The organism is Lentzea albidocapillata subsp. violacea (assembly GCF_900100275.1).
Classification (GTDB): domain Bacteria; phylum Actinomycetota; class Actinomycetes; order Mycobacteriales; family Pseudonocardiaceae; genus Lentzea; species Lentzea violacea.
Map to the genome: position 1 here is coordinate 1 of NZ_FNET01000002.1, position 461373 is coordinate 461373.

Genomic DNA, 461373 nt, shown 5'->3' on the forward strand with positions numbered 1-461373 from the left:
CGGCAACGGCCGCCGGGTCTGGTAGTCGCCGCACATCCGCACACTCAGCTTCTCCAGCAGCGACTGGACGAAGTGGACGACACGGTGCTGGCTGCCGACGTGGTCGAGCAACAACAGCTTCCCACCAGGCCGCAGCACGCGGTGCATCTCGGCGATCGCCGCACGCTCGTCCGGAACACCGCACAGGCCCAGCGTGCAGACCACGGTGTCGAACGACTCGTCCGGGAACGGCAACGCCTGCGCGTCTCCCTCACACAACTCGACCGCACGCCCGAGCTCGGCCGCGCGAGTGCGGGCGATGCCGAGCATGGCCGGGCTGAGGTCCAGGCCGACCAGCCTGACGTCCGCCGGGTAATGCGGGAGGTTGAGGCCGGTGCCGATCGCCACCTCCAGCACGTCACCGGTCGCCTGCGGGCACACCCACTCGCGACCGCCGCCGAACTGGACACGTTCGAAGAACCCGATGTCACGGTCGTAGCGCGGCGCGTAGCGATCCCACACCTCACGGAGACCTTCAGTGGTGAGCTTCTTGCTCATGTCGATGACCCTTCCGGCAGCAGTCCACGCGTGAGCAGGCCTGCCAGCGTGGATGGAACGGCAGCGGTGTCCTGGGGCTCTGGCCGGGCGGGATCCCAGTGCAGGTGCACCGCCCACAACACGCAGGTCTCCAGGATCGTGCGGGCGACCAGCGGCGCCGGTCCGGGCAGCCGCAACGCCCTGCGCCGCTGGAGATACTCGGTCAGCACCACAACAAGACCCGAGCGGCCCTGGCCGAACCAGACGTCGGCCAGCTCCGGCAGCTCGGGGGCGCAGCGGTCGACCAGCTTGATGCTGACCCGGTGCCGCGACAGCGTGTCGTACAGGTTCGTGATGATCTCGCCCAGCTCCACGGCGAGCGGGCCATGTCGTCGTGTCGACAACGCCTCGACCAGCCGCAGCTGCTCGACCTCGCCCCGCAGCCGCTCGGCCACCATCGCGGCCAGCTCGCCTTCCGCGGGCGCACGGACCGGCAGGTCGGCCACCTCGGGCAGCGGCTCCACCCCGTCGGCGAACCGCAGCGCGGCCCCGAGCAGCGCGTCCTTGTTCTCGACGTAGCCGTAGACGGTGCCCTTCGCCACCCCCAGCGCGTCGGCGACGTCCTGCATCTGGGTCCGCTGAAAGCCCTGCGCGATGAACGTCTCGGCCGCGGCCGAGACGAGCTTCGGGAACATGTCCGCTGAACGAGTGCGTGGCACCCGCCCATCATAAATGACCGACTGAGTCAGTCAAGAGCGGTCAGACGGATCAAACCCAGGGGGTGGTGGCCTGGAGCACCGCCTCTGTCAACGCCTCCGTGCGCAGCCGCGTCACCTCCTGATAGCCGGGATCGGCCACCATGCGGCTGAACGCGGCGCGGTCCGGGTAGCGCACGACGATCACCGCGTCCCAGCTCTGCCCGTCCTCGGCGACCAGCACGGTGGATCCGCTGCCGGCGTAGAGGATCTCGCCGCCGTAGCGGGGCAGGAACGTCTCGCGCAGATGACGCGCGTACTCCTGGTAGGACTCGGCACCGGCCTCGGCGAACCGCAGCAGGTTCAGCATCACCACCGGCCCGCCCGTGTCCTCGGCGAGCAGTCGTTTCAGGTCAGCACCACGTGGATCGACGGCCATGAGCCCAGCATGCCTCCCGGCTCCGCGACCCGCATCAGTCGAACCACCCGTCCGGCCGGCCTGCGTCACGAATGTGGTGCGGACGAGCGGTGACGGCGTGCGACCGACCGACTCGACGGACTGGCCGGCCACGCGCGGTTGACGTTCAGAGAATGTCCAGTGCCGCGACCGGGATAACGACCGCCACCTCTGATCACCCCTACCGTCGCGACCATGGGCGAACGTCGGATCGGGCCGGTGGAGGTGCTGGCCGTACTCCTGGTGGGGGGCGTTCTGCTGCGCGGCCACGAGATCTTCCAGACACCGATCGTGCAGACCTGGGCGGCCGTGTTCGTCTCGATCGTGCTGCAGGCGTTGCCGTTCCTCACCCTCGGCGTCGCTCTCTCGTCCGCCATCGCGGTGTACGTGTCGAGTGACGTGCTCACGAAGGTCCTGCCGCGTCGGCCCGTGCTCGCCGTGCCCGCCGCCGCGGCCGCGGGAGTGGTGCTCCCTGGCTGTGAGTGCGGGTCGGTGCCGGTGGCGGGAGCGTTGCTGCGCAAGGGGATCGCACCCGCGGTGGCGTTGACGTTCCTGCTGGCCGCCCCCGCCGTCAACCCCATCGTGCTGGTGGCGACGGCGGTCGCGTTTCCCGGTCAGCCCGGCATGGTGCTGGGACGTGCCGCCGCGAGCCTGCTCGCCGCGACGGTCATGGGCTGGTTGTGGCTGCGGAAAGGCAGGACTGATTGGATCAAGATGCCCGAACACAGCCACCAGCACGGGTTTCTGAGCCAGGCACGGCACGACTTCCTGCACGCGGGCGGGTTTCTGGTGATCGGCGCGCTCCTCGCCGCGACGATCAACGTGTTCGTGCCCGGCCGCTGGCTGCAGTTCGTCGCCGACGAGCCGTGGCTAGCGGTGCTCGCCATGGCCGGGCTCGCGGTGCTGTTGTCGATCTGCTCGGAGGCCGACGCGTTCGTGGCGGCGAGCTTCACGCAGTTCTCGACGACGGCGAAGCTCACCTTCCTGGTCGTCGGGCCGATGGTCGACCTGAAGCTCTTCGCCATGCAGACCGGGATGTTCGGCCGCCGGTTCGCGATCAGGTTCGCCCCGGCCACGTTGGTCGTCGCCACGGCGTCGGCCGTCGCGATCGGCGCGCTGCTGTGAACCGGGCCGCGGCGATCGTGATCCTCCTGCTGCTGGCCGGTGCCACGACGAGAACGCTGGTGACGGGTCAGTACGTCAGCTACGTCAAGGCCGGGCTGTGGCCGTTGCTGGTCATCTCGGTCGTGCTCCTCGCGCTGTTCGCCACCGCGAAAGGACACCAGCCCAAGGTCGCCTGGCTGCTCGTCCTCCCCGTGCTGGCACTGCTCGTCGTCGCACCGAAGTCGCTCGGCAGCTACGCGGCGGTCAACGCGGGCACCGTGCTCACGGAGTCCGACGAGTACCCGCCGCTGCCGGACGGCGATCCGGTGGAGGTCAAGATCTTCGACTACGCGAGCCGTGCGGTGTTCGACGAGGGCCGCACGCTGCGGGACCGCCGGGTCAGGCTGGTCGGCTTCACCTCGACCGGTCCGAACGGCGAACGCCTGCTGGTGCGGATGATCCTGACCTGCTGCGCCGCCGACGGCAGGCCGGTGAAGATCGGGATGAGGAACGCGGAACCGCTGCCGGACGACACCTGGATCGAGGTCGTGGGCTCCTATGTGGACGAGACAGCCGAGGACGGCGTGAACGGCGGGAAGATCCCGTTCGTCGACGTGGAGGACGCGATCCGGGTGGCGCAGCCGGAACGGCCCTACGAGTAGTTCCACTGGATGCCGTACTGGCCGGGCATCGGGTCCAGGGTGATGAACTGGTACGTCGTCGTCTCCTCGTCGAACGTGACAGGCGCCTGGTGCTCGCGGGGCACCCCACTGCGCGGCTGGAAGTACCCGGAGCAGCTGGTGGGCAGCATCGCCGGGTCGAACGCGATGTGCAGCACCATCTCCCTGCCCGGCCGGTAGATCGCGATCTGCGTGTGCCGCGACGTCTGCCCCGGCGGGAACCGCAGCGCGAACTCGACGGCGGCGAGCTCTCCCGCCTGCAACGGCCGGTCCAGCAGGAACTCGAACACGCACGTCGAGCTCGGCACGTCCGCACGGAACCGGGCGACCCGGCAGCCCTCGGTGAACGTCACCACCGGCGGCTGTGGCAGCGCACCGCACCGCGCGACGAACAGGAACCGGGTGGTGTCGTCGTGGTCGGCCCGGACGACGCGGCGCACCCGCATGGAGTCCTCGAAGCCCTGCGCGTTGATGCGGTAGGAGATGAACTGCGAGAGCCGGTGCGGCGTGTCCAGGTCGTCCGGTGTCGCGCCGACCTTCGCCAGCGCCTTCGCCACGTTGTCCGGCCGCCGCCAGATCTGGTCGTACGGGAGCGCGAGGCCGGGCCGGTTGGTCCACCGGCCACGGGGCCGGCGCGGGCCGAGCAACGCCGTCAGCGTCGACGGGGCCTGGCCGAGAATGGTCTCCAGCACCGCCACGGCCGCCAGCGAGCTCGCCCGCTCCGGCCGGTTCTCGCCGTTCTGCCAGTAGCTGAGCGCGCTCACGCTCACCGGGGCGTCCTGGTCACGCAGCCGCTGGCTGATCTCGCTGAGGCTGAGACCGCTGCGCTCGATCGCGCAGCGCAGCGCGGCACCGAACTCGGCCCCCGCGCGAATGGTCACGTCGGCGGTCACAGGGCGACTCCCTTCTCGGGCGGCTCGCCGGATGATACGCGCGGAAAATACCGCTGTGATCGCGTCCAGAGTATTTCCAGAGTGCCCGGCCTGGTTTCTTGACCTCTCCACCAGGCGTTTCGCAGTCGAACATGATCGGTCCGAATAGGTGTCCAGAGTTATCCAGCAAGGGGAAAGCCGGTTCGTTGACGGACGTTGACCGCTCGTTATGGTCAGCTCGAACCGGTTCTCGTTCCTGAATTCTCTTCCCTGCTGAAGGAACACAACCATGAAATCTCCCCTGCGCAGGCGATGGCGCACAACGACGATTTACGCGGCGGCGGCCATGGTCGCCGGTGCGGTGGCCGTGGCGGCCATGCCGTCCGGCGGTGACATCAAACCTGTCGCCACCGCGGTGCCCGACGTGCCGCAGGTGCCCCAGATCGCGGAGCCCGGCACCCAGTCCGCCGGGGTGGCGTTCGCGAACTCGGCCGACGGCGGCCGGGTCTGTCAGGACGGTGCGCGGTGGCTGCGGTTGCGCTTCACCGATCTGACCCTGCGCGGCAACGACTCCGTGACGGTCAGCGGGGCAAAGTCGGGCTCCTACACGTTCACCGCCCAGCACTGGCCAGGGAAAGCCTTCCACACCAAGGCTTTCGAGGGTGACTGCGTACGCGTGACGCCCAGCTTCGCCGACAGCGGCAGCCGGTACGTGGTCGACGCCTACCAGTTCGGCACGCAGGCGCTCGCCGCGGCGACGGCGACCGTGGCGGCGGTCGGCGACGTCTGCGGCTCGTCCTGCAACCAGACCGCGCCGGTGGTCAAGACCATGAACCCGCAGGCGCTGATCCTGGCCGGTGACAACGCCTACAACTCCGGCACCCTGACGGAGTACCGCAACAACTACGACCCGCACTACGGCCAGTTCAAGTCGATCACCTACCCGACGCCGGGCAACCACGAGTACGGCACGTCCGGCGCCCAGGGCTACTTCGACTACTTCGGCGCGCGGGCCGGCGAGCGGGGCAAGGGTTACTACAGCTTCGACGTGGGCGACTGGCACTTCGTCGCGCTGAACTCCAACATCTCCCGCGACGCGAGCTCGGCGCAGGTGACGTGGCTGAAGAACGACCTGGCGGCGAACACCAAACCGTGCACCGCGGCGTTCTTCCACCACCCGCGGTTCAACAAGGGCAACCACGGCGACAACTCGACGATCACGCCGTTCTGGAACGCGCTGTACAACGCCAAGGCGGACCTCATCGTCGCCGGGCACGACCACAACTACCAGCGGTACGCGCTCGCGAGGTCCGACGGCACGCGCGACCCGAACGGCGTCCGGCAGGTGCTGATCGGCACCGGCGGTCGCGGGTTCTACCGGTTCGGCAGCAGCACCGCGGGACCGGTGGAAGCAGGCAACGACAACACCTTCGGCGTCGGCAAGCTCACGCTCACCGCGACCGGGTACCGCAGCGACTTCGTGCCGGTGGCCGGGCGCGACTACACCGACACGGTGTCCGGTGGCTGCCACAAGGCCGCGAGTTCGCCGAGCTTCTCCGTCGCCGCCACGCCGTCGTCGGTCTCCCTGCCCGCGGGCGGGTCCACGACCGCGACCGTGGACGTCGGTGCCACCGGCGGGTTCACCGGCAGCGTCGCGCTCTCGGTGTCCGGCCTGCCCTCCGGCGTGACCGGCTCGTTCTCGCCGGCCGCGGTGAGCGCGCCCGGCCGTTCGACGCTGACGCTCACCGCGTCGTCGAGCGCGTCCGGTTCGGCGACCGCGACGATCACCGGCACGTCGGGAGGGGCCACGAAGACGGCCCAGCTCAGCGTGACCGTAGGCACCACACCGGCCGGATTCAGCGACGACTTCGAGTCCGGCCAGGGCTGGGTCGTCAACGCCTCCGGCTCCGACACCGCGACCACCGGCAGGTGGGAACGCGGTGACCCGGAGGAGACCAGGGAGTCCGACGGGGTCAAGCAGCTCGGCACCACCACGAGCGGCACGAACTGCCTGGTGACAGGACGACTCACCGGCGCCAGTGTCGGCGTCCACGACGTGGACGGAGGCCTGACGTCGATGACCTCGCCGCAGATCCCCGTGCCGTCCGGCGGCAGGCTCACGTTCTCCTACACCTTCGCGCACGGTGACAACTCGTCCACATCGGACTTCCTGCGGGTCCATGTGCTGGACGGGACGAACAAGGTGAAGGTGTTCGAGAAGCTCGGCACCTCGAGCACCAGGGTCGTGGGCAAATGGCAGAGCGCCACCGTCGACCTCGCGCAGTTCGGCGGGCGCACCGTGAAGCTCGTCGTCGAGGCCGCGGACGCGAGTACGGCCTCCCTCTGGGAGTCCGCGGTGGACGACGTCCGCGTCACTGGCTGAGGTAGGACGCGCGCACGGTCTCGGCGACGTGCGCGCGTCCTTCACCGGAAGGGCTTCCCGATGTACGTCTCCTCTGTCCGAGCCGGCCTGCCCGCTGAGCCGGGCCGGTCGCACCACAAGATCTCCGCGACCGTCATCGGCCTCGGCGTGGTGAGTCTGATCACCGACCTGTCGGCCGAGATGGTCACCGCCGTGCTGCCGCTGTACCTCGTCTACGGTCTCGGCGTCGGCTACCTGCAACTCGGCGCGATCGACGGCCTCTACACCGGTGCCACGGCGGTGCTGCGGCTCGCCGGCGGGCACCTCGCCGACCGCTGGCAGCGCCCGAAAGCCGTGGCACTGTTCGGTTACGGCCTCTCCGCGGTGACCAGACTCGGCTTTCCGCTGGTCGGTTCGTCGGTCGCCGGTCTGGGGCTGCTGATCGGCGTCGACCGCGCGGGCAAGGGGATTCGCACCGGGCCGCGCGACGCGATGATCACGCTGGCCTCGCCGCCGGACGGGCTGGGGCGGGCGTTCGGGGTGCACCGCGCGTTGGACACGGCGGGTGCGCTGCTCGGGCCGCTGGTGGCGTTCGGGCTGCTGAGCCTGCTGTTCATGGACTACACGTCCGTGTTCGCGGTGAGTTTCTGCTTCGCCGTGGTCGCGGTGGTGGTGCTGGCCGTGTTCGTGCGGCAGCCGGCCGGGGTCGCGGCCCGGCTGCCGGGACTGTCGTGGAACGTGCTGAAGGACCGCCAGGTCCGGCGGGTCGTGCTGATCACCGCACTGCTCGGCGTGTGCACGGTCGGCGACATGTTCCTGTTCGTCGGTGTGCAGAAGTCGGCGGGCCTGCCGGTCGCGGTGCTTCCGTTGCTGCCGTTGGTGACCGCGTTGACGTTCATGGTGGCGGCGGCGCCGGTCGGGAAGCTCGCTGACCGGGTCGGGCGGTGGAAGGTGTTCCTCGCCGGGCACGTCGTGCTGTTGCTTGCTTACGCGCTGGTCGCCGTGTCGTGGGGAGGCTGGCTCGCGGCGGCGCTGGTGTTGCCGGCGCACGGCGTTTTCTACGCGTGCACGGACGGGGTGCTGATGGCGCATGTCGGTCCCCTGGTGCCGGAACCGGTGCGGGCCACCGGACTGGCGTTCGTCCAAACAGGACAGGCGCTGGGCCGCGCGGCCGGCGCGGTGTTGTTCGGGGTGGCGGCGACCGGGTTGTCGCTGGCGCCCGCGTTCGGGTTGTTCGCCGCGGTCCTCGCGGTCGCGGTCGTGGTGGGAGCGCGCTGGTGAAGCGAACCGTGCTGGGTGTGGTGCTGGTGGCGGCCGTGCTGGCGGCGGGTGGGGTGTTCGTCGGCCTGCGGGCGACGGGCGCGCGGCCCGCGGAGGAGACGCTGGATCTGCGCGGCGGCGAGTTGCTGTACGTCGACCCGGCGGGCCGGGTGCGTCAGGGAGGTCGTACCGGACCCGCGTGCCAGCGGGTCGACGTCGCGGCGGGCACCCTGATCTGCCTGCGCGCCACGGCGGTGCCCGCGCAGTCCGAGATCGTGGTGTACGACGGGGCCGGCGAACGGTTGCGGCTGCCCGAGTGGGGCAGCCCGAGCCGGGCGCGGGTGTCGCCGTCGGGCAACGTCGTGATGTGGACGGTCTTCCGCGCCGGTGACTCGTACCTCGGTGGCGTGGGCACGTTCTCGACGACCGCCGGGCTGTACGACCTGAAGAGCGGCGAGCACCACGGTTCGCTGGAGGACTTCACGCTGATGGTGGACGGCGTCGAGCACACCGCCGACGACGTGAACTACTGGGGAATCACGTTCACGCGCGACGACCGCACGTTCTACGCCACCGCCACCTCGAGCGGGAAGACGTGGCTGGTGCGGGGCTCGCTCGACACAAAGGTGCTGACCTCCGTGCGGGAGAACGTGGAGTGCCCGTCGCTGTCCCCGGACGGCAGCCGCATCGCCTACAAGTTCCGCACCGGCGACCAGTGGCGGCTGCACGTGCTGGACCTGGCTTCCGGTAGGGACACCCCGCTGGCGGAGCCGCGGCACGTGGACGACCAGCCACAGTGGCTGGACGACTCGTACGTCGCGTACGGGCGGGACAAGGGCATCTGGAAGGTCCCCGCGTCCGGTGGCGGCAGCCCCGAGCTCGTCCAGACGGACGCGGCTTCGCCGGCGGTGGCCCGATGATCCACCGGGTCGCCCTGGTCGTCCCCGCGTCCGGTGGCGGCAGCCCCGAGCTCGTCCAGATGGACGCGGCTTCACCGGCGGTGGCCCGATGATCCACCGGGTCGCCCTGGTCGTCCCCGCGTCCGGTGGCGGCAGCCCGGAGCTCGTCCAGCCGGACGCGGCTTCACCGGCGGTGGCCCGGTGATCCACCGGGCCGCCCTGGTCGTCCCCGCGTCCGGTGGCGGCAGCCCCGAGCTCGTCCAGACGGACGCGGCTTCTCCTGCGGTGGCCCGATGATCCACCGGGTCGCCCTGGTCGTCGCCGCCCTGGCAGCGGCCGTGCTGGTCGTGGCGCCGGGGCCGGTCCGCGCACCCGGCCGGACCGTGCCCGCGCCGGTCGTCACCGACGCCTGGCCGGGTGCGCGGATCGTCACCACTCCGGGAAACCTGCCCGGCGGCGCGGTGTTCGCACCGCTGTCGCCGGACCTGCGCGCGGGAGAGTCCGGTGGGCGGCTGGTGGTCGACGGCTCGGTCATCCGGACGGGCGCCTCGCGGTACGTGCTGGACGACGCCATGCTGGTGTGGCTCGAGCCCGGCACCGGCCTGTTCGCGATGGCGGACTCGGTCGCGGAACTGGTCACCACGGACATCGGCAACGTCGTCGTGCTCGACTCGCAGTACGACCTGGCCGTGCACGACGGCCTGGTCAGCTGGGCCGCGACCGGGCCGGAGGGCACCACCGAGATCCGCACGGTCCCGTTGGCCGGCGGAGCGGTGCAGAAGGTCGTCCTGGCGGGAAAGCTCGCGCTCACCGAATGGCCGTTCGCGACCAGCTCCGAGGTCGAGCAGGGCGGTCCGTCCGTTCTGGTGGACGTACGCACCTCGGCGCGCACGGTGGTGAACGGGCAGGGCTACGAGCTGATCGACTGCACGCCCTCGTGGTGCCGGGTCGAGGTGCTGCGGCAGGGCGGCAGGGCGCGGCTGGACCTGATGCGGCCGGACGGCACCGAGCGCCGCCGGCTCGGCGGTTCCGGCCTGCGGCCCGCGGTGCCGGACGTCCTGCTGCTGGACCGGTTCGCCGTGCTGGTGGACGACTCCCGTGGCGCTCTCTGCCTGTACGACGTCGATCGCGGCCGGCTCGCGGACCTCGCGTCGTCGTTCGGCACGGTCGTCGCGCGTGGCAACGCCGTGTGGTGGTCGACCGGTGACAACACCGCGCTGACCTGGAACAGCATCGACCTCGGAGAACTGTGACGTCTCAGGCGGTGGTGTCGATGTCGGTGACACCGAGACCGAGGTGCTCGATGTGGTAGACGGCCTCGTCGAGCAGCATCGCCACATGGGTGTCGTACAGGCTGTAGACGACGCTGCGTCCCTGACGCGTACCGGTCACCAGCCCCAGCGCCCGCAACAGCCGAAGCTGGTGTGAGACCGCGGACTGCTCCATCTCCACGGCCTCCGCGAGCTCGTTGACCGGGCAGGCGCCGTGGCGGAGCCGGGTCAGGATCCGCAGGCGGCTCGGTGTCGCGAGCGCCTGGAGGGTGGCCGCCACCGTCGCCGCCGACTCGGCGTCCAGCTGCGCCGGCGGTGTGGTCCTGCCCTCGACTCCATGACCCATGGCAGTATCCTACTCAGTGAACACATGAAGAGGTCTTCAGATATTCCTGTATGGTGCCTGGCGTGACTTCGACGCTCCTCATCGACAGCCCGCACCGGACACCAGCTACCAAGCGCTCCCCGTTCGCGATCACCGAAGTGCGCTGGGCCATCGCGGCCACCGCCCTGTTCCTGCTCGGCGTCGGCGTGAAGCTCGCGGACTCGGCGCCGTGGACGTGGTGGACGCTGCTGCTCGCCTGCTACGTCGCCGGAGGCTGGGAACCCGCCCTCGCCGGACTCAAGGCGCTGCGTGAACGCACGCTCGACGTCGACCTGCTGATGATCGTCGCGGCGATCGGCGCCGCCTCCATCGGACAGGTCGTCGACGGCGGCCTGCTGATCGTCATCTTCGCGACGTCCGGCGCGCTCGAAGCCGTGCTCACCCAGCGGACCGCGGATTCGGTGCGCGGTCTGCTCGATCTCGCACCACAGCGGGCGTGCCTGCTCCTGCCGGACAGTCGTGAGCGGGAGGTGGACGCGGAGACGCTGCGGATCGGCGACGAGATCCTCGTGCGGCCCGGCGAGCGGATCGGCGCGGACGGCGAGGTGGCCGGCGGGAGCAGCGAGGTCGACGAGGCCTCCATCACCGGTGAACCGCTGCCGGTCCCGAAGCGACGCGGGCAAGAAGTCTTCGCGGGCTCGCTCAACGGCACCGGCGTCCTGCGGGTGCGGGTCACTCGCGAGCCGAAGGACTCCGTGATCGCCCGGATCGTCGCGATGGTCGAGCAGGCCTCGGCCACGAAGGCGAAGACGCAGCTGTTCATCGAGAAGGCGGAACAGCGCTACTCGGTCGGCGTGGTGGTCGCGACGCTGGCGTTGTTCGCGGTGCCGCTGCTTCTCGGCGCCGCACTCGAACCCACGCTGCTGCGAGCGATGACGTTCATGATCGTGGCCTCGCCGTGCGCGCTGGTGCTGGCGACCATGCCTCCGTTGCTGGCGGCGATCGCGAACGCGGGCAAGCGCGGTGTGCTGGTGAAGTCCGCCGTGGCGATGGAGCAGCTCGGCACGGTGAGCGTGGTGGCGTTCGACAAGACCGGCACGCTCACCGAGGGCACACCGCAGGTCGTCGGCGCCGTCACCGACGAGGTGCTCGCACTGGCCGCGGCAGCCGAGCAGTTCAGCGAGCACCCGATCGGCCGGGCCATCGTGTCCGAGGCTCGGCGGCGGGAACTTCGGCTTCCCGCGGCCGACGACTTCCAGTCGACTCCGGGCGTGGGTGTGACCGCGCGGGTGTCCGGACAGTCGGTTGTCGTGCGGCGGCACGATTCCCGGCACAACACCGCGGTCGAGGTCGTCGTGGACGGTCGCCATGTCGCCGTCATCGACCTCGCGGACCAGATCCGGCCGTCGAGCCACGCCGCGGTGCTGGAGCTCACCGCCCTCACCGGACAGAGCCCGGTCCTGCTGACGGGTGACAACCATGCTGCGGCACAACGGGTTGCGACCGCCGTGGGCATCCGCGAGGTACACGCAGGTTTGTTGCCGCAGGACAAGGTCCGGGCGGTGCGGGAGATGACCGGCAACGTGCTGTTCGTCGGCGACGGCGTGAACGACGCCCCTGCGCTCGCGACCGCGCACGCCGGAGTCGCGTTGGGGCGCAAGGGTTCCGCACTGACCGTGGACACCGCCGACGCCGTGGTGGTCGGCGACGACCTCACCGTGATCCCGGCGGTGGTGGCGTTGGCCCGTCGCGCACGGCGAATCGTGATCGCCAACCTCGCGATCGCGGGGACGTTCATCGTGGTGCTGTCGGCGTGGGACCTGTTCGGCACTCTGCCACTCCCCCTTGGCGTCGCGGGCCACGAAGGATCCACGGTCCTCGTAGCGCTCAACGGAATGCGACTGCTGGCATCCAGCCGAAATCAGGCCGGCTGCCTGCGCTGAGAACGGAACACGAGCGTCCAGGAGGCCAGAGCGGACAACGACATCGCGAGGACGGCTACCAGCAGCAGCATCACCGCAGGGCTCAGCGCCGCCAAGGGTGCCCGTTCGAGGTAGGGCAACGACTCCGCGAGCATCAGGCCCCACTCCGGGGCGGGCGGCTGGGCTCCGAGGCCGAGGAAACCCAGTGAGGCCAACGCCAGTGCGATGCCGGGCAGCCGCAGGACGGCGTTGCGGGCGACGGGACCGGCGACGGCGGGGAGCACGTGGCGGAGCTCGATCCGGGACGGTGACGCGCCGAGCGCGCGATGGGCGTTCACATAGGTGGCCGCGCGCGTTTGTTCCACCAGTGCGGCGGCGTGTGCGGCGAGGGCGGGCCACGAGACCAGTGCGACGGCCAGCGAGGCGCCGAACGTGCCGGGGCCCAGCACCGCGGCGACGAGGATGCCGGCGATCACGGGCGGCACCGCGTTCGCCGCCTCCGCCATGCCGCGCGCGATGTCCGGCAGGAAGCCGATGGCCAGGGCGACCACGTACGAACTCGCGCAGACCGCGGCGGCCACGCCGATCGTCGCCGGTGCGCCGTGTGCGACCCGCGCCAGGACGTCCCGGCCGAGTCCGTCCGTGCCCAGCGGATGTGCCCAGGTCGGCGACGCCAGCCTGGCCACGGCATCGATCCGCAGAGGGTCCCGCAGCAGACCCCAGCCGATCACCACCGCCATCAGCGCGGCGGCCCCCAGGGGAATGGCGGCGTGCAGCCTGTTCGGCACCCGCCGCGGATGCGGGGGCAACGACAGCGCGGCATCCCGCAGCGCGGGACCCAGCATGCGCCGGCGGATCACACCGACGACCGCGCCGGCCAGCAGTCCGAGCAGAAGCAGTGCGAGCACGCATCCCTGCAGCATCGGCACGTCCTGGGCGCGGGCCGCGCCCAACGCCGCGCGCCCGATGCCAGGCACCGCGAAGACCGCTTCCACCGCCACGGCACCGCCGGTCAGACCGACCACCGCCAGGCCTGCCTGTGGCAGCAACGGCGGCAGAGCACGCCGAAGGACTCCTCGGACGAGAACCGAGCGGTTGCACCCCCACGACCTCCACACCGCCACCCAGGGTTCCCCGAAGACCGCCGGAAGCGCGTCGTTGAGCAGCGTGCCCAGCACGGCGCCCCCGGGAATGCCGAGGGCGAGCGCGGGCAGCACGAGGTGAAGTGGACCGTCCCAGCCGTACGGCGGAAACCAGCCCAGCCACACCGACAGGGACACCAGCAGCACCGCCGCCAGCAGGAACTCGGGCAGCGCGGCCAGTGCCGCACCCGCACCTCCGGTCGTCGCGGCCGCATCGCCACGGGCGCCTCGCAGCAGGGCCGGCAGGCACAGGGCCGAGGACACCACGAGGACGACGACCAGTGCCGCGCTCATCAGCGTCAGGGAGACGCCGAGACCGGACAGGACGCTCGGCAGCACCTCGGCGCCGTTGATCCACGAACGGCCGAGGTCGCCTCGCAGCAGCCCGAGCACCCAGCGCGTGAGCATGGCGACAGGACCGGCGTCGAGGCCGAGCTGCCCGCGGACCGCGTCCAGGGCCTCCCGCGTCGGCTCCTGTTCCGCCGACAGCGCCCGCAGGACCGACAACGCCGGGTCACGCCCGGACAGCCACGGCAACAGCCCCACCACGGCGGTGATCAGCGCGAGCGCACCGCATCGGGAAGCCAGGACTCGCAACGACTCCGACATCACTTCAGGTGCGTGGCGGAGGTGATGAGCGCGCGTTCGCGCGGGTCCTTCACCGAGTCGGCGACCGACGTGGCGTCGCCCTGGATCACCCGCTCGTGCAGCATCGGGATGGCGGCGTCGGTCCGCAGCACGGCCGCCTCGGCCTCGAGGATCGCCGCACGGCGCTGGTCGCCGGCTTCGGCGCCCTCGGCCTTGCGCACGGCCTGCTCGACGTTCTCGTCGCACAGCCGCGCGATGTTGAACGATCCGCCGCAGGTGAAGTCCGACTTCAGATAGGCGACGGGGTCACCGGAGTCGAGCACGGTCGCCCTGGACAGGATGAACGCGTCGAACTTGCCGGCCAGCATGTCCTGCTCGATGTGGGCGTACTCGCGCACGACCTGGTTCACCTTGAACCCGGCGTCCTGGAGTTGTTGCTGCACCAGAGAAGCGACCTCGGGCAGTTCGGCGCGGTCGGTGAAGGTCGCCAGCGTGATCGTGGCGCCGTTCGCCCGGCCGGCGGCGATGCGGCCGGTGACCTCCTTCCGGGCCTGGACGGTCCACGGCAGCGCCGGCCCGAGCAGTCCCTTGGCGACGTCGGCGCGGTTCTCGTACACGGTGCTGACGATCTGGCCGCGGTTGATCGTCTCCCGGACCGCGGCACGCATCGCTGCATCGGCGAACGGCCCGGACTTCGTGTTGAGGTACAGCGTGTTGGTGCGCGGCATCGGCACCTCGCTGATGGTCTGCGCGTCGAGCAGCGCGGCCTGCGACACCGGGACCGCTTCGGCGATGTGCGCCTCACCGCTGCGGATCGCCGCCGCGCGCGCGGTGCCGTCCGGCACGAACGACACGTCGATGCCCGCGGCCTTCGCCTTGTCACCCCAGTAGCCGTCGTAACGGTCGAGGGTGGCGCTGGTGGTGCCGTTGACCTGCACGAGCCGGAACGGCCCGCTGCCGGTGCCCACCGGAGTGACCTTGCCGTCCGCCGCGTACGCGCTTTCAGCCAGAATGGACAGTTGAGGTGACGACAAACGCTGCGGCAGCAAGGGATCCGGCGTGCCCGTCGTCACGACCAGCTTGTCGCCCTGCACGGCCGCGGTCAGCGCGACGCCATCGAGGATCCGCGGCTTCGGCACCGCCTTCGCCGACCTGGTGAGGGTGTTCACGGCGACCGCGGCCGTCAGGACGCTGCCGTCGTGAAAGCTCACCCCTGGCCGGACGGTGAACTCCCAGGCGGTGTCCGAGGTGCGCCGCCACTCGGTGGCGAGCCCGGGGCGGGCGTCCCCGTTGCCGTCCAGCGTCACCAGCGTCTCCGCGGTGGACCAGCGGGACAGCTTGAACGCGTCGTCGCTGAACGGCGTCAGGCCGGAACGCGGCGGTTGCATCATGGCCAGCTTGATCCGGTGGTCTCCGGACGAACCGGCCGTCTGCCCGGCCCCGGCGGCGAAGCACCCGGCCAGGAGGACCGAGACGGCGGACAGTCCGACGGCGGCCAGCGGCGCGCGGAGGTGCATGTGAGCTTCCTGTCGTCATGAGAGCGTTAACACGCCGACGTTAGCTCATGACAATCATTTGCATCTAGCTCACGAGTTGCACGTCACGTGGCGCGGCGCCCACTGCCGATCAGGGTGGTGGCGTCGAGTTCGGTCACGCCGTCGTCCCGCAGCGACGTCAGGTAGAGCTCACGCACGGTGTCCCACCTGTCGGCGGGCACCTTCTCCAGCGCACCGCGGAACCCGGACCCGGTGATCACCAGCCAGGCCACCTCGGGAGTCATCGTCAACGCCATCTCGTTGACGGTCACGTCGACGTCGGCGAGACCGCGGTCAGCCAGCCAGGCCGCGTAGCTGCCGGCCTGGTTGACCTGGTCGACGAGATGCGGCGGACGTGGCGCGGGAGGCGGCGTGTTCGTGACCTCGGCGATGGCGCGGCCGAGATGCCGGCCGGCCGCGGCCATCGACTCACCGCGCCAGATGGTGAACACCGCCCGGCCACCGGGCCGGGCCCGGCTGATCAGGTGGTCGGTTCCGGCCGTCATGTCCGGGAAGAAGAAGATGCCCAGGGCCGACTGCACCACGTCGTAGCTCTCCGCGGTCCACGCGGTGACGTCCGCCTGGTGTGCGCGCAGCTGCGGCAGATCGGCCGACAGCCGCCGGAGCTGGTCGATCATGGGACCGGACATGTCGACGGCGTCGACATGTCCGTCGTGGCCGACGAGCCCGGCGGACGGTATCGCCGAGGCGCCGGTGCCGCAGCACGCGTCGAGCACGCGCTCACCCGGCCTCGGATCGGCGATCGTGACCGCCGCCGTGCCGATCGGCTCCCACAGATACCGCCCCAGTGCGGTGAAATCGGCCGCCGCGGCGTCGAACGCGCCGCGGATCTCGGTCTGCCGGTCCTCAGCCATGAGCTCCTCGCTTCGATCCTGTGTGGACGGTCATCGCCGTGCTCCGCCTGACGGGCCGCCACGAGAGGTCCGACGTTAGTCCAACCGGCCGCACCACGCGGCCCAGGCGCACCTTCCCCGGAGGGCGGTATCGACTCGACATCGATAATGATTACCATGTTCCGTAGTTCCGCCGCGCGGCTCGCGGCTGATGAGGAGGACTTGTGGGTCACCTGTTGATGATCGAGAGCTGGGTCGGTGCCATGAGCTCGTTGCTGCCCAGGGCGGTCAACGAGTCAGGGCATCGCTTCACCTTCCTGACCCGCGATCTGCACCACTACCTGCGCGCCGCCCCCTCGCAGCCGCACCCGTTGCTGGCCGCGGACAACGTGCTGACGGCGGAGACCAACGACGTGCCCGCCCTGCTCGACCACGTCGAACGGCTGCACGCGGTGCTGCGCTTCGACGGCGTGATTTCCTCCTGCGACTACTACCTGCCGACCGTCGCACGGGTCGCCGCACACCTGGGCCTGCCCGGCCCCGATCCACTCGCCGTGGAACGCGCCTGCCGCAAGGACCTCACCCGCACCGCCCTGCGCGAGGCGGGTGTGCCCGGCCCTCGCTTCGCACTCGCCGACGACTGGCCCGCGCTCGCCAAGGCCGCCGCGGAACTGGGTTATCCGCTGGTGGTCAAGCCGGTCGACCTGTGCGCCGGGATGCACGTGCGCAAGGTGGCCGACGAGTCGGAGCTGCGTGAGGCGTTCGCCGCGATGGAGGCGTTCCCGGTCAACGCCCGCAACCAGCCCAGGGTCCGGACCGTGCTGGTGGAGGAGCTGCTGACCGGGCCGGAGGTGAGCGTGGAGACCGTCACGGTGGACGGCGCGACGCACGTCGTCGGCGTCACCGACAAGAGCATCGCGGGCGAACCGTGGTTCGTGGAGAGCGGGCACATGTTCCCCGCCGATCTGCCCACCGCCGCGGCCGAGGCCGTCGCCGTCGCCGCGATCGACGCTCTTGGCCTGGACCTCGGCGTCGCGCACACCGAGGTCAAACTGACCCCCGACGGCCCGAAGCTCGTCGAGGTCAACCCGCGCCCCGCAGGCAACCAGATCACCGAGCTGGTCCGGCGCGTCACCGGCATCGACCTGCCCGCCGCGTACGCGCAGCTGGCCGTCGGTGAACGACCGGAGCTGAGCCCGGCGGACACCGGTGTGCGCAGCGCCGCGATCTCCTTCGTCCTGCCTGCGCGTTCCGGGCTGGTCGCCGCTGTCCGCGGCGCCGAGGCGCTCGGCGCGGCACCGGACGTGGTGGACTGGTCGATCAAGCAGCCCGGCCACCGGGCGGGCGACCCGACCAGCAACAACAGCTACCTCGGCCACGTCGTGGTGACCGATCCGGCCGGCCTCGGCGCACGTGCGCGGGCCGAGCAGCTCGTGGGCGGCCTGTCCGTCGACTACGCCGAGGTGCCCGCGTGACGCTCACCGACCTCGTCGAGCTCGTCCGGAGCGGTGGGCTGGGTGCCGACCCGGCGACGTGCACCGTGTCCGTCGGGTTCACCACCCGGCAGGGCGCCCGGCACGCCACGCGCGGGCAGTCGTACCGCAACACCGTGGTCAGCCTGCGCGTGGAGGAGGCGGTCGGCTCCTGCGCGGTGGAGGACATCGCCGACGACGACGTGCACGCCTGCGTCGGGGCGACGGTCCTCGACCTGCTCGGCCACCCGAACCTCGCCATCCGCACCGCGGTCCTCGACGCCTATCTGGCGCACGTCCGCCCGCACCACCTGTCCGCCACGAAGTCGCTCACCATCGGTCCCGGCAGTTCACTGGCCAAGTCCATGGCACGGGCGGAGGCCGTCGTAGACCTGCTGGATCCCGCGCCGGGTGATCGGGTGCTGGTGGTCGGGGTAGTCAACTCGCTGTTGCACCACCTGCGAGAGCGAGGCGCGACGTACGTGCCGTGCGATCTCAAGGGCGGCCACACCGAGTGGGACGAGCCGATCGCCACGGACGCGGAGAGCGCGCTCGACGGGTGCGATCTCGTGCTGGCCTCGGGGATGACCGTCGGCAACGGCACGTTCGAACCGCTGCTGCGCCGCGCTTTTGGTGCGGGCAAGCCGGTGGTCCTGTTCGCGCAGACGGCCAGCGCGATCCTCCCGTGGTTCATCGGATCGGGAGTACGCGCCGTGTCGGCCGAGCCGTACCCGTTCTTCTGGCTCGACGGCGGCCCCACCACGATCCACCACTACACGGAGCGCCCGTCGTGACGGTCCCCCGCCAGAACCGGCACCTGCTCGGTCTTCTCGGACAGAGCCCGGTCGCCCGCATCGACGCACCACTGCCCCACCGGCACGGCGGGTTCTGGGCCAAGCTGGAGTGCCTGAGCGCCGGCGGCATGAAAGCGCGCGGGGCCGTGTCGATGCTGCGTGCCGCTCGCGAGCGCGGCGAGCTGCGTCCCGGCGCGGTGGTCGTGGAGTCGACCAGCGGCACGCTGGGGGTCGGCCTCGCGTTCGCCTGTCAGGCGTTCGGTCACCCGGTGGTCCTGGTGGTGGACAGCGAACTGGAGCCGTCGATGCGCGCCCTGTTGCGCGCGCACGGTGCCCGGCTGGAGGTGGTGGATCGGCCTCACCCGGTCGGTGGATGGCAGCAGGCGCGATTGGACCGGCTCCAAGCCGTGCTGCGCGAATACCCCGACGTCTACTGGCCTGATCAGTACAACAACCCGGACAACCCCGGTGGCTATGCGGAGCTGGCCAGGGAACTGGTGGAGCAACTCGATCCCGTCGACGTACTGGTGTGCAGTGTCGGCACCGGCGGGCACAGCGCGGGCGTCGTCCGGGAGCTGCGCCGCTACTGGCCCGGTGTGCGGCTGATCGGCGTGGACGCCGTCGGCTCCACGATCTTCGGCCAGCCCGCCCGGCCCAGGGTGATGCGCGGGCTGGGCAGCAGCATCCACCCCCGCAACGTCGCCTACGCCGAGTTCGACGAGGTCCACTGGCTCGGCCCGGTCGAGGTGGTGGACGCCTGCCGCAGGCTCGCCAGGGACGCCTTCGTCACCGGCGGCTGGAGCAGCGGCGCCGTCGCGCTGGTCGCCGCCTGGGCGGCCAGGATCGAGCCAGGCGCGGTGGTGGCGACCGTCTTCCCCGACGGCCCGCACCGCTACCTCGGCACGATCTTCGACGACGACTTCTGCCATGCCAGAGGCCTGCTCGGACCGGCAGCCGACCGGCCGGTGGAGATCGGCGACCCGCATCGCGTCGAGGCGACGGGCTGGACGCGGTCCCGCGCGGTCGTCGCACCACGGGCGGCGGTGCTCGCATGAAGATCGACTGGGAGGTCTACGGCCTCGACCTGGCCACGCCGCTGCGCATCTCCAGGTCGGTCATGTCCCGCCGGGACGCCGTGCGGGTCGTCGTGGAGCACGACGGGCAGCGCGGCCACGGCGAGGTCGTGACCAGCACCTACTACCGCCTCGACGTGCAGACGATCACCTCGCTGCTGAACCGGCCGCTCCTCGCCGGCGCGGACTCGCCGGAGATCGCACTCGACGCACTGCACGCGGACACCACGATCCCGGAAGGCGTGCGGGCCGCGGTCGACGCCGCATTGCACGATCTGCTCGGCCTGCGCGGTGACGTGCCCGTACACGCCCTAGTCGGCCTTCCGCAATGGCGCGACACCCCGACCGCGTACACCATCGGCATCACCACACCGGACGACGCCGCGGTCCAGGCCGCCGCACTGGCCGGCCGCGGGTTCTCCGTGCTCAAGGTCAAGGCCGGAGCCGATCCGGAACGCGACGTCGCCGCCGTCACCGCGATCGCGGCCGCCGCGCCGGACGCCCGGCTGATACTGGACCCCAACGGTGGCTGGAGTCCGGACGAGACGGTGCGGGTGGTGGAACGGATCACCGCCGCCGGTGTCGCGCTCGACGCGGTAGAGCAGCCGATCCCGCCCGGCGACCCGGACGCGCTGGCATGGATCCGCGAGCGGTGCCCGGCGCCGCTGGTCGCCGACGAGGACGCCGCCACGGTCGCCGACGTGCGGCAGCTGGCGGGCGCGGTGGACGGCGTCAACATCAAACTCGCCAAGTGCGGTGGTCTGCGGCCCGCGCTGGAGATCGTTGCCGCCGCCCGCGAGGGTGGGCTGGACGTGATGCTCGGCTGCCTGGTGGCCAGTTCGCTCGGCATCGCGCCCGCGGTCCATCTCGCCGGGCACGCCCGCTGGGTGGACCTGGATGGGCACCTGCTGCTGGCCCACGACCCGTGGTCGGGCATCGGCGGTGAGGACGGCACTCTGCGGCTGTCCGGCGGGCCTGGGCTGGGCGTGGTGCGGCGATGACGGCACCCCTGCGGTCTCCCCGGCCCGCCAAGTCTGGGCCTGGTGCCGCGATGACAGCACCCCTGCGGCTGTCCGGCGTGCCAGGGCTGGGCGTGGTGCGGCGATGACGGCACCCCTGTGGTCTCCCCGGCCTGCCCAGCCTGGGCGTGGAGCGGTCACAACGACACCCCTGCGGTCTCCCCGGCCTGCCCAATCTGGGCCTGGTGCGGCGACGGCGGCACCCCTGCGGCTGTCCGGGCCGGGCGTGGTGCCGCGATGACCCGATTCGCGCGGCCGCTGCCGCGGGCCAGGTCTGGGCGTGGTACCCGGTTCGCGCTGCCGGTGCGGCTGCTGCTGGTCAACCAGTTCGCCGTGAACACCGGCTTCTACCTGCTGATCCCCTACCTCGCCGTGCACCTGGGCGGCCTGGGCATGTCCGCCGCGGTGATCGGCGTGGTGCTCGGCGTGCGGACGTTGAGCCAGCAGGGCCTGTTCCTCCTTGGTGGCACCGCGTCGGACCGGCTGGGACCGCGGACCGTCATCCTCGCCGGCTGCGCGCTGCGCGCGGTGGGGTTCGGGCTGTTCGCGATCGGTGACTCGCTCGCGGTGGTGCTGGCCGCGTCGGTGCTCAGCGGGCTCGCGGGTGCGCTGTTCAACCCGGCGGTGCGGGCCTACATCGCGTTGGAGGCGGGTGAGGCACGGACCGAGGCCTTCGCCCGGTTCAACGTCTACGCCCAGGCGGGCGCGTTGTTCGGGCCGGTGCTCGGCAGTGTGCTGCTGCTGTGGGACTTCCGGATCGCCGCGGTGGTGGCGGCCGGGATCTTCGCGGTGCTGACCGTCGCCCAGGCCGTCGTGCTGCCCGCGCGGCCGGCCACCCGCCGGGGCGGATCCGTGCTCGGCGACTGGCGGGAGTGCCTGGCGAACCGCCGGTTCGTGGCGTTCACCTGTGCGCTGAGCGGGATGTTCGTCCTGCAGAACCAGCTCTACCTGCTGCTGCCGATCCAGGCGCAGGAGGCCACCGGATCAGCGGGCATCGTCGCCGCGCTGTTCGTCGTGTCCACGGTCGCCACGCTGCTGTTCCAGGTCCGCATCACGCGCTTGCTGAAAGACCGGGCACGAGGGCCGGTGATCGCGGCGGGCCTCGCCGTCATGGGCGCGGGCTTCGCCGTTCCCGCGCTGTGGTCCGGGCTCGTGCCGGTGCTGGTGGCCACGCTCGCGCTGGCGGTCGGCGTGATGATCGCGAACCCCCTCGTCTACGACCTGATCCCCTCGTTCGGCCCGGACAGCCTGGCGGGCACCCAGTTCGGCGTGTTCTACCTCGGGTCCGGACTGGCCGCCGCGCTGGGCAACACCGCGATCGGGTGGGTCAGCGGGTTCGGTGACCGGCTCGCGGCCCTGCTGTGCGTGGCGATCGGGCTCATCAGCGCCGCGGGGGTCGCGTGGCTGCACCGCCGCGGCGCGCTCACGCCACGACAGCCGGAGGTCGCCCGATGAACCTGCTCACCGACAACCCCGAGCTGTACGAGCACCAGTTCCCCGACCCCGGGCACGTCGCGGCCCGGTTCGTGCACGACGTGGTGACCCGGTTCGGCGGCGGACGGGACCTGCTCGACATCGGCTGCGGCACCGGCCGGGACGCGGGCTGGTTGTCCCGCAACGGTTACCGCGTCGCCGGAGTGGACAGCTCGGAGAACATGCTCGCGTACGTGCGTGAGCACCACCCGGCGGTCGACGTGGCGTTGGCCGACATGCGCTCCTTCGACCTCGGCCGTCGTTTCGACGTCGTGACCTGTTTGGACAGCGCGATGTTGTACTGCCACACCAACTCCGACCTCGACGCCTTCCTGCACCGCTGCCGGGCACACCTGTCGCCCGGCGGCCTGTTCGTCGCGGAGATGCGCAACGGCGCGTTCTTCCTCGGCAACACCGAACTCCTCGACGGCGTGCGCACTCGCTCGGTGACATGGCGAGACACCGAGTACACGTCGCACACCGAGCTGTGGATCGACCACGCCGCCCAGTTGCTGCGCCGCCGTCGCGCGTGGGAATGGGCCGGGCGCGCCGAACCTCTCGTGCAGCGATCGGCCTGGCGGCTGCTGTTCCCCCAGGAACTGCGCCATCTGCTCGACCTCGCCGGGTTCGACGTCCTCGCCCTGTTCGACTCGCCCGGCCCCCGCACCGACCAGCCCTGGACCGCCGACGCCCCGCTGAGCGGCGCGCTGTCCGGCGACCGCCTCCACGTCGTGGCCCGCCTCCGCCGAAGCGGGTGCCAGTGAAAGGAACCAGCATGTCCCTGAACCGCCGCGGTTTCCTCGGCCTCACCTCCGGTCTGGCGGTCGTCACCCTCGCGGGGTGCGGCAGCGCCACGTCGGCCTCCTCCACGCCGCGCACCGGTGGCAGGCTCCGCGCCGCGTTCGCCGGTGGTGGTGCCAAGGAGGTTCTCGATCCGCACCTGGCCAACCTGTTCGTCGAGGCCGCGCGGTCGAAGGCGATGTTCGACAAGCTCGCGGACCTCGGCGGGGACGTGTCGCCCCAGCCTCGTCTCGCGGAGAAGTGGGAGCCGAACGCCGACCTGACCCGCTGGCGGATCACCTTGCGCAAGGCGGTGTTCCACGACGGCAGACCGGTTCGAGCCCAGGACGTGCTCGCCAGTTATGCGCGCATCCTCGACCCGAACCGCGCGTTCCGCGCCAAGTCGAGCCTCGCGCTGATCGACCTGCCGAACAGCCGTGTCGTGGACGACCTCACCGTGGAGTTCGCGCTGAAGCGGCCCTTCGGCGAGTTCCCCAACGCTCTTGCGGCATTCGGCGCCTACATCGTTCCCGAGGGCGCCGAGGACTTCACCAAGCCGGTCGGGTCCGGGGCGTTCAGCTTCGTGTCGTTCGAACCGGGCAGGTCCGTGCTGCTCAAGCGCAACCCCGAGTACTGGGAGGGCGCGCCGCTGCTGGACGAGCTGGAGTTCGTGATCGCCAACGAGGAGTCGGCGCGCACCAACGCCCTGCTGGGCGGGCAGGTCGAGTACGCGCACGACCTGACCCCGACCACCGCGCGCAGTCACGCCTCCGGTGACCGGATGACGATCCACCGCTCCCCCAACAGCGCCGTGCAGGCGTTCGCCATGAAGGTGGACCGGCCGCCGTTCGACAACCGCGACCTGCGGGAGGCGTTGTTCCTGCTCGCCGACCGGCCGCAGCTCGTGGAGTCGGTGCTCGCGGGCAGCGGGCAGGTCGGCAACGACCTGTTCGGCAAGGGCTACCAGCACTACGCCGACCTCCCGCAGCGGGAACGCGACCTGGACAAGGCGAAGTTCCTGATCCGCAAGGCGGGCGCCGAGGGCCTGGTGGTCAAGCTCGACACCTCCACGGCCGCGGCCGGCATGGTCGAGGCCGCCACCGTGTTCGCCGACCAGGCCAAGGGATCCGGGCTGACCATCGAGGTCGCGCAGGGCAACAAGGACAGCTACTGGGCGGACACGCTCAAGAACGGCTCGCTGTCGAGCTTCCGCTCCGGTGCCATGCCCATCGAGACCCACGTCGCGCAGCGCCTGCTCAGCGGATCGGGCACCAACGTGACCAAGTGGGCGCGGCCGGAGTTCGACGCGCTGCACGAGAAGGCGGTGTCCACTTCGGACGCAACCGCACGCACCGAGGCGTACCGGGAGATGCAGCGCGTGCTGCACACCGAGGGCGGCTACCTGATGTGGGGCTTCGCGGACTGGATCGTGGGCGCCAAGCCGAACGTCGGCGGCATCTCCACCGCACCGGCCAACACGCTCGACTGGGCCCGGTTCGACAAGGTGTGGCTGGGTTGAGTCTCACGTCCTACGCGGCTCGCCGGGCCGCGCTCGGGCTGATGCAGGTGCTGGCCGTGGTCACCCTCGTGTTCTTCCTGGTCGAGGCTCTGCCAGGAGACGCGGCGGTGGCCCTGGCGGGTGACAACCCCGACCCCGCGCGGATCGCCCAGATCCGCGCGGCCATGGGACTGGACCGGCCCGCGCCCGAGCGGTTCGCCCAGTGGCTGGTCGGGTTGCCACAGCTGGACTTCGGCGAGTCCCTGGTGTCGGGACGGCCGGTCGCCCAGTTCCTGTCCGCCGGCATCGGCCCGACCGTCGTGCTCGCGGTGCTGACCCTGGTGCTGCTGGTGCCGATCTCAGTGCTGGTCGGTGTGCTGGCCGCGCTGCGCGAGGGCAGCCTGCTGGACCGGGCGCTGACGTCGGTCAGCGTGGCACTGCACTCGATTCCCGAGTTCGCGCTCGCCGTGGTGCTGATCGCGGTGTTCGGCGTGCAGCTGGGCTGGCTGCCGCCGACCGCCGTCGGCGCGGACGTGCTCACCGAGCCCGCGGTGCTGGTGCTGCCGTTGGTGGTGCTGCTGGCGCGGCCGATCTGCTCGATCAGCCGCCTGGTGCGCGCGGGCATGGTCGACGCGCTGGCGTCGGACTACGTGCGCCACGCCCGCCATCTGGGGATCGGCGAGACGCGGGTCCGGTTCGCCCACGCCCTGCCGAACGCTCTTTCGCCGGCGGTGCAACAGGTCGCGCGCACCACGGACTGGTTGCTGGGCGGCGTGATCGTCGTCGAGGCGGTGTTCGTGATCCCCGGCCTCGGGACCGTCCTGGTGGACGCCGTGGCCGCGCGGGACCTGCCCGTGGTGCAGGGCCTGGCGGTGGTCTTCGCGGTCACCACGGTGGCCGTCAACCTGGTGGCCGACCTGGTGGGCTTCCGCCTGGCCCCGCGCGCCGAGGTGGTCGCGTGAAGCGGGCAGGCATCGGCGGACTGCTGATCGTGGTGCCGCTGGCGCTGGCGCTGCTGGGACCGCTGTTCGTGCCGGAGCAGACGGCCCGCAGCGCCCCGTTCATGCCGCTGGGCCTGCTGGGCACCGACTTCGTGGGCCGGGACACCTGGTACCAGGTGCTCGCCGGCGGCCAGACGGTCGTGCTGGTGGCGTTGCTCGCCACCGCCTTCTCCTACCTGGTCGGGGTTCCCTACGGCGTGGTGGCCGCCACCGCTCGGCTGCGGCTGGTCGACGAGGTGCTGATGCGGCCGCTCGACGTGCTGCTGGCCGTGCCGTCACTGCTGGTGCTGATCCTCGTGGCCGCCATCACCGGACAAGGGCTCGTGGTGCTCATCGGCATCGTCACGCTCGTCAACTTCCCCGACGTCGCCCGCCTTTCGCGCGCAGCGGCACTGGAGATCGCGGGGCGGCCGGCGTTGGAGGCGATGCGCATGCAGGGCGAGTCGTGGTGGCAGACCTCGATCGTCTACACCGGACGGTCGATGCTGCGCACGCTCGCCGCCGATCTGGGCGTGCGGCTCACCGGCGCGCTGTACCTGGTGGCGTCGGCCAGTTTCCTCGGTGTCGGCGTGCCACCCGACGCGGCGGACTGGGCCGTGATGGTGGACCGCAACCGCGGCGGGTTGTTCCTGCAGCCGTGGGCCGTGGTGGTACCGGCGTTGCTGATCATCTCCCTGTCCATCGGGTTGAACCTGGTGTTCGACCGCGCACTGCGGAAGGTGCGGACATGACCCCAGAGGACATGACCCGAGAGGCGATGACCCCGGTCGTGCACGTGGAAGACCTGCGCGCCGAGGCCGGCGGGCACGTGCTGCTCGACAGCGTCAGCTTCGCCCTGTCCGCGGGCCGGGTCCTGGCCCTGGTCGGCGCCTCGGGCAGCGGCAAGACCACCACCGGTCTCGCCCTGCTCGGCGAACACTCCCCCGGCGTGTCGGTCAGCGGACAGGTCGAGGTGCACGGACGCGTCGGATTCGTGCCCCAGCAGCCAACCTCCGCGCTCAACCCGGTGCGCCGGCTAGGTGCCGTGTTCCGCGAGATCGCCGCAGTGCACGACGGTGACCCGGAGGAGCTCATCAGCACGGCACTGCGCCGGGCGCGGGTGCCGGCCGACCTGCTGCGCCGCTACCCGCACCAGCTGTCCGGCGGCCAGCAGCAACGGGTCGTGCTCGCCCAGGCGCTGGTCGGCGACCCGGCGGTGCTGGTCGCCGACGAACCCACCACCGGGCAGGACGCCCTGACCCGCGCCGAGGTCGTCGACGAACTCGCCGCCGTCGTCGCCCAGGGAGTGGCGCTGGTGTTGCTGACCCACGACGTGGAGGTGGTGCGGGCACTCGCCGACGAGATCGTGGTGCTGCGCGCGGGGCGCGTCGTCGAAGCCGGACCCGCACACGAACTGCTGACCAATCCGCGTGAGGACTACACCCGCGCGCTTCTGGACGCTCTGCCGTCGATCCCCGCCGAGGTCCCCGAACGGGCGCCACGCATGCGGGTGCGCGGCCTGACCGCCCGGTACCGCAACGCCACCGTCCTGCACGACGTGGACCTGGAGGTCGGCGAACGACTGGCGGTCGTCGGCCGTTCCGGCAGCGGCAAGACCACCCTCGGCCGTTGCCTGGCGGGTCTGCACCAGCAGGTCACCGGCGAGGTGCTGCTGCACGACCGGCCACTGGCACGGTCACTGCGCCGACGGCCACGAGCCGCGCTGGCCGCCGTGCAGTACGTCTTCCAGGACGCGCGGGGGTCGTTCGACGAGCACCGCACGGTGCTGGACCAGGTCGCCCGGACAGCGGTGCGGCTGCGCGGTGTGCGCCCCGCCGAGGCCCGTGCCGCGGCGCTCGCCGCCTTGGCGCGCGTCGGTCTCCGCGAGGACACGGTGCTGCGCCTGCCGCGTGGACTGTCCGGCGGCGAACTCCAGCGGGCAGCCCTCGTGCGCGCCCTGCTCGCCGAACCGGAGGTGCTCGTGTGCGACGAGATCACCTCGGGCCTGGACGCGGTGACCCGCGCCGGGCTGCTCGACCTGCTCGCGAGCGTGCCGTGCGCGCTCGTGCTGATCAGCCACGACCTCGACGTCGTGGCCCGGCTGGCCGACCGGGTAGCCGTGCTCCACGAAGGACGCGTCGTCGTCCACGGTCCGGTCGCGACCACTTTGGACGGCGCGAAAGAGAGGATGCAGTGAACAAGCACCACCCCTACGAAGTGCGGTTGGCGACTCACGCCGACCTGCCCGGTGCCCGCAGCGTCATGCTGGACACCTTCTACCGCGAGTTCGGCCACGGCTACCGCCCCCAGTGGCACACCGACGTGATCGACCTGGCGGGGGCCTACCTGGACACGCCCAGGCACGCGCTGTTCGTCGCGGTCGACTGCGACGAGGTCGTGGGTACCACCGCCGTGCGGGCACAGGGACCGGCCAGTCCGCCCCACCCGGCGTGGATCGCCGAGCGCTACTCCGGCGACCGGACGGCTCAGCTGTTCCGGGTGTACGTCCGGGCGGAGCACCGGCGCCGCGGCCTCGCGCGGGAACTGGTCGACGCCGCGGTCCGGTTCATCGCCGAAACCCCCGGCTACGAACAGATCTACCTGCACACCGACACCCGCGTGGCCGGTGCGGAAGCGTTCTGGCGCTCGGTCGCGGTCGAGGTCTGCGACGCCCGCGACGGTGACCCGGACCGCCACCAGACCGTGCACTTCGAGATCCCCGTGCCGGTCCTCGCCGGCGCGGGCGAGGCGAGATGATGTGATGCGGTTACCCGTATCCAGGCCGGCGGAAGGGTAGCTCCCGCCGGCCTGGATGGGCCGTGTCCGGCACGTTCGTGCATTTCCTCGTCGGCGAAATCAACGAGTACCGACCACCTCGTCCAGGAAACCGCCGGACTGGTGGCGCCACAGCTTCGCGTACGTCCCGTCGACGTCGAGCAGTTGCGCGTGGGTGCCCTGTTCGACGATCCGGCCGCGGTCGAGCACGATCAGCCGATCCATCCGCACGACCGTGCTCAGCCGGTGTGCCACGACGATCGCGGTGCGGCCCTCCATGAGCCGCCACAGTGCCTCCTGCACCAGCACCTCGCTCTCCGAGTCCAGCGCGCTGGTCGCCTCGTCCAGCAGCAGGATCGGCGCGTCCCGCAGGATGGCGCGGGCCAGCGCGACCCGTTGCCGCTGCCCGCCGGACAGTTTGACGCCGCGTTCGCCGACCATCGTGTCGAACCCGTCGGGCAGCGCGTCCGCGAACTCGGTCACGTGCGCGGCCTGCGCGGCGCGGTGGATCTCGGCGTCGGTCGCGTCTGGCCGTGCGAACGCGATGTTCTCGCGCAGCGTCCGGTGGAACATGGCCGGGTCCTGGGGCACGTACCCGATCAGGCCGCGCAGGTCGGCCTGGCTCAGGCGGGCGATGTCCTGGCCGCCGATGAGGACGCGGCCCCGATCGACGTCCATCAGCCGCAGGAGCAGCCGGGTGAGCGTGGTCTTGCCGCCGCCGGAGCGGCCGACGAGCCCGATCCGCGTGCCCGCCGGGATGTCCAGGTCGAGCCCGTCGAACAGCGGCTCGCCGCCGCCGTGCGTGAACACGACGTTCTCGAACCGAACCCGGGAGTCCTTCACGCGCAACGGTTCCGGCTGCTTCGGGTCGAGCACGGTCGGCGGGTCGAGCAGCAGTTCGGTGAACTGAGCCGCCTCGGTGAGCGCGCTCTCCACCTGCCGGTAGATCTGGTTGAACTCGAACATGATCCGCGTCGCGTTCCCGAAGTAGGCGAACGTCACCACGATCGCCTCCACGCCGAGCCCGTCACTGACCCCGATCGCGACCACGAGGCCGAGCACGTTGGTGAGCACGGACAGCGGCGCGATCACGGTGTCGATGCGCAGGTTGCTGTAGTCCCACGACCGCAGTGCCAGCCTTCGCTGCTTGGCGGCACGGGTCCGGTGCTCCGCGCCCTCGAGCCGCTCGGCGGCGAACGCCCGCACCGTGTCCATGTTCATGAGCGTGTCCGAGACGTGGCCGGACACCTGGGCGATGGCGGCCTCGCGCTGGACGACCAGCCTCTGGCGGTGGCGGATGAGCGGCGCGACCACAAATCCCGTGACCAGGATCAGGCCGACCAGCACCGCGACGAGCACCGGGTTGTAGCTCCACAGCACGACGCAGGCGAAACCCAGCGGGATGATGTTGGCGAAGACCTTGAACGCCAGCGTGTCCACGAAGTCCTCGAAGCGGAACGCGAAGCTCAGCACCCGTTTGGTGAGCGAGCCGGCGAAGTTGTCGTGGAAGAACGCCGCGTCCTTCTCCAGCAGCTCGTCCATCGCGAGGGCGGACAGGTTCTCGATCCCGCGGCCGTCCACGCGGTTGAGGCAGTGCAGGCCGATGCGCCACAACAGTTCCGAGAGCAACATGAAACCGCCGAAGGCCAGCACGTACGGCAGGACGGTGCCGAGGCTTGTGCCGCCACCACCCGCAAGCATTCCGACGAGCCCGCCCACCGCCAACGGCGCGAGGTAGAGCTGACACGTGACGCCCAGCGCGGGCAGCACGAGTCCGCCCACGGAGAGGAATCCGTGGCGCCGCAACTCCTTTCCGTACAGGCGCAGAGCGAGCGGCACCGCGTTCTTCCGGACAGGTCTTTCTGATTCTGGCACGACCATCCGACCCCCTTCCCCCAGCAACTGAGCGTCCTCATGCTCCCGCAGAGGGTCGGGTGGCAGCGATCGAATATCGCCGCGTGGACACGGCTGGCGGAGTGCCTGTCTGTCATGTCACCGTGCACACTGACGGATTCCCGTTCGGCCCGAAGGACTGAGCCGTGCCCGACCGACCTGAGATCGTCTGCATCTGCGGCTCTGCCCGGTTCGCGGACGAGATGCGTGCGGCGAACCGTGATCTGACCTTCGCGGGTGTCATCGTCGTCGCGCCGGGCGAGACAGACGAGTTGGTCACCGACGAGCGGAAGACCGCGCTGGACGCCCTGCACCTGCGCAAGATCGACCTGGCTGACCGGGTTCTGGTCGTCAACCCCGGCGGGTATGTCGGCGAGTCGACGAGCCGGGAGATCGCGTATGCCCACGCCGCCGGCAAGCCGGTCTCGTTCACCGATCCCGTCTGACCAGCCCATGGAGGCCGCCGGCCTCTCCCCACCTGGGGTGCGATTTCGGATCAGAGGATCAGAGGTTCCGGTACGGCCTGCTGAAGAATCCGACCGAGAAGGCCGCCGACACGCCCAGTCCGGCGACGATGATCACGACCTCCGGGTCGACCGTGCCCAGAACAGCACCGGCGAGCAGCGCGGAGGCAGGGTAGGCGAGACCGGCACAGGTGGCCAGCAGGCTCATGACCCTGCCCAGCGCCCGGGCAGGCACTGTCCGCTGGAGCATCGTCATGTAGAAGACGTTCACCGTGGCCTGCAAGGACGCGGCGGTGAACATCGCCGCGGTTGCCATCACCAGCGAGGACCCCACCGGGATACCCGTCAGGGCAAGTCCCTCGGCGACACCGAGGCAGAGCGCGACCATCCCGCGACGGCGCAGGCGAAGGAGTGCCGGGCCCAGCAGCGCTCCGATGACCGAGCCGGCGCCGAGGCCGGTCATCATGACCCCGAACCCGAAAGCTCCCCGGCCCAGCGAGTCCTGGGCGAAGATCGGCAGTGCGATCTCGATCAGGCCGACAGCGGCGAGGTTGAACACGAGCGTGGTCAGCAGGGTCATCCTCACCAGGGGAGAACCGGCGGCATACCGCAGCACCGATCGCCAGGTCCTCAGCCGGTCGCTGTCGTTGGCGTGCTTCGTTTCAACGGCTGTTTCGACCGCAGGGCTGGACGGCCGGATCGCCATCAGGGTCAGGCTGGACACCAGGAAGGTGATCGCGTCGATCAGCAGCCCCACACCGCTCCTGAACGACGCCACGAGCATTCCGCCCAGCGCGGGCCCGGCGATCCTCGACGTGCTCTGCATGATCTGGATCAGGGAGTTGCCCGCGGCGAGCGACTCGGGACCTACGATCTGCGGTAGTACGGCGAACGAGGCCGGCATGAAGATCCCGCCGAGGATGCCGAACGGGACCGCGACCGCGATCATGGCCCAGAGGGGAATGTGACCATGGGCGGCGAGCGCGGCGAAACCGAGCACGACGACGGCACGGAGTGCATCCGCGGCAAGCATCACCGGCCGGGCGCCCAGGCGGTCGGCAAGCGCTCCGCCGACCGGGAGGAAAGCCAGCCTGGCCCCTCCGTAGCAGGCCAGCACCACGCCGAGGTTCGCGGGACCGCCACCCTGGTTGAGCATGACGAACGGCAGTGTGACGAGATAGATGCCGTCGCCGATCTGGGAGAGCAGCTGGCCGATGAGGTACAGCGCGAAGCGTCGTTCCCGCAGCGGAGCCGGCAAGCGCTGCGGCCACACGCTCATGGGCTTCACGAAATGTCCTGATGGTGGCGGCATCTTCTCACCAGGTGGCGGGTGATGTGTGCATACCGTAGAGGAGCGCGCCATCCTTGAAGGACAGTTCCCGAGCAACAGCACGGTGCCGAGTGAGATCACGTTGGCCGTGGTCCCGTGTCGGCGTGTTCAAAAGCCACGCTTGCGACGCATCGCGACAAAGGAAGCGAGCAAGGCTCAACGGTGTCGTGGTGACGTGAAGCGGTCGCCGAGGAACTCCGGGGGCCGGAACCCGACGAAGGCGGCTGGGCCGAGCCCGAGCGAACCGGCAAGATCCTGCAGCCGGCGCGGCTCGGCCAGTCCGTCCCAACGCCCGGTCTCGACGCGCTTGTCCATGGTCATCACCGCCGCGACCAGTTCAGCGGTCGTGAAGGCGCAGTGCCCCGCGTGGTCGGTGTATGCCTGTCGAAGCAGCGCGGCGGAACCGCTGTCGCGAACGTCTTCGGCGTACTCCTCCACGTGCTGTACCGGGACAAGGGCGTCATCGGTGGTGTGCATCGCGAGAACCGGCATGTCCAGCCGTCCGGTCAGGGTGGAGGTCTCGCGCATCCAGCGGTACGCCACCGGGTCGGCGGTCACGTCCGCCGTGCGCGTCAACAGGTTCAGATCGGTGTGCAGATCGGCACCGGCCTGCCCGTACAACCGCGCGACCTGAGCAAGGAGTCCCGACTCGGCGAGTTGCCGCCAGTAGTTCACGCCCTTGTTCCAGGTGGGGTTGCCGCCGGCACTCTGCTCCATGTCGTAACGGCCGAACAGGATGAACGGCAGGATCGCACGCAGGTTCTGATACCGGCCGGCCTGCTGCGCCTCGGCGTCGCCCGGCGCGGGCTTCGGCTGCCCGGCAACCCACGCCGGCTCCTGGAACAAGGCCGTGATCAAGGCATTCCGAGCGCGGCCCGCGGCGCTGGCCTGCGCCTGATCCAGAGCGGTCAGCATCCGGCTCGAGGTGGCGGCGGCCTCGGCAGGGCCGGTGAAGCCGACGAGTTTGACCTGCTGCCCCGCGAGGAGCAGTTGCGCGATCGCGTGCGACCCGTCCAGCTGGTAGTTGTGCAGGTCGATCCCGCCACCCATCAGCCCGCAGGTGGCGATGGCGCCGTCGAGCCGTCGTCCGCCGAGTTCGGCGAGCCGGCCGGTGATCATGCCGCCGAACGACGTCCCGAGCGCGATGGCACGGCGAGGCCTGCCGATGATCCCGGTGACCGCCTCCAGCGTGTCGAGCCCGTCCTGAGCCGCGGTGTCCGTGACCCACCCAGGACGGGAGAACGACGAGCCGGCCAGCGCGTAGCCGCGAGCCAGCAGGGCCTCCGCGACGGCGGGACCGGGGCTGTTGACCGGCGGATTGGCGGGAGCCGGGTTGTAGCCGTGGCTGTAGAGCAGCAGCGTGCCGTTCCAGTTGGCCGGCACGTCGGCGATCCAGGTCGCGCCGTTCGGCAGGGCCCCGTCGTACCTGGTCGCGGGTGCCGCCTGCGCCGTGGCGGGCACCAGGCCCAGTACGGCCAGCGAGGCGACCACCATGGCGGTGAACAGTCGTCGAACGGTCTTCATAGTGCTCCGCCCCTTCGTGGTGGGGATGGCGAGCGACCTCGACCGAGGATGTCGACTGAGAAGTTAGGCATTCTGCTGGCGATCGTCAAGAGAATGACCAACCCGAAGGCCGCAGAGCCTTGTGGTCACCGCGCGTTCGACGAAGTCACACGTCACACGTCAGCTCGCCACCCCAGGCGCGGCGCCCCTGGTTGATGGCGAAGAGCGCGATGACCAGTCCGGCCACCGCGTCCAGCCAGGTCCAGCCGAGCACGGCGTAAGCCACCAAGCCGAGGAACGTGGTCACGCTCAGCCAGACGCAGAGGCGCGTTTCCGCCGCGTCGGCAACGATGAGCCGCGAGTTCATCGCCAGTCCGTTCCGGCGTTTCGCGGCGGCGACAAAGGACATGGTCACGACAGAGATCCCGGTCAGAACGATGCCGACCAGCGATTTCTCCGGCTTGGCCTGGACGACGACCTCGCGGACGCTCTCGAAGAGGATGAAAGCGCCCAGGGCGAAGAAGGTGAGTGCCACGAAGCGCAGAGCCCGGAACTCCTTGCGTTCGTCGACGGCACCCGTGCGGATCGCGGTCCGCAGCCGGACCGCGATCAGGAGCGCGGCGACGAGTTCGATCCCCGAGTCGACCCCGAAGCCGACCAGTGCCACCGACGCCGCGGCGAGACCGGCGCCGACCGCGATGACGCCTTCGACCACGTTGTAGCCGATCGTGACGTACTGCAGCACCAAGGCCTTTCGCGCGGCATCGCCGCTCACGTCCGGCAGCGCCTTGGGCTGTTTCACGGTTGCTCCTCGAGGACCGATCCCTGGATCGGGGCGGCATCGGCCGGACAATCGCCTGATCAGCGGCGGCGTGATCATAGCCGCGGTCGGCAGTTCGCTCTGCGGAGGCGCTCAGCCGCCTGCTCCCGAACAGCGACGGGCCGTGACCTTCCTCAGGCGGGCACGATCCGCAGCACCAGCGCGGCTCCGCAAGCAGCAGGCCGGCGGGCCGCTCGAAGAGATCAGCAGGTGACGTTGACGGTCGCGTTCGCCTGGAACGACACGTGCACGTGGTCCATGTGGTTGGCCGTGGGACTCCCCCGGTCCTCCATCGCCGACCAGCCGCTGCCGTCGTTGTAGCGCTGGCGCCAGATCACGTAGGTGACGCCGAACGCCCGGCGGTTGGCCAGCACGTGGTCGGCCAGGGCGTTGCCGGTGGCGGTATCGACCATGAAGTCCAGGGCCAGGCCGCTGGGATGGTCGCCGGAGCCGCCCCGGCCGGCGGCGCCGCCGATGTCGTCTACGCCGAACTTGCCCGCGAGGTGGTGGCCTACCTGCGCCACGTGCGGTTTGACTCCGTCCAGGGTGGTCGGGCAGGGCGGCGGGGGCGGTGGTGCGGGAGGCGGCGTGGTGGTCGTGGGTGCTGTCGTGGTCACCGGAGGTGGCGTAGTGGTCGCCGGAGGTTCCGAGGATGGCGGCGCGGTGGTCGTGACAGGCCGCGGGTCCTGGCTGACAGGGATCGACGGGGCGGCCAGCTGGGCGGCCGCGCCGGTTGGATCGATCGGCTGGTCGCGGACGGCCCAGAAGGTCACGACCAGGCCCGCGGTGAGGGTGGCGGCGACTGCGATGGGCAGCTTCCGGCTGGCTGTCTGCTTCGTTCTATGTCGGCCCGGCATTCGGGAACACCTTGCGTTGGGGACAGGGCATGCTCACACGGCGGGCCATGTTACGAAATGAACACGAGAACATCACAGGCGAGTGTTCATGCTCACATCTCTGCTGGTGAGCGCCCTGCTACAGAAAGTGACTCCCTTCGAGTCGTGGACACTGCCGGGCAGGTCACCGGCCTCGGCATCGCCAAGGCCGGTGAGGAACGGATCTTCGAACGGTTCGTGCGCGCGATGGGCCAGGTCAGTTCGCCCCACCCCGGTGGTAGACCTTCACCTCGGTCAGCGCGGTCTTGAAACCCGAGGCGTGGGTCATCTGCACGCGTATCCGCTGAGTGCCCACCGGAGTGAAGCGGACGACGTTGTAGTTGGCCTTCGGCATGCCGGGTTTTCTCGACTGGGCGGCGGCGTCGGCCCACGTGCTGCCGTTCCAGTACTGGACGTTGTACGAGGCGGGCGCCCGGTAGCGGTTGCCCGCGCGGTCGTCGCGGAAGTACAACCGCACCTCGTCCACCGTGCGGGACTGCCGGAGGTCGAGCTCGTACGAGTCCGTGCCGTTGGGTGAGCCGGAACTACCCCAGACCGGGTCGTTGATCGGGAACCCGTCCACCGCCGCCCCGGTCGAGGTGCCCGGGCCCGTGTACGACGCGGTCACGGCCGCGCCCTGGGCCAGGTTGGGGGTGGTCGACGTCAGGTCGGCGCCCGCCTTGGCGAACACGTCGACGATGCGGCTGCTGTTCTGCACGACGTTCCGCGGCGCCTGCGCCCCGGAGATCGCCGTGCTGTAGTTGACCACCCCGGCTCCGGACGGGAACGTGACCGAGCCGGTGGCGGGGTGGTAGAGCACCTTGGTGAGGCGGTCGACGGTGAAGGCCCGCGTTCCGTTGAGGTAGACCGAATATCCCTGCGGGACGCCCGGGTAGCGGGTGACGCCGTCTGCGGGGTCGTCCCACACCACGCTGAGGTCCATGTTGCGCCAGCGCAGGTTGTTCACCGCGAACTGCGACCAGCCGATGGTGATCGGCGACAGCTCCACCTGGGCGTCGTTGCGCGGACGCAGACCGGCGACGTCCTCGATGACGGTCCAGTTGCTGCTGCCGAGGATGTTGTGGTGGATCCACGACCGGTAGTCGATGGTGCGCGAGCCGGCGTTCCAGTTCGCCCAGAACTCGTTGGCGTCGGGCCACCGCGTGTTGCCGCCGACGTACTGGGACCAGGCGTTCCAGTAGAGCAGCTTCTTGTAGTGCTCGTTCGACATCCACCGGTTGGGGTAGTTGCGCAGCACCGAGGAGTACAACCGGAACTGCACCGTGGAGTTGATCCTCCATCCCGATCCTGCTCGGCGCGGAGAACGCGCTGGCGAACGAGCAGATGTCGGTGCTGCTCTGCGACGCCCGCGGCGACGCCATCCGCCGCCGGCACTACATCCGCACCCTGCTCGCCCGTCAGGTCGACGGGTTCATCATCCTCGGCGACCGCAACGACCTCCGCCCCTCGCTCACCCGTGACATCCCGGTGCCGGTCGTCTACGTCTACTGCGAGTCCACCGACCCCGGCGACCTCTCCGTGCTCGCCGACGACGAGGGCGGCGCACGACTGGCCGCCGCACACCTGGTGTCGTTGCGGCGCAAGCACATCACCCACATCACCGGACCCGAGTCCTACCGGGCCGCACGCGACCGGGTCACCGGGCTCACCGACGTGCTGACCGAACACGGCCTCACCCTCGCGGGCAGCGCGCCGCTGTACGGCGAGTGGTCCCAGCGCTGGGGCAGGCAGGCCACCCGGATGCTCCTGGCCGGCAGCCCGGAGGTCGACGCGATCTTCTGCGGCAACGACCAGATCGCGACCGGTGTCGCCGACATGCTCTCCGACCTCGGCCGGAACATCCCCGACGACGTCGCCGTCGTCGGCTACGACAACTGGGAGATCTTCGCCGCGGACTGCAGGCCCCCGCTGACCACGGTCGACCTCAACCTGGAGCAGTTGGGCACGACGGCGGCCACCCACCTGTTCGCCGCGCTGGACGGGCAAACCCGTTCCGGCGTGATCCGCCAGCCGTGCCGGCTCGTCGTCCGCGAGTCCACCGCACCGCCCTCCCGGTGAGGCCATGACGACGACCTCAGTTCAGGACGAACGTCCTGATGCTGCGGGCGGGCAACTGAGCGTTGAACGATCCGTTCGACACGGTGAAGTCGTTGTAGTGCGCGAGGGTCGCACTTGCGTTCGTCAGCCAGGTCGAGACCCTCGCGGAACCGGTGTTCCGGATGGTGAACACGTGGTCCACCGGCGACGTGTTCTTGTTGATGGCGACGATCACGATCCTGGACCCGCTCCTGAACGCCGAGACGTAGACGTTCGCCTGCGGGTTCGCGGTCGCGGTGATCCGCGAGTAGCCGGGCCGGACCCACTTCGAGAAGTGCGCCATGTTGGCTCCGCGCTTGCTGATCCGCCCGTCCTCGCGCATCGGGCCGTAGCTGCGGCGGATGTACCACCACACGTAGGTCTGGAACCGGCCGTCCACCAACGAGCGGTGGATGTGCTCGCCCACGTCGAGCGCCTGCGGCCACAGGTCGGCCGAGTCGCTGCTGTTGGGGTGGTAGACCTCGGTCATCCACAGCTCTTTGCCGGCGCCCTTCTCCCGGAAGAGCGGGTAGGGAAGGTCCGCGGGCCGGGTGCCGTAGAGGTGCGCGCCGATGATGTCCACGTTCGCCAGCGCGGCGGCGTCGTTGAGAACGGGGTCGGAGAGATTCTTGCGGTACTGGAACGACTCGGGAGCGATGACCCGGCAGTTGATCCTGCCTGCGTTCTCCCGCAGGAACCTGACTATCTCAGCGGCGGTCCATGCGGTCCATTCCTGCGCATAGTCCGGCTCGTTCTGGATCGAGATGCCGTACAGATTCACGCCATTGTTCGCCATGAACGCCACGAAGTCGTTCAGGTGTTGCGCGTACGCGCCGTAGGAGGCGTAACGCAGCCGCTTGCCTCCGGAGAAGGTCTCGGTCATCGAGGCAGGCGGGTTCCACGGTGAGGCGATGACCTTGGCCCCGAGTTCGATCGCACGCCTCGCCGTGGCGACCTCGCGACGCCAGTTCGCCCGGTCCTCGTGCACGGGAATGCGCAGCACGGTGAAACCGAGCTGACCCGCACCATTGCCGAACGCCGTGTCGCGCTGGGAGGCGGTGAGATCGCTGATCCAGACAGCGTGGTTCATGCCGCCGAAGCCCAGGATCGTCTGCTGCACGTTCGACGGCTCGACGACCACCGAGGTGGCCGCCGCGGCCGGTGTCGCTGCCGTCAGCACCGGTAGCGCAACGCCTGCCGCCAGTAATGCCCGCCGACTCACGGGTTGCGATCCGGCGCTCTCCGAGTGGTCCTGACCTGCTGCCATGGCAACTCCACAGGTTGATTCGGGCATGGAGGCGGACATACGGGGAGCGCTCCCAGGAACAATTCGTAACGTGTCCGGGCCTTGCGGTCAAGGCAACTGACAATCGAATGTGTCGAATGATTGTCGATCGGGATGAACATCCACAGCAGCTGCCCTCTTTCGGGTGGTTGTGGTGCTGCCGGCGAAGATCCGGCTCCCTACCGGCTATCCGTCGTGGATGGAAAACGACCGTGTGCGTGATCGAGTGGCGGCGCGGAAGCTCCGGCACCTCGCCGTCGTGATGGCCGTTCTGGCGACAGGCTGCACGTCCCAGGGGACGGCCGGTGCGATGACGGCCGAAGTGACCGCACCAGCCGAGAAGATCACCGTGCTCAACGCGGAACCCGGTGCGGGATCGGCGATCGCCGTGAGTTCGGCCCTCTTCCGCAGTGCCCCTGTCGTGGTGGTGGCCGCAGAGGCGGATCGTGCGGCCTCGGCCGGAGCGGGCACCCTCGCCGAGCGGCTGGGGGTGCCGGTGCTCCAGGTTCCAGCCTCGAACGCGACGGAACCGGGCATCGCGGCCGTGCGTGACGAGGTGGGAAGGTTGTCACCGCAGGTGGTGCTCACCGTTGGCGCGGACGCGCGCCGTGAGGTCGAGGCATGGCAAGGCACAGCCAAGGTGGTCGGGATCGACAGACCACAGGACGGTGTCACGGCGACGGATCTGCCGGCCGTCCAGCCCGCCGAGCCGGTGAACGTGACAGTGCTGGCGGACGCCGGCCGTGACGACGTCGCCGCGATCGCCACCGCACGGGCGGCGGGGGCGCGGATCGTCGCGGTGCACGGCGTCGATCCGAGGAGCGACCCGGCCGCGATCGACGCGCTGCGCGCGGAGCCGCCGGACGTCTTGCTGGCGCTGGGCAAGGGTTTCGGTTCGCCGGAGCGGCTGCGCGGGCGGGTCGACACGGCGGTCCGCGGTGCTCTGCTGCCTGGCGGTGGGCAGGTGCTCTTCCCCGGCAGGCTGCTGGTCTGCCTCTACGGCCATCCGGACGGGCCCGCGCTCGGCGCGCTGGGTGAACAGGACCTCGAAGGTTCGATCGCGCGTGCCAAGAAACTTGCCGCCGAATACGAGCCGCTCAGCGAGGTTCCCGTCGTGCCGGCCCTGGAGATCATCGCCACCGTCGCTCACGGCTTTCCCGGACCGGACGGCGACTACTCGGGCGAGACCGCTGTCGAGGCGTTGCGCCCGTGGGTGGAGAGGGCCGGTCAGGAAGGCGTGCACGTGATCCTGGACCTGCAGCCGGGCAGGGCTCGGTTGGTGGATCAGGCCAAGCGGTACGAGCGGCTGCTGGAGATGCCGCACGTCGGCCTGGCCGTCGACCCGGAGTGGAAGCTCGGACCGGATCAGGTGCCGCTGCAGCAGATCGGCGGGGTCGACGCCTCCGAGATCAACGAGGTCTCGGCGTGGCTCGCCGAACTGACCGCCGCGAGGTTCCTGCCGCAGAAGTTGCTCGTGGCGCACCAGTTCCAGCTGTCGATGATCCGGAACGAGCACGCGCTCGACACCACCCGGGACGAGGTGCAGCTGCTGATCCACATGGACGGGCAGGGCACGACCGGCCAGAAGGAGTCCACTTGGGACTCCGTGGTAGAAGCTCGACCGGGTGACCTCCCGATGGGCTGGAAGAACTTCTACGACGAAGACAAGCCGATGCTCACGCCGGAGCAGACCATGGCCCATGAACCGAAACCGTCGATGGTCTCCTATCAGTGACGCGCGTTGTCCTTCAGCCGCCGGGGCGTTCTGCCGCTGACCGCCGCAGTTCGTCCAGGTGCACCAGGCTGTTCAGCACCGCCTCCGTGTCACCGACGAAGTCGATCAGGCACGCGACCTCGTCGACGCCGATCTCGGCGAGCGTGTCCAACGTCCGCAGCCCGTCCTCCACCGTGCCGAAGAGGCCACCGGTGTCGAAGTAGCGGTCGAACGAGCGCGCGACCAGGAAGTCGACGTCCTCGGGGTCCATGTCCTCGGGGTTCACCCCCGGCATCAGGTCGCCGGAGGCACGCGCGATCAGGCTGATCGAGCTGCGCAGGTAGTCGCTGAACGGCTTGCGCACGATCTCGCGCACCTCGTCGCGGTCGGTGCCGAGGAACGTGTGCAGCATCAACGACACCTGACCGTTGCCGGCGACGCCGTGCGAGCCCGCCTGGAACGCCTCCCGGTAAAGGGTGATCTTCTTCGCCAGGTCGTCGAGGTCCTGGCCGAGCAGGTGGGTCAGCACGCCGGCACCGAGCTCGCCGGCCTGCCGGAACGTCTCCGGCGTGCCCGCACTGGTCAGCCACACCGGCAGCTCCTTCTGCACGGGGGCCGGGAAGATGCCCACCTGCTTCCGGTCGCCGGCGCCGTCCACGACGTCGATCTTCGAGCCGCGCCACAGCTCGCGCACCGTCTGCATGGTCTCGACGAGAACCTCCTTGCGGCGCGGGTAGTTCTCCGGCCGCAACGCGAAGTCCACGGCGTGCCAGCCGGAGGCGAACGACAGGCCGACACGGCCGCGCGAGAGGTTGTCCACAACGGACCACTCCTCGGCGATCCGCAGCGGGTGGTGCAGCGGGCCGACGACACTGCCCGCCCTGACCGCCACCCGCTCCGTCACGGCGGCCACCGCGGCGCCCGTGACCGCCGGGTTCGGGTACTGCCCGCCGAACTGGTGGAAGTGCCGTTCCGGCGTCCACACGGCCGTGAACCCGTGCGTGTCGGCGAACCGGGCGCCTTCGATCAGCAGCCGGTACCGGTCACCGGAGCCGGCGCCGTCGTCGGCGAAGTAGAACAGTCCGAAGTCCATGCCAATCCCCTCGAGAAGAGGGCGGGTGGCCGCGAGGGCCACCCGCGGCCTCGTTAACAGACGACCTTCACCTGGAACACGTCCAGGTCGGTCAGGATGCTGACCTTCACGTTGCGCAGGCGGTCCGACCAGCCGACCGCCGACCACTCCTGCCACAGCGGCACGACCGGCATGTCCTGTACCAGCAGGCGTTCCGCCTCCCGGTACAGCTCCAGCGCCGCCTCCTTGCCCGGTGCGCGGTCCGCGCGGTCCATCGCGGCGTCGAACGCCGGGTTGGAGTAGCCGTAGTCGTTCGAGGACGCACCTGTCCGGTACAGCGGGGACAGGAAGTTCTCGATCGACGGGTAGTCGGCCCGCCAGTCCGAGCGGTACGCGCCGGTGATCGTCCGGCCGACGACCGCCTGCCGGAACTCGCGGAACGACATCGTCTCCTTGGTCTCGCAGGCGATGCCGAGCGTGGCCGTGATGCTCTGGCACACCGGGCCCATCCACGTGCGCGCGCCGGACTCGATGTTGGTGTGCAGCTGCAGCGGTCCCTGGAAACCGGACTTCGCCAGGTGTTCCCGCGCCTTCACCGGGTTGTACGTGCACAGCTCACCGCACTGCCCCGGCTGGTAGCCCTCGAGGCCCGGAATGGTGAACCCGTCGGCCGGCTTCTGCCCGCCGCCGACGAGCTTGATCAGCTCGGTGCGGTCGATCGCCATCGACACGGCCTTGCGCAGGTCCGGGCTGTCGTAGCCGGGCAGGTAGCTCGGGAACGCCAGGTTCTGCATCAGCAGGAAGTTTCGGTCGGTGTACCGGCCGGGAAGGTCCTTTTTGTACTGACCGCTGGTGATCTTGTCGTACGGCATGGCCTCCATGAAGTCCATCTCGCCGCGCACGAGCGCGTCGTAGGCCTTGGAGGTGTCCGGGTACACGGTGTAGAGCAGTTCCTTGATCCGCGGCTGCTCCACTCCCTTGTAGTGGCGGTTCGCGGTCAGCAGCTGGTGGCCGTTGGGCACCGCCTCCTTGAACTTGTACGGCCCGTTGCCGACCGGGTGCTTCAGCCACGCGGCCGGGTCGCGGAAGAACGAGTCCGGCAGCGGGTAGAACGCCCAGTAGCCCACCATCGTCGGGAAGATCGAGAGCGGCGCGGACAGCGTCACCTGGAACTCGTGGTCGTTGATGACCCTGAGCCCGGACATCTTCTTCGCCAACGGTTCCCCGGTCGCCGGGTTGAGGTCCCGGTAGCCCTCGATCTTGTCCATGAAGGTGTTGTTGCGCAGCTTGTTCGGCCCGTACGCCACGTGGTTCCAGGCGTCGACGAAGTTGCGCGCCCTGACCTGCGTGCCGTCGTGGAACCGCCACCCTCGGTGGATCTTGATCCGGAACACCTTCGAGTCGGTCGTGGAGATCGACTTCGCCATCGCGTTGTACGGCGCGGCGTCCTCCAGCCGGTAGCCGACCAGGCCGGTGAACATCATGCTGATCAGCCGGCCGCCTCCCCATTCGTTGGTGTCACCCGGTAGTAGTGGCCGGAACGGTTCCGTGTTGAACATCCGGATGCGGGTGTTCTGAATTCCCCCGTGCTGTTGTTCCGCCACCGCCGAGGACGGCGTGACGACCGCGGACGCGACCAGCAGTGCACCGGCCAGCGCCAGCAGTTTTCCCCTGACTCTCATCTACTCCCCCTTGACTCCAACCGCGACGCGCCGCACACCAAGGGTGAGCAGCACCCCCGCCGCGAGAGCCGCGACGGGAAGCAAGTAGGAGAACCGCAACGCGTCGGCGAAACCTTCGCGGAACTCCAGCGGCACCACGTTCTGCAACAGCCCGGCGTCGAGCCCCTCCACCGACAGCCGGGCCTGCAGCAGCGCCCCCACGGCCGCGCTGCCGAGCAGGCTGCCGCACAACCTCGTGGTGTTGAACAACCCCGACGCGGCACCGGACACGTCCTGGCCGATGTCCCGCATCGCGATGATCGCCGCGGGCGAGCCGCCGACCCCCATGCCGAGCCCGAGCAGGACCAGTCCGGGCACCAGGTGCCACCACACGCCGTCGGCCCGCACCGCGAACGCGATCCCGGCGATCCCGGCGGCGAACAACGCGAGTCCGGCCAGCAGCACGGGTTTGCCGCCGTACCGGTCGATCGCGCTGCCCGACTTCGGCGCGACGACGGCGGAGAGCAACGGGGCCAGTGCCACGGTGAGCCCGGCGTCCCGCGCGCTCATCCCCGCCACCGACTGCAGGTGCAGCAGCGTGAGGAACAGCATCGCGCCCAGCCCCAGCGGCAGCGCGGCGACGACCACCGCCATCAGTGTGAAGTTCCGGTCGCGCAGGATCACGAAGGGCAGCAACGGTTCCCGGTCCTGCCGGCCGCGTTCGACGAGCGCGAACAGGCCGAGCACGAGCACGCCGCCGAGCAGCACGACCGGGATCAGCCCGCCCCACGCGTGCCGCTCCCCCTCGATCAACCCGTAGGTCAGCAGGAACAGGCCGGTGGTGAGCAGCACGGTGCCGAGCAGGTCGAGCCTGCGCCGCCGGCCGCCGTCGTGGCCGGGCAGCCAGGCCGCCCCGAGTACGGCGGCGGTGATCCCGAGCGGGATGTTGAGGAAGAAGATCCACCGCCAGCCCAGCGAGTCGACCAGCAGCCCGCCCACGGTCGGCCCGATCGCGGCACCGAGACCGCCGACCGCGCCCCAGACGCCGAACGCCGCGCCGCGCTTGTCCTCCGGGAACACCCTGGTGAGCAACGACAGCGTCTGCGGCACGAGCAGCGCGGCCCCGATGCCCTGTGCCACCCGTGCCCAGATCAGCTGGTCCGCCGTCTGCGCGAGGCCGCACAGCAGCGACGCGGCGGTGAAGAGGCTGACACCGGACACGAACATCCGGCGCTGCCCGAACAGGTCCCCGAGACGGCCGCCGGTCACCAGCAGCACCGCGAACGCGAGCACGTAGGAGTTGATCACCCACAGCACCGAGTCGAGCGAGGCGTCGAGGTCACGCGCGAGGGTGGGGATGGCGACGTTGACGACGGTGGTGTCCAGCAGCGTCATCACCTGGCCGAGGACCAGGGCCACCAGTACCAGCCACGGGTTGCGGCTCACTGCTGCCCCATCTGCTCGACCAGGCTCCGCGGCCGCATGTCGACCCAGTTCTCGTCGATGTGGTCGACGCACGCGGACCGGCTGTCCGGCCCGAACGTCACCGTCCACCCCTCGGGCACGGCGATGTGCTCGGGCCACAGCGAGTACTGGCCCTCGTCGTTGATCAGCACGAGGTAGGTGCCGTCGGCGTTCTCGAACGGGTTGCTCATCAGATGCTCCGTGCGGTTCTGGCGCCGAGGACCTGGGCGATCTCGGCGATGGGTGCGGGCTGGGTCATGGCGCCGTGGGCGCAGTCGAGCGAATGCACGTCGATCAGGCCGGTCACGTGCGGCGCCCACAGGCCGGGCGACGGGCTTCCGGTGGCGGCGAAGAAGAGGACGTCGCCGCGGAACACCCGCGGAGTGGCGGCGTTCATCAGCCGGGCGTTGGTGGCGAACGTCGCGGCCATCGCGTCGACCTGCTCCGCGGTGAACCCGGTGAGCTCACCGCGGTCTCCATGGCCCAGCGACGCGAGCATCGCGTCCGGACCCGGATCGTCCGCGCGCACCGGGTAGGCGTCGAGCAACGTCAGCAGTGCCACCTCAGCGCCCTGCTCCTGCAGCAGCACCGCCATCTCGTGGGCCACCACACCGCCGAACGACCAGCCGAGCAGGTGGTACGGGCCTTCCGGCTGGACCTCCCGGACGCGGGCGACGTAGTCCGCCGCCATCTCGGCGACCGACCCCGGTGCCTGGGCCGTGAGGCTTCTGGCCTGCAACGCGTACACCGGCCGGTCCACGCCGCGCAGCAGTCCGGAGTAGACCCAGCCGATACCGGCCGCCGGGTGCACGCAGAACAACGGTGTCCCGGCGCCGTCCGTCCGCAGCGGCAGCAGCACGTCGAACGAGTCGCGCTCGTCGTCGTGACCGAGCCGGTGCGCCAGCCCCGCGACGGTGGGCTCCTCGAACAACGTCCGGATGCCCAGTCGCACCCCGAAGGCGGTCTGGATCCGGCCGAGCAGCCTGGCCGCCAGGATGGAGTGCCCACCGAGGTCGAAGAACCCGTCGTCGATGCCGACCGCGGGCACGTCCAGCTCCTCGGCGAAGAGCTCGGCCAGGATCTGTTCGGCCGGGTTGCGCGGCTCTCGCCGCACGCCGGCGGTGAAGTCCGGCGCGGGCAACGCCTTCCGGTCGAGCTTGCCGTTCGGGGTCAGCGGCAGAGCGGGGACCGGCACGACGAACGGCACCATGTGCGACGGCAACGTCCGCGCCAGCGCCTCCCGCGACACGTCCACTGTGGACACCACGTATGCCACGAGACGATCGGAGACGGCGAGCACGGCGGCCTGGGCGACGCCGGGCTGGGCCAGCAGCACGGCCTCGACCTCACCCGGCTCGATCCGGAAACCGCGGACCTTCACCTGCTGGTCCGACCGGCCGACGAACTCGAGGTTGCCGTCCGCACGCCAGCGCACCACGTCACCGGTCCGGTACATGCGTCCGCCGAAGGGACACGCCACGAACCGTTGCGCGGTCAGCCCCGGCCGGCCGAGGTACCCGCGCGCCACGCCGTCGCCCGCGAGGTACAGCTCGCCCGCGACACCGACCGGCACCGGCCGCAACGCGTCGTCCAGCACGTACCCGCGGGTGCCGGGCATCGGCCTGCCCAGCGGCGGGTGGTCGGTACCGGTGAGCCGATCACTCATCGCCGACACGACCGTGGTCTCGGTGAGCCCGTAGACCTGCATCATCGTGCGGCCGGGCGACCAGCGGGCGACGAGGTCCGCGCTGCACGGCTCGCCACCGACCACGAACCCCTGCAGGCTCGGCAGTTCCCGGCCCGGCGGCACCGACGCGAGCATCGACGCCACCAGGTCGGTGTGCGTGACGGCGTTCTCCTCGACCAGGTTCGCGAGGTCGTCACCCGCCGGTTGGCGGTCAGGACCCGGCACGACCAGCGCGGCACCGGCGAGCAGGGTCAGCGCGATGTCGGCAAGCGACACGTCGAAGCTGATCGACACGGCGAGCAGGAACCGGCTGTCCGGTCCCATCGCGAGCCGGTCGACGTGCGTCAGCGCCATCGTGACGATCCCGGCGTGCGTGACCTGGACGCCCTTGGGAGTGCCGGTCGACCCCGAGGTGTAGATGACGTACGCGGTGTTCGCCGGGTCGATCCGCACCTCCGGGTCCGTACCCGGCTGGTCGCCGTCGACGGACGCGCTGGTCAGCACGATCGCGGGCCGCGCGTCGGCGAGCATCGACTCGATCCGCTCCGCCGGGTAGCCGGGGTCGATCGGCAGGTAGGCGGCACCGGTCTTGAGGACGGCGAGCCACGCCACGATCAGGTCTGCCGACCGCGGCAACCGCAGCGCCACCAGGCGTTCCGGCCCCGCGCCCTGGCCGATCAGCCGGTGCGCCAGCCGGTTCGCCCGCTCGTTGAGCTCCGCGTAGGTCAACGACGTGCCCTCGAACATCACCGCGATCGCGTCCGGTGCCCGGCGCACCTGCTCCTCGATCATCCTCGGCAGCACCCGCGCCGGCCCGTCCACTGTGGAGCCGTTCCACTCCACCAGAAGCCGCGTGCGGTCCTCCGCCGAGAGCACGTCGATCGACGAGATCGCCTGCTCCGGCGCGTCGGCGACGGTCTCCAGCAGGCGGTGCAGGGCGCCGGTCAGCCGCAGCACGGTCGGCCGGTCGAAGAGGTCGGTGCTGAACGTGACCTCCGCGAGCAGCCCGTCGGACTGCTCGGCGAAGCTGAGCTCGAGGTCGAACCGCGACGGGTGCACGCCGGGCTCCAGCGCCTCCGCCCGTACGTCCGGCAGGTCCAGCACCGGCGCGGCACCGTCCTGCAGTGCCAGGACGACCTGGAACAGCGGTGGCCGGGAGGCGGTCCGCACCGGCTTCAGCTCCTCCACCAGCCGCTCGAACGGCACGTCGGCGTGGGCGTAGGCGGCCAGGTCGATCTCCCGGATCCTGGCGAGCAGGTCGGTGAACGTCGGGTCGCCGGAGGTGTCCGCCCGCAGCACGAGCGTGTTCACGAAGAACCCGACCACGTCGTCCAGCGCGGCGTCGGTGCGCGCGGCGACCGGGCTGCCGATCGGCACGTCCGTGCCCGCGCCGAACTTCGTGAGCACCGTCGCCAATGCCGCGTGCAGCACCATGAACAACGTCGTGTCGTGCTGGCGTGCCAACGTCTTCAACCGGTCACGCAACGAGGCGTCCAGCAACGTCGACACCAGGTCGCCGCGCCCGCTCGGCACGGCGGGCCGCGGCCGGTCGAACGGCAGCTCCAGCTCGTCGGGCAACCCGGCCAGCGCGTCCCGCCAGTAGCCGAGCCGTCCGTCCACATCGGACGTCTCGCGCTGCCACAACGTGTAGTCCACGTACTGCACCGGCAACGGCGCGAACTCCGGCACCCTGCCCTCCGCCCTCGCCCGGTAGGCCAGTTCGAGGTCGCGGATCAGCGGGGCCATCGACGCGCCGTCGAACGCGATGTGGTGCAGCGTGATCAACAGCACCTGCTCGGCACCGGTGAACAGGGTGGCCCGCACCGGCAGGTCCGTCGTCAGGTCGAAGCCCCGTGCCGCGGCAGCGAGGTCGGCCGGTCCGTCCACAACGGACAACCGCGCGCCGGCGGGCAGCACGACCTGGACCGGCCCCTCGCCGGTCTGCGGGAACACCGTCCGCAACGACTCGTGCCGGTCCACCACGTCGTCGAACGCCGCGACGAGCGCGGCCTGGTCCACCGCGCCGGTCAGCCGCCACGCGACCGCCACGTTGTAGGCCGCGTCGGCGTCCAGGGCCTGTATCGAGGTCTCGTTCGATGAGAGTCGAGCCTGAGGTGGTTCCTGGCGGTGCGGGCGACAAGCCCGCATACCGCTGTTGTATGTGGGCTTGTCGCCCGTGCCCCCAGGAACCACCTCAGGCTCGGCTATCGCGAACACGGACCTCGATACAGGCCCTAGCATCTGGTTGAGGATCCATAGCCGGTGCTGGGCGAACGACAGTGGAATCCGCTCCGGACGCGGCATCGGCACGAGCGGGTGCACGGAGCGGCCCGCGGTCCGGACGCGCTCGGCGAGCCCGGCCACCGTGGGGTGCTCGAACACCGCGCGCACCGGCAGCTCGGCGCGCAGCGCCGTGCGGACCCGGTTCACCAGCCGCGTCGCGAGCAGCGAATGCCCGCCGAGGTCGAAGAAGTTGTCGTCCACGCCGATGCTGTCGAGCCCGAGCGTGGCGGCGAAGAGGCCGGCCAGGATCTCTTCCTGCGGTGTGCGCGGCCCCCGGCCGGAGGTACCGCTGAACGACGGCGCGGGCAGCGCGGCCCGGTCGAGCTTCCCGTTGGGCGTCAACGGCAGCACGGCAAGCGGCACGATCGCGGCCGGCACCAGGTAGTCCGGCACCGTGCGGGCCAGCTCGCCACGCAACGCCGCCGGGTCGGCCGCGCCGGTCACGTAGCCCACCAGCACCCGGACACCGGGCGTGTCCTCGCGGACGATCACCGCGGACCCGGTCACGCCAGGCTGCGCCAGCAGCACCGCCTCGATCTCGCCCAGTTCCACCCGGAACCCGCGGATCTTGACCTGCTGGTCCGCGCGGCCGAGGAACTCGAGGTTGCCGTCCGCGCGCCACCGCACCAGGTCGCCGGTGCGGTACATGCGCCCGCCGAACGGGCTGGCGACGAACCGTTCCGCCGTCAGCGCCGGCCGGTCCAGGTACCCGCGGGCGAGGCCGTCACCGGACAGGTACAGCTCCCCCGGCACGCCGACGGGAACCGGTCGCAGGCAGGAGTCCAGCACCAGCGTCCTGGTGTTCCACACCGGGCGGCCCATCGGCGGGGTCTCGGTCCCGGACAACGGGTCGCTCATCACCGCGACCACGGTCGACTCGGTCGGCCCGTAGACCTGCATCATCGTGCGGCCCGGTGAGAAGCGTTCCACCAGGTCGGCCGTGCACGCCTCGCCACCGACCACGAACCCGCGCAGCGTCGGGAAGTCCCGCTCCGGCATCGACGCGAGCATCGCGGCGACCAGGTCGGTGTGCGTGATCGCGTACGTGTCGATCAGGTCCGCCAGCTCGTCGCCCGCGAGCTTCACCTCCGGCGGCGGCACCACCAGGGTGGCACCGGACGTCAGCACCATCGCGATGTCCGCGAGCGAGACGTCGAAGCTGACCGACACCGCGAGCAGGAACCGAGCGCCCGGCCCGAGGCCGAGCCTGTCGACGTGCACCCCGGCCACCCCGGCGATGCCGGAGTGCGTCACCACGACGCCCTTCGGCGTACCGGTCGAGCCGGACGTGTAGATCACGTACGCGGCGCTCGTCAGTGGCACTTCGACGCCGGGGTCGGTGTCAGGCTGACCTTCAGCCTGCACTGAAGTAACTGTGATAACCGGCTGAGCGTCCTCGATCATGAACGCGATGCGCTCAGCCGGGTAGTCCGCGTCGATCGGCACGTAGGCGGCACCGGTCTTGAGGATCGCGAGCCACGCGACGATCAGGTCCGCCGAGCGCGGCATGGACAGCGCCACCCGCCGCTCCGGACCTGCTCCGGCCTCGATCAACCGATGCGCCAACCGGTTCGCGCGGGCGTCCAGCTCGGCGTAGGTCAGCTCCGTGTCACCGAACACCACCGCGACGGCGTCCGGCGTCCTGGCCACCTGCTCGCGCACCAGCACGGGCAACGGCGCCCGGCGCAGATCACGCGCCGTGGCGTTGAACCCGGTGACGAGCTGTGCGGTCTCGGCGGCCGACAGGAAGTCGAGCGCACCGATCCGGACACCGGCGTCCCGCACCGCGGACACGAGCACACCGTGCAGCCAGGAGGCGATCCGCTCCACGGTGGACCTGTCGAACAACTCGGCGCTGTACTCGAGCCCGCCGGTGATGCCGTTGGGTTCCTCCACCAGGTCGAACGCGAGGTCGAACTTCGCGACGTCGGTGTCGCGCACCTCGACCCGGCCGGTGGCCGCACCGAACGTGATCTCCTGCGCCAGCGTGTCCTGGAACGCGAGCAGCACCTGGAACAGCGGGTGCCGCGACAGCGACCTGGCCGGCTGCAGCTGTTCCACCAGCCGTTCGAACGGCAGGTCGGGATGCGCGTACGCGGCCAGACCCGTCTCCCGGACCTTCGCCAGCAGCTCGGCGAACGTCGGGTCGCCGGAGGTGTCGGTACGCAGCACCACGGTGTTGACGAAGAACCCGACGACGTCGTCCAGCACGTCGTCCGAACGGGCCGCGACGGGGCTGCCGATCGGGATGTCGGTGCCCGCGCCGAGCCTGGTCAGCAGCGTCGCGATCGCGGCCTGCAGCACCATGAACACGGTCACGCCGTGCTCGTCGGCCAGAGCCCGGATCCGGCGGTACAGCTCGGGTTCGATCGTCAGATCGACTCGGCCGCCACGGAACTCCGACACGACCGGGCGAGGCCGGTCGACCGGCAGCGGCAGTTCCTCCGGCAACCCGGCCAGCGCACCGGACCAGAAGTCCAGCTGCTGGCGGAACAACGACTTCGGGTCCGACTCGGATCCGAGCATCTCGCGTTGCCACACGGCGTAGTCCGCGTACTGCACGGGCAGCGGCGTCCAGTCCGGCGCATGCCCGGCAAGCCGCGCCTCGTAGGCCTGCATCAGGTCGCGGACCATCGGCGCGGTCGACCGGCCATCACCCGCGATGTGGTGGTGCAGCAACAACAGTTCGTGCTCGTCCGGACCGAGTTCGACCAGCCGGCACCGCAACGGCGGCTCGGTCGTGAGGTCGAAGTCCTCCTCGTGACTGCCCGGTCCCAGCAGCTCCGGCGTCCACGACGGCAGGATCTGCTGGCGCGGGCCGGTGTCGCCCTCGGGGTAGACGGTCCGCAGCACCTCGTGGCGGCTGACCAGGTCACCGAGCGCGGCGGTCAGCGCGACCCGGTCGAGCGGACCGGTCAGCACCAGCGTGAGCGGGATGTTGTAGATCCCCTCGGCTTCCTCGATCCGGTTGAGCAGCCACATCCGTTGCTGCGCGTACGAGAGCGGGATCTCGTCCGGCCGGGGCCCGGCGACCAGCGGAGGTCGCGCCGCGTCCGCGCTGCCGAGCAACGCGGCGAGTCCGGCGACGGTCGGCGACTCGAACAGATGCCGGATCTTCAGCTCCGCGCCGAACACCGCGCGGGCACGGCTGATCAGCCGGATCGCGGCCAGCGAGTGGCCGCCGAGCCGGAAGAAGTCCTCGTCGACACCGACGGCGGGCACACCGAGCACCTCGGCGAACAGCGAGCAGAGCAGTTCCTCGACGGGGTTGCGCGCGGTCCGCACGACCCGTGCCTGTGCGGTCCAGTCCGGCTCCGGCAGCGCCTTGCGGTCGAGCTTTCCGTTGGGGGTCAACGGCAACGCGTCCAGCACGACGATCGCCGACGGCACCATGTACTCGGGCAGTGACGCGGCGGCATGCTCCCGCAGCCCGTCCGCGCCGCCGGTCACGTAGCCGACCAGGCCGTTGTCCCGGACGACGACCACGGCCTGGCGCACGGCCGGATGCGCGGTGAGGACGGCCTCGATCTCGCCCAGCTCGATGCGGTGACCACGCACCTTGACCTGGAAGTCCACCCTGCCCAGGTACTCGAGCTCGCCGTCGGCGCCCCAGCGCGCGAGGTCGCCCGTGCGGTACATCCGGCCTGCCCCGAACGGGTTGGCGACGAACCGGTCGGCGGTGAGCGACGGCCTGCGGTGATAGCCCCTGGCCAGCCCGAGCCCGGCGATGTACAGCTCGCCCGGCACACCGGGCGGCACGGGCTGCAACGCGGCGTCGAGCACGTAGACGTCGGTGTTCCAGATCGGCCTGCCGATGGCCGGCGCGCCCGAACGGCCCGCGAGCGCGTGCGTGGTGGACCAGATCGTGGTCTCGGTCGGCCCGTACATGTTCGTCACACCCGACGCCAGCGCCCGCATCGAGTCGGCGAGTGCGGGCGGCAACGCCTCGCCGCCGACCAGCATCCGCAGGCCGCGCACCCCCTCGGGTTCCGCGGCGACGAGTGCCTGCCACAACGACGGCGTGGCTTGCAGGACCGTGCCGCCGGTACGCGCGATCAACTGCACGAGCGCGGCCGGGTCGGTGACCGTCTCCTTCTCCGCCACCACGACCGCGGCACCGCTGAGCAACGGCAGGAACATCTCCAGCGCGGCGATGTCGAACGCGATCGTGGTGACGGCGATCCACCGGTCGTGCGCGGCGAGCGGCACGGTCTCGGCCATCGACGCGAGGAAGTTCAGCAGCGTCGCCCTCGGGACGACCACACCCTTGGGCTTGCCGGTCGAGCCGGACGTGTAGATCACGTACGCGGGACTGTCCTCCGCGACCACGACCCCCGGATTGGTGTCCACATCGGACAACGGCAGGTCGTGCAACGTCAGCAGGGGTTCGGCGTCGGCGAGCATGTAGCCGACCCGCTCGGCCGGGTAGTCGGGGTCGAGCGGCAGGTAGGCGGCGCCGGACTTCAGCACGCCGAGCAACGCGACGACGAGGTCCGCCGAACGCGGCATCGCCAGCGCGACATAGCGTTCCGGCCCGGCGCCGAGACCGATCAGGTGGTGGGCGAGGCGATTGGCGCGGGCGTTGAGCTCGTCGTAGGTCAGGACCACATCACCGCAGGACACCGCGACCACGTCCGGGGTCCGCGCGACCTGGTCCTCGAACAGCTCCACCACGGACCGGGCGGGCACCTCCCGTGCGGTGTCGTTCCACTGCCGCAACACCAGGTCGCGTTCGGCCGGGTCGAGCACGTCGAGCGTCCCGACAGGACGATCAGGAGCCTCGGCCGCCGCGGTCAGCAGCCGGATCACGCGGCCGGCCAGCTGCGCGGCAGTGCCGTGGTCGAACAGATCGGTGGCGTACTCCAGCCTCCCGTCGATGCCGGCGGCGTTCTCCGTGAGGTAGCAGAGCAGGTCGAACTTCGCGACGCCCAGCTCGTCGGCCTCGCGGCGCACCTCCAGCCCCGGCAGGTCGAACTCGACCGGCGGCGTGTTCTGCAGCACCAGCATCGTCTGGAACAACGGGTGCCGGGCCAGCGAACGGCTCGGGTTGAGCAGCTCGACCAGCCGCTCGAACGGCACGTCCGCGTTGGCGTAGGCGGTGAGGTTGGTCTGCCGCACCCGTGCGAGCAGCTCGGCGAACGTCGGGTCGCCCGAGGTGTCCGTGCGCAGCACCAGCGTGTTGAGGAAGCAGCCGACCAGGTCGTCGAGCGCGTCGTCGGTGCGCCCGGCGACCGGCGTGCCGATCGGGATGTCCGTGCCCGCGCCGAGCCGGGTGAAGGTCGCGGCGAACGCCGCCTGCAGCACCATGAAGACACTGACCTGGTGGCGGCGCGCGAGTTCGCGGACCTGCGAGTGCAGCGCCGCGTCGAGGGAGAACTCGACCACTCCGCCGACGTAGCTGGCCGAGGCGGGGCGAGGCCGGTCGGCAGGCAGCGCGAGTTCCTCCGGCAGCCCGGCCAGCGCCTGCCGCCAGTGCTCCACCTGCGCGGCGATCGGGCTCGCCGGGTCGGACTCGGTGCCGAGCACCTCCCGCTGCCACAGCGTGTAGTCCGCGTACTGCACGGGCAGCGGCGCCCAGTCCGGCGCGGTGCCGGCGAGCCGGGCAGCGTAGGCCGTGGAGAGGTCGCGGCCGAGCGGGGCGAGTGACCATCCGTCCCCCGCGATGTGGTGCAGGACGATCATCAGCACGTGCTCGTCGTCGGCGAGGCGATGCAGATGAGCCCGGATCGGCGGTTCGGCGGTCAGGTCGAAGCCGGCTCGCGCGTCCGGCGGACCGAGGTGCAGCGGCACGTCGACCGCCGGCAGCACCACCTGGTAGGGCAGGCCATCGCGTTCGGACAGGATCGTGCGCAACGACTCGTGCCGGTCCGCCAGGTCGATCAGCGCGGCCCGCAGCGCGGGCACGTCCAGCTCACCGGACAGCCGCAGCACCAACGGCAGGTTGTAGGTGCCGCTCGGGCCCTCCAGCCGGTCCATGAACCACAGTCGTTGCTGGGTATAGGAGACCGGCAGGTGCTCGGGGCGTTCGGCGACCGTCACCCGCCGCCGTGCACCGCCCGCGGTGGCGATTCGTTCCGCCAGCGCGGCGGGCGTCGGCGCGTCGAAGAGGCTGCGGATGTCGAGCTCCACGCCGAAGACCGTGCGCAGCCTGCCGATCAGCCGCATGGCGACCAGCGAATGCCCGCCGAGGTCGAAGAACCGGTCCTGCACACCGACTTCCGGAAGGTCCAGCAGGTCCGCGAACAGACCGACGAGCAGTTCCTCGGTCGGTGTGCGGGCCGCGCGGCTTTCCACGACCACGGCCTCGGGTGCGGGCAACGCCTTGCGGTCGACCTTTCCGCTGGGGGTCAACGGGAACACGGGCAGCACGACGAACGCACCGGGCACCATGTACTCGGGCAACGACTCGGCGAGGTGCGCCCGCAGGTCAGCCACGGAGGCATCCCCGGCGACGTAACCGATCAGGCGATCGTCCACGACCACCACGAGTGCCTGCCGCACGGCCGGGTGCTGGGCCAGCCGGGCCTCGACCTCACCCAGCTCGATCCGGAACCCGCGCACCTTGACCTGCGTGTCGGTGCGGCCGAGGTAGGTGACCGTGCCGTCCTCGTCCCACCGGGCCAGGTCGCCGGAGCGGTAGATCCGGCCAGGGCCGAACGGGTTGGCGACGAACCGTTCCGCGGTCAGCGCCGCCTGGTTCAGGTAGCCACGCGCCAGCTGGTCGCCCGCGAGGTACAGCTCGCCCGCGACACCGGGCGGCACCGGGTTGAGGTCCCGGTCGAGGACGTAGAGCCGGGTGTTCCACACCGGTCGCCCGATCGGCACCGAGCTTGCCGGAAACCCTGGCGGCACCTCGAAGTAGCTGACCTCGACCGCTGCCTCGGTCGGCCCGTACAGGTTGTGCAGCGGAACGTCCAGAACGGACTGGAACCGCTCGACCAGGTCACCGGGCAACGCCTCACCGGCCGCCAGCACCCGCCGCAGGCCCGTGCACCTGGCAGCGGTGGGCTCCTCCAGGAACGCCCGCAGCATCGACGGCACGAAGTTGACCTCGGTGATGCCCTGCTGCTGGATCAGCTCGGCGAGGTAGGCCGGATCCCGGTGGCCACCGGGACGAGCGAGCACGACGGTCGCGCCGGCGATCAACGGCCCGAAGAACTCCGGCACCGACACGTCGAAACTCGACGGCGTCTTCTGCAACACCCGCTCACTGGCATCCAGCCCGTAGTGGGCCTGCGACCACAGCAACCGGTTCACGATCGCGCGATGGGACACCACCACGCCCTTCGGCCGCCCGGTCGAACCGGACGTGTAGATCACGTACGCGGCGTTGTCCGGCGTCGCGGTGAGCGCGGGTGCCTGCGCGGGTTGCCAGGACACGTCCGGAAGTTCGTGCAACGCCAGCACCACGCCGGCGTCGGCGAGCATGAAGTCGATCCGGTCGGTCGGGTGGTCGTGGTCGATCGGCAGGTACGCCGCCCCGGCCTTCAGCACCGCGACCAGCGCGACCACCAGCTCCAGTGAGCGAGGCAGCAGCACGGCGACGAACCGCTCGGGGCCGGCGCCGTGCGCCAGCAGGTGATGCGCGACCCGGTTGGCCCACGTGTCCAGTTCCGCGTAGGTCAGCGAGGTGCCTTCGAACACGACGGCGGTCGCGTCGGGCGTCCGGGCGGTCTGCTCGGCGAGCAGCGCGGTCAGGGTGACGTCGGGAACCTCGGCCGCGGTGTCGTTCCACCGCGTCAGCACGCGGTCACGGTCGGCCGGATCGAGCTGGTCGACGTTGTGGATCGGCTGGTCCGGGCCGGCGAACGCGGCCAGCACCCGCAGCAGCCGGTCCTCCACCTGTCCCGCCAACGAGGTGCGGTGGCTGATCCGCAACGTGAGCCGCTCCCCCGGCACCGCGATCAGGCCGAGCGGGTAGTGCACGGGATAGCGCATCTCGGTGCCGGCGATCGTGAGGTCGCCGTGCGGCCGCACCTCGTCCGGGTAGTTCTCGAAGACGGTGAGCGTGTCGAAGAGTTCGGTGGTGCCGGTGAGCCGGTGCAGGTCGGCCAGTCCGAGGGTGGCGTTCTCGCTCGTTCTCAGCTGCTGCCGATGCAGGTCCGCGCACAGCTCGGCCACGGTCATGCCGGGCCGGAAGGTGGCGCGCACCGGGATGGTGTTGATGAACAACCCGACCATCGTCTCGACGCCGGGCAGGTCGGCCGGTCGTCCGGACACGGTGGTGCCGAACACGACGTCGCGGCGACCGGTGATCCCGCCGAGCACGAGCGCCCAGGCCGCCTGCACCACGGTGTTCAGCGTGTAGCCGCCATCGAGGGCGCGCTGGGTCAGCGCGGTGGTGAGCTCCTCGGACAGCTCGACGACGCGAACGTCGCGCTCCTCGGTGCCACCGACCAGCGTCGGCTCGTCGACACCGTCGAGCACGTCGAGCCAGACCCGTTCCGCCGCGGCACGGTCCTGTGCGCCCAGCCAGTTCAGGTAGTCCTGGTAGGGCGGCGGATCGGCGAGCTGCTCGCCCGCGTAGTGCGCGAGCAGCTCGTCCAGCAGCACCGGTGTCGACCAGCCGTCGAGCAGGATGTGGTGGCAGGTGAGGACGAGCTTGTTGCCGTGCAACAGGAACCGGAGCAACGGCGGGGCGGCCATGTCGAACGGGCGCCGTTCCTCGGCCCGCAGCTCGTCGAGGTCACCCTCGGCCACGCGCCACGGAACGTCCACTTCGGACGTGTCGAACCGGCCGTCGGCGCGGAAGCCCCACCGCAGGTTGGGATGCCTGCGCACGAGCCACCGGGCGGACTCGCGCAGGCGGTCGGCATCGATCGGGCCGGCAAGATCCACGGTGAGCTGCGAGACGTACACGTCGACGTCGTCGTAGAGCGCGTGGAACAGCAGGCCTTCTGCCAGCGGCGCCAGCGACACCCCGGCGTCCGGCAGCGCCAGCTCGACCACGGGGGTGGCGACCGCCGCGAGCGCCTGGACCGTGCGGTGTGTGAAGACCAGTTCCGGCGTGAGCCGGAACCCGGCCTGCCGCGCCCGGCTGACCAGCCGGATCGCGCCGATGCTGTCGCCGCCCAGTGCGAAGAAGTCGTCCTCCGTGCCGACCGCCGGGAGACCGAGGATCGCCGCGAACGGGGCGAGAAGCGCTTCCTCGGCCGGCGTGCTCGCCGCGGAGCCGGTGACCAACGCGCTGAGGTCCGGCTCCGGCAAGGCGGCCCGGTCGAGCTTTCCGGCCGGGGACAACGGGAACTCGTCCAGCGTCACGAACAACGCCGGCACCATGTATTCGGGCAGCGTCACCGCGAGGTGCGCCCGCAGGTCGTCCAGATCCACTTCACCGACGAGATAGCCGACCAGGCGTTCGTCGCGGACCAGCACGGCGGCCTGCCGCACCGCGGGATGGCGTTCGAGGCTCGTCTCGACCTCGCCGAGCTCGATCCGGAAGCCGCGCACCTTGACCTGCGTGTCGGTGCGGCCGAGGTAGACCACGGCGCCGTCCTCGCGCACCCTGGCCAGGTCGCCGGTGCGGTACAGGCGGGCGCCCGGCGCGCCGTGCGGGTCGGCGACGAACCGCTCGGCGGTCAGCCCCGGCCGGTTCAGGTAGCCGCGGGCCAGCTGGTCGCCCGCGAGGTAGAGCTCGCCGGTCTCCGCCGGGTTCAGGTCGGCGTCCAGGACTCGCAGCCGCGTGTTCCACACCGCGTGACCGATCGGCACGGCGCTGCCCTGGAAACCCGCAGGCACCTCGAAGTAACTGACCTCGACCGCTGCCTCGGTCGGCCCGTACAGGTTGTGCAGCGGAACGTCCAGAGTGGACTGAAACTGCTCGACCAGGTCACCGGTCAGTGCTTCACCGGCCGCCAGCACCCGCCGCAACCCGGTACACCCGGCAGCGGCGGGCTCCTCCAGGAACGCCCGCAGCATCGACGGCACGAAGTTGACCTCGGTGATGCCCTGCTGCTGGATCAGCTCGGCCAGGTAGGCCGGATCCCGATGACCACCGGGACGAGCGAGCACGAGCGTCGCGCCGGCGATCAAGGGGCCGAAGAACTCCGGCACCGACACGTCGAAACTCGACGGCGTCTTCTGCAACACCCGCTCACTCGCGTCCAGCCCGTAGTGGGCCTGCGACCACAGCAACCGGTTCACGATCGCGCGATGGGACACCACCACGCCCTTCGGCCGCCCGGTCGAACCGGACGTGTAGATGACGTAGGCGGGGTCCCGCGGGTCGATCGGCCGGGCCCGGTCGGCGTCGCTGATCGGCGCCGGCGAGTAGCCGGACAGCACAGCGGTCGTGGCGGAATCGTCCAGCACCAGTCCACTCACCGGAACCGTACTGTGCGACAGCACCTGCACGGGCCGCGCGTCCTCGACCATGAAGGCGATCCGGTCGGCCGGGTACTCGGGGTCCACCGGCAGGTACGCCGCGCCGGTCTTCACCACGGCCAGCAGCGCGACCACGAGCTCGACCGAACGGGGCAGCGCCACCGCGACGACCTGGTCCGGACCCGCGCCCTGCTCGAGCAGGAACCGGGCCAATCGGTTCGCGTCCGCGTGCAGCGCGCCGTAGGTGACCTCAACACCCTCGAACACCACGGCTGTTGAGTCCGGAGTGGACAGTTCGCTCAAGTCAAGCAGCGCAACAAGGTCACGCTTCGCGCCCACGATCATGAATCCCCACCCCGTTGAACCCGAGTCCGGCGAAGAGCCCCCGCAGTGCCGGTGTGATGAGCTAGCTTGGCCCGGACCGTTTCCAGTCCACCAGTGCCAATGGAGCGCCAAATGGACCGTTTCCAGGACCCGGCCGAGCTCGTCGAGGTGCTCGGCGACTGGGCGTCGGCCCGCGGCCCGCTCTACCGCAAGCTCTCCGGCGCGATGGCCCGGGCCATGCGTGCCGGCGACCTGCCGCACGGCGAACGACTGCCGTCGGAACGGGATCTGGCCAGGATGCTCCAGGTGAGCCGGGCGACCGTGGTCGCGGCGTACGACGAGCTGCGCGACAGCGGCATGGTCGGCAGCAGGCGGGGCAGCGGCACCAGGGTGACGTCCGAGCCGGTGAAACGCCGGGCCGGTGCGGACGGCCGGGTACCCGGCGGCCGGGCGACGTCGATCTTCCAGCGGCTCGTGGACGGGCCGGGCGAGGTGATCTCGCTGGCGTTCGCCGTCGAGCCGGCCGCACCCGAGCTCGCGGACGCGCTGCGGGAGCTGGTCGACGAGGACATGACCAGCCTGCTCGGCGACGTCGGCTACCACCCGCGCGGGTTCCCGCCGTTCCGCGAGGCGATCGCTGCCTATTACCAGAACCTATGTGTGCCAACGGTGCCGGACCAGGTGCTGGTGACCACCGGCGCGCAGCAGGCACTCGGACTGGTGGCGCAGATGTACCTGCGGCTGGGCTCGACGGTGGTCGTGGAGGCGCCGAGCTGGCCCGGTTGCCTCGACGTCTTCCGCGCGGCCGGGGCCAAGATGATCTCGGTGCCGCTGGACGCCGAGGGCATCTCCGCCGACGGCCTCACACGGGCGTTCGCCGAGCACCAGCCCGCGCTGCTCTACGTGATGCCGACCTACCACAACCCGACCGGCGCCCTGATGTCCGCGTCCCGCCGCCGGCGCGTCGCCGAGATCGCCGCCCGGTTCGAGGTGCCGGTGCTGGAGGACAACGCGTACACGTCCTTCGACGCCACCTCGGCCGGCGGGGACTCCGGTCCGCTGCCGCCGATCGCGGGCTACGCACCGGACGGCGCCGAGGTCATCACGGTCGGGTCGCTCGCCAAGGCGGTGTGGGGCGGGCTGCGAATGGGCTGGGTGCGCGCCCCCGGCGGGATCATCGAACGGCTCGCGCGCTACAAGGTGCTCGCCGATCTCGCGAGTCCCGTGCTGGACCAGGCCCTCGCCGCCAGGATCCTGCCGCGGCTCGACACCATCGCGGCCGGCCGTGCGCGGGTGCTGCAGGCCCGGCTGGACCAGCTGTGCGAGTTGCTCACCGAGGCGCTGCCCGAGTGGAGCTGGCGGGTGCCCGACGGCGGGTCCGCGCTGTGGGTCGAGCTGCCGGGCACCGACGCGCGGGTCTTCGCCCAGATCGCTCTCCGTCACGGCGTCGAGGTCGTGCCCGGCGCGGCGGCCGATCCGACCGGCGGCCACGACAACTTCCTCAGACTGCCCTTCACCTTCCCGGAGGAGACGTTGACCGTACTCGTCCGGCGGCTGCAGCGGGCGTGGCTCGAACTACGTCGGCACGGACCGGAAACCAGCTCACTCAGTCCTTCCGTGTAATCGCCCGACTACCGTTCGTCAACGCGTGACAAAAGCGCTGTGTAGTCGTCCGATCACCACGAAGAACCGGCAGTTTGTTCATTTGTTCACCCGATTAAAAGCGATCCATTTTTCGGCACGAACCCAGTCCAAGCTCCGCCGAAAAGACTAGTGGATCACCACCAATGTCCATATTGCCCCCGCGACATGGAGCAACATATGGTTGCTCGGACCAGTGAGCGCGGGGAGGCGCCACTCGACCCGAACCACCGGACACAAAGAGACTTCGGGACAATTCTTTTGTATCCAGCTTCCGCGTGCTAACACTTGAACAGTGTCGCCGCAGCCCGAGGGGGGACTCGGTCGCGAACGACCAGTAGTTGAAAACTTTATTTCGTCGGCACGGCAGCTGCATTCCCGATCACCGGGTATGGGCCTGGTCAGGCTGCGCAAAAAACAGGGGTGTTATTCTCTTGCAGTCGTTGGCAGACAATTTCGTGAACATCGCGCACGAGCAGCCGGACACACCGGCGCTCGTCTGGCGTGACCGCACCGTCAGTTACCGCGAGCTGTACCTCGGCGCGCGGCAGGCTCAGGCCAGGATCGCGTGCCTGCCGGACGACGGCGCACCACTCGGCCTGCGGGCACCGAAGAGCCCGGAGTCGGTCGCACTCGTGCTCGGCTGCCTGCTGGCGGGGCGCCGGTTCCTCCTGCCCTCGGCGACCCTCGCCGAACAGACTCTCGCCGAGCTGTTCACCGCGAGCGGCTGCACGACCGTCCTGTCCGAAGTGGACGCTCAGTGGCCGGGTCAGGGAGGCGTCAACACCTTCACGCCCGACCCGGCCCGCGGCACGTTCATGCTGACCACGTCCGGCTCGACCGGCAGGCCCAAGGTCGTGCCGCTCACCGAGGGCGCGGTGGACCGGTTCACCGACTGGGCGGCGGCGCACTTCGGGCTCACCGGGGTGGTGCTGAACTACAGCCCCCTGAACTTCGACCTCTGCCTGCTCGACGTCTGGGCGACGCTCAAGCACGGCGGCACGGTCGTGCTGGTCGACCCCGCCCGCGGCACCGACGCGGCACATCTCGCCGACCTGCTGCGGGACAACGAGGTCGAGGTCGTGCAGGCCGTGCCGATGCTGTTCGAACTGCTGGCCGGCGGACCGCCGCTGCCGCACGTCCGCCAGGTGATCATCACCGGCGACACGATCGCGGCGCGCACCCTGGCCCGGTTGCCCGCCCTGTTCCCGAACGCCCGCATCCACAACCTCTACGGCTGCACCGAGACCAACGACAGCCTCGTGCACGAGCTCGACCCGGCCCGGCTGCCCGCCGGTCAGATCCCGCTCGGCACACCGCTGCCGGACGTGGAGATCAGGGTCGTCGCCGAGGACGGGCCGCTGCACGGACCGGGCACCGGCGAGCTGGAGGTGCGGACACCCTTCCAGACCACCGGGTACCTCGACCCCGCGCTCGACGCGGACCGGTTCACCGCCGACGGCTTCTACCGCACCGGGGACATCGTCAGCGTCGGCGCCGACGGCGCGCTGACCCTGCTGGGCCGCAACGACTTCCAGGTGAAGGTGCGGGGAGTGCGCACCAACGTCCAGGAGATCGAACTGGTCCTCCAGGAACACCCGGAGATCGTCGAGGCCGCTGTGGTCGCCGTGCCGGACCCGCTCGCCGGGCACCTGCTGCACGCCGAGCTGCGCCGGGCACCGTCCTCCGGGCTGAACACCCTGGTGCTGCGCCAGTTCTGCGCCGAACGGCTGGCGGCCACCTCCATTCCGTCCACCATCCGCATCACCGCCGAACCGTTGCCGAGGACGTCGACGGGCAAGCCGGACCGGCAGCTGCTCGTCCGCAGGAACACCAAGGGGAACAGGGACATGGACCACACCCGAGAGATCACGAAGTTCATCGTCGAGGAGTTCGTGCCCGACATCTCGACCGAGGACCTCGCGGCCGACTACGACCTGCTCGCCGGTGGTGTCATCGACAGCCTCGGCCTGCTGAAGGTCATCGCCTGGCTGGAGGACCGCTTCGAGCTCGCGGTGGACGACATCGACCTCGAGCCCGACAGCTTCCGCACGATCGCCGCGATCAACGCGTTCGTCAACCAGGTCCAGCAGCCGGCCGGAGCACAGCAGGCAGCCGGCAGATGACCCACGACCTGCTCGACGCGCTGGTCAACCGCCGCCGCCCGGTCGAGCTCCCGATGTGCCGGTCGTTCTGGGACCGGCTGCACGACCGGCGGGTCGACCGCGCGGAGGCGGCCGCGGTGCTTGCCGCGTTGTCCACCACCATGCCGGACCCCGCCGCCGTGACCACGGTCGTCCAGTCGCTGCACGAACGCAGACCGGCACACGGCCACGACTTTCCCGGGGCGGTCAACATCGTCGGCACCGGTGGCGGACCCCGCACCGCGAACATCTCGACCGCCGCCGCGTTCGTCGCCGCCGCGATGGACGTGCGGGTGGTGAAGACCGGCTCCCGCGCCAGTTCCGGCGGGGTCGGGTCGATCGACCTCCTGGACCGGCTCGGCATCGGACTCACCCGGTCCTACGAGGAGACCGGCCACCTGCTGGACCGGTTCGGCATCGCGTTCGCCGGCTACTTCGTCTACCCCACCGAACTGACCAGGCTCGCGCGCACCGTGCTGCCGCTCGACCTGCGCACGATCGGGCGCTGGATCAACACGGTCGGCCCGTTCCTGGCCGACCTCCCGGTGTCCGCCCAGCTCACCGGCGTGTCCGACGCGACGCACCTGCCGGCGCTGCGGGCACTGGCCAAGGCGCAGCCTGAGAAGCGGATCTGGTTGTGCGCCAACGACCTCGGCGCCGACGAGCTGATCAGCTTCACGGCGAACTCGGTGCACGGAGCCCTGGACCTCCAGGTCGGGCCGGTCGGCGACGGCGACCTGACCCAGCTCGCCGCATCGGCGCAGGACGACGTCGTCCCCCACTTCCTGGACCTGCTGACCGGCCGGGCACCGGTGGCCGCGGTGGACACGGTGTGCCTGAACGCGGCCGCGCTCGCCGTCGCCGCGGGGCACGAACCCGATCTCCCGGCCGGGTTCCGGACCGCCCGCGCCGCCGTCGCCGACGGTGCCCCGCGGGCCCTGGCCGAGCGCATGCGACGAGTGGTGGCCCATGGCTGAGTTCTTCCGCGGCGCACCAGGTTTGGCGCTGTTCCTCAACGCGGGCGACCCGCCACTGCCCGTCCTGCGCGACGTCGTCACGATGCTCGACGAGCACCGGGTGGACTGCCTGGAGCTCGCGGTGCCGTTCCCGAACTCGTTCACCGACGGCCCGACGGTGCGCCGATCCGCGGATCGCGCCCTCGCCAGGGGCGTGGACCTGCCCGCCGTGCTCGACTTCCTCGCCGAGGTGGTGCCCGGCCTGCGGCACACCAGGATCGCGTTGCTGGCCGACTGGAGCCACACCGTCAAGCCCGCGCCCATCGCGGACTTCGTCGCCAGGATCGCGGACTCGGCGGCGGACGCCCTGTTGTTGCACGGCCTCCCGCCACGGCTGCGCGACGACTACCACGCGGCCGCGGCCCGGCGGGAACTCCCGCTGGTCACCACCTGCTACCCGAACTCCCCCGACGACACGCGGCGGCACTCCGCCACGCACGCGTCGGCCTACCTCTACCTGGTCGCGCACTACGGCCGCAGCGGCGCCCGCCCGCCCGGCGGTTTCGCCGCGCTCGCCGACCCGATCAGCCGGCTGCGGACCGAGACGTCCGCGCCGATCGCGGTCGGGTTCGGTGCCCGCACGCGGGCCGACGTCGTCGCCCTGCACACCGCGGGTGCCGACGCCGTCGTGATCGGCAGCGCGACCGTCGAGCAGGTCGAGAACGGCGATCCCGTCGAGAACCTCGCGGGCTTCGTCCGCGCACTCACCCTCCCTCCAGGGCCGGTATCGAGGTCCGTGTTCGCGACAGCCGGGCCTGAGGCGGCCCCTGGAGGCACGGCCGAAAGGCCCACATACAACAGCGGATCGAACGAGATCTCGATACAGGCCCTGATCCCCGTCACCAGCGGAAGCACTGAAGACAAGGAGCGGAAATGATCATCCGGAAGATCGACGACGTCCCGTCGGTGGATTGGGGCAACGGGCTGAGCAGGCGGTTCCTGCTGAACTCCGACAACATGGGCTACACCGTGACGGACACGATCGTCCGCGCCGGCACGAAGTCCCGCCTGGAGTACCGCAACCACCTGGAAGCCTGCTACTGCATCTCGGGACGGGGCGAGGTCATCGACCTCGACGGGGTCGCGCATCCGATCGAGCCGGGCACGCTCTACGCGCTCGACCACAACGACCCGCACTTCCTCGTGGCGGCGCCGGACACGGATCTCAGGCTGGTGTGCGTCTTCTCCCCCGCGTTGCGCGGGAACGAGCGGCACAGCCTCGACTCCGCCGAGTTCTCCCACTACTGACCGGAGCGGGTTCGTGATCAACTGGAACTCCGACCAGCTCGCGCTGCGCAACGGCCTCGCGGCGTGGTCCGCGCGGCTCAGCGAGAACCACGTCGAGCGGGACGCCGAAGGTGGCTTCTCGCACGAGAAGTGGGACCTCGTGCGGGAATGCGGCATTCTGCGGTTGCCCTTCGGCGAGCAGTGGGGCGGGCTCGGGCAGGACCTGCTCACCACCATGTACCTGCTGGAGGCCCTCGGGCACGGCTGCCGGGACGGCGGACTCAACTTCGCCATCTCCACGCACCTGGTCAGCACCGGCATTCCATTGCAGCGCTTCGGTTCGGCGTCTCTCAAAGACCGCTACCTGCCCGCGGTGTGCGACGGGAGCAGGATCGGCGCCCACGCGATCACGGAACCCGGCAGCGGCTCGGACGCTCTCGCCATGAGCACCCGAGCCGTTCGCGACGGCGACGACTTCGTGCTGACGGGCAGCAAAACGTTCGTCAGCAACGGGCCGGTGGCCGACCTCTTCGTGGTGTACGCCCGCACGCACCCCGACGGCGGACCGCTCGGCACGACCGCGTTCCTCGTCGAACGGGGCACGCCGGGGTTCGCCGTCGGCAATCCGATTCCCAAGATGGGACTGCGGACGGCGCCGTTGGCCGAGCTGTACTTCGACGAGTGCCGGATTCCCGCGACCAATGTGGTCGGCCGCGCCGGTGGTGGCTTCCTGGTGCTCGACTTCGTGATGAAGTGGGAGATCCTGTGCTCGTTCGTGATCAACCTCGGTGAGATGGAACACCGGCTCGAAAGGTGCGTCGGCTACGCGGGCGAACGCACCGCGTTCGGCTCACCGATCGGCTCGTACCAGGCCGTCTCGCATCGCATCGCGGACATGAAGATCGGCGTCGAGACGACCAGGAAATGGTTGTACGACACGGCGGTCAAGGTCACCCGTGGCGAGAGCGTGACCACCGACATGGCGATCACGAAGCTCATCGCGAGCGAGCAGAACGTCGCGTCCGCCATGGCCGCGGTGCAGATCTTCGGCGGCAACGGCTACATGGCGGAGTACGGCCTGGAGAAAGACCTCCGTAACGCCGTCGCCGGAACGATCTACTCGGGCACCTCCGAGATCCAACGCAACCGCATCGCCGCGATGCTCGGCCTGAAATAGGAGCACCGTGGAGTTCATCGATCACGACTCGGACGAGGTGCGGGCCTTCGTGGCACGCACCGTGTCCACTGCGGATTCGCCCATGGCGCAGGCCGTCGCCCTCTACTACGCGGTCCGGGACAAGATCCGGTACGAGGTGTACGGCGCCGACCTGTCCCGCGAGGGCCTGCGCGCGAGCGCGGTGCTGCGTGGCGGATCAGGCATGTGCATCCACAAGTCGATCGTGTACGCCGCCGCGCTGCGGTCGATCGGCGTACCGGCCCGGCTCGTGCTCACCGACGTCCGCAACCACCTGGCCTCGCCACGGCTGCGGGAGCTCGTCGGCGGCGACGTGTTCCGGTTCCACTGCCTCACGTCTGTCTACAACGGACAGAAATGGGTGCGCGCCACCCCGGTGTTCAACAAGATGCTGTGCCGGCTCTACGGCATCACGCCGCTGGATTTCGACGGCACGGCCGACAGCCTGTACCACCCGTTCGACTCGCGTGGCCGTGAGCACATGGAGTTCCTGCACGAGCACGGCGAGTTCGACGACCTGCCCCACGACCTCGTGCTGGACGGCCTGCGCGCCGCACACCCGCGGCTGTTCGCCGCCGGCGACCGGTTCGCCGCGGGATCCCTGCTCGCCGACGCACAACCTGGAGACATGCGATGACCGACCAGATCAAGTACCTGCTCGACGAGAAGGACATCCCCACCACCTGGTACAACCTGGCCGCCGATCTGCCCGGCCTGCAGCCGTTGCTGCATCCGGGAACCGGTGCGCCGATCACCGTCGACGACCTCACGCCGATCATGCCGGCGACGGTGGCCGAGCAGGAGCTGAGCCGCGAGCGGGAGATCGAGATCCCGGAGCCGGTGCGGCAGATCTACGCGCAGTGGCGGCCGGCGCCGTTGTTCCGCGCTCGCCGGTTGGAGCGCGCTCTGGACACGCCCGCGCGGATCTACTACAAGTACGAGGGCGGCAGCCCGGCGGGCAGCCACAAGCCGAACACCGCGATCGCGCAGGCGTTCTACAACCGCGAGGCGGGTATCCGCAAGCTCGCCACCGAGACCGGCGCCGGTCAGTGGGGCTCGTCGTTGTCACTGGCGGGCGCGCTCTTCGACCTGCAGGTGCAGGTCTACATGGTCAAGGTCAGCTTCCACCAGAAGCCCTACCGCAGGCTGCTGATGGAGACCTACGGCGCACGGTGCGTGGCGTCGCCGAGCACCGAGACCGAGGCCGGCCGGAAGATCCTCGCCGACGATCCGGACTGCCCGGGCAGCCTCGGCATCGCCACGTCCGAGGCGCTCGAGGTCGCGATGAACGACCCCGAGACGAACTACGCGGGCGGCAGTGTGCTCAACCATGTGCTGCTGCACCAGAGCGTGATCGGCCAGGAGGCGCTGGCGCAGTTCAGGCTGGCCGACGACTACCCCGACGTGGTGATCGGCTGCGCGGGCGGCGGCAGCAACCTCGGCGGCCTCACCTTCCCGTTCATCGGTGAGCGACTGCGGGGCGGCCCGTCGGTGCGGGTGGTGGCGGCCGAGCCCGCGGCGTGCCCCACGCTGACCCGCGGCAAGCTCGCCTACGACTTCGGCGACACCGCGGGCCTGACCCCGTTGCTGCAGATGCACACGCTGGGCCACACGTTCGTGCCGCCGTCGTTCCACGCGGGAGGCCTGCGCTACCACGGCATGGCGCCGCTGGTGAGCGCGGCTCTGGAAGCGGACCTGCTGGAGGCCGTCGCGGTCGAGCAGACGAAGTGCTTCGCCGCGGGCATCCAGTTCGCGCGGACCGAGGGCATCGTGCCCGCGCCGGAGTCGACGCACGCGATCTCGGTCGCGATCGCGGAGGCGTTGCGCTGCAAGGAGGAGGGCCGTTCCGAGGCGATCCTGTTCGGGTTGTCGGGACACGGCCACTTCGACCTGTCGGCCTACGAGGCGCACCTGACCGGCGCGCTGCGGGACGAGGCGTACTCGCAGGCCGGGCTCGACGCGGCACTCGCCGCGCTGCCCACCGTGCCCACGCTTGCCGATGCCTGAGCTGAAGGTCTGCGGCGCGACCAGCACGGCGGACCTCGGGTTGCTCGCCGCGGCGGGTGCCGACCTGGTGGGGCTGTGGCACGGGGTTCCCGGTGGCCACGCCGACCTCACCGTCGGCAGGCTCACGTCGCTCGCCGCGGCGGCACACCTGATCACGCCGGTGCTGGTGACACTGGCCGCGGACGTGCGGGACGTGCTGGCGGTGTCCGGCATCCGGGTCGTGCAGCTGCACGGTTACCAGCCGCCGGGCACCGTGCGGGCGTTGAAGGAGCTCGACGTGCACGTGATCAAGGTGCTGCACGTGAGCGGGTCGTCCTGCCCGGAGCGGCCGTTGATCCGGGCGTACGAACGGGCCGGGGTCGACTCGTTCCTCGTCGACGCGGTCGGCGCGGACGGGCGGATCGGCAGCACCGCCCGGTCGCTCCCGCCCGCGACGGTGCTGGACCTGGTGGACGCGGTGAGCGTGCCGTTCCTGCTGGCCGGCGGGATCACCTCGGCCAACGCGGACGCGTTCGCCGAGGTCGCCGCCCATCCGCTGTTCCGCGGGGTGGACGTGGACACCGGTGCCCGCGATGCCTCCGGGGCGTTCGACGCGGCGGCGGTGTCCGCGCTGCGGCGCAACTGGACGGAACGAGTGGCCGCGTGAGCACAGGACAGGACACATGAGTGCATTTGTGGACGCGATCACCGGAGCACGGGTGCCGGTGATCGCGGAGGTGAAACTGCGGGACGCGGCCGGCACGGACCTGCTCGGCGGGCGTTCGGTGGCCGAGGTCGTCGGCGCCTACCGCGAGGCGGGCGCGGCCTGCGTGTCCGTGGTGACCGGCCGGTGGTTCGGCGGCAACGCCGAGTTGCTCCGCGAGGTGGCGTCGCTGATCGACGTGCCGTTGCTGCAGAAGGACTTCATCACCTCGCAGGCACAGCTGCGGCAGGCCAGGCAGCTCGGCGCGTCCGCCGTCCTGCTCACCGCGGCGTTGCTCCCGGCGACCACCCTGCCCAGGGTGGTCGACCGGGCACTGGCGCTCGGCCTGACCCCGTTCGTCGAGGTGACCGGCGCCGGTGAGCTCCCGGCCGATGCCTCGGAGTGCGTGATCGCGGTGAACAACAAGGACATCAAGGACCGCGAACGCGGCTCCGCCGACCTCGGCCGCGGGCTCGGCCTGCTGCCCGCGGTGCTCGCTTCCGGCACGCCCTGCGCGGTCAGCGCGAGCGGCATCGACACGCCCGAGACCGGCGCCCGGCTGATCGACGCCGGGTTCGCCGCCCTGCTGGTCGGGACCGGGCTGCTGCGGGCGAGCAGCCCGCGCGCCTGGTTCGACCGGTTCGCGCACGCCAGGACGGCGGCATGAAAGCGCTCTCGCTGCGTGACGCGGTGGGTGAGTCCGTGCTCACCCACGACGTCGCGCTCCCGGCGGACCGGATCGCCGCCGACTTCGCGGCCCGGTACGCGGGAGTACCCGCGACGTCGGTGTCACGCTCCGAACCGACCGTCCGCTACACGGCGACCGGCCACCGGATTCCGGTACTGCTGGGCATGTACGGCGACGAGGACAGGGTGCGTTCGTGGCTGCCCGGCCTACCCGAACGATCCACAGTGGACGCGGTGGCCAAATTGACGTCCGGCCGGATCGCACCGGAACACGTGACCTCGGTTCCGTGTCAGCAGAAGGTCTCGGCGCTGGCGAAGCTGCCGGTGCTGCGCGCCACGCCGCGCGACGCCGGGCCGTTCCTGACGATGGGCCTGGTGCACGCGGGCGAGGCGCTGTCCGTGCACCGGATGCTCGTGCTCGACGACTCCCGGCTCGCCATCTGGATGGTGCCCGGCCGTCAGCTCCTGGCGTTGTACCAGCAGTCCGGACGACTGCCGGTGTCGATCAACATCGGTGTTCCCCCGGCCGCGCTGGTGGCCTCGGCGTTGTCGAGTGCCGTACTTCCGGCCGGTGCGACCAAACTGGAGCTGGCGGGCGCGCTGGCCGGTGCCCCGATCAGGGTCGCCGACGGCGTCACCCAGCCGGTGCGGGTGCTCGCGGACTCGGAGATCGTGCTGGAGGGCTACCTCGACGGCACGCTCGCCGACGAGCCGCCACCGGTGTCACTGCCCGAGTTCCTCGGCTACGACGGTGACTCGCGGGCCGGTCTGCCGGTGATCACCGTGACCGCCGTGACCACCCGCCGCGCCCCGGCCTACCAGGCGGTGATCGGGCCCGGCCGCGAGCAGTCGGTGATCCTCGGTCTCGCCGGCGCGCTGTCGGTCGCGCTGTCGGGCACCGACGACGACTGGCGGCTGATCGACGACCTGCACTTCACCCCGGCGGGCGGCGGCATGCTCACGCTCGCCGTCGCGATCCGCAAGACGTCGTCCACTTCGGACGAACGGCTCGCGCACATCGCCCGGCGGATCTTCACCCAGCACCGGTTCGTGAAGCTGATCGTGTTCACCGATCCCGACGTGAACCTGCGCAACCCCGAGGACGTGTGGTGGGCCGTGACGACCCGCTCGAACCTCGGCACGGACTGCACGACGTCCGACGGCTTCCGCCCGTTGTCGATGGATCCGTCGCAGGCCGCGGACTGGCGCGGCGGACGCGGCGGCACGACCCGCACGTTCATCGACGCCACCACGCCGTTCGCACTGTCCGCCACGACCTGCCGGAGCTTCCGTTGAGACTCGTCGTCGGGATCACCGGCGCGACCGGCACGATCATCGGAGTGCGGTTGCTCGAGGCGTTGCGGGAACTGGAGGTCGAGAGCCACCTGGTGCTCAGCCGCTGGGGCCGCGCGACGCTGGAGATGGAAACCGACTTCACGGCCGCCGACGTCCGTGCGCTCGCCACGGTCTCGTACGGCCCTGGCGACGCGTCCGCGGCGATCGCGAGCGGCTCGTTCCGCACCGACGGCATGATCGTCGTACCGTGCAGCATGAAGACGCTCGCGGCGGTGCGCACCGGCTACGGCGACGGGCTGATCCCGCGCGCCGCCGACGTCACCCTGAAGGAACGCCGCAAACTCGTGCTGGTGCCGCGCGAACTGCCGCTCTCCGAGATCCACCTGGAGAACATGCTGGCACTGACCAGGATGGGCGCCGTGATCGCGCCGCCCATGCCCGCGTTCTACACTCGCCCGACCTCGATCGACGAGATCATCACGCACATCGTCGCGCGGGTGCTCGACCAGTTCGGCCTCGACCTGCCGGGAGTGCCCCGGTGGACGGGTCCGCCGGACTGACTCCCAGGCCGATCCGGCGGCGGGCCGGGTCATCGCCGTGATCACGGCAACGCAGGCCGGCCTCGTGTCATGGTGGCGCAAGGCCGGCGGACCCGGCGCAAACTCGCGGCGTGCGGTCGGCAAGACTGATCTCCCGCACACTCGAGAACTGGAGCGCTCCGTCATGAAGTACACCGTTTCGCTGGAGATCGCCCTGCCTCGGGAGAGGGTGGTCCAGCTGCTCGCCGACCCGGAACACATGCCGAAGTGGCTGCGGGGCCTGGTGCTGCATGAGCCGGTGAGCGGGGTGCACGGACATGTCGGCACCAGGTCGCGAGTGGTGATGCGGACGGGGCAGCAGGAGTTCGAGGGCACCGAGACCATCACCCGCCGGGAACCGGTGGACCTGCACGGGATCGCGAGGGAAGTGGTCGTCCACTACGAACGCGAGATCGTCGGCAAGGGCATGTGGAACGCCGCGCGCGAACGTTTCACCGAAACCGGCCCGGAGACGACGCTCTGGGTGAGCGAGAACGAGTACCGGTTCAGCGGCTTGCTGATGCGGGTGGTGGGGCTCTTGATGCCCGGCGCCTTCCGCAAGCAGTCGCTCCAGCACATGCAGGACTTCAAGGCGTTCGCCGAGCACGGAACGGACGTCCGCGACGCCAAGGACTGAACCTGTGCCTTCAAGCCAGCGGGGCCCTGATTGAGGAGTTGTCCCGTCCGCTCGATGCAGCGCATCCGGGCGGGAGAAGGCGCTGCCTCGGCTAGGTGTACCGACCTGTGACGGTTAGTCGCTGTTAGTGGACGGTTAGCGCGGTTCCCCAGTCTGGTTGACGGAGGCGAGATCGCCTCTTCCTGAGAAGGGGGAGTTCTCTTGATTCGCAAAACCCTGACGGTTCTGGCCGGGGCCGCGTTCGCGGCGTCGCTGGTGTCGATGCCCGCGAACGCGTCCTCCGTCCCGGAGATCACCGAGCCGAGCGGTGACATGTCGGTCGCTGCCTACAGTGACTGCCCTGCGGAACGGTTGTGCATCTGGACGGGTCTCAACGGCACGGGTGGGATCGGCATCTTCCGCGTCGGTGACGCCAACCTCGGTGCCGCTCCCGGCCCCAGCGGGCTCAACAACAACGCCGAGAGCATGCGGAACCGCACCAGCCAGCGGTGGTGCCACTACGACGGCGCCAACTACACGGCCCTGATGGCGGCCGGTGGGCCTGGTGGCGGGGCGAACATCCTGCCCGAGTTCCGCAACCGGATCACCTCGTTGCGGGTGTGCCCCTGACCGGAGGTGAGTCGTGCCGGCCAGCAGAGCAGCAGCGCTCGTGGCCGGCGCGGTGATGGCGGGGTCGCTGTTCGCAGCGGCCCCTGCCGTCGCCGGGCCGGTGTCGTCCGCCGCGTGGAATGACTGTCCCGCGAACCGGTTCTGCATGTGGACCGGTGTCAGCGGCACGGCGCGGATCATCATCCTCCGCGTCGGTGACCCCGACCTGGGCGTCCCAGGCCCCCGGCCTGAGGTCAGGAGTGCGTACAACCGCACCGCCGCGCCATGGTGCCTGTATGGGCGGAACAACTACGTGGACCTCATCGCCGTCGTGGACCCTGGCGGTCGGGGGAACCTCCCGCCGGGCGCCCGCGTGGCATCGGTGCGGCCCTGCCCTTAGGCACCGGAATCAGCCGTCGTTGTGTCCGCGGTGGTCGAAATACCGCTGGCACAACGAGTCCAGTTCCCAGGCGTGTTCGGCCATGCCGCGTACCGTCGCTGTCTCGACCACGGCCTGCAGTGTCGGCAGTTCGGTGTCGAACCACGCGACCGGGTCGCAGGCATCAGGCACCGTGCCGGAAGCGGATTTCAGCCCGTCCGCGGGCAGCCGGGCGGCCATCGACTCCGCCATCGCGAGACAGGCGCCGACCGCGCGGGTGAGCACGGCGCCCTGCTCGGGTTCGGCCTGTTCGGCGGCGAAGCAGCGCAACAGGTCGTGCATGCCGTAACGAATCGTGGTGCCGTCGCCGGCGGTGCTCACCAGGTGCCAGCTGACGAGGTCTTCCAGCACCCGTTCCGCACCGGTCTGCTCGATGTCCAGCAGTGCGGCCGCGAGCCAGCCGGGCACCGTGGTGGCGGGCAGCAGACCCAGGCGGCGGAACAACATCTGGTGCGACTGCGACAGCTGCCGGTAGCTCGCGTCGAAGCTCGCCCGCACGCCGAGGTCGCCCGCCTCCAGCCAGTCGAGCCTGGTGCGTTCGTCGGCGAGGCGGGCGGCCAGGTCGTCGACCGTCCAGTGTGGATGGTCGAGCAGCAGCGCGCCCGCGATTCGCAACGCCAGCGGCAACCCGCCGCAGTGCGCCACCAGCGCGTCGCCCGGTGGCACTCCGACGATGTTGGTCAGCAGCTCGGCTGACTCGGCGGCGTCGAGCAGGCCCAGCCGCACCAGTCGCGCGCCCTCCAGCTCGCCGAGCGTGCGCCTGCTCGTCACCAGCACCGCACAGCCGGGTTCGGCCGGCACGAACGGCCGCACCTGGCGCGCGTCGGCCGCGTTGTCGACGACCAGCAGCACCTCCCGTCCGGCCAGCAGGTCCCGCAGCAGTGCCGAGCATTCGTCCTCTGCGGCGGGCACGAGGTCGGCGGGTACCCCGAGCGCGCGCAGGAACTGCTGCAGCACCGCCATCGTGTCGTCGCCGCGCAACGTCGCGAAGAGCTGACCGTCCGGAAAACGCTCGCGCACCCGGTGCGCCAGCTGCACGACGAGCGCCGTCTTGCCGAGCCCCGCGGCGCCCGAGACGACGACGAGCGGTCCGTGTTCCCGGCGCGGCGCGGTGAGCACGTCCGCCAGCTCGGTGAGCAACTCCTCGCGACTGACGAAGTCGGGCAGCGCCGGTGGCAGCTGGCGCGGTTGATGTGCCTTGCGCGGCAACGGCAACGCGGGCCGCGCGACCGGTTCGCCGCGCAGGATGCGGGCGTGCAGCGCGCGTAGTTGCTCCGACGGTTCGACGCCCAGCTCGTCCACCATGGTGCGGCGGAACGCGAGGAACACGTCGAGCGCCTCCGGCACCCGGCCGCGCCGTGCCAGCGCGGTCATCAGCTGGGCGCGTACCCGTTCGCGCAGCGGATGCGCGGCCGCGGCGGCGGTGAGCTCGCCGATCAGGTCGGCGGTGCCGCCGAGCATGAGGTCGGCGTCGACGCGCTCCTCCAGCACCGTCATCCGCAGCTCTTCGAGCTGCGCGGCGACCGGCTCGGTGAGGTGCACGTCGGCGGGACCGCGCCAGCGGCCGAGCGCCTCGCGCAACCTCGTAGCCCCCAACGCCACGTCACCGCCCGCGATCAACCCGCGCGCGGCGGCCAGGTCCTGCCGTACCAGCTCGACATCGAGCTCCGCCGCAGCGGCACGCAACACGTACCCCGTGGCCGCGGTCGCGATCCGCTCCTTGCCGAGCACCCGCCGCAGCCGGGAGATGATGCCCTGCAACTGCACCTTCGCCGACGGCGGCGGCACCTCACCCCACAGCTCGTCGAACATCCGGCCGACCGGCACGACCTCGTTCGCGTGCCATACGAGCAACGCGAGCACCGTGCGCATCTGCGGTGTGCCCACAGCGACCTCGGCACCGTCGCATTCCACCCGAAACGCTCCGAGCAGTCCGAAAGACCACATCCCCAGTACCTCCCCCGCCGTCAGGGTGACACAGGGGCCGATACCGCCGCGAGAGATTCGATCGGATCCAAAGTCTCGCACGCGAGCGCTCGCACAGAATGGTCGTGGGCAATTCAGCCGCGTTTCGCTTGACATGGCAATTGTACTGAGTTTTGTTGGAGGCAGCCGACTTCACGTCTGGCGGAGTGAGTGCAGGCGCAATCACATCACACACCCGCGTGAAGTATTACCACCAAATTCAATTGAACCTTTTACCATCTTGACGACCGGTTTGTTAGCGATAACACTGCCCTGGCGGCGACACGCACCCGCACTGCCAGGCGAAACGCCGAAGACGTGACCTCGGTGAAGGTTGACGTGGGCCGCCTGCGCGACAGCCACGTCCGACCCTCACCAAGGCGGGATCGCCATTGCCCAGCTCACCATCGATGATCTGTCCAGGGTTCGTCCGCCGCTCCTGGTGGCGCTCCAGCCAGGGCGCTCGGCTCGCGCTGGCCGGCCTGGGCGTCGTCACCACGGTCGCCACCACGGGAGCGATCGCCTTCAACGGTGTTGTGGTGCCGGGACGGCACGGAAGCCCCGGCCTGGAAGCGAACCTGCGCAGAGGTGACTCCGTCGAGGTGACTGTCCACAAGGTGTCCGAAGTGGACTCTTTCGAGGGTGTGGAGCCCGGTACCGGCCTCTTCGTCCGGGCCCGCGTCGCCGGAGTGCGCCCGGTCGGCGACTGCTGGCGGGCGGAGTCCCGTGCTGCCGCCCAGAACCTGTTGCTCGGCAAGGACGTGCGGCTCGTCATGAGGAGGGACGACGGTTCCGGCGGTGATCAGATCATGGTCGACGTCCTGCTGCCCGACGGCGAGGACTACGCACGGACCATCGTGCACGACGGCGCGGCGCCCGCGGATCCGGCGGCCCGCGAAGACCTCGCGACGGTCGAGTCCGACGCTCGCCACGACCGCCGTGGTGTGTGGGCGACCAGCTGTGATCCCGGCGGAACGAACGTGACGGCGACCAGCGCGCCTTCGTCGTCCGCGCAGACCACAACCACGACCACCACCGCGACAACCGTTCCAGCGCCGGCGGCGTCTCCCCCGCCGCGGTCATCGTCGGCGCCGGCGTCTACCGCGCCGCCTGACGATCTGTGGGACGACATCCTGAGAGGCGGACGGTGTACCACCGAAGGTGAGCGGCGGACATCCTTCACGGGCAGGGAGATGGTGTGCGTCCGCAACCAGAAGGACGAACTGAGGTGGCGGCGTGAGAAGTGAGGATCGGGTCGATCTGTTCGCCGAGCCGATCGACGTCGAGCCGGCACCACGTCTGGAGGACGGCAGGCCGCCGCGCGGGCTGACGGCGCAGGGCTGGGTCCGCACGACCGGCTGGCTCCAGGTCGGCGACCGGCCGGTGAGTTCCGCCTGCGTCGCCGCGGCGGTCGGGTTCCTGTGGGCGCCGATCGTCGCGGTCACGCTGATGGCCGCGTTCCCGGTCGCGGCCGGGATTCTGGTGGTCACCGCTCCGGCGGTGTCCGGTGCGGCGTGGTGGTTCTTCACCACCTGGGTGAGGCCTGCGTCGTCCGCACGGAACATCGGGCTGAAGCGCGCGAGCGATCTGTTCGCAGGGGACGTCGTCCGGCTGTACGGCTCGATCGGGCCGGTCGGCAGGGTGACCGCGGTGGTGCGCGACAACAACGTCCGGGTGGACTTCCACGGCGGAGGGCGTCAGACCTGGGCTCCCTCGCGCGTTGTGCACGTCGCGGAGCTGCTCAGCTGACCTACAGGGCACCGCCGGCCGGTTTTGACGGCACGACCGGCAACGATCACGATGTCGGCGTGACACGTCGATCTTCCACCACGCCGAGCATCCGTGATGTCGCGGCGACCGCCGGGGTTTCGTACCAGACCGTGTCACGGGTGCTCAACGACTCGCCGCGGGTGAACGCCGACACGCGCAGCCACGTGCTCGAGGTCATCGCACGGCTGGGTTACCGCCCCAACCGGGCCGCTCGCGCGCTGGGGTCGGGGCGGTCGAACTCGGTGACGGTGGTGACTGCCAACACCACCCTCTACGGGTACGCCGCGACGTTGCAGGGGATCGAGGAGGCCGCGCGGTCGGAGGGGTTCGCCGTCGGTGTCCGGGTCGTGGAGTCGGACGGTCCGGCAGACGTCCGGCACGCGGTCGAGCACGTGAGCGATCCCGACGCGGGTGGCGTCGTGGTGATCGCGTTCGACACCGCGGGCGCGGAGGTGCTGCGCGCGTTGCCGGCGAAGGTTCCCGCCGTGGCCGCCACCGAGGCCGGTGGGCTCACCGGTGTCTCGCGTTCGATGATCTTCCTCGACGAACGGCAGGCGGCCGCGGACGCGACAAGACACCTGCTGAACCTGGGGCACCACACGGTGCACCACGTCGCGATCCCGTCGGAGAGCGGCACGAGTGCCCGCCGGGCGGGGTGGCGTACCGCGCTGGAGGACGCGGGGGCGCTCGTTCCCGAGGTGCTCACGGCCGGCTGGGACGTCCGGTCGGCCTACGAGGCTGGTGTGCGGCTGGCGGCCGAACGGGCGGTCACGGCGGTGTTGTGCGGCAACGACGACACGGCGCTGGCGGTGCGTCGCGCGCTCTACGAAGCGGGCAGGGACGTGCCGGGAGACGTCAGCATCATCGGTTTCGACGACGTGCCCGGCGCCGCGTACTGGACACCGGCCCTGACGACCGTGCGGATGGACTTCGTCGCGCTCGGACGAGCCTGCCTGACGGCCATCGCCGCCGAGCTGGCAGGCGAACCACAGCCGCCGGTCGCGCTCTCGCCGCCTTCGCTCGTGGTTCGCGAGTCCACTGCACCCAGGCGTAACAACTAGGTAACGCGCTCTTTCCACGTCGGCATGTTAACGCTCACACTGTGCCGACGATGTGACCGGTCACACAAAGTTGACCAGCGGAAATGAGGGCCCACTGTGATTTCGATGGAGTCCGCGACCAGCGTGGTCTGGGGCCATTGCGCGCTGGAACTGGTGGTGGACGTGTCGTCCGGCGGCCCGGTCGGCGTCCGTTCGCTCACCGCCGGAGGCGACCGCGCTGATCGTCCCCGGGCCGTGCAGCCGCTGGTCGAGCTGCTGGTGGCGGGCCAGGGACGGGCCCGGGTCTCGCACCGGTTCTCCGAGACCGCGGTGGGCACGCGGATGGTCTTCGCCGGTTCCTCCAGCGGCACCGACGGCAAGTGGCGCGAGCTGCACATCGACCTGAGGGACGAGCTGACCGGCCTGGTGGCGCGCACGACGTTCCGCTCGGTGGACGGGATCGCCGCCTGCCAGATCACCACCACCGTGACCAACCAGGGCCAGGAGCCGGTGCTGCTGCAGGGGTTGAGCTCCTTCGCCGCCGGCTTCGGCCACGCGCGGGCCGAGGACGTCGACCTGCTCAGAGCGGACAGCGAGTGGCTGGGAGAAGGACGGTGGGTCCGCCACCCGTTGCGCGACGGTGCCCTGCCCGACCTCGGCCTCGGGCTGCACGGGCAGGACGGCCGGGGCCGGGTCGCCGTCGTCAGCACCGGCACGTGGTCGACGGGAACGGTCCTGCCGACCGGCGGGCTCGTCGACCGGCGCACCCATCAGGCGTGGCTGTGGCAGGTCGAGCACAACGGAGCCTGGCGCTGGGAGGTGGCCGAGCGGATGAACGGCGTCTACGTCGCGCTGCTCGGGCCGACCGACATCGACCACCAGTGGCAGCAGCGCCTGCTGCCGGGTGAGTCGTTCACCTCCGTCCCGGTGTCGGTGGCGGTGTCGGCGTCCGGTGTGGACGGTGCGATCGCCGCGCTGACCCGGCATCGGCGCGAGATCGTGCGCCCGCACCGCGACCGCACCGCGTTGCCGGTGGTGTTCAACGACTACATGAACACGCTGATGGGCGATCCCACGACGGAGAAGCTGCTGCCGTTGATCGACGCGGCCGCCGGCGCGGGTGCGGAGGTGTTCTGCGTCGACGCGGGCTGGTACGACAACGGCTCGAGCTGGTGGGACGGTGTCGGCGCGTGGGAGCCGTCGTCGACCAGGTTCCCCGCCGGCATCGAGGAGGTGATCGGGCACATCCGCGCGCGCGGCATGGTGCCCGGCCTGTGGCTGGAGCCGGAGGTGATCGGCGTGCGCAGCCCGATGGCCGGCCGGCTGCCCGAGTCGGCGTTCCTGCAACGGGGCGGTTTCCGGCTGGTCGAGCACGGCCGCTACCACCTGGACCTGCGCGACCCGCGAGCCGTCGCGCACCTCGACGCGGTGGTCGACCGGCTGGTCGGCGAGCTGGGCGTGGGGTACTTCAAGCTCGACTACAACATCGACGGTGGTGCGGGCACGGACCTGGCCGCGGACAGCGTCGGTGCCGGCCTGCTCGCCTGCAACCGGGCGCACCTCGCGTGGCTCGACGCGGTCCTGGACCGGCATCCCGGACTGGTCCTGGAGAACTGCGCGTCCGGCGCGATGCGGATGGACTACGCGATGCTGGCGCGGATGCAGCTGCAGTCCACCAGCGACCAGCAGGACCACCTGCGTTACCCGCCGATCGCCGTGGCCGCGCCGATGTCGGTGCTGCCGGAGCAGTCGGCCAGCTGGGCCTACCCGCAGCCGGGCATGTCCGCCGAGGAGATGGCCTTCACGCTGTGCACCGGGATGCTTGGCCGCCTGTACCTGTCCGGTCGTCTCGACGCCATGACCGCGGCACAGCTGGATGCCGTGCGGGCGGCGGTGCGGGTGCACCAGGAGATCCGCGCCGACCTCGCCACCGCGGTTCCGTTGTGGCCCTTGGGTCTTCCCGCGTGGGACGACCGATGGCTGAGCCTCGCCCTGAAGTCCGGTGACCTCACCTACCTGGCGGTCTGGCGCCGCGGTGGTGACCGGACGGACGTCACCCTGCCGTTGCCGCACCTGCGCGGCGCGGACATCGAGCTCGACGTGCTCCACCCGTCCGATCTGCCCGAGTGGACCTGCGACTGGGACGCGGACGCGGGAGTGCTGAACCTGACCGCCCACCGCGTCCCCGCGTCGGCCCGCCTGTTCCGGATCACCCAGGTCACCTCCCCCACCGAAGGGTTCGCACGATGAAGAGACTGATCGGCGTTGCCACCGTCCTTTTGGCACTCACGGCGTGCAGCGATCCCGGTGCGGACACCGCGACCGTGGGAGCGGTCTCCTGGGCCGATCCCACCGCGTCACTCAGCGGCGTCAAGCTGACCATGTGGGCCGCGCAGAACAGCAACACGGTGCCGGAGCAGGTGGTGGCGGCGTTCGAGAAGGCGACCGGTGCCGACGTCGACGTCGTGACGATCCCGGATCCGTACGAACAGGGCGTGCAGACCAAGGTGGCGACCGGTGACAAGCCGGACCTCGCCTTCTGGCAGCCCACCGCGTCCATGCTCACCGCGATCAACGCCAAGGCGAACCTCCAGCCGCTCACCGGCGCGCCGTGGTTGCCGAAGCTGGCGCCGGAGCTCAAGGACATCACCGGCCTTCTCGACGGCACGCGCTATGCGGCACTGGTCACCAGCCCGGCTGTGGAAGGCGTGTACTACAACAAGGACGTGTTCGCGGCCAACGGGATCACGGAACTGCCGAAGAACTTCGACGACATGATCACCAAGGCCAGGGCGCTCAAGGCCAACGGCGTCACGCCGTTCTTCGAGATGGCCGGTGACCGCTGGGCCACCCAGTGGTGGGTGCAGGTGCTGCTCGCCGACGCCGCCAGGAACGGTCTCTGGGAGAGGATCAACACCGGCAAGGAGACCTTCACCAGTCCGGTCGTGGTCGACGCGATCAAGAAGTACAAGGCCCTCATCGACGAAGGCCTGTTCAACGCCGACATCAAGACCGCGAAGTTCGAGGACCAGGGCGCCGCGCTGCTCGACGGCAGGGCCGCGATGGTCGTGCAGGTCAACTCGTTCTTCGGGCAGCTGCAGGCAAAGTCCGACACTGCGGCGCTCGATCGGAGGATCGGGTTCTTCCCGATCTCGCCGTCCGGCAACGTCGGCACGTTCATCCCGGACCAGTCCAACGCGCTCGTCGCGTTCCGTACCGGGGACGCCCGGCGCGAGGCGGCGGCCCGGCAGCTGCTCGCGTACTGGATGGGGCCCGGCTACCAGGAGTTCGTCACCGCCCGCAGGACCGTCTCGCTGCAGCCCGCCGTCGCGAACCCCGCCGGTGTGCCGAAAGCGCTGCTCGACGTGCACGCGTCACTGGGCACCGCGGTCGGTTCCCTGCAGGTGCTGGCGGTCGCGAACCCGGACCTGTACATCAACCTCGCGGACATGATCGTCGGGACGATGACGCCGGAGCAGGTCGCGAAGGCGACGCAGGACCAGTTCGCCCAGCTGGCCAAGGCGGCCGGGGCGCCGGGGTTCTGATGCCGGTCTCCCCCACCGCTGTGCGGGAGCGGCCACGAACCCGGCCGCTGCCCGCGCCGGCCCCGCCCCGTCGCGGCGCCGTCCGGCGGCAGACACATCCGATGTGGTTCATGGCACCGGCGTTCGCCATCCTGCTCGTGTTCTTCTTCGTCCCGACGCTGTTCAACTTCGTCTACGCGTTCACCGACTGGTCGGGCTTCAAGAGCGCGATCAACCCGGTGGGGCTGGACAACTTCACCCAGCTCGCGTCGGACGGCACGCTGCTGCGGGCGGTGCGGATCACCCTCGTCTACGCCGTGCTGGTCGCCCTGTTCCAGAACCTCTTCGGTTTCGGGCTCGCGGTCCTGCTCGAACGGGACACCACGCTCAACCGGGTGGCGCGGATCTTCTTCCTGGTGCCCGTGCTGATGTCCGCGCTCGCCGTCGGCTACATCTTCCAGGCGTTGCTGAAACCACAGGGCAGCCTCAACAGCCTGCTGGGCATCGACTACGCCTGGCTCGGTGACACCACGTGGACGATCGTGGTGGTCGCGATGATCCACGCGTGGAAGTGGATGGGCCTGTCCATGCTCATCTACCTGGCGGGCCTGAAGACCATCCCCGAGGACCTGCTGGAGGCGGCGCACATCGACGGTGCCTCCCGCGCCAGGGCGTTCTGGTCGATCAGGTTCCCGCTGCTGGCACCCGCGGTCACGTTCAACGTGGCCACCGCGTTGCTGGGGTCGATGAACGGGTTCGACATCGTCCAGGCCACGACCGGCGGAGGGCCGGCGCGCACCACCGAGATCCTCAACATCTTCATCTACCGCACCTTCGGGCAGGGCCTGTTCGCCCAGGCCACCGCGATGAGCCTGGTGCTGTTCCTGCTCGTCGCCCTGCTGGCGTTCCCCGTGATCCGCATGCTGCGCAGGCGGGAGGAGGTTCTGTGACCAGGTTCTGGACCAGGGCGCAGCCGGTCGCGGCGATCGCGCTCGTGCTCGTCGTGATCGGTGTCCCGCTGTGGCTGGTGGTGGTGACGGCGGCGAAGTCCCAGGGCGAGGCGCTCGACCCGGACCTGTCCCTGCCGCGGGACTGGCGGTTGCTGGAGAACCTGCGGCAGGTGTGGGACGAGGGCGAGGTGCCCACCGCGTTCCTCGGCAGTCTGCTGGTCGTCGTGCCGGCCGTCGCGTTGCTGCTGACGTTCGGGTCGATGGCGGCCTGGATCCTGGCCCGCCGCGCGACCCGGCTGAACGCCGTGCTGTACGCGCTGGGCATCAGCGGCATCGTGCTGCCGCCGGCCGTCGTCACGGTGGTGCTGTTGCTGCGCCAGCTCGGGCTCGCGGGCAGCGCGGCCGGCATGATCGGCGTGTACACGGGCATCTACCTGTCCACGGTGATCTTCTTCGTCACCGGCTTCGTGCGGACCATCCCGCCGGCGCTGGAGGAGGCCGCCCAGATCGACGGCGCGGGCCCGTTCACGGTGTTCTGGCGGGTCGTGCTGCCGCTGCTGCGGCCGGTGCTCGCCACCGCCACGATCCTGATCTGCCTCTACGTGTGGAACGACGTGTTCTACGCCTTCTTCGTCATCGGCGGCCGGCTCGACACCCTGCCGCTGAACCTGTTCCGCGTGGCGAGTGCCGGTCTGTACCTCAACAACTGGCATCTGATCTTCGCCTACGTCGTGCTGATGAGCCTGCCACTCGTCGTCGTGCTCGCCGTCGCCCAGCGCAGGATCATCGCGGGCATCACGGGCGGCGCCGTCAAATGATCCCGAATGGAGCTGCCATGCGTATCCCTGCCTGCGCGGTCGTCGCCGCGTTAGCGCTCACCACCCTGTCGCCACCGATCGCGGTCGCCGCGACCGAAACAGTGCGCGTGGACCTCGCTTCGCCGACGGGCAAGTTCCGCGGCGGTGCCACGGGCATGCTGTACGGCCTGGGCGATGCCGGTGTCCCGTCCCAGGACCTGGTCGCCGGCATGCGGCTGCGCAGCATCTCGCAGAAGGCGCCGGACGGGGACCAGCACCCGAACGGCGACGCGCTGAAGCTCGCCGACGGGTTCTTCGCCACGGGCGGCAGCGAGATGCACATCTACTCGCAGGACGCGTACAGCAAGTGGCCCTACGAGGACCTCGGCATCGACGACTACGTCGCCAAACTGCGGCCGCAGCTGGAGAAGGTCGCCCAGCGCCCTGACCGCGACCGGTTCGTGTGGACGATCTTCAACGAGCCGGACGGCATCTGGTACTCGGACTGGGCGAACAAGAAGCAGAAGTTCTTCGCCGACTGGACCAGGGTCTACCGGCTGGTGAAGTCCGTGCTGCCCAACGCGCGCATCACCGGCATCGGCGAGACCCGGTACCGCGCGGACCACCTGCGTGAGTTCCTCACCTACGCCAAGGCGAACAACGTGCTGCCGGAGATCACCAGCTGGCACGAGCTCGGCCCCGACTCGCTGGCGCTCTACCGCGGCCACCACGCGGAGTACCGCGAGATGGAACGGCAGCTCGGCATCTCGCCGAGGGAGATCGTGATCAACGAGTACTCCAACCGGCGGGACACCTCGGTGCCCGGCCAGATGGTCCAGTGGATCACCATGCTGGAAGACACCAAAGTGGACGGTCACATGGCGTTCTGGTCCATGGCCGGCAACCTCAGCGACCACGCCGTGCGGGCCGGCCGTGCCAACGGCGGCTGGTGGCTCACCAAGTGGTACGGCGACCTGTCCGGCGACACCGTCAGGGTGACGCCGCCGCAGCCGAACACCAGGGACACGGTGCAGGGACTGGCCACCCGTGATGGCGACCGGGCAACCGTGCTGCTCGGTGGCACGGCGAACGCGGTGAACGTCGCTCTCACGGGCATCGACCGCAGGGTCTTCGGCGACCAGGTAGACGTGCGCGTCTCCAAGATCGGCTGGACCGGTTACGAGGGTGACGCCGGCCAGCCGCCGGTCGTCGCGGCCTCCAGGGTCCGCGTGGCGGACGGCAAGGCCACCATCGCCGTGCCGGGAGGCGACCGGCTCGCCGCCTACCAGGTGATCGTCACGCCGGCCGGCTCCGGCGCGCCACCGGTCGCGAACGCGCCGTGGCAGGCGAGCTACGAAGCCGAGAACGGCCTGGTGGAGAACGCTCAGGTGTACACCCAGGACGACGGCTCGGGTTCCTGGGACATGGCCATGCGCTACACCACGTCGGGCCGCAAGGACGTCGGTTCCATGAACAGGCCGGACTCCCGCGTCACCGTCGACGTGACCGTGCCACGGACCGGCACCTACAAACTCGGCACCTTCTACGGCACCAACGCGTTCGTCGGTCAGACGGCCCTCTACGTCGACGACGCCCACGTGCGGAACCTCGTCCTGCCCGCGACCCTCAACTGGACCTATCGCGGCAGGCACGACACCACCGTCGCGCTCACCGCGGGCACGCACCGGATCTCGTTGCGCACCAGCGGTCCCGGTGGCCATCTCGGTGGCTCGGCGGACATCACGCTCGACCGCCTGGACCTGACCGAGGTCACCGGCCCGGAACGGACCACGTACCCGCTGTCCGACGCGCGCGGTTCCAGCCGCGGCGGAGTCCTGCGGGCCGGAGAGTCCGCCACCACCTACGTGTCCGCGGCGGAGGACGGCTACTACCGCCTGGACACCGCCTGGACGGCGACCGGGCGCGGCACCCTGGGCCTTACCCTCTCCGGCCGCCACGTCGCCGGTGCCGGCCAGACCGCCACCCGCGCGGGTTCCTGGAACGGCAGCACGACGGTGCACCTGAAGGCGGGCATCACCGAGGTCAAGCTGTCCAACGAGGGCCGCACCCCGCTCGTCGCCGGCACTCTCACCGTGACCCGTGACGCCGCGGCCGACCGGAACGCGGTCCGCGTCGAGGCCGAGACTGGACAGCTCGCGGGCGGCGCGGCGATCGCGTCGAGCCCCTGGGCGTCCGGTGGCTCCTACGTCGGCTACGTCGGCAACAACGGCACGCTCACGGTTCCGCGTACCGGAGCGGCCGGGCAGTACAACCTGACCGTCGCCTATGCCCAGGCGGACAAGAACACCGGGCACGCCTACAACACCGACATCATCAACCGGTCACTCGTCGCCACCGAGGCGGGCGGCAAGGCGACGGCCGCGCGGTACCGCCACAACTACACGTGGGACGGCTTCTGGCTGGAGACCTCTCCGCTCGAGCTGGCCACCCCAGGTAGCGCGGTGACCTTCGGCAATCCGGCGGCGTGGGGGCCGAACGTCGACTGGGTCCAGTTCGCACCGCTGGTCGTGGCGAACAACGTGACGCGGCGGCGCTGAGGGGTTCGAATCGCGAGGGCGGGTACCGGCCGCCGATCCTGTCGGCCGGTACCCGGATCTCCCCGTGGCGATTGGTGCGGACGCTCGCCCCGACCGGTGGCGTCCGCATCGCACAGTCTGCCGGAAAACCGCACTGCGCAACCTTGCGAGGCCCTTTCGATGGGATCTCGGTGTCGTCTACTCGTTGCCGACGCAGGTGGTGCAGTAATGGGGCCCCAGCGGGCGGTCCGAACCGGCCCAGCCCGCGACGTCCGCCTGCAACCAGAGCAGGTCCCACGCGATGGGGCCGGTGCTGCTGGTGCGGCGCGACCGCCCGCAGCCGTCACACACGAGGATCGTTCCCGCGGTGCCCTCGTCGGCGGTTGGCATGCCCGTCACGCTGATACGGCCTTTCTTCGTGCAGCAGGCACCGGCCGCAACTTGGCGGCCGGTGCCTGGCCTTCCCCGGAACCCGCAGGCACACGCGCCCCCGACGGGCGTGAACCCGCGGCGCCCAGCATGCCCGATACATGCACTGTGCAACCTTACGAACTCCTTCCGAAGGCACGCAGGCCTTCGCGGATGCGTCCACCATGACAACGTGGTAGAAGCAGCAGCACTGAAAATCCCCGACGAAAAGCAGGACATGGACTTCTCCGTGCTGCTCGTGGACGACGACGAGCGAATCCGCCAGGCTCTCGGTCTCGCACTGGCGGACGAGGGCTTCGCGGTCGAGGAGGCTGTGTCCGGCGAGGACGCTCTGCGCCGCCTCGGCACCGACCTCTTCGACGTCGTCCTGCTAGATCTCATGCTGCCCGGTGTGGACGGTCTGCAGGTGTGCCGGACGCTGCGCGACCAGGGAGACCTGCCGATCATCATCGTCACGGCGCGCACCGACACCCCCGACGTCATCGCGGGTCTGGAGGCCGGCGCCGACGACTACGTCACCAAGCCGCTGGTCGCCAGTGAGCTCGCGGCCCGCATCCGGGCCCTCCTGCGACGACGCGGCGGCCCGGCGCAGAACGTCTCGCACCGGATCGAGGACCTGGAGATCTGGCCCGACGAAGGGGTCGTCCACCGTGGCGGTGAGGAGATCCGGCTGACCCGCACCGAGTTCCGCCTGCTCGCGGAACTGGCCGCGGCGGGCGGGAAGATCGTGACGAGGGAACAGCTGCTGCACCGGGTGTGGGGCTACGACTACTACGGCGACACGCGTCTGCTCCACGTGCACATCCGCAGGCTCCGGACCAAGATCGAGCACAACGCGGACGACCCGGTGTTCGTCCTGACCGTGCGCGGTTCCGGCTACAAGATCGGCCCGCCACGATGACGGTGCGCCGTCCCTCGTTGCGCTGGAGGGTCGCCGCCGCGCTCGGCCTGGGCTCGTTCCTGGTCACCAGCCTGCTGGCCGTCGCCACCTGGAACCTCGCGTCCGACTACATGCTGCGGCAACGCCTGCAGGCCACGACGCGCCAGGCCGAGGTCAACCTCCGGCTGGTCGAGGCAGCCGTGCGCACGGAGTCGGACGGTCTGACCGAACTGCTCACCGGCCTGACCACCGATCCCGACTCGACCATCATGCTGTTCCGCTCGGGTGAGGTGCTGACGAGCGGGCGGCAGGTCGATCCCGGCGTGGTGCCGGACGACCTTCTGTCGCTGGCCCGCAGCGGTGTGCCGGCACGGCAGCGGCTGCACGCCGACGGCATCCCGGTGCTCGTGGTGGCCCAGCCCCTCACCACCACCAGAGGCCTTTACGTGGAGCTCTTCCCGCTCGTCCAGCTCGACCGCACGTTCCGGTTCCTCAGCGGCCTGCTGATCGCCGGCACGGTGCTGAGCGGCCTGATCGGGATGGCGCTCGGCTCCTGGGCGAGCAGACGCGCGTTGCGGCCGTTGAGCCAGCTGACCGTCGCCGCGTCCCGCATCGCGGGTGGTGATCTGAAGGCGCGGCTGCCCGACCAGGCCGATCCCGATCTCGCTCCGCTCGCCACCACGTTCAACTCCACCGCCGACGCGCTGGAGCAACGGGTGCTGCGTGACGCCCGGTTCGCCGGCGACGTCAGCCACGAACTCCGATCACCGCTCACGACGATGGTGAACGCGGCCGCCGTGCTGCGCCGCAGACAGGCCGAACTGCCCGGCACGGCGGGCAAGGCACTCGGCCTGCTCACGTCCGAAGTGGACAGGTTCGCGCGCATGGTGGTCGACCTCATGGAGATCAGCCGCGCCGACCAGGACGGTGACCTCGACGCGTTCGAACCGCTCGACGTCGGCGGCCTCGTTCACGGCGTCGCGGGCATCCGCCTGGGCGAGGACGTCGAGATCGTCGTCGACCCGCCTTCACCGCTGGTGCTCGGCGACCGCCGCAGACTGGACCGGGTCGTCGGCAACCTCATCGAGAACGCCGAATGCCATGCGGGAGGCGCGGTCCGGCTCGCCGTGCTCCGCCACGAGGGCAACGTCCGGCTCGAGGTCGACGACGCGGGTCCCGGTGTGCCGGGCGAGATGCGCGTGCAGGTGTTCGAGCGCTTCACCCGTGGTAGCAGGGCAGGCAGCCGGGGCACGGGCGCCGGCAGCGGACTCGGCCTCGCACTCGTCGCCGAGCACGTCCGCCGTCACGATGGGAAGGTGTGGGTGGAGGACCGGCCAGGCGGCGGAGCGAGGTTCGTCGTGGAGATCCCGGAAGCCGCCTCATGAGAGCCGTCATCGTCGCGACCACGTTCCTGCTGTGCACCGCATGCGGTGTGTCCACACAGGACGAGCCGGAACCGATCGGCACCTCGACGACAGGTGAGGCGCCCACTCCCGTGGTGACGCAACGACCCCACTCACCGCCTGAGCTCACGTCGGCCACACCGGGCACGCCGACCACTCCCCTGGTGAGCGATCGTTAGCCATTCGTAGGTTCACATCGGCAGCGATTCGGACAGGATGGGAGAAATCTGCCGGGAGGACACGTTTTGACTCGAAGCCGTTCCATGCCCGCCGACGCGGAGGCCGTCTTCGGCATCCTTTCCGACCTCGAACACATGACCAGCTGGCTGCCCGGATCCGTCGAGATCGAGCTGTCCGGGCCCGGCCTCATCCGGGTCTGGCTGCCCGGCCGCCATGCCGACCTCGATCTGCAGCGTCAGGTCACCATCGACTGGGACCTGCTGCGCATCTCCTGGGGCACCGAGCCACTGACCAGCTGCACCGGCACCCTTCAGGTGCTCCGGCTCGCCCACGACCGCAGTGCGGTGACCGTGCGGCTGACCGGTGCGCCAGGGGCGTCGGCGAGCAGCGTCGACGACTGGGTCGAGGCCGCGCTCACCGCACTCGAAACGGTCATCGCGACCGAATGCGCCATCCCGCGGCAGATGCGCCTGGCGGCACGGTGATCACCGTCCGGGACTGCGGTAGAACTGTGGCATGTCCCGGCCCAAGGTCGACGCCAGCGATGTCGACGCGCTCACGGACGCGGTGCTGACCGCGTCACGTCTGTTGGTCGCGGTGTCGGCGCGATCGCTCGCCGCGGTCGAGGAGACGATCACGCTGCCGCAGTTCCGGCTGCTCGTCATCCTGGACAGCAGAGGGATGATGAGACTCACCTCGCTCGCCGAACTGCTGGACGTCAACCCGTCCACCGTGACGCGCATGGTCGACCGTCTGGTCACGACGGGCATGATCGCGCGGCAGGCCAACCCGGCGACCCGCCGGGAGGTGGTGGTGGACCTGACCGCCGAGGGCCGCCGTGTCGTGCGCGGAGTGACGCGCCGGAGGCGATCGGCGATCAGCCGGATCGTGGCGAGGATGTCCGAGGACGAGCGGCGCGGGCTCGTCGGCGCACTGGCCGCGTTCACGGAGGCGGGCGGCGAGCCCGCGGTGACCGCGGGCGATCAAGCCTGGATCTGACCAGAGCTCTGCGTCCTGGCCCCCTGAGCACCTGGCCAGAAGTCTCGTCCGAAACCTCACGGCCTCGTTGGTGCCATGGGCGACCGCGACGTACGGGCGGGGTGAACGTCACAGCGTCCACCCCGCACCGCTCGTCACAGCATGGCGTTCAGCAGAACAGTGAGCAGGACCGACAACACCACGGAGATCACCAGCATCGTCAGGCATCCCGCGCGGCCACCCAGGAACTCGACCTGGGTGTTACCGAAGCGCATGGCCGACTTTCGCGCCTACCACCTCCGCTCGCATCACCGGCCCACGGTGCGGTCGGTGACCTGGTTCCGTTTCCGTCCCGCCAGGCCTGCCAAGCCCAGCAGACCGAGGAGGCCAAGCCAGCCCCAGTTGCCGCTGTTGTTGTCGTTGTCGTCCTGAGCCGTCACCACCGCCGTGGTGTGCGGCACGGCCGCGTCGGCGAGCGCCGACGCTGCCGGAACTCCGGCGAGCGCCGCGCCGAGAACGAGTACAGCCATGAGCCGCTTCGCGGTGTCCATGTCGTCTCCTCCGGGCGATCGTTGTTTCGGGACGCTGGATACCGCCGGGGAAATCATCCATGCGACGATCGGCGAGGATCACACGTTCGAGTGGCGCTCTGGCACCGCGTACCTGCTCGGGGCCATCGGGTGCGGGCAGCACGACGTGGCACCACCGGCAGCAAGGGTTCGATCCGCGCCCACGACTCGTCGGACACGATCCAGGGAGTGCGGCGCTAGAGACCGAGGCGCTGCTGCTCGGCCTGCACCACTCGCTGCTCCACCGACACCGCTGAGTCCAACGCGCTCTCGTGTGAGTGCTTCGCGTCGCTTTCGCGCGCGTAGTGGTCGAACAGCAAAGTCTTGTGGTCGCGGATCTCCTGCACCCGCGCGTCCACGCTGTCCTTGACCAGCAACCGGTGCACGTGCACCTTGCGGACCTGGCCCATCCGGTGACAACGGGCGATCGCCTGGTCCTCCGTGCTCGGCTTCCACTGCGGTTCGGCGATGATCACCACGGACGCGGCCTGGATGTTGAGACCCACGCCGCCCGCCTCGATCTGGGCCACCAGCACCGCGTGGTCCTCGCACGCCGTGAACTCGTCCACCAGCTGCTGGCGGCCCTGCGCCGACGTCGCGCCGGTCAGGGGACCGAAGACCTCGACGTGGTCCGCGACCGCGTCCAGCACGTCGTGGAAGTACGAGAACACCACGACCTTCCAGCCGTTGTCCCTCGACTCCTCGATGATCTCCAAAAGCCGCTCCAGCTTCGCCGAGCCGCGGGGCGTGCCCGGCGCGTAGGCGGCGCGGCGCATCGCCATCAGGTTCCCCTTGCGCACCGCGTCCAGGTACGCGCCCCGGTCCTGCCTGCCGAACTCGACCCAGTCCTCCATCTCCAGCAGCTCCGGCAACTCCCCCAGCACGTCCTCCTGGTTGCGCCGCAGGTACACCGGTGCGACGACGCGGCGGAAGGCCTTTGCTCCCACCACGGCGTCGGTCGCGCCGGTGCGGGCCGCGACGCTCGGCTGGAGATAGGCGACCAGGTTGCGGAACTCCTCGACGCGGTTCTCCATCGGCGTGCCGGTGAGGAGCACCGCCCGCTCCGCGCGCTGCACGATCGTGTTGACCGCCTGGGAGCGCTGCGTGTCCGGGTTCTTCACGTAGTGCGCCTCGTCGACCACGACCAGCGCCGGGCGGAACCTCTTCGGCAGCACCAGTTTCGGCAACGTGCCGAACGTCGTCACGCCGACGCCGCCCTGCGCCAGCCACTCGCCGACCGCGCCGTCGCGGCCCGCGCCGTGCAGGCGGTGCGGCACGAGGTCGCTGTGCCTGGCGATCTCGTTGACCCAGTTGACGACGACGCTCGCCGGGCAGACCACCAGGAACCCACGCCGTCCATCGGCGGCGAGGCTGGCCATCACCGCGATGGCCTCGATCGTCTTGCCCAGTCCCATCTCGTCGCCGATGATGACGCGTTTGCGGGCCAGCACGAACTTGGCTCCGAACACCTGGTAGCCACGCAGCGACACCTTCAGCAGGCTGGTGTCCAGTGTGGTCGCGTCGACCTCGTGCTCGATGTCGGCCGGGACGAAACCCTTGGCGGCACTGCGATCCGGCACCGCGTCCGCACCGGCGAGGTCGGCGAGGAGCGTGTTGTAGGCGGCCGCGTCGAGCTCGTAGTCACGCCACAGCGCGCGGTGGTCCATGTCCGGCACGCGCAGCTGCGTGCCGATCGCACGCAACGCCGCCACGTCACGACTGGCCAGCAGCGCCTCGAGCCGGCCGAGCGAGTCGATGGCGGCCTGCCGGTTCTTCCGCAACGAGAAGAACATCCGCACCCGGCTCCACGCACGGGACGCGGCGCGTACATCGGCGTCGACCCTGCCCAGCACGTCTCCGAGCGGCTCGCGCAGCGGACCGACGAGCTGGTTCGCCCTGCGCAACTTGGACATCAGCTGCAGCAGCTCGGTCTGGGCGCGGTCAGCGCGGTCGGGGTTCAGCCGCACAGTCGTATCGCGCGCGACACCGTCGACGACGGCGCGGGCGGCGCGCACGATCTGTTCGGCGGACTGCCTGCCGACTCCGGGCACGCCGTCGAGCTGTTCCGGGCGCGCCCCGGCGATGTCGGCGACGGTCCGGTACCCGGCGGCCTTCAGCTTGCTCAGCCGCAGGTTCGCTTTCGTGTCCCGTAGCTTGTCCACCGGCATGGCACGGAGTCGGTCGGCCACCAGCGAGTCCCGGAGGGCCTGGTACCGCGCGGCGGCGAGCGCGTGCAGCCGATCCGGTTCCGCGCGCACCCCTGCTGCCTCGGCGCGGAACGCCTTCGCGGCGGCCAGCACCGCGCGGGCATGCCTACCGACCTTCGACGAGTCGTCCACCCGTGTCCTTCCGTCAGGCGGGTCCGAGACTACCGAAACGACCTCAGCCGTAGCGCTCGACGAGCACGGTGCCGATCGAGGCCAGGTGGCCGCGCACACCCGGAGGGCCGGTCACCTCGATCCAGTCGGCCAGTCCGGCAAGCTCGCCGGCGAGCACGTACTCGTCCTGGCCGCGGATCACGACCGCGACGCGGCCGTCGGTCGTGGAACCTCCCACCTCGAGCCGGCCGCCGAACGCGATCCGGAGCACGCCCACCCCGTGGGGCACGCACACCGCCTGGACCTCGAAAGGCGTTCGCTTGACGTCGACCTCGTCGGCGATCGCCCGCCAGCTCTCAGCGAGATCGAAGTCCTCGGGCCGGTGCACGCGATCGCCGGTCGGAACGGCGGACGACACGCGGTCGATCCGGAAGGTCCGCCGGCCCGCCTCGGTGTTGGTGACGAGATACCACGACGCACCTTTGGCGACGATGCCCAGCGGGTGGACGGTTCTCTCGGTCACGGCGTTCTCGCGGTCGACGTAGCCGAGCCGCACCTGGACGCCGCGGATCACCGCGTCCTGGAGTTCGTCGAGGAAGCGGGGCGGCCGGTGCTCGGCCCGGCTCGCCCCCCATCGTCGCGGGTCCACCACCAACGACGACGCCGCTGCCTCGGCCTGCCCCCGGAAGGGTTCCGGCAGGGCGTGGACGAGCTTGCGCAGAGCCGCTTTCACGGTCGGCGTCGCGACCGAGGCCGGCCCGGCGACCAGGAACAGGGCGCGGGCCTCGCTCTCGGTCAGCCCGGACAGGTCGGTGCGGGCGCCGCCCACGAGGCGCCAGCCGCCACCTCGGCCCTGCAGGGAGTACACGGGCACCCCGGCCATGGCCAGGGCGTCGAGATCGCGGCGAGCGGTGCGCTCGGAGACCTCCAGCTCCCGGGCGACCTCCGCCGCTGTCACCTGCTCGCGCCGTTGCAGCAGGAGGAGGACGGCCACCAGCCGATCGGTTCGCACGCCGCCAAGATTTTCACAGAAACCGGTCATGGGTTGACCGGTTTCGGTCGGCAGGATCACGACATGGTCGATCCAACCGATTTTCCCGAGCCCATACTTGTGCCAGTCAACGGCGTGGAACTCGAAGTCTTCGAAGCAGGCCGGCACAACGCGGGAAGTCCCGTCGTGCTCTGTCACGGCTGGCCGGAGCACGCCTTTTCCTGGCGCTATCAGGTGCCTGCCCTGGTCGCGGCGGGCTACCACGTCGTCGTCCCGAACCAGCGGGGTTACGGCAACTCGTCGCGGCCGGCCGAAGTGACGGACTACGACATCGAACACCTGTCGGGTGATCTCGTCGCGCTTCTCGACCACTACGGGTACGAGGACGCCACCTTCGTCGGTCATGACTGGGGTGCGATCGTCGTCTGGGGACTCACCCTGCTGCACCCGAACCGGGTGAACAAGGTGATCAGCCTGAGCATGCCCTACCTAGAACGCGGAGAAAAACCGTGGGTCGAGTTCCTGGAGGACCTGCTCGGCAGTGACTCCTACCTCGTCCACTTCAACCGGCGACCAGGTGTCGCCGACGCCGTGTTCGACGAGAACACCTTCCAGTTCCTCCGCAACCTGTTCCGGAAGAACGAACCCTCCCGAGAGCCACAGCCAGGAATGGCGTTGATCGATCTCGCCACAGCGGAAACACCGCTCGGCGAGCCTCTGATGAGCGACGGCGAACTGGCCGTTTTCGTCTCCGCCTTCGAGTCGTCGGGGTTCACGGGCAGCGTGAACTGGTACCGGAACCTCGACCGCAACTGGCACCTGCTGGCGGACGTCGACCCCATCATCCGCCAGCCCGCCCTGATGATCTACGGCGACCGGGACACGGTCGCGAAGTCCGAGACACTGGCGAACTTCGTGCCCGATGTGGAGGTGGTCAATCTGGATACCGGCCACTGGATCCAGCAGGAAAGGCCGGAAGAGACCAACCAGGCCATCTTGAAGTGGCTGGAACGCCAGGATTCCGCCTAGCGGCCAGTGATCCGGAGCCGGTCGAAGTCCTCGTCGGGTAGGTCGACGTTCACCGCGGCGACGTTCTCCTCGAGGTGGCGCGCGGAGGACGTGCCTGGGATGGGGAGCATGACCTTCGACCGGCGCAACAGCCACGCCAGTGCGACCTGCGCCGCAGTGGCACCGAGCCGGCGGGCCACCTCGGTCACCGGCGAGTCCGATCGGACGCTCGGCGCGATCGGCAGCCACGGCAGAAAAGCGATGCCGTGCCGTTCGCAGTGCGCCAGCACGTCCTCCGAGCGCCGGTCGGCGAGGTTGTACCGGTTCTGCACGCTCACGATCGGCGTGATCCGCCCGGCTTCGACGATCTGGTCGACGGAGACCTCGGACAGCCCGGCATGCCGCACCTTTCCCTCGTCCTGCAACTGCCGCAACGCGCCGATCTGGTCCGCCAGCGGGATGGCAGGGTCGATCCGGTGCAGCTGGAACAGGTCGATGCGCTCGACCCGCAGCCGGCGCAGGCTCAGCTCGGCCTGCTGGCGCAGGTACTCCGGACGACCGAGCGGGATCCACTCGTCGCCGGGGTGGCACTGGCCGGCCTTCGTGGCCACCACAACGCCGTCGGGGTACGGGTGCAGGGCCTCGGCCAGCAGCTCCTCGTTGCGGCCGAGATCGTAGGAGTCGGCGGTGTCGATGAAGGTGACGCCGAGCTCGACCGCGCGGCGGGCCAGGGCGTGCGCGGCGGCTGGGTCGTCCGCGGGCAGCCGCATGGCGCCGAAACCCAGCCGGTGGACCGGAAGGTCGCCGCCGAGGACGAGGTGGTGATGCACGGAGTTCTCCTTGCGGTGTCGGTTCATGCGGCACCGACACTGCCGCCCCACCATTGCCAAGACAATCGAAACATTCTTGGGTCGATTGCGTAGCATCGCTGATGTGTTGAACCTGGAACGCCTGCGGACGCTTCTCGCCGTGTCCACGACGGGATCGGTCCGCGGCGCCGCCGAGGCACTGCACGTGACCACCTCGGCGGTGTCGCAGCAACTGTCCACATTGGAGCGCGAGGTCGGTCAGCGCTTACTGGAGAAGGAGGGGCGCGGTATCCGGCTCACCGACGCCGGCAACCTGCTCGCCGAACACGCCGGCAGGCTGCTGCAGCAGGTCGAACTCGTCGAGACCGACCTCGCGGGCCACCGCGGCACGGTGGCCGGTTCGCTCACCGTGGCCGCGTTCGCCACGGCCGCGCGCGGCCTGTTGCCGACGGTGCTGCACACGCTGCGCCAGCGGCACCCGGCCCTGTCGGCGCGGCTCGCGGAGCTGGAGCCCACCGAGTCGATCGCACAGCTACGCCACGCCGACATCGACATCGCGGTGGTGCAGGACTGGCCGGAAGAGCCACTCACCGTGCCCGAAGGGATCTCCTCCGCCCCGCTGCTGGAGGACGTCCTCGACGTGGCGCTGCCCGCCCGGCATCCCTTCGCCGGCCGGGCCACCGTCACCCTGGACGAGCTGCACGCCGAGGACTGGGTGGGCTGGCCCAGTGACGAGATCTGCCACGGCTGGCTCGAGAACACCCTGCGCCGCAACGGAATCGAGCGCCGAGTCAGGCACACCGCCTCGGAACACTCCACTCAGCTCGCATTGGTGGCCGCAGGACTCGGCGCCGCGATCATTCCCCGGCTGGGGCGCGGTCCCACACCGGTCGGTGTCCGGTTCGTGCCGCTGCAGCCGGCACCCCGGCGACGGGTGTTCGCGTTGTGGCGCAACAGCACCACGAACCGTCCCGCGTGCCGGGCGGCGCTGCGCGCCCTGCAGGACGCCGCCCGGGAGTGCGACCTCACCAGCGTGTCCTAGCGGAGCCGCACGGGAGTGCGACGTCACCAGCGTGTCCTAGCGGAGCCGCACGGCAGTACGACCTCACCAGCGTGGCCTAGCGGAGCCGCACGGCAACGCAGCCGCTTCGGCGGGTCGAGCTCAGGACTTAGCGGTCAGCGGGAAGGTCACCCCGGTGAGCCGCTCCGACGCCTCCCACAACCGCCGCGCCAGCACCGGGTCGGTGGCCGCCGCCGACCGGCCGACCAGCGTGGGATGGCCGTGCAGCTCGAACCGTCCGTCCGGGCCGACGTAACTGGCGCCCGGCAGGTCCTGGGTCGCCGCGTACAACGACGGCAGCGCGCCCTGCGCCTCGGTCTGCGCCAGGTAACGCCCGGCCAGGTGCACGATCTTGACCAGGTGCCGGTTGCGTCCCTTGGTACCCAGGTTGGTCGCCGAGTAGCCGGGGTGCGAGGACAGCGCGCGCACGGACGACCCGGCCTCGCGGCAGCGCCGCTCCAGTTCCAGGGTGAACAGCAGGTTTGCCAGCTTCGACCTGCCGTAGCCCTTCACCGGGGTGTAGCCGGAGCGGGCGAAGTCGAGGTCGTCGAGATCGAGCACGCCCGCCTTGTGCGCGCCGGAGGCCACGGTCACCACGCGGCCCGTGATCGAGGGCAGCAGCAGGTTGGTGAGCGCGAAGTGGCCGAGGTGGTTGGTGCCGAACTGCAGCTCGAACCCGTCCGCCGTGCGCCCGTACGGGGTCATCGCCACCCCGGCGTTGTTGACCAGGATGTCGAGCCCACCCTGCCAGCCCTCGGCGAACGCGCGCACCGACGCCAGGTTCGCCAGGTCCAGTTCCCGCACCTCGGTGGTGCCGGACATGGCGGCCGCGGCCCGCTCACCGGCCGCGACGTCGCGCACCGCGAGCACCGTGCGCGCCCCTGCCGCGGCGAAGGCGGTCGCCGTGCCACGACCCACCCCGCTGGCCGCGCCGGTCACCACGACGGTGCGGCCGGTCAGGTCGGGAAGGTCGCCGGCGGCCCACCTGTGCTTCGTCATGATCGCCAGCTTATGCGGCGTTATCCGGTGGGGCTGTCCACCAGGTACGCCAGGGCCTCCGGGTCGTCGACGACCTCCGGCAACACGTCCGGCGTCGCCCGTCGCAGCTGCATCCAGCCGACGTAGGCGGAGTAGGCGACGACGGCCTGCTGCCGGGCTCGCGCCGCGGGCAGTCCGAGTTCGGCGTAGGCCTCGGTCAGGAACGCGACCCTGCGTTCGGTGACACGCCGCAGGATCGGCGCGACCACCGGGTCGTCGGCGTGCGCCACCAGCGCGGTGCCGGGCCCCGGCTGGCTGGCGACCGCGGGCACGGCCGGGGTAGCCGCGGTACTCCTGCTGCGCAGCGGGCCTGGTGGTGTCATCCCGGCAGGACACCGAGTTCGCCCGGCTCGACCAGCGGATCTACTCGCCACTGTGCCTCGGCCTGGCAGCAGGCTGCGCGGCAGTCGCGCTGGGATGAACTACTGCCAGCCACCGGCCGAGGCGACCTTGGCGGTGATGGCGGCCACCGTCAGCGCGAGCGTCCCGGCCGTCACCCGCACCGCGACCCTGCCCGGCCGTGACCGCGGCGCGCAGAAGGTCAGCCAGGACACGGCGGTCAGCACGGCGGTGAAACCGCCGGGCAGGTCGGCCGGTACGCGGAGCAGGCCGGTCACGGTGGCGGCGGCCACGAGCCACGGCGCGAGCGACGCCGTCCGCACGAGGAGGTGCGGCGCCCGCCACCAGATGACGAACGGCACGATGCCCGCGACGAGCAGGAGCACGGTCGCCTGCGGCGGCAGCCCGAACGCGGGGACGACCATCATGGCCACCAGGAACGCGGTGGTGGACGCTCCGGTCACCAGCAGCGCGTCCGCCCGGCGCGGCGGTGGCGTGGTGATCCGCATCAGCGCGAAGCCCGCCACCACCGGAACCGAGAAGTAGAGCATCAGGTAGAGCAGCACCGGCCCGGCGAGCGCGGGCACCGTCGAGCCGTGGCCGTGCATCTCAGGCCGCGCACGTGCAACGCATCTCAGCCCGGTCCGCCGGCGAGGGACGCAGGTGGAAGTAGACCGCGACCATCATCGGGACGAACACGACCAGGTTGTAGAACAGGTGCAGCTCGACGCGCGGCAGCACCAGCTGCAGGATGCTCACCGGCTGCGGATAGCCGAGCAGGTTACGGCCGGTGATGGCCTGCAGGAGCAGGAGCAGGTGCTCGAAGTGGTGCCAGAACTGGATCCACAGCGCGATTTTCCACCATTTCTTCGCACGCCCGGCGAAACCGGGTGCCAGTGCGAAGAAACCCACGAGCATGATGACGGCGTAGCCGTAGTGCATCCATTCCGACGTCACCAGCCACGGGATCCAGAGACCGAGCACACCACCGGCCGCCGGGCGTGGCCATCCGAGCAGGAATACCTGCACCGCCTGCACGATGTGTTCCGCCCAGTGCGCGAGCACCACGAACATGAAGAGGTTGAGCGCGAACTTGTGCCAGCGCTCGTTGAGTGAGCCAGGCGCGGACCACGCCCCGGCATGAGTAGTCATGAATCAGCTCCGTCCGGGAAGCCAGGAGTGGCCCGGACGTTACCGACGGGGCGGAACAGGCCCCTTCTCCCAGATTGCGCGGATCAGTTCAGCCCGAGCATGAGAATGCAGCGGCGGACCGATTCCGCTTTGCCTTTGATGCGCACGTCTCCGGTCGCGATCGCCTCGAACGGCGACAACATCCGCGCACCGACCCGGACGAACGTGTCGGCGTCGCACTCGATCGTCAGGTCGGGCCGCTCGGCATGACCGCGGCCGAACGCGACGGCGCCGTCCCTCACCTCGATCACGAACGGCTCGTCGCCGACCTGGAACTCGTAGACCTCGTCGACGTCCGGGATCGCGGACTCGACGACCATCGACTGGACCGCGAGGAAGCCCCACTCCGCCCTGACCGCACCGGAACGGTCCTCCTCGCGCAGGAACCCCAGCCCCCAGTTCGCCAACGCCAGCACCGGCCCGCGCAGCTCCTCGCCGAGGTCCGTCAGGTGGTACTGCCGCGCCCGCCCGTCGCCTGCCACGGACGACTGCTCGACCACGCCGTGCTCCACCAGCATGCGCAGGCGGTCCGACAGGAGGTTCGGCCCGGCGCCGGGAAGGTTCCCGGCCAGCTCGGTGAAGCGGGCCGGGCCGATCAGGAGCTCGCGCACCACCAGCAGCGTCCAGCGCTCGCCGATGACGTTCAGCGCCGCAGCAAGCCCGCAGAACTGGCCGTAGTCACGTTTCGCCGAAGCCATCCCACCGCCCAAACTCGCTATCAATTCTAACACCGAGTCGAACGGTCCACAGCGGACCCGCCGTTCAGGTCATCATGCCGCGCAGCACGAACGGCAGCGCCTCCGTCTGGAAGTCGACGTCCGCGCACACCTCCCTCAACGTGCCCTCCAGCACGACGAGCGACAGGATCGGGAACACGAACGCCGGATCCGCGGCGAGGCCGTGCTCGCGCTGGAGCGCGAAGAGCCGGACGGTGAACGGCACGAGGTCGAAGTCCGCGATCGAGTCGCGCGTCGCCGACTCGACGAGCCGGATCATCTCGGTGCGGAAGCCCTCGGGGTCCGACCGCTCGGTGACACCGGCCGTGGCGAGCACGACGTCCGCGCACGCGGCGCCGTCGCCGCGGGTCATCCGGTAGAAGAACTCGGCGAACGCCCGCCGGCCCGAGTCGGTCATCCGGCGGCAGAAGCCCGCGTCCACGATCACCGCCGAGCCGTCCGGCAGCGCGTACAGGTTGCCGGGATGCAGGTCGCAGTGCACCAGACCATCGAGGAAGATCATCTGATAGACGGCGCGCAGTGCGGTGATCGTCGCGTCGCGCTTCGCTTCTGGGAACACACTTCCGTCGCGCAGCCCCGGCACGTGTTCCATGACGAGCACGCCCGGCCCGCAGTACTCGCCGATCACGGCCGGCACCCGGACACCGGGCACGGCAACGAGGTTCGCGCCCAGCTGCCGTAGCGCCGCGGCCTCGGCGTCGAAGTCGAGCTGCTGGCGTACCGCGTCCGCTATCTCGCCGACGATGTTCACCACGGGCATCCCGCCGAGCAGGCGCAACGACTCCGCGAGCCGCGCCAGCCGGCCGAGCAGCGCGAGATCGCGCGCGACGACCCGGCCGATGCCCGGCCGGCGGACCTTGATCGCGACGTGGCGGCCGTCCCGCAGCTCGCCCCGGTAGACGCACGCGATGCTGCCGGCCGCGGCCGGGGTCACTCCGACGAGGTCGGCGCGTAACCGGGCCGGAAACCGCTGCTGCGCCGCGGAAACCGGCACCGCGGGCAGGTCGTCGTACACGCGGGCGAGCGCGCGGCACACCTCCAGCGGCACGACGTCGACCCGTGTGCCGAGCAGTTGCGCCACCTTGAGGAACGTCGGCCCGAGGCGCACGACGGCGTCCGTCAGCAGGTCCGCCCGCCTGCGCGAGAACACCGCCCGGACACCCGTGGCCGCCAGCACCACCAGGACTTCGAAGGCTCTCAGGACGACCGCCGCGCGCACCCGTCAGTCCGTCGGGACGTCGATCTCGTGCGTGACGTGGCTGCCGCACACGCTCGTCGACGCCAGCGCGAGTCGCGGCTTCGCGGAGCCGGGCTCGGTGGCGTGCAGGCCGCCCTCCAGTTCCGTCACGTCGTAGAACGTCGTCGGCGTGCGGGACAGGAAGGTGGTGCCGACAGGCGGGAACGTGGTGATCGCCTTGGCCTCCATCAGCAGCGGGTCGAGGTTGAGGTACAGGCGCCCGCGCAGGCTGATGATCAGGTACTGCTCGAAGACGACGTCCGCCGGCAGCAGCGCCTCGGCTCCCCCGGACTGCAGGCCGGTGAGGATCCCGAGGTTGGGGCGGGCGGGGTTCTGCTGGATCAGCAGGCCCGTCTCGTTGGAGTGGAAGTGCGTCATCAGCCGGGTGACGGCGATCTGCGGCCTGCCGTCGGGCAGGGTGGTGAAGTCCTGCGCGCTGCGCACCGCGCTCAGGCCCTTGACGTCCGCGCAGTCCAGCGTCTCGCCGTCGGAGAAGAGCACGGTGAGCTGGCCGCGGATGCTGAGTCCCACGTGGTGCTGGCTGTTCGGCACGACCAGCGGATCGGAGCGGTCGAGCGCGGCGTCGACGGTCATGGTGTGCTCCTGGAGTTCTGCGCCGTGAAGGCGATCGGGAGCGTCAGCACGCCGCGGAACATCGTGCTGCGCTGGTACTGGAGTTCGCCGGGGTTCTTCGTCAGGGCCCAGTCGGGCAGCCGCACCAGGGCGCGGAACACAGCGGCGAGCTCGAGCCGTGCGAGCACCGCGCCCACGCAGTGCCGCATCCCGCTGCCGAACGACAGCGGGTGCACGCCGGTCCTGGTGACGTCGAACCGGTCCGGGTCGGCGAACCGCTCCGGATCCCGGTTCGCGGCGCCCATGAGCGCGACCACGAGCTCACCGCGCCGCAACGTTCTCCCCCGCAGTTCGAGGTCGTCCACGAGCTGCCTGCTGTTGGACTGGACCGACGAGTCGAAGCGCAGCATCTCCTCCACCGCGTCCGGGATCAGGTCCGGCAGGGCACGCAACAGGCTGAGCTGGGCGGGATGCCGTGCCAGCGCCAGCACTCCGTTGCCGATCTGGTTGGTCACGGTCTCGTGTCCCGCGAAGATCAGCGTGACCACCATGGCGATGACCTCCTCGCGGCTGGCGGAGCCGTCCGCGCACAGGGTGCCGAGCAGGTCACCGGAACCTCGGCGCCCCTGGATCAGGTCCGTCAGGTAGTCGGTCAGCTCGGCCATCGCCGCCTGGCCGTCGGCGATCTCGCCCGGCCCGGCCGCGAGGTCGAGGGTGGGTCCGATGCGCAACGACCACGCCCGGATCAGGTCCCTGTCCTTCACGGGAAGGCCGAGCACGGCCGAGATCACGCCCAGCGCCAACGGGTACGCGACGTCGTTGATGACGTCGAGCTCCCCCGCCGACGGGTCGACCAGTTCGTCGACGAGCCGGTCGATCTCGGGCACCAGCGACCGGAGCGCACGGGGCGCGAAGGCGGGCATGACGAGCGCCCGCAACCGGCTGTGGTCCGGTTCGTCCTGGAACAGCAGGGTCCTGCTGAGGATGCCGCTGAGCGGTCCGGGCCCGACGAGCTGCGACCAGAAGTCCCGGATGCCTTGCCGTACAAGGCGATCTTCGGCGAGAACAGCTCGCACGTCGTCGTAGCGGGACACGAACCAGATGCCGTTCACGCCGCGGTGAACGGGGTCGTTGCGCAGCAGCCAGTGGTAGTAGGGGTACGGATCGCGCTGGACCTCGGGAGCCGAGGGATCGAAGCACGCGACCGGGATCGGATGTCCGGCGAGCTGGGTCATCGCGAACTCCTCTGTCCGGAGGAGGCAAGGTTACTTATTTTTCCTATACTGAGTCAACGAGCTGGAGTTCTCACCGCTAGCTCTTTCGTTGTCTCACTTCACTTCGTAGTAGTGATCTTGCGGAACGGAGACCCCGATGTCCCTTCACCGCGGCGCGCTGGCGTGGTTCGAGATCCACGTCCGTGACGTCACCAGAGCAGCGGAGTTCTACGGCACGGTGTTCGGCTGGACGTTCGACCCGCTCGGCGACGCCGACGAGAGCCTCGACGGCTACCTCGTCATCCGGACGGCGGACGGTGAGAGCGGCAACGGCGGCATCGCCCGCACGGCGACGCCGGACGAGGCCGTCGGCCGCGAGTCGAGCGTGTTGTACCTGCACGTGGACGACATCCCGAAGACCGTCGAGGTGGCGCTGGCGGCCGGCGCCACGCTGCACCGCCCACTCATGAACATCGGTGGCGCCCACGGGTTGTGCGCCGTCATCTGCGATCCGGACGGCAACCACGTGGGTCTCTGGTCGGCGTGACCAGCACGAGAACGAGGGGGTTCCCCGCCGGGTGACCACACCGGCGGAGAACCCCCATCTGGCGCGGCGGTCGCGGCCAGGCCCTGGGCGAGGGGGGAACGAGCCGCCCGGGCCGGCGTCAGCCGCCGGTGGTGTTGAGCAGCACCGAGACCGTGTCCGCGAGCGAGTCCGCGGTCGCGAAGTCGGCCTTGCCGTCGCCGTTGAAGTCGGTGACCACGATCGCGGGCGCGCCGGCGCCGACCTTGATGCTGACCGGGGCGGCGAACCCGCCCTTGCCGTCACCGTGCAGCAGGCTCACGTCGTCGGAGTCGAAGTTGGGCGCCACGATGTCCGCGAACCCGTCGCCGTTGAAGTCGCCGACCCCCGTGTCGGACGGGTGCGCACCCGAGCCGAGCACGACCGGGCCGCCGAAGCCGCCCTTGCCGTCACCGAACAGCACGGCGATCTGGTCCACCTCGTAGAGGGCGCTGACGACGTCGAGCGCGCCGTCGCTGTTGAAGTCGGCGAGCGCGGCACCGGCCGAGGTGTCGCCCGCCGGGAAGGCCGCGGGCGGACCGAACCGGCCGCCGCCGTCACCCTTGAGCACGGTGACGTCGCCGGAGTTGTAGTTCGACACCGCGAGGTCGAGCTTCCCGTCGCCGTCGAGGTCCGCGACCGACAGCCGCAGCGCGCCGTCGCCCGCCGGGTGGTGGGCGGGTGCGGCGAACGCGCCCTTGCCGTCCCCGAGCATCACGGTCACGTCGTCGCCGTTGAGGTTGGGCGTCACGATGTCGAGGAAGCTGTCGCCGTTGAGATCACGCGCCACGGCGCGGGCCGGTCCGTCGCCCGCCGGGAACGTGACCGGCTCACCGAACTTGCCGGTGCCGTCGCCCACATAGAGCGACAGGTCGTCGGACCCGAGGTTCGCGGCGACGAGGTCCTCGTGGCCGTCGGAGTTGAAGTCGCCGGCCGCGAGGCCGTTCGGGGTGCGGCCGGCGGGCAGGATCAGCGGTGGCGCGTAACCGCCGTTGCCGTCGGCGATCAGCACGGCCACGTCGTTGGAGTTGTAGTTGGGCGTCGCCAGGTCCAGTGCGCCGTCGTCGTTGAGGTCGGCCGCCAGGATGTCGGCCGAGGCGTCGCCTGCCTTGAACGCGCCGGCCGCCGCGAACGACGCCTGCTGGGCGGGCATCGGCACCGGTGCCGGGGTGCCGGCGGGCGGCACGTTCGCCGTCGGCCGCGCGCCGGACGAGGTGCCCGGCGGGGGATCCGGTTCGGACTTCGTGGTGCAGCCGGCGACCAGCAGCACCGCCACCAGAGATCCGGCCACTTTTCGGGAAACGCGCATTGCGGCGCCCATGTGCTTCTCCTCGCACTCGATCGGCTGCGCTTTCCAGTGTCAGCCGCAGGGCTTCCACCAGGCTTTTCATCGCTTGCCCAATCACGAGGTGCGTGAAGTTCACATTCAGCACTCTGGAAGAAGAAAGAGCTGGCGACGCGCCGTAGAACGGGTCCTACAGCTGCCTGGAAACGGGGAGAGATGAGCGACATCGAATCATTCGGACGAAAGCTCGGCGATTTTGCGCACGGCCTGCTCGCGGGCCAGGACGGAGAAGGCGGCGTGACGAACGAACTGCGCAACGAAGAGACGCTGCGCGCGCTCTACCAGAAGTTCAACGACAACGACCTCGACGCGGCGAGCGCGCTGCTCACCGACGACTACGAGGGCATCGACGTGCCGTCGGGCGAGGTGGTGCGCGGCCCCGCGGGCTGGAAGCAGCGGCAGGCGGCGAACCGGATCCCGCTGCCCGACGCGCGGACGACGATCCAGTCCCTGGTGATCAAGGGCGACTTCGCGGTCGCGGAGGTGGTCAACGAGGGCACGCACACGGCGCCGTTCCCGTTGCCCGGCGGCGGAGAGCACCCGCCCACGGGCAACCGGATCCGCGGGCTGAGCTGCGAGCTCTACGAGTTCCGCGACGGCAGGATCGCCAAGGGCACGCTCTACTACGACTTCCTGACGGTGGCGACCCAGCTCGGCCTGAAGTTCTGACCACAGCACACCGCGCGCACGGAAACGAGTCCGTGCGCGCGGAGGGCTGGAACCGTCAGCGGGCGACGGCCTTGCGGTAACGACTCGTCGCGAACGGCACGAACACCACGAGCATCACCACGATCCACAGGAACGACGCCAGGATCGCGTTCTGCAACGGCCACGCGTCACCGGGCGGGAAGGCCGGGTTGGTGTTGCCGAACAGCTCCCGCACCGCCTGGGTGACCGCGGACACGGGGTTCCACTCGGCGATCACCCGCAGCACGGCGGGGAAGCCCTCCGGGCTGACGTAGGTGTTGGCGATGAAGCACAGCGGCATGATGATCATGAAGCTGGCGTTCGTCACCACCTCCGGCGCCCGCACCGACAGGCCGACGACGGCCAGGACCCACGACAGCGCGTACGCGAATGCCAGCAGCAGTACGAAACCCGCCGCCGCCTCGCCCGCCGAGCTGTCGATGCGCCAGCCGACGAGCAGTCCCGTCACGACCATCACGACGATCGACAGCACGTTGTTCGCGAGATCGCTGATCGTCCGTCCGATGAGGACGGAGTACGGCGAGATCGGCAGCGACCGGAACCGGTCGACGATGCCCTTCTGGATGTCCTCGGCCAACCCCGAGCCGGTGATCACCGAGTTGAACACCACGGTCTGCACGAACACGCCGACGAGCAGGAACTCGGTGTACGACACGCCCGGCACCTGGATGGCGCTGCCGAAGATGTAGGCGAACAGCAACGTCGACATGATCGGCATGATCAGCGACGACATCATCAGGTCCGGCACGCGCAACGTCCTGGTGAGGTTGCGCTTCGCCAGCACCACGCCGTCACCGACGGCGAGTCCCACCGCACTCATCGAACAGGCTCCTCGTTCTTCGTCTCCTCGGCCTTCACGCCCTCACCGTTCTGCTCGGCCTTGTCCGCCCGATGCCCCGTGAGGGCGAGGAAGACGTCGTCCAGCGTGGGCCTGCGCACCGAGGCGTCGACCACCTCGATGCCTGCCATGTCGAGCCTGCGCACACCTTCGACCAGCACTCCCCCGGCGGCCGCGATCGGCACGACCACCCGGCGGTCCTCCTGCGTGGCAACGGGTTCGCCGTGCCCGATCGGCGCCAGCACGGCGCGGGCGTGGTCGAGGTCGGCCGCGTCGCGCAGCGTCACCTCGAGCCGGTGGCCACCGACCTGGTCCTTGAGCTCGTCGGCCGTGCCGTTCGCGATCAGCTTGCCGTGGTCGATCACCGCGATGCGGTGGGCCAGCCGGTCGGCCTCCTCCAGGTACTGCGTCGTGAGCAGCAACGTGCTGCCGGACGCGACCAGTTCGCCGATGGCTTCCCACGTGGCCTCACGGCTGCGGATGTCGAGGCCTGTCGTCGGTTCGTCGAGGATGAGGACCTTCGGTTTGCGCACCAGCGCGCCCGCGAGGTCAAGACGCCGCCGCATGCCGCCGGAGTACTCCTTGAGCCGCCTGCCCGCGGCCTCGGTCAGGTCGAACTGCTCCAGCAGCTCCTCGGCGCGCGCCTTCGCACCCTTCTTGCCCAGGTGGTAGAGCCGGCCGATCAGCTCCAGGTTCTCGTAGCCGGTCAGCAGCTCGTCGACCGCGGCGTACTGCCCCGACAGGCCGATCACCTCACGCACCGCCCGCGGGTTCGCCACCACGTCGATCCCGGCGACCTCGGCGTGGCCGCTGTCGGGCTGGATGAGTGTGGCGAAGACCCTGACCGCCGTGGTCTTGCCCGCTCCGTTCGGGCCGAGCAGGCCCATCACCGTTCCCTCGGCGACCTCCAGATCGAAGCCGTCCAGCGCCGTCACCGACGCGTACTTCTTCACGACTTCCCGAGCCACGATCGCTGCGGTCATCATCGCCTCTCCGCCGGGCTCGAAGGCCGGCTCACCCCTCCGGAAACCGCGCGCCACACTGGGCGGCATATGACTAAACATCATACAATCGATATGACTGTTTGTCACACAAACGGCACTCTTCGGACACGACGGGCAACGGTGGAGACGACATGGACCTCGTCCAAGGCATCGGCGGTGTCTTCTTTCGCGCGAAGGACCCACGGGCCCAGGCCCGGTGGTACCGCGACAACCTCGGCATCCCGATCAGCCCCGGTGACGGCGAGCAGACCGGTGAGGAGCGGATGTGGGACCAGCAGGCCGGGCCGACGGTGTGGGGCCCGTTCCCCCGGGACACCGAGTACTTCCACAACCCCGCCCAGCAGGTGATGGTCAACTTCCGGGTCGCCGACCTGGACGCCGTGCTCGCCCGGCTGCGGTCCACCGGCACGCCGGTCAGGGACGAGATCGAGGAGTACGACTACGGGCGGTTCGCCTGGGCGTGCGACCCGGAGGGGAACTGGTTCGAGCTGTGGGAACCGCGGAACTAGTGCCGTGGCCGGCGGCCTTTGCCGCATATTTCGGTGGTCGGACGGCCACGGCACCGGTGGCGCGACCGACGTCCCGTTCGACGGGAGTCGCGCCTGAGGTGGTTCCCGGTGGTGCGGCCGCGCGGGCGGTGTCCCGGACTCCGACGCGGGTGGCGTCCCGGACTCCGACGCGGACGGCGTCCCGGACTTCGATGCGGGCGGCGTCCCGGACTCCGACGCGGGCTCTAGCCGCCGGTGGTGTTCCGGAGCACCACGACGTTGTCGGCGTGGGAGTTCGCCACCGCCAGGTCCGCCTTGCCGTCACCGTCCAGGTCACCCGCGACGATCTTGATCGGGCCGTCCGCGGCGGGCACCGTCAGCGCGGCGGAGAACCCGCCTCGCCCGTCGCCCGCGAAGACCGAGACGTTGTCGGACTCGAAGTTCGCGGACGCCAGGTCGATATCGCCGTCACCGTCGAGGTCGGCGGCCGCGATCCCGGTCGGACCGTCACCCGCCGGCATCACGAGCGGCTCCGCGAACCCGCCCCCGCCGTCGCCGAGGAGCACCGAGACCGTGTCGCCCTCGTAGTCGGGGGTGGCGAGGTCGGCGTGGCCGTCGGCGTTGAAGTCGGCCGTGACGATTCCGTGCGGACCGTTGCCCGCCTTGGCGGAGACCACGGGGGCGAACGTGCCGTCGCCGTTGCCGAGGAGGATTCCGGCGTCGTCCGAATGATGGTTGCCGGAAGCCAGGTCCGTTCGCCCGTCGCCGTTGAAGTCGGCCGCGGTGATGTCGGCGGGGCCGTTCCCGGCGGGCAGGTGCACCGGTGCGGCGAACCCGCCGCCGCCGTCGGCGAGCATGACGCTCACGTTGTCGCCGTCGTAGTTGGCGGTGGCGAGGTCGAGGCTCCCGTTGCCGTCGAGGTCGGCGGCGGCCACACCGGACGGACCGTCTCCCGCGGCGTGGACGGTCGGCGCGCCGAACCCGCCCTTGCCGTCACCGCGCTGCACGGTGACGGTCTCGTCGCTGACGTTGATCGTGACCACGTCGGCGTTGCCGTCGGCGTCGACGTCGGCGGTGGCGTTGCGCAGGGCCGCCGGTCCGGCCGGGATCGTCACGACCTCGCGGAACCCGGCCCTGCCATCACCGAAGAGCACCGACGCGTCGCCCGGTCCGAGGTTCGCCGTGACGAGGTCCAGAACACCGTCGCGGTCGAAGTCCGCGGCCGAGATCGCCCGCGGGTTGTCACCGACCGGGCTGCCCGCCGAGGTCGCGAACGACAGCGCGGGTCCCGCCGGGACGGTGGAGGGCGGCGGGGTGCCCGGAGGCGGCTCGCCCGGTTTGTCGCTTCCGCCCGTACAGGCAACGGTGAGAGCCGCCGTGAACACGATCACAGCCGCGGAGCTGCTCCTGGCGTGCCGGGCCGTGGTGGGTTGTGTCATCGCGATTCTCCTTGCGGTGGCGTGCCTTTTCGCTCACCTCGATTGATAGCCCGCGACCGGCCGGACCCGCTTATCCCGTCTTGCCAAACCCCCGCGGCACCGAGGGTCCGCTTTGGACACAACGGGGTGGCAGACTGTCGCCGAGCCGTTCACCGCACGTCAGGACGCAGGAGACACCGTGGCGCAGGAAGAAGTGCCCAGCCAGGACCCGGCGCTGCCCGCGACGGCGTACGCAGTGCTCGGCTTGCTGTCATTCGGTCAGGAGCTGACCGGGTACGACCTGCGCAAGTGGGCGATGAACCTGCGCTACTTCTACTGGAGTCCCGCGCAGAGCCAGATCTACCTGGAGTTGCGCAGGTTGCTGCAGCACGGGCTCGTCGAGGTGCACCTGGAAGAGCAGAAGAGCCGCCCGGACAAGCGGTTGTACCGGATCACCGACGCCGGTCTGAAGGTCTTCCGCGAATGGCTGGACCACGCCCCCGTCGGGCCTCCGCTGCTCAAGCACTCCGTCGCGCTGCGCCTGTTCTTCGGCCACCAGACCAACCACGGCAGGCTGCGCGAGGTTCTCACCGAGTACCGGGACTGGGCCGTGGAGCAGACGAGCGGGCTCACCCAGCTCAGGACCGAGCTGGACCAGGCGCTGCCCTACCCGGCGCTGGTCGCCACCTGGGGCTCCGCCTACTTCGCCGCGGAGATCACCGCGATCGACACCGTGCTGGCCGATCTCGACCGCATGGAAGCCGGGCCGCGGGAGCAGGACTGACGGGGCTGCGGCACTAGCGTTTCTGCTCGATGCTCCGGCGCTCGTCGCTGTCGTCGAGCCGTTCGGCGAACTGGGCACGCAGGTGAGTGACGATGGCCGCCGACTCGCGACGCACCCGGTCCACCTCCCAGCGCGCCTGCTGACGCACGCGTTCGATCTCCACGCGGTGGTCCTCGACGAGGCGCCGGCGCTCCTCCAGGGCCTCGTCGAGGGTCTGCTGCCAGCGGCCCAGCAACTGGTCCCGCTCGGCCGCCACCGCCGCCCTCGCCTGGTCCACCAGGTTGTCGGCGGCCCGCTGCCTGACCAGTTCCTCCGCGCGTTGCTGCTCGGCGTGCCGCAGCTCTTCCTTGGCTCGTTCGTGCCTGATCATCCGTCGTGCCCCGACGAAGCTCAGAAACGCGGTGACGACCGCCGCTATGGGTCCGCCCAGCTGCAGAAAGTCCATTGCACGCCATTCTCCGCCGTGAAGAAAACATTGCTGTTCCTCAGTATCGTGATTCGGCGGAGGAGCGTCTCTTCCCGGTTGCGAGATCCGCGGGCGAGCCCCAGCGGCCGGAGAACACGATGTCGGACAACGACATTCGCGCGGCCGGACGGACTCGGTCAGGCCGCGCCCACCGCAGCCCGACCACCGTGACGAGGTCGTGCGTGTCCGGTACGGCGAGCGCGGCGCGTACCGTCGCGCGGTCGAACCCTCCGTACTGCCGCACCTGCAGGCCCTCGGCGCGCGCCCTGGCGGTGAGTCCTCCGACCGCCAGGCCGAGCTCGTACTCGGTGCCGCGCATCCTCTTGCCGGCGTCGTCAGTGGTCCGGACGGTCGCCAGGATCAACGCGACGGCGGTGCGCGCCTTGACGCGGTTGTCCTCGGCAAGGGCCGAGGACAACGTCCGGAAGGTCGGGTCCGCGCACCTGCCCAGGACGAACCGCCACGGCTGCCGGTTCCAGGCCGACTCCGCCGAACGGGCCGCCTCGAACAGCCGCACGCACGTCTCGACCGGGATCGCGGGGCCGGACGCGCCGGACATCAGGTCGCCTCGGCGCGCGACGCCCGGTGCCACTCCAGGCACCCGGCGAGTACGAGGAACGCGATGCCGTGGTGCGCCCATCCGGACTCCGCGAGCCACGGCAACACCACGCCGAGCAGTCCTCGCGCGTGCGGCTCGGGTATGTGGAACAGGTAGGTCTGTGCGAGTCGCAGCAGGAGTTCGGCCCAGTACCCGAGCACGACCACCGTGACGACCGTCAGCACCGGGCGGGTGTTCGGCCGCGTCGACATCCCGCCCTCACCAGCCGACGGCCGGGTACCAGATGAGCCCGGCCCGCCCGAGGGACCGCAGGTCCCAGTACAGCAGCGTGAACGTGCCGAAGACGAGGAACGCGACCGCGGTGATCCGCTCGGTGCGGCCCGGCCTGGCCGCCAGCCAGCGCTGCACGCGGCCGCCGGTGCCGTGTGCCAGCACCAGGAACACGACGGCGGCGATCACCAGGTTTCCCAGTGACTGCAGGACGAACGCGGACATCCCGTAGAACACGTTCCCGCTCTCCGCCGCGTGCCGGAACATGATCCGGAACAACGGGAACGGCCGGCCGATGAGCAGCGCGCCGATCAGCACGCCCATCACGACGAGCGGCACGGCCGGGTGGCGCCGGCGGATACGGGCGAACGGGTCGGGCACCAGGCGCAGCGCGGCGAGGCCGAGGTAGACGAACGCGACGCCGATGAGACCGAACACGATCATCGACTGGACCTGTCGCGGGCTGAGCACACCGGCCACGCTCGCGGTGGTCGCGAACTGCGGCATGGAGGTGCCCACGATCGCGACCAGCGCGCCGTAGACGGCCGAGATGCCCACCGCTCCCACGCAGATCCACCACAGCGGGCGCAGCGAGTCCAGCCAGCGCGGTCTGGCCGCACCCCGGTCGCCGACGAGTGGCGTCACGACTCCGAACACCGCAATGTTGCACGCGGTGAACGAGCCGGCCAGCCCGGTCACGAACGCGAAGGCGATGCCCGCCGGCACACCGTCCAGAGGCGTGGCCTTCGCGTCGTGGCCGAGCATCGAGTTCGCGACGGTGTCGCCGATGACCCGGTCGACGAACGGCGCCGACCAGATCACCGTGAGCACGAACCCGGCGAGCGCGCTGAGCACCACCAGCCGTCCGCGTTTCGGGATCGCCGGAGGTTGTGCGTGCAGGAAGGTCGGTTGCATGCTCGCTCCTGTCGAGGAGGGGAAGGGGCCGTCAGGCCTGCTTCCGGGAACCGGTCTTGAGCAGGCCTGACATGACCGCCCTGGTGAGCACGGGGATCGACTCGGCCTGGAAGTCGACCTCTTCGTCGAGCTCGTTGATCCGGCCCTCCAGCACGAGCAGGGCCAGCAACGGGAAGATGAACTCGGGCGCCGCGAACAGCCCGTTGACGCGCTGCAGGTCGAACAGGCGCGTGGCGAACCGGACCAGGCTGAAGTCACGGGCCGCGCGGCCGCTCGACTCCTCGATCAGCGCGACGGTCCCCCGGCGGAACGCGGCGACGTCGGCCCACTCGGCGACGCCCTCCGCGCTCTCCTGGAGGATCTCCGCGCAGTGCCGGCCGTCGCCGCGGGCCATGTGCATGAAGAACTCGGCGAAGAGCCTGCGCACCCTGGGTTCCAGCCGGACCACGAACCCCGCGTCCAGCAGGACGATCCGGCCGTCGCGCCCCAGGTAGAGGTTGCCGGGGTGCATGTCGCAGTGGACCAGGCCGTCGAGGAAGAGCATGCGGTAGACGCAGAACAGCACCCGCCGGGCGAGCTGGGCGCGTTGCGCGGCGGGGGTGGTCTCGGTGGCGAGCGGGGCGAGGCCGTCGACGAACTCCATCACCAGCACGCCTTCCGCGCCGCGCGAGGGCAGCGGACGGGGGATGTGCAGGTACTCCACGTCGGCCAGCACCGTGCGCAGCTCGGCGAGGGCGCGGGCCTCCGCGTCGAAGTCCGCCTGCGCCGCCACCGCGGCACCGATCTGACGCAGTACCGCGACCGCGGGCAGGCCCCGGAACCACGGCAGCCGCGCCATCACCGCGGCACCCGCGCGCATGATCGCGAAGTCCTGCTCGATCAGCCTGCGCACACGGGGTCTGCGCACCTTGAGCGCCACAGGTTGCCCGTCCAGCTCGGCCCGGTAGACGCACGCGATGCTGCCGCTGCGCACGGAGTTCCAGTCGACCGCGAAGGGCAGGGCACCGCCGTACGCCGAGCGCAGCACTTTCCTGGCCGTGCGGACCGGCATGGGCGGCACCCGGTCGTGCAGGTCCGCCAGCACCTCGCACCACCTGACCGGGAGCACGTCGCGCCGCGTGCTCAGCAACTGCGCGCCCTTCACGAAGGCGGGCCCCAGCGCGACCACCAGCCGGCGGGTGCGGCGCCGCACCACCGCGCCCGCCTCCGCACGGCTCACGCACGCGCGCACCACGATCACCGGGCAGGCCAAGGCCAGGTGCCACAGGGAGATCGAGACCACGGTGATCGCTCGCAGGACGAGCTGAACGCTCTGGACCATGCCTACGGTTATAGGACCCCAGGACAGGACAACACTTGTCCCAGCTTGCGCGGATCGCGATTACGTTAGCCTGCAAGGAGAATCATCGACCGGAGGTGCGCCCCGTGGACGTGACCACCCTCGCCGTGACCGTCGAGCTCGAAGTCGACGCCCCCGCCACGGAGGTGTTCGACGCGGTGGCAGATCCGACCCGCGTGCCCGAGTGGAGTCCGGAGTGCGTCCACGTCGCGTGGATCGGCGGCGCCAGGGGTGCCGAACCGGGCGCCCGGTTCCACGCGCGCAACCGGGCCGGCGAGTGGGAGTGGGACGTGACCTGCGAGGTGGTCGAGGTCAGCAGGCCGGAGAGCTTCTCGTGGATCGTCGTCGGGTTCGCGGGAGATCCGTCGCTGCCCTCCTCCACCTGGCGCTACCGGCTCACCGAACGTCCGGGTGGCGGAACGCTGATCACCCAGACGTTCCGCCACGGCCCCGGCGGCAGCCACCTCGTGCACGCGATGGAGGCACAGCCGGAGCACGCGGGCGCGCTCTACGAGTTCCGGCGCACCGTGTTGCTGAACAACGTGACCACCACGATGCGGACGATGGCCACCTCGCTCGGCTGGCTGCCCGCGGACTGAGTCAGCGGTGCCGCCACTGCGGCGCCTCCCAGCGTTCGCCGATCTCCACCATGCGCTGCAGGTTGATCAGCAGGTTCTGCCAGCCGAGCTGGTAGCCGTCGGACGGGCGTCCGTCGACGAAACCGCTGTGGCGCAGGCTGATCCTCGTCCCTTCCCCTGGTTCCTCGTCCAGCTGCCAGCTCACCAGGGTGTCCGGCCAGCCGTCGTTGTGCCAGGTGTAGGCGAGCCGGTGTGGTGCCTCGATGTCGACCACCGTCATCGGGCCGTGGTCCCAGCCGAACTCGTAACGCCCGCCCTCCCACGGTTCCACCACCGACTGTGACGGCAGCCACTTGTCGATCATGGCCGGATCGAGCAATACGGAGAACACGTCATCGGGGCTCGTGCCGACGACGATCGTCGCGAGAGCCGTCTCCTCGCAGGGAACCGTGTAGTCGGGACGCGGCGCGAGAGTCCGTCCCTCGGTGAAGTTGGCGAGGTTGCCGACCGCGATCCCCCAGAAGTCGTTCATGCTCGCCCGGTCGAATCCCCAGAACGGAACCGGCTCGTGCCGCACCGACACCGTCGTGTCACCGCTGACGGTCCCGCGCACCGACAGCTCCACCGCCGTGCTCATCCCCTCCATCTCCCAGTCGAAGCGCAGCTTCCCGCCCGGCTCGGCCGACACGTTCGTCTGCCGGGGTACGTCGCCGAACGGCGTGTGCCTTCCCCAGAACTCGAATCTGCCGTCGTCCAGCCGGACGTCGACGTGCTCGGCGAACCACGTGCGCAGGGACAGCTCGGTCGTCATCGCCCGGTACACCGCGGGCGCGGGCGCGAACACCATCGCCTTCACGAACACCTTGTCTGCCATCGCTGGCACCTCCCGTTGTCAGCTCCATGCTGCGTCGGCCGGCGGTGTCTTCTCGACCGCCGGGGAAGATGCGGCAACCTGCGAGAAGGACCGCGCGCGTCCCCGCCGGTAGACCAGAAGGGGAACACCGCGCGGCAGACGGGAATCCCGCCATGACAACACCTCAGGCCAACGCGCACCTCGCGCGGACGATGTACCGGCACTTCACCGAGAACGACGTGGAGGGCGTGGTCCGGCTCCTCGCCGACGACTACGAGCTCACCGACATGGCGACCGGTGAGTCGATCCGCGGGCACGACGGGTTCCGCGACTGGATGCGCCGCAGCCGCGCCGGGCTGCCGGACGCGGTGGCCGAGGTCATGGCGCTGCACCAGGACGGCGACGTGGTGGTCGCGGAGGTCCGCAACCACGGCACGCACACGGGCACGCTCACCATGCCGGACGGCACGGTGTACCCCGCCACCGGACGCCGCCTCGACGTCCGCGGCTGCGAGGTGCTGCGGTTCCGCGCCGGCCGGATCGTCAGCTGCACGGTGTACTACGACGCCCTGAGCATGGCGCACCAGCTCGGCATCTGACACAGCCGTTGCGGGACAACGGGTCTCATGGGACAAAAAGTTTTGTATTGACAGCTCGATTCGTTCGTGCGACCTTGGGTGCACCGCCGGACACCGCCCCAGGGGGAGCGCCATGAGCATCGCGATCACCACACATTCCTTGCGCGTCACCACTCACGTCACCGAAGCCGCCTCTCGCTGGCTCTCGCGGCACAGCGTCGGGTTGCTGCGCCTGAGCCTGGGCCTCGTGTTCCTCGGCTTCGGCGCGCTGAAGTTCTTCCCCGGGATCAGCCCGGCGGAGCACATCGCGGGGACGACGGTGGAGATGCTGACGCTGGGCCTGGTGCCCGGTCGCGGCGCGGTGGTGCTCGTGGCGCTGATGGAGACCTTCATCGGGCTGTCGCTCATCACCGGCAGGCTGCGCAGGACCGGGCTCGCCGTGCTCGGCGTGGCGTTGACGGGCATCCTCTCGCCGCTGATCCTGATGCCCGCCCAGCTCTTCGAGCACGACACGTTCACGCCCAACCTGACCGGCCAGTACGTGTTGAAGGACATCGTGCTGGTGGCCGCCGCGCTCGTCGTGGCCGGCAAGGCGCTCACCCCTCGCAGCGCCGGCTGAGCCCGACCGAGGGGAGCCGCCGTCATCCCCCCGACGGCGGCTCCCGTGTTTCCACAGCCCGGTTCGTATATAAAGGCGAAGTTGTCCGATCACCCGGTGGGGAGCCGCACGTGCACGAGATCGAAGTCATCCGCGACGCGGGCACGGCACGCATCGCCCTCGACCCGATCCGCCTGCGGCTGCTGGCGGAGCTGGCCACACCGAAGTCGGCCACCACCCTCGAACCCCTGCTCGGCATCCCGCGCCAGAAGATCAACTACCACCTGCGGACGCTCGAGGAGCACGGTCTGATCCAGCTGGTCTCCGAACGCCGGGTCCGCAACACCACCGAGCGCTTCCTGCAGGCGTCCAGCTCGTACGTGATCTCTCCGGACGTGTTCGAGCAGGTCCAGCCCGATCCCCGGCACAGCCACGACCACCGCTCGATCGGGTGGCTGCTGGCCGTGACCGCCCAGCTGATGCGCGACCTGGGCGAGTTGCTGATCGGTTCGCGCCGGGCCGGCCGGAAGGTGGCGACCTTCGCCCTGGACGGCGAGATCCGCTTCGCCTCCGCCGCCGCGCGCACACAGTTCGCCACCGAGCTCTCGGCGGCGGTGACGGCGCTGGCGGCCAAGTACCACGACGAGAACGCGCCCGGCGGTCGTCCGCACCGCATGGTCGTGGCCGTGCACCCGAGCGTCCGCCCGGTGCGGCGCCGCACCCTGCCGTCCGACTGACCGTTGCGGGTCAGGCGAACCGGTCGTCCAGCCACCGTTGCCAGCACGCGGACACGTCCGCGCGCAGTGGCGGATTCCCGTACCGGTACTGGTACACGCTGACGCCGCACAGCTCGACGCCCTCGGCGCTGAACCGGTGCAACCCGCGATCCGACCGCACGCCGAGGTGCCTGCCGGGGTTGAGGAAGTCGACGACGCCCTCGACCGGCTCGCCCCGCGGCGCCGCGACCACGACCCGATCCCCCACGACGACACCCGCGGGCACGCGCAGGGCGGCGAGCAGCCGGTGCCACTCCCCGCCGGACGCCGACCTCGTCATGGCCATCGCAAGCGACGCGGGCAGGCCCGCGAAACACCGCTGGGACACGATCAGGTTGTGCAGGAAGAGGTCCCAGCCCGCGTCCAGCGCGTCGTACTCCTGGTCCCACACCTCGTCGTCGAGAAAACCGTTCTGCACCAACCGGAACACGGTGTGACCGCCCTCGGCGGCCGCGAGCACGAACTCGTAGCAGTACACCGGGTCCTCCGGCGCGCCGAACCCCCCGTACACGAGCCGCTGGGGCGGTTCGGCGTCCAGCACGACCCCCTGCCGCACGCCGGCGGGCCCGAAGTCCGTGCGCACCAGGCCACCCGGCGTCGGATCGATCGCGTGCGGCACGTACCAGGTGGCGAAGCCCGGACCGCTCGAGATCGCCTGCCACACCTGCTCCAGCGGCGCCTCGACCTCGACCTCCTTGACGATTCGCCGAGCCATGCAGCCTCCCACTAGTATGACTAATAGTCATACTAGCCTGAGTAGGCAGCCAGAGCGGAGGCCAGCTCGGCGGGCACCTCGACGGGTGCCACGCCGTCCGCCGTCCGCCGCATGCACGCGACGGTCTGCCCGCCCCGCGCGACCACGGCCCCGCCCCGCCGGAACTCGAAGTCCATCACGATCCTGCTGCCCGCGGCGGCGGACAGGGACATCAGGACGTCGATCTCCTCCAGTGCGAAGCACTCCGCGAAGTAGTCCATCCGGCAGGACACGGTGACCATGGCCAGCTCTCCCGCCGTGAGCCGCCGCAGCACACCGGGCGCGTGGTCGGCCAGGAAGTGCTCGCGGCAATGTCCCTGCCAGCGCAGGTAGTGCGCGAAGTAGACGTTGCCCACAAGGTTCGTCTCGTCCAGCGTCACCACGTGGCGGTGGACGTAGTGCTCAGGCATCGTCGTGCTCCTCACCGAACGCCAGCGCGACCGTCACGTGCCCGACGTCCGTTTCCCTCCTGGCCACGACGACCCGGATCCCGCGCACGACCCCGGACATCAGGCCGTCCTCGGTGACCTCGTCGAACACCACGGGACCGGACGCGCCCAGCCGGGCGAGCGCCTGCCCCGCCGCGGTTGCGGGATCCTCGTCCCCCAGCGACCAGTGCAGACCGGCCGCACGATCGGCGACGAGCGAGTCGCCGGCGCACCACAACCCGATCCGGTGCGCCCAGCCGCATTCGACCATCCGGCGGCTGAGCCAGGGTCCGAGTTGGTCCCACGGCAGCGGACCGGTGAGGTCGTGCTCCCCCACCACCTTCAGCCGCAACCCGGTCCACCGCGCGACCGGCAGGCCGTCCGGCTGCACGAGGTCGACGTCGAACAGAAACTCGTCCGCCGAATGCCACGTCTCGACCGCGTGCACCAGGAGCATGCCCGCCGGCCTGCGCCAGACGTTGAGCTCCTCCACCTCCACCGGCAGCGCGCGCTTGTGCGGCACGCACGGCAGCAACGCGTGGATGGTCGCGTCGTGCGCGGCGGGATCACCAAGCAGCAAACGGGAACCGTGGTACGACGCGAACCACGTGTCCTCGCGCGCGTGCACCCAGGCCGTGACGGCGAACGCGGAAAGCTGGTCGTACCGCACCACCCGCTCGAACCGTCCACTGTGGAACAGGACGGACCCGTAGGCGTGGTGGGGAGGACCGGCGGGCACGGCGTCGACCGCTGCGCGGCGGGCCGGCGGTGGCGCCGACGGCACGAGGCTCGCGCTGAGGTGGTCGGCGCCGAAGCGGTCACCGTCCTGGCGCACGGACAGGTCGACCTGCCGGTCGCGGCACACCAGTGCCGCCACGCGGATGACCCGGTCGGACCGCTCGCCCACGGTCACCGGCCGGTGCAGCCGGAGATCGCGGAACGTCCACGAGCCGCGTGGCCCGGTCGTGAGCGCGGCGGTCTGCGCCATCGCCTCGGCACCGATCACCGCGGGCAGCACCGGCACCCCGGACACCCGGTGCTCGGAGAGGTACGGATCGGTTCCCGTGTTGAGCGTCGCCTCGGCGATCGTCTCCACGCCGGGCACCCAGCTCCGCAACTCCTCCGCGAACCGCAGCCCCGCGGGCGACGGATGGTGTTCCGGCTCGACCCGCAACGTCGCCGTCGGCGGGAAGCGTCCGGTGACGAGCAGGGTGACCGGCGCGCTCGGGTCGGTGAGCGCGTCGAGCATCGCCGTCACGCCCCGTTCCGGTTCGATGAGCGCGAGTCCGAGCCTGCTCAGCTGCGTGGTGACGCGCATCCGGTCGGCCATGCCGACGCCGGACCACGCCGACCACTCGAGCACGTGTGTGCGGCAACGGGGATTGCGCCGCGCCCAGTGCTCCAGTTCGACACGCATCCAGTCGTTCGCCACGCAGTACTCGGACTGCCCGGCGAGGCCCTGCCGGCCGATGATCGACCCGAAGGCGACCACCAGCCGCAACTCCTCCTCCGGCACCACCTCTTCGACCGCCGAGAGCAGTGCCCGCAGGCCGCGCACCTTCGGCGCGACCGTGGCGGCAAGGCCTTCCGCGCCCACCTCGGCGAGCCGGCGCGGCTGGTTGACGCCCGCACCGTGCAGCAGGCCGCGCACCGGGCCGAACCGGGCGGCCTCGCGCACCGCCGCCCGCACGGCCGCCGAGTCGGTCAGGTCGCAGCTGAGGTAGTCGGCGCCGAGCGCCGCCACCTCCGCGGCCACGTCCGGGTCGTCGGCGGGCCGCCTGCCCAGCACGACGAGCTGCGCTCCGGTCTCCGCGGCGAGCGCGGCGGCACAGCGGGCGGTGATCCCGGTGGCGCCGCCGCTCACCAGGCACACATCGCCTGGCCCGAGCGGCAACGCCACCGATCCGGGCGCACCGCTGTGCGGCCGGGTCACCAGGCGTTCGACGACTCCCTCGCGCACGCGGAGTTCCGCGTACCCGGAGGGCGGCGTGACGGAGGCAGCGGCGGCCACGGCTGGCGTGACGGAGGCTGGCGCGGTCGGGGCCGGCGTAACGGAGGCCGGCGTGACGGGGTCAGCGGCGGCCACGACCGGCGTGACCGAAGCCGGCGTGACGGAAGCCGACGTGACAGAGACCGGCGTGACAGAGACCGGCGTGACGGAGGCTGGCGCGGTCGGGGCCGGCGTAACGGAGACCGGCGTGACCGAGGCACCGGCGGCCACAGCCGACGCGCTCTCGCCGGCCGGCCCGTCCAGCACCGTCACGGCGCAGCCGGGCAGCTCGGCCGAGACCGCCCTGCCCACCGCCGCCGCGGCCGGGTGCCCGCTGTGCGTCAGAAGCAACCGCCGCGGCGCGCTCCCGGCGATCTCGCGCAGCAGCCGCGCGATCTCCGCGGTGCCGGCGGTGCCGGGCAGCTCCACCACCATCTCCGCCGGGTCGTAGGCGGCGGAACGCTCCGGCGGGGGCCCGAGCGGCACCCAGTGGTGGCTGAACAGCCCGACCCACGGGCGCACGCCGCTGAGCTCGGCCTGGCCGTCCTGGGCGTCCTCCGGCAGCTCCTCCAGCCGCCGCGCCAGCCCGCCCACGGTGACGCCGTCGAGCGACTCGTCCAGCACGAGCCGCCTGCCGTGCCGCGCGGCGATCTCGCTGACCAGGCGCACCACCTGCAGCGAGTTGACGTGCAGGTCGGACAGCAACATCGTGTCGCCGGTGATCGCCGAGACCGGCAGCTCCAGCTCATCGGCCAGGTACTCGCGCACGGCCGTGAGCAGGTCCGTGCCCGGCGGGGCCGCCACCACCTCGGGAACCTCGACCGGTGCGGCCACCGACGGCCGCAGGCCGTTCTTGGGCAACGACTCGCACGGGTTGGCCAGGAACTCGAGCGGGGTGTCCAGGTCGACCAGCCGATGCGCGCGGTCACCGAACCACGCCTGCGGCCTGGCGGTCCCGGAGGCGAAGAGGGTCGCCGAGGCGAACGCGATGCGCCGTGCGGAACCGCCGCAGTCGAGGCTCACGGTGGGAACTCCCACAGGTGCCGCGAGCGTGGCGAGCATCGTGCCGGGACCGGCCTCCACCAGCAGGTCGCACCGGGTGGCGAGCTCGCGGACGGCTTCCAGGAACCGCACCGGTTCGGTCAGCTGCTCGACTAGCAACGCCGCGATGTCGTCGAACGGGCCGAGCCGCGTGCCGGTCACCGTGGAGAAGACCGGTTTGTCCGGCGCGACCATCGGCACCTCAAGCAGGTGCTCGCGCCACGGCCGGGTCACGGCCGCCATGGCCGAGCTGTGGAAGCCATGCGACACCGGCAGCTTCGCCACGTGGACGCCTGCCGCCGCCGCTCGTACGGCCACGACGTCGAGTGCCGCGACGGGGCCCGCGAGCACCACGGTCTGAGGTCCGTTCTCGGCCGCCAGCACGGCTTCCGTGCTCTCCGCGAGGTCGAGCGCCACCTCCGCCGGTGCCGCCACCGAGATCATCCCGGTGCCGCGGGCACCGTGCTCCGCCATCAACCGGCCACGGCGCGCGGCCAGGTCGAGGACCTGCTCTTCGGTCAGCGCGCCGGCCCAGGCCAGCGCGGTCAGCTCACCGAGGCTGTGCCCGAGCGCCGCGACCGGGTGACACCCGAGGTGCCGCAGCCACGCCAGGCCGGCGAGGGACTGCCACACCACGGCCGGCTGGGCGATCGCGGTGTCCGCGGCCCCGTCCACCAGACCGTCCGGAGTGGACGGTGGGTGCGGCAGCAGGCGGCCCGGCAGGCCGAGCGTGGCCCGCACGGGTGCGGCCTGCCCCGGCAGCAGGAGGCCGACCCGGACGCCCGGACCGCGGCCGATCACCACTCCGGCGGGTTCGTCGAGCAGCAGGTTCGAGTCCCATCCCGGCAACTGCTTGCGCGCGGCCGTGGCGGCGGCGGCGAGTCCGGCGGGGTCGGCGGCCACGAGGACGCAGCGCACGGCGGCACGCGGGTCGTGCCGCGCGGTCAGCGTCGCCGCGAGGTCGTGCAGTTCGGCCTCGCTCATGGCCCCGCACCGTTCGCTCAGCGTGCCGAGCCGGCCGTCGAGATCGGCGAGGTCGTTCGCCGTGATGAGGAACGGTTCCCAGCCGGGCAGCGGCGCCGACCAGTGGCGTGCCGAGTCCGGCAGGGTCGCGACGGGCTCCGGTACCACGAGCCGGCGCGGCACCCGCCTGGTCATCGCGGTGCGTACCCCCGCGTCGAGCACCACGTGGGTGTTGATGCCGCCGAACCCCGCCGAGGACACACCCGCGACCGGGTTGCGGTGCGTCCACGGCTCCGGCTCGTCCGGCAAGCGCAGACCGGCCGCCGGTGCGGCGAGCAGGGGGTGGAGTTCGCGCACCCCGGTCATCGGCGGGATCACGCGGTGCGACACGGCGAGTGCCGCCTTGATCAGCCCCGCGACGCCGGCCGCCGCCTTGGTGTGGCCGATGTTGGCCTTGACGCTGCCGAGCGCGGCGACGGGCGAACTGAAGCCCCGCACCGCCAGCAACGCTTCGAGCTCGACCTGGTCCCCCACCGCCGTGCCCGTGCCGTGGCCCTCGATCAGCCCGGCCGCCGCGGGCAGCAGTCCTGCTCGCGCGTAGGCCCGGCGCAACGCCCTCGTCTGCCCGCCGACGGCCGGCCGGGTGACGCCACCGGCACCGTCGGAGGACATGCCCCAGCCGACGAGGTGCGCGTAGATCCGCAGTCCCTGCGCCTCGGCGTCCTCGGCGCGCATCAGCGCCACGATCCCGCAGCCCTCACCCGGCAGGAACCCGGTGGGCTGCGCGTCGTAGACCCGCATCTCACCGGCGGACAGGGCGCCCACGCGCGCGAACCCGATCAGCTCGAACGGGTCCAGCGAGAGGTCCACACCGCCCGCGAGTGCGAACGACAGCTCGCCGCGGGCCAGTGCCTCGCTCGCCGTGATCACCGCGAGCAGGCTCGACGAGCACGCGCCGTCGACGGTGTAGCCGGCCCCGTGGAAGTCGAAGTGGTTGCACACCCGGCCGGCGATCGTGTTGCTGAGCCCGCCCGCGAGCATCTCGTCGTCGGGCACGGGGAACGGTTCCTTCAGCACGCGTTCGGCGGTGGCGAGGACCCTGGCGGCGGTGTCGCCCGCGATCCCGGACTCCTCCAGCGCGGCGCCGACGACGTGCCGCAGCGACGGCCAGCGCAGCCGCAGCAACGACGCGCGGCTGAACTCGCCCGCCAGCGAGTTGCCGATGAACACCCCGGTGCGGTCGCGGTCGACGCCCACGCCACCGGGAACACCGGCGTCCTCGAGCGCCGCGCGTGCGGTGTCGAGGGCGAGCCAGTGCGTCGGGTCCACCGCGCGGTACAGCGCGCCGGGGACGCGGAACCCCGCCCGGTCGAACGACCAGTTGCGCAGCACGGCCGCCCGGCGCGCGACGGTCTTGTCCACTTCGGACGGTCCACCGCCGTAGTCGGCCAGGTCCAGCCTCTCCGGTGGGATGGCACGGAACGCGCGCCTGCGGCCGAGGACGGTCTGCCACAGCTCCTCGGGGGTCGAGGCGTCCGGGTACCGGCAGGCCATGCCGACGATGGCGATCCTGGGGGTGCTCACCGCCCATCAACGCCCGCGAGCGAGGCCCTTCCCGTCGCGCGTTCGGCCGATGCCGCACGCAGCTCCGCCGTCAGCAGCACGGCGCCACGCAGGATGCAGACGATCACCAGCGCGAAGAAGAAGCCGAACACCACTCCGCCGAGCACGAGCACGCCGTAGGTGAACGCGGTGGCCAGGCCGAACAGCACCTGGTTGCGCTTGCCCTGAGGAGTGCTGCCGGGGTCGGTGATCATGTAGTTGGTGAAGATCACGAAGGCCAGCCCGGTCATCGGCAGCAACGCGGCGAGCAGCGCGTGGTCGAAGATCGCCCACCGCAGCACGGCCTGCGCGGCGAACCCGCCGACCCAGCCCAGGATCAGGGGCAGCTTGCCGGTCAGCTTGGCGTTGATCATCGTGCCCGCGCCGAGGATGGCCAGCGGCAGGATCCAGTCGATGGCACCGGTGGGCTCGTTGGTGAAGTGGTAGGGCGGTGCGATGCCGACCCACGGGAACAGCACCAGCGTGAGCGCGATGCCCGCGTTGGAGGGGTTGAGGAAATGCCGTTTCCGGCCGCGCACGCGCAGCCGCAGCACGTATTTGGTGCTGATGCCGGCGGTCACCGCGAAGATGTAGGGCCACAGCGACGTGTTGCCGTACAACAGCATCGCCACGGCGAGTCCGCCGATGTGGCTCGGCAGCAGGAAGTTGAGCATCTTGAGCCAGCCACCCGCGTAGCCGGGCGTGCGGCCGTGGGCGCGCGCGTCCAGCGTCTCGAGCAGCAGGTCGACGGCGTAGGCCACGAGCACCGTGACGATCGGCGTGATCGGTGACTGCTCGAAACCGAGGACCAGGTGGCCGATGACGTTGAACGCCGTGATCGACATGGCGAAGCGGCGCAACGCCATGAGCCGCCTGTCCGGCGGCCGGGCCGCGAGCCGGTGGCTCGGCGACGGTCGGGTGGTGTCAGCGGGCGTCGTGGTCATCGGGAGGTCACCGTCCGGGGAGTGGGGCTGCAGGGTGGGAAGTGAAGGGCGGCGGCAGGCGCGGCGCGGACGGAAAGTCGCGCCGCGCCTGCCGCCGGGTGGGGCGTCGCGGGGTCAGATGGTCACCGTGGTGCCATCGAACCGGGTGACCGAGAAGCGGTGCCTCTCGTTGAACCACGACTTCTGTTCACGAAGCAGCTCGATCGCCAGACTCTCGCCCAGCTTCGCCGACTGGGCGAAGTCGGACCGCCAGTGAACCCCCGCCATGTTGCGGCCGACTCCGATGTTGGCGGCGAGCTTGTTCAGCTCTCCGCCGACGGTCAGCCGGTCCGCGTCCACGCCGGTGTACGGCACCAGTTCCGTGCCGTTGTCGTTGGCCTGCACCGGATCGGGCAGGATCGCCGTCTCGTCGTGCCAGGCCTTCAGGATCGTCGCGCACGCCCCCGCCGCGGTGGCGTGCCCGGCCGCGTAGGACGGGTGCGTCGGCGAACCCTCGGGGAACGCCTGGGGCAGCAGGTAGGAACCGAACTTGCTGTACACCCGGTCCACCGCGTCCGAGTCGAGCACCTCGGAGTCGAGGAACTCGTACTCCCGCCTGCCCGTGATCCGGTTGTGCACCCTGGCGCAGAACGCCTCGGGACGCAGCCGCCGGTGCACGTACCACTTCTGGAACCAGGCCGCGCGCAGCGCCCGGTTCGCCACCTCGGTCACCAGCGACAGCAGGTGCGGGATGCCGAAGGTGCTGAACCCGAGCTGCGTCTTCGAGTCGACGTACGGGTTTCCCGCGTCCGTCGGCGTGCCCGCGTAGTGCATGATCAGCGCTGCGTTGATGAACGCCTGCGCCGGCGTGGGGCCCGCGTCGTAGTGCACCCAGTGCGTCAGGTCCCTCGGCGTGGCGAGGTACCGGCGGTGGACCTGGTCGCGTTCGGACACCGCCAGTGACCGGTTCCACCCGTTCTGCAGCCGCAGGTACGTCTCGAACGTGGTGGCGTAGTCATGGTTGGGCCGCACCGTGTCCTGGCGCTGCTCGGTCCGGTAGGTGCCGAACTGGACGGGCTGGTACAAGAACTGGGAGAGGAACGGACCCGCGTGGTCCCCCGGCGTGTCGCCGCGGAACACGAAGTCCGGCTCCACCCGGCCGTCGCGCTTGGCCGCGCGGTAGTCCGACAACCTGCTCAGGTCGCCGGCCGCCGCCGCGACCAGGCCGTCGTCCGCGAACCTGGTGAACGGAACGTCCCTGCACAGCGCCATCCAGTACAGCTCGGCCGCTTCCGCGGACAGCTCGGCCGAGTCCATCCTCGGCGCGGGCGGAATCGTCATCGCGTGACTCGGCGGGCCGACGGCGTCGACCGCGAGCCCAGCCTGCGGGTTCGTCAGCGGCCGCCCCTCGGCGAGGGGGATGCGGTCTATCTCGTCGGGGTTCTCGCTGAGGAGAGCCCGGAGGTACTGCCGGTAGACGACCGGGTCGACCTCACCGAACTCGTTGTGCGACAACCCCTTGCTGTAGCTGCCGAGGTAGTCCGGGTAGAGGTTCTCCTCGCCGTTGCTCACGTGCATGACCGGCAGCGCGTCCGCATCGGACTTGGTCGGCCGATCGACAGGTGGGCTCATGTTCTCGTCCTATCTGGCCGCTCGCGCGAACGGTCCTAGTCGCGCGGAGCAGTGCCACCGTCGGTCTGACCGTCGACGACGACGCGGCCCAGACCGTTCTCGACCACGACGCGGGCACCGGGGATGACCCGGCCGTTGTCGTCGATCGGCTGGCCGCCCAGGTTCACGCGGAAGCGCGGGCCGGCCTCGGACATGTGCCAGTGGCGCCACTTCCAGCCGTCGGCCGTCTTCACCGCGAGCGCGCTGGAGTACAGCGGCTGGTGCTCCTTGTGGTCGGCGCGCGTGATGACGACGTCGCCCTCCTCGTTGACCAGGCCGAGCGTCGGCGTCGCGATCGCCTGCGTCGCGAAGATCGTCTTGATCTGGCTGTCGGTGCTCGTGGGGAACAGCGTCGACAGGTACGTCCGCATGTTCTCCCGGCCCGTGATCTTCAGCGGGCGACCGTTCACCGCCACCAGTTCGTACGTCGTGAACTCGTCGGCGATGGTGTTGAGAATGTAGTCGATGTCGCCTCGCGAATAGGCCACCTGCAAGTCGGCCAGGAATCCGCGAATCTCGAGCTCGGCGTTGGCGTCCGACTCGAAAACTTCACCCTCGCCCGAACCACCGGAGGAACCGAGGAGGCCTCGCGCGAATTCGCTCAGCTGCCTGCCGAAATCCTGGATCTCAGTCACAATCAACTCTCCGATCAATAGCGTCGCCAGCCGACCGACCGTAGCGACGGACTGCTCTTCCTCGGTGTCCGTTGTAGTCAACCGCGGACCGCGGTGACTTCTCCTCTGTTGCTCTGAACTCATTCCAGCAGCCTTGCCGGACAAGTCCATCTTCTGCCTTGCTGGATTTCGCCGAGTTTCCCCGCAAGGGATGAGAAGGACTCCGAGCTGATCAAACTTACTGTCCCAGTAGTCGGTCTGCGCGCATTCGACAATCGGGGAGAGACGATGGCAGAACACGTGAGCGGATACCTCCCACCCATGCGTTCTCACGGACCCGAGTTCCGGTTGCGCCGACTGACCCAGGACCCGGCGGGCGCGGGTGACGGCGCGATCTCCCCCGACGGCGCGCGTTTCGTGGCCTCGTCGCGGCGCGCGGGATCGCTGAACCTGTGGTTCTACGAGCTCGCGACCGACCAGTGGCACCAGGGCACGCGCGGCGCCGGCGACGACATCGAGGCGCAGTGGTCACCGGACTCCAGCTGCCTCGCCTTCACCTCGTCGCGGGGCGGCCACAAGGCGATCTGGCTGTACCGGGCCCGCGACGGCCGGATCAGCCAGCTCACCTACGCCGACCACGAGGAGGAGTACCCGCAGTGGTCCCCCGACGGCACGCAGATCGCGTACGCCGGCGGTCCGTGGGGACACCGGCACTTCTACGTCGTCCCCGCGAAGGGAGGCAGGCCCCGCGCGGTCACCAGGACTCCCGGCCGTGCGGGCGCCTGCTCCTACCTGCCGGAGGGCAACGCGCTCGTCTGCCACTCCTACGACACCGGCGCCGGGGCCATCTCCGTGTTGCCGCTCAACGGATCCGCGCCGATCGAGGTCACCGACGGCAGCGCGTGGGACTACAAGCCGTCGGTGTCGAGCGCTCATCCCGTGGTGGCGTTCTCGCGCAGCTTCGAAGGTCGTTCGGTGATCTGGGTGCAACGGCTCGACGGCACCGGCACCGGCCGCGCGCTCGTCACGGAGGCCGCCGACGACCGGTGGCCCAACTGGACCGCCGACGGCCAGAACCTCTTCTTCCACCGCCTCGTCGACCGCGGCGTCGGCGTCTGGGTGCTGGACCGCCGCACCGGTGGCGTGCACCAGCTCGTCGGTGCCGACGAGCAGCCCCGGTACGGATCGCTGAGCCCGGACGGCACCCGGCTCGTGTACGCGGCCGAGGACTCCGGGCGGTCGGTGGTGAAGATCCGCGACCTCGCCGGTGGACCGCCCCGGCTCCTCCCGCTCGGCGAGGCGGCCTTCCCCGCCTGGTCCCCGGACGGCCGCTCGATCGCCTATCTGTCCCGGCACGCCGCGCGACCGCGGTGGGAGATCGCGACCTACGACTTCGCCGAGGGCGTCAGTCGCGTGTGGACACGGGGAATGGACTGGCTCAAGGGGATGCACGGTCCGCTCGACTGGTCTCCGGACAGCACGAGGCTCGTCTTCAAGTCCGACACCGAGCCGTTCGAGGCCGACCTGTGCGTGCTGGACGTGCGCACGGGCGAGGTGCACAAGCTGACCGAGGACCCGTGGTGGGACGAGGCTCCGTCGTGGACGCCGGACGGGCGCGGCGTGGTGTTCATGTCGACCCGGGGCGGTGACTGGACGTGGGGCTTCTACCGCAAGGACCTGGCCACCGGCGAGATCACGAATCTCGCGGGGCCCGACTACGTGGAGCGCAACAACCCGCACCTGCTGCCCGACGGCAACCTGCTGTGTTCGCTGGTGGCCTCGGGGGCCGAGGAGCTGCACGAGCAACAGCCCGACGGCCTGGGCCGTGTGCTCTCCGCCGCCGGTCCCTCAGTGCGCTACCCGGTGCCGTCACGGGACGGATCGCTGGTGGTGTTCACCCGCACGTACCGCACCGTCGAGTACTGGCTCGCCGAGAACGTGTGGGCTCCCGGCTCACCGATCGCCGACCTGGCAGGCGACTTCGACCGTCCACTTGAGACCGATGCCGGGCCTGCCCCCTGGAGCATGGGACCGGTGCGCAGCCCGGTCGACACCCGGCGCAGATGACGCATGTGAAGCCCACCCGGTCGGGTGGCCCGCACCCTGTCCCGCTCACACGCACGAGGAGATCTCGCATGCACGGCAACTCCACCGACCCCGGCAGGCTCTCCGCCTCCCTGCCGGCCCAGAACAAGATCTACGACACCGCCGCGGGCGCGCTGTGGCACCTCGCGGTGTACGAACCGGTGCACGAGGGCCGGGAGTTCACCAACATGGCGGGCGCCGCGCTGCTCGACAGCATCGGCACCGAGTTCGGTCTCGGTGCCGGGCACAGCGTGCTGGAGCTCTGTTCCGGCACCGGTGAGGTGTGCCGCTACCTGGCCGGCCGCTTCGACTGCCAGATCACCGGGATCGAGCTGAACCCGTCCCAGTTGGACCACGCGAGGCTCAAGCACCGGCAGCTGCCGACCAGCGTGCAGAAGCGGGTCCGCTTCCTGCGCGGTGACGTCAACACCTGGATGCCCGACCGGGCCTACGACCTCGTCGTGGCCGTCGACTCGCTGGCGTTGATGAACGACCCTGGCGACGCGCTCGCGGTCGCGCACGCGGCGTTGCGTCCCGGCGGCCACCTGGTCTTCGCCGACATCCTCACCGGTCGAGAACTGAGTGACCGGGTGCGTGGCACGGCCTGGGAGTACGACGGCATCCGCCCGCTGCCGCAGCCCGCCGACACCGCGGAGTTGCTGAGCCACCTGGGTTTCGTCGACATCGTGCACACCGACATCTCGGCGGCGGCCGTCGACTGCTTCCGGATCATCTCCGGCGCGCTGACGGTGCGGCAGCGCGCCATCCAGGACGTCTGCACGGCCGAGGAGTACCAGCACTGGTGCGAGTCGACGGAGTTCTACCTCGACAGCTTCGTCCGCCGGGAACTGTCCTACGGGCGGTTCACGGCACGGCGCCCGGCACAGGACGACTCGTGATCGCGTTCCTGCGCCGCGAACCCGTGCTGCTGCAGGCCGCGTTCCTGGCGCTCGTCAACCTCGTGGTCGCGTTCGGGCTCGTCGAGCTCACCGCCGAACAGACCGGCGCGCTGGTCGGGATGCTCGCCGCCGTGCTCGGGCTGTGGGCGCGGCGGCTGGTCACGCCGGTCTCGAAGCTCGAGGAGAAGCCGTGAGCACGCGGGTGCTGCCCCCGTTGCCGGCCGGGCTGGTCGACTTCGAGAGCCGCGGCTTCCGCACCGCCAACGCGGCGGCGAGAGCGTTGCTGGAACGCCGCGCCGGCGCGTTCCTCACCGGCTACAACACCCTGCGGCGGCACGGCGTCGGTGAGCTCGCGTTCCACCTCGACCCGATGCCGCTCGACGACCAGGGGTTCGCCTACGAGGGCGCCGCGTTCGCCGCCGCGGCACACGACATCCTGCTGGGACGCAAGCGGAACTCGACGCTGGACGACCTGTTCGCCCTGGCCGGCGAGCGCTATCCGCACCTGATGCACGTCGGCGCCGGGTGGGTCGGTCTGGTCGCCCCGCCGTCGACGGTGCTCCGCCGCGCGAAGCTCGATCCGTTGCTGCGCTGGCTCACCCTGGACGGCGCCGGGTTCTCCAGGGCGTTCCTGCGGGGCAGGAGGTGGAACGAGCGGTTCCGCCGTGCCGCGTGGTCCTCCGCGCCCTCGCACACCGTGCTGCACCAGGGGGTCGGCCGGGCCATGTGGTTCATGGAGTGCGCCGACCCCGCCGCGATCCGGCGGCGGATCGCGGCGTTCCCACCGCAGGCGCACGCCGAGCTCTGGTCGGGTGTCGGCCTGGCCGTCTGCTACGCGGGCGGGGCCGACCACGCCGCGCTGGACGACCTCACGTCGCTGACCGGACCGGACCGGGTGGCCCTCGCCCAGGGAGCGGCCTTCGCGGCGGGGGCCAGGGCCGCCGCGGGCCACGTGCCCGAGCACACCGCCACGGGGGTGCGCGAGCTGGCCGGGGTGCCGGTCGACGAGGCCGTCGAGTGGACGGCGGCCGCGGCGCACGTCGCGTCCGCCGGCGAGCTCGACATCGCGGCGTACCGCCACTGGCAGCACCTCATCCGCGACCGAGCGGCCCGGCACGTCTGACCACCTCACCTCGGAGACAACGCCCATGACTTCACCCACGGTCCCCCAATCACGAGCCGCCGGTCTGCTGCCGGCGGTGGTCGCGGTCGTGCTGGTCGCCGCCACCGGTTTCGCCACGGCCCGGCCGGTGCTCCCGGACGCCGAGGCGGCGAGCCTCGCCTCCCGGTACGGGTTCACCGTCAAGGCCCTGAACCAGGCCCCGCCGGGGGCACGCGCCCTGCGCGAGGTCGGCCCGGACGTCGAGCACATCCGGTCGTGGATCTCCGCCGTCGGCGCCGCGGTCGCGGTGACGGACCACGACGGCAACGGCCGGTCCGACGACGTCTGCCTGGTCGACCCGCGCGACGACTCGGTGCGGCTCTTCCCCGCGCCGGGCACCGGTGCGCGGTTCCAGCCGAAGGTCCTCGTCCCCGACCGCGACTATGACGCCACGATGGCCCCCATGGGCTGCGTGCCGCTCGACTTGGACGTGGACGGGGACACCGACTACGTCGTCCACTACTGGGGCCGCTCCCCCGTGCAGTTCCTCAACACCGGCAGCGGGTTCCGCGTCGTGGAGCTGGTCGAGCCGCGGCAGGTGTGGAACTCCACGACGCTCAATGCCGGCGACATCGACGGTGACGGGAACCTGGACCTGCTGGTGGCGAACTACTTCCCGGACAACGCCAAGGTGCTCGACCCGAAGGCGGGCCCGGACGAGCGCATGCGGATGCAGGACGGCATGGCGCGTGCGTTCAACGGCGGCACGAACCGGCTGCTGCTGTCCCGGCCGAGAGGGGCCGACCAGGCACCCGGGTGGACGGACGCGAGCGCGGCCCTGCCACCGGAGGCCGCGCAGGCGTGGACGCTGGCGATCGGCCTGCAGGACCTCACCGGCGATCACCTGCCGGAGATCTACCAGGCCGAGGACTTCGGCCCCGACCACCTGATGGTCAACCTGTCGACACCGGGGAACGTGCGACTACGCACAGTGAAGGGCACGCGCGATCTCACCTCTCCCAAGTCGACGGTTCTCGGGCACGACTCGTTCAAGGGCATGGGCGTCACCTTCACCTACCCGGACGGCGCCGAGATGCCGACGATGGTGGTCAGCAACATCACCGCGGAATGGGGTCTGCAGGAGAGCAACTTCGCGTTCACGCCGACCGGCCCCGGCTCGGACCTGCTTTCCGGTGACGTTCCGTTCATCGACCGCAGCGAAGAGCTCGGACTCGCGCGCAGCGGCTGGGGATGGGACATCAAGGCCGCCGACTTCGACGGTGACGGAACCGACGAGATAATGCAGGCGACCGGATTCCTGAAAGGCGAGAAATGGCACTGGGCATTGTTGCAGGAACTGGCTCTCGGAAACGACCAGCTGCTCCAGTACCCGGCCGCATGGCCACGTTTCGGTCCCGAGTCGAATCTCTCCGGAGACGACCGCAACCCGTTTTGGGCCCGAACGGCGTCCGGACGTTACGCCGACATGGCGAAACATCTTCACCTTGACGAGTCCGGCAACTCCCGCGGGATAGCGATCGGCGACGTGAACGCGGACGGCAGGCCGGACGCCCTCGTCGCCAATCAGTGGCAGGACTCCAAGCTGCTGCTCAACACGTCCACCTCACAACCCCGCCAGACCGTACTGAGCCTGCGCCGGCCCGGCACGGGGACTTCGGCCACCGCGGCGATTGGCGCACAGGTCATCGCACAGACCGACAACCGGCCCGCACAACGCGCGCAGCTTTATCCCGCGAATGGACACACGGGTGTCTCGTCGACCGAGCTGTTCTTCGCAACGGGTTCGAACGAACACGCCGAATACACGATCCGCTGGCGGACTCCGTCAGGGCCGCGAACCGAGCGGATCGTGCTTCCTCCCGGCAGCCATTCCCTATTGCTCGGCGATGACGGAAAGATCACCGCAGTGTAGTCAATTCAAGTGGCAACACCCAAAGGAACCAGCGAAACTGCCCAGTGCGTCACTCCGACGGCGCAGCTGGGCTTTTTCGTTGCTACGTTGCGTCAGATCGATCATTCCACACTCGCCCAGAAAGACCAGAACGATCGTGCGTGACATACCATTCCAAGTGAGAGCGAACGACAGTCGCGCAATTGATCAAGCATGAAGCCGTACCGACCGAATGGGCGAGCAGCCCTTACTTCTCGATCACCACAATCCCGACAAATAGCAAGATCGCGACTACCGTCCGTGCGGTCACAGACGGTTAGCTCAGGTTGACAAACAAAGAAGAGGGCCAACCGTTGTCCGGTATCTGATCCGTCCCGTTCACATAGCCGAGACTCTCGCTCCGCTGCCGGTGCTCGTGAGCCAGCAGCCCCAGGCGTAGGACAGGTACCGCACATTCGCCGCGGGTGGGGCCATCCGCGTCGGGGGTTTTTGTTCGGGGCTCTGACCGAGGGGTAGGAGACTCACCGTGAAAGGCCATTCATCAATCCAATGGCGAACAGAGGCAAACTGCCTCAAGTGCGACAAGATCGGGCTGTGCTCCACGGTCGGCCGATGTCTGGCCGAGAGCACCGGAGCGGCCCGGATAACATCGGTCGCCAAGGCAGTCGACTACATGATCGAGCATCTGCCGGAACCAATCCAGCTCAGCGACGTCGCACGAGCGGGCACGTTGAGCCCATTTCATTTCCACCGCGTTTTCCGGGACGTCACCACCACGACGCCGGCCCGGTTCCTGACCTCGCTCAGAATGGCGGAGGCCCGGCGCCTGCTGCTGGTCACACCGAAGACCGTGACCGACGTGTGCACCTCGATCGGCTATTCCAGCCTGGGGACCTTCATCAGCCAGTTCGGCAAGCTGACCGGGTTGTCACCGCGCCGGTTCCGGTGCGTCGTCGAGCAGATCGGGCACATTCCTGTCGAGGAGCTCGTCGAGTCGGGTCCGGAGCTGGCGGCGGCCTCCGGACCGATCGGCGCCGTGACCGGCCTGCACGGTGAGCCCTGCAACGCGTTGCTCGGGCTCTTCCGGCTGAACCGGCCGCAGGAGCTGCCGACGATGTTCCACGCCATCGCGACCAACCGGCTGGTCGCCCTTCCCCCGGTCGCGGACGGTGACTACGAGCCGATCGCCGTCGCGGTCGGCCCGAGCGCGACGGTGCGTGACGTGCTGGCCACCCCCATCGGGGTGCTCGGCCGGATCGGGTTCGGCTACTCACCCGTGACCGTCACCGGCGGCCGGTGCCGCCACCCGTTCCAGGTCGCGTTGCGCAGGCAGCGCCGCTTCGACCCACCCGTCGAGTTCACCCGGCCGCTGCTGTCCCTCGCACGCCGGCGCGTTCTGCGCATCTCCCACTCCACCCCCGCCATCGGGTGACCTGACCCCGCGACGGGCCCGCACGCAAAAAAGCGGGGTGAGCGGCCGAAACCGCTCACCCCGCTTCGCCGTGCTGGGTCAGGAGTGCATCCAGCCGGTGCGGGTGCAGAACTGCACACCCGGCTCGTCCGCGATGTTGTCCTGGTTGGTGTCCACCTCGGCCTCGTGCGTCGAGTAGATGTCGAGGGAGTTGACGTCGATCTTGCCGTCGCCGTCCCAGTCGACCAGCTTGCCCTTGAACGTGCCCGTGATGTAGGCGTTGGCCAGCGGGCCGGTCGGGGTGTCGAGCGTGCCCAGGATGCTGTTGCCCGGGAACAGGATCTCCTCGAGCGAACTGCCGCGCATCGTCTCGAAGTTGATGTAGCCCCACGTCTGGACCGCGCCGCGGACGTAGCGGATCGCGGGCTTGCCCTTGATCTCCATCAGCGGGTCGGTGGTCCACTCGCCGGAACGCTTGGCGGAGACCATCTCGTTGCGGTGGCCGAGCGAGTCGTTGTCCGCCTGGCCGGACATGAAGATCGGCCGCAGGCCACGCGACTCGAAGAAGAAGCTGCCCCGGCCCGCGCTGGCGTGGTTGGTCACGCCGCGGAACAGGAAGTTCTCCACGTGCGGCGTGCCGTCGTCGTGCAGGCCCGCCAGGTTCTTGCTGATCACCAGCTGGTGGTCGCGCGTCGCGGAGTTCGGGCAGGCGTGCGCCTGGCCGTAGCTGCGCGCGAGCCCCTGGGGCGCCAGGGAGATCTTGCCCCAGTGGCGGCCGGTGTCGTCGAGCCGCACGTAGACGTCGACGTCGATGTTGAGCAGGATCGTCTCGTCGAACGTGCGGTCCGGGTCCTGCTTCCACGAACGGCTGTCGAACGCGGGCAGGCCGGTGGTGAGCTCCGACGCGAACAGCCGGGCCCACTCGCCGACGTCGGCGTCGTCGTCGTTGACGAAGCCCTGCAGCGCCTTGAGCGCCCTGGGGCCGCCGATCTTCTCCAGCGCCCACAGCGCGTTCCAGCGCACCTCCCGCACGCTGTCGGTCTTCACCGCTTCGGTGAGCAGGTCGACCGCGCCCGGCAGCCCGCGATCCACGTACTGGAACAGCGACTGCTCCCGGATCATCGGGTCACGGTGGTTCAGCGCCTCCTGCGCGACCTGCTCGTCCGTGCGGACGTCGAGCCGGATCGCGGTCCGCTTGAGGAACTCCCCGAAATCACTGTTGAGACGTGCGGGGTCACCCTGGAGGTAGTGATCCCAGACAGGAGCCTGTGCTTCTACACCGCTTACCTGTCCCAGATCGACAGACTCAAGTGCCATGCCGGTCATCCTTTCCGAACCGATCAGCAACATTGGTTCTAACCGTGGACGCGAGTAAGCCCTGACCAGCTAGAGGAGCGTGCTGGCCAGCTACTCGACGATCCATTTCCGCTGCGGAGAACCACGTTGAGGACATTAATCCCGGGTGAGCGGATGAATTCCGGGCTGCTCTTCAACGCTGTCTCCACTAAAGCCGGGTTCACGGCCCCAGTCAACGCAGTGCGCTAATCGAGCAATCGAGCGTAAAAACGTCGAAAAATGCCTACGAGAGCTCTCTCGCGCCGTCCGGCCGCCGTCGTGTGACACCCGCTCGGTCCAGCAGCTCGAGCAGCGGCACGGCGGTGCGGCGGGTCGTGTCCCAGGCCTGGCGCGCCTGGCTGACGGTGAACGGTTCTCGGATTGCCCGCAACACCTCGGCGGCCAGCCGCTCCGCGCCCGGCAGCACCACCACACCGGGCGCGAGCAGGAGCAGCCGGCCCGCTCGGACCGCACTGCCCAGTTCCGCCGCTCCGAGGCCCGCCTGCGCGAGCTGACGCGCCTCGGGAGCACGGAAGGGGTTCCGCCGCAACGACTCCGTGATCGTCGCGAGTCCCTTCTCGACAGCGTCCGGTAGCGCGGCACGTCCCGCCACCACACCGTCCTGCGCGGACAGACCGGCGGCGCGCACGAGTTCGCGGGTGACCCCGGCCGACGGCACCGAGAGCCGATCGGCGAGCACCGGCAACGGCATCCCCCGCACCAACGGCCGTTCCGCGCACCAGCCGGCCACCTGGTCCCGCGCCTGGCCGGCGAGCGACTCCCACGTGGCCGGGTCCGCGTGCCATCCTCCGGCGACCGGCCGTCCGGTGACGGGCAGGCCGGCGGACCGGAAGTCGTCCTCGCGCAGGAACCGCCTGCGGTGCAACAGATCCGCCGCCAGCGCGGGCAGGTCGACCTCCCGGCCGGCCAGTGCTACCAGTTCCGCGCCCCTGCGCACCCCCGCACCCCGGCGCGTCAGCTCCGCGGGCCACACGTCCACGACCACCGCACCCACCGGCGACCCGGCACCTCCCGGATCGCGGAGCAACATCCAGTCACCGGGCCGCACCGGCACAGCGCACGCGGTCCGCAGCCTCGCCGCTCCCGGCCCCAACGCGCGCACCCGCACAGACACGGCCGCCGTGCCGAAGTGCACCATCAGCGACTGAGCGCGCGGCGGACCGCCACACCACAGGACGTCGAACTCGTCCACCGGACGCCACGCCTCCGGCGGCGCGAGCAGCGCGTCGCCGCGCCGCACGTCCACCCGGCCGCCCGCCACGTTCACGGCCACCCTGCGGACCGGCCGCACGACGGCCACCGGGCGCTCACACACCTGTAGGCCCCGCACGCGGAGCAGCAGGCCCGTGCGCGCGCACCGGAGCCGGTCACCGAGGCGCACCGAACCACCCGCCAAGGTCGCGGTGACGACAGTGCCCGCGCCGGTCACGGTGAACGAGCGGTCCACCCAGAGCCGCACGTCCGCGCTGTCGTCCGCCGCCTCGTCCTGGCCCGCCACCGCCGCGTCCAGGCCCGCACGCAACTCCGGCAGACCCGCGCCGGTCAACGCGCTCACCGCGAACACGGGGATGCCGGCGAGCGAGGTGCCCGCGAGTGCGCGGCGGGCCTCGGCGGCGGCTGGCCGCGGGTCCGCGCGATCGGACTTGGTGACCACCAGCACGCCCCGGCCGGTGCCCAGCGCGTCCAGCGCCGCGAGGTGCTCGGCCGACTGGGCGGACCAGCCCTCGTCCGCGGCCACGACGAACAGCACCGCCGGCGCGGGTGCGGCTCCGGCGAGCATCGTGGCCACCAGCCTGCGGTGCCCCGGAACGTCCACGAAGGACACTTCGGCACCGCTGGGCAGCCGGGTCCACACGAAGCCGAGGCCGATGCTCATCCCGCGGGCCCGCTCCTGCGCCCAGCGGTCCGGTTCTCGCCCCGTCAACGCCCTGACCAGCGCGGACTTGCCGTGGTCGACGTGGCCGGCCGTCACGATCACCGGCACGGCGGGTCGCCTGCCGCGAGAACCGCAGGCCCCAGCCCGTCAGCGTCGGCAGGCGGAGCGCCAGCCGCGAGGACCGCACGCCCCAGCCCGTCAGCGCCGGCAGGCGGAGCGCCAGCCGCGAGAACCGCACGCACCAGCGCGTCGTCGTCGGCCGGATCGACCGTACGCAGGTCGAGCAGGCACCGCCCGCCCTCGACCCGACCCACGACCCGCTCCGCGCGCAGCGCCGCGCCGAACCGTTCCGGCAGGGCGACGGCGAAACTGGGCAGCCGCACGCCCGGCGCCGCCCCGCCACCCACCACCGAGGTGGTCGCGACCACCTCGGCGCGGCCCACGGCCGAAGCGAGCGCGTGAGCCCTGCGCTCCAGCGAAGCGACGTCCGCCGACAACATCACCGCGACCGGGGACGCCGGACCGCGCAGCGTCGCCTCCAGCGCGGCGAGCACCAGCTTCCCCGCCCGCAACGCCCGTGCGGCCGGATGCCTGCGCAACGCGGTCACGAGGTCCCGGTCGCCCAGCAACAGCCCCGCCTGGGGTCCGCCCAGCAGTTTGTCCGCGCTCGCGGTCACCAGCGCCGCGCCGCACCGCAGTGCCGTCGTCGCGTCCGGCTCGTCGGGCAGCCGGGGATCGGGCGCGAGCAGCCCGGAGCCGATGTCGACGACCACCGGGACCCCGCAGCCCGCCAGCTCCGCCACGCTCGCGGCCGACGTGAAGCCCTCGACGCGGAAGTTCGACGGGTGCACCTTCAGCACGAACCCGGTGTCCGGTCCGATCGCGGCGGTGTAGTCACGCGCGGTCGTCCGGTTGGTGGTGCCGACCTCGCGCAGCCGCGCTCCCCCGGCGGTCAGCAGGTCGGGGATGCGGAAGCCGTCGCCGATCTCGACCAGCTCGCCCCTGCTGATCACGATCTCGCGTCCCGGCGCCAGCGCCAAGGCGCACAACAGCAACGCGGCGGCGTTGTTGTTCACGACGTGTGCCGCCCCGGCGTCCGGCACGGACTCGCACAGGGCCGCGAGGGCTCCCCTGCCACGTGCGGCACGGCGTCCGGTGGTGAGGTCGAACTCTACGTCCGTCCATCCCGCGGCGGCGGCCAGCGCCGCACGGGCGGCGGCCGACAGCGGCGCGCGTCCCAGGTTGGTGTGGATCAGCACTCCCGTGGCGTTCAGCACCGGGCGCGCGGCGTGACGGGCGAGCGCGGCCATCGCGGCCTCCGGCACCTCGGCGGGACTCAGCCGGCCTTCCCGTGCCGCCTCCTGTGCCGCGTGGATCGCCGATTTGACCGCCGCACGGCCGTGCACCGCCACCGCCTCGCGCAACGGCGAGGAGGCGAGCAGCGCACCCGTGCTCGGGATGGTCCGCCGCGACATGCAGCCTCCACCGTCGTCTGTGGCGGAGGCGGACGGGAATCGAACCCGCCGGCGGCAGGTCCTGCCGCCCGTCGGTGTTGAAGACCGCGCCGGTCACCAGACCGGATACGCCTCCCCGGCGCTGTCCAGGATCGGCAAGCCAGCGGAACATCGACTTCTCCTGGCTTGCCAAGGTCAGGTCATGACCACTCCCAGACTGACCGAGACCGCCGCCGGTGGCGGTTGCGCGTGCAAGATCCCTCCCGGCGAACTGGAGGACCTCCTCGCCAAGGCCATCCCCGCGTTCCCCGGCCTGCTGGTGGGCACCGGGGACGACGCGGCGGCGATCCGGATCGACGGCGAACGCGCCGTGTTGTCCACAGTGGACTTCTTCCCGCCGGTGGTGGACGACGCCCGTGACTGGGGCCGCATCGCCGCCGCCAACGCCCTGTCGGACGTCTACGCCATGGGCGGTGAGCCGGTGCTCGCGGTGAACCTCCTGTGCTGGCCGCGCGCGACGCTGCCGATGGAACTCGCCGCCGAGGTCCTGGGCGGCGGGGCGGAGATCGCGGCGCAGGCGCGGTGCCCGGTCGCGGGAGGCCACAGCATCGACGACGCCGAACCCAAGTACGGCATGGCCGTCACGGGCATCGCCCACCCGGATCGCTTGCTGCGCAACAGTTCCGGCCTACCGGGCACACCGCTGTCGCTGACCAAGCCATTGGGGATCGGTGTCCTCAACACCCGCCACAAAGCGACCGGCGAGGTGTTCGCCAACGCCGTGGCCACGATGGTGACCCTGAACGCCATCGCGGCACGGGCCGCGGTGGCCGCCGGAATCCGGTGCGGCACCGACATAACCGGCTTCGGGCTGCTCGGCCACACCCTCGAACTGGCCAGGGCCAGCGGCCTGACCGCGGTGATCGACAGCTCGGCGGTGCCGGTGCTCGACGGCGCGTTCGAGGCGGTGCGCGACGGCTTCGTCAGCGGTGGTACCCGGCGCAACCTGGAGTGGGTCCGCCCGCACAGCGACCTGGGCGGCGTGGACGAGACCACCGCGGTGCTGCTCGCCGACGCGCAGACGTCCGGGGGCCTGCTGCTGGCCGGCGAGATCCCCGGCGCACCGGTGATCGGCGAGCTGGTCCCCCGCCGCGAGCACCTCGTCGTCGTGCGCTGACCTGTCCGTTTCGCCCGTTCCCCCAATCGTGTGACCTCATTTGACAAATGAAATTGTCAAATGAACGATGGGTCCATGGGCAGTGGCATGAACTACCTCGGCGACCCGGACGCGGTGGCGGCCGTGCTGGCCCCACTGCGCCGGAAACTGCTGGCCAGGCTGCGTGAGCCCGCGTCGGCGACCCAGCTCGCCGCGGCGCTCGACCTGCCACGGCAGAAGGTCAACTACCACCTGCGCGCGCTGGAGACGGCGGGCCTGGTCGAGCTGGTCGAGGAGCGGCAGCGCCGTGGGTGCGTGGAGCGCATCATGCGGGCCCGGCCGGGCGCGTTCGTCGTGGATCCGACGGTGGTGAGCCACGACGACGACTCCCCGGCCCAGCTCAGCCTGATCCAGGACCAGTACGCGGCCGAGCACCTCGTCGACGTCGCCGCCGCGACCGTCCGGGACGTCGCGCGGATGCAGGTCAAGGCCGACGAGACGGGCAAGCGCCTGCTCACCTTCACCGCCGAGACCGACGTGCGGTTCGCGAGTCCCGCGGCCGTGCACGGCTTCACCGACGAGCTGACCGCGGCGCTGCGCGAGATCGCGGCCCGCTACGACACGCCGGACGGCCGCCAGTACCGGGTCGTGATCGGCGGTCACCCGACCCCCAAACCGAACGAACAGGGAGAGAACCGATGAGTGACGTCCAGGCCACCGACACCCCGCGGCTGGAGATCCGGGTGACGACCACGGTCGACGCCGCCTGGCGGGCACTGCGCGACAAGGACGTGATCAGGCAGTGGCACGCGTGGCAGTCCGGTGAGCTCGAGGCCGAGCTCGACTCGATCTACTTCACCGACGTCGTCGAGGACGCCGAGAACCACACGCTCGTCCCGAACGGTGGTGACCGGTTCGAGATCCGCGAGGACGGCGACGCCGTGCGCATCACGCTGGTCCGCGCACCGCTGAGCGGCGACGCCGAGTGGGACGCGTACTACGACGACGTCACCGAGGGCTGGACCTCGTTCCTGCAGCAGCTGCGGTTCGCCCTGGAGCGCAAGCCGGGCGAGCAGCGGCGCACGCTGTTCTTCGGCAACCGCCAGACGTACTCGGGCACCGTGATCGAGCGCCTGGAACTGGACTCCGCGGGCGAGCCGGGCAGCCGTTACACCGCCACCCTCGCCGGTGAGGCGATCGAGGGCGAGGTGTGGTTCCGCTCGGAGCACCAGCTCGGCGTCACCGTCGACTCCTGGGGCGAGGGCCTGCTGATCATCGCCGGCACCGGGCCGTCCGCGACCGACCCGGCCGGGACGTCGATGGCGTTGCTGAGCACCTATGGCCTGGCCGACGACGTGTACTCCCTGCTCGACAAGCGGTGGTCCCAGTGGTGGGCCGACAACACGGGCAAGTGAGCGAGGAGAATTCTCATGGCGGACAAGCGAAACCGGGCCGGCACGATCGTGGGCCTCGACCTGACCATCACCGACGCCCCCGGCCTGCGGGACTTCTACGCCGAGGTCGTCGGCTGGAAACCTGAGCCGCTGAGCATGGGCACGCACGACGACTACATGATGCTGGCGCCGGACGGCACTCCCGTCGCGGGCATCTGCCGCAAGGCGGGTGGCAACGCCGACCTGCCTCCCCAGTGGCTCACCTACGTCGCGGTCGACGACCTGCCGGCCAGCCTCGAGAAGGTGACCGCGCAGGGCGGCGAAGTGGTGCGCGCACCGGCGGGCGCGGGGCCGGGTGCCTTCGCGCTGATCAAGGACCCGGCCGGGGCGACGCTCGCGCTCATGCAGAACCCGTACCCCGACGGGGACGACGGCCGGTAGGGGCCGGCGGGTGGTGGCGGGCACCGTCACCACCCGCCCCGTTCGGCGATCCCGCGCACCAGCGTCGCGCTGAGCGAGTCGTCGGTGTCGAGGTTGGCGGCGATCACCTCGCACAGCATCTCGTCGGTGCCGCCGCCGATCCGGGTGAGCCGGACGTCGCGGTACATCCGCGCCAGCGGGAAGTCCTCCGTGTAGCCGCGGCCGCCGAACGCCTGCAGGGCCGCGTCGACCGCGTCGGCGCAGTCCCTGGCGGCGACCAGTTTCGCGGCCGCCACAGCGGAATGCGACACCTCGTCCCCGTGTACCGGCGTCATCGCGACGTCGAGCAGCGCGGCGACGGCCGACACGCGGGCCCAGTGCCACGCCATGCGGTGCCGCAATACCTGGTGGTCGAACAGACGTGCCGAGAAAGCGGTGCGGTCACGCATGTGCGCCAGGGCCAGCGCCATGGCCGCCCGTGCGGTGGCGATCAGGCCGGCCGCGGCCGCCAGCCGTTCGAAGTCGAGCACGCGCAGCAGTTGCACCAGTCCCGCACGGGGGTTGCCGACCACGGCGGTGCTGGGCACGGTCACGTCCAGGTCGAGCACGGCGGTGTCCGCGGACCGCACTCCCAGCGTCGGCACGAACCGGGTGGGCGTCACGCCGGACAGCGGCACCACGAACAGTCCGAACGACCGCGCGTCGCCTGTTCTGGCCAGCACCAGCACATGCGTCGCCCGGCCGGCGTTGGTGATGAGGCACTTGGTGCCGGTCAACCGCCACCGATCGCCCTCGCGCCGGGCGGACGTCGTCACCGCGGGTACGTCGGACCCGGCACCGGGCTCCGTGACCGCGGCGCACCCGATGACCGACCCGTCGAGCGCGCCTTCGAGGATCTCCGCCTGACCGCCGGCACGGTGCAGGGCGTGCAGGAAGACCTCGCTGTGCAACGACACGGCGAGCGCCGCGCCTGCGTTGTGCACGGCCAGTTCCTCCACCAGCACCCGCGCCAGGGGTAGGCCACCCACCGGGCCGAGCGCCCACCGTTCACGGAAGGCACCGGCCGCCGCGAGAGCGCGGAACAGCTCACGCGGCAGGTGCCCGTCCTCCTCCCAGGACGGCATGCAGGGCACCAACCCGGCGATCACCCGGCGGATCTCCGCGCGGTAGTCGTCCACGTTCATCCCGCCTCCCGCAGCGCTTCCAGGTCGGCGCACACCTCGGCCGCGATGCCGTCCACGTCCCGCAACGCGGTGCGCACGACGTGCCAGCGGCCAGCTACCGCCATCGACAGCAGGTGCCCGCGCACCGCGCTCTGGTACGTGACGAAGGCCGCTTCGGGGGTGGAGGTCTGGGCGTGCTGCGGCCCCAGCTCGCCGGGGTTCACGTCGGCCATCCGGCGCGCGGCGGCGGTCGTCACCGGGGTGTCGAGCAGGAACACGCGGTCCGGCCGCCGCACCGGAGCGAACAGCGGCAGGATCTGCTCCGGCCGGTCGAAGTCCCCGCGCGCCCGCACACCACCCGCGGCGATGCGGGCGACGAACTTGTGGAACCAGCCGTCCGCGACGACGACGTGTCCCCGCTCCAGCGCCGGGGTGATCACGCACCGGTCGACGAGCGCGTAGTAGCTCGCCCTGATCAGCACCCAGTGCGGGTCGCCGAGCCGGAAGTACGGGCCGCGCAACGACATCTGCTGCAACGCGCGCAGCCCGTCCAGGTACTCGGCGACGAACGGGTCGTCCGGTGCGGCGGCGTTGTGCCGGACGAGCCGGACCGTCCGGCCCCGCCCGCGGAGCCGGTCGGCCACGGCGGTGGCGGTGCTGGACTTCCCGGCCCCGTCGATTCCCTCCAGCGCGACGAACACCCGCTCACCCGCCGCCACGCCGGTGCGGCTGGGCCCCACCGGACGTGAGGAGGTCGCGGGCCTCCTCGATCGGGAAGTCGGCGTCGAGGTACGCGCCGAGCCGGATCCAGTCGTGCCCGATCCGCAGCGTGGCCTCCCAGGCGGCGGCCGAGTCGAACGAGGCCGGGAACACCTCGGCCCGCACGAGGTCGCGCACCCCGGCGACGAGCTTGTCCAGGCGTTCCGCCCACAACTCCCACTCGTCCCCGGCGAGTTCGCGTTCGACGGCGGCGGCCTGCGCGGTCAGTTCCGCCGGCACGGCGGTCAGCGCGCCCAGCCGGGCGACGATCGCGGCGTCGGGAGGCAGCGGACTCATCCCGCACGCGCTCAGCAACGCCCGGCAGGCGTGGTGCAGCAACCGCAGCCCGCTCGTCCGCGCCACCTCCCGCTGCCCGCCGTCCAGTGCCCCGGACAGGTCCTCCCGCGCGTTCTCGATCATGATGTGGGACCACACCTGCGCCATCCCCGCCGCCGCGAACCGCTTGGCGGGCAACGGAACCAGCGCGACGTGCCCGTCGGCGGCGGCCCCGGCGAGGCCCAGCACCGGCATCCGGGTGGACGGCGGCGGTGTGACCGGTTCGGCCGGTGCCCACGGTTGCGCGGAGGCGATCGGCCCGCCGTCGCGCCAGAGCAGCTCGACCAGCCCGATCCGGTGGAACTCGGCCAGCGCGCTCGCGGCCGGTCCGGGAGCCCTCCTGAGCACCTCGCCGACCGGACGTCCTGGTGCGATCGAGCGCCATGCCCTTCCTGCGGGCGCGTCCAGGACGAAGACGTCGGCCCGGTCGCGCACCACGTGCAGCCGGTCGCCGATCGGCCAGGTGGTGACACCCGCCCGCAGGCCGAGCAGCACCTGTTCGGGGTCGGCGGCGCATCCGTCGACACCGAAGTCCGCCACCAGCGCGGCGTGCTCGTCCAGCGGCTGTGCGGATTCCGCCTCACCAAGGCCCGTGCCGGCCCACCCGCCGTCGTACGGCCTCACCGGCTCGTCAGGCGGTCGTGCGGATTCCGCGTCACCGGCTTGTCCGCCACGCAACCCCGCCAGCCGTTCACGCAGCCGGATGGCCTCCGCGTCGCCCCCGGCGGCCAGCCGGTCGAACTGCTGGTCGAGCCACTTGGGCTCCAGATAGGTCTCCCCGCGCGCGGCCACCCACGACTTCGCCGCGTGCCGCGCCGCGATTCCGGCCCACGCCAACGCTTCGTGCTCCTCCCCCAGCACGTGCGACGCGACCGCGTGCCGCATGGCCTGCCTGCTGTGGTGCGCGTACCAGCCCGCCACGACCTCGGGCAACGACAAGGGCCACTCTCGCGCCCGCCGCACGACGTCCTCCCCGCGCAGCACCACGGCACCGCGCAGCCGCTGGCACCGGTCGAGCAACGCCGCGGGCAGCGCGCCGAACCCGGCGGCCACATGGGCACAGACCGCGTCGGCCTGCGCGCGGACCTGGCGCAACGAGCGGGTGCGTACCTCGACGCGGCGGCCCCGCACGAACACGATCGTGGGCATCGTCGGGTGGTCGTGGTCGTCGTCGGCCAGCAGCAGGAAGTCGACGTCCGAGGCGGAGTTGCCGAACCCCTCGGCGATCGAGCCCTCCAGCACCGCGCCGCACCCCGGTGGCGCGTCCACCAGATCCAGCGTCTCGGTGAGCAGCGAGGTCAGCTCCGCGCGATCGATGATCACGACTCCTCCGGCCCGGCCAGCACCCGGATGGTCCCGGTCGCGCCGTCGACGTCGAGGCGCATGCCGTCGCGCACGCGGGTCGTCAGGCCGGGGACCTGCACCACGGTGGGCACGCCCAGCTCACGGGCGACGATGGCGACGTGGGTCAGCGGGCTGCCGCGCTCGACGAGTAGGCCCGACGCCGACGGCAGCCATGCCACCCAGCCGGGATCGGTGCGGTAGGTGACGAGGATGTCGCCCTGAGCCTCCGACGGCAGGTCGACCACCTTCGCGCGGCCCTGCACCCTGCCCGGTCCGGCGGGCACACCGGTGAGCTCCGCCCCAGTCGCCGCCGCGGCTCCTCCGGGAACGGCACGGGCCCACGCCACCCGGTTCGCCGTGGTGCCGACGGCGCCGCGGGTGGTGAAGCGGGACGGCGCGGTCAGCAGGCGGTCCGACTCGGCGATCGCCTTGCGCGAACTGACGAGCGCGCGCAGGTCGACGTCCACAGTGGACGCGTCGAAGCACCCGCCGATCTCCTCCAGGTAGAGCCAGAAGATGTCCTCCGGCGAGTCGAGCAGACCCAGCGAGGCGAACCGGCGGCCGATCGCGCGCACCATCACCTTCGCCGTCCCGAACGCGCGAGTGCGGCAGAAGCGGATGCGCTCGCGCAGTTCCAGCGCCCTGCGCACCTTGCCGCGGACCCGTTCGTACACCTGGCGTTTCGCAGGAGACAAGGCCTTGAGGACAGCGTCCACATCGGCCCGTCCCGTCATGCTCTCCACCGACGCCACGGCCGCGCGCAGCATCGGGAAGAACGTCGACGGGTCGTCACGCAGGCTCGGCGCCTCGAGTTTCAGCTCGTCCAGGCTGCGGTCGCCGTAGCGCGCCACGTAGTCGTCCACTTCGGACACGAACGCGGTGTGCCCGCCCTCCAGCAACGCCGCTCTGGCCTGCCGGGGCTCGCATTCGGTGACGATGCGGCGCAGTTCGTCGTCGGCCCGCACCACACCCGCGAGCTCGGCGATGCGGTGCGCGGGCCCCGCCGACTCGACCGAGTTCGCCGGGCCCGCCACCGCCCAGCTGAACCAGAGCGGGGCGTCGGGCAGCCACCGCCGGTTGAGCAGCTGCAGCGTCCCGAAGGAAAGCCCGATGACGGCGTCGAGCACGGCGACCCTGCCCCAGCGCGCCACCAGGGTGCGTTCGAGCGCCTGGTAGCGGCGGTAGACCTGGTCGGCGGTCAGCGCGTCGTAGTCCGTGGCGCCGAACTCCTCGTAGGTGCGGTAGAAGTCCTCGACGAACCGCTCGCCGGTGCGTTCGACCAGGGCGAACCTCGTCGCGAACCGCAGTCGTGACCGCGCGGTCACGAGGATCTCCTCCGCCCGCGAACCGAACGTGAACGGGTACAGCCCGTCGGCCAGCTCGGGGTCGAGCGACTCCTCCACCCCGAGGGTGAGCTCGAGGCTGCGGCGGCCCAGCCGGTACAGCGGCGCGAGGCGCACCAGCCGGTACCAGTTCAGCAGGTTGTAGTAGACGCGCCCGTGGAAGTAGCCGAGCAGCGCGGGCAGCCACTCCCGCGCCTGGCTCAACTGCGCGTCAGGCACCTTCAGCTCGCGGCAGTACTCCTCGTAGACGCGTTGGTACACCCGGCGCGCGAAGCTGTACGTGAGCGGCGAGGTCATGCCGCGAAAGCTCTCGATGATGTTGGAGTTGTCCCAGACGTGCAGCTCGCCGGGCTCGTCCAGACCAGGGGTGATCGGCCGGCTCTGCAACACCCACAGGGTGCCTTCGGCCAACGCCCACTCGACGTCCTGCGGGGCGCCGCGGGCGTTCTCGATCCGCCCGGCCAGCTCACCGAGCGCGCGCAGCTCGGCGTCGGTGACCGCGAGCGCTTCCCTTGCCGCGACAGCGGTTTCGGTCACCCGGCACCCGCCGGCGGCGTCCGGGTCGTACCGCTCCCGCTTCTCCCCCACCGTGACCCGCAGGACGCGGCCGGCCGCGTCGAGCACGACGGTGTCGGCGTCCACCGCGCCGCCGACCAGTCCTTCGCCGAGCCCGAACACCGCGCTGACGACGCGTTCGGTCCGCTCGCCCGACATCGGGTTGGCGGTGAACAGCACGCCGCTCTTCTCCGCGGCCACCAGCCGCTGGACGATCACCGCCATTCCGGAGCCGCCCGGCGGGAGACCGTGCGCGAGCCGGTACGCGAGCGCGCGTGCCGAGTACGCGCCCGCCCAGCAGCGCCGCACGTGCTCGGCGATCGCGTCGATCCCCTCGACGTTGAGGAACGTGTCGAACTGACCGGCGAAGGAGAACCGCGGGCCGTCCTCGTCCAGTCCGGACGACCGCACAGCGACCGGACCGTTCCCGACCTCTTGCGCGGCGGCCGTGATCTCGGCCAGCACGTCAGGTGCCAGCGGCATCCGAAGGATCGCACTCGCCACGGCCTCGGCAGCGGCTTCCGCGCGGTCCGCGGTGAGGTCGCGCAGTTCGGCGGCGATCCGTTCGGCCAGGCCGGTCTCGGCCAGGTGGCGGCGCAGGACGTCCGCGCCGATCACGCGCCACGGCGGCACCACGAACCCGGCGTCGGCCAGTTCGCGCAGCCCGCGTGCCTTGGCCCCGTCCACCTCGCTCGTCACGGCCGTCATCCCCACACTCCCCACGTCGCACACAGGATCAGGACCGCCAGGTCGACGGCGAGCACGTAGGTCAGCCCGGACCACCACGCCCGCCCGCGGCGACCGGCCCTCCACCACGAGGTCATCCCGGCCGCGAAGGCGACGGCGATCAGCCCCACGGCCACCGCGACCACCCACGGTGCCGCGATGACCGCCGCGACGACCCCAGCGGCCGACAGCGCCACCGCCGCGACGAGCCGGGCACCGAGTCCCAGACCGAACGGCCGGTAGTCCGGCTCGTCGAGCTTCCTGGTGAACTTCCAGTACTCGTAAGCACTCCAGAGCACCACCGCCGCCCCCACGGCCACCATCGGGGGTACTCCCGCCGTCACGCCGCCGTACCCGAGCACCAGGAGCGGTGCCACCTCATAGGCGACGAAGAGCACCACGGGCTGTGTGATCCCGTGACGCGGCAGGAACGGGGCCGCGAGGGCGGCGGCGCATGCCCCACCCGCGAGGGCGAGGGCCAGGAGGTCGTGGAGGTTGAGCAGCACCACGGCGGCGGCCACGGCGACCAGGCCGGCCCGCAGTCCCGCCGGGTCCGCCGCCCCGTCGTCGAGGTCGTCGACCAGGCGCAGGAAGAGGAACAGCGACACGAACGTCAGGCCGCCGAGCAACAGCGGGACCATGCCGGGCCAGGCGCGAGCGCTCAGTGCCACGACGGTGGCGTAGGTCAGCACCGCGGCGAGCCCGTGCGTCTGCGGCGGGAACCGCAGCCGCACGTACCGGGTCGCGGCGATCACCGCGGCCTCCCGGCGAGACGCAGCACGTCGCCGATGCCGGGTTCCGGGCGGCCGAGGTAGCCCACCCGCACGCAGTGGTCCAGCAACGTGCGCAGGTAGTCCACCCCGGTCGCCGCCGGCCGCCACGGTGCCAGCCGCGCCGCGTTCGTGTCGTCGAACCTGGCGCGCCGGCGGAAGAAGCTCTCGTACATCGCGATGATCCGCCGGTAGTAGACGCGTTCGTCCGGCGGGAGCGCGCCGGCGTCGAACGCGGACGGCGAGACGTAGTGCGGTACCTCGAACATCGGGTACTCCGCCAGCGCGTTGCTCACGTCGAGCAACGTGTGCGGCGCGGCCCCGACGGCGTGGAACGTACGCCCGCGGGCCTCGTCGAACCGGTTCACCACCTGGCAGATCAACGCCGCGACGTAGTCCACCGGCACCAGGTCGAGCAGGGCGTCGTAGTAGCCCGGCACCGACCTGACCCGCCCCTGTGTGAAGAGCTTGAGCACCACGTACATGTTCTTGAAGTCCCGGATGACCCCGGACTCCTGGGTGCCCACGATCATGCTCGGCCGCACCACCACCGCGGGTACGGCGGCGGCCCGGACCTCCTGTTCGGCGAGGAACTTGCTGCGTTCGTACCCGGTGCCGAACCGTTGTCCCACATCGAGTTCGTCTTCGAGGACCCGGCCCGTGCGCTCCCCGCAGACGTACGCCGTGCTCACGTGCACAAGGGGCACCGCGCGTTCCGCCGCGAGCCGGACGACGTTGCGCGTGCCGTCCACGTTGAGCGACTCGTAGGTCTCCCACCGTCGGCCGAAATCCGTGGTGGCGGCGGCGTGGACGATGCGGTCGAGGCCGGTGGCGAGGTCCTCGTAGCGCTCGGTGGCCAGGCCGAGCATCGGCTTGGTGACGTCACCGGCCACACAGGACACCAGTCCCGGCCCGGACCGTCCGATCGGGACCGTGCGCACGACTCGCCCGTCGTTGCGCACGATCTCCGGCCGCGTGTGCACCAGCGCGAGGACCGTGTGCCCCTCGTTCGCCAGCCTTGCCGTGACCTCGGCACCGACCAGCCCGGCCGCACCGGTCACGAGGACGCGCAGCCCGCTCACGCCGCCGTCCCCCTGACGCGTTCGGTGACCAGGTCGACGAGCTCCCGCACCGTGGACACGTTGAGCGCCTCGTCGACGTCGACGGCGGCGAGTTCGAACCGTTCCTCGATGACGATGGCCAGTTCGAGCAGCCGCAACGAGTCGAACCCGAGATCCGTGGCGATGCGCGCCTCGTCGGACAGCTCCTCCGCGTCACCGTAAGACATGTGCCGCAGGATCCCGTGCACGGTCTCGCGCACTGCCTCGTTGTTCATCGCTTCCTCCGGGCGCACGTCAGCTCAGCGCTTGAGCTCGGCCCGCATGCTCCACTTCCCGGTCATCAGCGTGTTCTTCGACGTGAGCGTGATCGGGAACCCGTACTTGTGGACGAGGTCGGTGTCGCGGCCGGAGACGAGGATCGAGTTCGCCGCCTGCTCCCTCGCGCGGAACTGCATGTCGTAGACGAACTGGATCTCGCCCTTCGTGCCGGTGTAGTACCCGACCGGCGTGTGGAAGTTCTGCACCGGCTCGGACGAGATGTCCTCGACGACGGCGAAGCGCTCGTGGTCCACATTGGACCCGGTGTACCTGTTGTGCACTAACCGCATTCCGTTGGCCATGGGTGTGATGCTTCTTGTCGCCTGGACGTGCCGGGCGGGCGCGCCGAGCCGCTGGACGGCGTTCGTCAGCGCGGGCTGGTTGGTGCCCCACCACAGCGGCTGCGTCGTGCCCCACGGCTGCTCGACGCCGTCGCGGTGGGAGATCTCCACGGTCGCCATGGTGATCATGGTCGGCTTCGCGCGGCCGCCGTTGACCGAGATGCCCGAGCACGAGTAGTCGCCCATGTAGACGTTCACCTTGCCCGGTGTGCCCTCGGCTTCGCGGACCTTGTACCGCGATGCCACGAGCTCACGGGCCTGGTCGACGGTGATCTGGGTGATCTCGCCGAACTCCAGGCAGTCGCCCTCGGAGGTCACGACGACGGACGGGTGCCCGGCGTGCGCGGACGCCGGCACCAGCGTTGCCGCCAGTGCCAGCAGGACGGACGAGACGGCGAGCGATGACTTCTTCATGACCTTCTCCTTGTCGGGGGAGGAAAAACGCGTGCGGCATCGACGCACGACCGGACGGTCGTGCGGAAGTGGTCGCCGTGCTGCGGGGTCAGCTGTCGGCGGAGCGCCGGGCGACGAAGAGCATGTAGCGGGGCACGAGCGATTCGGCGCAGCCCTTGAACGCCTTCACGAACCCGTCGAAGACGGCGTCACCGTGGTCGGCACGCAGCTCCTTCTCGGTGTCGTACAGCGACTGCAGCAGCAACGCGTACGTGCGGTGGGTGTTCTCGGTGATGTCGAGGAACTCGACCAGCTCGAACCCGGTCGATCGCAGCAGCGCGGGGTAGTCGTCGAGGCGCGGGATCGGGCCGAGGCTGGCGACGCCCAGGAACGCGTCCACGGCCTCCTTGCGGGCACCGTCCAAGGGCACGTTCTCGAAGAAGTCGGTGGCCACGAGCGTGGCGCCGGGCTTGAGGACCGCGGCGATGTTGCGGAACGCCTTCTCCCGGTCCGGCATGTGCACGAGCGACTCGATCGCCCAGGCGGCGTCGAACTCCGCGGCGCCGAACGGCAGGGGCTCCATCGCGTCCGCGTGCAGGAACTTCACCTGCTCGGCCGCACCTGCCGCCTCCGCGGCCTCGTTGGCGCGCTTGACCTGGGCGGGGTCGTCGGAGATGCCGGCGACACCGCAGCCGGTCCGTTCGGCGGCACGGCGCGCCGGCTTGCCGAGCCCGCACCCCACGTCGAGCAGCCGCTGTCCCGCCGCGATCCGCGTCCGTTCGATCACGAAGTCGGTGAGCTGGTCCGTCGCCACCTCGACCGCGCTGGTGTCCTCCGGCCCCGACCAGTATCCGACGTGGAGATTCTCGTCCCACACGTCCGTGCGCATGTCCTCGTCGGCCTTGTAGTCGTACTTGGCCTCGGCGGCCTGGTCGTCGGTAGTCGACATCGGCGCTGCTCGCTTTCCTCGTGAGGTCCGTCAGCGGTGGAAGGTGACCGGAAGGCTTCGCAGGCAGAAGATTCCGGGGGCGTCGTAGAACTTCAGCTCGTCGGACACCGGGGTGATCTCCCTGGTGCGCCGGGCGAGCACCCGCAGCGCGGCGGTCGTCTCGACCCGCGCCAGCCCGGCACCGAGGCAGTAGTGGATCCCCATGCCGAAACCGAGGTGCCTGCCGGTCGTGCGGCCGAGCCGGAACTCGTCAGGGTCGGCGAACTGGCGTTCGTCGCGGTTGCCGGAGACGAGCCACACGCGCACGAGCTGGTCGGCGGGGATGACCGCGCCGCCGATCTCCACGTCCGTCGTGGTGAAGCGGTAGACCTCGGTGAACGGGCTGCGATGGCGCAGCACCTCCTCCATCACCGGGGCGGGGTCCACGGTGCCCGCCCGCCAGGCCGCCATCACGCCGGGGTTCTCCCCCAGCGCCAGCACCGTGTTGCCCAGCAACGCGGTCGTCGTGATGTGCCCCGCCGTCAGCAGCAGCACGGCGAAGTTGCGGATCTCCCTGTCGCTGAGCCGTTCGCCCTCGATCTCGGCCAGCGCGAGCGCCGTCATCAGGTCGTCGGCGGGCTCGCGCCGGCGCAGCTGCGCGTGGTCGAGCATGTACGAGTTCAGTTCGTCCAAAGTGGACTGCATGGACTCCATGTACTCGCCGTTGAACGGGTCGTCGTGCTCGACCGCGTAGAACTCGTCCGCGCACCGCACGAGGAAGTCGCGATCGGACGCGGGCAGCCCCAGCAACTCGCCGATGACGATCACCGGCAGTTCGTAGGCGAGGTCGCCCACCAGGTCGAACCGCCCGCTCCGGTCAGCCAGGGCCCGGTCGAGCAGGTCGTCGACGATCCCCTCGATCCGCGGGGCGAGCTGTTCCACCAGCCGCGGCGTGAACACGTGGGACACGAGTCCGCGCAACCTGCCGTGCCGCGGCGGGTCGATCGAGACCATGCTCCCCTCGGCGTTCTCCGCCACCTCCGGCGGCAGCGAGCGGGACGGGTCGGAGCAGAACGTGTCCGTGTCCCGCAGTGCTCGGACGATGTCGTTGTAGCGGAACAGACTCCACGTGCCGTTCGACTCGTCGTACCAGGCCGGCTGGTCGTCGCGCATCCCTTTGAGCCAGGCGAGAACCGCGGTCCCGCCGTCGGCGAAGGTCAGTCGCGGGATGCCGCTGTCCCGCGATGCCTGCCGCGCCGAAACGTCCGACAACTCCGTCATGCTCGCCCCTCACCTCGAGCAACACACCCGCAGGTGTATGACTAATCGTCATACTAAGCACGCGGGTCAAAGCAAGGCAAGGACGCCGAAGGGGCGATCGGCACCAGCGTCCGGACGTCCGTTCCTGCGGGACGACGGCACGCGGCCAGGCTGACTCGCGCATCAGACTTCGCGGCCGGCGTGACCGCGAAACTCACCACCGGCGCGGACGACCCGCCCGGCAGCAGGGTGTGCGGCCGCCCGGCAGAGCGGACAGCAGCAGGGTGTGCGGCCGCCCGGCAGAGCGGACGGCCGCACACCAACTCACCGCATCGAGTACTCGGCGATCACCGCCTGCAGGAGCAGCGGGCTCGTACCGGGCAGGTCCGCGTAACCGACGGCGATCAACCGGTTCGTGCCGGGCACGGCGGCGATGGCGTTGTAGTTCGTGCCGGACGAGCCTGCCGGAGCGGGCGCCGGGGTGGTGGTCCAGCCGGCCGGGCCGTGGGAGCTGAAGGACGCCTGCGGGAACCGGCCGATGACCCACGGAACGCCGTTCGTCCCCACCGCGACGCCGGGCGTGGCCGGGGTGTTCAGTCCGCTGACGGTCTGCCAGGTGGTGCCGTCTCCTCGCACGACCACGTTGGCCGATCCCATGCCACCGCCGTCACCCACCGCCCAGATGTCACTGGAGGACGTGCCGTCCAGCGACTGCAGGGTGACCTGCTGCTGGTTCAGTCCTATCTGGACCGCCCGCCAGGCCGTGCCGTTCCAGTGGAACAGCAGCGGGCCCGAGTAGCCGTTCCACATGCCGTGTCCCGCCGCCCACACGTCGTCGGGCGCGAAGGCCTTGACGGCGTTGATGGCGCAGAAGTTCAGGAATCCGCCGCCCGTCACGCATTCGGCGGGTGGCTGGTGTTCCTGCCAGGAGCTTCCGGTCCACTCGTGGAACACCGGCGTGTTGCCGTTGTGGCCGACCAGCCAGGCATGTCCGTCCACAACGGACAGATCGCGGATCGAGAGCGTGCCAGGGGTGGCACCCGGCGGGTACGGCACCTCGGTCCACGTCCTGCCGTTGTAGCGCCACACCAGCGTGACGTTGCCGTCCGGTGACCACGGCGCGCCCGTGACCCAGACGTCCCTGGCGGACGACGCGGCGACGCGCTGGAACGACACCCGCCCCTGCACGGCCGGAAGCGACGTCCGGGACCACCTGAACCCGTTCCACCGCAGCATCATCGGATCACCGGTCGTGTACTGCTGGTCCGGGTGGTAGCCCTCGAAGCCGACCGCCCAGGCGTTCCTGGCGTCGACCGCGGCGACGTCCCAGAGATTGCTCGTCGCCTTGTTCTGCGGGATCGAGGCCAGGCGCCACGACGGCGCCGCGGCCGCGGCGGGCACGGCGGCGCCGGTGACCAATGCGGCCGAGAAGGCTAAGGCCAGGCATCTGCGAACTCTCATAAGTCCCCCAAGCTCTTGGACCTGAACAGGATTGGTGCGCGATCGATCATTCACGACGACCGGCCCCGCGCCAGGGGTTCGCGCCGCCTTGACCTGGTTGAGCGGCGATCGTGACCCAGCCGCCGCGGCCGGGTAACCCGAATGGGATTCAGGTATGCACTTGTGATCTAGCTCACGGACCAGGTAGAACTGAACGCACGGTTACCGGTAATCACCCTCACGCAACACCCTCCCTGCCAACCGAATACTTGTGAGGACCTGTGCGAACCGCAGTCGTCGCCGCCCTGCTCGGACTCGGTGCCTTCGCAGTAGCGGCAGGATTGGTGCTGCAACTGCACTCCTATCCCCTGCTCGCCAAGCTGCAGCACGACATCGACACCGTCTCGGTCTCCGAAGGAGAAGGAGTCACCGCCGTCGTGTACCCGCCCGGCGGAATGCCGGAGGTACGCCACAACCTCCGCCTCACGGCGACAACGCACGTCGAGGGTGATCTCGCCGCGCCCGAGATCAAGGAGAACGGCGACGTCACCGTGTGGAAGCGGGCGACGATCGTCAAGGAGGACGCCGGCAAGCTCGTGCTCAGCGCCGAGGTGCGCAAGATCTGCCTCGACCGCCGCACCGGCGAGGCGGTCGCACCGTGCCGAGGCGAGTTCTACGAGACCGAACGGGGTAAGCGGGTCACCGCCGAAGGACGGCAACTGCTGCAGCCCGGCCTCAACTTCGTGTTCCCGTTCGACACCGAGCAGCGTGATCACCGTTGGTACGACACCGTTCTCAAACGCCCGGTCGACATCCACTTCGCCGGAGAGCAGCTGTTGCAGGGACTCGACGTGTACCGGTTCACGCACACGATCCCGCAGACCGCGCTCGACCGGTTCGCGGTCCCCGGTTCGCTGGTCGGCAGGCCGGAGCCGTCCGTGGACGTCACCCAGTACTACGGCGTCACCCGCACGTTGCTGGTCGAGCCCACGACCGGCGCGGTGCTCTCGGTCCGGGAGGACATCCGGCAGGAGCTGCGCACCGACACGCAGGACGAGGGTGAGGGAACCCCTGTGTTCGCCGGAGAACTGCGGCTGACGAACGCCTCGGTCGCCGCGAACGCGGACCAGGTCAAGGCGAACCTGCCGAAGCTGTTCGTGATCACCACTCTTCCCGCCGTCCTCTGGGTCTCCGGCGCCGTGCTGGTCGCGATCGGGCTGGTCCTGCTGCTCGTGTGGCGGCGCGGTCTCGTCGCCGGGCCGCTGGCGCTGGTGATCGGTGCGTGCCTCGCGGGCACGATCACCTACGGCGTCACCAACGCCAGCGACCCGGACGACTCGCTCGACCTCAAGAACGTCGTGTCGTCCTCGAACGTCGACTACGGCCTGCGATGAGCACCGCTCTCCTCCTCGATGATCCCGGCGACCCGGAGCAGTTCGCCCTCCGCCTTCGGCACCGCGATCAGGGTCACCGGCAACGGGTTCCCGTCGGCGTCCGAGCCCGCGCGCACGGACACGGCCGGGTAGCCGCTGACCCTCCAGAGCGGCGAGAACGGAGACGTGGCGCCGTTGCGCACCAGCACCCCGCCGGGCAACGACATCGTCTCGGCCGGCCCGGTGTGTCCTGGTGTCACCAGCACGTCGACGCCGGTGAACATGTGGTCCAGCATCACCCTCTCCGCCGCGCGCATCGACCGGCAGATGCCGCGCAACGGCCAGGGCACGAACCGGTCGAGCAGGTCCAGCTCACGCGGACCGGCGGCCAGGTGCGGCGCCAGCAGGAGCCTGGACTCGCTGGCGAGGTGCGGGTCGTGGTCGACCACCTCGTCGACGTGCAACGACAACAGGGCGGCGACGTCCTCGACGACCCGGCGCATCGACGGGCGGGTGCGGGTGGTCATCGAGAGGCCGCGCAACGACACACCGATCCTAAGTGGACGGTTCGCGGGCTCGGCCGCCCAGCCGATCCCCCGCACGACGTGCGCCACGTCGGCGACGGTTCTCGCTACCACGCCGCGTCCACCGGAGGTCTCGAAGCCCACGACGCCCGCGCCTCCCGCGGGCACGCCTCCGGCACCGGGCGCGCGGCGTGCCAGCACCGCGGCCACCACACCGGTGGCGACGGCGACGGCCGTGCCCGACACCTTGGGATCCAGCGTCGTGGCGGGCATGCCGGGCGTGGGGTTGCGATGGAGCTCGGCTCCCGACGTTCTCCCGATCACAACGGCTCCGGACGCCACCAGTGCGTCGAAAGCCGAACGTGGCAGGGAATCCTCGACAGCCAGGGGCAGTCCGAGCAGGCCGCCGCTCTCCCCGCCCACCATCCGCCGATCGGCCTCCGCCGCACTGCGCCGGGCGGCGGCCAAATCGACATCTGTGAAAACGTGCTGCGACGAGTTCAGCCGATGTTCCGCCGTCGCAAGGAGTTCTGCTGCGGTCGTCGCACCGCGGGCGAGCAGCCGGGCCTGCTCAACTGCTCCGGGATAGCACACAGGGGTTTCTTCCACGTGTCTCTTCCTCCGGCATCGTCGCCGATGAGTAAGGAGCTGCTTCGTTCAGTCGCTACCCGTTGGACAGCAGGGGTTCCGCCGAACGGCTCTGCGATTCGGCGGCCGAGTAGCTTCTTTCTCCACGCGGACCGATCAAGATGACCTGGGTCACCCCGGTCGAGGGGTTGCGCAGAGGTTACTGTCCGGTAGGTTCCACGCCACTGTGACGTCCCTCTCATACCCCCAACACCCCCAGAAGGAGGACGAGTGCGACGTGTTGCGAGCCTCGTGCTGGTAGGACTGGGCATCTTCTCGCTGGCGCTCGGAGCAGTCCTGCGCTTCTACGTGTACCCCGAGCTCGCAGTCGTGCCGCTCGACCAGAAGACGGAATCCGTCGCGGAAGGCGCGGCGAAGGTCTTCTACCCCAAGGACCTCGTCGTCAAGGACGCGCGGCTGACCGCCACCCGCAAGGTCGAGAGCAACCTGACCGTGCCGGAGGCCAAGGTCGACGGTGACGTGATGGTGTGGGACCAGGGCCTGGTCGTCACCGACTCCGAGAACCAGCTCATCTCCGCGCTGAAGCACCGGGTGTGCCTCGACCGGCGGACGAACATGGCTCTCCAGCAGTGCACCCAGCAGTACGTGACCGACGCCGAGGGCGACCCCACCGCAGCCGACAAGGCGGTGCACCAGGAGGGCCTGAACTACAAGTTCCCGTTCGACACCCAGCCCCAGGACTACGAGTACTTCGACACCACCCTGCGCAAGGCGACGACCGCGCGGTACGAGGGCACGGACGAGGTCGGCGGGCTCGAGGTCTACAAGTTCGTCCAGAAGATCCCGTCGACCAAGTTCCGCGACCAGGAGGTGCCGGGCCAGCTGGTGAACAGCACCGAGGCCTCGGTCAAGGCGGAGCGCCGCTACCAGAACACCCGCACCATGTGGGTCGAGCCGGTCAGCGGCATCATCGTCAAGGGTTCGGAACAGCAGCGGCAAGCACTGTTCGGGCCGGACGGAAAAGAAGGAACGGTACTGCTCGACGCCACCCTGACCTTCAACGAGCAAACCGTCAGAGAATCGGTTGCACGAGCCTCAGAGGCACGCGGAAAATTGACTCTGATCAGCAGTACCGGACCGATCGTCCTGCTTTCCGTCGGCCTGGTGTTGCTGCTCGCCGGAATTCTTGTCGGTGTGCTCGGACGACGGCCTAGGCACGTCGCCTGAGCACGATCACGAAGTTCCACGAGGCGATCTCCCGGACCCCCGGGACACGGGTGATCCACTTCGCCCACCACGGGTGGTACCGGGGGAACGTCTCGACCACGTCGGCGACGGTCTGGCGGTGAGCCCACCGCTGGACCGCCCCGACGCTCACCGGGAACAGTGAAGTGCCGAACGAGTTCTTCGGCGGCTTGCCGTTGCGGCGCTCGTAACGGCGGCGCGCGTAGTGGCCGCCGAGGAAGTGCCACGGCGCGGTCTCGTGGCCGCCCCACGGCGAGTACCACGGCGTGTAGGACATGAAGACAGTGCCTCCGAGCCTGGTCACACGCACCATCTCGGCCAGCATCAGCCACGGGTCGTCGACGTGCTCCAGGACGTTGGACGAGTAGCAGACGTCCACCGAGGCGTCGCGGAACGGCAGTGCCGTACCGCTCGCGCGGATCATGCCGGGATCGGGTTCACCGCGCGCGGACAGCTCGCCGACGTCCGGGTCCAGGCCCACGTACCGGGCGCCGGCGCCGCGGAACGCCTCGGCGAAGTAGCCGGGACCACCACCGACGTCGAGGACGACCGAGCCGCTCAGGGACACGTACGACGACACCTGGGCGACCGAGTCGTCCGCCAGGATCCGGTAGAAGTGGTCGGGGTCGGACTGTTCTTTCAGAAATGCGCGAAAAAGCCGAACAGAACGGCGAAAAGTTGGCTTTCGCAACTTTTCCCGGGCCGAAACTGAACCGATCTCGACCATTGCCATCTCCCGCATTCCGTCTACCATGGCTACCTGGCAGTAACCTAGCATCGGGAGAGGCAGATGTCGCGTGGTCCTGATTACCGGCCGAGCATTCTGCTGGTGAATTGGCGCGACACCAGACACCCTGAGGGCGGCGGTTCCGAACGGTACGTCGAGCGCATCGCGGAGGGCCTCGCCCGGCTCGGCCACCGGGTCTCGATCCAGTGCGCCGGCCACGACCGCGCCCCTTCCGGCGACTGGGTGGCGGGCGTCCGCTTCCGCAGGCGCGGCAACAAGTTCACGGTCTACCTGTTCGCCCTGCTGGCGATCCTGCGCTCCGACGCGGACGTCATCGTGGACGTGCAGAACGGCATGCCCTTCTTCAGCCGCCTGGTCGCGCGCTGTCCCGTCCTCGTGCTGGTGCACCACGTGCACCGCGAGCAGTGGCACAGCGCGCTGGGCCCGGTCTTCGGCCGGATCGGCTGGTGGATCGAGTCGTGGCTCGCGCCGAGGCTGTACCGCAAATGCCGCTACATCACGGTCTCCAACGTGACGCGGGACGAACTGGGCCTGCTCGGTGTCGAGCCGCGCCGCACGGTGGTCGTGCCGAACGGGCTGGACGCGCCTCCCGCCGTCAGCGCGCGGCGCACCGAGGCGCCCGTGCTCGTCGCGGTGTCCCGGCTGGTCCCGCACAAGCGGCTGGAGCACGCGATCGACCTCGTCGCGCGGCTCCGTCCACAGTGGCCGGACCTGCGACTGGAACTCGTCGGCGAGGGCCCGTGGAAGGACGTGCTGCGGCAGCACGCCGTCGACCGCGGAGTCCAGGACAGCGTCGTCATCCACGGCTGGGTCGACGAGCAGGCCAAGCACGAGATCCTCGCCGGGGCGTGGGTGCACGTGTGCCCGTCGGTCAAGGAGGGCTGGGGCATCGTGATCATGGAGGCCGCGAGCCACGGCGTGCCCACGGTCGCCTACCGCTCGGCGGGTGGTGTGGCCGAGGCGATCGTGGAGCACCGGACGGGTCTGCTCGCCGAGGACTTCGACGACTTCGTCCGGCACACGGAGACGCTGCTGCGGGACCATCCGCTGCGCAAGGCGATGGGCGCCGCGGGCAGGGCACGTGCCCAGCAGTTCAGCTGGGAGGAGAGCCTCGACGCGTTCGAGAGCGCCGTGCACAGCGCCCTGCGGCTACCTCCGCGCCTGGTGGCCGGTGAGCACCGCGTCGCACAGCAGGTCGAGTAGCACCCCGGCGGCGGCCGCGTCGAAGTCCCTGCGCCGCGCGCGCACCGTGGCCGTGGTGGCCTCCCCTGTCGTCACCACGCCGAACGCGACGCCCGACCGGCCGCTCGCCGCGGGGAAGAAGCGCAGGGCGCTGACGTTCCCCTTGACGACACCGAGGTTCGACACGAGGAAGGTGCTGCCGAGCCGGGACGCCAGCAGCCGCATCCCCCACTGCGCCAACGGGTTGTGCGCGTTGGGGAAGCCCGCCTCCGGCGTCGCGGCCGTCAGCAGCGCACGCACGTCGTCCTCGGTCGCCCCGGCCGGCAGGCGCAGTCTCAGCAGCGCGCTGTCGGCCTCGGGACGCGGATCCGCTCCACCGCGCCAGGAGGCGCCGATCGCGGCGACGACGCGGCCGTGCGCGGCACCATGGGTGGCGTTCCACTTCCGTGTCGCGGCCAGCGCGGCGGAGGTGAGCCTGGCGCTGCCCAGCTTGACGACGGGCAGCGCACGGGACACCAGATGGTCCCCGTACTCGTTGCCCCGTATCGTTGGCTCGATGCGCGCGGGAGGCGTCCACACGGCTTCGCGCACGCGGTCGAGCGCGTTCAGCAGGTAAGGCCGATTGGGTCTGCGCAGTGCCACGCCGGTCGCGGAGCTGCCCACGGACTCATCGAGTGCGATGCCCAGCAACGCCAGCAGGCCGAGGCCGTCGACCGCACCGTGGTGGGCGGCGATCATCAGCGAGCCGCCGGCGAGCGCGACCCTGACCAGCGGATCGCCCACGCGGTAGTGACCGTCGGCGAACTCGGTCCGCGCACCGTCCCAATCGGACGGACGGAGCACGACCGCGGCCGGGCCGAGGTTCGGGAACTCCGCGCTGGCACGGGACATCCGCGCGGCCACCACCGAGGGATCCGGCGCCTCCCGCAGGCTCGCCTCGAGCAGGATGCTCCAGGAGGCCGCCGGGTCCCCGGGAAAGACCACGGTCACTCCGGTCAGCGCGAGCCGTAGTCGAGAACCTCGGGCTCCACGGCCTTCTGGCCTTGCTCGATCCGCTGCTCGACGACCTTGTCGGGGTTGTTCTGCGCGACGACGACCACGCCGACCCCTCCGGCGAGCGCGGCTCCGGCGACGATCGCGACCAGCACCGAAACCAGTTCCACGTCTTACTCCTCAGGTCGGGGTGCCGCGAATCTACCGACCGGTAACCGTCTCCACAACAGGCTAGTACCGATCAGTGACCCAGCCGCGACCCAGGCCAGCACAACGGGTGCGGCGGGTGGGCCGTTCGGTTCATCCGGCACTGCTCCAGGTACCCGATAGAGCGCCAGTTCGGGGCCGTCGTGGACCTTCTCCAGCCGTGCCAGCAGGTTCTCGTCCACCCGGCCCGGCGTCCCGCGCTCGACCAGCACCCAGCCGATGCCGCTCAGGTCACCGTCGCGCAGCCGTGCCGCCCGCGGGTCCTCCCCCGCCACGACCTTCCCGCCGACCGACAGCGAGTCGTCCACGACGGTCGTGCCGGGCAGGTAGCGCGGCGCGGGGTCGAGCTGGGTGCGCCGGTCGTTCCAGTCGAACCTGCGGAACGCCGACAGCGGGTACACCGCCACGTCGCCGGGCCGGTCGGCGAGCTTCTCCCGCACCGCGGCCCAGTCCGCCGGGTAGTGGACCGGTTCGAGCCGCCCGAACCCGCCCCACGCGAGGTCCGGCAGCAACCCGAGCAGCAGCACGGCCACGAGCAGCCGCGCGCGCAGCCGTTCCACCGCGACCGCGAGCCCGATCGCGAACGGCAGCGCGAGCCACGCCACCCACTTCTGGCTGTCGCGCAACAACCCGGCGCCCGGCACGTGCTCGATCAACGTCTCCAGCACCGCCACGCCGCCCGGCAGCACCGCGAGCAGGGCCAGCACCGCACCGAGCACGCCCAGTCCCGCCAGCGGCCACACGGGCAGGCGTTTCGACAGCTCCCGCAGACCGAAGACCGCCGCACCCAGGAGCAGCACGGTGAGCACCGGAAGCATCGGATTGGCCCGGCTCACCGGAACGACCTCGGCGTTCCAGATCCCGCCCAGCCCCAGCACGCTGAGCACCGGCCCGCCCCAGTTCTCGCCGCGCGCGCTGAACGCCTCGACGCCGGCCGGGTCGGACAGTCCGTCGTGCAGCAGCGAGGGCACCCACCACGGCGAGTTCAGGACGACACCGATCGCGATGACCTGCCACGCTTTGCGGCGTCCGGCGGTGGCCAGCGCCGTGCCGAGCGCGAGGATGCCGCCCGGTGCCGAGAGCACGGCGGGCAGGCACGCGAGCACGAGCCGGGTCCACGCGTGCGGTTCGCCGTCGCGCATCCGCAGCCCGGCCATCGCGACCCACGGCAGCGCCGCGTAGCCCAGCAGCAGCGTCCAGTGGCCGATGAAGAGCCGCTCGGCGACGTAGGCGTTCCACGAGTACGCCACGGCGGCGACGATCCGCACACCGGTCCTGTCCGTCGGCACCAGCAGCCCGGCACCCAGGGCACCGGCGAAGACGATCGCGAGCAGAGCGAGCTTCTGCACCAGTTGACCGGGAACCACCTGGGTCATCAGCGCCACCACGGCGTCGACCGGCACCGCCCGCGGCAACGCGTCCCCGAGCCCGAACGCGGCCGCGTTCAGCGGCTGCTCCGGCGTGAACACCATGTCGTAGACGAGGACGTAACCCGGCCACAGCACGGGAGCGAGGGCGGCCAGCGCCAGCAGCGCGCACGTGGCGTAGAGCGTCAGTCCGTTCGGCCGCACTTGCTCCCTCTCCGGTCGCGCCGGGGCTACAGTCGCCGAAACTACCGGCCAGTAGTACTCGCGGGTAGGGCCTGTGTCGAAGTCTGGTGCGATGAGAGTCGCGCTTGAGGGGGTCCTGGTGGTGCGGCGGTCCGGCCGTGCCGCCAGGGGCCGCCTCGGGCCCGGCTATCGCGGACCAGACTTCGACACAGGCCCTGCCGCGGCAGACCGGAAGGATCCCGCGTGTCCGCTCCGGCGACGACCACCACCCGCCTGGACGCCCTGCTGATCACGGGCGCGCTGCTGGGCGCCAACGCCGCGAGCTACGTGCTGACCATCGCGGCCGCACGTGCTCTCGCACCCGCGATCTTCGGCGAGCTCAGCGCGCTGCTCGCGCTCGTGGTCATCGGTGTGGTGCCGGCGATGAGCCTGCAGACCGTCGCCGCCCTGCGGGTGACGAACCTCGGCCCGCGCCCCCTGTTCGGACTGGGCCTGAGCGTGAGCGCGGGCATGACCGTGCTGACGCTGGCCCTCGTGCCGTTGCTCGCCCACCTGCTGCATCTCGACGGTCCGTGGCCGGTCGTGTGGCTGGCCCTGTCCCTGGCCCCGCTCACGGTTCTCGGTGTCCTGCACGGTCTCCTGCAGGGAACGCACCGGTTCCGCGCGCTGGCTTTGCTGGTGTCGCTCGAAGGGCTCGGCAAGGTCGGCGGCGGGGTGATCGGGCTGTGGCTGTCCCCCTCGTCGACCTCGGTGCTGGCGGGTACGGCCATCGGTTCGTTCCTGGTCGTGCTGACCGGGTGGCGCCTGTGCGGCAGTCCTGCACCGGCACGGCCCGCCGGTGGGGCCGAGGTGATGCACGCGTCCCAGGCCATGCTGGCGCTGGTGCTGCTGGTGAACCTCGACCTCGTGCTCGCCCGGCACCAGCTCGCCGGCCAGGCGGGCGGCTACGCCGTGGGAGCCGTCGTCACGAAGATCGCGTACTGGCTGCCGCAGGCGGTGGGCGTGCTCGTGCTGCCCCGCCTGGCCGACGCGGACGACCGCCGCCGCATGCTGCCCAAGGCACTGGCGGTGTGCGCGGGCCTCGACGTGTTCGTGATCGCGGGCTGCGCGCTGTTCGGGCCGCTGGGCGTGTCGCTGATCGGTGGCGCGAACTACCGCGGCGACGCGATTCCGTTGTGGCAGTTCGCTCTCATGGGTTCCTGCCTGGCGCTGGTGCAGCTGCTGCTGTTCTCCCGGATCGCGAGCGGCGACCGGCGCTCGACCGTCGCGGTGTGGATCGCGGTCGCCGCGGAGATCGCGCTGATCACCCTGTGGCTCAACGGCTCCGTCGGTCAGGTCGTGACCGGTGCGCTGCTCGCGACGGCGGGACTGGTGGTCGCCGGCACCCTCATCGAGGCCCTGTACAGGCCTGATCACGGCGCGGCGGGGTCCCGGCGCTGTCCGAACGCGCCGAACGCGGCCGCGACCAGCGCCGAGACCGCCACCAGGAACGCGGCCTGGACCAGCGGCACGTAGGCCCATTCCTGGCCGTGGCCGAGGATCCGGCCGAGCACCGCGACACCCGATCCCAGCGCGACCCCGCTCACCGCGATCACCTTCGGCGCCGCCGCCCAGAACTCCCGCGCCAGCAGGCACGCGATCACCGCCACGATCGGCAGCATGCCGCCGAGCACGGCCAGCAGCACGAGCATCGCGACCACCAGCCACCGGCTCCGCGACGGCGCCACGAACGTCACGCGCCGCCGCACGGGGATCGCGGCGAGCAGGAGCACCGCCAGCACTCCCAGCGCGCCCGCCAGCAGGCCCGTCCGGTACCGCGCGTCCGGGCCGAACTCCAGCGCGACCACGCCGCCGTCGCCCTCAGGCAGGACGTACGCCTGCTGCCAGCCGTCGACCCGGACCTTCTCCAGCACCTGCCCGTTCAGGGTCGCCGTCCAGCCGTCGTTGACGTTCTCGGACACCACGAGCAGTGCCCGGGCGCCCGGCGCGACGGTGACCTCCCGTTCGGTGGCGTCCCAGCTGCCGATGGTGACTTCCCGGTGCGCCGCAACGGGTTTCGGCAGTTCGACGTGGGTCACCGAGACGTCCTGCACCACGAACGAGTCGGACCGCGACGTGGTGAGCACGTGGTCACCGGCGGGCAGCTCCAGGGCGGTCGCCAGGTCGTCGTCGCACAGCACCGCCCGCAACGGGCGGTTGGCCATGACGTCGCCGAGCACACCGGACACCGAGCTGTTGATCTTCTTGCCGTCGACGTCGATGACCGGGCCCTTGCCGCACGGCACGGTGAACGGGGTCGTCGCGGGCACCGGCTTCAGCACGCCGTCGAGCGCGGGCACCCGGAGCTCACCGATCTCGGCGGGCCCCACACCGCCCGACTCGCGCACGACGAGTTCGAGCTTCTCGGTGTCCGCCGGTCTGATCGTGACGAGGCCGTCCGCGCCGACGCGCACGACCTCGGTGCCCGCGTCGGTGCGCACCTCCAGCTCGACGGGTGTCCTGGCTCCTCGCACGCCCTCGATGCCGAACTCCGAAAGGGTGCGTTTTCCCTTCCACGCCAACGTCAGCGTCGGCCGCAGGTCCGTCACGTCCGGCACCCAGGACGTGCCCGGATCACCGTCCACAGCGGACAGCGGACCCGCCGCGACGTCGCCCGCGAGCGAGGTCGAGCCCGTGATCGTCAGGCCCTCCGGCGTCACCGGGTTCTTCGCGCCGGCGGAGGGCACGACGGTGGCGTTCACCGCGAACTTCCCGTCGGCCGAGGTGCGGAACAGCCGCGTGAGTCCGTTGACCTCCTCGCCGAACCGGGACAGCGACGAGTCGCACCGCACCACGCCTTCGGTCCGGTAGCAGGCCGGACGCGACTGGCTGCCGCGGGTGAACGAGAAACCCGGCCTGGCCGCGTCCTGGTCGCGCGGCACGCGCAGCGCTCTCTGCGCCGTCACGCCCGGCACACTCAGTTCCTTGATGCCGACGTTGCCGTCCTGCCTGTCGGCGGCGACCCCGAGGACCGTGACGCGCACGCTGCCGGTGAGACCGGGCTGGACGGGGTAGGCGTGCCGGCCGCCGCCGGACGGGACGTCGTGCTCGCTCTCCCCCGCGTCGGTGGTGAGCCTGATCCGCGTGACCGCCCAGCCCACCCGCAGGTCGTCGACCAGGTCGAGCGTCACCTCACCGACCGAGCGCGGGGTGTCGAGATCGATCTCCAGCCACTGCCCGACGGGCCCGGTGAAGCTCGACGAGTGCCACGCGGAACCGCCGTCGCCGTCCACCGCCGCGAACGGCGAGTTCGCCGGGTCGATCGCCCCTGCCGCGTCGGCGTACGCGGTCGACGTGGACGCCCGCACGGCCCGGATGCCGCGGTACTCGGCGACGGTCTGGTGCCTGGCGTCCTGGAACGGAGACACGTCCAGCGCCACGCGTCCCTGTCTGGACGCCTCGTCCGCGGACATCGTCTGGCTGAGGTTGTCGGACACCCTGCCGACGTTGCGTTCCTTGCGCCTGAGGCCGTCGGTGACGAGCAGTGGCCCGGTCCGTCCTTCGGCGTCGCCCGCGAGGACGACGGGCTGGTCCGCCTGGACGAGTCCCTGGGACAGCAACGGCAGCAACGACTCCGGTCCACCGCTCACCGTCGGGACGTCCGCCTCGGCGACAGCGGTGACGATCCGGACCGGCCGCTTCACCTCGAAGATCTCCAGCGCGTTGCCGGCGGCGGCGGCGTCGACCGAACTGACGAGCCGCTGGTCGCTCATCCGCACCTCGGGCCCGAACTGGGCCACGCGCTCGATGCCGGGTGATCCCTGGAGCGCCTGCCGCAGCACGGTGAGCGGCGGTGCACCCGTCTGTTCACGCGCGATGTCGTTGCGCAGCAACAGGAACCGGTATCCGCCTCGTGCGAGGAAGTCCGCCAGCCCGGCCGAGCCGCGCCCGTCCGCGAGCGCGTCGTAGACGGCGTCCATGTACCGGGTGTTGCCCTCGGACCCGAGCGGTACCTGGTTGCGCACCGCCCACGGGGCCTCCGCGAGCGACTGCATCGGCTCGTCCACGGTCCTGCCCCAGGTGTACTGGCCGAAACCGGTGGCGGGCAACAACAACGTCCTCGCTCTGCCGTCCTGTTCCGCGAGCCATCCCGCCGCCTCGCGCCAGTGGCCCGGCACGTCGGACCACCCCTGGCCGGGCCGCAGGGTCAGCAGCCACGCGGGTGCCGCGACGACCGCGATCAGCACCAGGGCCACACCGGTGCGGGCCCGCCGCCGCCAGTGCTCGGGAGCGGCCCGCAGCCCGGCCGGCCGGGACAGGTGCAGGCCGTGGATGAACCCGAGAACCAGGCACAACCGCAGCACCGGCTCGAACTTGTGCACGTTGCGCAGCGGTGCGAGCGGCCCGTCCAGGAGTCCGCGTACCACCTCGGCGAGCGGTGAGTCGAGCGACCCGACGTACCCGACGGTCAGCAGCGTCAGCCCGACCAGCGTGCCCAGCACCAGGAAACGACGTTCCGGCAGTCCGAGCCGGGCCAGTCCGACGACGCCGACCAGCGCCACCAGCGCGGTGCCGGCCATCAGCACCGGGTTGTCGACCAGGAGGAAACCGTTGGGCCACCACGGTTCTCCTTGCAGCACGTACGCGACCCACTGGTTCGTCCCGCGCAGCACCTGGAACAACGACATGGGCGCGGTGGTGTTCGCCGCCGACTCGATGTAGTCGAGGAACGGCAGGCTGTACCGCCCGAGCAGGAGCAGCGGGAAGATCCACCACAGCGCGACCGCGATGACACAGCCGCACCACCACAGCACCAGCTTCACGTGCGCGCGGTTCCACGTGCGCGTCAACAGCCAGATCCCCGGGAGGACCAGCGCCATCACGACCATCGCGCCGTTGACGCCGCCCATCCCCAGCACCGCGAGCGCCGACAGGGCCGCGGCCCGGCGTGGTGACCCGATCCGATCCGCCAGCACCAGGGGCAGCAGCACCCACGGCAACATGACGGCGGGCAGCATCTCCGATGACAGCGGCCCGATCTCGGTCAGCACCCGAGGGGCCAGCGCGTAGGCCAGCGCACCGGCGTACCTCGTCGGCTCGTGGCCGATGCCGAGCGCGCGGGCCAGCCGCAGCACCCCGTAGAACGCGAGGCAGAGCAGCAGCGCGCACCAGAGCCGTTGGGTGACCCACGCGGGTATGCCCAGGAGCTGACCGGCCGCGAAGAACGGCCCCATCGGGAAGAAGTAGCCGTACGCCTGGTTCTGCAACTCACCGGCCGTGGCGGCGGGATTCCACAGGTGCAGTGCTCTGGCCAGGAACCCGGCCGGGTTGACGGTCAGGTCGAGCTTGGTGTCGAACGTGGCCGTGCCGAAGCGTTGCGCGAACGACAGCACCGTGAGTGCGATGAGCACCCACGTCGTCGGGTTCCGGTGTGCGATCTTCAGGCTGCTGATGGCGCAGGAAGTTACCACCGGGTAGTGCTCGCGGGCGACTGTCGCTATCTTGGGCCACCACGACGGTTCTGGGGCCGGTGCTCAGGCAGGTGGCGATGACTTCTCCGACGACGTTCGAGCAGGCGTGGGAACTGGGCGACCAGGTCCCCGGATGGTTGACAGTTGACCAGGCCACCATGTTGTGGAAAGCCGCCCTGCGGCTCGGCCCCGGCGCGCGGATCGTGGAGATCGGCAGCCACCAGGGACGATCCACCACCGTACTGGGGATCGCGGCGCGCTCCGTCGGGGCCACGGTGGTCGCCGTCGACCCGTTCGTCGAGGGCAGGCTGTTCGGTGGCACCCCCACCCGCGCCCGGTTCGAGAAGAACGTCGCCCGCGCGGGCCTGACCGACGTCGTACAGCTCGAAGCGTCGTACAGCACGAAGTTGCGCCAGGAGTGGGACGAACGCATCGACCTGCTGTACATCGACGGCAAACACGACTACTGGACCTACACCGACGACATGCTGTGGTCGGAGAACCTTGTTCCCCATGGCGAGATCCTGGTCCACGACGCGTTCTCGTCCATCGGGGTCACCTGCGGCATCCTCGCGAAGGTGCTGTGCGGCAACCGATACGTGTACGTGGACCGGGCGGGCTCCCTCGCGCGCTTCCGTTTGACGCAGCCGGGCTGGGCTGATCGCAGGAGGGTTCTGGCCGAGATGCCCTGGTTCCTGCGCAACGTGTGGATCAAGGTTCTGCTCCGCCTGCGGCTGCGGCCGGTCGCGCGGCTGTTCGGACACGACGGCCCGTACGACCCGTACTGAGCGCTTACTGAGGACGGCAGGCGGGCGGCTGGCAGAGCATCGTGCTCAGCGCCTGCGCGAAGATGTCGCTGATGCCGGCGGGATCGACGGTGGTGAAAGCCCGGCCGCCGGTCGCGTCGGCGATCCTCTTCAGTTCGTCGACGTCGACGTCCGGGCCCATGCCGATCGCGATGACGGGCAACGGCCTGCGCTTGTCCTGCAGCTTGGCCAGTTCGTCCAGCAGCTCCCGCTGGCCGATCGAGTCGGGGTCCTCGTTGCGGCCGTCGGTCATGATGGCGACGATGTTGATGCGGCCGAGCTCCCAGTTCTTCCTCGCCTCCCGGTAGGCGGCCAGGGTGGTGTCGTAGAGGCCCGTGGCCCCGTTCGCGGTCGCTCTGGTCGCCCGGACCGCGGCGACGGCCCGGCCGCTCGCGAGGTGCTCCTTGACGGACGCGAAGGGGATGATCTCCCGGTAGTCCCTGTCGCCGTCCAGCCTGGTGGAGAACTTCCACAGGCCGAGCCGCGTGCCGGGTTTGAACATGCCCAGGCCGCGTTCGGCCGCGCCGACGGCCAGCGCCATCCGCGTGGTTCCCGTTCTGGGCACGACCTGGTTCATCGAGCCCGACACGTCCAGGACGCCCAGCACCCGCGCGGTCAGCGTGAGTCCGCTCCAGAGGCGCAGCGTCTCGTCCACGAAACCCTGGTCCAGGCCGGCTGCCTGGTCGTCGGGCGCGCGCAGGCCGAACCTGCCGTGGTCGGTCCCGGACCGCAGGCGCGTCAGGAACTTCTCCGCCCCCGCCCGCTGCGCCTCGTTCGCATCGGGCAGCACGACGTACGGGAAGTCCAGCGGTGGCAACGGGTCCTCCGAGGCGACCGCCGTCAGCCGGGTCGCGCCGGGCGTGGAGTTGTGCCGCTCGAGGGCCTGTTCGGACGTGGGGAACACGTCCAGCGGCCGGGTGAACAGGTCCTCGGCCCGCTCGGCGTAGTCATCGGACACGGGCCTGATGGCGGCGACCGTCGCCGCCGCGGGATCCTTCTCCGCCGACGCGAACCCGCGCAGCGCCAGCAACGCCGACAGGCTGGCCGGGTCTCTGGCCGGATCGGCGATGCCGGCGACCGCGGTGGCACCGGGTCCGATCAGCTCCCGCCAGTTCCTGCCCTGCACGGACTCCCTGACGGCGAGCACGATCGGCGACAGCGCCACGGAGATGCCCGACTCGGGCACCCGCCACGCACCGGAGTCCCGCGCCTGCCGCAACCACGTCGTCGACTCGGGTACCCAGACCGAGGGCGACACCTCCCCGGCGACCAGCCCGGTCATCGTCTCGCGCGCCGGCTCCGCCGTGACCTCGACGCGGTAGCAGTCGTCGGCCGCGCTCAGCTCGTCCGCGACCTCGCTCAGGGCCGGCGCGACCGCGGGGGCCGCGGTGACGAGAACCGTCGCCGGATCCGTGCAGCGGGTCGCGTTGAGCCGGTCGAGGACGACGTCACCGCCGATCCAGGCGACGACCGACAACACGAGCAGTACCGAAAGCCCGACGACAGGCGCCGTCACCCGCCGTGATCGCACCATGGCGGACACCTTAGACAACCAGTCCGGGCACCACCAGAACTCACCGGTTCCGATTCCTGCCCTGTGTTCATGGCCCAGGAGGCGGAGGATCGGAGAAGCAAGCCCCTTCGATCGAGCGGAGATGGCGGCCGATGGCAGACGACTGGATGTTCGGCTTCGGGTCCCGCTCGTTCGAGGACCTCGTCGGGAAGCTGCTGGGCGGGTTGGTGGAGCCGCAGTCCGCGACGCGGCGCACCGACCGCTACGGACGTGACCTCACCGCCGCGGCGCGGGACGGCCTGCTCGACCCGGTGGTCGGCCGGGACGACGTGATCGACGAGGTGCTCGAGGTGTTGTCGCGGCGCACCAAGAACAACCCCGTCCTGATCGGGGATCCCGGCGTGGGCAAGACCGCCGTCGTCGAAGGCATCGCGGCACGGATCGCGAGCGGCGACGTGCCCGCGACGCTGAGCGGCAGGCGGCTGATCTCGCTGGACCTGGCGGGGATGGTCGCCGGAGCGAAGTACCGGGGCGAGTTCGAGGAACGGCTTGAAGGGGTCATCGGCGAGGTCGCCGCCGCCGACCGGATGGTGGTCCTGTTCATCGACGAGCTGCACGTCGTGGTGGGCGCGGGCAGTGCGGAAGGCGCGCCGATGGACGCCGCGACCATGCTCAAACCCGTGCTCACGACCGGACGGGTGCAGGTCATCGGGGCCACCACGGCCGAGGACTACCGGCGGTACATCGCGAGGGACGCCGCGCTGGAGCGGCGGTTCCAGCCGATCATGGTCGCCGAACCGTCGGCCGGCGAGGCGATCGCGATCCTGCGCGGGCTGCGCGGCCGTTACGAGATGCACCACGGCGTGCGGATCACCGACGAGGCGATCGTGTCCGCCGTGGAACTGTCGGCCCGCTACGTCACCGACCGGTTCCTGCCGGACAAGGCCGTGGACCTGGTGGACCGTGCCTGCGCGCGGGTCCGGTTGCGGGAGAAGTCCGCGCTGCCGCCGGATCCGGTGCGGCTCGAGCAGCGGGTGCGGCGGCTGGAGCGGGAGAAGGACGCCGCACCGGGCGAGGAGGACGCGGTGTTCCTGGCCGGCGAGCTCGACCGGGCGGTCGCCGAACTGGAAGCCGCGCGCGCCGCGCTGGCCGACGCGCCCCAGGTCTCGGCGAACGACGTCGCCGAGGTCGTGTCCCGCAGCACGGGCATCCCGGTCGCGCAGCTCACCGAGGCGGAACGGCACCGGCTGCTGCACCTGGAGGACCACCTGCACCAGCGGATCGTCGGGCAGGACGAGGCGGTGGAGGCGGTCGCCGACGCGGTCCGCCAGGGTCGCGCGGGCCTCAAGCACCCGCACCGGCCGGTCGGCTCCTTCCTGTTCCTCGGCCCGACCGGCGTGGGCAAGACCGAGGTCGCCCGGGCGCTGGCCGAAGCGCTGTTCGGCTCGGAGGACCGGCTGATCCGGTTCGACATGAGCGAGTTCTCGCAACAGCACGCGATCGCCCGGCTGATCGGCGTGCCACCGGGATACGCGGGCTACGAGGAGGCCGGCCAGCTCACCGGCGCGGTCCGGCGCGCCCCGTACTCGGTCCTGCTGCTGGACGAGATCGAGAAGGCGCACAGCGACGTCTTCAACACCCTGCTGCAGGTGCTCGACGCGGGCAGGCTCACCGACGCGGGGGGACGTACCGCCGACTTCGCCAACACCGTGATCATCATGACCAGCAACATCGGCGCCGGCCAGCTCCTCGCCGCGGCCACCTCGGGCATTCCGGTCGAGCAGCTGAGGGAACCGCTGATGGCGGCGGTGCGCCGCAGCTTCCGCCCGGAGTTCCTCAACCGCCTCGACGAGATCATCCTGTTCCGCGGGCTGGACGCCGGCCAGCTGCGGCAGATCACCTCGCTGCTGCTCGAACGCACCCGCGAGCGGCTGCGCGAACAGAACATCACGCTGGAGGTGGACGAACAGGCCGTCGACTGGCTCGCCGCCCGCGGCTACGTGCCCGAGTACGGCGCACGGCCGTTGCGCCGGACCATCAGCAGGGAACTGGACCGGCGGTTGTCCCGTGCACTGCTCGCGGGCGACCTGCGCGGCGGCCAGCACGCCGTCGTGACGGTCACCGGCTCGGAGCTGACCCTGACCGTCGGCGACACCCCGGACTGACCCGCTCTCAGGGGTTCCAGTCCACGAGAACCTGATCCCCGCCGTCCGGAAAGGACGAAGGATCCAGCTCGCGTTCCCCGACAGCCGCGCCTTCCGCGCTGGTGGGACGGGCGGGGTCCCGGTCCGGTCGGCGCCGACCGCCGGATCCGGGCTCCGCTGAGGTGGCGCGGTGAGCGCGATCACACACCGCACCCCGTGACCTTGAGACCGGACCCGTGCTCGAAATCGCGGCGGAACCGAATGTCACAATGGACGAATGGCCCTGGGATACGCACTCGCTGTGCTGGCGACCCTGGCGTCAGGCAGTGGCTCGGTCCTAGCGTCCACGGGTGTCCGGCGTGCGGGTGCGTACGGCGGCACGTCGCTGGATCTCATCGCACTGCGGCGTCAGTGGCTCTACTTCCTCGGCCTCGGCGTGGACCTGCTGGGGTTCGCGTTCGCGGCCGCGGCACTGCACCGGCTGCCGCTGTTCCTCGTCCAGTCGATGCTCGCGTTCAGCGTCGGCGTGACGGCCACGATCTCCGTCTTCCTGGGCTCCCGCCTCGGCACACCGGGATGGGGCGCGCTGGGGGTCGGCGCGGCCGGCCTGATCCTGCTGGGCGTGTCCGCCGACCCTGGCCCGGCACAGACCCTGCCACCGCAGTGGCGCTGGGTCCTCGTGTTCATGGCGGTGCCGGTGGCGGCGATCGCGCTGTACGCCAGGCACCACCACCACGTCTGGGCGACGGTGGCGCTGGCCTTCGGCGCCGGTGTCTCCTACAGCATCGTGGGCATCTCGGCGCGGACACTCGACTTCCCGGACGCGGTGTGGCGGCTCGTCCTGGAACCGGCGGCCTGGGCCATCGCCCTCAACGGTCTCGCCGCGGCGGTGTTGTTCGCGATGGCGCTGCAGAAGGGCGGTCCGACCACGGTGACCGCGATCATGTTCACCACCAACACGGCGCTGTCGTCGGCCGTCGGACTGATCTACCTCGACGATCGCGTCCGCGCCGGGTACACGACCGCGGCCGCCGCCGGATTCGTCCTGGCGATCACCGGAGCGATCGCGGTCGCCCATTACACCGCCGACACCCGGCAGCAGGGCCGATCGACGACACCGGCCGGCATGCTGTCGTGAGCCGTCTGCCCCGGGCTGGGACTCAGGCCGTCCCGGCGGTGTTCTGCGGCGTGTCGGCCGGTTCACGGAACAGGCCGGTGTAGGACCGCTGGTCCTCGGCGGGCGACGAACCGGGTGTCGTGTCCGGGAGGTCGACGTCCGGGTGGCTGAAGAGCCCGTCTTCTGGCTGCATGATTTCCGACTTTCTTCGCGTCGTGTGCGTGCTCACGGCAAGCAGTGCTGGAGCTGTCGCACGGCGCCTGGGGTCCGGGGCAACTGACGAATCCAGTCCCGGTCTCCCCGAGGGTACACCTCGTACCCCGGCGCGCGTCGCGGATCACCCGCTGTCCCGCCGGGAAAGTCCCTTGTGGACTTCCGGCGTCAGAGGCGCCGGCGCAGCGCTTCCGCGACGCCGTGCCCGTCCCCGGGATCGAGCGCGGCGAGGATGAGCGCCTGCACCGACGCCACGAAGAGATCCCGGTTCTCCCTCGTGTCGTCGCCGGCACCGGCGACCTGCTGGGCGAAACCCGACGTCTGCGCGGACACCATCAGGCTGAGCCTCCGCGCTGTGATGCCGGGGCGGAACCGCACGTCCAGCAGCCGCAGGCCCTCCTCGTACACCGGCACCCAGCGCGTCGAGTACGCCTCCAGCATCTCGCGGTAGGCATTCGTGGCAACGGACTGCCATTTGGCGTCGATCGTCAGCGAGAGCTGGAACAGCCAGTACCTGGCGAGCCTGCTGCGCATCCGCAGGTCGTGGGTGGCGATCTTCGCGATGAGGTCGGTCAGGTCCAGCTCGCCCGCACGCACCCTGGGCAGTTCGGCGAGTGCGCGGCGCGGACCGTAGTCGAGGAAGTTGCTCCAGCGCGGTGCGGTGCACGTGTACTTGACGAGGCACATGAAGAAGTTCGCCATGCCACCGGACCCTGGCCACCGATCGCGGAACGCGCCCTCGCCGACACGGACGACGTCGGGCGGCTCAGCGGCGATTCCGCCGGCGCGGCGTACCACGATCTTCCGCGTCAGCCGTGCGCCCGCCAGTTCGTCGCGGCTGCGCGAGTTGCGGCCGGACAGCTGGTCGTCGATCTCCTTGAGCCCGCCCTCGAGCAACATCATCGTCTTGACGTAGGCCGACCGGCGCGGGTTGCGGGGATCGGCGAGGCTGGGGCGGGAGATGTACTCCCCGAACACTTCCGGCCAGTCGACTTCGTCGTTGAAGCGCACAGGACCTCCTGGTGACCACCTCATCTCAGCACGGGGCCCTGCCACGGGCAACGTCCCGGGGTGCTCCTGAACAGGAGGATGACGCGCGCGACCTCACGGCCCATCGTGAGACCACGAGGAACGGGCGAAAGGAACCTCGATGGAGATCACGGTGGAAACCTCGTTGCTGTCGGTTCGGGTGATCGAGATGCTGCTGGTCGTACTGGCGGCCGCGCTGTACGGCGGGCGGCGGCGCCCTCCCCCTCCACGGTAAGGGGCAGGACGCGCTCGCAGATCCCCTTTCCGCCACCGGCTTTCCTCGCTCATAGGCCGATCGGCCGTCGCCACGCGACTGGTAAGGGATCTAGGTTTGCGGGTGTGACCGGACAGGGGGAACCTCACCCACACCGCTGGTTCTCGCCCGGCGTCGCCGTGCTGGCCGGCTTCGTCCTGCTCGTCGGCAACCCGTGGGTGAACACGGAACTCGCCGTCGCGCTGTCCAGTTCCGGTTCGGCGGCTCGCGTCGTCGACGTGGTGTTGTCCTATCCGAGCTGGCACGTGGACGTCGATCGCGCCGGCCCGTTCCTGTTCTGGTTCGCGAACCTGCGGACGGTGTTGTTCGTGCTGCTGGCCGTCGCGGGCCTGTCCAGGGTGTCGCGCTGGGTCAGTGAGACCGCGGGCCTGTTCGTCGCCACCGTGGGACTGACGGCCCTCAGCGCGGTGGTCGCCGGGCTGGCTTCCGGGGTGGTGATGGTGGCTCTGCTCGATCCGGGGGCGTCTCTTCCCTACCTCATCCCCGGCCAGTTCGAGGATTTCTTCCTGAGCCGGCTCAGCTCGTCGGCGATGTTCGGCGTCCTGTTCGGCTCGGTGCTCGGTGCCGTCGTGGCCTTGCAGCGCCGCGGACCGGTGAACCGTGAACGCCGTGCCGAAGCACCGAAGTCGTTGTGGTGAAGGAGAATCGATGAGCCGGCCGACCGCGTTCTCCCCCGACGACACGACTCGTTACCTGTGTGTCGCGGCCAGGACCGACGAGGGCTTCGCCGAGCGGATGACCAAGGCTCTGGTGACCGAGGACCTGCACGCGGTGGCGCCCTCGGTCGGGTTCTCGCTGCGCCCGGTGCTGCTGCACGCGCTGGCCGGAATCCGGCAACGCCGGGTGCGGGACTGGTGTCTGCTCGGGGCGACGGCACTCGCGCTCGTGCTCTCTCCACTGTGGACGGTTCTGGCGTTGCTGATGGTCCTGCCCGTCGCCGGTGGCCTCGCCCGGCGCGCCGGGGAGTCCCGCAGGCTGCGCGACGCCGTGTTCGCGCTCATCTCGCTGGCCGTCCTGGTGTTCGTGAGCGTGTCCATCGTGTCCGCGCTCGGCACCGCCCCGGCACCGACGCGGAGCCGTCCGCGACCGGAGCCTCCGGTCGACGACTGGCTGGTCGGCCTGCCCTGGCTCGCGGTGCTGACCGGCCTGGTGATGTACGCGCTGGTGGTGTGGAGCGAGTGGCAGACCCGCCGGACGCTGCTGAGCGAACTCACCCGCGCCGCGTTCCGCCCGGAGGACGCGCCTGCTCTGCCGGCCGGGCAGGCCTGGTTGTCGGACCGGCTCGAGGCGATCGACGAGGCCGAACGCGGCAACGTGACGGTCTACGACGGTTTCGCCCCGTTCGCCGGCCACGGCCCGCTCGTGTCGACGTGGTCGTTCGCCCTGCCGTCGCTACGACCCGATTCCGATGCCGGCACCGAGAACGTGGTGCCGCTCGACGCGGTCGAACTGGTCGCCCACGTGCGGGACCGGCTGGCGGGCATCGGTGTGGAGCCCGACGAACTGCCCGGACTGCTGCTCACCGAGCGGGCCTTCGTCAGCGGCAACGCGCTCACCATGCACCCGGCTCTCCTGCCCGAGCGCGACCAGGCGCCACAGCAACAACTGCCGGGCGAGGACCTGGCCCGGCTCGCCGCGCGCCCCCACGGCTCGGCGAGGCACTACCTGTGCGCGCAGGTCCCGTCGTGGGGCAGCGAGGTGGTCGCGAGCACGTTCCTGCACTTCTCCACCGACGGGCGGCTCCTCTACCTGCAGTGCGACCGGACCGTGCTGGGCCCGCTGTGGCAGCAGTACCACGACGTGGACCGGATCAGCCCGGTGCTCACCGCGGGCGCGATCGGACGCATGCTGACCAGGGCGGCGAGCGGGTTGGCCAGCGCGGTGCCGCGCGCTCCTCTCCGCGTGGTGCGCGACGTGACCTTCCCCTGGCGCTGGCAACGACACCGCACCGTGGAACGGGCGATCGCCCTGCAGGACCTCGGCTACAGCTACGGCGCCCGCTTCAGCGTCCGGGAGGAGGCCACGGATGCCAACTACCACAACTACTTCCAGAAGACCGACGCCGCGAAGCACCTCAAGCTGATCGAACGCCACGTGCTGGCCGCGCTGCTGGACTTCCTCGACGAGCGCGGCGTGGACACCACCGAGTTCCGCAACCGCCAGATGACGATCCTCAACCAGGGCGTCATCCAGACCGGCGGCATCAGCAACGTGGGCAACCAGGCGGTCGGCAGTGAGGCCACCGCGACCGCGCACTTCGCCACCCCCGAACCCGCCACCGGGAAACCGACGTGACAGAAGGAAGTCCCATGCCGGAAAGCTCACCGAACTACGGCATCCAGCAGTCCGGCGGGGTCAGCAACGTCGGCAACCAGGCGGTCGGCCCGCACGCCCGCGCGATCAGCCACGGCCTTCGGTTCACCGCCTCACCGGCGACCGGCGAGCTGGTGACCGAGCTGAGGACGTTGCTGGAACGTCACCGCGCGGAGCTCCCCGACGCGGTCGGCGAGGCCGCTGAGGAACTGCGGGACGAACTGGATTCGGCCGAGCCCGATCGAGGTGTGGTCGCGCGGGCCCTCGAACGGATCACCATCATGGTCCGGCCCGTCGCACCGCTGGTCGAGACCGTCGGTGAGTTGACCAAGGCGGTCGACTCGGCGTTCGGCCGGTGACTTCGGACCCGAGCGGCTGACCAGCCAGTTGCCGTTTTGCGACAACCTGTCGTAATGTTCACGACAGGTTGTCGCAAAACCTGGAGGGCTCATGACCACGCTCGACGATCGCGCCGAACTCATCGAACTGCTCAGCCACTACGCCGACATCGCGGACCTGAAGGAGTTCACGACCCTGCCCGGCCGGGTCTTCACCGACGCGCTCACGCTGGACTTCGGGTCCGTGACGGGCATGCCGGAGATGACGATCCCGCTGACCCACTACGTCGAGGTCCTCCGCGCGAGCTTCGCGCCGTTCAAGGCGACCCACCACGCCATCACCGGTCACGTCGTCGAGATCGACGGCGACACCGCGAAGATCCACGCTCACGTCCGCGCGGAACACTGGCTGCCGGACGCCGACCGCTGGCTGGTCGTCGGCTTCTACGACAACGAGGCGGTCCGCACGCCGGACGGCTGGCGCCTCACCCGGGTCAAGCTGACCGCGATCCACCAGGAGAACCAGCCCGACCTCGCCACCGCCGCGAACTGAGGAGAACCGCACGATGCCGCGGATCCGAGCCGCCACCATCGAGGAACACCACGAGATGGTGTGGGCCGACCTCACCGAGGCGATGCGGCGGCTGCTGCTCGAACGCGACTACGACTCGATCACCATGGGCCACATCGCGACCGAGGCCGGTCTCGCACGCAACACCCTCTACAACTACGCCGCCGACAAGAAGACGCTGGTGCTGGAACTCGCCCGCCGGGCGAGCCGTCCGCTGGCCGAGCGGGTGGCCGCGATCGCGCGGTCGCCGGAGCCGGCGGCGGCGAGGGTGCGGGAGATCGTCGAGGTGATCCTGACCGGGTCGACGAACCACGCGATGCGGCTGATGTTCCTCCCGAACTCCAGCTCGCTGGTCACCGACCTGCCGGACGGACAGGACAACCCGTTCACCTCGCTCGTCGCCGAGGTGGAGAAGGTCGTGCGGGACGGCGTCGCCGGGGACGAGTTCCGCGGTGTCGACGACGTGCGGCTCACCGTCGAACTGCTGTCCGGTGCCATGCGCGCGGGATGCGAGCGCATCAGCCGGGATCCGGCCGCTCTCCCCGCCACCGTCCGCGCGGCGCGGCGGATCACGCTCGCGACGCTCACCTCGGGGAACACGGACGCCGAACTCATTTGACGGAGTGAGCACTCACTCCGCACCACGGGCGCATGACACCGGCATCCGAAGCCCGGCGAAGAGCGCCGAGCATGAGCGCCGAGGACCGGCGCGCCATGATCGTGCACGCGGTGCTGCCGCTCCTGATGGAGCACGGCGCGAATGTGACGAGCAGCCAGATCGCCCGCGCGGCCGGCATCGGCGAGGGCACCATCTTCCGCGCGTTCAAGGACAAGGACGAGCTGTTCGACGCCTGCACGGCCGAGGCGCTCAGGCCCGACCACGTGCTCGACGCGATCGCCGAGATCCCCGTCGACCAGCCCCTGGAGAACCGGCTCGTCGAAGCGGCCGAAGCGCTCGGCGCGCACCTCGAGCGGATGGGCGCGCTGATGAGCGCGTTGCACGCGTCCAGCCAAATCAAGCACCGCGACATCAAGCGGCGCGACCCCGAACAGCGGCTCAAGGGTCAGAGCGGCACCTGGAAGGGCGGGCGCCGCGAGTCGATGGCCGCCATCCGAGGGGCGATGGTCGAGCTGTTCACCCCTGAAAAGGACCGGTTGCGGCTGCCTCCCGAGCAGCTCGCCGCCCTCTTCCTGACCCTGCTGTTCGGCGGCCGCCGGCTGGCGACGGACGTCGACGCGCCCACCACGCGCCAGGTGGTCGACTTCTTCCTGCATGGCGCCGTGGAGGCTGGATGATCCCGGGCGTCGGTGGCGGCATGGAGTTCGCGCTGGGCCGGCGCGGCCGGCGGCGGCGCGCCACGACGGTGCCGGACAGCGGGCTCACCGGACCGGTCGACATTCCCGAACCGAAGCAGGAGGACGAACCGAAGGACCTGCGCTCCCGGCTGCAGCGCACGAGGACGTCCGTGGTGGGCACGGTCCGCGGTCTGCCGAAGGTCGCGAGGCTGACGTGGCAGGCCAGCCCGGTCCTGACCGTCCTGCTGGTGCTGATCACGATCCTGTCGGGGCTCCTGCCGACCGCGACCGCGTACATCGCGAAGCTGCTGCTGGACTCCGTCGTCGCGGCGATCCAGCACACCGGCACCACGGGTGACATCGCGAAGGTCGCGTTGCTCCAGTTCGGCGTGCTCGCCGCGGCCGCGATCAGCAGCGCGCTGACGTCGATCGCGCAGTCGCTGCTGCAGGAACGCATGACGCTGACCATCCGCCACCGGGTGATGGCGCACGCCAGCGACCTGCACCTCGCGTACTTCGAGGGCTCGACGTCCTACGACATGCTGCGTCAGGCCGCGCAGGAAGCGCCGACGCGGCCGCTGTCGATGATGAACTCCGCGCTGGGGCTCCTGCGGACGCTGATCACGTTCGGCAGCATGGTCGCGCTGCTCGTCTCGATCAGCCCCCTGCTGGCCCTGGTCGCGCTGGTGGCGCCGATCCCGGCGTTCATCTCGCAGTCGAAGTACGGCTCGCGCGCGTTCTGGCTGACCTTCGTGATGTCGCCGATCAAGCGGCGGATGGACTATCTGTCCTCTTTGGTCACGACGGACACCTACGCCAAGGAGACGAAGCTGTTCGGGCTCGGCCCGTACTTCGTCGACCGGTTCCGCCGGCTCGGCGGCGTCTCCTACGAACGCCAGCGGAAGCTGACGATCAACCGCAACGTCAGCTCGACGTCCTGGGGGTTGCTGAGCACGCTCGCGGGTTCGGCGATCACGTTGTACATCGCACTGGAAGCGGTCGGCGGCCGGCTCACGCTGGGAGACCTGGCGCTGTACACGGCCGCGGCGGCGTCCGTGCAGACGTCGGTGTCCGGGTTGTTCACGGCGTTCTCGGGAATGTACGAGAACAACCTCTACCTCGACACGCTGTACCGGTTCCTGGACACGAAGCCGGAGATCACGGCACCCGCGTCGCCACGACCGATGCCGTCCACAGTGGAGGGTCACATCGAGTTCGACTCGGTGACCTTCAGCTACCCCGGCGCCGACGAGCCCGCGCTGGACGAGGTCAGCTTCGAGATCCGTCCCGGCGAGACGGTGGCGGTGGTGGGCCGCAACGGCGCGGGCAGGTCGACGTTGTTCAAGCTGCTCTGCCGGCTCTACGACCCGACCGGCGGCGCCGTCCTGCTCGACGGCGTCGACATCCGCGAGTACGACCCCGTCGAGCTGCGCACGCGGATCAGCGCGATGTTCCAGGACTATGTGACGTACCAGGGCACGGCCGCGGAGAACATCGGCCTCGGCGACCTGACGCGACTCGAGGACCGGCCGCACATCGAGGGCTCGGCCCGCCGCGCCGGCGCGGACGAGCGGATCGAGCGCCTCCCGCGCGGTTACGACAGCCCGCTCGGCCGCTGGTTCGACCAGGGTGTCAGCCTGTCCGGCGGCGAGTGGCAGAAGATCGCGCTGGCCAGGGCGTTCCAGCGGGAGGCGCCGATCCTGGTGCTCGACGAGCCGACCTCCGCGCTCGACGCGCGGGCCGAGCACGACCTGTTCTCGCGACTGCGGGAGCTGTCGGAGGGCCGGACGACGCTGTACATCTCGCACCGGTTCTCGACCGTGCGGCAGGCGGAGCGGATCCTGTTGCTGGAGCACGGAAAGGTCGCCGAGTACGGGACGCACGAGGAGCTGATGGCGGCCAGGGCCGGGTATGCCGAGCTGTTCACGTTGCAGGCCAGGGCGTACCTGGACGAGGTGCCCGGCTGAGCTCCCCCGGCCGGGTCAGGACCGGTCGAACTCCGGGATCAGCTCCCCGATCAGCCTGATGCTCGTCATCACCTCGTCCGCCCCGATCGGCCCGATCTGCTGCAGGCACATCAACCGGTCGATCCCGAGGTCCGCGTAGGCGCGCAGCTTCTTGCGGCACGTGTCCGGGCTGCCGACGATCAGCGACTGCTGCGCCGACAGCACCTCGAACACCTCGTCCTCGGGCACGTCCTCGCCCTGGATGATCCGGCCGATCACGAGCTGCGCCTCGGTGGGGGCGGCGTCCACCTCGGCGCGCAGGAACTCGCCGGTGAGGCCGCTGCCACCGGCCGCGAGGATGTCCTGGTGGCGTTGCATGGTCGCGGCGAACTCGGCGGCGGCGTTGAAGAAGCGCAACGCCGTCACCGTGTACCAGGCCGCGGCGGCCGCTGCCCCGTTGCGCATGGCCTGTTCGTCGGTTTCGGCGCAGTGCACGAAGGTGAAGTAGGCGACCTGGTTGTTGACGAAGGAGCCGACCGGCGAGGTGCACTGCGCGGCGGCCGCGCGGTAGAGGTCGATCATGCGGGCGACCCGGTCGATGGACTCCCAGATCGTGGTGCCGAGCACGCCGACGCCACGGCGGCCGGCCTCCTCGAAGGACGTCGGGGAGGCGGCGGCCTGCCACAGCGGCGGGTGCGGGGTCTGCAGCGGCTTGGGGATGATCGAGACGTCGGAGACGTCGTAGTGCTCGCCGCTGTGGGAGAAGCGGTCGGTGGTCCACATCTTCGGCACCATCTCGAACGCCTCGGCCGTCTGGGCGCGTGCGTCGGCGGGCTCGATGCCGAAGAGGTTCCACTCGGGGATGGTGGAGCGGGTGAGACCGAGCTCGACGCGGCCGCCGCTGAGGTGGTCGAGGGTGGCGGCGCGTTCGGCGACGCGGATCGGGTGGTTGAACCGGCCGGGTGCGAGCACGGCGGCGTGGCCGAGGCGGATGCGGGAGGTCTGCTGGGACAGGGCGGCGAGCATCAGCTCGGGCGCGGACGACAGGCTGAACTCGCCCGCGCCGTGGTGCTCGACCTGCCACCAGCAGCCGTAGCCGAGCTCGTCGGCGAGGCGGGCCTGGTCGAGGGCCTGGCGGAAGCGGAACTGCTCGGGAGCAGGGCCGGGGTTCTGGATCTCGTTGAACAGATCGATCTTCATCTGCACACACCCTCACCTCGCGCGGACACCAAGGCTGATGTCTCCGTGAGCGACCGGGTCGTTACGCAGGCGGTAGGGACTTCTCGAACGGAGCAGTCATCAGGTCGACGTCCTCCAGCGCCCGTTCGAGCTCCCGGCGGTTCTTCGCTCCGAGCTTGTTGCGGATGCGGGTGACGTGGTGTTCGACGGTCTTGGCCGAGATGAACAGCGCGTCGCCGACCTCGCGGTAGGTGAGCCCGTCCCGCACCAGCGCGGCCACCTCCTGCTCGCGGTCGCTCAGGACCTCGGCACCGGTGCCGCCCTGCCCGCTGGTCGAGCCGTGGAACTGGCGGGCGATGTCGAGCAGCTGGGTCATCGCCTTGCGGTCGGTGGTGTGCATGGCGGCGTGCCCGGCAAGCCTTGCCGCGTCCACGCGCATGCCGTGGGCGTACAGTTCCTGCGCGGCCGACTCGACCCGCCCGTGGTCCACGTCGCCGCGGCCGGCCAGGCTCCAGCACTGCGCGGCGGCGGCCAGAGCACGGGCGAACGGCAGCGCGTCCGCCGCTTCTTCCAACGCTGCCAGGTGTTCGTCCGCCGCGGTGTGGTCGCCGATGAGCAGTGCGGCGTGGAAGGTGTGCCAGCGCGGCAGGACTGACCACAGTGGAGGGTTGCCGAGGTCGTCGAGCAGCGCCCAGGCCTCGTCCAGGTGCGTCTCGATGCGGTGGAACTGGCCGATCCTGGCCGCGGCGACGGCGATCTCGGTCAACGGGATCAGGGTGTAGAGATCGACGGGATGCACGACGAGGGCCTGCTGGGCCGGTTCCCATGCCGACCGCAGGGCGTGCAGATCACCGGCACGGCGGGTGGTCCCGAGGCCCAGCGCCGCCGCGAACAAGGCCTCCCGCGGCTCCCTGGGCGCATCCGGGCGCACCAGCCGCCGGGCTGCTTCGACGTCGCCGCCGAAGAGTTCCGCGCAGGCGAGCAGCAACTGGTGCCTGTCCGCGTGCAGTCCCCTGCCGCCATCGCCCCGCACGGCCTTGCCGAGCAACGACCTCGCCACGGTCAGCTCGCCCGCGTGGAGGCAGATCAGCGCGGCGAGCGCGGTGGGGCTGTCCGGCTGCACGGAGGTGCGGGAGCCGGCCTGGTTGACCCCGGCCGTGGCCACGGCGGCGGCGACGGCGGCCATCGGCGTCCCGGTGACCGTCTCGAGGAGCACGTCGGCCAGGCGGTGCCCGAGGGTGTCGGTCAGCGATCTGGCGGGCTGCGAACGCGCGCCGAGCTGGACCGTGCGGGCTTCACCGAGCCGACCGGCGCCGAGGAGGCCGGTGACGGCGAAGCCGAGCGCGAGTCCGTTGTCCGAGCGCTGGAGCAGCTCCGCCCCACGCCCGACCTGCCCGCGCAGCGTCAGCACGGTCGCGGTGACCAGCAACGCGTCCGCGTCGGCGTGTTCGAGGTCCACCACGTCCACCGCGCCGTCGAGGTCACCGCTCAGAGCGCGGGCCCGCGCCAGGTGCGCGGAAGGCCCGGTATCGGCGGCGGTGAACAACCGTGCCGCCAGGGCCGGGTCGTCGGTGATCACCTCATGGCCCGCGGAGGTGAACACGTCCACGAGGTCGGGATCCAGCACACCGAGCTCCAGCAACGACCGCGCGTAGGCCGACACCGGTCGCGCACGTTCGAACTGGGTGAGGGCGAGTTTGCGAAGCAGGGCGGCGCGTTGTTCCACCGGCGCGAGCACCTCGATCGCGTCGGCGGCGGCGGGCAGCGGCGCTCCGTCCATCTGCAGCAGGCCCGCCGATCGGAGCGCCTCGATGGACTCCGACACCGTGTGCAGGTCCAGTGCCAGCACCGTCGCGAGCAGGCCGGCGTCGAAGGGGGCGCCGAGAGCGCGGGCCAGCAGCAGATCGGCCGCGGCGACGGACAGGCCGTCGAAGTGGCGGGCGAACGCGGTACGCGGATCCGCGGAGAGCTCGTCCAGCACGAACTCGGGCGTGCCGCCGGTGCGCTCGTGCAGGCGGTCCGCGCGCTCCTCGCTCACCTCGGCGCCCAGGACGTCCGCCGCGAGGGACCGGACGTGCTCACGGGACAGGGGCCTGAGTCGCACGCGGACCACGGAGCCGGGCAGTGCGTTGACGAGGCCCGTGAGCGCGCGGTTCTCGGGCCACAGGCGGTGGGCCACGACGAGCCGGCCGCCGGCGTTGACCTCGTCGAGCAGGCGGCCGGCCTCGTCATCGCCGAGCGCGTGCCCGTCGTCGACGACGATCGCCTGGTCGAAGGTGCGCAGCAGCGTGGACTTGCCGCAACCGGCCGGTCCGGTCAGCACGACGTGGTCGGCGGTGCGCGCGCGTTCGAGCGTTCGGGTGGTCCCGCTGTCGAGCAACAAGGGCGTGTCCGACATCGAGGACATGAGCGCGTGAACCTCCTGGTGACCGACTGCTACCTCTGTCGTTCGGTGCATCACCCGTTCAGGTTTGGTCACGACACAAAGATCGGGAGAGACCCCTATTCCCCTACTCGCGGTATCGCCAACCCCCGACCAGTCCCCACCGAACAGAACCATGGACGTCACCCGATGCGGTGAACCAGGGATCCTTCGTAACGTTCCGTGGCACCAGCACAACGACGCACCTGGAGTTCGACGTGGACCTGCCGCAGACGCTGCACGACTTCACCCTCAACCTGCTCAGCGACCCCGACGCCCGGTCGGCCTTCCAGCTCGACCCGCAGGGCTCGCTCGACGCGGCCGGGCTCGGTGACGTGCAGCCGTCCGACATCCAGGAGCTGCTGCCGCTGGTGCTCGACTTCGCCCCGGCCACCGGCGTGGGCGACTTCGGGTCGACGATCTCCGGCCTGGACCTGGACCAGCAGCTCGACCTGATGAGCACGCTGCAGAACACCGCCGGCCAGCAGCTGGACGACAACACGGTCCTCGGCGCCGTCTCGGGCCTGACCGCCGCCGTGCATGGGGTCGACAACGGCTTCGACGTGCTCAGCGACCCGTCCAGCGCCCTGGACGTCGTCGGGACCACCGAGATCACCGACGTCACCAAGACCGTCACCGACCTTGAGGTGACCGACACCGTCGGGGACATCAGCAACGGCACCGACGTGCTCGGCACCACGCACGTCTCCGACGTCGTCGGCGACCTCACCAGCACCGCGCACACCGGCGACCTGGGCGTGAACGACGTGCTCAGCGGCGACGTCACCTCCGCCATCGGCAACGTGACCGGCAACGACCTGTCGCTGCACGAGGTCGGCAACGTCGGCGACGTCGTGTCCCACGTGGGCAACGTCGGTGACGTGACCGGTGTCGGCCACGTCGGCGACATCGGCAAGATCGGGGACATCTCCGGCGAGCTCGGCGACGTCAACGTCGGCGGCGTGCTGAACGACCTCGACCTGAGCCTCTGACCTGATGTTCGGCAGGCCGCCCCGACCGCGCTCCGGGGCGGCCTTTCCGCGTCCGTCAGGCCTGCGCCACGACAAGCGGATCACCGCCGCACAGGTGGACGCTGCCGAAGCCGGCGAGGTGAGCAAGGACTTCGTGAACACCACGATCGACCATCGGCTGGTGCAGCTGGGACTGCTGCGGATCAACGCGGAGCAGCGGCGCCGCGGTCGTGGAGACCCACCTGCGTGGCAGGTCGTATCGCGATGTGGCCACCGAACCGGACGTGCCCCAGGCGACGCTGCGCAGCAGAGTCCACTTCGGACTCAAGGCGCTGCGCTCGGCCATGGAGGACATGGGAGTGCAACCCGCGGCCTGAGGCAGTCCGGTCACCGGCCGGCTTCGACGCGCGGCGGCCCATCGGCTGACCTGGCCGGCAGACGTGGAAACTCCGGGAACCGCCTACACAGCGCGGTTCCCGGAGTCGCGGTACTGCTGCCCTGGAGATGTCAGGCAGGCAGCAGAACCGAGTCGATGAGGTACACGGTGGCGTTGGCGGTCTTCACGCCACCACAGATGACGTTGGCGTCGTTGACCTTGATCGCGTTGCCCGAACCGGTGACCTTCACGGTGCCGGTCTGCACGGTCTTCTGGTCACCGGCGATCTTGTCGGGCGAGATCTGGCCGGGCACGACGTGGTACGTGAGGATCTTGGTCAGCAGCGCGTCGTCGGTCTTGAGCTTCTCGATCGTCGCCGCGTCGATCTTCGCGAACGCCGAGTCGACCGGCGCGAACACCGTGAACTCGGCGCCGTTCAGCGTCGAGACCAGGTTCACCTTCGGGTTCAGCTTGCCCGACACCGCACTCACCAGCGTCGTGAGCAGCGGGTTGTTGCTCGCCGCCACGGCGACCGGGTCGGCGGCCATGCCCGACACCGAGCCGGCACCGGACGGAACCTGCTTCGCGTAGTCGGCACAGCCGGGGCCGACGAGGTCCTTGGCCGGGTCGGCCATCGCAGCCGAGGACTGGGTGGTGGTCGTGGTGGGCGCGGCGGCGGAAGTGCCGCTGCCGGCCATGTCGCCCGAGCCGCAAGCAGCTCCGAACAGGGCGAGCGAGATGGCGCCGGCGGCCAGAGCGGTGCTGCGGACGGTCTTCTTCATGACGGATTTCTCCAAGGGGTGAACGGGGAGGTTGCATCGGTGATTCGCCACCCCTCGGGGAACGGATGGGTCTGGTTATCGACCTGTTACCAACGGGACCGCGGATCGGGCGTGACCAGGACAAATGATCCACCGGCAGGCCGCGGTCCACAGTCGACGATCAACTCGGCGCACTCCCCCGCACGCCAGGCACTTCTGGCGCACGGGCAATCCGCGGTGCGGTCAGCCGCGATCCCCTTTGGTGATCGGGAACGTGGTCATCCGCCAAGAGGCTCTTCGGCACCGCTGACCCACAGGACGTTCTGGTCGTCACAGCGCCAGTCGGTCCACCGGCCCATCAGAATTCCCGCGGCGCCCACGGCTTCGCACAGCATCATGTTGCTGAAACGGCGATAGCGCTTCCAAGCACCCTCGTCGGCACCACAGTCCGACTCGGCGACAACCGCGGATCCGGTCGTTGGCCGGGCGTCTGCCGGTGCGGCGGCCACGAGCACGGACGGAACGGCGATGGCGGTGGCGGCGAGTACGGACAGCAAGCGGTTCATGACGATCTCCCTCAGGTCGGTGTCGTTCACAGTTCGTCCCACCACCAGGTGATGGCGGGAATGGGCAGCGGTTCTTCCGTGATGTCGCACGGATCGGATGTCCAGGCGGCTTCGGCGCGGGGCAGGGGAACGGCCGGCCGCGAGCCGTCCGCGGCGGTGTAGCGGGGAACGTTCAACGCCCAGTCGATGTTGCCGCGGATGGCGTGCCCCAGGCAGGCGAGGTACTCCCGCAGCGCGGGGCTGCACGGGCGGGTGAGGACGGTGTCGCGCAGCCGCAGGAATCGAGCCATGACGCGGTCCCGCAGTGCGCGGGCCTGGTCGACCGCCGTGCTCTCGCCGACCCCGTACTGGTGCATCAGCACGTTGACGATGTTCTGCTCCGCCTCGCTCTCCCGCCTCTCCTTGACGTGGGAGTGCAGATCGTTGTCCCAGGAGGCGATCAGGATCGTCATCTCGGTCAGGGCGCGGATCGGTGGCGAGTCCATCTCCGCGCCGGGGATCTCGGCGCCGTTGGCGATCTCCAGCAGCGCTATCGTCGGTTCTCCTCCCGCTGCGTTGCTGCGCATGATGGTGTACTCGTCGAGCCCGGGCATACGGCCCTGCGCGCGGTTGGCGGTCTGCCAGGCGACCGCGTAGAGCCACGACCGGTGCGCGCGCACGAACCTCTGTGCCTGTACCGGTGTGGCGCGTTCGCGCATGCTGCGGGCGATGTCCTGGAACGCCAGGACGAGCGGGTCGCCGACCACCGCGTGCCACGGCGTCTCCAGCGCGCGCTGGGTTTCGCCCGCCATGCGCAGGAACTCGTGGGGCCTGGTGCTGAACTCGCCGGCGTCGCAGCGCAGGTCGTCGAAGAGGAAACCCCAGTAGACCCATCTCACGGCGACCTGCAGACCGTCGTCGTCCGCGTTTGGAGCGAAGCGGGAGAAGAACTCGGCGCTGTTGGTACCGATGAGCCGCCGGCGTTGCCTGTCGTCCGCCCACAGTCCTATGTGGTCCATCCACGCTATGGCGTCACGTTCCGCTTCCGCGGCGTGCGGATGGATGGCCGAGGCCTGGGGGCAGAAGAAGAGCCGGTGCTCGACGGGGTGGTCGAGGGAGGTCATCCTGGGTCTCCTTGAAGAATGGTGCCCAGCGAAAAGAATCATGATTCACGGCGTTCTGTTTCACCGGATGCGAGCGAAGTTGCCGCAGTTCGCAGATCGATTCAAGTGGTGTTCGCGGTTTCATGCCAAAGAGGGGACGGATATGCACTCGATGGAGGTGTGATTTTCGCGCACAGCAGGGTAAGTCGGCTGCGGATAGTCCGATCCCCACACATCCGAGTGTTCAGCGCGGCACGAGCGGTACCGCGCACACGGGTTTGAACTGGTGTCGACACCGGAAAGAGTGATCTCGCGGTCTCTTCCCGACTCCGGCTCGCCATTCACCGGCATCCGGTGTTAATTTCGGAAAGCCGCGACGGTAGAGCGATTCCCGTCCCACTTCCTGCGGCGTCCTCCGCACTCGGCTCACGCTCCAGCACCCACGGAGAAATGATGACCAGTGATCTCCTTGCCCTGTCCGCGCTTTCCGCGGCGGACTCAGGGCGTCCGAGCACGGCTCGAGTGCGTGAACAGGTGGACTCGGCCCTGACCGCTTTCCTGGCCGGCAAGCGCGGCTCCGCTCCGGACGCGTGCCTGCCGCCTCTGGTGGCGGTGCTGGGCGAGTTCCTGGAGGGCGGCAAGCGCCTCCGGCCGTTGTTCTGCCACTTCGGCTGGCTGGCCGGTGGGGGCGACCCCGACGGCGACCAGCCCGTTGTCGTGGGAGCGGCGCTGGAGTTGTTCCACACCTTCGCCTTGGTGCACGACGACATCATGGACGCGTCCGGCCTGCGGCGGGGCAAACCGACGGTGCACCGGTCGCTGGCCGCGGGTTTCCACGGCCCTGGCGGCCGGCAGGCCGCCGAGCGGTTCGGGACCAGCGCGGCGATCCTCCTCGGAGACCTGGCTCTGGTGTGGTCGGAGGAGCTGCTGTCCGTGCTCGACACCGAGACCGGACGCAGGAGAGCCGTGCGTGAGCTCGTCGGCACCATGCACGTCGAGCTGATCGCCGGCCAGTATCTCGACCTGCTCGGTGCGGCCGAGTCCGCCGTCGATCCCCTGCGGCGGGCATGGCGGGTGATCCGCCTGAAAACCGCCCGCTACACCGTGGAGTTACCACTGCGCATCGGCGCGGTGCTGGCGGGCGCCGATGCACACGTCCTCACCGCGTGCGGCGCTTATGGACGCCCGGTCGGTGAAGCGTTCCAGCTGCGAGACGACCTGCTGGGCGTGTTCGGTGACCCGGCCGTGACGGGAAAACCGGACCTGGACGACCTGCGTGAGGGAAAGCAGACCGTCCTGATGATTCTCGCGTGGAGGCAGGCCACCGAAGCGCAACGCGAGGTCATCGCCGCCCTGCACGGCAAACCGGACCTGGACCAGCAGGAGGCGGACCGGCTGCGCGAGGTCGTCCGCGACACGGGCGCCGTCACCCGCGTGGAGAAGCTGATCGCTGATCGCGCACAGCGAGCCCTGTCGGTGCTGAAGCCGGCTTCCTTCGCCGCACCGGCGAAGCAGGGCCTGGCCGAGCTCGCGGTGTTCGCCACCTCCCGTACGCGTTGAGCCGACTTCGAAGGGAGCGCGGTGTCCTCTGAGGACTTCACCCTGCAAGCCATGGGCCTGCACAAGGCGTTCGGCTCGCACCAGGTGCTACGAGGTGTCGACTTCTCCCTGCGACCAGGAGAGATCATGGGGATCATCGGCGAGAACGGCGCCGGCAAGACGACGCTGCTGCGGGTGTTGTCCGGTGAGCTCAGAGCCGACCGCGGCAGCGTCGTGCACAGGGGTCGCCTCGGCTACTGCCCGCAGCGCATCGTCGTCAACAACGAGCTGACCGTGCAACAACACCTGCGCTACTTCCAGAGCGCGTACCAGCTCACCACCCTCACCCGTGCCCACGAACTGGTGGAGCGCCTGGACCTGACCCGCTACCTGAGCCGCAAGGCCGGCCTGCTCAGCGGCGGCACCAAGCAGAAGCTCAACCTCGTCCTCGCGCTCATGCACGATCCCGGCGTGGTCCTCATGGACGAGCCCTACCAGGGTTTCGACTGGGACAACTACCTCGCGTTCTGGGCAATCACCCGGGAACTGTGCGACCGGGGCCAGTCCGTGCTGGTGATCTCCCACATCGCCCACGACATCAAGCGGTTCGACCGGCTGCACCGGCTGCGGGAGGGGCAGGTCTTCGCCGAGAAGGCCACCGCCGGCCGGAAGGTGGCGCCGTGAAGCCGGCCACCGCCGTGCTGGCAGACCTGCGCGCGGCGAAGCGGTCCCTGGACGGACGCACCACCTGGTGGGCCAAACTGCTCAAGGCCATCGGCTTCGAGGTCACCCAGCACGCCCGCAACCACCTCGCACTCGGGCTGGTGGTGTGCTTCATCCCGATCTGGCTCGGTGTGGTCCACACCGTCATCCCCAACAACACCATCGAGTTCCACTCCCGCGTGCTCGGCCACGCGATGCGCGTCGACGCCAACGAACTGGCCATGATCTCGGCGGTGATCAACGCCGTCACCCTGATCATCGGCTTCCTGCAGTTCGCGTCCGTGCGGCGTTCCAGCGACTTCGACCAGCGGCTGGTGCTCGCGGGACACCCGCGCCTGAGCATGCTGGCGGCCAAGTTCGTCGCCCTCGTCCTCGCCTCGGTGCCGGCCGCCGTCTACGCGGCGGTCGTCATGGACCTGTTCTGGGAACCGCGTCAGCCCGCGCTCGTCGGGTTCAGCCTGTTCACCAGCGCGTTGACGTACGGCGGTCTGGGCATGGTCCTGGGCCTGGCGCTGTCGAGCGAACTGGCGGGCATGTTCGTCATCATCATGGTCAGCCTGATCGACGTCATGGTGCAGAACCCCATCATCAACCCCTCCACCGACCTCGGCCCGGTACGGCTGCTGCCCACCTACGGATCGATGCAGTCCGCGGCCGTCGCCGGGTTCACCGACGACGGCGCGATCGGCCACGCGCTGCTCGGCCTGTTGTGGCTCCTGCTGTTCGGCCTCGTGAGCGTGACCGTGTTCCATTGGCGCACCAAGGACCACGCCGGCCACATCACGTCACCCGCCACGCAGACCGCGTCGGTCATCGTGACGTCCCGCGCCGACGGGACGCTGGCGATCGAGTCGACGGCGGGCCCGATCCTGCTGTGCTCCGAACTGCCCGGCTGTCCGGCGTCCTGCGAGAGAACCGTTCCACAGCCGCGTGTGCGCAAGGCCCGTGCGGTGCGGATCACGGCACCCGGCGCGTCCTGACCATTCCACGTTCGACCCTCCACTCAGGAACGGTGATCAGATGTCAGCGGATCGGTTCGAAGGGCAGCCGTGGGACGTGGTGGTCGTGGGGGCGGGCCCCGCCGGAGCCACCGCCGCCAGAGTGGCGGCGGAAGCGGGATGCCGTGTGCTGCTGCTCGAACGCGCTGCCGTACCGCGGTACAAGACCTGCGGGGGCGGGTTGATCGGGTGTTCGCAGGCGTTTCTGCCCGCCGGGCTCGCGGTCGCGGTCCGCGACGAGATCGACGCGGTGACGTTCGGCTGGAACGGACGTCGGGAACGCACCGTCGCCTCCACCGAGGGAGCGCGGTGCAAGATGGTGTTCCGCGACGAACTGGACGCCGCGCTCACCGAGGCGGCCGGCCGTGCCGGTGCGGTGGTGCGCGACCAGACCTCCGTGTCGGCGCTGGAGGACGGGAACGGCGAGGTCGTCGTCCGCATCGGTGGCGGCGAACGGATCCGCGCGCGGGCGGTCGTGGGCGCTGACGGCAGCGCCGGACGGGTGGGCCGCCAAGTCGGTGTCCGCTGCGAACAGGTGGACCTGGCGCTGGAGGTCGAGGTCCCGGTCGGCCCCGGCGACGCGGCGAGGTGGCGCGGCCGCATGTTGATGGAGTGGGGGCCGCTGCCAGGCTCGTTCGGGTGGGTCTTCCCCAAGGGCGGCATCTGCACGGCCGGCGTCGTCGCCACGCGCGGGCGGGGCGAGGCCACGAAGGCCTACCTGCGGGAGTTCCTGCAGCGCCACGGTTTGGCACACCTGACGCCGTTGCACGACACGGGGCATCTGACCAGGTGCCGCCGTCCTGACTCACCGCTGGGGCGGGGCCGCACGCTCGTGGCGGGCGACGCCGCGGGGCTGTGCGATCCGTGGTCCAGGGAAGGGATCTCCTTCGCGTTGCGGTCGGGCACGTGGGCGGGGAAGGCCGCCACCGAGATCGCACGGGCGGAGCGCCCGGCGGACGCGGAGCGGGCGCTCGGTACCTACACCAGCGCGGTGCGCTCCACCCTGGAGGTCGAGATGCGCGCCTCCCGCGAGGTCATGAACGTCTTCACCAAGCGTCCCGGTGTGGTCCACACCGCGTTGACCGCGTTCCCGCCGGTGTGGCGACGGGTCGACTCGTACCTCGGCGGTGACACCACGATCCCGGCGCTGCTCGGCACGCCCCTCGCCCGCACGGCTCTCAAGGTGGCGGGCCTCTTCGCCTGACCGCGGGGAGTCCTCCTCCGAAGTTCTCCGACCGGGGACCGAGACACCAGAAGGATTCACCATGCACGAGGACGACGCAGGCAACGACCGGCAGACGCCGGTGGCGATCATCGGAACGGCGTGCCGGACCCCCGGCGGGGTCACGTCGGCGGAAGAGCTGTGGCAGCTGCTGCTGGACCAGCGCGATGTCGTGGCCGGGTCCGGCCCCGGCCGGCGGTGGTCCGACGACGAACGCGTGGTCCCCGCCGACCTCGCGGGCTCGGGAGCGCTGGGCAGCGGCTCCTTCCTCGACGACGTCGACCTGTTCGACCCCGGCTTCTTCGGCGTGCCCGCCCGCGAGGCGGCCAGCGTCGACCCGCAGCACCGCTTGCTGATGGAGGCGACCTGGGAGGCGTTGGAGGACGCCGGTGTGCCGCCGCGCTCGCTGGCGGGGTCGCGCACCGGCATGTTCATCGGCATCTCCGGCGCCGATTACGCCAAGCGGTTCACGATGGCGGACTTCAACGTCTACCACGGCATCTCGGCGATCCCCTCGGGCGCGCCCGGCCGGATCTCCTACATCCTCGACGTCAACGGGCCGTCCCTCGCCGTGGACGGGGCGTGCGCCTCGTCCCTGATCGCCGTGCACCTGGCCTGCCGCTCGCTGCACAACGGGGAGGCCGACCTCGCGCTGGCGGGCGGTGTGACCGTGCAGCTCGAATGGGGCGGGCTCGTCGGTTTCGCCCGCGCGGGCGCCCTGTCCTCACGCGGGCGGTGCGCGGCGTTCGACGCGAGTGCGGACGGCTTCGTGCGCGGTGAGGGCTGCGGGATGGTGGCGTTGAAGCGGCTGGCCGACGCGCAACGCGACGGGGACCGCGTGCTCGCGGTGATCGCGGGGACGGCGATCAACCACGCCGGGCGGGTGCAGGGCATCACCCAGCCGTCACGCGGCGCCCAGCACGCCGTCATCCGGGCGGCGATGCGCTCGGCGGGCGTCACCGCGGACGACATCGGCTACGTGGAGGCGCACGGCACCGGCACGCCGGTCGGCGACCCGATCGAGTTCGCCGCGCTGACCGACGCCTACGGCACCTCCGGCCGCCCCTGCGCGCTGGGCTCGCTGAAGACCAACATCGGCCACCCGGAGAGCGCGGCAGGGGTGCTCGGGCTCATCAAGGCCGCGCTGGCGGTGCGGCGGGGCACCATCCCGGCGAACCTCCACTTCACGCGATGGAACCCCTCGATCGACGCGGACGGCACCCGTTTCGTCGTGCCCACCGCCACCACCGCCTGGGACAGCCCCGGCCGTCCTCGCCGCGCGGGGGTATCGGCGTTCGGCGTCACCGGCACGAACGCGCACGCCATCGTCGAGCAGGCGCCGCCCGCACCCGAGCCGCCCTCGCGAGGCCGGCCGGACAGGATCGTGGTCCACGCGCTCTCGGCCGCCTCACCGGGAGGGCTGGCGGCCACGGCCGGTCGCCTGGCCGACCACGTGGAGGCCTCCCACGACTCCCCCGCCGACGTCGCGCACACCCTGGCCGCGCACCGCAGCCATCTGTCCACCCGCGCCTGCGTGGTGGCGACCGGCCGCGACGGTCTGGTGGACGCCCTGCGCGCGGTAGCCGCCGGGCAGGACCACCCCGGTGTCCTTTCCGGACCGACGACCGATCCCGGCATGCCGGTGTGGGTGTTCTCCGGGCACGGCTCGCAGTGGCCCGGCATGGCCCGCGACCTGCTGGACACCGATCCCGCCTTCACCCGCACGATCGACCTCCTTGACGCCGTCGCCGCGCCCGCGGGCGTACCCGTGCGGCGGCTGCTGGCCGCCGGCGAACCGCTGGAACGGATGGACGTGGTCCAGCCGGTGCTCTTCGCCGTCCAGACGGCGCTGGCGGAGATGTGGCGGGCCAGGGGCCTGCGCCCGGCCGCCGTGGTCGGCCACTCGATGGGGGAAGCCGCCGCCGCGGTGGCGGCGGGCATGCTGACCCCCGAGGAGGGCATGCGCGTCACGATCGCGCGGTCGTCACTGCTCCAGCGCGTCGCCGGTGGCTGCATGGCCGTGGTCTCGCTGCCCGTCGACCGCGTCGAGGCCGAGATCGCCGGCACCCCCGGTGTGTCGGTCGCGGTGGTGACCGCCCCGGCGTCCACCGTCATCGCGGGCGACGGCCCTGCCGTGGCCGGGCTGATGCGCCGCTGGCAGGACGGCGGTGTGTTCTGCAGGCAGGTCGCCGTCGTGGTGGCCGCGCACTCCCCGCAGGTCGAGCCGATCCTGACCGAGATCGCCGAGCGGACGTCGTGGTTGCCGGGAACACCGGCGGCGGTCCCGTTCTACTCCACGGCGGGAGATCCGCGGGAGCCGGTGGTCTTCGACAGCGCGTACTGGGCGCGGAACCTGCGCGCCCCGGTGCGCTTCGACCTGGCCTGCAAGGCATTGGTCGAGGACGGGCACCGGGTGTTCCTGGAACTCTCGCCGCACCCGCTGCTGACCCAGGCCGTGGAGGAGAACGCCGCGGCGCTGGGAGCACCGGTGGTGGCGGTGGGCTCGCTCGACCGGGATCGCGGCGGCCACGAGTCGATGGTCCGCGCCGCCGCCGCGCTGCACGTGGCGGGTGTGCCGGTAGATCTCGTCGGCGTCAACGGCGGTGGCGCGCGGATCCCGTTGCCGCCCACCGCTTTCGACCGCTCCCGGTACTGGCAGGAACCCGTGCGCGGGTCACGCGGTGCGGCGTCGCACATGTGGCTGGGCGAGCGGTCGGCCGTACCCGATCCCGAGGCCGAGGACGGCACCCGGCACGTGTGGGACGCGGACCTCGGCACGGATCGCGCCGAGTGGCTGGCGCAGCACACCCTGCGCGGCACCCCGCTCGTGCCCGGCGCCGCCCACGTCGAACTCGCCCTGGCCGCGGCCACCGGCCTGCTGGGCTGCGGCACCGACGAGATCCGCCTGACCGGCGTGCGGTTCGAGCGCGCGCTGCCGCTGACCGCCTCCGTGCCCCTGCAGGTCGCGGCCACCAGGACCGGGCACCGCGTGGATGTCGAGGTCGTCCAGCACACCGGCGGCGGATGGGACCGGATCGCCGCCGCGACGGCCACCCGCGGCGACGGGGCGGCCGCTCTCCGCCCCGCGCTGCCCCTTCCCGATGCCCCGGCTGACCTGGACCACCTCTACGCGGCGTTCCGCCGGATCGGACTGGACACCGGTCCGGCCTTCCACTCGATCACCGCCACGACGGATGACGGAGTGGTCCGTCTGCAGGTGCCCACCGACGCGGAGATCCGCACCGGCGCCCCGTGCGTCCATCCCGTGCTGATGGACGGGTGTGTGCTGGCGGTGGCGGCGTGCCTGGTTCGCGGGGAGGAAGCCGACGACGGCGACGGCCCCTGGTTGCCCACGGGCATCGGCGAGGTCGTGCTGCCCGCCCAGCCCGGCCGCATCGCCTGGGCACGCGCCGAGGTGCGGCGAGACAACACCACCGCGACCGGCCGCGCCGACCTCTACGACGAAGCGGGCGAGTGGGTGGGCGCGCTCGAGGACGTCGGCTTCGTCCGCAACACCCGAGCCGCGGCCGACAGCGCACGGCTCAACGCCAGGCTGTTCGAGATCGCTTGGCGCCCTGTCCCCCTGCCGGAACGACATCCGGCGCACTCGGACGGCGTGTGGGCGGTGATCGGAGAACCCGGCGACCACGACGGCGTCGCCGAGCGGATGGTCACCGCGCTGACGGCGGCAGGGCTGCACGCTGCGGTCCACCACGACACGTCCGCGGTTCCCGAAGCCGCCGCGGTCGTGTGGTGCGCCACGGGTGCCCTCGACGATCTGGAGCGCGTGACGAAGGTGACCGCCCTCGTCCGTGAGCACGGACGGCACGACTCGCCACCCCGGCTGTGGCTGGTGAGCCGCAACGCGCGACCGGTCCTCGACGGCGACCCGGCCGACCCCGGTGTGTGCGCGCTGCGCGGACTGCTGCGCGTGGCCGCCGTGGAACAGCCCGAGTCGGAGGTGAGCTGGGTCGACGGCGACACCGGCACGGCGGAGGACCTGGCCGACGTCGTGGCCGAACTGGTGGCCGGAACGGCCGAGACCGAGGTCGCCTGGCGAGCCGGGCAGCGCTCCGTGGCGAGGTTGACGCGCGCACCGCTGGCCGGGCGGCCACCGCGGACCGGTCGTGAGATCGACGCGGTCGCGGGTGAGGACGAGTTCGTCCTGTGCCCGCACCAGGACGGGGGCCTGGACAGGCTGAGCCTGGTCGCGACCGGCGAGCCGCTGCCGGCGCCGGGGCCCGGACAGGTGCTGCTGCGACCGGTCGCGTGCACCGTGCACTTCCGCGACGTGCTGATCGCGCTGGGCATCTACCCGACCGACGACGGCAGCCTGCCCGCACTGGGCTCGGACGCCGCCGGGGTGGTGCTGGCGGTCGGTGACGGCGTCGAGGACCTCGAGCCCGGTGACCGGGTCACCACCGTGATCACGGACGGCAGCGGCTCGATGGCGTCCTACTGCCTGGCCAGTGCCGCGCTGACCGCGCGCATCCCCGAGGGCCTCGACCCCGTCGGCATCGTCCCGTCGGTGCTGACCTACCTCACCGCCTGGCATTCGCTGCACGACCTCGCACGACTGCGTGCAGGCGAGACCGTGCTGGTGCACTCGGCCGCGGGAGGCACCGGGCTCGCCGCGATCGAGGTCGCCCGGCTGCTCGGCGCCACGGTCATCGCCACCGCCGGTACCGAGTCCAAGCGCCGCTACCTGCGGGAGCACGGCGTGGAGCACGTGTTCGACTCACGAACCCTGGACTTCGCCGGGCAGGTGCGGGAAGCCACCGGTGGACGCGGTGCCGACGTCGTCCTCAACTCGCTGACCGGACCCGCCATGCGCGCCTCGCTGGACCTGCTCGCCCCGGCCGGGCGCTTCGTCGAGATCGGCAAGCGCGACCTGTACGACGGCGCGCGCGTGGACCTCGGCAAGTTCCGGCACGGCAACACCTACATCGCCCTGGATCTGGTGCTCACCGCGAACGAGCAACCGGCCGTGTTCCGCGCGGCGATGCTGCGGGTGCTCGACGAGATCACGGCCGGCCGGCTGCCCCTGCTGCCCACCGCGGTCGTCCCCCTGACCGAGGCCGCGGAGGCGTTCAGGCAACTGGCCTCCGGCGACCTCATCGGCCGCGTCACCCTCACCTTCCCCCAGGCCGGGCAACGGCTGCGCGTGCATGCACCCGCCCTCAGGAACGTGGTGCGCGACGGGGCGTCGTACGTCATCACGGGCGGTACGCGGGGCCTGGGGCTGGAGGCGGCCCGGTGGCTGGCGGAGTCCGGTGCCGGCCGGGTCGTTCTCGGTGGACGCGGCGGCCTCGCCCCCGATGCCGCCGCCGTGCTGGACACGGTCGCGGCCACCGGGTGCGAGGTGGAGGTCGTGCGTGGCGACATCGCCGATCCGGAGACGGCCCGGCGCCTGGTCGCGGCGGCGGGGCCGGACCTGCGCGGCGTGCTGCACACCGCCGTGGTGCTCGACGACGCCCCGCTGGAGGCCATGACCGCGGACCACCTGGCGCGCGCGTGGCATCCCAAGGTCACCGGCCTGCTGAACCTGCACGACGCGACCGAAGGCCTGGCCTTGGACTGGCTCGTGATCTTCTCGTCCATGTCGGCGCTGCTGGGCAATCCCGGTCAGACCAACTACGCGGTGGCGGGCTCGTGGGTGGACGCGTTCGCCCGATGGCGGCACGACCTGGGGCTGCCCACCCTGTCGGTGAACTGGGGAGCCTGGGGTGAGGCCGGCCGGGCGACGGGCTTCGCCGCACGCGGCTTCGACACCCTCTCCACCGCGGCCGGGTTCACCGCGCTGACCGCGTTGCTGCGCCACCAGCGGGTCAACACCGGGGTGCTCGACTACCAGCCCGAACTGCTGTTCCGCGCCTTCCCCCACGCACTGGACAACCCGCTGCTGGCCGACCTGCGCACGAGCGACACCTCCCACCGCGAAGTGACGCGGACCCTCGACCTGCGCGCCGTGCCGCCAGGTCCGGCGCGGGCCCGCATGGCGCAGGACGCCGTGGTGCACGTCCTCGCCGCGCTGCTCGGCACACAACCCTCCGCAGTGGCGACACATGCGAAGTTCACCGACCTCGGCCTGGACTCGTTGCTCGCCGTGGCCTTCACCCGCAGGCTGCGCAACGACCTCGACGTCCCTGTCAGCCCTGCCGAGGTGTGGGCGCACCCGTCACCCGCCGAACTGGCGGGCCACATCGACTCGTCGCTGGAGGCGCTCGCCGGCAGCGGATGAGACGGATCCTTCGCTGGGCACGGAGGTGCACGACCGCCGGACCGGGCATCGGTTCCCTGCGGTCGTGCGCCTCTCTGTGCCTGGGCGACGGCGCCGGTTTCGGCGTGCGCTCTGCCTGACGGAGCAGCGGCACGTGAGTCGTCGAATCGTGGTCGAACGACGCCCGGTGGAGTTTCGACGACGGTCGCCGGACCTCGTTGTTATCGCTAACTACGCCTCGGTACAGGCAAGCACCATTGCCAGGAACAGCAGCCTTGCCACATAGTGTTAACGCTCACTGTCCGAGCCTCCTCTCAATGGTGCAAGGAGCCGGTCCATGCGTATCCCCCTGCCGCGTGCCGTCCGCTCGTTCCGACGGCGCGCGTTGATCGCTCTCACGGTCGCGTTCGCCGCCGGGGCGGGTGTCGTCGCCACCGGTCCGGTGGCGACGGCCGCCGGCCCTGTGCCGCACTACCTGATGACCGCGTTCACGAACAGCAGCGAGTCGAACATGTACGTCTTCGACTCGCCGAACGCGACCAGCTTCACCCAGGTCAGGGCCAACGCCTACACGCCGCCGTCCGGACTGATCCGAGATCCCAGCGTCCTGCGGCACACCGACGGTTACTACTACCTCGTCTACACGACGAACTGGACGGGCGACACCATCGGTTTCGCCCGCAGCACGGACTACGTGAACTGGACGTTCCTGCGCAACGTCCGGGTAGGACTCAACGGCGCCACCGGCAGCACGTGGGCACCGGAGTGGTTCAAGGACTCCGACGGCAGCGTGCACGTGGTCTTCTCCGCGTCCACGGGCGGGACGGCGGGACAGTTCCGCCCGTACCGGATCACCGCGACGAACGCGGACCTCTCGGCGTGGAGCAGCCCGGTCGCGCTCGGCATCCCGGCCAACTTCATCGACAGCTTCCTGGTCAAGGTCGGCGGCACGTACCACAACTTCCTCAAGAACGAGACCACGAAGTACATCGAGCACGCCACCGCCACGTCGCTGAACGGGCCGTGGACCTTCGTCGGCACGGGCAACTGGGCGGGCTGGGGTGCCGGGCTCGAAGGGCCCGCACTCGTGCGGCTGCCCGACGGCCGGTGGCGGATCTACTTCGACCAGTACGGCCAGCGGCGGTACTTCCACGCCGACAGCACGAATCTCGCGAGCTTCGGCGCCAAGGTCGAACTCGCCGGGCTGTCCGGCGTCGCGCGGCACTTCACCGTGCTGCGGGAGGACTCCGGCGACGGCACGGCGGTCGCCACGGGCGCCCGGTCGCTGCGCTCGGCCAACCTCCCCGACCGGTACGTCCGCCACCGCGACAACCTCGGGTACGTCGAGCCCGTGAACTCGTCCAGCGCCCTGACGGCGCGCCGGGACGCGACGTTCACCGTCGTGGCCGGCCTGGCGAACGCGGGTTGTTATTCGCTGCGCTCGGTGAACTTCCCGGACCGCTACCTGCGGCACTACGACTTCCGCGTCCGGCTGGACACCAACAGCGGTGACGCGGTGTTCGCCCGCGACGCCACCTTCTGCGGCCGGGCCGGTCTGGCGGGCGGCGGCAGCACGTCGTTCGAGTCCTACTCCCATCCCGGCCGGTACCTGCGCCACGTGAACTACGAGCTGCGCGTCGACTGGCGGACCTCCGGCTCGGTGTTCGCCGGTGACGCTTCCTTCACCGTCGCCGCGCCACTGGCCTGAAAGGACAGTCAAATGAGGACGGTTCTACTCCGCCTGGCCGTGCTGGCGCTCGCCGCCGTCACCTGCGTGGCCGGAATGCCCGTGCCGCAGGCGGGTGCGACGCCCGCCGTGCGGTACACCAACCCGATCGCGGAACGGCGTGCCGATCCGCACATCTTCAAGCACACCGACGGCTTCTACTACTTCACCGCGACCGTCCCGGAGTACGACCGGATCGTCCTGCGCCGCGCCACCACGATCCAGGGACTGGCCACGGCGCCGGAGACGGTGATCTGGCGCAAGCACTCCAGCGGCGAGATGGCCGCCCACATCTGGGCACCGGAGATCCACTTCATCAACGGGAAGTGGTACGTCTACTTCGCGGCGGGCCGCAGTGACGACATCTGGCGCATCCGGATGTACGTGCTGGAGAGCTCGAGCGCCAACCCGCTGACTGGTGCGTGGACCGAGCGTGGCCGCATCACGACCCCGTGGGACACCTTCGCCCTGGACGCCTCCACGTTCGTGCACAACGGCGTGCGCTACCTGACGTGGGCGCAGCAGGAACCCGGCATCGCCACGAACTCCAACCTCTACCTCGCGCGGATGGGCGCGAACCCGTGGACGATCACCGGCGCGGTGACCCGGCTGACGGTACCGACGCTCGCCTGGGAGACCCGCGGGTACAAGGTGGCGGAGGGACCGGCGGTGTTGCAGCGCAACGGAAAGGTCTTCCTGACCTACTCGGCCAGCGCCACCGACGCGAACTACTGCCTCGGCCTGCTGACCGCGCCGGCGTCGGCGGACCTGCTCAACCCTGCCTCGTGGACCAAGAGTCCGAACCCCGTGTTCGCCAGCAACGCCGCGACCGGTCAGTACGGACCCGGCCACAACTCGTTCACGGTGTCCGAGGACGGCAGCAGCGACGTCATGGTCTACCACGACCGCAACTACCGCGACATCAACGGCGACCCGCTCAACGACCCGAACCGCCGCACCCGCGTGCAGAAGGTCTACTACAGGGCCGACGGCACACCGGACTTCGGCATCCCGGTCGCCGACGGACCGACCCCGGTCCGGCTGAGGTCCTATGCCGCCACCGACCGCTTCGTGCGCCACTGGGAGTACCGTGCGCGCCTGGAGGCAGGCGTGGCCCCGCTGGCCGACTCCCAGTTCAGGCTCGTCCCGGGGCTGGCCGGCTCCGGCACGGTGTCGCTCGAGTCGACCAACTTCCCCGGCTACTTCCTGCGGCACCGCAACCACGAGCTGTGGGTCGACCGCAGCGACGGCAGCGCCCTGTTCCGCAACGACGCCAGCTTCACGCAGCGCGCAGGGCTCGCCGCGAGTTCGGCCGTGTCGTTCGAGTCGGTGAACTTCCCCGGCCGCCACATCCGCGTCAGCAACGGACTGCTCTACCTGCAGGCCGTCACCGACGCGCAGGGACGGGCGGACGCGACGTTCGTCCTGGAGTGACACGACTATCCCGCCGCGACGACTCCGTCCAAGAGATCGAGGTGTCTCAAGGCCGCTCTGAGGAAGTACGCACTGGCAAACGCAGTCCTGGTCGCGGCGGTGGTGCTGACCACCACCGTCGCGACGGCACCACACGCTTCGGCCTATCCCCTGCCGGGCCATGTCACCGGTGACGTCGGCGTGCACGACCCGAGCGCGGTGAAACGCCCTGACGGCAGCTATCTCGTGGCGCACACCGGCAGAGACGTCGCACTCAGGACCTCCACCGACCGGATCGCTCTCCGCAACGCGGGCTCGGTGTTCCCCGGCGGCGCGTGGTGGACGACCTCCTACACCAACGGTGACCGCAACCTCTGGGCGCCGGATCTGTCCTATCGCGACGGACGGTACTGGCTGTACTACTCGGCTTCGACGTTCGGCTCGAACCGGTCGGCGATCTTCGTGGCGACCAGTCCCAGCGGTGGCTCCGGCACGTGGACCCACCGCGGGCTGGTCGTCGAGTCGCGGACGCCGGACGACTTCAACGCCATCGACATTGTCGCGGACGAGCAGGGCCGCTGGTGGCTGAGCTTCGGCTCGTTCTGGTCGGGCATCAGGATGATCGCGCTCAACCCTTGGAACGCTCCGCCCGCCCGCAGAAGTTCACCTGGAACGCCGACGGCACCCCGAACTTCGGCACCCCGGTCCCGCTCGGCGCCCAGCTCCCCGCGCCGTCGGGCGGCCCGGCCGGATGAGCCGACCGTCCTGATCGGACCGTCACGAGGCCGACTGCCGCGGGAGCGAATCGGCGGCAGTCGATTCGACGTCGAACGCAACAGATCTCCGCACTTCCTCGCATTTTCCGGCCTGTGGGCGCCATACTCCGATCTGGGAAAGCGCTTACCGAGGTGGTCTCGAAGGGAACTCCATGCTCCTGAAACGCACGCCCGCGGTCATCGGCATCGCCATCTCGCTCCTCTCCACAGCGGGAACCGGCACGGCGGCGGCCCCCGTCACCGTCCACGTCGCGGGAGACTCCACCGCCTCCACCTACACCTCGGCGCTGGCTCCCCGCGCCGGGTGGGGCCAGGCGCTCCCGGCGTTCTTCTCCCACCGCGTCGTCACGGCGAACGAAGCGCTGTCCGGAGCCAGCTCGAAGAGCTTCGTGGACCTGGGCCGCCTCGACCGCGTCCTGTCCAAGGTGAAACGGGGCGACCACCTGCTCATCTCCTTCGGGCACAACGACCAGAAGAAGGAGGACCCGGCGCGCTACACCGAGCCGTCGACGACGTACAAGGCCTACCTCTCCCAGTACATCGACAGGAGCCGGGCCAAAGGCGCGAAGCCGGTGCTGGTCACGTCCGTCGAACGACGCCGCTTCACCAGCACCGGCGCCGCCGCGCCCTCCCACGGCGCGTATCCGGCGGCGATGCGCGAGCTCGCGGCGGCCAAGGGCGTGCCCCTGATCGACCTCACCGCGTCCAGCACGGCGTTGTGGAACCGCGCGGGCGTCGAGGGAACGAAGAAGTACTTCCTGCACCTGCCGGCCGGGCCGTGGCCCCACTACCCGGACGGGGTCGAGGACAACACGCACTTCCAGGCCGCTGGGGCGATCGAGGTCGCCCGGCTCGTCGCCACCGCCCTGCGCGACCAGCGCCTCCTGCCGCCCGCCTCGTTCCGCCGGCTCACCGCCCAGGTTCCGGCGAGCGCGATCGTCTGGCCGAAGGCCTGACCAAGTCCACATCAGACAACCCCCTGCCTGTCTGGAGAACCCTGTGAGGAAACGCGTTCTGGCTTTGGCCGCGCTCGTCGTACTTCCACTTCTCACCGCCGCCGGTCCCGCGTCGGCCGCCGAACCCGAGTGCGCCCTCGCCGGCGCGCCGTCGACCAGCGCGGCGGCCGTGAAGGTCTGGCTCGCCGGCGACTCGACGATGGCGGACCCGCGGACCAGTTGCCCGGTGGGCTGGGGCAACCGGTTCGACCCGCTGTTCACCGGCGACGTCACCGTGGTGAACAGCGCCGTGGCCGGGCGGAGCATCCAGACCTGGCTCTACGAGTCCAACGTGCAGAACACCAAGGACGCGGCGGGCGAGTGCGTGGTGAGCCCGAGGACGTTCCACCAGCGCTGGCGGACGATGCTGGACCCGGCCGCCGGTATGAAGGCCGGTGACTACCTGATGATCCAGTTCGGCATCAACGACGGCAGTCGCGACTGCCCGCGGCACGTCGGAAGCGCGCGCTACAAAGAACTTCTCGGGCTGATGGCCAAGGCGGCCAAGGACCGCGGCGTCACGCCGATCTTCCTCACGCCGGTCTCCGCGATCAGGTGCAGCGGCACCACGGCCGTCGGCACCCGCGGCTTCCTCACCGAGACGGCCGACGCGGCCAGGGCCGCCGGCGTGGCCGTCATCGACCTGCACAGGCTGAGCTACACGCTCTACAACCAGCTCAGGCTGTGCCCCAACGACGGCGACTACACCAAGGGCCCCGTCGGCGCCTTCTTCTGCAACGACCACACGCACTTCGAGGCAGCGGGAGCCGCCCGGATCGCCGGTGTCGTGGCCAAGGCCCTGCGCGACCAACGCATCCCGCTGTCGAACCATCTCAGGTAAAACCCGCCGCACACACCGAAAGGAGAACTCGCATGCTCTCGACCAGGTGGCGCATCGGCGCGGCCGTGGCGGTGGCGGCCGTGCTCGGAGGTCACGCGCCGGCCACCGCGACGCCGCGGATCATGGCCTGCGGTGACCGGACGTTCAACGCCCAGGCGGTGCTGAACGGCAGCACGTGGACCTCCCGCAACGGCAGCCGGACCGTCTACACCGGCACCGACATGCGATCGGCCGTCCAGTCCGCTCTCAACAGCCTCACCGCCGGACGCACCTCGAAGCAGTGGGTCCTGGTGCGCGGCAGCGGATCGGTCAGCGCGGGCTCGCGGATCTCGTTGCCCAGCTACACCGGCATCGACGTCTGCGGCACGATCAACGTGACCGGCACCGGTTCCGGCGACCAGGCCCCGATCTACTCCAGGGGCACCCGTGACGTCGAGGTGCGCCACCTCAGCGTGACGGGCCGCCCGCTGTACGGGATCTTCCTGCGCAACGTCGACAACGTCGTGCTCGGCCAGATCGACCTGCGGCTGTCGAGCGGGCTCGGCGTGCGCATCGACAACCGCGGCAACACCAGCGTGCGCAGCCGCAACATCAGGATCGACAACGTCTTCGCGTCCGGCGCGAGCAGTCACGCCGTCGAGACCTACGGCGTGGACGGCCTCACGATCGGCACGGTGACCGCTCGCAACGTCGGCCACTCCGGGCTGCTGCTCAACGACACCATCAACGCCACCGTCGGCACGGTCGACGCGGAGAACGCGGGCGCGGGCACCGGGTACGCGGCGTTCCGCACCGCCAACCGCAACGGCCGCATCGGCACCGGCTACCCCACGAACATCCGGGTCGGCACGGTCCGCGCCCGCGGTGGCGGCCGCGGCGTGTTCTGCGTGTCCGAGAGCGGCGGGCTGACCATCGACCGGATCGACCTCGCGAACACCGGCAACAACGCGGTCCTGATCGAGAACTGCACCAACGTGACCCTCGCGGCGCAGAGCGGCACGGTCACCGGTGGCGGCGAGATCCGGCTGGCCGCCCGCTCGGAGTTCCCGAACAACCGCGACATCACCGTCCAGAACCTGACGGTGACGAACTCGTCGGTGCGCGAGAGTCCCTGCGGGACGAACACGACGTTCCGCAACCTCACGCTGAACAACAGCACGTCGAACGTCTGCTCCTGACGGCGACCGCGAAGTCGTGCCGCCGGACCGGCGGCACGACTTCGGTATTGACAGGGCCCGCATCTGCGCCAACCATGGAAGCGCTCTCATAACCGGTCTGGACCAGTTCTCGGAACGGAGGCCCGCCGACCGCCCTGAAGCCGGTCGGCAGACCTGCAGACAGAGCATCCCTGCACGAGGAGTCAGATGCGCACTCGAACGAAGTGGTTGAGCGCGCTCGCCGCACTGGCGGCGACCGCGTCGGTAGCTGTAGCGATCGCCCCGGCCCAGGCGATCGGCCCTGACCTGCTGCCGATGAACGTCACCAACAACAGCGGCCGGTCCGAGGCCGTGCACCTGTACGTCCTGGGCACCGACATCCGCAACGGGCGCCTCGGGTACGTCAACCAGGCGGGCGCGTTCACGCCGTGGTCGCCGGGCGGCAATCCGCCCACACCCGCACCGGACGTGTCCATCGGCGGCCCCGGCCCCGGCGGCACCACCACGCTGCGCGTACCCCGGTTCATTTCAGGCCGCGTGTACATGTCGTTCGGCGAGAAACTCAAGTTCTTCCTGACCCCCGACGGCCTGGTGCAGCCCGCGCCGTGGGCGTCCGGGGACCCGAACAGCGGCATCCTGTTCGACTGGAGCGAGTTCACCTACAACGACGCCGGCCTGTGGCTCAACAGCTCGCAGGTGGACATGTTCGCGGTACCGCACGCGGTGACCGTGACGGGCGCGAGCGGCGCCACGAAGAAGACCGGCGAGCTGAAGCCCGGCGGGCGGGACGCCGTCATCAACGGCATCCGCAACCAGGCGGGCTGGGGCGGATTGATCATGTCCCGCCCGGACGGCACGGTGCTGCGCGTGCTCGCGCCGGGCAAGGCGGCCGACGCCGGCAACTTCGACCGCAACTACCTGGACTCGTACATCACCCAGGCGTGGAACGCGTACACGGGCAAGACGCTGACCGTGCAACCGTTCGGTGACCGGCCGGACGTGAAGTACTTCGGCCGCACGTCCGGCACCACGATGAACTTCACGAACCCCGCCGGTCAGCAGGTGGCGTCGTTCGCGAAGCCGTCCACGGCGAACGTGTGGGGCTGCGACGGCGCGCTGCACGCACCCAACGACCAGGTGGTCGGCCCGATCGCACGCACCCTGTGCGCCGCGCTGCACCGCTCCACCCTCGGCCGCATCGACGTGCAGCCCGGCGGCGGCCCGGCCGACTTCTACCAGGGCACGATCACCAACCACTACTCCCGGCTGGTGCACCAGAACATGGTGGACGGCAAGGCGTACGGGTTCGCGTTCGACGACGTGCAGGCGCAGGAGTCGCTGGTGCACGACGGCGACCCGCGCTCGGCCGGGATCATCCTCACCCCGTTCGGCGGCTCCGCTCCCCCACCAGCGGTCAGCAGCATCGTCAGCGACTGGCACGGCAAGTGCATCGACGTGCCGAACTGGAACTTCGCCGACGGCCAGCGCCTGATCGTGTGGAACTGCACGGGCGGCACGAACCAGAAGTTCGAGTTCGTGGGCGGCACGCTGCGCACCGAGAACAACAAGTGCATGGACGTGGCGTGGGGTTCGACGGCCAACGGCGCGGCCGTGCAGCTCGCGACCTGCTCCGGCAACCCGGCCCAGCAGTTCGTGCTGACCGGCGCGCATGACCTGGTGAACCCGCAGGCGAACAAGTGCGTGGACATCGCGGAGTGGAATCCCAACAACGACGCGGTCCTGCACATGTGGGACTGCGTCGGCGGCGCCAACCAGAAGTGGCACCGCCGCTGACCTCCGACGCTCGACCGACGCCGGGGCGCCTGTGCGCCCCGGCGTCTCCTCATTCACCAGCCGCGTGGTGCGCTCTTCCGTAGGGCACCGCGTTCAGCAGGGTGACGCGGACCGCGGTGCCGCTGGGCGTCCGGTAGGTGTGCTGCTCACCTTGGCGGGCACCGTTCACGGCGGCTCCCAGCGGCGAGTCCGGCGAGTAGACCTCGATCGTGCCGTGTTCCGCGCCGCGTACCCCGAGCAGGAACGTCTCGGTCTCCCCGGTGTCGTCGAAGCGGACGGTGAGCACCATGCCGGGTTCGGCGACGCCGTCGTCCGGAGGGTCCTCGCCCACGATCGCGTTGGTGAGGAGGGCGTTGATCTGGCGGATGCGCGCCTCCCGATCCCTCCGGGAGGCGAAATCCGGGACAACGCTCTCGTCGTCGCCCCGTGCCGGTGCGAGCAGGGTCGTCAGTTCGTTGCGGAGCCGGTGGTGCGCCTGCGGTGACAGCCACACGCGTGGGGTGGTGCTCGTCATGATGCCTCCGTGACAGGAGTAAGTGCCGTCAGGGCGGCCTGGGGGAGGTACCGCCCTGACGGCGGGGCGTCCGTGTGAACCGGGTTTTGGCGGCCACGGCTCGCACGGACAGGAGAGAGGTCAGTGGTGGTCGCGGCGCAGCACCGCTTCGAAGTCATGGGCGTAGCCGGTGGCCACGTTCATGAGGATGTCGCGCTGCACGCGGAGGAAGTCGTTCTCCTTGCGCAGCCACGCCAGTTCGGCTCGCTCGCCGGCGGTCAGTGGCGGTTCGATGTCTTCGGCTTCCACGGGGCGGTCACCTGAGCGGGTCGAACTCGCGCAGGGCGGCGGGTTGCTTGCCGGTGGTGATCTGCTCCGCCAGCAACCGTCCGGTGACCGGCCCCTGCGCCAGGCCCCACATGCCGTGCCCGCCGGCGACGTACACACCCGGAGTCCGGGTCGCGCCGATGAGCGCGCGACCGTCCGGGGTGACCGGGCGGCCACCCACCCAGACGTCGGTGCGGTCCTCCCACCACACCCCGTCCAGCAACGGCCGGACGGAGGCGATGATCGCGTCCACCCGCGCCTCGTCCAACGGCGCGTCCGGGTCGCGGAACTCCATGGTGCCGGCCACTCGAAGCCCACCCTGGTAAGGCGTACACGCCACGCGCACCTCCGGCAGGTAGATCGGACCGTGCACCGGCTTCCGCACCGGCACGGTGAACGAGTACCCGCGCCCGGCCCGGACCGGAGTGCGCACACCCGCTCGTGCCGCGAGGCCCGGCAGCCAGGCGCCGGTGGCCACCACCGCCGCGTCGGCGGAGATCGCGTCGCCGTCCAACGTCTGCACGATCACTCCGGCATTGTCCGCGCGGACGTCGACGACCTCGGCAGTGCGGATCGTGGCGCCACGGGCGGCCACGGCGCGGCCCAGCGCCTGGACGAACTCACCGGGGGCGACGAAACGCTGCCCGTCGATGCGCACACCTGCCGCGAGAACGGACGACGCCAGCGGAACCTGATCACGCAGGTCCGCTGTGGACAGTTCCACGTGTTCGACCGGTTGTCCCGCCACCGCAAGACGTTCCAGCTCTCGCAGGAGCGTCCGCGCCTGTCCGGCCGAGGTGAAGGCGGCGGTGAACGGGGCGTCGACGGTGGGAGCTTCGACGCCGTTGGCGGTCAGCACGTCGTAGGCCTCGATGCTCTCCTCGTTGAGGGGCAGGTTCGCCTTCGCCACCCTGCTCCACGACGACCACCGGCAGTGGGCGGCGAAGCGCGTCAGGAACGACCAGAGCTTCGGGTCGGCGGTCAGCGGGATGTGCAGGGGCGCGGCCGGGTCGAACAGGGACCGCAGTCCGTAGCGCAGCACCGCCGGTTCGTTCAGCGGGATGGCGAGCCCCGGCGCGATCCACCCGGCGTTGCCCCAGGACGCGCCCGCCGCGACCCCGGTCCGGTCGACCACCGTGACGTCGACACCGCGCTCCTGGAGGAACCACGCCGTCGACAGGCCCACGACCCCCGCACCGACCACCACCGCTGACCGCGGACCGCCGTCAAGGCGTTCGACGCCGTCCATCCCTGCCTCCTGTCATCGCTCGTTCCGATTCCAGGATGCTTCGGACACCGTCCGAACCGGTTGTTCATTCCCTACAATCGACGGTCAGCGATTGTCGGTTTCCGACACCGTCGCCGCGAGGTCGATCGTCATCGCGACCCGCTTGGCGGCGTCGTCCAGGCCGAGGGTGGTCACGTCGGACATCTTCCGCAGCCGGTTGCGCACGGTGTTGCCGTGCACCCCGAGGCGCTCACCGGCGGCGGCCAGATCGCCCTGCGCCTCGAGCCAGGCCCGCAACGTCGCGACGTAGTCGGTGCCGTGGTCACCGTCGTGTTTGCGCAGGTCGGCCACCGGCCCGCGGGCGGACGCCCGGCCGACCCGCGCGGCGGAGCGCAGCCGCTGCAGCAGGATCTCGTCCCACGACTCGTCGTACGCGGGCGCCGCCGTCTCTCCGGCCCGCATCTCGTGCAACGCCAGGCACTCGTCCGCCTCCTGCCGGCCCGCCGGCAGGTCCGCGGGCGTCGCGACCGCGCTGATCCCCGCAGACAGGGTGACGTTCGCCGGCAGCGCCGCCCTCAGGGCGGCCAGCCAGTCCCGCGCCGCACCGACCGGCTCGCCCGGCAGGATCGTGTAGATGCTGTTGGCCGCCAGCGCACTGCGTCCGGGCCGCGACCAGCCGAACCCGCTGGTCGCCTGCTCGAACGCCAGCAACACGGCCGTGTGCCGCTCGACTCCGACGTGTGCGCGCACCGCGACCACCCTGACCGGCCCGGGCGGCAACCCGAGCTGGCTGATCACCGTCGCGGCGTCCGCCGTGCCCTCCAGCAGCCGGATCACCCACTCCGACTCCACCTGGCGCTCCAGATCGGCACTGGCCCGCAACCGCAGCAGGTGCAGCGCCACGATCCGGGCACCATCGGTCAGCGCGGTACGCCGGGCACCCTCCAGCGGCGCCGGGCACGCCACCCAGACGGCCCCCAGCAACTCCCGGCCGACCCGGATCGCGACCACCATCCGCCCGGTCAGGCCACGCTCGGGTGCACCGGAGACGAAGAGCGGCTCGTCGGACGCCACCAGGTGCGCCCGCACGCCCGCCGCGTCGAACAGCTCCCGCACCCACGCGGGCACCTGCCGGCCCATGATGGTCTCCAGCCTCGCCGCGTCGACCTCCTGCTGCGGGCCTGAGTAGGCCAGCACGCGCGACAGCTGGTCCTCGATGGTCACGGCACCACCGGTCGCCGCGGCCAGACTGTCGGCCAGCGCGAACAGGTCGGTGGGACCGCGCCCCGACTCGGTCTCCCGGCCTTCGAGCACCAGGCCGTAGACGACCCCCGCCAGCTGGCTCCACGACAGTGCCGGATCCGCCAGCACCACCGCGACGCCCTCCGCCTCCCCCACCGCGACAGCGTCCGCCAGGAGCTCCTCACCGCCGCGGACGAGCACGACGACAGCACGCGCCGACACCGCCGCACGGACCGCCTCGACCACCGATCCGGCGCCGACGGCGAGGTACACGTCGCCCACCTCGGCCCGGTCGTCCGTGGCATCCCGCAGCACCACACCGCGCAACTCCGCCGACCTCGGCACCGGGCAGCAGCACAACCGGACGCCGTACCCACCCAGCACGTTGACCAGCCGGTCCAGCCTCACCATCTGCGAACTCCCTGTCCCAGCGCTGAGGCCACCGTAGATGCCCAGGCCGCCGGGAGCATTTCCGGCCGGTGGTTCAGGCGATCCGGTCGGCGCAGCTCATCGAGGCTGCCGGAGAGGCCTCCGCCGGTGAGCGCCGAAGGTGAGCCTCACCCCACACCCTCACCCCTTCGACGACGGGCAGAACCGTTGCCCCGTAAGGCGTGAGCCGGTACACGACGGGCGCGGGGACCGGTCCGGTCTCGACGCGTTCGACGAGTCCGTCGGCCTCCAGCTCACGCAGTTGCTCGGTCAGCACCTTGGGCGTGATCGGGGCGGCGCGGCGGCGCAGGCCCGCGAAGTGGGTCTCGTCGTGGGCGAGCCAGTAGAGCAGGGTCAGCTTCCACTTGCCGCCGATCGCGGCGAACGCGGCGGCCATCGGGCAGCCGGGCAACGGGTTGGCGCGCGAGGGGTTACCCGAAGGTGCCTTCTTGTCCATGGCCGCACTCCGCTCCGATAGTCAGGCCATGACCTTGCCACACAAGCGAATCCTCGTCGCGATCCTCTCCGTTCTCCTGGTGGCCGCGACCGCCTCCTCCGGGAACGCCTCGCAGACCACCGACGGCCAACGCGACTTCGACTGGGAGATCGGCAGCTGGCGCACCACCGTGCGCGTGCTCGCCGAGCCGTTGTCGGAGTCCGCCGACGAATGGCTCCACTTCAGCGGCACCAGCGTCGTGCGTCCGTTGATGGACCGGCGCGCGAACGTCGTCGAGCTGAAGGTCGCCGGCCCGAGCGGGCGCATCGAAGGCCTGAACCTGCGGCTGTACGAACCCCAGGCCAAGCGGTGGAGCCTGAACTTCGCGAGCATGCGCGACGGCGTGCTCACGCCGGCGGTGTTCGGCGGGTTCCGTGACGGTGTGGGCGAGTTCCTCGGCGACGACCAGCTGGGCGGCCGTCCGATCAAGGTGCGTTTCCTCGTCTTCCGCCAGGGGCCCGACCAGGCCAGGTTCGAGCAGGCGTTCTCCGGTGACGGCGGAGCGACGTGGGAGACCAACTGGATCGCCGTCGACCGCCGCAGCCGATGAACGACGGCCGTCCGCACGTGAGCCGCAACTCCCGCGTCTCCGGCATCACCCTGGACCTCGCGAAACGTGAGACAGTGGACAGGTACGCCCGCCGCGGGGCCACACCCGCAGGCGCGCCTTCACCCCGGAGCGGACGCCGCCTCATCCAGGCGCGTTTCACCGCTCCCGGTCAGTTCGCACCACTCCACGCCCAGGACCGGGTACAAGCACCACCCCACGAGGGAGATCTCCCATCACCGCTTCCGCGCTCACGCCGACCCCGGCCGCCCCCCGGACCCTCACCGACATCTACGGCCCCGACATCGCCGTCTGCGCACGCCCGGCCCAGGAACCGGCGGTGCCGTCGAGCAGGCACCGCAACACCCGCGACGTCCTGTCCGCCCGCCCCCTCGCCATCGCCGCCGACACCCCCGTCATCACCAGCGCGGGCGGTACCGAACCCAACCTGATCGCCGCCATGCGTGACGGCGGCCTGCCCGTGGGCACCGACCCGCGCGAGTTCGGCAGCGAGGCCGAGTTCGCCCTCCGCGTCACCGAAGCGCTCAGCGACGGCCTGCTGCTGTCCATGGAATATCCGCAGCCCACGAGCCTGTACCCGGACGAACGCTCCGTGAAGAGCGCCGAGCTCGTCGGCTACCTCAACAACAAGGCCAGCATCAGCACGTTCGTCGACCCGCGCTTCCAAGCCCGCCGCCAGATCGTCGCCACCGACGAGCTCGCCGAGGCCGCCCCGGCCGAGAAGTCCTGGGTGCTCAAGGCCGCCACCAACGCGGCCCACGGTGCCAGCCTCGACGTCTACCTGCACCGGGCCGGGGAGCTGGTGAACCTGCCCGCGTTCACCGACATCCTCAGCGAGGTGGTCGTCGAGGAGTACCTGAACATCCACCGCAACTGGGGCGTGCAGCTCTACGTCGCCGCCGACGGCCAGGCCCGCCTGCTCGCCGTGACCGACCAGCGCATCGACGCCGAGGGCGTCTACACCGGTGGCCGTTTCGGGCTCGTCGTCCCGCTCCCCGCCGACCTGCTCACCGAATGCCTGGCGATCGCCCAGCGTGCCGCCGACGTCGGCTACCGCGGCATGTGCAGCCTCGACTGCGCCCAGACCCACGACGGCAGGCTCGTCATGCTCGACCTCAACTTCCGCATCACCAGCGGGTCCATTCCCCTGCTGGCGCTGCACACCATCCGCCCCGACGACCTGGACCGCCCGTCGGAGTCCACGAAACTCACGACCTCCGCACCCATTTCCGCGCTGCTGGCCGCGCTGAGGCCCGCACTGGTGCGCGGAGGGCTGCTCGTCACCGGCGGCCACGACACCCGCCGCACCGACAACCCGATCAACCAGACCACCCTGCACCTGATCGTCTTCGGCGACGATCCCCACGACGTCGCTACCCGCCGCACCGCGCTGGAAGCCATGTACAACCACTGACGCGGACGGGGTTCAGGTGCTGTGGTCCACCTGGTCGGCCCTGTCGTGGAGGTAGCGCCGTTCGAGCTGGTTGTCCGTGAGGGCGGCTGCTTCGCGGTAGAGAGCGGCGGCGCCGCCGGTGTCGCCGGTCATCTCCAGCAGGTGCGCCCGGACCGCGCGCTCCCGTTGGTGCGTCAGGGGATTCCGGCCGAGGTGGTGGCGCCGGTCGAGGTCGTCGAGCAGGGCCAGCCCTCGGGTCGGGCCGTAGGCGTGCGCCACCGCTACGACCCGGCTGAGCTGGACCGGTGCGGTGGGGGTGAGCCGCTCCAGCCAGAGGTAGAGCGCGGCGATCTGCGGCCAGTCCGTCCGCTCGGGTGACTCCGCCGCGGCGTGCACGGCCGCGATCGCGGCCTGCAGCTGGTAGGGACCGGCCTCCTGCCGGTTCCAGACGCTGTCGATCAGCGCGGTGCCTTCCCCGACGAGTTCGGCGTTCCAGCGCGTCCGGTCCTGCTGCTCCAGGGGAACCAGGTGGCCGTCGGCGCTGGTGCGGGCCAGTCGCCGCGACTCGGTGAGCAGCATCAGCGCGAGCAGGCCGGTCACCTCGGCGGTCGGCAGGGTGCCGTGCAGCAGGCGGGTGAGCCGGATCGCCTCCTGGGTCAGGTCGACGCGGGTGAGCTCGTCGCCGGAGGAGGTCGTGTAGCCCTCGTTGAAGATCAGGTACAGCACCTGCGTCACGGCCGCCGTGCGGTCCGACCAGTCGTTGTCGGCGGGCGGCGTGAACCGGGCGCCGGCGCGGGCCAGTTGTTGTTTGGCACGGCTGATCCGCGTGCCCATGGTGTTCTCGGTGGTGCCGTAGGCGTGGGCGATCTCGGCCGTGGTCAGACCGCCCACCGCGCGCAGCGTGAGCGCCACCTGCGAAGTGGCCGGCAGTGAGGGATGACAGCACAGCAGCAGCAACGTGAGGCTGTCGTCGACGTCCGCCGGCGGTCCCGCGTCGCCGGACGGTTCGTACAGGGCCAGACCGGCTTCCTGCTCGCGCCGGCGCCGGGCCTGGTCGGAGCGCAGCAGGTCGACCATCCTGCGGTAGGCGATGCGGATCAGCCAGCTGCGCGGGTTGTCCGGGACGCCGTCGGCAGGCCACGTCCGGCTCGCGGCGAGCAGAGCCTCCTGCACCGCGTCCTCAGCGGAGTCGAACTGGCCGAACCGCCGCACGAGCGCGCCGAGCACCTGCGGCGCCTCGGTGCGCAGCAGGTGCTCGACCTGCCCGGTCACGCGCCGAAGTCCTCACCCATGATCGGGCGGATCTCGATCGGCTCGCCCAGCGCGGCGACGATGCGCGCGACGATCTCGACCGCACGCTCGTGGCTCGCGACGTCGATCACGGCGAAGCTCGCGAGGACCTCCTTGAGTTCCGCGAACGGCCCGTCGGTCGCCACCACACCCCCCGCGGTCCTGCGGACCGTGGTGCTGACAGCGGGGTGACCGAGGCCCTCGCTGGTGACGAACTCGCCGCTCGCGACCAGTTCTCGTTCGAACTCCTGGTAGACGGCGAACGCGGCCAGCGCCTCCTCGGACGGGACGTCCGCGGTGGCGGCGTCCCACGCGGCGGCCGGGGTGTAGCTGAGCAGCAGGTACTTCACGGCGATTCCTCTCGATCAAGCCCAGGCAACGGTACGACGCTCAGGCGGCGGCACGCAGCGACCTTCGACGTGCTCGCGCAACCACGTCGCCGGCTCCCCCGTCTCGACACGATCCGAATGTGACCTGAGTCATAGCCGCGTGGTGTCGAGGCCCGTGCGGCGGCTCCGAGGTACCGGCACACACGACAACCGACCTCAAGGAGAACGAGATGTCCGAAACGACTGTGCAGCCGAGCGCCGACCTGCGAGCGCTGGACCGGCTGGTGGGCGCGTGGACCGTGACCGGCGGCGTCGAGGGCACCGTGCGGTACGAGTGGATGACCGGCCGGTTCTTCCTGCTCCAGCACGTCGAGCTCACCCAGTTCGGCCAGCCGGTCACCGGCATGGAGGTGATCGGCAACCTGCGCCCGTTCGGCGAACCCGCCGGCGCGGACGTGGTGTCCCGGTTCTACGACTCGACCGGCAACACCCTCGACTACGTCTACGAACTGGACGGCGACACGCTGACCATCTGGGGCGGCGTGAAAGGCAGCCCCGCGTACTACCGGGGCACGTTCAACGCCGACGGCACGGTGGTGACCGGGGAATGGGTCTACCCCGGCGGGGGCGGCTACCGGTCCACCATGACCCGGATCTGAGCAGGCCAGCCGGTTGTCGACGGAACTCACCTCACCGTGACACTGATCAGCGTTGCGGCGTCAGCAGTCCCGGCCAGACGTTGATCGCCACGGCGCGCAACTTGAAGACCGCGAGCATGGCTTCGACGAGATCGAGGTGAGGGGGATCGCGAACGGGCGGTCAAGAAAAGTCGAATGTGTTCGACCAGGAAGGCGGCGCATTGTTCGTCGCTGAAAAGACGAATTCTTCGAGCGCATTCGAGTAGTCCAGGACCGGTAGGGTCGTCGGGTGGATCTGGAGCGCACCGCCACCCTGCTCGGAGTTCCCGTCGAGGAAGTCGACCGCGTGCACCGGCTCGCCGGCGACCGGCCGTCCGCCCCGCTGCCCGCCAGGGCCGAGGCGCCCGCGATCCTCGAGCGGCTCGCGGTGCGGCCCGACGACGCCGCCGAGGTCATGGCGGGCTGGCCCGACGCCGGCTCTCCACTGTGGACACCGGAGCTGCGCTGGCTGCTGGACCGCTCGACCGCCCTGGTCCTGGCCGATCTCGGCGGCCACCAGTGGCTGTCCCCCGGCCCTGAGCTGCCGCGCGAACGAGGCCCGGCCTGGCGGCACCTCTACGTGTACGCGTACCTCGCCCTGGTCGGCGTCGTCACGAGGTACCACCGCGAGCACGGCATCGCCGACACCGTGTCGTGGGCGACGCTCGCGGACCTGGGCCGCAACCTCGCGGTCGACAGGCGGATGCACCGGGAGGGCTGGCCGGTCATGCAGAGCTGGCTGACGCTGCACGCGCGCGGCGGCGTCTACGAGCTCGGCCGGCTGCAGCACCAGCGCGGCGACGCCGCCATTTCGCTGCACATCCCCGATTCGGGGCCGATGACCCCGGAAGCGGTGACGGCGTCACTCGGCGAGGCCCGCGCGTTCTTCCCCCGGCACTTCCCCGACGAGCACTACACGGCGTTCTCCTGCGGCTCGTGGTTGCTCGACCCGCAACTGCAGGAGTACCTGCCGGCGGAGTCCAACATCGTCCGGTTCCAGCGGAGGTTCGAGCTGGAGCCCTACGAGGAGCAGGAAGGGCTGGACGCCGACGTCGAGGTGCGGCGGTTCGTGTTCCGCAGCCTGACCACCCCGCTCGACCGGTTGCCGCGCGGCACGCTGCTCCAGCGCGCCGTCGTCGACCACCTGCGGGCAGGCCGTCACTGGTACTGGCGCAGCGGTCACTTCCCGATCTGATAGCGAGTTCATCCGTTCTGGTCCGCGCGCACGAACAGTCACGTAGTGTGACGGGCTCGTGACGAGAGGGGCCAGCCGGATGTTCGGACGGGGAACGCGGAAGGTCACTGTGAGCGGCTTCGCGGACGCGGTGACGAAGGGCATCAGCCCGGACATGACGCACCTCTACCTGATGTACCAGGTGGGCGGCACCGTGATCGTCAAGTGGGAAGCGCGCCGGGGAGACCGGAAGAAGCCGTTCCGGATCGTGGCGGACGCGGACGGCAACGCCTGCCCGCACTGCGCCGTCCTGCTCGCGATCACGAGGATCGGTGACGTGCTCCCGCTCGGCGACCACAGGGTCGAACGGGTGCGCGACGAGTACCTGTCGGTGGTGCTGAGGGAAGGGATGCTGCCGTGTCCCGCGATCGGCCGATCCCCGTCGCTGAGCACCCCGATGGGAGACATACCGCTGATGCTCGGCGTCGGCTCGTGGATGGCCGAATGCCATGTGGGACATGGCGACCCGAGCACGGCGGCGGACTGCGCACGGCATCGTCGCTCATGATCTGGCGGGACGGCGGCGACTACGAGCGTGCCTGCGAACACTTCCAAGCCTTCGAACGGACGGGACAGCGGTCCCAGCTCGAGGCGGCGATCGACGGTTTCCGCGCATTGGCGTCGTCACGAATGGATGGAGCCGTCGCGAACGGTCTCGCCATCGCGCTGTGGTCGCGCTACGAGGTGCTCGGCGGCCGAGGGGATCTGGACGAGGCCGTCGCACTGCTGCGCGACGCGGTCGCCTGGCATCCCGGCGACACCGAGCGCCTGCCTTCGTACCTGGCCAACCTCGCGGGAACGTTGCGGCTGCGGTGGAGGGTGACGGGGTCGCGCGCCGACCTGATGGAGGCGGTCGCGGCCAGCCGTCACGCGGTGGAGGTGACGGGTGCGCGGCACCGCCGGTGTTCCGCACGTCTGAACAACCAGGCCGACGGCCTGCTCGCCCTGCACCTGCACTTCGGTGACAGCTCCGCGCTGGACAGCGCGATCGTGCTGTTCCGCCAGGCGGTCGAGGCCGCCGACGCGGGCAGCGACGACCTGGTCAACGCCAAGTCCAACCTCGCGGAAGCCCTGCGGCTGCGGTTCCAGTCCACAAGGGACATAGGTCTGCTCGACGAAGCCGCGGTGCTGGCGGGCGCGGTGGTGCCGCGGGCACGGACGCGCTCACTCAGGGCCCGGTTCCAGTCCAACCTCGCGCTCGTCCTGCTCGCCCGCCACAGCGCGACCGGACGGCAGAAGGACCTGCGCGCCGCGACGGACCTCGTTCGCCAGGCACTGAAGGAGAGCCCGGCCGGCCACCCCAACCGCGCGGAACGCTCTGCCGTGCTGGCGGAGTGCCGGCGGCTGGCACTGGTGTCGTCGCACGGCAGCGGCAGGGCGCCACACCGGCTCGCGCCCGGCACCGGCCGGCCTCCCTTTCGGTTGCGGCGCACGGCACGTCGGCTGGTCCGAGCCACCGAGGACGCGGTCCGGTCCACGCCGCACGGGCATCCCACCCGCGCCGACGCGATGCTCAAACACGGTCTCGCTCTCGCCATCCGCGGCGACGGTGCCGCGGCGCTCGCGCTGTACCGGCAGGTCGCCGGGGAAGGCGACTTCCCGCCTCGTATGCGCGTGGAGGCGGCAAGGCTGTGGGCGTACGAGATGACGCGGATCCAGGACTGGCAGGCGGCGCTCGAAGCGTTCCGGCTGGCCGTCGAACTGTTGCCGCGCACCGCACCCAGGCACGTCACGCAGGCCGACCGCGAACGGGCGCTCGCCGCGTTCGCCGGGCTCGCGTCCGACGCCGCGGCCTGCGCGATCCAGGCCGGTGATCCGCGGCTCGCGGTGGCACTGCTGGAGCAGGGCCGGGGCGTGATGCTCGGGCACGCGCTCGACGCGAGGACCGAGATCACCGATCTCGAGGAACAGCACCCGGATCTCGCGCGGCGGTTCGACGAGCTGCGGACCGTGCTGGACAGTTCCTTCCACGACGGGGCGGGGCTGAGCGGGGAACGCAGGCACGCACTGACCGAGGAGTGGAACCACCTGGTCGACTCCATCCGGTCGCTACCGGGTTTCGCGCGGTTCCTGCGTCCTCCCGCGGTGGAGGAGCTCGTGAACGCCGTCGGGCGCGGCCCGGTGGTCATCGTGAACGTGAGCGCGTTGCGGTGCGACGCGCTGGTGATCGCCGAAGGGGACGTCGTGCCCGTCGCCCTGCCGGAAGTGAGGCTCGACGACCTCGCGGACCGCGCGGAGCGGTTCCGCCGCGACCCCGCGGACGAGATCGACTCCACCCTGTCCTGGCTGGGGCGGGCGGTTGCCGACCGCCTGACGCTTCCCACCGGTCCTGGCCAGACCCGGCTGTGGTGGATACCGACGGGCCCGATGTCCGCGCTGCCGCTGCACGCCGCCGGTGACGTGATGGACAGGTTCGTCTCGTCCTACGCGCCGACCCTCCGCAGCCTCGTGTCGGTGTGGAAGGCGTCCGCGATCACCCGGCCGGACGACCCGCTGGTCGTGGCCGTGCCGTCGGCGCCGGGGGTGCCGGACCTCCCGGCCGCGCAGGACGAGGCGGACGACATCGCGACGCGCTTCCCGCGCCCGCACGTCCTCACCGCGCACCGCGCCCTGCGGCGACCGGTCCTGGAAGCCCTGTCGCGTCACCGCTGGGCGCATTTCGCGTGTCACGCCATGAGCGCCGGCGGCGAAGGTCGTCTGGTCTTGTGGGACCACATCGAGGAACCGTTGAGCGTCAACGACATCGCGCGCCTGCGCCTGGCCGGCGCGGAGATCGCGTTCCTGTCGGCGTGCGAGACCAGCGCGGCACCACCGGAGCTGACCGACGAGTCGCTGCACATCACCGGCGCCTTCCACATGGCGGGCTTCCGCCACGTCATCGGAACGCTCTGGCCGGTCGGCGACCGCACGGCCCAGCTCGTCGCAAGCCACTACTACGACGCGCTGGCCGTGACCCCGTCACCCGCGATCGCGCTCCACACGGCCGTCCAGCAGGTCCGCGGAACCCGTGCCACCGCACAGTGGGCTCCGTTCGTGCACGTCGGAGGTTGATCTCCGGCATCATGGTCGACATGACCGATGACGAGTCCGATCGCGGAGTGCTCGACGTCCTGATGGGAGCGGCCGCGGGCTCGGCGCTGCTGCCGTTCGTCCAGGCGATCGTCACCAAGGGCGGCGAGGACGTCTACGCCAAGATCAAGGAGCTGCTGTCCAGGCCGGACCGCAAGCGGACCAAGGACGAGATCAAGGACTCGGGCACGGTCACCCTGTTCTCCGACGACACCCGGGTCGTGCTCCGGATGCCGTCCCGGATGACCCCTCAGATGACCGAACGACTGAAGCTGGTCCGGCTTCCTCCTCGTGGCGACGAGTGGCTGCGGGTCTCCTGGGACAACGCGAAGAACCAGTGGGTCGTGCGGGAATGCGATCCGCCGGACGAACTCACCTCCGGCCGCTGACGCCCGTTGACACGGGCTGGCTAATGAGCTTAGCTCCTAGCTAAGAACGTTAGCTTTTGCAGCGGAGGACGGCATGACCGAGTACCTGAACATCGACGGCGGCACGATCGCGTACGACGTGACCGGGCAGGGGCCTCTCGTCGTGCTGGCGCACGGCATCGGCGACAGCCGCCACTCCTACCGCTTCCTCGCCCCGGCGCTGGCGGCGAGGGGGTACCGGGTCGCGAACGTCGACATCCGCGGCTGCGGTGACTCGAGCGTGGAGTGGAACGGCTACAGCCGCACCGACATCGCGGGCGACCTGGTCGCCGTCGCCCGCCACCTCGGCGGCCCCGCCGTGATCATCGGTCAGTCGATCAGCGGCGGCGCCGCGACCATCGCGGCCGCCACCGCGCCCGACGTGATCACCGGCGTCGTCGAGCTCGCGCCGTTCACCCGCGCGCAGTCCCTCGACCTCGCAGGCCTGGTGCGCGTCAAGCGTTTCCGCGCGGGCTACACGCAGCTCGCGAAGGTCCTGGTCGGCGGAAGCCTGGAGAGCTGGAAGAGGTACCTCGACCTGGCGACGCCGGCCAAGCCCGCCGACTGGGACGCCGAGCTCGCCCGCATCGAATCCAAGCTGCGCGAACCCGGCCGGATGAAGGCCCTGCAGGCCATGGGCAAGAGCAGCCCGGCCGACGCCGGCGCGCAGCTGGCCAACGTCACCTGTCCGGTCCTGGTCGTCATGGGCAGCGCCGATCCCGACTGGGCCGACCCGCGCGCCGAGGGCGAGAAGGTCGTCGCCGACCTGCCTCGGGGACGCGGTGAGCTGGCGATCATCGAGGGTGCCGGGCACTACCCGCACGTGCAGACGCCCGACGAGGTCCTCGCGCTCTCCTTGCCGTTCCTGGCCGAGACGCTGACGCGCGCCTAGTCGGCTTCCGGCCACACGAGCACGGCGGATCCCCAGGTGAGACCGCCGCCGAACGCGGTCAGCAGCACCCGCTCCCCGGCGTGGATCTCCTGGCGTGCCACGGCATCCGCGAGCGCGAGCGGGATGGACGCGGCACCGGTGTTGCCGACCCTCTCGATGTTGCCGAGGATCTTCTCGTCCGGAATGGACAGTCGGCTGCCGACCGACGAGAGGATCCGCGCGTTGGCCTGATGCGCGACAACGCGATCGACGTCCGTCGTCGTCCATCCCGCGCTTTTCAGCACGGCGAGCGAGGACTCGGTCATCCGGGCGACGGCGTGCTGGTAGACCTCGCGCCCGCTCATCCGGAAGTGCCGGTCCTGCTCTCCGAACCGGCCCGGCTCCGCCCGGTCGCGCGCACCGCCGCCCGGCACGGTGATGAGGTCGTGGCCCGCACCGTCACTGCCCAGGTCGAAGCCGAGGATCTCCCCCGGCTCGCCGCGCTCACCCGCGCGCAGGACCACCGCACCGGCTCCGTCGCCGAACACCACGCCGGCGCTGCGGTCGTCCGGGCCGATCAACGTCGAGTAGACGTCGGCCGCGACCAGCAGCACCCGCCGGGCGATTCCCGACGCGATCATCCCGCTCGCCGTGGCCAGCCCGTACACGAACCCCGTGCACACCGCGGAGACGTCGAACGCCGCGACCCCGGCCAGACCCAGCTTCGCGGCCAGCGCGGGCGCCATCGCGGGGATCGGGTGGTCGGGCGTGGACGTCGTCACGAGCACCAGGTCCACCGACCTGGTCGCGCACTTGGCCAGCACGGCTTCCGCGGCGGTCAGCGCGAGGTCCCCTGTGGACGTGCCCTCCCCCGCCCAGTGCCGGGTGCCGATGCCGGTACGCCTGCGCACCCAGGCGTCGCTGGTCTCCCAGTGCTGCGGCAGGTCCTCGTTCGACACCACCCTGGGCGGCACGCAGCCCGCTACGGCTTCCAGGACGGGAATCGGGCGCGGGGCGTGCTCGGTCAACGGGTCGTCTCTTCTCAGCATGTGGATGAACCAAGGCCGAAAGTACCCGAGCCGGACAGGGTGGGGGCACGCCCGGTGCGGTTCGTCACGTGGCGCCGATGGTTACTCGCCGGTAGCGAGATCCGTTGGCGCACAAGGATTGCTGACATGAAAGCCACTCAGGTTCGCGCTGTCCACAGTGCATCCCAGGGCCCTACTCACCGGTACAACTCCCTGACGTGCGCGCCTTGCACAGCCGTCACGCCTCCGCGTCGGTCCGGGCGAGTGCCAGGCAGCACCGGACGAAGTCGGTGACGGCCTCGTCCGCGTCCGGTTGCCACGCCACGCCCACCTCGCTGGGGCTGACACCGGTTACCGGGCGGTACACCACACCGGGCCGCGCGTAGAAACGGGCGGTGGACGCCGGAACCAGCGCGATGCCGTACCCGTGGGCGATCGCGCTCAGGAACTCGTCGGGCTGTTCCGTCACGGCGCCGACGCGCACCTCCCGACCATCCCTTTCGGACACCGCGAGCCAGTGGTCGCGCCAGACCCCGGTGCCTCCGGGCGCGGCGACGACCGGCTCGTCCACCAGCTCGGCGAAGGCGATCTCGTCGCGTCCCGCCAACGGATGCGTGGAAGGCAGGGCCACCCAACGAGGTTCGCGGAACAACGACCGCACGCCGAACGACTCCTGCCCGGGAAACGGCAGGCGCAGCAGCGCGACCGGCACCTCCGCGGTGGCGAGACCCGCGGTCGGGTCGGACCACGGCGCCTGCCGCATGTCGACCCGCCAGCCCTGCCGGCGCTCGCGGAAGGCCGCCACGATGTCCTGCGTCGCCTCGTTCGCCGCGCTGGACAGGAACCCGACGCGCAGCACGAGGGAGGCCGCCTTCGTCTCGGCCACCGCCTCGTCCCAGGCCACGAGCACCGGCGGCACCCGCGCCGCGAGCGCGTGGCCCGCGCTGGTCAGCGTCATGCCCGTGCTGGACCTCGTGAAGAGCCGCACGCCCAGGTGGGACTCCAGGTGCTTGAGCTGCTTGGTCAGCGCTGGTTGCGACACGAACAGGCGTTGCGCCGCGCGCGTGAGGTTGCCCTCCTCGGCGATGGCGGCGAAGTAGCGCAGCAGCCTCGTGTCCACGTCCATTCCGCCAGGTTATGGCGACAGGTATTGGACCGGCACGTGTTCCCCGCCGACAGTGGGTACATGATCTTCGAACTGGTCACCATCGCACTCAACGCGGCCGCGGCCACCGCGGACTTCGCCGGCGCCGAGTTCGTGCGGAACAACGCGAGGAAGCTCGATCTGCCGCCCGAATGGATCCTGCCGCTCGGCGTGCTCAAGGCCGCCGGCGCCCTGGGCCTGGCCGCCGGGCTCGCCGGGGTGCCTCACGTCGGTGTCGCCGCGGCGGGCGGGCTGACGTTGTTCTTCGTCGGGGCGGTGGCGCTGCACGTGCGGCGGAAAGCGCTGCGCGACATCGCGTACCCCGCCGTGTTTCTGGGGCTTGCCGCCGCCTCGCTCGTCAGTCAGTGGTGACGCCGAACTGGCCGGCCTGAACCCCTACTCCTCGCGCTCGCGCCAGGCCCGGACCGCGAACCCGCCGAACACCCCGAGGATCAGGCAGGCGCCGAGCGCGACCAGCACCACGGAGGACGAGGTCACCCCGGCCACCACGACGAGCAGGCCGAGGACGTGCAGCGACAGCATTCCGGCGACGACCGCGGTCCGGCGCGGCACCCTGGGTGCCGGGCGGTTGAGCTTGGCGGCCAGTTTCGGGTCGTCCTCGGCGAGGTGGCGCTCGATCTCGTCGAGTTCCTGCTGCTCGTGGTCCGGCAGTTTCACGTCCGGTCCTCCCGCTGGGTGGCTCAGGGCTTCACCAGAGTCAACGCACGGGACCAGTGAAGGTTCCCGATCACACGCGGGTGCCACACTGTAGATCCCTTCGTCCTCGGAAGAGCCTCATGATCGATGTTCTGCCCACGGTCCTGACCGTGCTCTCACTCGTCGGCGCCGCGTGGTCTGCCCTGCTGATCGCGCTCAACAGACCTTTGCTGCCGTTGACGAAGCTGTCCTGGACTCTGGTGGGCGGCCTCGCGGTGCTCGAACTGGGCCTGCTCGTCCAGGCCGTCGCCGGCATCGCGTCGCTGCTCGGCACCGACCGCGACATCGAGCGCTGGTCGTTCGCCGGTTACCTGCTCGGCCCGGTGGTGATCCTGCCCGTCGCGGTCCTCTGGTCGGCCGCCGAACGCACCCGGTGGAGCGCCGGCGTGCTGGTGGTGGCGTGCCTCAGCGTTCCGGTGATGATCGTGCGCCTCGGCCAGATCTGGGCAGGCCATGGCTGACACGCACCAAGGGCCCGGCCGGATGCTGGTCGCCGTCTACGGCATCTTCGCCATCGCCGCCACGTCCCGTTCGGCCGTGCAGATCGGGACCCGCTTCTCCGACGCACCGGTCGCGTACGTGCTGTCGGCGTTCGCCGCCGTCGTCTACGTGCTGGCCACCATCGCCCTCGCGCGGGACAGCCGCCGGATCGCGTACCTCGCGTGCTCCGTCGAACTCGCCGGCGTGCTGCTGGTCGGTGCGGCCAGCCTCGTGGTCCCGCAGGCGTTTCCGGACGCGACCGTGTGGTCGTCCTTCGGCATCGGCTACGGGTTCGTCCCGCTCGTGCTGCCGGTCCTCGGCCTGTGGTGGCTGCGGAAGACGGCTGAACCCCGGAGCCAGGTGGATCAGGGTTGACCCTCACACGGTGTGAGGGTCGAGAGTGACCAGCCAGCCGCCACCAGCCCTCCAGGAAGCACATGATCCTCGCCAACGTCTCGTTCCCCGACGGCCGGCACTGCGAAACCACCGCTCTCGGTGCCTTGCTGCACCACGCGGGCGTCGAAATCTCCGAACCCATGCTGTTCGGCCTCGGCGAGGGCCTGGGCTTCGTCTACTGGGACGCCAAGTACCTGGACTTCCCGTTCCTCGGCGGTCGCGTCAAACCGATGGCGATCACCCGGACCGCGGCCGACCGGCTGGGCCTGACGCTGCACGTCCAGCAGACGGCCTCGCCGCGCAAGGCGTGGCAGCACGTCGCCACCGCGCTCGCCGAGGGAAGACCCGTCGGCCTGCAACTGGATTCGTACCACCTGGACCACTTCACCGAGAAAGTCCACTTCGGAGGGCACTTCGTCGCCCTGTACGGCTACGACGACGACCACGCCCTCCTGGTCGACACCGCGCAGCAGGGCGGCGCCGTACGGACCACGCTGGCGAGCCTGGAACGCGCTCGCAACGAACGCGGGCCGATGACCGCCCGCAACCTCTCCTACACCGTCACCAAGCCCAGTGGCCGGCCTGATCTGGGCGCGGCTGTCCGGACCTCGATCGTCAACAACGCGCAGGCGTTCCTGAACCCGCCCATCGCGAACCTCGGTCACCGCGGCATCGGCAAGGCCGCCCGGCAGGTGACGCGGTGGCTCGACCGCTCCGGCGACCCTGCTCGCGACCTGCCGCTGGCAGGCACGCTGATGGAACGCGGCGGCACCGGCGGTGCCCTGTTCCGCGCCATGTACCGCGACTTCCTCGCCGAGTGCACCGAGGTCGTGGACGACGACAACCTCCGTCTGGGGCATCAGCTGTACGCCGAGACCGTTCCACTGTGGACCGAAGTGTCACGCCTCATCACGGACGCCGGCCGTACAGGAGACCAGGAACCCCTGACCCAGGCCTCGGCGATCCTCTTCGACCTCGCGGACCGGGAACGCCGTGCCATGCAGATCCTGGCCGGGAGTCTTTCGCGATAAACCACGAAGAAGTCCCGAAGATTCACGCTCATGAACCTCCCGCTGTTCACAAGTATGACCATTCCGAATTCGTCGAACAGACCGGTGATCCATTCGAAGCACACTGACCTGTCCATTCGATTCATTCGATTCGAGTGGCCGCTGACCTTGCGGAATTTCATCGTTGACCGGTCCTCGGAGAGCCTCCTAACATCCGACGAGAAATGGCCTCACATCCGGCCGGACCTCTTTCTCGTTCAGTGTTGGAAGCGGAGTCTCCATGGGAATTTCAGAACAGCCTGCCCGCCTGGCGAGAAAACGTCGCGTGCGCGCTGGACTGGTGTCCGGAGGCGCGGTCGTCGCGCTGGTCACCATGCTCGCGGCCTGGCCCGGCACCGCCGCGCTCGCCAACGCGGCGGGCACGTACGTGCTGAAGAACGCCGGCAGCGGGCAGTGTCTCGACGCGGGGGCGAGCCCGTCGAGCGGCACGCAGCTCCGGCAGCAGGCGTGCGCCGGCCAGACGTGGGTGCTGACCGAGGTCAGCGGCGGGTTCCGGATCACCGCGGGCGACCTGTGCGTCGGCGTGCGCGACGCGTCGACCAGCGCGGGCAAGCCGATCCAGCTGGAGGCGTGCAACGGTGCCCGGAGCCAGGTCTGGGCGCTGACCGCGAGCGGGAGCAACCACCGCCTGGTCAACGCCAACGGCGGCAAGTGCATGAACGTCAAGGACAACGCCACGACCGCAGGAGCCTTGGTGCAGACCAACTCCTGCGATGGCGTGGCCACCAAGCAGTGGACTCTCGCACCGGCCGGTGGCGGGCCGACCAGCACCACAACCACAACCACCACGACAACAACAACGACCACCACAGGCGTGCCCCCGGCCGACGCGCTGTACGCGTCGCCGACCGGTCGTGACGGCGCTTCCGGCACGCTCTCGGATCCGACGACGCTCACGTCCGCCCTCACGCGGGTGGCGGCGGGTGGCACGATCTTCCTGCGCGGCGGCACGTACAGCTTCTCGCAGACCGTGACGATCCCGCCGACCAACAACGGCACGGCGAGCGCGCGCAAGAAGCTGACGGCCTACCAGGGCGAGAAGCCGGTGCTGAACTTCTCGGCGCAGGCCGAGGCCCCGGCGAACCGCGGTCTGGCCGTGAACGGCTCGTACTGGCACGTCCAGGGCGTCATCGTCGAACGGGCCGGCGACAACGGAATCTTCGTGGGTGGCAGCAACAACATCTTCGAACGCACGATCACCCGCTTCAACCGCGACACCGGCCTGCAGCTCTCCCGGATGCTGTCGAGCACGCCGAAGGAGCAGTGGCCCGCCAACAACCTCATCCTCGGCGCGGAGTCGCACGACAACGCCGACTCCGACGGGGAGGACGCCGACGGGTTCGCCGCCAAGCTGACCTCCGGCCCCGGCAACGTGTTCCGCTACTCGGTGGCGCACAACAACATCGACGACGGCTGGGACCTCTACACCAAGTCCGACACCGGCCCGATCGGCGCCGTCACCATCGAGGACTCCCTGGCGTACGAGAACGGCACGCTGAGCAACGGCGGCCAGGCGGGCAACGGTGACCGCAACGGCTTCAAGCTCGGCGGCGAGGACATCGGCGTCAACCACGTCATCCGCCGCACCATCGCCTTCGACAACGGCAAGCACGGCTTCACCTACAACCGCAACCCCGGCACCATGACCGTGTCGAACAACCTCAGCATCGACAACGCCGAGCGCAACTTCTCCTTCGACGCGGGCAGTTCGGTCTTCCGCACCAACACGTCCTGCCGCAGCGGCAGTGGCAGCAACGACAAGACCGTCGGGAACGCCGACACCTCCAACCAGTTCTGGTTGGGCACCAACGGCTCCCGGTGCGGCTCCTACACCGGGGCGCTCGGCTGGTCATTCGCCTCCGACGGCAAGCTCGTCGTCACCCTCGGAGGCAGGCCCGTCGCCCTCTGACCCACCCCGAACGAGGCCGGGTCCGCACGTCAGCCGTGCGGGCCCGGCCTGCGTTGGTCCGCCGCCGCGAGCCAGCCTCCCGCCGCGGCGAGCCAGCGGGCAGGCTCCCGCCGTGCCAGGCGGCCATCCCCCGCGAGTTCGGTGAGAGACGCGCACGCGACGCCGTCGGGCACCTCCGTGGCGCACGACCCGACGACCAACGCCACGTTGTCGAAACACGTCATGGCGTGGCCCACCACCTTGCCCGACCAGCTCTGCTCGTCGAGCCTGCCCTCCCCGGTGATCAGCAGATCGGCCCAGCGGAGTGCCGCGGGCAGTCCGGCGAGGTCCGCGACGAACCGCGCACCAGGCGTGAGACGTGCGCCCCAGGCCGTGGCCAGTCCGAACGCCGTCCCTCCCGCCGCACCGGTGCCGGGGGCGTCGCGGTCGCCGCCGAGCACAGCGGCGAACCTGGCCAGGCCTGCTTCCAGCAGGACGACGTCGTCGGCGTCCGCGCCCTTTTGGGGAGCGAACCTGCGTGCGGCGCCGGTAGGGCCGAGCAACGGAGTGTCCACGTCCACCAGGCACACGACGTCGCCCGGCGGGACCAACGCGGACAGGTCCGCCGAGGCGATCGTGTTCAGGCCACCGCCGCCGGAGGCGATCGGGGTGCCCTCGGCGGTGCGGAACACCGCGCCGAGGGCGGTCAGCGCGCCTGCGCCGCCGTCGGTGGTGGCCGAACCTCCCAGCGCGGCGACGATCCGCCGGGTGCCGGGGTGTTCGGCCGCGGCGCGCAGCAACTGCCCGAAGCCGAAGGTGCTCGCGGTCAGCGGAGCGCGTTGCGCGAGCAAGGGCAAGCCTGCCGCGGCCGCCGGCGGAGCGGGATGCGCGAGCAGGGGCAGGCCTGCCGCGGCGGCCAGTTCCACCACGGCCGTCCCGTCCCGTTTCAACGCCCAGTGGGCGTCGATCGCGCGGCCCACCGGATCGAGCACGCGGACCGGAACCAGTTCCGCGCCGGCGGTGGTGAGGGCGGCGAGCGTGCCCTCACCACCGTCCGCGAGCGGGAGGCACCGGAGTTCGTCGTGAGGCCGGACCGCACGCCAGCCGGCGGCGATGGCTTCAGCGGCTCCGGCGGCGTCGATGGTGCCCTTGAACGAGTCCGGGGCGATCAGGACGCGCATGTCGCCGCGAAGCGTTCGGCGATCAGCGGCACCACCACGCCGGCCGGTCGCGCCCACAGGTCGGCGTTGAAGATCTCCACCTCGACGTCGCCGGTGTAACCGGCTTTCGCCACGAGATCGGCGATGCGGCGGAAGTCGATGTGGCCGTCGCCCATCACACCGCGGGCGAGCAGCGTGTCGGCGGGCAGCGGGGTGATCCAGTCGCACACCTGGAACGACGCGATGCGCCCGGCCGCGCGGTCGATCTGGCGTTCCAGGTCCGGGTCCCACCACACGTGGAACGTGTCCACGACGACGCCGACGACCTCGGGATCGAACCGCTCCGCCAGGTCGAGCGCCTGCCCGAGCGTCGACAGCACGCCCCGGTCCGCGCAGTAGATCGGGTGCATCGGCTCCAACGCGAGCCGCACGGAGCGTTCCGCCGCGTAGGGCGCGAGTTCCCCCAGCACCTCGGCGACGACAGCCCGTGCTCCCGGCAGGTCACGCGACCCGTCCGGCAGGCCACCGACCACGAGCACCAGGCAGTCCGCGCCGAGTGCGGCGGTCTCGTCGATGGCACTCCGGTTGTCGGCGAGCACGGCCGCGCGGTCGGGCCCGGTGAAGAAACCACCGCGGCACAACGAGGACACCCGCAGCCCGGACTGCGCGATCAGCTCGGCGCCGCGTTCGACGCCCACCGCGGCAAGCGGCTCGCGCCATACCCCGATCGACTCGATGCCCGCGGCGACACACGCGTCGATCGCCTCGGGCAGGGTGCTGGAGTTGATGGTCTTCTGGTTGAGCGACAGGCGGTTCATCTCGCGACTCCGTGGACGTCGAGCAGCAGGTTCATCCGGTGCTCCGCGAGCGGCGGGTCTGGCAGCAACCCGGCGGCGTCGGCCAGCCGGAACGTCTCCACCAGGTGGGGCAGCGACCGTGCGCTCTGCAGGCCGCCGACCATCGAGAACCCCGGCTGCAGCCCGGAAAGCCAGGCGAGGAAGGCGATCCCGGTCTTGTAGTAGTACGTCGGGGCGCCGAACACGTGCCGCGCCAGGGGTACGGTCGGTTCGAACGCCTCGTCGTACGCGCTCAGGTCACCGGCGTCGAGCGCCCGCAGGGCCGCTGACGCCGCCGGCGCGATCGCCGCGAAGATGCCGAGCAGCGCGTCACTCGCCGCCTCGCCGTCACCCTTGATCAGCTCGGGGTAGTTGAAGTCGTCCCCGGTGTACAGCCGCACACCTTCGGGCAGACGCGCTCGCAACGCCTTTTCATGCTCGGCGTCGAGCAGCGACACCTTCACCCCGTCGACCCGCGACGCGTGCTCGTGCACCAGGTCCAGGAACGCCTCGGTCGCGACGGACAGGTCGGTGCTGCCCCAGTACCCCGTGAGCGCCGGGTCGAACATCGAGCCGAGCCAGTGCAGGACCACCGGGCGCTCCGCCTGGGGCAGGAGCTTGTCGTACACGCGCCGGTAGTCGGCAGGCCCGGACGCCACGCGGGCCAGCTGCCTGCTGGCCATCACGATCACCTGCGCGCCGGCCTCCTGCACGACCTCGAGCTGCTCGGAGTAGCCGCGCAGGATGGAGTCCACATCGGACACGTCGGCGGTGAGGTGGTCGGTACCGGCACCGGCGGCGATCCGGCCGCCCGCCGCCACCGCCTCGGCCGAACTCCGGCGGATCAGCTGCTGTGTCGTGGCCCAGTCCAGGCCCATGCCGCGCTGCGCGGTGTCCATCGCCTCCGCGACCCCGAGGCCGTAGGACCACAGGTGCCTGCGGAACGCGAGCGTGCTGTCCCAGTCGACGACCGCCGGTTCGCCGGGGGCGTTGTTCCCCGACGGGTCCGCGACGACGTGCGCCGCCGCGAACGCCACGCGTGACCTGATGGGCGCCGAGGGCTTGCCCCACGGAGTCGGTTCACGCAGTACGTACGGCTCCTGCGAGCCGGGCAGGAGGATGCTCATACCGCCACGTCTCCCAGCACGATCCGCTTGCCCTCGTCCGACGACTTCAGACCGGCCTCGGCGAGCCTGATGCCGCGCACGCCCGCGAGGAAGTCGTACGGGTGCGGGGTGTCCGCGACGACGTGACGCACGAACTGCTCCCACTGCGCCTTGAAGCCGTTGTCGAACTCGCCGTTGTCCGGCACCTCCTGCCACTGGTCGCGGAACGACTGCGTCTCGCGCAGGTCGGGGTTCCACACCGGCCGGGGCGTCACCTCACGCGGCTGGATCCGGCAGCCGTGCAGGCCCGCGACCGCGCTGCCGTGCGTGCCGTCGACCTGGAACTCCACCAGTTCGTCGCGGTGCACCCGGACGCACCACGACGAGTTCAGCTGGGCGATCACTCCCCCGGTGAGCTCGAAGATCGCGTACGCCGCGTCGTCTGCCGTGGCCTGGTACTCGGCGCCCTTTTCGTCCCAGCGCGCCGGGATGTGCGTCGCGGTCCGCGCCGTCACCGCCTGCACGGCACCGAAGAGGTTCTCCAGCACGTAGTTCCAGTGGCAGAACATGTCCACGGTGATGCCGCCGCCGTCCTCGGCGCGGTAGTTCCAGCTCGGCCGCTGCGCGGGCTGCCAGTCGCCCTCGAACACCCAGTAGCCGAACTCGCCGCGCACGCTCAGGATCCGGCCGAAGAAGCCGCTGTCGACCAGCCTCTTCAGCTTCAGCAGACCCGGCAGGTAGAGCTTGTCGTGCACCACGCCGTTCTTCACCCCGGCCGCCGCCGCCCGGCGGGCCAGGTCCAGCGCGCCCTCGACCGACTCGGCGACCGGCTTCTCGGTGTAGATGTGCCGGCCGGCGTCGATCGCCTTGATGATCGACTTCTCGCGCACGGCGGTGAGCTGGGCGTCGAAGTACAGCGGGTACGCGTCGTCACCGAGCGCGGCGTCGAGGTCGGTCGTCCACTTCGTCAGGCCGTGGAGCTTCGCCATCTCGGCGAGCTTGTCCTCGTTGCGGCCGACGAGCAACGGATCGAGCTGCACGCGCGACCCGTCCGGCAGGAGCACTCCTCCCTGCTCACGGATCGCGAGCACCGACCGCAGCAGGTGCTGCCGGTAGCCCATCCTGCCGGTGACCCCGTTCATCACGACGCCGAGCGTGCGCACTGCCATCCTACCTCCTTGGAAAGCGTTTTCCGCGTTACCGTACACGGCTCGCTCCGACTGCCAACTATGATGGTAAGCGCTTTCCCGCTACAGTCCGCAACGCCGGGGGCACGCGGGTCTGGACTCCTACCGTGCCCCTGGCCCTCGATCAGGTGCCGTCGATCAGCCGGATGGCGAGATCGGGGTTGAACGTCCCGGCGGGCGTGTTCGGCGCGATGCCGCAGGGACCGTCCGAGACGCCGGGCGTCTTCACCCACAGCAGCATGTCGGCGCCACCGCCCCGCTGGGCGGTCACCCCGAGCTGGGCACCCGCCGGGTTGCACCAGCCGTCCGGGTCGGAGTTGCGCCCGTTGGCGTTGCGGCTGGTGTCGACCACGAACGGCTTCGCGGCGGGCAGGAAGCTGTTCACCGAGCCGGCGTAGGTGATCGACTGACTGGTCGTGTAGTAGTTCGACACGTTGACGGAGAACCCGCGGATGTTCGCCACGCCGGCCTCGTTCAGCCGGTACGCGATGGTCGACGGGGTGCCCCATCCGGCATTGCCCGCGTCGAGGTACGCGTAGGTGTTGGGCGCCTTGGCTTTGAACTGCTCGGTGGCGTACCTGAGCAGCCCGGCCATCTCGGTGCGCTGCGCCGCCGTCAGGCAGTTGTAGGCGGCGAGCGCGTCCGGTTCGATGATCACGACCGCCGGCTTGGTCCCGATCCCGGCCGCGAAGCCCGAGATCCAGGTCCGGTACGCGGACGCGCTGCCGGCGCCACCGCCGGAGTGGCCGCCGCAGGCGTCCCTGTTGGGGATGTTGTACGCGACGAGCACGGGGAGCCTGTCCTGCCCGTCCGCCGCGCCCGCGTAGTTGGCGACGGTGGAACCGATGCTGGCGTCGTTGCCGAACCAGCGCGCGATCGGCTTGGAGCCGATCGAGGACTGGATCCGCGCGGACCTGGAGTCGTTCGGGTTGTTCCGGGCCCAGGTGGCGGGCGCGGAGTTGGGGTTGACGTAGAAACCACTGGTCAGGTCGAGCGGGTTGGCTGCTGTGGCAGGGGGTGTCGGAGACAGCAGCATGACCGCGCAGACCGCGACCGTCGAACGGGCAATCCACCGCACTGTGGATCTCCTCTCGATGGGACTGTTCGTACTTCCTTCCGCCCACCGCGGGCCCGCCCGCACGGCACTGTGCGAGCGGGGGCGGTGGGAGTTCTCGGGTGTTGGGGCAGGCGAGGTCAGCGGGTGTCGGCGAACGCCGCGACCCAGGCGAGAGCCGAGTTCCAGTTGACGGCGACCTCGTTGGTCGACCACGAGCCCAGCTCGTCGATGTAGCACTTGGCGGGGGCGCAGCCGGGCAGGTTCTGCTGGGCGACCGGGTCCTGCAGGCCCGAGTTCGGGCCGCCCGCGAGCGAACCGGCGGGCGGGTTCGGCAGCCTGGCGTCGACCTGGTTCGCCCAGTGCCGGTGGTGCTGGTTCCTGCTGGCCTTCTCGCCGTAGCCGCTGATGAACGACTGGTTGAGGCCGTTGCGGCCGAGCAGGTAGTCCATCGACTCCAGCACCGCGTCGCTGTACCTGCGGTCACGCGTGGTGTCGTAGGCCATCGCCATGATCATCGACGCGGTGAGCGTGGCGCTGGTCGAACCCCAGGCGTAGAGGCCGTCGGCCGGCTTGTACGGGTTCGGGTAGCCCTGCGACCCCAGGTCGCGCACGTGGCCGTCGGCGACGCTGATGACCCGTGACCGGGCGGCGAGCACGCGGTCGAGCGGGAACCTCAGCGGCAGGCGCATGATCGTCAGGTCGGCCAGCCCGCCGGTGTCCTTCCAGGAGAACCCGGCCGAGGTCAGCTTCGTGGTGATCTTGCCCAGATACTCGCGCTTGCCCGTCGTGGCGTACAACTCCGCCGCGGCCCACGAGAACTCGTCGGTGACGTTGGTGTCGTCGTAGGGGCCGCCACCGACGCTGTCCTCCCTCGGGGCGTACTTGGCGGGGTTAACCAGCGCGGCCTTCCAGGCGGTCTCGGCCGCGGCGAGGCACTTGCCGGAGAAGGTGCGGTCCCAGATCCGGTAGACGCGGGCGCACTGGGCACCGGCGGCGGCGAGGTTCAGCGTGGCGGCCGTCGACGGGGCGTGCAGGTACCGCGGCTGCGGGTCGTTGTGCGGCAGCATCGGATGCGCGGTCCAGGCCAGGTCGTGGATCTTGTGGTGGACCATGCCCGCGAGCGGCTGGCCGGCCGGGACCTGCATCTTCAGCAGGAACTCGACCTGCCAGCGTGCCTCGTCCAGCACGTCGGGCCGCTGGTTGTCCTGCTCGGGAATGGACAGCAGGCCGTCGCGGAAGCCCTCGATGTCGAACGTGTACAGCGACCGCTCGTAGGTGTCCATCAGCTGCCACGCCGCCAGCGCGCCGTTCACGACGTACTTGCCGTGGTCGCCCGCGTCGTACCAGCCGCCGCTCACGTCCAGCGAGTAGTCGCACTCCCCCGGCAGGCAGGGCACCTGGATGTCGCCCTTGTTGGGCGCGACGCCGACATGGCCCGCGGGCCGGGCATAGGCCTCACCGACGTACTTCGCCTCGATCGGGAGGCCGCTGCGGTTGTGGTAGAAGTACTCGAGCGAGTCCCGTCGCAGCTGGTCGTAGGGCTTGTCGGTGATGTCGAACGGGTAGCTGCTGTCGGTTCCGACGGTCAGGCTGTAACCGCTTCCAGCCTTCTTGTAGGCCGAGAAGTCGGCGATGTGCACGTCGTCGCGCGTCATCGCGTCCTTGCCCTTGACCTGCGTCTTCCCCTTCCTGACGACGGTGCCCGCGGCGTCGCGCAGCTGCCAGTCGAGCGGCGTCGCGGAGCTGTTGACGATCGAGGCGCGCTTGGTGCCTGTCCTGGGATAGGCGTACTGGTTCGTACGCACCGGTGAGCCGTAGTCCCAGCCGCCGCCGGGCGGGATGATGCCGCCGGTCAGCGACACGTCGTCGATGCACAGCGTGTACGGCTCGGCCGACACACCACCGGCCTGGATCGCGACCTGGCCGCCGGTCCGGGTGGCCACAGTGGACGTGCCGGTGAACTCGAACGTCTGGGGCGTGCCGGTCAGCGCGGCCGGCTTGTTCAGCACCGTGGTGTGCGGTGCCACGCCGAGCGCGACCGCAGCCCGCACCGTGACGTTCTTCGTCGCGGTCGCGGTGAAGCGCAGGGTGTAGGGCTGCCCCGCCTCCAGCGGGATGTCGTTCTGGCCGATCATCGCCGTCCACGGGTTGGCCGTACCGCCGGGGATCTGCGCGCACAACCTGCCGCCGGCCACAGTGGACGGAGCGATTCCACTGCTCCACCACGGGGTCTTCACACTGTCGAACGTGCCGTTGAGCACCCGCTCGTAGGCCTCGGCCGCGTTCACCTGAGGCGCGATCGTGACGAGCAGGACCAGCGGCAAACCGGCTGACAGCAGCCTGGTCTTCACGGACATACCGGAGCCCTCTCGGGTCGAAGGTCTTCCGGCACCACCGCAGCGTCGGACCGAATGTTCACCCACCGGCCTCCGCGTGTCAACGATCCCGCGTCATCAAAATGTGACCGGGGCTACCTCTTCACATCCGGATGGCGTCGTGGTTACAGTCCTGTAAGCGCTCACAGTCTCCCCCGATCCCGATGGGCGCACACCGGCCGAAGCCGCAGCGTCGCAGCAGGTGAACGGTGTTTCCAATGGTCGCTGAGCGCTCCAAATCACTTGTTAGCGCTTGCGGACCATCCGCCAACTGGAGGTTCTTCGATGGGCGTTCGACCGAGGCGCGCTCTGCTCGCCACAACCCTGCTCAGCTCGCTGGTGGCCGCGTCCGCGTGCGGCGGCGGCACCGCCGACTCCGCGTCGGGGGACGTCACGCTGATCGTCAAGACGTTCAGCCAGTTCGGCTACGACGAGCTGTACAAGGAATACGAGGCGAGCCACCCCGGCATCAAGATCAAGGAAGAGAACATCGGCAAGCTCGGCGACTACACGCCGAAGCTGCAGCAGTGGCTCGCCACCGGCAAGGGAGCGGGCGACGTCGTCGCGATCGAGGAGGGCATCCTCTCGCAGTTCATGGCGAAGCCCGACCAGTTCGTGAACCTGCTCGACCACGGCGCCAAGGAACTCTCCGGCAACTTCCTGCCGTGGAAGTGGCAGCAGGCGTCCACATCGGACGGCAGCAAGGTCATCGGCCTCGGCACGGACGTCGGCGCGCAGGGCATGTGCTACCGCAGGGACCTCTTCGAGGCGGCCGGCCTCCCGACCGACCGTGACGCGGTCGGCAAGCTCTGGCCGACGTGGGACGCCTACATCGCGACGGGCAGGCAGTTCAAGGCGAAGTCCCCGGACGTCGGGTTCTACGACTCGACCGGCGGCCTCTACCTGAACATGCTGATGCAGTCGGGCGACCACACCTACTACGACGCCACGAACAAGCTCGTGATCGACTCGAACGCGGCCGTGAGGTCGACGTGGGACAAGTCGATCGAGATGGTGCAGGCCGGTCTCTCGGCCGACATCGAGCAGTGGAGTCCACAGTGGAACGCGGGCTTCAAGAACGGCACCTTCGCCACGATCCCCTGCCCGTCCTGGATGCTCGGCACGATCGAGAAGCAGGCCGGTCCGGAGAACAAGGGCAAGTGGGACGTCACGAAGGTGCCCGGCAACGGCGCGGTGCGCGGTGGCTCGTTCCTCGCGGTCCCCACGCAGAGCACGCACCAGAAGGAAGCCGCCGAGCTGGCCAAGTTCCTGACCAGCGCCAAGGGCCAGACCTCCGCGTTCAAGGCCAAGAACAACTTCCCGTCCTCGCCGCAGGCCATCGACGACCCGGCGGTGCAGGACTTCAGGAACCCGTACTTCAACGACGCGCCCGTCGGCAAGATCTTCGGCGACAGCGTCAAGGCGCTCAAGCCCGTCTACCTCGGCCCGGACAACAACGCCATCGGTGACCGCGTCGGCAACGCGCTGCTCGCCGTGGAGCAGGGCAAGCTCCAGCCCGGCGAGGCCTGGGCCAAGGCCGTCGACGACGCCAAGCGCCTGGCCAAGTAACGACCTGGCGGCCGGGCAGGGCCCTGTCCTGTAAGTCTCGTCCGCGACAGTCGCGGCCGAGGGCCGTGACTCTCATCGAACGGACTTACAGGACAGGGCCCAGGCGGCACGTCCGTCCCGGCTGCCATTCCCACCTCGTGAGGACACACGTTGGCGACTGATCTGCGGCCGAGGACGGCCACGAGCACCCCGCCCGGGAGCGCGCCTCCCGAGCGACCACGCACCGGGCTGAAGGACCGGATCTCGCGCGTCGAGGTCAGGTGGTCGCCCTACCTGTTCGTCGCGCCGTTCTTCGTGATCTTCGCGGTGTTCGGCCTGTTCCCGCTGGTGTACACGGCCTGGGTCTCGTTGCACGACTGGGACATCACCGGTGCCGGCGCGTTCGTCGGGCTCGACAACTACGTCACGCTCTTCGCCGACCCCGACTTCTGGAACTCGGTCCACAACACCCTCGGCATGCTCGTGCTCGCCACCGTGCCCCAGCTGCTGATGGCACTGGTGCTGGCCAGCCTGCTCAACCAGAAGCTGCGCGGCGTGACGTTCCTGCGGATGGGCGTGCTGCTGCCGATCGTCACCTCCGTGGCCGCCGTCGGCATCGTGTTCAGCCAGATCTTCGACCGCGACGCCGGCATGGTGAACGGCCTGCTGGGCCTCGTGAACGTCGACGCGGTCGACTGGCGCGCCGACAAGTGGTCGTCCTGGACCGCGATCGCCACCATGGTCAACTGGCGGTGGACCGGCTACAACGCGTTGATCTACCTCGCCGCCATGCAGGCCATCCCGAAGGACCTGTACGAAGCGGCCACAGTGGACGGTGCGGGCAGGATCAGGCAGTTCTGGAGCATCACCGTCCCGAACATCCGGCCCGCCATCGTCTTCACCGTCATCATGTCCACCATCGCGGGCATGCAGCTCTTCACCGAACCGCTGATCTTCGGCCAGGGCAGCTTCGCCATCTCCGGCGGCAGCCTGCGCCAGTTCCAGACCGTGTCGATGTACATGTTCGAGAAGGCGTTCCGGGACTTCGACTACGGCTACGGTTCCGCCGTGGCGTGGATGATCTTCCTGCTGATCACCGTGCTCGGCGTCGTCAACTTCCTGATCACGCGGAGGTCGAAGTAGCCATGCGCAAGACCCAGCCCCTTCTCTACGCCACGCTCCTCGTCGGCATCGCGCTCTCGGCGTTCCCGCTGTACTGGCTGTTCGTCGTCGCGACGCGTTCCAACGACGTGGTCGGCGACTGGCCGCCACCGCTCGCGCCCGGCCCGAACCTGTGGGACAACCTCGGCAGGCTGTTCGGCGCCGAGGACGCGAACTTCCTGCTGGGCATGTGGAACTCGCTGCTGACGTCGGCGGTCGTCACCGTGTCGGTGGTGTTCTTCTCCTCACTGGCCGGTTTCGCGTTCGCCAAGCTGAAGTTCCGCGGCCGCAACGCATTGCTGCTCGTCATCCTCGCCACCATGATGATTCCCGTGCAGATGGGCATCATCCCGCTGTACATGATCATGGTCGAGCTCGGCTGGCAGAACCGGATGGAAGCCATCGTCGTGCCGGCGCTGGTGTCCGCGTTCGGCGTCTTCCTCATGCGCCAGTACGCCGAGCAGGCCGTGCCCGACGAGCTCATCGAGGCCGCGCGCATCGACGGCTGCAGCACGTTCCGCATCTTCTGGACGATCGTGCTGCCCGCGTTGCGCCCCGGCGCCGCGGTGCTCGCGCTGACCACGTTCATGGGCACCTGGAACGAGTTCCTGTGGCCGCTCGCCGTGCTCGAGGCGGACAACCCGACCGTCCAGTTCTCCCTGTCTCAGCTCTCGACCACCTACTACACCGACTACACGCTCATGTTCACCGGAGCGCTGGTCGCCACCGTTCCGCTGCTGCTCGTGTTCATCGCGTTCGGTCGCCAGATCATCGGCGGCATCATGGAAGGGGCCGTCAAGGCATGACCACGTTCGAACCCGGCTTCCTCTGGGGCGCGGCCACGTCCAGCTACCAGATCGAGGGCGCCGTCGCCGAGGACGGCCGTCTTCCGTCCATCTGGGACACCTTCTGCGCGACCCCCGGCAAGGTGGACAACGGTGACAGCGGCGCGGTCGCCGCCGACCACTACCACCGCTACCCCGAGGACGTCGCGATCATGCGCGAACTCGGCCTGGGCGCCTACCGGTTCTCCGTCGCCTGGCCGCGGGTGCAGCCGCTCGGCTCCGGTGCCGCCGACCAGCGCGGCCTCGACTTCTACCGGCGGCTCGTGGACACATTGCTGGACAACGACATCCAGCCGTGGCCGACCCTCTACCACTGGGACCTCCCCCAGCCGCTGGAGGACGCCGGCGGCTGGCCCGAGCGGGACACCGCGCTGCGGTTCGCCGAGTACGCGCAGATCGTGCACGAGGCACTGGGTGACCGAGTCGCGCACTGGACGACGCTCAACGAACCCTGGTGCTCCGCGTTCCTCGGCTACGCCACCGGCCGGCACGCACCCGGACGGCAAGAGCCCGCCGCGTCGATCCGCGCCGCGCACCATCTGCTGCTGGGCCACGGACTCGCGGTACAGGCGATGCCGGACGCACGGGTCGGCATCACGCTGAACCTCTCCCACGTCACGGCCGGTTCGAACGCCGACGGGGACGTCGACGCGGCACGCCGCATCGACGGCATGCAGAACCGGATCTTCCTTGATCCCCTGCTGCTCGCCGAGTACCCCGCCGACGTCGTACGCGACCTCGAACCCGTCACCGGCTTCGGTTTCGTGCAGGAGGACGACCTCAAGACCATCGCCGCGCCGATCGACTTCCTCGGCGTCAACTACTACTCCCCCATGCTCGTCGGCCACGGCACGGAAACCCGTCCGTCCGCGTACGTCGGCTCCGAGCACGTCCGGCACCTCGACGGTGGCCGGGCACGGACGTCGATCGGCTGGGAGATCGACCCGCGCGGCCTGCTCGACCTGTTGCTGCGGCTGGACCGCGAGTACCCGGACGTTCCCCTGTACGTCACCGAGAACGGCGCCGCGTTCGACGACGAGGTGCACGACGCCGGCCGCGTCGCGTACCTGGACGGGCACGTGCGGGCCTGCGCCGACGCGGTCAGCCGCGGTGTCGCGCTGAAGGGCTACTTCGCCTGGTCGCTGCTCGACAACTTCGAGTGGTCCTTCGGCTACGCCCAGCGGTTCGGCCTGGTGCACGTCGACTACGACACCCAGCGGCGCACCCCGAAGGACAGTGCCCGCTGGTACGCCGGCGTCATCCGGCGCGGCGGTCTGTGAGCGCTTACAGAATTGCTACGCTCGACGCACGCCGACGCAGACAGGGAGACCGCCAGATGAACACCCGACCTCCGACCCTGGAGGAAGTGGCGCAACGCGCAGGCGTCTCGACGGGCACCGTGTCCCGCGTCATCAACAACGCGCGCCACGTCAGCGAAAAGTCGAAGCGCGCGGTCCAGAACGCCATCACGGACCTGGGCTACGTGCCGAACACCGCCGCCCGCTCACTGGCGAGCCAGCGCCGCGGTGCCGTCGTCCTGGTGATCTCCAGTGACGACCCGGCACTGTTCGCCAACCTCTTCTTCGCCGAGGTGATCACCGGCGTCAACGCGGTGCTGGAGGAGACAGATCTGCACCTGATGCTGCTGCTCGCCGCCTCCCAGCGCGGCAGGGACAGGTTCGGGCAGGTGCTCCAGTCGCGCGGCGCGGACGGCGTGATGCTGCTGGCACTCAAGGAGAACGACCCGCTGTCGAAGATGGCGGAGGACAGCGGCCTGCCCGCCGTCCACGGTGGACGTTCGCTCGACCGCGCTCCCCAGTGGTACGTCGACGCGGACAACCGGGGCGGCGCCCGCACCGCCGTCGAGCACCTCATCTCGACCGGCCGCAAGAACATCGCCACCATCACCGGCGAACTCGACACCCACGCCGGCATGTCGCGCTACATGGGCTTCCGCGAAGCCGTCGTCCTCGCGGGCCTGAGCGACAAACGCGTGGCACACGGGGATTTCAGCGAGTCCAGCGGTGCCGCCGCCATGAAGCTCCTGCTCGACGACCACCCCGACCTCGACGCCGTCTTCGTCGCCTCCGACGCCATGGCCACCGGAGCGCTCGCCGTACTTCGCGAACGCGGCAAGCACGTTCCGGTGGACGTCGCGGTCGTCGGGTTCAACGACATCGTGACCGCGCAGCACACCCAGCCCGCCCTCACCACGGTCCGGCAGCCCATCGAGGCGCTCGGCCGTGAGATGACGAGGATGCTGATCCGGTTGCTGAACGGCGAGCAGCCGACGTCGTTGATACTGCCCACCGAACTGATCATCCGGGACTCGGCCTGAAGCTCATGCGACGTCCAGGACGGTCTTGAGCCAGCCGTCCTCGCGCCGGTCGAAGGTCTCGTAGGCCTCGATGGCGTCGACCGGGTCCTCGTGGCGGGTGATGAACGCCGTGGGGTCGACGGTGCCGCTGACGACGAGGTCCAGCAGTTCCGGCAGGTAGCGGCGGTGGTTGCAGTTGCCCATGTTCAGGGTGAGGTTCTTGTTCATCGCCTCGCCGATCGGGAACCGGTCGAACCCCGCCGGGTAGACACCGATCACCCCGATCGTGCCCGCCTTCGCGACGGCCTGCACGGCCCACCGCAGCGCCAGGCTCGGCGCGTTGCCCGGCACCCACTGGGCGCCCTGCGGCGCCGCGTCCGGTGCCGCCTGGGACCGTTCCTGCTCGAACTGCTCCGCCTGCTGCTCGTACTGCTCGGCGGCCGGTCCGCGCTCCGGGCGCTGCGCGTCCACGCCGACGGCCTCGATCACCCGGTCGGCGCCGACGCCACCGGTCAGTTCCTTCGCCAGCGCGACCGGGTCCTCCACGTTGAAGTCGATCGTCTCCGCGTTCTGCTCCCGGGCCTTGTCCAGGCGTGACGCGATGCCGTCCACCACCAGCACCCGGCCCGCGCCCTGGCGCTTGGCCGAGGCGATCGCGAACTGGCCCACCACACCGGCGCCCAGCACCAGCACGGTGTCGCCGTCGCCCACCTCGGCGAGCCGGGCACCGCACCACGACGTCGGGAAGATGTCCGACAGCAGGATGGCCTGGTCGTCGCTCACCGCGTCGGGAACGCGCACGAGCGTCGTCATCGCGAATGGGATCCGGGCGTACTCGGCCTGCAGGCCGTCGACCGGACCGGTCGTCTCCGGACCACCGAAGAAGCACGTGCCCGCCGACGGGCCGTTGGGGTTGGCCGTGTCGCACTGGGCGAAGTACCCGGCCCGGCAGTACGAGCACGTGCCGCACCCGACGGTCGAGGTCACCACCACCCGGTCGCCCGGCGTGAACCCGCGCACCGCCGGGCCGACCTCCTCGACCACACCGACCGCCTCGTGGCCGAGCACCGTGCCCTGCACCATGCCGGGCATCGTGCCGCGCACCATGTGCAGGTCCGTGCCGCAGATCGCGCTGCGGGTGATCCGCACGATCGCGTCGGACGGTTCCAGGATCTTCGGATCGGGCACGGTGTCCAGACGGATGTCACCGATGCCGTGCCACACCACTGCCTTCACGGCGCTTCCCCTCGTTCGTCGGCGTCTTCCCCGCCGAGTTCAGCTGATGGTGGCGAGCAGGTCCCGGCAGGCGGCCTCACACGTGCGGCAGGCCTCGGCGCAGATCCGGCAGTGCTCGTGCATGTTCGCGTGCGACCAGCACTCGTCACCGCAGGCCTTGCACGCCACCGCACACGCCTCCAGCAACGCCCGGCTGATGTTGGCGTCGTAGGCGGTGTGCCGCGACAGCACCCGAGCCGTGGTGCCGCAGATGTCCGCGCAGTCCAGGTCCGTGCGGATGCACTTCGTCAGCTCCGCCACCGAGCTCTCGCTCAGACACGCGTCGGCGCACGCGGTGCACGCCTCGGCGCAGGCGACCAGCGCGTCGATCGCCGCCGCCAGTGTGCGCCTGTCCACGTTGATCTCCGCCGGGTAGCTCTCCAGCATCGGCAGCGTCGTCGTGGTCACGTCAGCCCTCCTCAGTCGGCATCACTCCCGTCACGGCTACCCCGGGACGTCCCGCCGAACCACGTCGGTCAGGCGACGGCGACCAGGCCGCCGCCCGCGTGCCGCGGAGGCTGCTCCAGCAGGGTGATCAGCAGACCTTCCCTGGTGGACCACGGGCAGATGTCCACGACGTCGTGGCCGGTCGCCTCCATGAGCGCCCGCGCCGCGATCGCACCGGCCAGCGACTGGTGTGCGCGGTGCTCGGAGATGCCGGGAAGCCGCGCGCGCTCGGCCGCCGGCAGTTTCGCCAGCCGGGGAATCCACTTCTCCAGGTCGGCGGCACGGAGCTGACGCGCGACGAAGAGCCCGTCTCGTTGCGCACGCGCCCCGGTCATGCGCGCCAGCTGCTGGAAGACCTTGGAGCACCCCACGGCACGACACCGGGCTCCGTCCGGAAGGCCGGCGGGGAGGTCGGCGTTGATCATCCGGACCAGGTCCGCCGTGGTGCGGCGCAGCCTCTTGCCGGTGAGCTTCTCCGACTCCCACTGCCTGGTCAGGGTTCTCGCTCCCAATGGCAGCGAATGGGCGGCCACTGGCTCCGTGCCCTCGCCGACGGCCATCTCCACGGTGCCACCGCCGACGTCGAGCACGGTGAGCGCGCCGGCCGACCAGCCGAACCAGTTCCGCGCGGCGAGGTAGGACAGGCGAGCCTCCTGCGCGCCCGACAACGTGCGCAGCTCCACACCGGTCCGCGCCGCCACCACGTCGACGACCTCCGCGGCGTTGGTGGCGTCCCTGATGACCGAGGTGGCGAACGGGACGACGGTCGACACACCGGCACGGCGGACGGCCTGCTGCGCCTGGCCGACGGCGGCGGCGACGCCCGCCATGCCCGCGGGGCTGATCTCACCGGAGGAGTCGAGGGCCTGGTCCAGCCGCAGCCTCACCTTGTGCGACAGCACCGGGTGCAGCAGCGACCCCTCGTGGCGGTCGACGACGACCAGGTGCGCGCTGAAGCAACCGACGTCGAGAACGCCGACCCGGCAGGGCTCCTCGGACACGCGCATCACCTCGCCATCGGGGCTCCCCAGATACCCGAAATCGGGGCAGGCAAACGGAACCTGCCTCGCCGCGGCTCACGACTCCGGTTCGTCGCTCTTCGTCCAGCGGGCCAGCAGGATGGAGGCGTCGTCCCGCACACCGTTCCGGTGCGCCAGCACGGCTTTGATCAGTCGCCTGGGCGCCGCGGTCTCCCGTTCGAGCAAGTCCGTCAGCCGGTTCAGGCCGAAGAACTCCCCGGCGTCGTCGCGTGCCTCGGTGATGCCGGGCCGCAGCGTCTCCTCCGCGATCACGAGCTCACGGGTCCCCCGGCCGAACGGCGGTCGTCGTCCACCGGTAGGACGAGGCGCTCCGGTGGCGCCTTGCGCAGGCCGTCGAGCAGCGGTCCGCTGGCCTGTGCGGGGAAGGTGTAGGGCACCCGGTGCGGCTGGTTCAGTTCGTCGAAACGCTCGTTGATCGCGTGCGCCAGCATGTCGCGTTGCAACGCGGGCAACGGCATCAGGCCGTGCAGGTACGCCTCGACCTCCATCAGACCGGCTGCCCCGCCCAGTGCGAAGTACCGCATCCACAGCTGCTCCGGTGTCAGGCCGGCTCGGCTGAAGGCGCGCGACAACGCGTGGAGCTGCAGGTCGTGGTTCATTCGTGTCGCACCTTCGGCACTCATCGCCTCTCCGGTGACGGACGTGCACCGACGCACCCGGCTTCCCTGGCGCTCCAGCTCCAAACCGCCGGACAGCGCAGCGTTTCCACCGCGGTTGCCCGGACGCGCTAGGCTCTTTCGGTCTGTGGTCCTCCGTGCGCCGAGCCGCGGCACACACCTCGGATACGTTTAGCGGTGGACGAGTACACCCCGCGTCGTCGCACGAGCTGTCCGGTTTAACCAGGAGCCGGTGGGAGCACTCCCGCCGTGCGTCTCGTCTGGGGAGTCCTCGTCAGTGGGCGAGGAAATGACCATGGAGACGTCGAGTCACGTGGACCGGCCGCTGCCGGTCGTGCTGGACGAGGTGACGACCGCGCTGGAGCGCCTTTCGGAAGCGCTCAGCCGCGAGGACGACCTGCGGATGCTGATGCACCAGGTCTGCGAGCAGGTCGTGCAGGCGGTGCCCGGCCTGGACGAGGCGACCGTGACACTGCTCGACGGCGGCAGGCCGTTCACCGCCGCGAGCACCAGCGACGTCGTGACCCGGCTGGACGGTGTCCAGTACGCCGCGGGCGCCGGCCCGTGCCTGGACGCGGCCGCGACGAGGCGGTTGGTGCGGGCGACGATCCAGGAGGCACAGGACCGCTGGCCCGCCTTCGGCGCCGAGTCCTGCGCCGCCGGGATCGGCAGCTTCCTGTCCGCGCCGCTGACCGTGGACAACGAGCACTACGGCGCCATCAACGGCTACTCCCGGCAGGGCCACGGCTTCCACGAACTGGACGCTCCGTTGCTCGCCCTCTACAGCACCGCCGTCGAGACAGCCCTGCGCAGCCACAGCATGTACCTGCGGGCGTTCAAGCTCGCCGGGCGACTGCGCTCCGCACTGCGGTCGCGCGCCGTGATCGACCAGGCCAAAGGCGTTCTCATGGCCGTGCACGCGATCACCGCGGACGAGGCCTTCCGGCTGCTGGTGGCGCGGTCGCAGCGCGAGAACGTCAAACTGCACACCCTCGCCGAACGGTTCATCGCCGACCTGATCGCCAACCCCTGCCCGCCGGAGGCCGGTTCCGGGGAGGCGGTGTGACGGGCATGCGGATCGCTTTGGTGACCAGTCACGCCGGCAGAACCGCGGTCACGGGGCTCGCGCGGGCGTTGGTTCGCGGCGGGCACGACGCCGTCGTCTACACCCGCAGGGACGCGGCGCGCCTCGCGGAGCGTGAACGCACCCCGGACGGCTACGAGGTGGTGCGCGTGACTCTCGGGCAAGCCCGTCCGATGTCCGAGGACGCCGCATGGTCCTACACCAACGAACTGGCCCGGTTCCTGCACCGAGAGTGGAACGAGAGGCCCCCGCACATCGCGCACACGCACGGCACGATGGCGGGCCTCGCAGCCCTCCTGGCCGCGCGCGAACAAAAGGTCCCCGTCGTGCACACCCACGACGAACCGGACCCCGAACGGGAGCGGGTCGAGCGGCTGGTCTGCCGGCACGCCGCGCGCGTCGTGGCGACCAGCAACGACCAGGTGACCGGCCTCTGCCGGATGGGCGTGCCCCGCTCCCGGATCACGGTCGTGCCCGCCGGAGTGGACGACCGGGAGAGCACCGGTACCACCGAGCGCCGTCCCGGCCTGGTGAGTCTGCTCGGCATCGGCGAACTGCGGTCCGGCCATGGGTTCGACACCGTGGTCGCCGCGATGGCCGACGTGCGCGACGCCCGGCTCGTCATCGCCGCGCCGGTCGAGACACTCGACCGCAGGACCAGCCAGGAGGCAAGGCGCCTGCGGCAGTTCGCGGTGCAATTCGGCGTCGGGGACCGCGTGTCGGTGGTCGGAGCCGCCACGCGGGCCGACGTGATCGGGTTGCTCCGCTCGGCCGATCTCGTGGTGACCACACCGCGGCAGGACCCGGCCGGGGTCTTCGCGCTGGAGGCGATGGCGCACGGCCTGCCGGTCGTCGCAGCGGCTGTGGGCGCGCTGGCGGACGCGGTCGTCGACGGCGTCACCGGCCGGCTCGTGCCGCCGGGAGACGTGCCCGCGCTCGCGCTCACCCTGCGCGAACTGGTCGCGAACCCGGCCAGGCGGGAGGCCTTCGGCGTCGCGGGCGCCGATCGCGTACGAGCGCGGTACGGGTGGAACCGCGTCGTCAGCGACACGGTTCTCGTCTACCAGCGCGCGCAGTTCGTGCACGCGTGACACTGTCGGGCGTACTCCGGTTCCCTGCTCGCAAAGCCGGGTAAGTGGTGACATGTACGCGGATGACCTTGTACGCCCGCGGTGGAACGCGCTTCACGTCATCACATGGCCGCCCGAACCTTGGACATGTCCTGATCAGATGGCCAGGTGATCTCCGGTCAGCGGCGTCCGGCGGCCAGGACGACGAGGAACTGGCCGCCACCCGCCTCCACAGCGGCGGTCACCGGCAGACCCGGCACCAGCCGGGAGAACCGGTCCACCAGCCACTCCGCCACCTCCTGGGCGTCCTTTTTGGACGGACAGCGACCCACCATCTCGCGGCCCCCCTTGCGTTCCAGCCGCCCGGCGACGGTGATCAGCGGCGCGGGTTCGGCCACGTGCAGGTGGTCCGGCCAGGCGATGACGACCTTGACCGCGCCCTTGCGGCTGTTGCAGCCGCGGTGCGCGAGCCGCTCGGCGATCTTGGCCTTCCGGTCGGCCGTCCTGCTGTCGACGCTGGGCCCTCGCCCGTCGTTCACCGACATGTCCGGGTCGACCGGTTCGTCGCACACCCAGCACCGCCAGTTGTCGCGCTCGGCCACGTCATCGAGTTGACTCACCTGCGCAAACTAGCCCACCCGGCGGGCCGCCGCTTCATCGCGACCCACCGCGGGCCGCAGCTCGTTTCGCGGCGGCGGGAAAGTCGTCGCTGCCGAACAGCCTCACGGTGACGTTGGCGAACAGCAAGGGCCAGAACGGCAGTTCCGTGCGGTCGGCCCTGGTGCCGCAGGCGGCGATGATCCCGTCGTTCGCCACGACGGCGGCGTCCAGGTCCGCGTTGCCGGACAACGACACCTCGATGATCCGGTGCACTCCGTCCGGCGCGTTCGCGCGGATCTCGTCGGCAGCGCCGGGGTTGTCGAGCGCCACCGCGTGTGCGACGACCGCGGGGTCCGCCAGGTCGAGGTCGCTGCTCCTGGTCACCCGACGTTGCCCGCACCGATGACCGCGACATGCATGACAGCCTCAATTAGTTCACATTTGAACCTTCTACTCACTAGAAGCGAATAGTTCAAGCGTCAAGTAAATTGGGGAGGTGACCCCGGACTCGGAGGACCCGCGCTGGCTGACGGCGGAGCAGCGGCTGGCCTGGCTCGACATGGTGCGCGTGCTGACGCGGCTGCCCGCGACCCTCGACGCCCAGCTGGAGCGGGACGCCGGCCTGTCCTTCTTCGAGTACCACGTGCTGTCGATGCTCTCCGAGGTTCCCAGCCACACTCTGCGCCTGAGCCGGCTCGCGCAGCTCACCAGTTCCTCGCTGTCGCGCCTGTCGAACGTCGTGAAGCGCCTCGAAGGCCGTGGCCTGCTGCGCCGAGAGCCCGATCCCGACGACGGCCGGGCCAGCCGCGCGGTCCTCACCGCCGCGGGCACGGACGCCGTCGAGCGAGCCGCGCCGGGTCACGTCACCGCGGTCCGCGAGCTGGTCGTGGACCCGTTGGACCCCGCACAGCTGAGCCAGCTGCACGCCGCCCACGAACGCATCCTCGGCCGGCTCGACCCCGCTTCCTCCAGCCGGCCGGAGTGGCTGGAGACCTGACCCGCGGTTCAGGTCGTCCTTTCCTGCCAACGGATCAGCAGTCCGAGTGCCCTCGCGACGACCGGCGAGTCGTCGTCGGCCCGCACGGCGGCCACGAGATCGATACCCTGGTTCCCTGCCAGCGGACGGTAGGTCGTGCCGGGCACGCCGAGCTCTGCCACGGGTTCCGGGACCACTGCCACGCCGAGTCCCGCGGCCACGAAGGTGACGAGGGTCGAGGTTTCCGCGACCTCGTGGCGGATCCGGGGCTCGAACCCCGCCGAGCGGCACAGCTCCGTGACGATCCCGTGCATGACGGAACGGCCGCGTGACGCGTGCACGATCAGGTCTTCCTCGCGCAGGTCCTCGATCTTCAGCCGCTTTCGCCGCGCGAGCCGGTGGTCCTCGGGCAGCGCCACGATGAGCCGGTCACGGCGCACCGCGCTCACCCGTACCGCCGGGTCCTCGACCGGCGGGCGCAGCAGGGCGAGGTCGATGCGGCGGGCGAGCAGGGACTCGAGCTGGTCCGGCGCCAGCATCTCGCCCCGGAACACGAAGTCGACCGCCGGCAACTCCTCCCGCAGGGCCCGGGCGAACGCGGGCAGCAGGCTGTAGGTGGCCGAGCCGACGCACCCCACGACCAGGCGGCCCTGCAGTCCGTCGGCCACTCGCCGTGCCTCCGCGGCAGCGTCGTCGACGGCGGCCAGCACGGCACGGGCGCGTTCGAGGTAGACCACCCCGGCGTCGGTCAGGTCGACCTTGCGGGTGGTGCGGTGCAGCAACGTCACCCCGAGCTCGGCCTCCAGCTGCTGGATCTGCTGGGAGAGCGGCGGTTGCGCCATGCGCAGGCGCGCGGCGGCGCGGCCGAAGTGCCGTTCCTCGGCGACCGCGACGAAGTAGCGCAGGTGACGAAGTTCCACCGATTGATACTCCCAGAGTCTCAGCGATCACCAAATGAGTATTTCTGTATATAACCGGCCGGCACTAGCGTCGACGGCATGACCGACGTCGTGATCTGCGAACCCCTCCGGACCCCGGTCGGACGGTTCGGCGGGGCTCTCGCACCCCTGAGCGCCACCGACCTCGCCACCGCCGTGCTCACGGAGCTGGTGCGGCGCACGGGCCTGCGGGAAGGCGATGTCGACGACGTAGTGCTCGGGCAGAGCTACCCGAACGGCGAGTCGCCGTCGATCGGCCGGATCGCGGCACTGGACGCGGGCCTCGGCACCGGCGTTCCCGGCCTCCAGATCGACCGGCGCTGCGGGTCCGGGCTGCAGGCCGTGCTCTACGCGGCGGGCCAGGTCGCGACCGGCGCGGCGAACGTCGTCGTGGCGGGTGGCGCGGAGTCGATGTCGCAGGTCGAGCACTACGCGCTGGGACTGCGCACCGGTGTCCGCAGCGGTGGCGTCCAGCTAGTCGACCGCCTGGACCGGGCCAGGGAGACGGCCGGTGGCCGGTTCCACCCGGTGCCGGGCGGCATGCTCGAGACCGCGGAGAACCTCCGCCGCGAGTACGGCATCTCGCGCGCCGAGCAGGACGAGTACGCGGTGCGGTCGCAGCAGCGCTGGGGTGCCGCCGACGAGGCGGGGCGGTTCGCCGGCGAGCTCGTGCCGGTGACCGTGCCCGGCCGCCGCGGCAAGCCTAATCTCGTCGTCGGCCGCGACGAGCACGCCCGACCGGACACGACGCTCGCCGACCTCGCCGCGTTGCGACCGGTGCGGCTGAAGCTCGACCCGGAGTCCACGGTCACCGCAGGCAACGCGAGCGGCCAGAACGACGGTGCCGCGCTGTGCGTGGTCACCACCCGCGCCGAAGCCGAGAAGCGCGGCCTGCGCCCCGTGCTCGCGCTCCGGTCCTGGGCCGTCGCCGGCGTGGGGCCGGAGGTCATGGGCATCGGGCCCGTCCCGGCCACGGCCGCCGCGCTCGGCCGGGCGGGACTCACCCTCGACGACATGGACGTGATCGAGCTCAACGAGGCGTTCGCCGCCCAGGTGCTCGCCTGCCTGCGCGAGTGGAAGCTCGACGCGGAGGACGAGCGGCTCAACCCCAACGGTTCCGGCATCTCGCTCGGGCACCCCGTCGGCGCGACCGGGGCACGGATCCTGGCGACGCTCGCGCACGAGATGGGCCGCCGCGGCAGCCGCTACGGCCTGGAGACGATGTGCATCGGCGGCGGCCAGGGGCTCGCCGCGGTCTTCGAGGCGGTGCGCTGATGAGCGTCGCCGCGGTGCACTACGCACGGTGGCCGATCCGCCGTGTCACCGCTGCCGTGTCACTGCTGCCGTGTCACCGCTGCCGTGTCACCGCCGCCATGTCACCGCCGCCATGTCACCGCCGCCATCTCACCGCGGTCCGTACCACCGCAGCCATGTCACCGCAGCCATGTCACCGCGGTCCGTACCACGCGGTCGTGCCACCGCTCCCCGCGCGATTCCTCCTGACGCAACGCGCGATCCCCGGATTTGGTTCCCGCTCTATCCACAGCCTATCCAAGTCCGGGTAACCACAGGTCAGCACCTACGCAGCCTGTGGACAACTCGCGATCATGTCACGAAAGAGAGCCACTCATGAGCCTGGACAAGGTGGTCAGCGGACCGGCCGAAGCCGTGGCGGGCGTCCGGTCCGGCGCGAGTGTCGCGGTCGGCGGCTTCGGGCTCGCGGGCATCCCGTGGTTCCTTATCGAGGCGTTGCTGGAGCAGGGTGCGGACGACCTCACGATCGTGTCCAACAACTGCGGCGTCGACGGCGCCGGGCTGGGGCTGTTGCTCGAACACCGTCGCATCAGCCGGGTCGTCGCGTCCTATGTCGGGGAGAACAAGGAGTTCGCCCGGCAGTACCTGGCCGGCGAGCTTACCGTGGAGCTCACTCCACAAGGGACACTCGCCGAACGGCTCCGCGCCGGAGGTTCCGGAGTCGGCGCCTTCTACACGCCCACCGGCGTCGGCACGCTGGTGTCCGAGGGCGGGCTGCCGTGGCGGTACCACCCGGACGGGACCGTCGCGCTCGCCTCGCCGCCCAAGGAGGTGCGCACGTTCCACGGCAAGGAGATGGTGCTGGAGGAGTCGATCGTCACCGACGTGGCCCTTGTGCGCGCCGCCGTCGTCGACCGGGCGGGGAACTGCGTCTTCCACGCCGCCGCACGCAACTTCAACCCCGCCGCCGCGATGGCCGGCCGGTTCACGGTTGTCGAGGCCGAACGTGTCGTCGAGGTCGGCGAGATCGACCCCGACCATGTGCACCTGCCTGGTGTCTTTGTGCAGAGCGTTGTCGCGCTTACCCCGGAGCAGGCTGGCCGCAAGGACATCGAGAAGCGCACCACCCGCGCCCGGCAGGAGGAGAACTGACATGGCCTGGACCCGCGACCAGATGGCCGCCCGCGCCGCGCTCGAACTACGTGACGGCGAGAACGTCAACCTCGGCATCGGCCTGCCCACGCTCATCCCCGGCCACCTGCCGGCGGGCTCCACGGTGACGTTGCACGCGGAGAACGGCATCCTTGGCGTCGGCCCGTTCCCCTACGACGACGAGGTCGACCCCGACCTCATCAACGCCGGCAAGCAGACCGTCAGCGTGCTGCCGGGAGCGTCGTTCTTCGACTCCCCCACCAGCTTCGCCATGATCCGCGGCGGCCACATCGACACCGCGGTGCTCGGCGGCATGCAGGTCTCCGCGCACGGCGACCTCGCCAACTGGATGGTGCCCGGAGCGATGGTCAAGGGCATGGGCGGCGCGATGGACCTCGTCAGCGGTGCCCGCCGGGTCATCGTGCTGATGGAGCACAACGCCCGCAACGGTGACCCTAAGCTGGTCGGCACGTGCACCCTGCCGCTGACCGGACGCGGGGTCGTCTCCCGCGTCATCACCGACCTGGCCGTGCTCGACGTCGCCGACGGCGCCTTCCGCCTCGTCGAACTCGCACCCGGCAGCACGGTCGAGCGCGTGGTGGCGAGCACGGGAGCACCGGTGCTGGCCGGAGAACTCAGTGTCGGCTGACACCGGGTAGCGTTACGCCGGCACCGGCGACATCGCGTAGAAGCCGTTGGCGCTCAACATGTTCAGGAGCAGATGCATCCTCGCGTCAGCGCGGAGGCCGTGGTCGCGGTGCAGTACCGCGAGCCCAGCGGGTCGTGTTCGCGCCACAGGTGAGGACACACCACGCAGGTCGCATCGTTGCCGGGGGCGCTCACATCGTCGTCGAGGGCGGTGGTTCCTGAATCAGGCATGCGGTTACTCCGATGATCGGCGCTGGAACGGAAGAACGGGTTCGTCAGCGCGTACGCCTGGCCGGGGAGCCGAGTTCGTCTCGGCGCTGCTGCACGACGTGCCCTCGGTGGCCCCACCGTACTCCGCCACGGGCAGAGCCTGCTCAGCGCCACGTCGGCGCCAGATCCTCGTCCGCCTGCACGACCATGGACTCCAGCCGCGGGCCGCCGAACGTGGTGACCATGGCGACGTCGGCCGCGTCCCGGCCCCGGCCGATGACGACGCGGCCCTTGCGGGGCTCGTTGTTGCGTGGGTCGAAGGTCCACCAGCGGTCGCCCAGCCAGACCTCCATCCACGCCGCGAAGTCCATCGCCGCGTCGCCGGGCGGCACGTCCAGGTCCGGCAGGTAGCCGAAGACGTACCGGGCGGGGATGTTGAGCGCGCGGCAGAACGAGATCGCCAGGTGCGTGAAGTCGCGGCACACACCGAAACCGGCCGCGTTGACGTCGGCCGCGGTGGACAACGCGGTGGAGGTGCCGTAGCCGAAGCTCAGCGACTCGTGGACGTGCCGGCAGATCTCCCGCACCCGGCCGTAGCCCGGCGGATGGGCACCGAACCGCGACCAGGCCTCGTCACCGAGCACGTCGGACACGCAGTACCGGCTCGGCAGCGTGTACATCAGCACGTCGTCCGGCAGACCGTCGGGCAGCGTCTCCGGCACGGTCTCGTCCACGTCCTCCGTCCTGTCCGGCACGTCCACCCACGCGTTGTAGTGCACTGTGGACAGACCGGGGGGAAGCACGACGCGGGTGTTGCGGTTGCCGTACAGGTCGAGGTGGTGCCGCATCGGGACGTCCGGCTGCACGTCCATGTGTTCCTGGCTCACCCGCACGTCCGCGCTCCACAGCGGCCGCACGAGGAACACCGCGGGCGTGGGCACCTCTGCGCGGTAGGTGAACGCGCAACCGACGCGGAGCAGTCGAGTGCCCCACGTCAGCTGTGCCACGCCGGTACCGTAGTGGCGCGAGTTCAACGCACCCGCTCCGGTATGTGGTCCAGCGCGCGCAACACGTGCACCGCGAGATCCTGTGCCACCTTGCCGTCGAGCTGGGCCTGATCGGTCAGCACGTCCTGCACCATCTTGAGCCTGCGCTCATACGCGGACGTGTAGGTCTGTGTGGTCATCGAGCTCCTCGGAACGTCTGTTCGGGTATGCGGGTGCCGCCGGTTTCCACGAAGTCCACAGTGGATTCACTCGCCACGGCGCCGTGCAGCAGGGCCTCGGTGGTGTCGGCGTTCTCACGCTGGGCGGCGCACATCATGGAGTGGTGGGCGGCGGAAGGTTCGGTGTCCGGCGGGACGAGGAGCAGGGTCAGGCGGCGCCGGTCTCCCGCGATGACGTCCACGGTGTGCGCGGGCCTGGACCAGAACCCACTGAGCCGCACCCGGACGCCGCGTACGGCGATCTGGCGTGGCGCGGTGTCCCACTCGGTCAGGTTGTAGCTCACCCGCGGGATCTCGCCCAGCCGAACTGCCAGCACCGTCAGCAGCGCGGGCAGTTCGGCGGCGAGGTCCCGGGAACGCGGCCACCAGGCACCGTCGACATGCCCCGTGGAGAGCGCATTCGGCCGCAGCCGTAATCGCAGCGGAGTCCGAAGCTGCTCGGTGGCCGTGACGGCCGGAGGGGCCATGGAAAGGTGAGGAGCCGACGTCATGCCGGGACTCCCGTCTCCAGTCCTGAGGAGGACCGGTTCAGGTTTCACCGAGTGCGACGTGAGCTTGAGTGCTCAGGTGCGAGATGCTCTCAGCAAAATCGATACTACACCATTTCCGGCATGATCGCCGAAAAACGATTTCCGTTCCGGAAATTGAAGATCCGCCATTCGCCGGGAAATCTTCTGGCGAAAATCGGGTGGTGTCAGGGTGCGTAGCGTTCCATGCACTCCGCGAGGTCCGACCACCCCATCGGAGGCGGGCCCGCCACGGACGGCTGCCGGACGCCGGGACGCGTCATGGACTCGGCCACGAGACCCGCCACGGCCTCCGGTGCCTGCACGATGTCCCCGGAGAGGCGGCCGAGCACGATCAGCGGCTCGGCCGGATCCGTTTCGATCGACACCGCCCAGCCCTGCGTCGCGCTCCAGACGAGCATGACGTCGCGGTCCGGATGGGCCACCGCACGGCAGCCGAGCGCGATGTAGGCCGTGGCGGTGTCGGTGACCTCGAAGCTGGCGCCTTCGCGCGGCACGCCGAGGGCCTCGGCGACCTTCCACACGTACCGTTCGAGGGCCCCGGCCAGCAGGTGGGTGCCCTCCGACGTGGCGGCCGGCGCGACGTTCCGGCGGCGTGAGACTCGATCATCACTGATGGGCGCGGTCACTGCCATGCGACTCCGTGTTCCTCAGATCGCTGCGGAGCCACAACGGGCGGACTCACAGACCGCGGAGGTGCCGAAGCGAGCGGACGAGCCGATCAACGACTCTGCGCCCCCACTATAACCGCTCGCAACACTGGCGAAACATTCTCGGGCGGTCGTTGCGGCAGATGCCCGGGACCATCGCCGCCGGCGCGCGGGGGTGCGGCTCCGCCCAGCCGGCCTCACCGCAGCGCCGATGTGGTCCTCCCCACGCCGATCAGCCGTGACGGAAAAGGAGGCGTTTTTCGACAAAGGCCGGTTGTGTTTTTTCGCCACGAGCGAGATTCACGCCGGACTGCCGGTGAGCAATGGTCACTCCGAATCGGACGAAGTTCGCCGGCTCGGCCAGTTCGAACTGTCCTGGCTGTAGCGGATCGGAAATCGTGCGAACTGGTCGCGCTCAGCGGCCGTCCACGCGGTCGCGATGAGCTCGAAGGTCTCGCGTTGTTCGGAGGCGAACCGGCGGCGTTCGGCCTCGCCCGCGCCGGTGAGTTCGAGGACCGTCCGGCGGCCGTCCGCCTGCGAGGCGGCACGCCTGAGCAGGCCGTCCGCGACGCAGGCGGCCACGGTCCGGCTGGCGACGGGCTGGGCGACCCCATCTCGCCGACGAGCCCGCCCACCGTCATCTCGCCGGAACTCTCGTGGACCAGGTTCAGCACGAGGTTGCGGGTGAGGTCCCCCCGTCCGCCCGAGGTGCGGCGCCGCAGTCGTGACAGCCTGCGACGACGAGATCATCTCCATGATCAAGGACGCCGGCATGCCGGCTGGCGCCGTGGTGCCCGTCTCGGGCGCTGAGCGGCGTCACGCCCTGCCGAGTGCCGCCGCCGGCACCGAGCGGCGCGGCAGCAGCTTCTCCGACCGGTCCCCCGTCGTGGTCCTGCGCCCTCTCGCGGGGACGCCTGTGGCTACACCCGCTCGGACTCGACCGTCGTCACGGACTGACCGGCGGACGGCTCGCGGCTCTCCAGCGAGATCCCGCACTTGCCGACCAGCGCGGCACCGGCACCGATCGTCGTCACCACCGGAGCGGCGAACGCCGCGATCAACCCGAGGGCCACCGGCACCTCGAGCACCACGTCGTCCTTGCTGTCCCGGATGACGACGCGGCGGTGGAAACCCTCGCTGACCAGCCCGCGCACGGTGTCGACCACCGAGTCGACGGTGGTCCGGGTGGGCTCAGGCCTGGATTCGCTCATGATTCTCCTCGCACTGCGGATGTCGTTGACGACTCCAGAGTGCCTGCGGCCGGAAGCCCTGCCATCAGGGTTTCCCCCTGACCTCCACCTGATCTATCCCTCATCCGCGACGGCCACGAGGGTGAACTCGGCACGGCCGGAACGCACGCCGTTGACCTGCAGTTCGACGGCGTGCCGGCCGGGGTGGTAGCGGCGCGTGGTCAGCACCCGGAACGAGTGCGCCCGGCTGAGCTCGTAGGTCTCACCGGGCTCGACGGTCCGGGTGGTGAGCTTGAAGGTCTTGGCGGTGAGCGTGCCGTTGGCCTTGACGTGGTGCACCACGTAGTCGATCACCAGCCGCGCGGGCTCCTGGCCGAGGTTGCGCACCGAGCCCGTGAACGACAGCGTCTCCCCGATCACCACGGTGCCGGAGGTGAGCAGCGGACCGGTCACGTCCAGGTGCGCGGAGGTGAACCCGAGCACCTCCAGCGCGCCCGGATGGCCCTGTTTGACGAGCGTGCGCAGACCGTGGCGCACGACGCGTGCGGTGTTGTCGTCGGGCGCGGCCATCCACTCGCTCGCGGTCGCGACGACCAGTTCCGGGTCCCGGCGGCTGATGTCGTTGAGGTGGTTGGCGACCGACCGCCGGACGTACTCGCTCTCGTCGCGGTACAGCGCGTCGAGGATCGGCAGCGTGGCCTTGGGCTCGGCGAGGATGCCGGGCACGCGGACGGCCCAGGGCAGCAGCGGGCGCGTGCCCTCCGAGGCCAGCCGGCGCACGTCCGCGGACTCCGAACGGGTCCAGAGCAGGATCGTGGCCAGTGCCCGCCCGAGATCCTGGCCGAGCAGGGCACGCAGGGCGAACTCCGAGGTCAGCCGGGGTGTCAGCTCCGCCAGCAGAGCGAGCGCGTCGTCGAACGCGTCCACCCCGCCCTCGTCGATCGCCTTCGCGGCGACGGCACTGGTGACCGGCCAGATCAGCCATCCGGTGAAGGCCGGCGCCCCGGCGGCCGCGCGCACGGTCCGCGCGAACGAGGCGTAGTCGCCCGGCAGGTCGGCGAGCAGCGCGTCACGGATGAGGTCGCTGCGCTCCCTGAGCGCCAGCGGCGCCAGGGCGGTTCCGGCCGCGCTCAGCCGGGGCAGGCGCGCTCCCGGTGACACGCTGCGCAGGGCGGCGGTGAGGGCACTCACGGCCGGAGCACCGATCAGCTCGTCGGCAAAGGGCATGTCGTTCTCCGCCGGAGACTGATCCGGAGTAGTGGGAATCCAGGCAGTACAACGCTACCCGTCACCGGTTCGGTCTCTCCCCCTGCCGCGGACGTGCACGCCGAATCGCGCAGGCTCTAGCATTCCCTGCGAGCGCGTTGAGCGACCAGCGCAGCGAACTCGATCCTGGTGAGAGGACCGGCGGTATGGACGACTTGACGATCCCACCGAGCCAGGACGGCGCACCCGACGCCGGAGCCGAGCGGCAGGACCCGGTGGAGCGGCTCGACGACGCGACCGACGCGTTGATGATGCTGCGGGACGGTTTCTCCGGCGAGGAACCGCTCGACGAGGTGCTCCAGCGGCTCAGCGAGACCGCGACGAGAGCGGTCCAGGACGCCGACGCGGTCACCGTCACCGTGAACCCCGAGCAACCGAGGACCGCGGCCGCCAGCGTCGCCGCGCTCATCGAGATCGACGAGAAGCAGTACAGCTCGAACCGCGGTCCGTGCCTGGAGGCCGCCCGCACGCTCCGTGCCGTGCGCGCCGTGGTCGGGGGCAACGGGGGCAGCTGGCCCGAGTTCGACGCGGCCGCCGAGCAGCACGGCGTGCGCGCCTACCTGTCCGTGCCGATCCTGCTGCCGGCCGCGGACCACAGCGACGCCAAGCACGTCGGTTCCCTCAACCTCTACAGCTACAACGCCCTGGCGTTCGACCCGTTCGACGAAGGCGTGATGCGGCTGTTCACCACCGCCGCCAGCGCCGCGATCGACAACGCCCACCGGTGGCAGCGCTCCCGCGACCACATCACCCACCTCGAGACCGCGCTCGTCTCACGCGCGGTCATCGACCAGGCCAAGGGCGTGCTCATGGCGGTGCATTCGTGCACCGCGGACGAGGCCTTCGCGATGCTCGTGCAGGACTCCCAGAAACGGAACGTCAAGCTGCGTGAGGTCGCGCAGGGCCTGCTCGACAGCGTCGTCCCGCGCTGAGCCCGGCGCCCCAAGGAGGGTCGGCTGCGGGCGTTACGACTCCGCCGAGCCGGGTTCGGACATCCTGCGGTGCGCCTTGGCCTTCACCGGGTCCGGCAGCACCCGGCCCGCGAGCGCCTGCGCCTTGTTCTTCACCGAACCGGCGACGACGTGGTCCCTGCCCTTCATCAACGCCTCGAAACCCTGGCGCGCGACCTGCGCCGGATCGTCCTTGGCGGCCTGGGCGACCCTGGTGTCCTGCATGCCCGCGCGGTCGAAGAAGTTCGTGTCCGTCGGACCGGGCATCAGCGTGGTCACGCTGATGCCGGTGTCCTTCAGTTCCTCGCGCAGGCCCTGCCCGAACGAGGCGAGGAACGCCTTCGACGCCGAGTACACCGTCTGGAACGGACCTGGGGTGGTGGCCGCGATCGACGACGTGAACAGCACACGCCCTTCCTTGCGGTCCACCATGTCCGCGAGCACGCGGTGCGTCAGGTGCACGGCGGACGTGACGTTCAGGTTGACGATCTCCAGATTGTCGTCCACGGACGTGTCGCGGACGAAGTCGCCGCCGACACCGACCCCCGCGTTGACCGCGAGCGCGTCGACCGGCCGCCCGCTCGCCCTGATCCGCGCGACGAGCTCCTCGACGCCCTGGTACGACGAGAGGTCGACCTGTACGGCGTCGACGTGGACGCCACGGCCTCGAAGCTCGCCGCCGACGGTGCCGATCGCGTCGTCCTCGGCCGCGATCACCAGATCGTAACCGTTGTCCGCGAACACCTTCGCGAGTTCGAGTCCGATACCGCTCGACGCTCCCGTCACGACTGCCTGTGGGTTCACCGATCCTCCTCCAGAGCGCGTGGCCGACACCACGGAGGTACCCCGGACCGCGCAGGGCATTCGCGGTTGTTACCGACACCGGGTAAGTAACCGACGTCCACTGTGGATCTGTTGGGGCCGCTCGGGAAACAACCTCCGTCAGCCGCCCACGGCCGTGAAGGAACTCACGTATGGATCCGGCATGACCGCACGTAGGCTCGTTAGGTCCGGGCCGTGTCGTGTCTGGCCCAATCCCCGTTCGAGGAGTTGTGTATTGCGGCGAACGATGCCGCCGATGTTCCGCGCCCTGAGCCATCGGAACTACCGCCGCTGGGCAGCCGCGGATCTGATCTCCGTGACGGGCTCGTGGATGCAGGTCATCGGTGTGAACTGGGTGGTGCTCGAGCGCACCGGTTCGGTGACCTCGGTCGGGTTCTCGGTGCTGCTCAGCACGCTGCCCGCCGTTCTGCTCGGCCCGTGGGCGGGTGCGCTCGCCGACCGGTTCCCGGTGCGCCGGATCGTGCTCGTCTGCCAGGCCCTGCACGCCGTGCTGGCGGGCATGCTCGCGTTCGCCGTCTGGTCGGAGCTGCCGATGACGCCGATCTACGCGCTCACCTTCGCGGCGGGGCTGGTCACCGTGTTCGACGGTCCCGCTTTCGGCCGGCTGAGCAGCCAGATCGTCCCGCGTGACGGCCTCGCCAACGCGGTCGCGCTCGGCTCGGTGATCAGTTCGGTCGGCCGGATCCTCGGGATGAGCACGGCGGGCGTGCTCGTCGCGCTGGTCGGCGCACCGGTGTTGTTCGTGCTCAACGGCCTCAGCTTCGTCGCCGTCATCGTCGCGGTGCTGACCATTCGCAGTGCGGAGTTCCACCCCCTCGCCACGAGCGCTCCCAGCCGGGCGGGTGTGCGGGAGGGCCTGCGGTACGTCACCGGCAGCGGGCGTCTGCTGCTGCTCGTCACACTCGGGTTCGTCCTGTCCTGCCTCGGCCGCAACTACCAGGTCACCATGGCGGCGATGAGCATCGACGCGGCGATGTACGGCCTGCTCTCGTCGGTGTTCGCCATCGGCACCGTGCTGGGCGGGCTGGTCGCGGCGGCCCGGCGCACGCTGTCCGTGCGGCTCCTGCTCGTGGCCGCGACCCTCGCGAGCCTGCTCCAGGCGGTCGGCGGCCTCCTGCCGAGCCCCGTCGCGTTCGCCGTTGTGCTCGTGCCGATCGCCGCGGCGGCGGTGCTGATCGACACGACCATGAGCACCCGTCTGCAACTCGACTCCGAGGACGGCATGCGTGGCCGGATGCTCGCGATCAGCGGCTCCGCCGGTGCCGCCGCGGGTGCGGTCGGCGCGCCCCTGCTCGGCTGGCTGTGCGAGCGGATCGGGGCGGACACGACGCTGGTGCTGGCGGGCACCGTGACCCTGCTGGCGACGCTGAGCGCGGCCTCGCTCTTCGGTGCCTCCCCGCAGCGGCGAACGGCGTTCGCCCACCGGGTGCTGCACCGGCGGCGTGGTGTGGCACACCCGGCCGGACATCCGCACCAGCCCGCGCCGGTCACGCGCCCGCGCCGCCGTGCTCGGGTGCGGGCGAGGCCCAGGGCCGAAGCACACGGACGGTGACAGCGGCGTTTCCGGCCCCTGTTCGTGGGTAGCCAGCCGCCATGAGCACGGAAGTCCGCATCACGTCCATGGCCGACCACGAGTACGCCGCCGAAGTGCACGAAGGCACGGAGACGACCACTCATCACGTCGTGCTGACGCAAGGCTTTCTCGACGATCTCGCGGTGCAGGAGCCGGACGGGCCCACGCTGGTCGAGGAGATCATCCGGTACCTGCTCGACCGCGAGCCGAACACGGCTGTCCCGCACGAGCTGGATCCCGCGGCGCTGGTCGGTCAGGACGCCGAGTTCCTGCCCGAGCTGCGGCGCCGCCTGGGTGCGGAGTGAGGCTCGTCTGACGACGACTACGGGCGGTGGCGCAGGATGGCGCCGACGCCCTGCAGGACCTCGATGCCGTCGCCGGCGACGACGTTCGCGCCGGTCACGGCCGCCGCGCGGGTGAACGCCTCGTCCGCGCGGTTGCGCTCGACGCCGGCCGGCTCGTCGGCGAACTCACGGACGCCTGCCTCGTCGGCACCGACCTGATCGGGCCGGTCACTCGTCCACACCAGCTGGTCCGCGAGCACGTCGGGGTTGACGACGAGCGTGTCCACGTTGGCCTCGCGCAGCGCCTCCGCGACCCGCTCGACGCCTTGGACGGCGAGCCCGTCCCGGCCGAGCTCGGCGCGGAACCGCTCGACGACGTCGGCATCACGCCGCTGCTGACGTTGTGCGACCAGAGCACGCACGGCGTTGCCGAACTCGTCGTCGTCCGTGCCTTCGGCCAGTCCCGTTCCCTCGACCTCCACGACCAGGTCGTCGTCGAGTCCGAGCTCGCTGCGCACCGCGCTGCGCGCCTGCACCTCACCGCCGAGAACGACGAGTTCGGCCCGTACCTCGTCCACCAGCCGTTCGACCTCGTCGGCGACCTGCTTCGCGTTGTGCTTGACGGTGTCCTCCACCCGCTGCTGCATCCGCCGGTGGGACCATCCGCCGCCACCGGCCTTGTGCAGCGGGTGCTGCCGGCCGCGCACGGACTGCACCAGCTCGACCTGTCCGTCGAACGAGTGCAGGTCGGCGCCGGACGAGTCGGCGACCACGACGACGTGCGGTACCGGTGGCGGCAGGTAGGAGGCGAGCGGCAGCAGGTCCGGCAGTGACGAGTAGCGGGTGACGTCGGCGGGTGGCGGCACCGGCAGTGTCTGGTCCACCAGCACGGACGCCCCTGACGCGATCAGCACGCGCCCGGCCTTGCCGGCCGGTGGCTCGGCCGCGGCCACCGCCCTGTCCAGCGCGGCCAGCGTCTTCTCCGGTGCGCCCTGGTCCGCCAGCTGGTCCCGCAGTCCCCGCCAGCGCAGATCGGCGATCTTGGCCGCGTCCTCGGTGTCGTGCGACGCGTCGAGGTAGACCGATGCGAACGGACCGGGGGCTGTGGCTACGTCTCGCAACTTCGACATGTCCATGTAACCGGTGTTCCCGGTGAGTCGACATCTACACGGCAGTCACTGCACCATCGCCAGCGACGGCCGGGCGACGCGCAGGTACAGGTGTTCGGTCCTGCGCGCGACCTCACCCCAGGTGAAGCAGGCGGAGACCCGGTCGGCCCCGGCGGTGCCGTAGACGTTGCGCCGGGAGCGGTCCGCGAGCAACGCCCGCAGCTCCTTCGCGAGCCGTTTCGGATCTCGCGGGGGCACCAGCTTCCCGGTGATGCCGTCGACCACGGTGTCGAGGAGCCCGCCGACCGCGGAAGCGACCACCGGCAGGCCGCACGCCATCGCCTCCAACGGCACGATGCCGAACGGCTCGTACCACGGTACGCAGGCGACGACGTCCGCCGAGCGCAGGAAGTCGGGCATGTCCTTGCGGGCCACCTGCCCGACCAGCCGGACCCGGTCGCGCACCCCGAGGGCCTCCGCGTGCGCGAGCAACCGCTGCGCCTCCCGGTCCGTTCGCAGCTTGCGGCTGGGCGGGCCACCCGCGATCAGCAACTCGGCGTCCGGCACGGTCTGCAGGGCGGTGATCAGGTCCTCGAACCCCTTGCGTGGCACCAGCCTGCCGACCGACACGATCCGCCGCGGGCGGGGAGAGGCCGGGGCGGGGTGGAACAGCTCCGGGTCGACGCCGCACGGCACGACGGCGGTGCGGGTACGCCGGATTCCCATCCTCACCAGCTCGTTCACCTCGTCGTCGCAGGTCGCGGCGATCAGATCGGCCTTCTTGCCGATGATCCGCTCGACCGCGATCCGCTGGGGAGGGCTGGTGTCCGCGTCGTGCTGGTAGCGGCGTTTCACGGTGCCGAGCGCGTGGAAGGTCTGCACCACCGGCACGTCGAGGTCGCGCGCCGCCATCACGGCGGCGAAGCCGGACATCCAGAAGTGCGCGTGCACGACGTCAGGCGGTGTGGCACACCAGTCCGCGGCCAGAAAGCGGGCGAACTCCCCCATGAACGGCAGGAGTTCGTCCTTGGGCACGTACTCGGCAGGTCCGGCGGGCACGTGCACCACCTCGTAGCCGGCCTTCGCGCGCACCCGTTCAGGGAGCTTGCGGTCGTCACGCCGCGTGTAGACCACGACCTCGTGTCCCCGCGCCACCAAGGCTTCCGAGAGCGCGGCCACATGCACGTTCTGCCCACCGGCGTCGACCTCGCCCAGCTCCGCCAGTGGGCTTGCGTGCTCGGACACCATCGCGATCCTCATGCCCTCACCTCCGTCGCACAGCCGATCCCCGTCCACGACAGGGGAAGTCCGGTCCATAGAGGAGATTTATCCGCCAGGAACGGTTCGAAACACCACTCGCCGAAGCGCTACTCCGCGTCACCGCACCGCGCTCGTCCGACGATCAACGCCGCCCGTCCGGGTGTCCCACGCTGACCAGTCGAAAGCCCGCCTCGCGGACCTTGGCGGCGGGAACGACGCCGCGGGTGTCGACGAGCACCGGGGTCGTCATCCGGTCCGCGAGCGCGGGCCAGTCGAGCTCGGCGAACTCCGGCCACTCGGTGAGCACGACCAGCACGTCACGGCCGTCCGCCAGTTCCTCCGGTGTGCCGACGACGGTGATGCCGTCGACGTCGTGGCTGATCGCCGGGTCGTAGGCGCTGACCTCGCCGTCCAGCAGGCGCGCTATCGCGAGCGCCGGCGAGTCGCGCAGGTCGTTGGTACCCGCCTTGAACGTGAGGCCGAGCAGTCCGATCCGGTCGCCCTCGATCATCTGTGCGATGCGACGGACCTGGTGGTCGTTGGTGTCGACGGCGGCGCGCAGGGTCGCGAACTCGACGTCCTGGTCCCGCGCCGTGGTGAGCAACGCGCGGGTGTCCTTGGGCAGGCAGGAGCCGCCCCAGCCGGGGCCGGGCCGCAGGAACGCGGCGCCGATGCGTTCGTCCAGGCGCATGCCCTCGGTGACGCCGTCGATGTCCGCGCCGACGTGTTCGCACAGCTCGGCGAGGGTGTTGACGAAGGACAGCTTCACCGCGAGGAAGCTGTTGCAGGCGTATTTGATCAGCTCGGCCGTGGTGTTGTCGGTGAGCACGACCGGTACGTCGCCGTAGAGCTCGGCGACCCGTCTGGCCGCCTCCCGGTCGGCCGAACCGACCACCACCCGTTGCGGCCGCAGGAAGTCCTCGACCGCGTGGCCTTCCCGCAGGAACTCCGGGTTCGACACGGTCGGCCGGTGCGCGACGCCCTGCGCGGTGCCGACGGGAACCGTCGACTTCAGCACCAGCACGGTGTCCTCCCGCACCTGCGCGACGACATCGTGCACGGCGGTGAGATCGGCTTCGCCGCGCTCCCCCGACGGCGTGGGAACGCAGACGAACAGAAAGTCCACCTCACGCGGAAACACCGTGGTGAACTCGATGTCATGCTGTTCCAGCAGCTCTGCCAGCCCCGGTTCGACCAGGTCCACCTCGTTGCGCCGCAACCGCTCGACCTTCGCCTCGTCCACGTCCGCGCAGACGACGTCGTGGCCCAGGTGCGCCAGGCAGGCCGCCGTGGTCAGGCCGACGTACCCGGCACCAACGACACCGATTCGATGCACGTTCGCCCTCCCGACATGTCTCGTGGGGCTTGCTCGTCGTTCTGGGTCACCCGCACCTGGAGCTCGCCACGAGCCCGGTGCAGACAGGCGGCCGGCGGGATGGCGGCACTCGTCACGATCATCCGCACGACCTCCGGTGCCGTACGAGGCCCCGGGGCGATGCGCTGCGCCGCGAACCGCGCTGTCATGGCGGCCCAGCCGAATGCCGCGACGGCCGCGGCACGCCTGTTGCCAGCAAGTCCACAAACGACAGCAGCAATCGCGAGGCCGGTGGTAACGGCGTGTTCGCGCAACCTGCCGCGATGCCCGCCGATCTTCTCCCGCCATTGTGGACCGTGCAGCTTGCGCATCAACGCGTCGTCGGCGTTCCCGCGCTGCTGCTTCACGCTGGTGAAGAAACCGGTGCGCCGCACGGGATGCGTGGTGACCCGGTCACCGAGCACGACCCGGTACCCGAGGTCGATCACCCGCAACGCGAGGTCGGCGTCCTCCCGGTAGGCCCTGGGGAAACGTTCGTCGAACCCGCCCGTCTGCAGCAGCACGGACCGGCGGTAGGCCATGTCGGCGGTGATCCACTTCGCGCCGGCGAGGCCGGAGGTGTTGCGCTCCCAGTCGGTCGGCCTTCGGTCCGGCGGCAGCGGCACCTCGATGCGTGCCTGACTGGCCGCCACGTCGTCGTCCACCGCCGCGAGGTCCTGGACGAGTCGTCGTTTCCAGTCCGGTGGCGGCAGCACGTCGTCGTCGAGGAAGACCACCCACTCGCTGGTGGCCCGCTGCCACCCGGCGTTGCGCGCGGCCGCCGGTCCGCGGCCGAACCGGTCGCACACCACGATGATCTCGTCCGGCGGCGGCCCGTCACCGTGCCTGATCGCGTTCACCACGACGTCGAGGCTCTCGCGGCCGACCGTGGGGATGACGACCGTGTAGCCGGTCATCGCCGCACCACGAACGGGCCGATCGCGAGCAGGTCGATCGGCGAGGAACCGAAGCACTCCAGCGCGTCGCGCGGGGAGTCGACCATCGGCCGCCCGGCCGTGTTGAGGCTGGTGTTGACCACGACCGGCACGCCGGTGCGGCGGTCGAAGTCCTCCAGTACCCGTTCCAGCAGCGGGTCGTCCGCCACGGTCTGCGCACGGGCGGTGCCGTCCACGTGCACCACGGCCGGGATGCGGTCCCTCCACTCAGGACGGACGTCGTGCACGAAAAGCATGTAGGGACTGGGAACCGGTCCGCGCTCGAACAGCTCGTGCGCCCGGCTCTCCAGCACCATCGGCGCGATCGGCCGGAACTGCTCGCGGCCCTTCACGTCGTTCATCCGTTCCAGGTTCGCCGCGTAGCAGGGGTTCGCGAGCAGCGACCGGCGACCCAGCGCGCGTGGCCCGTACTCCGACCGCCCCTGGAACCACGCGACGATCTTGTCGTCCGCCAGCGCCCGCGCCACCACCGCGGCCAGGTCCGCCGGCTTCTCGTACACCACCTTCGCCGTCTTCAGCACCTGCTCGATCTCGTCGTCGCTCCAGCTCCGGCCGAGGTCCGCGCCCGGCATCGGCGCCAGCGGCTCACCCGACGCGACGTGCAGCGCCGCTCCGAGCGCGGTGCCCGAGTCGCCGGCCGCGGGCTGCACCCACACGTCGTCGAACGGTCCCTCGGCGAAGATCCGCGTGTTCGCGACGCAGTTGAGCGCCACCCCGCCCGCCATCGCCAGCCTGCGTTCACCGGTCTGCTCGTGCAGCCACGTGGTAAGTTCCAGCAGCACTTCCTCCAGCCTGCGCTGCACGCTGGCGGCGAGTTCGGCGTGTTCCTGCAGCAGTTCGCCGTCCGGCGGCTTGGCCAGGGTGTTCCACTCGATCGGCACGATCCGGAAACCGCCGTCGGCAGTGGTGATGTGCTCGCGCATGAGGTCGAGGTGCACCGGTTCGGCGTGCGAGGCGAGTGCCATGACCTTGTACTCGTCGCTGGACCGCAGGAAACCGAGGTGCTCGGTCAGGTCCTCGTAGAGCAGGCCGAGCGAGTGCGGCAGCCGTTGCTCGGCGAGCCTGACCAGCGCCTGGTCCTCGTACCGCCCGGCCAGGTAGGAGCCGCACTCGCCACGTCCGTCCGCCACCAGCACCGCGCAGTTGCCGCCGAACGGTGCCGCGAGCCCGGTCGAGGCCGCGTGCGCGGCGTGGTGCGGCACGAACCGCACGATCTCCGGGTCCAGGCCGGGCAACGCGGTGGCCAGGAACTGCGGTGCCCGCCGGGCGTACTCGGTGCGCAGCGCCTCCCACGGCGCGGTGTCGTCCTCCGCGAGTGCCGGATCGTAGGAGTACGCGACGGCGTCGAGATCGGCCGGCGTGAGCCCTGCCTTCTCCAGGCACCACCTCGCCGCCATCTCCGGCAATTCCCACGCCGAGAACGGCACCGGCCGCTTGCCGTGCTTGCGCCGGGAGAACCGTTCCTCCTCGGCGGCCGCGACCGTGTGCCCGTCGATCACGAGGGCGGCCGCGGGGTCGTGAAAAATCGCGTTGATGCCCAGAACCCGCATCACGCCTCCCTCGCCATCAGTCGAAGTCCTTGTTCCAGCGGGATCTGCGGCTCCCAGCCGAGCAGCTCCCGCGCTCTGGTGACGTCCGGCCTGCGTCGCCGGGGGTCGTCGGTCATCGCACCGACGTGCACGATCTCGGAGTCGCCGCCGGTCACCTCGATGACCTGCTTGGCGACCTCCAGCACTGTCACCTCCTCGGGGTTGCCGAGGTTGACCGGCCCTGCCTCGTCGCTGTCCGCCATGGCCAGCACGCCGCGCACGAGATCGGAGACGTGGCAAAGCGACCGCGTCTGCGTGCCGTCACCGTGCACGGTCAGCGGCTCGTTCTTCCGAGCCTGCGCGAAGAACGTCGGCAACATGCGACCGTCACTCGACTTCATCCGCGGCCCGTAGGTGTTGAAGATCCTGACCACGCCGACGTCGAGCCCGTGCTCCCGCCGGTACGCGAACGCGAGCGCCTCACCGAACCGCTTCGCCTCGTCGTACACGCTGCGTGGCCCGATCGGATTGACGTTGCCCCAGTAGGTTTCGCGCTGCGGGTGTTCCAGCGGATCGCCGTACACCTCGCTGGTGGACGCGACGACCACCCGTGCGCCGTGCCGTCTGGCCTCCTCCAGCACGTGGTGGGTGCCGAACCCGCCCGTCTCGAGCGTGCCGACCGGTGACGCCAGGTAGGCCGACGGCGACGCGGGACACGCGAAGTGCAGCACCAGCTCGCTGGGCGGCAACCGGAACGGTTCGCGCACGTCGACGTGCATGAGGTCGACGGCGGGCGGCACGTTCGCGGGCTCTCCCGTGCTGAAGTCGTCCACACAGGTCACCCGCATGCCGCGCGCCACAAGGGCATCACACAGGTGCGAACCGAGAAAGCCCGCACCTCCGGTCACCACAGCACGCTCTGCCATGGCAATGAGCTACCCGGCGAAACGCTGCCTACACCGCTTCCGGAAAAGTAGGCGACCCCGCGCTGCCCCAAGGATCGTGTTGCCGCGGGCGGGTCACAGGGTCGCCATTCCCGGTGATGAGGAGGAGGCTGGGCGCATGACCTCACCCAGCCGTGGTTCCGGCGATGCCGCCGCGGCACAGCGCCTCGTCGAAGCGGTCACGAGGCGAGCGGCACTGCACGAAGCCATCGGCGTCGTGCGGGCCTGGAGTGGCGACCGGGACGGCGTGCCGGCGTGGTTCTGCGAGCGGCGCAGCGACGCCGAACGTGAGGCGGAGGTCGCGCGGGTCAACGCCGTCGTGGACGCGGCGGCCGAGCGGCGCGCGGACCCGGACTGGGACTAAGAACTCTATCGAAGTCTGGCCCGATGAGAGTCGCGCTTGAGGTGGTTCCTGGTGGTGCGGCCGGACGGCCCGGCTAGCGCTGATCAGACTTCGTTACAGACCTCAGGACGCCGGCAACTCCGCCGCTTCGAGGTCTCCGCCGGTGAGCCGGCGGGCCACGTCACGGACAGGGCTCCGTTGCGTGGCGGCGTAGCCGAAGATGAGGCGGCGGGCCTCGTCCGTGCTGGTGTCGAGGGTGCCGGCGACCATGCCGATGGCGTGCGCGAGCATCAAGCGGTCGTTGAGCGTGGTCAGGGTCTGCTGGGCCAGCCGGTGCGTGCGCGCCGGGTCGTCCTCCAGTGACAGGCCCAGCACCGCCAGGTCGGCGAGCACCTGCCCGAGCCGTTGCTCCCACTCCCGCCACGGGGTGACGGCCGCGTAGAACACGTTGAGGCCACCGACCGCGCCCCCGGCCAGACGCATCGGCACGGCGTGCACCGCCCGGAACCCGGCCTCGAGCGCGGCACGGGCAAAAGCCGGCCAGCGACCTCTTTCCAGGTCCGGGCAGGCGATCGTCGCGTTGTCACGCACGCAGTCCACGCACGGGCCTTCGGCGATCTGGCTCTGCAGCAACTCCAGGAACCGCGCCCGCTCGTCGGAGGCCGCCACCACGCTCAGCCCGCCGCGCGGATCGGCCAGCAGCACCCCGGTCGCCGAGGCGGACAGCAGGCTCTCGCAGGCGGCGGTGACCAGGCGCAGGACCGACTCGCCGTCGTGACGGCCGACCAGGCTCGCCGTGAGCTCGCTCAACGTGACGGCGATCTGTTCCTGGGCCTGGGGCACGCCCGCAGCATACGACCCACCAACGCCCGGTGCTCGCGGCACAGTCAGTCCAGCGGAATGCGCCCGATCACTGCCGGTTCGCGGCTGACCCTAAGGCCAGGACGGTTCCTCCGCGTGGGCCACGACGAGTTCGCGCACCTCACACCCCGCCGGCTGGCTCAGCGCGAACATGATCGCGGCCGCCACCCGGTCCGGCGGGTTCAGCTTCGCCGTGTCCGCCGGTTTGTACTGCTCGTCGCGGTCGTCGAAGAAGTGCGTGCGCATGCCGCCGGGAACGACCAGCGTCACGCCGGTCCGGCCGGCCGTCTCGGCGGCCAGGGCGCGGGTGAAGCCGACGACGCCGAACTTCGACGCGCAGTACGCCGTGGCGTCGCTGACCGCGCGCAACCCGAGGGTGGACGCGATGGTCACCACCCGGCCGTTCTCCAGGTACGGCAACGCGGCGCGCACGACCGCGACCGTGCCGAACAGGTTCACCCGCACGACGTGTTCCCACTCCGCCGCGGGCACCTCGTCGAGGCGACCGCACCTGTCCACACCCGCGGCGGTCACCACGGCGCTCAGGCCGCCGTTGCGGGAGACCAGGTCCCGCACGGCGCGTTCGGCGGCGTCGGTGTCCGACAGGTCGACCGACTCGAAGTCCGCCACGTGCGGTGCCGACGGCGCCGCCTTGTCCAGCACGAGAGGCCGTCCGCCCGCCTCGTGCACGGCGTCGACCACCGCCGCACCCAGTCCGGACGCACCTCCGGTCACCAGCACGTCACCCAGCATCAAGCCCTCCTCGACAGGATCTCGGTCGTCGAACGGCCGCGGTGGTACGGGACGATGACAGTCCGGCCGCCCCAGTGCCGCACCACAGCCGTCTCCGGCAACAGCTCGGCGGTGTAGTCACCGCCCTTCACCCACACGTCCGGCCGCAGGTCGCGCAGCACGCGTTCCGGTGTGTCCTCGCGGAACACCACCACCTCGTCCACGCAGCCCAGCGCGCGCAACACCTCCACGCGGTCGGCCTGCCGGTTCACCGGGCGCTCCGGTCCTTTCAGCCTGCTCACCGACGCGTCGGAGTTGAGACACACCACCAGGCAGTCGCCGAGTTCCCGTGCCGCCCGCAGCATGCGGACATGACCGGCGTGGAGCACGTCGAAGCACCCGCCCGTGGCCACCACCACTCCACCACGAGCGCGCACCGCGTCCACAGTGGACAAAGGCGCACCGGCCATACCCGAGACACCGCCGTCGGCCAGGAACCGCGCTGCCGAGAGAACGGCGTCCGCCACGGCCTCCTCAGGCGTGGCACCCGCGGCCAGCCGCGCCGCCGCCGTCGCCGCGAACCTGTCCCCCGCCCCGCAGGGGTCGAGCACGGACACCTTCGGCGCGGGCACCGCGACAGGCGTCCCTCCACAGTGGAGCAAGGCACCGCCGGAGCCCCGCGTCACCGCCACCGCACGCGAACGCCACCGCGACAACAGCTCCTCCGCCGCCTTGAACGGGTCGGCGTGGCCGCTGAACGCCGTGGCCTCGGCGAGGTTCGGTGTCACCAGCCGGGCGTCGGGCACCGGCGCCGGACCACGGGGATGCGGGTCCCACACCACGGGAACGCGGGTGAGCACCGCCCGCAGCCGTTCGTCGCGGAGAAGCCCGCGGCCGTAGTCGGACGCCAGCACGAAGTCGGCGGACAGCACCGCGTCGAGCATCTCGTCGGTGGCCTTGGGCTCCGCAGAGCCACCACCGCGGTCCATGCGCGCCAACGAGGTGCCTCCGCAACGCAGGCGCGTCTTCACCGACGTGGGCGCGGCGGAAGGCCCGAACACGGCCGGCACCTCCAGCAGCGAACGGATCCGGTGCCCGTCCTCGTCGTCGGCCAGCACGCTGACCAGCGTCACGTCCACGCCGTCGCGCGACGCCATCGTCGCCGCCAGCGCGGCACCTCCCGGCCTGGCCCGTTCGGCGGACACGTCGAGGACGGGAGCGGGCGCGTCCGGGCACAGCCGCTCGGCCGTGCCCTCCACGTCGACGTCCAGCAGCGCGTCGCCGACCACCACCAGCCTCATGAGACCCTCCGCAGGGTCGCGGGCAGGGCGGCCTCGAAGGCCTCACACAGGGCGTGGACCGCGACGAGCTGCGCCTCCTGCACGTGACACGGGTCGCCGGGCAGGTCCAGGACGTCGTCCGCCAGGTCTGCCAGCGGGTTCGGTGCCGGGCCGGTGAACGCCCAGACCTGTGCCCCCACCTTCCGGGCCGTGCGGGCGGCTTCCAGCAGGTTCGCGCTGCGGCCACTGGTGGACAGCAGCACGACGATGTCCCGCGGCCGCGCGTGCGCCGCGATCTGCCGGGCGAAGACCTGGTCGTAGCCGTAGTCGTTGGCGATCGCGGTGACGCTCGACGTCTCGGAACACAGCGCCAGCGCCGAGAACGGCGCGCGGTCGTGCCGGTAGCGGCCGACGAGCTCGGCCGTCAGGTGCTGCGCCTCGGCGGCGGACCCGCCGTTGCCCGCGGCGAGCAGCCTGCCGCCCTCGGTGAGCCTGCGGGCGAGCGTGCCGCCCCAGCGGGTGAGCCGGGGCGCCTGGTCCCGCAGGGCGGTCAGCGTGCCGGCCAGTCCGTTCAGGTGCTTCTCCACGCTCATCGCGCCACCGCCAGCGGGCTGGCATGCTCGGAGATCATCGCGATCCTCATCCGGCCACCTCCTCCACCACGTCGTCCCAGTTCCGCAGGAACGCATCGAGTCCGTACCGGGCCAACGCGAACTCGCGTGCCCTCTTCCCTTTCTCCTGCGCCAGCGCGGGATCCGCGATCAGCTCCCGCGTCGCGCGCACCAGTTCCGCAACGTCCGTCGAGACCGTGCCGGCCTCCTCGGGCACCGCGCGCACGACCTCGGTGCACGCGAGCGCCACGACCGGCATGCCGATGTGCATCGCCTCGATGAGCGACAACCCCAGTGACGTCCAGCGCACGGGATGGACGTACACGCGGCGCCGAGCCAGTTCCCGGTGCAGCGAGCCGAGGTCGTGGTCGCCCAGGCCACCGATCGGTTCGGTGTTCATCCCGAACACGTCGATCGGGTCGAACCGCGGCAGCAGGTCGGTGCCGACGATCCGGCCGCGCCGGACGGGGTCGTTGACGACCGCGGCCGCTCGGGCCAGCTCGCCGGTGTACAGGGGGCCGGGATCGGCCACGCCGTGCTCGACGACGATCGTCCGGGTGGACCCGCAGTCCCACATCAGGTCGTTGAAGTGCGTGACGTGCACCAGGGGCCCGTCCCAGTCCGCCATCGGATGCCTCTGCCCCGGCGCGCTCGGCGTGTTGTGTTCCAGGTACACCACCGGTATTCCGCGCGGTACCCGGCCGAGTTGCTCCGGCTGCTGCACCACCGCGATGTCGGCGTCCACTTCGGACAGAGCCGTTTCGGTTGCGCGCCAGGGACGTCCGGCGAGCCCGATCCCGTCGGGAGGGCCGACGATCAGGTAGTCGTGGTCGCCCTGGACGAAGGAGTTCGTCCAGGAACCGTGCACGTGCCAGAGCAGGATCCTCATCGGGTCACCTTCGCGACGGCTGCGACGACATCGGCGGGTTCCACGAGGTCGAGACAGGGGTGGCCGGGTACCGGACATGCACGGGCGCGACTGTCCCGGCACGGCGCGTGCTGGTCGCCGAGCAGGACATGCTTTCCGTGCGGCGCCCATCGGGCCGCGGGCACGACCGGGGCGAACAACGACACGACCGGCGTGCCGACCGCGACCGCGAGGTGAGCCGGGCCGGTGTTGCCGGCGACGACCGCCCCGGCACCGGCCAGCACACCGCTCAGCTCGCGGAAGGTGGTGCGCCCGCCCAGATCTGTCCCGCACGCGCCGGCGACGTGCGCGGTCAGACCGGCTTCCGCCGGTCCGCCGGTCACGACCACGCGATGACCTGCCGCGTTCAACGCGACCACGGCCTTCGCCCACCGGTCGGGCGACCAGGTACGGGCGGGCGCCGTCGCACCTGGGTGCACCACCACGTACGGGTGGCTCAGTTCCGCAAGTACCAGTTCCGCGCTGGGCGGGTCGAGCACGGCAAGCCCGCCGTCGTCGCCCGGCGGTAGTTCGAACCCGGCCGCGCGCGCCACCTGCAACGCCCGTTCGGCCTCGGGCACATCGGGGTCGCCGGTCAGCCGCACATCGAGCAGCGAGCCCGGGTAGTCGATCGAGCGCGCCACGATCTTCGGCACCCCGGCGAGCCGCAGCAACAGGGCCAGCGGCAACGGGCTCTGGTGGAACGACGTCAGCACGAGTGCTACGTCGGCCCGGATACCGTGCACCAGTGCGACCACGGCCTCGATGTCGATCGGCCGGACCTCGGGAGCCGGGTTGACGATCCACGGACATTCCCACTCGATGATCCGGTTGACGCCCGGCAGCAGTCCGGCCGCCCGCACTCCGGCCGGCCCGCAGAGCAGGACGACCTCACCCGCCCCGGCCGCCGCGCGGATCGCCGGACCCGCGAGCAGCACGTCGCCGTCGCTGTCCAGCCGCGCCACCAATGTCCTCACAGGATCATCCCCACAGCGGCACGCAGATCCGCGGCCGTGCGCGGCGCGCGTTCGACCTCGTCCGGCCGGGTCACCTCCGTGGGGACCAGCACGGACGTCGCGCCCGCGTTGCGGGCGGCCACCACGTCGGCCTCTATGTCCCCGACGACCACCGTGCGTTCCGGACTCACACCGAGCGCCTCGCAGGCCGCGAACACCAGGCCGGGCGCGGGTTTGCGGCACGCACAGCCGTCATCCGGGTGGTGCGGGCAGATCTGCCACGTGCCGAACCGCCCGAGCAGCTCCTCCACGCGGGCGTTGACCGCGCGCACCTGGCCCTCGGTCAGCAGTCCCCTGCCGATTCCGGACTGGTTGCTCACCACTCCGGTGCGCAGGCCGTGTGCGCGCAGGTCCCTGATCGCTTCGCGAGCGCCCGGCATCAGCTCCACCCGAGCCGGGTCGCCGTTGTACGGCACATCACGGACGAGCGTGCCGTCGCGGTCGAAGAGCACCGCCTCGATGGTCCGATCCATAGAGGAGATTTAGCCGGGAGAAGCGGCTTGAAACGCTACTCAGCGAAGCGGTTCTCGCCGCCGCGGTACAGAACTGCCTGTGACGTGGCCGAAACGCTGAGTCAGAAGCAGGCGTCAGCGGCGACCCTCACGAGCGAGCCGCCGCCGTGGCGCGGTCGTTCGCCCTGCCGATCGCCTCGACCAGCTCCTCCTTGGTCATCCGGGACCGGCCGTCGATCTTCAGCCGCTTCGCGACGTCGTACAGGTGTTGTTTGCTCGCGTTCGCGTCCACACCACCGGCGGTCTCGCCCTGCGCCGGCGTGCTCCTGGCGGCCTGTCGGTCGGAAGGTCCTTTGTCGTCCTTGGCCTCCCAATGGTCGCCGACCTTCTCGAACGAGTGTTTCAAGGCGGAGAACGCCGTGCGGTGCGCGCGTTCGCCCTCTCCGTAGGTCTCCACGGCCGAGTCGTGGGCCTTGATCCAGGTGCGTTGCGCCTTCCGCGACGACCGCGCCACCGTGCTGGAGAGTTCCTCTCGTCCGGGCATGCTTCCTCCATGTTTCAACCGGGACGTCCGGGTACCCGTCCCGCATGACCGCCACCCACGCCATCGACGTCCACAGCCCGCTCGACGGTCAGCTGGTCGGCTGGCTCCCGGCCGCGTCCGAGTCCGAGACGGCGACAGCGGTGGCGGCCGCCCGGAAAGCGCAGGCCGCGTGGGCCGCCACGCCCGCGGCCGAACGCGGTGCGGCGGTGAAGGCGGCCGCCGCGGACCTCCGGGTGCGGGCCGGTGACCTGGCGATCGTGGTGCAGACCGAGACGGGCAGGCCGTTCGCGTCGGCACGGGAAGGTGTGCTCGCGGGCGCGTCCACGCTGGAGCAGTACGCCGAGCTCGGCCCGGTCCACCGCGGGCGGTCGCTGCTCGGTTCGGCCGTGGACTTCATGATTCCGGAACCGCGCGGTGTCGTCGTGGCACTCACACCGTGGAACGACCCGGTGGCCGTCGCGTGCGGTCTGCTCGGCGCGGCGCTGGTCACGGGGAACGCCGTGCTGCACAAGCCGAGCGAACGCTGCCCGCACACCGGCATGTTGCTTGACACGGTGCTGCGGCCCCACTTTCCGGCGGACGTGCTGCACACGTTGATCGGTGACGGAACGACGGGCGCGCAGCTCGTGCGCGAGAACGTCGACCTCGTCGCGCACGTCGGCAGCACCGCGACAGGACGTGACATCGCTCAGGCGTCGCGGGCGAAGTTGTTGCTGGAGAACGGGGGCAACGACCCGCTGCTCGTCGACGCGGACGTCGATCCGGACCGGGCGGCCGAGCAGGCGGCGCTCGGGGCGTTCACCAACGCGGGCCAGCTCTGCACGTCGGTGGAACGGATCTACGTGCATCAGGACGTCGCCGAGGCGTTCACCGACGCGCTGTGCGCTCGCGCGAAGGAGTGGACAGCCGACGCACAACCGTTGGTGGACAACAGGCATCGCGAGTTCGTGCACGCCCAGGTCGCCGAAGCCCTCGCTGCCGGCGCGCGGGCACTGACCGGCGGCGAGATCCCGGCTGGACCGGGCGCGTTCTACCCGGCCACCGTGCTGACCGGCTGCACGCCGGACATGCGGATCATGCGCGAGGAGACGTTCGGCCCGGTGGCGCCGGTGTGCGTGGTGCCGTCGTTCGACGAGGGCCTGCGCGAGGCGTGCTCCGGCGAATATGGCCTGGCGGCGACGGTGCTGACCAGGTCGATGGAGAACGCGCAGAAGGCCTGGCGTGCGCTGCCGGTCGGGACGGTGAAGGTGAACGCCGTGTTCGGCGGCGCTCCCGGCGGCGCGGCTCAGCCTCGCGGCGCGTCCGGCACGGGTTTCGGCTACGGACCCGAACTGCTCGACGAGATGACCACCGTCAAGGTCGTGCACCTCGGCCTGCCGTGACCGGCTGCTGCACGGCCCTGAGCACCTCGTCGACCGTGATCCGCAGCAGACCGGGATCCGGCTCGGAGGCGAACGTGTCGCCCGTTCCGCCGTGCCACAGCACGTGGTGCGGCCCGGACCGCGGACCCCACCGGCTCGGCGACATCGGCCCGAACAGCAGGACGGACGGCGTGCCGTAGGCCGTCGCCACATGCGCGACCCCGGTGTCGCCGCAGATCACGAGCCCGGCCGTGGCCACGAGGTCGAGCAACCGGGCGAGGCTGCCGCACACCGGTTCGGGCACGACCCGGCGAGCCGCTTCGAGTTCCGGCGGACTGGCCGTCACCACGACGTCGTGGCCGTCCAGTTCTCGCACCACCGCGGCGAACCGCTCCACCGGCCACCTGCGCGCGCCGTGGCTCGCGCCCGGATGAACCACGATCCGCTCGGTTCGCGGTCCTGGGGGTGTCAGACGCAGATCGTCGGGGTCGCACCGAATTCCGTGCTGTTCCAGCAGATCGCACCATCTCAGCACCTCGTGCCGATCCTCCGGCCACTGGTCGTGGGTGATCAGCGACCGCGGCCGCGTGGCCATCAGCCGCTCGACGCTCTGCGGTCCGCGTCCGTGCAGGTTGACGGCGAGATCGGGGCGGTCGTACCCGATGGGCGTGAGGCCGTCGGTCGGCAGCAGCCGGTCGACCGCATCGATCCTCACCACCGCATCGGCCAGCCAGCCGGGCGCGGCGAGCGTGATCTCGGCGTCGGGAAAGGCCCGGCGCAGCCCGCGCAGCGCTGGAACCGCGGTGAGCAGGTCGCCCAGTCCGAGTGCCCGCAGCACCAGGATTCGCATCGAAGTACCTCCCGGCGACGCATACCCGCCGTGCGCCTGGATACACCTGCGCCTATACGAGCAACTCCCTGGCCAGCGCGGCAAGCTGTTCCGGGCCGATGCCGTAGTGCGCGAGGACGTCCAGCTGCGGACCGTTGACGATCGGTTCGTCCGGGATGCCCAGCGCACGGAACCGCACCGGGATCCCCTCGGTCATGAGCGCCGCCGCGCACGCCTCCCCGAGGCCTCCGTGCACGCTGTGCTCCTCGGCGACGATCAGCCCGCCAACCCGCCGGGCGACACCGAACAGCGTCGCGGTGTCGAGCGGCCGCACCATCGGCATGCTGACGACCGTCGCCTCGACGCCGCCGAGCGCCAGCGCCTCCGCCGCTTCGAGGGCGATGCCCACCGTCTCGCCGGTCGCGATGATGCCGATGTCGTCCCCGGTCCGCAGGCGGGTGGCGTGCTCGATCGCCACGGGTTCGGACGTGGGCCCGTGCACGCACGCCAAGGCCCGTTTTCCGAGCCGGATGTACAGGGGTCCGTCGGTCGCCGCCGCCAGCCGGATGGCCGCCTCCGCCTCGCAGTTGTCCGCGGGCGCCACGACGGGGATGCCGGGGATCGCGCGCAGTGCCGCGTAGTCGGCGATGGAGTGGTGCGAGGCACCGAGCGCGCCGTAGCTGATCCCCGCGCTGATCCCGACGAGCCGCACGGCGGTGCCGCTGTAGCCCACGTCGACCTTGATCTGTTCGAGCGCCCTGGCGGTCAGGAAGCAGGCCGGCGAGATCACGAACGGCTTCATCCCGCACGAGGCGAGCCCGGCGGCCACGCCGACCAGGTTCTGCTCGGCGATCCCCAGCTCCACCAGGCGGTCCGGGAACTCGCGGGCGAACGGTCCGAGCCTGCCCGAGATCCGCGAGTCCGCCGTGAGCACCCGGATGGCCGGGTCGGAGCTCGCCAGGTCGCGCAGGGTCGTGTCGAGCACCTCGAGGTTCGCGAGCCCCGCCGCGGTGTGCCTGCTCATGCCCGGCCCCTCAGTTCCGCGATGCGGTTCTCGACGTCCCGCCGCGCGAGGGCGTACTCCTCGTCGTCCGGCACCCTGTGGTGCCAGCGGATGTCGTGCTCCATGTACGAGATGCCGCTGCCCTTGACGGTGTCCGCCAGCACCATGGTCGGGCGGCCCGGCACCGTCGGCGCCGAGGACAGGGCGTGCTCGATCTGGACCAGGTCATGCCCGTCGATCTCGTGCACGGTCCAGCCGAAGGCGGCGAACTTCTCCGCCAGCGGCTCGGAGTTCATGATCTCCGCGGTCGAACCCGCGATCTGGTGGCGGTTGCGGTCGACGATCGCCACCAGGTTGCCGAGGCGGTAGTGACCTGCGGACATCGCGGCCTCCCACACCGAACCCTCCGCGAGCTCGCCGTCGCCCAGGAGCACGAACACGCGGTAGCCGAGCCCGTTCTGCCGCCCCGCGATCGCCATGCCGACGCCGACGGACAACCCGTGCCCCAGCGCGCCCGTGGAGTGCTCGATCCCGGGCACGGAGCCGGTGGCGTGGCCGACCAGGTTCGTGCCGAACCTCAGGTAGGTGCCGAGCAGCGCGCGGTCGAGCAGCCCCGCGCCCGCGAGGACCACGTAGAGCGCCTCCACCGCGTGCCCCTTGCTCTGCACGTACCGGTCCCGTTCCGGGTGCCGCAGGGTCTCCGGCGAGATGCGCAACACGCGTTCGTACAACACGGTCAGAATGTCCAAACAGGACAGACTGCCCGCCGTGTGCCCGCCACCCGCCGAGCGGATCAGGTCGATGACGTCCAGCCGGTACTCCGCGGCCCGGACCGCGAGATCGACGCCGGCCGGCTCGTCGTCGCAGGTGGTCATGGCACTCCCCCCAGAGTTGCAAACAGGACGAGGCTACCGGATCCCGCCACCGCACAGCTTCAGTCCTTTGTGGATTGTCGTGGAACGCTTCCAACGACTACTGATGCCGGCAGGACCACGCCCACCCAACGCGGTGGCGCCGTCCGCAGTAGGATCTGACGCATCATGAGCCAGCGCATGAACGACCCCGCAGGCAGTGGCGGCGCCGCCATCAACGACCCGCTCCTGACCACCCCGACAGCCAGACTGATGGCACTGGCGATGGGCACGAACATCCGCGTGTTCGAGGTGCCGGTGGCACACAGCGTGGGCCTCGCGGGCCTGGTCGGCATCGGCACCGACGAGAACGACGAGCCGCTGTGCAAGATCGGGCTCACCGACGACCTGGACGACGACCTGCGCGCCGACGTGCTCGCGTTCGGTATCGCGGTGCTCGTCGGCACGCCGGAGATTCTCGGGAACAGCCCGGACGGCGTCCTCGGCATCAGCAGGCAGCGGCTTCCTCAGGCCGACAACGGCCCCGGCAACCTGGCCTGGCACATGTTGCAGACGTGCGGGCGCGAGTCGCCGTCGACGACGTTCCGGCTGATGATCATCCAGCCCGAGGAGTAGCTCAGGACCACACGATCGGGTGGGTTCGGACAGCTTTCCCGACCGGGACCGATGAGTTGGCGCGGCCGCCGCAGTCCAACCATCGACCCAGGAACGGAAGGAAGCCCCCATGACCCAGCTGGTGAAGGTCCAGAACTTCGTCGTGTCGAGTGACGGGTTCGGTGCCGGCGAGGACCAGAGCCTCGAAAGGCCGTTCGGCCACGCCGATCCCGGCACACCATGTTCGCGTGGGCAGGCGCCACCGCGAGCTGGCCCAACCGCACCGATCCCGGCGGCAGCCGTGGCCTCGACGACTACCTCACCCGCGACTTCGGGCACAACATCGGTGCGGAGATCATGGGCGCCAACAAGTTCAGCCCGCACCGCGGGCCGTGGCAGAACCACGACTGGCAGGGCTGGTGGGGTGACGAGCCGCCGTTCCACACCCCGGTCTTCGTGCTGACCCACCACGAGCGGCCGTCGTTCACCCTGTCCGACACGACGTTCCACTTCGTGAGCGGAGACCCGGCCGACGTGCTCACCCTCGCGAAAGAGGCCGCACAGGGCAAGGACGTCCGGATCGGCGGCGGCGCCACGACGGTGCGGGCGTTCCTCGACGCCGACCTCGTCGACACCCTGCACGTCGCGGTGTCCCCGGTCGAACTCGGGCACGGCGTGCCGCTGTGGAAGTCGCGCGACGAACTGCTCGACCGGTTCCACCTCGACGTCGTGCCCAGCCCGAGCGGAGTGACCCACCACCTGTTCTGGCGGAAGTGATCTCAGGCAGCTCCGATTTTCGAAACTTTCACACAATTGCCCGCGAAACACCTCTCGCACCGTGCGAAATCGCACCGAATTCCGCTCGGCCGAACAGGCGGTTCACCTGCGCGTTCGACGGGCATTCGAAAAGGCGTCCGCCCCCTCGGCAGTGATCTTCCAGGTCAGCACCCCTGCCGCAGGGGGCGTCGACGCACATCTTGATAGGTCGGCCGACGTCGGCTAATACTGTCAGCGTTTCAGATCGAGCGATGTGGACACGGCGCAGTCCGCACCGCCCGAACCCATTCCACTCGCGTTCTCGCGAGTGCATCTCAGAAAGCGCCGAACATGACGCTGACAGCGAAGTCAGTAGCACGGGTCTCCCTCGTGTCCACCCTCGTCCTCGCCGCGGCGGGCGCCGCGCTCCTCTCGGCGTCACCCGCCAGCGGTGCCGCCTCCACGCTCGGCGCGGCCGCCCAGCAGAGCGGCCGCTACTTCGGTACGGCCGTGGCCGCGAACAAGCTCAGTGACTCGACCTACACCGGGATCCTCAACCGTGAGTTCGACATGGTCACGGCCGAGAACGAGATGAAGATGGACGCGACCGAGCCGAACCAGGGGCAGTTCAGCTACGGCAACGCGGACCGGATCGTCAACCAGGCGCGCAACCAGGGCAAGCGGGTGCGCGGGCACGCGCTGGCGTGGCACTCGCAGCAGCCCGGCTGGATGCAGAACATGTCCGGCACGGCCCTGCGCAACGCGATGCTGAACCACGTCACGCAGGTCGCGAGCTACTACCGCGGCAAGATCTACGCCTGGGACGTGGTGAACGAGGCCTTCGCCGACGGCAGCAGCGGCGGACGCCGTGACTCCAACCTGCAGCGCACCGGCAACGACTGGATCGAGGCCGCCTTCCGTGCGGCACGGGCGGCCGATCCCGGCGCGAAGCTCTGCTACAACGACTACAACACCGACAACTGGTCGCACGCCAAGACCCAGGGCGTCTACCGGATGGTGCAGGACTTCAAGTCCCGCGGCGTGCCGATCGACTGCGTCGGCTTCCAGGCGCACTTCAACAGCGGCAACCCGGTGCCGTCCAACTACCACACCACCCTGCAGAACTTCGCCGCTCTCGGCGTGGACGTGCAGATCACCGAGCTCGACATCGAAGGCTCCGGCAGCACGCAGGCCCAGCAGTACCAGGGCGTCACCCAGGCCTGTCTCGCCGTGGCGCGGTGCACCGGCATCACCGTGTGGGGCATCCGCGACACCGACTCGTGGCGCGCTTCCGGCACCCCGCTGTTGTTCGACGGCAACGGCAACAAGAAAGCCGCCTACACCTCGGTGCTCAACGTCCTGAACAACGGCACGGGCACCACCCCGCCGACCACCACGACCACGACGTCCAACCCCGGCGGCGGGGGCTGCACCGCGACGTACTCCGAGGGCGAGAAGTGGAACGACCGCTTCAACGGCCTGGTCACCGTCTCGGGCACGGACAACTGGATCGTGACGGTCACCGTCAGCTCGCCCCAGCGGATCATCGCCACCTGGAACACCAGCGCCAGCTGGGAGTCCGCGAACGTGATGACCGCACGCCCCAACGGCAGCGGCAACACGTTCGGCTTCACGATCATGCACGGCGGTAACTGGAACTGGCCCAGCGTCTCCTGCCGCGTCGCCTGACGCCGGTTCGGGATGCCGGCACGGGCCCCACGCGAGCGGGCCCGTGCCGGACGGAAGATCACGTTCACCGCGCCTGCGGCATGATCTGACCATGCGCAGCTCACTGTTCAACCACGAAGAGCGGTCCGTCGAGCCCGGAAGCTTCCAACTGCAGAACGAACGCATGCTCAAGGTGGACCTCACCGGCAGCGGCGGGTTCTTCTTCGCCAAGCAGGGTTCGATGGTCGCCTACCAGGGTGACGTCGACTTCGCCTACGAAGGCGCCGGCGGTCTCGGCAAGCTGTTCAAGAAGGCCTTCACCGGTGAGGGCATGTCGCTGATGAAGGTGTCGGGCAGTGGCGACGTCTTCCTCGCGCAGGACGCCGACGAGATCTTCGTGCTGTACCTGGAGAACGAGGGCGTCACGGTCAACGGCAAGAACGTGCTCGCCTTCGACAGCACGCTCAAGTGGGACATCAACCGCACCGAAGGCGCGTCGATGCTCAGCGGCGGCCTGTTCAACACGACGTTCACGGGCACCGGCGCGCTGGCCATCACCGCCTACGGCACCCCGGTCGTGCTGAACGTGGACCAGCCGACGTTCGTCGACATGCAGTCCGCCGTCCTGTGGTCCACCTCGCTGCAGTCCTCGATCCGCAAGACGGCCAAGCTCGGTGCCGTCATCGGCCGCGGCTCCGGCGAGGCGTACCAGCTCGCGTTGACGGGTCAGGGCATCGTCGTGGTGCAGGCGTCGGAGGGCCACCCCGTACCGACCGCGCAGTGACGCTTGGGTGAACGCAGCCGAGGACCACTCCTCGGCTGCGGCCCCCGGTCAGCCGGCCGCCCGCGCCGCGCGCCCGGCCAGTTCGGCGAAGGCGTCACGCAGCTCCGGCGGCCCGACGACCTCGATCTCGGCGTCGAAGCGCGCCAGCAGGGCGGCGAGCCCGGCCCAGGACCAGGAGCCGGCGATCAGTCTCGTCCTGCCCGGCGCCACCTCCTCGGCCGTGCCGTCTCCGGCGAACAGCGCCACCTCGGCCATCGGAAGACCGAGAACGACCTCGCCCTGACAAGGCCAGGCGTCGGCGCCGCCCTTGAAGCGGGCTGCCAGGAACGCCGCGACATCCCCGCCGGGCACCTCGCGCCGGGTGAATCGGGGACCGGTGGGAACGCGGAGCGTCATCCGGTCCACGCGGTAGGTGCGCCAGTCCTGCCGTTCGTCGCTCCACCCCAGGAGGTACCAGCGACCGCTGCGGACGACGAGGTGATGCGGCTGCACGCGGCGAGGAGGTTGCGTGTCGTCCGGGCGGCCCGGCGAGTGGTAGTCGAACCTCAGTTCCTCACGGTTGCGGATGGTGCTGCTCAAGGTGAGCAGGACCTCGGTGTCCACCTGGGGAGCCGTTGCACCGGCCGCGGTGATCTCCAGGGCGTCGACGCGGCGGCGCAGCCGGGACGGCATCACCTGGCGCACCGTCACCAGGGCCCGTGCGGCGGCTTCCTCGATGCCGGCGCCCGCGCTCACGGCGATCCGCAGCGCCACGGCGAGCGCGATCGCCTGCTCCTCGTCGAACAACATGGGCGGCATCCGACTGCCGGCTTCGAGCCGATAACCGCCGTCGGGTCCCTTGACCGCATGCACGACGTAACCGAGCTCGCGCAGTCTGTCGACGTCACGGCGCACCGTCCGTTCGCTGACGGCCAGGCGCTCGGCGAGCAGGCCTCCCGGCCAGTCGCGGCGTGCCTGCAGCATCGACAGCAGCGCCAGCAGACGCGCGGAGGTGGTCGTCGAGGAAGCCGTCGGCATGGTTCTCAGTCTGGCAGGAGAAGCGGACGTTCCCTGTCCGCTACCGCTGACATCGTGGTTCTTGTCGCCGGAGACCTCCGGCGGCGGGAACCACTCGTGAAGGACCGGACACCATGTCGCTCAGCGCAGTCACCCACCTCAACTTCCGCGGCCAGGCCAGGGAGGCTCTGGAGTTCTACCGGTCGGTGTTCGGCGGACAGGCCACCATCGCCACCTACGCCGACTTCGACATGCCCGCCGACCTGCCCGGCGCCCAGAACGTGGTCTTCGGCCAGGTCGTCGCCGACAACGGCTTCCGCGTCATGGCCTACGACGTGCCCGGCGAGACCGTCCCGTTCGTCCAGGGCGAGCCCACCACCCACCGGGCGAACGGCACGACGATCACCACGGAGCCGTTCTTCGTCTCCGTGAGCGGCGAGTCCGTCGAGGAGGTCGCCACCCTCTGGAAGGGCCTCGCCGACGGCGCCGCGGTGGTCGAGGAGTTCGGCCCCGCGCCGTGGGCGCCGGCCTTCGGCATGCTCACCGACCGGTTCGGCGTGACGTGGATCCTGGACGTCCGAGCGCAGGCCTAGAGCACCGTCAGGATCTGGTGGTTCCACCACAGGTCGAGCTTGTCGAGGGTGTCGACGTCGCCCGGCTTCTTCAGCGTGCCGATGGTGAGTTTCCTGGTGTCGACCCACCAGACCTGGGCGTTGCCACCGTCGAGGAAACAGGTGGTGAACTCGTTCGGCAGCGGGCCGGAGGTGTCGCGGTAGTAGAGCGCGTAGTGGATGGGGTCGGACTTGGGCCGGCATCCACCGCGCTCGTCCATCCGCGGAATGCCCCGGCTCGTCACCAGGTCCTGGAAGAACTCGTTCTGCCGGGCCTGGTCGGCGAACAGCCGGAACTCGGCCTCGGCCGGCGGCGGGGCCCACGGGTCATCGACGGTCACGGTGGTGCAGCGGGCGGTGGCGACCGTGCCCTTGTCGGCGGCGATGGGCACGCAGGACTTGGCGGTCTGGTAGACGGCCGGGAGGGCGGCCAGCAGCGCGTCGTCCTGCGGCGTCCGCGTCGGGGTGGCGCTCGTGGTCGTGGTGGTCGTGCTGGTGGTGGTCGTGCGGGCCGGGGTGCTGCTGGACGTGCCGGACCCGAGCGTCCTGTCACCGTTCCCGATGATCAGTACGGTCGCGACGATTGCCGCCACGACCGCGAGCACTCCGCCGGCGAGGGCGATCCGCTTGGCGGGGGACGCGGGACCGGACTGGGCGCGGGTCGGTGGGTACGGCAGTGGCGGCGTGACCTGCTGGGGGCCGGTCGCGACGCGCTGAACCGGCGCGACGGGCTGCGGCGGCTGGGAGAAGTGCGGGCGGCCGTGCGGGACCGGCGCGACGGGTTGCTGCCAGCCGATCGGGGGTGCGGCGTGGCCGCCCGGTGGGGTCGGAGGGGTGGGCTGTCCCGCGGGCGGGGTCGCGCCCGCCGGCCTGAGTTGTCCCGCGGGTGGTGTCGCGGGCGGGGTCGCGCCCGCCAGCCCGAGTTGTCCCACGGGTGGTGTCGCGGGTGGTATCGCGCCCCCAGGTGCGGCCAGCGCCTCTGCTGCCGCCCGCGCGAACGCCCCCGCCGTGGCGTAGCGGTCGGCCGGGTTCTTGGCCATGCCCTTCGCGATGACGACGTCCAGCGCCGCCGGGACCTCCGGGTTCAGCGGGGACGCCTTGGGCGGTGCCTCGTTGAGGTGCGCCCAGATCTGGGCGGCGGTGCCGTCGGCGCTGAACGGCCGGCGGCTCGTCAGGCAGGCGAACAGGACGCACGCCAGGGCGTACACGTCCGCGCGGCCGTCCACCGGGCCGCTCTCGAAGCGTTCCGGGGCCATGTAGTCGAGGGTGCCGACCACGGAGCCGGACGCCGTCAGGCTCGTGGCGGCCGGTGAGACGCTGCGGGCGATGCCGAAGTCCACCAGGTACACGAAGTCGCCGGGGGTCACGAGGACGTTCGACGGCTTCACGTCGCGGTGCACGAGGCCGTCTGCGTGGGAGGCGTCCAAGGCGCTCGCCACCTGGTCGACGATGCGCACGGCCCGTGCCGGTTCGACGGTCCCCTCGCGGATGACGTCCGCCAGGTCGGCGCCCTCCACCAGCCGCATGTCCAGGTAGAGGCGGTCGTCGATCTCGCCGTAGGCGTGGATGGGGATGACGTGCGGTTCGCGCAGCCGGGCGACGATCTGCGCCTCGCGGCGGAAGCGGGCGCGGTAGTCCTCGTCGTCGTGGTAACCGGGCGACAGCCTCTTGAGCGCCACGAACCGGTCATGCGCCGTGTCGTAGGCCCGGTGCACCTCGCCCATCCCGCCGCGACCGAGCAGTTGCTCGATCCGGTACGGCCCGAACGTCTCTTCCGTCATGGTCCTCGTGTCCCGAGCGTCGCGTCCGTCCGAGTCGACGCGCGCCGGCCGCCGCGCGTTCCACCGGACGGCAGCCTACAAATCAGCGGGCCGGCCGGTTCGCGGAGGACCACGACCGGATCATCACCGGACGGGAAGCGGCAGGACGCGCGACAGCACGGGCACCGTGGCGGCGGCGACGACGGTGTGCATCGCGATCAGCGCGACCGAGTTCGCCACGGCGGCGCCTCCCGCGAGAATGCCGAGGTCCGGAATCCACGAGAGCACGACGACAACGGGCACGAGGACACGCAGCACCCGCCGCGGGTCACCGGCGGAACGGCGCACGAGGTACCAGCCGAGCGTGCCGAGCAGGATCCCGATCACCGTGGCGGGCGCGTACTCGGCGAGGGCCAGGCCCATGCGTTCGGTGCCTGCCGGGACGAACCTGCCCGCGACCAGGGCGATCAGGGCGTTGACCGCGATCGAGATCACAGCGGACCCCAGAAGGCCGACGACGACCTCCCCGGCGCTGGGCGCGAGAACTGAGGAGCGAGTCGGGAAGCTGGTGTCGGCCATGAGCCCTGTCCTTCGGTAGGCTGAATTGCAAGCGAGCACTTGCAAAACAAGGTAGCCATCCGGCCACGCTGATGCAAGTGCACACTTGCATACATCGAGGAGGACGCGTGGCCGGCCGGGTGACCGACGAGACGGTGTTCGACGCGGCGCTGGAGGTGATCGCCGAACAGGGGTACGAACGGGCGACCACCCGCGCGATCGCCGACGCCGCCGGGATCAACGAGGCGACGCTGTTCCGCCGGTTCACCTCCAAGCAGAACCTGCTGCGGCTGGCCGTGCGCGGCAACTTCAAGGGGTTCGCGCTCGACCTCGACGCTCCAGGCGACGACGTGAACGCCGACCTGGTCACGATCGTGAGCTACTACGCCCGGCTCTACGAGACGCGCGGCGGAGTCGTGCTCACCCTGATGCGGGAGGCGAAGTTCAGTCCCGAGGTGGCCGCGGTCCTCGCCGAACCGGAGACGCTGCTGGAGCGGGTGGACGCGGTGATCCTGCACCACCAGCGACGCGGCGCTCTCGTCGTGGAGCCGCCGCGGCACACGTTCTTCGCACTGGTCGGCCCGGTGATGATGCGGTCCATCGCGCGCCGGGTCGACCAGCGGGCCACCCAGGCGCCCGCTGATCCCCAGACCGTCGTGCGCCGGTTCCTCGACGGGCACCGGCCGGACTAGGGTCCTTTGTGGACAGTAGCGGCGTTTGTCCCCACGGCCGTTCGGGTGGTTTCTCCTCGCCGCACTCGAAGTTCATTTGGTTGCTCATTGACAGACCCGGCGAAAACTCGACACGCTGCACCTCCCTGTGATCGAAAGGTGCCGCTTGTCATGAAACTCCGTTTCGTCTTACCGGTCCTCGCCCTACTCTCCGCCGTGGTCGTCACCCCTGCCGCAGCGGCGGAGGCGGACCCCGTGACGGCCGCCGACGCCTGTTACACCTGGGGACGCACCCTCTCGCAGGGAGCGTCGGGCGAGGACGTGCGTCAGCTGCAGATCCGAGTGGCCGGCTATCCCGGCTACGGCGGTGTGCTGGGCCTCGACGGGCAGTTCGGGCCCGCCACCAAGGCGGCGGTGACCCGGTTCCAGCAGGCCTACGGCCTCGGCGCCGACGGCATCGCCGGGTCAGCCACGTTCTCGAAGCTCTACGCGTTGCAGGACAACGACTGCACGCCCGTCAACTTCTCCTACGACGAGCTGAACAACTGCAACTCCGACTGGTCGGGCGGCAAGGTCTCGGCGGCGACCGCGCGCGCCAACGCGCTGGTGTCCATGTGGAAGCTGCAGGCGATGCGGCACGCCATGGGAGACAGGCCGATCGACGTCAACGGCGGCTTCCGCAGCGTCTCGTGCAACAACGCCGTCGGCGGCTCGACCGGAAGCCGGCACCTCTACGGCGACGCCGTCGACCTGGGCGCCGGGCCGCAGGGCTTCTGCGCACTGGCCAGGCAGGCCCGCAACCACGGCTTCAGCGAAATCCTCGGCCCGGGCTACACCGGCCACAACGACCACGTGCACGTCGCCCACAGGTCCAGCCGCTTCTGGTCCGCACCGAGCTGCGGCATCTAGCCACCTTCGACACGACGGCTCCCACGCGGGAGCCGTCGTTCACTCCCCCGCGGCCCGCGCCCGCGGAGGCACCGCGAGCCACTCCAGCTCGGCGGCGAGCATGCCGAGCTGGAACCTCGACTGCACGCCGAGCAACGACTGCAGGCGCGCGATGCGCCGATTCAGGGTGCGCAGGCTGACGTCCAGCTCGCGGGCGATCGCACGGTCGGTCGCGCCGGTGCGCATGAGCCGCAGCAGGCGCTGAGTCGCCATCGTGGGCTCCTGGCCCACGGTCAGGTGGGTGACCACCCCCGGTGTTACGCGGGTCACAGTCATAGGGCGACTGTATGTCGGACTATTGGCGGCCGTCAATCAAAAGTCCGCACTTCGCTGTCAAATCACACCCATCTTCAGGATGAATGCCGCCATTACCAGGGCAGGAAGGACCGCTGCGGGACACGTGATCGACGCGCCTAGGTGGCGCTGGAGGAAAGCTGCACCTCATGTGCGCCGGCGGCGACCTCGCCCAGCCGCGCGTCCAGCACCTCCGGTGACAGCACGTGCCGCACCACCATCGCCGCCGCGCCCAGGGCACCGGCGGTCACACCGGCGCCCGACGCGACGATGCGGAGGTTCTCCGTGGCCAGCGGGAGCGAGCGGCGGTAGATCGACTCGCGCACGCCCGCCAGCAGCATCTCGCCCGCCTCCGCGAGCAGGCCGCCGATGACCACGAGCGACGGGTTGAACATGCTCACGCAGCCGGCGAGCACCTCGCCGATGTCCCTGCCCGCCTGCCGCACGACGCGGCCCGCATCGAGGTTGCCGGCCCTGACCAGACCGACCACGTCGGCCGTCGAGTCGGCGGGGTGGCCCAGCTCGCGCAGCTTCGCGGCCAGCGCGGGGCCGGCGGCGACCGCTTCCAGGCAGTCGGTGTTGCCGCAGCGGCAGAGCGCCTCGCCGCCCTGGGGGACCCGGATGTGCCCGAGGTCGCCCGCGGCACCCGCCGCGCCGCGGTGCAGGACGCCGTTGCTGATCAGGCCCGCGCCGATGCCGGTCGCCGCCTTGACCACGATCATGTGCCGCACGTCCGGGTGCGAGGCGGTGTGCTCGCCCAGGGCCATGAGGTTGACCTCGTTGTCGACCAGGACCGGCACGTCGAACTCCGCCGCGATCGCCGCGGGGACGTCGAAACCGTCCCAGCCCGGCATGATCGGCGGGTTGTTCGGGCGGCCGCTGGAATGCTCGACCGGACCCGGCAGGCCGATGCCGACGCCCGCGATCTCCGCGGTGCCGACGGTCCGCAGCAACGAGCGCCAGGTCGTGACGAGGAGCGGGAGTATGGCTGCCGGGCCGTCGGCCACGTCGAGGTCCACCTGTTCGACGGCCAGCAACCGGCAGGCCAGGTCGGAGATGGCGACGGTGGCGTGGGTGGCGCCCACCTCGGCGGCGAGCACGAGGTGGGCGGAGGGGTTGAAGCCGAACCGGCCGGCCGGACGGCCTCCGGTCGACTCGCCCGTGCCGCTGCCGGTCACCAGGCCGGCGGCCACCAGCAGGTCCAGCCTGGCGCGCACGGTGGAACGGGCGAGGCCGGTCGCGGCCACGATCTCCGCACGGGTGCGCGGGCTGCCGTCCATCAGCATGCGCAGCACTGCGGCCGGCGAACCCGCCTCGACACCCAAGGTGCTCTCCATCGAACAATTGTCACATCGGCACGGGCAGGCGGTTCGCGGTCGTCACCCGCCGGAACTGAACGCGGCGTCGAACGAGGCCGACGGCGGGTCGAAGGCGTTGCGGCGGATGAACTCCAGCGCCTCGGGGGCACCGGTGAGCCGGTCCATCCCCGCGTCCTCCCACTCGACGCTGATCGGGCCGGCGTAGCCGATGGTGTTGAGCATCCGGAACGACTGCTCCCACGGCACGTCACCGCGTCCGGTCGAGACGAAGTCCCAGCCGCGCCGCGGGTCCGCCCACGCCAGGTGCGAGCCGAGGCGCCCGTTGCGGCCGTTGCCGACCTGGCGGCGGGCGTCCTTGCAGTCGACGTGGTAGATCCGGTCGCGGAAGTCCCACAGGAACCCGACCGGGTCGAGGTCCTGCCAGACGAAGTGCGACGGGTCCCAGTTGAGGCCGAACGCGGGCCGGTGCCCGATCGCCTCCAGCGCCCGGACGGTGGTCCAGTAGTCGTAGGCGATCTCGGACGGGTGGACCTCGTGCGCGAACCGCACGCCCACCTCGTCGAACACGTCCAGGATCGGGTTCCAGCGGTCGGCGAAGTCCTGGTAGCCCGCGTCGATCATCGAGGCGGGCGCCGGCGGGAACATCGCGACGGCCTTCCAGATCGACGAGCCGGTGAACCCGACGACGGTGTCGACACCGAGTCTGGCCGCGGCCCGCGCGGTCGCCTTCATCTCCTCCGCCGCCCGCTGCCGCACTCCCTCGGGATCGCCGTCACCCCAGTTGCGGGCGGACAGGATGCCCTGGTGCCGTTCGTCGATGGGGTCGTCGCAGACGGCCTGGCCGGTGAGGTGGTTGGAGATCGCCCACACCTTCAGGTCGTGCTTGGCGAGGATCGCGAGCCGGTCCGCGACGTAGTCGTCGTCCTCCGCGGCCCGCCACGGGTCGAGGTGGTCGCCCCAGCAGGCGATCTCCAGGCCGTCGTAGCCCCAGCCCGAGGCCAGCCGGGCGACCTCCTCGAACGGCAGGTCGGCCCACTGGCCCGTGAACAGCGTGATCGGACGTGCCATGTCTCCTCCTCAGACCTGCTGCCACGTGCGGGTTTCCGAGCTGGCCTCGACGGCGGCGAGGACGCGCTGCACCCGCAGTCCGTCGGCGAACGTCGGTGTGGGGTCGGTGCCCGCGGCCACCGCCCGCACGAGGTCGACGGCCTGGTGGGTGAACGCGTGCTCGTAGCCCAGGCCGTGCCCGGCGGGCCACCAGGCACCCACGTACGGGTGCTCCGGCTCGGTGACCATGATCCGGCGGAACCCCGCGACGGCGGCGTCCTCGGTGCCGTCGAAGAACTGCAGCACGTTCATGTCCTCGAAGTCGAACGCCAGGCTGCCCTTCGAGCCGTTGATCTCGATGCGCAGCGCGTTCTTGCGGCCGTTGGCGAAGCGCGTGGCCTCGAACGAGCCGAGCGCGCCGCCGGCGAAGCGCGCCAGGAACAGCGCCGCGTCGTCCACGGTGACCGGCCCGGTCTCCTCGGACGCGGTGCCGGACAGCCCGGAGTGACTGGCCGCCAGCGGACGCTCCGGCACGAACGTCACCAGCGTCCCCATCACCTCGCTGATGGTGTCGCCGAGGACGAACTGGGTGGCGTCCACGATGTGCGCGCCGATGTCGCCCAGCGCGCCGGAGCCCGCCTTCTCCTTGTCCAGCCGCCAGGACAGCGGTGCGGCCGGGTCCACGATCCAGTCCTGCAGGTACTGGGCGCGCACGTGGTGGATGCGCCCCAGCCTGCCCTGGGCGACCAGGTCGCGGGCCAGGCCCAGGGCGGGCACCCGCCGGTAGCTGAACCCGACCATGGCCCGGACCCCGTGCCGCGCGGCGCGTCCGGCGGCCTCGGCCATGGCGACGGCTTCGGCGACGCTGTTGGCCATCGGCTTCTCGCACAGCACGTGCTTGCCCGCCTCCAGGGCGGCGACCGCGATCTCGGCGTGCGTGTCACCCGGCGTGCAGATGTCCACCACGTGCACGTCGTCGCGGTCCAGCACGGACTTCCAGTCGGTCACGGCCTCCGCCCAGCCCAGGCGTTCGGCGGCGGCCGCGGTGCGCTCGGCGTCGCGGCCGCAGAGCACGGACATCACCGGTCGCAGCGGCAGGTCGAAGAAGCGCGGCGCGACCCGCCACGCCTGGGAGTGCGCGGCTCCCATGAAGGCGTGGCCGATCATCGCGATGCCCAGCTCCGGCGTCGTCACAATGCGGTCCTCTCGGTTTCTCAGGACTCGAAGGCGGTCGGCAGGTAGCGGTCGACGTTGTCCTTCGTGACGACCGGTGCGAAGAGCTGGACCTGCCGGGGCACCTCCACCTCGACCAGGTCGCCGAGGGCCTTGCCCTGCACGGCGAGCCGCGCGAGCCGGATGCCGTCGGCGCCCTGGGTGGACGGGTAGATCACGGTCGCCTTGTGCGGGCCGTTGTCCGCCTTGATCTCACGCATCACGTTGGCCGAACCCGCGCCGCCGACCATGAAGAACTCGCTGCGGCCGGAGTTCTTGATGGCGGCGGTGACGCCGACACCCTGGTCGTCGTCGTGGTTCCACAGGGCGTCGATCTTGGGTGCGGCCTGCAGCAGGTTCGCGGCCGCCCGCTCACCGCTCTCCACGGTGAACTCGGCGGCCACGCGGTTGCTGACCTTCAGCCCGCAGCCCGCGAGCGCCTCCGCGAAGCCCTTGCTGCGGTCCTGCGTCAGCGGCAGCGAGTCGATGCCGGCGATCTCCGCGACCACGGAGCCCGGCTTGTCCTTGAGCCGCTCGCAGACGTACGTGCCGGCGGACACGCCCATGCCGTAGTTGTCGCCCAGCACGGTGGAGCGCGCGGCGAACGGGCTGTCGAACTGGCGGTCCACGTTGATCACGGTGATGCCGGCCTTCATGGCCTTCAGTGCGACCGGGGTGAGCGCCGCGCCGTCGAACGGCAGCAGGACGATCGCGTCCACCTTGTCGTTGATGAACGTCTCGACCTGGCTGATCTGGAGGTTGGGGTCGTTGGTGCCCTCGACGACGCGCAGCTCGACGTCGGAGTACTTGCCGGCCTCCTTCTTGGCGGCGTCGGTGATCGCGGCCATCCAGCCGTGGTCGGCGGCCGGTGCGGAGAAGCCGATGACGACCTTCTCACCCGGCTCGTCGTTGGCGACCTTCACGCCGCCGCTCTGGTTCCCGCCGCCCTGGGGCTCGGGGGTGTTGCCCGTGCACGCGGTGAGCGTGACACCGAGTGTCAGCGCGGCGACGAGGCTGACGGTTCTCTTGTGTGGCATGGGTTTCTATCTCCTCGGAGTGCGGCGGTGGTGGTCGCGGCCTCAAGCGCCGCTGCGTCGGGCGAGCCGCTGCTGGAGGAGGACGGCGACCACGATGATCGCGCCCTTCGCGACGGCCTGGGCGGAGATGGAGAGGTTGTTGAGGGTGAAGACGTTCGACAGCGTGGTGAAGATCAGGACGCCGAAGACGGTGCCGGCGATCGTGCCGCGGCCACCGGACAACAGCGTGCCGCCGATCACGACCGCGGCGATCGCGTCCAGTTCGTACAGGCCGCCGTGGGTCGCGCTGCCGGTCGTGGTGCGGGCGATGAGCATGACGGCGGCGAGCCCGCAGCACAGGCCGAGCAGCGAGTAGAGCATCACGGTGTGGCGCCGCACGTCGATGCCGGCGAGCCGTGCCGCCTCCGGGTTGCCGCCGACGGCGAACGTCCGCCGCCCGAACGTGGTCCGGTTGAGCAACACCCACCCGCCCACGGCGACCAGTGCGAAGATCACCACGAGCACCGGTATCCCCAGCACCGACGCGTCGAAGAACGCGGCGAAGCCCGGCACGTTCACGATCTGCGTCTTGCGGTTGGAGATGATCTCGGCCAAGCCTCTGGCGGCGGCCAGGCTTGCGAGGGTCGCGATGAACGCCACGACCCGGCCGTAGGCGATGAGCGCGCCGTTGACCAGTCCGCACGCACCGCCCACCAGCAACGCGGTGAACACCATGACGATCCAGTGCGTGTCGTTCGCGATCCCCTGCGTAGCAAGGGTTGTCGCCCACACCGAGGACAGCGCGACGATCGCGCCCACCGACAGGTCGATCCCGCCGCCGGTGATCACGAACGTCATGCCGATGCTCACGACGCCGATCACCGCCGCGAGCCGCAGGATGGTGAGCAGGTTGTCGACGTCGGCGAACCGGTCGCCCGCGGTGACCACACCGCCGATGCACAACAGGACCAGTGCGACCACGAGACCGGTGTTGCGCCCGGCCGCGGAGCCGAGCAGCGCCGAGAGGCCGGACTCCTTCGCGGCCGGTGTTCTCTGCTGCGTGGGCACGGCGGCGGTGTCCTCGCTCATGCTGCGTGTCCTTCCATGACCAGGTCGAGGACCCGGGACTCGTCGATCTCGTCGGCCGGGCCGTCGTGCACCACCCGGCCCTCGCGCACCACCAGGACCCGGTCGGCCAGGCCCAGGACCTCCTCGACGTCGCTGGACACGACGACCACGGCGACACCGGAGTCGGCCAGCTGACGGACGAGCTCGTAGATCTCGCTGCGCGCGCCCACGTCCACGCCGCGGGTGGGTTCGTCCAGCAGCAGCACCCGGCACTCCCGCAGCAACCACCGCGCGAGCACGACCTTCTGCTGGTTGCCTCCGGACAGCCCGCGCACCAGGCGGTCGACGCCGGCCGGCCGGACGTCCAGCGCCTCGGTCAACTGGCTCGAGCGGGCCCGTTCGGCGCGGTCGTCCAGGAACCCGAACTTCGCGAACGACGACATCGACGAGACGGTGATGTTGCGGTACACGGCCTGGTCCAGCAGCAGCCCCTGGCTCTTGCGTTCCTCGGGGCACAACCCCATTCCCGCGCGCACGGCGGCGCCGACGCTTCCTCGTCGCAGGCGCCTGCCGTCGACCTCCACGGTGCCCTCGGCCGCCTTGCGCGCGCCGTAGACGGTCTCCAGGATCTCCGAACGGCCGGATCCCACGAGACCCGCGAGCCCGACCACCTCACCGGCGCGGACCGTGAGGTCCACGCCGGCGAAGCGGTCGCCGTCGGCCAGTCCGCGCACCACCAGCACCTCGGGTGCGGCCGGGTCGAGAGATGCCCGCCGCGGGTACACGTTGTCGAGCACCCGCCCGGTCATCAGTGAGATCAGCTCCGAGGTCTTCACCTCGCGTGCGGGCAGACCCGTCGCGACCGTGCGGCCGTCCTTGAGGACGGTCACCCGGTCGCCGATCTCCCTGATCTCGGCCAGCCGGTGCGAGATGTAGATCACCGCCACCCCCTGGGCGGTGAGCTCCCTGATGACACCGAACAGGACCCGCACCTCGTCCGGGTCCAGCACGGCCGACGGCTCGTCCATGATCAGCAGCTGCCCGTCCAGCGACAGCGCCCGCGCCATGCTGACGACCTGCTGGTGCGCCACGGACAACCGGCCGACGTCACGGTCGGGCGAGATGTCCCTGTGCCCCAGGCGATCGAGCAGCGCGCGGGTCCTGCGGCGCGCCTCCGCCCGCCGGCTGAAGCCCGCTGTGGACAGTTCGTGACCGAGGAACACGTTGTCGGCCACCGACAAACCGGCCACGAGGTCGAGCTCCTGGTAGATGGCGGCCACACCGCTGCGCATCGCGGCCGTCGGGTTGCCGAACTCCACGACCTCGCCCCGCCAGCGGATCTCGCCCTCGTCGGGGCGGTGCGCGCCGGACAGCACCTTGATCAGCGTCGACTTGCCCGCGCCGTTCTGCCCGAGCAGGCAGTGGACCTCCCCCGCGCGGACGTCGAAGTCCACACCTCCCAGTGCGGTCACGCCGGGGAAGCGCTTCACCAGCCCCTGCACGGACAGCAGCGCGTTCGCACGCGCGGGCGAGCTCACCATCGAGTCCTCCGGGGGTTCCGGCAACCGTTGTGCCAGAAGGGAATTCGGCCCTACTGGAAAATGACGCTAATGAGCCGTTCCACACCCGGCAAGATGGCCGGCGTGGCACATATCGGCCAACATTTCTCTTGACCGGCGCATCCACGTGGGCACCGCGTACGGCCGAACGGACTCCTGTCGCCGACGGCCGCCCGCTAGTAGCGTCCCGGGCATGAGACGACTGCTCACCGTCGCGTTGTCGTTCGTCCTCGTGTCCGTCGTGGCGCAGCCCGCGGCGGCCACCGGCGGCGATCAGCCGTTGCCCGGCTACACGATCGTCAACCCGCCTCTCGCCCCGGCACTGGTCGGCGGTAAGCCGACGAGGGTTCTGCAGGGGGTGCACAGCCACGCGGGCTACATCATCGAGGTGCCGCCGCGCTGGAACGGGCGGCTCGCGATGTGGGCGCACGGCTATCGCGGTGACGGCAAGGTCCTCACCGTCGACGCTCCGCCGTTCGGGCTACGGCAGCGCTGGCTCGACGAGGGCTACGCGTGGGCCGCGTCCTCCTACTACAGCAACGCCTACGACGTCCGGGCCGGCGTCACGACCACCCGCGAGCTCGCGACGTTGTTCGGGCGCAAGGTGCAGCGGCCGTCGAAGGTCTTCCTGGCCGGTGTGTCCATGGGCGGGCACGTCATCGCCCGTTCGCTCGAGCAGTACCCGGGGTTCTACGCGGGTGCGCTGCCGATGTGCGGTGTGCTGGGCGACCACGAGCTGTTCGACTACTTCCTGAGCTACCACCTCGTCGCGCAGGCGCTGACCGGTATCAGGGCCTATCCGCTGCCGCCGGACTACGCGACCGTCGTGGTGCCCCGGATCAAGGAAGCGCTGGCCGGCCGCGACGGCCAGTTCAAGGCCCTCGTCGCCACCCTGTCCGGCGGCGCGCGGCCCGGCACCGAGGCGGCCTACGCCTACTGGCGGGACTTCCTGTTCGGCCTGGTCACCAACCGCGCCGGCACCAGCCTCGCGGAGAACCCGCTGCAGATCGCCACGAACGTCACCACCCGCTACCGGCCGAACTCGCCGGTGAACGTGAACGCGGCCGTGCAACGGGTCCGGCCCGCCAACCCCGTCGCACGGCACACGTGGGCGCTCACCCAGATCCCTGCCGTGCAGGGCCTTCCGAGTGCTCCCGTCGTGTCGCTGCACGGGATCGGCGACCTGTTCGTGCCGTTCTCGATGCAGCAGGACTACCGCGACGACGCCGCCCGCTTCGGCCGCACGCACCTGGTGGTGCAGCGCGCCATCCGCACGGTCGACCACTGCGAGTTCTCCGCCGCCGAGGCCGGGACCGCGTGGCGCGACCTGACCACGTGGGTGGACCGGGGCAGGCGGCCGGCCGGTGACGACGTGCGCCGGACGGACGACCCGCAGTTCGGCTGCCGGTTCAGCGACCGGCAGGCCACCGGCGGCACCAGGGCGTTCTTCCCCGCCTGCTGAACGAAGGACCAGACCCTCAGGCCGGCGGCGCCAGCACCACCACCGAGTTGTGGCCGCCCATGCCGAGCGACGACTTGACCGTGAGGCCGGCGCGCAACGGCGTCGGCCCGTCCAGCAGTCGCGGGTGCGCCGGTGCGACGACCGGTGAGGCCGGGATCATTCCCGTGTCGTACGCCATCGCCGTCACCGCGACCTCGATCGCCGACGCCGCGCCCTGGCAGTGCCCCGTCAGCGGTTTCACGGAGTAGATGCCGGTGTCCGGGCCGAAGAGCCGGTCCAGCACCGCCGCTTCGGCGGTGTCGCACTGCGCCGTGCCCGGACCGTGCGCGTTCAGGTAGCGCACGTCGGCCGCGCTCACCCCCGCGTTGTCGAGCGCGTCGGTGAAGCAGGCGGTGACCTGGTCGAGCCGCGGATCGATCGACGTCACGTGGTACGCGTCGTGAGACATCGCGCCACCGAGCGTGAGCGCGTAAGGGTTGGTCGCATTGCGCGAGAGTACGAACGCCACGGACGCCTCACCCATCACGAAACCCCTGCTGCCCTCCTGGAACGGGCGGCAGGCGTCGAGCGGCTCCGCGTCCACGATGGCCACTCCCAGGCGGACGAAGTGGGAGACGTTCTCCGGGGTGAGCGACAGATCTGTCGCGACGAACACCACATCGTCGACGATTCCCGCGTCCAGCCAGGCTTTCGCCGTGATCAGTCCGGCGTTGCCCGACGCGCACATCGCCGAGACGTTCATGGCGGGGCCGTGGAAACCGTATTCCTGCATGAACGTCGACATCGGCGTGGACGGCATTAACGCCAAGTAGTCGTGCACCGGTAACTCGCCACCGCGCGTGACGTAGAAGTCGCGCCACAGGTCCACTTCGCCCAGCACGACCGCGTGCAGCAGCCCGACCCTCCGGCCCGGACGCCAGCCGCGAGCACCCGCGTCGTCGATGGCCTCCCTGGCGGCGGCTCGCATGGCCCGCGCGAACCGGCTCGGCCCGTCGACCGGGTCACCGCCCTGCGCGACGTACGCGGCCCAGACCGTGTCGCCCGGGAACCGGTTCAGTTCCGGGACGATCGACGCGGCGGGTTTGCCGCTCATCAGTCCGTCCCAGAGCGACCGGCGGTTCCACCCGTAGGCGCTGACCACGCCGATTCCACAAATGCCCATGCTTTGCGCGACCATATCCAGCTCCCCCAGACTGAGGGCCGACACCTCTGCGGAGAAGGATAACGGTGTAAACCGGCTTGCGAAACGGTGCTCAACCGTCCACAGTGGACTGTCAGAAGCGAACCCTGATCATCGGGCGCTCCCGGCGACCGGATATAACGGCTCACCATGTTCACGCCAGACGGATGCGGCTCTGGTCGAGTGTGTAGTAGGACTTCACAGTGCCAACACCCGGATCTGGGGGCCGAGACGTGAGTGGCCTGATCGGAGACGCCGGTTTCGACCAGGAACTGCTGGTCGAGCTCGCGCTCTCGGTCGGTGCCGCCGTCGTGTGGTGGCTGGACCTCGACGCCGGCGAGCTCGGCTGGATGCCCGGCCTCGACGCGGTCATCGGCGTGCCCGGCGCGGACGAGGCCACCGTGCGTGTCCGGCTGGCCGAGCTGACCGCCCCGCTGCACGTGGCCACGAAGGCGGCGGCGTGGCAGGACTTCGAGCTGGAACAGCCCCTCGAGACCCCGATCGGCACGCGCTGGCTCCAGTTCCGCGCCCGCGTCTCGACCCACGAGTCCGTCCGTGCCCTGGTCGGTGTCGTCGCCGACGTGACCCGGCGGCACGTCCAGCAGCAGGAGCTCGCGGACCTCGCCGACCGCTACCGGCTGCTCGTGGACCTCGCTCCGGAGGCGATCGTGGTGCACGAGGCGGGCCTGCTGGTGTACGCGAACCCGGCGGCGGTCCAGTTCGTGCGGGCACGGTCCGAGTCCGACGTGATCGGGCGTCCGATCACCGACTTCGTGCATCCGGACTCACAGCCGGACATGATCGGGCGGATCTCGAAGCTGACCGAGCCGGGCGCGACCAGCGACCCGGCCGACGCCGTGCTGGTCCGGTTCGACGGCGGCACCACCGACATCGAGTCGGTCTCCGTGCGCACGACCTGGGAGGGCCGGCCGGCGTTCCAGGTGATCATGCGGGACGTCACCGAGCAGAAGGCGGCCGCGGCGGCCCTGCGCTACCAGGCCGCGCTCGCCGCACACGTCAGCGACGCGCTCATCGCGACCACCTCCGACGGTGTCGTGACGAGCTGGAACCGCAGCGCGGAGAACGTCTACGGCCGGCGCGCGGCCGAGGCGATCGGGCGGTCCATCGGCGAGGTGGTGGGTGCGCCGCTGGACCCGCTGGAGGTGCTGGACGCGGGAGGCGTGGTGCACGCGGTGCACCGGCGCTCCGACGGCGGCGCGCTGGCGGTGCGGGTGTCGGTCGCCCGGATGGACGACGGCTACGTGCTGATCTGCGCGGACGAGACAGCGCGCCGGCGGGCCGAGCACCACTTCACCTCCGTGGTCGCGGCCATCGAGGAGGGCGTGCTGGTCGTCGGCGCCACCGGTCTCGTCGAGTCCGTGAACCCCGCCGCCGAACGGATCCTCGGCGTGCGCGCGCAGGACGCGATCGGCCAGCCCGCGTCGCTGGCCGAACTGCACGACGAGTCCGGGCAGCCGATTCCGCGCGCTCAGTACGCGTCGGCCATCACCCGTGCCACCGGCAAGGCGCAGCACGGCCGGATCCTGCGCTCGCTGCGGCCCGACGGCACCCACGTCTGGCTGTCGCTGAGCGCCCGCGCGCTGAGCCAGGACGGGATGACGCCCTCGGCGACGGTCATCTCGTTCACCGACATCACCGAGCGCCGCATGATCGACAGCCAGCTGGAGCACGAGGCGACGCACGACGCGTTGACAGGCCTGTGCAACCGCACGGTGACGATCAACCGCCTCAGCCCCGCCGCCAGGGCCCACCGGTCGGGGCTCACCGCGGTGCTGTTCATCGACCTGGACAAGTTCAAGGTCATCAACGACTCCCTCGGCCACAGCGCGGGCGACGAGGTGCTGCGCGTCGTCGGGTCGAGGCTGAGCCGCAGCTCTCGCCGCGGCGACGTCGTGGGCAGGCTCGGCGGTGACGAGTTCACCGTCATCGCCTACGGCGTGACCGGTCCGGACGAGGCGACCTCCCTCGCCGACCACGTCCGCGCCGAGCTCAACCGCCCGATCTCCGTGGACGGCAGGAAACTGCACGTGGACGCGAGCGTCGGCATCGTCCTCGCCGAACCGGGAGACCCGCGCGACGGCGCCGACCTGCTCCGCGACGCCGACCTGGCGATGTACCACGCGAAGACGAGGGGCCGGGGCCGCATCGCGTTCTTCGACGTCGAACTGCGCGACCGCATCCAGCGCAGGCTGCAGCTGGAACAGGACCTCCGCACCGCACCCCTGAGCGACGAGCTGTGGGTCGCCTACCAGCCCATCGTCGACCTCCGCACGGACGAGCGCACCGCCGTCGAGGGCCTGCTGCGCTGGACGCACCCGCGCTACGGCCTGATCTCCCCGATGGAGTTCATCACGCTCGCCGAGGAGAGCGACCTGATCAACATCGTCGGCGCCCACATGCTGCACACCGCCACCCGCGAGATCGCCGACCTGGCACCGGGCCTGGAATTGACCGTGAACCTGTCGGCCCGCCAGCTCGACGACCCGTGGCTGGTGTCCGCAATCCGCCACGCCACCCACAAGGCGGGGCTGGACCCCAGCGCGTTGTGCCTGGAGATCACCGAAAGCGCCCTGACCCGCGACCCGGCCCTGGCCGCCCGCACCCTCGCGGCGTTGCGCGACCTCGGTGTGCGGCTGGCGATCGACGACTTCGGCACCGGCTACTCGTCACTCGCGCAGCTGCTCACCCTGCCGCTGGACACGCTCAAGATCGACCGTTCCTTCACGACGGGGCTGGGCCGCTCCGACGAGGCGGAGGCGATCGTCACGAGCATCATCGCCATGGCGCACGCGGTCGACATGACCGTGATCGCCGAGGGGGTGGAGCAGGTGGAACAGCTGGAGATCCTGCGGACGCTCGGGTGTGATCAGGCGCAGGGGTTTCTGCTGGGCAGGCCGGTGCCGCTGGCGGACCTGTGACCGCCCTGATGCCTACCGGGCAGCAAACGGACCGGCGAACGCGTACTGCGCGAAGCGCTCCCCGATCAGCTCGTGCGTGGCCGTGTCGGGGTGCAGGGCGTCGGGCAGCGGGTGCGTGACGGCGTCCTGCTCGCCGTAGAGGCGCGTGCCGTCCAGGTAGTGCAGGTTCGGGTCGTCCTCGCGGCGTTCGGCCAGCGACGCGAGCGCCTCGCGGATGATCCGCAACGTCAGCTGCGGCGTGTCGCCGTGCGGACCGGTGGCGGTGAAGACGATCCTGCCCGCGTCGAGCGCCTCCAGGTCCATGCCGCCCGGTCCCGGTGTGTCCTCGTAGGTGCCGCAGAAGATGGGCGACATCAGCACGAGCGGTGTGCGTGGATGGCCGTCGCGGATCGTGTCCAGGAAGCCGTGCACGGCCGGCACGAACGCCCGCAGCCGCATGACGTCGAAGTTCACGACGTTGATGCCGAACTTGACGCTGATCAGGTCGGCGGGGCGGTCCCGCATCACCCGCGCGACGAACGGGTCGACCAGCGCGCTGCCGCCGAAGCCGAGGTTGTGCAGCTCTACCTCACCGCGGCGCGCGGCGACCGCGGGCCAGGTGCGGGCCGGCGTGGCCGCGTTGGACCCGCTGCTGATGGAACTGCCGTGGTGCAACCAGATTCGGCGGTCCGAGCCGGCCGGACGCACCGGGGCGTCCGTGCGCAGCGCGACCAGGTCCACCGTCTCGTTGTGAGGCAACCAGATCTCGACGACCTTGTCGCCGGCGGCGAGATCGGCGAACCGTGCGGTGAACGCCGGGCCCTCGTGGAACTCGCGTGCACCTGTCCGCACGTCGAGCTCGGCGTGGTCGCCACCGTCGAGTTCCTCGCTGGCGACCAGTTCTCCGTCGACCACCAGATCGACGCTGCCGCGCGGGCGCTCGACGCCGCGGTAGGAGACCGCGCTCGGGTGCAGGACCAGCTCGATCGTGCGGGCCTCGGTGGCCATCACCACGCGCACGCCGGAAGGCCTGCTCTCCGCGGTCATCAGCTGTGGATCCGGGAAGCGCTCGCGCACCCAGGCAGGCAGACGATGCGGGCGCACGCCACGTGCCGTGGCTTCCAGTTCGGCGGCGCCGCGTACGAGCTCGTCGGTCAGCGGTGTGGTGATCATGTGCCCACAATGCTCGCACCGGTGCGGGCGGCGCGCTCGACACCCCAGTCGTAGAGGGCCTGCAGGGCGGGTCCGAGGCTGCGACCCTCGCCGGTGAGCGAGTACTCGACGTGCGGAGGCACCTCGGCCCGTGCCACCAGGCCCGACTCCTGCAGCTCGCGCAGCCGCTGCACGAACATCTTCTCGCTGATCCCGGGCACCTTGCGGCGCAGCTCGCCGTAGTGGTGCGGCCGTTGCTTCAGGTGCGCGAGGATCACCGCGCGCCACTTGCCGCCGATGACGTCGAGGGCCAGCTCGACCGGGCAGTTGTACATCGGCGCTCCTCACCAGAAAGTGCGTACTTGCCGGGCGTTCCGCGTGCTGCTGGAGTGGCGTCGTGATCAACGACCAGTCAACACCTTCTCTCTACACGTGGGCCGGGGGCGCGGAGGCGCTGCTCCGGCTGACCGAGGCGTTCTACCGGAAGGTCGCGGACGACGCGCTGCTCGCGCCGGTGTTCGCCGGCATGGACCCCGGCCACGCGCGGTACGTGGCGCTGTGGCTCGGCGAGGTGTTCGGCGGGCCGGCCGCGTACACCGAGGAGCGCGGCGGCTACGAGTTCATGCTCTCCCAGCACCTCGGCCGGGCCATCACCGAGGAGCAGCGCCGCCGCTGGCTGAACCTGATCATGGACGCGGCGGACGAGGTGGCGCTGCCCGGCGATCCGGAGTTCCGCGCCGCGTTCGTGTCCTACCTGGAGTGGGGCACCCGGCTCGCGGTGCAGAACTCCGCGACAGACGCCACGCCGTACCACGGGGCACCGGTGCCGAAGTGGGGCTGGGGCGTGGCGCCGCCGTACATCGCTCCCTGAGCCTTCCCGTGGCCAGCACCACACCGCGCTGACAGCACCTTCGTGAGACAGTTTGTTCAGAACGTGACACTTCGTTCAGAACAGGAGGTCGGGTGTGCCGGACAACACCGCGGACGCCGTGTTCGCCGCACTGGTACCCGTGCTCGACGGCATCGCGGCGACCTTCGGCCGCAGTTGCGAGGTCGTGCTGCACGACTACCGCGACCCGGAACGGTCGGTCGTCGCGGTCGCGGGCTCGGTCACCGGCCGCGCGCCAGGGGACGCGATGAGCGAGATCGGCCTGCGGGTGCTGGGTGCGGGAGCCGAGGCCGGCAACGAGGTCGGCTACCTCACCCGCGCGCAGGACGGGCGGGTGCTCAAGTGCACGACGCTGCCGTTGCGTGACGTCGACGGGACGCTCATCGGCGCGTTGTGCATCAACATCGACATGTCGGCCATCAACCGCGCCACCGGCGTGCTGTCGGACCTGCTCGGGTTGTCGGCGGCGCAGGAGGTCAGCGCGACGACGAACTTCTCCGGCGACCTGGACCAGGTGGTCGAATCGCTGATCGAGCGAGCCGAACGCGCGCACGCGGTGCCCGTGGCGGCACTGGGGCGCGACGAACGGCTGGTGCTCGTCCGGTCGCTGAACGAGGCCGGGGTGTTCAGCCTGCGTGGCGCACCCGCCCGCATCGCGAAGCGGCTCGGCATCTCCCGCACCGGCCTCTACAACGACCTCGCCGAACTCCGGAAGGACCAGCCGTGACCACCTTCATCAGTGAAGCCGAGTCGGCGGCGCTCGTCGACGACGACCTGGCGCTGGAGGCGGCGCGGGAGGCGTTCCTCGCCGCCGGGACGGGATCTTCGTTCCCGGTCGTGATTGGGCGTTCCTCCTTGCCGCACACCAGGTTCACCCTCAAGTCCGGTTCCGCGGGCGAGCTCGTCGGCGTGAAGATCGGCAGTTTCTGGCCGGACAACACCGATCTCCCGCGCCACAGTTCCACGATCGTGCTGCTCGACCCGGCCACCGGGCGGCTCAGCGCCGTGGTCGAGGCGGCGGCCGCCAACGCCTACCGCACGGCCGCCGCCGACGCGTTGGCCGTGCACACGCTGGCACGCAACGATTCCCGCACGCTGACCATCATCGGCACCGGACACCAGGCACTGCACGAGGTGCGCGCTGTCAGCCGGGTTCGGCCGATCGAACGAGTACTCGTCGTCGGCCGCCGCGCTGACGCGGCACTGGAGTTCGCCGCCGCCGTGACCGCGCAGACCGCTCTGCCTGCCGAACCCGCCGACGCCGAGGCAGGAGTCGCCGCTGCGGACGTGCTCGTCACCGCCACCACGGCCCGGCAGGCGTTGTTCGACGCAAGCTGGGTCGCACCGGGCACGCACATCTCGGCCATGGGCGCGGACGGTCCGGGCAAGCAGGAACTGCCCGTCGCGCTGTACGGCCGCGCATCACTGTTCTGCGACCTGCCGGAACAGTCCCGTGCGATCGGCGAGTTCCAGCACGCCGAGTCCGCCACGCCCGTCGCGCTCGGGGCGGTGCTCGCCGGTGACGCCACGGGCCGGACGTCACCCGAGGAGATCACGGTGTTCGACAGCTCCGGCTTCGCCCTGCAGGACCTCACCCTGGCCGCCGCCCTGCTGCGCCGCCTCCCGTCAGGAGCATCCCAGTGACCACTGTGGACACCCCGTTCGCCGTGCTGGACACCGACCGGCTGGACCGCAACGCGGCAAGGCTGCGCGACCACCTGGCCGCACTCGGCGTCCCGCTCCGCCTGCACGTCAAGACGTCCAAGTCCGTCGAGGTCGCGCGGCGCGTGCACGCGGGCGGGCCGATCACCGTGTCGACGCTCGCCGAGGCCGAGTACTTCGCCGACGCCGGCTACCGGGACGTCCTGTACGCCGTCGGCATCGATCCGCACAAGCTGCCGCGTGTCGCCACGCTTCTCCGCCGTGGGGTGCACCTGACCGTACTGCTCGACTCGCTCGCGCAGGCCGAGGCCGTGACCTCGTTCGCCCGCAAGGAGAACCTGCGCCTCCCGGCGTTGATCGAGATCGACTGCGACGGGCACCGAGGCGGCGTCGCGGTCACCGATGCCGCGCTACCCGAGATCGGCCGCGCCCTCGGCGACCACCTCGCCGGTGTGCTCACCCACGCGGGCGAGTCCTACTTCGCTTACACACCAGAGGCTCTGCACCAGGCCGCACAGAACGAACGCGACACCGCCGTCGCCGCGGCCACGGTCCTGCGTGCCGCCGGCCTCCCGTGCGAGATCGTCAGCGTCGGCTCCACCCCCACCGCCCACGCCGCGACGGACCTGACCGGCGTCACCGAGGTCCGCGCGGGCAACTACGTCTTCTTCGACCTCGTCATGGCGGGCATCGGCGTCTGCACCACCGACGACCTCGCCCTCACCGTGGCCGTCACGGTGATCGGTCACCAGCGCGACAGGAACTGGGTGATCACCGACGGAGGCTGGATGGCGACCTCGCGGGACCGGGGCACGCAGGCGCAGGCGGTGGACCAGGGCTACGGCCTGGTCGCCGACGCCGGCGGCACGCTGATCCCCGGCCTCGTCATGATCGGGGCGAGCCAGGAACACGGCGTCCTGAGCACGCGGGACGGCGCGCCGGTACCTGACCTGCCGATCGGCACGCGGCTGCGGATCCTGCCCAACCACGCCTGCGCGACGGCCGCCCAGCACGACCGCTACCACGTCGTCGGCGGCGAGATCTGGACCCGTCATCGCGGCTGGTGACGCATCGCGCAAACGCGACGTCCAAGGCGGAACCGGAGAAGCGGTCACGGCGCCTCTGGCACGATGGCGGCCATGACCCGCACCGCGCGTCGCATGTTCGAGCTCCTGGAACCGATCTGCCTCGTCACCTACTTCGCCGACGAGTGCACCGAGGAACTGGCCGCGCTCGGCCACCGCGGCTACTGGTCCGGCTACTTCGCCAGTCGCGCCGCGCCGTTGGGGCGCGTGCCGGCGGAGGTCGTGCACGCGGCGTTCTACAGCTTCGCCGACGGTGAGGCCGCGCGGCACATCCCGAAGGCGTGGGAGAAGATCCCGCCCGAGGCGTCCGTCGCGGCGCGGGAACGGGGCAGCGCGGCCTCCCTGCGCCGGATCGTCGGTGACGAGATGGCCGCCTCGCCCGGTTTCCTGCGCGCCGCCGACCTCACCACCAAAGCCGCGACGAGCGCGCCCGTCGAAGGCCGGGTGATGTACGCCGGCATGCGCACCCTTGAGGTGCCGGGCGACCCGGTGGCCCGGTTGTGGCATTCCGCGACCATGCTCCGCGAGCACCGCGGCGACGGGCACATCGCCGCCCTCGTCGGCGCGCGGATCGGCGGCACCGAGGCCCACGTGCTCTCCGCGATCGCGATGGGCATCCACCCGCCGGAGTCGTTCGGGCGCATCCACCACCTGCCGGACAAGCGGCTGGCCGAAGTCATGAACGGCTTGCGGGAGCGCGGGATCGTCGATGCCGACGGCCGGTTCACCGACGCGGGACGCAAGCTCCAGCAGGAAATCGAGGACCTCACCGACGAACTCGCCGCCGCACCCTACGAGGCCCTCTCCCCCGCCGAGCTCGACGAGCTGACAGCCGTGCTCGAACCCATCACCGCGAAGCTGGTGGCCGCCGGGTCGAAGTGACCGGGCGGGCCTTGTTCAGATCGTGGCCTGGGCGAGCAGCGCCAGCGCGGTGTGCGAGGGCGAGCCCGGTGGCGCGGTGGCCACGACGACGCTAAGGCCCAGGCCGTTGCTCAGGGTCTGCTGGGTCACGGTCAGCGGACCGACGAGCGGGTGCCGCATCTCGTAGACGGCCGTGGCGCAGGCTTTGACGCGGTGATCGGCCCACATCGAGGCGAAGTCGGTGCTCTTCGCGCTCAGCTGCCCGACCAGTTCGTGCAGCGCGGCGTCATCGGGATGACGGCCGACCGCCAGGCGCAGGTTCCCCACGACCGCCCTGGCCTTGCTCTGCCAGTCCGCGTAGAGCTCGCGGGTGTGCGGGTCGAGGAACACCAGCCGCGCCATGTTCGGGCGTACCGCGCCGAGGTCCAGGTGCCCGGCGAACAACGCGTGGCCCAGCCGGTTCCAGGCCAGGACGTCGCTGCGCAGGCCCAGCACGACGGCGGGGACGCCCTCCAGCGCGGCGAGCAGCTGGCCGGTCGCCTCGTCGACGCGTTCGGGAGCGGGCCTGCGCACGCGGGCCTGCTTCACCGGTTTGGCCAGCACGTGCAGGTGTTGCCGTTCGGACTCGTCCAATAGCAACGCGGTGGCGAGCGCGTCCAGCACCTCGGGCGAGGCGCTGGTGGAGTGCCCCTGTTCGAGCCTCGTGTAGTAGGAGCTGCTCACCCCGGCCAGCCGGGCCAGTTCGTCCCGGCGCAGACCGGGCACGCGGCGCCGTTCGTCGTACGTCCGCACGCCTACGTCCTCGGGACGAAGCTGCGAGCGCCGCGTCTTGAGGAACTCTCCGAGCCGTGCGGTGTCGTTCATGGTGTCGAGTATGTGCCCCGCCCGCGCGCCTAACCTGTCCCAGCCAGGGATACGCAGAGCTGGGAATGGTCCGGCGGCGCGACGGCCGGTCAGATGGGCGTCATGAACGACATCGATCTGACCGAACTCACCTTCGCCCGCCAGGCCTGGGTCGACGCCGATCCCGCCGAGGTCTACCGGCTCGTCAGCGACGTGTCCGCGATCGGCCGCTGGAGCCCCAACGCGAGCGCCGTCGCCTACGACGACGGCGCCGGCCCCGAGGTCGGCGCGTGGTTCAGCGGACACAACCGCAGGGACGGCAAGGAGTGGACCACCCGCTCGCAGGTCGTGAAAGCCGACCCCGGCGCCGCTTTCGCCTTCGTGGTCGGCGGCGCCGAGGATGGCATCGTCGAGTGGAGCTGGACGCTGCGGGGCCAGGGCCGGGGCACCGTCGCGGAGCAGTCGTGGCGGCTGCTCCGCACGGACCCCGTCCTCGGCCGCACCCGAGCCGACCTGGTCGCGTTGCGCGACTACATGGCCGTCAGCGCCGAGACCACACTCACCGCACTCGCCGAGTGGGTCACCGGTCAGGGTTCCGGGCCGGACACGCCCTGATCGCCCAAGCGGAGCCGGATCGAGGACCGGACAGCCAGGAAATCCCGCCACGGTTGTGCTGCGGGCTCTGCTACGGTGTCCGCGATGATCACCAACTCGAGCAGATCGGGGGTCCCGTTCACCAAAGGTGAGTGCTGATGCACCACTCGACCGTGAATGGATCCTCCCGCCTCACCTTCTGGTCGCACGTGCGCGAGTTCGCCGTGCCGGCGTCGATGATCGAGTCCGCGACCGCCCGCCGGCTGGCCGGTGACTGGTCCGGAGCCTGTGCCACCGCGCGGGTCGATGTCGATTTCACCCTGCGTGTCCTGAGTCGCACGCGCGGTAAGCAGTTCGCGGACCTGGTTCGCGCCGATCTGCGTCAGCTGGCGCCCGACCTGCTTCGGTGGCACTTCCCGAGGATCAGGCCGGACGGCGTGCTGCGGCCCGGCCTCACCGTCTCCCTCGCCCGGTATCGACCACCCGACGGTGGCGACGAGGTGCACCTCGTCGCACGCACACCGCCTGCCTGGGCCGATGCCGGGCAACGGATCAGCCTCGCGCTGTGGGAACGGTCCGGGGCCTTGAGCAGGGCCGGCGGTCATCCGCATCCCCGGCCGGATCGGCGTTTCCGGCTCGATCTGCACCGCCACCTGTGGGACGCGCGCAGAACCTCCGAGCTGCGAGAACGTTGCGGGGCAACGCAGTGGCCCGACGAACGATCGGACGGCCGCGCCACGCACCGGTGGGCGGCCGAGGCCGCACTGCTGCTCCGTGCGGAGGAGCAGGCGGGCAGCGCCGTCGTGGTCCGGCTCGGTTCCCGGCAGCGGGTCGTGCTCGACCTGGACGCGCCGGGCATCACCGCGACTTCCCCGCGTGGCTGCGCGTTGCCGGTCCTGCCGGACGCGGCCACCTGGGTGCCGCCCGACCTGGAGCTGTGGCACGCCGGCGCGATCGACGCCGACCGGCTGCACCCCCTCGTCAGGTCGGCGCTGCTGCCTGGGTACCGACCGACGAGTGTGCCGCGAAGTCCTGACAGCACAGGGAGTTCGCGCCTCGTCGCCTGTCGTGGTGCCCTGCACCGGATCGGCGTGGTGAACGGCGCGCTCGTCGCGCTCGACCACGACCCGGACGAGATCCGCCGGGAAGAGCTGCTGGCCGCGCTGGGCGGCCGGAGCCTGCCGTGCCTGCACGCGATCGACACGACGCACCGGCACCCGGGAGATCTCGTGGACATCCGCGCCCGGCTGGACCACGGCGACGTCGCCGGTGCCCTCGCCGTCGTCGAAGGCCTGCTCGGACCGGACGCGCTGCTGCTCAGCGGGGCGTTGCGGGACGAGCTGGAAACGGCTGCGCGGCGCAAGGTCCTGCACGGGCTGTACCGGGCGGAACTCCACGACATCCGGCCACTTCCGTCCACTAAGGACTATCCCCGGCCGGGCCACCGCTCTCGGCCGCGGCACGCGGATTCGCGCCGTCCCTGACTCACTCACCCTCTCCTCGCCCGGCCGGCGCACGGCCTCCGACTTGAACCAAGGTGATCGACACATGTCTGCCACGAACGTCCACAATGGAAGCACCCGGCAGCTCGACGTGGCCGCCGACCTGCTCGCCCTGCTCGGCGACACGTCCACCGAGTGGCGGGCGAACCCGCAGCTGGAAGCCCTGACGCTGGCCGTGTCCGCCGACCTGCCGGTGCTGCTGTGGGGTGAGCCCGGGATCGGCAAGACCGCGGCCCTCACCCAGCTCGCCGACTCCCTCGAGCTGCCGCTGACCACGGTGATCGCCAGCGTGCACGAGCCCTCGGACTTCTCCGGCCTGCCGGTGGTCGGTGACGATCCGGCGACGCAGGGCGTGCCGATGGCGCCGCCCGACTGGGCGGTGCGCCTGGTCAGGGCCGGGCGCGGACTGCTGTTCCTGGACGAGCTGTCCACCGCGCCGCCCGCCGTGCAGGCCGCGTTGCTGCGGGTCGTGCTGGAACGCCGGGTCGGCGCCCTGCGCCTGCCGCCGGGGGTCCGGATCGTCGCGGCCGCCAACCCTCGTTCCTCGGCCGCCGACGGCTGGGAGCTCAGCCCGCCGCTGGCCAACCGGTTCGTCCATCTCAAGTGGACGTTCGACCACGAGGTCGTGGTGCGCGGGCTGGGCGGGACCTGGCCGACCGCCGCACTGCCGCGACTGGCCACGGAACTGCTGCCCGACGCGGTGGTGTTCGCCCGCCGGGCGGTGTGCGGACTCCTGACCGGCCGGCCGAACCTCGTGCACCAGCTGCCCAAGAACGAGACGCTGCGCGGCGGCGCCTGGCCCTCACCACGCAGCTGGGAGATGGCGTTGCGCCTGATCGCCTTCGCGACGGCGGCCGGCACGTCACGGGAGGTGCTGTCCATGCTGGTGCGGGGCACCGTGGGAGACGGTCCCGGCCTCGAGTTGCTGGCGAGCCTCGACCGGTTGGACCTGCCGGACCCCGAGGAGCTGCTCGCGGATCCGGCGGCGGCCGTGCTGCCCGAGCGCGGCGACCTGCGGCAGGTGGTGCTCGACGGCGTCGTCGCGGCGGTGCGCAACCGGCCGGACGAGGCCCGCTGGAACGCCGCGTGGGCACTGCTGACGCTGGCCGTGGAGACCGGTGCGCCGGACCTGGTGGTCGTCCCGGCGGCCACGCTCGCCACGCTGCGGCACGACGACTGGCAGGTTCCGGCTGCGATCGAGCAACTGGCCGGAGCGGTGTCGCTGTCGCAGCGGGCCGACCAGGCCAGGGCACGCACCAAGACCGTCGCGGGTGCCCACTGATGACGACGACGCGAACGCTGGACGAGGAGAAGCTGTTCGCCGCCCGGTTGTACGCGGTGCGCTGCCGCCCGTACCTGGCGACGGCGTTGTTCGCCCTGAAAGTCGTGGAGTCACAGCAGGTGCCGACGATGGCGGTGGACCGGCACTGGCGTTGCTACGTCTCGCCGGCGTTCGTCGACAGCAGACCGGTGGAGGAGCTCGCCGGGATCTGGGTGCACGAGGTGTCCCACCTGATCCGTGACCACCACGGGCGCGGCGACCGGTTCGCGGCACGACACGAACTGACCGGGCCGGGAGAACGGCTGCGGATGAACATCGCGGCGGACTGCGAGATCAACGACGACGTCTTCGGCGACGGCCTGGCGTGCCCGGACGACGCCGTGCAGCCGGCGGCACTCCGGCTGCCGGAGGGTCAGCTCATGGAGGACTACCTGCGGCAGTTCCGGCTCGGCCCGCACACCAACGCGTTCGCCTGGCTCGACTGCGGCAGCGGCGCGGACGGTCTGGAACGGGAGTGGGACCTCGGGGCGGGCGGCGCGCACGGGCTCACCGCGCAGGAGCAGGACGCCGTCCGGTTCCGCGTGGCGCAGAGCATCACGGGACACCCGGGCTCGCTCCCGCAGGGGTGGCGACGGTGGGCGGAGGAGGCGTTCCACCCGCCACAACCGTGGCGCGACCTGCTGGGAGCGGCAGTGCGTTCCGCGGTCTCCGGCCCCGGCGTGGGCGAGGACTACACCTACGGCAGGCCCGCCCGCAGGTCGGCCGGCGTGCCGAAGGTCGTCCTGCCGAGCCTGCGGCGCAGGCCGCCCAAGGTCGTCGTCATCGTCGACACGTCCGGGTCCGTGAGCGACGCGGAACTGGGCAGCGCGCTCGTCGAGATCGCCGCGATCGTCCGCGCGGTGGGCGGCCGCCGTGATCTCGTCTCGGTGTTGTCCTGCGACGCCGCCGCGCACGTCACCGGTCCGCTGTGCCAGGCGGAGGGAATCCCGTTGGTGGGCGGCGGTGGCACCGATCTGCGCGAAGGCTTCGCCAAGGCCCTGCGCACCCGCCCGGACGTGGTCGTGGCCCTGACCGACGGCCAGACCCCCTGGCCCGCCGCGGCGCCACCGTGCCGCACGGTGGTGGGCCTGTTCCCGCGACCACGTCCGTCCGGAAGGGACGATGAGGACGATCCCGACTACGTTCCGGACATTCCGCCCGACTGGGCGCGAGTGGTCGCCATCGGCTGACCGTTCAGGCAAAGCAGCGCTCATCACGTTGGCCCGCAGCAGGTCCTGTGCCACGTTGGGCAGATGTCGTCCCGAACCCTGCTGGCCGCGAGCGTGCTCGCGGTCACCGCGTCGCTCGTCCCGTTGCCCGCCTCCGCACACACCGGCCAGTGGCAACGGGTCGGCACCGGCATCACCGAAGGCGTCAGCGGCCTCGCCGTGCTCAGCAGCCGCGGCGACCACGTCGAGGCGCTTTCGGTCATCGACAACAAGAAGCCGGGCCAGGAACGTGTCCGCAGGATCGTCCTCGACGACGGACGCGTCACCGCCGTGCGGCCGATGACGTGGCAGGGCGAGACCCCGGTGGACCTGGAGGCGGTCGCCGGCGTGCCGCACCGGCCTGGCGAGTACGTCGCGGTGACCAGCGGCAGCCGCGCCTTCCACGTGCGGGTGCGGCGCGACGTCGTCACCGTCGTCGCCGCGTTCGACCTGCCGCCGCACGATCCGCAGGACAACATGGAGAGCTTCGCGCTGCGGGCCGTCGGCTCCCGGCTCGCCGCGGTGTGGGCCGACCGCGGCGCGGGCGTCCGGACGTCGACCCTCTACTCGGCGTACTTCTCGTTGCAGGACCACACGTTCGGCCCCGTCACCACCGTCGAGTACGACACCGGCGCGCACGAGAAGACCGTCCGGCACGCGTCGGACATCGCGATCAGGACGAACGGTTCGGTGCTGGTGTCCTCCGCGGTCGACCCCGGTGACGACGGCCCGTTCTCGTCGTCGCTGCGCGAGATCGGCCGCCTGGTGCCGCGCAAGGACACCGTGGGCGTCGGCCTGGCGCGGCGGCCACACCTGCTCGGCACGTTCGGCGGGCGCAAGATCGAGGCGGTGACCCTGCTGCGCGGCGGTGACGTGCTCCTCGGCACCGACGACGAGAACGACGGCGGCTGGGTCCTCCGGCGCTAGAGATCAGAAGCCACAGCCCTCCGGCGACCAGTCCCGGGCGTTCGCGCTGCTGCCGTCGGCCCGCACGACCCGCACCTCGACGCACAGCGTGCCCGACGCGGTCAGCTCGACCGACGGCTCGCTGACGGTGCCCGTCTTCAGCTCGTCGTTGGTGCGCCAGACGAACGTGTCGCCGGGCTGCGGTGACGGGTAGGTCCACGAGAAGCGCAGCGTCTGCGGGTTCACGCGGGTCACGGTGACCACGGCCTTGCCGGAGGATCCGCCCTCGGCCGCGCTCTCCGGCTGCGCCCCGGCCGAAATCCGCAGGGAACCCTTGTCCTGCAGGAGAAGCACACTGGCGATGCCGACCGCGGCGACGGCCCCGGCCACTCCGGCGTAGAGCGGCCAGCGAGCTTTCCGGCGCTCGGGTGGGCCTGCCGGGACGACAACCGCCGCCAGCGCGGCGGTCGGAGCCGACTCGTCGTGGATCCGCCGGAGCCGCTCGGCGAACTCGCCCGCCGACGCCGGTCGTGCGGACGGATCGGCGGACATCGCCTGGCGCAGCAGTGTTTCCAGGGAAAGCGGTGCCCTGCCCGACGGCGGCGCGGCGCTGAGCAGGATGCGCTGTGCGATCGCCACGCGGGAGTTGTCGCCGCGGGGCACCACGAACGGCGAGTGGCCCGCGAGCAGGTGCCACAGCGTCGCGCCGAGCGAGAAGACGTCCGCCCGGACGCTGTGCGCACCGCTGCTGAGCACCTCGGGCGCCGTCCACAGCAGGTGGTCTCCGCCGGTGGTGCCGAAGTCGGTCAGGTACGCCTGCCCGTGCTCGTCGCGCAGTACGTTGGCGGGCTTCACGTCGCGGTGCAGGACGCCTGCCTGATGCGCGGCGTGCAGGGCGTCCGCGACATCGGTCCCGATCTCCAGCACGCGCGCGAAGGGCAACGGTGCCGCGGCGGCCAGATCGCCGTCCGGGAAGTACCTCATCACCAGGTACGGCAGCCCCGCGCGGGTCCGTCCGGCGCGGTCGACGCTCGCGATGCCGGGATGCCGCAGATCGGCCACCGCCCTGATGTCGGCCACCCGCGGCGGGTCGACGAGCAGCTTCACCGCGATCTCACCGTCCGCGCCGCGGTACAGGTGAACGTTCCTGCCCAGCGGTCGGGCGTACCGGAAGCCGGGGATCTCCGGTAACTCCTCTGTCATTCGCCACCTCGTAGCCGGCGGCGCGGTCGGGTGGCCCCGCCCACCAGTCCGCGCCGGACACTCTGGTCAGGGGTGAAATATTCCACCCCTGACCAGACTGTCAACCGTCAAACCACCAGTTGAGACGCGGCGAGGCCCTGAACCGGGCGGACGTCCACCTCAGTGCCGGCCCCAGTTGGGGACGTCGTAGCCGTTCATCGTCACCTCGAACTGGTCGTACTTCGCCATCAGGGTCAGCAGTTCGTCCTCGGAGGGCTGGTTGCCGTCCGCGTACATCTCGGCGAGTCCCCTGAAGTACTCCTCGCGGTTGAGCGCGGGGGTGAAGATGATCAGCATCGTCGCCTGGTCCTTGTACGGGTTGTGGAACCCGTGCGAGACCCCCATCGGCACGTTGACGTACGTGCCGGGTGGTGCGGCGAACGACTTGCCGTCGAGGTGGAGCTCCACCATGCCGTGCAGGACGTAGAACGCTTCGAGCTGTTCGTTGTGGACGTGCGGCGAGGCGCCGGGTGCTCCGGGGGCCATCCGGTGCTCGTACAGACCGAGCTTGCCGTCCGTCTCACTGCCCCTGGCCTTGAAGGTCGTGTGGGTGGTCGTGCCGATCTGCACCGACTCGCCTTCGCCGGGAAGCAGGATGTTGGAGACTTGCGTCATGTCTGTTCACTCCTCGTTGCTGGCGATGTCGTCCTGGTTGAACCACGAGAGGTAACGCTCGCCCGTGTCCGGGAACACGGTGATCAAGTTCTTGCCCGCGTACTCGGGCCGTGCGGCCAGCACGCGGCAGGCGTGCGCCGCCGCGCCGGAGGAGACGCCGACCAGGAGTCCCGCCGTCCTGGCCAGTTCCCGCGCCGTGGCGTAAGCGTCCTCATTGGACACCGCCAGGACCTCGTCGATCAGGTCGACGTCGGTCGTCGCCGCGACGAAACCGCCGTTGAGGCCGGGGATGCGGTGCAGGCCGCCCCATCCCTGGCTGAGCACCGGTGATCCCTCGGGCTCCACCGCGACCACGCGGATCGCGGGGTTGCGTTCCTTCAGGTACTTCGCGGTGCCGCTGAGCGTTCCGCCGGTGCCCACACCGCAGACGAAGACGTCCACCTCGCCGTCGGTGTCGTTCCAGATCTCCGGGCCGGTGGTCGCGTGGTGCGCGGCCACGTTGTCGGGGTTCTCGTGCTGGCAGGCGAACCACGACCCCGGCCGTTCGCGGTAGATCTCCTCGGCCTTGGCGATGGCCGCGACGTAGCCCTCCTGGTACGGCGTCAGCACGATCTCCGCGCCGAACGCCCGCAGCAGCTGGATGCGCTCGCTGGTCGCGCTGTCCGGCAGCACGATCACGCACCGGTAGCCACGCGCGGCGGCGATCGCCGCCATGGAGATGCCGGTGTTGCCGGACGTCGCCTCGACGATGGTGCCCGAGCCCCTGGTGAGCTGCCCGCGCTCCTCCGCGCCGTTGATCATGTAGAGCGCGGCGCGATCTTTCACGCTGGACAGGGGGTTGGCCATCTCCAGCTTGGCGTAGAGGTGCGCGGTCGTCACGCCGAGGTCGAGCTTCACGGTGGGCGTGCCGCCGATCAGGTCCACAAGCGACTCGGCGGGTGGTCGTTTGGTGAGCGGCTGGCTGAGTCGGGTGTTCACGTGCTCTCCGATCGGTTCGGTGTCACCAGCTGGGGAACACGGCCGCACCCTTGTGCTTCTGTCCCGCGACCACGACGGACTGGCGAGGCCTGGCCGCCTTCGCGACACTGCGGCTCGACCTCAGGTTCGGGATGGAGAACGGTGCCAGGACACGGCTGTCCGCCGGCACGTCACGGATGACGAGCGCCTGGGCACCCACCACGGAGTCGTGGCCGATGGTGACCGGGCCGAGGATCGTCGCGTTGGCCCCGACGACGACCCGGTCGCCGAGCTTCGGGTGCCGCCGCGAGCCCTCGGGCCGCTGGTTGTCGTGCCACCACCCGACCGCGCCGAGCGTCACCTGGTGGAAGATCGTGACGTCGTCGCCGATGACGACGGTCTCGCCGATCACCACGCCCGCGCCGTGGTCGATGAAGAAACCACGGCCGATCGTCGCGCCGGGGTGGATCTCGATCCCCCCGGTCAGCAGCCTCGCGACGACCATGACCAGCCGGGCGCCGCGCCGATGTCCCCGCAGGTGCAACCAGTGCGACACGCGATGTCCCCAGATCGCGATGACCGTCGGGTGCAGCAACGCCTCGCTGCGCGACAGGATCGACGGGTCGCGGTCCATGACCATGTCCAGGTCGGCGGTGATCACGCGGAGCAGCGCCCTCGCGGTCACCGGACCGCTCCCGCGGTGTCCTTGTCCTTGCGGAGCTGCCCCATCCTGTTCTCCGCGTAGGCCACGCCGACGAGCACGACCAGGCCACCGGCCAGGAGGTTCCACGTCACGTGCTCACCGAGGAACACCACGCTGACGAGCACCGCGAACACCGGCACGACGTAGTTCACCGCGGATGCCGTCGTGGCACCGACGTCTCCGATGAGGCGGAAGTAGAGCACGTAGGCCAAACCGGTGCTGAACAACCCGAGCAGCACGATGCTCAGCGTCACCGGCCCGGTGAAGTCGGGCGTCCGCCAGGCCAGGAACGGCGTGACGACCGCCTGCAGCACGGCCGCCGACACGAGCTGCGACGCGGCCAGCGACAACGGGGCCAGGCCGAGCGGCGAGAGGTACTTCCGCACGTACACGAAGCCGATCGCGTAGCTGACGGCCGCGCCGAAGCAGGCCAGCCGCCCGCTGAGCGAGCCCAGCGACTCGTGCCACGGGCCGATCAGCAGCACCACGCCGACGAACCCCAGCGCCAGCCCGACGGCCTTGCGCGAGGTCGCCCGCTCGGTCGGCAACGCGGCCGTGGCGAGCGCCAGCGTCAGCAGCGGGGTGGCGCCGATCAGGACGCCCGCGATGCCGGCGCCGGTGGTCTTCTCGCCGTAGGACAACAACAGGAACGGGATCACGTTGCCGAACAGGCCGGCGGCCGCGATGTGGCCCCAGACCTGGACGGACCTCGGGAGGGCGACCTTGCGGACGGCCGCGATCGAGAGGAGCACGGCCGCGCCCAGGACGAGTCTGGCCAGCACGAGCTGTCCCGGTGTCAAACCTTCCAGGGACACCTTGATGAACGTGAAGCTGCTTCCCCACAGCAGCGCCAGCAGCAGGAAGCGCGCGACGGATGCCTTGTCCATTGCTTCTCGATTCGGATCATCAGTCAGTAGTCGTTTGGATACTTCAGCAGAGGGGGCTCGGGGCGTACTAGAGCGAGCCGCACGCGGGGCAAGGTGCCTTCGAGTGACCGTCACGGCCGGAGCGCCGCCGCCGTGCGGACGAGCGACGCGACCGCCTGCGACCGGGTGCCCGGCTGCCACGCGAGCACCGTGGTGACGTCGGGAGCGTCGACGACGGGCACGGCGACGTGCTCCGGCCACTGCCAGGCGCGGCTGGAGGCGGGGATGACGAGCAACGTCCTGCCGAGTGCCACGAGCTGAGCGAGCTTCGACTGCGTGCGCACCTCCGGACCCGGTCCGTCCGGATAGGACCCGTCCAGCCGCGGCCACCGGGCGATCGGCAGGCCGGGCACGTCGCGGACCTCGGCGAACGTGAGCTGGTCACGTGCCGCGAGGGGGTGGGCTGCGGGAAGGATCGCGACCTGGCCCTCCGTCAGCAGGTCCTCGGTGTCGAACCCGGCGAGGTCGTCGAACGGCCGGTGCATGAGCGCCACGTCGGCACTCCCGTCGCGCAGCAGCCCCGCCTGCTCGCCGACCTCGCACAGCAGCACCTCGACCGGCGTCTCGGCCTCGACCGCGCCGAGCAGCCGTTGCAGCAGTGCGTGGGACGCTCCCGCCTTGGTCACGAGCACCAGTGGCCGGCGGGGGTCTCCCGCGCGGCGCGTGCGGCGCGCGGCGGCCGCGACGGCGGCGAGCGCCGGGCGTGCCTCGTGCAGCAGCACCCGGCCGGCGTCGGTGAGTGCCACGCCCCGGCGGTCGCGGTCGAGGAGCTGGACGCCGAGCCGGTGCTCCAGCTGCCGGATCGCGCGGGACAGCGGCGGCTGGGCGATCCCGAGCCGTTCGGCGGCGCGGCCGAAGTGCAGCTCCTCGGCGACTGCGACGTAGTAGCGGAGTTCGCGGGTTTCGAGGTCATGCACGCACGTCAGGCTACTGATACCCGTGGAGTATCACAGGGTACTGACTCGATCTTGGACAGCCGGCGCCCTCTGCACCGAGCATGGATCACGTGAGCAACGAGAAGACCGCGCTGATCACCGGTGCGAACAAGGGAATCGGTTTCGCCATCGCCCAGGGCCTCGGGGCGATCGGCTTCACGGTGGCGGTGGGGGCACGGGACGACGTCCGGCGGGCGGATGCCGTCGAACGCCTGCGCGCCAACGGCATCGACGCGTTCGGGGTCGCGCTCGACGTCACCTCCGGCGACAGCGTCGCCGCCGCGGCGAAGACCATCGAGCAGACGACGGGCCGGCTCGACGTGCTCGTCAACAACGCGGGCATCGCCGGGCGCACCGGCGGCGGCGTCCAAACTCCGTCCACATTGGACCTTGAGGTCGTCCGCACCGTCATGGACACCAACGTGTTCGGCGTCGTGCGCGTGACGAACGCGATGTTGCCGCTGCTGCGCGAAGCGGAATCACCGCGCATCGTCAACATGTCGAGCAACATGGGTTCGCTCGCGTTGCGGACCGGGCCGCTGCTGGCCGCCTACGCGCCGTCGAAGTCGTTGCTCAACAGCATCACCGCGCAGTACGCCCGCGAACTCGCGGACACGAACGTCATCGTGAACGCCGCCTGCCCGGGCTACGTCGCCACCGACTTCACCGGCTTCGCCTCGCCGCGCACGGCGGAGCAGGGTGCCGCGATCGCCGTCCGGCTCGCCACACTGCCGGACGACGGGCCACGCGGCGGCTTCTTCGACGACGACGGCGTCATTCCCTGGTGATCTCCCGTCACGACGAGCCGGTCACGTCCGGTTCGCGAGCCGCTCCACGTCGGCGACCTTCCCGGCGATGATCAGCACGTCACCGCTCTCGATCACGGTCTCCGCGGTGGCGTAGGTGAAACCCTCGGCCGGACGCTTCACCCCTACCACCGTCACCCCGTACTTGGCCCGCAGCTTGCTCGTGCCGAGCGGCTTGCCGATCGCCTCCTGCGGCGGCCGGGCCTTGATCATCGCGTAGTCGTCCTCGATCTCGATGTAGTCGAGGACGCGGCCGGCCACGACGTGCGCGACGCGTTCGCCCATCTCGTGTTCGGGCAGCACGACGTGGTGGGCGCCGATGCGTTCGAGGATGCGGCCGTGTTCCCGGCTGATGGCCTTGGCGAAGATGTCGGGGACGCCGAGGTCGACCAGCACGGCGGTGGTCAGGATGCTGGCTTCGAGGTTGGTGCCGATGCCGACGACCGCGCGCTGGAACTCGTCGACTCCCAGCTGGCGCATGACCTCGGCGTCGGTGGTGTCGGCGACGACCGCGTGGGTCACGTCGTCGGCGTGGCGCTGGATCAGCTTCGGGTCCGAGTCGATCACCATGACCTCGGTGCCCAGCGCGACCAGTTCGAGCGCGACCGAGGTGCCGAAGCGGCCCAGTCCGAGCACGACGACGCGGAATTCCTGCTTATCCGACAATGGGTCGCTCCTCGGGTAGTTCGTAGCGCCGGCGGCGTTCCCGCAGCGCCAGGGCGGAGACCAGGGTGATCGGCCCGACCCTGCCGATGAACATCAGCACGATGATGACGAGCTGCGCGGCGACGGGCAGCTGGGGGGTGATGCCGGTGGACATGCCGACGCCGCCGAACGCCGACGTGGCCTCGACCAGCACGGCGTCCAGGCGGAACGAGGTGGTGGCGAGCAGGGCGAGCGTCGCGGCCATCACCACGCCCACGCCCAGCAGCGCGACCGTGACCGCCTGGCGCTGCACCTCCGCGCTCAGCCGGCGGCCCATGACGTGCACGCTGGGCTCGGCGCGGACCTCCGCCAGCAGCACGAACGCCAGCAGTGCGAACGTCGTGACCTTGATGCCGCCCGTGGTCCCCGCGCTGCCGCCGCCGACGAACATCAGCACGTCGTACACGAGCAACGTGGCGGGTTGCAGCTGGCTCACCTCGACGGTGTTGAACCCGGCCGTGCCGGGCATGACGCCGTGGAACAGTCCGATCAGCAGCTTGTCGCCGACGCCGTACGGCCCGAGCGTGCCCGCGCGAGTCCATTCGACGCCGAGCACGACCAGGGTGCCGAACGCCATCATGCCCAGGTACACGGGCACGGTGATCTTGGTGTGCAGCGACCACCGCCTGCGGCGCCGGCGCAGGAACTCGAACAGCACGGGAAAGCCGAACCCGCCCGTCACCGCGAGCGCCACGATCGGCAGGCACACCCACGGATCGGTCGCGTACCGCATGAGGTTGTCGGGGTAGAGCGCCAGGCCGACGCTGTTGAACGCCGAGATCGAGTGGAAGACCCCGGAGTACAGGGCCTGCCCGAACGGCTCGCCGTAGCCGAGCCAGAACCGCAGCGCCAGCACGAGCGCGCCGATCGCCTCCACCACCAGGCTGATCGTGACCACGCCCGCCACGACCCTGCGGACCTGGCCGAGGTTCAGCGTGTTGGTCTCGGCCTTCACGGTCAGCTGCATCCGCAGGTTCAGCCGGTGCGAGACCAGCAACGCCAGCACCGACGCGAGCGTCATGATGCCCAAGCCGCCGACCTGCCACAGCACCAGCAGCAGGACCTCACCGAACACCGACCAGTGCGACCCGGTGTCGACCACGGCGAGCCCCGTGCCGCTGATGCCGGACGCCGCGGTGAACAGCGCCGGCATGAAGCCGGTGGCCTGCCCCGACTCCGCCGAGACCGGCAGCATCAGCAGCAGCGTGCCGGCCACGGTGGCCGCCAGGAAGGCGAGTACGACGAGGCGGGCGGGGTGCCGCCACCCGGTGATCACCGCGACAGCCTAGAACGTCCTACCCGGACACGTCGGAACACGCCCCCGGCATGCCGCGCCGGACATGCGGGCGCAGCCCCGGCGCGCGTTCAACCACGTCAGGCGGCACGCGTCCAACCACGCCAGACACAACCCCGGCACGCGTCCAACCACGTCAGGTGCAGCCCCCGGCACGCGTCCAGCCACGCCAGACGCAACCCCGACACGCGTCCAACCACGCCAGGCGCAGCCTCACCGGGATCCGGCGGGGCTGCGCCGTCCCGTCACCTCCCGGCGGCCTGCCGGTCCAGCTGGTCCCGGACGCTGCGCGGGCGCATGTCCGTCCAGTTCTGGTTCACGTAGTCGAGGCAGGCCTGGCGGGTGTCCTCGCCGTGGGCGACGGTCCAGCCGTCGGGCACGGCGGCCAGCGTGGCCGGCCAGAGGGCGTGCTGGCCCTCGTCGTTCACGACCACGAAGAAGCGGCCGTCCTCATCGTCAAAAGGGCTTGTGCGCATGGGAGATTCCTGACTAGTAGATGGTGCGGTCGTCGGCACTGCGGCGGTGGGCACGCGACTTGCGGAGGTCGCGGGCGACGTTCAAGCGGGTCAACCAACGGTCGGTGCCGTCGAAACGGGCCGTGAACGGCTCACGGCCGTGCGTGCCGCGGTAGTTGTCCAGAAAAAGGACCTCTCCGGGCTTCAAGGCGTAGCCCGCGATGTTCGCGTCGATCGCCTTGACGATCGTGTCCAGCGCGGCGGCCGCCTCGGGGTCGGAGGCCGGGACCTCCATGAAGTACGGGTCGAGGCGCAGGTACGGGTTCTCCTGCGGGCCGAACAGCACCGCGATGGGTTCCGGGTTCGCGTCCAGGCCGGAGATCCACTCGTAGCTGCGGTCGCGCAGGCGGCGCAGCTGCTCGTCGCCGTCGTTCTGGCGGTTGGCGGCGAGGTGCGAGCGGTCCGGGCGGATCGGGAAACGCTCCTGGCGCAGCACCTCGACCACGTCGGCGGGCAGGTCGATGCCTTCCAGCGAGCCGTACGTGGTGTTGACGCCGTCGGGGTTGCGCAGGCACATGAGGCCCACGTAGTCCGTGCGCATCGGGTGGAACGCGTCCTCGATGTGCCACGTGAGCAGCTCCTCGCTGCCCGAGCCGAGCTGCTCGAACTGGTGTTCCTTGATGGGGAACACGTCGTGCAGCAGCCGGCCGTCCTGCTGGGTGGACCAGGCGATCGGGTCGCCGAGCAGTGACGCGCAGAGGTAGAAGAACAGGTCCTCCGCCAGGGTCGGCCTGCCCTCGCCGCCGCAGTCCTTCCAGTGCCCCGGGGTGAGGCCGATGCGGTCGTCGTCGATCGGGTAGCCGCCGATGACGCACAGCGGGTGGGGCTCGGTGAGGCGGAACTCCAGCAGGCCTGCACGCAGGGCGCGCGGCAGTTCGTGGGCGATGATCGTGGCCTCGCGCACGAACGCGGGGTCCTCGACCGTGCGGTAGCGCTCGGCCAGCGCGGCCACGAGGGCGCCGGCCTCGGCGATGTCGGATTCGGACAGGTCAATTCTGAACACGGGCCTTCTCCCCTGCGAGTGCGAGCGTTTCGAGGCCTCGGGTGAACGAGGCGGTGGGGCCGCCGTAGCCCAGCCGGACACGGGTCGGGTCCCCGAAGCACGACCCCGGGACGAGGAGCGTGCGGTGCTCCCTGGCCAGGTCGTGGCAGAACCCGGTGGTGTCGGTGTGGCCGAGCAGTTGCGGGAACGTGCTGGCGCTGCCCATCGGTTCCGGCACGTCGATCAGGTCGGGGTGGTCGGCGGCCCACTGGCGCAGCAGCCCCAGGTTGCGGCGCGCCTGCTCCATCCGCGGCCCCACCAGGAGGTCGGCGTGCCGGGCGACGCGGGTGGCGAGCAGCTCGACCAGCGGCGAGAGGTGCAACGTCATGCGGTCGCGCAGGTCGAGGGTGCCGCGCAGGACGTCCTCGGGCCCGATCGCCCAGCCAACGCGCAGACCCGGCAGGCCGTAGCCCTTCGACAGGGTGCCGATGGAGATGGCCTTGTCGTAGTCGTGCACGGGGTCCACGAGCGGCTCGCCCTCGATGACCATCTCGCGGAAAGCCTGGTCCCACACCAGGTACGCGCCCGCCTCCGCGCAGATGGCGACGAACTCGTCGCGCTGCTCCGGGGTGAGCGACGCGCCGGTCGGGTTGTGCGGGAAGTTCACGACGACGGCCTTGGCGCCGTCGATCACCGCACGCAGGTCGTCCAGGTCGGGGCGGAAGCCGTTCTCCGGGCGCAACGGCCACACGCGCAGATCGCAGCCCATGGACCGGGCGATCGACGTGTGCGTGTGATAGGTCGGCTCGGTGACGACGATGGCGTCGGTCGGTTCGAGCAACGTGCTGAGCACGAGGTAGATCGCCTCGCTGCCGCCGTGCGTGACCATGACCTTGTCGGGGTCACCGGTCCCCCACTGCGCGGCGATGGCGGTGCGTACTTCCTCGCTGCCGAACGACGTGCTGTCGCGGAACACGACGGCGTCGAGCTCGTCGCTCCCGATGCCGAGCAACGCGCGCAGCTCCGCGAGTGAGTAGTCCTCGACCCCGCTGCTGCCGATGTCGTCGTCGACCGCGAAGTAGTACAGGCGCATCCAGTCCTCGAGCGGCGCTGGTTCGAACTTCATAAGGGCGACTCCTTTCAGCGGTAGGCCGAGGACTGCAGGTCGTACAGCTCGGCGTAGAGGTCGGGGTGGGCCATGAGGTGCTCGTGACTGCCGATCTCGCGGATGCGGCCGCCGTCGAGGACGACGATCAGGTCGGCCATGCGCACGGTCGAGAAGCGGTGCGACACAAGGAGAGTCACCGTTCCGCGTTGCTTCCCTTCCCGGGCGGCCTGGGCGAAGCGCTCGAACAGCGCGTGCTCGGTCTGCGGATCGAGCGCGGCGGTGGGCTCGTCGAAGACCGCGAGCAACGGGTCGGTGCGCAGCAGTCCGCGGCCGAGTGCCAGCTTCTGCCACTGCCCTCCGGACAGCTCGACGCCGCCCTCCCACGACCGGCCGAGCTGGGTGTCGAGGCCGCGCGGCAGACCGTCCACAACGGACCTCGCCCCGGCCCGGTCGAGAGCCCCGTGCAGCGCGGTGTCGTCGTTGATCCGGCCGATGTCCGCCACGCCCACGGTTTCGCGGGCCGCGAACTGCAGCTCCACGAAGTCCTGGAACGCGCCGGTGAGCCGGGTCCGCCAGTCGGCACTGGGAATGCGGCGCAGGTCGACGCCGTCGACCTGGATCTCGCCGCTGTCCGGTTCGTAGAAGTCGCACAGCAGTTTCACGAGCGTCGACTTGCCCGCACCGTTCTCGCCGACCAGCGCGACCACGGACCCGGCCGGCAGGTGCAGGGACACGCCGTCGAGGACGGTCCGTTCGCTGGCCGGGTAGCGGTAGGTGACGTCGACGAGGTCGATGCCGTGGCTGAGCGAGGCGGGCGGCTGGACCGGCTCGTCGGTGCGCTTGACGGAGGTCTCGGCGAACCGCTCGAGCCAGACGTAGCGCCGGGCCTGCTTGAGGCACCACAGGAAGTCGCCGCTGTAGCCCACGGAAGAGGCGACGACCGCGGCCATCTCGATGGTGAGCGCGACGACCATGACGACGTCGCCGGGGGTGGCCCTGCCCTCGATCGCGAGCCAGACCACCAGTGCGATGGCGCCGAAGAACCCCGCCGCGTTGATCACCGCGTCGATGCTCTTGAGCACGGCACCGCGCCAGGCCGCGCGGTTACGGGTGTCGAGCACCTCGTCGGAGACCGCGTGGTGGCGGCGGACCAGTTCGCGGGTGAGCCCGAAGACGCGCAGCTCCTTGCCCGCACCGGCGGTCGTGCCGATGTCGAACAGGTGGCGGCGCAGCCGCTCGGGTTCGCCGGTGTCCTCCTGGGCGTCGACCGCGAGGTCGTTGGCCCGGCTGGTGATCCACAGCGAGATGAACGCCAGCAGTGCCAGCGAGATGAGCGCGGGGTGGACGTCGGCGAGCAGCAGCGCCGTCGCGCCGAAGCCGACGAACGCGCTGATCAGACCGGCCGTCGCGTTGGTCATCTCGGCGAGGCTCTCGCGCTCCTCGCGCAGAAGCTGGATCTGGTCGAGGTACTTCGGGTTCTCGTGCGGGGCAAGGCTGCCGATCCCGCCGAGCAGGCGCATCAGCGTCCGGTCGGACAACGCCTGGGTGCGTTCCAGCACCGCGAACACGCAGTGGGCGTTGTAGTACTGGGCCACGATGAGCAGCCCGGTGGCGGCGGCGATGCCGAACCCGGCGGTGAGCGCCCGGTCCAGATCACGATCGCTGGCGGCGTCGACGAGAACGCCGGCGCTGTAGGCGATGAGGGGTCCGGTGAGCGCGAGCGCGATCTCGGTAAGGATCTGGAAGACCGCGTGCCAGCGCGCCGCGCGGAACCCGAAGCTGATGGTGGTGAGGAAAGCCCGCCAGGTGTCACGCATCGGTGCCTCCTCCCGTCGGCTGGAAGCGCTCCGCCTGCAGGCGGAACAGGTGGGCGTAGCGGCCGTCGCGATCGATCAGCTCGTCGTGGCCGCCGGCCTCGATGACGCGGCCGTCGGACACGACCACGATCCGGTCCGCGCGCCGCACGGTGGAGAAGCGGTGCGAGATGATGATCGTGGTGAGCCCCTGGGTGAGGTCCAGGAACCGTTCGTACAGCTCGGCTTCCGCCCGCACGTCGAGTGCCGCCGCGGGCTCGTCGAGCACGAGGACCTTGGCGCCGGCCTCGACGGCGAACATCGCGCGGGCGAGTGCGACGCGCTGCCACTGACCGCCGGAGAGGTCTACGCCGTCGGAGTAGGTCTGCGACAGGACCGTGTCCCAGCCGTTCGGCAACGACTCGATCAGGTCGCCGATCCCGGCCCGTTCGGCGGCGCGGCGCAGCATGTCCTCGTCGCCCGCGTGCTCGACGGCACCGAGCCCGATGTTGTCGCGCACCGGCAGGTGGTAGCGGGTGAAGTCCTGGAACAGCACCGCCACCCGCCTGCGCCACTCCTCGGGATCGAGGCCGGCGAGGTCCGCACCGTCGACGCTGATCTTGCCGCCGGTGGGTTCGTAGAAACCGGCGAGCAGCTTCACGAGCGAGGTCTTGCCCGCGCCGTTGTCACCGACGATCGCCAGCGACTGCCCCGCGGGAATGACCAGGTCCAGTCCTCTTAGGACATCGCGTTCGCCGCTGGGATATCGGAACGACACCCCTTCGTAGCGGATCTCCTGCGACGGAACCTCCGCACCGACCGGGAGTCCGGACTGCGGTGGCGCACCGTCGGCGAGCCGCTTCTCCAGCGAGAGGAGCTTCGGCACCGTGACGGCGGCGTTCGACAGGTACAGGTGCTCGTCGCCGACGGCGTACTCGTTGGCGTTGGCCAGTGCCTCCACGAACACGGCGAGGGCGGCGAGCGTCAGGTTGCCCTGCACCGCCGCGTAGGCCAGCAGGCCGTACGAGAGCACGTTGATGACCAGGATCGCGGACGCGGAGCCGAGCACCATGCCGGGCCGGGGGCGGCGCGCCCTGCGGATCGGGCCGATCCCCGCCTGCCACAACGTGTCGAACCGCGTGACGAGCCAGTCGAGGGCGCCCCAGAGGCGCACCTCCTTGGCGGGGCCCGGATCGAGCGCGAGGTCCCTGGCGTACTCGGCCTGGCGGAGCTGGGCGCTCTGCCCGAACCCCTCCTCGCCGACCCGCAGGTAGTCGCGCTGCATCCGGTAGACGATGATCGGCCAGATCACCAGCCACGCCAGGCCGAGCCACCAGTGGAACCAGGTGAGCACGGCCGCCGAGCCGATGGCCCGCAGCCACGACGTGAGCACCTCTGGCAGGGCCTCGACGGTCTGGCCCGGCCGGTGCGCGCTCATGCCGAGGCCCCGCACGATGCGGACCTCGTCGAGCACGTCGGAGTCCTCGAGGTGAGCGATGCCCCTGGGCTTGCCCAGCGCCGTGAGCACGATCTCCTGCAGGTACCGGTCGAGGTCGCGGCCGAGCGTGGACACCGCGGCCCGCAGCAGCGGGGACGTCAGGCGCTCGACGAGGATCGTGATCGCGACCGCGACCAGCAGGGTGCCCACCCGGCCGGCGGCGGCCGAGTCCGCGCCGTCGCGCGCGGCGGCGGGAATGGCACCGATCAGCAGACCGGTGAGGACGGCGATCCCGATGGGCAGGACCGCGCCCACCACCACGCCGCCCGCCAGGAGCACCGTGCGCGGCCGGCTGACCCGTGGCAGGACCCGGAGGACGGCGAGGATGCCCTTGGCGGTGGGCGGGAGGTTGTGGAGCGGGTTCGGCATGACTTCCGTATCCGTCAGATCAGGCGTGCGGTCGCCGAGGCGCGCCGCTCGTGGGACTTGCGCAGGTCGGTGGTGATGCTGACCCGCTTGAGCCAGCGGTCCGTGCCGTCGTAGCGGGCCTGGAACGCCTGCCGGCCGTGCGCGAGGCGGTGGTTGTTGATGATGAGGACGTCACCCGGCACCAGTGCGACGTCCAGGCAGGACGCCTCCAGGAGGTCGCTGACCGCCTGCAGGGCCTCGCGTGCGGCGGGGTCCTTGGGCGTCTCCATGAAGTACGGGTCAATGCGGATGTACGGGTGCTCGCGCGATCCATAAAGGACGGCGACACGGTTGTCGTCGGCCTTCATCTGGTCGATCTCCGAGAACTCGGCGTCGACGCCCTTGGTCTCGTTGTGCTTCGCCAGGTGCGAGTCGTCCGGCCGGATCAGGAAGTTCGGCTCGTGCAGCAGCTCGAGGTGCTTCGGGTCGAGCGACCGCAGGTCGGGCTCGGAGACGATCGTGGCGACCTTGTCGGGGTTGCGCAGGCACTCCAGCAGCAGGTAGTCCGCGCGCCACGGGTGGAACGCGTCCTCGGTGTGCAGCGTGAGCGTGTCGGTGCTGCCGATCCCCATCTGCTCGGTCTCGAAACCCTGGATGGGGAAGATGTCGTGCACGAGCCGGGCGTCCTGCTGGGTCTTCCAGCCGAACGGCTCACCGAGCAGGGAGCCGTGCAGCAGCAGGAGGATCTCCTCGGCGAACTCCGGCGTCGGCGTCGGCCGGCCGCGCCAATGCTGCGGCGTCGGGCCGATGCGCGCGTCGTCGATGTTGTGACCGCGGACCACGGCGTAGCCCAGCTCGTCCTCCAGCGCGAAGTCACGCATGAAGCGGCGCTGGCCCACGGGCAGCTCGGCGGCGAGCAACGGCAGGTCGCGCAGCAGCTGCTCGTCCGCCGGGCCCGAGTACTCCTTGGCGATGCGCAGTGTCAGGTTCTCGGCCTCGGCGGCTTCGTCGGCCGACAGGACGTAGATCCGCTTGGGTGTGGACAAAGGACTGCTCCCCCTAATTCCGGTTCAGGTGTGCGATCAGGGCCTCTGCGGCCTCCCGGAAGCGGGACGCGACCCGTCGCACGGTCTCGGTGCGGTGCAGGTTGGTGCTGTGGTGCCATTCGACGAGGAGCTCTCCCTCGTCGGTGCGCTCGATCTCGAGGTGCAGCGCGTACGGACGCAGCCCGCCGCTGGTGCTCTCGCCGCACAGGTCACCGGGTAGTTCGTCGACGATGAGGCCCCTGACCTCGTCGTCGTTCACGGAGTCCATTCCGCCCGTGAAGTTGATGTTGATCTGACGGTCCGGTGCGGCACGAAGGCGAAGCACCTCCGCGTCGTCGGCCGTCAGGTGGCGCAGCGCGCCGTAGCCGACTCCGTGCCGTGGCACGGCTTTCAGGCTTTCGCTCACCGCGGCGACGACTCCGGTCGCGTCGCCCAGGTCGTCGTGCCGGAGCACCAGCGGGTGCACCGAGGTGAACCAGCCGACCGTGCGGGACAGGTCCGTGCCCGGTGCCAGGCTTTCGCGGCCGTGGTGTTCGAGGTCGACGACGACGGTGTCGGTGCCGGCCCACTCCCCCAGCGTCTGCAGGAGTGCGGCCAGGACCACGTCGAGGACCTTCGCGTTCGGCAGCCCCGCGGCGCCGACGGTGACCTCTTCGACGGCGGCGGAGTCCTCGGTGTTGGCGCCGGTGGCGTCGACCGGCAGCGTGAACGCGGTCTCCGCCTGCTCCAACCAGTACGGCAGCTCGTCGCGGACCTCGGTGCTGTCCGCGAAGGCCGTGACGGACTCGGCCCACCGCCGGAACGACGTCGTCTTCGCCCCGAGGGGTTCGCCCTGGTAGGCCGCGTCGAGGTCCTCCAGCAGGATGTTCCAGGAGACGCCGTCGACCACCAGGTGGTGCACGACGAGGCCAAGCCACGACGGTTCGTCGCCGCGATCGAACAGAACCGCGGCCACCAGCGGACCGTTCGCGAGGTTCAGCGAACGTTGCAGCGCGTCCATGTGCTCCTGGACATCGCCCTGGACGACCGTGAACGCCGCGGCCTCGCCCGGCTCGGCGACGTGCTGATGCCAGCCGTCGGGCCCGTGGTGCAGGCGGGTGCGCAGGGCGTCGTGATGGGTGACCAGGGTGTCGAGCGCGGCGGAAAGCCTGCCGGCGTCGACGTCCGGCGCGAGTTCGAAGAGCCCCGACCAGTTCCAGTGGTTCCGGTCGTCGATGGTGGCCTTGGTGAACCACCGCTGGATGGGCGTCAGCGGCACCGGTCCGGTGACCGGGCCCTCCTCGACCAGCACCGGGGCGGTGGTCACGGCGGCCAGTTCGGCGACCGTCTGGTGGGTGAACAGGTCGGCGACCGCGAGGCCGAGGCCTGCGGCACGCGCCCGTGCCACCACCTGGAGGCAGGCGATCGAATCGCCGCCCAGGTCGAAGAAGTTGTCATGCACGCCGACTCGGTCAGCACCCAGCAGCTTCGTCCAGATGCCCGCCAGCGCCCGTTCCGCGTCGGTGCGCGGGGCGACGTACGCGCCGTCCGACTCCGGCGCCGCCGGTTCCGGCAGGGCTCGGCGGTCGAGCTTGCCGTTGGGCGTCAGGGGAAGGGCGTCGAGTTCGACGAACGCCGAGGGCACCAGGTAGTCGGGCAGCCGCTCGCGCAGGAACGTGCGCAGTTCGTCCGTGCCGGTGCTCGTGACCACGTAGGCCACCAGGCGCTTCCCAGTGCCGGACGACGTGGCCACGACAGCCGCGGCCCGCACGTCCTCGTGCGTGCCCAGCAGTGCCTCGACCTCGCCGGGCTCGACCCGGAAGCCCCGGATCTTGACCTGCTCGTCGGCCCTGCCGAGGAACTCCAGCGTGCCGTCGGACCGCCAGCGAGCGCGGTCACCGGTGCGGTACAGGCGTTCCCCGGATCCGGTGGGGTCGGGGACGAACCGTTCCGCCGTGAGATCGGCGCGGCCGACGTAACCACGGGCCACACCGGGGCCGCCGACGAACAGCTCGCCCGCCACGCCCGCCGGCACGATCTGCAGCCACGGGTCGAGGACGTAGGCCCGCATGCCCGCGAACGGCGTGCCGATGGGCACCTGCGCGCCGATGTCGTCGAGCGTGTGGATCGTGCACGTCATGGTGGTCTCGGTGGGCCCGTAGGCGTTCACGATGCGCAGGTCCGGACGGCGTTCGCGGGCCGTGCGGGCGTGCTGGGCCTGCAGGGCGTCGCCGCCGACCACGAGCAGGCGCAGGCCGTCGAGGACGTCGGGCGAGGTCTCGACCAGCTGGTGGAAGAGGCCGGTGGTGAGCAGGGAGGCGGTGATTCCGTGCTCTCGCAGGAACTTGCCGACGTCCATCCGTTCGGCGAGGTCCGCGGGGCCGACGACGAGGGTGGCGCCGTTGAGCAGTGCCAGCCAGATCTCGAACGCGCCGGTGTCGAAGCCGATGCCGGCGAGGTGCGAGACGACGTCGCCGGGCTCGACGCGCACGGCGGGGTCGGTGCAGACCCTGGCCACGCCCTCGTGGGTCAGCGACACGCCCTTGGGCACGCCCGTCGAACCTGACGTGAACAGCACGTACAGCTCGCTGCCCGGCCCGCCGGCGACGGGCAGTGATCCCCTGGCCTCGGGCAGGTCGAGCACGCTCGCGTCGAGCACGCGCACCCGAGGGATGTCGAGAGGCCACTCCCCTGCCGTGACAACGAGTCCGACTCCGGCCGTGCCGATCATCTGGGCGAGCCGGGCGGTGCCCTGGGCGGGGTCCAGCGGGACGTAGCTGCCGCCCGCGCCGATCACGCCGAGCATGGCGATGATCAGCTCGGCGCCGCGGTCCAGGTGGAGTCCTACCCTGGTGCCCTTGCCGACACCGTTGGCGCGCAACCATTCGGCCACACCCGAGGCCCTGCGGTCGAGCTGCGCGTAGGTGAGCTCGGTGCCGCCGCGCAGTGCGGGACGGTCCGGGTGTGCCACGACCTGACGGCCGAACAGTTCGGCCAGGTGGGCCGCCGGCATCTCGCGGGACTCCGACGAGCTCCACCCGAGCACCTCGGCGCGCTGGGCGGCGTCGAGCAGGGCGATCTCCCGCACGGACGTGCCGGGCAGCGCGGCGACCGTGGTGAGGATGCGTTCAAGCTGGTCCAGCAGTGCCTCCACGGTGGCGTCGTCGAACGCGCCGGTGGAGTACTCGCACAGCAGTGCCAGCTGGCCGTCGACGTCGACGACGAGCTTCAGCGGGTAGCGCCCCTGCTCCAGCAACGCGGGTGAGTCGAACTCGTCCGCGTCGTCACCGTCATCGCCGTCGTCGAACCCGCCGGGCAGGTTCTGGACCGCGACGATGCTCTCGAACAGCCTCGGCACACCGGCCACCCGCTGGATGTCGACCAGCGGCGAGTGCTCGAACCGCTGTGCGGCGACCTGGCCGTCCTGGACGGTCCGCAGCCACTGGTCGAACGGGGTGCGGTCGCCAGGGACCTTGACCCGCACGGGCAGCGTGTTGATGAACAGGCCGACGATGGACTCGACACCGGCCAGCGCGGCAGGGCGTCCCGACACGGTGAGGCCGAAGACGACGTCATCGTCACCGCTGTGCGAGGCCAGCAGCAACGCCCACGCGGCCTGCACGACGGCGCTGATCGTGACGCGCTCACGCCGTGCCAGCCCTTCCAGTGCGAGAGCCACGCTCTCGGGCAGTTCGCGGTGGCGCCTGCCCTGCTCCCAGTGAACACGGGTGGTGCGGTCGACCGGCAGTGTCGTGGGCGAGGTGAAGCCGTCGAGGTACTCGCGCCAGAAGTCGTCGGCGGAGGGCTGTTCCTGAAGCCACGCGATGTAGTCGCGGTAGGGCCGCACCGGCGGCAGGGACTGTCCCCGGTAGGCCGCGAACACCTCGTCCCAGACCAGCGGGATGCTCCAGCCGTCGAGGTACAGGTGGTGGAACGTGAACACGACCCACTGGCGGTCGCCCCGGTCGGCCACGTACACCCGCAGCAACGGCGCCGTGGTGACGTCGAACCCGCGCCGCTGGTCGGCGTCGAGCAGGTCGTCCAGCGCGGCGGCAGGGTCGGCGACGGAGGTCCAGTCGAGCACCTCGAACGGCACGTCGACCCCGCCGATGACCACCTGCAGCGGTTCGTCGACGCCCTCCCACACGAACGCGCTGCGCAACGCGGGATGGCGGCCGACGACGGTGCGCCAGGCTTCCCTCAAGGCGTCCACGTCGAGCGGACCGCGCAGTTCGCGCACGTCCTGCGCCCAGTACACGGCGGTGTCGGCGGGCGCTTCGAGGACGTGGAAGAGCATGCCCTGCTGCATGGGAGACAACGGGTACGCGTCGACCAGGTCCGGCACCCGTGCCCGCAGGGGCTCCAGGTCGGCCAGCGGCTTCGCGGTGACGGACGTAGTGGTGGCGACGCCCGTGTGGGCGGCGATCTGCTGGATGGTCTGGTGCGTGAAGATGTCGGCGATCTTCAGCTCCAGGCCCGCCTCCCGAGCCCTGGCGACGATCTTGAGGCTGACGATCGAGTCGCCACCCAGTTCGAAGTAGTTGTCGTGGACGCCGACGCGTTCGACGCCGAGCACTTCCGACCACACGGCGGCGAGCGCGCGTTCGACGTCGGTGCTGGGCGCCTCGTGGCTCGCGGAGTCCGGCGCCTCGGGCAGCGGCAGAGCGCGCTTGTCGAGCTTTCCGTTGCTGTTCAACGGCAACTCGTCGAGCGGCATGATCGCCGACGGCACCAGGAACTCGGGCAGCCGTTCGCCGAGGAACGCGCGCAGGTCCGCCGGTTCGGCGGTGCCCACGACGTAGGCGACGAGCCGCTTTCCTTGCGGCAGCTCACGAACGACCACGGCGGCGTTGGCGACGTCCGGGTGGCCGGCGAGCACGTGCTCGACCTCGCCCGGTTCCACCCGGAACCCGCGGATCTTGACCTGGTCGTCGGTGCGACCGACGAAGTCGACCGCGCCGTCGGCACCCCACCGCACCAGGTCACCGGTGCGGTACATCCGCGCGCCGGGCACGTGTGGGTCGGGAACGAACCGCTCGGCGGCCAAGTCCGCCCGGCCCGCGTAGCCGCGCGCCAGACCGGTGCCACCGATGTACAGCTCCCCCGGCACGCCGACCGGCGTCGGCTGGAGCCAGCGGTCGAGCACCGAGAAGCGCAAGCCGCGCAGGGCGTCGCCGATGGGCACGGTGGCCGGGCCCAGCCGTCCGGTGTGCATGTCGTGGAACGACGCGTACACAGTGGACTCGGTCGGGCCGTACATGTTGTAGATCGCCACGGCCGGGTTCGCGTCGAGGACCTTGCGCGCCTGGACCGGAGACATGCCCTCGCCACCGGCAAGAACCTTGCGGTGCCCCGAGAACACACCGGGGTCGGTGTCCGCCAGCTGGTGGAACAGACCGGTGGTCATGAACGACAACGTGACGCCGTGCGCCGGGTAGAACGTGGCGACGTCCAGTCGTTCGGCCAGGTTCGCGGGAGCCACGGCGAGCGTCGCACCGCTCAGCAACGCCGTCCAGATCTCCCAGGTGGAGGCGTCGAACGACACCGCGGCCATGTGCGCCACGACATCGCCGGGGCGAGCGGCGACCGCTGGGTCGAGCACAACGCGGACGACACCTTCCTCGGTGACCTCGACACCCTTGGGCACACCGGTCGAGCCCGACGTGAACATCGTGTAGACGAGCCGCTCCGGCAACGACTCCAGCAGGTCGCCAGGTTCGCCGTCGAGATCCGCCAGGTCGAGGCACGGAGCGTCCAGGGCGTAGTCGCCACGGGACACCACAAGTTCGACGCCGGCGGCGGTCTGCACGTCACGCAACCGGCCATGCGGCAACGCGGGATCAAGCGGCACATACGTGCCACCCGCCTGCACCACACCGAGGATCGCGACGACGAGATCCGCGGACCGTTCGAACCACAGTCCGACCCGCGTTTCCGCACCAACACCGGCGGCGCGCAGACCCGACGCGACCCGAGCCACCCGCTCGCCCAGTTCGGCATAGGTCAGCTCACGGTCACCGTCACGAACAGCCACCTCGTCGGCGAAGCGGGCGACAGCAAGACGGAACCGCTCGGCCAGCCCGACGAAGGGCTCGTCCACCACAGGCCCCAGGCCCCACCCGGTGACGGGCGCGGGAGTCACCTCGCGCACGGCGGCGGCAGGCTGCCGGGCGGCCGCGGTGAGCACCTCGGCCAGCTGACCGAGCAGACGCTCCACAGTGGACGGGTCGAAGGCGCCGGTCGAGAAGTTGGCCTCGACCTTCAGGGTCGCCTCGAGGTCGACGGCGAGGATCATCGGGTAGTGCATCTGCTCGACCGAGTCGGTCGAGGCGAACAGCTCCTCGGGGTCCTCCTCGCCCTCTTCCGGCGCTTCGCCCTGCGGGTAGTTGCCGAAGACGAGCATGCTGTCGAACAGGCCACCGGTGGCCACGCGCTGGATGTCGGCGAGCGGCGTGTGTTCGTGCCGCTGCACGGCGACCTGGTTCTCCTGCAGTTCGCCGAGCCAGTCCGCGAATGACCGCTCCCACGCCACCTTCACCCGCACGGGCAGGGTGTTGATGAACAGGCCGACGATCGACTCCACCCCGGCCAGGTCGGCCGGACGCCCGGACACGGTGAGGCCGAACACGACGTCGTCCTCGCCCGAGTAGGCCGACAGCAGCACGGCCCACGCCGCCTGCACGACCGTCGACAGGGTGACGCGCCGGTCGCGGGCCAGGGCGACGAGTGCCGTCGTGACGTCGCGGGGCAGCGCCAGTTCGCGCCGGTCCTGGGACCAGTGCTCACGCACCACCCGGTCGACCGGCAACGGCGTCGCCGAGTCGAACCCGGCGAGGTACTCGCGCCAGAACTCCTCGGCCTCGGCGGAGTCGCGCTGTGCCAGCCACGCGATGAAGTCCCGGTACGGCCGCACCGGCGGCAGCGACTCGCCCTGGTAGGCGGCGGTGACCTCGTCCCACAGCAGCGGGATGCTCCAGCCGTCCGCGTAGAGGTGGTGGAACGCCAGCAGGATCCAGTGGCGGCCGCGACCGCTGGCGACGTGCACGCGCAGCAGTGGCGCGGTGGCGAGGTCGCACCCGCGAGCGCGGTCGTCGGCGAGCAACTGCTCGACAGCGGCGTCGGGATCGGTGACGCCAGACCAGTCGTGCACCTCGAACGGCACCTCGACGTCGCCCACGACGACCTGGAGCGGTTCGCGCACACCCGACCAGACGAAGCCGGTGCGCAGCGCGGGGTGCCGGTCGAGCACGAGCTGCCAGGCCGCGCGCATGGCGTCGACGTCGAGGTCGCCGGTCAGCTCCCGCACGTCCTGCGTCCAGTAGACGCCGCTGTCCGGTGACTCGACGGCGTGGAAGAGCATGCCCTGCTGCAACGGCGACAACGGGTAGGCGTCGGTCAGTCCGGGCGTGCGCGCGACCAGAGCGTCCAAAGAGGACTGGTCGAGGGCCGCAAGCGCAACGTCGGACGGCGTCAGGCCGTGCGCGCCGGACCGGCAGTGGTCGACGATGCCGGCCAGCGCGGCCAGGTAGGCCTCGGCGAGCCGTTCGATCGTCGACCGCTCGTGCAGGTTGGTGCTGTACTGCAGCTCCACGGACAGGGTGCCGTCGGCGGCCTGGACGACCTCGACGCCGAGCACGTGCGAGCGCAGGCCGCCGTCGCCCTCGGCGGGACCGCACAGGTCCTCGGAGAGCTCGCGGGCGAACAGGCCCACGGCGTCGTCCTCGGCCGCGTCGACACCACCGAGGTAGTTGAAGACGACCGGGCGCGCCAGGGCGTCGCGGAGCTGCTCGTCGCGCTCACGCAGGACGGTGTAGCCGACACCGCGGCGCGGCACGGCGCGCAGCTGTTCCTTGACCGCCTTGATGACACCGGCGACGTCCCCGAGATCGGTGTGGTGCAGCCCGACGGGGTGGATCGCGGTGAACCAGCCGACGGTGCGGCTGAGGTCGATGCCGTCGGTGATCGCCTCGCGGCCGTGGCTCTCCAGGTCGATGGCGGCGGCGCCGGTGCCGGTCCACCGTCCAAGGACCTGGAGCAGTGCGGCCAAGAGCAGTTCGTGGCCCTGGGTGCGGTAGGCGCGGTGGGCCTGGGTGAGCAGCCCCTTCGTGATCTCCGCGTCGAGGGTGACGCGAACGGACTCGGTCGAGTCCTCGGTGTTGGGGCCGTCGAGGTCGGTGGGCACCGGCGTCGTCGTCCGGACGACCTCACGCCACCAGGGCAGCTCGTCGCGCGGGTCGAACGCCTCCAGTGCGGCGGCCCAGTCCTGGTACGACGTCGTCTTCGGCGCGAGCACGCCGGCGGAGTACGCGGTGTCGAGGTCTTCCAGCAGGACGTTCCAGGAGACCGCGTCCACGACGTAGTGGTGCACGGTAAGGCCGAACCACGCGGGCTTGTCGCCGCGATCCACGTACACGGCACGCAGCAGCGGCCCGTCGGTGAGGCTCAGCGACGTCTGCGCGGTGGTCATGGCCGCGGTGACGGCCTCGTCCAACGCCGGGCCGTCGAGGTCCGTCCTGAGCACGGTCACGAGGTCGGCGGTCTCGGCAGGCGCGTTCTCCTGGGTGTCGCCGTTCAGGCGCAGCCGCAGGGCGTCGTGGTGGGCGACGACCGTGCCGAGCGCGGCCGCCATCGTGTCCGCGTCGGTTCCCGGTGCCAGCTCGAACATGCCGGACCAGTTGAAGTGGTCGCGTTGCGGCAGGTTCTCGCGCAGGAACCAGCTCTGGATGGGCGTAAAGGCCACCGGTCCGCTGACGGTGCCCTGGTCGACGGAGCTGGGCTCGGACGTGCCGACGCGGGCGGCGAGCTCGTGGACGGTCTGGTGCGTGAAGAGGTCGGCGATCTCCAGCCGCAGCCCGGCGGCACGGGAGCGCGAGACGATCTGGAGGCTGACGATCGAGTCGCCGCCCAGTTCGAAGAAGTTGTCGTGGACGCCGACCCGTTCGACGCCGAGGACCTGCGACCACACCTCGGCGAGCGTGCGTTCGGCATCGGTGCTGGGCGGTTCGTACGCGGTGGTGCTCTCGGGTGCGCCGGGGTCGGGCAGCGCGCGCACGTCGAGCTTTCCGTTGGTGTTCAACGGCAACTCGTCGAGCAGCACGATCGCCGACGGCACCAGGAACTCCGGCAGACGTTCGGCGAGGAAGCGCCGGAGGTCTGCCTGCTCGGCGGTGCTCACGACATAGGCGATCAGGCGCTTGTCGTTGACGATCACGGCGGCGTTGGCGACGTCCGGGTGACCGACGAGCACGTGCTCGACCTCGCCCGGCTCGACCCGGAAGCCGCGGATCTTCACCTGGTTGTCAGTGCGGCCGACGAAATCGACCACGCCGTCGGCACCCCACCGCACCAGGTCACCGGTGCGGTACATCCGCGCACCGGGCACGTACGGGTCGGCGACGAACCGTTCCGCGGCCAGGTCCGCGCGGCCCGCATAGCCACGTGCGAGGCCGGTTCCGCCGATGTACAGCTCTCCCGGTACGCCGACCGGCGTCGGCTGGAGCCAGCGGTCCAGCACGTGGAAACGCAGACCCCGCAACGCGGTGCCGATCGGGACCGACGACGGCCCGAGCCGTCCGGTGTGCATGTCGTGGAACGACGCGTACACAGTGGACTCGGTCGGGCCGTACATGTTGTAGATCGCCACAGCCGGGTTGGCGTCGAGCACCTTGCGCGCCTGGAGTGGCGACATCGCCTCGCCACCGGCGAGAACCTTGCGGTGTCCGGAGAACACGCCGGGGTCGGTGTCGGCGAGCTGGTGGAACAGACCCGTGGTCATGAACGACAACGTGACGCCGTGCTCGGCGAAGAGCTTGGCGACGTCCAGCCGCTCAGCCAGGTTCGCGGAGGCCACGGCGAGCGTCGCGCCACTCAGCAACGCGGTCCAGATCTCCCAGGTGGAGGCGTCGAACGACACGGCGGCCATGTGCGCCACCACGTCACCGGGCTCGGCGGTCACCGCGGGGTCGAGCACGACGCGGACGACACCTTCCTCGGTGACCTCCACACCCTTCGGCACGCCGGTCGAGCCTGACGTGAACATCGTGTAGACCAGACGATCAGGCGTGGCGGCGAGTTCCGGCCATTCGGCCGCCCCGGTCACCAGGCCGGCGAACTCGACGACGCGCGGACCGTCCAGGGCGTAGTCGCCACGGGACACCACCAGCTCGACGCCGGCGGCGGTCTGCACGTCGCGAAGCCGGCCGTGCGGCAGCGCGGGATCAAGCGGCACATACGTTCCGCCGGCCTGCGTCACAGCCAGGATCGCGACGACGAGGTCAGCCGATCGCTCGAACCACAGGCCGACCCGCGTCTCCGTACCGACACCGGCGGCGCGCAGGCCCGACGCGACCCGCGCCACCCGCTCACCCAATTCGGCATAGGTCAGCTCACGTTCGCTGTCACGAACGGCAACCTGGTCGCCGAACTCGGTGACAGCCGACCGGAACCGCTCGGCCAGGCCGGCGTACGGCTCGTCGAACGCGGGGCCCGTGCCCCAGCCGGTCGCCGGCGTCGGCGTCATCTCACGCACGGGCCGGTCAGGACCGGCGACCGCGGCGGCCAGCAGAGCCTGCAGCTGGTCGAGCAGCCGGTCGACGGTGGCCTCGTCGAACGCGCCGGTGGAGAACTCGGCCTCGATCTTGAGCGTGTCCTCCAGGTCGACCGCGAACGCGATCGGGTAGTTGACCTGCTCGATCGAGTCGAGGGCGCCGAAGCGGTCCTCGTCGCCGTCGCTCTCCTCGTCCTCTTCGGACAGCAGCGCCTGCGGGTAGTTGCCGAACACCACGATGCTGTCGAAGACACCGCTGCCGCGCGGCAGTTCCGACCACCGCTTGATGTCCGAGAGCGCGGTGAACTCGTAGCGCTGGACCGCGACCTGGTTCGCCTGCAGCTCCCCCAGCCAGTCGGCGAAGGAACGCTCCCACGACACCCGCACACGGACGGGCAGCGTGTTGATGAAGACGCCCACCATGGACTCGACACCGGGCAGGTCGGCCGGGCGGCCGGACACGGTGAGGCCGTAGACGACCTCGTCGTCACCGGAGTAGGCGGACAGCAGCAGTGCCCACGCCGCCTGGATCACCGTGGACGGCGTGACGCGCCGGCGCCGGGCGAGGTCCATGATCGAGGTGGTCAGGTCCTCCGGCAGCTCGGCGCGGCGGCGTCCCTGGGCCCAGTGGTCGCGGACGGAGCGGTCGACGGGCAACGCCGTCGGGGCGTCGAAGCCGGCCAGGTAGTCGCGCCAGAAGGCTTCCGCCTCCGCGCGGTCGCGCTTGCCCAGCCAGGCGATGAAGTCGCGGTAGGGGCGGACCGGTTCGAGATCGGGGGTCGTGCCGCGGCACAGGGCGTCGTAGGTGGCGCCGACCTCTTCGAGGACGACGGGCACGCTCCAGCCGTCGCACAGCCCGGAGTAGAGGGCCCACACCATCCGGTGGTGGCTGGTGCCGTCGTTGATGACGTGCACGCGCATGAGCGGCGGCTTGGTGAGGTCGAAGCCCTGGGCGCGGTCGTGGGCGAGCAGCTCGTCGAGCGCGGCCTGCTGGTCGGTCACGGCGGTCCAGTCGTGCACCTGGAACGGCACCTGGAGATCACCCATGACGACCTGGAGCGGCTCGGGCACGCCCTCCCACACGAATCCGGTGCGCAGCACGGCGTGGCGGGCGACCACCAGTTCCCACGAGCGCCGCATGGCGTCGAGGTCAAGCACGCCGTCGAACTCGTAGAGCCCCTGCGCCCAGTAGACGCCCTTGTCCGATTGCGCCTCCAGGACGTGGAACAGCATGCCCTGCTGAACTGGCGCCAACGGATACATATCTTCGATCACAGATAAGCCCTCCCCTGACGTCATTTTTACACAATCGTCATTTGCCGGGTCAAGCGATTCGCGAGACCAGTCACAGAACATTTGCTTGAGGGTCATTCGGCGGCCGTTGTCAATTAAAAACGGCACGCCGAATAGAACCGTCCATCACCGTGTAATTCATTCCCCCAGATGCGCAGACCCTGGTGCGCTGGATGCCGCCGAGCTTGAGTTGATCACCCTCCCATCTGCTTGAGTACGGCGGCGAGACTCGCTTGATCGATGTTGGCCAGCGGGAAGTCGGATGGCGTCACGCCGCCGGCGCCCGACTGGCAGTGCTCGACCAGCTCCCTCAGCACGGTCACGTAGCGGGTCGCGAGCCGCTGCACGGTCGCCTCCCGGTGCACATTGGTGCTGAAATACCACTCGACCAGCAGGCGTCCGTCCGGCGTCTGCTCGGCTTCGATGTGCAGAAGGTGCGAACGGTTCCCCTGTTCGTTCTCCGTCGGTCCGCACAGGTCAGCGGAGAGTTCTTCGCGAATCAGGCCGACCGCGTCGTCGCCCGCTGCGTCGAACGCTCCAAGGTAGTTGAACAGAACAGGCCGCGCAGGCGCTTCGACAACATTGTCGTCGCGTTCCAGATAGCGGAGGATTCCGTAGCCGACGCCACGGCGCGGCACGGTGCGCAGCTGCTCCTTGACCGTCTTGATCAGCTCGCCGTCGTCACCGAAACGCTGGTGACGCAGGCGCACCGGGAAGATCGACGTGAACCACCCGACGGTGCGGGACAGGTCGACGCCGTCGGCGATCGCCTCACGGCCGTGGCTCTCGAGGTCGATCGTGACGTCGCCGGTGCCCGCCCACTCGCCCAGCGTTCTGACCAGTGCGGCCAGCAGCAGGTCGTTGATCTGCGTGCGGTAGGCCTTGTGGGCCTCACCGAGCAACACCTCGGTGGACTTCGCGTCGAGCCAGCTGCGGACGGTCTCGCCTGACGCCTCGGTGTTGGCACCATGGTCGTCGACGGGCACCGTCATGACCCGCTCGGTCTGCGCGGCCCAGTGGGCGCGTTCGGCTTCCGGGTTGTCGGCGCGCAGCACTTCGGCCCACTGCTGGTACGACGTCGTCTTCGGCCCGAGCAGACCGCCCTGGTAGGCGGTGTCCAGGTCCTCCAGCAGGACGTTCCACGCCACGCCGTCCATGACGAAGTGGTGCGCGGTGAGTCCCAGCCAGGCCGGTTCCGCGCCGCGGTCGAAGTAGAGCGCGGCCACGAGCGGACCGTCCGCGAGGCTCAACGACGTCTGCGCCTCGGTCATGTGCGCGACGACCTCGTCGTCGTCCCTGGCGGTGACGACGCGCAGGACCTGCGTCAGCTCACCGTCGTTGTCCTGCACCCAGGTGTCCCCGTCCTGGCGGAACCTGATACGCAGGGCGTCGTGGTGGGCGATGACGGCGTCGAGTGCCCGCGCGAGCCTCTCCGGGTCGGTGCCGGAGGCCAGTTCGTACACGCCGGACCAGTTCCAGTGGTCGCGGTCCGGGATGTCCTGCTCGACGAACCAGTGCTGGATCGGGGTGAGCGGGACGGGACCGGTGACGACACCCTGCTCCGCCAGCATGGCCGTCGGGGTGTCCCGCACGACAGGAGCCAGCTCGGCGATGGTCTGGTGTTCGAACACATCCGCCACGTCGACACCCAGACCGGCGGCACGCGTGCGTGCCACGATCTGCAGACTCAGGATCGAGTCGCCGCCCAGTTCGAAGAAGTTGTCGTGCACGCCAACGCGTTCGAGGCCCAGTACCTGCGACCACACCTCGGCCAGCACGTCCTCGACGGACGTCCGCGGTGCCTCGAAGACCTCGGCCGCCGTCTCCGGCTCGGGGTCGGGCAGGCCCTTGCGGTCGACCTTGCCGTTCGGCGTGAGCGGCACCGACTCCAGCGCCACGAACACCGACGGGACGAGGTAGTCCGGCACGCGCTCGCGCAGCCAGGTCCGCAGTTCCTTCGAGCTGAACTCGCCTTCCGCGACGACGTAAGCGACCAGGCGCTTGCCGCCGTGCGGCCCGCCATCCCGTGCCACCACAACGACATCACGCACGTCGGGGTGGTCGCCGATGACGACCTCGACCTCGCCGGGTTCGACTCGGTAGCCACGGATCTTGACCTGCTCGTCGACACGCCCGAGGAACTCGATCGTCCCGTCCGCACGCCACCGAGCCCGGTCACCGGTGCGGTAGAGCCGGCCGCCGGCCGTGCCGAAGACGTCCGGCACGAACCGTTCCGCGGTCAGGTCGGGCCGGTTCACATAGCCGCGGGCCACCCCCGGACCACCGACCAGCAGCTCACCTGGCACACCCACGGGAGCCGGTCGCAGCGCGTCGTCGACGATGACGGCGCGGGCACCGGCCAGCGGGGTGCCGATGGGCACCACGGCCTGCGGATGATCGTCGCCGACCGGGTGGAAGATCGAGTCGATCGCCGCCTCGGTCACGCCGAAGACGTTGCCCGCCACCGCGTTCGGCGCCACCTCGGCCACGGCGGTGGTGAGCGCGTCGTGCGTCCACATGTCCGTACCCGAGATCACCAGCCGCAGGCTGTCGACGGGGCCGGCCGTCCGGCAGTGCGCCGCCAGGTCGCGCAGGAGCATGCCCGGGACGATCTCGGCGATCGCCACGCCGTCACCGGAAAGCGTGCTGTGCAAGGACTCCACGGACACGTGTTCGTCGTGCGGCAGAAACACCACCGTCTGCCCGAACGCCAGCGCGCGGGTCATGTCGCCGATCGACACGTCGAAACCAGGGCCCGACATCGACAACACCGCGCCGGGACCGCCCAGCTCGGCCAGTCCGTCACGCCATCCCGCCACGTACGACGAGAGTGCGCCATGGGTCACGGCCACTCCCTTCGGCCGTCCGGTCGACCCCGACGTGTAGGCGATGTACGCCAACGCGTCCGGGTCGATCCGGACCGGCGGACCGTCGAGGACGGTGCCGTTCGGAACGAGCACCTCGCCGGCGAACCCGGCGACCTTGCCCTTGACGACCGTGCTGTCCAGCACGAGCACCTCACCGGCGAACCCGGCGAGCTCGCCCGCGAGGCCTTCGGTGGTGACCGCCGCGACCACACCGGCGTCCGCGAGCAGGAACGCGAGACGTTCCTGCGGCAGGCCGGGGTTGACGGGCACGTACACACCGCCGCTGCGCAGCACGCCCTGGAAGGCGATCGCCAGGTCGATCCCGCGCGGCACCAGCACCGCCACCGGCGACTCCGCCGTCACACCGGCGCGCAGGAGCCGTGCCGCCAGCCCGGCGGAACGGGCGTCCAGTTCGGCGAACGTCAGGCGCTCGTCGCCGCACTTCGCGGCCACGGCCTCGGTGTGCGCCCAGCCGTGGATCAGTTCGGGCACCGGCAACTCGGCTTGTGGCACCGGGGTCTCGCCCTGCGCCACGAGCCGCGCGGCCTGTTCCGGACGCTGCAACGGCAGGTCGGCGACGGCCAGTTCCGGCTCGTGGGCGACGGCGGTGAGGACGACGACGAGCTGGTCGAGAACGCGCTCGACCGTGGCGGCGTCGAAGGCCGCCGTGGAGAACTCGGCCTCGATCTTGAGCGTGGCCTCCAGGTCGACCGCGAAGGTGAGCGGGTAGTTGCCCTGCTCCACGGATTCGACCGCGTCGGCCCACTCCTCGCCGCTGTCGGCGGGTGCTTCCTCCTGCGGATAGTTGCCGAACACCACCATGCTGTCGAACAACCCGCGGCCGTGCGGCACCGCGGACCACCGCTGCACGTCCACCAACGGCGTGAACTCGAACCGTTGCAGCGCGACCTGGTTGTCCTGCAACTCGTGCAACCAGGCGGAGAACGGCGTCCGGCCGGGGATCTCGGCCCGCACGGGCAGCGTGTTGATGAACAGGCCGACCATCGACTCGACCCCGGCCAGATCAGCCGGACGGCCCGACACGGTCAGGCCGAACACCACGTCGTCCTCACCGGAAGACGCGGACAACACCTTGGCCCACGCCGCCTGCACCACCGTCGACAACGTCACGCGCTCGCGCCGAGCCAGCTCGACGAGCCTGGTGGTGACGTTCTCCTCGAGGTGCGTGCGCCTCCGGTCCTGGGCGTAGTGGCTCGCGGCCAGGCGGTCCACCGGCAGTGCGGTGGGCGCCTCGAAACCGTTGAGGTAGGTGCGCCAGAACCCTTCGGTGGCAGCGGGATCGCGCTGACCGAGCCACGCGATGTAGTCGCGGTACGGCCTGGCGGGCGGCAGCGGCTGCCGCTGGTACGCGACGGACACCTCGTCCATGACGACGGGCAGGCTCCACCCGTCGCACAGCCCTTGGTAGAGACCCCAGATGAGCCAGTTCTGCCCGTTGCCGCGGTCGACGAGGTACAGGCGCGTCAACGGCGGCCGGGCCAGGTCGAAGCCGAGCGCACGGTCGTCCGCCAGCAACTCCTGCAGTCGCAGCTGTTGCGCGGCCTCGTCGAGATCCGACCAGTCATGGGTGGTCAGCGGCACGTCGACGTCGGCCAGCACGATCTGCACCGGCTCGCTGACGCCCTCCCACACGAACCCGCTGCGCAGCGCGGCGTGCCGGGAGATCACCTGACGCCAGGCACCGGCCAGCCGTTCGGCGTCGATCGGGCCGGCCAGGTCGTAGACGCCCTGACCCCAGTAGAGCCCGTCCCCTTCGTCGGGAGCACCGACGACACCGAACAACATGCCCGACTGCACCGGCGCGAGCCGATGAACGTCCACAAGCGACGGACAGCGTCCGGCGAGCCCGTCGACCTCGTCCTGGGTGAGGGTGGCCAGCGGGAAGTCCGACGGCGTGAACCCACCGACGGCCGAACGGCAGTGCGCCACCAGGTCGCGCAACGCCTCGACGTACCGGGCCGCGACCCGTTCGATGGTGGCGGTGTCGTGCACAGCGGCGGAGTGGAACCACTCGATGGACAACCGTCCGTCGGCGGTCTGCTGCACTTCGAGCTGCAACAGGTGCGAGCGCGTCCCGCCCTCACCTTCGCTCGGCCCGGCCAGATCGCCGTCCAGCTCACGACGGATCAGCCCGCCCGAGTCGTCGTTTCCGTCGTACGCGCCGAGGTAGTTGAACAGCACCGGCCGATCCGGCACACCGGCCAGTTCGTCCCGCAGCCAACGCAGCACGCCATAGCCCACACCACGACGCGGAACGGCACGGAGCTCTTCCTTGACCGCCTTGATCGCCGACGACGGATCGTCCTGGTTTGTGAGTCGCACCGGGAAGATCGAGGTGAACCACCCCACCGTGCGAGACAAGTCCGCGCCCTCACGGCCGTGGCTCTCCAGGTCGATCGTCACGTGATCGCTGCCGGCCCACTCGCCCAAAGCCTGCGCCAGAGCGGTCAGCAACAGATCATTGCCCTGCGTGCGGTACGCCTTGTGCGCATCGCCGAGCAGCGCCGCCGTCGTCTCGGCATCAAGCCACGACTGCACGATCGCCTCGGACGCATCGTTGTTCGGTCCGTCGGCGTCGGCCGGAAGCGTGACCACGTCCGCGGTCGCCGCGACCCAGTGCTCACGTTCACCGCTGGGATCGTCCTCCTGCAGCTGCAACGCCCACTGCTGGAACGAGATCGTCTTCGGCGGGAGCGAACCGCCCTGATAAGCAGTTTCCAGATCCTCCAGCAGAACGTTCCACGACACGCCGTCCATCACCAGGTGATGCACGGTCAGACCAAGCCACGCGGGCTGATCACCACGGTCGAAGTAGACAGCGGCGAGCAACGGCCCATCGGCCAGGCGCAACGACTTCTGTGCCGCGGTCATCTCCGCGACCACGTCTCCGCCGGTGACGCGCAGGAACCCGCCGCCATCGACCGGAGCGTTGAACTGGTCGTCCGCGCTGAAGCGGATCCGGAGCGCGTCGTGGTGCGAGACAAGGACGTCGAGCGCCCGGCCCAGCCGTTCAGGATCGGTACCAGGGGCCAGTTCGAACATCCCCGACCAGTTCCAGTGATCGCGGTCAGGAATGTCCTGTGCCAGGAACCACCGCTGGATCGGCGTGAACGGGACGGGCCCGGTCACCACGCCCTGCTCGGCCAACGACTCCGCCGGAGCGTCCCGCACTGCTGAGGCCAGCTCCGCCACCGACTGGTGCGCGAACACGTCCGCCACGTCGATGCCGAGTCCGGCGGCACGAACCCGAGCCACGATCTGCAGGCTCAGGATCGAGTCGCCGCCCAGCTCGAAGAAGTTGTCATGCACGCCAACACGTTCGACGCCCAGCACACCGCTCCACACCGCCGCGAGCGTCTCCTCGGCAGCGGTCCGGGGCGCGACGTACTGCTCACCGGCCGACTCAGGCTCCGGGTCAGGCAGCCCGCGCCGGTCGACCTTGCCGTTCGGGGTCAGCGGCAAGCGATCCAGCGCCACGAACACCGACGGGACCAGGTAGTCCGGCACCCGCTCCCGCAGCCAGGCGCGCAGAGCCGAACCGCTGAACTCGCCCTCCGCCACAACGTACGCGACGAGGCGCTTGCCGCCGTGCGGCCCACCATCACGAGCCACCACAACGACATCACGCACGTCGGGGTGGTCACCGATGACGACCTCGACCTCACCCGGCTCAACCCGGTAACCACGGATCTTCACCTGCTCGTCGACACGACCGAGGAACTCGATCGTCCCGTCCGCACGCCACCGCGCCCGGTCACCGGTCCGGTACAACCGCACACCGTCCGCACCGGGCACGAACCGCTCGGCGGTCAGATCCGGTCGCCCCACATAACCCTGGGCCACACCGGCGCCACCGATCAGCAGCTCACCCGGCACACCCACGGCCGCCGGCCGCAAGGCCCCGTCCACCACGATCGCCTGAGCACCGGCCAACGGCGTGCCGATCGGCACCACGGCGGCAGGGTGATCCTCACCCACTGGGTGGAAGATCGAGTCAATCGCAGCCTCGGTCACACCGAACACGTTGCCCGCCACCGCGTTCGGCGCCACCTCGGCCACAGCCGAAGTCAACGCGTCATGCGTCCACATGTCCGTGCCCGAGATCACCAGCCGCAGACTCTCGACGGGCCCAGCCGTCCGGCAGTGCGCCGCGAGGTCGCGCAGCAACATGCCCGGCACGATCTCGGCGATCGCCACGTCGTGCGTGCGCAGCGTGTGGTGCAACGACTCGACCGACACGTGCTCGTCGTGCGGCAGGAAAACCACGGTCTGACCGAACGCCAGCGCCCGCGTCATGTCCCCAATGGACACGTCGAACCCAGGACCCGACATCGACAACACAGGGCCGGGGCCACCCAGCGCGCGCAGCCCGTCACGCCACCCGGCCACGTACGACGAGAGCGCGCCATGGGTCACCGCCACCCCCTTCGGGCGGCCCGTCGAGCCGGAGGTGTAAGCCACGTAGGCCAACGCACCGGGATCAATGCGGACCGGCACCGCGTCGAAGACCGGCGACGCGTCGTCCAGCACCAGCACCTCGCCGGTGAAGCTGGCCAGCGCCCCGGTCGTGACGGCGACCACGGCGCCGACGTCGGCCAGCAGGAACGCGACGCGGTCCGCCGGCAGACCAGGGTTGACCGGTACGTAGACGCCACCGGCACGCAGCACGCCCTGGAAGGCCACCGCGAGGTCGATCCCGCGCGGCACCACCACCGCGACCGGCGATCCGACCGTCACACCGGCCCGCTGGAGGCGGGCGGCCAGGGCATCGGCCCGAGCGCCCAGCTCAGCGAACGTGAGCCGTTCGTCGCCGCAGATCACCGCGACCTCGGCGGAGGACCACCCGGCGATCAGATCCGGCACCGGCAGCTCAGCCGCGGGCGGAGTCGTGCTGCCCCACTCGACGATCTCGGCAGCCTGCTCCGGGCGATGCAAGGGAATGTCGCGCACCCGCAGGCCCGGCCGCCGCGCCACGGCGGTCAGCACGACCACCAGCTGGTCGAGGATCCGTTCGATCGTGACCGCGTCGAACGCCGCCGTCGAGAACTCGGCCTCGATCTTGAGCGTGGCCTCCAGGTCGACCGCGAAGGTCAGCGGGTAGTTGCCCTGCTCCACCGACTCGGTGGCCTGCAGCCAGTCCTCGCCCAGGTCCTCCGGCAGCTCCTCCTGCGGGTAGTTGCCGAACACCACGATGCTGTCGAACAACGCACGGCCGTGCGGCACGGCAGACCACCGCTGCACGTCCACCAACGGCGTGAACTCGAACCGTTGGAGCGCGACCTGGTTGTCCCGCAGGTCGTGCAGCCACGACGTGAACGGCACGTCCGCGGGCACGACCGTCCGGATCGGCAGCGTGTTGATGAACAGGCCGACGATCGACTCCACCCCGGCCAGATCGGCCGGACGACCCGACACGGTCAGGCCGAACACCACGTCGTCCTCACCCGCGGTGTCCGCAAGGACCTTCGCCCACGCGGCCTGCACGACGGTCGACAACGTGACGCGTTCGCGTCGTGCCAGCGCCACCAGTTCGGCGGTCACGTCCTCGTCCAGGTGCGTGCGCCGGCGATCCTGGGCGTAGTGGCTCGCGGCCAGCCGATCGGCGGGCAGCGGAGTCGGCGCCTCGAACCCGCCCAGGTACTCGCGCCAGAACGCTTCCGGCTCGGCCGGGTCACGCCCGTCGAGCCACGCGATGAAGTCCCGGTAGGGCCGGGTCGGTTCGAGGGCGCTGCCCTGATAGGCGGCGGACACCTCGTCCATCACGACGGGCAGGCTCCACCCGTCGCACAAACCCTGGTACAGCCCCCAAACGAGCCAGTTCTGCCCGTCGCCCCGGTCCACGACGTAGAGCCGCATCAACGGCGGCCGGGCCAGGTCGAAGCCGAGCGCACGGTCGTCGGCCAGCAGCTCTTCCAGCCGCACCTGTTGTGCGGCCTCATCAAGACCCGACCAGTCGTGGGCCGTCAACGGCACCTCGACATCGCCGAGCACCACCTGAACCGGCTCCGCCACGCCCTCCCACACGAAACCACTCCGCAGGGACGCGTGCCGGGCGATCACCGCACGCCACGCCGCCGCGAACCGCTCCACGTCGATCGGGCCCGCGAGGTCGTAAACGCTCTGTCCCCAGTAAAGCCCGTCGACGGGAGAACCCACGACACCGAACAACATGCCGGACTGCACCGGCGCCAACCGGTACACGTCCACCAGCGGATAACGCACCGCGAGCCCGTCGACCTCCGGCTGGGTCAGCGACGCCAGCGGGAAGTCCGACGGCGTGAACCCACTGGCGGACCGGCAGTGCGCAACCAGTTCGCGCAACGCCTCGACGTACCGGGCCGCGACCCGTTCGACGGTGGCGGTGTCGTGCACAGCGCTGGAGTGGAACCACTCGATCGACAGTCGTCCGTCGGCGGTCTGCTGCACTTCGAGCTGCAGCAGGTGCGACCGGGTGCCACCCTCGCCCTCGCTCGGACCGGCGAGATCGCCGTCCAGCTCACGACGGATCAACCCACCCGGGTCGTCGTTGCCGTCGTACGCGCCGAGGTAGTTGAACAACACCGGACGCTCCGGCACATCAACCAGTTGCAACGCGCCAAAGCCCACGCCAAGACGCGGAACAGCGCGCAACTCCTCCTTGACGGCCTTGATCGCCGCCGCCGAATCACTCTCGTGCGTAAGCCGCACCGGGAAGATCGACGTGAACCACCCGACCGTGCGAGACAAGTCCGCACCCTCACGGCCGTGGCTCTCCAAGTCGATCGTCACGTGATCACTACCGGCCCACTCCCCCAAAGCCTGGGCAAGAGCCGTCAGCAACAGGTCGTTGCCCTGCGTGCGATACGCCTTGTGCGCGTCACCGAGCAGAGTCGCCGTCGTCTCGGCATCCAGCCACGACTGCACGATCGCTTCGGACGCATCGGTGTTCGGTCCGTCGCCGTCAGCCGGCAGCGTGACCACGTCCGCGGTCGCCGCAACCCAGTGCTCACGTTCGCCGGCGATGTCGATGGTCTCGAGCTGCTCGGCCCACGCCTTGAACGACGTCGTCTTCGGCGCCAGCACACCGCCCCGGTAGGCGATGTCGAGGTCCTCCAACAGGATGTTCCACGACACCCCGTCCATCACCAAGTGGTGCACCGTCAACCCAAGCCACGCGGGCTGCGCACCACGATCGAAGAACACCGCCGCCACCAGCGGGCCATCAGCCAGCCGCAACGACTTCTGCGCCACGGTCATCTCCGCGACCACGTCATCGTCGCCCTCGACCACACGCAGGAACCCGGTCTCCACCGGCGCGTTGTACTGGCCGTCCGGCGTGAACCGGATGCGCAACGCGTCGTGGTGCGCCAGCACTGCGTCCAACGCCGCCGCGAGGCGACCGGGATCGGTGCCCGGTGCCAGCTCGAACATGCCCGACCAGTTCCAGTGGTCCCGATCCGGGATGTCCTGCGCCAGGAACCAGCGCTGAATCGGCGTGAACGGAACCGGGCCCGTGACAACACCCTGTTCGGCCAGCGACTCCGCCGGGGTGTCGCGCACGGCGAGTGCGAGCTCGGCGATGGTCTGGTGAGCGAACACGTCCGCTACGTCCACACCCAGACCGGCAGCACGCACGCGCGCCACGATCTGCAGACTCAGAATCGAGTCGCCGCCCAACTCGAAGAAGTTGTCGTGCACGCCAACACGATCCGCACCAAGCACACCGCTCCACACCGCCGCGAGCGTCTCCTCGGCAGCGGACCTGGGCGCGACATACGCCTCGCCGGAGGTCTCGGGCTCCGGGTCGGGCAGGCCGCGCCGATCGACCTTGCCGTTCGGCGTCAGCGGCAAGCGATCCAGCGCCACGAACACCGAAGGCACCAGGTAGTCCGGCACCCGCTCCCGCAACCAGGACCGCAGGACCGAACCGCTGAACTCACCCTCCGCGACGACGTACGCAACGAGCCGCTTACCGCCGTGCGGCCCGCCATCCCGTGCCAACACAACAACATCACGAACATCGGGGTGATCGCCGATGACTACTTCGACCTCACCAGGCTCGACCCGGTAGCCGCGGATCTTCACCTGCTCGTCGACACGACCCAGGAACTCGATCGTCCCGTCCGCACGCCACCGCGCCCGGTCACCAGTGCGGTACAGCCGCCCACCGCCCGCTTCGGGCACGAACCGCTCCGCCGTCAGATCCGGACGTCCCACATACCCCTGGGCCACACCGGAACCACCGACCAGCAACTCACCCGGCACACCCACCGGAACCGGCCGCAACGACCCGTCCACCACGTACGCCTGAGCACCCGCCAAAGGCCGGCCGATCGGCACCACGGCGGCAGGATGATCCTCACCCACCGGGTGGAAGATCGAGTCGATCGCCGCCTCGGTCACACCGAACACGTTGCCCGGCACCGCATTCGGCGCCACCTCGCGCACAGCGGTGGTCAACGCGTCATGCGTCCACAGGTCAGTACCGGAGATCACCAGGCGGAGGCTTTCCACCGGTCCCGCGGTCCGGGAGTAGGCCGCCAGATCTCGCAGGAGCATGCCGGGCACGATCTCCGCGACCTCGACGTCGTGGTCAACCAGCGTGCGGTGCAACGACTCCACAGTCACGTGCTCGTCGTGCGGCAGGAACACCACACGCTGACCGAACGCCAACGCCCGCGTCATGTCACCGATCGACACGTCGAAACCGGGACCCGACATCGACAACACCGCACCCGGACCGCCCAGCTCGGCGAGTCCGGCACGCCATCCCGCCACGTACGACGAGAGCGCGGCATGGGTCACCGCCACACCCTTGGGACGTCCCGTCGAACCCGAGGTGTAAGCGATGTACGCCAAGGCGTTCGGGTCGACCGGGGCAAGCGGTTCACCAGGCTCTGCGGACTCGTCGTCCACCAGCAGCACTTCCCCGGCGAACCCGTCCAGTGCCGAAGTCGTGACAGCGGCGACGACACCGGCATCGGCCAGCAGGAACGCCAGCCGTTCAGCGGGAAGCCCAGGATTGATCGGCACGTACACGCCACCAGAGCGCAACACGCCCTGGAACGCCACCGCCAGCTCGATTCCGCGCGGCACCAGCACCGCCACCGGCGACCCCACCGCCACGCCGGCCCTCTGCAGCCGGGCGGCCAGCGCGTCGGCCCGAGCGCCCAGCCGGTCGAACGTGAGGCTCTCCTCGCCGCACACCACCGCCACGGCATCCGGGGTCGCGTGAGCCCAGCCGTCGACGAGGTCGGGCACCGGCCGTTCGGCCGCCGGTTCCGGCGTCCTCCCCCACGCCACCAGCTCCGCCGCCTGCTCGGGCCGCTGCAACGGCACGTCGCCGACCGCGAGCTCCGGCTGTTCCGCGACAACGGTCAGCACGACCACCAGCTGGTCGAGGATCCGCTCGACGGTGGCGGCGTCGAAAGCGGCCGTGGAGAACTCGGCCTCGATCTTGAGCGTGGACTCCAGGTCGACGGCGAAGGTGAGCGGGTAGTTGCCCTGCTCCACCGACTCGGTGGCCTGCACCCCGCCCAGGTCCTCCGGCAGTTCCTCCTGCGGGAAGTTGCCGAACACCACGATGCTGTCGAACAACGCACGGCCGTGCGGCACCGCCGACCACCGCTGGACATCCACCAGCGGCGTGTACTCGAACCGTTGCAGCGCAACCTGGTTGTCCCGCAGCGCGGGCAACCACGCGGCGAACGACGTGTCGACAGGCACCGCGGCCCGCACGGGCAGCGTGTTGATGAACAGGCCGACCATCGACTCCACACCGGCCAGATCAGCCGGGCGGCCCGACACGGTCAGACCGAACACCACGTCGTCCTCGCCGGACGACGCGGACAACACCTTGGCCCATGCCGCCTGCACGACCGTCGACAACGTCACGCGCTCGCGCCGAGCCAACTCCACCAGCCCGGCAGTGACGCTCTCGCTCAGATGCGTGCGTCGCCGGTCCTGGGCGTAGTGGCTCGCGGCCAGCCGATCGACCGGAAGTGCCGTCGGCGCCTCGAAACCATCGAGGTACGTACGCCAGAACCCTTCGGCGGAGGGCTGTTCCTGGAGCCACGCGATGTAGTCGCGGTACGGCCGCACCGGCGGCAACGCCTGCCGCTGGTAGGCCGCCGACACCTCGTCCATGACGACGGGCAGGCTCCACCCGTCGCACAAACCCTGGTACAGCCCCCACACCAGCCAGTTCTGCCCGTTGCCCCGGTCGACGAGGTAGAGCCGCATGAGCGGTGGACGAGCGAGATCGAATCCAAGCGCACGGTCGTGGGCGAGCAGCTCGTCGAGCGCGGCCTGCTGGTCGGTCACGGCGCTCCAGTCGTGGGCCGTCAAAGGCACCTCGACGTCGACCGGCACGACCTGCACCGGTTCGCTGACGCCCTCCCACACGAACCCGCTGCGCAGCGGCGCGTGCCGGCCGATCACTTCACGCCACGCCGCCGCCAGTCGTTCGGCGTCGATCGGACCGGCCAGGTCGTAGACGTTCTGCGCCCAGTAAAGGCCGTCGACGGGAGAACCGACGACACCGAACATCATGCCGGACTGCACCGGCGACAACCGGTACACGTCCGCCAGCGGATAGCGCTCCGCCAGCAGGTCGACCTCAGGCTGGGCCAGCGCCGCCAACGGGAAGTCCGAAGGCGTGAAACCACTGGCGGTCCGGCAGTGCGCGACCAGTTCGCGCAACGCCTCGACGTACCGTGCGGCAACCCGTTCGACGGTCGCGGTGTCGTGCACAGCGGCGGAGTGGAACCACTCGATGGACAACCGGCCGTCTGCGCTCTGCTGCACTTCGAGCTGCAACAGGTGCGAGCGCGTCCCGCCCTCACCCTCACTCGGCCCCGCCAGGTCGGCGGGCAGTTCCCGGCGGATCAGCCCTGCCGAGTCGGCAGCGTCGTACGCACCGAGGTAGTTGAACAGCACCGGACGATCCGGCACATCCGCCAGGTCACCCTGCAGCCAACGCAACGCGCCGTAGCCAACGCCCCGACGCGGAACCGACCGCAGCTCCTCCTTGACGGCCTTGATCGCCGCCGCCGGATCACTCTCGTGCGTGAGCCGCACCGGGAAGATCGACGTGAACCACCCGACCGTGCGCGACAAGTCCGCGCCTTCGCGACCGTGGCTCTCCAGGTCGATCGTCACGTGGTCACTGCCGGCCCACTCGCCCAATGCCTGGGCCAGAGCGGTCAGCAACAGATCATTGCCCTGCGTGCGGTACGCCCGGTGCGCGTCACCGAGCAGCGCCGCCGTCGTCTCGGCATCAAGCCACGACTGCACGACCGCACCGGACGCCTCGGAGTTCGGCCCCTGACCGTCCACCGGGACGACCGTGACATCCGCCGTCGCGGCGGCCCAGTGGTCGCGCTCCTCCTCGGCATCGATGGTCTGGAGCTGCTCGGCCCATGCCTTGAACGACGTCGTCTTCGGCGCGAGCGAACCGCCTTGATAAGCGGTGTCGAGGTCCTCCAGCAGGACGTTCCACGACACGCCGTCCATCACCAGGTGATGCACGGTCAAGCCAAGCCACGCGGGCTGGTCGCCGCGATCGAAGTAGACAGCGGCGAGCAAGGGACCATCGGCCAGACGCAACGACTTCTGCGCCGCGGTCATCTCCGCCACCACGTCATCCGCGGCAACGACACGAAGAACCTCGGCGACCTCGACGTCGGCGTTGTGCTGGCCGTCGGGCGTGAACCGGATGCGCAGGGCGTCGTGGTGGGCGACAACAGCGTCGAACGCCCGCCCGAGCCGGCCAGGATCGGTGCCCGGCGCCAGCTCGAACATGCCGGACCAGTTCCAGTGGTCCCGGTTCGGGATGTCCTGTGCCAGGAACCAGTGCTGGATCGGCGTGAACGGAATCGGGCCGGTGACAACGCCCTGCTCGGCCGACGACTCCGCCGGAGCGTCACGCACGACGAGAGCGAGTTCGGCGATGGTCTGATGGGCGAACACGTCCGCCACGTCCACACCCAGACCGGCCGCACGAACCCGAGCCACGATCTGCAGACTCAGGATCGAGTCGCCACCCAGCTCGAAGAAGTTGTCCTGCACGCCGACGCGCTCGACACCGAGCACCCCACTCCACACCGCCGCGAGAGTCTCCTCGGCAGCGGTCCGAGGCGCGACATACGCCTCGCCGGAGGTCTCGGGCTCCGGGTCGGGCAGGCCGCGACGGTCGACCTTGCCGTTCGGCGTCAGCGGCAAGCGATCCAGCGCGACGAACACCGAAGGCACCAGGTAATCCGGCACCCGCTCCCGCAGCCATGCCCGCAGAACCGAACCGCTGAACTCCCCTTCCGCAACAACGTACGCAACCAGGCGCTTACCACCGTGAGGCCCACCTTCACGAGCCACCACAACAACATCACGCACATCGGGGTGGTCGCCGATGACAACCTCGACCTCACCGGGTTCAACCCGATAGCCACGGATCTTCACCTGCTCGTCGACACGACCCAGGAACTCGATCGTCCCGTCCGCACGCCACCGAGCACGGTCACCAGTGCGGTACAACCGCCCACCACCCGCACCGGGCACGAACCGCTCCGCCGTCAGATCCGGACGCCCCACATATCCCTGGGCCAGACCAGAACCGCCGACCAGCAACTCACCCGGAACACCCACCGGCGCCGGACGCAACGACCCGTCCACCACGAAAGCCTGAGCACCAGCCAACGGAGTACCGATCGGCACCACCGCCGCCGGGTGATCCTCGGTCACGGCGTGGAAGATCGAGTCGATCGCCGCCTCGGTCACACCGAACACGTTGCCCGGCACCGCATTCGGCGCCACCTCGGCCACCGCCGAAGTCAACGCGTCATGCGTCCACAGATCGGTACCCGAGATCACCAGACGCAGACTCTCCACCGGCCCAGCCGTCCGGGAGTAAGCCGCCAGGTCACGCAACAGCATGCCCGGCACGATCTCCGCGACCTCGACGTCGTGGTCGACCAGCGTGCGGTGCAACGACTCCACAGTCACGTGCTCGTCATGCGGCAGGAACACCACACGGTGACCGAACGCCAACGCCCGCGTCATGTCACCGATCGACACGTCGAACCCAGGCCCGGACATCGACAACACGGTTCCTGGACCGCCCAGGGCGCCAAGCCCGTCACGCCACCCGGCCACGTACGACGAGAGCGCGGCATGGGTCACCGCCACACCCTTGGGCCGGCCAGTCGAACCCGAGGTGTAGGCGATGTACGCCAACGAGTTCGGGTCCACCGGAGCGAGCTCGCCGACCGCGGACACGCCGTCCACCAGCAGCACTTCCCCGGCGAACCCGTCCAGTGCCGATGTCGTGACGGCCGCGACGACACCGGCATCGGCCAGCAGGAATGCCAGCCGTTCAGCGGGAAGCCCAGGATTGATCGGCACGTACACGCCGCCAGAGCGCAACACACCCTGGAACGCCACGGCCAGCTCGATCCCGCGCGGCACCAGGACCGCCACCGGCGACCCCACCGTCACACCGGCCCGGCGCAGACGCGTGGCAAGGGAATCGGCACGAGCGTTCAACTCGGCGAACGTCAGCTGCTCATCGCCGCACACCACGGCGACCTCGGACGAAACCCATCCGGCGATCAGGTCAGGCACCGGCAGCTCGGCGGAGGGCACCGGGGTCGCGCCCCACGCCACCAGTTCCGCCGCCTGGCCGGGACGCTGCACCGGCACGTCCCGGACGGCCAGCTCCGGCTGCTCCGCCACCGCGGTCAGCACGACAGCGAGCTGGTCGAGGATCCGTTCGATCGTGATGGCGTCGAACGCCGCCGTCGAGAACTCCGCCTCGACGCGCAGCGTGCGTTCCAGGTCGACGGCGAAGGTCAGCGGGTAGTTGCCCTGCTCCACCGAGTCGGCGGCCTGCAGCCCGCCCAGGTCCTCCGGCAGTTCCTCCTGCGGGTAGTTGCCGAACACCACGATGGAGTCGAACAACGCACGGCCGTGCGGCACCGCCGACCACCGCTGGACATCCACCAACGGCGTGTACTCGAACCGTTGCAGGGCAACCTGGTTGTCCTGCAACTGGGGCAGCCACGCGGCGAACGTCGTGTCCGTGGGCACCACGGCCCGCACCGGCAGCGTGTTGATGAACAGGCCGACCATCGACTCGACGCCGGCCAGGTCAGCAGGACGGCCGGAGACGGTCAGGCCGAAGATCACGTCGTCGTCACCCGAGTACGTCGACAGCAGCAGTGCCCACGCCGCCTGGACGACCGTCGACAACGTCACGCGCTCGCGGCGGGCCAGCTCGACCAGCTTGCCCGTGACGGTCTCGTCGAGGCGCAGGCGACGCCGGTCCTGGTCGTAGTGGCTCGCAGCCAGCCGATCGACCGGAAGTGCCGTCGGGGCCTCGAAACCGGCCAGGTGCGTGCGCCAGAACCCTTCGGACTCGGCCGGGTCACGCCGGCCCAGCCACCCGATGAAGTCCCGATAGGACCGCACCGGCTCCAGCGTCCGGCCCTGGTAGAGGGCGGACACCTCGTCCATCACGACGGGCAGACTCCACCCGTCGCACAAACCCTGGTACAGCCCCCACACGAGCCACAACCGGCCGTCGCCGCGGTCCACCAGGTACAGGCGGGTCAACGGCGGCGCGGCGAGGTCGAAGCCCAGCGCGCGGTCCTCGTCCAGCAGCGCCCGCAACCGCTCCTGCTGCTCGACGTCGTCGAGACGGGACCAGTCCCGCCGCTCGAGCGGAACGTCGACCTCGGCCAGCACGACCTGCACCGGTTCGCTGACGCCCTCCCACACGAACCCGCTGCGCAACGCGGCGTGCCGGGAGATCACCTGGCGCCACGCGTCGGCCAGCCGGTCGGCGTCCAGCGGACCGGTCAGGTCGTAGACCCCCTGGCCCCAGTAGAGGCCGTCGACGGGAGAACCCGCGACACCGAACAACATGCCCGACTGCACCGGCGCCAGCCGATGCACGTCGACCAGCGGATAACGCTCGGCGAGCCGGTCGACCTCGGGCTGGGTCAGCGACGCCAGCGGGAAGTCCGACGGCGTGAACCCACTGGCGGACCGGCAGTGTGCCACCAGCTGACGCAGCGCCTCGACGTAGCGCGCGGCGACCCGTTCCACGGTGGCCATGTCGTGCAGGTTGTGGCTGAAGTGCCAGTCGACCTGCAGGCGTCCGTCCGCGTCCTGCTCCGCCTCGATCTGCAAAACGTGCGAACGCGTCCCGCCCGGTCCCTCGCTCGGACCGGCCAGCTCGGCGGGCAGCTCCCGGCGGATCAGCCCCAGCGAGTCGACGGCGTCGAACGCACCCAGGTAGTTGAACAACACCGGACGCTCCGGCACATCGGCCAGATCACCCTGCAGCCAGCGCAACGCGCCGTAGCCGACACCGCGGCGCGGCACGGCCCGCAGCTCCTCCTTGACGGCCTTGATCGCCGCCGCCGGATCACTCTCGTGCGTGAGCCGCACCGGGAAGATCGACGTGAAGTACCCGACGGTCCGCGACAGGTCCACGCCGTCCGCCACCGCCTCGCGGCCGTGGCTCTCCAGGTCCACCGTCACATGGCCGGTGCCCGCCCACTCCCCCAGTGCCTGGGCGAGAGCGGTCAGCAGCAGGTCGTTGGCCTGGGTCCGGTAGGCGCGGTGGGCGTCACCCAGCAGCGCGGCGGTCGTGGCGGCGTCCAGCCACGACCGGACGACACCGGCCGAGGTCTCGGTGTTGGGACCCTCCTGGTCCTGCGGCAGTTCCACCACGTCGGCGGTCTGGGCCAGCCAGGTCTCCCGCTCGTCCTGAGCGTCCAGCTCCTGCAGCACCTCGGCCCACTGCTGGAACGACGTCGTCTTCGGCCCGAGCTCCCGGCCCGCGTAGACCGCGTCGAGGTCCTCCAGCAGAACGTTCCACGACACGCCGTCCATCACCAGGTGATGCACGGTCAAACCAAGCCACGCAGGCTGATCACCACGGTCGAAGTAGACGGCGGCAAGAAGCGGACCATCGGCCAGACGCAACGATTTCTGCGCCGCGGTCATCTCAGCGACCACAGCTCCGTCGGTGACGCGCAAGAACCCGCTGCCGTCGACCGGCGCCTGGTACTGGCTCTCCGGCGTGAAACGGATGCGCAGCGCGTCATGGTGAGAGACCAGGACGTCGAGTGCCCGCCCGAGCCGTTCCGGATCGGTGCCCGGTGCCAGCTCGAACATGCCCGACCAGTTCCAGTGGTCCCGGTTCGGGAGGTCCTGCGCCAGGAACCAGTGCTGGATCGGCGTCAGCGGCACCGGTCCGGTGACCACGCCCTGCTCGGCCAGGGTCACCGCCGGCGTGTCACGCACGACGGCGGCCAGTGCGGCGACCGTCTGGTGTGCGAACACGTCCGCCACGTCCACACCCAGACCGGCGGCACGAGTACGCGCCACGATCTGCAGACTCAAGATCGAGTCGCCACCCAGCTCGAAGAAGTTGTCATACACACCAACACGTTCGACACCGAGCACACCACTCCACACCGCCGCGAGAATCTCCTCGGCAGCGGTCCGGGGCGCGACATAGGCCTCACCCGTCATCTCGGGCTCCGGGTCCGGCAGACCGCGACGGTCCACCTTCCCGTTCGGCGTCAGCGGCAACCGGTCCAACGCCACGAACACCGACGGCACAAGGTAATCCGGCACACGCTCGCGCAGCCACGCTCGCAACGCCGACCCGCTGAACTCACTCTCAGCGACGACGTACGCGACAAGCCGCTTGCCACCGTGAGGCCCACCATCACGGGCCACCACAACGACATCACGCACGTCGGGATGGTCACCGATGACGACCTCGACCTCACCCGGCTCGACCCGATAACCACGGATCTTGACCTGCTCGTCGACACGCCCCAGGAACTCGATCGTGCCGTCAGCACGCCACCGAGCCCGGTCACCAGTGCGGTAAAGACGCTCGCCAGAACCGGTGAACACATCGGGAACGAACCGCGCCGAGGTCAGGTCGGGACGTCCCAGGTAGCCACGCGCCACACCGGCGCCACCGACCAGCAGTTCACCGGGAACACCAACGGGAACAGGCCGCAGTGCGGAGTCGACGACGACCGCGCGGGCACCGGCCAGCGGGGTACCGATGGGCACCACGGCTGCCGGGTGGTCTTCCGTCACGGCGTGGAAGATCGAGTCGATGGCCGCCTCGGTCACACCGAACACGTTGCCCGGCACCGCGTTCGGCGCCACCTCGCGCACAGCGGTCGTCAACGCGTCATGCGTCCACATGTCCGTACCCGAGATCACCAGGCGCAACGACTCGACCGGCCCGGCAACCCGGCAGTGTGCCGCCAGATCCCGCAGCAGCATGCCGGGAACGATCTCGGCGACCTCGATCCGGTGCTCCACCAACGTCGCGTGCAGCGCCTCCACCGACACATGCTCGTCGTGCGGCAGGAACACCACGGTCTGCCCGAACGCCAACGCCCGAGTCATGTCACCGATCGACACGTCGAACCCAGGCCCGGACATCGACAGCACGGGGCCAGGTCCGCCCAGCGCGGCCAGTCCGTCACGCCAACCGGCCACATAGGACGACAGCGCGGCGTGCGTGACCGCGACGCCCTTGGGCCGTCCCGTGGAGCCCGACGTGTAAGCGATGTACGCCAAGGAGCTCGGGTCGACCGGGGCAAGCTCGCCGACCGCGGACACATCGTCCACCAGCAGCACTTCCCCGGCGAACCCGTCCAGCTCACCCGCCAGTGCCGCGGTCGTGACCGCCACGTCCGCACCGGCATCGGCCAGCAGGAACGCGAGACGTTCGGCGGGAAGCCCAGGATTGATCGGCAGGTAGACGCCACCGGAGCGCAACACGCCCTGGAACGCCACGGCCAGCTCGAGACCGCGCGGCACCAGCACGGCGACCGGTGACTCCACCGTCACACCGGCCCGCTGGAGCCGGACGGCGAGGCCATCGGCGCGAGCACCCAGCTCGGCGAACGTGAGCTGCTCATCGCCGCACACCACGGCAACGGCGTCGGTGTCTGCCCAGCTGTGGATAAGCTCGGGCACGGACGGCTCGGTGGCCGGGACAGGGGTCTCGCCCCACGCCACCAGTTCCGCGGCCTGCTCCGGACGCTGCAACGGCACGTCCGCGACGGCCAGCGAAGGCCGTTCCGCGACGGCGGTGAGCACGACCACCAGCTGGTCGAGGACGCGTTCGACCGTCACGGCGTCGAACGCGGCCGTGGAGAACTCGGCCTCGATGCGCAGCGAGCGTTCCAGGTCTACCGCGAAGGTCAGCGGGTAGTTGCCCTGCTCCACCGAGTCGACGGAGGCGTAGCCGTCCGGGATCTCACCGAGGTCGTCAGGCAGTTCCCGGTGCGGGTAGTTGCCGAACACCACGATGGAGTCGAACAGCGCGCGGCCACCGGGAACAGCCGACCAGCGCTGCACGTCCACCAGCGGCGTGTACTCGAATCGTTGCACCGCGACCTGGTTGTCCTGCAACTCGCGCAGCCACGACGTGAACGGCACGTCCGCGGGCACGACGGCCCGCACCGGCAGCGTGTTGATGAACAGGCCGACGATCGACTCCACGCCGGCCAGATCAGCCGGCCGGCCGGACACGGTGAGCCCGAACAGCACGTCGTCCTCACCGGAAGACGCGGACAGGACCTTGGCCCACGCCGCCTGCACGACCGTCGACAGCGTCACGCGCTCCTTGCGCGCCAGCTCCACCAGCTTGGCGGTGACGCGCTCGTCCAGCATCGTCTTGCGGCGGTCCTGCGCGTAATGGCTGGCCGCCAGCCGATCCACCGGCAACGGCGTGGGCGCCTCGAACCCGTCCAGCGTCCTGCGCCAGAACGACTCCGACTCGTCCGGATCACGCCCGTCCAGCCACGAGATGAACTCGCGGTACGACCGCACCGGAGCCAGCGGCGAGCCGTCGTAGGCGGCCAGCACCTCGTCCATGACGACGGGCAGACTCCACCCGTCGCACAGACCCTGGTACAGCCCCCACACCAGCCACAACCGGCCCTCGCCGCGGTCCACCAGGTACAGCCGCATCAACGGCGGCGCCGCCAGGTCGAAGCCCAGCGCACGGTCCTCGGCCAGCAGTTCGCGCAGCCGCACCTGCTCGGCGTCCCGGTCGAGACCCGACCAGTCGTGCACCTGCAGCGGAACGTCCACATTGGACAGTACGACCTGCACCGGTTCGCTGACGCCCTCCCACACGAACCCGCTGCGCAACGCGGCATGCCGGGAGATCACCGAACGCCAGGCACCGGCCAGCCGGTCGGCGTCGAGCGGACCGGCCAGGTCGTAGACGCTCTGCCCCCAGTAGAGGCCGTCGACAGGAGAACCCACGACACCGAACAACATGCCCGACTGCACCGGCGCCAGCCGGTAGACGTCCGCCACCGGATAACGCGCCGCAAGCCCGTCGAACTCGTCCTGCGTCAACGACGCCAACGGGAAGTCCGACGGCGTGAAGCCCGTGACCCCTGTCCGGCAATGCGCCACCAGCGCGCGCAACGCCTCGACGTAGTGGGCGGCGACCCGTTCCACGGTCTCGGGAAGGTGCAGGTTGGTGCTGTGCAGCCAGTCGATCCGCAGCCGCCCGTCCTCCGCGCGGACCACTTCGAGCTGCAACGGGTAGGCCCGCGTCCCGCCAGGTCCCTGCATCGGGCCGGCCAGTTCGGCGGCGAGTTCGCGGCGGATCAGCCCGGCCGAGTCCACGGCGTCGAACGCGCCGAGGTAGTTGAACAGCACCGGCCGGTCCGGCGCATCGGCCAGCTCGTCCTGTGCCCATCGCAGCACGCCGTAGCCGACACCGCGGCGCGGCACCGCCCGCAGCTGCTCCTTGACGGCCTTCACCGTCGCGCCGACACCCTCGTACCGGCTCAGCCGCACGGGGAAGATCGACGTGAACCACCCGACGGTGCGCGACAGGTCCATGCCCTCACGGCCGTGGCTCTCCAGGTCGACCGTGACGTGGTCGGTGCCTGCCCACTCTCCCAGGACGTTCGCCAGTGCGGCGAGCAGCAGGTCGTTGGCCTGCGTTCGATAGGCCTTGTGCGCCTCACCGAACAGCGCGGCCGTCGTGTCCGCGTCCAGCCAGGTGCGCACCACGGCGCCGGACGCCTCGGTGTTCGGGCCGTCGCCGTCGACGGGGAGCGCGACCACGTCCGACGTCGCCGCCGCCCAGTGCTCCCGCTCGCCGCCGGCCTCCAGCTCCAGCAGGTGTTCGGCCCACTCCTGGAACGAGGTCGTCTTGGGCGCCAACGCCTCCGAGCGGTACGCGGTGTCGAGGTCCTCCAGCAGCACGTTCCACGAGACGCCGTCCATCACCAGGTGATGCACGGTCAAACCAAGCCACGCGGGCTGATCACCGCGGTCGAAGAACACGGCGGCCACCAGCGGGCCATCGGCCAGCCGCAACGACGTCTGCGCGGCGGTCATCTCCGCGACCACGGCCTCGTCGCCCTCGACGACGCGCAGGGACCCACCGGTCTCGACCGGAGCGTTGTGCTGGCCATCCGGACCGAACCGGATCCGCAGCGCGTCGTGGTGTGCGACAAGGACGTCGAGCGCCTGACCCAGCCGGACCGGATCGGTGCCGGGCGCCAGTTCGAACACACCCGACCAGTTCCAGTGGTCCCGGTTCGGGATGTCCTGCGCCACGAACCACCGCTGGATCGGCGTCAACGGCACGGGCCCGGTGACCACGCCCTGTTCCGCCAGCGAGACCGCGGGTGCTTCCCGCACCGCGAGCGCGAGCTCGGCGACGGTCTGGTGGGCGAACACGTCCGCCACGTCCACGCCCAGACCGGCGGCACGAGTACGCGCCACGATCTGCAGGCTCAGGATCGAGTCGCCGCCCAGCTCGAAGAAGTTGTCATGCACACCAACACGTTCAACGCCCAGCACGCCACTCCACACCGCCGCGAGAGTCTCCTCCGCAGCGGTCCGGGGCGCGACATAGGTCTCGGCGACCGCCTCCAGCTCCGGCTCGGGCAGACCGCGCCGGTCCACCTTCCCGTTCGGCGTCAGCGGCAACCTGTCCAGCGCCACGAACACCGACGGCACCAGGTAGTCCGGCACCCGCTCGCGCAACCACGCCCGCAGCACCGAACCGCTGAACTCACCTTCCGAAACCACATACGCAACCAGCCGCTTGCCACCGTGGGGGCCACCATCCCGCGCCACCACAACAACATCACGCACGTCGGGGTGGTCGCCGATGACGACCTCGACCTCACCCGGCTCGACCCGGTAGCCGCGGATCTTCACCTGCTCATCGACACGCCCGAGGAACTCGATCGTCCCGTCCGCACGCCACCGAGCCCGGTCACCGGTGCGGTACAACCGCCCTCCGGAGCCACCGAACACATCGGGAACGAACCGCTCCGAGGTCAGGTCCGGCCGGCCCACATACCCCTGGGCCACCCCGGAACCACCGACCAGCAACTCACCCGGCACACCCACCGGCGCCGGCCGCATCCTGCTGTCCACGACGACGGCACGGGCACCGGCCAGCGGTGTACCGATCGGCACGACCGCGGCGGGATGGTCCTCGCCGACCGGGTGGAAGATCGAGTCGATCGCCGCCTCGGTCACACCGAACACGTTGCCCGGCACCGCATTCGGCGCCACTTCAGCCACGGCGGTGGTCAACGCGTCATGCGTCCACATGTCGGTGCCGGAGATCACCAGGCGCAACGACTTGACCGGCCCGGCCTCCCGGCAGTGCGCCGCCAGGTCGCGCAACAGCATGCCCGGCACGATCTCCGCGACCTCGACCTCGTGATCCACCAAGGTCTCGCGCAGCGACTCCACCGTCACGTGCTCGTCGTGCGGCAGGAACACCACCGTGCGGCCAAAAGCCAACGCACGTGTCATGTCGCCGATGGACACGTCGAACCCGGGGCCCGACATGGACAGCACCGTGCCGGGGCCGCCCAGATCGGCGAGCCCTTCCCGCCATCCCGCCACGTACGACGACAAAGCGCCGTGGGACACCGCCACGCCCTTGGGTCGTCCGGTCGACCCTGACGTGTAAGCCACGTACGCCAACGCCTCGGGATCGATGCGCACCGGCAGGGCGCCGAATCCCGGCGAGTCCTCGTCCAGCACCAGCACCTCGGCGAGCCCATTCAGCTCACCGGCGAGCGCCGGAGTCGTGACCGCGACTGTCGCACCGGCGTCGGCCAGCAGGAACGCCAGCCGTTCCGCGGGAAGCCCCGGGTTGACCGGCACGTAGACGCCACCGGAGCGCAGCACACCCTGGAAGGCGACGGCGAGATCGATCCCGCGCGGCACCAGCACCGCGACCCGTGACCCCACCACCACTCCGGCCCGCTGCAGCCGACCGGCCAGCGCGTCGGCGCGGAAACCCAGCTCGGCGAACGTCAGGCTCTCCGCACCGCAGACCACCGCGACCTCGGGTGAGATCCGCGCCCAGCCGTCGATCAGGTCCGGCACCGGTCGCTCGACGGCGGGCTCGGGGGTCTCGCCCCACGCCACCAACGCCGCCGCCTGCTCCGGCCGCTGCAAGGGCACGTCCTGCACAGCCAGGTCCGGCCGTTCGGTCACCGCCGTCAGCACGACCGTGAGCTGGTCGAGGATCCGTTCGACCGTCACCGCGTCGAACGCCGCGGTGGAGAACTCGGCCTCGATCTTGAGCTCGGCCTCCACGTCGACCGCGAAGGTGAGCGGGTAGTTGCCCTGCTCCACCGAGTCGAGCAACGGCGACAGCTCGAAGTCGGCGACGCGGCTCCGGCCGCCGGGGTAGTTGCGCAGCACCACGATGCTGTCGAACAACGCGCGGCCACCCGGCACGGACGACCAGCGCTGCGCGTCCACCAGCGGCGTGTACTCGAACCGCTGCACCGCACCCTGGTTGTCCCGCAACTCCCGCAGCCACGAGGTGAACGGCACGTCCGCCGGGACGGCGACCCGCACCGGCAGCGTGTTGATGAACAGGCCCACGGTCGACTCGACCCCGGCCAGCTCAGCCGGTCGGCCCGACACGGTCAGGCCGAACACCACCTCGTCCTCACCGGACGACGCCGACAACACCTTGGCCCACGCGGCCTGCACCACCGCCGACAACGTCACGCGTTCCCGGCGGGCCAGGTCGACCAGGCCGGCGGTCACGCTCGCGTCGAGGTGCGTGCGCCGCCGGTCCTGCGCGTAGTGGCTGGTGGCCAGGCGGTCCACCGGCAACGGCGTCGGCGCCTCGAAGCCGTCCAAATAGGACCGCCAGAAGCCCTCGGCCTCGCCGGGGTCACGCCCGTCCAGCCACGAGATGAACTCACGGTACGACCGCACCGGAGCCGGCGACGAGCCGTCATAGGCGGCCAGCACCTCGTCCAGGACGACAGGCAGACTCCACCCGTCGCACAGACCCTGGTACAGGCCCCAGACGAGCCAGAACTGCCCGAGACCCCGGTCGACGAGGTACAGACGCGTCAGCGGCGGCGCGGCGAGATCGAACCCCAGCGCGCGGTCCTCCTCCAGCAGTTCCCGCAACCGGGCCTGCTGGGTGTCCCCGTCGAATCCTGACCAGTCGCGCACCTGGAGCGGAACGTCCACATCGGACAGTACGACCTGCACCGGTTCGCTGACGCCCTCCCACACGAACCCGCTGCGCAACGCCGCCTGGCGCGCGATCACCGAACGCCAGGCGCCGGCCAGCCGGTCCGCGTCGACGGTGCCGGTGAGCTCGTAGATCCCCTGGCCCCAGTAGAGCCCGTCCTCGGCAGGGGCACCCACGACACCGAACAACATGCCCGACTGCACGGGCGCCAGCCGGTACACGTCCGCCAGACCGGGGAACCGCGCCGCCAGCCGGTCGACCTCGTGCTGCGCCAGTGACGCCAGCGGGAAGTCCGACGGCGTGAGGCCCGAGACCCCGGACCGGCAGTGCTCGACCACCGCTTCCAGTTCCCGCTGATAAGCGCCGGCGAGCCGCTCGACGGTCGCGGCCTCGTGCAGCCCGGCGCTGTAGTGCCACTCGACCTGCAACCGCCCGTCGGCCGTGCGGGTCACCTCGAGGTTCAGCACGTGGGAGCGCGTGCCTGCGCCGGACGTCGCCGCGCCCCTCGAGGCCGCGGGGAGTTCGCGGCGCAGCAGATCGCCGGTGGCCGCGGCGGCTCCCAGGTAGTTGAACAGCACGGGGCGGTCCGGCGCGTCGGCCAGTTCTCCGTGCAACCACCGCAGGGCGCCGTAGCCGACACCTCGGCGTGGCACCGCCCTGAGCTGCTCCTTCACGGCTTTCACCGTCGTGCCGAGATCTTCGTGCCGGCGCAGTTGCACGGGGAAGATCGACGTGAACCACCCGACGGTGCGCGACAGGTCGACCCCGTCGGCGATCGCCTCACGACCGTGGCTCTCCAGGTCGATGGTCAGCTCGTCGGTGCCCGCCCACGGGCCGAGCGTGCGCACCAGCGCCGCCAGCAGCAGGTCGTTGCCCTGCGTGCGATACGCCTTGTGCGCGTCGCCCAGCAACGCGGCGGTCGTCCTGGCGTCCAGCCACGTCGTGTGCACCCGCGCGGAACGTTCGTCGTTGAGCCCGTCGCCGTCGACCGGCAGCGCGACCACGCCGGACGTCGCCGCGGCCCAGTGATCACGTTCGCCGCTGGGATCGAACGTCCGGAGCTGTTCGGCCCACTGCTGGAACGAGGTCGTCTTCGGGCCCAACGCCTCCGAGCGGTACGCGGTGCCGAGGTCCTCCAGCAGGACGTTCCACGAGACGCCGTCCATCACCAGGTGGTGGACGATCAGACCCAGCCACGCGGGCTCAGAGCCGCGGTCGAAGAATACCGCCGCCACCAGCGGGCCGTCGGCCAGCCGCAACGACTTCTGCGCCGCCGTCATCTCCGCGACCACGTCCGCGTCGCCCTCGACCACCCGAAGCAGGTCAGCGGCCTCGATGCCGGCGTTGTGCTGGCCGTCGGGCGAGAACCGCAGGCGCAGCGCGTCGTGATGGGCGACCAGGACGTCGAGTGCGCCGGCCAGCCGATCGGGGTCGGTGCCCGGTGCGAGCTCGAACACGCCCGACCAGTTCCAGTGGTCCCGGTCCTCGATGTCCTGCGCCAGGAACCAGTGCTGGATCGGCGTCAGCGGCACGGGTCCGGTGACGACTCCCTGCTCCGCCAGCGTCACGGCGGGGGTGTCGCGCACCGCGGCCGCCAGCTCGGCGACGGTCTGGCGGGACAGCACGTCGGCCACCCCGAGGCCCAGACCGGCGGCACGGGCACGCGCCACGATCTGCAGGCTCAGGATCGAGTCGCCGCCCAGCTCGAAGAAGTTGTCATGCACACCAACGCGTTCGACACCCAGCACCTGCGCCCATACCGCAGCCAGAGCGTCCTCTGTGGACGTCCGGGGTGCCTCGTACAGCTCGCTCGTCTCCGGCTCGGGATCGGGCAGGCCCCGGCGGTCGACCTTGCCGTTCGGCGTCAGCGGCAACCGGTCCAGCGCAACGAACACCGACGGCACGAGGTAGTCCGGCACCCGCTCCCGTAGCCACGACCGCAGCGCCGAACCGCTGAACTCCCCTTCCGCGACCACGTACGCGACGAGGCGTTTGCCGCCGTGCGGGCCACCATCTCGGGCCACCACAACGACATCACGCACGTGCGGGTGGTCACCGATGACAACTTCGACCTCGCCAGGCTCGACCCGATAACCACGGATCTTGACCTGCTCGTCCACCCGGCCGAGGAACTCGAGCACCCCGTCCGCCCGCCACCGCGCCCGGTCGCCGGTGCGGTACAACCGCCCGCCGGATCCACCGAACACGTCGGGCAGGAACCGTTCCGCGGTCAGGTCCGGACGGCCCACGTAACCCCGGGCCAGCCCGGCGCCGCCGACCAGCAGCTCACCCTCGACGCCCACCGGCACCGGCCGCAACGACCCGTCCACGACGAAGACACCGACGCCGGCCAGCGGCCCGCCGATGGGGACCACCTCGCCCTCGTGCTCCGGCCGCGCCAGCACCGGGTGGAAGATCGAGTCGATCGCGGCCTCGGTCACGCCGAACACGTTGCCCGGCACGGCATTGGGCGCCACGGCCGCGACGGCGGAGACCAGAGCGTCGTACGTCCACATGTCCGTGCCGGAGATGACCAGGCGCAACGACTCGACCGGACCCGCCTCCCGGCAGTGGGCGGCAAGATCGCGCAGAAGCATGCCCGGCACGATCTCGGCGACCTCGACCCGGTGGTCGGCCAGCGTCCGGTGCAGGGAGTCGACCGACACGACCTCGTCGTGCGGCAGGAAGACCACCGTCTGCCCGAATGCCAGCGCCCGCGTCATGTCACCGATGGAGACGTCGAAACCGGGGCCCGACATCGACAGCACCGTGCCGGCCCCGCCCAGCGGAACGAGCGCCTCACGCCAGCCGGCCACGTACGACGACAACGCGGCATGCGTCACCGCCACACCCTTGGGCCGCCCGGTCGAGCCGGACGTGTAGGCCACGTACGCCATCGCGCCGGGCTCGACGCGCACCGGCAACGCCCCGGCGACCGGAGACTCCTCGCCGAGCACCAGCACGTCGGCGAAGCCGGCCAGCTCACCGGCCAGCTCCGGTGTCGTCACCGCGACGGCCGCGCCGACGTCGGCCAGCAGGAACGCCAGCCGTTCCGCGGGCAGCCCCGGGTTGATCGGCACGTACACGCCACCGGAGCGCAGCACGCCCTGGAAGGCGACAGCCAGTTCGATCCCGCGCGGCACCAGCACCGCGACCGGCGACTCCGCGGTCACCCCGGCCCGCTGGAGCCGGGCGGCGAGCGCGTCGGCCCGCTCTCCCAACTCGCGGAAGGAAAGCCGTTCTTGACCGCACACGACAGCGGACTGGCCGGGCCGGGTCTCGGCGTACCCCGCGATGAGATCGGGGACGCTCGCGGCAACGGCCGGCGCAACGCCGGCTCCCCACTGTCGCGTGAGCCCCAGGTCCACAGTGGACGAAGGCGCAACGCCGGTTCCCCACCGCCGCGTGAGGTCAGAGTCCACAGTGGACGAAGGAACCCCGCCGTCCACCGGACCGCGGGCGAGCCGGTCGAGCACCTCCAGGAACCGCTGTTCGTGCAGCACGAGTTCGGCGTCGGCGGCCACGCCGTCCTCGACGTCGATGTCGAGCCACGCCTGATCACCGCGAGACCAGCCGTAGGTGGTGACGGTGAGGTCGCGGATCGGACCGACCGCCAGGTTGCGGGGCGCGTCGGCGTGCACCTCGGGGCCGAAGCCGCGCGACCGGTTGAAGTCGACCACGTTGAGCGTGGGACCGAACCAGGCGCCGTTGCCGGTGACGCCGAGCAGCCGGGCCAGGTCCTCGCCCCGGTACCGCGACCGGGCGCCGATCTCGGCCAGCCGCTCGGTGGTGGCGCCGGTCAGCTGCCGGACCGTCGTCGCGTCCGGCACGTGCAGGACCATCGGTGCGACGCCTGCGAGCAGGCCGGGAGTCGCGCGGGCCAGCGGACTGCGCCGGGCGGCCGTGGGAAGGCTGAACACCACGTCGTCGCGATCGGTCAGCTGCCGCTGGCAGGCGGCGAACGCCGAGACGAGGAAGTGCGGGACGCGCACGCCGAGTTCGGCACAGCGGTCGAGGACCGCGCCGCGCAACGCCGCGTCGACGGCGACCGTGCGCCGCCGTGACGGCCGCTGCCGGTCGGCACGCCGTTCGTCCTGCCTGTCCCGCACCGCGTCCGCGACCGAGTCGAGCCAGTACCGCTCGTCGGCCGCCCGGTCGGCGGACCGCCGGTAGGCCTCGTCCTCGGCCACGACATCGGCCCAGGAACCGAAGTAGCGCGGCCGGTGCTCTCCGGAGTAGATCTCCGCGACGCGTTGCGTGAGCAGGTTGAACGAGAAGATGTCGGTGATGAGGTGGTGCGCCCGGTGGTACCACCAGTACTCGGCGCCGGCGACGCGCAGCAGCGCCCAGCGCCAGAGCGGCGCTGCCCGGTGGTCGATCGGCCGGGCGCTGTCGGCGTGCATCCACGCCCGCGCCGCCTCCGCCGGATCGGCCTCACCACGAAGGTCCACCACCGGCATGACGTCGCCGGGAAGCTCGTCCGCGAGCGCCTGCCAGGGCGACCCGTCCGCGTGCTCACCGAAGTACAGCCGGTACGCGTCGGTCTCCTGGGCCGCGACCCGGGCGCCTGCCCGCAGCAGCTCCTCGTCGACAGGCCCGCGGAGCACCACGTACTGCGCGGGGTTGAACTCCGGGGTGTCCCCGAGCAACTCCGCGGACAGCCACATGTCCACCTGCGCCGCCGTCAGCGAGTACCGAACGCCGGGCGCGCGCCGCTCAACCACTGAACTGCTCCTCTTTGCTGATTGTCCCGACACAACAGGACAGAGAGACCGCTGAAGCCATAGATACAGCGGGTGAAGGAGCCCTTTTGAAGTCCGGGCTCGTGGACTGCCGCCGGGCATGAGGATGCCGGCGGATCAGGTCGCGTTCTTGGGAGTGAACCGCGATCTACGGTTCACCGACGCTGCACTCATGCGGGTAACCAGCCCACGAGTGACTCAAGCGTTAATTCTCGTACAACAGTCATGAAAACCCCCTTGCGTCATCCGCTGACCACCGGATTCGCGAGATGCGCACGCGAATCAGCGGGTCGACGAAAGCACCCCACCCCAAAGAAGCCCCCAGAGCCGCCGAGGCGACAACCGCAGATTAGCCAGGCCCAGGACCAGCATGAATCCGCCGAACAGCCCAATTCCGAATCTTAGAAACTTCGTCAATCCGCTTATACGCCGATCGGCGGACCAGTGCATGTTGTCACCTGACGCACCCACTCGGACACAGACCGTGACCGAATTCTGTGCCACGCGTCACATGCGCCCCGAAAGCCCCTGCATTCAGTGGGAATTTGGTATTCGCGCACGGATTCACCCAACCAGTTGAGACAGGCCGAAGACGAGCTGACCGTTGTTGGTCGGCCAATCCTCCGCATTCGAAGCCATTGCACAACCCTGTGTCCAGGCACGTGCTATAGACGCACACCGGCCTATGACGGTTCCGTCGGATTCAATCTTCTTCGTGTTTGATTCCGCGTCACAGGCGATTGCTGCCGATTGGAGCAATGCGCGGAGCTGATCATCGATAGCATCGCCGACGCGGTGACCCCGTGGTCACCACGAGGGGAGCGATCAGGTGTTCACGATCGAGGGCGTGGCAGCGCGGACCGGCCTGGCGGTACCGCTGGCGCGACGCCCGGTGGCGGTGGTCGCGGTGCTCTACGCGGCCCTGGTGTTCCCACTGGCCGGGAACTACGGGCTCACCGCCGACGAGCTGTACTTCCGGATGCTGGGCGACGATCCGCGCTGGGGTTACTTCGACCAGCCGGCGCTCGCACCGCTGTTCGCGAAGGCGGGCACGGTGCTGTTCGGCGACACGGTGTGGGGTGTCCGGGCGCCGGCCCTGTTGTGCGGCCTGGCGATCGTCGTGCTCTCCGCGCTGATCACGGCGGAGCTGGGCGGCGGCACACGGGCACAAGTGCTCTCGGCGGCCACAACGGGCACGTCGGGGGTCGTGCTCGTCATGGGGCACTTCCTGCTGACCAACAGCCCGGATCTCGTCGCGTGGTGCGCGGTGGCGCTGTTCGCGATGCGCGCGCTGCTGCGCGGGAACGGCCGGTGGTGGCTGGCCGCGGGTGTCACGTGCGGGGTGGCGACCTACGCCAAGTACGTGGTGCTCCTGCTACCGGTGACGTTGGTGGTAGCACTGCTCGTGGTGGGCCCGCGCCGGGAACTGCGCAGCCGCTGGTTGTGGGCGGGCGCCGGGCTGGCACTCGTGCTCACCGCCCCGAACTTCGTCTACCAGGCCGTCAACGGCTGGCCGCAGCTGGTCATGGCGCGGGCGCTGTCCGAGGGCAACTGGACCGACGGGCTGATGTTCCCCCTGGACGTCGCGATCATGGCGGGGCCGGCGGTGACCGTGATCCTGGGAGCGGGCCTGGCCTTCGTACTGCGCCGGCCGCAGTGGCGACCGGTGCGGGCGCTCGGGGCGGCCTACCTCCTCGGCACGGCGCTGGTGCTCGGCCTCGCGCCCAGCGGCATCGACTACACCGAGGGCTACTGGGTGCCGTTGATCGCCGCGGGAAGTGTGGTGGCGGACGAGTGGATCGCCCGCAGCCGGTCACGGCTCCGGACGGTGGTCGCCGTGCTGTCGGTGTTCGCCGTGGTTCAGGTCGTCGTGTCCCTGCCTGTGATGCCGGCGCGGGTGTACGTGAAGTACCCAGGGTCGAGCCTGACGACCGAGACCATCGGCTGGGAGCGCCTGGTCGGGCAGGTCGCGGACGCCTACGCCGCACTGCCCGCCGACGAGCGGTCGCGCGCCGTGGTGCTGACGCGGAACTTCGGCGAGGCCGGCGCGTTGCACTGGATGCGCGACGAGCACCTGCTCCCGCCGATCCACAGCGGGCACAACGAGTTGTACTTCCGGGGAGCACCGCCGGACAGCGCGGACGTCGTGATCGCGGTCGGCGTGGACGAGAACCGGCTGAAGCAGGACTTCCGCGAGTGCGACGTGGTGGCGCGCATCGACAACGGGTACGGCCTGGAGACCACGGAGCAGGGCCGGGCCATCTCGGTGTGCCGTGAGCCTCGGGCACCGTGGTCCGCACTGTGGCCCGGCTACCGGCTGATCGGGGCGTACTGAGCCACCGACAACCGCACGACAACGTCGCCACAACAGCGCGGCGGTACTTCTTCCCTCGGCAGTCCACAACCGATGGAGGACATGGTGAAAGCCAAACTGGCAACGATGCTGGCAGGCTTGCTGGCGGCCGCGACGCTCATCGCTCCGGCCGTGAGCGCGACGCCGTTCCAGCGTGACGTCTTCGTCCGGGACAACGTGAGCGACGTCGGCAACGAGCCGAGCACCGGCAGCATCTACTACAGCCCGGACATCAAGGTGTGCTCGACGCCGGTGCCGTGCGCGGTCTCCCAGAACCCCGTCGTGGGCGTGAACAACTACGTCTTCGTCACCCTGAGACGCAAGCCGGGCGGCATCGGCACCGTGGACGGCAACCTCCACCTGTACCGCAGCAACCTCGGCGGCGGCACGGCCTGGCCGGGCGGCTGGACCTACATCGGCACCGCCGGTTCCACCGTGCCGGTCGGCGGCACCACGGTCATGATCACCTGGCCGGGCTGGAACGTGCCCGGTCCCGCCCACTTCTGCCTGCTCGCCCGGTGGGAGTCGAAAGCCGACCCGATGACGTTCGCCGAGGGCAGCAACACCCAGCAGAACGCACAGCGGAACAACAACATCGCGTGGCGCAACGTCGACTCCGTGCGGGTCCGCCCGTTCGAACCCGTCCGCGTGCCCTACACGATCGGCAACCCCGAGCGCGCCGACGCCCGGCAGAACCTGATCCTCGAGCAGCCACGGCCGTTCGCCGGCACGATCACGTTCGACCTCGGCCAGGAGCTCACGGCACGGTGGAAGGCCGCCGGCGGCAGGGCGACCGGCGTGAAGCAGGTGGGCGAGACGCGGTTCCAGGTCGTCGATGCCAAGGCCCGCTTCGACAACCTGACGCTCAAGGGTGACGAACGCGTGCAGACCGCGCTGACGTTCGAGACCGAGAAGGAGGCGGGTCCGGCCGAGCTGCACGTGCGCCAGACCGACGCGCAGGGCATGGATCTCGGCGGAGCGCAATACCTCATCAACGAAAAGGACTGAGTATCAACCCCGGTGGGTCCGTCTCCGTTACTCGGAGACGGACCCACCGAAAGGGTTGTCAATGAGAACCATCATGGTGTTGTTGCTGCTTCTGCTCGGGATCGTGCCCGCGCATGGAGCAACGGACTGCGAGCCGCCGGACTGCCCGGTCGTCGTGGACGCGATAGACGGTCCCGTGCACGAGACGGCGGACTCGTACACGGCGGCGCTGAAACTGCGCCACGGCCCGGCACAGCAGAACGTCGAGGTGTCCTACAGGTTCGTCGACGGCACCGCGAAGCTGGGTGAGGACTACCAGGCCGTGCCACGCGGACCGGTCACCATCAAGGCGGGCGAAAGCCAGGCCGGCGTGCCGTACAAGGTGTTGCGCGTGACGGGCGAACAGAAGAAGTTCACCCTGGAGATCACCTCCGTGAAGCCGGGACAGATCGGCAAACGCGTCGCCGTGTTCACGATCGGCGGCAAGAGGTGAACAGCGTGACCGCCTGAGCCAGTGGCGTGGCTCAGAACTTCGCCGGGCGAATTCGCGGTCAGACGGGTGCCGCGAGGCGCCCTGCTGAGCGTGAACTACCCAGCCGACGTTCTGAGCCACGCCGCCAGGTGCCGGGCAGCCTCGGTCCACCGCCCGCTCCGGCCCTCCAGGTCGGCGAACGTGCGGTGGGCCCTGGCCTGCTCGAACCCGTCCGGCGCCTGGGTCCTGGCCTCCAGGGCGGCGGTCAGGTGGTCACGGGCGGCGACGAGGTCACCGAGCGCGAGGTCGGCGTCGGCCAGGTCGCGCAGGGTCGACGCCTCGCGGTGCCCGTCCCCCAGCGCCCGGCACACCACGAGCGCGGCGGTCAGGCATTCCCTTGCCACCGCGGGATCTCCGAGTGCGAGCTGGGTGACGCCGAGGCCGGTCAGCGCGTCCGCCTCGAAGCGGTCGTCGGTGATCTCGCGGCTGATCCGCAGCGCGTCGCCGAAGTAGCGCAACGCCGGTTCGAGATCGGCGAGCCGGTGGAAGGCGTTGCCCAGCGACATCAGCGTCGCTGCCTCCAGCCGGAGGTTCTCCTTGGCGCGGAACGTCTCCAGTGCCGCGAACAACGGCTCGACGGCCAGTTCCGGCCGGCCCATCCGGACGTAGGTGTAGCCGAGGTTGCGCCGGGCCAGCGCCACACCAACCTCGTCGCCCGCGGCCCCGTGCACGTCCATCGCCGCGCGGTAGGAGTCCAGCGCGAGGTCGAACTCGCGCAGTTCGGAGTGCGCGTTGGCGATGTTGTTGTGCAGCCGTGCTTCTCCGCGCAGATCGCCCGCCTCGCGCACCAGCGCGAGCGCTTGTCGTTGCACCACCATGGCTTCGGCGATGCGGGAGGTCATCTGCAACGCGATACCCTGTCCCCGCAACATCTCCGCCTCGGCCCGCTGGTCACCGAGCGCGCGGGCGGCCGCCACGGCGTGCTCGCACTGCTCGACCCGCGCCGCCCAGTTGCCGCGTGCCTCGAAGTAACCCGTCAGCAGGTACGCCAGCTGCCAGGTCTCGCGGTGCAGTCCCGAGCGGGCGGCCAGCCGGATCATGTGCAGCATGTTGTCGCGTTCGGCGTCGAGGCAGGCGAGCACCTCGACGCGGTCCTCGGCGAACGGCAGGTCGTCGCAGCGCGGCCGTGTCACCAGGTCGTGGCGCGGGTTGAGGACCTCGCCGGCCGCATGGGCGATCGTGAGGTACCGGTCGAGCAGTCGCTCCACCCCGTCGCCGAGATCGCCGCTCTGCCGGGCGAACAGCCGGATCAGGTCGTGCAGCGCGTATCGGCCGTTGCCCACCTCGCTGACGAGGTGCGAGGCGACGAGCTCGTCGAGCCCCGGACCCATCGCGTCGGCGAGGTCGGCGGGGAAGCTCGCGCCGGGATGTTCGCCCAGCACCCGGAACAACCGCGCGGCCTGCGGGCTCAGCGTGCGGTGCGCGCTGGCGAACACGGTGCGGACCGTCCGGTCGTCGCCGTCGACCGACAGCACGTCCAGCGGGTCGTTGCGGGTCAGCTCGCGCACGAGGTCGGCGATCCGCCTGCCCGGCCGGATCGCGAGCCGCGCGGCCGCGATGCGCAACGCGAGCGGCAGCCGTCCACAGTGGACCACCAGCTCCGCCGTCGCGCCGGGCTCGGCGTGCACCCGGGACGCGCCGAGGATGTCGGCGAACAGGTCGTGCGCCTCGGGTTCGCTCAGCAGGCCGAGGCTGACGGTGTGCACGGCGTGGTGCGTGCCGAGGGCCGAGAGCGTGTCGCGGCTCGTGATCAGCAGCAGGTTCCCCTGGTCGCCGGGCACGAGGGGCAGCACGTCCCGCGCGCGGCGGACGTCGTCGAGCAGGATGAGCACTCTCTTGCCGTGCAACAACGTCCGGTACGTGGCGGACGGGTCGGCCGGCACCCGGTCCGCCGGAACGCCGAGGCTGTGCAGCATCTCGGTCAGCGCCTGGGCCGGGGTGAGCCGTTGCAGGTCGAGGAACACCTGCCCGTCCGGGAAGCGGTCGGCGACGCGACGCGCCCACTCGACGGCGAACGTGGTCTTGCCGACCCCGGCGACACCGGAGACGACGACGATCGGCGGGAGGCCGGCGAGCGAGGCGAACTCGGCGGCGCGACCGGTGAAGTGGCCCGCCCTCGCCGGCAGCTGGGCGGGTCTCGCGCTGTGCAGCGACGGATCGCGGCGGAGGATGGCGGTGTGCAGGGCGGTGATGTCCGGGCCTGGGTCGGCGCCGAGTTCGTCGGCGAGCCGATGTCTGAGTCTTCGGAACACCTCGAGCGCGTCGGCGGGCCGGCCACCGAGGTGCAGGGCCCGCATCAGCAGCCCGACGAGCCGTTCCCGCGTCGGGTGGCCGACCACCAGCCGTTCCAGCTCCTCGACCGCGTTCGGCCGGTCGAGCCGCTCGCCCCAGTACGTCTCCAGCGCGGCGATCCGCTGGTCCCGCAACCGGTCGATCTCCGCCCGGCCCCACCCGAACAGCTCCGTGCCCGCCAGCGGCTCGCCCCGCCACAGACTGAGGTCCCTGGTCCGTTCGAACGTCACCGCGTCGACGGACGCGTCGAGCTGGTAGCCACCGGGCTTGGTCATCAGCGCACCGGGAAGGCCGCAGTCGGCGAGCGCCTGCCGTACCCGTGCGACATGGCTGTGCAACGACCGCACGGCCGTGCGCGGCGGATCCTCACCCCACAGCACATCCACGAGACGGTCGACGGGAACCGGAGTGCCCGCGCGCAGGGCCAGCACCGCGATGATGCTGCGCTGCCGGGCTCCGGTCAGCACCGCACGGCCGTACGGGCCGCACACCTCGACCGGCCCGAGAATCCTTACCTCGCCACCTGTTCCCAGCACATCTGGTTACGCTAGCTCCCCGCAACACGCTGGTGGCAGCGCTGATCGTGGGACGCGAACCGGCAGTTCGCCGCTGTTCAGCCGAGCAGCTCCGCGAGGTGGACCACGTCGTCGCGAGCCCACGTCCGCTGCCCACCGCCGTGCAGGACGACCCGCGCGTCGTCGTCGCCCAGAGCCACCTCGACCACCTGGCCGATCGGTCCTATCGAGCCGTGCAGCCGGACCGTGTCCCCCGGCTCCAGCTCGTCCGCGCGGCACGTGTCGACGTTGCGGGCCGTCGAGGCGGGCCGCAGCCGCGTCGTGAAGAGCCACCACGAGACGCCGAAGAACACCGGGGTCGTCAACGTCAGGACACCCGCGGCGACCGGGAACTCGGTCACCAGCGCGGCCGCTCCGACCAGCGCCCACAACAGTCCCGCCAGCGCGGCCAGCAGCACCGAGCTCACGGGATGGTCGCCGACCTGCAACCAGCCCGTCGTGCGCACCCAGCCCTCGGCGGTCAGCCCGCGCGGCCGTCCGCCGTCCACCCGCGTGGGCGTCGAGTCGGCGTCCGCGCGTTCGGCGAACAGGTCGACGTGTTCCTCAGTCCGCACGCTGCCACCTCAGCTGTCCCTTGGGGCCGCGGGTGCAGACGATCTCGCTCCCCTTCGGCGACGTCTTGCTCGCCCCTTCGAGGAAGCACCGCTTGCCCACGAATCTGTTGAGCCATTCGTCGTCGCTGGGCTGCCTGGTGGTCGTGGGCGGTGGCTCAGGCGTTGGCTCGTCCGTCGTGGTGGGCACCGGCGGTGGTGCCGTCGTGGTGGTCGTCGCCGGGGGCGGTGTGGTGGTGGTCGAGGTCTGCGGCGTACTGGACGGCGTCGCCAGCGCGTCGTCGCGGTAGCCGGTGCACCCGCCCGCCCACAGACCACGGCGTTGCTGCCGCGCGGCCGACTCGACCGGTGCCAGGTCCCCGCGAGCCGCCAGGTCCGCGGACGCCGTGCCCTCACCCACGATCGTCCACGCGTAGTCCGAGCCGTCCGGCAGCTCCACGTCGACCAGGAGCCGATCGGTGCCGGAGTCGCCGTCACTCTTGACGGTGAGCCGCACCTTCTTGCCGCGCAACAGGTTCTCCGCGACTGCCAGGGACTGCGACTGCCAGCAGGGCGCCGCGTTCACCCCGGCGACGCGGCCGCCGAAGACCCGTCCGGTGCCGGGCTCCACGCCCTCGAACAGGTCCACTCCGGACACCGTGCGGACGGTCACCTCGAAGGAGTCGCCCCTGTGCACGGCCACACCGGGTCCGCCGCGTTCCCCCGGAAGCGCGTCGCCGCTGAAACCGGCCGCACCGGTGACGGCGAGTGCCCCGAGGACACCGACACAGGCGATCGCGAGCCGCGCCCGCTGGCCGCTGCGCCACCAGAAGCGGCGAACGATCCCCGGACCGGTCGTGGGCGTCGGGGGCTCGGAGGCGTTGAGCAAGGGTGCTCCCGGCTGGTTCCGTCGTTGTCCGGGGCAGTGTTGTCGCAGGTAGCGCGACCGTCAAGGACGAAAAAGGTTCAATCGACTTTCTATGTAGTCCTTCACAGCACCGCCTGCTGTGATCGCATCCGCACACAGCGCCACCCGTCATAGGGTGCACGTCGGCAGAAAGTTTCCGTTATCGCCGGCCGCCTGGGACATCTCCTGGTCAGACGACCCCGGACTGGTAGGTGAGGTAGGCATGGCGATGACCGAGGAACCCGGCGTCGCGACCGTGACGGCCGCGCGGGACGGCGACCAGCGTGCGCTCGACGACCTGGTGTGCGGGTACCTGCCCCTCGTCTACAACATCGTCGGGCACGCGCTCGGCGGTCATCCGGACACCGACGACGTGGTCCAGGAGACCATGCTGCGCGCGGTGCACGGCCTGCCGGGGCTGCGCGATCCCGCCGGGTTCCGGTCGTGGCTCGTCGTGATCGCGATGAACCAGATCCGGCTGCGGCACCGCGACCACCAGCGCCTGCCGATCACCGGCCCGGTGCCGGAGGACGTGGCCGACCCCGGCGCGGACTTCGTCGACCTCACGATCATGCGCCTGCAGCTCTCCGGGCAACGCCGCGAGGTCGTCACGGCCACCCGATGGCTCGGCGAGGACGAACGCGAGCTGCTGTCGCTGTGGTGGCTGGAGGCGGCCGGACGGCTGACCCGCGCGGAGGTCGCCAGCGCGCTGGAACTGACCCCGCAGCACACCGCCGTGCGCGTACAACGGGTCAAAGCCCAGCTCGACGCCGGACGCATCGTCGTGCGGACGCTGGAGCGAACGCCGCGCTGCCCGGAACTGGCCTACGTCGTAGCCGAGTGGGACGGCGTGCCCAGTCCGTTGTGGCGCAAGCGGATCGCCCGGCACAGCCGCGACTGCGCCCGGTGCGAACGCTGCGGGCGCGACCTCGCGTCCGTCGAGGGGCTGCTCGCCCGGCTCCCCCTGGTGCCGCTGCCCGCCGCGCTCGGGTTCGACCCGGCCACGCTCACCGGTTCGCAGGTGGCGATCACCCAGGTCACCTCCGCCCCCGCCACCGGCGGCAAGGTCAGCCTGCTCCTGAAGGGCGCGCTGGTGAAACCCATCGCGGCCGCCGCGGCGGCGGTGCTGGCGGCGGCCATCGTGGTCGCCGTGCTGCCCTCGGGCGAGGAGCCGGTCGCCCGCGCGGTCCCGGTGGCCACCGGGACCGCGCCGTCCACCACCGCCTCGTCCGTCCCGTCGTCGGCGCCCCCGTCGACGACCACCACGCCCGCCCAGCCCGTGGTCCCCGTGACGGCGCCGGTGAAGAAGGGCGTCAGCACCTGGAAGTTCGACGGCGTCGGCAAAGCGCTCACCGACGTCCGCGCGGGGTGGTACTACAACTGGGCCGCACACCCCGACGGCATCGCCACACCGCCGAACGTCGAGTTCGTGCCGATGATCTGGGGCACGAAGTTCACCGACGACGCGACCCTCGCCAAGGCGAAGGCGCACGGCAAGGTGCTGCTCGGCTTCAACGAGCCGGACCTCCCCGAGCAGGCGAACATGACCCCCGAACAGGCGCTCGACCTGTGGCCGAAGCTCGCCGCGACCGGCCTGCGCCTCGGCAGCCCCGCCGTCGCGCACAGCGGTGACAAGGCGGGCGGCTGGCTCGACCGGTTCATGACCGGCGCGGCCCAGCGAGGCCTGCGCGTCGACTTCGTCGCGGTGCACTGGTACGGCTCGGACTTCGGCGACGCGGCCGTCGGCCACCTCCGGAACTACCTCGCCGCGGTGCACGCGCGGTACGGCAAACCGATCTGGCTGACCGAGTACGCACTGATCGACTTCTCGACCGGCACGGCCCGCTTCCCGGCCCAGGCACAGCTCGCCGCCTTCGCGCGCGGCTCCAGCGCGATGATGGAAGGCCTCCCGTACGTCGAGCGCTACGCCTGGTTCGCACTGCCTGCCGAGAAGCCCGGCACCGGCCTCTACACCCTCGGCGGCACCCCGAACGAGGCCGGTGAGGCGTACCGCGCCGCGGGCTGATCCGCCGTCGTCGAGAATCACGGCGTGTCAACCGCGACGAACACCCGCCTGCTGGTCACCACCGGGAGCGCCGGCCCCGCGAGCACCGACCTGGTGATCCCGGCGCTGCTGCTGCGCACCCCCGGCGCGGCGTGGCACCAGCTCGTCCACATCTACGTGCCGTCCGTTCCCACCGTCGCCTTCAGCGGCAGGGACCTCCGCTCGCCCGGCATCACCGAGGCCACCGCCCTGGCCCGCAAAGCGGGCTTCGAGCCGGTCGTCAGGTCGCCGGGCGGGCGGATGGTCGCCTACGACAGCGGCGCCGTCGTGATCGACCACCTCGACAGCACCACGGACATCCGCCACGCGGGCAGCGCGACGTTCGCCGCGAACGCCGAGAGCCACGTCCGGGTACTGCGCGGCCTCGGCGACGTCGACGCCCGCATCGGCGAGGTCGAGGGCGAGTACTGCCCCGGCGAGTACAGCATCAACGTCGGCGGCGTCACGAAGGTCGTGGGCTCCGCGCAACGCGTCACCGCCACAGGTTCCCTGTTCAGCACGGTCGTCCAGGTCGCCGTCTCGGACCGGGTACGCGCCGTGATCACGGACGTGTCGCGCGCGCTCGGCTACGACCTGCGGCAGAGTTCCATCGCCGGTCTGGCCGACTACGCACCGGCGCTGACCTCCGCCGAGGTGGCCGCGGCGTTCGCGGGCGACTACCGCGAGCGGCTCGGGCTGGCCGATGGACCGCTGCCTCCCGCCGTGGTCGCGCACGCGTCTCGGGCCGGCGGTGGTTCGCCGTTCCACGTCGACGACTGGACTCGGGCGAACCCGATGCCGGCGGACCCGCCCGACGCCGAACCGGGCCCAGCCCTGCATCCCTAGGCAGGAGCGAGCGCGTCCACCACGGAAGAGCGCACGCCCAGCACGCTCACCAGTTCCAGTGCCTGCAACGGCCGCAGCACGGCGGCGGTGTTCGCGACGACCACGAGCGCGCTGCCCTGGTGCAGGCACAGGTCCTGGTGTTCGAGCAGCACGCCGATGCCCTGGGCACCGAGGAACCGCACGCCGCTCAGGTCGGCGACGACGGGCGCGGGCGGGGTGACCGACCTGATCGCCTCACCGAGGCGTTCGGCCAGGTCAGGGGCCGTGGTGATGTCGATTTCGCCGGCGACGTGCACGAGGACGGCGGCGCCCACGCTTTCGCATGCTGTGCGGAAGGGGGCTTGACCGTCGGTGAGCACGTGGCAACCTCCAGATACGTCAGCGGCGCATGGCCTTCCAACGGGCTGGCTGCTCAACCCGCGCCGACGGTAGCGCAACCCCCGTGTGCACGCGGCTCGGAGGTCGGCTGCCGAATATCAGGTTCCCTCAGATGGACCACTGAAAGCGGGCGTAGCATCGGTCCTCGTGACCGGTTTCTTCCACGAGACCGCCTTCTACGGCACTGACGACGACTTCCTCGCGCACGCCGTGCCGTTCCTCGAGGACGGCCTGCGCGCTGGAGAGCCGTCCGTCGTGGCGTGCTCCGAGCAGAACACCGAACTGCTGCGCGGCGCGCTGGGTCGCACCGGTGTGATCTTCCGGCAGGGCACCGGCCAGTACTCCCGGCCATCCGATGCCATCGCGAGCTACCTCGACCTCTTCCGCGAGTACACGGTGGGTGGCGCACAGCAGATGCGCGTGATCGGCCAGGTCCCGCACCCCGGCACGGGCGCGCGCTGGGACTGGTGGGCGCGCTACGAGGCCGCGGTGAACCAGGCGTACGCCGAGTTCCCGGTGTGGGGCCTGTGCCCGTACGACACCAGGACGACGCCCGCCGACGTGCTGGCCGACGTGGTGAGCACGCACCCGAACATCGCCACCGCGCCCGGCACGCGCGAGGCCAACTCCGGTTACCGGGTGGGCCTGGCCTCGTCGCCACCCCTTCCGGACGTGCTCGAAGACGGCGTCCCACTGGTCGAGCTCGTCGACCCGGCCGCCGGCACGGTCCGTGAGGCCGTGGGCAACGCGATCGACGGGATGGACCTGGGCGAGGACGCCGCGCACGACGCCGTCTATGCGGCCAGCGAGATCGTCACGAACGGCCTGACGCACGGCGTCGCGCCGGTTCGCTTCCGGCTGTGGGCGGACGGGGCACGCGTGGTGCTCGCGGTGACCGACCACGGGCCCGGCCCGTCCGATCCGACGGCGGGCCTGGTGCCGACGACCGAGACGAGGTCGGCCGGGCTCGGGCTGTGGATCCTGCACCGCACGTGCGACTACGTGTCCATGGGCCGCGACGCCGACGGGTTCACCGTGCGGGTCAGCGTCGGCGGCCAGACGTAGGGCAGGTCGTCCGGCACGTCCGGGAAGAACCGCCGGTAGTGGCCGGGATCCTTGCGTACCAGGGCGGACTGATGGCTGAGGTGCACCTCGTGGTCGCCCAGCCAGGCGGGGAGTTCGTCGGCGGCGGCCAGTTCCTCCTGGGTGCGCACGACGACGATCGCCTTGGCGCGGGCCAGGTCCGAGCGCATCGTCGCCTCACAGGTGTCCTGGAACCCCTGCGACCGCCACTCCGCGCAGATGTCCATGCCGTACCGGACGAGCGCTTCCTCGTGGCCCGCCCACATCTTCACGGCCGGGTGGTGGCGCCAGCCGTGGCCGGGCACCACCAGCGCGCGCTGGATCTGCAGCGTCTCGACCCGCTGCTTGCCAAGGCGCCTGCGGTCCAGCACCCGGGCCGTGGCGGCGAAGTCCGGATACGGCAGGAAGGTCTGCATGCCTCAGAGCACGTACTTCGCCGCTTCGGCGGCGCGTTCCCTGTCGACGTGCACCTCGTACCGGCGTGCCTGCAGGGTCATGGTGCTCGCGAAGTCACGGCGTCCGCGCGTGCTCCAGTGCGCCACGAACCCGAAGACCGCACCCCAGAACGCACCGACCGCGAGGCTGATGAACACGAACCACGCCCAGGCCTGCCCGGCGGTGAACAGCCCGAAGAGCAGACCGATGAACACACCGAACCACGCACCGCTGGCCGTGCCCGCCGCTGCCGCGCGGGCCCGCGTCATGCGTCCGGTCACCTGCTCGACCGTCCGGACACCGTCGCCGATGATCCGCACGCTCTCCACCGGGAACCCGTCGTCGGACATCCGGTCCACGAGCCGCTGGGCGTCGAGGTAGTCGGGGAAACTGGCCAGGAGGGACGACTCCGTCTGGGTCACTTCGTGCTTGATGTCCACGTCCCCCGGTTACCCGCGGACACGGCGTTCCACACGATCAACTTCTCCCCGCACCGAGATACCCACATCACCGGGAGTCGAGGGTGCAGGCACGGCCATCGGGCGCGAGACGCGGCTGAGCAGCCGGTGAGCGAGGGTCAGCAGCATCCGGGCTTCCATCCGCTCGCCGTAGCGCAGGTGCTCGCCCGCGGCTTCGACACATCCCATGACCTGCGGCGGCACCACAGTCGAGCACGCTTCCAGCGCCTCCTGGAGGCTTCTGCGGGCCTCGTCCTCGTCGATGCCCGCCAACGCGGTGCAGACCGCGTTGTCCAGCTTCTCCAGCGCGATCGCGCGCTGCTGCCGTGACGACGGTTCGTCGAGTTCGGTGGTCATGGTCATCGCCTGCTTTCACAGCCGGATCCTTCGCGCCGACTGCTTGACGCGCCCGCGCCCGAATACCCGGTTCGAGCGCCCTCAAACCGGAAGTTCACCGGACGCGACTACCGTGTCGGAATGCGTGTGACCTGGCGCGAGAAGAACGCGCGAGAGTGGATCTCCGAACTCTCCGACCGGATCGGCGTGGCCGGGTGGGCGACCCTCGCCCTCACCCCTGCTCTCGCCGCCGAGGTCGACCAGCACGGCGCCGCGGTGCGCGACATCCTCCTGCTGGGCGTCGAGGGCGCCGGCACGGTGGGCGCTGTCGTGCTCCTCGCCGCGTACGGGCGAGGCCTGCTGGACAACGCACTCGAGGCGGACTGGACACCCACGTCGTGGCTCGGTGCACGCCTGATGGCCGTCTGCGAGCTCGCGCACCTGCACGACGCGAGGCCGTTGACCGACGACGTGCCCGCGCTGCCGAAGCTCACATGAAAACGAGGCGCACCCCAGGGGGTACGCCTCGTCGGTGATCCTCGGTCAGCGCTCGTCGGGCCTCCGCTCGCCGAGCACCGGGTCCGGGCGCGCCGCGGCGGGCACCGGCGCGGTGACGGGTTCGGCCTGAGCCGGGGTACCGGTGCGCCCGGCGTCCTCACGCCCGCGCTGGTACGCCTCCGCCTGGGCCTGGGCCTGCGGCAGTTCCTGCTCCGCACGCCCCAGCCAGCCTTCCCACCGCTGCTGCATCGGCCTCACCAGGCCACCGCCCACACCGACGACGAGGATGCCGCCGACCGTGGCGAGCACCGCGATCAGGACCGGCGTGGTGACCGTCGTGGCGACGCCGATCTGGTTCAGCGCGGCGATGATGCCGAGCGCCCAGATGAAGATCGACGCGATGTTCGCGAGAACGCGGCCGTAGGACAGCCCGCCCAGCGCACCGCCGATGAAGTCCTTGACGGCACTGGCGACCGCGCCCGCCACGACGACGATGATGATCGCGACCGCGGCCTTCGGCAGCCACGACACGATGCCGGTCAGCAGTTCGGAGACGGGGTTCGGGCCCCACACGCCGAACGCGATCTGCAGCGTGATCAGCAGCAACGCGTAGTAGACGAGCTTCGCGAGCAGGTCAGAGGCGTCGTACTTGCTGTTGGAGAGCATCCTGCGGATACCGCCGCGCTCCACGAGACGGTCGAAACCGACGCGTTCGAGCACCTTGTCGACGAGCTTCGCCACCGCTTTCGCGACGAACCAGCCGATCAGCAGGATCAACAGGAACGCCGCGAGCTTGGGCACGAACGTGGCCACGGCGCGCCAGGCGTCGTTCAGCCCCTGTCCGAAGTCCATGTCGAACTCCCTTCGCACGGGCGCCCGGCCGGGCCACCCGCACCTGGCAGTACCCGGCGCGGGCGCCCTTCACACGGACTTCAGGAGACCTGCCGCAGCTCGCGGTCACTGGCCTCGAGGTGTTCCCAGGTCCGGCCGCGCTGGCTGGGCGGCGCGGAACCGTCCGCGGTGCACACCGGGTACACCAGGCCGAAGGGAACCGGCTGATCGAACTCGTCACCGGTGCGAACGTCGACGAGACGACGCAGATGTGCCATGACAACCACTCCTCACGACCGCGCTGAGGACGTACGCGTCCGGGCAACCACCCGAACGGGGGACCTGGGGTTTGGGATCATCGAATACCCCGTGAGCTGCGCGGACATGCGCGACACCGTTGCTACATCAGAGTGAACCTCTCTGTCCACATTGGACTAACGCGCGGTGACCGTCAGGGTGAACGTGCCGTCGTGCGGCACGGTGAGGATCTGCATCCGGCGGCCGGGATAGGTGATCGTGGTCGCCGGACGCAGCCGCGGCTGCAGTTCGCGTGCCCAGTCGAACCGGATCACCGTGCGGCCGCGGGTGAGCGTGAGGCCACGCGAGTCCAGCGCCACCGTGTCGGAATCCCTTACGACCAAAGGAATCTGCTCGGTGGCCGCGCTGCCGGCCCGCACCGACCGCACGATCCGGTCGCCCACCGCCACCTCCGTCACGACCGAACCGGACGGCGTGCGGTAGCGGAACCGGTACGGCTCGCCGCCGAGGAACTCCGCCTCCTGCGGGCCGCGGGAGTCCGGCACCTGACCGGGGAAGACCGTGGCCCAGCACGCGTGGTCGTTGTTGTTCATCGACTGCACCAGCGCGCCCGCGACGGGGTGCCACAGGAACGTCAACCCGGTGCGCGCCAACGACGTCGCCCGGCGCGTGCCGAAGTATCCGCCGACATACCACCGTGGCCGCCGCACGAACAGGAAGTCCTGCCCCTGATCGCTGCGCCGCTCGGTGAAGTGCGCGCGCCGGTAGGGCAGCCGCGCGATGGCCGCCGTCCTTTCGGCACGGCTCGGGTAGCGCTCGCCGTAGATCGCGTGCGTGAGGATGCGCGGTGAGGTGTCCGGCTTGACGAGTGCGGGCACCGGCGCCGTCGAGGCCGCCCAGGCCGCGCGCACGGCGGCCAGGTCCTCGCGGCTCGGCACGAACGCGGCCAGGCCGGGCACCTCCGGCACGAACTGGGCGTTGAGCGCGGTCCGTTCGGGATCGGGCCGCACGTCGGCGTAGAACTTCGAGGACGTGCGGGAGTTCGGGGCGATGTTGGCGAACCAGCCGGAACCGTCCGGCTCGCGCAGCAGGTTGTAGCCGAGCCAGTCGGTGTACCTCCTGGCCATGGTGACGAGGTTCGGGTCGCCGGTCTGCCGCCACGCGTCGGCCAGTTCCGGCAGCATGACCTCGAAGTTGTAGTTGGTGTCCGCACCGGACTCCTCGTAGAAGTACCCGGCGGGGCTCTGGCCCGCCGTCGCCAGCCGCCGGAACGCCTCGGTCAGCCGTTGCCGCAGCACGGCGTCCGGGTCGTGCCTCAGCGCGAGCGCCGCACCGGCGAGGCCGGAGGCCGTCTGGTTCGCCCAGGTGAGCGGCGACTGCCAGACCGTGCCGTTGGACGGGTCGAGGAACCACGTCATGGCCCGCCGCAGCGCCGCGCTGATCTGGATCTGCCGCGACCGCAGCACTCCGGCGCGTTTCAGCAAGGCGTTCGTCTTGCTCAGGTAGCCCATGCCGAACCCGGTCGCCGCCAGCGAGTGCTGGTCCGCCGAGTACTCCGGCCACGAACCGTCGGCGTGCTGCAGCCCGAGGTAATGGCCGAGTCCCGCGTCGAGTGCGGCGAGCACGTTCGCGTTGCCGCGGTACGGGTTCCACGAGCGGGACTGGGTCGCGAACCAGGCCAGCGTGTAGACGTGTTCCTGGACGCGGGCGTTGTACGGGGCGTTGGGGCTGCGCCACCAGCCACCGCCGAAGAAGCCGCTCGCGTTCATGTCCGCGACCATCGGCGAGACGAGCATCAGGTACTGCGCGAACCGCTGCTCGTCCGGTGCGAACGAGCGGCGGTCCGGGGTGACGGGCGGGGGCGCGGGCAAGGCGTGCGCCGGCGCGGGCAGAGCGGCGAGCAGTCCGACGGCCGTCGCACCGGTGATCAGGCTGCGACGGCTGAATGCGTTCACCTGAACTCCAATCGGCCGAAGTCTGGTCGTTTGCAGCTGGGATGGTGAACCACCGGATCAGCAAGACCATCGTGGCCGAGGCTGAACGCACCGGGCGCGGGATCGCCGTCGAGCAACTGACGGGAATCCGCGTGCGGGTACGGCTTCGCAAGCCCCAACGGGCCACCCTGCATTCCTGGGCGTTCGCCCAGCTCGGTCAGTTCCTGACCTACAAGGCCCAGCGGGCCGGTGTGGTGGTGGTGCAGGTCGATCCGGCCTACACCTCGCAGACCTGCCACGCCTGCGGGCACGTCGACAAACGCAACCGCCGCAGTCAGGCGGTGTTCCAGTGTGGCCGGTGTGACTTCGTTGGGCACGCCGACCACAACGCAGCGCTCAACATCGCGGCTCGCGGTGTTGAGCGCCCGGGCGAAGTCATGCGCCCAGACGCAGCGCCCATCCTGGCAGCCAGCTAGGACGGCCGAAGCAAGCCTGGAAACCGCCGCTCGCGGCGGTTGGCAAGCTCGTTCCTTCAGGGACGAGTTCATGACGGGCCTACCTCCTTGATGCGGCACCCTCACCCGCCCGAACCCGGCCCGTCAAGATGCTAATTCGAATTATTACAGGGTTGACGGTGGGACGGGTGCTGTCGCAGACTCCGTGCCAATTCGAATTGGCAGGTGTTCATGGCGAAGAGGCTCACCCAGCAGGACATCGCCCGGATGGCGGGCGTCAGCCAGGCCACGGTGTCGCTGGTGCTCAACAACCGGACCGACAGCGGCGTCCGGATCGCGGAGGAGACGCGGGCGAGGGTGCTCGAGGTGATCCGCCGGACCGGTTACGTGGCGAACCCGATCGCGCGCCGGTTGCACGACCAGCGCAACCGCATCCTCGGCGTCTTCACCTACGAGGCCGTCTTCCCGAGCACCCGCGCGGACTTCTACCAGCCGTTCCTCGAGGGCATCGAGGAACAGGCGGAGGAGGCCGGCTGCGACCTGCTGCTGTTCACCAGCGCCAAGGCGACGAGCGGGAAGCGGCGGATCTTCAGCGACGACAGCAGGATCCGGCTCGCGGACGGCTGTGTGCTGCTCGGTCGTTCGATCGACCGCGACGACCTGGCCCAGCTCGTCAAGGAGGCCATCCCGTTCGTCTCGGTCGGACGGCGTGACGACGCGGGCGGCCCCGTGCCGCACGTCGGCGCCGACTACGCCGCCGCCGTGCGGGACCTGGTGGACCGCGCGGTGGCTCTCGGGCACCGCGAGCTCGCCTACGCAGGCGCCGGAACGGGCGCGGAGTCGTCGGCCGACCGGCTGCGCGGGTTCAAGCAAGCCGTTGCGGCGCATGGGGTCAAGGGCACGCACGTGCAGTCCGCAGGCCTAGGTCAGCTGCTCGGCGCCGGTGTCACGTGCGTGCTCGCCGAGGAGCTCTCCGACGGTGCCGCGCTCGTCCTCGCCGCCCGCGAGCGCGGCCTGTCGGTCCCCGGCGACCTGTCCGTGCTGACGCTCGGCGCCGCCACCCGGCCCGCACCGGACGACGTCCGGCTCACCGGTTTCCGCATTCCGCGCCGCGAGATGGGCCGGCGGGCGGTGCAGGCGCTGACCGAGGTGCTCGAACACGGCACCACCCCGCAGGAGCTGCTGGCCTGCGAGTTCGTCGAAGGCACCACGCTGGGCCACTCCACCGCTCAGCGTTGATCTGGAGGAATCTGTTGCCGCACAACACTGACGTCGTCGTAGTAGGCGGCGGGCTGGGCGGGGTCGCCGCGGCCCTCGCCCTGCTGCGCGCCGGCCGCCGAGTCGTGCTCACCGAGGAGTTCGAGTGGCTCGGCGGGCAGCTCACCAGCCAGGCCGTGCCGCCGGACGAGCACAGCTGGGTCGAGCGCTTCGGCGTCACCGCGTCGTACCGCGCGCTGCGCGACGGCATCCGCGACCACTACCGCCGCCACTACCCCCTGACGCCGCGGGCACGGGCGTGGCGCGAGCTCAACCCCGGCGCGGGCAACGTGAGCCGGCTCTGCCACGAGCCCCGCGTCGCCGTCGCCGTGATCGACGAGATGCTGGCCCCTTACCGGGGCAGCGGCAGGCTCACCGTCCTGCAGCCCGCCCGGCCGATCTCCGCGCGCACCGACGGCGACCGGATCGTGTCGGTCACCGTCGAGCACAACGGCACCGAGGTCGAACTGGCCGCGCCGTACATCCTCGACGCGACCGAGACCGGCGAGCTGCTCCCGTTGTCCGGCACCGAGTACGTGACGGGCTTCGAGTCCACCCTGGACACCGGCGAGCCCAGCGCGCCCGAGACCGCCCAGCCGGCGAACATGCAGGCGATGTCGGTGTGCTTCGCGATCGACCACGTCGACGGCGACCACACCATCGACAGGCCCGAGCGGTACGACTTCTGGCGCGAGTACCAGCCCGCCTACTGGGGCGACCGGATGCTGTCGTTCCGCTCCCCCGACCCGCGCACGCTGACCACCGCCGAGCGCACGTTCACCCCGAACCCGGACGACGACCCGCTGTCGGTGCTCTCCGACCAGCGGCTCAGCGCGGGCGACGGCAACCTGTGGACGTTCCGCCGCATCGCCGCGCGCCGCAACTTCACCGAAGGCGCCTACGACAGCGACATCTGCCTGGTCAACTGGCCGATGATCGACTACTTCGAGTCGCCGGTGATCGACGTGCCGGACGCGGACAGGCACATCGCGGCGGCCCGAGAGCTGTCGAAGTCGGTGCTGTACTGGTTGCAGACCGAGGCACCGCGGCAGGACGGCGGCACCGGCTTCCCCGGTCTGCGGCTGCGCGGCGATGTCACCGGCAGCGCGGACGGCCTGGCCCAGGCGCCCTACATCCGTGAGTCACGGCGGATGCGGACCGAGTACACGATCGTCGAGCAGGACCTCTCGCTCGCCGTGCGCGGCGACAAGGGCGCCGTGCAGCACGCCGACGCCGTGGGTGTCGGCATGTACCGCATCGACCTGCATCCCTCCACCGGCGGCGACAACTACCTCGACATCGCCAGCTGCCCGTTCGAGATCCCGCTCGGCGCGCTCATCCCCCAGCGCGTCGAGAACCTGCTCCCGGCGGGCAAGAACATCGGCACCACCCACATCACCAACGGTTCCCATCGGCTGCACCCGGTCGAGTGGAACGTCGGAGAGGTCGCGGGCGCGCTCGCGGACTTCTGCCTGGCGCACCGAGTCACCCCTCGCGCGGTGCGCAACACCCCCGGCCTGCTCGCGGACTTCCAGCACCGGCTGGAACGCGACGGGGTCGAGCTCCGCTGGCCGGACGTGTCCGGTTACTGACACAGGGAGACGACGTGACAAAGCTGTCCCGCCTCACCGCTCTGATCGTCGCCGCACTGCTGGCGCTCACCGCCTGCAGCGGTTCGTCCGCGCAGTCCGGCCCCAAGTCGCTGCGCATGACCGTGTGGACCGCCAACGAGGCGCATCTCAAGCTGCTCAACGAGATCGCGGCCGAGTACAAGGCGTCGCACCCGGACGTCACCGAGATCAAGTTCGACACGATCCCGGCCGACGGCTACACCACCACGCTCACCACCCAGATCGCCGGCGGCAACGCGCCGGACCTGGCGTGGATCCTCGAGGAGTCCGCGCCGGACTTCGTGTCCTCCGGCGCGCTCGCGCCCATCAAGGCCAAGGTGGAGAAGGCCGACGAGCTCGTGCCGTCCGCCACGAAGCTGTGGGAGAAGGACGGCGAGCTCTACGCGTACCCGTTCTCCACCTCGCCGTTCGGGCTGTTCGTCAACACCGACCTGGTGCGGGAACTGCCGAAGACCTGGGAGCAGGCTGTCGCGGCCTCGGCCGGCAAGAACCTCGTGCTGCCGGACTTCAAGTACCAGAACTGGGCGGTGCTCTCGGCGATCTGGCGCGGCTGGGGCGCGAACGCGTGGAGCGAGGACGGCAGGACGTGCGGCTTCTCCAGCCAGGAGATGAAGGACGCCATGACGTTCGTCCACAAGGCGATCTTCACGGACAAGGCGATCCCGGGCCCCGGCACGACCGTGGACTTCTTCGCGGGCAACGCGGCCATGGCCATCAGCCAGATCTCGCGGGCGGGCGCGTTGAAGGACGCCAAGTTCGGCTGGACGCTGCTGCCGCTGCCGCAGGGCCCGAAAGGTGACTACGCGGTGATCGGCCAGGCCGGTGTCGGCGTGCTGAAGCGGTCGAAGAACGCCGACGCCGCCGCGGACTTCCTGGGCTTCTTCACCAACGCGGCCAACTCCGCGAAGCTCGCCCAGTTCTTCCCGCCGGTCCGCCAGTCGCTGCTCAACGCGGACACGCTGGCCAAGAGCAACCCCTTGCTCAAGCCGGAGCAGCTGCAGTCGGTCGTGATCGACGGCATCAGCAAGGGCGTGACGAAGCCCAGCCACCAGGGCCAGGAGGAGCTGAACCAGACGATCCGCGCGGCACTCGACCCGTTGTGGCAGCCGGACGCGAACATCGGCCAGGTGCTCGACGGCGTGTGCGAGAAGATCAAGCCGTTGCTGGAGCGCCAGTGACGTTCTGGACGTATCGCAGGCGCGACAACCTGGTCGGCTACCTGTTCGTCGCGCCTGCTCTGCTCGGCAGCCTCGCGTTCGTGCTCATCCCGCTGGGGATGGTCGGCTGGTACAGCCTCAACGAGTGGAACGTGCTCGGCGGGACGTTCGAGTTCATCGGCGGCGAGAACTACAAACAGCTTCTCGCCGACGAGAAGCTGCGCGACTCGCTCGTCGCCACCGCCTGGTTCGCCGCCGGACTGGTGGTGCTGAACCTGTCCCTGGCGTTGCTGCTCGCGGTGCTGCTCAACCAGAAACTGCGCGGCACCACGCTGTTCCGCACGCTGTTCTTCTCCCCCGTGCTGGTGTCGCTGGTGGCCTGGACGCTGGTCTGGCAGCTCATGTTGCAGCCGGAGGGGAGCGTGAACGGGCTGCTCGGCGTCTTCGGCGTCGACGGCCCGAACTGGCTGCGGGGTGAGACCACGGCGATGGTGGCGGTGATCGTCGTGCAGGTGATCAAGAACGTCGGGCTGAACATGGTGCTGTTCCTCGCGGCACTGCAAGGGGTTCCGGCGCCGTTGTACGAGGCCGCGAAGATCGACGGCGCGGGCGCGTGGAGGCGGTTCCGGAGCATCACGATCCCGTTGATCAGCCCGACGATCCTGCTCACGTCGATCATCACGATCGTCGGCTCGCTGCAGGTGTTCGCGCAGATCGCGGTGCTCACCCAGGGCGGTCCGGGCACGTCCACGACCGTGTTGATCTACTACCTGTACCAGCAGGCGTTCCAGTTCCACCACTTCGGCTACGGCGCGACGATCTCGGTGCTGCTGTTCGTCATCGTGGCCGCTCTGACGTTGCTGCAGTGGCAGATGCGCCGGAAGTGGGTGCTCCATGAATCGTAAGGTCGCCCTCTACGGGTTGCTGTGCCTGCTGTGCGTGCCGTTCGTGTTCCCGACGTGGTGGATGGTCACCTCGTCGATGAAACCGATCAGCGAGATCTTCTCCGAGTCGCTGCTGCCGTCGGAGTGGACGTTCTCCACGTACGAGACGGTGTTCAGGATGCAGCCGTTCGGGCAGCAGTACTGGAACAGCCTCTACATCGCGGTGGTCGTCACCGCCGGCACGATGGCCGTCGCGGCGCTCGCGGGCTACGCGTTCGCACGCATCCGGTTCCCCGGCCAGAACGCGCTGTTCGTGGTGGTGCTGACCGGCCTGCTCATCCCGAGCGAGGTCACGATCGTCCCGTTGTTCCAGATGTTCCAGTCGCTCGGGATGACGAACACGCACTGGCCGCTGATCATCGTGCCGATCTTCGGGGCACCGTGCGTGCTGGCGATCTTCATCATGCGCCAGTTCTTCGTCGCGCTGCCGCCGGAGCTGGAGGAGGCCGCCCGCATGGACGGCCTGGGCCGCGCCGGGATCTTCTACCGGATCGCCCTGCCACTGTCCCGGCCCGCACTGGGCGCGGTCGCGATCTTCACGTTCCTGCACTCGTGGAACCTGTACCTGGAGCCGATCGTGTACCTGTCCACACCGGACATGTTCACGCTGCCACAGGCACTGACCCAGTTCGTGGACATCTACGGCGGCCCGATGTGGAACGTCCAGCTGGCCGCGGCGACGATGACGGCCGTGCCGATCCTGGTGGTGTTCGTGGTGGCGCAGCGGCAGTTCATCGAGGGCCTCGCGCACACGGGCGTCAAGGGGTGATCGCCCCGGAGATCGCGGCGGCGGTGGACTTCTCCCGGCCACCGCTGACCGCGGCCGGGATCGCGGCCAGGCGTGCGTCGAACGGTCTCGCCTCCCCGGTCGTCGCCGGCACGTCCGCGGGCGGCGGGCCCGCGGCGCCGCGCCCGAGCCACGCGGATGGCGTGGCTCAGGCGGACGCTCTACCGGTAACGCGGATGCGTGGTGTGCCATTCGAAGCCGCCACCCATCCAGGCCTTGGTGCCCTTCAGGAACCGGTGCAGCTCCACCGACGGCACCGCGAGCAACGCCTTGTGCCCTGCCTCGAAGTCGCGCACCAGCTGGTTGTGCAGCTCCACGGTCCGTGCGGTGGCCTCGGCGATCGAGCACTCACGGTCCGCGGCGATCTGCAGCACCATGTTGCAGACCGGCTTCTCGTCGGCGGCGTCCTTCTCCACCGACACCAGGTCGTTCACCATCACCGACGCCGTGCCCGCGGCCGTGAGCAGCCGCCGCACGCGCGGGTCGTAGTACAGCGGCGCGGGCAGCTCGTAGCCGCCGACGGCGTCGATCAGCGTCATCGACGTGTAGAAGGTGTCGTGCTGCCTTGTCGCGAGGTACTGCCACGCGGGCGGATAGTTGCCGGTGTGCCGCCAAGCCGCGTAGGCGCCCCACGACACGAACATCGCGAACGTCGAGTAGCAGACCCGTTGCACCACGGTGGCCGTGCTGCGCGACGTGAGGTGCGCGATGCCCGAGCGCAGGCCGACGAGCACCGGGTCGGCCGCGATCCTCTCCTCCAGGTCCACGGTGAACTCGGCGGCGGGCGCGACCGGGTCCATCGCGGCCATCGCCAGGGCCAGGCGCGGCGGCAGCTCGGCCGGGATCGCGCCCATCTCGGTGTCGTCCGCGTACAGGTCGTCGGCGGCCCACCACGCCGCGTTCAGCTTCGCCGCGATCAGCAGCTGGTCGACGTCGTCGGTGTCCACGTGGGTCAGCACCGCGAGCCGGCCGAACATGCCGCCCAGGAACCGTTCCGGCTCTTCGAACCCGCACTCCTGCGCCCACGCGACGAGGCGCTCGTCCACGGCGGCCGCCAGCAGGGCGTCCTCGCGTTCGAGCACCGGCACGTACAGCGGTGGCGCGGTGCCGTCACCCCACGGGCGTTCGGCATAGCCGGGTTCGGGCGGCGGTTGCACGGCCTCGGGCCGCCCGAGCCGGGCAGCGGAGGTGCCCAGCCCGGACGGCCCGGTGAGGAGGTCCTTCATCAGATGCGGTCCGCGACGATCAGCAGGTAGTGGAAGCTGCCTTCCTTGTAGGCCGTCAGGAACGGGTCCTCGACGCCGGTCGCGACCGACGACTGCGCGCGCAGCTCCCAGTACGGGATGGTCTCCGGCGTCAGGTCGACCACGCTGATCGGCACGAACCCGTTGTCCGCCAACGCCCTGAAGTACTCGCTGCGCGGGTGGATGTTGCAGATGTAGTGCTGGTCGATCTGGCTGACGGCCCGCGACCGCAGTCCCGTCAGGTCGTTGGAGCAGCCGGTGATGCAGACGTACCGGCCGCCGGGGGCGATCAGGCGCGCGAACTCGCCGTACAGCTGCTGGAGGTCCACGTACATCGTGGTCTCGTTGGTCCAGATGCCGTTGAACGAGCCGGTCTCGAAGCCGGTGTCGAGCATGTTCTTGAAGTGGAACCGCACCTGGTCGGCGACCCCGCGCTCGACGGCCTGGTTGTTGGCGAAGGCGACCTGTTCCTCGGAGATGCTGACGCCGTCGATGCGGGCACCGAACCGGGCGTTGGCCATGAAGCTGGTGCCACCACGCCCGGAGCCGCCGTCCATCAGGTGGCCACCGGCGGGAACGTCGCCGAACGCGTCGAGCAGCACCTCGGCCTGCGCGGTCTCCAGCCGGTGCATCTCGGCGATCATCACCTGGTCGCGCACCTCGGCGGGCGCCTGCAGCACCGCCGGGTCGTACTGGCCGAGCCCGTAGTGGTGGTGGTAGAGCCCGTCCACCTCACCGAGCTTGATGTTGACCGGGTCCTTCTCCTTGTTCCAGTACTCCGCGACGGAACGCTGGTAGTCGGTGCGCAGAACCGGCTTCACAGTGGGGCTCGCCATGACCTGAGTGGCTCCTGTTCGTTGGAACGCTCACTGCCGAACAGCAACTGACCTTTGCAGCTGACGGACCAATCGGCGATCCGCCGATCAGGCTTGGTTCGGACACGAACGGGTAGGCCGATGTCGCGTTCCGGTGGGCCTCCTAACCCGTACAAGCACATAGTTATCCCCACTTTCGTGGGTTCTCTGCCGCCCGACCGGATGACAAACCGGGCCAGGATTCCACGTCGGCTGGACGAGCCCGTGGCGCGTCGTCACCTGTTTCACGCGTTCTGACGCAGCGCCCGCACTTCGTCCCTGAGTGCCCGGACCTCCAGCAGCAGCAGGTCGTCGTGCGCCGCGGAACGGGGCGCGGGCAGCATGACCTCCTCCTGCATCGCGCTGCAGACCACCGCGATGAACAGGTTGAGCATCGTGAACGACCCCAGCATCAGGTAGATGAGGAAGAAGATCCACGCGTAGGGCTTCTGCTCCATCAGGTCGCGCATCACGTCCGACCAGCCGTCGCCCGTCGTGATCTGGAACAGCGTCAGCAACGTCGGGCCGAGGCCCGCGAAGCGCGGGTCTCCGGTGTCGCCGAACAGGTTGCTCGCGATCACGCCGCCGACGTAGACGAGCAGCACCAGCAGACCGGACAACGACAGCAGGCCCGGGATGGAGCGCACCAGCGCCGTGACGACCCGGCGCATGCTCGGCACCATCGCGACGAGCCGCAGCGCGCGCAGGATCCTGAAGCTGCGCAACACGGACAACGGTCCCGCGGTCGGGATCAGCGCCACGACGACGATCACGAAGTCGAAGACGTTCCAAGGGCCTTTGAAGAACTTCCAGCCGGACGCGTACAGCCGGGCCGAGAGCTCCGCCGCGAAGATCGCCAGTGCCAGGTGGTCGATCGTCGTCAGTACGGGGCCGAACTTCGCGTGCAGGACGGTCGACGTCTCCGCCCCCAGGGTGACCGCGTTGACCACGATCACGCCGACGATGAACATCTGGAACCGGTTGCTCTCCACGAACTCGCCGACGCGGGCGCGCACCATCATCACTTGCTGCTCCTACGACAGGGGTTGTCTACCTATCGGCGGTCGAGGCGGCCCAACTGTTCACCCGGTCGTGTTGATCAACTCCAGCCGGCTGGCGGTGCGGGCGAGGTGCTTGTCCGCCAACACGTCCACGACGTTCGCGAACCGCTGCCTGGCCTCTCGGCCGGCACGTGGTCACGAACCGTTCCCCCGCATCGGCCTACGATCGACCCCGTGAGCAATGTCGAGGCCGAGCCCGCAGAAGTGACGTGCACCTCCACCTCCGGCGGCGTGGAAGTGCTGACCCCGCGCGACGTCCCGCTGGGCGGCCCGCGCGCGATGTCGGTGCGCCGGACGCTGCCCCAGAAGCAGCGCTCACTGATCGGCGCCTGCTGCTTCTGCGACCACTACGGCCCGGACGACGTCACCATGGACGTGGCCCCGCATCCCCACACGGGCCTGCAGACCGTCAGCTGGCTGTTCACCGGCGAGATCGAGCACCGCGACAGCCTCGGCGTGCACGCGTTCGTCCGCCCCGGCGAGCTCAACCTCATGACCGGCGGCAGCGGCATCTGCCACTCCGAGCAGTCCACCGCCTCGTCCTCGGTCCTGCACGGCGTGCAGCTCTGGCTCGCCCTGCCCGACGCCCACCGCGACGCGCCGCGCGACTTCCAGCACTACGTCCCGCCGACCGTGGTGGCGGACGGCGCCTCGATGCGCGTGTTCCTCGGCTCGCTCGCGGGTTCGACGTCCCCGGTGCGGACGTTCACGCCGTTGCTCGGCGTCGAGATCGTGCTGTCCGCCGGTGCGTCGCTGACCTTGGACGTGGTGCCGTCGTTCGAGCACGGCGTCCTGCTCGACACCGGCGACGTGGCACTGGGCGAGACCGCTCTGGAGCCCGGCGACCTCGGCTACGTCGGCACCGGTCGTCCGACGCTGACGCTCTCGTCGGCCGGCGGCGCGCGGGTCGTGCTGCTGGGCGGCGTGCCGTTCGGCGAGGAGATCGTCATGTGGTGGAACTTCGTCGGGCGCACGCACGACGAGATCGCCGCGTTCCGGGAGGAATGGCAGGCGGAGACCGACCGGTTCGGCCGGGTCGAGGGCTACCCCGGCGCCCGCCTGCCGGCACCCCCGCTGCCGGGCGGCCGGCTGCGGCCCCGCGGCAACCCGGCCTGACCCCGGCATCACTTTGCGTGCCGAATTAACTACGGAAAGCGCCTCCATCTTTAACCGGAATTAAGGTTCCCCACCTCACGCCGTCCCGGCATTCGAGCCGTCTCATCTCGTGACCTCGTCCACAGATGACCGAACCCGACCAGGGCGAATATAACAAAATGCCTGGTCAGAGCACCTGGGCCACGCCGTCTCACCTGGCCGTCGCCACTGCATGTGAAAAGTCATACTCGAGGACCATTGAAAATCACGTTCCGATCCATTTTCCTGATCGGGGCATCCACGGAGGCTGCCGGACGTCTTAGGGGGCATGAGGAACGTGACACGAGTGGGCGCCGACTCGACATTCGCCTTCATCGCTCCGTCCGGGCGCCCGCTGCCCGTCGACGTCGAGCTCGGCTACCGCGCCGACGACCCGCACGCCGTGACCATGACGTTCCGGATGGGACGCCAGGAGACCGTGTGGCTCGTGAGCCGGGACCTGCTCGCCGACGGGTTGATCACCACCAGCGGCGCGGGTGACGTGCGGCTGCGGCCCCACAACTCCACGACCGCCGTGCTCGAACTGCGCTCCGACGTGTCGCAGGCCGTGTTCCACGTGCGGTCCTCCGAGCTGCAGGAGTTCCTGAACTCCACCTACGACGTGGTCTCCCCCGGTTGCGAGAGCGACTACGTCGACTTCGACGCGGAGCTCCGCAAGCTGATCGACTAGCGCGTTTTCACCCGAACGAGCCCGTACCATGGAGTAATTCCAACCCATACGTTCGAAGTCGTGACAGTGACGACTTCCACCGCGTACAGCAGGGATCTGGGCGACGAGCTGCGCCGCCTCCGGCAGAGGTTCACCGGTTTGAGGGGCCGCGCGATGGCGCTGCAGCTCGGCTGGGACCCGAGCAAGGTCTCCAACCTCGAGCACGGCAAGATTCGCGGCAGCGACATCGACCTCGCGCAGTACCTCACGGTCTGCGGCAAGGACATCGACTACTTCGAGGACTTCCTCCGCCGCTACCACAACGCCTTCGACCCGTACCTCGCGCAGACGCCGGACACCACGCGCACGCTCGCGATGACGGAGGCGATGGCCACCGGCATCACGGCCTACGACGTTCTCACCGTGAACAGCCTCCTGCAGACGCCGAACTACGCGCGCGCCCTGCAGGCCGCGACCGGGCAGGCCGTCGAGGACCTGGACAGGCAGGCGGTCATGCGCCGCCCCAACGGCCCCAAGTGCGTCTTCTACCTGCACGAGCTGGCGCTGCGGATGCGGCTCGGCACCAAGCAGGTCATGGAGGAGCAGTACGTGTGGCTCCTGGCGAACTCCGCCATCATCCGCGTCGTGCCGGAAGAGGCGGCCACGGCGGCGTTCCAGTCGGCGTGCACGCTGTTCGAGTTCGAGAAGGCGCCACCGCTCGTCTACGCGGAGTCCGGCCTGGCCAAGGTCTTCGCCCAGGGCGAGACCGCCGTCGAACGCGGCCGCGCGCTCTTCGACCTCCTCGGCGAGATCGCCCTGGACGAGAACCAGACGCGGCGCAAGCTCGCGGAGTACCGCGGGCCCACACCGCTGCGTGCCCTGGCGGCTCAGTAGCCGTACACGAGGTCGAACGCGAGCTGCGGGTCGAACTTGCCCGCCTCGACACCCGGCGCCTTGCCGCATCGCCCGTCCGAGTCGCCGGGGACCTTGACCCACAACAACATCTCCGCACCGCCACCGGTACGGGCGGGCGTGCCGAGCTTGCGCCCGCCGGGGTTGCACCACTCGCCGTTGTGCCCGTTGCCGTTGCGGCTGGTGTCGATCACGTACGGCTTGGTGTAGCCGGGCAGCGCACCGCTGACCGAGTTGCCGTACGCCGTCGAGGCCGCGGTGGTGTGGTAGTTCGACACGTTGATCGAGAAGCCGCGGACGTTGCGCACACCGGCTGAGTCCAGGCGGCCGGCCATGGTCGCGGCCGGCACCCACTGCGCGTTGCCCGCGTCGAGGTAGGCCCACGTGTTGGGCGCCTTGGCCCTGAACTGCTCGGCGGCGTACTTGATCATGGCCGTGCGCTCGGCGACCTTGCCGCCGTCCATGCAGCCGAAGTCCGCCAGCGAGTCAGGCTCGATCACCACGACGGCCGGCCGCGTGCCGATCGCCGAAGCGAAGGAGGAGATCCAGGTCCGATAGGCCTCAGGCGTCCCCGCGCCGCCGCCGGAGTGGCCACCGCACGCGTCGCGGCCGGGGATGTTGTAAGCGACCAGCACGGGCAGCTTGGTGCCGGTCCTGTTCACGTAACCGCTGACAGCGGTCCTGATGTCGCCGCTCCAGGCGCCGAACCAGCGGGCGATCGGCTTGGTCGAGATGTTCGCTTTGATCGCGGCCTGTCGCCCGTCGCCCGCGTGGTCGCGCACCCACACGGCGGGGTTGGAGTCGGGGTCGACGTAGAAGCCGTCAGTCATGCCGACGGGGCTGGCGGCGTGCGCGGCCGGGGCCGTGGCGACGACGGCCAGCAGGGCCAGCGCGAGTGCTCTGATCATGGCTCCGACCCTCGCGCAGGGCGCCTAAGGGGCGGTAAGCCGAGGTTGAAACGGCAGGCAGCGGCGTGCGGCGGCAGACAGCGGCGCACAGCGGCCGTCACGACGCGAACACCCCGGCCCGCAACGGCAGACAGCGGCACGAGCAGCCCGGCCGTCACGGCACGAACACCCCGGCCCGCCACGGCAGACAGCAGCTACGGCGCGAGCAGCCCGGCCTGCAACGGCAACAGCGGCGCGGCCACCCGAGCCAGCGGCCCACTCCGCACCACTCCCCCACCCGGCCCGGCGAACGGCGCTGCCGGGTCGAGCGAGTCCGGCATCCGGGCCCACACGGCCCACCGCTCGTCCCACGCCTGGATCACGTCGAGCTGCCCGCCGGGAAGGAACCGGGCCAGGTGCACCCCTGCGACCTGCCCGGTGTTCCCCAGCAGCGGGAGCAGCCGGAAGCCGCCTTCCCGCCGCAACCTCTCGATCAGCTCCGCGCTGTCCATCTCATCTCGCCGCCAACTCCGAGTCAGCCCGATAAGACTCGACCGCCGCGTCACGTTCGGCCGAAGACCACCCCAGCGGACCAGCGATCAGATCGGCGACCTCACCGGCGACCGACGCACCGAAGTCCAGGTGCTCCATGGAGATCCGGGTCCGCCGGGCCAGCACGTCCTCCAGCCCCAGCGCGCCCTCGTGCGTCACGGCGTACACGATCTCCGCCGCCAGGTACCCGGCAACGGGCGTGGCGAGCGAAGAGTCCTGCGCGATCATCGCCAGCAGGTCGGACACGGCCGAGCCGTAGCGGCGCAGCAGACGCTCCACAGTGGACGTGGGCAGACCGGACTCCGCGGCGACCCGAGCCCGGTCCGCCCACAGCTCCTGGAAACCGACGGCACCGCACAACGGCAGGCGCGCGGTCAGGGAGGGCGCCACCGCACGCCCGAGGCCGGAAACAGCCGCGTTCACGACGTCCGCGGCCATCACGCGGTAGGTCGTGTACTTGCCGCCCGCGATCACGAAGAACCCCGGCTCGGGCTGCGCGACGGCGTGTTCGCGGGAGAGCTTCGACGTGTCGCTCGACGCTCCGGCGAGCAACGGCCGCAGGCCCGCGTACGTGCCCACGACGTCGTCCACCGACAACGGTTGCCGAAGTACGGCGTTGACGTGGTCCAAAATATAAGAGACGTCCTCGGAAGTGGCGACCACGTCCTCGGGCGAACCGGAGTACGGCGTGTCCGTGGTGCCGATGATCCAGTAGGCGCCCCAGGGGATCACGAACAGCACCGACTTCTCGGTCTGCGTGATCAGCCCGCCGTCGAGCTCGATCTTCGACCGCTCCACCAGCACGTGCACGCCCTTGGACATCCGCACGTGGAACGGCGGCGTGCCGGGCGACATCGAGTTCAGCGAGTCGGTCCACACCCCGGTCGCGCTGATCACCCGCCGGGCCCGCACGACGTGCGTCACGCCGGAGAGCTCGTCGCGCACCGAAGCACCGGAAACCCGGCCCTCCGAACGCAACAGCGACGTGACCCGGGCGCGCGAGACGACCGTGGCGCCGTGCTGGGCGGCCGTGCGGACCAGCGTCGTCACGAGCCGCGCGTCGTCCATCTGTGCGTCGTAGTAACGAATGGCGCCGGCGAACGCGGAGGAGTCCACGGACGGTCCGACCGAGGCCATCTTGCGGCGGGAGAGGTGCCGGTGCATCGGCACTGCCCCGGCGCCGCCGATCGAGTCGTACAGCAGCACGCCCGCGCCGACGTAGGCGCGTTCCCACTGCTTCTTCAACGGAAAGAGGAACGGCACCGGCCGCACCAGGTGCGGTGCGAGCCGGCGCAGCAGCAACCCGCGTTCCTTCAGAGCTTCCCGGACCAGCTTGAACTCCAGCTGCTCCAGGTACCGCAGCCCGCCGTGGACGAGCTTGCTGGACCGGCTCGACGTGCCCGCCGCCCAGTCGTCGGCCTCGACCAGGGCGACGGAGAGGCCGCGCGACGCCGCGTCGAGAGCAGCGCCCGCGCCGACCACCCCGCCTCCGACGACGAGGACGTCGAACTCCGTGCTGCCCAGCGCTTCGAGCGAGCGGGCACGGCGAGCCGGATCCAGCCTTGCGAACAACTTCTTCAGCTCCTAAGGAAAGAAGTCAGCGAACGTCGGCGTCGACCCAGTCGAACGACTTGGTCACGGCCTTCTTCCAGTTGCGGTACTCGCGCTCGCGCTCGGCGGAGTCGAGTTCCGGCGTCCAGCGCTTGTCCTCGGACCAGTTGGCGCGCAGCTCGTCGAGCGACGACCAGTAGCCGACGGCCAGGCCGGCGGCGTACGCGGCACCGAGAGCGGTCGTCTCGGCGACCACGGGACGCACGACCGGCACGTCCAGGACGTCCGCCTGGAACTGCATCAGCAGCTCGTTCGCGACCATGCCGCCGTCGACCTTCAGCTCGGTCAGCGGCACGCCGGAGTCGGCGTTCATCGCGTCCAGCACCTCGCGGGTCTGGAACGCCGTCGCCTCCAGCACGGCCCGCGCCAGATGACCCTTGTTGACGAACCGGGTCAGGCCGACGACGGCACCGCGGGCGTCCGCTCGCCAGTACGGCGCGAACAGACCGGAGAACGCCGGCACGAAGTACGCGCCACCGTTGTCGTCCACCGTCTTGGCCAGCGTCTCGATCTCCGCGGCCGAGCCGATGATGCCGAGGTTGTCGCGCAGCCACTGCACCAGCGAGCCGGTGACCGCGATCGAACCCTCGAGGGCGTAGACGGGAGCCTCGTCGCCGATCTTGTAGCAGACGGTCGTGAGCAGGCCGTTCTTCGAGGCGACCTTCTCGGTACCGGTGTTGAGCAGCATGAAGTTGCCGGTGCCGTAGGTGTTCTTGGCGGTACCGGGCTCGTAGCAGGCCTGGCCGAACGTCGCCGCCTGCTGGTCGCCGAGGATGCCGGCGATCGGCACGCCCTTGAGCACGCCGCCGGGGCCGCCGTTGCCGTAGACCTCCGAGGAGGAACGGATCTCCGGCAGCATGGACAGCGGGATGCCCATGTCGGCGGCGATCTCCGCGTCCCAGGACAAGGTGTCGAGGTCCATCAGCATGGTCCGCGACGCGTTGGTGACGTCCGTGGCGTGCACGCCGCCGTTGGGGCCGCCGGTGAGGTTCCACAGCGTCCACGTGTCGGTGTTGCCGAACAGCAGGTCGCCGGCCTCGGCACGCTCACGGGCGCCCTCGACGTTGTCGAGGATCCAGCGGATCTTGGGGCCGGAGAAGTAGGTGGCCAGCGGCAGGCCGACCTTCGCCTTGTAGCGCTCGGCACCGCCGCCGAGGGCACCGAGCTCCTCGACGATCGCCTGGGTGCGGGTGTCCTGCCAGACGATCGCGTTGTAGACGGGCTCGCCGGTGTTCTTGTCCCACACCACCGCGGTCTCGCGCTGGTTGGTGATGCCCACGGCGGCGAGGTCACCGGTGTTGAGGTCGGCGGCGGAGAGCGCCTGGCCGATCACGAACCGGGTGTTCTCGGAGATCTCCACCGGGTTGTGCTCGACCCAGCCGGCGCGCGGGAAGATCTGCTCGTGCTCCTTCTGGCCCACGGCGACGATGGAGCCGCTGTGGTCGAAGATGATCGCCCGCGTGCTGGTCGTGCCCTGGTCGACGGCGAGAACGTACTGCGTCATCGAAACTGTCCTTTCCGGATGGTCAGATCAGAACGCGAGCGAGGCGATCACACCGGCGAGCGCGCCACCGATGATCGGGCCCACGACCGGCACCCAGGAGTAGCTCCAGTCGGAGTCCTTCTTGCCCACCGCTTCACCGTCGGTTCCCTTGTAGGACAGGGGAAGCAGCGCGTGCGCGATGCGCGGGCCGAGGTCACGGGCGGGGTTGATCGCGTAACCGGTGGGGCCACCGAGCGACGCACCGATACCGACGACGAGCATGGCCACGGCCAGCGGGCCGAGCTGGGTCGGCGTCTTGCCGAGCGCGAGGACCACGAAGACCAGGACGAACGTGCCGATGATCTCGCACACCAGGTTCCAGGTGTAGCTGCGGATCGCCGGGCCGGTGGAGAACACCGCGAGCTTGAGGCCCTCGTCGGGCGTCTCGTCGAAGTGCGGCTTGTACGCGAGCCACGCGAGCACGGCACCGAGGAACGCGCCCACCATCTCACCGGCGAAGTAGACGAGCGTCGAGCCCACGCCGACCGGCACACCGGGTGCGAACTCGTCCGCGCCGCTGGTGAGGATGCCGATCGTCACGGCGGGGTTGAGGTGCGCGCCCGACTTGTAAGCGATGTAGACACCGGCGAAGACGCCGAGGCCCCAACCGAAGTTGATCAACAGCCAGCCGCCGTCGAAACCCTTCGACTTGGCGAGCAGCACGTTGGCCACCACACCCGCACCCAGCAACAGCAAGATGCCCGTACCGAGCACCTCGCTGAGGAACACTGTCCCGAGACCCACGCTGGCCTCCCATTCGTCCTTGAACGGCTGATCACCACGTGGTGATTGAGGCGGAACGTAATGACCCACGTCACGCCTGCTCAACAGGGACGTTTCGACAATGTCGACACCTGCGACCCCCGAAGGTGTGACCGAGTGGTCACGCTGTGCGCAGGCAAGGCGTTTCGGGCCTGTTTCCAGGGGTGACGGGCGCCTTAGCTGTTCGACATTGCCGACACGGGTCGTCTCAATTACGTTTCTCGCGTGCCGGGACCCATCCAGTCGATCGAACGAGCCGCAGCCGTGCTGCGGCTGCTGGCGCGTGGCTCCGGCCACCACGGTCTCACAGAGATAGCCGACTCGCTCGGTCTCGCGAGGGGCACCGCGCACGGGATTCTCCGTACGCTGCAACGGGTCGAGTTCGTCGAGCAGGATCACACGACCGGGCGATACCGGCTCGGCGCCGCGCTGCTGCACCTGGGAACGTCCTACCTCGACGCGAACGAGCTGCGTTCTCGATCGATCAACTGGGCCGACACGCTCGCCGCGCGGTCCGGCCAGGAGGTCCGGATCGGCATGCACCACGACGGCGCCGTGCTCGTCGTGCACCACGTGTTCCGTCCCGATGACTCTGTGCAAACACTCGGCATCGGCGCGATGCTGCCGTTGCACGCCACCGCGCTGGGCAAGGTGTTACTCGCCTACGACCCGGACCTGTCGGCGGCCGCACGCCGGCGGGAGCTCACGTCGTTGACGCGCAGGACGATCACGCGCACCCAGATGCTGGAGCGCGTGCTGACCGAGGTGCGCGGGCAGGGCTGGGCCGGCGAGGCCGAGGAGTACATGCCGGGCGAGGCCAGCATCGCCGCGCCGATCCGGATCCCCGGCGGCCTGGTGATCGGCGCGATCGGCATCTCCGGCGCGGCGGACCGCCTGTGCGACTCCACGGGACGTCCGCGTGCGACGCTGGTGCGTCAGGTCGTGCAGGCCGCGGAATCCGTCACCACTTCGCTTGTCGACGAGAACTGAAAGGCTCGCCGTGCAACGGTTCGTAATGGCGATCGACCAGGGCACGACGTCGACGCGCTGCATCGTGTTCGACCAGAACGCCCGCCTCGTCGCGGTCGCCCAGCGCGAGCACCGGCAGTACCACCCGCGGCCTGGCTGGGTCGAGCAGGACGCCGTGGAGATCTGGCGCAACGTCGACCGGATCGTGCCGCAGGCGTTGCGGCAGGCGGGGATCAGCGCCGACCAGGTCGTCGCGATGGGCATCACGAACCAGCGCGAGACGTTCGTGCTGTGGGACCGGCACACCGGTGTCCCGATCGGACGGGCGATCGTCTGGGAGGACATCCGGACCGAGGACCTCGTCACCGAGCTCGGCAAGAAGCAGGGCATCGAGGAGGTCCGCGACCGCTGCGGCCTGCCGCTCGCGACGTACTTCTCGGCGCCGTCGCTGCGGTGGATGCTCGACAACGTGGCCGGGCTGCGCGCGAAGGCCGACCGCGGCGACGTCCTGTTCGGCACCATGGACACCTGGCTGATCTGGAACCTCACCGGCGGCGTCAGCGGCGGCCTGCACGTCACGGACGTGACCAACGCGTCGCGGACGATGCTGATGAACCTCTCGACGCGGCAATGGGATCCGATGCTGCTGGAGTTCTTCGGCGTGCCGTCCTCGATGCTGCCGGAGATCCGCCCGTCGTCCGAGATCAACGGCAGGACGACGCGGGTGGTGCCGGGCATCCCGATCACCGCGGCTCTGGGTGACCAGCACGCGGCGCTGTTCGGGCAGACCTGTTTCGAGAAGGGGTCGATCAAGGGCACGTACGGCACCGGTGGGTTCCTGCTGATGAACACCGGCACCGAGCTGGTGCGGTCGAAGCACGGGCTGCTGACGACGATCGGCTACCAGATCGGCGGTGAACCGACGTACGCGCTGGAGGGCTCGATCGCCGTCGCCGGGTCGCTCGTGCAGTGGTTCCGCGACAACCTCGGGCTGATCCACAGCGCGCCGGAGATCGAGACCCTGGCGCGCACGGTGAAGGACAACGGCGGCTGCTACATCGTGCCGGCGTTCTCGGGCCTCTTCGCGCCGCACTGGCTCTCGCAGGCGCGCGGGCTCGTCGTCGGGCTGACGTCGTACATCAACAAGGGCCACCTGGCGCGAGCCGTGCTGGAGGCGACGGGCTGGCAGACCCGCGAGGTGGTCGACGCGATGAACGCCGACCTCGGCGTGCCGACGCCGGTGCTGAAGGTGGACGGCGGGATGACCGCCGACCACCTCCTCATGCAGTTCCTGGCCGACGTGCTGGACATCCCGGTGATGCGGCCGCTGGTGGCGGAGACCGTGTCACTGGGCGCCGCGTACGCCGCGGGTCTGGCCGCCGGGTACTGGCCGGACCTGGAGGGGTTGCGCAGGAACTGGCACCTGGCCGCGCGGTGGAACCCGGCGATGGACGCCCGGCACCGCGAGGACGAGTACGCGAACTGGAAGCGGGCCGTGGAACTCACGTTCGCGTGGGCCCGCTCCACTCCGTCCAATTAGGTCTGCTGTTCGGGCGTCCGCGAGACGCGCCTCCACAGCCAGGGTCAGGAGCGTTGCTTGCGCACCCACGCGGCGACGTCGTCGGTCTCGATCGGCAGCGCGTCGGACAGGATGTCCGCGCCGGTCGACGTGACGACCAGGTCGTCCTCGATGCGCACGCCGATGCCGCGCAGCTCCGGCGGCAGCGTCTCGTCGTTCGGGTGGAAGTACAGGCCGGGCTCGACCGTCAGCGCCATGCCGCGTTCCAGGATGCCCTGCTGGTAGGTCTCCTGGCGGGCGTCGGCGCAGTCGTGCACGTCGAGGCCGAGGAAGTGCCCGGTGCCGCAGACGATGTAGCGGCGGTGGTGCTGGCCGGACGGGTCGAGCGCCTTGTCGACGCTGACCGGCAGCAGGCCCCAGTCGTGCAGGCCCTCGGCGAGCACGCGCATGGCGGTGTGGTGGAACGCGCTGTAGTCGTTGCCCGGCCGGACCTCCGCGAGCGCGGCGACGTGCGACTTCAGCACGAGGTCGTACACCTGGCGCTGCGGCGCGCTGAACTCGCCGCTGACCGGGAACGTGCGGGTGACGTCGGCGGTGTAGAGGGAGTTCATCTCGACGCCGGCGTCGAGCAGCAGCAGGTCGGCGTCGTTCACGCGGCCGTCGCAGCGCGTCCAGTGCAGGACCGGGGCGTGCGGGCCGGCGGCGACGATCGAGGTGTAGCCGGGGCCCTTGCCCTCGGTGCGGGCGCGGCGGTCGAACGTGCCCTGCAGCCAGCGCTCTCCCCCGCCGCGCACGGCCTGGCCGAGCTCCATGGCGACGTCGGCGAAGCCCTTGACCGACGCGTCGACGGCCTGGCGGAGCTGGTCGATCTCCCAGTCGTCCTTGATCCGGCGCAGCTCGGCGAGCACGGTGCGCAGCTCGTCGCTGTGCGAGCCGGTCAGCGCGTCGAGCAGCGGGTCGACACCCTTGGCGACGAGCGTCTCCGGGTGGCGGCCGCGCAGGGCGTTCGCGAGGTCCTCCAGCGGCCGGGCCGTGATGCCGAGCGCCTGACCCCACTCCTTCGGACCGGCGGCGGCGCCGATCCAGAACGGGCTGCGGTCGGCGTCACCGAAGAAGTCGACGCTGTGGGTCTCGCTCGGGACCGGCACGAACAGCGTGGCGTCGTCGTCGGTCAGCACCAGCACGGCGCCCTCGACCTGGCAGCCGGTCAGCCACACGAAGTCGCTGTCGGCGCGGAACTCGTGGAACGTGTCGTTGGACCTGACGTGCGCGCGCCCGGCCGCCAGCGTGATCCGCTTGCCCGGCAGCGCCTGCACGAGCCTGGCGCGGTGAGCCGCGGCCGCCTCGGCCGTGCCCCGGGGCAGGTCGACGGAGCTGTCCCACTCACCCCAACCGTCGCGGATGTACGTGCGGAAACCGTCCGCGTCCACCAGTTTCGCCATGTCGCGGCGTGTCCGAGCCAATTCGCGTCCTCTCAGAGTGGTCCTTCCTGCCACCCTTCCTCCTACCGGAGGGGTCTCGCCAATCCAGATCGGGGATAGCCTCAGGCTATGGAACTGGAGATCCGGCACCTGCGGGCGATCTGCGCCATCGGCGACGCGGGCAGCCTGTCGCGCGCGGCCACGCAGCTCGGCATCTCCCAGCCCTCGCTCACCACCCTGCTGCAGCGGGTGGAACGCCTGGTCGGCGGCAGGCTCTTCGACCGCGGCCGCGCCGGCGCCGAACCCACGGCGCTGGGCGCCCAGATGCTGCAGCGGGCCCGGTTGCTGCTGGTCGAGCTGGACGCGTTCGGTTCGGACATGACCCAGCGAGACGGCCCGTCCCGGCTCGGCTCGGTGCACATGGAGTGCGTCGCCCCGCTGTACACCCGGCTGGAGGCAGTGCTCCCCGACATCACGCTCGTGGTCGATCCGTCCTCGACGGGCCTGGCGCTGGCGCTGGCGAACGGTCACCTCGACGCGGCGGTCATCGCGGTCGACGAGGACGGCGACCTGGGGTTGCCCCGTGGGGTGGCACAGCGGATCGTCGTGCCGTGGGTACCGGTGTACATCGCCATTCCCGCTGCTCATCGCCTTGCTTCTCAGCGCGAGGTGGAGCTCGCCGACCTGGCCGGGGAGTCGTGGGTGGGACCGCCGGGTGCCGAGGACGGCTCGCTGACGGCGCTGCGCGCGGCGTGCCGGGCGGTGGGGTTCGTGCCGCGGATCCGGTTCGAGATGCCGAGCGGCGCGGGCCGCCAGCTGATCGCGGCGGGCAAGGCGGTACAGCTGGTCGAGCCGACGTCGCAGGGCGGTCCGGGGGTGGCGGTGCGACCGATGGCGGGGGCGCCGATGCGGATGCGGCTGGTGTTCGCGTGGCGGCGGGAGCGGCTGACCTGGAGTCAGGCCAGCCGCGTGTTCGCCGAGGTGCTCGGTGCCTATTCGGATCAGGCGCTGGCGAGCCCGGTGTTCCGGCCCTGGTGGGAGGAACGGGGCGCGGCCCTCACCTCAGCCGGCTGACGTCAGTTCACGGACCCGAGCCAGGCGTACCAGTCAGCGTCGTAGCGGTTGCCGATCACCCGCGTCAGGTGGTCCCGGGCGCCCGCCCAGTCCCCTGCCCGGTAGTCCGCCAGCACCGCCGCGACGTCGGCCGGGTGCTTCTCCACGAGGTACCTGACCGCCAGGTAACCCCAGTGGTAGACCCTCTTGGTGTCATGGTCGTAGGTGGTGTCGAACAACGTGCTCAGCGCGTACGTCCGCTTCTTCGCCTCGGCCAGCGCGTCGGCGTAGACCTCGCCCCGGTAGCTGTACGAGAGGTACTCGGCGAAGCCCTCGATCCACCACACCGTCGGCGTGGTCATGTTCTCCTCGAAGTCGCCGTACAGGTCGAACCGGCCGTCGAGGTAGTGGGTGTACTCGTGGTTGAGGTTCCAGATCGCGAACGTGGGCAGCCAGTCGGCCTCGTGCGCGATGAACCGCGCCTGGTTCAGCGCCGGGTCGCCCTCCAGGTACATGCCGCCGTTGTTGGTGGAGATGCCGAACAGCACCCCGGCGTACGTCCGGTAGTCGTTGCCGGTGTTGAAGACGACGACCTCCAGCGACGTGTTCCGGTCACCGGCAACGGGTCCCGGATCGCGCACGACCCGGTGGAACGCCGCATCCTGCCCGGCCAACGACGAACAGGTCCGGCGCAGCTGCGTCCGGGTGAGCTGCTGGGCGCGGATCTTCAGCGTGGCACTGCAGGTGTGCCGGACGGTGAGGACGCGACGGTCGATCCGAGCGCGGAAGTCGCACGTGCCGTAGCGGCGGCAGTTCGCCTTGTCGTACCAGTCGACCATCTCCGCGACGCCCACCCACATCGGGGCGAGCCGGCCGACGACGTCACCGCGCGAAGCCAGGTCCGCGAGCAACGGGCGGACGCGCGGTGCGATGTCGTTGTGCTGCAAGAACCTGCCCAGTTCGCGGGTCGCGTTCTGGACGAGGTACTGGCGGTCGGTGCCGAAGAGGTCCAGGTGTCCCAGCACGAACCGGCGCAGCGCCCGCAGGACCTCCGGCTCGGCGCGCACCGCGGCGAGGAACTCCGGCTGGGCGTGGCCGTAGTAGAGCAGCAGCATGCCGGCGTGCACGGCCTCGTCGTCGGCGCTGGTGTAGGTGTCGAGCAGACGGGTCAACGCGCGCAGTTCGGCCGGGTAGTCGGCGACCGCGGCGGTGTAGATGGTCGAGTCGGGAGCGGCGCTGTAGATGGTCGAGTCGGGCGCGGCGTGCAGGATGGTCCTGGCGACAGCGGGCGGCAGCAACGGGCTGTTCGGCGTGCCCGGAGCGGCGGCCTGCGCCACACCAGGAGCCAGCAACCCGGCCAGCAGAGCCAGGACCAGGGCGAGTGATCTCATCAGGGTGTCCTCCGCAGGGTTCGAGGTGCCCCCGAGCGTCACACCGGCCGCCGCCCCGGAATCATCCCTTCCGCTCATAGCGCGCTGCTATGGAACCACCCGTGACTGGTCCGGCTTCGTCGGTTCGGCGAACAGCAGGTGCCGCACGTGCGCGGGTCCCTTGGCCAGCGCACGAGCCGTGTCCTGGTTCTGCTGGTCCACGACGGTGCCGCGTTCGACGTGCTGGCGCAGATGCTCCTGCCACGTCGCCACGATGAAGGTCTCCAGGAACGTCCCGGGCTGCTCGGTGTCCCGGAACAACCCCCACATCGTCGCCCCGGTGCGCCTGCGGGCCCGGCCGACGCGCTGCATGGCGTCGATGAACGCGTCCTCGTTCTCCGGCGCCACCGGCCACTCCACCGTGACCAGCACGGGGCCGGCGGCGGTGTCGGTGATCTCCGGCGGCGCCTCCCAGTACGTGGCGGGACTGACGTCGAGCGGCCGGTCGTTCAGCGGCAGCCACCTGGTCGCCGCGAGCGCCAGCACGACCATCGCCACCGCGGGCACGATCATGGCCACCTTGAGGCTGTACGCGACCGCGATGGCACCCCACACGACCGCCCCCAGCGCCTGACCGCCCATGAGGATCAGCTGGTAGTAGGCCAGCGCCCGCGCCCGTGTCCACGCGGGCAGCAGGACCTGCGCGGTGGCGTTGAACGTCGACAGCGTGGCGATCCAGCAGGCCCCCGTCAGCAACATCGCCACGATCACCAGCGCGAAACTCGGCGTCAGCACCGCCGTGCTCGTCGCTCCCGCGTAGACGAACGTCGCGAACAGGACCATCCGGTTCTTGCTCATGCGCCGCAACAGTTTCGGCACCACGAACGCGCCGCCGATCGCCCCTGCACCGACACTGCCGAGCAGCACGCCGTACCCGCCGGCGTCGAGTCGCAACGGGCCGCGCGCGATCGCCGGCAGCAGCGCCCACAACCCGCTGCCGAACACGATGAACAACGTCAGCCGCGTGAGCACGCGCCGGAACAGCGGCGAACTGGCCACGTACCGCGCGCCCGTCCGCATCGCGGTCGTGATGTGCTCCGCGCCGAGCGGCCGGTGGTCCGACGGCCGCTTCCACCGCGTGAGCACGATCAGCACCCCGAGGAAGCTGACCGTGTTGAACGCGAACGTCGCCTCCGGCCCCGCCAGCGCGATCAGCAACCCGCCGAGCGCGGGCCCGATCGCGCGCCCGACGTTCATGTTGACGCCGTTGAGCAGCGCGGCCTGCGGAATCTCCTCGCGCGACACCAGTTCCGGCTGGATCGCCTGGAACGACGGCATCGACAACGCCTGCCCGATCGCCATCAGCGCGAGCAACCCGAGCAGGCTCGCCGGCGTGGCCCTGCCGGTGCCCGCGAGCAGCATCAGCCCGCCCGCGCCCGCCAGCATCAACGCCTGGCCGGAGATCAGCACGTGACGCCGGTCGAGGATGTCGCCCAGTGCCCCGAACGGCACCACGAGCAGGAACACCGGCAGCGTCGTGGCGGTCTGGACGAGCGCGACCTGCAGGGCGCTGCCACCGAGGTCGCCCATGAGCCACTGGGCGCCGACGGTCTGCGCCCACGTGCCGATGTTGGAGGCGAACTGGGCGAGCCACAGCGCACGGAACGCGTTGTGGCGCAAGGGTGCCCACGAGGAGACGGTCACTCGCCGATCTTCACATCCGCGGGTGCCGCTTGCCGAACGCCGCGACCACTTCTTTCGGTCAACACTGAAGCTACCGAGAGAACTACGCCTCGCGTACGCAAGTGATTTGGATCACATCGCTACCGAGGACCCTGCCGCCGCGGACGCATGAACGGGCGGCGGGTGTCCGCCCTGTTCACGTCCTGAAAGCGCTCTCGGAACCTGCGAAAACAAGCGTTCACCCTGCCTGCGTTCGCCCGGAATCTGCCCGATTCCCCGGACCACGACAGATTGTGAACATTCGTCTCAACCGGGTGCGTATTCGCTCAATGGTGAACGGTTGCCCCAATTCTGCTTGATACTGCGCGCAAAGCAGGCAGAGCAGAAAGGTTCCGAGCACTCGTGATCACGCCCGAGTACTTGCTGTCGACCCGCGAGTTCGAGGTGCTGTGGCAGACGCTGCGGCTCGGCAGAATGCCGTACCCGCTCGACGTGCCCAGCGAAGGAGCGACCGAGCAGGACGTCAAGGCACTGCAGGACAGGACGATCGCCGGCCTGCGCCGGCGCGGCATCGCCGGCGACGTGCGGCTGGAGGACCTGCTGCAGGTGCTCGGCGACCACGAGGTGTCCGTGGACGCCGTCGCCGGGCTCGACCGGACGGTGCGGGCGCTGGCCGCGTCCAGCGGAGACCAGGCCGTGCTCGCCGTCATCGACGGCGACAACGTCGGCCTCTCGCAGATCAGGGCCACGGCGCTGGCCCGCGAGATCGTCCGGGTGCTGCCCGAGGGTGTCGCGGGCCCCGGCAGCGCGCTGTCCGTGCGACTGGAGACGTTGCAGGAGGCGGTCGCACTGCAGGAGGCCGAGCAGGAGGAGGACTCCGAGGACCCGTGGGGCGCGGCCGACGAGGAACTGGACGACCGCGAGGCGTTGCTGAAGGCCGGACTGTCCGCGCAGGACGCGCGCCAGATGGACGAGCTGGCGCAGAACCGGGTCGCGGGTGGCCAGTTCGGCGTCACACACGGGCGGCACCGCGCCGACGTGGTGATCAACTGGTTCGACACCCACCAGGGCCGTTACCTGATGGTCCGCTCCGACGGCTGGCTCAGCCTGTCGCCCACCGACAACGACCGGATCGCGACGCGGATCGACGCGGTGCTGGCCTGAAGGTGAACGCGGTGCGTCCCAGCGCACAACAATGATCCAAAACGGTCAGGACGGGCGTACTCTCCGGAGTGCGCCCGTGCTCTTGTGCCGGTCCAAAGGTTCAGCCGATCCGGTGAACGCCGAACCAGCTGGTGACGGACCTCAAGAGAGCCCTAAATCCGCGTGAATGGCTGATGTGATTTGGGTCACAGCACCCCAGGTCAAGAGCCGTTCCAGGGATGCGAACAGAGATCGAGAGCCCGAACGGGCAGCACCCGGAGAGCGCTCCCACAACCAGCGCAAACGATCACGCCCGTTACTCCATGTTCACCCGACCGTGGCCCGTTTCGGTCCGTGGCAACGCATTGTGAACACGGGTCTCAATTGGTAACTCGCACGCCGCAAAGTAAGCGTTGCGCCAAAAGACACCCGATACTGCCCGCATGTACATCGTCGGTGACAAAGACGCTGTCCCGCTCGGGGACACCGTCAGCTCGGGTCAGGTGCAGATCGACCCGGACGCGGGCGAGGAACTACGCAAGCAGTTCCAGGCCCAGATCGACCAGGTCGACTCCTGGATCGAGCGCGCCAACACGAGCATCGCCCGCCCCGCACCGCTCGGTGCGAACCCGGTCGGCGACAAGATGCGCGACAAGTTCACCCATCGTGCCGAGGGTGAGCAGTACTCGTTCGTCAGTGTCATGACCGCGTACCGCACGGTTCTGGAGCAGACGAAGAACTCGATCGTCGAGGCGATCGGCAACTTCACCAGGCTCGACGAGGACCAGCAGGCCGAACTGAAGAAGCACATGGGTAACAGCTGATCTAGTGGCGCGACCCGGAAAGCTGGCGAGGCAATCCGCGCTCAGCAGGGCGCCTCGCGGCGCCGCCCCCACGCCCCCGTACCACCAGTACGAGGACGTGGGGCCGACACCACGATGCACCCGCCTGACCCCGAATTCCCCCGGCAACTTTCCGGGCCACACCACCAGTGGCCAGCTGATCCAACGGAGTGAGAGGCGAGCCGGTCATGCCCCCCGAGACCGACCCGAGCGAAGTCGAGAACGTCCCGGTCCTCACGGACCCGCAGAACTGGGCGTCTCGATCGCACCAAGAGCTGTATGCCGCGGTGCACAACAACAACGACCCCGGTCAGGCCGGCCAGATCAGCTCCGACTGGGGCAAGTACGGCAACGAGCTGACCGAGGCGTCCCGAGTCATCAACTCGGTCATCACCTCGTCCGAGTCGAAGTGGACGGGTGCCGCCGCCGAGGCCGCCCGCGCCGCGATGAAGAAGCTCGGGACCTGGGTCGACGAGACCGCGCGCACGGCCGTCGAGGTCGGTCACAAGGTCGCCGACCAGGGCCGTGTCATGGAGACCGCCAGGGCGCAGATGCCCCAGCCCGTCCAGTTCGACTGGAACAAGGCCGCGGCCGCGCTCTCCCAGCCCGGCACGCCCGCCTTCGTGCTGGCCTCCGCCGACATCCAGGCCGCCAACGCCGCCTCGCGCGCGGCGCACGACCAGGCGGTCGGCGTGATGACCAACATGGAGAACAACTCCCGGCAGATCGACTCGTCGACGCCCGTCTTCAAGCCGCCGTTCAACCCGAACACCGGCAAGGTCGAGGAACCGGTCATGGCGGTGCCGCGCTCCGGCGCGGCCGCGCTCAGCAACGGCGTGGACGGCCTCATGTCGACCCAGACGGCGAGTGCCGGCACGGCGACGGCCGCTCCGCTCGGCCAGCAGTCGGGTTCCGGCACCAGCGGCGTGACCAACGGCGGCGCGGGCGGCGGCAGTGGCGTGAACCAGCCCGCCGCGGCGGCCTACTCGCCTTCCGCTCCTGGCTACACCGGACCCGGCGGTGCGGGTGGGGGCGCCGGTGGCGGCAGCAGCTACACGCCTCAGATGGGCAACACGAACACGAACACCGCCGCGGCCTACACGCCGACCGCCCCGGGCTACAACCCCGGCAGCACGCACACCAGCGGCAGCGGTGGTAGTGGCGGCGGCAGCAGTTACACCCCGCAGATGGGTCCCGGCTACACGCCGCAGATGGGCCCCGGTGGCAAGACGAACACCGGTGGCAACCAGAACATCCCGAAGCCCCCGGTCGTCGGCCGCGACATCGCGAACCCGAACTACACCCCGCAGAACATCAAGGGTGGTCCCGCTCCCTACACGCCGACGGCGCCCGGTTACAACGGTCCCGGTGGCGCGGGCGGCGGCGCCGGTGGTGGTGGCGGCGGTGGCGGTGCCGGTGGCGGCGCGGGCGCGAAGGGCCCCATGCCGTACACCCCGCAGATGGGTGCCGGCGGTGGTGGTGGCGGCGCGTTCGGCGGCGGCGCGGGCGGTACCGCGGGTGCCGGTGGTGCCGGTGGTGGCGCGATGCAGCCCGGTGGTGGAGCCGGTGTCCAGGGCCAGGCAGGCCGTGGCGGCATGCCGATGGGCATGGGTCCCGGTGGCGCCGCGGCGGCCGGTGCCGGCATGGGCGCGGGCGCGCCGATGGGTGGTGCTCCCGGAGCCGGTGGCCGTGGCGAGGAGGACAAGGAACACCGTTCCGCCAGCTACATCATGGGCGGCGACCTGTTCGAGGTCCCCGGTGAGAACCTGCCCCCGTCGGTGATCGGTGCCGCGAAGGTCAAGAAGCAGAAGGGGGCCGAGTCGTCTTGATCACGCCCGAGTTCCTGCTCTCGCCCCGCGAGTTCGACGTCCTGTGGCACGGCCTGCGGCTCGGCAGAGTGCCCTACCCGCTCGACGTGCCGAACGAGGGTGCGACCGAGCAGGAACGCCGCGTGCTCGTCACGAAGACGATGGACGACCTGCGGTCGCGGGGCCTCGTGGACAACGACCGCCTTGAGGACTTCCTGCGGCTGCTCGCCGACCACAGGGTGTCCGTGGACGCCGTCGCCGGTCTCGACCGCACGGTGCGGGCGCTCGCCGTCTCCAACGGTGAGCGCGCCGCGCTGGCGATCATCGACGACGACCGGGTCGGGCTGCTGGAGATCCGGGAGACCGGTATCGCCCGCGAGATCGTCAAGGTGCTGCCCGACGCCGTGCCCGGTCCGGGCACGGCGGTGAACGTGCGGGTGCAGTCGCTCCAGGACGCCGTCGTGCTGCAGGAGGCCGAGGAGGCCGGCCCGGACGACGACCTGTTCGGCGACGGCCAGGTGGACGACCAGGAGGCGCTGCAGCAGGCCGGTCTGTCCGCGCAGGACGCGAAGCAGTTCGGTGAGCTCGCGTCGAACCGCGTCGCGGGCGGCCAGTTCGGCGTCACCCAGGACCGCCAGCGGTCGGGTGTCGTCATCAACTGGTTCGACACCCACCAGGGCCGTTATCTGATGGTCAACTCGGACGGCTGGCTCAGCCTGTCGCCCACCGACAACGACCGCATCGCCACCCGAATCGACGCCGTGCTCGCGTGAACTGACGCGTCACAGCCGAACCGCAGTCGAACCGCCGCCGCCGGAGGACCGTGTGAACCCCGCGAACCCCTATCAGTGGGTCGAAGAGTACGAGGCCAAGCTGGCCGACCTGAAGCAGAAGTCGGAGGACCTCACGGAGAACTTCGCGGCGTCCTCCGCCACCGTGACGTCGAAGGACGGCGCGGTGACCGTGACGGTGGGTCCCAACGGCGGTCTGCAGAACCTGCAGCTGGGACACCGCGCGGTCGAGCTGGGCGGGTCCCGGCTCACCGCGTTGATCCTGGAGACCGCTCGTGCGGCCCAGAAGCAGGCGGCACAGCAGGTCCTCGAGCTCTTCAAGCCGCTCGGCGAGGGCACCGAGGCCTACCAGATGGTCTCGGACTCGATCCCGGACGACGAGGCCGAAGAGGACACCGACCCGTACGACGAGGTCGACGACGAGCCGGAACCCGCTCCGGCTCCCCCGGTCAGCCGACCGGCGGCGGCCCCGCAGCCCGCCGCGGCACCGCGTCGCCGGCGTGCGGACGACGAAGACGACGACGACAACCAGCCCTGGTAAGGAACAGCGATGCCTGAAACTCCACTCCCGTCTCCTCCCGGGATGAAGATCACCGAGGAGAACAAGCTCAAGGGCTCGCTGTTCATCGAGGCCTACGGCAGCCTGATCGACGGCATCAGCAAGGACGCCGAGTCCGAGACCGAGAAGGCGCTGGACATCACGTTCAACGCCATCGGTGCCGCCTCGGCCACGGTGATGCTGGCGATCGACCCGCTCGGCAGCATCATCGGTGCCGGTGTCGGCTGGCTGATCGAGCACGTGTCGTTCCTGCGTGACGCCCTGAACCAGCTGATGGGCAACCCGGAGGAGATCCAGGCCAACGTCGACGCCAACAAGGCCCGCGCGGCCGAACTGCGGGTGCTGGCCGAGGACCACAAGAGCGGCCTCGCGACGTTCGACGGCTGGACGGGCACGTCGTCAGAGCGCTTCAAGGCGTCCATGGACGGCATGGGCCAGGAGCTCGACGACCTCGCGAACGCCGTCGAGAGCAAGGCCAAGATCGTCGCGATCATGGGCATGCTCGTCACGGTGCTGCGTGACATCGTCCGCGACCTGATCGCCCAGCTGATCGGTTCGCTGATCGGTGGCGCGCTGATCGCCGCCGCCATGATGATCCCGACCTTCGGTGCCTCGATCGCGATCTTCGGTGGCTTCGCGGTCGGCAAGGCGGTCGCGCTGGGCGTGAACATCGCGTCCCGCGTGGCTCGCGTCGTCGCCGCCCTCGGCCGTCAGATGAAGCGCATCGGCGACCTCGACGACATCATGGCCAAGATCAGCAAGGGCTGGAACCGCTTCGAGAACTCCGCCGACGTCGCCGAGATCACCTACGAGGGCTACAAGGCCCAGGACGGCGTCAACAAGGAGATCGACAAGGCGATGGAGGGCAGGGGCGGTGGCGGCAACCAGCCTCCCGGTGCGACCGACGGCACCGGCACCGCCAGCGCGACGATGGCGAACGCCCGTGTCGGCACGGTCCAGCAGGAAGGGACCGCGCAGGCCACGCTCGCGAACGCTGTCCTGAGGCCGGCGGAGGCGGACCAGCCGGTGCAGGCCTTCAGGCGGGTCGCGGAGCCGATGCAGCCCATGCGCGCTGTCCGTGCGATGGACGCGGTCGAGCCGATGCAGGCCCGCATGGCCGTGGCCGCAGAACAGCCGATGCAGGCGCGCATGGCCGTGGCCGCAGAACAGCCGTTGCAGGCGCGCATGGCCGTGAGTGCAGAACAGCCGTTGCAGGCGCGCATGGCCGTGAGTGCAGAACAGCCGATGCAGCCGCTGCAACGCACCGCCATGATCGCAGAACAGCCTGTACAGGCGTTCCAGCACACGCAGCAGATGGAAGCCGTGCAGCCGATGCAGCGAGCGGAGGCGCTCCAGGCTCCCGTGGCGTTCTCCCGTTCGGAGGCTTCGGACTCGACGATGGTGTCGGGCGTCAGCATGACCTCGGGGACGCCGGCGTACGAGGCCGTCCAGCCGATGCAGGCGCGTGAGATGTACATCAGCCCGGAGACGCCGTCCGAGCCGTTGCAGGCCCAGTCGGGTTACGAGCCGCTCGCGCGCACGCAGATGTCGCACGCGTACGACGCCCTCGAGCCGTCGCAGTACGCGCGCGTCGACGCCGAACCCGTCTACGAGAGCGTCAACCCGCTCATGGCGAGCGAGCCGCTGCAGCAGACCACGGCGTACGAGGCGGCCGGCGGTGCCGCGGCCCAGCCTCTGCGGCCGACCATCGCGCACGAGCGTTCCGTCCGGCCGACAGAGTAAGTCCCAGCCAACAGCCGGGATCCCGCGATCCCGCCTTGTTCTGACGCAGCACTGGAGAATCGCCGCTCATGGCCAAGGGGAACGTCACTCCCAGCCCGTCGCCGAGTCCGGGTTCGAACCCGCCCCCCTCGGCACCGCCGACCAGCGGAACGGGCGGAGGCGGCCCCACCGGCAACAGCGGTTACTCCATGAGCGACTCCTCGATGCAGGGGTTGCAGAGCAAAGCGGGCGACCTGGGGTCCCGGCTGTCGAGCATCTCGTCCGGCCTGCGGGGCCTGAACTTCAGCGGCAACGCGCTCGGCCCGATCGGCCTGTTCGCGGTGCCGGCGCTCAACGCGTCGAACGACAACGCGGTCTCCCAGGCCGACCGGGGCGCCAAGGCGTTCACGGACGTCCAGACCAACCTGAAGGCCACGCACCAGACCTCGACGCAGGTCGACCAGACCAACCAGACCAACATCAAGTCGATCGACACCACCACCGACGCGAAGAACGTGCGCGGCGGCGGCAACACCACGCCGGGCAACATCGCCCCCGGCGGCCCCGCAACCAGCGGTGCCGGCTCGATCAAGGGCGGCGGCACCGCCACGTCCGGCAACGTCGCCCCCGGCGGCCCCACCGCCGGCGGCGCCGCCCCCATCAAGGGCGGCGGCAGCAACGCCACGTCCGGCGTCAGGGGACCGGGCGGCGGCCCGGCCGCCGCGGCACCGAACATCAAGGGTGGCGGCAGCAACGCGACCTCGGGCGTGAACACCGCCGGTGGTCCCGCCGCCGGTGCGGCGCCGAACGTCAAGGGCGGTGGCGGCAACGCGACCTCGGGCGTGAACACGTCCGGCGGACCGGTCGCCGGTGCGGCGCCCAACATCAAGGGCGGCGGTGCCACTCCCGGCGGCGTCAAGGGTCCCGCGCCCTTCACCCCGACCGCGCCCGGTTACACCGGTCCCGGCAACCCCGGCGGCAAAGGCGGCGGCGCCACCCCCGGCGGCAAGACCCCAGCCGCCTTCACACCCACCGCACCGGGTTACACCGGCCCCGGCGGCAAAGGCGGCGGCGCCACTCCCGGCGGCAAGAGCCCGGCCGCGTTCACGCCAACGGCACCGGGTTACACCGGCCCTGGCAACCCCGGCGGCAAGGGCGGCGGTGCCACCCCCGGCGGCAAGACCCCGGCCGCCTTCACACCCACCGCACCGGGATACACCGGTCCCGGCAACGCCGGTGGCAAGGGCGGCGCGACCCCTGGTGCGACTCCAGGCGGCGCGACCCCTCCCAGCGGCACGGGCACGACGCCCGGCGGCGGCGGCAAGGGCCCCGCGCCCTTCACGCCCACGGCACCCGGCTACAATGGTCCCGGCACCCCCGGCAACACCCCCGGCAACACCGCCGGCACCAAGCCCGCCACGACCGCTCCCGGCCCGCAGAACGCGGTGACGTCGCCTTCCCGCGGCGGCGCGACACCTCCCGGCATGGCGCCCGGCATGGCCCCGCCCATGGGTGGCGCGGCCCCCGGCGCGACCGGCGGCGAACGCGGCGGCAGCAAGTTCAATCCTGCCGGCGGCGGCGCGAAGGGCGTGTTCGACGCACCCAAGCCCCCGACACCCGACAGCACCATCACCAAGGCCCCACCAGCCACCTCACCCTCGACTCCCCCGCCCGCGCCGAAGCCCACGCCCACCATGCCGCCGGCCGGTGGCGCGACGCCCGGCACTCCGGGTGGCACCACTCCTCCCGGTTCCACCCCGGGCGGCGCGACTCCTCCCGGTTCCACTCCCGGCGGCGCGACTCCTCCCGGTTCCGGCGCGCCGAAGCCAGGTGGGGTTCCCGGCACCCCGGCTCCGACGACGCCGGGCGCGCAGAGCACCGCCACCAGCACCCCACCGCAGAGCGCGGGCCCGCGCGGCGGCGCCGTGGCTCCCGGTATGACGCCACCCGCCTCGGCCGCACCCGGCATGGCCCCGCCGATGGCACCGGGGGCGACCCCCGGCGCGACCGGCGGCGAACGCGGCGGCAGCAAGTTCAGTCCTGCCGGCGGCGGCGCAAAGGGCGTGTTCGACGCACCCAAGCCCCCAACGCCCGACAGCACCATCACCAAGGCCCCACCAGCCACCTCACCCTCGACGCCACCCCCGGCGCCGAAGCCGACGCCGATGACCCCACCCCCGGCCGCCACCGCGCCGCCTGCCCAGTCCCGGCCGGGCACGCCGCCGGTGTCGACGCCGCCTCCCGCGGCGAACGTGCCGCCGCCCGCCCAGTCACGCCCGGCTCCCGCCGCGCCACCGGTGTCGTCGCCGGCACCGAACACGAACGCGCCGTCGCCGCGCCCGGACACCACGCCGTCCGCACAGCCGCCACGCACCGACGCACCACCCGCACAGACGCGCCCAGCACCGCCGGTCAGCACGCCACCGGTCAACACGCCCTCGCCCACTCCGAACGCCAACACGCCCTCGCCCAACCCGCCGTCGCCCAACCCGACGACCAACGCGCCAGCGGCCAACGTCCCCCCGGCGAACACCCCGTCGCCGCGCCCGGACACCACGCCGTCCGCACAGCCGCCACGCACCGACGCACCGCCCGCGCAGACGCGCCCGGCACCGCCGGTCAGCACGCCACCCGCCGCCGTGCCGTCGCCGCGGCCGGAGGCGAACGTCCCGCCGGCGAACACGCCGAAGCCCGAGACCAACGCTCCCCCGGTCCAGCCGAAGCCCACCCCGGACACGACCACGCCGCCGCCCGCGCAGACGCGCCCGGCGCCCGCACCGCCCACCGGCGCGGCACCGAACACCAACGCCACGCCCGACGTCGTCGTGGCCCCGGTCGTCACGCCCGCACCGAGGCCGGCCTCGCCGAACAACCAGGGCCAGCGGTCCGGCAACAACCCGGGCGACAACCCGGGCAACGACACGGACAGCGACACCGACTCGGTGTACGAGGACGCCGTCGAGTTCCAGACGGTCGAGCAGCGGGTGGACAGCTACCGGGCCGACGACCCGAAGAAGGACTCGGGCTGGTGGCCGGACGCGAACGGCGACCTCAAGTACGGGCCGAACAAGCCGTCGGAGTTCGTCGGCATCAGGGTCGACGAGAACACCACGGTCGGCCTGACGCCGTACATGACCAAGCAGTGGCTGGCGGACAACGGGGTCACCGTGCCGCCGGGAACCACGGTCGAAACGGCGATCCACCCGCTGCTCTACGACGGCGGCCTGGGTGGCGGCAACCGCAAGCCCGAGGTGTACGGCGTCGACAACGCCGCGGACTTCCACAGCGAGATGATGGGCGTCGCGGCCGAGCAGAACATCCAAGAGCAGCAGAACGTCCTGAACGCGGTGAACGACCTCGCCGCGGACATCACGACCAAGTACCCGCCGGAGCAGTTCAACTACGTCGGGCTGGGCCGCAGTCCGGCCGCCGTGGTCGCCGCGCTGCAGAACCAGGGGCACGACGCGGTGTCCATCCCGCTGTCGAACTTCCGGCCGCTGCCCTCCGACCCGAACTCGATCCTCGCCCCGGCGTACATCGGACCCGATGGCAAACCCAGGACCGAGCCGCTGACCGATCAGCAGCAGGACATGCTCGACCAGCACTTCGACGAGTTCCTGGGCGACCTGCCCCCCGGCAAGGACGTGCTGCTGATCGACTACACGCAGGGCGGCCTGTCACTGGTGTCGGCGCAGAGCCAGCTGCAGCAGCACATGGCCAACAACGGGTCGGACGCCCACGTGCAGGCGTTCGCGATCCACGAGGCGACCAACCGCAACGACATCAACAACACGATCAACGCCGCCGCGCAGCCGGGGTCGAGGTTCCAGGACCTCTACGAGCGGTACATCGACGGCACCGGCCGCGCGGATGCCCGCCAGGACTTCAAGAACAGCATCGAAACGCACGAGATCCCCTTCAGGCACCCGCTGGGCGACGCGTTCCGCAACGAGGCCTTCGACGACTTCGCCGAGCACGGGTCCTACAAGATCCTCGACCAGAACCCGGACACGTTCCAGCAGGACCGCCCGCACAAGGACCACGACGTCGAGCCCGGCGTCACGCCGGCCTGGGATGTGCTGAAGGACGCCGTCGCGGAGAACAACCCCCAGCCGAAGCCGGACACCGCCGACGGCAACGACACCCGTTCCGCGCCTCCGTCGCCCGGCAACACCGACACCGACGTCAAGCCGGACACCGACATTAACAAGGCCGCGGACACGCAGGACACCCCGGCTGACAACCGCCCGACGCCGCCCAGGGACGCCCCGGCAACCCCGCCCGCCTCGGCCCCGCCGGCACCACCCGCACCCCCGGCACCGCCCGTCCCCGCCTCGAACCTGAACCCCGACGGCACCAGGAACGACGTACCGAAGGTCGGTGCGCCGCCGGCGATGACGCCGCCCACCCCGGAATCCCACCAGGGCAAGGAAGTCCTCACCGACCAGTCGTGGCGGCACGACCCCGCGAGGACCGCGGAGTGGTCGAACCCGAGCAACCCGGCCGACCGCAGCACCTGGGCCGACCGCCGCAACGACACGGACGTCCGCACCGTCGACGTGACGGTCCACGACGTCCGCACGGAAAGCACGCCGTCGAACATCAAGTCCTACCAGGGACTCATCAACTACGACCTGCGCCGCATCGAGACCAGCCCCGGCAACTTCGTGCAGGAGTACACCGTCAAGGTGCATATCGACCCTGCGGCGAACATGACGCCGGAGGCCGTCGCGCAGGTCAAGGAGAACGCCACCAACGGCGTGAACTCCATGCTGAACCAGGGCCACCGGCTGCCCAGCGGTGACCAGTTCCACCTGAACCTCGAGTTCACCGACAACAAGGCCGACGCGCACACCAGCATCAAGGTCGACGACAGGACCACCAACCCGGACCAGACCCACTGGGGCACCGACACCAGCCCCGAGGTCCTGGCGCACGAAACCCTGCACTACCTGGGAATCCCGGACGAGTACAAGGACTCGACCCGTGTCTTCCAGCAGCACGACACCAACTCGGGCGTCCACCAGAACGACGGCGGCATGATGGGCGACGACGTCCACCTGGACGACCCCGGCATCCGGCCACGTCACCTGTGGCTGATCGAGAACACCGCCAACAGCCAGGTCGCGGTGCCCGACACCACCATCGACCCGGCCGGCCCCGCGACCGTGCCGCCGCCCGCGGACTGGACTCCCAGGTCCACTCCGGACAGCAGCCCCGCGCCGTCCACCGACCCCAACACCTCGAACCCCGCAACGGACACGAGGCCCGCGCCCATGCCGGGCGCCTTCCCCGGCGACGTGGACGCCGACGCCCGGCCCCACCAGACGCACCTGCCGAACCTGGACAAGGTCGGCCTGGTCGAGTCGGTGCTGCGCAGCGCCGCGTTCCAGAACGTGCCCGTCGCGAACGCCTCACCGCTGGTCGGCACCAACGACGTCAAGTCCACTGTGGACACAGTCCTCGACGACGTCCGGCAGAACCCCCAGAACCACAACCACCCCGGCCTGACGCCGGAGGGCCTGTCGAGCTGGGTCGCGAGCCAGGTCGACCCCGACACGCTGGCGAAGTTCCACCCCGACCTGGAACCGAACGTGCCCGGCCTCACCGGCGACGCCAAGGTGGACCAGTGGCGGGCGAACCTCGCGAACGACCTCGCGAACGGGACGTCGAAGCGCTGGGACGTCGTGAGCACCGACGGCATGAAGCCGGGCGACGCCGACGTGGTCAACCACGTCACGCAGCAGGTGAAAGAGAACGGCGCGATGCCGACGCCGGCCGACCTCGTCACCACGGGCCTGCAGACGCCGTCATGGGCCGACTCCCAGGTCGGCGCCCACCTGCCCGACACGATCGCGCAGTCGCTGGGTGTGCAGCTCGTCGTCGACAACAACGGCGTGCAGACCGTCCACGGCCCGGCGGGCGCGCCGCAGGTGCAGGTCTCCTCGCAGGACGGCACTTTCGGTGCGCTCGGTGCTCCGACGCCGCAGGAAGTCCGCGCGGGCATGGAGGCCTGGCTCGGGGGCAAGTCCTCCGCGGAGGTCAACCAGACCATCGGTGACCTCTACAAGGGCCGTCAGGACGAGGGCCTCTACAGCGCGGCCCAGCAGACCCAGCTGATCAAGCGCGCGGCCGCGCACCCCGGCGGTCCGCAGGTGTTCCTGAAGGACCTGCTGGACCAGCAGGCGAAACTCGAGAACCGGATCGACGACTCGAAGTCCAGGTCGAGCTGGAAGCCCGAAGCGCTCCAGACGAAGCAGGAACGCCAGAGCCAGGCCCAGATCCAGCAGGACATCGCGCGGGACACCGATCTCCTGACCAACGTCACCAAGCAGATCGACACCCTCCGGGACGCAGGTCCCAGGGTGGGCCTGACCCACGCCGTCGACAACTTCGTCGCGGGCCCGAATGCGGACAAGCTCGCGAACGTCCGCCCGCGGGCGCTCGCCCAGCTCGACACCCACCTGACCCAGGAGATCGCGGCGGCGGAGAAGGCCGGGTTCGACACCACGGAGCTGAAGGCTCTGCACGAGCGGGTGCTCAACGAGCCGGACGCAAGCGCCGCGATGGCCCAGATCACCCGGCACGGTGTGGACGGCCTGACCGCCCAGGTGGACAAGGCCAACGGGCTGTTGCAGGAGTTCCGCGAGACCAAGGAGGACTACACCGGTTTCAACGGCTTCATGAACCGGTGGTTCGGCGACGGCCAGAGCTACAGCGCCGCCGAGGTCGACGCGAAGATCGCCGAAGCCGAGGCGGTGTTGCAGCAGTCGAAGCACCAGCTGTCGTTCGCGACCAACCCCGAGTACAGCAACCGGGTCGACAAGGCCCTGCAGATGCACGACATCGCGCAGCGGCTGGAGCGGCTCCAGGAGACCAACAGGGAGAACGCCGCCAGGACCGCCGAGCGCGAGGCGGCGAGGCAGGCCCAGGCGCAGGAGGTCCGGGAGGCCCAGGAACGCGCCCAGGCGCAGGCGAGGCAGGAGCACGCCGCGTTCAAGGCCTCGCTGTTCGGCAAGTCCTCCGCCGAGCTCGACGAACTGAAGACGCAGTACCAGGGCAACCCGGACCGCACGTTCGAGATCGACCAGATGTCCCGCAACCAGGAAGCCGCCCAGAAACAGGGCGGCATCGGGCAGCACCTGCAGGACCTGCAGGGCGACATCAAGAACACGCGCGACCAGATCAACGACCTGAAGAACATCACCGACGCGCTGCCGGACGCGTTCAAGACCGAACTGATGCGCACCGACCAGGCCCAGCGCCAGGCGGAGCAGCAGAACCTCAGGCTGCACGAGATCGCGCTCAACAGCGAGCTCAACCGGCTGCAGTTCGACCGCAACGACGCGCTCACCACGTACGCGTTGACCCTGCCGGCCGACCCGAACGCCCCCGGATGGCAGTCGGTGACGCCGAAGGACGTCGCGGCCCTCGAGAGCCACGTCGACGGCCTCATCAACGACGCACGGGCCACCGGCCGGCCCACCCCGGACCTGGATCGGCTGGCCGGCACGCTCAGGGACCTCCGGATCGATGGCCAGGACGGCCCGATCCAGGCGAACGACCCCGCCGCCGGCCAGAACGACGCCCCGTCGGTCGACACGGACGACTCCGCGTCGGTCCAGTCCGACAACGACGCCCAGGACCGCGCCCCGGCGGACGAGAACCAGCAGGGGCAGCCCGCGCCGGCGGCCGAGCCCCGCCCGCGGCCTCAGCCGTTCATGCAGGACCCGTCGGCACGGCCCGCGGTCGCGGACGTGGACCTCGTCGTCCCCGGCGGTTTCGGCCCCTTGGTGGAGGGTTCGCCGCAGCGGTCGTTCGAGGCGTCGCTGTACGGCCTGGACTCCGCGGCACTGCGCGAAATGCTGCAGGACCCGGCGTACCGCGGCAACCCGGAGCGCGCGGCCGCGATCCAGAGCCAGATCGACACCAACTACCGGTCCATCGGTGGTCCCGAGCTCTACGACAGGCAGACGCAGTCCGCGCGGGACGGACTCGCCAGGGCCGAGGCCGCCAACAACCGGTGGAACGCCGCCGACCTGGTGCCCGACGCTCTCAAGACCCAGGACATGCTCGACGAGAAGGCGGTGCGCCAGGAGCAGGCGAACCGCGAGATCGAGCGCGCCCAGAACCGGGTCGACCAGTTCACGAACAACCGCGACGCCGCGCTCACCACGTACGCGCTCCAGCAGCCCGCCGACCCGGACTCCTACGGCTGGCGCCAGTTCAGCGACGCCGACATCGCGGCCGTGCAGACCCACCTCGACCAGCAGATCCAGGACGCGCAGGCGGGTGGCCACAACACCGGCCACCTCGAGGCCCTCCGGGACTTCACCCAGGAGGTCCAGGAAGCGCGCCAGAACGCGGACGCCGACACGCGCCCCGCTCCACCCGCACCCGGCACGGACACGCGGTCGGCACCCGAGGCCGACACGCGTCCCGCTCCGCCCGCGCCCGACCCGGACACGCGGTCGGCACCCGAGGCCGAGACCCGTCCCGCGCCACCCCAGCCCGACACGGACACGCGGTCGGCACCCGACGCCGACACGCGCCCCGCTCCGCCCGCACCCGACACGGACACGCGGTCGGCTCCCGACGCGGACACCGAGATCGAGACCCGTCCCGCGCCGCCCAGGCCGACGCCGAACCCGGTCATCCCGATGACCACCGTGGCGCCGCAGCCGGTCGGCCAGGTGCCGGGCACGAACCTGCCGAGCTTCTTCCAGGACAACAAGGCGCTCGGTTCGATCACGCCGACCGAGGTCCGCGGCGCGGACGCGGTCGTGGCCGAGATCGGTGGCCTCAAGCCGGACGACCAGGCGCGGATCAAGAACGCGCTGGAGAACGACTTCGAGACGTTCCTCGACGGTGGCCGCAACTTCCAGGTGAAGATCGGCAACGCCTGGTTCGAGGCGAACATCCGCGCCGAGATGCACGCGGACGCCGCCACGGACGTCAAGACCGCCGCCGACACCAAGGTGGACAAGAACTACCAGGCCGCCACGTCGACCACGACGACGAACACCATCGCCACGTCCAACGACGTCGGCGGTTCGGCGACGGCCGGTGTCGCGATGGGCCCGTACGGCTCGGTGGGCGGCAAGGCGGCGCTCGCGACACCTGCGGTCTCGCAGTCGAACACGAACAGCACCACCGAACAGCGCGCGATCAAGGGTTCGGACGACGGCTCGAAGAAGGTCACCGTCCCGGTCTCCTACGAGATCACGCTGACCGACGCGAGCGGCAACCCGAAGCAGTTCGCGACCCTGAGCACCGGACCGGACGTCACGCTGCAGATCCCGGCGGACCTCAGCGCGATCGTCGACTCCGGCAAGACCTCGGACATGACCCCGCCCGCCGACGCGCAGTGGGGCACGAAGATCGAGAACGCGGTGCCGGAAGCCGTGGTGGTCAAGGACTCCGGCAAGGCGTTCACCGACGTCGCGGCCGGCCTGCACCCGTCCATCACGAAGATCGGCTCGCCCGGTCGCGAGGTGCTGCAGAACTTCCTGAGCCCCACCTCGATCCGCAACAACCTGCCGTCGATGCTCGGCGGCTTCGTCACGTCGCCCGACCTGATGAGCCCGCACGCCAGTAAGGGCGGCGCGGTGCAGATGTCGGCGACGCTCAAGGACGCGAAGCTGGTCGGCACGGCGGCCGGGGCGGGACTGGACCTCAAGGACACCTCTGCCTGGGGCAGCAGTGTGTCCGCGACCACCAAGACCGGGTTCGACGCCACCGCCGGGTTCGGCGGCAACATCGGCGTACCCGGCCAGGTCGGCGGCACGGTCGGCGCGACCGCGACCTACTCCGCGCGCACCGCGGAGGGCGTGAACGCCGGGTCGAGCAGCAGCCACAAGACCGGCATCGGCGTGAAGTCCGAGACCGGCCTGTACGAGGTCACGGCCGAGGTCGAGGTCCGCACGCCGGCCGGTGACAGCGTGAAGATGGAAGTCACCACGCACATGCGCATGGGCCTCAACGAGGCCGGTGCCGTGGGGCTGCCCACGCCGGACGGCACCAGGAACACGATCACCGACCCGGCTACCGCGGGCGCGTTGTTCCTGCCGCCCTACGTCGCCGACACGATCGCCGCCGGCAACGCCAAGGTCGGCGAGTTCACGCCGGCCAACAAGGTGCAGGGCCAGGTCGAGGGCGCGCTGCGGGAACTGCCCGGCTTCGACAAGTTCCTGCCGAAGTGGAACAACCCGGACGCGAACCCGCGCAGCAGCAAGGGCCAGGGCTTCGCCGACGTCGCCGAGCAGCTCGCGAACCAGCGCAAGATCGCGGCGACGCTCTCCCCCGCCGCGTTGAAGGCCAACATGGACAGCCTGCTCGGTCCGGGCGTCCAGGTGCAGCTCAAGAACTCCGGCAAGACGACGAACACCTACGTGAACGTCACGGTCAAGGCCAAGGTCAGCAACCCGAAGCACCTCGGCCAGGCCGACGCGCACGCGGTCAGCGACTCGACCACGACCGGTCCGAAGCTCGACGCCAACACCAGCACCACCAAGGGCTGGACCGGCGGCGTGCAGGGCCGGGCCAACATCCCGGTGAAGACCGGCGTCGCCACGCTCATCCCGATGCCGCAGGCCGGTGTGTCCTACAGCCACTCGTGGACGGACAAGACCTCGGCGGGACCGGCGGTCAGCAGCACGTCGTCGAACCCCGGCAGCCCGGACGCCCAAGTGTTCCAGCAGGACGTCGAGTTCGAGGTCGAGATCACGACCTTCACCCGGCCCCGCACGTGGGTGCGCACCATCGTGCCCGGAGCGCCAGGATTCCACTCGCCCGAGGTGACGACTGTCGCGAAGACGGGCGCGGGCCTCGACAAGATCGACGGCAAGGTCAACCTGTGGGTGTCGGACGGCTCGACCCTCAAGAACGACCCGGGCGACGGCTTCAAGCCCGGTGCCCCGTTGGCCACGCCGCTCGAGAACTCCCCGACCGTCAAGGACCTGCTCAGCCCGAAGGAAGCGCGGCCGAAGTCGCCGGAGTTCCTCAACGTCGAGGCGGTCGCGAACACGACCGCGTTGCGCGACGAGGCGATCGACGCGCTCAACCGCGCGGCCGGCGGCGACTCGGCGCTCACCACGCCGGGCACCGCGTCCCGTGCGCAGATCGACAAGATGTTCGCCCCGGAGAACATCAAGGCGAACCTGCAGCGGCTCATCGAGACCGGTGTGCAGGAGCAGGGCCTGAAGTACGACCGGCGCGTCACCGACCGTTCCGGCGCCATCGGCATGTCCGTGAAGCTGGGCGACGCGAAGCTGGTGTCCATTTCGGACACCACCGGCGCCGACAACTCGGTCAGCGGCGGCTACAAGGCGGGTGAGTCGTCCTCGACCAGCCGGTCCGTCGACCTCACCGCCGGCATCAACGTCCCGGTGCGGCCGAACGTCACCCCGCCGCCCGCGGGCACGCCGTCGAACCCCAGCGGTTCCGGTGGCGCCGCGGTGACCGGCAAGATCACGCCGTGGTCGGACACCAGGACCACGTCGAACGAGATCGGCGGCACCGTCGACCGCGGCCGCACCACCCCTGGCGACGCCCGGACCGTGCTGGTCCAGATCGACGCCGAGTTCACCATCGTCGGCGAGAGCCGCGCGGGGAACTTCCTGCACGGCGGCACACCGCACGCCGAGGGCGTCAAGGTGGACATGCCGAAGTCGGTGTTCGTGCGGGTGTCCGAGGACGTCGCGCGCGAGATGGGCGTGCTGCCCAAGGTCGAGTCGACCGTGCCCAAGCCGGACTTCCCGACGATGGCACCGCCCTCGACGGTAGCCACCAACGAGCCCGGCGCGCTCGGTCTGTCCAATGTGGAGTCGGTGCCGGACCTCTCCGGTGTGGTCAACAACCTCACCGCCGAGCTGTCCGCGAAGACCAAGCGGTTCGGCAGCGACGCGCTGATCCCGGACTCGGTCCTCAAGGACTCGATGAGCAACCTCCAGCGCATCGTCGACCTCAACTCGCCAGCCAGCGTCAAGGCGATGATCGACAGCGCGCTGGACGGCGGCGTGCCGCTGCTGGTGCACCAGCCCGGCACGTTCGGCAAGGACTCGTACCAGGTCACGTTGCGCGCCAAGGCGGGCACGCCGAAGTTCGACCAGGTCGTCAACGACGGCGTGGACATGTCGCACAACGCCGGCGGCTCCCGCAAGGAGAGCGACGGCACAGGCCGCGGCACCGGCTGGGGTGCCGGCGTCAGGGCACCGGGCCTCGCCTCGCCGGGCAGCGCGAACCCGAACGTCTCGGGCACAGCGGGTGTCAGCGCGGGCGCGAACATCGGTGGCAGCACGAGCAGTTCGGTGACGACCTCGACCAGCGAGGCGTTCAGCCACACCCGCACGGCCAGCGGTCCGGCGGCGCGGTACACCGTGCCGGTCGAGTTCGAGCTGGTCGTCGAAAAGGGCTCCAAGGAGATCGCGAAGGCCGAGAGCGGCCCGCAGGAGATGAAGGTCCGCACCCACGCGGACAACCAGAAGGTCGCGGGCGGCGCGGACACGCAGCCGTACATGTCCGCGGCCAGCAAGCGCAGCAGCGAGTTCGGCACCCCTGAGGCGACGTTCGCGTTCCAGCAGGACACCCGTGCCTCGCAGCTGCCGGCGACCGCGTCGGTGGAGAACCTGCGCGGTGCCAAGGACCTGCGCGACGCCGCGGTGAAGGCGATGACGGAGGCCGGCGCGGGCAAGGGCCTGACCGGCAAGGGAACCGGCTCGCTCAACGCCCTGTTCTCCACGCTCAGCCCGGAGAACCTGCAGCCGCACCTGCCGTCGATGCTGTCCGGCCCGCTCGACGTGCCCGGCCTGAAGGAAGCCGCGCTGACGTTCGGGCAGGACGCCGACGTCAAGGTCTACGCGAAGCTGGTGAACCCGCGGCTGGGATCGCTCAGCGACGACGTCAAGATCGAGAACCCGCTCACCACGAAGACCACCGAGACCTCCAGCGAGGCCAAGGTCTCCGAGACCGCCGACGTGTCGGTCGGTCTCGCGCAGGGCAGCGCGGCGGTCAAGCAGGGCGCCCCGACGGACACCGTCAACTTCGGCACCGGCGGTGTCGAGCTGCGGCACGCGGGTGAGGACTCCTCCGCGGTGTCCGGCGGTCCCTCGCAGGCCGAGGGCGGCAACGTCAAGCCCAAGGACGCGTCCCGCACCGGTCTCGTGCGGTTCGACGTCGAGTACCGCGTGGTGGCGACCATCGGTGGCAAGACCGGTGTCGTCGACCTGACGGTGCCCGGCTCGGCCGGCGTGCGCATGCCCGCCGCCGAGGTCGAGACCATGCTGAACCAGCAGCTCAGCGACTCGCTCAAGGACGCCCAGACCGACGTCAAGAAGGCGGCCGACGACTGGCGGACCGCGGAGAAGGACGTCGAGAAGGCCCGTCACGACGCCCAGGACGCGATCAACGAGGCCGCGGCCGTACTCGCCAGGACCGACAGGCCCCTGGGTGACGCCGCGACGGCGTTGAACACGGCCATCGACGCCCACCTGGACGCCGAGGCCAAGGTCACGCCGGTCCAGACGGCGTTCGACACCACGATCAGGGACGCGGGTCAGACCCGCGCCACGATCAAGGACCTCAACGCGCAGGTCGTGTCGCTGAGCCAGGACGCGCAGGTGGCCGGCAACGCGGTCAGCGACGCGCGGGACAACGGTGCGCCGCAGGCCGAGATCGACCGGCTCACGCAGGAGGCCGACGCGGCACACACCGCGTTGACCGACGTCCAGCAGCAGGTCGCCGACGTGAGTGCGGAACTCGACGCACAGCGCCAGGCCGCGACCGACGCCCGTGCCGAACTCCAGGCACGGCAGCAGGTCGCCGCCGAGGCCGACGCCGCCCGCACCGCCGCCGAGGACGCTCGGCAGAAGCTCGTGGACGAGCAGACCGCGGCGGAGCAGGCGATCAAGGACGCGGAGACCAGGCTCGACGCGGCCCGGCGCGAGGCGGACGCCAAGCAGAAGCTGTGGTGGGAAGCCAAGTCCAAGGTGGACACCGAGGTCACCTCGTTCAACACCACCGCGAACACCCCGCCGCCGGTGCCGCCCACGTCGACCACGACCGCCTCCACGACGACCCCGGACGCCGCCCGGACGCCGCCGCCGTCCCTTCCGCAGCCCGAGTCCGCGGCGGAGAGCAGCAGGAGCGGTGCCGAGACGAGTTCGTCGCGTCCCGCTCCCGCGAACGGCGACGCCAAGACCGACGCGCCACCGAAGAAGGTCCGCGGCGGCGGTGCGCCGCCCGCGATGACCCCGCCGACCCCGGAGTCCCACCGGGGCAAGGACGTCCTCACCGACGAGTCGTGGCGGCACGACCCCGCGAAGACCGCCGACTGGTTCGCGCCGAGCAAGCCGGCCGACCCGAGCACGTGGGCGGACCGCAGGGCCGGCGCGAACGTCAAGACGGTCGACGTCGTCGTGCACGACATCCGCACGAACAGCACGCCGTCGAACCTGAAGTCCTACAAGGGCCTCATCAACTACGACCTGCGCCGCATCGAGACCAGCCCCGGCAACTTCGTGCAGGAGTACACCGTCAAGGTGCACCTCGACTCCGCCGCGGACCCGGACGTCGTCGCGCAGGTCAGGCAGAACGCCGCCAACGGCGTCGACTCGTTGCTGAACCAGGGTTTCCGGCTCCCCAGCGGTGACCAGTTCCACCTGAACCTCGAGTTCACCGACAACAAGGCCGACGCCCACACCAGCATCAAGGTCGACCCGGCCAACCCGAACGTCGACCAGACGCACTGGAAGCCCGGCACCAGTCCCGAGGTTCTCGCGCACGAGACGCTGCACTACCTCGGCATCCCGGACGAGTACAGCGACAAGTCGCGCGTGTTCCAGCAGCACGACACGAGTTCCGGTGTGCACAAGGACGACGGCGGCATGATGGGCGCCGACGTCCACGGCAAGGAGCCCGGTCTGCGGCCGCGGCACCTGTGGCTCGTCGAGCGCACGGCCAACAGCCAGGTCATGGTGCCCGACACCAGGCTGGACTCGCCCGGCCCGGCCATCACGCCGCCGAGCACGACTCCGGGCTCCACGCCGGACGGCGACACCCGGCCGGTGGTGCCGAAGCGCGACCGTTCCCCCGAGAGCGACAGCGGCACCCCGGCCGACGACCGGACCACCAAGAAGAAGCCTGCCGCCGACGCCTGGACCAACCCCGAGGCCGGGCCGAGCACCGCCATGGACGTCGACTCGGACGGCCGGAGCGACTCCGGCCTCGACAACCTGGCCGCGGAGCTGGACAAGCTCTCGCTGGGCGACGTCGACTTCGCCTACAACCCCGCGTTCGCGAAGCTCGCCGACGGCGTCGAGGTCGAGCTGCCGACGAGGGAGAACTACCTCGGCAACCTGAAGAAGAGCGTCGAGGAGGGCAGGCGCCCGTCGTTCGTGGTCAACATGATCGTGAGCCACAGCGCGCTGAACGACCCCAGGGCCGACATCAACCAGGTCATCGACGCCATCACGAAGGACGCCGGTCCTCTCGGCAAGGACATGGTGTTCGTGATCGGCGTGAACGGCCCGACCGGCGCGGACGCGAAGATCGGCGCCGAGATCGCCAGGGCGAACGATCACGTGGCGAACCGGAAGGAACCGATCGCCCTCGTGCCGCTGCCGCCGTTCGCGCCGAAGGACGGTTTCCCGTTCGGCCGGATGCGCAACGGCACGATGCACAGCTCTGCCACCAAGTTCGCCATCGGCGCGATGAACGGCAAGGGCACCCACCCGTACATCTCGTTCCAGGACTTCGACACCGGCTCGCGTCTCGTCTCCGGCAACCAGAAGGACGTCTTCACCCACGTCGCCGAGTCGATGAGCACGGAGGTGGGCCCGATCCGCCCGCTGCTGTACTCGGGCGGCTACCGCGTCGGTGACCCGGCGCAGCTCGTCACGGACACCCAGGCGCGGATCGACGCCGAACGTGCCTCGATCAAGCGCGACACGACGCTCACGGCCGAGCAGCGCGCGGATGCACTCGCAGAGCTGAAGGTCGCGCAGGACTACCTCGCGAAACCGGAGTTCGCCGAGAAGTTCCAGCAGGCGATGAGCGACGACATGGACGCGCGGAGCCGCCAGAAGGACTCGGCACCGCTGCTGCCCTACTCGCCGGAACCCAACCTGTTCATGGACGCGGCCGTCGCGGTCGTCGACCCGGACGTCAAGTTCAGCGACGGCGGCAACGAGTTCGGCGACCTGAGCGACTCGATCAACGAGTTCGCCGGCAAGGAGCTCGTCGACCTCCACGAGAACGAGCTGCCCGCACCGCCGAAGCCCAGCGAGTCGCTCGCCGAGGCCAAGGCGAAGCTGGAGTCGGACATCGCGGCGGAGGGCCGTGCTCCGAACCCGGCCGAAACCGTGACCCTGCAACGGTTCCAGGCCGCGATCGACAAGGCCGAGGCGGACGTCGCCCAGCTCAGGTCCGAGGTCGAGGCGACCTACAAGGCCCAGCGTCCCGATCTTCCGCAGGCCACGATCGACTCGGCGGTCGAGGCGGTGGTCAACGCCTCGCTCACGAAGAACACCATCGAGTCGGCCATCGACGTCGACCTGCAGACCAACCGCAACCCCTACCGCGGCGAGAACTTCACCAGCGACTTCGTCAAGGGCGCGGTCGGCACCGACCTGTCCCGCCTCGCGCTCGGTTTCGCGAAGACCGAGGGCAAGCAGTGGCCGCAGTCGCACGTCGCGCTCACCTCGGTGACGAACCGCGCGTACGGCGGTCTGCCGGACGCGGACGGCAAGGTGGACAACAAGGCGGACCGGGCGGCCAAGGCCGACGTGTCCGGTGCGAAGATCCGCGACGGCTACGGCGACAAGAAGCCCAGGGCGAGCGGCGCGCCGAACCCCGGCAACAAGCCGCACTCGCAGCGCGAGGCCCAGCAGATCACCCAGCACGAGTACAGCTACGACCCGCAGACCGGTGTCCGCACCGAGACGAGCAGGTCCGGCGGCTGGCAGCCGTCCAAGCTCGACGCGCTGCACCTCGGCTGGGAGGACAAGAACACCCTCGGCGGTGCGATCTCCGCGCCGATCCCCGGCCACGGCCACATGGGCGTGGACCCACAGGTCGACCCCACCACCGTCTACCCGGAGAAGCCGGTGGCGGAGAAGCCGGCCAAGGGCGAGAAGGCCCCGGCGAAGAAGCCCAAGACCGAGGCCGATGTCCAGCACATCGTGCCGGGCAACAAGCAGCAGAAGATGGCCACGATGCTCAACCTGGCCATGTCGGCCAACACGAGCAACGTCACCCGCACGTTCGGCACGCTGGAACACGGCATCCTGCCGATCGCCGGGGCGCCGCGGCCCGACGGCCTGTTCAACGCCGTGCACGACGCCCTGACGAGCCAGACTCCTCCCCCTGCGGCCGGTTCCGGCAAGAAGGGCAAGGCCGCTCCGGCGACCAAGACGGCGACGGAGTTGCGGGCCGGTGCGGTCCAGAAGGCCTCGATCTCCTCGCCCGCGATCAACAAGGAGATCGCGAGGTTCCGCCAGGAACACGGTCTGGACAACGGCCACCTGGTCACCGCGCTCGTCGAACCGGGCCCGCCGCCGCCGGTCACCGACCCCACGGCCGACCCGTTCGCCTCGGCGTACCCGGCCGACGTCGCCAAACTGGCCAAGGCGGAGGAACTGGCCGCCAAGCTGCTCGCCACCGAGATCGGCCGGCCGCTGACGATCCACGGACCTGGCGGGTCCGTGACCGTCGAACCGTTCTTCGAGCCGCGGCCGGAGACCAACTCCAGGTCGTCCGAAGCGGACGTGAAGAAGGCGAACGCCTGGAAGAAGCCGGTGTTCCCGGCTCCGCTGGAGATCGACGCCCGCCCGCTGGACAACGGCAGGAGTGCGTTCACCCGGCACGACCCGGCGAACCAGCCGCTCGACGATTCGATGGACACCCGCCAGGCACCGCCGCCGCCCGTCCAGGAAACGTCCACTCAGGACGCTCCGGCGTGGACGGCGCCCGAGGCCGAGACGCGTCCGGCGCCGCCGAACCCGGTCATCGCGATGACCACGATCGCGCCGCAGCCCGTCGGTCAGGTCATGCCGGGCACGCAGGCGCTGCCGGGCTTCTTCCAGGACAACAAGGCGCTGGGCACGATCGCGCCGACGGACGTGCGGGGCGCCGAGAACGTCACGAACGCGATCGACAACCTCAAGCCCGAGGACGCCGCCCGCATCCAGCAGGCGATCAACGGCGACTTCGAGTCGTTCCTGGACAAGGGCCGCAACTTCCAGGTCAAGATCGGCAACAACTGGTACGAGGCGAACATCCGCGCCACCATGCAGGCGCAGACGGACATCGCGCCGGTGGAGGCGCCGGGCGTCAAGGTCGACGCGACCGCGCAGTCGGGCAACTCGTCGTCGGCCACGCACACCGTCGCCACCGCCAACGACATCGGCGCCTCGGCCACGGCCAGTGGCGGGGTCGGCGCGTACGGCTCACTCGGCGGCAAGGCGCAGTTCGCCACGCCGGCGCAGTCGCAGAGCATGTCGTCGTCGCTCACCGACCAGCGGATCATCCGCGCGGGCGAGGGGTCGACGCAGGCCACGGTGAACGTGTCCTACGACATCACGCTGACCAACGCCAGTGGTGGGCTCAGGCCCGTCGCCACGGTCGACACCGATACCGCCGTGACGCTGCAGATCCCGAACGACCTCGCCGTGATCACCAACTCGGGCAACACCTCCGCCGCGGTCACTCCGGCGGACGGTAAGTGGGGCACCAAGCTCGAGCACCCCGCGCCCGAGGCGGTCTCGGTCGACAACCCGGCGAAGGCGTTCGCCGACGTGGCGCGCAAGCTGCACCCGTCGATCGTCAAGGTCGGCGCGCCCGGCCGTGAGGCGCTGCAGAACTTCCTGAGCCCCACCGAGATCCGCAACAACCTCGGCGCGATGCTCGGCGGCGCCTACGTGACGTCACCGGACCTGACCAGCCCGCACGCCGGCAAGGGCGCCGCGGTGCAGATGAAGGCGACGCTGCAGAGCGCGCAGCTCGTCGGCACGCTCGGCACCGGACAGCTCCGCCTGCACGAGACCTCGGCGCACAGCAGTGGTGTGTCCTCGACGACCAAGTCCGGTGGCGACGTCACCGCAGGTGTCGGCTTCAACACCGGCCTGCCGAACGTGGTGGGCGGCCAGGCCGGTGTCACGGCCGGCTATTCGGCGCGCAAGGCGGAGAACGTCAACGCGGGCATCAACACCGCACACCGGAGCGGCATCCAGCTCAAGGGCGACACCGGTCTGTACAAGGTGACCGCCGAGGTCGAGGTCCGCACGCCCAGCGGTGAGAACGTCAAGATCCCCGTGACTACCTACCTGCGCGTCGGCCTGCCCGAGGCGGGCCAGATGGGCCTGCCGACGCCGGACGGCACGCGGCACTCCATCGTCGACGACTCCAACAAGGGCACGAAGTTCCCGCCGCCCTACATGGGGGACGCGATCGCCGCGGGCAACGCCAAGGTCGGCGAGTTCGAGGTCGCCGCGGAGGTCCAGACGCAGGTCGAGGACGCGCTGCGGGACATCCCCGGCATGGCCGGGTTCCTGCCGAGCTGGAACGACCCGGCCGCGAACCCGCGCAGCAGCAAGGGCAAGGCCTTCTCCGACGTGGCCGAGCAGCTCGCGAACCAGCGCAGGCTGACCTCGCAGCTCTCGCCGGCGGCGTTGCGGACCAACATGGACAGCCTCATGGGTCCCGGCGTCCAGGTGCAGCTGAAGAGCAGCAGCAAGACCACCAACACCTACGTCAACGTGACGGTGAAGGCCAAGGTCTCCGACCCGAAGCACCTCGGTCAGGCCGACGCGCGCAACATCCGTGACGCGTCGTCGACCGGCCCGAAGCTCGACAGCACCACCAGCACCACCAAGGGCTGGAGCGGTGGCGTCGAGGGCAAGGTCGTCATCCCCGGCGAGACCAAGCTCGTCAAGCTGACGCCGACACCGCAGGCCGGCGTGAAGTACAACCACGCCTGGACCGAGAAGACCTCGGCCGGTCCGACGGTCAACAGCACCTCGCTCACCGTCGGCAGCCCGAACGCCCAGGTGTTCCGCGGTGACGTGGAGTTCGAGGTCGAGATCACCACGTTCACCCGGCCGCGGGCCTGGGTGCGGCGGGTCGTGCCCGGCGCTCCCGGTTTCCACTCGCCGGAGCAGAGCACGGTCGCGAAGACCGGTGACGGCACCACCGGCCTCAGGCCCATCAAGGGCGAGGTCAACCTCTGGGTGTCGGACAGCTCCACTTTGGACTCCGACCCCGGCAAGGGTTTCGAGCCCGGCAGGCCGGAACGGAGGCCCCTCAAGGACGCGCCGACCGTCAAGCAGCTCCTGAGCACCGGGCCCAAGGAGAAGGCACCGGACTTCCTGCATGTGGAGGCCGTCGTGAACACGACGGCGCTGCGCGACCAGGCCATCGACGCGCTCAACCGCGCGGCAGGCGGCGACTCGGCGCTGACCGTGCCGGGCACCGCGTCGCGCGCCCAGATCGACAGGATGTTCTCCCCGGAGAACATCAAGGCGAACCTGCGCACGCTGACCGAAACCGGTATCCAGGAGCAGGGCCTCAAGTACGACCGCCGCGTCACCGACCGCACCGGCGCGATCGGCGTGAAGTTCGGCCTGAGCAACCCGAAGATCGTGTCCATCTCGGACAACACCGCTACCGAGAACGCCAGTACCGGCGGCTACAAGGCCGGCCAGTCGTCGTCCACGAGCCGGTCGGTCGACGTCACCGGCGGCGTGAACGTGCCGATCAAGCCGAACGCCACGCCTCCTCCCGCGGGTGAGCCCACGCCCACCAGCGGTGCCGGTGGCGTCGCGGTGGCCGGCAAGGTCACGCCGTGGTCGGACTCGAAGTCGTCCGGCAAGGAGGTCGGCGGCAGCCACGACCGCAACTACGTGACGCCCGCGGGCGGCCGCACCGTGCTGGTGCAGCTCGACGCCGAGGTCACCGTGGTCGGCGAGAGCCGCGCGGCGAACTTCATCGCCGGTTCCACGCCCAAGGCCGAGGGCGCGACCGTGAACCTGCCGAAGTCCGTCTTCGTGCGGGTGACCGAGGACGTCGCCAGGGACATGGGGCTGCTGCCCGACGTGCAGCCGACCGTGCCCAGGCCCGACTTCCCGAAGATGGCGCCGCCCGCGACGGTGGCGAAGGACGAGCCCGGCGCGCTCGGTCTGTCCACTGTGGAAAGTGTGCCGGACCTGACGGCCGTGGTCGCGGACCTCTCCGAGAAGGTCAACGCGAAGACGGCGAAGCGCTTCGGCGACCCGCTGCTGCCGGACTCGGTGCTCAAGGACTCGATGAGCAACCTGCAGCGCATCGTCGACTTCAGCTCGCCGGCCAGTGTCAAGGCGATGATCGACAGCGCGCTGGACGGCGGTGTGCCGCTGCTGGTGCACCAGCCCGGCACGTTCGGCAAGGACTCGTTCCAGGTGACGTTGCGGGCCAAGGCGGAGACCCCGCGGTTCCAGGACGTCGTCAACGACGGCGTCGAGATGGAGTCGACGATCGCCGGTTCGCACAAGGTGACCGACGGCCATGGCCGCGGCACCGGCTGGGGCATCGGGCTCAAGGCGCCCGGTCTCGCCTCGCCGGGCAGCGCGAACCCGAACGTCTCCGGCACCGCGGGTGTGTTCGCGGCGGCGAACGTCGGGCAGTCCAAGAGCAGCTCGGTCAGCACCTCGACGACCGACCAGTTCGGGAGCTTCCGCGCGGGCAGCGGACCGGCGGCGCGCTACACCGTGCCGATCGAGTTCGAGCTCGTGGTGGAGAAGGGCGACAAGCTCATCGCGAGTGCGCCCAGCGGTCTGCAGGAGATGACCGTCCGCCTGCACGCGGACAACCAGAAGGTCGTCGGCTCGGCCGCGCCGCAGCCCTACACGAAGGACCAGCACGCCCGCCCCGCCGGCCAGGGCACCCCGCAGGCCGCCTCCGGCTGGCAGCAGGAGGGCAGCCCCTCCGCGCTGCCGCCGGGCGCGTCGGTCGAGAACCTGCGCGGCGCCCAGGACCTGCGCACCGCGACGATCGACGCGCTGAAGGCGGCGGGCGCGAACAAGGGCCTCACCGGCAAGGGCACGGGCGCGTTGAACAGCCTGCTGGCCACGCTGAGCCCGGAGAACCTGCAGCCGCACCTGCCCGGCATGCTGTCCGGCCCGCTGAGCGTGCCGGGCCTGCACGAGGCCGCGCTGACGTTCGGCCAGGACGCGAACGTCAAGGTCTACGCCAAGCTGGTCGCTCCGACGCTGGGGTCGCTCAGTGACGGGGTGGCGCTGGAGAACCCGAAGTCGCAGGTCACCGCGACCAGCACCGACTCGAAGGTCACCGAGAGCGGCGACGTGTCCGTCGGGCTCGCGACCGGCGGCGCGGGGATCAAGCAGAACACCGACCCGAAGGACAACGTCACCTTCGCCACCAGCGGTGCCGAGCTGCGCCACGCCGGCGAGGACTCCACGGCGAACTCCGGCGGGCAGACCGACAACAAGGTCAACAACCTCAAACCGAAGGCCACGACCGGACTCGTCCAGTTCGGTGTCGAATACCGCGTGGTGGCGACCATCGGCGGCAGGACCGCCGTCGTCGACCTCTCCGTGCCGAACTCGGCCGCCGTCCGGATGCCGGCGTCGGACGCGCAGACGTTGCTGGGCAAGGACTTCAGCCCGGAGCTGGCGACTGCCCAGGCCGAGGTGAAGACCGCGGCGGACGCCTGGCGCACCGCCGAGGTCGGCGTCGACACGGTGCGGCACGAGGCACAGCAGGTGATCAACACCTCGGCCACGGTGCTCGCCAGGGCCGACTCGGCCTTCACCCCCGTCCAGATCGACTACAACAACGCCATCCAGGCGCACCTGGACGAGCAGGCGAAGCTCCCGGACCTGGAGACCAAGGCCGAGACCGCCCGCCAGGAGGCGCAGCGCACGCTCGACGCGATCTCCGAGCTGTCGCCCAAGGTCGGCGGCTTCGCGGCGCTGGCGATGACCGCGCAGTTCGAGGTGGACGACGCGAAGTCGGACGTCGAGGCCAGGGCGGAGTCGCTGCGGACGCTGGAGGACCAGCTGGCCGCCGCGCCGGACAACGCGGCCCTTCAGGCTCAGGTCGACGCCGCACGTCTGGCGCACACCAACGCCCAGACCACGTTGCGCACCGCCGAAGGCGCGTTCACCGGCGCGAGGGCGAGCATGCAGGACGCCCAGCACCGGCTCGACGCCGCCAACGACGCGATCGGCGGGCTACGCGCGGAGGCCGCCGCCCGGCGTGCGGACCTCGTGGCACAGCAGCAGATCGTGGCGCAGGCCGAGGCCGGACGCGTCGCGGCGCAGGCCCGTCACGACCAGGCCGCGGCCCAGCTCGCCGCCGACCACGCGGCGCAGAGGGCGCTCGTCACGGCGGCCGAGACCAGGCTGAACGACGCCCGCACGACGGCGGACGGCCGGCAGCAGGAGTGGTGGGACAAGAAGGCGGTGGTCGACCGGAAGATCGCCGAGTACAACGCTCCGCCGGTGACGACCACGACGTCGTCCACTCCCCCGCCGCCGGCACCCGAGACGTCCCCGTCCAGAGAGGCGTCGACGAACAGGGATGCCGAGACCCATCCGGCACCGTCCACTCCCCCACCTCCGCCGGCACCCGAAGCGTCCCAGTCCAGCGAGGGGTCGACGAGCAGGGATGCCGAGACCCGCCCGGCACCGCAGCCGCCGAACGCGCCGTCCACCGGGGCGACCACGCCGGGCACCGAGACCGAGGCACCCGCCGGCGTGCCGCCCGCCGACCCGAGTCCGTTGCACAGCACGGAGACGAGCGCGGCGTGGTTCGACCCGCAGCACCCGGTGTCCTCCCAGGCCATCGCGGACGTCCGTGCCGCGACCCCGGCCACCAGCTGGGTGCGCGGCGAGGACGGCGGTGTCCTCGACTCCACGAAAGTCGGCCCGCACGGCATCGCCATGAAGGCCTGGCGCGGCCCGATCGCCTACGACAACCGCGTTCTGGACGTCGACGGCGTGCCGGTCCGCGACTTCACCGTGCGGCTGCACCTGAACAACGCCGACGTCCAGGACCGCACCCGCGCGGGCGTCGAGGAGCTGTACAACCAGGGCTACCGGCTGCCCGGCGGCGAGCAGTTCCACGTCACGGTCGAGTTCACGGACGACCCCGCTGACGCGCACGCCACCATCGACGTCACGAACGACCCGGAGGGGCGGGCCAACCAGCTCACCTGGCCCGCGCACACCGATTCGCGGCGCCTGGCGCACGAGGTCGGGCACTTCCTCGGGCTGCGCGACGAGTACCTGGAGACCGGCGACGTGAAGCCGATCTTCCAGCACCAGGACGGCCGGGGACGCGTCGTCAACGACAACTCCCCCATGACGCAGGGCATCGACGCGGCGGACGCCCGGCTCAAGCCGCGCCACCTGCAGCTGGTCTCCGACCGGATGGCGGCGCTGCAGACGCACAACCCGCCGCAGCCCGCGGTCGGGGAACGCTCCGAGCTGCCTCCGCCGAACATGCCGAAGCGCGGCAACGAACACCTGCCCACCGACCCGGCCGGGGACGCCGTCAAGCGCACCCGCGAGGACCTCGCCGATCTGTCCATTGAGGACAACGACGCGGAGATGACCGCGCCGGAAGCGGCGCCGTTCAACGAGAACGGCGTGCACAACGCGGCATACGAGAATCTGGCGCAGGGACACCCGCTCACGCAGATCACCGCGGAGAACTACCTGCGGCGGACGCAGGAAAGCATCGACGCCAACGAGCAGCCGTCGTTCGTGGTCAGCATGATCGTGCGGGCGAGTGAGCTCGACCAGCTCGACGATGTGATCAACGGCGTCATGGCCGGCTCGCAGGACATGGACGGCCGCGTGGCGTTCGTGCTCGGCGTGAACGGCGCGACGCAGGCGGAGATCGACGCTGCGATCGCCGGCGCGACCCCGTCGGTCGCCGGCCGCGCGGAACCGGTCGCGCTGGTGAGCGTTCCGCACGGGCCCAAGGGCTTCAAGTTCGGCGAGACCCGCAACGCCACGCTGGACAGCGACGCCCACGTGTTCGCGGTGACCGCCCTGGCGGCCACCGGGACGCACCCCTACGTGGCGGTCATGGACTTCGACGCGGGCGACCGCACGACGCGGCAGGGCGGGCACGTCTTCGACCACGTCACGCGGCTCATCGACGGCACGGTCGGCGACGACGCCGTCGACCCGTCGCGGCCACTGATGATCGGCGGCGGGTACCGGGTCGCCGTCACGCCGGAGCAACTGCACGCCGACGTCCTCGCGCGCATCGACGGCGACGCGAAGACCACGGACGCGCAGAAGGAGGCCCTGCGGGCGAAGCTGGCCGAGCCGGACTTCCACGAGCGGTTCGTGCAGGTGATCGACGCGGACATGCACGCGCGCCGAACCCAGCAGGGCATCCACCCGTTGCTGCCCTACACGCCGGAGCCGAACCTGTTCGTCGACGGCCTCGTGCCGCTGGCGGAGCCGAAGGTGCGGTTCGGCGAGGGCCAGGCGGAGTTCGGCCAGCTCGGCCAGTCGCTCAACCGGTTCTACGCCGCGGAGCTCGCCAGGCTGCACACCCCGGCCGACGCCGCGGACATGGACGCCGCCACCGAACGCGCCAAAGTGGACGTTCAGAACAACCGGCACCCGGTGCGCGGCCAGGCGTTCACGACCGACTTCGTGGCGGGCGACACCGGCACCGACCTCTCCAGGATCGCCTACGGGCTGATCAAGGACGGCAAGCTGCCGCAGTCGCACACCGCGCTGCCGAACGTGTCGGAACGGTTCCTCGACGGCAAGTCCTCCAAGGCGGGCACCAAGTTCGCCGACGAGCGCGAGCGCCTCGCCACCGGTGCGCACGCGGTGGTCGAGCCGTTCCTGCCGCCGGCGGACGGGCGGACCACGAACACGTGGAACCCGCCGGCCAAGATGAAGACGCAGCTCGGCGCGCCGCAGAAGAACCGGATGAACCCGGCGGTGTCCGCGCCGATGCCCGCGCCGTTCGAGCAGGTGCAGGCGGGCATCCAGAAGGACCAGAAGGTCGTCGCGGCCCACGGGCTGGTGGCGTCCGACCACGTGAGCACCGCGCGGCGGCAGCTGCGGTACCTCAACGAGGACCTGCTGGTCCGCCAGCCCACGCCGCCGGTCACCGCCAACGGCCTGTACGCGGTCGTCGGCCAGGCCCGCGGGGTCGACCCGGTGACGCTGCGCCGGGAGGTCGTCGGACTGGCCGCCGGCCACCAGGCCGTGACCAAGGCCGTGGCGGACTACTCCGTCGGCAGGCCGATGCACCAGGGCCACCTGTACGGGGCGCTGGTGGAGAACCAGAACTGGCACATGCACGCCGACGCCGCCGAGAACAGCGGCTGGACCAACGCCCGTGACCTGCTCGGACACCTGATCGCGACGCAGCAGAGCGTCAACGTCCGGATCCACCAGGAAGGCCACGAGCCGGTGCTGCTGCGTCCGATGGGCCCGCCGTTCCCCGACACCGTCGAGGTCGAGGTGGTGATGGACGGACGGCAGGTCACCTACCGGCCGTACCCGCCGCCTGGAGGGCTGCAGCCGGACGTGCAGATGCATTAGCGTGACCAGCGTGGACGAGTTCGCGCAGGCGCTCCGGACGGCGATCACGAATCGCGGTCTCGGTCTGGAGCGCCTGCGTGAACACCTCTCCCAGAACGGCGTGACCGTCTCGATGGCGACGCTGAGCTACTGGCAGACGGGCCGCAGCCGGCCCGAGCGGCAGAAGTCGCTGCAGGCCGTCGTCCACCTGGAACACATCCTGGAGCTGCCGCCGGGCCACCTCTCGGAACTGCTGGGGCCGCCGCGCCCGCGTGGCCGCTGGCTGCGCAACGCCCCGGCGCCGATGTCCGCGTTCTGGTCCCCGCAGACGCCCGTCGAGCACGCGCTGAACGGCCTCGACACGCAGTGGGACGACCAGCTCCTGCGCGTGAGCCAGCAGGACTTCGTGACGATCGGGGCGGACCGCACCGAGCGGGTCTTCCGGTCGCGGCAGGTGCTGTCGGCGTCGATGACCGGGCCCGACCGGTGGGTCGTGATCATGCACATCGACGCCCACGACCGGCCGTTGCCGCTGGTCAGCGCCCTGAAGAACTGCACGGTCGGCCAGGTGGTCCGCGAGCCGGCCGAGGGTTTGCTGGTCGCGGAGCTGCTGTTCGAACGGCCGTTGCGCAAGGGTGAGAGCGTCGTGATCGAGCACGAGCTGGTGAACCAGGACCCGTGTCCGCCCGCGACGAACTACGAGCGCAAGTTCCGGCTGCCGACGCGGGAGTACGTGCTGGAGGTGACGTTCGAGGGCGCCCCTCCCAGCTCCGTCACCCAGCTCGCGGACGGCTCCGCCGTGGCTTCCGGCCACACGCTGCTGGACGTCGCTCTGGACGTGCAGCCAGGGGTTCGCGGCTTCAGCTGGACCTGGTAAACCGTTACCTGAAGTGTGAGTGAATGTGAGTTCACGGTGTTCAGGCAGTCGTCGCCTTGCGGCGGCGGCGTTGGCCCGCACCTAATGGTGCGGGTCTTCCCGTGGCGGTACCCGCTGCCCACACGGTGTGGGTCTGACATGGGTTTCCATCGGCGTGTTTAGCGTCCCGGCGCAACTCGCCGTGGACGTGTCGCCCGCCAGTTCGTCGACGAGTGCGGCGAGGTTGCGGGCGGCGTTGAGGTCGCGATCGAGCACGAGGCCGCACTCATCGCAGTGGTACACCCGGACGCGCAGCAGCAGTTTGGCTTTCACCGCGCCACAGTCCGAGCAGGTCTTCGAGGACGGATACCAGCGGTCGGCGACGACCAGCCGGCCACCGCCCCAGGTGGTCTTGTAGCCGGCCTGCCGCCGCAGTTCGCCCATGCCGACACCGGCGATGTGCCGGGCCAGGCGGCGGTTGCGCATCATGCCGGAGACGTTGAGGTCTTCCAGCACGATCAAGCCGAACCTGCGTACGAGGCCGGTGGTGAGCTTGTGCAGGCCGTCCCGGCGCGCGTTCGCGACCCGTGCATGGAGTACCGCGATGCGGGCCTGGGTTCTACGCCACCGGTGCGACGGTGTCCGCCCGGTGCGTGTGTCGGGGCCGGTACGCCGGGCGGCCTGGCGTTGCAGGCGGCGTAGCTCCCGCTGCGCGACTTCGAGGTGCTTGGGGTTGGCGATGACCTCCCCGGTGGACAGCACCGCGAGCGAGGTCACCCCGAGGTCCACGCCGACCACCGTGCCGGGCCGGGTGGGTGCCGGGTCGGTGCGGGTGTTCTCCACCGAGAACGAGCAGAACCAGCGCCCGGACCGGCAGGACACGGTCGCCGACCGGATGCGCGCGGTGCCGCACTCCACGTGGCGGGCCGGCTTGCGGGTGGACTCGCAGGTGCGCACCGTGCCGATGCGCGGCAGCGTCACGTGCCGCCGATCACCATCGGTGAGGCCGAACGCGCCGGTGGTGAACCGGCACGATACCCCGGCGCGCTTGCCCTTGAACCTCGGAAACCGCACCGGCGGGCCGCGCCGCCCGCCGGTCCGGGAGCCCTGCCAGTTCGTCAGCGCAGTGGCGAGGTTGGCCAGCCCCGACGAGTACGCCTCCTTGGAGTTCTCACCCCACCACGGAGCCACCTCGTCCTTGGCCTGGTTCCAGTCCTTGCGCAGGCCATACGCCGACCACGACACCGATGCGGTCAGGTGATCGACGGGGATGTCGTAGGTCTTCTCGGCGGCCCGCTGATCCAGGTTCGCCTTGATCCGCGCCAAGCCCCAGTTGAACGCGTACCGCTGCGCACCGCAATGCGACCGCAGAGCCGCGCGCTGCCCCGCGGTCGGATCGAGCGCAAATCGGTACGCCTGGATCACCGTGACCATCTCGCCGTCACGGTAACGGGCGACACCGACAGTCCCAGCCCACCACGCACAGACGCTCACACAAATCCGCGTTCACTCACGATTCACCCGGCAGTTGCGAACCCCCTGGAGCTCGGGACCAGTGCGGCTGCTGCGGGGGCAGCGAAGCAGATGACCGCGCAGGCGCCCAGCACGAGGCCGGCCCCGAAGTGGTCGATGGCCGGTGCGATGAACGCCAGGCCGACCGGCGCGAGGCCGAAGGAGAGCAGGAAGTCGAGCGAGGAGACACGGGCGAGCTTGCCCGGCTCGACCTCGCGCTGGACCGCGGTGAACCACGGAACGTTGAACAGCTCGATCCCGACACCCGCCACGACGTACACGGCGATCAGCACGAACCAGTGCACCGGCAGCAGCAGGGCCAGCGGGACCAGGCCGTAGCAGGCCAGCCCGGCCAGCGCGGCCCATCCCGGCGTCTTCGGGCGCCAGCGGCCGATCAGCGCGGCTCCCGCCAGCGCACCGAGGGTGTACGCGGTCGTGGCGGCCGCCAGCACCGCTTCCGTGTCGTAGCGGTCGCGGCTCACCACCGGCAGCAGGACGGCCGTGGCGGAGTAGCCGAAGGCCACCATCGCGGTCAGCGCGCCGAGTCCGGAGAGCAGCCACGGATGACGGCGCGCCTCGTTCAGGCCTTCGAGGAAGTCCGCCGCGAAGCTGGCGTGGGCGGTGGTGCGATCCGGTGCCCTGGTGCCCTTGGGGGGCACGAACGCGGCGGCCAGCCAGAGCGCGGCGGTGATGATCAGCAGTGCCCTGGCGTCGACCAGGAGCGCGGCGAGAGCGGTGAGGCTCGGGGCGGCCAGCGTGGTCACCCGGATGGCGACGGTGGTAGCGGCGTTGGCCTGCTGCCGCCCCGACTCGGGCACCACCTCGGCCACCATCGCCTGGAACGCGGGCCGGCAGCCGCCCTGACCGGCACCGACGATCGCGGCCGCGGCGGCCATGAGCACCAACGACGTGCCCATGCCGAGCGCGATCACGGGTGTCATGACCGCACCGGTGAGGCACGACCAGAAGACCACGTTGCGTCGTGAATGGCGATCGGCGAGCACACCGGCCACGGGTACGGCCACCAGGAAACCGACGGTTCTGGTGGCGAGGACGACGCCGAGTTCGACGGCGGTGATCGAACGTTCGAGCACGGCCAGGCCGAGCACGAACGGCAGGGCCCACATCGCGAGCCCCGACACGGTCGTACCGGTCCACAGCCGCAGGAAGGCCACGTTCCGCAGGACAGATGGTGCCGTTGCTTTCTCCGTCACGACGCCCAAGGCTTCACTACCGGCGGACTCCTGACCACACTATTCCCCGTGACCGCGCAACAGCCGGGTGTTCCCCCGCGCCTTGAAGGGAACACCCGGCTGTCGTGGTGCGCTGTCCGTTGTGGACAGATCAGCCGATCTTCTCGATCCGCGCGTTGCGGATCAGGAACTTGCCCGGCTCACGGACCTGTTCGAAGGCAGCGTTGTTCAGCAGCGCGCAGCTGCCGGACACAGACGCCACCTGGACGGTCGTGGACTTGTTGTTGTCGAGGTTCGTCACCTTGAGCGTGGTGCCGATCGGGAACGTGCCGCTGGACGCGGCGGGCGCGCCACCCTCACCGGACAGCGTGACGGTCGAGCCGTTGCAGACCTGCTGGCCGGCAGCGCCGTTGTCGTTGCCCTGGTTCGCATCGGGCTCCTGGGCGGGCTCGTTTCCGGCGTTGTCGTTGCCCTGGTTCGCGTTGCCCTGGTTCGCGTTGCCCTGGTTCGCATCGCCCTGGCCGGCGTCGGCCGCGCCACCGTCACCCGCGCAGCCCGCCGCCTTGCGTCGCTGCTGGATGAGGTCGACCACGGCCTGCCGGTTCGCGATGCGCGCCTCGGACTGCGAGTCCGGGCTGGACTTCTGGCCCGCGATGAAGCTCAGGTTGTTCTGCAACGCCTTGTCCAGCCCGCCGCAGTCCTCACCGGACGTGGCGGCCTGCCCGGCTTCGGGCTTGGCCTGGACGTTGTTGCCACAGCCGGCCGCCGCCCGCCGCTGGTTGATGAGGTTCACGACCTGCTGGCGGTTCTGGATGCGAGCGTCCGACTGCGCGTCGGGGTTCGCCTGCTGACCGGCGATGAAGGTCAGGTTGTTCTGCAGGGCGGTGTCCAGCCCGCCGCAGTCCTCAGCCGCGTTCGAGTTGGTGCCGCTGAAGGCGAAGATGCCACCGGCGACAGCAGCGATCGCCAGCACGGCACCCGCGCCGATCATGGCGGGCTTGCGGTGTCGAGCGCCCATTCTGTGTCTCCTCGGGGGGTCGAACGGTGTTGTACCGATGACTACGGGGAGGTCACGAACGGGGTTCAAAATGGACTGGACCTTGTTGGTTTTAAATGCCTTTAAGGTTTTGCGGGTGATGGTGATCAAGCTGACTCGGCGGCCTGCTTCAGTCGTTGTAACGTCGCCTCGATGTTGCGCTGGTTCGTCACAGCGCGGTCCTTCACCCCGGTCGCGAGCCGCGTGATCGGCACGTACCAGCCGGGCCGGCGGTCCCAGGTCGACTCGGTGACGCGGCAACCCTCGCCGGTCTCCTCGATGTCGTACTGCCAGCGCGACACCGCCAGGCCGAGCGACTTCACCTCGAACGCGAACCGGGTCGCGGAGCAGTCGGTCACCGTGGAGGTCGTCGGCCACTTCCGCCAGCCGCGCTTGTTGAAGCCGCGAAACCGCGCGCCGACCCGCGGGCCCGCAGCGTTCAGCCACTTGCCGCCGGAGTACTCCTCGGCGCATCGGCTGAGCCCACGAAGGTCGCTGACGAGCTCGAACACCCGCTGCGGCGAGGCGGCAACGTCGATGTGAGCGGAAGCATCCGGCGTCATGAAGCCGAACTTACTACCAGTAGGTAACCGGCCGCTAGAGCTGCCGGATAGTCGTCGAGCACCACACACACCGAATGCGTCGATCATGTCAGAGTAGGCGCATGGGAGCCTTCCACCTGGCACAGGCCAACAACTCGACCGGGCGGTGGGCTTTCGACCACTGGAGGATGCGCGGGTTCACGAGCAGGATCGACGCGATCAACGACCTGGCGGAACAGGCTCCGGGATTCGTCTGGCGGCCGAGTTCCGGGCGGATGGCGGACGACCTGAGCCGGTTGGGCCGCGACCCGATGCGGGAGGCCTACAACCTCAGCGTGTGGGAGTCGGTCGAGGCGTTGTGGGCCTTCGCGTTCAGCGGTGTGCACCTCGAAGCGGTCAAGCGCACCAAGCAGTGGTTCGACCCCGGGAGCGTGCTGGACGTCATGTGGTGGGTACCCGCCGGACATCGGCCCACGACCGAGGAGGGCCTCGCGAAGCTCGACCTGGTCAGGGAACAGGGCCCGACGCCGGAGGGGTTCACCTTCCGGAAGCGGTTCCCGCCAGAGCACCTCGGACGATGATCTCGACCAGTGGCCGGGGATCGATCGCCTCGCCCCGCGCGAACTGCTGGAGGAACAGGCCCTGCACACAGGCCCCGAGCGTGTCCGAGGCCGCCAGCGGGTCGCGCGCGCCGAGACCGGCGAGGGCCGGGACCAACATCGACGCCATCGTGGCCCGGCCTCGCAACAACGCCTGCCGCACCTGAGGGTTGGTCGCGGCTTCCGCCCACAGCACCATGCGGGCGGTGACCGTGACGGCGTTCGGGCCCGTCATGAAGTCGTAGAGCCTGCACAACTCGTCGACCAGGTCCTGGGGTGACGCCGGCTTGAGCGTTGTCTCGACCTGCGGGACCTCCTTGCGCACCATCCAGTCCACGACACCGTCGAGCAGCGCGGCACGGCTGCGGAAGTAGTTCGACGTGGAGCCTTTCGGCAGATCGGCGCGATCGTCCACGCGGGCGTGGGTGAGGCCTCGCAGACCTTCGGTGCCCAAGAGCTCGACGGCGGCGGCCAGAGCGCGGTCCCGGTTCGACATCACAGCGACACTATAAACGTAGTGACGGGGCACTACGAACGTAGTACCGTCGATCCATGACCGCGACCATCGCCCTGATCGTCTGGATCGTCAACACCGCGATCGGCTTCGTCCTGCTCCTGCGCCTTCTCCGAGCACGAAGACGGGTACCGGCCCTCGCCTACTGCCACCTCGCCACGTCGCTGATCGGCCTCGGCGTCTGGATCGCCTTCGTGGCCACGGGTTCGGCGCTGCTGGCATGGACCGGGTTCGCCGTGCTGGACGCTGCACCTCACCCTCGGGGACACCCTGATGGTGAAGGGCTGGCGCAGGAGCAACCCGGACGCGCGGGGAATCGTCTACCTCCGGGCGACGATGTCCCTGCTGAAGAGGCCGCTCCCGCTGGCGCACGCCTGGCTCTCGCCGCTGGCCTGGTTCCCGGCTCTCGCCGCCGCGGTGATCAGCAGTTAGGACGGGTAGGCTTTCCGGCGAAGCGCCCACCGAGCCACGTCATCGCGTTCGAGCCCCACGCGCTGACGGCGGTGACGTGCCCGAGCAGCGGCAGCGCGGTCCACTGCACGTCGGCGCCCAGCGAGCACCACTGCGAACGCAGCTTCTGCCCGACACCGAACGGAATCAGCTCGTCCAGCGTGCCGTGGTAGAGGTAGACGGGCGCGGCGGGCTTGACCGAGCCGAGCGTGTTCTCCTTCAACCTCTGCTGCCACAACGGGTTCTGGATGACGTCCGGCGTCGTCGTCAGCGCGTTGAGGCGCGTGAACGGTGCCACCAAAGCGATCTCGGCGACGCACGCCTCGCGGATCCTGTCGATGACCTGCTTGCCGCGGGCGTTGAGCACCGACGCCAGGGGCAGTTCGGGGTAGGCGGCGGCGTATCCGGCGGCGGCCGCGAACACGAGGCCCGATCCGGCGTTGCCGTCGTTGAACTTCGCGACCGCGTTCAGGTCGGCCGGCACGCCACCGGCGGCGACACCGACGACGTTGAGCGAGGGCGCGTAGGACTTCCACTGCTCGGCGGCGGCCGACGCGGCCTGGCCTCCCTGGGAGTAACCGAAAACGCCGACCGGGGCGTCACCCGACAGGCCGGGGATGCCGCTCGCCGCCCGTGCCACGTCGAGCAGGGCCCGGCCCTCCGAACGCGCCACCGCGTACGTGTGATCCCCAGGCGTGCCAAGGCCTTCGTAGTCGGTCACCGCGACCGCCCAGCCGTTGAACATCGCCTGGGCGAGGAACGCGATCTCGACCTCGGTGCCGTTCTGCAACTGCCGCGACGGCGCGCACTGGTCACCCATGCCCTGCGTGCCCATCGCGTACGCCACGATCGGCCGCGGTCCGTTGTTCCACGGCAGCGGCGACACGAGCACCATGCCGGACACGACGGTGGACGCACCCGTCGCGGACGTCGAGCGGTAGCGGATGTCGTAGGCCTTCACCGGGGCCGGTAGCAGCCTGAGCGGTTCCGGGTGCCACGCCACCTCCCGGCTGCTGACCAGCTCCCCCGGCGCGGCCGCCGTGGCGGGCGTGACCAGGGTGAACAACAGGAGGACGGCGGCGAGCACGGCACGGAGCTGCATCGTTGGACCTCTTTGTGGTAACCGGCGTTACCGCAATGTAGGGCCGAACGCCGCAACAGGACAATAGTCCGTTCGGCTTTATGGATTCACGGCCAGGAACAGGAACGCGGCCAGCAGCACCAGGTGAACGCCACCCTGCAGACGCGTCGCCCGTCCCGGCACGACGGTCAGGACGCTGACGAGCACCGTCAGCAGCAGCAGGATCATCTGCGTCGACCCGAGGCCGAGCAGCAGCGGCCCGTCCAGCCAGATGGTCGCCAGCGCGATGGTCGGGATCGTGAGGCCGATGCTCGCGATGGCCGAGCCGTAGCCGAGGTTGATGCTCGTCTGGATCCGGTCGCGCAACGCGGCGCGGGCGGCGGCGATCGTCTCGGGCAGCAGTACCAGCAGGGCGATGACGACACCGACGAACGACGGCGGGAACCCTGCCGCGCGCACGCCCGCCTCGATCGCGGGCGACTCGATCTTCGCGAGGCCGACCACCGCGACCAGCGCGACGAGCAGGAAGCCGAGCGAGGCCAGCGCAGCCCTGCCGGACGGCGCCTCGGCGTGTTCGTCGGCCTCGATCACGCCGTCCTCGTCGACCGGCAGGAAGAAGTCGCGGTGCCGGACGGTCTGGGTGAAGACGAACAGCGCGTACAGGCCGAGGGAGGCGAACGCGGCGAACGCGAGCTGCGGGCCGGAGAACTCGGGACCCGGCGTGGTCGTGGTGAACGTCGGCAGCACCAGCGTGAGCGTGGCGAGCATCATCACCGTGGCGAGCGCGCCGCCGCTGCCCTCCGCGTTGAACAACGTCGTGCCGTGCTTCAACGCTCCGAGCAGCAACGCGATGCCGACGATGCCGTTCGTGGTGATCATGACCGCGGCGAACACCGTGTCGCGCGCCAAGGAGGAGGCCTCGGGTCCGCCGGACACCATGAGCGTCACGATCAGCGCCACCTCGATGACCGTCACCGCGACCGCGAGGACCAGGGATCCGTACGGCTCCCCCACCCGCAACGCGACGACCTCGGCGTGGTGCACGGCGGCGAGCACGGTCGCGGCGAGGACCAGGGCGACGAGCGCGACGAGCACGCCCCCGAGGTCACGCCCCCAGGTCAGGGCGAGCAGGACCATGCCGAGCACGGGGGTGATGGTCGTCCAGTGGAGCAGTGGGAAGCGCTGGGCGGCGGCCATGATCCAACCTTCGCATACCGGATGGACCATCCGCCATTCGGCGCAGCACTCGTTCCGGGTGCAACAAAATGTGGAGCGGAGCGCCCCTGCCGCGCCCCGCTCCACATTTATCTGAGGTGCCGTGATCGATTCCTAGAAATCGAAGAGGGCACCGGTGTGCGCCAACATGACGCACGAGTTCGGGTAGGTGTGCACCTCGCTCACGGGCTCACCGCGCCAGAAACCGAACATCGCGACCTCGACGGGTGCGTAGTGGAACGTGCACGCCCTGCCGTCGGCCTGCATCGCCTCCAGGTCGGCACCGGTGGAGGCGAGCGTCGCGCAGGCGAGGGCCCTGCGCGGGTGCTGGTCACCTCGTTCGCAGGTCAGGACGGTCGCCTTGAAGACGTTGCCGTCGAACTCCGAGTACCCGGCGGTGAGCACGAGCGCGGTGCCGCCCCGGGATGAGGACGGCGACTGCGCCGCGGGAGCGGCCTGAGCGGTGCCGGCGAAGGCGAAAAGCGACACGAACAGAGTGACGAACGCAAAGATGCGGCCGGACATGAAAGCGGTCCTCCTGAGACCTCACAAAAACGGGCCGGTTCTCGGCCGACGCAGATGTTGCCATCTCGAATCGCTGCGGCGAAAGGGGCCAGGAACTGTTCACCGATCACATTTGTCCGCTCCACCAGAAGTGTGATTGGGCCGAACGGATGTGTCGATCGCCACGTTCGCGGGGACACAGCTGCCGACGGACTGTTACGGGTTGCTGACAGACGCGGTTGCGCATCGACGTATTATTCGAATCATGTCCAAGACCTCCAGACGCGTCGTGTTCGGCGTGCTCCTGATCGTCACACTCGTGGTTTCCACCGGCGGCGCGCTGGGCTACCTGGGCAGATTGACGCTCGTGTTCGACCGCCATCCGGGAAAACCGCTCGCGATAATCGAGGAGGTGCCCGGACCACCGGACGGGCCGAACTGCCCGATCGACGCGCGCTACTTCGACGAGGAGCCGGAGGGCCTGCCCCCCGAGGTGCTGCAGGCGTGGCTCCAGCTGCGCCAGAAGGCCTCTGAGCAGGGCATCAAGCTCTGCCTGAACGACGGCAAGCGCAGTCGGCAGCAACAGCAGGCGGAGTTCGACGAGGCCGTCGAGAAGTTCGGCACCGAAGAACTCGCGTCGAAGTACGTGCTGAATCCGCCGGACCGTTCGATGCACGTGATCGGACTAGCGGTCGACATTCAGCCGATCGAATCAGCAAAATGGGTCGAGAAAAACGGCGGCGCCCTCGGCTGGTGCCGCCGTTACGAAAACGAGCAGTGGCATTTCGAGTACGACTCCCGCTACGCCACCGGAGGCTGCCCCGCCCTGATCCCCAGCGCGACGGGCAGTTGAACCCACGCGCAAAGGTCTAGACGCCTGGTGTGCGCGTGAGGTTGCGCCGACGTAATCTGACAAGCCCAGTTACCAGATTGGAGCACTCCCGGTGGCCCGTGCCTACGGCGGTATCTCACCCGAGCAGCGCAAGGCCGAGCGCCGGGCGAAGCTGCTGCAGGCAGGTCTCCAGCTGTTCACCACCAACGGTTTCGCGGCCACCAGGATCTCCGAGCTGTGCACCGAGGCCGGTGTCTCCACGCGCAACTTCTACGAGGAGTTCGCCTCGAAGGAGGACCTGCTGCGCGACCTGCACGACCTGATCAACGCCACGGCGTTCGCCCAGGTCCGCGACACGCTCGCCGGCCTGGAGACCGCCGACGTGGCCACCCGGATCACGACGCTGCTGGACGTGTTCGTGCGCAGCGTGACGGCCGATCCCCGTGCGCCGCGCCTCAACTACGTCGAGGCCGTGGGCGTGAACGCGGAGATCGAGCAGCAGCACGTGCGCTGGGTGAACACGTGGGCGGAGTTCATCGAGTCGGAGGCGCTGCGGGCAGCGGCCGCGGGCGTGGCGCCGCAGCGGTCGTACCGCCTCACCGCGATTGCGCTCGTGGGCGCGATCACCGGCCTGCTGCGCGAGTGGCAGGCGCACCGGCCGCCGCTCGCGGTCGACGAGATCACCGCCGAGATCCGCGACCTGATGCTGGCGGCGATCACCCGGCCCTAAGACATGCACTGAACCGATCGGGCGCCGCCGTCCGTACTCCCCTGCGTGAGCCGATTCGCCGTTCTCGCGCTGCTCGTGTGCCTGGGTGCCTGCTCCTCCCCTCCGGAGGAGACCGCAACGCTGACGGAACCGGAGGCCGCTGCCGGTCCCGTCGCGGGGCCCACGCAGGTGCTACCAGGGGACATCGCGAAACTGCAGGTGGAACAGTCGCCCGCGGTCGGCCCCGTCGTC

General features: G+C 70.4%; 363 protein-coding genes, 1 tRNA gene and 3 pseudogenes (1 of these 367 only partly in view). 177 read left to right on the forward strand and 190 right to left on the reverse strand.

Going from position 1 to position 461373, the window contains the following annotated elements; genetic code table 11:
* The 3 genes from BLR21_RS05080 to BLR21_RS05090 all read right to left on the reverse strand — a co-directional run.
* Positions 1-537: class I SAM-dependent methyltransferase (locus BLR21_RS05080; protein WP_090004545.1), on the reverse strand; the 537-nt coding region annotated here is incomplete at its 3' end.
* Positions 534-1235, reverse strand: coding sequence for a TetR/AcrR family transcriptional regulator (locus tag BLR21_RS05085; protein WP_176929484.1), 702 nt, complete (start codon positions 1233-1235; stop codon positions 534-536). The genes BLR21_RS05080 and BLR21_RS05085, both read right to left, overlap by 4 nt.
* A 49-nt stretch (positions 1236-1284) precedes the next feature.
* Entirely contained in the window at positions 1285-1650 is a 366-nt protein-coding gene (locus BLR21_RS05090) for a DUF1330 domain-containing protein (protein ID WP_090004547.1), read from the reverse strand.
* A gap of 213 nt (positions 1651-1863) precedes the next feature.
* On the opposite strand from BLR21_RS05090, the gene BLR21_RS05095 reads away from it, so the two are divergent.
* Together BLR21_RS05095 and BLR21_RS05100 are read left to right on the forward strand one after the other, a co-directional pair.
* Positions 1864-2793 (forward strand): permease, encoded by a 930-nt coding sequence (locus tag BLR21_RS05095; protein WP_090004548.1) that lies wholly within the window; start codon positions 1864-1866, stop codon positions 2791-2793.
* The gene (locus BLR21_RS05100; RefSeq protein WP_090004549.1) at positions 2790-3434 is read left to right on the forward strand and encodes a TIGR03943 family putative permease subunit; all 645 of its coding nucleotides are present in this window, start codon (positions 2790-2792) and stop codon (positions 3432-3434) included. Before BLR21_RS05095 ends, BLR21_RS05100 begins: the two co-directional genes overlap by 4 nt.
* On the opposite strand, the gene BLR21_RS05105 is transcribed toward BLR21_RS05100, so the two are convergent.
* Positions 3425-4345 (reverse strand): XRE family transcriptional regulator, encoded by a 921-nt coding sequence (locus tag BLR21_RS05105; RefSeq protein ID WP_256334481.1) that lies wholly within the window; start codon positions 4343-4345, stop codon positions 3425-3427. The two genes, BLR21_RS05100 and BLR21_RS05105, sit on opposite strands and share 10 nt — an antisense overlap.
* Positions 4346-4613: 268 nt before the next feature.
* On the opposite strand from BLR21_RS05105, the gene BLR21_RS05110 reads away from it, so the two are divergent.
* From BLR21_RS05110 to BLR21_RS05125, 4 genes are all read left to right on the forward strand, one after another.
* A complete protein-coding gene (locus BLR21_RS05110) occupies positions 4614-6707 on the forward strand; it encodes a metallophosphoesterase (RefSeq protein WP_090004550.1) in 2094 nt (697 codons plus the stop codon).
* A 60-nt stretch (positions 6708-6767) separates the two neighbouring features.
* Positions 6768-7967, forward strand: a complete 1200-nt coding sequence (locus tag BLR21_RS05115) for an MFS transporter (RefSeq protein ID WP_090004551.1) — start codon at positions 6768-6770, stop codon at positions 7965-7967.
* Positions 7964-8866 carry a TolB family protein gene (locus BLR21_RS05120; RefSeq protein WP_090004552.1) on the forward strand — a complete coding sequence of 301 codons (903 nt, stop codon included), beginning with the start codon at positions 7964-7966 and terminating at the stop codon, positions 8864-8866. The genes BLR21_RS05115 and BLR21_RS05120 overlap by 4 nt, the downstream gene beginning before the upstream one ends.
* Before the next feature lie 272 nt (positions 8867-9138).
* Complete coding sequence (locus tag BLR21_RS05125) at positions 9139-10098, forward strand: hypothetical protein (protein WP_090004553.1); 960 nt, start codon at positions 9139-9141, stop codon at positions 10096-10098.
* A 4-nt stretch (positions 10099-10102) separates the two neighbouring features.
* On the opposite strand, the gene BLR21_RS05130 is transcribed toward BLR21_RS05125, so the two are convergent.
* Positions 10103-10462 carry an ArsR/SmtB family transcription factor gene (locus BLR21_RS05130; protein WP_090004554.1) on the reverse strand — a complete coding sequence of 120 codons (360 nt, stop codon included), beginning with the start codon at positions 10460-10462 and terminating at the stop codon, positions 10103-10105.
* Between the two features lie 50 nt (positions 10463-10512).
* Between BLR21_RS05130 and BLR21_RS05135 the strand changes: the two genes are divergently transcribed.
* Positions 10513-12384 (forward strand): heavy metal translocating P-type ATPase, encoded by a 1872-nt coding sequence (locus BLR21_RS05135; RefSeq protein WP_090004555.1) that lies wholly within the window; start codon positions 10513-10515, stop codon positions 12382-12384.
* On the opposite strand, the gene BLR21_RS05140 is transcribed toward BLR21_RS05135, so the two are convergent.
* The 3 genes from BLR21_RS05140 to BLR21_RS05150 all read right to left on the reverse strand — a co-directional run bounded on the left by BLR21_RS05140 (position 12363) and on the right by BLR21_RS05150 (position 16503).
* Positions 12363-14114, reverse strand: a complete 1752-nt coding sequence (locus tag BLR21_RS05140) for an ABC transporter permease subunit (protein ID WP_090004556.1) — start codon at positions 14112-14114, stop codon at positions 12363-12365. The genes BLR21_RS05135 and BLR21_RS05140 overlap by 22 nt on opposite strands.
* Positions 14114-15610 carry an ABC transporter substrate-binding protein gene (locus tag BLR21_RS05145; RefSeq protein WP_090004557.1) on the reverse strand — a complete coding sequence of 499 codons (1497 nt, stop codon included), beginning with the start codon at positions 15608-15610 and terminating at the stop codon, positions 14114-14116. Before BLR21_RS05145 ends, BLR21_RS05140 begins: the two co-directional genes overlap by 1 nt.
* Positions 15611-15693: 83 nt before the next feature.
* Positions 15694-16503: a class I SAM-dependent methyltransferase gene (locus BLR21_RS05150; RefSeq protein WP_090004558.1), complete on the reverse strand. Its 810-nt coding sequence runs from the start codon at positions 16501-16503 to the stop codon at positions 15694-15696.
* Positions 16504-16706: 203 nt separating this feature from the next.
* Here BLR21_RS05150 and BLR21_RS05155 point away from each other — a divergent pair, with 203 nt between their 5' ends.
* From BLR21_RS05155 to BLR21_RS05205, 11 genes are all read left to right on the forward strand, one after another.
* Positions 16707-17957, forward strand: a complete 1251-nt coding sequence (locus BLR21_RS05155; protein ID WP_090004559.1) for an ATP-grasp domain-containing protein — start codon at positions 16707-16709, stop codon at positions 17955-17957.
* Positions 17954-18748 (forward strand): Rossmann-like domain-containing protein, encoded by a 795-nt coding sequence (locus tag BLR21_RS05160; RefSeq protein ID WP_090004560.1) that lies wholly within the window; start codon positions 17954-17956, stop codon positions 18746-18748. Before BLR21_RS05155 ends, BLR21_RS05160 begins: the two co-directional genes overlap by 4 nt.
* Complete coding sequence (locus tag BLR21_RS05165; protein WP_218130759.1) at positions 18745-19803, forward strand: PLP-dependent cysteine synthase family protein; 1059 nt, start codon at positions 18745-18747, stop codon at positions 19801-19803. The genes BLR21_RS05160 and BLR21_RS05165 overlap by 4 nt, the downstream gene beginning before the upstream one ends.
* Positions 19800-20822, forward strand: a complete 1023-nt coding sequence (locus tag BLR21_RS05170) for a dipeptide epimerase (RefSeq protein WP_090004561.1) — start codon at positions 19800-19802, stop codon at positions 20820-20822. Before BLR21_RS05165 ends, BLR21_RS05170 begins: the two co-directional genes overlap by 4 nt.
* Before the next feature lie 255 nt (positions 20823-21077).
* Positions 21078-22295, forward strand: coding sequence for an MFS transporter (locus tag BLR21_RS05175; RefSeq protein WP_090004562.1), 1218 nt, complete (start codon positions 21078-21080; stop codon positions 22293-22295).
* Positions 22292-23077, forward strand: coding sequence for a class I SAM-dependent methyltransferase (locus BLR21_RS05180; protein ID WP_090004563.1), 786 nt, complete (start codon positions 22292-22294; stop codon positions 23075-23077). The genes BLR21_RS05175 and BLR21_RS05180 overlap by 4 nt, the downstream gene beginning before the upstream one ends.
* Before the next feature lie 11 nt (positions 23078-23088).
* Positions 23089-24612, forward strand: a complete 1524-nt coding sequence (locus BLR21_RS05185) for an ABC transporter substrate-binding protein (RefSeq protein ID WP_090005025.1) — start codon at positions 23089-23091, stop codon at positions 24610-24612.
* Positions 24600-25553 carry an ABC transporter permease gene (locus BLR21_RS05190; protein ID WP_256334482.1) on the forward strand — a complete coding sequence of 318 codons (954 nt, stop codon included), beginning with the start codon at positions 24600-24602 and terminating at the stop codon, positions 25551-25553. The genes BLR21_RS05185 and BLR21_RS05190 overlap by 13 nt, the downstream gene beginning before the upstream one ends.
* Positions 25550-26323, forward strand: a complete 774-nt coding sequence (locus BLR21_RS05195; protein ID WP_090004564.1) for an ABC transporter permease — start codon at positions 25550-25552, stop codon at positions 26321-26323. The genes BLR21_RS05190 and BLR21_RS05195 overlap by 4 nt, the downstream gene beginning before the upstream one ends.
* Entirely contained in the window at positions 26320-27768 is a 1449-nt protein-coding gene (locus BLR21_RS05200) for an ABC transporter ATP-binding protein (RefSeq protein WP_090004565.1), read from the forward strand. The genes BLR21_RS05195 and BLR21_RS05200 overlap by 4 nt, the downstream gene beginning before the upstream one ends.
* Positions 27765-28328, forward strand: a complete 564-nt coding sequence (locus tag BLR21_RS05205; RefSeq protein ID WP_256334483.1) for a GNAT family N-acetyltransferase — start codon at positions 27765-27767, stop codon at positions 28326-28328. The genes BLR21_RS05200 and BLR21_RS05205 overlap by 4 nt, the downstream gene beginning before the upstream one ends.
* 99 nt (positions 28329-28427) lie before the next feature.
* Here the strand turns inward: BLR21_RS05205 and BLR21_RS05210 are convergent, their stop codons facing one another.
* Positions 28428-30185 (reverse strand): ABC transporter ATP-binding protein, encoded by a 1758-nt coding sequence (locus tag BLR21_RS05210; protein WP_256334484.1) that lies wholly within the window; start codon positions 30183-30185, stop codon positions 28428-28430.
* Positions 30186-30385: 200 nt separating this feature from the next.
* On the opposite strand from BLR21_RS05210, the gene BLR21_RS05215 reads away from it, so the two are divergent.
* Complete coding sequence (locus BLR21_RS05215) at positions 30386-30685, forward strand: hypothetical protein (RefSeq protein ID WP_090004567.1); 300 nt, start codon at positions 30386-30388, stop codon at positions 30683-30685.
* Positions 30686-30743: 58 nt separating this feature from the next.
* Here BLR21_RS05215 and BLR21_RS05220 read toward each other — a convergent pair whose 3' ends face one another.
* The 5 genes from BLR21_RS05220 to BLR21_RS05240 form a co-directional block, all read right to left on the reverse strand.
* A complete protein-coding gene (locus BLR21_RS05220) occupies positions 30744-31982 on the reverse strand; it encodes an MFS transporter (protein WP_176929485.1) in 1239 nt (412 codons plus the stop codon).
* A gap of 207 nt (positions 31983-32189) precedes the next feature.
* A complete protein-coding gene (locus BLR21_RS05225; protein WP_256334485.1) occupies positions 32190-33557 on the reverse strand; it encodes an alpha/beta hydrolase in 1368 nt (455 codons plus the stop codon).
* A 145-nt stretch (positions 33558-33702) separates the two neighbouring features.
* A complete protein-coding gene (locus BLR21_RS05230; protein ID WP_176929486.1) occupies positions 33703-34338 on the reverse strand; it encodes a cation diffusion facilitator family transporter in 636 nt (211 codons plus the stop codon).
* Positions 34339-34559: 221 nt separating this feature from the next.
* Positions 34560-34973, reverse strand: a complete 414-nt coding sequence (locus BLR21_RS44515) for a VldE C-terminal domain-containing protein (RefSeq protein WP_338061031.1) — start codon at positions 34971-34973, stop codon at positions 34560-34562.
* Positions 34974-35448: 475 nt separating this feature from the next.
* Positions 35449-36513: a galactose-binding domain-containing protein gene (locus tag BLR21_RS05240; protein WP_256334486.1), complete on the reverse strand. Its 1065-nt coding sequence runs from the start codon at positions 36511-36513 to the stop codon at positions 35449-35451.
* Between the two features lie 26 nt (positions 36514-36539).
* On the opposite strand from BLR21_RS05240, the gene BLR21_RS05245 reads away from it, so the two are divergent.
* A complete protein-coding gene (locus tag BLR21_RS05245; RefSeq protein WP_256334544.1) occupies positions 36540-37310 on the forward strand; it encodes a substrate-binding domain-containing protein in 771 nt (256 codons plus the stop codon).
* A 16-nt stretch (positions 37311-37326) separates the two neighbouring features.
* On the opposite strand, the gene xynC is transcribed toward BLR21_RS05245, so the two are convergent.
* Positions 37327-38595: a glucuronoarabinoxylan endo-1,4-beta-xylanase XynC gene (gene xynC / locus BLR21_RS05250; RefSeq protein ID WP_090004572.1), complete on the reverse strand. Its 1269-nt coding sequence runs from the start codon at positions 38593-38595 to the stop codon at positions 37327-37329.
* 217 nt (positions 38596-38812) lie between these two features.
* On the opposite strand from xynC, the gene BLR21_RS05255 reads away from it, so the two are divergent.
* On the forward strand, positions 38813-40348 hold the full coding sequence (locus tag BLR21_RS05255; RefSeq protein WP_143027612.1) for a hypothetical protein: 1536 nt from the start codon (positions 38813-38815) through the stop codon (positions 40346-40348).
* 13 nt (positions 40349-40361) lie between these two features.
* Here BLR21_RS05255 and BLR21_RS05260 read toward each other — a convergent pair whose 3' ends face one another.
* From BLR21_RS05260 to BLR21_RS05280, 5 genes and pseudogenes are all read right to left on the reverse strand, one after another.
* A complete protein-coding gene (locus BLR21_RS05260; protein WP_090004574.1) occupies positions 40362-41420 on the reverse strand; it encodes a MupA/Atu3671 family FMN-dependent luciferase-like monooxygenase in 1059 nt (352 codons plus the stop codon).
* 53 nt (positions 41421-41473) lie between these two features.
* Complete coding sequence (locus BLR21_RS05265; RefSeq protein WP_090004575.1) at positions 41474-43081, reverse strand: peptide ABC transporter substrate-binding protein; 1608 nt, start codon at positions 43079-43081, stop codon at positions 41474-41476.
* The gene (locus BLR21_RS05270) at positions 43082-44506 is read right to left on the reverse strand and encodes an MFS transporter (protein WP_090004576.1); all 1425 of its coding nucleotides are present in this window, start codon (positions 44504-44506) and stop codon (positions 43082-43084) included. It abuts the gene before it with no gap.
* Positions 44503-44715 (reverse strand): MbtH family protein, encoded by a 213-nt coding sequence (locus tag BLR21_RS05275; RefSeq protein ID WP_030474941.1) that lies wholly within the window; start codon positions 44713-44715, stop codon positions 44503-44505. The genes BLR21_RS05270 and BLR21_RS05275 overlap by 4 nt, the downstream gene beginning before the upstream one ends.
* Positions 44715-59138 (reverse strand): annotated as a pseudogene (locus BLR21_RS05280) (non-ribosomal peptide synthetase); the annotation flags it as partial. The gene BLR21_RS05275 and the pseudogene BLR21_RS05280, both read right to left, overlap by 1 nt.
* Positions 59139-59273: 135 nt before the next feature.
* On the opposite strand from BLR21_RS05280, the gene BLR21_RS05285 reads away from it, so the two are divergent.
* The 15 genes from BLR21_RS05285 (at position 59274) to BLR21_RS05355 (ending at position 73239) form a co-directional block, all read left to right on the forward strand.
* Entirely contained in the window at positions 59274-60764 is a 1491-nt protein-coding gene (locus BLR21_RS05285) for an aminotransferase-like domain-containing protein (protein ID WP_338061032.1), read from the forward strand.
* A 461-nt stretch (positions 60765-61225) separates the two neighbouring features.
* Positions 61226-62908 (forward strand): non-ribosomal peptide synthetase, encoded by a 1683-nt coding sequence (locus tag BLR21_RS05290; protein ID WP_256334487.1) that lies wholly within the window; start codon positions 61226-61228, stop codon positions 62906-62908.
* A complete protein-coding gene (locus tag BLR21_RS05295) occupies positions 62905-63903 on the forward strand; it encodes a hypothetical protein (RefSeq protein ID WP_090004579.1) in 999 nt (332 codons plus the stop codon). The genes BLR21_RS05290 and BLR21_RS05295 overlap by 4 nt, the downstream gene beginning before the upstream one ends.
* On the forward strand, positions 63896-64819 hold the full coding sequence (gene trpA, locus BLR21_RS05300) for a tryptophan synthase subunit alpha (RefSeq protein ID WP_090004580.1): 924 nt from the start codon (positions 63896-63898) through the stop codon (positions 64817-64819). Before BLR21_RS05295 ends, trpA begins: the two co-directional genes overlap by 8 nt.
* The gene (locus BLR21_RS05305) at positions 64816-65190 is read left to right on the forward strand and encodes an ectoine synthase (RefSeq protein ID WP_090004581.1); all 375 of its coding nucleotides are present in this window, start codon (positions 64816-64818) and stop codon (positions 65188-65190) included. Before trpA ends, BLR21_RS05305 begins: the two co-directional genes overlap by 4 nt.
* Before the next feature lie 13 nt (positions 65191-65203).
* A complete protein-coding gene (locus BLR21_RS05310) occupies positions 65204-66346 on the forward strand; it encodes an acyl-CoA dehydrogenase family protein (protein WP_090004582.1) in 1143 nt (380 codons plus the stop codon).
* 7 nt (positions 66347-66353) lie between these two features.
* Positions 66354-67001, forward strand: a complete 648-nt coding sequence (locus tag BLR21_RS05315) for a transglutaminase-like domain-containing protein (protein WP_256334488.1) — start codon at positions 66354-66356, stop codon at positions 66999-67001.
* Positions 66998-68371 (forward strand): TrpB-like pyridoxal phosphate-dependent enzyme, encoded by a 1374-nt coding sequence (locus tag BLR21_RS05320; protein WP_090004583.1) that lies wholly within the window; start codon positions 66998-67000, stop codon positions 68369-68371. Before BLR21_RS05315 ends, BLR21_RS05320 begins: the two co-directional genes overlap by 4 nt.
* Positions 68364-69017 carry a phosphoribosylanthranilate isomerase gene (locus BLR21_RS05325; protein ID WP_090005034.1) on the forward strand — a complete coding sequence of 218 codons (654 nt, stop codon included), beginning with the start codon at positions 68364-68366 and terminating at the stop codon, positions 69015-69017. The genes BLR21_RS05320 and BLR21_RS05325 overlap by 8 nt, the downstream gene beginning before the upstream one ends.
* Before the next feature lie 16 nt (positions 69018-69033).
* The gene (locus BLR21_RS05330) at positions 69034-69720 is read left to right on the forward strand and encodes a beta/alpha barrel domain-containing protein (protein ID WP_090004584.1); all 687 of its coding nucleotides are present in this window, start codon (positions 69034-69036) and stop codon (positions 69718-69720) included.
* Positions 69717-71036 (forward strand): UbiD family decarboxylase, encoded by a 1320-nt coding sequence (locus BLR21_RS05335; RefSeq protein ID WP_090004585.1) that lies wholly within the window; start codon positions 69717-69719, stop codon positions 71034-71036. The genes BLR21_RS05330 and BLR21_RS05335 overlap by 4 nt, the downstream gene beginning before the upstream one ends.
* A complete protein-coding gene (locus tag BLR21_RS05340; RefSeq protein ID WP_090004586.1) occupies positions 71033-71596 on the forward strand; it encodes a UbiX family flavin prenyltransferase in 564 nt (187 codons plus the stop codon). Before BLR21_RS05335 ends, BLR21_RS05340 begins: the two co-directional genes overlap by 4 nt.
* Positions 71597-71759: 163 nt before the next feature.
* Positions 71760-72251 carry an SRPBCC family protein gene (locus BLR21_RS05345; protein ID WP_090005036.1) on the forward strand — a complete coding sequence of 164 codons (492 nt, stop codon included), beginning with the start codon at positions 71760-71762 and terminating at the stop codon, positions 72249-72251.
* A 201-nt stretch (positions 72252-72452) separates the two neighbouring features.
* Complete coding sequence (locus tag BLR21_RS05350) at positions 72453-72860, forward strand: peptidase inhibitor family I36 protein (protein WP_090004587.1); 408 nt, start codon at positions 72453-72455, stop codon at positions 72858-72860.
* A 13-nt stretch (positions 72861-72873) separates the two neighbouring features.
* Complete coding sequence (locus BLR21_RS05355; protein WP_143027613.1) at positions 72874-73239, forward strand: peptidase inhibitor family I36 protein; 366 nt, start codon at positions 72874-72876, stop codon at positions 73237-73239.
* Positions 73240-73248: 9 nt separating this feature from the next.
* Here BLR21_RS05355 and BLR21_RS05360 read toward each other — a convergent pair whose 3' ends face one another.
* Positions 73249-75225 carry an AfsR/SARP family transcriptional regulator gene (locus BLR21_RS05360; RefSeq protein ID WP_176929488.1) on the reverse strand — a complete coding sequence of 659 codons (1977 nt, stop codon included), beginning with the start codon at positions 75223-75225 and terminating at the stop codon, positions 73249-73251.
* Between the two features lie 428 nt (positions 75226-75653).
* Here BLR21_RS05360 and BLR21_RS05365 point away from each other — a divergent pair, with 428 nt between their 5' ends.
* From BLR21_RS05365 to BLR21_RS05400, 8 genes are all read left to right on the forward strand, one after another.
* On the forward strand, positions 75654-76490 hold the full coding sequence (locus tag BLR21_RS05365; protein WP_090004589.1) for a hypothetical protein: 837 nt from the start codon (positions 75654-75656) through the stop codon (positions 76488-76490).
* Positions 76480-76992: a hypothetical protein gene (locus tag BLR21_RS05370; RefSeq protein ID WP_090004590.1), complete on the forward strand. Its 513-nt coding sequence runs from the start codon at positions 76480-76482 to the stop codon at positions 76990-76992. Before BLR21_RS05365 ends, BLR21_RS05370 begins: the two co-directional genes overlap by 11 nt.
* 59 nt (positions 76993-77051) lie before the next feature.
* A complete protein-coding gene (locus BLR21_RS05375) occupies positions 77052-78074 on the forward strand; it encodes a LacI family DNA-binding transcriptional regulator (RefSeq protein WP_090004591.1) in 1023 nt (340 codons plus the stop codon).
* A gap of 105 nt (positions 78075-78179) precedes the next feature.
* Positions 78180-80303, forward strand: coding sequence for a glycoside hydrolase family 36 protein (locus tag BLR21_RS05380; protein WP_090004592.1), 2124 nt, complete (start codon positions 78180-78182; stop codon positions 80301-80303).
* A complete protein-coding gene (locus tag BLR21_RS05385) occupies positions 80300-81598 on the forward strand; it encodes an ABC transporter substrate-binding protein (RefSeq protein ID WP_090004593.1) in 1299 nt (432 codons plus the stop codon). The genes BLR21_RS05380 and BLR21_RS05385 overlap by 4 nt, the downstream gene beginning before the upstream one ends.
* Positions 81599-81708: 110 nt before the next feature.
* A complete protein-coding gene (locus tag BLR21_RS05390; protein WP_218130762.1) occupies positions 81709-82527 on the forward strand; it encodes a carbohydrate ABC transporter permease in 819 nt (272 codons plus the stop codon).
* Complete coding sequence (locus BLR21_RS05395) at positions 82524-83345, forward strand: carbohydrate ABC transporter permease (RefSeq protein WP_090004595.1); 822 nt, start codon at positions 82524-82526, stop codon at positions 83343-83345. The genes BLR21_RS05390 and BLR21_RS05395 overlap by 4 nt, the downstream gene beginning before the upstream one ends.
* A gap of 17 nt (positions 83346-83362) precedes the next feature.
* On the forward strand, positions 83363-85882 hold the full coding sequence (locus tag BLR21_RS05400; protein WP_090004596.1) for a carbohydrate-binding protein: 2520 nt from the start codon (positions 83363-83365) through the stop codon (positions 85880-85882).
* A 177-nt stretch (positions 85883-86059) separates the two neighbouring features.
* Here the strand turns inward: BLR21_RS05400 and BLR21_RS05405 are convergent, their stop codons facing one another.
* Entirely contained in the window at positions 86060-86251 is a 192-nt protein-coding gene (locus tag BLR21_RS05405) for a hypothetical protein (protein WP_143027614.1), read from the reverse strand.
* Between the two features lie 256 nt (positions 86252-86507).
* On the opposite strand from BLR21_RS05405, the gene BLR21_RS05410 reads away from it, so the two are divergent.
* The 5 genes from BLR21_RS05410 (at position 86508) to BLR21_RS05430 (ending at position 89752) form a co-directional block, all read left to right on the forward strand.
* Complete coding sequence (locus BLR21_RS05410) at positions 86508-87191, forward strand: response regulator transcription factor (RefSeq protein ID WP_090004598.1); 684 nt, start codon at positions 86508-86510, stop codon at positions 87189-87191.
* Entirely contained in the window at positions 87188-88555 is a 1368-nt protein-coding gene (locus tag BLR21_RS05415) for a sensor histidine kinase (RefSeq protein WP_090004599.1), read from the forward strand. The genes BLR21_RS05410 and BLR21_RS05415 overlap by 4 nt, the downstream gene beginning before the upstream one ends.
* Positions 88552-88752 carry a hypothetical protein gene (locus BLR21_RS05420; RefSeq protein WP_090004600.1) on the forward strand — a complete coding sequence of 67 codons (201 nt, stop codon included), beginning with the start codon at positions 88552-88554 and terminating at the stop codon, positions 88750-88752. Before BLR21_RS05415 ends, BLR21_RS05420 begins: the two co-directional genes overlap by 4 nt.
* A 66-nt stretch (positions 88753-88818) precedes the next feature.
* A complete protein-coding gene (locus BLR21_RS05425; RefSeq protein ID WP_143027615.1) occupies positions 88819-89238 on the forward strand; it encodes an SRPBCC family protein in 420 nt (139 codons plus the stop codon).
* 31 nt (positions 89239-89269) lie between these two features.
* Complete coding sequence (locus BLR21_RS05430) at positions 89270-89752, forward strand: MarR family winged helix-turn-helix transcriptional regulator (RefSeq protein ID WP_090004602.1); 483 nt, start codon at positions 89270-89272, stop codon at positions 89750-89752.
* Between the two features lie 287 nt (positions 89753-90039).
* Here BLR21_RS05430 and BLR21_RS43125 read toward each other — a convergent pair whose 3' ends face one another.
* From BLR21_RS43125 to BLR21_RS05445, 3 genes are all read right to left on the reverse strand, one after another.
* Positions 90040-90282, reverse strand: a complete 243-nt coding sequence (locus tag BLR21_RS43125; RefSeq protein WP_090004603.1) for a WGxxGxxG family protein — start codon at positions 90280-90282, stop codon at positions 90040-90042.
* Between the two features lie 215 nt (positions 90283-90497).
* Entirely contained in the window at positions 90498-92639 is a 2142-nt protein-coding gene (locus tag BLR21_RS05440) for a DEAD/DEAH box helicase (RefSeq protein ID WP_090004604.1), read from the reverse strand.
* 43 nt (positions 92640-92682) lie between these two features.
* The gene (locus tag BLR21_RS05445) at positions 92683-93630 is read right to left on the reverse strand and encodes a helix-turn-helix transcriptional regulator (RefSeq protein ID WP_090004605.1); all 948 of its coding nucleotides are present in this window, start codon (positions 93628-93630) and stop codon (positions 92683-92685) included.
* Between BLR21_RS05445 and BLR21_RS05450 the strand changes: the two genes are divergently transcribed.
* Complete coding sequence (locus BLR21_RS05450) at positions 93589-94638, forward strand: alpha/beta fold hydrolase (RefSeq protein WP_256334489.1); 1050 nt, start codon at positions 93589-93591, stop codon at positions 94636-94638. The genes BLR21_RS05445 and BLR21_RS05450 overlap by 42 nt on opposite strands.
* On the opposite strand, the gene BLR21_RS05455 is transcribed toward BLR21_RS05450, so the two are convergent.
* Entirely contained in the window at positions 94635-95447 is an 813-nt protein-coding gene (locus BLR21_RS05455) for an aldo/keto reductase (protein ID WP_256334490.1), read from the reverse strand. The genes BLR21_RS05450 and BLR21_RS05455 overlap by 4 nt on opposite strands.
* A gap of 103 nt (positions 95448-95550) precedes the next feature.
* Between BLR21_RS05455 and BLR21_RS05460 the strand changes: the two genes are divergently transcribed.
* Positions 95551-96468, forward strand: a complete 918-nt coding sequence (locus BLR21_RS05460) for a LysR family transcriptional regulator (protein ID WP_090004607.1) — start codon at positions 95551-95553, stop codon at positions 96466-96468.
* A 120-nt stretch (positions 96469-96588) separates the two neighbouring features.
* On the opposite strand, the gene BLR21_RS05465 is transcribed toward BLR21_RS05460, so the two are convergent.
* From BLR21_RS05465 to BLR21_RS05500, 8 genes are all read right to left on the reverse strand, one after another.
* Positions 96589-97485, reverse strand: a complete 897-nt coding sequence (locus BLR21_RS05465) for an oxidoreductase (RefSeq protein ID WP_090004608.1) — start codon at positions 97483-97485, stop codon at positions 96589-96591.
* Between the two features lie 20 nt (positions 97486-97505).
* The gene (locus tag BLR21_RS05470) at positions 97506-97847 is read right to left on the reverse strand and encodes a hypothetical protein (RefSeq protein ID WP_143027616.1); all 342 of its coding nucleotides are present in this window, start codon (positions 97845-97847) and stop codon (positions 97506-97508) included.
* 99 nt (positions 97848-97946) lie between these two features.
* Complete coding sequence (locus BLR21_RS05475; RefSeq protein WP_090004610.1) at positions 97947-98471, reverse strand: DUF6239 family natural product biosynthesis protein; 525 nt, start codon at positions 98469-98471, stop codon at positions 97947-97949.
* Position 98472: 1 nt separating this feature from the next.
* The gene (locus BLR21_RS05480; RefSeq protein ID WP_090004611.1) at positions 98473-99015 is read right to left on the reverse strand and encodes a hypothetical protein; all 543 of its coding nucleotides are present in this window, start codon (positions 99013-99015) and stop codon (positions 98473-98475) included.
* Positions 99016-99098: 83 nt separating this feature from the next.
* Positions 99099-99752 (reverse strand): winged helix-turn-helix transcriptional regulator, encoded by a 654-nt coding sequence (locus BLR21_RS05485; protein ID WP_090004612.1) that lies wholly within the window; start codon positions 99750-99752, stop codon positions 99099-99101.
* Positions 99753-99816: 64 nt separating this feature from the next.
* Positions 99817-101010 carry an ABC1 kinase family protein gene (locus BLR21_RS05490; RefSeq protein WP_090004613.1) on the reverse strand — a complete coding sequence of 398 codons (1194 nt, stop codon included), beginning with the start codon at positions 101008-101010 and terminating at the stop codon, positions 99817-99819.
* A gap of 3 nt (positions 101011-101013) precedes the next feature.
* The gene (locus BLR21_RS05495; protein WP_090004614.1) at positions 101014-101622 is read right to left on the reverse strand and encodes a hypothetical protein; all 609 of its coding nucleotides are present in this window, start codon (positions 101620-101622) and stop codon (positions 101014-101016) included.
* Positions 101619-102836, reverse strand: a complete 1218-nt coding sequence (locus tag BLR21_RS05500; RefSeq protein ID WP_090004615.1) for a cytochrome P450 — start codon at positions 102834-102836, stop codon at positions 101619-101621. Before BLR21_RS05500 ends, BLR21_RS05495 begins: the two co-directional genes overlap by 4 nt.
* A gap of 136 nt (positions 102837-102972) precedes the next feature.
* Here BLR21_RS05500 and BLR21_RS05505 point away from each other — a divergent pair, with 136 nt between their 5' ends.
* The gene (locus BLR21_RS05505; RefSeq protein ID WP_090004616.1) at positions 102973-103362 is read left to right on the forward strand and encodes a VOC family protein; all 390 of its coding nucleotides are present in this window, start codon (positions 102973-102975) and stop codon (positions 103360-103362) included.
* Between the two features lie 118 nt (positions 103363-103480).
* Here the strand turns inward: BLR21_RS05505 and BLR21_RS05510 are convergent, their stop codons facing one another.
* Complete coding sequence (locus BLR21_RS05510; protein WP_218130763.1) at positions 103481-104698, reverse strand: FG-GAP repeat domain-containing protein; 1218 nt, start codon at positions 104696-104698, stop codon at positions 103481-103483.
* Between the two features lie 180 nt (positions 104699-104878).
* On the opposite strand from BLR21_RS05510, the gene BLR21_RS05515 reads away from it, so the two are divergent.
* Positions 104879-105391: an ester cyclase gene (locus BLR21_RS05515; RefSeq protein WP_218130764.1), complete on the forward strand. Its 513-nt coding sequence runs from the start codon at positions 104879-104881 to the stop codon at positions 105389-105391.
* 55 nt (positions 105392-105446) lie between these two features.
* On the opposite strand, the gene BLR21_RS05520 is transcribed toward BLR21_RS05515, so the two are convergent.
* Entirely contained in the window at positions 105447-106250 is an 804-nt protein-coding gene (locus tag BLR21_RS05520; RefSeq protein WP_090004618.1) for an ABC transporter permease, read from the reverse strand.
* Positions 106247-107251: an ATP-binding cassette domain-containing protein gene (locus BLR21_RS05525; RefSeq protein ID WP_090005044.1), complete on the reverse strand. Its 1005-nt coding sequence runs from the start codon at positions 107249-107251 to the stop codon at positions 106247-106249. The genes BLR21_RS05520 and BLR21_RS05525 overlap by 4 nt, the downstream gene beginning before the upstream one ends.
* Before the next feature lie 152 nt (positions 107252-107403).
* Here BLR21_RS05525 and BLR21_RS05530 point away from each other — a divergent pair, with 152 nt between their 5' ends.
* The gene (locus BLR21_RS05530; protein ID WP_090004619.1) at positions 107404-107781 is read left to right on the forward strand and encodes a VOC family protein; all 378 of its coding nucleotides are present in this window, start codon (positions 107404-107406) and stop codon (positions 107779-107781) included.
* 224 nt (positions 107782-108005) lie between these two features.
* Here BLR21_RS05530 and BLR21_RS05535 read toward each other — a convergent pair whose 3' ends face one another.
* Entirely contained in the window at positions 108006-109199 is a 1194-nt protein-coding gene (locus BLR21_RS05535) for an FG-GAP repeat domain-containing protein (protein WP_090004620.1), read from the reverse strand.
* A gap of 178 nt (positions 109200-109377) precedes the next feature.
* On the opposite strand from BLR21_RS05535, the gene BLR21_RS05540 reads away from it, so the two are divergent.
* Positions 109378-109962 carry a PadR family transcriptional regulator gene (locus BLR21_RS05540; RefSeq protein ID WP_030474994.1) on the forward strand — a complete coding sequence of 195 codons (585 nt, stop codon included), beginning with the start codon at positions 109378-109380 and terminating at the stop codon, positions 109960-109962.
* A 13-nt stretch (positions 109963-109975) separates the two neighbouring features.
* Here BLR21_RS05540 and BLR21_RS05545 read toward each other — a convergent pair whose 3' ends face one another.
* Genes BLR21_RS05545 through BLR21_RS05565 form a run of 5 tightly spaced genes read right to left on the reverse strand, consistent with a single transcriptional unit; the run spans position 109976 to position 113493 of the window.
* Positions 109976-110407, reverse strand: coding sequence for a hypothetical protein (locus tag BLR21_RS05545; RefSeq protein ID WP_090004621.1), 432 nt, complete (start codon positions 110405-110407; stop codon positions 109976-109978).
* A gap of 40 nt (positions 110408-110447) precedes the next feature.
* Positions 110448-111020: a nitroreductase family protein gene (locus tag BLR21_RS05550; RefSeq protein ID WP_090004622.1), complete on the reverse strand. Its 573-nt coding sequence runs from the start codon at positions 111018-111020 to the stop codon at positions 110448-110450.
* Complete coding sequence (locus BLR21_RS05555; RefSeq protein WP_090004623.1) at positions 110987-111238, reverse strand: hypothetical protein; 252 nt, start codon at positions 111236-111238, stop codon at positions 110987-110989. The genes BLR21_RS05550 and BLR21_RS05555 overlap by 34 nt, the downstream gene beginning before the upstream one ends.
* Positions 111239-111245: 7 nt before the next feature.
* Positions 111246-112172, reverse strand: coding sequence for a hypothetical protein (locus tag BLR21_RS05560; protein ID WP_090004624.1), 927 nt, complete (start codon positions 112170-112172; stop codon positions 111246-111248).
* 31 nt (positions 112173-112203) lie between these two features.
* The gene (locus BLR21_RS05565; RefSeq protein ID WP_090004625.1) at positions 112204-113493 is read right to left on the reverse strand and encodes an ABC1 kinase family protein; all 1290 of its coding nucleotides are present in this window, start codon (positions 113491-113493) and stop codon (positions 112204-112206) included.
* 104 nt (positions 113494-113597) lie between these two features.
* Here BLR21_RS05565 and BLR21_RS05570 point away from each other — a divergent pair, with 104 nt between their 5' ends.
* Entirely contained in the window at positions 113598-114110 is a 513-nt protein-coding gene (locus BLR21_RS05570) for an SRPBCC family protein (protein ID WP_176929492.1), read from the forward strand.
* A gap of 1 nt (position 114111) precedes the next feature.
* Here BLR21_RS05570 and BLR21_RS05575 read toward each other — a convergent pair whose 3' ends face one another.
* Entirely contained in the window at positions 114112-114963 is an 852-nt protein-coding gene (locus BLR21_RS05575; protein WP_090004627.1) for an SRPBCC family protein, read from the reverse strand.
* 152 nt (positions 114964-115115) lie between these two features.
* On the opposite strand from BLR21_RS05575, the gene BLR21_RS05580 reads away from it, so the two are divergent.
* The 3 genes from BLR21_RS05580 to BLR21_RS05590 all read left to right on the forward strand — a co-directional run bounded on the left by BLR21_RS05580 (position 115116) and on the right by BLR21_RS05590 (position 116855).
* Positions 115116-115541 carry an ester cyclase gene (locus BLR21_RS05580; RefSeq protein ID WP_176929493.1) on the forward strand — a complete coding sequence of 142 codons (426 nt, stop codon included), beginning with the start codon at positions 115116-115118 and terminating at the stop codon, positions 115539-115541.
* Positions 115542-115653: 112 nt separating this feature from the next.
* Entirely contained in the window at positions 115654-116139 is a 486-nt protein-coding gene (locus BLR21_RS05585) for a DoxX family protein (protein ID WP_090004629.1), read from the forward strand.
* A gap of 110 nt (positions 116140-116249) precedes the next feature.
* Positions 116250-116855 carry a winged helix-turn-helix domain-containing protein gene (locus tag BLR21_RS05590; RefSeq protein WP_090004630.1) on the forward strand — a complete coding sequence of 202 codons (606 nt, stop codon included), beginning with the start codon at positions 116250-116252 and terminating at the stop codon, positions 116853-116855.
* A gap of 10 nt (positions 116856-116865) precedes the next feature.
* On the opposite strand, the gene BLR21_RS05595 is transcribed toward BLR21_RS05590, so the two are convergent.
* The 6 genes from BLR21_RS05595 to BLR21_RS05620 all read right to left on the reverse strand — a co-directional run bounded on the left by BLR21_RS05595 (position 116866) and on the right by BLR21_RS05620 (position 127045).
* Positions 116866-117609, reverse strand: a complete 744-nt coding sequence (locus tag BLR21_RS05595) for an SRPBCC family protein (RefSeq protein WP_090004631.1) — start codon at positions 117607-117609, stop codon at positions 116866-116868.
* A gap of 32 nt (positions 117610-117641) precedes the next feature.
* A complete protein-coding gene (locus tag BLR21_RS05600) occupies positions 117642-118058 on the reverse strand; it encodes an acyl-CoA thioesterase (protein ID WP_030475006.1) in 417 nt (138 codons plus the stop codon).
* A complete protein-coding gene (locus BLR21_RS05605) occupies positions 118051-123654 on the reverse strand; it encodes a type I polyketide synthase (RefSeq protein ID WP_090004632.1) in 5604 nt (1867 codons plus the stop codon). Before BLR21_RS05605 ends, BLR21_RS05600 begins: the two co-directional genes overlap by 8 nt.
* Positions 123651-124616 carry a hypothetical protein gene (locus BLR21_RS05610; protein WP_090004633.1) on the reverse strand — a complete coding sequence of 322 codons (966 nt, stop codon included), beginning with the start codon at positions 124614-124616 and terminating at the stop codon, positions 123651-123653. The genes BLR21_RS05605 and BLR21_RS05610 overlap by 4 nt, the downstream gene beginning before the upstream one ends.
* Positions 124617-124730: 114 nt before the next feature.
* The gene (locus BLR21_RS05615; protein WP_090004634.1) at positions 124731-126227 is read right to left on the reverse strand and encodes a phosphatase PAP2 family protein; all 1497 of its coding nucleotides are present in this window, start codon (positions 126225-126227) and stop codon (positions 124731-124733) included.
* A gap of 35 nt (positions 126228-126262) precedes the next feature.
* Positions 126263-127045 carry a nuclear transport factor 2 family protein gene (locus BLR21_RS05620; protein WP_218130765.1) on the reverse strand — a complete coding sequence of 261 codons (783 nt, stop codon included), beginning with the start codon at positions 127043-127045 and terminating at the stop codon, positions 126263-126265.
* Positions 127046-127201: 156 nt separating this feature from the next.
* On the opposite strand from BLR21_RS05620, the gene BLR21_RS05625 reads away from it, so the two are divergent.
* The 6 genes from BLR21_RS05625 to BLR21_RS05650 all read left to right on the forward strand — a co-directional run bounded on the left by BLR21_RS05625 (position 127202) and on the right by BLR21_RS05650 (position 134310).
* Entirely contained in the window at positions 127202-128947 is a 1746-nt protein-coding gene (locus tag BLR21_RS05625) for a PD40 domain-containing protein (protein WP_090004636.1), read from the forward strand.
* Between the two features lie 68 nt (positions 128948-129015).
* Entirely contained in the window at positions 129016-129864 is an 849-nt protein-coding gene (locus BLR21_RS05630) for a class I SAM-dependent methyltransferase (protein WP_176929495.1), read from the forward strand.
* On the forward strand, positions 129861-130058 hold the full coding sequence (locus BLR21_RS05635) for a hypothetical protein (RefSeq protein WP_090004638.1): 198 nt from the start codon (positions 129861-129863) through the stop codon (positions 130056-130058). Before BLR21_RS05630 ends, BLR21_RS05635 begins: the two co-directional genes overlap by 4 nt.
* Entirely contained in the window at positions 130055-130987 is a 933-nt protein-coding gene (locus BLR21_RS05640; protein WP_176929496.1) for a DUF1702 family protein, read from the forward strand. Before BLR21_RS05635 ends, BLR21_RS05640 begins: the two co-directional genes overlap by 4 nt.
* Positions 130988-131012: 25 nt before the next feature.
* On the forward strand, positions 131013-132899 hold the full coding sequence (locus BLR21_RS05645) for an FG-GAP repeat domain-containing protein (protein ID WP_090004640.1): 1887 nt from the start codon (positions 131013-131015) through the stop codon (positions 132897-132899).
* 652 nt (positions 132900-133551) lie between these two features.
* The gene (locus BLR21_RS05650) at positions 133552-134310 is read left to right on the forward strand and encodes a helix-turn-helix domain-containing protein (RefSeq protein WP_090004641.1); all 759 of its coding nucleotides are present in this window, start codon (positions 133552-133554) and stop codon (positions 134308-134310) included.
* Between the two features lie 78 nt (positions 134311-134388).
* Here BLR21_RS05650 and BLR21_RS05655 read toward each other — a convergent pair whose 3' ends face one another.
* The 4 genes from BLR21_RS05655 to BLR21_RS05670 form a co-directional block, all read right to left on the reverse strand.
* Positions 134389-135606: a HEAT repeat domain-containing protein gene (locus BLR21_RS05655; RefSeq protein ID WP_090005046.1), complete on the reverse strand. Its 1218-nt coding sequence runs from the start codon at positions 135604-135606 to the stop codon at positions 134389-134391.
* 262 nt (positions 135607-135868) lie between these two features.
* Positions 135869-137629, reverse strand: a complete 1761-nt coding sequence (locus BLR21_RS05660; RefSeq protein WP_090004642.1) for a SelB domain-containing protein — start codon at positions 137627-137629, stop codon at positions 135869-135871.
* Complete coding sequence (selA, locus tag BLR21_RS05665) at positions 137620-138996, reverse strand: L-seryl-tRNA(Sec) selenium transferase (protein WP_090004643.1); 1377 nt, start codon at positions 138994-138996, stop codon at positions 137620-137622. Before selA ends, BLR21_RS05660 begins: the two co-directional genes overlap by 10 nt.
* A 20-nt stretch (positions 138997-139016) precedes the next feature.
* A tRNA-Sec gene (locus BLR21_RS05670) sits at positions 139017-139111 on the reverse strand.
* Between the two features lie 66 nt (positions 139112-139177).
* Between BLR21_RS05670 and selD the strand changes: the two genes are divergently transcribed.
* From selD to BLR21_RS05690, 4 genes are all read left to right on the forward strand, one after another.
* Complete coding sequence (selD, locus tag BLR21_RS05675; RefSeq protein ID WP_090004644.1) at positions 139178-140152, forward strand: selenide, water dikinase SelD; 975 nt, start codon at positions 139178-139180, stop codon at positions 140150-140152.
* Between the two features lie 75 nt (positions 140153-140227).
* Positions 140228-140833 carry an ArsR/SmtB family transcription factor gene (locus tag BLR21_RS05680; protein WP_090004645.1) on the forward strand — a complete coding sequence of 202 codons (606 nt, stop codon included), beginning with the start codon at positions 140228-140230 and terminating at the stop codon, positions 140831-140833.
* Complete coding sequence (locus tag BLR21_RS05685) at positions 140830-141546, forward strand: SRPBCC family protein (protein WP_090004646.1); 717 nt, start codon at positions 140830-140832, stop codon at positions 141544-141546. Before BLR21_RS05680 ends, BLR21_RS05685 begins: the two co-directional genes overlap by 4 nt.
* Positions 141547-141561: 15 nt before the next feature.
* On the forward strand, positions 141562-141966 hold the full coding sequence (locus BLR21_RS05690; RefSeq protein WP_090004647.1) for a VOC family protein: 405 nt from the start codon (positions 141562-141564) through the stop codon (positions 141964-141966).
* A 26-nt stretch (positions 141967-141992) separates the two neighbouring features.
* Here the strand turns inward: BLR21_RS05690 and BLR21_RS05695 are convergent, their stop codons facing one another.
* The 11 genes from BLR21_RS05695 to BLR21_RS05745 all read right to left on the reverse strand — a co-directional run bounded on the left by BLR21_RS05695 (position 141993) and on the right by BLR21_RS05745 (position 154703).
* Positions 141993-143129 carry an acyl-CoA dehydrogenase family protein gene (locus BLR21_RS05695; protein ID WP_090004648.1) on the reverse strand — a complete coding sequence of 379 codons (1137 nt, stop codon included), beginning with the start codon at positions 143127-143129 and terminating at the stop codon, positions 141993-141995.
* The gene (locus BLR21_RS05700) at positions 143126-143848 is read right to left on the reverse strand and encodes a dTMP kinase (RefSeq protein ID WP_090004649.1); all 723 of its coding nucleotides are present in this window, start codon (positions 143846-143848) and stop codon (positions 143126-143128) included. Before BLR21_RS05700 ends, BLR21_RS05695 begins: the two co-directional genes overlap by 4 nt.
* Entirely contained in the window at positions 143814-145526 is a 1713-nt protein-coding gene (locus BLR21_RS05705; protein WP_090004650.1) for a hypothetical protein, read from the reverse strand. Before BLR21_RS05705 ends, BLR21_RS05700 begins: the two co-directional genes overlap by 35 nt.
* Positions 145523-148153 (reverse strand): phosphoenolpyruvate synthase, encoded by a 2631-nt coding sequence (locus BLR21_RS05710; protein ID WP_090004651.1) that lies wholly within the window; start codon positions 148151-148153, stop codon positions 145523-145525. The genes BLR21_RS05705 and BLR21_RS05710 overlap by 4 nt, the downstream gene beginning before the upstream one ends.
* On the reverse strand, positions 148150-148926 hold the full coding sequence (locus tag BLR21_RS05715) for a hypothetical protein (protein ID WP_090004652.1): 777 nt from the start codon (positions 148924-148926) through the stop codon (positions 148150-148152). Before BLR21_RS05715 ends, BLR21_RS05710 begins: the two co-directional genes overlap by 4 nt.
* Positions 148923-150023, reverse strand: coding sequence for an SDR family oxidoreductase (locus tag BLR21_RS05720; protein WP_090004653.1), 1101 nt, complete (start codon positions 150021-150023; stop codon positions 148923-148925). The genes BLR21_RS05715 and BLR21_RS05720 overlap by 4 nt, the downstream gene beginning before the upstream one ends.
* Positions 150020-150277 carry an acyl carrier protein gene (locus BLR21_RS05725; RefSeq protein ID WP_090004654.1) on the reverse strand — a complete coding sequence of 86 codons (258 nt, stop codon included), beginning with the start codon at positions 150275-150277 and terminating at the stop codon, positions 150020-150022. The genes BLR21_RS05720 and BLR21_RS05725 overlap by 4 nt, the downstream gene beginning before the upstream one ends.
* 24 nt (positions 150278-150301) lie before the next feature.
* Complete coding sequence (locus tag BLR21_RS05730; RefSeq protein WP_090004655.1) at positions 150302-151075, reverse strand: hypothetical protein; 774 nt, start codon at positions 151073-151075, stop codon at positions 150302-150304.
* 88 nt (positions 151076-151163) lie between these two features.
* On the reverse strand, positions 151164-152003 hold the full coding sequence (locus tag BLR21_RS05735) for an SAM-dependent methyltransferase (RefSeq protein WP_090004656.1): 840 nt from the start codon (positions 152001-152003) through the stop codon (positions 151164-151166).
* A gap of 30 nt (positions 152004-152033) precedes the next feature.
* Positions 152034-153263, reverse strand: coding sequence for a cytochrome P450 (locus tag BLR21_RS05740; RefSeq protein WP_090004657.1), 1230 nt, complete (start codon positions 153261-153263; stop codon positions 152034-152036).
* 303 nt (positions 153264-153566) lie between these two features.
* A complete protein-coding gene (locus BLR21_RS05745) occupies positions 153567-154703 on the reverse strand; it encodes a beta propeller repeat protein (RefSeq protein WP_143027618.1) in 1137 nt (378 codons plus the stop codon).
* Positions 154704-154963: 260 nt separating this feature from the next.
* Here BLR21_RS05745 and pgfA (BLR21_RS05750) point away from each other — a divergent pair, with 260 nt between their 5' ends.
* Positions 154964-156076 (forward strand): cell envelope lipid trafficking protein PgfA, encoded by a 1113-nt coding sequence (gene pgfA, locus BLR21_RS05750; protein ID WP_090004659.1) that lies wholly within the window; start codon positions 154964-154966, stop codon positions 156074-156076.
* Here pgfA (BLR21_RS05750) and BLR21_RS05755 read toward each other — a convergent pair.
* Entirely contained in the window at positions 156061-157188 is a 1128-nt protein-coding gene (locus BLR21_RS05755) for an amidase (RefSeq protein WP_143027619.1), read from the reverse strand. The two genes, pgfA (BLR21_RS05750) and BLR21_RS05755, sit on opposite strands and share 16 nt — an antisense overlap.
* Before the next feature lie 249 nt (positions 157189-157437).
* On the opposite strand from BLR21_RS05755, the gene pgfA (BLR21_RS05760) reads away from it, so the two are divergent.
* On the forward strand, positions 157438-158394 hold the full coding sequence (gene pgfA / locus BLR21_RS05760; protein WP_176929497.1) for a cell envelope lipid trafficking protein PgfA: 957 nt from the start codon (positions 157438-157440) through the stop codon (positions 158392-158394).
* Here pgfA (BLR21_RS05760) and BLR21_RS05765 read toward each other — a convergent pair.
* The gene (locus BLR21_RS05765; protein WP_090004662.1) at positions 158378-159139 is read right to left on the reverse strand and encodes a methyltransferase domain-containing protein; all 762 of its coding nucleotides are present in this window, start codon (positions 159137-159139) and stop codon (positions 158378-158380) included. The two genes, pgfA (BLR21_RS05760) and BLR21_RS05765, sit on opposite strands and share 17 nt — an antisense overlap.
* A gap of 102 nt (positions 159140-159241) precedes the next feature.
* Between BLR21_RS05765 and BLR21_RS05770 the strand changes: the two genes are divergently transcribed.
* Positions 159242-160363: a glycosyltransferase family 4 protein gene (locus BLR21_RS05770; RefSeq protein WP_256334492.1), complete on the forward strand. Its 1122-nt coding sequence runs from the start codon at positions 159242-159244 to the stop codon at positions 160361-160363.
* Here BLR21_RS05770 and BLR21_RS05775 read toward each other — a convergent pair.
* Genes BLR21_RS05775 through BLR21_RS05780 form a run of 3 tightly spaced genes read right to left on the reverse strand, consistent with a single transcriptional unit; the run spans position 160310 to position 163113 of the window.
* Complete coding sequence (locus tag BLR21_RS05775; protein WP_256334493.1) at positions 160310-161326, reverse strand: hypothetical protein; 1017 nt, start codon at positions 161324-161326, stop codon at positions 160310-160312. The two genes, BLR21_RS05770 and BLR21_RS05775, sit on opposite strands and share 54 nt — an antisense overlap.
* 11 nt (positions 161327-161337) lie before the next feature.
* A complete protein-coding gene (locus tag BLR21_RS42300; RefSeq protein WP_157512856.1) occupies positions 161338-161505 on the reverse strand; it encodes a hypothetical protein in 168 nt (55 codons plus the stop codon).
* Between the two features lie 3 nt (positions 161506-161508).
* Positions 161509-163113: an MmpA family trehalose lipid delivery protein gene (locus tag BLR21_RS05780; protein ID WP_090004664.1), complete on the reverse strand. Its 1605-nt coding sequence runs from the start codon at positions 163111-163113 to the stop codon at positions 161509-161511.
* 222 nt (positions 163114-163335) lie between these two features.
* On the opposite strand from BLR21_RS05780, the gene BLR21_RS05785 reads away from it, so the two are divergent.
* Positions 163336-164607: a lipopolysaccharide biosynthesis protein gene (locus BLR21_RS05785; protein ID WP_176929498.1), complete on the forward strand. Its 1272-nt coding sequence runs from the start codon at positions 163336-163338 to the stop codon at positions 164605-164607.
* Here the strand turns inward: BLR21_RS05785 and BLR21_RS05790 are convergent.
* Positions 164505-168482 (reverse strand): alpha-(1->3)-arabinofuranosyltransferase, encoded by a 3978-nt coding sequence (locus tag BLR21_RS05790; protein ID WP_256334494.1) that lies wholly within the window; start codon positions 168480-168482, stop codon positions 164505-164507. The genes BLR21_RS05785 and BLR21_RS05790 overlap by 103 nt on opposite strands.
* 137 nt (positions 168483-168619) lie before the next feature.
* Between BLR21_RS05790 and BLR21_RS05795 the strand changes: the two genes are divergently transcribed.
* A complete protein-coding gene (locus tag BLR21_RS05795) occupies positions 168620-169330 on the forward strand; it encodes a class I SAM-dependent methyltransferase (RefSeq protein ID WP_090005051.1) in 711 nt (236 codons plus the stop codon).
* 4 nt (positions 169331-169334) lie between these two features.
* On the opposite strand, the gene BLR21_RS05800 is transcribed toward BLR21_RS05795, so the two are convergent.
* A complete protein-coding gene (locus BLR21_RS05800; protein WP_090005053.1) occupies positions 169335-170882 on the reverse strand; it encodes a substrate-binding and VWA domain-containing protein in 1548 nt (515 codons plus the stop codon).
* 131 nt (positions 170883-171013) lie between these two features.
* Between BLR21_RS05800 and BLR21_RS05805 the strand changes: the two genes are divergently transcribed.
* On the forward strand, positions 171014-173026 hold the full coding sequence (locus tag BLR21_RS05805; protein WP_090004665.1) for an ATP-dependent Clp protease ATP-binding subunit: 2013 nt from the start codon (positions 171014-171016) through the stop codon (positions 173024-173026).
* A 256-nt stretch (positions 173027-173282) separates the two neighbouring features.
* Positions 173283-174143, forward strand: coding sequence for a hypothetical protein (locus BLR21_RS05810; protein WP_090004666.1), 861 nt, complete (start codon positions 173283-173285; stop codon positions 174141-174143).
* 22 nt (positions 174144-174165) lie between these two features.
* Here the strand turns inward: BLR21_RS05810 and BLR21_RS42305 are convergent, their stop codons facing one another.
* The gene (locus tag BLR21_RS42305; protein WP_176929499.1) at positions 174166-174315 is read right to left on the reverse strand and encodes a hypothetical protein; all 150 of its coding nucleotides are present in this window, start codon (positions 174313-174315) and stop codon (positions 174166-174168) included.
* Between the two features lie 188 nt (positions 174316-174503).
* A complete protein-coding gene (locus BLR21_RS05815; RefSeq protein WP_030475047.1) occupies positions 174504-175346 on the reverse strand; it encodes a hypothetical protein in 843 nt (280 codons plus the stop codon).
* Between the two features lie 357 nt (positions 175347-175703).
* Between BLR21_RS05815 and BLR21_RS05820 the strand changes: the two genes are divergently transcribed.
* The 7 genes from BLR21_RS05820 (at position 175704) to BLR21_RS05850 (ending at position 182123) form a co-directional block, all read left to right on the forward strand.
* Positions 175704-176276 carry a hypothetical protein gene (locus tag BLR21_RS05820; RefSeq protein ID WP_090004667.1) on the forward strand — a complete coding sequence of 191 codons (573 nt, stop codon included), beginning with the start codon at positions 175704-175706 and terminating at the stop codon, positions 176274-176276.
* A 10-nt stretch (positions 176277-176286) separates the two neighbouring features.
* A complete protein-coding gene (locus tag BLR21_RS05825; protein WP_090004668.1) occupies positions 176287-177933 on the forward strand; it encodes a serine/threonine-protein kinase in 1647 nt (548 codons plus the stop codon).
* Positions 177934-177947: 14 nt separating this feature from the next.
* Entirely contained in the window at positions 177948-178310 is a 363-nt protein-coding gene (locus tag BLR21_RS05830) for a DUF5955 family protein (protein ID WP_090004669.1), read from the forward strand.
* Between the two features lie 91 nt (positions 178311-178401).
* Positions 178402-178842, forward strand: a complete 441-nt coding sequence (locus BLR21_RS05835) for a nuclear transport factor 2 family protein (protein ID WP_090004670.1) — start codon at positions 178402-178404, stop codon at positions 178840-178842.
* 13 nt (positions 178843-178855) lie between these two features.
* Positions 178856-179479, forward strand: coding sequence for a TetR/AcrR family transcriptional regulator (locus BLR21_RS05840; protein ID WP_090004671.1), 624 nt, complete (start codon positions 178856-178858; stop codon positions 179477-179479).
* 71 nt (positions 179480-179550) lie between these two features.
* Positions 179551-180156, forward strand: a complete 606-nt coding sequence (locus tag BLR21_RS05845) for a TetR/AcrR family transcriptional regulator (RefSeq protein WP_090004672.1) — start codon at positions 179551-179553, stop codon at positions 180154-180156.
* 20 nt (positions 180157-180176) lie between these two features.
* Positions 180177-182123: an ABC transporter ATP-binding protein gene (locus BLR21_RS05850; protein WP_090005054.1), complete on the forward strand. Its 1947-nt coding sequence runs from the start codon at positions 180177-180179 to the stop codon at positions 182121-182123.
* Between the two features lie 15 nt (positions 182124-182138).
* Here the strand turns inward: BLR21_RS05850 and BLR21_RS05855 are convergent, their stop codons facing one another.
* Positions 182139-183302 (reverse strand): LLM class flavin-dependent oxidoreductase, encoded by a 1164-nt coding sequence (locus BLR21_RS05855; RefSeq protein WP_090005056.1) that lies wholly within the window; start codon positions 183300-183302, stop codon positions 182139-182141.
* 61 nt (positions 183303-183363) lie between these two features.
* Entirely contained in the window at positions 183364-185688 is a 2325-nt protein-coding gene (locus BLR21_RS05860; RefSeq protein WP_143027620.1) for a LuxR C-terminal-related transcriptional regulator, read from the reverse strand.
* A 233-nt stretch (positions 185689-185921) separates the two neighbouring features.
* Here BLR21_RS05860 and BLR21_RS05865 point away from each other — a divergent pair, with 233 nt between their 5' ends.
* Positions 185922-186695: an IniB N-terminal domain-containing protein gene (locus BLR21_RS05865; protein WP_143027621.1), complete on the forward strand. Its 774-nt coding sequence runs from the start codon at positions 185922-185924 to the stop codon at positions 186693-186695.
* Between the two features lie 55 nt (positions 186696-186750).
* Here BLR21_RS05865 and BLR21_RS05870 read toward each other — a convergent pair whose 3' ends face one another.
* The 4 genes from BLR21_RS05870 to BLR21_RS05885 all read right to left on the reverse strand — a co-directional run bounded on the left by BLR21_RS05870 (position 186751) and on the right by BLR21_RS05885 (position 189480).
* Positions 186751-187020, reverse strand: a complete 270-nt coding sequence (locus tag BLR21_RS05870; protein WP_143027622.1) for a hypothetical protein — start codon at positions 187018-187020, stop codon at positions 186751-186753.
* Positions 187021-187181: 161 nt separating this feature from the next.
* Complete coding sequence (locus tag BLR21_RS05875; RefSeq protein WP_090004676.1) at positions 187182-187832, reverse strand: fasciclin domain-containing protein; 651 nt, start codon at positions 187830-187832, stop codon at positions 187182-187184.
* Positions 187833-188089: 257 nt separating this feature from the next.
* Positions 188090-188377: a hypothetical protein gene (locus tag BLR21_RS05880; RefSeq protein ID WP_143027623.1), complete on the reverse strand. Its 288-nt coding sequence runs from the start codon at positions 188375-188377 to the stop codon at positions 188090-188092.
* Positions 188378-188403: 26 nt separating this feature from the next.
* Positions 188404-189480: a terpene synthase family protein gene (locus tag BLR21_RS05885; RefSeq protein ID WP_090004678.1), complete on the reverse strand. Its 1077-nt coding sequence runs from the start codon at positions 189478-189480 to the stop codon at positions 188404-188406.
* A gap of 432 nt (positions 189481-189912) precedes the next feature.
* Between BLR21_RS05885 and BLR21_RS05890 the strand changes: the two genes are divergently transcribed.
* From BLR21_RS05890 to BLR21_RS05945, 12 genes and pseudogenes are all read left to right on the forward strand, one after another.
* Positions 189913-191019, forward strand: a complete 1107-nt coding sequence (locus BLR21_RS05890) for a polyprenyl synthetase family protein (protein ID WP_218130766.1) — start codon at positions 189913-189915, stop codon at positions 191017-191019.
* Between the two features lie 21 nt (positions 191020-191040).
* Positions 191041-191682: an ABC transporter ATP-binding protein gene (locus BLR21_RS05895; protein ID WP_256334495.1), complete on the forward strand. Its 642-nt coding sequence runs from the start codon at positions 191041-191043 to the stop codon at positions 191680-191682.
* Positions 191679-192701: a hypothetical protein gene (locus tag BLR21_RS05900; RefSeq protein ID WP_090004680.1), complete on the forward strand. Its 1023-nt coding sequence runs from the start codon at positions 191679-191681 to the stop codon at positions 192699-192701. Before BLR21_RS05895 ends, BLR21_RS05900 begins: the two co-directional genes overlap by 4 nt.
* Before the next feature lie 40 nt (positions 192702-192741).
* Positions 192742-193923: a geranylgeranyl reductase family protein gene (locus BLR21_RS05905; RefSeq protein ID WP_090004681.1), complete on the forward strand. Its 1182-nt coding sequence runs from the start codon at positions 192742-192744 to the stop codon at positions 193921-193923.
* Positions 193924-193984: 61 nt separating this feature from the next.
* A complete protein-coding gene (locus tag BLR21_RS05910; RefSeq protein ID WP_090004682.1) occupies positions 193985-200182 on the forward strand; it encodes a type I polyketide synthase in 6198 nt (2065 codons plus the stop codon).
* Between the two features lie 316 nt (positions 200183-200498).
* Positions 200499-201869 carry a glycoside hydrolase family 43 protein gene (locus BLR21_RS05915; protein ID WP_218130767.1) on the forward strand — a complete coding sequence of 457 codons (1371 nt, stop codon included), beginning with the start codon at positions 200499-200501 and terminating at the stop codon, positions 201867-201869.
* 12 nt (positions 201870-201881) lie between these two features.
* Positions 201882-203321: a family 43 glycosylhydrolase gene (locus BLR21_RS05920; protein WP_090004683.1), complete on the forward strand. Its 1440-nt coding sequence runs from the start codon at positions 201882-201884 to the stop codon at positions 203319-203321.
* Between the two features lie 225 nt (positions 203322-203546).
* Positions 203547-203873 (forward strand): annotated as a pseudogene (locus BLR21_RS43570) (family 43 glycosylhydrolase); the annotation flags it as partial.
* A 355-nt stretch (positions 203874-204228) separates the two neighbouring features.
* Positions 204229-205032, forward strand: a complete 804-nt coding sequence (locus BLR21_RS05930) for a rhamnogalacturonan acetylesterase (RefSeq protein WP_090004684.1) — start codon at positions 204229-204231, stop codon at positions 205030-205032.
* A 43-nt stretch (positions 205033-205075) separates the two neighbouring features.
* Positions 205076-205912, forward strand: a complete 837-nt coding sequence (locus tag BLR21_RS41590; protein ID WP_218130768.1) for a GDSL-type esterase/lipase family protein — start codon at positions 205076-205078, stop codon at positions 205910-205912.
* A gap of 32 nt (positions 205913-205944) precedes the next feature.
* Positions 205945-207090 carry a hypothetical protein gene (locus BLR21_RS05940; protein WP_218130769.1) on the forward strand — a complete coding sequence of 382 codons (1146 nt, stop codon included), beginning with the start codon at positions 205945-205947 and terminating at the stop codon, positions 207088-207090.
* Positions 207091-207276: 186 nt separating this feature from the next.
* Positions 207277-208863, forward strand: a complete 1587-nt coding sequence (locus BLR21_RS05945; RefSeq protein ID WP_090004685.1) for a glycoside hydrolase family 64 protein — start codon at positions 207277-207279, stop codon at positions 208861-208863.
* Positions 208864-208912: 49 nt separating this feature from the next.
* On the opposite strand, the gene BLR21_RS05950 is transcribed toward BLR21_RS05945, so the two are convergent.
* The 5 genes from BLR21_RS05950 to BLR21_RS05965 all read right to left on the reverse strand — a co-directional run bounded on the left by BLR21_RS05950 (position 208913) and on the right by BLR21_RS05965 (position 213039).
* On the reverse strand, positions 208913-209377 hold the full coding sequence (locus tag BLR21_RS05950; RefSeq protein ID WP_090004686.1) for a GreA/GreB family elongation factor: 465 nt from the start codon (positions 209375-209377) through the stop codon (positions 208913-208915).
* Between the two features lie 120 nt (positions 209378-209497).
* Positions 209498-209665: a CLASP domain-containing protein gene (locus tag BLR21_RS42310; protein WP_176929483.1), complete on the reverse strand. Its 168-nt coding sequence runs from the start codon at positions 209663-209665 to the stop codon at positions 209498-209500.
* 7 nt (positions 209666-209672) lie between these two features.
* A complete protein-coding gene (locus BLR21_RS05955) occupies positions 209673-210932 on the reverse strand; it encodes an NAD(P)/FAD-dependent oxidoreductase (protein ID WP_090004687.1) in 1260 nt (419 codons plus the stop codon).
* 84 nt (positions 210933-211016) lie between these two features.
* Positions 211017-212564: a PucR family transcriptional regulator gene (locus tag BLR21_RS05960; RefSeq protein ID WP_090004688.1), complete on the reverse strand. Its 1548-nt coding sequence runs from the start codon at positions 212562-212564 to the stop codon at positions 211017-211019.
* A gap of 73 nt (positions 212565-212637) precedes the next feature.
* Complete coding sequence (locus BLR21_RS05965; RefSeq protein ID WP_256334496.1) at positions 212638-213039, reverse strand: winged helix-turn-helix transcriptional regulator; 402 nt, start codon at positions 213037-213039, stop codon at positions 212638-212640.
* 28 nt (positions 213040-213067) lie between these two features.
* Here BLR21_RS05965 and BLR21_RS05970 point away from each other — a divergent pair, with 28 nt between their 5' ends.
* Both BLR21_RS05970 and BLR21_RS05975 read left to right on the forward strand, forming a co-directional pair.
* Positions 213068-213628, forward strand: a complete 561-nt coding sequence (locus tag BLR21_RS05970) for a hypothetical protein (protein WP_090004689.1) — start codon at positions 213068-213070, stop codon at positions 213626-213628.
* 337 nt (positions 213629-213965) lie between these two features.
* Complete coding sequence (locus BLR21_RS05975) at positions 213966-215060, forward strand: ATP-grasp domain-containing protein (protein WP_090004690.1); 1095 nt, start codon at positions 213966-213968, stop codon at positions 215058-215060.
* A 12-nt stretch (positions 215061-215072) separates the two neighbouring features.
* Here the strand turns inward: BLR21_RS05975 and BLR21_RS05980 are convergent, their stop codons facing one another.
* Positions 215073-216311, reverse strand: a complete 1239-nt coding sequence (locus BLR21_RS05980) for an RNA polymerase sigma factor (RefSeq protein WP_090004691.1) — start codon at positions 216309-216311, stop codon at positions 215073-215075.
* Entirely contained in the window at positions 216308-216679 is a 372-nt protein-coding gene (locus tag BLR21_RS05985; RefSeq protein WP_030475756.1) for a YciI family protein, read from the reverse strand. The genes BLR21_RS05980 and BLR21_RS05985 overlap by 4 nt, the downstream gene beginning before the upstream one ends.
* Before the next feature lie 209 nt (positions 216680-216888).
* On the opposite strand from BLR21_RS05985, the gene BLR21_RS05990 reads away from it, so the two are divergent.
* From BLR21_RS05990 to BLR21_RS06015, 6 genes are all read left to right on the forward strand, one after another.
* Positions 216889-217317, forward strand: coding sequence for a hypothetical protein (locus BLR21_RS05990; protein WP_090004692.1), 429 nt, complete (start codon positions 216889-216891; stop codon positions 217315-217317).
* Positions 217318-217585: 268 nt separating this feature from the next.
* Positions 217586-218530, forward strand: a complete 945-nt coding sequence (locus BLR21_RS05995; protein ID WP_090004693.1) for an acyltransferase domain-containing protein — start codon at positions 217586-217588, stop codon at positions 218528-218530.
* Between the two features lie 79 nt (positions 218531-218609).
* Positions 218610-219077 (forward strand): hypothetical protein, encoded by a 468-nt coding sequence (locus BLR21_RS06000; RefSeq protein WP_090004694.1) that lies wholly within the window; start codon positions 218610-218612, stop codon positions 219075-219077.
* Complete coding sequence (locus BLR21_RS06005) at positions 219074-221620, forward strand: CHAT domain-containing protein (protein ID WP_176929500.1); 2547 nt, start codon at positions 219074-219076, stop codon at positions 221618-221620. The genes BLR21_RS06000 and BLR21_RS06005 overlap by 4 nt, the downstream gene beginning before the upstream one ends.
* Positions 221621-221640: 20 nt before the next feature.
* Positions 221641-222027 carry a hypothetical protein gene (locus BLR21_RS06010; protein WP_143027626.1) on the forward strand — a complete coding sequence of 129 codons (387 nt, stop codon included), beginning with the start codon at positions 221641-221643 and terminating at the stop codon, positions 222025-222027.
* A gap of 73 nt (positions 222028-222100) precedes the next feature.
* Positions 222101-222937 carry an alpha/beta fold hydrolase gene (locus BLR21_RS06015; protein ID WP_090004697.1) on the forward strand — a complete coding sequence of 279 codons (837 nt, stop codon included), beginning with the start codon at positions 222101-222103 and terminating at the stop codon, positions 222935-222937.
* Here the strand turns inward: BLR21_RS06015 and BLR21_RS06020 are convergent.
* Together BLR21_RS06020 and BLR21_RS06025 are read right to left on the reverse strand one after the other, a co-directional pair.
* On the reverse strand, positions 222934-223965 hold the full coding sequence (locus BLR21_RS06020; RefSeq protein WP_090004698.1) for a beta-ketoacyl-ACP synthase III: 1032 nt from the start codon (positions 223963-223965) through the stop codon (positions 222934-222936). The two genes, BLR21_RS06015 and BLR21_RS06020, sit on opposite strands and share 4 nt — an antisense overlap.
* A gap of 217 nt (positions 223966-224182) precedes the next feature.
* Positions 224183-225070: a LysR family transcriptional regulator gene (locus BLR21_RS06025; protein ID WP_090004699.1), complete on the reverse strand. Its 888-nt coding sequence runs from the start codon at positions 225068-225070 to the stop codon at positions 224183-224185.
* A 60-nt stretch (positions 225071-225130) separates the two neighbouring features.
* Here BLR21_RS06025 and BLR21_RS06030 point away from each other — a divergent pair, with 60 nt between their 5' ends.
* Positions 225131-225460: a DoxX family protein gene (locus BLR21_RS06030; protein ID WP_090005066.1), complete on the forward strand. Its 330-nt coding sequence runs from the start codon at positions 225131-225133 to the stop codon at positions 225458-225460.
* Positions 225461-225484: 24 nt separating this feature from the next.
* Here the strand turns inward: BLR21_RS06030 and BLR21_RS06035 are convergent, their stop codons facing one another.
* Positions 225485-225766 (reverse strand): DUF3040 domain-containing protein, encoded by a 282-nt coding sequence (locus BLR21_RS06035; protein ID WP_176929501.1) that lies wholly within the window; start codon positions 225764-225766, stop codon positions 225485-225487.
* Between the two features lie 119 nt (positions 225767-225885).
* Here BLR21_RS06035 and BLR21_RS06040 point away from each other — a divergent pair, with 119 nt between their 5' ends.
* The 4 genes from BLR21_RS06040 to BLR21_RS06055 all read left to right on the forward strand — a co-directional run bounded on the left by BLR21_RS06040 (position 225886) and on the right by BLR21_RS06055 (position 229660).
* Positions 225886-226266, forward strand: a complete 381-nt coding sequence (locus BLR21_RS06040; protein WP_090004701.1) for a hypothetical protein — start codon at positions 225886-225888, stop codon at positions 226264-226266.
* Positions 226259-226660 carry a hypothetical protein gene (locus BLR21_RS06045; protein WP_090004702.1) on the forward strand — a complete coding sequence of 134 codons (402 nt, stop codon included), beginning with the start codon at positions 226259-226261 and terminating at the stop codon, positions 226658-226660. Before BLR21_RS06040 ends, BLR21_RS06045 begins: the two co-directional genes overlap by 8 nt.
* Positions 226661-226722: 62 nt before the next feature.
* Complete coding sequence (locus BLR21_RS06050) at positions 226723-227712, forward strand: BtrH N-terminal domain-containing protein (protein ID WP_090004703.1); 990 nt, start codon at positions 226723-226725, stop codon at positions 227710-227712.
* Positions 227713-227971: 259 nt separating this feature from the next.
* Positions 227972-229660, forward strand: a complete 1689-nt coding sequence (locus tag BLR21_RS06055; RefSeq protein WP_090004704.1) for an RICIN domain-containing protein — start codon at positions 227972-227974, stop codon at positions 229658-229660.
* Positions 229661-229689: 29 nt separating this feature from the next.
* On the opposite strand, the gene BLR21_RS06060 is transcribed toward BLR21_RS06055, so the two are convergent.
* The 6 genes from BLR21_RS06060 to BLR21_RS06085 form a co-directional block, all read right to left on the reverse strand.
* Complete coding sequence (locus tag BLR21_RS06060; protein ID WP_090004705.1) at positions 229690-230820, reverse strand: glycerate kinase; 1131 nt, start codon at positions 230818-230820, stop codon at positions 229690-229692.
* The gene (locus BLR21_RS06065; protein ID WP_090004706.1) at positions 230808-231617 is read right to left on the reverse strand and encodes a sugar phosphate isomerase/epimerase family protein; all 810 of its coding nucleotides are present in this window, start codon (positions 231615-231617) and stop codon (positions 230808-230810) included. Before BLR21_RS06065 ends, BLR21_RS06060 begins: the two co-directional genes overlap by 13 nt.
* The gene (locus BLR21_RS06070) at positions 231614-232762 is read right to left on the reverse strand and encodes a dihydrodipicolinate synthase family protein (protein ID WP_090004707.1); all 1149 of its coding nucleotides are present in this window, start codon (positions 232760-232762) and stop codon (positions 231614-231616) included. Before BLR21_RS06070 ends, BLR21_RS06065 begins: the two co-directional genes overlap by 4 nt.
* Positions 232759-233910 carry a Gfo/Idh/MocA family protein gene (locus BLR21_RS06075; protein WP_090004708.1) on the reverse strand — a complete coding sequence of 384 codons (1152 nt, stop codon included), beginning with the start codon at positions 233908-233910 and terminating at the stop codon, positions 232759-232761. The genes BLR21_RS06070 and BLR21_RS06075 overlap by 4 nt, the downstream gene beginning before the upstream one ends.
* 142 nt (positions 233911-234052) lie before the next feature.
* Positions 234053-235006 (reverse strand): glycoside hydrolase family 6 protein, encoded by a 954-nt coding sequence (locus BLR21_RS06080; RefSeq protein ID WP_256334497.1) that lies wholly within the window; start codon positions 235004-235006, stop codon positions 234053-234055.
* Between the two features lie 116 nt (positions 235007-235122).
* Entirely contained in the window at positions 235123-237342 is a 2220-nt protein-coding gene (locus BLR21_RS06085; protein ID WP_090004709.1) for a glycoside hydrolase family 9 protein, read from the reverse strand.
* A gap of 303 nt (positions 237343-237645) precedes the next feature.
* Here BLR21_RS06085 and BLR21_RS06090 point away from each other — a divergent pair, with 303 nt between their 5' ends.
* The 5 genes from BLR21_RS06090 (at position 237646) to BLR21_RS06110 (ending at position 243252) form a co-directional block, all read left to right on the forward strand.
* On the forward strand, positions 237646-238929 hold the full coding sequence (locus tag BLR21_RS06090; protein ID WP_090004710.1) for an ABC transporter substrate-binding protein: 1284 nt from the start codon (positions 237646-237648) through the stop codon (positions 238927-238929).
* A gap of 150 nt (positions 238930-239079) precedes the next feature.
* Entirely contained in the window at positions 239080-240051 is a 972-nt protein-coding gene (locus BLR21_RS06095) for a carbohydrate ABC transporter permease (protein ID WP_176929502.1), read from the forward strand.
* 2 nt (positions 240052-240053) lie between these two features.
* Positions 240054-240875, forward strand: coding sequence for a carbohydrate ABC transporter permease (locus tag BLR21_RS06100; RefSeq protein ID WP_030475779.1), 822 nt, complete (start codon positions 240054-240056; stop codon positions 240873-240875).
* Positions 240872-242194 carry a GH1 family beta-glucosidase gene (locus BLR21_RS06105; protein WP_090004711.1) on the forward strand — a complete coding sequence of 441 codons (1323 nt, stop codon included), beginning with the start codon at positions 240872-240874 and terminating at the stop codon, positions 242192-242194. Before BLR21_RS06100 ends, BLR21_RS06105 begins: the two co-directional genes overlap by 4 nt.
* A gap of 56 nt (positions 242195-242250) precedes the next feature.
* Positions 242251-243252: a LacI family DNA-binding transcriptional regulator gene (locus BLR21_RS06110; RefSeq protein WP_090004712.1), complete on the forward strand. Its 1002-nt coding sequence runs from the start codon at positions 242251-242253 to the stop codon at positions 243250-243252.
* Between the two features lie 3 nt (positions 243253-243255).
* On the opposite strand, the gene BLR21_RS06115 is transcribed toward BLR21_RS06110, so the two are convergent.
* The 5 genes from BLR21_RS06115 to BLR21_RS43135 form a co-directional block, all read right to left on the reverse strand.
* A complete protein-coding gene (locus BLR21_RS06115) occupies positions 243256-244467 on the reverse strand; it encodes a zinc-dependent alcohol dehydrogenase (RefSeq protein WP_090004713.1) in 1212 nt (403 codons plus the stop codon).
* 39 nt (positions 244468-244506) lie between these two features.
* Positions 244507-244914 carry a four-helix bundle copper-binding protein gene (locus BLR21_RS06120; protein WP_256334498.1) on the reverse strand — a complete coding sequence of 136 codons (408 nt, stop codon included), beginning with the start codon at positions 244912-244914 and terminating at the stop codon, positions 244507-244509.
* Positions 244915-244982: 68 nt separating this feature from the next.
* Positions 244983-245960: a Ppx/GppA phosphatase family protein gene (locus tag BLR21_RS06125; protein ID WP_090004714.1), complete on the reverse strand. Its 978-nt coding sequence runs from the start codon at positions 245958-245960 to the stop codon at positions 244983-244985.
* Positions 245961-246029: 69 nt separating this feature from the next.
* Entirely contained in the window at positions 246030-246245 is a 216-nt protein-coding gene (locus BLR21_RS43130) for a SpoIIE family protein phosphatase (protein ID WP_090004715.1), read from the reverse strand.
* Complete coding sequence (locus tag BLR21_RS43135; RefSeq protein WP_218130770.1) at positions 246242-246592, reverse strand: hypothetical protein; 351 nt, start codon at positions 246590-246592, stop codon at positions 246242-246244. The genes BLR21_RS43130 and BLR21_RS43135 overlap by 4 nt, the downstream gene beginning before the upstream one ends.
* Before the next feature lie 313 nt (positions 246593-246905).
* Between BLR21_RS43135 and BLR21_RS06140 the strand changes: the two genes are divergently transcribed.
* Positions 246906-247676: a GAF and ANTAR domain-containing protein gene (locus tag BLR21_RS06140; RefSeq protein ID WP_090005073.1), complete on the forward strand. Its 771-nt coding sequence runs from the start codon at positions 246906-246908 to the stop codon at positions 247674-247676.
* Between the two features lie 5 nt (positions 247677-247681).
* A complete protein-coding gene (locus BLR21_RS06145; protein ID WP_143027628.1) occupies positions 247682-248785 on the forward strand; it encodes a glycosyltransferase in 1104 nt (367 codons plus the stop codon).
* Between the two features lie 158 nt (positions 248786-248943).
* On the opposite strand, the gene BLR21_RS06150 is transcribed toward BLR21_RS06145, so the two are convergent.
* The gene (locus tag BLR21_RS06150; protein ID WP_090004717.1) at positions 248944-249384 is read right to left on the reverse strand and encodes a hypothetical protein; all 441 of its coding nucleotides are present in this window, start codon (positions 249382-249384) and stop codon (positions 248944-248946) included.
* 34 nt (positions 249385-249418) lie between these two features.
* Positions 249419-249748: an MDR/zinc-dependent alcohol dehydrogenase-like family protein gene (locus BLR21_RS06155; RefSeq protein ID WP_218130771.1), complete on the reverse strand. Its 330-nt coding sequence runs from the start codon at positions 249746-249748 to the stop codon at positions 249419-249421.
* A 112-nt stretch (positions 249749-249860) separates the two neighbouring features.
* On the opposite strand from BLR21_RS06155, the gene BLR21_RS06160 reads away from it, so the two are divergent.
* The gene (locus BLR21_RS06160; RefSeq protein WP_256334499.1) at positions 249861-250361 is read left to right on the forward strand and encodes a MarR family winged helix-turn-helix transcriptional regulator; all 501 of its coding nucleotides are present in this window, start codon (positions 249861-249863) and stop codon (positions 250359-250361) included.
* An 8-nt stretch (positions 250362-250369) separates the two neighbouring features.
* On the opposite strand, the gene BLR21_RS06165 is transcribed toward BLR21_RS06160, so the two are convergent.
* Complete coding sequence (locus tag BLR21_RS06165) at positions 250370-251260, reverse strand: LysR substrate-binding domain-containing protein (protein ID WP_090004718.1); 891 nt, start codon at positions 251258-251260, stop codon at positions 250370-250372.
* A 78-nt stretch (positions 251261-251338) separates the two neighbouring features.
* On the opposite strand from BLR21_RS06165, the gene BLR21_RS06170 reads away from it, so the two are divergent.
* The 3 genes from BLR21_RS06170 (at position 251339) to BLR21_RS06180 (ending at position 254333) form a co-directional block, all read left to right on the forward strand.
* Entirely contained in the window at positions 251339-252553 is a 1215-nt protein-coding gene (locus tag BLR21_RS06170) for an acetyl-CoA C-acetyltransferase (RefSeq protein WP_090004719.1), read from the forward strand.
* A gap of 354 nt (positions 252554-252907) precedes the next feature.
* Entirely contained in the window at positions 252908-253684 is a 777-nt protein-coding gene (locus tag BLR21_RS06175; RefSeq protein WP_090004720.1) for a CoA transferase subunit A, read from the forward strand.
* A 1-nt stretch (position 253685) separates the two neighbouring features.
* Positions 253686-254333: a 3-oxoacid CoA-transferase subunit B gene (locus BLR21_RS06180; RefSeq protein ID WP_090004721.1), complete on the forward strand. Its 648-nt coding sequence runs from the start codon at positions 253686-253688 to the stop codon at positions 254331-254333.
* A 62-nt stretch (positions 254334-254395) separates the two neighbouring features.
* Here BLR21_RS06180 and BLR21_RS44620 read toward each other — a convergent pair whose 3' ends face one another.
* From BLR21_RS44620 to BLR21_RS06210, 8 genes are all read right to left on the reverse strand, one after another.
* Complete coding sequence (locus BLR21_RS44620) at positions 254396-254563, reverse strand: RGCVC family protein (protein ID WP_218130772.1); 168 nt, start codon at positions 254561-254563, stop codon at positions 254396-254398.
* A 143-nt stretch (positions 254564-254706) separates the two neighbouring features.
* Positions 254707-255549 (reverse strand): transglutaminase-like domain-containing protein, encoded by an 843-nt coding sequence (locus BLR21_RS06185; protein WP_218130773.1) that lies wholly within the window; start codon positions 255547-255549, stop codon positions 254707-254709.
* A gap of 23 nt (positions 255550-255572) precedes the next feature.
* Positions 255573-255728, reverse strand: a complete 156-nt coding sequence (locus tag BLR21_RS42315) for a DUF6307 family protein (RefSeq protein WP_176929503.1) — start codon at positions 255726-255728, stop codon at positions 255573-255575.
* Entirely contained in the window at positions 255725-256258 is a 534-nt protein-coding gene (locus BLR21_RS06190; protein WP_176929504.1) for a DUF5994 family protein, read from the reverse strand. The genes BLR21_RS42315 and BLR21_RS06190 overlap by 4 nt, the downstream gene beginning before the upstream one ends.
* A gap of 203 nt (positions 256259-256461) precedes the next feature.
* The gene (locus tag BLR21_RS06195; RefSeq protein ID WP_051769164.1) at positions 256462-256929 is read right to left on the reverse strand and encodes a DUF6292 family protein; all 468 of its coding nucleotides are present in this window, start codon (positions 256927-256929) and stop codon (positions 256462-256464) included.
* A gap of 342 nt (positions 256930-257271) precedes the next feature.
* Positions 257272-257526, reverse strand: a complete 255-nt coding sequence (locus BLR21_RS43575) for a MarR family winged helix-turn-helix transcriptional regulator (RefSeq protein WP_256334500.1) — start codon at positions 257524-257526, stop codon at positions 257272-257274.
* 338 nt (positions 257527-257864) lie between these two features.
* Positions 257865-258155: a DUF4342 domain-containing protein gene (locus BLR21_RS06205; RefSeq protein ID WP_090004722.1), complete on the reverse strand. Its 291-nt coding sequence runs from the start codon at positions 258153-258155 to the stop codon at positions 257865-257867.
* 93 nt (positions 258156-258248) lie between these two features.
* Positions 258249-259361, reverse strand: a complete 1113-nt coding sequence (locus BLR21_RS06210; protein ID WP_090004723.1) for a DNA alkylation repair protein — start codon at positions 259359-259361, stop codon at positions 258249-258251.
* A gap of 185 nt (positions 259362-259546) precedes the next feature.
* Here BLR21_RS06210 and BLR21_RS06215 point away from each other — a divergent pair, with 185 nt between their 5' ends.
* Positions 259547-260332, forward strand: coding sequence for an ANTAR domain-containing response regulator (locus BLR21_RS06215; protein ID WP_090004724.1), 786 nt, complete (start codon positions 259547-259549; stop codon positions 260330-260332).
* Between the two features lie 33 nt (positions 260333-260365).
* Here BLR21_RS06215 and BLR21_RS06220 read toward each other — a convergent pair whose 3' ends face one another.
* Entirely contained in the window at positions 260366-261154 is a 789-nt protein-coding gene (locus tag BLR21_RS06220; RefSeq protein WP_256334501.1) for an SDR family NAD(P)-dependent oxidoreductase, read from the reverse strand.
* A 274-nt stretch (positions 261155-261428) separates the two neighbouring features.
* On the opposite strand from BLR21_RS06220, the gene BLR21_RS06225 reads away from it, so the two are divergent.
* Entirely contained in the window at positions 261429-262745 is a 1317-nt protein-coding gene (locus tag BLR21_RS06225; protein WP_090004726.1) for an MFS transporter, read from the forward strand.
* A gap of 41 nt (positions 262746-262786) precedes the next feature.
* Positions 262787-263071 carry a hypothetical protein gene (locus BLR21_RS06230; RefSeq protein WP_090004727.1) on the forward strand — a complete coding sequence of 95 codons (285 nt, stop codon included), beginning with the start codon at positions 262787-262789 and terminating at the stop codon, positions 263069-263071.
* A 17-nt stretch (positions 263072-263088) separates the two neighbouring features.
* Here the strand turns inward: BLR21_RS06230 and BLR21_RS06235 are convergent, their stop codons facing one another.
* The 6 genes from BLR21_RS06235 to BLR21_RS06260 form a co-directional block, all read right to left on the reverse strand.
* Positions 263089-264180 (reverse strand): Rv2629 family ribosome hibernation factor, encoded by a 1092-nt coding sequence (locus BLR21_RS06235; RefSeq protein ID WP_143027629.1) that lies wholly within the window; start codon positions 264178-264180, stop codon positions 263089-263091.
* A 45-nt stretch (positions 264181-264225) separates the two neighbouring features.
* Positions 264226-265419: a glycosyltransferase gene (locus BLR21_RS06240; RefSeq protein WP_090004729.1), complete on the reverse strand. Its 1194-nt coding sequence runs from the start codon at positions 265417-265419 to the stop codon at positions 264226-264228.
* A gap of 142 nt (positions 265420-265561) precedes the next feature.
* Entirely contained in the window at positions 265562-266755 is a 1194-nt protein-coding gene (locus tag BLR21_RS06245) for a UDP-glucose dehydrogenase family protein (RefSeq protein ID WP_090004730.1), read from the reverse strand.
* Complete coding sequence (locus BLR21_RS06250; RefSeq protein ID WP_090004731.1) at positions 266713-267690, reverse strand: glycosyltransferase family 2 protein; 978 nt, start codon at positions 267688-267690, stop codon at positions 266713-266715. Before BLR21_RS06250 ends, BLR21_RS06245 begins: the two co-directional genes overlap by 43 nt.
* Complete coding sequence (locus BLR21_RS06255; RefSeq protein ID WP_090004732.1) at positions 267687-269279, reverse strand: carbamoyltransferase family protein; 1593 nt, start codon at positions 269277-269279, stop codon at positions 267687-267689. The genes BLR21_RS06250 and BLR21_RS06255 overlap by 4 nt, the downstream gene beginning before the upstream one ends.
* Positions 269279-270184, reverse strand: a complete 906-nt coding sequence (locus BLR21_RS06260; RefSeq protein WP_090004733.1) for an NAD-dependent epimerase/dehydratase family protein — start codon at positions 270182-270184, stop codon at positions 269279-269281. Before BLR21_RS06260 ends, BLR21_RS06255 begins: the two co-directional genes overlap by 1 nt.
* A 136-nt stretch (positions 270185-270320) precedes the next feature.
* Between BLR21_RS06260 and BLR21_RS06265 the strand changes: the two genes are divergently transcribed.
* The gene (locus BLR21_RS06265; RefSeq protein WP_090004734.1) at positions 270321-270566 is read left to right on the forward strand and encodes a hypothetical protein; all 246 of its coding nucleotides are present in this window, start codon (positions 270321-270323) and stop codon (positions 270564-270566) included.
* A 102-nt stretch (positions 270567-270668) separates the two neighbouring features.
* Here the strand turns inward: BLR21_RS06265 and BLR21_RS06270 are convergent, their stop codons facing one another.
* The 8 genes from BLR21_RS06270 to BLR21_RS06305 all read right to left on the reverse strand — a co-directional run bounded on the left by BLR21_RS06270 (position 270669) and on the right by BLR21_RS06305 (position 276948).
* Complete coding sequence (locus tag BLR21_RS06270) at positions 270669-271388, reverse strand: GAF domain-containing protein (RefSeq protein WP_090004735.1); 720 nt, start codon at positions 271386-271388, stop codon at positions 270669-270671.
* A 90-nt stretch (positions 271389-271478) separates the two neighbouring features.
* On the reverse strand, positions 271479-272159 hold the full coding sequence (locus BLR21_RS06275) for an SDR family oxidoreductase (RefSeq protein WP_090004736.1): 681 nt from the start codon (positions 272157-272159) through the stop codon (positions 271479-271481).
* A complete protein-coding gene (rfaE2, locus tag BLR21_RS06280) occupies positions 272159-273439 on the reverse strand; it encodes a D-glycero-beta-D-manno-heptose 1-phosphate adenylyltransferase (RefSeq protein WP_090004737.1) in 1281 nt (426 codons plus the stop codon). Before rfaE2 ends, BLR21_RS06275 begins: the two co-directional genes overlap by 1 nt.
* Positions 273436-274011: a D-sedoheptulose-7-phosphate isomerase gene (locus BLR21_RS06285; RefSeq protein WP_090004738.1), complete on the reverse strand. Its 576-nt coding sequence runs from the start codon at positions 274009-274011 to the stop codon at positions 273436-273438. The genes rfaE2 and BLR21_RS06285 overlap by 4 nt, the downstream gene beginning before the upstream one ends.
* Positions 274012-274057: 46 nt before the next feature.
* On the reverse strand, positions 274058-274918 hold the full coding sequence (locus tag BLR21_RS06290; RefSeq protein ID WP_090004739.1) for a glycosyltransferase: 861 nt from the start codon (positions 274916-274918) through the stop codon (positions 274058-274060).
* On the reverse strand, positions 274915-275913 hold the full coding sequence (locus tag BLR21_RS06295; RefSeq protein ID WP_090004740.1) for a glycosyltransferase family 9 protein: 999 nt from the start codon (positions 275911-275913) through the stop codon (positions 274915-274917). Before BLR21_RS06295 ends, BLR21_RS06290 begins: the two co-directional genes overlap by 4 nt.
* A complete protein-coding gene (locus tag BLR21_RS06300) occupies positions 275910-276425 on the reverse strand; it encodes a D-glycero-alpha-D-manno-heptose-1,7-bisphosphate 7-phosphatase (protein WP_090004741.1) in 516 nt (171 codons plus the stop codon). The genes BLR21_RS06295 and BLR21_RS06300 overlap by 4 nt, the downstream gene beginning before the upstream one ends.
* A gap of 127 nt (positions 276426-276552) precedes the next feature.
* Positions 276553-276948, reverse strand: coding sequence for a ChaB family protein (locus BLR21_RS06305; RefSeq protein ID WP_090004742.1), 396 nt, complete (start codon positions 276946-276948; stop codon positions 276553-276555).
* 44 nt (positions 276949-276992) lie between these two features.
* Here BLR21_RS06305 and BLR21_RS06310 point away from each other — a divergent pair, with 44 nt between their 5' ends.
* On the forward strand, positions 276993-278330 hold the full coding sequence (locus BLR21_RS06310; protein ID WP_090004743.1) for an aldehyde dehydrogenase family protein: 1338 nt from the start codon (positions 276993-276995) through the stop codon (positions 278328-278330).
* On the opposite strand, the gene BLR21_RS06315 is transcribed toward BLR21_RS06310, so the two are convergent.
* Genes BLR21_RS06315 through BLR21_RS06325 form a run of 3 tightly spaced genes read right to left on the reverse strand, consistent with a single transcriptional unit; the run spans position 278302 to position 281016 of the window.
* On the reverse strand, positions 278302-279159 hold the full coding sequence (locus BLR21_RS06315; RefSeq protein ID WP_090004744.1) for a glycosyltransferase family 9 protein: 858 nt from the start codon (positions 279157-279159) through the stop codon (positions 278302-278304). The two genes, BLR21_RS06310 and BLR21_RS06315, sit on opposite strands and share 29 nt — an antisense overlap.
* Positions 279160-279211: 52 nt before the next feature.
* On the reverse strand, positions 279212-280162 hold the full coding sequence (locus BLR21_RS06320) for a transketolase family protein (RefSeq protein ID WP_090004745.1): 951 nt from the start codon (positions 280160-280162) through the stop codon (positions 279212-279214).
* Positions 280159-281016: a transketolase gene (locus tag BLR21_RS06325; protein ID WP_090004746.1), complete on the reverse strand. Its 858-nt coding sequence runs from the start codon at positions 281014-281016 to the stop codon at positions 280159-280161. Before BLR21_RS06325 ends, BLR21_RS06320 begins: the two co-directional genes overlap by 4 nt.
* 165 nt (positions 281017-281181) lie before the next feature.
* Here BLR21_RS06325 and BLR21_RS06330 point away from each other — a divergent pair, with 165 nt between their 5' ends.
* The 4 genes and pseudogenes from BLR21_RS06330 (at position 281182) to BLR21_RS06345 (ending at position 284815) form a co-directional block, all read left to right on the forward strand.
* The gene (locus tag BLR21_RS06330) at positions 281182-281628 is read left to right on the forward strand and encodes a hypothetical protein (protein ID WP_143027630.1); all 447 of its coding nucleotides are present in this window, start codon (positions 281182-281184) and stop codon (positions 281626-281628) included.
* A gap of 109 nt (positions 281629-281737) precedes the next feature.
* Positions 281738-282384, forward strand: a pseudogene (locus BLR21_RS06335) (dihydrofolate reductase family protein).
* A gap of 330 nt (positions 282385-282714) precedes the next feature.
* Positions 282715-284052, forward strand: coding sequence for a glycoside hydrolase family 10 protein (locus BLR21_RS06340; protein ID WP_090004748.1), 1338 nt, complete (start codon positions 282715-282717; stop codon positions 284050-284052).
* A gap of 91 nt (positions 284053-284143) precedes the next feature.
* Positions 284144-284815, forward strand: a complete 672-nt coding sequence (locus BLR21_RS06345; protein ID WP_030475825.1) for an AIM24 family protein — start codon at positions 284144-284146, stop codon at positions 284813-284815.
* 48 nt (positions 284816-284863) lie between these two features.
* Here BLR21_RS06345 and BLR21_RS06350 read toward each other — a convergent pair whose 3' ends face one another.
* Positions 284864-285832: a helix-turn-helix transcriptional regulator gene (locus tag BLR21_RS06350; RefSeq protein WP_090004749.1), complete on the reverse strand. Its 969-nt coding sequence runs from the start codon at positions 285830-285832 to the stop codon at positions 284864-284866.
* A 113-nt stretch (positions 285833-285945) separates the two neighbouring features.
* On the opposite strand from BLR21_RS06350, the gene BLR21_RS06355 reads away from it, so the two are divergent.
* Positions 285946-286404, forward strand: coding sequence for a VOC family protein (locus BLR21_RS06355; protein WP_090004750.1), 459 nt, complete (start codon positions 285946-285948; stop codon positions 286402-286404).
* Here the strand turns inward: BLR21_RS06355 and BLR21_RS06360 are convergent.
* Positions 286401-288203 (reverse strand): serine/threonine-protein kinase, encoded by a 1803-nt coding sequence (locus tag BLR21_RS06360; protein ID WP_090004751.1) that lies wholly within the window; start codon positions 288201-288203, stop codon positions 286401-286403. The two genes, BLR21_RS06355 and BLR21_RS06360, sit on opposite strands and share 4 nt — an antisense overlap.
* A gap of 123 nt (positions 288204-288326) precedes the next feature.
* Positions 288327-288761 (reverse strand): DUF6069 family protein, encoded by a 435-nt coding sequence (locus BLR21_RS06365; protein WP_090004752.1) that lies wholly within the window; start codon positions 288759-288761, stop codon positions 288327-288329.
* A 107-nt stretch (positions 288762-288868) separates the two neighbouring features.
* Between BLR21_RS06365 and BLR21_RS06370 the strand changes: the two genes are divergently transcribed.
* Both BLR21_RS06370 and BLR21_RS06375 read left to right on the forward strand, forming a co-directional pair.
* The gene (locus BLR21_RS06370; RefSeq protein ID WP_176929505.1) at positions 288869-289432 is read left to right on the forward strand and encodes a TetR/AcrR family transcriptional regulator; all 564 of its coding nucleotides are present in this window, start codon (positions 288869-288871) and stop codon (positions 289430-289432) included.
* Between the two features lie 150 nt (positions 289433-289582).
* Positions 289583-290320, forward strand: a complete 738-nt coding sequence (locus BLR21_RS06375) for a D-Ala-D-Ala carboxypeptidase family metallohydrolase (RefSeq protein ID WP_090004754.1) — start codon at positions 289583-289585, stop codon at positions 290318-290320.
* Positions 290321-290359: 39 nt separating this feature from the next.
* Here BLR21_RS06375 and BLR21_RS06380 read toward each other — a convergent pair whose 3' ends face one another.
* From BLR21_RS06380 to BLR21_RS06410, 7 genes are all read right to left on the reverse strand, one after another.
* Positions 290360-290635: a LuxR C-terminal-related transcriptional regulator gene (locus BLR21_RS06380; protein ID WP_084400802.1), complete on the reverse strand. Its 276-nt coding sequence runs from the start codon at positions 290633-290635 to the stop codon at positions 290360-290362.
* A 137-nt stretch (positions 290636-290772) separates the two neighbouring features.
* Positions 290773-291990 carry an ROK family transcriptional regulator gene (locus BLR21_RS06385; protein WP_090004755.1) on the reverse strand — a complete coding sequence of 406 codons (1218 nt, stop codon included), beginning with the start codon at positions 291988-291990 and terminating at the stop codon, positions 290773-290775.
* 42 nt (positions 291991-292032) lie between these two features.
* On the reverse strand, positions 292033-293040 hold the full coding sequence (locus BLR21_RS06390) for a sugar phosphate isomerase/epimerase family protein (RefSeq protein ID WP_090004756.1): 1008 nt from the start codon (positions 293038-293040) through the stop codon (positions 292033-292035).
* Positions 293041-293049: 9 nt separating this feature from the next.
* A complete protein-coding gene (locus BLR21_RS06395) occupies positions 293050-294186 on the reverse strand; it encodes a Gfo/Idh/MocA family protein (protein ID WP_090005078.1) in 1137 nt (378 codons plus the stop codon).
* Positions 294187-294233: 47 nt separating this feature from the next.
* A complete protein-coding gene (locus BLR21_RS06400; protein ID WP_090004757.1) occupies positions 294234-295268 on the reverse strand; it encodes a substrate-binding domain-containing protein in 1035 nt (344 codons plus the stop codon).
* A gap of 42 nt (positions 295269-295310) precedes the next feature.
* Positions 295311-296336 (reverse strand): ABC transporter permease, encoded by a 1026-nt coding sequence (locus BLR21_RS06405; protein WP_090004758.1) that lies wholly within the window; start codon positions 296334-296336, stop codon positions 295311-295313.
* Complete coding sequence (locus tag BLR21_RS06410) at positions 296333-297853, reverse strand: sugar ABC transporter ATP-binding protein (protein WP_256334502.1); 1521 nt, start codon at positions 297851-297853, stop codon at positions 296333-296335. The genes BLR21_RS06405 and BLR21_RS06410 overlap by 4 nt, the downstream gene beginning before the upstream one ends.
* Before the next feature lie 214 nt (positions 297854-298067).
* On the opposite strand from BLR21_RS06410, the gene BLR21_RS06415 reads away from it, so the two are divergent.
* Entirely contained in the window at positions 298068-299336 is a 1269-nt protein-coding gene (locus tag BLR21_RS06415; RefSeq protein WP_090004760.1) for a hypothetical protein, read from the forward strand.
* Between the two features lie 16 nt (positions 299337-299352).
* Here BLR21_RS06415 and BLR21_RS06420 read toward each other — a convergent pair whose 3' ends face one another.
* A complete protein-coding gene (locus BLR21_RS06420; RefSeq protein WP_090004761.1) occupies positions 299353-300513 on the reverse strand; it encodes a beta-ketoacyl synthase N-terminal-like domain-containing protein in 1161 nt (386 codons plus the stop codon).
* Positions 300514-300749: 236 nt separating this feature from the next.
* On the opposite strand from BLR21_RS06420, the gene BLR21_RS06425 reads away from it, so the two are divergent.
* Positions 300750-303455: a sensor domain-containing protein gene (locus BLR21_RS06425; protein ID WP_256334503.1), complete on the forward strand. Its 2706-nt coding sequence runs from the start codon at positions 300750-300752 to the stop codon at positions 303453-303455.
* A 12-nt stretch (positions 303456-303467) separates the two neighbouring features.
* Here the strand turns inward: BLR21_RS06425 and BLR21_RS06430 are convergent, their stop codons facing one another.
* Entirely contained in the window at positions 303468-304607 is a 1140-nt protein-coding gene (locus BLR21_RS06430; protein WP_090004762.1) for a GDSL-type esterase/lipase family protein, read from the reverse strand.
* The gene (locus BLR21_RS06435; RefSeq protein ID WP_030475841.1) at positions 304604-304921 is read right to left on the reverse strand and encodes a winged helix-turn-helix transcriptional regulator; all 318 of its coding nucleotides are present in this window, start codon (positions 304919-304921) and stop codon (positions 304604-304606) included. The genes BLR21_RS06430 and BLR21_RS06435 overlap by 4 nt, the downstream gene beginning before the upstream one ends.
* A 62-nt stretch (positions 304922-304983) precedes the next feature.
* Between BLR21_RS06435 and BLR21_RS06440 the strand changes: the two genes are divergently transcribed.
* From BLR21_RS06440 to BLR21_RS06460, 5 genes are all read left to right on the forward strand, one after another.
* On the forward strand, positions 304984-305457 hold the full coding sequence (locus BLR21_RS06440) for a group II truncated hemoglobin (RefSeq protein WP_218130774.1): 474 nt from the start codon (positions 304984-304986) through the stop codon (positions 305455-305457).
* Positions 305458-305551: 94 nt separating this feature from the next.
* Complete coding sequence (locus tag BLR21_RS06445; protein ID WP_090004763.1) at positions 305552-306202, forward strand: helix-turn-helix transcriptional regulator; 651 nt, start codon at positions 305552-305554, stop codon at positions 306200-306202.
* Positions 306199-307119 carry an ornithine cyclodeaminase family protein gene (locus tag BLR21_RS06450; protein WP_090004764.1) on the forward strand — a complete coding sequence of 307 codons (921 nt, stop codon included), beginning with the start codon at positions 306199-306201 and terminating at the stop codon, positions 307117-307119. The genes BLR21_RS06445 and BLR21_RS06450 overlap by 4 nt, the downstream gene beginning before the upstream one ends.
* Positions 307116-308204 carry an alanine racemase gene (locus BLR21_RS06455; protein ID WP_256334504.1) on the forward strand — a complete coding sequence of 363 codons (1089 nt, stop codon included), beginning with the start codon at positions 307116-307118 and terminating at the stop codon, positions 308202-308204. Before BLR21_RS06450 ends, BLR21_RS06455 begins: the two co-directional genes overlap by 4 nt.
* A 72-nt stretch (positions 308205-308276) precedes the next feature.
* Entirely contained in the window at positions 308277-309104 is an 828-nt protein-coding gene (locus BLR21_RS06460) for an SCO6745 family protein (protein ID WP_090004766.1), read from the forward strand.
* 15 nt (positions 309105-309119) lie between these two features.
* On the opposite strand, the gene BLR21_RS06465 is transcribed toward BLR21_RS06460, so the two are convergent.
* Positions 309120-309947 carry a helix-turn-helix domain-containing protein gene (locus tag BLR21_RS06465; protein WP_090004767.1) on the reverse strand — a complete coding sequence of 276 codons (828 nt, stop codon included), beginning with the start codon at positions 309945-309947 and terminating at the stop codon, positions 309120-309122.
* Positions 309948-310049: 102 nt separating this feature from the next.
* Here BLR21_RS06465 and BLR21_RS06470 point away from each other — a divergent pair, with 102 nt between their 5' ends.
* From BLR21_RS06470 to BLR21_RS06490, 5 genes are all read left to right on the forward strand, one after another.
* Positions 310050-310541, forward strand: coding sequence for an SRPBCC family protein (locus BLR21_RS06470; RefSeq protein WP_256334505.1), 492 nt, complete (start codon positions 310050-310052; stop codon positions 310539-310541).
* Between the two features lie 137 nt (positions 310542-310678).
* The gene (locus BLR21_RS06475; RefSeq protein WP_090005083.1) at positions 310679-312004 is read left to right on the forward strand and encodes a hypothetical protein; all 1326 of its coding nucleotides are present in this window, start codon (positions 310679-310681) and stop codon (positions 312002-312004) included.
* A 64-nt stretch (positions 312005-312068) separates the two neighbouring features.
* Positions 312069-313304 carry an AAA family ATPase gene (locus BLR21_RS06480; protein WP_090004769.1) on the forward strand — a complete coding sequence of 412 codons (1236 nt, stop codon included), beginning with the start codon at positions 312069-312071 and terminating at the stop codon, positions 313302-313304.
* Positions 313304-314533: a vWA domain-containing protein gene (locus tag BLR21_RS06485; RefSeq protein ID WP_090004770.1), complete on the forward strand. Its 1230-nt coding sequence runs from the start codon at positions 313304-313306 to the stop codon at positions 314531-314533. Before BLR21_RS06480 ends, BLR21_RS06485 begins: the two co-directional genes overlap by 1 nt.
* Before the next feature lie 63 nt (positions 314534-314596).
* Complete coding sequence (locus BLR21_RS06490) at positions 314597-315478, forward strand: hypothetical protein (RefSeq protein WP_090004771.1); 882 nt, start codon at positions 314597-314599, stop codon at positions 315476-315478.
* A gap of 3 nt (positions 315479-315481) precedes the next feature.
* Here the strand turns inward: BLR21_RS06490 and BLR21_RS06495 are convergent, their stop codons facing one another.
* The 6 genes from BLR21_RS06495 to BLR21_RS06520 all read right to left on the reverse strand — a co-directional run bounded on the left by BLR21_RS06495 (position 315482) and on the right by BLR21_RS06520 (position 320817).
* On the reverse strand, positions 315482-316660 hold the full coding sequence (locus BLR21_RS06495; protein ID WP_090004772.1) for a serine/threonine-protein kinase: 1179 nt from the start codon (positions 316658-316660) through the stop codon (positions 315482-315484).
* Between the two features lie 159 nt (positions 316661-316819).
* The gene (locus BLR21_RS06500; RefSeq protein ID WP_090004773.1) at positions 316820-317314 is read right to left on the reverse strand and encodes a cupin domain-containing protein; all 495 of its coding nucleotides are present in this window, start codon (positions 317312-317314) and stop codon (positions 316820-316822) included.
* 6 nt (positions 317315-317320) lie between these two features.
* A complete protein-coding gene (cysK, locus tag BLR21_RS06505) occupies positions 317321-318292 on the reverse strand; it encodes a cysteine synthase A (RefSeq protein ID WP_030475855.1) in 972 nt (323 codons plus the stop codon).
* 22 nt (positions 318293-318314) lie between these two features.
* Entirely contained in the window at positions 318315-318956 is a 642-nt protein-coding gene (gene epsC / locus BLR21_RS06510; RefSeq protein WP_256334506.1) for a serine O-acetyltransferase EpsC, read from the reverse strand.
* A complete protein-coding gene (locus BLR21_RS06515; RefSeq protein WP_090004774.1) occupies positions 318953-319861 on the reverse strand; it encodes a DMT family transporter in 909 nt (302 codons plus the stop codon). The genes epsC and BLR21_RS06515 overlap by 4 nt, the downstream gene beginning before the upstream one ends.
* A gap of 110 nt (positions 319862-319971) precedes the next feature.
* Positions 319972-320817 (reverse strand): LysR family transcriptional regulator, encoded by an 846-nt coding sequence (locus tag BLR21_RS06520; RefSeq protein WP_090004775.1) that lies wholly within the window; start codon positions 320815-320817, stop codon positions 319972-319974.
* An 89-nt stretch (positions 320818-320906) separates the two neighbouring features.
* Between BLR21_RS06520 and BLR21_RS06525 the strand changes: the two genes are divergently transcribed.
* On the forward strand, positions 320907-321623 hold the full coding sequence (locus tag BLR21_RS06525) for an SDR family oxidoreductase (protein WP_420843855.1): 717 nt from the start codon (positions 320907-320909) through the stop codon (positions 321621-321623).
* A gap of 21 nt (positions 321624-321644) precedes the next feature.
* Here the strand turns inward: BLR21_RS06525 and BLR21_RS06530 are convergent, their stop codons facing one another.
* The 10 genes from BLR21_RS06530 to BLR21_RS06575 all read right to left on the reverse strand — a co-directional run bounded on the left by BLR21_RS06530 (position 321645) and on the right by BLR21_RS06575 (position 373890).
* A complete protein-coding gene (locus BLR21_RS06530; protein WP_090004777.1) occupies positions 321645-322307 on the reverse strand; it encodes a potassium channel family protein in 663 nt (220 codons plus the stop codon).
* Entirely contained in the window at positions 322297-323622 is a 1326-nt protein-coding gene (locus BLR21_RS06535) for a TrkH family potassium uptake protein (protein ID WP_090004778.1), read from the reverse strand. Before BLR21_RS06535 ends, BLR21_RS06530 begins: the two co-directional genes overlap by 11 nt.
* 263 nt (positions 323623-323885) lie before the next feature.
* Positions 323886-324116: an MbtH family protein gene (locus BLR21_RS06540; RefSeq protein ID WP_030475860.1), complete on the reverse strand. Its 231-nt coding sequence runs from the start codon at positions 324114-324116 to the stop codon at positions 323886-323888.
* Positions 324117-324129: 13 nt separating this feature from the next.
* Positions 324130-325158 (reverse strand): guanitoxin biosynthesis L-enduracididine beta-hydroxylase GntD, encoded by a 1029-nt coding sequence (gntD, locus tag BLR21_RS06545; protein ID WP_090004779.1) that lies wholly within the window; start codon positions 325156-325158, stop codon positions 324130-324132.
* Positions 325145-326263, reverse strand: coding sequence for a capreomycidine synthase (vioD, locus tag BLR21_RS06550; protein ID WP_090004780.1), 1119 nt, complete (start codon positions 326261-326263; stop codon positions 325145-325147). Before vioD ends, gntD (BLR21_RS06545) begins: the two co-directional genes overlap by 14 nt.
* A gap of 14 nt (positions 326264-326277) precedes the next feature.
* Positions 326278-328062: an ABC transporter ATP-binding protein gene (locus tag BLR21_RS06555; RefSeq protein WP_090004781.1), complete on the reverse strand. Its 1785-nt coding sequence runs from the start codon at positions 328060-328062 to the stop codon at positions 326278-326280.
* On the reverse strand, positions 328055-329905 hold the full coding sequence (locus BLR21_RS06560; protein ID WP_090004782.1) for an ABC transporter ATP-binding protein: 1851 nt from the start codon (positions 329903-329905) through the stop codon (positions 328055-328057). Before BLR21_RS06560 ends, BLR21_RS06555 begins: the two co-directional genes overlap by 8 nt.
* A 14-nt stretch (positions 329906-329919) precedes the next feature.
* The gene (gntD, locus tag BLR21_RS06565; protein WP_218130775.1) at positions 329920-330930 is read right to left on the reverse strand and encodes a guanitoxin biosynthesis L-enduracididine beta-hydroxylase GntD; all 1011 of its coding nucleotides are present in this window, start codon (positions 330928-330930) and stop codon (positions 329920-329922) included.
* Positions 330931-330943: 13 nt separating this feature from the next.
* Positions 330944-342730: a non-ribosomal peptide synthetase gene (locus BLR21_RS06570; protein ID WP_176929506.1), complete on the reverse strand. Its 11787-nt coding sequence runs from the start codon at positions 342728-342730 to the stop codon at positions 330944-330946.
* Positions 342731-342942: 212 nt separating this feature from the next.
* Complete coding sequence (locus BLR21_RS06575) at positions 342943-373890, reverse strand: non-ribosomal peptide synthetase (protein ID WP_090004784.1); 30948 nt, start codon at positions 373888-373890, stop codon at positions 342943-342945.
* Positions 373891-374737: 847 nt separating this feature from the next.
* Between BLR21_RS06575 and BLR21_RS06580 the strand changes: the two genes are divergently transcribed.
* From BLR21_RS06580 to BLR21_RS06590, 3 genes are all read left to right on the forward strand, one after another.
* A complete protein-coding gene (locus BLR21_RS06580; RefSeq protein ID WP_090004785.1) occupies positions 374738-376243 on the forward strand; it encodes an ArnT family glycosyltransferase in 1506 nt (501 codons plus the stop codon).
* 84 nt (positions 376244-376327) lie between these two features.
* Positions 376328-377269 carry a hypothetical protein gene (locus tag BLR21_RS06585; protein ID WP_143027632.1) on the forward strand — a complete coding sequence of 314 codons (942 nt, stop codon included), beginning with the start codon at positions 376328-376330 and terminating at the stop codon, positions 377267-377269.
* Between the two features lie 61 nt (positions 377270-377330).
* Positions 377331-377741 (forward strand): Calx-beta domain-containing protein, encoded by a 411-nt coding sequence (locus BLR21_RS06590; protein WP_090004787.1) that lies wholly within the window; start codon positions 377331-377333, stop codon positions 377739-377741.
* A gap of 95 nt (positions 377742-377836) precedes the next feature.
* On the opposite strand, the gene BLR21_RS06595 is transcribed toward BLR21_RS06590, so the two are convergent.
* The 3 genes from BLR21_RS06595 to BLR21_RS06605 all read right to left on the reverse strand — a co-directional run bounded on the left by BLR21_RS06595 (position 377837) and on the right by BLR21_RS06605 (position 382066).
* Positions 377837-380608 carry an AfsR/SARP family transcriptional regulator gene (locus tag BLR21_RS06595; RefSeq protein ID WP_090004788.1) on the reverse strand — a complete coding sequence of 924 codons (2772 nt, stop codon included), beginning with the start codon at positions 380606-380608 and terminating at the stop codon, positions 377837-377839.
* A gap of 77 nt (positions 380609-380685) precedes the next feature.
* Positions 380686-381201 carry a hypothetical protein gene (locus BLR21_RS06600; RefSeq protein ID WP_090004789.1) on the reverse strand — a complete coding sequence of 172 codons (516 nt, stop codon included), beginning with the start codon at positions 381199-381201 and terminating at the stop codon, positions 380686-380688.
* On the reverse strand, positions 381191-382066 hold the full coding sequence (locus tag BLR21_RS06605) for a thermonuclease family protein (RefSeq protein WP_090004790.1): 876 nt from the start codon (positions 382064-382066) through the stop codon (positions 381191-381193). The genes BLR21_RS06600 and BLR21_RS06605 overlap by 11 nt, the downstream gene beginning before the upstream one ends.
* Positions 382067-382307: 241 nt before the next feature.
* On the opposite strand from BLR21_RS06605, the gene BLR21_RS06610 reads away from it, so the two are divergent.
* Both BLR21_RS06610 and BLR21_RS06615 read left to right on the forward strand, forming a co-directional pair.
* Positions 382308-384110 carry a sigma-70 family RNA polymerase sigma factor gene (locus BLR21_RS06610; protein WP_218130776.1) on the forward strand — a complete coding sequence of 601 codons (1803 nt, stop codon included), beginning with the start codon at positions 382308-382310 and terminating at the stop codon, positions 384108-384110.
* Between the two features lie 24 nt (positions 384111-384134).
* The gene (locus BLR21_RS06615; protein ID WP_090004791.1) at positions 384135-384974 is read left to right on the forward strand and encodes a lipoyl protein ligase domain-containing protein; all 840 of its coding nucleotides are present in this window, start codon (positions 384135-384137) and stop codon (positions 384972-384974) included.
* Here the strand turns inward: BLR21_RS06615 and BLR21_RS06620 are convergent.
* Complete coding sequence (locus tag BLR21_RS06620; protein ID WP_256334507.1) at positions 384971-385333, reverse strand: STAS domain-containing protein; 363 nt, start codon at positions 385331-385333, stop codon at positions 384971-384973. The genes BLR21_RS06615 and BLR21_RS06620 overlap by 4 nt on opposite strands.
* A gap of 166 nt (positions 385334-385499) precedes the next feature.
* Here BLR21_RS06620 and BLR21_RS06625 point away from each other — a divergent pair, with 166 nt between their 5' ends.
* Positions 385500-386417 (forward strand): sensor histidine kinase, encoded by a 918-nt coding sequence (locus tag BLR21_RS06625; RefSeq protein WP_090004793.1) that lies wholly within the window; start codon positions 385500-385502, stop codon positions 386415-386417.
* Here the strand turns inward: BLR21_RS06625 and BLR21_RS06630 are convergent.
* The 3 genes from BLR21_RS06630 to BLR21_RS06640 are packed head-to-tail and all read right to left on the reverse strand — an operon-like array spanning position 386351 to position 387685.
* Positions 386351-386851 (reverse strand): MSMEG_6728 family protein, encoded by a 501-nt coding sequence (locus BLR21_RS06630; RefSeq protein WP_090004794.1) that lies wholly within the window; start codon positions 386849-386851, stop codon positions 386351-386353. The genes BLR21_RS06625 and BLR21_RS06630 overlap by 67 nt on opposite strands.
* A 3-nt stretch (positions 386852-386854) precedes the next feature.
* Positions 386855-387310, reverse strand: a complete 456-nt coding sequence (locus tag BLR21_RS06635; RefSeq protein WP_090004795.1) for a general stress protein — start codon at positions 387308-387310, stop codon at positions 386855-386857.
* A 9-nt stretch (positions 387311-387319) separates the two neighbouring features.
* The gene (locus tag BLR21_RS06640) at positions 387320-387685 is read right to left on the reverse strand and encodes a hypothetical protein (protein ID WP_143027633.1); all 366 of its coding nucleotides are present in this window, start codon (positions 387683-387685) and stop codon (positions 387320-387322) included.
* Between the two features lie 120 nt (positions 387686-387805).
* On the opposite strand from BLR21_RS06640, the gene BLR21_RS06645 reads away from it, so the two are divergent.
* Positions 387806-388162, forward strand: a complete 357-nt coding sequence (locus BLR21_RS06645) for a DUF6401 family natural product biosynthesis protein (protein WP_090004797.1) — start codon at positions 387806-387808, stop codon at positions 388160-388162.
* 45 nt (positions 388163-388207) lie between these two features.
* Here the strand turns inward: BLR21_RS06645 and BLR21_RS06650 are convergent, their stop codons facing one another.
* The 3 genes from BLR21_RS06650 to BLR21_RS06655 form a co-directional block, all read right to left on the reverse strand.
* Positions 388208-389014 carry a mechanosensitive ion channel family protein gene (locus tag BLR21_RS06650; protein WP_090004798.1) on the reverse strand — a complete coding sequence of 269 codons (807 nt, stop codon included), beginning with the start codon at positions 389012-389014 and terminating at the stop codon, positions 388208-388210.
* An 80-nt stretch (positions 389015-389094) separates the two neighbouring features.
* Positions 389095-389271, reverse strand: a complete 177-nt coding sequence (locus BLR21_RS42320; RefSeq protein ID WP_176929508.1) for a hypothetical protein — start codon at positions 389269-389271, stop codon at positions 389095-389097.
* Between the two features lie 156 nt (positions 389272-389427).
* On the reverse strand, positions 389428-391206 hold the full coding sequence (locus tag BLR21_RS06655; protein WP_090004799.1) for a hypothetical protein: 1779 nt from the start codon (positions 391204-391206) through the stop codon (positions 389428-389430).
* A gap of 44 nt (positions 391207-391250) precedes the next feature.
* Here BLR21_RS06655 and BLR21_RS06660 point away from each other — a divergent pair, with 44 nt between their 5' ends.
* The 6 genes from BLR21_RS06660 (at position 391251) to BLR21_RS06685 (ending at position 397398) form a co-directional block, all read left to right on the forward strand.
* The gene (locus tag BLR21_RS06660) at positions 391251-391661 is read left to right on the forward strand and encodes an RNA-guided endonuclease InsQ/TnpB family protein (RefSeq protein ID WP_218130777.1); all 411 of its coding nucleotides are present in this window, start codon (positions 391251-391253) and stop codon (positions 391659-391661) included.
* A gap of 210 nt (positions 391662-391871) precedes the next feature.
* Positions 391872-392879: a LacI family DNA-binding transcriptional regulator gene (locus BLR21_RS06665; RefSeq protein ID WP_090005088.1), complete on the forward strand. Its 1008-nt coding sequence runs from the start codon at positions 391872-391874 to the stop codon at positions 392877-392879.
* Positions 392880-392893: 14 nt separating this feature from the next.
* Positions 392894-394489, forward strand: a complete 1596-nt coding sequence (locus BLR21_RS06670) for an FAD-dependent oxidoreductase (RefSeq protein ID WP_276526488.1) — start codon at positions 392894-392896, stop codon at positions 394487-394489.
* 14 nt (positions 394490-394503) lie between these two features.
* Entirely contained in the window at positions 394504-395706 is a 1203-nt protein-coding gene (locus BLR21_RS06675) for an ABC transporter substrate-binding protein (RefSeq protein WP_090004800.1), read from the forward strand.
* On the forward strand, positions 395703-396590 hold the full coding sequence (locus tag BLR21_RS06680) for a carbohydrate ABC transporter permease (RefSeq protein ID WP_256334508.1): 888 nt from the start codon (positions 395703-395705) through the stop codon (positions 396588-396590). Before BLR21_RS06675 ends, BLR21_RS06680 begins: the two co-directional genes overlap by 4 nt.
* Positions 396580-397398 (forward strand): carbohydrate ABC transporter permease, encoded by an 819-nt coding sequence (locus BLR21_RS06685; RefSeq protein WP_090004802.1) that lies wholly within the window; start codon positions 396580-396582, stop codon positions 397396-397398. The genes BLR21_RS06680 and BLR21_RS06685 overlap by 11 nt, the downstream gene beginning before the upstream one ends.
* Here BLR21_RS06685 and BLR21_RS43580 read toward each other — a convergent pair.
* From BLR21_RS43580 to BLR21_RS06700, 4 genes are all read right to left on the reverse strand, one after another.
* Positions 397388-397510, reverse strand: coding sequence for a hypothetical protein (locus tag BLR21_RS43580; RefSeq protein ID WP_256334509.1), 123 nt, complete (start codon positions 397508-397510; stop codon positions 397388-397390). The genes BLR21_RS06685 and BLR21_RS43580 overlap by 11 nt on opposite strands.
* A gap of 67 nt (positions 397511-397577) precedes the next feature.
* Positions 397578-398642 (reverse strand): family 2 encapsulin nanocompartment cargo protein terpene cyclase, encoded by a 1065-nt coding sequence (locus tag BLR21_RS06690; RefSeq protein WP_090004803.1) that lies wholly within the window; start codon positions 398640-398642, stop codon positions 397578-397580.
* Complete coding sequence (locus BLR21_RS06695) at positions 398642-399496, reverse strand: geranyl diphosphate 2-C-methyltransferase (protein ID WP_090004804.1); 855 nt, start codon at positions 399494-399496, stop codon at positions 398642-398644. The genes BLR21_RS06690 and BLR21_RS06695 overlap by 1 nt, the downstream gene beginning before the upstream one ends.
* Positions 399497-399759: 263 nt before the next feature.
* Positions 399760-400536, reverse strand: coding sequence for an ion transporter (locus tag BLR21_RS06700; protein ID WP_090005091.1), 777 nt, complete (start codon positions 400534-400536; stop codon positions 399760-399762).
* A 213-nt stretch (positions 400537-400749) separates the two neighbouring features.
* Between BLR21_RS06700 and BLR21_RS06705 the strand changes: the two genes are divergently transcribed.
* The 3 genes from BLR21_RS06705 to BLR21_RS06715 all read left to right on the forward strand — a co-directional run bounded on the left by BLR21_RS06705 (position 400750) and on the right by BLR21_RS06715 (position 403273).
* On the forward strand, positions 400750-401691 hold the full coding sequence (locus tag BLR21_RS06705; protein WP_090004805.1) for a pirin family protein: 942 nt from the start codon (positions 400750-400752) through the stop codon (positions 401689-401691).
* Positions 401692-401998: 307 nt separating this feature from the next.
* The gene (locus BLR21_RS06710) at positions 401999-402400 is read left to right on the forward strand and encodes an SsgA family sporulation/cell division regulator (RefSeq protein WP_030475895.1); all 402 of its coding nucleotides are present in this window, start codon (positions 401999-402001) and stop codon (positions 402398-402400) included.
* A 60-nt stretch (positions 402401-402460) separates the two neighbouring features.
* Positions 402461-403273: a helix-turn-helix domain-containing protein gene (locus BLR21_RS06715; protein ID WP_143027634.1), complete on the forward strand. Its 813-nt coding sequence runs from the start codon at positions 402461-402463 to the stop codon at positions 403271-403273.
* Here BLR21_RS06715 and BLR21_RS06720 read toward each other — a convergent pair.
* The 5 genes from BLR21_RS06720 to BLR21_RS06740 form a co-directional block, all read right to left on the reverse strand.
* Positions 403267-404199 (reverse strand): glycoside hydrolase family 6 protein, encoded by a 933-nt coding sequence (locus BLR21_RS06720; protein WP_090004807.1) that lies wholly within the window; start codon positions 404197-404199, stop codon positions 403267-403269. The genes BLR21_RS06715 and BLR21_RS06720 overlap by 7 nt on opposite strands.
* Before the next feature lie 194 nt (positions 404200-404393).
* The gene (locus tag BLR21_RS06725; protein ID WP_090004808.1) at positions 404394-404690 is read right to left on the reverse strand and encodes a hypothetical protein; all 297 of its coding nucleotides are present in this window, start codon (positions 404688-404690) and stop codon (positions 404394-404396) included.
* Between the two features lies 1 nt (position 404691).
* Positions 404692-406302, reverse strand: coding sequence for a glycerol-3-phosphate dehydrogenase/oxidase (locus BLR21_RS06730; protein ID WP_090004809.1), 1611 nt, complete (start codon positions 406300-406302; stop codon positions 404692-404694).
* 25 nt (positions 406303-406327) lie between these two features.
* Complete coding sequence (gene glpK, locus BLR21_RS06735; RefSeq protein ID WP_090004810.1) at positions 406328-407845, reverse strand: glycerol kinase GlpK; 1518 nt, start codon at positions 407843-407845, stop codon at positions 406328-406330.
* Between the two features lie 27 nt (positions 407846-407872).
* A complete protein-coding gene (locus BLR21_RS06740; protein ID WP_090004811.1) occupies positions 407873-408628 on the reverse strand; it encodes an MIP/aquaporin family protein in 756 nt (251 codons plus the stop codon).
* A gap of 243 nt (positions 408629-408871) precedes the next feature.
* On the opposite strand from BLR21_RS06740, the gene BLR21_RS06745 reads away from it, so the two are divergent.
* Positions 408872-409636: an IclR family transcriptional regulator gene (locus BLR21_RS06745; protein WP_030475902.1), complete on the forward strand. Its 765-nt coding sequence runs from the start codon at positions 408872-408874 to the stop codon at positions 409634-409636.
* Between the two features lie 25 nt (positions 409637-409661).
* The gene (glpK, locus tag BLR21_RS06750) at positions 409662-411155 is read left to right on the forward strand and encodes a glycerol kinase GlpK (RefSeq protein WP_090004812.1); all 1494 of its coding nucleotides are present in this window, start codon (positions 409662-409664) and stop codon (positions 411153-411155) included.
* 44 nt (positions 411156-411199) lie between these two features.
* On the opposite strand, the gene BLR21_RS06755 is transcribed toward glpK (BLR21_RS06750), so the two are convergent.
* On the reverse strand, positions 411200-412576 hold the full coding sequence (locus tag BLR21_RS06755) for an aminopeptidase P family protein (RefSeq protein WP_090004813.1): 1377 nt from the start codon (positions 412574-412576) through the stop codon (positions 411200-411202).
* Between the two features lie 108 nt (positions 412577-412684).
* On the opposite strand from BLR21_RS06755, the gene BLR21_RS06760 reads away from it, so the two are divergent.
* Entirely contained in the window at positions 412685-413629 is a 945-nt protein-coding gene (locus tag BLR21_RS06760) for a LysR family transcriptional regulator (RefSeq protein WP_090004814.1), read from the forward strand.
* 2 nt (positions 413630-413631) lie between these two features.
* Here the strand turns inward: BLR21_RS06760 and BLR21_RS06765 are convergent, their stop codons facing one another.
* The gene (locus BLR21_RS06765; RefSeq protein WP_256334510.1) at positions 413632-414999 is read right to left on the reverse strand and encodes a collagenase; all 1368 of its coding nucleotides are present in this window, start codon (positions 414997-414999) and stop codon (positions 413632-413634) included.
* A gap of 87 nt (positions 415000-415086) precedes the next feature.
* Positions 415087-416682, reverse strand: a complete 1596-nt coding sequence (locus BLR21_RS06770; RefSeq protein ID WP_090004816.1) for an MFS transporter — start codon at positions 416680-416682, stop codon at positions 415087-415089.
* A 381-nt stretch (positions 416683-417063) separates the two neighbouring features.
* Between BLR21_RS06770 and BLR21_RS06775 the strand changes: the two genes are divergently transcribed.
* From BLR21_RS06775 to BLR21_RS06810, 8 genes are all read left to right on the forward strand, one after another.
* Positions 417064-417825, forward strand: a complete 762-nt coding sequence (locus tag BLR21_RS06775) for an ESX secretion-associated protein EspG (RefSeq protein ID WP_090004817.1) — start codon at positions 417064-417066, stop codon at positions 417823-417825.
* Positions 417826-418247: 422 nt separating this feature from the next.
* Positions 418248-418628 carry a hypothetical protein gene (locus BLR21_RS06780; protein ID WP_090004818.1) on the forward strand — a complete coding sequence of 127 codons (381 nt, stop codon included), beginning with the start codon at positions 418248-418250 and terminating at the stop codon, positions 418626-418628.
* Positions 418629-418834: 206 nt separating this feature from the next.
* Positions 418835-420475 carry a PPE domain-containing protein gene (locus BLR21_RS06785; protein ID WP_143027635.1) on the forward strand — a complete coding sequence of 547 codons (1641 nt, stop codon included), beginning with the start codon at positions 418835-418837 and terminating at the stop codon, positions 420473-420475.
* Positions 420472-421227, forward strand: a complete 756-nt coding sequence (locus BLR21_RS06790; RefSeq protein ID WP_090004820.1) for an ESX secretion-associated protein EspG — start codon at positions 420472-420474, stop codon at positions 421225-421227. The genes BLR21_RS06785 and BLR21_RS06790 overlap by 4 nt, the downstream gene beginning before the upstream one ends.
* A 52-nt stretch (positions 421228-421279) precedes the next feature.
* Positions 421280-421786, forward strand: a complete 507-nt coding sequence (locus BLR21_RS06795) for a YbaB/EbfC family nucleoid-associated protein (protein WP_090004821.1) — start codon at positions 421280-421282, stop codon at positions 421784-421786.
* A gap of 42 nt (positions 421787-421828) precedes the next feature.
* Positions 421829-423547 carry a hypothetical protein gene (locus tag BLR21_RS06800; protein ID WP_090004822.1) on the forward strand — a complete coding sequence of 573 codons (1719 nt, stop codon included), beginning with the start codon at positions 421829-421831 and terminating at the stop codon, positions 423545-423547.
* Positions 423548-423735: 188 nt separating this feature from the next.
* Positions 423736-450099, forward strand: a complete 26364-nt coding sequence (locus BLR21_RS06805) for a hypothetical protein (RefSeq protein ID WP_090004823.1) — start codon at positions 423736-423738, stop codon at positions 450097-450099.
* A gap of 10 nt (positions 450100-450109) precedes the next feature.
* Positions 450110-450955 (forward strand): XRE family transcriptional regulator, encoded by an 846-nt coding sequence (locus BLR21_RS06810; protein ID WP_256334513.1) that lies wholly within the window; start codon positions 450110-450112, stop codon positions 450953-450955.
* Between the two features lie 81 nt (positions 450956-451036).
* On the opposite strand, the gene tnpB is transcribed toward BLR21_RS06810, so the two are convergent.
* The 4 genes from tnpB to BLR21_RS06830 form a co-directional block, all read right to left on the reverse strand.
* Entirely contained in the window at positions 451037-452368 is a 1332-nt protein-coding gene (gene tnpB / locus BLR21_RS06815) for an IS607 family element RNA-guided endonuclease TnpB (RefSeq protein ID WP_176929509.1), read from the reverse strand.
* 83 nt (positions 452369-452451) lie between these two features.
* The gene (locus BLR21_RS06820) at positions 452452-453660 is read right to left on the reverse strand and encodes an MFS transporter (RefSeq protein WP_256334514.1); all 1209 of its coding nucleotides are present in this window, start codon (positions 453658-453660) and stop codon (positions 452452-452454) included.
* A gap of 130 nt (positions 453661-453790) precedes the next feature.
* Positions 453791-454657, reverse strand: a complete 867-nt coding sequence (locus BLR21_RS06825) for a septal ring lytic transglycosylase RlpA family protein (RefSeq protein ID WP_256334515.1) — start codon at positions 454655-454657, stop codon at positions 453791-453793.
* A gap of 125 nt (positions 454658-454782) precedes the next feature.
* A complete protein-coding gene (locus BLR21_RS06830) occupies positions 454783-455238 on the reverse strand; it encodes an SRPBCC family protein (RefSeq protein WP_090004825.1) in 456 nt (151 codons plus the stop codon).
* Positions 455239-455339: 101 nt separating this feature from the next.
* Between BLR21_RS06830 and BLR21_RS06835 the strand changes: the two genes are divergently transcribed.
* On the forward strand, positions 455340-455798 hold the full coding sequence (locus BLR21_RS06835; protein WP_176929510.1) for a DUF3291 domain-containing protein: 459 nt from the start codon (positions 455340-455342) through the stop codon (positions 455796-455798).
* Here BLR21_RS06835 and BLR21_RS06840 read toward each other — a convergent pair.
* Entirely contained in the window at positions 455755-456312 is a 558-nt protein-coding gene (locus tag BLR21_RS06840; RefSeq protein ID WP_090004827.1) for a TetR/AcrR family transcriptional regulator, read from the reverse strand. The two genes, BLR21_RS06835 and BLR21_RS06840, sit on opposite strands and share 44 nt — an antisense overlap.
* A 291-nt stretch (positions 456313-456603) precedes the next feature.
* On the opposite strand from BLR21_RS06840, the gene BLR21_RS42325 reads away from it, so the two are divergent.
* A complete protein-coding gene (locus tag BLR21_RS42325) occupies positions 456604-456762 on the forward strand; it encodes a hypothetical protein (protein ID WP_176929511.1) in 159 nt (52 codons plus the stop codon).
* On the opposite strand, the gene BLR21_RS06845 is transcribed toward BLR21_RS42325, so the two are convergent.
* The 3 genes from BLR21_RS06845 to BLR21_RS06855 all read right to left on the reverse strand — a co-directional run bounded on the left by BLR21_RS06845 (position 456752) and on the right by BLR21_RS06855 (position 459601).
* Entirely contained in the window at positions 456752-457882 is a 1131-nt protein-coding gene (locus tag BLR21_RS06845; protein WP_090004828.1) for a lipase family protein, read from the reverse strand. The two genes, BLR21_RS42325 and BLR21_RS06845, sit on opposite strands and share 11 nt — an antisense overlap.
* A 78-nt stretch (positions 457883-457960) precedes the next feature.
* Positions 457961-459058 carry a calcium:cation antiporter gene (locus BLR21_RS06850; RefSeq protein ID WP_090004829.1) on the reverse strand — a complete coding sequence of 366 codons (1098 nt, stop codon included), beginning with the start codon at positions 459056-459058 and terminating at the stop codon, positions 457961-457963.
* Between the two features lie 132 nt (positions 459059-459190).
* Positions 459191-459601: an SSI family serine proteinase inhibitor gene (locus BLR21_RS06855; RefSeq protein WP_090004830.1), complete on the reverse strand. Its 411-nt coding sequence runs from the start codon at positions 459599-459601 to the stop codon at positions 459191-459193.
* Between the two features lie 244 nt (positions 459602-459845).
* On the opposite strand from BLR21_RS06855, the gene BLR21_RS06860 reads away from it, so the two are divergent.
* The 3 genes from BLR21_RS06860 to BLR21_RS06870 all read left to right on the forward strand — a co-directional run.
* On the forward strand, positions 459846-460433 hold the full coding sequence (locus BLR21_RS06860; protein WP_176929512.1) for a D-alanyl-D-alanine carboxypeptidase family protein: 588 nt from the start codon (positions 459846-459848) through the stop codon (positions 460431-460433).
* A gap of 91 nt (positions 460434-460524) precedes the next feature.
* Positions 460525-461142, forward strand: a complete 618-nt coding sequence (locus BLR21_RS06865) for a TetR/AcrR family transcriptional regulator (RefSeq protein WP_090004831.1) — start codon at positions 460525-460527, stop codon at positions 461140-461142.
* A gap of 45 nt (positions 461143-461187) precedes the next feature.
* On the forward strand, positions 461188-461373 hold the 5' end (the start) of the coding sequence (locus BLR21_RS06870) for a COG4315 family predicted lipoprotein (RefSeq protein ID WP_090004832.1). Its footprint extends 306 nt past the window's final position; the window shows 186 of its 492 coding nt (coding positions 1-186); it begins with the start codon at positions 461188-461190; the stop codon falls past the right edge of the window.

What these genes read in the sequence shown, in the direction of transcription:
- BLR21_RS06040 (WP_090004701.1), top strand. Translation starts at nt 225,886, where the DNA reads ATGATCGATGTTCTGCCCACGGTCCTGACCGTGCTCTCACTCGTCGGC.
- BLR21_RS05265 (WP_090004575.1), bottom strand. Translation starts at nt 43,081, where the DNA reads ATGAGAGTCAGGGGAAAACTGCTGGCGCTGGCCGGTGCACTGCTGGTC.
- BLR21_RS06835 (WP_176929510.1), top strand. Translation starts at nt 455,340, where the DNA reads ATGGGAGCCTTCCACCTGGCACAGGCCAACAACTCGACCGGGCGGTGG.
- BLR21_RS05530 (WP_090004619.1), top strand. Translation starts at nt 107,404, where the DNA reads ATGGACCTCGTCCAAGGCATCGGCGGTGTCTTCTTTCGCGCGAAGGAC.
- BLR21_RS05920 (WP_090004683.1), top strand. Translation starts at nt 201,882, where the DNA reads ATGAGGACGGTTCTACTCCGCCTGGCCGTGCTGGCGCTCGCCGCCGTC.
- BLR21_RS05325 (WP_090005034.1), top strand. Translation starts at nt 68,364, where the DNA reads ATGCCTGAGCTGAAGGTCTGCGGCGCGACCAGCACGGCGGACCTCGGG.
- BLR21_RS05655 (WP_090005046.1), bottom strand. Translation starts at nt 135,606, where the DNA reads ATGGCACTTGAGTCTGTCGATCTGGGACAGGTAAGCGGTGTAGAAGCA.
- BLR21_RS05560 (WP_090004624.1), bottom strand. Translation starts at nt 112,172, where the DNA reads ATGCAACCGACCTTCCTGCACGCACAACCTCCGGCGATCCCGAAACGC.
- BLR21_RS06805 (WP_090004823.1), top strand. Translation starts at nt 423,736, where the DNA reads ATGAGCGACTCCTCGATGCAGGGGTTGCAGAGCAAAGCGGGCGACCTG.
- BLR21_RS05730 (WP_090004655.1), bottom strand. Translation starts at nt 151,075, where the DNA reads ATGAAGAAGTCATCGCTCGCCGTCTCGTCCGTCCTGCTGGCACTGGCG.
- BLR21_RS05650 (WP_090004641.1), top strand. Translation starts at nt 133,552, where the DNA reads ATGATCGAGCATCTGCCGGAACCAATCCAGCTCAGCGACGTCGCACGA.
- BLR21_RS05430 (WP_090004602.1), top strand. Translation starts at nt 89,270, where the DNA reads ATGTCCCGGCCCAAGGTCGACGCCAGCGATGTCGACGCGCTCACGGAC.
- BLR21_RS05885 (WP_090004678.1), bottom strand. Translation starts at nt 189,480, where the DNA reads ATGACCTCCCTCGACCACCCCGTCGAGCACCGGCTCTTCTTCTGCCCC.
- BLR21_RS06855 (WP_090004830.1), bottom strand. Translation starts at nt 459,601, where the DNA reads ATGTCCGGCCGCATCTTTGCGTTCGTCACTCTGTTCGTGTCGCTTTTC.
- rfaE2 (WP_090004737.1), bottom strand. Translation starts at nt 273,439, where the DNA reads ATGAGGCTGGTGGTGGTCGGCGACGCGCTGCTGGACGTCGACGTGGAG.
- BLR21_RS05320 (WP_090004583.1), top strand. Translation starts at nt 66,998, where the DNA reads ATGACCGACCAGATCAAGTACCTGCTCGACGAGAAGGACATCCCCACC.
- BLR21_RS05735 (WP_090004656.1), bottom strand. Translation starts at nt 152,003, where the DNA reads ATGTCGACTACCGACGACCAGGCCGCCGAGGCCAAGTACGACTACAAG.
- BLR21_RS05600 (WP_030475006.1), bottom strand. Translation starts at nt 118,058, where the DNA reads ATGCCTGAGCACTACGTCCACCGCCACGTGGTGACGCTGGACGAGACG.
- BLR21_RS06060 (WP_090004705.1), bottom strand. Translation starts at nt 230,820, where the DNA reads ATGCGCGTCCTGATCGCCCCGGACTCGTTCAAGGGCACCATCGACGCC.
- BLR21_RS06780 (WP_090004818.1), top strand. Translation starts at nt 418,248, where the DNA reads ATGTACATCGTCGGTGACAAAGACGCTGTCCCGCTCGGGGACACCGTC.
- BLR21_RS06395 (WP_090005078.1), bottom strand. Translation starts at nt 294,186, where the DNA reads ATGATCGGCCACGCCTTCATGGGAGCCGCGCACTCCCAGGCGTGGCGG.
- BLR21_RS05095 (WP_090004548.1), top strand. Translation starts at nt 1,864, where the DNA reads ATGGGCGAACGTCGGATCGGGCCGGTGGAGGTGCTGGCCGTACTCCTG.
- BLR21_RS05345 (WP_090005036.1), top strand. Translation starts at nt 71,760, where the DNA reads ATGAAGTACACCGTTTCGCTGGAGATCGCCCTGCCTCGGGAGAGGGTG.
- BLR21_RS06435 (WP_030475841.1), bottom strand. Translation starts at nt 304,921, where the DNA reads ATGTACAACTGCCCGGTCGAGCTGGCCCTCGACGTCATCGGCGGCAAG.
- BLR21_RS05740 (WP_090004657.1), bottom strand. Translation starts at nt 153,263, where the DNA reads ATGACGGAGTTGTCGGACGTTTCGGCGCGGCAGGCATCGCGGGACAGC.
- BLR21_RS06465 (WP_090004767.1), bottom strand. Translation starts at nt 309,947, where the DNA reads ATGAACGACACCGCACGGCTCGGAGAGTTCCTCAAGACGCGGCGCTCG.
- BLR21_RS05685 (WP_090004646.1), top strand. Translation starts at nt 140,830, where the DNA reads ATGAGTGACGTCCAGGCCACCGACACCCCGCGGCTGGAGATCCGGGTG.
- BLR21_RS05645 (WP_090004640.1), top strand. Translation starts at nt 131,013, where the DNA reads ATGACTTCACCCACGGTCCCCCAATCACGAGCCGCCGGTCTGCTGCCG.
- BLR21_RS06180 (WP_090004721.1), top strand. Translation starts at nt 253,686, where the DNA reads ATGGCCTGGACCCGCGACCAGATGGCCGCCCGCGCCGCGCTCGAACTA.
- BLR21_RS06215 (WP_090004724.1), top strand. Translation starts at nt 259,547, where the DNA reads ATGGACGACTTGACGATCCCACCGAGCCAGGACGGCGCACCCGACGCC.
- BLR21_RS06420 (WP_090004761.1), bottom strand. Translation starts at nt 300,513, where the DNA reads ATGGTCGCGCAAAGCATGGGCATTTGTGGAATCGGCGTGGTCAGCGCC.
- BLR21_RS05940 (WP_218130769.1), top strand. Translation starts at nt 205,945, where the DNA reads ATGCTCTCGACCAGGTGGCGCATCGGCGCGGCCGTGGCGGTGGCGGCC.
- BLR21_RS05565 (WP_090004625.1), bottom strand. Translation starts at nt 113,493, where the DNA reads ATGGTCCAGAGCGTTCAGCTCGTCCTGCGAGCGATCACCGTGGTCTCG.
- BLR21_RS05810 (WP_090004666.1), top strand. Translation starts at nt 173,283, where the DNA reads ATGGCCCTGGGATACGCACTCGCTGTGCTGGCGACCCTGGCGTCAGGC.
- BLR21_RS06030 (WP_090005066.1), top strand. Translation starts at nt 225,131, where the DNA reads ATGATCTTCGAACTGGTCACCATCGCACTCAACGCGGCCGCGGCCACC.
- BLR21_RS06225 (WP_090004726.1), top strand. Translation starts at nt 261,429, where the DNA reads ATGTTCCGCGCCCTGAGCCATCGGAACTACCGCCGCTGGGCAGCCGCG.
- BLR21_RS05150 (WP_090004558.1), bottom strand. Translation starts at nt 16,503, where the DNA reads ATGGCTGAGGACCGGCAGACCGAGATCCGCGGCGCGTTCGACGCCGCG.
- BLR21_RS05585 (WP_090004629.1), top strand. Translation starts at nt 115,654, where the DNA reads ATGAGCATCGCGATCACCACACATTCCTTGCGCGTCACCACTCACGTC.
- BLR21_RS06250 (WP_090004731.1), bottom strand. Translation starts at nt 267,690, where the DNA reads ATGACCGGCTACACGGTCGTCATCCCCACGGTCGGCCGCGAGAGCCTC.
- BLR21_RS05380 (WP_090004592.1), top strand. Translation starts at nt 78,180, where the DNA reads ATGGAGTCCGCGACCAGCGTGGTCTGGGGCCATTGCGCGCTGGAACTG.
- BLR21_RS06365 (WP_090004752.1), bottom strand. Translation starts at nt 288,761, where the DNA reads ATGGCCGACACCAGCTTCCCGACTCGCTCCTCAGTTCTCGCGCCCAGC.
- BLR21_RS05845 (WP_090004672.1), top strand. Translation starts at nt 179,551, where the DNA reads ATGAGCGCCGAGGACCGGCGCGCCATGATCGTGCACGCGGTGCTGCCG.
- BLR21_RS06650 (WP_090004798.1), bottom strand. Translation starts at nt 389,014, where the DNA reads ATGGACTTCGGACAGGGGCTGAACGACGCCTGGCGCGCCGTGGCCACG.
- BLR21_RS05365 (WP_090004589.1), top strand. Translation starts at nt 75,654, where the DNA reads ATGATCTGTCCAGGGTTCGTCCGCCGCTCCTGGTGGCGCTCCAGCCAG.
- BLR21_RS06860 (WP_176929512.1), top strand. Translation starts at nt 459,846, where the DNA reads ATGTCCAAGACCTCCAGACGCGTCGTGTTCGGCGTGCTCCTGATCGTC.
- BLR21_RS44620 (WP_218130772.1), bottom strand. Translation starts at nt 254,563, where the DNA reads ATGCCTGATTCAGGAACCACCGCCCTCGACGACGATGTGAGCGCCCCC.
- BLR21_RS06000 (WP_090004694.1), top strand. Translation starts at nt 218,610, where the DNA reads ATGTTCGGACGGGGAACGCGGAAGGTCACTGTGAGCGGCTTCGCGGAC.
- vioD (WP_090004780.1), bottom strand. Translation starts at nt 326,263, where the DNA reads ATGAAGTTCGAACCAGCGCCGCTCGAGGACTGGATGCGCCTGTACTAC.
- BLR21_RS06205 (WP_090004722.1), bottom strand. Translation starts at nt 258,155, where the DNA reads ATGAGCGAATCCAGGCCTGAGCCCACCCGGACCACCGTCGACTCGGTG.
- BLR21_RS06260 (WP_090004733.1), bottom strand. Translation starts at nt 270,184, where the DNA reads ATGGCAGAGCGTGCTGTGGTGACCGGAGGTGCGGGCTTTCTCGGTTCG.
- BLR21_RS05850 (WP_090005054.1), top strand. Translation starts at nt 180,177, where the DNA reads ATGGAGTTCGCGCTGGGCCGGCGCGGCCGGCGGCGGCGCGCCACGACG.
- BLR21_RS06290 (WP_090004739.1), bottom strand. Translation starts at nt 274,918, where the DNA reads ATGAGGATCCTGCTCTGGCACGTGCACGGTTCCTGGACGAACTCCTTC.
- BLR21_RS05175 (WP_090004562.1), top strand. Translation starts at nt 21,078, where the DNA reads ATGACCCGATTCGCGCGGCCGCTGCCGCGGGCCAGGTCTGGGCGTGGT.
- BLR21_RS06760 (WP_090004814.1), top strand. Translation starts at nt 412,685, where the DNA reads ATGGAACTGGAGATCCGGCACCTGCGGGCGATCTGCGCCATCGGCGAC.
- BLR21_RS05945 (WP_090004685.1), top strand. Translation starts at nt 207,277, where the DNA reads ATGCGCACTCGAACGAAGTGGTTGAGCGCGCTCGCCGCACTGGCGGCG.
- BLR21_RS05835 (WP_090004670.1), top strand. Translation starts at nt 178,402, where the DNA reads ATGACCACGCTCGACGATCGCGCCGAACTCATCGAACTGCTCAGCCAC.
- BLR21_RS06320 (WP_090004745.1), bottom strand. Translation starts at nt 280,162, where the DNA reads ATGAGCAGGCACACCGCGGCGGGGCTCGCGAACCTCGAGGTGCTCGAC.
- BLR21_RS05360 (WP_176929488.1), bottom strand. Translation starts at nt 75,225, where the DNA reads ATGTGGTCTTTCGGACTGCTCGGAGCGTTTCGGGTGGAATGCGACGGT.
- BLR21_RS06380 (WP_084400802.1), bottom strand. Translation starts at nt 290,635, where the DNA reads ATGACTGTGACCCGCGTAACACCGGGGGTGGTCACCCACCTGACCGTG.
- BLR21_RS06065 (WP_090004706.1), bottom strand. Translation starts at nt 231,617, where the DNA reads ATGAACCGCCTGTCGCTCAACCAGAAGACCATCAACTCCAGCACCCTG.
- BLR21_RS05875 (WP_090004676.1), bottom strand. Translation starts at nt 187,832, where the DNA reads ATGAAGAAGACCGTCCGCAGCACCGCTCTGGCCGCCGGCGCCATCTCG.
- BLR21_RS06630 (WP_090004794.1), bottom strand. Translation starts at nt 386,851, where the DNA reads ATGCAGACCTTCCTGCCGTATCCGGACTTCGCCGCCACGGCCCGGGTG.
- BLR21_RS05125 (WP_090004553.1), top strand. Translation starts at nt 9,139, where the DNA reads ATGATCCACCGGGTCGCCCTGGTCGTCGCCGCCCTGGCAGCGGCCGTG.
- BLR21_RS05110 (WP_090004550.1), top strand. Translation starts at nt 4,614, where the DNA reads ATGAAATCTCCCCTGCGCAGGCGATGGCGCACAACGACGATTTACGCG.
- BLR21_RS05145 (WP_090004557.1), bottom strand. Translation starts at nt 15,610, where the DNA reads ATGCACCTCCGCGCGCCGCTGGCCGCCGTCGGACTGTCCGCCGTCTCG.
- BLR21_RS06720 (WP_090004807.1), bottom strand. Translation starts at nt 404,199, where the DNA reads ATGATCAGAGCACTCGCGCTGGCCCTGCTGGCCGTCGTCGCCACGGCC.
- BLR21_RS05420 (WP_090004600.1), top strand. Translation starts at nt 88,552, where the DNA reads ATGAGAGCCGTCATCGTCGCGACCACGTTCCTGCTGTGCACCGCATGC.
- BLR21_RS06610 (WP_218130776.1), top strand. Translation starts at nt 382,308, where the DNA reads ATGGCGATGACCGAGGAACCCGGCGTCGCGACCGTGACGGCCGCGCGG.
- BLR21_RS05575 (WP_090004627.1), bottom strand. Translation starts at nt 114,963, where the DNA reads ATGGCAGACAAGGTGTTCGTGAAGGCGATGGTGTTCGCGCCCGCGCCC.
- BLR21_RS06560 (WP_090004782.1), bottom strand. Translation starts at nt 329,905, where the DNA reads ATGCCGAACCCGCTCCACAACCTCCCGCCCACCGCCAAGGGCATCCTC.
- BLR21_RS05890 (WP_218130766.1), top strand. Translation starts at nt 189,913, where the DNA reads ATGACCAGTGATCTCCTTGCCCTGTCCGCGCTTTCCGCGGCGGACTCA.
- BLR21_RS06765 (WP_256334510.1), bottom strand. Translation starts at nt 414,999, where the DNA reads ATGAGATCACTCGCCCTGGTCCTGGCTCTGCTGGCCGGGTTGCTGGCT.
- BLR21_RS06210 (WP_090004723.1), bottom strand. Translation starts at nt 259,361, where the DNA reads ATGCCCTTTGCCGACGAGCTGATCGGTGCTCCGGCCGTGAGTGCCCTC.
- BLR21_RS06145 (WP_143027628.1), top strand. Translation starts at nt 247,682, where the DNA reads ATGCGGATCGCTTTGGTGACCAGTCACGCCGGCAGAACCGCGGTCACG.
- BLR21_RS05140 (WP_090004556.1), bottom strand. Translation starts at nt 14,114, where the DNA reads ATGTCGGAGTCGTTGCGAGTCCTGGCTTCCCGATGCGGTGCGCTCGCG.
- BLR21_RS05855 (WP_090005056.1), bottom strand. Translation starts at nt 183,302, where the DNA reads ATGAAGATCGATCTGTTCAACGAGATCCAGAACCCCGGCCCTGCTCCC.
- BLR21_RS06100 (WP_030475779.1), top strand. Translation starts at nt 240,054, where the DNA reads ATGCGCAAGACCCAGCCCCTTCTCTACGCCACGCTCCTCGTCGGCATC.
- BLR21_RS05470 (WP_143027616.1), bottom strand. Translation starts at nt 97,847, where the DNA reads ATGACACCACCAGGCCCGCTGCGCAGCAGGAGTACCGCGGCTACCCCG.
- BLR21_RS06825 (WP_256334515.1), bottom strand. Translation starts at nt 454,657, where the DNA reads ATGGGCGCTCGACACCGCAAGCCCGCCATGATCGGCGCGGGTGCCGTG.
- BLR21_RS05965 (WP_256334496.1), bottom strand. Translation starts at nt 213,039, where the DNA reads ATGGACAAGAAGGCACCTTCGGGTAACCCCTCGCGCGCCAACCCGTTG.
- BLR21_RS06075 (WP_090004708.1), bottom strand. Translation starts at nt 233,910, where the DNA reads ATGGCAGTGCGCACGCTCGGCGTCGTGATGAACGGGGTCACCGGCAGG.
- BLR21_RS05795 (WP_090005051.1), top strand. Translation starts at nt 168,620, where the DNA reads ATGACTTCTCCGACGACGTTCGAGCAGGCGTGGGAACTGGGCGACCAG.
- BLR21_RS06695 (WP_090004804.1), bottom strand. Translation starts at nt 399,496, where the DNA reads ATGGCGAGCCCCACTGTGAAGCCGGTTCTGCGCACCGACTACCAGCGT.
- BLR21_RS06850 (WP_090004829.1), bottom strand. Translation starts at nt 459,058, where the DNA reads ATGGCCGCCGCCCAGCGCTTCCCACTGCTCCACTGGACGACCATCACC.
- BLR21_RS06400 (WP_090004757.1), bottom strand. Translation starts at nt 295,268, where the DNA reads ATGCCACACAAGAGAACCGTCAGCCTCGTCGCCGCGCTGACACTCGGT.
- BLR21_RS06230 (WP_090004727.1), top strand. Translation starts at nt 262,787, where the DNA reads ATGAGCACGGAAGTCCGCATCACGTCCATGGCCGACCACGAGTACGCC.
- BLR21_RS05185 (WP_090005025.1), top strand. Translation starts at nt 23,089, where the DNA reads ATGTCCCTGAACCGCCGCGGTTTCCTCGGCCTCACCTCCGGTCTGGCG.
- BLR21_RS05545 (WP_090004621.1), bottom strand. Translation starts at nt 110,407, where the DNA reads ATGGACTTTCTGCAGCTGGGCGGACCCATAGCGGCGGTCGTCACCGCG.
- BLR21_RS06405 (WP_090004758.1), bottom strand. Translation starts at nt 296,336, where the DNA reads ATGAGCGAGGACACCGCCGCCGTGCCCACGCAGCAGAGAACACCGGCC.
- BLR21_RS42320 (WP_176929508.1), bottom strand. Translation starts at nt 389,271, where the DNA reads ATGGCACATCTGCGTCGTCTCGTCGACGTTCGCACCGGTGACGAGTTC.
- BLR21_RS05800 (WP_090005053.1), bottom strand. Translation starts at nt 170,882, where the DNA reads ATGGTGCGATCACGGCGGGTGACGGCGCCTGTCGTCGGGCTTTCGGTA.
- BLR21_RS06055 (WP_090004704.1), top strand. Translation starts at nt 227,972, where the DNA reads ATGGGAATTTCAGAACAGCCTGCCCGCCTGGCGAGAAAACGTCGCGTG.
- BLR21_RS05825 (WP_090004668.1), top strand. Translation starts at nt 176,287, where the DNA reads ATGAGCCGGCCGACCGCGTTCTCCCCCGACGACACGACTCGTTACCTG.
- BLR21_RS06305 (WP_090004742.1), bottom strand. Translation starts at nt 276,948, where the DNA reads ATGCCCGGACGAGAGGAACTCTCCAGCACGGTGGCGCGGTCGTCGCGG.
- xynC (WP_090004572.1), bottom strand. Translation starts at nt 38,595, where the DNA reads ATGGCAGCAGGTCAGGACCACTCGGAGAGCGCCGGATCGCAACCCGTG.
- BLR21_RS42305 (WP_176929499.1), bottom strand. Translation starts at nt 174,315, where the DNA reads ATGCAGCCAGAAGACGGGCTCTTCAGCCACCCGGACGTCGACCTCCCG.
- BLR21_RS06310 (WP_090004743.1), top strand. Translation starts at nt 276,993, where the DNA reads ATGACCGCCACCCACGCCATCGACGTCCACAGCCCGCTCGACGGTCAG.
- BLR21_RS05535 (WP_090004620.1), bottom strand. Translation starts at nt 109,199, where the DNA reads ATGACACAACCCACCACGGCCCGGCACGCCAGGAGCAGCTCCGCGGCT.
- BLR21_RS05260 (WP_090004574.1), bottom strand. Translation starts at nt 41,420, where the DNA reads ATGGACTTCGGACTGTTCTACTTCGCCGACGACGGCGCCGGCTCCGGT.
- BLR21_RS05615 (WP_090004634.1), bottom strand. Translation starts at nt 126,227, where the DNA reads ATGAGCCCACCTGTCGATCGGCCGACCAAGTCCGATGCGGACGCGCTG.
- BLR21_RS05870 (WP_143027622.1), bottom strand. Translation starts at nt 187,020, where the DNA reads ATGGCCGAGCGCAGCGCCTTGAGTCCGAAGTGGACTCTGCTGCGCAGC.
- BLR21_RS05580 (WP_176929493.1), top strand. Translation starts at nt 115,116, where the DNA reads ATGACAACACCTCAGGCCAACGCGCACCTCGCGCGGACGATGTACCGG.
- BLR21_RS06685 (WP_090004802.1), top strand. Translation starts at nt 396,580, where the DNA reads ATGAATCGTAAGGTCGCCCTCTACGGGTTGCTGTGCCTGCTGTGCGTG.
- BLR21_RS06415 (WP_090004760.1), top strand. Translation starts at nt 298,068, where the DNA reads ATGAGACGACTGCTCACCGTCGCGTTGTCGTTCGTCCTCGTGTCCGTC.
- BLR21_RS05225 (WP_256334485.1), bottom strand. Translation starts at nt 33,557, where the DNA reads ATGAAGACCGTTCGACGACTGTTCACCGCCATGGTGGTCGCCTCGCTG.
- BLR21_RS05330 (WP_090004584.1), top strand. Translation starts at nt 69,034, where the DNA reads ATGAGTGCATTTGTGGACGCGATCACCGGAGCACGGGTGCCGGTGATC.
- BLR21_RS05695 (WP_090004648.1), bottom strand. Translation starts at nt 143,129, where the DNA reads ATGAACGTGGACGACTACCGCGCGGAGATCCGCCGGGTGATCGCCGGG.
- BLR21_RS06700 (WP_090005091.1), bottom strand. Translation starts at nt 400,536, where the DNA reads ATGATGGTGCGCGCCCGCGTCGGCGAGTTCGTGGAGAGCAACCGGTTC.
- BLR21_RS05595 (WP_090004631.1), bottom strand. Translation starts at nt 117,609, where the DNA reads ATGGCTCGGCGAATCGTCAAGGAGGTCGAGGTCGAGGCGCCGCTGGAG.
- BLR21_RS06190 (WP_176929504.1), bottom strand. Translation starts at nt 256,258, where the DNA reads ATGACGTCGGCTCCTCACCTTTCCATGGCCCCTCCGGCCGTCACGGCC.
- BLR21_RS06045 (WP_090004702.1), top strand. Translation starts at nt 226,259, where the DNA reads ATGGCTGACACGCACCAAGGGCCCGGCCGGATGCTGGTCGCCGTCTAC.
- BLR21_RS06840 (WP_090004827.1), bottom strand. Translation starts at nt 456,312, where the DNA reads ATGTCGAACCGGGACCGCGCTCTGGCCGCCGCCGTCGAGCTCTTGGGC.
- BLR21_RS05610 (WP_090004633.1), bottom strand. Translation starts at nt 124,616, where the DNA reads ATGACCACGACGCCCGCTGACACCACCCGACCGTCGCCGAGCCACCGG.
- BLR21_RS05485 (WP_090004612.1), bottom strand. Translation starts at nt 99,752, where the DNA reads ATGGCTTCGGCGAAACGTGACTACGGCCAGTTCTGCGGGCTTGCTGCG.
- BLR21_RS06555 (WP_090004781.1), bottom strand. Translation starts at nt 328,062, where the DNA reads ATGCGTGACACCTGGCGGGCTTTCCTCACCACCATCAGCTTCGGGTTC.
- BLR21_RS05830 (WP_090004669.1), top strand. Translation starts at nt 177,948, where the DNA reads ATGCCGGAAAGCTCACCGAACTACGGCATCCAGCAGTCCGGCGGGGTC.
- BLR21_RS05115 (WP_090004551.1), top strand. Translation starts at nt 6,768, where the DNA reads ATGTACGTCTCCTCTGTCCGAGCCGGCCTGCCCGCTGAGCCGGGCCGG.
- glpK (WP_090004812.1), top strand. Translation starts at nt 409,662, where the DNA reads ATGGCGATCGACCAGGGCACGACGTCGACGCGCTGCATCGTGTTCGAC.
- BLR21_RS05880 (WP_143027623.1), bottom strand. Translation starts at nt 188,377, where the DNA reads ATGAACCGCTTGCTGTCCGTACTCGCCGCCACCGCCATCGCCGTTCCG.
- BLR21_RS06015 (WP_090004697.1), top strand. Translation starts at nt 222,101, where the DNA reads ATGACCGAGTACCTGAACATCGACGGCGGCACGATCGCGTACGACGTG.
- BLR21_RS06755 (WP_090004813.1), bottom strand. Translation starts at nt 412,576, where the DNA reads ATGGCGAAACTGGTGGACGCGGACGGTTTCCGCACGTACATCCGCGAC.
- BLR21_RS06490 (WP_090004771.1), top strand. Translation starts at nt 314,597, where the DNA reads ATGTCGTCCCGAACCCTGCTGGCCGCGAGCGTGCTCGCGGTCACCGCG.
- BLR21_RS06240 (WP_090004729.1), bottom strand. Translation starts at nt 265,419, where the DNA reads ATGAGGATCGCGATGGTGTCCGAGCACGCAAGCCCACTGGCGGAGCTG.
- BLR21_RS06010 (WP_143027626.1), top strand. Translation starts at nt 221,641, where the DNA reads ATGACCGATGACGAGTCCGATCGCGGAGTGCTCGACGTCCTGATGGGA.
- BLR21_RS05180 (WP_090004563.1), top strand. Translation starts at nt 22,292, where the DNA reads ATGAACCTGCTCACCGACAACCCCGAGCTGTACGAGCACCAGTTCCCC.
- BLR21_RS05555 (WP_090004623.1), bottom strand. Translation starts at nt 111,238, where the DNA reads ATGTCGACGCGGCCGAACACCCGCCCGGTGCTGACGGTCGTCACGGTG.
- BLR21_RS06845 (WP_090004828.1), bottom strand. Translation starts at nt 457,882, where the DNA reads ATGCAGCTCCGTGCCGTGCTCGCCGCCGTCCTCCTGTTGTTCACCCTG.
- BLR21_RS05500 (WP_090004615.1), bottom strand. Translation starts at nt 102,836, where the DNA reads ATGACCCAGCTCGCCGGACATCCGATCCCGGTCGCGTGCTTCGATCCC.
- BLR21_RS05955 (WP_090004687.1), bottom strand. Translation starts at nt 210,932, where the DNA reads ATGGACGGCGTCGAACGCCTTGACGGCGGTCCGCGGTCAGCGGTGGTG.
- BLR21_RS05905 (WP_090004681.1), top strand. Translation starts at nt 192,742, where the DNA reads ATGTCAGCGGATCGGTTCGAAGGGCAGCCGTGGGACGTGGTGGTCGTG.
- BLR21_RS06480 (WP_090004769.1), top strand. Translation starts at nt 312,069, where the DNA reads ATGTCTGCCACGAACGTCCACAATGGAAGCACCCGGCAGCTCGACGTG.
- BLR21_RS05295 (WP_090004579.1), top strand. Translation starts at nt 62,905, where the DNA reads ATGACCCACGACCTGCTCGACGCGCTGGTCAACCGCCGCCGCCCGGTC.
- BLR21_RS05465 (WP_090004608.1), bottom strand. Translation starts at nt 97,485, where the DNA reads ATGACGAAGCACAGGTGGGCCGCCGGCGACCTTCCCGACCTGACCGGC.
- BLR21_RS05305 (WP_090004581.1), top strand. Translation starts at nt 64,816, where the DNA reads ATGATCATCCGGAAGATCGACGACGTCCCGTCGGTGGATTGGGGCAAC.
- BLR21_RS06390 (WP_090004756.1), bottom strand. Translation starts at nt 293,040, where the DNA reads ATGGCACGTCCGATCACGCTGTTCACGGGCCAGTGGGCCGACCTGCCG.
- glpK (WP_090004810.1), bottom strand. Translation starts at nt 407,845, where the DNA reads ATGACGCAGTACGTTCTCGCCGTCGACCAGGGCACGACCAGCACGCGG.
- BLR21_RS05710 (WP_090004651.1), bottom strand. Translation starts at nt 148,153, where the DNA reads ATGACGGCCGTGACGAGCGAGGTGGACGGGGCCAAGGCACGCGGGCTG.
- BLR21_RS06175 (WP_090004720.1), top strand. Translation starts at nt 252,908, where the DNA reads ATGAGCCTGGACAAGGTGGTCAGCGGACCGGCCGAAGCCGTGGCGGGC.
- BLR21_RS05255 (WP_143027612.1), top strand. Translation starts at nt 38,813, where the DNA reads ATGGAAAACGACCGTGTGCGTGATCGAGTGGCGGCGCGGAAGCTCCGG.
- BLR21_RS05335 (WP_090004585.1), top strand. Translation starts at nt 69,717, where the DNA reads ATGAAAGCGCTCTCGCTGCGTGACGCGGTGGGTGAGTCCGTGCTCACC.
- BLR21_RS06285 (WP_090004738.1), bottom strand. Translation starts at nt 274,011, where the DNA reads ATGAGCGTGGAGAAGCACCTGAACGGACTGGCCGGCACGCTGACCGCC.
- BLR21_RS06710 (WP_030475895.1), top strand. Translation starts at nt 401,999, where the DNA reads ATGAGGAACGTGACACGAGTGGGCGCCGACTCGACATTCGCCTTCATC.
- BLR21_RS06350 (WP_090004749.1), bottom strand. Translation starts at nt 285,832, where the DNA reads ATGCCGACGGCTTCCTCGACGACCACCTCCGCGCGTCTGCTGGCGCTG.
- BLR21_RS06340 (WP_090004748.1), top strand. Translation starts at nt 282,715, where the DNA reads ATGACGCTGACAGCGAAGTCAGTAGCACGGGTCTCCCTCGTGTCCACC.
- BLR21_RS05480 (WP_090004611.1), bottom strand. Translation starts at nt 99,015, where the DNA reads ATGACTACTCATGCCGGGGCGTGGTCCGCGCCTGGCTCACTCAACGAG.
- BLR21_RS06725 (WP_090004808.1), bottom strand. Translation starts at nt 404,690, where the DNA reads ATGGACAGCGCGGAGCTGATCGAGAGGTTGCGGCGGGAAGGCGGCTTC.
- BLR21_RS05410 (WP_090004598.1), top strand. Translation starts at nt 86,508, where the DNA reads ATGGACTTCTCCGTGCTGCTCGTGGACGACGACGAGCGAATCCGCCAG.
- BLR21_RS06500 (WP_090004773.1), bottom strand. Translation starts at nt 317,314, where the DNA reads ATGACGCAAGTCTCCAACATCCTGCTTCCCGGCGAAGGCGAGTCGGTG.
- BLR21_RS06360 (WP_090004751.1), bottom strand. Translation starts at nt 288,203, where the DNA reads ATGACGGAAGAGACGTTCGGGCCGTACCGGATCGAGCAACTGCTCGGT.
- BLR21_RS05200 (WP_090004565.1), top strand. Translation starts at nt 26,320, where the DNA reads ATGACCCCAGAGGACATGACCCGAGAGGCGATGACCCCGGTCGTGCAC.
- BLR21_RS06300 (WP_090004741.1), bottom strand. Translation starts at nt 276,425, where the DNA reads ATGGATCGGACCATCGAGGCGGTGCTCTTCGACCGCGACGGCACGCTC.
- BLR21_RS06590 (WP_090004787.1), top strand. Translation starts at nt 377,331, where the DNA reads ATGAGAACCATCATGGTGTTGTTGCTGCTTCTGCTCGGGATCGTGCCC.
- BLR21_RS06475 (WP_090005083.1), top strand. Translation starts at nt 310,679, where the DNA reads ATGCACCACTCGACCGTGAATGGATCCTCCCGCCTCACCTTCTGGTCG.
- BLR21_RS06315 (WP_090004744.1), bottom strand. Translation starts at nt 279,159, where the DNA reads ATGCGAATCCTGGTGCTGCGGGCACTCGGACTGGGCGACCTGCTCACC.
- BLR21_RS06020 (WP_090004698.1), bottom strand. Translation starts at nt 223,965, where the DNA reads ATGCTGAGAAGAGACGACCCGTTGACCGAGCACGCCCCGCGCCCGATT.
- BLR21_RS06070 (WP_090004707.1), bottom strand. Translation starts at nt 232,762, where the DNA reads ATGAGCATCCTCCTGCCCGGCTCGCAGGAGCCGTACGTACTGCGTGAA.
- BLR21_RS06540 (WP_030475860.1), bottom strand. Translation starts at nt 324,116, where the DNA reads ATGCGCACAAGCCCTTTTGACGATGAGGACGGCCGCTTCTTCGTGGTC.
- BLR21_RS05690 (WP_090004647.1), top strand. Translation starts at nt 141,562, where the DNA reads ATGGCGGACAAGCGAAACCGGGCCGGCACGATCGTGGGCCTCGACCTG.
- BLR21_RS05495 (WP_090004614.1), bottom strand. Translation starts at nt 101,622, where the DNA reads ATGACCGTCGACGCCGCGCTCGACCGCTCCGATCCGCTGGTCGTGCCG.
- BLR21_RS05630 (WP_176929495.1), top strand. Translation starts at nt 129,016, where the DNA reads ATGCACGGCAACTCCACCGACCCCGGCAGGCTCTCCGCCTCCCTGCCG.
- BLR21_RS05390 (WP_218130762.1), top strand. Translation starts at nt 81,709, where the DNA reads ATGGCACCGGCGTTCGCCATCCTGCTCGTGTTCTTCTTCGTCCCGACG.
- BLR21_RS06375 (WP_090004754.1), top strand. Translation starts at nt 289,583, where the DNA reads ATGAAACTCCGTTTCGTCTTACCGGTCCTCGCCCTACTCTCCGCCGTG.
- BLR21_RS05515 (WP_218130764.1), top strand. Translation starts at nt 104,879, where the DNA reads ATGAGCGACATCGAATCATTCGGACGAAAGCTCGGCGATTTTGCGCAC.
- BLR21_RS06640 (WP_143027633.1), bottom strand. Translation starts at nt 387,685, where the DNA reads ATGACCACCGAACTCGACGAACCGTCGTCACGGCAGCAGCGCGCGATC.
- BLR21_RS05525 (WP_090005044.1), bottom strand. Translation starts at nt 107,251, where the DNA reads ATGACCGCAGCGATCGTGGCTCGGGAAGTCGTGAAGAAGTACGCGTCG.
- BLR21_RS05915 (WP_218130767.1), top strand. Translation starts at nt 200,499, where the DNA reads ATGCGTATCCCCCTGCCGCGTGCCGTCCGCTCGTTCCGACGGCGCGCG.
- BLR21_RS05950 (WP_090004686.1), bottom strand. Translation starts at nt 209,377, where the DNA reads ATGACGAGCACCACCCCACGCGTGTGGCTGTCACCGCAGGCGCACCAC.
- BLR21_RS05765 (WP_090004662.1), bottom strand. Translation starts at nt 159,139, where the DNA reads ATGGTCGAGATCGGTTCAGTTTCGGCCCGGGAAAAGTTGCGAAAGCCA.
- BLR21_RS05680 (WP_090004645.1), top strand. Translation starts at nt 140,228, where the DNA reads ATGGGCAGTGGCATGAACTACCTCGGCGACCCGGACGCGGTGGCGGCC.
- tnpB (WP_176929509.1), bottom strand. Translation starts at nt 452,368, where the DNA reads ATGGTCACGGTGATCCAGGCGTACCGATTTGCGCTCGATCCGACCGCG.
- BLR21_RS05285 (WP_338061032.1), top strand. Translation starts at nt 59,274, where the DNA reads ATGGACCGTTTCCAGGACCCGGCCGAGCTCGTCGAGGTGCTCGGCGAC.
- BLR21_RS05860 (WP_143027620.1), bottom strand. Translation starts at nt 185,688, where the DNA reads ATGTCCTCGATGTCGGACACGCCCTTGTTGCTCGACAGCGGGACCACC.
- BLR21_RS06275 (WP_090004736.1), bottom strand. Translation starts at nt 272,159, where the DNA reads ATGCTGGGTGACGTGCTGGTGACCGGAGGTGCGTCCGGACTGGGTGCG.
- BLR21_RS06105 (WP_090004711.1), top strand. Translation starts at nt 240,872, where the DNA reads ATGACCACGTTCGAACCCGGCTTCCTCTGGGGCGCGGCCACGTCCAGC.
- BLR21_RS05960 (WP_090004688.1), bottom strand. Translation starts at nt 212,564, where the DNA reads ATGGTGAGGCTGGACCGGCTGGTCAACGTGCTGGGTGGGTACGGCGTC.
- BLR21_RS06485 (WP_090004770.1), top strand. Translation starts at nt 313,304, where the DNA reads ATGACGACGACGCGAACGCTGGACGAGGAGAAGCTGTTCGCCGCCCGG.
- BLR21_RS05090 (WP_090004547.1), bottom strand. Translation starts at nt 1,650, where the DNA reads ATGGCCGTCGATCCACGTGGTGCTGACCTGAAACGACTGCTCGCCGAG.
- BLR21_RS05275 (WP_030474941.1), bottom strand. Translation starts at nt 44,715, where the DNA reads ATGAGCAACCCGTTCGAGAACGCCGACGGCACCTACCTCGTGCTGATC.
- BLR21_RS05930 (WP_090004684.1), top strand. Translation starts at nt 204,229, where the DNA reads ATGCTCCTGAAACGCACGCCCGCGGTCATCGGCATCGCCATCTCGCTC.
- BLR21_RS05475 (WP_090004610.1), bottom strand. Translation starts at nt 98,471, where the DNA reads ATGCACGGCCACGGCTCGACGGTGCCCGCGCTCGCCGGGCCGGTGCTG.
- BLR21_RS43135 (WP_218130770.1), bottom strand. Translation starts at nt 246,592, where the DNA reads ATGAACCACGACCTGCAGCTCCACGCGTTGTCGCGCGCCTTCAGCCGA.
- BLR21_RS06645 (WP_090004797.1), top strand. Translation starts at nt 387,806, where the DNA reads ATGCGTGTGACCTGGCGCGAGAAGAACGCGCGAGAGTGGATCTCCGAA.
- selD (WP_090004644.1), top strand. Translation starts at nt 139,178, where the DNA reads ATGACCACTCCCAGACTGACCGAGACCGCCGCCGGTGGCGGTTGCGCG.
- BLR21_RS06385 (WP_090004755.1), bottom strand. Translation starts at nt 291,990, where the DNA reads ATGGAGAGCACCTTGGGTGTCGAGGCGGGTTCGCCGGCCGCAGTGCTG.
- BLR21_RS06170 (WP_090004719.1), top strand. Translation starts at nt 251,339, where the DNA reads ATGACCGACGTCGTGATCTGCGAACCCCTCCGGACCCCGGTCGGACGG.
- BLR21_RS06255 (WP_090004732.1), bottom strand. Translation starts at nt 269,279, where the DNA reads ATGCGGGTTCTGGGCATCAACGCGATTTTTCACGACCCCGCGGCCGCC.
- BLR21_RS05520 (WP_090004618.1), bottom strand. Translation starts at nt 106,250, where the DNA reads ATGAGTGCGGTGGGACTCGCCGTCGGTGACGGCGTGGTGCTGGCGAAG.
- BLR21_RS05725 (WP_090004654.1), bottom strand. Translation starts at nt 150,277, where the DNA reads ATGAACAACGAGGCAGTGCGCGAGACCGTGCACGGGATCCTGCGGCAC.
- BLR21_RS06665 (WP_090005088.1), top strand. Translation starts at nt 391,872, where the DNA reads ATGGCGAAGAGGCTCACCCAGCAGGACATCGCCCGGATGGCGGGCGTC.
- BLR21_RS05840 (WP_090004671.1), top strand. Translation starts at nt 178,856, where the DNA reads ATGCCGCGGATCCGAGCCGCCACCATCGAGGAACACCACGAGATGGTG.
- BLR21_RS06325 (WP_090004746.1), bottom strand. Translation starts at nt 281,016, where the DNA reads ATGACCACCTGCGACGACGAGCCGGCCGGCGTCGATCTCGCGGTCCGG.
- BLR21_RS05505 (WP_090004616.1), top strand. Translation starts at nt 102,973, where the DNA reads ATGTCCCTTCACCGCGGCGCGCTGGCGTGGTTCGAGATCCACGTCCGT.
- BLR21_RS05385 (WP_090004593.1), top strand. Translation starts at nt 80,300, where the DNA reads ATGAAGAGACTGATCGGCGTTGCCACCGTCCTTTTGGCACTCACGGCG.
- BLR21_RS42325 (WP_176929511.1), top strand. Translation starts at nt 456,604, where the DNA reads ATGGTGAAGGGCTGGCGCAGGAGCAACCCGGACGCGCGGGGAATCGTC.
- BLR21_RS06785 (WP_143027635.1), top strand. Translation starts at nt 418,835, where the DNA reads ATGCCCCCCGAGACCGACCCGAGCGAAGTCGAGAACGTCCCGGTCCTC.
- BLR21_RS06430 (WP_090004762.1), bottom strand. Translation starts at nt 304,607, where the DNA reads ATGATCACCACACCGCTGACCGACGAGCTCGTACGCGGCGCCGCCGAA.
- BLR21_RS06460 (WP_090004766.1), top strand. Translation starts at nt 308,277, where the DNA reads ATGACCCGCACCGCGCGTCGCATGTTCGAGCTCCTGGAACCGATCTGC.
- BLR21_RS06085 (WP_090004709.1), bottom strand. Translation starts at nt 237,342, where the DNA reads ATGTCCGTGAAGACCAGGCTGCTGTCAGCCGGTTTGCCGCTGGTCCTG.
- BLR21_RS06235 (WP_143027629.1), bottom strand. Translation starts at nt 264,180, where the DNA reads ATGTCGAAGTTGCGAGACGTAGCCACAGCCCCCGGTCCGTTCGCATCG.
- BLR21_RS06830 (WP_090004825.1), bottom strand. Translation starts at nt 455,238, where the DNA reads ATGACGCCGGATGCTTCCGCTCACATCGACGTTGCCGCCTCGCCGCAG.
- BLR21_RS05130 (WP_090004554.1), bottom strand. Translation starts at nt 10,462, where the DNA reads ATGGGTCATGGAGTCGAGGGCAGGACCACACCGCCGGCGCAGCTGGAC.
- BLR21_RS05400 (WP_090004596.1), top strand. Translation starts at nt 83,363, where the DNA reads ATGCGTATCCCTGCCTGCGCGGTCGTCGCCGCGTTAGCGCTCACCACC.
- BLR21_RS06195 (WP_051769164.1), bottom strand. Translation starts at nt 256,929, where the DNA reads ATGGCAGTGACCGCGCCCATCAGTGATGATCGAGTCTCACGCCGCCGG.
- BLR21_RS05510 (WP_218130763.1), bottom strand. Translation starts at nt 104,698, where the DNA reads ATGGGCGCCGCAATGCGCGTTTCCCGAAAAGTGGCCGGATCTCTGGTG.
- BLR21_RS05405 (WP_143027614.1), bottom strand. Translation starts at nt 86,251, where the DNA reads ATGCCAACCGCCGACGAGGGCACCGCGGGAACGATCCTCGTGTGTGAC.
- BLR21_RS05990 (WP_090004692.1), top strand. Translation starts at nt 216,889, where the DNA reads ATGTCCGAAACGACTGTGCAGCCGAGCGCCGACCTGCGAGCGCTGGAC.
- BLR21_RS43125 (WP_090004603.1), bottom strand. Translation starts at nt 90,282, where the DNA reads ATGGACACCGCGAAGCGGCTCATGGCTGTACTCGTTCTCGGCGCGGCG.
- selA (WP_090004643.1), bottom strand. Translation starts at nt 138,996, where the DNA reads ATGTCGCGGCGGACCATCCCGAGCACGGGTGCGCTGCTCGCCTCCTCG.
- BLR21_RS06140 (WP_090005073.1), top strand. Translation starts at nt 246,906, where the DNA reads ATGGAGACGTCGAGTCACGTGGACCGGCCGCTGCCGGTCGTGCTGGAC.
- BLR21_RS06495 (WP_090004772.1), bottom strand. Translation starts at nt 316,660, where the DNA reads ATGACAGAGGAGTTACCGGAGATCCCCGGCTTCCGGTACGCCCGACCG.
- BLR21_RS05415 (WP_090004599.1), top strand. Translation starts at nt 87,188, where the DNA reads ATGACGGTGCGCCGTCCCTCGTTGCGCTGGAGGGTCGCCGCCGCGCTC.
- BLR21_RS06800 (WP_090004822.1), top strand. Translation starts at nt 421,829, where the DNA reads ATGAAGATCACCGAGGAGAACAAGCTCAAGGGCTCGCTGTTCATCGAG.
- BLR21_RS05805 (WP_090004665.1), top strand. Translation starts at nt 171,014, where the DNA reads ATGGCAGACGACTGGATGTTCGGCTTCGGGTCCCGCTCGTTCGAGGAC.
- BLR21_RS06110 (WP_090004712.1), top strand. Translation starts at nt 242,251, where the DNA reads ATGAACACCCGACCTCCGACCCTGGAGGAAGTGGCGCAACGCGCAGGC.
- BLR21_RS42315 (WP_176929503.1), bottom strand. Translation starts at nt 255,728, where the DNA reads ATGACCACACAGACCTACACGTCCGCGTATGAGCGCAGGCTCAAGATG.
- BLR21_RS05170 (WP_090004561.1), top strand. Translation starts at nt 19,800, where the DNA reads ATGAAGATCGACTGGGAGGTCTACGGCCTCGACCTGGCCACGCCGCTG.
- trpA (WP_090004580.1), top strand. Translation starts at nt 63,896, where the DNA reads ATGGCTGAGTTCTTCCGCGGCGCACCAGGTTTGGCGCTGTTCCTCAAC.
- BLR21_RS05135 (WP_090004555.1), top strand. Translation starts at nt 10,513, where the DNA reads ATGGTGCCTGGCGTGACTTCGACGCTCCTCATCGACAGCCCGCACCGG.
- BLR21_RS06330 (WP_143027630.1), top strand. Translation starts at nt 281,182, where the DNA reads ATGAGCCAGCGCATGAACGACCCCGCAGGCAGTGGCGGCGCCGCCATC.
- BLR21_RS06050 (WP_090004703.1), top strand. Translation starts at nt 226,723, where the DNA reads ATGATCCTCGCCAACGTCTCGTTCCCCGACGGCCGGCACTGCGAAACC.
- BLR21_RS06125 (WP_090004714.1), bottom strand. Translation starts at nt 245,960, where the DNA reads ATGCGCGTGTCCGAGGAGCCCTGCCGGGTCGGCGTTCTCGACGTCGGT.
- BLR21_RS06690 (WP_090004803.1), bottom strand. Translation starts at nt 398,642, where the DNA reads ATGAAGGACCTCCTCACCGGGCCGTCCGGGCTGGGCACCTCCGCTGCC.
- BLR21_RS06470 (WP_256334505.1), top strand. Translation starts at nt 310,050, where the DNA reads ATGAACGACATCGATCTGACCGAACTCACCTTCGCCCGCCAGGCCTGG.
- BLR21_RS06090 (WP_090004710.1), top strand. Translation starts at nt 237,646, where the DNA reads ATGGGCGTTCGACCGAGGCGCGCTCTGCTCGCCACAACCCTGCTCAGC.
- BLR21_RS05910 (WP_090004682.1), top strand. Translation starts at nt 193,985, where the DNA reads ATGCACGAGGACGACGCAGGCAACGACCGGCAGACGCCGGTGGCGATC.
- BLR21_RS05625 (WP_090004636.1), top strand. Translation starts at nt 127,202, where the DNA reads ATGCGTTCTCACGGACCCGAGTTCCGGTTGCGCCGACTGACCCAGGAC.
- BLR21_RS06355 (WP_090004750.1), top strand. Translation starts at nt 285,946, where the DNA reads ATGTCGCTCAGCGCAGTCACCCACCTCAACTTCCGCGGCCAGGCCAGG.
- BLR21_RS06265 (WP_090004734.1), top strand. Translation starts at nt 270,321, where the DNA reads ATGACCTCACCCAGCCGTGGTTCCGGCGATGCCGCCGCGGCACAGCGC.
- BLR21_RS06345 (WP_030475825.1), top strand. Translation starts at nt 284,144, where the DNA reads ATGCGCAGCTCACTGTTCAACCACGAAGAGCGGTCCGTCGAGCCCGGA.
- BLR21_RS06515 (WP_090004774.1), bottom strand. Translation starts at nt 319,861, where the DNA reads ATGGACAAGGCATCCGTCGCGCGCTTCCTGCTGCTGGCGCTGCTGTGG.
- BLR21_RS06005 (WP_176929500.1), top strand. Translation starts at nt 219,074, where the DNA reads ATGATCTGGCGGGACGGCGGCGACTACGAGCGTGCCTGCGAACACTTC.
- BLR21_RS05970 (WP_090004689.1), top strand. Translation starts at nt 213,068, where the DNA reads ATGACCTTGCCACACAAGCGAATCCTCGTCGCGATCCTCTCCGTTCTC.
- BLR21_RS06025 (WP_090004699.1), bottom strand. Translation starts at nt 225,070, where the DNA reads ATGGACGTGGACACGAGGCTGCTGCGCTACTTCGCCGCCATCGCCGAG.
- BLR21_RS05220 (WP_176929485.1), bottom strand. Translation starts at nt 31,982, where the DNA reads ATGAGCGTGTGGCCGCAGCGCTTGCCGGCTCCGCTGCGGGAACGACGC.
- BLR21_RS05745 (WP_143027618.1), bottom strand. Translation starts at nt 154,703, where the DNA reads ATGAGAGTTCGCAGATGCCTGGCCTTAGCCTTCTCGGCCGCATTGGTC.